The following is a 353,181-nucleotide window of genomic DNA, read 5'->3' as shown; positions in this document are numbered from 1 at the left end:
CAGCTTTATACAGTGCTTTGATCTGTTTTCGCTGACTTTCGGTCAAGCCTGCATTCTTATGTAATCCCATTGTGGTCTCTTTTGATCACAAATTTAATACAAGTTCTTTTGTCATTACAGGTAGGATCTAAAGATGATACTTAATTGGTGGGGGGAGTGATGAGTGTGGAAGCAAAGAAAAAGAATTTACGGAAAAAACAAAAAAGCATGCCATTTTTCATCCTCATTCGCAATCACCGTGACTTTTACCGCAGCCCCTACTCTACTTCCTCACCTTCGGAAAACAAATTAGGTTTTGAAAATTCATTGATAATTGAAATAGATAGAGAAATTTCCCCATCATCTTCTTGGAACATATCACCTGTTTCCAGGAGCATCCATTCAAGAGAAATTTGTGGAAAGCGCATAATATGGTGGTTTAGATGAAAAATCAAATTCTATTTACTGCTACTTTAGTGTTATACTTTACTATAGCTAGTCAATTCCCAGTTCATCTGCTAAATCTGGATTATTTCGTCGAATTTCCCGTTCTAAGGTTTGCACCCTTTGTTCTAGCAATTTATTTATTTGCATAATCCTTTCATCGCTGATACGCTCTTCTTCAGAAGGTGGGGTGCCAGAAGTTCCGTGCGTTTCTATATCTCTCATCAATAAATCTTCCATTGATACTTGAAAAACCTTTGATAATTCAAAGACAACATCAATGGGAGGCTGAATCTTTCCTCTTTCATAAGTACTGATAACTTCCTTACTCTTTCCAACCCGTTTACCAAGGTCAGTTTGATTAATACCATTCGACTTTCGTAAAAATCTGATGTTCTGCTCTAAATACATTACAATAGGAAAAATGTATTAATTTTGACGATTTTAATCGTCATATGTTTGCAAAAAGTCGTGAATTATTCTACTTTCGTAAAAAGAAAATCACATTTAGCAAATGTAAAAAACTTTTAATCAAAGTTGGCCACAACTTGGACTGGAAAAGTTTTGCTGCAACATACCACTGATATGGAGAAATTCAAGGAATTGTTCCGAAAAGATGGCAAAGATTTAATTGGTCAATACCATCAGGACTGGCTTAAGCAGCCGGAACAGATGGGAAGTTCGATTATGAAAACCAAAGTGATCAACGATCCATCCCGCTGCACTTTCCACCAACTGATCGTATTAGCCGAATTTTTTGGGCAGTCGCCGTACGACATCATGATCGAGTACGATTTGGGCAAAAAAGGCATGTCTGATCGGGAACGGGAAGTTGTGGAGCAATTCCTGCAGCACTGGATCCCGTCCGGCAAGAAATACGGTTTATCATCACCGGCAGTCTTAACTGGGGTTTAGTTTCATGAGCGGGCGGCCGTCGACCAGATCCGGCCGCCCTTTTTCCGCCACTTGACCAGGTAGCGGAAAAATTAAAGTGAGTTAGAGGCTATTACCGGTCACTCCCTCTACCTTTCCGGGGGAGTGATCCTTTAAAGCCTCACCAGCAATGATTACAATTTCTAGTTAGGGGATTATGGTTGAGCGTCCCCATTCTCGTCCGGGACGCTCCTTTCCCTACCTAACAATCAGATTTCGGAACTCGCGGAGGTTCGACTCCTTCGGTCTGATCTACGAGCTATCACATACCAATCGGAAGAACTGGGCAATCGCGTTGTACCCTCCGGCGATTCAGGTTCTTCAGCAACCATATTTCAAGAATTCCCGCTGCGGCTCTATTGGGGTTGAGCGAACGAAGCGGGGGCTATACTGCGAAGTCGGCGGGGAGACGTGTGTCTCCCTGCCAAGCTTCCTGTTGCTTAAGAACAGGGGACACCGCTCCCCTATTCCGACGGTGACTTCGCAGGAAGCCGAAAAAGAACCCCCAGACAACATCAATTTTTATGGAAACTATAATGCTCACATACAGCCAGAATTTGTTGGCAGAGTTCGAACTGAACCTGATCCATCCGGCTTTAGGCAAACCCTTCGAGATTGTCGTAGAACATCCGGCACGGCTCCAGCGCAAGCTCCAGGAAGCGATCGCCATTTGCACCAAATCCCTCCTGGCCAAATACGTCAGTGTGGTCGGGTACAGCAAAGGCGCCTACCTGATCGGTCCGGAAAAAGAGAACCTGGAATCCCTGCGGGAACTGAAACGCTATCTCACCAAAAAGATGCTGTTACCGACCATCCAGGAAGCTTTGCGAGAGAACCTATCCAAGATCCGGTCACTGATGCCCAACCCGAAAAGCCGCAACTATCCCTCGCAGCTGAAAAAAGTCCAGTTTTTCCAGGCGGTCACCGCCTTTCAGCTGGAGCAGGTAGACCAACTGATTGCAGGTACCGCAAAACCCCAGCTATAATGTATACTAATAGTCCCTTCCTAGATAGTAAAGAAACGGTCGGAATGATGGCCACCGAACCGACCATCGGGTTCACTGGAAATTTCGATCCGCAGGGCGCTCCCGGGGAGTCCGCCCCACCCCACCGGCAGCGGGCCAACTACAATCGGCGCCGTTGCCTGGCCATGCGCCGCCAGTTGGGCCAGAACCAGCGTAACTACACCGATCTGCACGAATGGCTGGAGAAAAAGCGGCAACAGGGACAGACGGTGATCGGTCCGGGCTTTGAATACCTCATGGATTTCCGGTACAAGATCAATACCTGCTGTCACCACGCCCTTTTCCGGGAACATCTGAACAGTGATACCAAGGAATTTATCGGCGCGCACACCTGCAAACACAAGCTTTGCGCGGTTTGCAACGCCCAAAGAGCCAAGAAAGTCCGCCGCACCTGGTGGAACTTCTTTGAGGAATACCCGGATCTGATCCGCCAGTACGATTTCATGCACCTGACGTTGACCGTCCCGCACGATGCGACCAACAGTTTCCGCGGCCAACGCTGGTACGCCGACGAACTGATGAAGGAATTCAACTACATGCGGAAGAAGGCCTTCTGGAAGAAAATGGTCTATGCCGGTGAGTTCGGCGTGGAGGTCACCAAGAACCAAAACGGACTTCATATCCACATTCACGCCCTGTTGCTGGTGCACAAAAGCCTCCAGAACCGCAATTCGCTGCACCGGCAGATTCTTTTGGCCTGGAATATGCAGACTGCCGGCTCCGGCCAGCGAAATGAGATCACAGCGGCCGAAAAAGCCTCGATCTTAAAGAGTAACTGCCTGTTGACCCCGGAAGATGTCAATTGCCTGTCTCCGGATGGCGCCACGCTGATCGGCCTGGAGAGTCTCTATCTGCGCTCAGACCAGGAAAAAAGGGGCTATCGCTACGATGAGCGCTCCGGATACTGGAAAAGATACGTCCGGCCGGAAGACGGCTTTGACACCTTCCTGGGTGGGATCATGGAGTGCATCAAATACCATTTTCAGCCCATGGCTATGTACGAAGACGGCACACTGGACTTTGAGCTGATCACGGAGATCCTGCCGGCCATTAAGGGCAAACCGCTCTACCGAAAGTTTGGCGCTTTCCACGCCGGCACTAAAAACGCCCATCCGGGAGCTAAAACACTCAATGTCAACTACAAACCCGACGAATCCGGAGTAGAACTGGCCGAAGACCTGGCCAACCTCGGCCACGAAGAGGTGATCGATCCGGAAAGCGGAGAACCCGTATTGCGCGAGGAATACCGCTACCTGGTGGTCAGTCTGGCCAAGGTCCGGGTAGATCCCAACGATGATCTACGGATCAAGATCTGTAAGAACGTAGCGCCCAAATACCTTGATAACGCCTATACCGCTTTCGATGCCCTGGTCGAAATGGACATGATGGCCAGGGCCAGGCAGCGGGCAGTCAAGAATAAATTCATTAAACCAAAAAAAGCGAAGTCATGCTTAAAACTGAAATCATCGGAAACCTCGGTGCTGACGCCGTAGTCCGCAACGTAAATGGTACCACTGCTATCGGTTTTTCCGTAGCCCACAACGAGAAGTACAAAGATTCCAATGGAGTCTCCCACGAAAAGACCCTCTGGATCAATTGCACCTTCTGGCGCACCAAAGAAACCCGGCTGACGGAATACCTCAAGAAAGGTCAGATGGTATTTGTGGAAGGCACCCCGTCGGTCGGCGTCTACACGAACCGAGATGGCCAGCAGGTCGCCGATTTCCAATTGCGGGTCAACCGCATCGAGCTGATCGGCAGCCGTTCCGACAATAACCAGCAGCCGACAGAGAGCCAACACAACGGCCAGGCACCAAAGCCGGCAGCCCGCAACAACGGACAGCGCCAGCAGCAGCGGCCGGCAGTACAAGGCAACGGACAGCAAGCCCACCGGCAGCCGGTAGCCACTCCGGTAGATGATGTGGACACGTCCTGGATCGACGACTAAGCCACGCAGTTTACCCCCCGCAGAAATGCTGACATCACGGGTGATCGTCAGAGCTTAACCCAATCAGACGCCGGCGGCAAAGGTCGCCGGCCTGATCGGGGGAACTACACAAACATTATTCCATGGACAGAATGAAAAAGCCGGACGTACGCTTCCTGTTTTTTTCCTGGTTGGGCAGACGCTTTTACAATTTCAGGATGCAGTTGGAAGAATGGCAATTTTGGATAGACGGAATGGCCAGTCGATACGATCCAGACGAATCGTAAAAAAATATCCCATCTGGGTGCTTTGGGAGGCCGATCCAGATGGGAGTCGATAAATCATTGAATTAAAGATATGAAAATCACCAAAACAACACCGGAGAACAAGGACTTTTTCAACGAGCACGGCTCTAGCCTTGGCGCCTACGGCCTGATCGGTTTTATCGGCCAGTTTCTGTCCGGAGCTTCCCTGGCTTACGCGGTTTATGCCCTTATCCTCGCGGAAATCCTTAAGCAGGGTATGCCCGTCGCTACCCTACCCTTACTTTTATTTGCCCTCCTGGTGGCCCTCTTTATCGAGTTGGCCAATCGCATTCTTGCCCGGCGGGCGATCAAGCCATTTGTGGTAAAGGGATTATTCAAAGAAGATCCCCAGCTGGCCGGCCGGCATAAGATCCTTAACAAATCCTACCTGGTCGGCCTGGTGGCCATTGCCGCCCTCTCCTATTTCCTGTCGGCCGTCGGCTCCAGTTACTACGCGGAGGATTCCACCGAAATTCCGGATCTGATCAAGGTCGATTCCCTTAAGGAAATTTACGCTGATCAGATGCGAAAACTGGAGACCGGTTTCAGTCAGGACTCCCTCACCCTATCCGGTCCGTATGAACTACGCCTGAGAGCTACCCGCGATCGCTTTCAATCCGACTCGCTCGCCTTAAGAAAAGAACGCGAAAAATACCGCACCTGCGCCAATGCCGGCAAGCAGTGGTGTAAAAACAAAATGACCGAATACCTGGCCCTGATCGATCGGGCCCGATCCGCCATGAACGACAGTCTGGCGGTGATCTCTTCCCTTAAGGGAAATGCGATGATGGCGGCGGTAAAAGATCGAAATGAAAAGACCAGGACCCTGGAAAAAGAGAAAGCCGCTACCCTATTTCAGGCAGAGCAAAAAAACAGCGATCGCCTTAAGGAAATTTCGGACGATTCCAGTTTCAAAGGAATTGTATTCATCATCCTCACGATCGCCGGCCAGACGGTCTTTTATCTGATGATCTACTTAAGCCTGCAGGTCGAAGCCGGCAGTGATATCAACTACGAAATTGAACCCAATGAATTTTGGAACCTGCCAACTGTTATGGACGAGTTCAAAGTGATGATCAGTTGGCGGATGGAACGCGGCTTAAGAAGATTGATCCGCTGGCTGTTTGGAGAACCCGGGGAACACGAAACAGATATCCCCTACCGCGGATTGTTTGAAAACACCTCCACTTTCAAAGCAGCAAGTGCTCCCAGATCCATGCCCAAAAGTACACCTACCGCAAGTGTGACCTTTATAGCACAGTTGGAACACTTGAATTTGACGCAATGTAAGCAGCGATTGAAGATGTATAAGAAGCGTCTCGGAAGTGTTACACAACGCAAGATCAAATTGGAAAAAGCAGGTAAAACAGTTCCGAAAAAAACACTTGCAGCCATCGATAATAACACTAACTGGGTGGAAGCATACACCGCAAGAATTCAAGAATTAGAATCTGCAATTGCGCACAAAAAATCAAAAGCAAAATGAAAGGGAGAAAACTGTTCCGATCCGGATTATACATCTGTTTGGCCCTCTTTTTTGGATCACTGGCCGTACTGTTTTGGCCAGTGGTACAGACCCCAAGATTTTGGTTAACCACCGGCATCATCATCGGCATGGTCGGATCGCTATTTTTCGGCATCGCCAGTGCGCAAAATTCGGAAGAATGAAAGACCAGAAACTGGACGATTTCCTTAAGGAATGGGAGGCCACCTGGGAGCGACCAGGTGCGAAGGAATACTTCCGGCAATTGGGTCGGATTGCTCTCCTGGTGATCGTGTTGCTGCTTATCGTTTACAGCTGCGATCGCCTTAAGGAAATTCAAGAAACGGACCGGAACATCGAAGCCCGGTTTTAAAGGAATTTATCCTGCTGTTTTTGTCATCGCCCGGCCGGCACTATTAAGGTGAACCTCGCCGGTCGGGCTTTTTAAATCTAAAATTGAAATGGAAACCGTAGCCATTCTTTTAATCCCTTCCGGAAACCAGGAAGCGAATTTGGAACCAAATGGAGTTTCTTACTTCCGAATTTTAAATGTGTTGGAAGCCTATCAGGAGATTCTGATCCATGAATTGAGGAAAGACGGTATAAATCGATTTGGTGATGATAGCGAAAAGATAACAGACTGGATAAACCAGGAGCTCAAGAAAGATCAAAAAAACAATTCCACCAACAACCACATACTAAATTAATCTCTGATGCAACATCCAGATAAAAAAGATCGCCAACGCCTCTTAAGAGCGTTAGCCGCAGCCATTTGCGCCATTCCTAAAGAAAAAGCTATCTTGTTGATTGTCGAAAAAGGTTGAATCGAGCATGAAAACACCTACCACCTATATACTATATACACGTTGCTCTACGGAAGAACAGCAAAAGGGCTTTTCCCACGATTACCAGACCAGTGGTTTACAAGGACACAGCAAGGTCAAGAACTGGACCTGTCTCGGTATCTACAGCGATACCATCTCCGGACGCAAGTTTGACCGGGAGCAGCTGAACAACATCTACGAGATCTACAGTCAGGCCCGGGGAGTGCTGAAGTATATGCTCGTCTACCGCTGGGACCGTTTAGGGCGCGATGTAGGGGAGGCTTTCATCCTGATCAGGCGCTTCAGCGAAATCGGTGTTGAGATCAACTGCCCGGACAATTGGGTAGACCACGCCAGCACCAGCTGGCCGATCTTTTTAAGCATTCAGTTTGGCCTGGCCCAAGTCGAGAGCCTGAAAATTGGAGAACGGACCAAGGACGGAACCTATGCCGCCAACAGTGCCGGGATCTTTACCGGCAAATGCCCGCCCGGTTATATTCGGGAAGTAAGCAACCGTACCCGGCGCAATGGGAAACGGGAAAAGCGGCTGGTGCCGGATGAAAATGCTCCGTTGGTGCGTAAGATATTCCGGCAGTACGCTGATGGCCACCATACCAAGCAGGATCTTTATAATCGGCACGGCGAAACCGTAGGGGTGAAGCGCACCGCTTTTTACAATATGTTCAATAATCCGATCTACGCCGGATATATGATCTTGAAAGCCTACAAGAATAATCCGGCCAGGCGAGTGGAATGCCTCCATGAGCCCCTGATCAGTGAAGAATTGTACGATCGGGTGCAGGAGCGGAGCCAATCCGAACGCAAGCCAAGTAGCATCCGCAACGGTCAGCAATCCATAGCCTCCAGCTTCTATTTCCTCAAGGGCGTTTTACATTGCCATATTACCGGAAAAAAGCTAACCGGCTACCAGGTGCGAAAGAAAAACGGGAAACTATTTTACTATTACGAGCGGATGCAAACCAATACCAGTCGCATCAATGTTTTGGACGCCCACCGCATTGTAGACCAGGCCATTAAAGAAATGGTGCCGGAGGCATCCTTCATGGAAGATCTAAAAGACGAGATCCGGGCTTATCTTCAGGAACAGACCGCTGCCGATAAAAAAGAAGCAAAACGTTTATCTCAGGAGGTAGCCAGGCTGGAGGATCGTTTGAAGAAGATCCAGGAAGATTATGCGGACGGTTTTTTGCAGGCAGTAGATTACAATGAGTTATCCAATCGATTTAGGTTAGATCTGGCTAAGGCAAACACCCGAAAAGAAAAACTAAAATACAGTGCTCAGAGCGATTTAGCCTTAAGGCTGCAGGTAGCGGAAGTATTAGGCAGTATCAGTAAGATCTACCGCCAGGCGACCTATGAGCACAAGCGTAGGATCTTGCGGGCCATCTTTCCGGAAGGCTTTTCCATAAAAGAAAAGAGAGTTCGAACCAAACGGCTGAACTCTCTTATTTCTTCAATCGCTTATTTATCAGACAATTGCACCTATTTGGAGGTTACTGAACCTCTGATATTAAGCGAAAATTCAGTTTTGGGTGGCTAACCGGATTTGAACCGGCGACCTCTGGAACCACAATCCAGCGCTCTAACCAACTGAGCTATAGCCACCATTTTTTAAAAGCGATTGCAAAGATAATACATCTTTACAAAAAGCAAATAGCTTGCTTAACTTTTTTCTGAAACAGCCTGATTTTTTGAAAAGTTCCCGCGGATTGTGGATTGAGGTTGCCGCTTGGCCGTTTCAAAACCGGTAGATCCGAAGTTTCCGGGGACTATAAGAGCCTGCTGTCTAGCCCTTATCTTTTTTCTCCCAGAACCGCCAGTTGAATCCATCGCGATTTTCGCGACGCTCCTCGCGGCGTTTCACCCGCTGCCGCTTTTTGCGGGCCTTTTCAAAGTGATTTTTCTTAAAAATAACGTAGCGCAGCGAAATGCCCGTCTGGGTGTAGATCTTCTTCTCCCCTCCTACCAGATTGATGGCCGGTTTAAAATCCCAGCTGATATTCAAACGCGCCAGGGTAAATTCCGCACCGGCGATCAGGGTCACCCCGAAAGGATCTTTGATCGGTTCCACTTCATTCGATGCACTGTTCCATCCCTTGTGCAGCCCCCCTCCGGCGTAAAAATTGAAGCGCCGGCTGATGATCGGCGAATGCTGCTCGGCCAGGGCGGTTACGAGCACTTCTTCCCGTTTCAGACTGGATTGCAGGATGAGTTCGGCGGTGGTCTTTTTCGCGAGCCGGACCTGACTGGTGATCCCCCAGTCCGTGCCCAGGCGTACGCCGCCGGTGAAATCGTAGGATTGACTATAGGCCCCGCTAAAAGCCATTCCAAACATCGCTAAAACTAGTATCAATTTCTTCATGGCAGCAAAACGCGGTGCGATCATTAAATATTTCTTAATATGTATTAATTCTTGTAAGAGAAGTCTTAAAGTGTGGCTCCGACCTCTAGTGCTGAACATTAATAGTTAGTAATCGAAAACCAGGAATGACTGAATTTCACCGCGAAGACACAAAGACACCAAGCTTTTTAGTGAATTTGCCGACGGCAAATCCACTAACCTTTGCGTACTTAACCGATAATGTTGCAAAAGATCGAAAAATTTGCTGAAGCAAATTTTCTTGAAAGAAGTCATTGTAAAACTTCGCGGCTTCGCGGCCTTCGCGGTGAAGACAAGCTTTATTAATTTTAACTGTTCGACACTACAGGTCGATAGAGAAAATACGACCGGGAGGACGGTAATACGAAAAAAGGGAAAACATCCAAAGACGTTTTCCCTTAGTGTGTGGTGGTAGCCCGTACGGGAATCGAACCCGTGTTTCAGGAATGAAAATCCTGCGTCCTAACCCCTAGACGAACGGGCCAACTCATGGGTTGGCTTGCCTTGCCGGCAAATGGGAACCACCTGATCGGTAAACTTTTTATCCGGCCTTCGCCGGAATGGATCGGATGTCGAAGATCCGGCAGTGAAGTGGTCATTTACCGTTACCGCTGCTTCACTGTTGGGTAGCCCGTACGGGAATCGAACCCGTGTTTCAGGAATGAAAATCCTGCGTCCTAACCCCTAGACGAACGGGCCAGCTGCCGAAACAATTGGCTCCTTTTTTCAAAGGCGATGCAAATATATAACCTTTCCCCAGATTTCAAAAACTTTCTAAAAAAATGTCCGGAATTTAGTTTACAAATAAGTAACACTACCTTGACGTCCAGGGAATAAGGCGCTGAGAAAAAAATGCTTCCTTTGGCAAAACTATTTTAACTAGAAATTGTATTTTTTACACTAAGTGAGTCAAACATTAGTATGAAAGCAAATTTTCTTCTATTTTTGCGACTCATTTAAAAGGGAGGCATCTGGCCCTCGATTGAATTCAACATTATTAGTAAAACCCGGCTCTCCAGAAATGCTGGACAGCCCAAAAACCTTTATCCTACCATGGCAAAGAAAATTGCTATCAACGGATTTGGCCGTATCGGTCGTCTCACTTTCCGTAATCTTTTAAAGAAAGACGGTGTTGAAGTTGTTGCTATCAATGACCTCACCGACAACCATACTCTGGCTCACCTACTGAAATATGACTCTGCTCAAGGCCCATTCGACGGTACCGTTGAATCTACGGACGATGCCCTGATCGTAAACGGCACCTCCATCAGCGCCTACTCCGAGCGCAACCCGGAAGCACTGCCCTGGGAAGAACTGGGTGTAGATCTGGTACTGGAATGTACCGGTATTTTCGTAAGCAAAGACAAAGCCGGTATGCACCTCAAAGCCGGTGCCAAGGACGTACTGATCTCCGCTCCGGCCAAAGGCGGCGATGTACAGACCATCGTGCTGGGTGTTAACCAGGATGAGCTGGACCGTCGGGCAAACGTTTTCTCTAACGCTTCCTGTACGACCAACTGTCTGGCTCCCGTAGTTAAACTGGTAGACGAAAACTTCGGTATCGTGGAAGGTTCCATGACAACGATCCACGCCTACACTGCCGACCAGAATATCCAGGATGCTCCGCACCGCGACCTGCGTCGTGCCCGCGCTGCTGCCTACAACATCGTACCAACCAGCACCGGTGCCGCTTCTGCCGTGAAACTGGTTTACCCCAACATCGGCAACAAGATCTCCGCGATCGCTATCCGTGTACCGGTGATTACCGGTTCTATGATCGAGCTGAACGTTGTGATCGACAAATCCACTACCGTTGAAGAAGTAAACGGTGTTTTCAAAGCTGCCGCTGAAGGTGCCATGAAGGGCATTCTGCAGTATACGGAAGATCCCATCGTTTCCGGTGACATCATCCGCAATACCCACTCTTCTATTTTCGATGCCGGTATGACCCAGGTGAACGGCAACATGCTGAAAGTAGTGAGCTGGTACGACAACGAGGCCGGTTACTCCGCCCGTCTGGCTGATTTCGCCCACCTGATCGCTACGAAATAATTGTAGTTATCGGGCGTGAAGAATGAGGAATGGGTTTCGGCCACGGCCGGTTCGTTCCTCTTTCTTCCGTTTTCAGGTTCATTTCTTATTCCGCTTTCCTCACTTCTAATACCATCTCACCTATGGATATTAACTTTAAAGGCCAGAAAGCCCTGGTCAGAGTTGACTTTAACGTGCCCCTGAATAAAGATTTCGAAATTACCGACGACACCCGTATCCGTGCGGCCCTCCCGACGATCAAAAAGATCCTCGATCAGGGCGGAGCAGCTATACTAATGTCCCACCTGGGGCGCCCCCAGAAAAAGAAAAAGGAGGACGGCTCCATCGATGTGGATACCTTTACCCTCAAACATCTGGTAGATCACCTGCAGGCGCTGCTGAACGTTCCCGTTCACTTTTGCCCGGAGACGGTAGGTGCTACTGCCGAAAAAAAGGCTGCAGAACTGCCGATGGGCGAAGTACTGCTGCTGGAAAACACCCGCTTTGAAGCCGGTGAGGAAAAAGGTAGTGAAGAACTGGCCGAAGCCATGTCCAAACTGGGCGACATCTACGTCAATGACGCTTTCGGCACCGCTCACCGGGCCCACGCTTCTACCACCACGGTGGCGCAGTTTTTCCCCGCCGAAAAAAAGACCTTCGGTTTCCTGATGGAAGCGGAGATCATCAACGCCGATAAGGTGATCAACAATCCGGAGCATCCGGTAACGGCTATCGTCGGCGGTGCCAAGGTATCCGATAAGATCCTGCTGCTGGAGCGTCTGATCGAATCCGTCGACACCCTGATCGTTGGTGGCGGTATGGCTTATACCTTCATTAAAGCGCAGGGCGGTACGATCGGTAACTCGCTCGTGGAAGAGGACAAACTCGACCTCGCCCTCAAACTGGTGGATAAAGCAAAAGAGAAAAACGTAGAGATCCTGCTACCGGAAGATTCGGTGATCGCCGATCGTTTCGACAAAGACGCCGACCACAAAGTGGCCGACAGCAACAGTATCCCCGACGGATGGATGGGACTGGATGTAGGTCCGAAAGCGCGGGAAGTTTTTGCCGACGCCATCGACCGCAGTAAAACCCTGCTCTGGAACGGCCCGATGGGCGTTTTTGAGTTCGAGAATTTTGCCCAGGGCACCAAAGCCATCGCCGAAGCGGTGGCCCAGGCTACGAAAAAGGGAGCATTTTCCCTCGTAGGTGGCGGTGATTCCGTCGCTGCCGTCAATCAGATGGGACTGTCGGACGAGGTAAGCTACGTTTCCACCGGTGGTGGTGCCATGCTGGAATTCCTGGAAGGAAAAGAACTGCCGGGCATCAAAGCGATCCGCAGCTAATCCCGGAGCAAAGCATATACAAGTGAGGACGAACCCTCAGGTGGCAATCAGCTGCCTGAGGGTTTACTATTTTGGGGGAACGGAGGAGTGTGTAGCCCAAATGCCCAGGTAGTTGCAGCGCAACGTACTACTTTCAGACCATAGGGATGAAGATAAATAGAGCTACAGCGTAGCGACCAGATCAACCGATATAGAAAATTAGCCGGACAGTGCGCTGCATCGATCACTGAGTAATGGTTTGTACAAATGAGGATACAGGCAAGGACGGATGAATGGAAACGGATTACGCAAAATTTATTAAATTGTCCTCGTCGTAACCACCAGACCCATGACCCAACCCATACTGTACTTCACCTTTGCCAACCAGGAGGACGATCATCTGCCCCAACTGAAAAGGGAAATGGATGAGTTGAAGGAAATCCTTCGTCCGTTGGAAAGCCGGGAGTTCATCAAACTGGAAAGAGAAGAAAGCGCTACCACCCAGGATATCATCCGAACCCTCTCGGCTTATCCCGACCGGGTCAGCATCTTTCATTACGCCGGTCACGCCGACGGTGCGGGGCTCGAACTGGAGGCCGGAGCCGGACAGGCCAAGGGATTGGCTAAGCTACTGGGCGAACAGACGGGACTGCAACTCGTTTTCCTCAATGGCTGCTCTACCCAGGGGCAGGTCAAGCAATTATTTGAGGCCGGTGTAAAAGCAGTGATCGCTACTTCCGTACCGATCGGGGATGAAAAAGCGGTACAATTTGCCGCCGCATTCTACCGGGCCCTGGCCAACAAAAGATCCATTAAACTCGCCTTTGAATTTGCCAAAGCAGCCGTCGAAACCGAATACCGCGACAGCCCGGATTTTCGTATCCAGAGAGGCATGGGACTCGAAGGAGCCGACGCGGAGGATATTGATGTCCTACCCTGGGTACTGTACGTGCAACCCCAATCCGCGGAAGAAGTGCTGGCCTGGCGACTCCCCTACTACCGCGAAGTCGGTCTGCCGAATCACATGATCCAGTTCATTGGTCAGCAGTTCAAGGTAAATCGTTATATCGTGCTGGTACTGGACGAAATGTGTCGTTACAATAAAGACATTTACAGCCAGATGGTAGAGATCCGCGACGGGGAGGAAGTCAAAAAGGACAGCAGTACCTATCTCGACCTGGTGATCCAGAATTTTCCCTGGCTGATCGGTTCGCAGATCCAGTTGCTGCGGCAGTTCAATCGCCCCGGCCGGGAGCGGCTGGAACAACTGCAAAGCACTTATCTGCTCACCGGTATTACGCTCTACTACATTTTGTTATCCGATCTCTGGGATACGAAACGACGGCTTGGTTTTGAGCTCCCGCCGGCTATTTCCGCGGAAGTTCGGCAGAACCGATCGGGACTGCTTACGAAAGACTTCCTGCAGGCATTTGCCGATCTGGCGGTGATCATGGAAAGTCAGGGAGCCGAATATTTTATTCCGGAAATGCGGCATTTTCACGCCCTGCTTTCCGATCGGGAAAGCCATCTGCACAAAGCCTGGAAATACCTGGAAAAGGTCAGGACCGGTATGGATGCCATTCCGGAGGATGAGTTCGAAAAAACCTGTTTACGCGCAGAGCAGGCACTGGCTGTTTTACTGCAAAAAGCAGCTTTTCTGGCTGATTATCGCATGCTCACTGTCCGGAACATCTCGATCGATAATCCACGCTACGGCGAGGAGACCTACGAGTTGAATTTCGGAGCGCTCAACGCAATCGTTAGTACCAGTCTGAGTCTGTATGAGGATTCAGAGAAACGGCGCAAGGAGAATTATTCCAATTGCAAATCGATTGTCCTTACGCCGGATGAGAATGACCTGAGTCATGCCCTCAATCTCTCCCCTTTTGTGATCGACAAGAATACCTTCCTGCAAAACGAGCACATCGACCTGTTCTTTTTCGGTTTCCACGAAGGAGAGCACTACCACTACCTGGCGGTAAAACACAGTATCTTCCTGGCCCTGGCCAACGAAAAAGGAACGGATATCATCGATACCAATATGAGCATGGCCGATTTTGCTGAAGGTCGCAACATCAAGAACCCGATCACAGAGGAGGAGGATTTCGGCTTCGGCGACGCTTTCGGTTTTAGGGAATCCGGAACCGCCGCGGTGGAAAGTCCTAAAGTATTTACCCTGCTGGAAACGCAATTTGAACAATTGTTTACGGATCTGGCGCCCTAAAACGGCCCCATGCACCACTTAATCACCTTAATACCAAAACATTACCATTACCACCAGATGCTGCCATTTAAATTTCTCGACGCCTACGGAAAAGAGGATAAAGACCGGTTCTTCGGCCGGGAGCGGGAAACCGCCCAGCTGTACAATGCCGTTTTTGCCGCCAATCTCACCCTGCTGTACGGCGGTTCGGGTACGGGCAAGACCAGCCTGGTGAATTGCGGCCTGGCAAATAAATTCTATCCCAGCGACTGGTTGCCGATCTTCATCCGGCGGGAAAAGAATCTCAATTTCTCCCTGCAGGCAGCCATCGCCCGCCATCTGGACGGGCAACAACCCAGCGATTTTCGGGAATGGCCGCTTGCGGATCAGATCCAGCGACTCTACCTCGATCACTACCGGCCGGTGTATCTTATCTTCGACCAGTTTGAAGAACTGTTCATTCTTGGCAACCGGGAGGAACAGCAAAGCTTTTACCAGTCCATAGCCCATTTACTCCGGGCGCGTCTGCAGGCCAAGGTCATCCTCATCATTCGCGAAGAGTGGATCGCCCATCTCAACGAGTTCGAAAAGGTGATCCCCAGCCTTTTTGATAATCGACTGCGGATCGAGCGGATGAACGATCTCAATATTGCCCGGGTAATCCGCGGCATGGCCGGCCAGGCGGAAGATCCGGAGATCAGGATCGAAGATCCGAAAACCACCATCACCCGTATCATCGATAATCTGCGGGATAAGCACCAGAGAGTCGACCTGACCAATTTGCAGGTGTACATGGATCGGCTCTATCGCACCGACCTGGAAAGGCAGGGCGGCTCGGAGGTCCGGCAGGTCACATTTGATCCCGAGTTGGTCGAACGGGTCGGCCGGATCGATAACGTACTCGGTACTTTCCTGGAAGAACAACTGATGCGACTGGAAAATCAACTGGACCAGCAGGGCGTACCATCCGTGAAAGGCCTGCCGCTGGAGATCCTTTTTACGCTCGTCACCGAAGATGGTACCAAACAGCCGATGGGTACCGCCGAGATCCGCGAAAGTCTGCCCCGCAATCGGGAGATCCAACCGGAACAGTTACAATATTGCCTGAACGAATTTCAGCGGCTGCGCCTGTTGCGCGCCCTGGAAACCAGTGAATAACCCGAAGATGAAAATCGTAAAACCGGAAGCATGCGCTACGAACTTTCCCACGACTCTTTAGCCCGCCAGATCCTGGATCGCGTATCCGGAGAGGCCAAGGCCCGCCGGCAGGCGGAGTTGCTGGTCGCTCGTGCCCATAAGCGTTATCTGGACAAAAAGATCCTGCTGAATCAGGAAGACCTGGATGAGATCCGCCCGCACGAAAAAGCCATAAATTTCAGTCCGGGCGAGCAGCAACTGATCCGCGAAAGTAAAGCGGCACTGGCCCGTGCCGCCCGGCGCAAGCGGCAGATCGTAATCGGGGTAATTAGTATACTCAGCGTATTTCTCCTGATCGCACTCTGGCAGTGGCAGCGTTCGGTGGCCAGCACCAGGGCTCTGAAGGCGAAGGTATCCTACGAAAACGGCTGGGTGACGCAGGCCTTTAGGCACGCGCAATCCGCCCAAAACATCCTCGTTGTAGATCAAGATACCCGGGGAACGATCCGGGAGGTCTTACAGGATATCTACCAATCCGGTTTACAATATGATCTTTTGCACGATCAGCCGATTAAGGGCCTGGACATCAACCCGCAGGAGGAGTACATTCTAAGCATTACCGCGGGAACGAACGCCTATGTCTGGGACTTCCAGGGAAAATTACGTTACCTCATAGAACATCCCGAATCCCCCCGAAAAGCGCGTTTCCTTCCCTGGGGCGGCTCCCGGGAACTATTGACCATAGCCGGGAACACGGCCTATCTCTGGAACGGTGGAGGCGGTCAGGAATGGCGTTATGAAATGTCCGGTCCGATACTGGACTTCGACTTCAGCATACCGAATAAAACGATCCTGCTGCAAACGGAAAATGATTTTATCCTACTGGATGAAAGGGGCAAAGCCTGGAATTTTGCACTACCACCCGCTCCCCTGATCCGGGCCTCGATTTCGCCCAATGGGAATGAGCTTTTGCTGGTGTGGCCCGATTCGGTTAGTAGTCTGCCTTTGTCTTTTGCCGAACTGGGAAAGCCAAAAAAACGATTTACCATCCCCGGTCCGGTCCGGGATGCCCAATATATTGCTTCGGATCAGATCCAGATGCAGGTGCTGGTTGGTTTCCCCGATAGTACCCACCTGGTATTCGACATATCCGGGAAAGTAGATACTTTCTCCTTTTACAAATACCTCAACCAGGAACTCGCCCGTTTTCCTCCGGTCGAGCGCTTTGCTTTTTCGGCTCCGGGAAGCACCAGCCCGATTACCCTATTCCAGACCGATAGCGTGAGCATCCGCTTCTGGTCGGCCTACCGGAAGACAAAAGATGGACAGCGGGCCGGCATCATCGATTTTTACACCCGCTACGATCTTGCGATCCTGAATACTACATTTAGCCCTTCCGGTCGTTACTTATTAACCGCATCCGCCGACGGCCGGGTAGATATCTGGGAAATAGAAGGTGCTGTCAAGGAGCGTTACCGGCGATTCCGGGCTCAGATCCGGCTGGCGCAATTCGCCCGGGACGACGCCTATCTGATCACTTCCGCCGGAGACCGTACGGTCAAAGTCTGGCGGTTGAATGAACTGAAGGACCGAAACGCAGAGGAGGTTATTGAATTCTACGAGGAACGATTGGCGCGTTGAGGCGGTTGTTTTTGGCAATACCCTTATTGATCACCTAAACCTTAAAACAAACTCATCAGTTATGCGATCTGTAAACTTGTCTACCTCCACTACCCTGCTGAACCGGATCGTGGGTTCTTTATTGATCCTTCTGACCACGCTGACGCTCAGCGCCCAATCCGGGTCGGCCGAGATCCGGATTATCGATATAACGGATCCGCAGACGGTCAAGGTTACGACTACGGCTGTTGAGGGAAATCCGATGATAATGGCGGGCAATAAGATCCGTTTCTATACCAAAGAGCAGTTTGAATTGATGCTCAAATTCGAATGCCAACTGGATGGGAAAACGATCACTCCCGCCAATATGGAAAAAGCACAGTACCAATTGAAGATCGATAAACACGATGAGCACTATAAGATCGAAAGTATAGATGCTTCGGCCAAACACGCCGGTGAGGTTTTGGTCAAAGGCTCCGTTACCGACAAACAAACCCTGACGGGCCAATTTAAGGTCCTGCTCAGCGACGCTTCGGGTAAAACGGTTATGGAGTTCCCTTTCTCTTTTCTAATTTTGCCTAAAACACAAAACCCCTCATCGTCAACTACTTATTTGGAATACAAAGACAGCATACCGATTGCAAAATATTAATGCTTATGAAACTCAGCAGAATACATACGATCTTAAGCTCCGGCCCGAACCGGGTGCGAATTTTCCGGATCACAGTATTCGTTGCCGGTCTTTTGCTGACCACCCATGTAAGCGGACAGAATATAGATATCGAGCCCTGGTTTTCATCGGAGATTGAAGTAGTTGACTCGCTGGACCCGCAAAAGGTAATCTGCAACGCCTACCGGCTGGGCAGTACGGTAATCTACGATTCGCCCCAGTTCCTGCGGTTGTATCCCGATCAGTATTATCACCTGAAATTCCGCTTCCGGCTGTTCAACGGGCTGCAGGAGATCGATCACCTCAATTACCGCGATCAGCAATATCAACTCGAGATTAAGCCCTCCAATCCGCATCATTTTAAGATCAATGCCATTTCGCCGCAAGCGAACGGGATCTCGGTATACGGCGTATCAACCGCCAAGACCGGCGACCTGGCGGCCTTTGAAGTTCGCCTGATCGATCCGGGTGGACAACTGGCCGGGAACGGCAACTTTGATCTGGTCATTCCTACCCAGGATCTTGATGTATTTTATCCCAATTATATGAATCGTTTGCCGCCGGACCAATTGGAGTTACTACAGGATTTCATACTGGAAGATCCACAGATCAGGATGGAAAAATTCCAGTTCAACTCCGATATTCAGCTGAAAAATATCCGGGCCGGACAACTCAAAGGAAACAATTGACGATCGCGCTCCCAAATCACGCTTTCTCCGGATAAATACGTAACTTCCATAGGCAAAACCGAAACCAAGCTGATTTTCAGGGTATTAATTGGTGACTTTGTTGTTGATCGGCATCACTAATACCTGCCGGATCAGTTGTAAACTTTAATTAACCCTGTTATGAAAACCAAAGTAATTAATCGAATACCGGTCTGCCGGATCGCCCTGTTTTTCCTGTTGATGTTTAGTCTGCAAATGGCGGCCGTGGCCCAGGAACTGGAGCAGTTGATCAGTTCCAAAGTAGAAATCATCGACCAGCAGGATCGTCAGTTCCTGGATTGCAATACTTACCGCTTCGGCGATGAAGTCCTCTACGATAATCCCAATCTCATCCGGCTTTACGAGAATGAAGCCTACCGCTTTGATCTCAACTTTTCGTACTTCGCCGGGAATTCGGTGATCAATCCCCGGAATTACCTGGATAAATTCTATTCGGTGAAGATCCCGGAATCCGTGCGGGAGAACTACCGCATCACCGCCATTACCCCGAAAGGAGATAATGTTTCCATCTACGCCATCGCGACGGGCCAGGCGGGGAATCAGGATACTTTTCGCATTCAGCTTTTTGACGATAAGGCCGAATTGCTGGCGGACGCCATTTACCCCTTCCAGGTGAGAGAGGATGTTCCGGGTGCAACCGAAACAGCCTTCCTACCGATGAAAATGGAATACAAACCGATCTTTGTGCGCTTTGAGGACGTCAACAATCCCAATAACCGGATTGAACGACAACTTCTCCCCTTCTCACCGGATACGATCAATCTGGATGCCAGAGAAGCCTTTAATTTTATTACCGAGATCGAAGAGGAAGTGCAACTCGGCAGTCAGTCCTATGTGCTGGTTGCCAATCACGAAAACAACTACGGTTATCAGGTGAGCTTCGAATGGCAGGGAAAAAGCCTGCGGGATAAACCCGCCAGCAAAAATGGTATGAAAGCCTATTTAACGACCGTTCCCGGCCGGGATCGCCCCACAGCGCCGACATTGGACCTTACGGCCATCATGGCGTCCGACCTGAAAATGTCGGGTCTGGATCGTCAGGGCAAACGCATTCAACAGGAATTCATCTTCGTGGAACCGAATACCAAACTCAACAAAGTCTACCAGACGGATTACATCCGAAAACATCCCGAGCTGATCCGCGAGCGAAAGGATCCTAAAAATACGGAGATCCTAATCCACAAGTACCTACCGGCCATGCAGTACCATTTTAAGGAAGCCAACAAAAATGTGCTGCAGTACTACCAGGTTAATCCGCAGAAAGCGAAGATCTACCAAAAGTCGAATACCCAGGTTCAACCGACCAATAAAGCAAAAGTCATCACGGCCAAGCCCGGCAAGGAAAAATACTCAGTAGTCGAATCCAAAGAGAAAATGAAGGTGGCCTCCCCCAATGTTGTCCGCGTAAACCCGACCAAGACCACTACTGTCCAGAGAAACAATGAGGTATTGGTGGCAAAACCCGTGCCGGTCAATCCACCACCAAAGGGCGATTATTATACCATAGCCATAAAGGTGAGTCGGGAAACCGAAGTGATGTCGCACCGCACTTACCTGCTGACGTTCCGGATCATCAATTAGGTAAAAACCAGGATATTTGTGTAATGGCAAGAATTCCACGGCCGGGTACGACCGTGGAATTTTTGATTTTGGCCGGATAGTTTTAATTTGTCCGATCAGAGTTGATCTCACTGAAAAAAATAGTAGCAAGCGTACCGCATCGCAGCACCAAATACACCGTACATGAAAGGAAATATTCCTTCCAGGAAAAAGCAGTTGATCCCCCCGAGTTCAGACCTCGAAGAATACCTGGCCCACTATAACCGGCACGTGGAACTTCCGCTGCATTACGAGGACCTCACCCAGTACGAATCCAGTCTGCCGCTACTGGATCAGAACGGTGAAGATACGCTTTGGGAGACGGTGTATTACGGCGAATACGATCGCCAGGCGATCTTTCTGGCACTTACCCAGATCTATTCGCTACTGAAAACGGACGGGGATACGGACGTCATCAAACACCTGACCGTGGCCCGGATCGATTTCTGTACCTTCGGCAATACCAAACCGTTCCGCATCCGGATCATCAACCGGCTGAATGATAACTACGACCATTTCTACATCAAAAAAGCGGACGCTTCCCGGATCTATGGTCTGGAACTGGAGGACCTGCTTTCCCCGAACCGGGTAATTTTCCTCATCGATGGAGATACGCTCATCGAAGAACACGTTGCGGGTATTCCCGGTGATGATTTCATGAAAGAACATCTGGAAACCAGCACTTTCAATCAGATCCGGATCGCAAAAGAGTTTATCAAGTTCAACGAGCGCTGTTTCGTTCGCCTGCTCGGCGACATGCGTTCCTATAACTACGTGGTGGATATTACGCCGGATATCGAAGGGTCTCAATACCGCTTGCGGGCTATTGATTTCGATCAGCAATCGTACGAAGGGAGGAAAAGTTTCTACCTGCCCCAATACTTCAAGGAGAACAATCCCATAATCTTTATGGGGATCCAGCACATGCGCCCCAAGACGGTGACGCAGTACCAACTGGAAGAACGCAGTCTGATCGCCGCCCGGGTGAAAACCTCGCCGATCCGGTTCCGTACCTTATTCCAGGTAATGATCAAGGATCGCCTTTCCTCCGATGAAAAGGTAGCCCAGCTCAAAGAGGAGTTGTCCTATCACCACAAGACCAACACTTTTGACCACTGCCAGACAATGGGCGATATCGTACTCGCCAATATCAAACTCCTGCTCGCTAAGGATTTCAAGCAGAGTATTATGATCTAAGCGGTAAGTGGTGTCTCAGCGCCATTACTTGAGCGGATCAGCACTGTAATTGACATCTCCAAATTTTATGCCCAGGAAGTCGATATTGGTTTCTTCGAATAACAATTTGAAATTTATACTACGCGGTATCCTTTCCTGCAGGGGCCGTTCCGGATCCTCAAATTCAAAATCCGCCGGTATAAACCGCCACGAATCGGGATTGTCGGCAAACTGATCGGACAAGCCCAGGATCACCCGGCGGGCCGCAATAATATCCAGGGTAGATACATTACCGGAATTATTGACGTCGGCGGCGATCACCAGATAAGGGTCCGTCAGATAGTTGAGGCCTAATATATGCCGGCTCATCCGAATGATATCCAGTACCGATACGCCGTTGCCGGGATTGATATTTTTCCTTACTTCCAGTTCGTAATCCGTATCCAGCGGTACACCTTCAAAAAGGTACCGACCGTCCGTACCGGTAACGGTCCGTAGGGTATCGGGTCCGTTCAGGCTGACCTGCACCAGAGCGATTCCCTGATCCGCCTGGTTGACGATCCGTCCCTCCAGTCTGCCCAGTGGCTGGCAGCCGATGCCTTCGGAGGCAATCACGAAACTGACCGTACATTTGCTCCGGTTGTTGTTGACATCCGTTGCCCAGATGCTGACCTCGCGGACGCCCAGCGAATCACAGTCAAAGATGCGCTCGGAAAGTCCGGTATCGGCGAACGTCAGCGAAAAATCATCACAGGCATCACTCACCGAAGCGATGAAGTCTTCCGGGCTCAGCACCAGTTGCTGATCTTCTCCGATATAGAATTCCAACTCTTCGCCACAAAGAAGTTCCGGCGGTGTACAGCCCACCACTACCAATGGATACCGTCCGTTGGTGGTATTGCCGCAGGGGTCCGTCACGGTTACGTAGATCTCGTGTTCACCGATGGGATAATCTCCCTCCAGGGTGAAGCCGTCCGGGCCCAGTACGATCTGGCCGAAAGTGTCGTTGACAAAGGCGCCGCCGTCCTGGCTGAAGCGATGACTGATATTCAGTACGTCGCTACAGTTATCGGCCACTATGATGGGGTAACTGACCTCACCCAGGCAGTCCCCGTCCGTATCACAGGCCGGAGATGCGGGATCAAAACTGATCGTCGGCGCTTCCTCATCGATGAAGCGGACCAGTTGGCTGACCCGCAATACGGCGTGATCCGGATGATCCTGCAGCGCCCACTCCCGGTACAGGTCGCTGGTACCGCAGGCATTGGTCGAATCGCGGACCAGGTACTGGATATTCTGCGGACAATTGTCCTGGAAAACCGGCGCCTGGTATTGCGCACTGGCAAATATATTACGATCCGTTCCGCAATCTACCTCAATAACTTCCGGTGGCACCGACACGATCTGCGCCGGCAAGGGGTCATGGGTGACAACCGTAGTGGTACAATCGTTGAAATTTCCGTTACAGTCCCAGGCCCGCAGTATCGCCTGTCGCGGCTCGGTCTGACAGTAGATGTCAATTCTTTCCCGAAAAGAGATGATCGGCTCGTCCACCCATTTAATCTCCATTTTATCCAGGCAGCAATTGTCCCGGGTACCTTCATCGATCATGAAGGGTTCGAGGCGGCCGACGCCGTTCAAACTGAGGCTGACGGTCACTCGCTGGTCACAGAGCAGGATGGGCACATCCGTGTCGACCACGCGCACCAGGGCCGAGATCTCGCTTTTATTGCCACAGGCATCTTCCACTTCGTAATAGATCTGGTGGGGTCCTCCCAGGGTCAGACCCGGGAATGGGATATAGCCGCCTTCGGAGCCGTCAACCCCATTGACGTATTCCAGCTCGCCGACGGCCGAAAAGATCCGGATGGTCACTTCGTTGCATTCGTCAAAAACGTTGGGAGCGGGGATAAAGCCGACCGCAGAACATTTGGCCAGTCCGTTATCTTCCGGTCGCAGGGTAGCCGGTAGGTCCTGAATAATGGGTTCGATCACCGGCGCCGTTTGATCGATCACCCGAATGAGCTGCACATTGCCGTTGCCGGCGCCGTCTACCGTAAAGACCTGATTGCCGCAGGCATCCAGCACCGTCCATTCCCGGAGGATGACGAAGCTGTTTTCGGGATCTCCGCAGAGTGCGATCCGCCGGTCCTGATGAGTGTAAATGAGTCCGCAGCGAGGATTATCGACGAGGCTCGGGATGCCGGCCCGATCCTTGCTTGCCTCAATGATCAGCGGATCGTTCCGGTATTCGGTACAGGTGAATTCCATATCGGTCGGGAAGCGCATATCCTGGGCCGTAGCCCGGACGATATCGATATGCTGCGTATCCACAGCCGTAAACCCCTGTTCATCGGTAGCCGTCCAGATGCGCAGGATCTCCACTTTGGGATTGCCGCAGAGCGTCTCCGTCCATTCGTCGGTATAGTTCACCGTTACCGGAGTACAATCCGAAGCGGTGGCCGTACCGGTAAGGGACGGATCGGGTTGCTCGGTACAGGCCAGCACGGCATCATCCGGCAATTGCAGCACCGGAGGACTCAGATCGTACACGCTGATCTGACTGCTGCAACTGAAATTGCTTAGATTATGACGAACTTCGGCATCGATGGTCTGTCCGGCGTAGATCCCGGGAATGGTATCACCGAGGCTAAGGCCGGAAGGAGCGAATAACTCCACGGTATACTCTTCCGGGTTGAAATCACCGAGTAATAAATTGGTGGGTTTAATGTGGGCGTAGCATAAATTCGGGTTGAGGGTTATATTTACAGCACCACGGCAACTGGGCTCGAAAGCGCCGGTAGCCGGCACCTCTACCGTTTTAAAACTGGTGAAAGTTGATAAGACGGTAGCGGACAGCAGAAAACTGCTGATCAGTTTTTGGGATCGGTTTTTGGCAGCAGTGCTACCAAATGGGATTAAACACATGGAGGGTGATTGTGTATAACTACATTATTCGACGATTAAGGTTGAAAAGATAAAAGGTAGGATAAACGGCAGGCGCTTCGTATACCAACAAACGAAGGACGATTGGTTTTGGGACCATGATCACGAGATTAAGGATGACTAAATGCCCGGTAAAGATAATCTATTCCGGTAAAACGATAAAGACTTATAAACGTTTTAACTTATCCGGCGGGTCGGTATCCGGTTCGCTTCCTAAACGAACGATTGAGCATGACGGACTTTTCGAAAGAAGAATTGAAACGCTACGCCCGGCATTTCGCTATCCCGGATTTTGGTACGGCGGGCCAGGCCCGCCTGAAGGCAGGACGGGTACTCGTAATTGGCGCCGGAGGACTCGGAAGCCCGGTTTTACTCTATCTGGCCGCTGCCGGAGTGGGCAAGATCGGGATCGTGGATTTCGATCAGGTGGACCTCACCAATCTGCAACGGCAGGTACTCTACACCACGGCGGACATCGGTAAATTAAAGGTGGAAGTCGCCAAAAAGCGTCTGCTGGCCATCAACCCACACCTCGATATCCGTACCTATCCGGTGGCGCTCACCCGGGATAATGTCATGGAGCTGTTCGCGGAATACGATATCATTGCCGACGGTACCGACAATTTCCCGACCCGTTATCTGGTCAATGATGCCTGTGTGCTGAGTGGTAAGGTCAACGTTTATGCGTCCATATTCCGCTTTGAAGGACAGGTTTCCGTTTTTAATCTCCCGCATGAAGACGGCAGCCGGGGGCATAATTACCGCGACCTCTATCCGACCCCACCTCCACCCGATATGGTCCCGAATTGTGCGGAAGGCGGGGTGCTCGGGGTTTTACCCGGCATTATCGGGAGTTTGCAGGCCAGCGAAGTGATCAAGATCCTCAGCGGCTTCGGCGATCCCCTCAGCGGCCGACTGTTCCTGTTCGACGCTGCGGCTTTCACCAGCCGGGTGATGAAGTTCCCGAAAGATCCCAATACCCGGATTACCGAGCTGGTGGATTACGATGCATTCTGCGGACTACCGGCTACTACCCGCATGGAACTGCCGGAGATGACCATCGAGGCCTTTACAGAACTACAAGGGGGTGATAAAGCATTCCAGTTGGTCGATGTCCGGGAAGCCTACGAATACGAAGCCGATAATCTGGGCGGGCACCACATCCCACTCGGAGAACTGGCGGCCAGACTGGGCGAACTGGATCCGGGCCGGATGACCGTTGTCCACTGTCAGAGCGGACAACGCAGCGCCAAAGCGGTACAACTTATGCAGGAACACGGATTTAAGGACATTTACAATCTTGCCGGCGGGATCAATGCCTGGAATCAGCAGCAGCAGTCTGCCTAGATGGAGCTATACATCCGCCAGCAACAGATTACAGCCCCGCAGATCACTCGCATCCAGTCGGCCGAGAATCTCAAAGCTGCCGTCTTTATAAACCCGCCCCAGGTCATCGGTAGCGATAAAGCTGATCGTATCCAGATTGGCCAGATCGATGATATTGACCGCCCCCGTCTTTCCCAAATCCTGCGGGGCCAGCGGATCGGTAATCTCGCGAGTCATCACCCGCATGGTCGGAGTCGGATGGAACAATCCCCCTCCCAGGGAATAGGCCTGGGACAACAATTCCGTCATACCGTATTCGGAATGTACGGCCTCCACCCGGAAGGCCGTTTTAAAAATGCCGTGCAATTCTTCCCGGGTGATTTCGCGGCGGCGGCCCTTCATACCTCCGGTTTCCATGATGATGGTGCCGCTGAGGTCCATCGGATACTGTTCGGCTAGATCCCAGAGGGCAAAGCTGACCCCGATCAGCAGGACCGGAATTCCTTTTTCGCGGCAATGGCGGAGTTGTCGAACCAGCGCGTCGTAATCCTTCAGGAAAAAACCGCTTTCCGGATAGCGGGAACGCTGTATAAAATCATCGGCCATAAAGACCAGGGAAGAGCCGGTCCGCTCGAGATAAGCCGGCAACAGCGCCAGCACGCAATAATCTTCCAACGCGCCGTAGAAGTATTCAAAACCACGCCGGGCGTTGCGGCGGTACCAGTCATCTTCACGCAGCAGATGTCGACTGGTCTGCCGGCCGGTCGTACCACTGGAAGTAAACGTTCGCACGGCATCCCAGGCACCACTCTGCAGCGCAAAAGACTTAAACAACTGGATGGGTAAAAAAGGGATATCCGATAGCTCCTTTGGAGCGGCGGGATCGACATTCAGATAACGCAGGTAATCGGCGTATACCCGGTTGTGGGTGGCCTGGTAGCGGAAGACCTCCAGAGCAATTTCCCGGAAATCGCCCGCGGGAAGTGCTTCGATTTTGTCAAGTAGCTGTCGGCGGTGTTTTTCCTCATGCATGGAGTAAACTAAATCGCTTATATTACCGTTTGAATGAAAAGAGACTTTCTATGAGCCAAAGCTTAAAATATATTGCCGTTCTGGTGGTAGCCCTTATCACAGTTACCTGCGTTAAACCTCCCGATTATCCGGATGAGCCGGTCATTACTTCCGTAAGCGTAAATCAGACTTCCATTCCGCAGGCCAGCACCAATGGCCCCATCGATACCCTGGTGATCACTATCGGTTTTACCGATGGCGACGGTGACCTGAGTGACGATGAAACGGAACCCAATATCGTACTGGTAGACAGCCGCGACAGTACCATTATTCCCAACCGGATCCCTTCGATCAATGAGCAAGGTACGGAAAACGGTATTCGCGGTGAGATCAGGATCCTGATCCCTAACAAGACCGGTGGTAGTAAAGGCATCTGCTGCATTTTCCCCGACCGGAGGATCTGTGCGGTAGACCCGCAGTATCCCATCAATACCTACCATTACAGTATCCGGATCAAGGACCGGGCCGGCAACTGGAGTAACGAGGTCGAAACGCCAGATATCACCATTCTCTGTCAGTAAGGCTTACCGATGCCGGGTATCCAAATGCCATTGATACCCGGCATCGAATCTTTCCCACCTACACCCAATCTATTCCTTTTTTCAAGTATGCCAGGGTTTCGGCTTCCGCAGAACCCTCCTCTACCTGATGATCGTAGATCCACCGGGCTATCGGCGGCATACTCATCAGTATGGATTCGGTACGCCCGTCGGTGTCCAGACCGAACTTGGTTCCTTTATCCCACACGAGATTAAACTCTACGTAACGCCCCCGACGGACTCCCTGCCACTGCAATTCCCGCTCTCCGTAGGGCTCGGCTTTGTGGCACTTGAGCAACTCCGTGTAGGTGGGCGCAAAGATATTTCCGACCGCCAGGACGTAATCAAATAGTTCTGCTTTAGTCAGTCCCCGGCTCTGCTCGTTCAGTCGATCGAAAAAGATCCCTCCGATCCCACGGGTTTCTGACCGGTGCCGGAGATAGAAATAATCGTCCGCCCATTTTTTAAACTCGGGATAAAAATCAGCGTGGTGCGCATCACAGACCTGCTTCAATTGCCCGTGGAAGTAAGCAGCATCCCCGGGTACAACGTAATGCGGGGTCAGGTCGATCCCGCCACCGAACCACCAGGTACCGTTACTCATTTCGAAGTAACGAACATTCATATGGATAATGGGCACCATCGGGCTTTTCGGGTGCAGTACGATCGAAACGCCGGTAGCAAAAAAATCGGCCTGGTCCAGTTGCAGGGCCATACTGATCTTTTCGGGCATCGCTCCGTGCACGGCGGAAAAATTCACCCCGCCTTTTTCAATATGTGCTCCCTCGATCACGCGGGCACGGCCGCCTCCGCCTCCGGGACGCTCCCAGGCATCCTCCCGGAACCTACCGCTACCGTCCGCGGCTTCCAGCTGGCGGCAAATGTCATCCTGCAACGCCCGAAAACGCGCGGCGATTTGCGTTTTGTCCAAAGTATCAATCATCCCAATTTTGCTTTAGCGGCGGCTACGGTCTTTTTGGCATTTCCGACAAAGGCTTCTCCGTCGATAATAACTACCGGCCGTTTCAGAAAAGTGTATTCATTCAGAATGTGCCGGCGGTAGTCCGCTTCGCTCAGGTGCTGCTCGTTCAGGCCCATGCTCCGGTACTTCATCGCCCGACGATTGAACAAAGCTTCGTAGGAGCCAAGCTGCTCTTTCAGCCGATCCAACTCTTCGGCGCTGATGTGTGTTTCCTTAATATCCTGCAGTTCAAAACCCTCGCCGTTGTTGAGTTCACCGATGATCCGCTGGCAGGTGTTGCAGGTAGACAAATGAAAGATCTTATTCATAAAAGTATATCCGCTTATAAAGCCTGAGTAAATAATACATTCCGACCGGAACGTCGGAATTCTTCCGGTTCCGGAAAAGCCAAAAGTAAGTCATATCTTACTCCGCCTAATCACATAAAAGTAAAAAATGTCCACACTTTCACCATCCGAACTCGTACTCAATCCCGATGGTAGTATATATCACCTGCATCTCCGTCCCGAGCATCTGGCCGACACCATCATTACGGTGGGTGATCCCGACCGGGTCCCCAAGGTTTCGCAATATTTCGATGAGCTGGAATTCAGCACGCAAAAACGGGAATTCGTCACCCACACCGGCCGGATCGGCAACAAAAGGCTGACGGTACTCTCAACCGGTATCGGTCCCGACAATATCGACATCGTATTGAATGAGCTGGACGCGCTGGCCAATATTGATCTGGAAAACCGCACCATCCGATCCAAAAAAAGGCAGCTAAATTTCATTCGGGTCGGCACGACCGGCGGGCTCCAGGCCGACCATCCGGTAGGTACGCTGGTAAGTTCATCCCACACCATCGGGATGGACAATCTCCTGCATTTCTACGATTACACTCCGGAGGCGGAGGCCCGCGAACTGCTCACGGCATTTACCGGACAGTTTCCGGAGCTTCCGGTGCCCGTTTACGCCGGCAAAGCCAATCCGGACTTACTAAACAGCGTAACCGGCAACTGGGCCCAGGGCATTACCATCACTTTTCCGGGTTTTTACGCTCCCCAGGGCCGGTCTCTGCGACTGGCGAGCCGGATCAGTCCCGAATTGCTCGATTCCTTTGCGGACTTTTCCTTCCGGGGCACACGCATCACCAATTTCGAAATGGAGACTTCCGCCCTGCTCTGTCTGGCCGGCATGCTGGGCCACCGGGCGATCTCGTGCAGCGTGATCCTGGCCAACCGCCACGACGGCACCTTCAGCCAGGATTCGGCCGGTGATGTGGATCGGCTCATCCGTACCGTCCTGGAGCAATTGTAGTTACACACCGCCCTAAACATAAAAAGGGATCAGCCCGAAAGCTGACCCCTCCTTTCTTGGTATGTATGTGATAGCCTCTTGGCTAAGAATTTCCTTTTTTGTAATCAGCCAGGAATTTTTCCAGACCGATGTCCGTGAGCGGGTGTTTCAGCAACCCGGTGATCGCATCCAGCGGACAGGTAACCACATCCGCTCCGGCCATTGCCGCGTCGACAATGTGCTTGGAACTGCGGATGGAAGCCGCCAGAATCTCCGTATCGTACCCCTGGATGGCGTAGATCTCAGCGATCTGCCGGATCAGGTCCATGCCTTCCCAGCTGATATCGTCAATACGACCTACGAAAGGAGACAAATAGGTTGCTCCGGCCTTAGCGGCCAGGATCGCCTGACCGGCGGAGAATACCAGCGTACAGTTGGTACGGATACCCTGCTCGGTGAAATAGCTGATGGCTTTCACGCCTTCTTTGATCATCGGCACCTTCACCACGATATTGGGGGCAATATCCGCCAGGCGTTCGCCTTCCTCCACAATACCGTCGAAATCCGTAGAGATCACTTCCGCGCTCACATCACCGTCAACGATATCGGCGATCTTACGGTAGTGGTCGATGATATTGTCCGTGCCGGTGATCCCTTCTTTGGCCATCAGAGAAGGGTTAGTGGTCACCCCATCCAGAATACCTAGATCACGTGCTTCTTTAATTTGTTCAATGCTTGCTGTATCGATAAAAAACTTCATGTTCGAATTTCCTTTTGCAGTTGGTTTACAAACTTCAAATTTTACGTGGGCCAAAGGTAAGCATTATCGTAGGGATTATCTACTAAAGGCCAGCCTTTCCCCCATTTTGTCTTCATTAAAGCGATCATCCCGGAAGGCCAGATGGCCGCTCACCATTGTGGCTTCCACTTTGCCTTTGAAATTATGTCCTTCGAAGGGAGACCAGCCGCACTTGTAGTGGATATTGGATTTGTCCACCGTCCAGCTTTTCTCGGGATCCAGCAAAATGATATCGGCCCAGTAGCCTTCGTCCAGATAGCCCCTGCGGTCCATTTCAAAGCAGATAGCCGGAGCGTGGCTCATCTTTTCTACGATGCGTTCCAGACTGATCATACCCCGCTGGTGGAATTCCAGCATGACGTTCAGTGTATGCTGTACCAGCGGCACTCCGGAGGGCGCATCGAAGTACTTGCCCTGCTTTTCTTCCCAGGTATGGGGAGCGTGATCCGTAGCGATGATATCGAGTCGGTTGTCCAGTAAAGCGGGGAAAAGCGCCTCCTGATTATGAGCATCTTTTACGGCCGGATTGCACTTGATCTGGCTGCCGAGCTTAGCGTACTGATCACTGTTGAAATACAAATGGTGGACGCAGACCTCCGCGGTGATTCGCTTTTCCGCCAGCGGAATATCATTGCGGAACAGGTCCAGTTCTTTGGCCGTGGAAATGTGCAGGATGTGCAGGCGGGTATTGTATTTCCGGGCCAGGTCTACCGCAAAAGAGGAAGATCGGTAACAACCTTCCACGTTGCGGATGAGCGGGTGCGCCTCCATCGGCACATCCTCTCCGTAACGCTCCCGGAATTTGGCGACGTTCTCCCGAATGGTGGCTTCGTCCTCACAGTGCGTGGCGATCAGCATGGGTACCTGAGAAAAGAGCCCTTCCAGAGTCTTGGCGTCGTCTACCAGCATGTTGCCGGTACTCGAGCCCATGAAGACCTTGACCCCACAGACCGTTTTAGGGTCCGTGCGCAGCACCTGCTCCAGATTATCGTTGCCGGCTCCCATAAAAAAGGAGTAATTCGCCAGGGCGGTAGCCGCCCCGATCCGGTATTTATCCTCCAATAGTTCCTGGGTCAGCGCCGGTGGTTTGGTATTGGGCATTTCCATAAAGGAAGTCACCCCGCCGGCCACCGCCGCTCTGGATTCGGTAAAAATATTGGCCTTGTGGGTGAGGCCCGGTTCGCGAAAATGGACCTGATCGTCGATGATCCCCGGCAGCAGCAATTTGCCCTCCGCGTCGATCTCTTCGGCGCCGGATGCTTCGATCACACCACCGACCTTTTCGATAAATCCGTTTTTCACCAGGAGGTCCCCTCCGGTGATCTCTCCCCGGTTGACGATCCGGCCATTCTTAAAAAGAAAAGTTTTTGACATTGATTTTTTCGTTGTGCGGTGAAAATAAGGTTTTTTAACTTTGCACTCCAAATTCAAAATTCCCATTTATGCAATTTCCCAGGATAGGGGTATTAGGCGGTGGCCAGTTGGGTAAGATGCTTGCCCTTGCGGCCGGGCCTGCTCACCTACCGATCGACCTGATGGATGCTTCGGAGGATTTTCCGGCAGCACCCTACGCCCATCGCTTTGTAACCGGTAATTTTAAAGATTACGATGATGTTTATAATTTCGGTAAGACCGTCGATGTACTGACCATCGAGATCGAACACGTCAACACCGAAGCGCTGCACCAGCTCGTAAAGGAAGGCGTGACCGTTCATCCGAGCCCGCGAGCCCTCGATATTATCAAGGATAAAGGCCTGCAGAAGCAGTTCTACGCCGAACACGGCATTCCTTCTTCTGATTTTGTGCTCTATCCCGATGCGGACGCACTGAAAGCAGCCGTTGCTTCCGGTGAACGCTCCCTGCCCTTTGTGCAAAAATCCCGCACTGCCGGATACGACGGCCGGGGAGTCAGCGTGATCAAAACGGCCGAAGACCTGGAAGATAAACTACTGCCGGGCCCCTGCGTAGCGGAAGATCTGGTAGCGATTGATAAGGAACTTGCCGTCATTGCCGCCCGCAATGAAAAGGGAGAAGTTCGCACCTTCCCCGCTGTGGAAATGATCTTCAATCCAGTAGCCAATCTGGTCGAATTCCTGTCGTGCCCGGCCAAGGTCAGTCAGGTCGTGGAAGAACAGGCCGACCAACTGGCGCGCCGGGTGATTGAAGCCTACGACCTCTGTGGCTTGCTGGCCGTCGAGTTGTTCCTGACCAAAACTGGTGAGATATTGGTGAACGAAGTAGCGCCGCGGCCGCACAACAGCGGGCACCACACTATCGAAAGCTGTTATACCTCCCAATACGACCAACACCTGCGTGCCATCCTCAACTGGCCGCTCGGCAGCACCCAGGCGAAAACACCGGCCGTGATGGTCAACCTGCTGGGAGCCGAAGGACATACCGGCCCGGCCTACTACCAGGGACTGGAAGATTGTCTGGCCCTGCCCGGGGTCAATATTCATCTCTACGGCAAGGTCATGACGAAACCCTTTCGGAAAATGGGCCACGTGACCGTCCTCGGAGATAGTGTGGAAGCAGCCATGGCTACCGCTCGCCAAGTGCAGGACAGCATCAGCGTTATTGCTATTGAGGGCAGTTAATGGTATCTTTGGGGGACTGATTACCAAAAATCCTATAGATGAAAAAGTTAAGTACGTTTTTGTTCCTGGTTGCCGCTTTCGTTGCCTGCCGGCAGGAAAGCAATACCGGTGAGCAGGCCCAGTTGGAACAAGCGCCCTCTTTAAGTCTGGTAACGGAAGATCAAGCGGAATGGCAGTTTCAGGACCTGCGCCTCTACCCCATTCTGGCATCCGACACATACCTGTCCGACAACGCCGCCGCCGGTGAGCTGAAAACCCTGGCCGAGGCCATTGAAACTTATGGGTTTCGCATCAGCGAGAAAAAACCTTTCGGCCGGTTTGAAGATTCGGGGGCCGTCAACAACCTGACGGTACAAAATAAAACCGGCGATGCCGTATTCCTGATGAGCGGCGATATCGTTCGCGGAGGTCGCCAGGACCGGGTGGTCGGAGAAGATCAGATCATCGCCGCCCGTTCGCTGAAAGACATTCCGGTCTTCTGTGTAGAACAGGGACGCTGGCAATTTGAGGGAGAAACGGAAAATGAAGAAGATGTGGCCACCCGGCAGGATCAGGTCTTCGCTTTTTCGGGTTATTACCATGTAGCTGCCGGTGATATTCGCAACACCCTGGCTACCAGCAAGAACCAGCAGGAAGTTTGGGATAAGGTCAGCCGGATCACCAGTCACTACGCTATCGACAGCCATACCGGTGCTTACGCATCGCTGGAAAGCTCCGAAGATTTCACCCGGGAGCGGGATGCATACGTCCGCTTTTTCGCCGATAAATTCACGGATATGGAAAACATGGTCGGCATCCTGGCCGTTTCGGGCAAACAGATCATCGCAACGGACATCTTCGGCCATCCGGACCTCCTGCAGCGGCAGTTGCCCTCGCTCCTGCACAGCTACGCAACGGACGCCGTTACCCTTGGTGAAGCGGTAGCCGTAAGCGACCGCCAGCTTCAAAAGCAGATCGATCGTACGAATAAGGCTGTGCAAACAGCTTCACTTACCCGTTATAAAGGAGCCATCACGCACCACTTTGTGAAAGCTCCGGGAGAATAAATACCTGAATAATACTTGAAAAGAAGTGCGCTGATAGAGTTGCATTATCTGCCCTCTATCCAATTTTTCAGCAAGCTGTTGGCCTACCAGCAGATCGTCATTGAGGAACACGAGAATTACCAGAAAGGTAGTTACCGGAATCGATGCCATATCGCCGGGGCCAACGGCTTGCAGATCATGTCCATTCCACTGGAAAAAGGAAAACACCAAAGACTTCCCATCCGGGAAGTACGCATTGCCTACGCCCAACCCTGGCATATCCAGCACTGGCGAAGCATCCGTTCGGCTTACGCCAACGCTCCCTTCTTTCCCTACTACAGCGAACCGATCGAAGCGCTTTTCCAGCAGCGTCCGGAACATTTATTTACGTTCAACCGGCAACTTTTCGAACTGATCTGCAAACAGTTAGGTTTAGGGGAGAAGATCAGTTACAGTAACGGCTACCGATCGGAGACGGATCCGGAAACGGACGATCTTCGGGAACTCGTTTCCCCCAAGGATGAAAATGCCGCCCGCGATCCCCACTTTGCTCCCAGTCGATATCCGCAGGTATTTACCGAAAAGCATGGGTTTTTACCCAATTTAAGTATATTGGACCTGCTGTTCTGCACGGGTCCACAGGCCGTGGAGATCCTGCGAAACAGCCTGCACTGAATGAACAATTTTAAACAGTAATTGTGACCAAAACCTTACTTCATCCCGAATTGCAGCCCCTGCGCGACCAACTGGGGGAAATCGTCAAAGAACTGCACGACCTGGCCATACAGACCGGCAATAACGACCTGGGCAATACCGTCAGCGATCTGCGGATCCGTCTCAACGAGCCCTTCATGTTTGTGATCGTCGGCGAAGTAAAGGCCGGAAAAAGTAGTTTCGTCAATGCGCTGCTGGCTACCGGTCGGGAAATTGCCAAGGTCGCGCCCCAGCCGATGACGGATACCATCCAACAAATATTATACGGTGAGGAGGAAGTGATCACGGAGATCAATCCGCACCTGAAAAAGATCTACCTGCCGGTAGAGATACTGCGGGAAATTGCCATTGTAGACACCCCGGGCACCAATACCATCATTGAACACCACCAGGAGATCACGGAAAAGTTCATTCCCTATTCCGATCTGATCGTATTCGTATTCGAGGCCAAAAACCCCTACCGACAGTCTTCCTGGGAATTCTTTGACTACGTTAATGCCGAATGGCGGCGCAAGGTCATCTTCGTGTTGCAGCAAAAAGACCTGCTGGACGAAAAAGACCTGGAGATCAACCTTCAGGGTGTCCGGGAGCAGGCGGTCAAAAAAGGCATGGAAGCCCCGAAAGTCTTTGCGGTTTCCGCCAAGCAGGAACAGGAAGGCCTGACCGAACAAAGTGGCTTCGGCCCGCTCCGCGATTACATTCGCGAGAATATTACCGGCGGCCAGGCCCCGTTGCTGAAGATGATCAACAATGTCGATACGGCCGTCAATATCAGCGAACGCATCGGGGAAGGTATCCACCTGCGCCGCGCTCAGTGGGAAGCGGATATCGCCTTCCGGGAGGACATCCGGGAAACACTGGATGCCCAGGAAGCCAAATCGCACAAGCAGGTCGATATTTTGGTGGAAAACCTCCTGGCGGGTTACGACCGGATCACCCTGAAGAAAGAGCAGGAACTGCGATCCGGCCTGTCGTTCTTTTCGCTGCTGAAGCGCTCTATTTCCGGTGTATTCAGCAAAAAGCAATCGGCTAAGGAATGGCTGGAAGGCCTTTCGGGAGAACTGGAGAACGACCTCAACGCCGAGCTGAGTAAAAAGCTAAATGAAGGCGTTGTGGATCTGGCGGACAGTATCCAGCAAATGGCCAAAATGATCGACCTGAAGATCCGCAACAGCGAGACCATCCTCAAAAACGACCACGAACTGTTCAGCGAGATCGCCGAAAGACGGGAAAACATCCTGCGCGAACTGCAGGATGCCTTCACCAATTTTGTACAGAATACAGAAAACTTCCGCGACGCCAGTTTGTTCCCAGATAAGCAGGCGCTCACGCCCAATCTGGCTGCCGGCGGCGGCATTGCGGCAATCGGGGTCATTCTGATGGCCGTGACCAATGGCATGGTTTTCGACATCACCGGCGGGCTGCTGACGGGGGTCGGACTGATCTTCGCCGGAGTGACCACCAGCCTGAAACGCCGGAAGATCATGGCCGGCTACGAGGAGGAAGTCAACAACAGTCGTTTAAAGATCGAAGAGGAAGTCAGTGAGAAATTAAAATTGTATATTAGTAATCTAAAAAAACGGATCGATCACAATTTTAGACGATTTGATCAGTTGTTGGAACAGGAGTCCAAAAACCTCCAGCAGATCGAAGACACACACCAGAAAGTCCGAAACGATCTGGACCAGATCAATTCGCGGCTGGACGAACAGCGATAATCAGCTACCATTGGTCTATGATTTGCTCACATTAGGATAAAGTACGCAGGCATTAAACGGTGCTTATTGTAATTTACCTTTTTGTAATTATATCTGATAATGAGCTAATACTATGAAGTCGAAGCAGGTTGCGGGTGTTTTAGCCCTATTATTTGGCATTTTCGGAGTTCACCGGTTTTATCTAGGAAAGCGTTTCTGGGGCATTCTTCATTTGATCCTATTCTTTTTCTGTTTTATGATCACCGTGGAAGAAGGAGCGCCGCTGATCATCGCTCCGGCACTGCTCGGGTTTATCGATGCCGTGTTGCTTTTCGTAATGCCGAAAGAAGAGTTTGACGAGCGCTATAACTTCAAATACCTGAACCGGGAGTACGGCGAGGATTACAGCCGCCCGGCCCGCCGACCCGCACCCCGTTCCAAACCCAAAGCACTACCCGCCGCCCCGGCTCACCCCGAACGTTTTTTCAAAAAGAGAGGGGTTGAACACTTCCGCCGCTACAATTACGAAGCCGCTATTGATGACTTTCTGGAAGCGCTCGATCACTACTACGAAGATCCGATCACGCATTTCAACCTGGCCTGCTGCTATTCCCGCCTCGAAGACGAAGAAGAGGCGCTGCACCACCTCAGTGAAGCCGTTGCCTTCGGCTTTAAGGATATCAAAAAGATCCACACCCACGCATCACTGGCTTTTTTACGGGCGACGCCTGGTTTTGAGGACTTCGTGAGCAACGGCTATCAGAAACTATCCGAAAAGAAAGCCGCTCCGGCCCCACCCCAGCCGGTAAAAGCCGAAAGTCCGGAACCCGAAGAGGAAGAACCTGCCTCCGGCCTGGAACTCAACCTCAGTGACGATCTGCTGGATCAGATCGTAAAACTGGGCGAGTTGCGTGATAAAGGTATTCTCACCGAAGAAGAATTTTCCGCACAAAAACAAAAGATGCTGAACGGCTGATCCGCCCGCAGCGCCCCGTATCCGGGCCCTGACGGTAAAAGGCCATTTTTTTACCTCCGACGGAGCGTCCAATTTTAACACTTAAAAGCTCCGGATGCGATAATTTTTGAATATATTTCACGTTTGTAAGACAAAATGATTCCCCATTAGGCCAGATGATGGCAAATCACGCTTTTATACCCCTCCTATCACAAGGATAAATAAGGCTGAACACGCAATTTTAAATAGTTGACTTTTTCGGGTTTAATTGACCGGAATTGTCCTAATGTTGGATAGGTATCCATAAGTTATTTTTATATTTACTACGCTGTGAAAAATTAATCCCATTGGACATATTGGTTTAAATTCGAACATTGGTCATCCCTAAAAAAAAACAATATGTCTCTCCAATTGCGTACCATGAGGTATTTCTCATGGATATTATTGGTATTTGGAACTAGTTGGTTTACTGAATTACAAGCTCAGGACCCTTCGTTTTCGCAATTCTACGCCAACCGGGTTTACCTGAATCCGGCCTTTGTCGGCCTGGAGAGTGGTATTACCCTGAGTGCGACTTCCCGAATGCAATGGGTGCCAACAGATCGTGGTTTCCGCACGTCTAATTTCACCGTGGAAACCCAACTCCCGGTTGCCCGTCTGGGTCTGGGACTTCACCTGTTGAGCGACACCGAAGGGATCGCCAAACTACGCACCCGTATGGCCGGGGCCGTTATGTCCTACACCATCCCCGGAAAAAATAGTAATTTACATTTTGGTTTTGAAGCCCGCATGGTCCAGAAGGATATCGACTGGGATAAGCTCATATTTTCGGATCAATTAGATCCGATGAGCGGTGTGGTCAGCGAAAGTAGCGTGGTGCCGGCCGTTGAGAAGGTCACCTACGGCGACGTGGATTTCGGGGTCGTCTGGCGCCGGGTTGGCGACTGGCGGATGGGCAAAAGAAGATGGCGGGATGTACGCAGCCAGTTTGGTATCAGCATCCACCACCTGCCGCACCTGGTCAACAAGAACGCCCAGGGCAATGACTCTTTCCTCAATCGCGAAAACCGCATCGCCCCCCGGGTAACGTTTCACGGCGGACTGATCATCCCCGTTCGTTCCTTTAGTGGCTCTTCCCTGGATGTTGCGATCTCTCCGAATTTCAAACTCGATATGCAGGGCTATAAATTCCTGAATTCCAAAGAAAATATTACCGTTGGCACCTTTGGTATGTATACTTTGATCAACAGCTATTATCTCGGACTTCTGTACCAGAACCGCCAATTCGCACCTAATACCTTACACACGGACGCATTCATCATTACCTTGGGCGGATACACCGCCACTACCCGGGGAAGCAGTGGAGACGATCCCCGCCTGTTCTTCGGCGTCAGTGTAGACGTAAATTCAACGGGTGTCGGCCCAATGGCCGGCAGTGTTTTTGAAGCAACTATCCGCTACCGGATCGCGCCCGAGGGCCTTTGGGGAGCTAATCGCCAGCGCTCCGGACGTAATTCCAAAAGAATTTTAGATTGTAAAAGCTTTTTCTGATAGCTGTAGAAAATTAGAAAACTACCCTTAACGTTTTTCTAACCCGAATAATAACAACTGAGACTGCATCATTGAAAAGCAACCACACGCAAGGAATCGGGCATGGTGAATTTCCCCCTATACCGTGCCCCCTTGCTTTGACCGCTTTTGGTGCAAAACAGACACAAGACTATTTAATATAGTCATTCCTTAACACGGTAACTTGTACGAAGCATGAACTGGAGGCTACACTTCCTCGTACTATCGATGATTTTTTTTAGTGCGACTTTAACTGATCTACATGGGCAATGTGAAATCACCATCTCCGATGACAATCCCTGTTCGGGATCGGAAGTTTCCATCGGTGTGGGTGATCCCGAAAACAACGCCGATTACAGCTGGGACCTCGACAACGACGGCCAGGTGGATCTGCGGGGTTCCGTATTTTTCGATTATTCTTTTCCGGAAACTTTTACTGATCGCACTTATACCATTACCCTGTTTAAGGATGGTAGCGCCTGTAATTCGCTCAGCGTACCCGTAAAGGCAGCGCCCGATCCCACGATCGGAGTGCCCAACGGCCCGGTCACCCTGGAAGGCAACGAACTGAAAGCCTGCGGAGCCATGGGTACCATCGTCCTCGAACTGTACAATGCCTCCACCACCATCAGCGACAATGTTTCCTACCGGATCTCCTGGGGTGACGGCTCGCCTCCCGAAACTTTTGACAACAGTACCTTCACCGCTTCCAGTACCATATCGCACACCTACACCAGTTTTGGTTATTTCCCCATCTTCGTTAGCGTGGAACACACCAACGGTTGCGTTTACAGTCGAAACTACGTCCTGTATAACGGGGGTAACCCCTCGGTCGGTCTGGCAAACCCGGGAAACACGGTAGGCCTCTGTGCACCGGCTACCCTGACCTTCCCGATCACCAATACCTCCGGCAACCCGCCGGGAACCGAATATTTCATTTACGTGAACGGCCAGGAAGTAGCCAGTTACGACCAGGAAGATCTGCCGCCGTCCTTTACCTATACTTTTGACATTCCTTCCTGCGGCATCAATACAAGTACCGGTAATTACGAAAATGCCTTCGACCTGAAGATCGTGGCCTCCAACCCGTGTAATTCTTCGGCAGCCACCATTGAACCCATTGAGGTCAGTACACCGCCCGAACCACAGTTTGAGATCACGCCTCCGGCCTACAGTTGTACGGGGGCGGTCTACGGTTTTAAAAATACCTCGGCCAACGTCAACGAGGTGCGAAGCGGCAGCCCCTCGGAATGTCTGCAGATCCTGAGCCCGAACTGGACCATATCCGGTGCTTCCGGGGACGATTGGGAGATCGTAAGCGGCAACCTGTTCAATGCCAACAATGTCGACATCCGCTTCCTCAATCCGGGGACCTATACGATTGAAATGACCATTGTGAGTTTCGCCTGCGGGGAATACAAATTCTCCCAGGATATCACCATATCCGAACAGCCCGACCTCGACGGGGATTCGAAACTGATAGAAGTCGGTGCCGGTCCCAACGGGGAACAGTGCTCGCCCTACAAATTCGAATTTAACTCAACGGCTACCGGGCAGATCCTCAGCTATTCGTGGCAGGTAGAATCCGATCAGGACTGGGACTTTATCGACGGTAGTACGTCCGATTCTCCAAATGCCAATTTCATTTTCTACGGCGGGGGCGATTATCACGTCAAGCTCTCCGCCGCAAACGCCTGTAACACCGTGGAATGGGACACCATGATCACCCTGCAGGGACGGCCGACCGCCGTGCTGGATATTCCCAATTTCTGTGATCAGGCCACGATTGATTTCAATAATTCCATCGTCACTTACGGGGACAACGGCTATAATATAGACTCCTACGACTGGACCTTCGAAGGGGCCGCAACGACCTCTTCGAATGAGGCCAATCCAAGCAATATTCAGTATAACCAACCCGGAGAATACGTCGTGCGCCTGCGGACGTCCAATACCTGTGGTTCGGTCACGGTACGGGATACTTTCTCCATCCAGGCGAAAGACGATCTGATGCTGCCCCCGGACCGGGAAGTCTGCAAATCCGATGAGCCCTTTACGCTCGATGCGGGGCTTTCGGGCGGTACGTGGTCGGGGCCCGGAGTAAACTCAAATGGAAAATTCGATCCTAAATTTGCCCAGAACGGCGTCAATATGCTCACCTATACCTTTGGTTCGGGCGTCTGTACGCTGGAAGAGCAGATGGAGGTCACCGTCAACCCCTTGCCTAGTGTGGATCTGGGAGATGATCTGAGCCTGTGTACCTCCAATAATAATATTACCCTGACGGCCAGCCCGGAAGGCGGTACCTGGACGAGTATGGACGGAGCCGTTCTGGACGGCAACAAACTACTCGTAAAACAAACGCCCGCCGGCAGCTACGGCCTGAGGTACGAATACGAAGATGCCAACGGCTGTAAAGCCAGCGACGAGATCTCGGTGGACCTCATGGACGGTCCGGCCGTTACCTCCTCCGATACTTCCTATTGTAACTCCGCCAAAGATCAGGAACTTCCGGCGGTATCCATTTCGGGAGGTACCTGGACTGGGACCGGTATCAAGGAAAATGAATTTTTCAGTCCGTTTGCCGCCGGAGGTGCCGGTACTTATACTTTGACCTACTACTATACAGCTCCCAGTGGTTGTACCTCACAGGTGCCGATCCAGGTGAGCGTTGTCGATCCCGTGAAAGTAGATGCCGGAGAAGATCTGGCCATTTGTGAATCTTCCGATGTTCTGCTGCTCGATTCAATTGCCACGCCCCCCGGCGGTTTGTGGTTCTTCGAGGGTAATGAGATGGACGATGCCGTATTTGATCCCAATCAGGCTTCCAACGGTACCTACAAATTCGCCTACCAGGTCGGTAATGGCGTGTGTGTGGTAACGGATACCCTGGAAGTCAGTATTGCCGATCCGGAAAACTTTGAGTTGGGCCCCGATGAGGCCGTATGTGAAAACGGCGATCAGATCCAACTCAGCGGCACCGGAGGACTGGACGGTATCTGGAGCGGAGTAGGTATCGTGGATAGCCTGAACGGCTTTTTTGACCCTACTGACCTGGAACCCGGTGATTATGAAGTCACTTTCTCCCGGCAGGATGATAATCTGGCCTGTCCCGGAGTGGACAGCAAAATCGTCAAGGTTAATCCCCAGCCCATTCCGGCTTTTGAAATTCCCGGTGCAGTTTGTATCGATACGGAATTCAGTCCGGTAAACGAATCGACGGGTGCCACCAAGTATATCTGGGAGTTTGGCGACGGCTCGGGTAGCTCCAATACGAACGTTACCCACAGTTACGCCAATTACGGCAGTTATCCCGTCAGCCTGGAAGCGGAAAACAGTCTGGGTTGTAAAGCCATCTTTATTGACACGATTGAAGTGGCGCCACCACCGGACGCTTCCTTTATGATCCCGGAGGACGAAGGCTGCGGTCCTCTGACCATTGAATTCGAGAATACGAGCCAGGGTGCCGACATCAGTTACGAATGGGATTTCGGCAACGGACAAACCTCCACCCGGGAAGTGCCGCTCGACCCCGTTATCTACCAGACCAACCGGCGTGATACGTCTTTTATTATAAGCCTTCGAACCTTCAACGGCTGTGGCTCGGATATATTCCGGGATACGATCTTGGTATACCCTTTCCCCCTCGCCAATTTCGGATTTAGCGTTGATACCGGCTGCGCACCGGTAAACGTTGCCTTCGCCAATATTTCGCAAGGTAGTCCGGATTCCTATTTCTGGGATTTCGGGAATGGTTTTACTTCCACGGATCAAACGCCTGCATCTCAAGTATTTACGGCCGGTAGTACTCCCCTTACATATGACATTACCCTGGTAGCATCTAATGCCTGTGGGGCCGATACCCTCAGTAAACCATTGGTTGTCTACCCTGACGAGGTGCAGGCTTTTTTGAACCTGGATAACGAGCAGGGCTGTGCGCCCTATACGCTCGAACTGGAAAGTTTTTCCACTCCGGCCCCCTACGTGAGTTGGGATTTCGGGGATGGACAGTCCGCCGGTGGTGAACAGATCAGTCATACCTACCAGGAAGCCGGTACGTATACGGTCAAGCTCAATGTTGGCAACGGTTGCCGGGAGGATAGTACCAGCGCAACGATCACCGTTTTACCCAGCCCGGATATCGACTTTGCGCACTCCCCTAATCTGTGTACCGAGCAGGAGATCTTTTTCAGCAACAATTCCGGTACGCTGGCCAACCTCAAATGGGATTTCGGCACCGGTGTGACCAGTACGCAGGGCAATCCTACCTACACTTTCCCCAGCACCGGCACCTATACCGTCAGCCTTAGCGGCAGTGTGACCGGTAGCGGCTGTGCCGATACGCTGAGCAAGGAGATCATCATCGTGGAAGCGCCAAGTGCGGATATTCAGGGTGTCGATCTGGAAGGTTGTGCACCTTATCCCGCCCGGTTCAGCTCCCAGGGAAGTGTCGGCGACTTTTACAAGTGGGATTTCGGAGACGGAAACACTTCAGCCGATGCTGAGCCGCTGCACGAATACGTTGAAGCCGGGAATTACACGGTGCAACTGACGGTATCCAATATGCAGGGATGCGAAGCGGATACCATTATCTCGGGCATTACGGTTTTCCCTTCTCCCAAGGCCGACTTTACGGTGCCGGATCAGATCTGCGGACTACCGGCCAGCCTTAATCTGGCCAACCTCTCAACCGGCGCGGACGATTATCAATGGGACCTAAGTAACGGCATGAGTTCCGAGCTGAGATCCCCTACCCTTACCATTACGGACGGGGTGGATCTGACGATCAACCTCATCAGCGCCAATCAGTTCGGTTGTGCGGATACGATCCAGAAAGCGGCCCAGATCCGCGATCAGGGACTGGCAGATTTCATTCTCGATCCCGGCGAGGGTTGCGATCCGCTGCCGGTGATCTTCACCAATTACTCCCAGGGCAATCTGTTTATGTGGGATTTTGGGGACGGTACCACCTCTACGGAACGCCAGCCAACCCACATTTACGAAAATCCGGGGACCTTCAACGTGCGGCTGGTCGCATCCTTTGACGGCGTTTGTGCGGATACCCTTAGTATGGGCGGACAGGTCAATGTGCTTGCCAGTCCGTTCGCCGATTTCGACTGGGTCCCCGTTATGGAGAACGGGCAAACCACCCGGACGATCAATTTCGTCAACCAATCCAAAAACGAGGTCTCTTACTTCTGGGATTTCGGGGACGGTACCACCTCCACCGAGGAACATCCGACCCATTCCTACGAGCTCACGCAGGCCTGGCAGGTATTGCTCGAAGTGACCAACAGTCTCGGCTGTAAGGATGATACCCTGCTGACGGTTGAACCCTCCTTCATCGGTCGACTGTTTGTACCCAATGCTTTTGCTCCGCAACAGGGCATTGGCGACGCAACCATATTCCTGCCTAAAGGTGTGGGACTGAAAGAATACCAACTGCAGATCTTCTCTCCTTACGGTGAAATGCTGTGGCAGAGTACCCTGCTCGATAACGGACAACCGGCCGAAGGCTGGGACGGCACCCACAACGGCAATCCCCTGCCCCAGGATGTGTATGTCTGGAAGATCACGGCCATTTTCGAGGACGGGACCTTCTGGATGGGTACACCCACCGAAGCGGGAGGTTACAAACGATTGGGTTCGGTGACCCTAATCCGGTGACGGAGTAATTGGTATAATCGCAAAAACAAAGCGCGCAGCGGGTCATCCGCTGCGCGCTTTATTTTTGCCTCTACCGTTTGAGCAGGATCAGATAAAGCCCCAGTTGCCGACTGTTGTGAACGATCCCGGTCACCTGATTGGGCGTGGTGAGCTGTGCGTAACGCACCACCAGCGATCCGCTAAAACTTTTAAAGGGTTTCGTTATACCCAGTCCGGCCGTGACCCCAACCTGGTTCTTTCGGATCGGAAAACTCGATTCCCGGCTACTCACCACCTCTGCGCCGACGTAACGCTCTAACAGCACTTGGCTCTCTGCCCGCAACTGATATTCTAAAATGGCCCCGACCTGAGCGAAACCGGAAATTTTTCGCTCCGGCAAATTGTACCGGATCGAAAGTGGAATGGAAAGCGTATTTAACTGTATATGAGTGGTATAGCGGTTTTCCGTATCTACGCCCTGCCTGCTGATCTCCGACAGGTACTCCGATCGGGTAAAATGGACTTCCGGCTGAAAGGCAAAATTTTCGGACAGTCGCGGAGAGGATATAGCAAGAACAATACCCACGCCGGGATCAACCGAATTAAAAGCATCGTCGAAATAGGGATAATCTGCCGTATTCAGTACCAATGGGTTGAAGGTATAGCTGGAGTTTTTGGCGCCCAGTGCGACTCCCCATTCGAGACGGGTCCAGGGTTTTCCGGACTTGTACACCGTGTAATCGGCATTCCGGCATTGGTGGTACTGAACGGTCAGCCGGGTGATCACCTGTTCGTTGAGCCGGAGTTTTTCCCGTTCCTTGATCAGGTTGTCTGCGCAGTCCTGCAACAGCACATTAAACACTCCGATCCAACGGTTATTTACGGAGCTGCTGCCGTCTTCCTTCAGTGCTTCCTGGCGAAAACGGAACATTTCTCCGTCGGGCCGCTGCAACAGGTAATGATCCGCCGACTTATACAAGCTGAGCGCACCGTCTACGAGTACTTCCACAAAGGCATCTTCGGCAACGGAGGAGCGAAAGACCTTATCGTTCTCGTATCCGAAGCCGGACAACTGATCCGGGGTATATTCGGTAATATCGCCTCCCAGTTTAAAACGGCAGGCCTTGTAATTCTGGGCATTGGAACGGTAATCGACCCATCCACGCACTGTATCCTGTAAAAGATTGATGATGAAACCTTCCCGAAAATCGCTTTGGGCAGCGACGGTAGCGGGAGATGCCCCCAGCAGTAGCGAGAGGACTAGAAAGAGAAGCGTTTTTTTCATACTGGTATTGAGATTTAGACTTCAAAACTACGCTAATCCCCAGATTAGTGATCGTTTTTTTTCGTGGTCAGGGCCTAAACCAGGAGAAAAATTATTGCAGAATTTTTGGCCACGGGCGGACCGCTATTTCCACCGCTTCCCCTGGCATTAATTGCTGATGATCCAGCAGAATTATGGCTAAATATCCGGCTAGGCGTTAAGCCCTTCGGCTGCTTAAAACTCTTATCATTCATTCTGTTTCCACCTGCTTTTTCCGGCTGCCGTAAAGCCTGCTAATAAAATACGGTGCCGGATACACCAGAATCGACCGGCACTACTTATATTCGGGCATGGATTTTACAGAGAAAACGGTTTTAATAACCGGCGGCTCCCGTGGGATCGGCCGGGCTACCGCCAGGGCTTTCGCCGAAAAAGGCGCACGGGTAGCTATCAATTTCCATTCGGATAACGAAGCGGCTAAAGCAACGATTGAATCCCTTCCCGGAGAAGGACATTTTGCGATCCGGGCCGATCTGGGAAGTTCCGGCGCAGTGGAGCAGATGATCAATGCCGTAGTCCGCGAATTCGGCCGTCTCGACATCCTGGTGAATAATGCGGGAATTTTCAAACTGCATCCGATCACCGAAGTCTCCTACGACCAATGGCAACAAGTCTGGAAAGATACGCTGGCAATTAACCTCACCGGTGCAGCTAATGCGACCTACTGTGCAGCCCGCCATATGATCGAAGCCGGGGGCGGCCGCATCATCAACGTCTCCTCCCGGGGTGCCTTTCGCGGAGAACCGGACCAGCCGGCCTACGGTGCCAGCAAGGCAGCCATGAACGCCATGGGACAGTCCCTGGCCCAGGCGCTGGCCCCCTATAATATCTTTATCGGAACGGTTGCTCCGGGATTTGTGGAAACCGACATGGCCAAGGCCTGGCTGGAGGGTGAAGAAGGGGATAGTATCCGACGGCAAAGTCCCCTTCAGAGGGTAGCCCAGCCGGAGGAAGTTGCCCTGGGGATCCTCTTTCTGGCTTCCGAAGGTAGCGAGTTCATGACGGGAGCTATCCTGGATATTAACGGTGCCTCTTACCTGCGGTCCTGAGTCCCCTGCATTTGAGAATTGGATTCTTCCGTTTCTTCCACGGGCTTCGGCTGCAGAAATACTTCGGCCATCATGCAACGGGCACTGCCCCCACCGAAGGTCTCGATCGTGTCCAGCGGACTGGAAAGGATCTCACTGTGCCGGCTGATGCGGTCGATCTGTTCCGGCAGGAGCGAAAGGTAAGCCTGCTGGGACATCACCAGATAGGATCGGGTCCAGTCCGTATTGCTTACCTGCAACATATTGCCCGCGAATGAATTCATCTGTTCCAGACTGATGGCGATCACTTCTTTACCGGTCCGTTCAAAGCATTCGTTGAGGATGAGCCGTTGTTCTTCGTTGCGGATGGCATCCATGCAGATCACCACGTAGGTCGTGCCCAGGGCCATCATGACGTTGGTATGGTAAATGGGAATACCTTCCCGGTCGTAGGCGTCAAAAATGACGGCTTCGTACCCCATCCAGCGGCAAAATTCGTCCAGTAATCCTTCATCGGTCCGGATGCTCCGGCAGGCGTAAACGATCCGGTTCATCCGATCCAGGATCATGCTGCCGGTGCCTTCCAAAAAACGGCCCTCAAGTTCCTTATCTTCCAGATGCACCCATTTGTTGATCTCAAAACCGGATTCGAGGGTAGCGACGGCGTAGGCCTGTCTTTCCGTTCTTCGGATGGGTGAGAACATGGGATAGGTCACCAGTTCGCCCTGCTCGTGGGTAGTGAACCAGTTATTGGGGAAGACGGCATCCGTTTTCACCGGCTGTTCGCTGTCCTGCACCACGACAATACGTATGCCGGCCGACCGGAGTTTCGCAACAAAATTATCGAACTCCCCAAGCGCCTTTTTGCTGATCTCAGCGGTAGAAAGCGTGGTATCGTTACTCTGGAAGCTATTGTTATTGGCCGTCTCCGGGTTATATCCGAAATGACGGGGACGGACCATCAGGATGGTATCGGTAATCTGGTTCATGATGAATTGGTTAAAGCTCGGTCAAAAATCCTTATTAGGGGCGAATTACTCTATTTTTCCGGAATTAAAAAAGCCCTGGCCGGTTCCGAAACCCAACTAATTTTCGGTATTGCCTGTCTTTTGAAGTAAATGTTATTTATTTCTACCGTTTATCACAAAACTCCTAGTATGAAATGGAAACTGTCGTTGCTCCTCATCTTTTTTCTCACCTCTTCAACGGTATTCGGACAGGATACTGATCTGCCGGCAGATACGCTGATTACCGAAGACCTGCAGGTACTGCAAACGCTCCGCGGTGATGTGTTTTTCGGGCGTATACTTTCCGAAGCAGAAGACAGTGTCCTTTTTGAAGTTCGGGATCTCGGTCCGCTGCGCTTCGGCCGGAGTGAGATCCAATGGCTGGGCCCGGTAAAAAATGCGGGCTGGCTGCAGGATCAGATCCGCAACTCCCCCCGGTACAGAGCCTTGTACGATCTAAGCGATTATTACTGGCAGGAAAACCTGAGCTATTCCATGACGGCTTTTCCCTACCCGCGGGGTGGCGGAGAATACCGCAATATCAGCATTCTGTACAATATCGTGGATGCGGGACTTTCGGACCATTTGTCGATCGGGGGCGGCATCGTGATCCCTTTTCTGTTTATCGTCCGGTCCAAACTCTCCTACCAGTTAAGTGAAAAGTTCTACATGGGAGTGGGCCTGAATAACCTGATCGGATTCACTCATGAAACGGATTCCTTCATTTCCCATTTATTCGGGATACTGACGTTTGGTAGTACGCAACAATATATTAATATTACGGCGGGCACCGCCCGCGACTGGGCTTTCCCGGAGGATTCTCCGTTTATCGTGACTATTGGAGGCAGTACTGCTTTCGCGAAAAACTGGAAGATCTACGCCGATGTGGGGGTATCGCCGGGAAATGAGGGGATAATCCCCAATTTCATGCTAAGTTGGTTCAAAAATAAGAACCGATTGGAAATTGGTGTGTTAGGAGTAGCAGACGGTTTTTTCAGCGCCATCCCCATGATCGGTTACGCCCGTCGGTTTTAAAACTAAGGAATATGTCTAAGAAAAAGAACAAGAGAATCGGTACCGTATATTCTACGAATCCCGATTTTGATTACCAATACGAATCCGAACCGGAAGCGGAACTCCTGCCGCCCCAACAGCAAAAACTGCGGGTCAGCATCGATCGCAAGCAGCGCAAAGGCAAGGAAGTCACGCTGATCACCGGCTTTGTCGGTCCGGAAGACGACCTCAAAGACCTCGGCAAACTGCTCAAAACGAAGTGCGGCGTCGGCGGTTCGGCCAAAGACGGAGAGATCATCGTGCAGGGAAATCAGCGGGATAAAGTGGTTGATCTCCTTAAGAACGAAGGATACAGCCAAACCAAAGCCAGCGGCGGATAAGCAGCGGCCGCTATCCTCTTTCCAGCTTTTTCCAGGCTTTCACCAGCATGATCACCCGGCTGTAATTCTGCATTCCTTCCGGTATGCCCTGGGCTTTCAGATAGGTATCGTATGCCGCGTAACGCAGGCGAGGCAAAATATCCGGGTACTCCTGCAGATTTTGATTGATCGCGTTGAGGTCGGATTGCACGCCGATGGGCAGCTTTGCCCGGAACTCCTGGTATTTTTCCGGTTCAAAACGCAGATAATTGGTGGCTACCGTCCGGTAAAACGCCAGATGGGCAGCGTAAGCAACCAGCGGATCTTCCGAACGGATACCGGCCAGATAAGCCAGAAAATTACAACTTCCTTCGTCGCCAAAACCGTAGGCATGGGACATCTCGTGCATCATCACGTACGGCCACTGCAACGGATGCAGGCCGGCATCCACCTGACCTTCTCCGGTATACGGGAAATATAGACCCGAAGAACTGAAACGCATAAAGATCCCTTTGGGGTAGATCCGCTTCACCCGCGCCCGACCAACGGTGGGAAAGCCGTGCCCGGCCAGCCAGCCTTCCAGATCTTCCCGCAAATTGCGTTCGAGCCGGTCCGGCAGATTTTCGTAGGTGATTGCGGAATCGGTGATACCGGGGATCTCGGTACGCAGGGCAGTCAACATTTCCGCCTCATCGATCATCAGATCCCGCAGCTCTTCCATAGATACCGGACTCAACTCCAGTTTCAATTGATCCTCTACGGGTAACCGGCCGTAGTTGAATCCCCACAGGAAGAGAAAGAAGAACAATAGGCCGCTCAGGAATGCGAGCACACGCACCGTTCCGCCGATCAGCCAGTTTTTCCAGGTCCAGGATTTAAAAGATGTTTTTTTCCACTTCCAATACCCCCAGAAAAGCAGCCCGATGATGAACAGATAGATCATACAGAAGGGGATCCAGCTCGCCAACAGATAGTCGATCGACCAGCGAATACCCAGAAAAAGACCGCGACTGTACCACTGTTCGATAAAATGAGCACTTGAAAACCAACGAATTATTAAGGCCAGCAAGCCGAGAGCGATCCAGACCAGGTGTTTTCTCTTTATCATGTCCACGCAGCTATAATGTTACTATTATCCACAAAGTACGTCTAAAATAGGCAAAGGAAATACAATCCCTAAAATTGTTTTTAGTGTGGTCATATTGTCCTATCCCAGACAGTAGAATCGGGCATTATAACTATATTTGCAACTTATTCAGTTCATATACTGTTCTAGAAAAGGTTATTATTATTAAACTCTAAATTTGCAAGAAATGGCATTCGAATTCACTGATAACAACTTCAAAACAACTGCTTTAAATACTGAAGGAGTAGCCGTAGTGGATTTCTGGGCCGAATGGTGCGGTCCATGCCGCATGATCAGCCCAATTATTGAGGAATTGTCGACTGAATATGATGGCAAGGCGCTGATCGGAAAAGTTAACGTTGACGATAATCCGGAAATCTCCATGAAGTACGGCATTCGTAGCATCCCCACTATCTTGATCCTGAAAAACGGTGAAGTGATCGATAAGCAGGTGGGTACCACCAGCAAACAGGCTTTGGCGGATAAAATCGAAGCTGCACTTTGATCAAATAAGAAATTTTTAATACTTTGAGCCTCTGTTTCCTCTGAAACAGAGGCTTATTTTTTTGTCAAAGGCCGAAGCGTCGTAAATCACGGGTTTTGCACCTTGTCTTACCTGTATCTGCGCGATCAGCCCGAATGACCCAACTGCCCCGGGCAGTAATCACACATCCCATATATGAACTTATTAGACAATATTGAGATCAGAGACATCGGCAACCTGGAATTACTCGCCCGGCAGGTTGTAGAAGGATTTATCATCGGATTGCACAAGAGCCCGTTTCACGGCTTCTCGGTAGAATTTGCCGAACACCGACTGTATAACCAGGGCGAGCCTACCCGGAACATAGACTGGAAAGTTTTTGCCCGCTCGGATAAATTGTTCGTCAAACGATTCGAGGAAGAGACCAACCTCCGGTGCCAGATCGTGATCGACGCGTCTTCTTCGATGTATTTCCCGGAACAGACCGGTAAGGAAAAGCACGCTTACATGAATAAGCTGCGATTTTCCTCCCTCGCTTCGGCGGCCCTGATGAACCTGCTGATGAAACAGCGGGATGCTTTCGGGCTTAGCATTTTTGACGAAGTAGTGCAAAATCATACCCGCTGTAAAAGTAGTACTTCTCACTACCGGCTGCTGCTGACCTATCTCCAGCACCTGATCGACCATCCCGAAAGGAACAAAACGACCTCGGCGGCCAAAGCGCTGCACCAGATCGCGGACAGCATCCACAAACGGTCCATGGTGGTTATTTTTAGCGATATGTTCGAACACGCCGAAGACGTCGAACCTTTGTTCTCGGCCCTGCAGCACCTCAAACACAACAAACACGAGGTCATTCTCTTCCACGTCGTGGATAAATCCAAAGAGATCGATTTCGATTTTGATAATCGCCCCTACGTATTCATCGATATGGAATCCGGCGAAAGGGTCAAACTGCAGCCCAAGGAGGTGAAAGAACACTACGTGGAGCAAATGGCCAACTTCATTCAGGAGTTGCAGATCAAATGCCTGCAGTATAAGATCGATTTCGTCGAAGCGGACATCAATCAGGGCGTGCGTCCCATTCTCCAGTCCTTCCTGGTGAAAAGAAGTAAAATGAAAGTGTAAGAGGCGTTGCTTACCCGGCTTAGTGAACCAGGTAACAGATGACCGTCATTGAAAAATACCATACATGATCAAACTCTCCGAAATTTCAACCCTTCCTCCCGAAAGCATTACCCGCAAGGAACTCGAAAAGGAAACGGACCGGCTGGTGGAACGTTTGGGAGAATTGCAGGAACTGCTTTACGCCGAACAGAAACACGCCGTACTCGTGATCTTCCAGGGCATGGATGCCAGTGGGAAAGACGGCGCGGTACGCAACGTTTTCAAGGATTGCAGTTTTAACGGCATCAATGTCTACTCTTTCAAAAAACCGACCGAAGAGGAATTTGCCCACGATTTTCTCTGGCGGGTCCACAAAAGAGCTCCCGCCAAGGGCATGATCCAGATCTTCAACCGCTCGCATTATGAAGATGTGCTCATCCAGCGGGTGCACAACTGGATCACGGAAGAACGGGTGGATAAAAGGATCGCCGCGATCAATGCGTTCGAAGATCTCCTGGAATTTGACAACAATACCCACATTTTCAAATTCTATCTCCACCTCAGCTACGACCAGCAGAAGATTGAACTTCAGGAACGGATCGACGAGCGGGAGAAAAACTGGAAACACAACGCCAATGACTGGAAAGAACGGGAACATTGGGACGAATATATGCGTTGTTATGAAGACGTGATCAATCGTTGTGATGTAGTTCCCTGGACGATCGTACCGGTAGATAAACGCTGGTACCGGAACTATATCGTCACGAAAACCATTGTAGAGAAACTGGAATCTCTGAATATGGAGTTCCCTAAACTAGAAGAAGAATAGTCGGAGGATTATTTATGCTGAAGAAAGTAAGGATCGATAAATGGCTCTGGAGCGTACGCATTTTTAAATCCCGTACCCTGGCAACCGATGCCTGCAAAAGCGGTAAGGTAAAGATCGATGAGGTATCGGTCAAACCGTCCTATATGCTGCAACGGGACGAGATTGTACATGTACAAAAAAACGGCTTTCGCCTACAGTTCAAAGTACTTGACCTGATCCAGAAGCGGGTTTCCGCGCCCCTGGCCCAGGTCTGCTACGAGGACCTGACCCCGGAAGAGGAACTAAACAAGTACAACGACTGGTACATCGGTAAAGGCGGCGCCGAGAAAAGAGAAAAGGGCGCCGGCCGACCCACCAAAAAAGAACGGAGGGTTATCGACCGGTTTAAAGACGAGTACTAACGGTTCAGGTCTTTCAGAAGTACTTTTGTAAACAGCGGACCGGCTTTTGGTCCGCACAGCGGTTCCGGATAATTCGACCAGTTATCCGGAACCGTTTTTTTATACCCACTCCCCTATTTTCCCAGCACCCTTATTTTTTGTGGCCAGGGCACTTGCTTTATTTTGATAAATTCTTTTACTTTGTATTTCAAAGTACTTTATGATAGCCGCAGATCATTGCGGTTCTTTTTTAACCATCCACTTTGAAATTCAAAGTGCTGTAACCGCTCCATTATGAATACGGAAAATTCGCCTATCAGCCTTTTGAACAACTGGATCAAGAGTTCGGTGACCCTAAAGATGGTGATCATCACCATTATCAGTCTTGTGTTATTGATCCCAAGTACCATGATCTACAACATCATTCAGGAACGAGAATCGCTGAACCGGGAGGCGGTCTACGAGGTCAGCGCCAAGTGGGCGGGCCGGCAGCAGTTAACGGGGCCGGTGCTCACCATTCCCGCTACCTATCAGAGTACCGAGAACGGAGAAACGAAGTTCTATACCCGCTATCTGAATATTTTACCGGAAGAACTCCACGCGGAGGGCAGTATCCAGCCGGAAAAACTGCGTCGGGGCATTTACGAAGTGGTGGTATACAAATCGAAACTCGCCTTTAGCGGGAATTTTCTCATCCGGCCCAAGATCGACCAAAACTATCTCCACCAGATACGATACGATGAGGCTTTCCTCACTTTTGGGATCTCCGATCTGAGAGGGATCGAAGAGCAGATCGGTTTCAATTGGGGCGGAGGCACTCTGGAGGTGGAACCCGGCGCCAAAGCGGGCAGTCTCTTCCAATCCGGCATTACGATGGCCGTACCCGGGCTGGAAGCGGCACTGGAAGGCAGCATTCCCTTTAGTTTCGATCTGAGTCTGCAGGGGAGTCAGAACATCAGTTTTGTGCCGCTGGGCAGTATCACTACGGTAGATATCCGGTCGGACTGGACTTCCCCCAGCTTCAATGGCAGCTTTCTGCCCGATCAGCGGGAGATCAGCGATGCGGGTTTTCAGGCCCACTGGAAAGTGCTGCAACTGAACCGAAATTTCCCACAATCCTGGATGGATAACGGTCCCGCCGAAGCGGTAAACAATGCCGCTTTCGGAGTAGACCTCTTATTACCACTGGACGATTACCAAAAATCCATGCGATCGGTCAAGTACGGGATCATGACCATTGCCCTGACCTTCCTGACTTTTTTCCTAATCGAGATCCTAAATAAAAAGAAGATCCATCCCTTCCAGTATATTCTGGTTGGACTGGCGTTGTGCCTGTTCTATATACTGCTGGTGTCTATTTCCGAACATACGAATTTCAATGCGGCCTTCATGGTTTCGGCTTCGGCGGTGGTGAGTATGATCACGCTTTATTCGGCCACCATTTTTAAAAGGAAAAAGCTGACGGTGCTGCTGTTGGTGGTATTATCCGGCGTGTACGGATTTCTATTTGTCACCCTCCAGATGGCGGATTATGCACTGCTGCTGGGCAGCCTGGGGCTCACCCTTATTCTGGCGACCACGATGTATTTTACGCGCAACATCAACTGGTACAATGTGAATTCCGATCCGGAGACAGACAAATCTCCTGCCCAAAAATAATGCAAAGTCCAGGCTGCAGGGATGAGGTGGGCACGATCATCCGGGCCGAACGCCATCCCTGCATTTTCACACAGATCTTATTCTATTCTGATATCGCTTAAACACGTCCTATGTATTCAAAAAGTTTGCGCTCTCTAACCGGTCAGAACCTGCGATCAGTCCTCGCGATCGGTTTTTTCCTGTTCATCTGCTGGATCATTTTTACGGCAGATACCGGTCAGGTACCTCCTCAACTGCAACAAATAAGAAAACTACCCTACGGTGATAAAGTAGGTCATTTCACCCTTTACGGCATGCTGGCTTTTCTGGTGAACCTGGCCCTGAATCACAAACGGGTAAGGATTTTCTCCTTACCCGTTCTGTCCGGCGCACTGCTGGTAGGTATTTTCGCGATTGTTGAGGAATTTACCCAGATCGCATTTGCGACGCGGAATTTTGAGTTGATGGACATGCTGTGCGATTTGCTCGGCATTACCGTCTTCTCCTATCTGTCCTTGCAGCTTGCTGCCTGGTTGCAGGGCCTGCGGTCGAAAGTAAACTGATCGCCCCTTAGCGCTGGTAGGCTACCTTCAGGTCCTTACTGCCCGGTGTATAGGCGTAGAAACCTTCACCGGTTTTTGCCCCCAGTTTTCCGGCGGTCACCATATTGACGAGCAGCGGGCAGGGTGCGTATTTAGGATTACCGAATCCGTCTTGCAGTACCTTCAGGATGGCCATGCAAACATCCAGTCCGATGAAGTCGGCCAGTTGCAGGGGACCCATCGGATGAGCCATCCCCAGCTTCATGACGGTATCGATCTCTTCCACGCCGGCAACACCCTCATAGAGGGAGTAGATCGCCTCGTTGATCATCGGCATCAGGATGCGGTTGGCCACAAAGCCCGGATAGTCGTTCACTTCCACCGGGGTTTTCCCCAGGTCTCGGGACAGCTCCATGATCTGATCCGTCACTTCATCGGAGGTACTGTAGCCCCGGATCACCTCGACCAGTTTCATAATGGGCACGGGGTTCATGAAGTGCATGCCGATCACCCGTTCGGGTCGTTGGGTCACCGCTGCGATCCGGGTAATGGAAATCGAGGAAGTATTGGAAGCCAGGATGATCCCCTCGGGAGCCGCTTTATCCAGTTCCCGGAAAATATCCAGTTTCAGATCTACCCGTTCGGTAGCGGCCTCTACCACCAGTTCCGCTTTTTCCACCGCGGCCGGCAGGCTCGTAAAGGTAGAGATGCGGTCCAGTGTAGCCTGTTTATCCTGTTCGGTCAGGATCTCCTTCCGCACCATGCGGTCCAGGTTCTTGTCAATGGTTTTCAGGCCTCTGGCCAGGGCATCTTCCGAGATATCCAGCAGAGATACCGCGTAGCCTTTCATGGCGAATAAATGAGCGATGCCGTTACCCATGGTACCGGCACCGATTACAGTAATATTTTTCATGTGATCTTTTTGGTTCAATGATGTTGAAATACGGCGATACTCCAATGGCCTCTACTACGGTATCACGATAATCGCAGTAAGCTTCAACTCCTTAAATAACCCCGAGTTCCTTCCCAACCTTGGTGAAGGCCGCAACGGCTCTTTCCAGATGTTCCCGTTCGTGCGCAGCGGACATTTGCACCCGGATCCGGGCTTTGCCTTTGGGTACTACCGGATAGAAAAAGCCGATCACATAGATCCCTTCTTCCAGGAGGCGATCCGCAAACTTTTGGGATAGCGGTGCATCGTACAGCATGATCGGCACGATGGGGTGCTCGCCGGGTATGATGTCGAATCCGGCTTCGGTCATGGCCTGGCGGAAATATTTGGTGTTCTCTTCCAGTTTATCGCGCAGGGCCGTTGAAGCCGAGAGGAGGTCTACCACCTTGATGGAAGCGCCAACGATAGAGGGAGCCACGGTATTGGAGAACAGATACGGCCGGGAACGCTGCCGCAATACTTCTACGATCTCTTTACGCGCCGCGGTAAAACCACCGGAAGCGCCACCCAGCGCCTTACCGAAAGTGCCGGTAATGATATCCACCCGGCCCATGACGTCGCAGTATTCGTGGGTACCGCGACCGGTTTTGCCCATAAAGCCGGTGGCGTGGCATTCGTCCACCATCACCATGGCGTCGTATTTATCGGCCAGGTCACAGATCTTATCCAGTTGGGCGATGGTCCCGTCCATAGAAAAAGCGCCATCGGTTGCGATCAGGCGACGCCGGGCAGATTGCGCCTCTTTGAGCTTTTCTTCCAGGTCGGCCATGTCGTTGTGGTTGAAACGATAGCGCTGGGCTTTGCAGAGACGAATACCGTCGATAATGGAAGCGTGATTCAGTGCATCGGAAATAATGGCGTCTTCCGCCGTGAGGATCGGCTCAAACAGACCGCCGTTCGCGTCGAAAGCCGCCGCGTAAAGAATGGCATCTTCCATTCCCAGAAAAGCCGCGATCTTTTCTTCCAGTTCCTTGTGGATGTCCTGGGTACCGCAGATAAAACGAACGGAGGAAAGGCCGAAGCCGTGCGTGTCGATCGCCTGCTTGGCCGCTTCGATCACGTCGGGATGGGCAGACAGCCCCAGGTAATTGTTGGCGCAGAAGTTCAGCACTTCCTTACCGCCCTGGGTTTCGATCTCCGCTCCCTGGGGCGTGACGATAATGCGTTCGTTTTTGTAAAGTCCGGCTTCCCGGATCTCAGAAATTTCTTCCTGCAGGGCAGGTTCGACATTTTTAAACATAGATATTCTTTTGGTATTGCTTGCGTAAATGGAAAATCATATCGTCCGTCATACTTTCCAGATCGTATTCCGGCTGCCACCCCCAATCCCGGCGGGCGTTGGTATCATCGATGGTCTCCGACCAGGATTCTGCGATCTTCTGACGGAAATCCGGCTGGTATTCAATGTTAAATGCGGGGAAATGTTTACGGATCGCTTCGTAGATCTCGGACGGCGAAAAGCTCATGCTGGCCAGGTTGTAACTCGTACGGACACTGAGCTGCTCTTCCGGAGCATCCATCAATTCCAGCGTAGCGCGGATCGCATCGGGCATATAGATCATCGGCAGGCGCGTATCCGGCTTCAGAAAGCAGGTGAACGGCTCTTCCCGGACCGCACTGTGGTAGATCTCCACGGCGTAATCCGTAGTACCACCGCCGGGCATTGACTGGTAGCCGATAACGCCCGGATAGCGCAGGGACCGCACATCCACACCGTATTTGAGATGGTAGTACTGACACCAGTTCTCTCCGGCGGCTTTACTGATCCCGTAAATGGTCTCCGGATGGATGATGGTTTCCTGTGGTGTTTGTTGTCGCGGTGTATGGCTGCCGAAAACGGCAATGGAAGAGGGGAAAAAGACCTTCAGGTTGCATTCCCGGGCGATCTCCAGCACATTGAACAGGCCGTTCATGTTGATGTCCCAGGCAAGTTTGGGATTTTCCTCTCCTTTGGCGGAAAGAATGGCGGCGAGCTGGTAGACTTCCGTAACCTGGTATTTCCGGACTAATCGGTGGAGCTGCTCTTTATCCATAATATCGAGCAACTCGAAAGGCCCTTTTTCTTCTTTGGGCATTTTGATGTCGGAGCCGATCACCCGATTTTCTCCAAGCTCCGCCCGCAAGGCATCCGTTAAAACCGAACCAAGTTGACCGTTGGCACCAACGATCAGAACAGTAGATTGACTCATACGAACTGGTTAGGACTGAATTATTGCTGTCAGTTGCCGGTCTTAGGGTCGTAATTCAATCAGTCCCTATCTTTTTTCTTACGACTTTCCGACAGGGAGCAACTGACTAATTTGGTTTAAAAATTCTGATATTCAGGGATGGAGGACAAAAAATTGAAACTTCGCGTTTCATAATCCATCTCACAACAAAAAGTGGCAGGTCCATTGGTTACCACTAAATATTTAACCTGTAAAGGTAGATTATAGTTGGCAATCTGCTCAAAAGTGGCCTGGGTGATCGGCACTTTCGGCGACTTGCATTCCACCATCAAAAACGGTTGTACTGCCTTATTGTAGATCAAAATATCACAACGCTTGCTCAGTCCGTTCACCAATAGCCCCTGTTCGATGCGAATGCGATTCTTATTATAGTGCTTTTCCTGCAGCAGATACTGGACCATCAACTGGCGAACGATCTCTTCGGGCTGCAAAACCAGCCATTTATTCCGGATCGGGTCCAGCAGATAACTGACTCCGGCTTCTCTTTTCAGCCGCAGTTGTTTTTCCCAAACGGTAAGATCCAGTTCGATCAATGCTACAAATTATTGCTCCGGACCACTACTGGAAGATCAGTTGCCGGCTTATCTGGCCGAGCCCGTCGTACAGTCGGAGTACATACACCCCGGCTGCCGTGGTAACCGATCGGTCGATCGACCACTGGTGCTCGCCGGCGGGCAGTTGTCCGCTAAAGATATCCTGCACCTTCCGGCCATCCAGTGTCCAGAGTTCGACCCGGAAATTTTTCCGCTGCGAAGGTAAAATTAATTTCAATAGGGAAAAATCGGAAACGACATTAGGTTGTACGGAAATCTGAAAATCTGCCTCCCCCAGCTGCCGTGTAGCGGTGGTGGCCAACAGTTCCACTCCCGCCTGGAATTCGCTGAGGGAATTGGTATTGACCACGGTGTATTTGGAGCCGTCTTTTTTCCAGATTATACTTAGAAGCCGGATATCGTTCGGATTGTAACCGAGCTCATCCAGCGCAATGGATTTCTGAATGATGACCTCTTCTCCGGCTCCAACCGCACCGGCGATCAGCTGCTCGCCAAAGGTATTATCGGATAAGCCCGCACGCAGTACATTTTTGTGCAGGGCCGTAGTTTGCCGGCCGGCCTGTGGTCCGGAAAAGGATTTTTCGACCACGTACAGACCCAGATAGAACTCCCCGGAAGTATTCTGGAAAAAGCGGGTTTTGGTTACGACGTTGAACTGACCATTATTCGGGCCCGCCAGCAGCCCCGTCTGTACGACCGGGCTCTCCTCCCTTTTTTGCGCGATCATGGCCTTTACCTCCGTTCTCATCTGGTTGGTCGTGGAAGCATTAACGGAGATGCGGTCGGAATTAAAGAAAAACTCCGGCTGGCCGAATGCTCCGAAATTGGAAGTCATCTGGGCGGCTTCAGTAGACCGGTAGTCGCCGCTATAGTGTGCGGTGATCAGATTACTGAAATTACTGTTGTCTTCCATGAGGGCTTCCATAAAATCCCAACCCCAGGTACCGCAATACGGGCACCAGGATGCGGAGATCTTGGTGATCATCGGGACCTGCGTTTGGGGAACGGTAAGGTCAGTTTGCGCAATGGACGATACGGAAAACAGGATACCAAGGACAAACAGGGAATTTTTCAGGGCGTGCATAGTGGGATGTTTAATTTGTTGCTATTTCTTACACTCCGGCAATTGCTACCGGATAACGATCCCAAAATTACAATTTTGCTGAGACTAACGCGCCCGGAAACTCAGCTTTAAGAGCCTGGAGCTTTTCGCGTCGACCTTATAGCGATCGTCGGGCCGGTGACCGACCACCCATATGATCTCGCCCCGGCCATCCAGGACCAGCCAGATCTGTTCTTTTTCGAAGCGACTCAGTTTCAGATTGGAAAAAAAATCCTGGAGCTTTTTGTGGCGGCCACCCAGTCCGAGCGGGCAAAAAACATCTCCCTCCCGCCAGTGTCGGACCGTCAGCGGGAACTGTACTTTTTCGGCATCGAGTTCCACTTCAAATTCCGAAAGGGAAAAGGAGAATTCCGCCGGGCGATCGAAGACGTCGGTCGCCAGCAGGCCGTTCTCTAATGATACCCGGCCTCCTGCCTTTTCCAGCTGGTGACTGACCGGAGGCGTGCGCTCCGATGTAGCCGGCTGGATCAAAAAAGCGTTGCGATCCGCCAGCAGGCAGTGGGTCGTCGAATACCACATGGCTCCACTGGACTTACCGGCGGCCGAAAGGGCCTGCGTCAACTGATCCGGATGAAAGCCATACGGGCTGACCCACTCGAAAAACAAAGTGGGAGCCGCGTCCCGGTGATCCTCGATAAAACGGTAATCGATCACCAACTGATCGCCCCGCTTTTGGACGTATCGTTGTTTAAGTTCGGCGATGGCCCACTCCAGTAGATGGGTGGATTCCGACCAGATCTTCAGGTTCTTTTCAAATGTTCTTTCAAAAGCAGGATTGATGCTCCGCAGTACCGGAATGACGTGGTGCCGAATGCGGTTGCGGTGATAATCGTCCTTGGCATTGGAACTGTCTTCGCGGAAAGCAATATCGTTAGCCCGGAGATAGTCTTCCAGTTCGCTGCGGGTGAAGCTCAACAGCGGCCGGATCAAATGGTCCTGGCGCTCGGATATCCCGCTCAGCCCCCGCCAGCCGGTGCCCCGCGTTTGATTGATCAGACTGGTCTCGATGCTGTCGTTCAGATGGTGAGCTGTGGCCACAAAATCGTAGCCGTGCTCCTGCCGGACGGCTTCCAGCCAGGGATAGCGTAAGTCGCGGGCAGCCATCTGGATGGAAATGCCCCTTTTGGCGGCTTCGTCCTCCGTATCAAAAGTAATGCTGTGAAAGGTGACTCCGTTATAGAGCGCCCGGGCCTTGATAAAATCGTGATCGGCATCGGAAGCATCCCCCCGCAACTGAAAGTTGCAGTGGGCAATCCCGTAGGCCCAGTCGGCAGTCTCGAATAGATGCGCCATAGTCATCGAATCGACACCTCCACTGACGGCCAGTAAGGTCCGGCTTTCCGGCAATTCCGGAAACATTGCTGCAATTTTATCGATAAAGGATACCGGCATAAATTTAATCTAGGCTTAACGCACAATCTTGCCCGCAAACAGGTTTTAAAAAGTAGTTTGCCCCAATTTTATGGTTCATTACTCATAATGAGTACTATTGTGCCAAATATAGGGTTTAATTCAACAGGCATTTCGAATACATGAGCGAAACAACAAGCAAAATAGCAAGAGACATTAGTTGGTTGCACTTTAACCACCGGGTCCTCCAGGAAGCGGCCAATCCGGAAGTGCCTCTATACGAACGGATAAAATTTCTAGCTATTTACAGCTCCAATCTGGACGAGTTCTTTAGAGTACGGGTAGCAGCCCTGCGCAGTTACCGCAAATTGCGGAAGAAAACCCGCAAAGAACTCGATATAAAACCCAAAAAACAACTCAAACAGATCCGTCAGATCGTTCGTTCCCAACAGGAAATGTTCGGGGAGATCTTTCAGGAAAATATTTTACCGGAACTGGCGGAACACGGCATTGAACTGCTAAAGCCGGACGAGTACAATGCCGAGCAACAAAAATTTGCCCACCAGTATTTTTACGAGAAGGTTTACCCGCTTTTACAAAATCTGGAACTGGAAAGCAGCAGCAAGAAAGCGCCTTTTTTATTGAATAAAGCGCTTTATCTCATTGTGACTTTCCCCGATTCTCACGACCTCAGTATTGTCAATATACCCAGTGATAAACTGCCGCGATTCATCAAGATGCCGGGAAGCGAAGCCGGGCACCATCCTATCACCTTTCTGGACGATATTATCCGCAACCATCTGGAGAACTATCTGGAGCGCGAAGTTTCGGGAGTATACGCCATCAAAGTTTCCAGAGACGCCGAGATCTATATTGATGATGAATTCAGTGGCGATCTGGTAGAAAAGATACAGGCCGGGCTCAAGGAACGTCAGGTAGGACTACCGACCCGTTTCCTCTACGACAGCCGCATGCCGGAAGACCTGGTGGCTAGGATCAAGGAACTGTTCAACCTGAGCAAGAACGACCTGATCCCGGGAGCACGGTACCACAACTTCAATGACTTTTTCGCATTTCCGGACCCCGTCGGGCATCCGGAGCTGCATTACGAGTCGCTGCCACCACTCCCCCATCCAACGCTCGAAAAGGCGGATTCGATCCTGTCACTCATCGCGAAAAAGGATCAGATGCTCCACTTTCCGTACCAGCGTTTTGACTATGTCCACAGGATGATTGCGGAAGCCGCTGCGGATCCTCAGGTAAAGGCCATTAAGGTCACCCTGTACCGGGTAGCGAATCAATCCAAGGTCGTCCAGGCCCTGCTCGCAGCCCTGGAAGCCGGTAAGGAGGTTATGGCTTTCATTGAAGCGAAAGCCCGTTTTGACGAAGCGTCCAATCTGCACTGGGGAAAGGAACTGGAAAAAGCAGGTGCCAAGGTACAATACAGCTATCCGGGTATCAAAGTGCATACCAAACTGCTGTTGATCCAGCGGGAAGAGGGCGACGATATCCGGAATTACGCCTATCTGGGCACCGGTAACTTCAACGAAAAAACCGCCAGGATCTACTGTGATCACGCCCTGCTCACGGCGGATAAAAAACTGGGCAAGGAAGTCAGCAAGATCTTTAAGGTCTTGGAAGGAGAGATCATCGTTCCCAAAACAAAACACCTGCTGGTGGCACCCTTCTATCTGCGCGACCGGCTGATCGATATGATCGATAATGAGATCGAACTGGCCAAAGCCGGGAAACCGGCCTATATGATCCTCAAAATGAATAGCCTGGAGGAGCAGGGCATGATCGACAAGCTGCTGGAAGCTAGTGAAGCCGGCGTCAAGATCCAAATGATCGTCCGGGGTATCTGTTGCCTTTTGCCCGGGCCGGACAGCAACATCGAGATCATCTCTATCGTGGACCGGTTCCTCGAACACTCCCGGGTATTGATCTTCGGTAACGGAGGTGACGAAAAGATCTATACTGCTTCCGCCGACTGGATGAATCGGAATCTTTACAACCGTATTGAGGTGGCGATCCCGATTTACGATCCGGACATCAGACAGGAATTACGGGAGATCATCGACATTCAACTGGCGGATAATTGCAAAGCCAGAAAGATCGATCCCGATCAATGCAATACTTTCCGAACAGGGCCGGACGGCTCATCCGTTAACCGGGCCCAACTGGATATTTACAATTATTTAAAACAGCAAGTCGAAATCGAAGAACCCGAGGTTAGAGCTTAGAGTGTGTTTGGGATTTTTTCTTTGTGGCGAAAACAGTCAATTTTTTGTTTAGGCGAAGCTCATTTTGAAGTGCATACCCGGAGGGTACGGACAGAAAAATAGCTGAAGTATAAACGAAAAAGTGGCGTTTGCAGCCCGATTAATAATTCCCAAACACACTCTTAATCTTCACTTAACCAAAGATTAGCAATTAGATAAACTGTTTCCGGCACCAGGCCCGGGACTTAGACTGTATTTTTGGTCCGAACCCAATAGTAATCATCGTGACCAAAAAAATAGATCAGATCCAGGACTGGGTCTTCCGGCAGATCCATAATCGCCACCTCGTCTACAATACCTGCTGGGAAGATCCCCGCTGCGACCGGCAAATGTTGCAATTGGAACGAGACAGCGAGATCGTTATGATCACCAGCGCCGGATGCAATGCGCTCGAATACCTGCTGGACGAACCCGCCCGGATCCACTGCATCGACGTCAATCCCCGCCAAAATGCCCTCCTGGAACTCAAAAAAGCTGCCCTCCGTCAACTGAAGCACAATGATCTGTTTCTGCTGTTCGGTAAGGGCTGGCATCCCAACTGGAGTGAGATCTATACCGGTCAGTTGCGGCCGTTACTTCCTGACTATGCCCGCGCTTACTGGGACAGCCACCAGCAATACTTCAACGGTCAGGGACTACGAAAATCCTTTTACTACTACGGCTCTTCCGGCAGCGTGGCCTGGTGGGCGCGCCAGTACCTGAAATCCCGCCCCAAACTGCACCGGCAGATCCGGGAAATGTTCGAGGCAGGCAGTCTGGAAGAACAGGTCCGGCTTTACGGTCAGATCGAAGGGAAGGTCCTCAACCGGCTGATCCAGTGGGTCGTGAATCAGCACATTACCCTGTATGCCGTAGGGGTGCCCCGGAGCCAGCGGGCGCTGTTTTTTGACCAGCACGAAGATGGAGTATTGGGCTATATCAAACGCAGTATGCGGCAGGTATTTACCCAATTGCCGCTGAAGGATAATTATTTCTGGTAGTTGTATTTCCACGGATGTTATTTTCTGGATTGTTGCCCGGCTTATCTGAATGCGGCCAATCAATCCGCCATCGCCCGGCAAACGAACCGTATCGATCAACACACCATCACCCTGAGCGATTTTCTAAAACAATTCCCGAAGGCTTATTCCCATTACGTGCTGCTGGACCACCAGGACTGGCTGGCCGCCAATAACCGGCCGGCACTGGCGGAAGAGTGGCAACTGATCCTAGCTAATAGCCAGCCCGGTACCCGCATCCTGCTGCGCTCCGCCGCCGATGAGATCAGTTTCCTGCCGCCGTTCGTCCGGGAACGGGTAACGTTTGACCCCGATGCAGCGGCCGTTTTTCATACCCTGGACCGGGTGGGGACCTACGGTAGCGTTTACATCGGAACCGTCCGCCACTAAACACCTAAAACCATCATTTCCAATTTTTTAAAACTCAATTTCCTCTATCGTGCACAAAACCCGGATCACATCCAGTATCAAGGAACAGAATCAGACCATTGCCACTTACTATCAGTTTCAGTCCGGGATCTATGACCTGACCCGCTGGTCCTTTCTGTTCGGACGTAAACGCATCGTTCGGGAACTTCCCTTTCAGCGGGAAGCGCTGATCACCATCCTCGAAGTAGGCTGCGGAACGGGATACAATCTCGCCCAGCTGGCCCGTCACTATCCCAATGCGCGTTTGCAGGGAATGGATCTGTCGGCAGACATGCTGCAGATCGCAAAGCGAAATACCCGGAGGTTCGGCAATCGGGTGGAACTGATCCAGGCTCCTTACGGACAGTCTCCCCTCTCCTACCGGCCGGATGTGATCCTCTTTTCCTACGCCCTGACCATGATCAATCCGCAGTGGAAAGACTTACTCGACCGGGCCGGCGAAGACCTGGCGGACGGAGGGATCATTGCCGTTGCCGACTTTCACGATTCCCGGCACGACTGGTTCAGGAATCATATGGGCAATCACCACGTTCGCATAGACGGACATTTGTTGCCGATCCTTTCCGATCGCTTTAAACCGCTGCTCGCTGAGGTTAAACCTGCTTATTTTGGCGTTTGGGATTATTTGGTTTTTGTGGGAGCGCGAGGGTGATTCGGGTGAGGGGGAGATTTAGGAGATGGGGTGAAGGGGAGATGGGGTGATTTGGTGACGAATTGACCGATTGATTCACCTATATTTTTAAGTTGTAAACAACTGTTAACCAATTATATAATTTATTTTTCTTTGCTTTTCATTGCTATAAGCTTCTTAATTTGTCCTAAAACCCCTTCCGGGCTTTGCTTACATTTATGGCGCAATTATTTTCCCAGGAACAGCAAAGCACCAATGACCAAAGCGCCTTTCCCTAAAACCCTGTTATTATGGCCACTCCTGTTATTTTTCACCCTAAGCGCAGGAGCTTCCACGGAGACCGAACTTCCTATTTTACTGGATTGCAGCCAACATTACAATCCGCTGTACTATCAGGGTTCCGACGGTAGTGCGATCATCCGGATCTCCGACGGAACGCCCCCCTACGTTGTCAGCTGGACGGGTCCGGTGACCAATGCCGGTCTGCTCGACACCAATGGGGTGTACCGGATCCAGGACCTTCCGGCCGGTATGTACGAGATCCAGGTAGAGGATGCCGATGGCGCAACGGCGAATTGTTCCTTTACCCTCGACGAGGTGGAGTGTGATATCAGTTTGGACCTCCTCACCGCGGCTACTACCTGTCCGGGGACGGCAACCGGTACTTTTGCCTTCACCTATAGCACCAGGTACAATTCGGTGAATATAGAGTGGAGTGGTCGCGATCAGGCTCCTCTGAATATTTACGGGATCAATACTTTCGGCACCACCTTGCTTCCGGCGGGTACCTACGGTGTGACGATCACCGATTCCCGCAATTGCAGGATAGCGGACTCCACGGTTATTGCCGAAGCTCTGCCGCTGGCCCTGGATTGTGCAAGCTTTCGGAACCCCGGTAGCGCTTCCGCTCAGGACGGTAGTATCTCTCCCACGCTTTCCGGAGGCAGTCTCCCCTATACCCTGCGCTGGACCGGGCCGGTGAGTGATACCGCCCAGATCGACAATCCCACTGGTTTTATGATCAATAGTCTGCCGGCCGGAACCTACGATCTGGAGTTAACCGACAAATACGGCTGTATTGCATTTTGCAGTACAACTTTGGGCAATCCAATCCCCTGTGCGGACTTTTCCGTAGAACTCGTACCCAACTCTCCCAAATGCCCCGGGGAAAATTCAGGAAAGCTGCAGATAGAGGTCACGGGCGGTACACCTACCTTCATTTATGACTGGGCCGATGATCAATACGATGGGCAGGGTGCTGACGGTGAACTGAAGGATCTGCCGGCCGGAATTTACGCACTCAGCGTAAGCGACCAAAATGGATGTGTGGCGGCCGCCACCGCCATCATTCAGGAGGCAGCCCCCTTGTTGGTCACCTGTGGAGATCCCAATTTCCCAACCGGTCAGGACACGATGAACGGGGAGTTTATTGTTCAGATCGATCCCCAGGCACCGCGACCGTTTACTATTGAATACAGCAATGGTTTGGAAACCTTAACCTGGCCCACTTCCAACCCCTTATTATTTAATGTTTTTCAGATCGATAGTCTGGCGGAAGGCCTTTACACCGTTAGTGTCACGGATGGTAACGGATGTGTTTCCAGCTGTTCGGTGGATATGAACATTCCCGGCTGTGAAAAAAAGCTGGTAAACGTGGTCAGCCAATTCTCCAACTGCCACGGAGAAAGCGCCGGAAGCATCAATCTGCAGCTAATCTCCGGCACACCTGCGGATTATACCTTCGATTGGCAAAACGATGCCTACGACGGCCAACACCAACTTACTCAGCTGGCCAGTGGATTTTATCCGGTTACCATCACGGCGGCCAACGGCTGTGTAGATATCCGAAATATTTTGATCAATGATCCCCCTCCGCTGATCCTGTCCTGCCTGGATACGATCAGCCCGGGTACCATTGGAGCTGCCGATGGAAGCAATACGGTTTATGCACTTGGTGGTTCGCCCCCGTACGCCATCACCTGGACGGGGCCCGTAAGTGGTTCCCGTACTGGCCTGCCTCCCGGAGAATTTTCCATTGGGGGACTCACTGCCGGCGAATATTTTGTCGCTATTGTAGACAACAATGGCTGTAGTACCGATTGCACCTTTTTCATTAATGACCCCGCTCCGGATTGTGAGCTGGAACTGACGTGCCGGGAAAACGGCCCGGGAGAAGGCTTAGGCCCGGGAAGTTATTCATTTGAGATCAAAGGCGGCACTCCCTTATACGACCTTCAGCTGCAGGGAACCGCCAAGCTCGATTTTGTATTGGATACCGCGGGCACCTGGACCAGCGGCTTATTGCCCGCCGGGGATTGGACCTTTATCGTAACCGATGCTGAAGGTTGCACCCAAAATTGTACGTTCACGGTCGATCCGCCGCCATGTGATCTGCAAGTGGACGTTTTTTCCTATGGGGAGTCCTGCGCTAATGAAAGTGATGGTCGGATTGAGGTCAATATTGTCAGTGGAACACCTCCTTTCAAGTTTCAGTGGAGTAATGGTGCAACTACTCTGGATCAGTATGGGCTGAGACCGGATGCTTACGAGATCACCGTAACCGATGCCAATAATTGTGAAAATGAGACCCTGGTCTTCATCGGCTACGGTCTGCCCTTACCGGAACTCACCGCTGACCTGGGCACCACTATTTGCTGGGGCCAATGTTACCAGTATCCGATCAGTTTTACCGGTTCTCCGCCCTTCACGCTCGAATACACCGTATTCCAAAATGGGCGTACCGAAAGTTACCGGGAAGAATTTCAGGACCTACAGAATTATCTGGAGATCTGCCCTGAGGATCTGGGACTTACGCCTGGTTCTTTTCTCATCAATTTCGGTCAGCTCAGCGACCGAAAATGTAGTCAGGAGATCAACACAGTGCGGTCATTTGCTTACCAGGCTCCCGTCCATTCCATCCTGCAGGTAAATGAATGCGTCACTGATTCCATAGTGATCGAGAACACCGTTTTTACGCCGGCTAATCCCGGAGGCACCATCGTATTAGCCAATGCGGCGGCCAGTGGTTGCGATAGTCTGATCGAGGTACTTCCCATTTATTTTAATGAAACGGAACATATCGAACAAGTGCTGTGCCCGGGGGAAAGTCTGACGATCGGCAATGAGATCTTTGATCAAAACCGGCCCACGGGCACCGTTATCCTTCCGAATGCCACCGCCGATTTTTGCGATAGTATCATTGTTGTATCTCTTGATTTTACGGCCTCGATCACTTCCGAGCTGGAAGAAACCCTCTGCGCCGGAGACAGTCTGATCGTTGGCAGTGAAGTTTTCAATGCCGATCGACCGGCGGGCTCGGTCATCCTGCAAACTGCTTTGGGTTGCGACTCTACGGTCACAGTCAATCTCCATTTCCTTCCCGAACGGCAGGCCACGCTGCGGGGAGACACTTTAATCTGTGCCGGTGGAGAAAGCTATCTCAGACTGGTAGTCAGCCCCGGAGGAACCTATAATTACCAAATCCAATCTGCTGCCGGACTGATCAGCGGCAGTAGTGATCGTGAAGAGCTGATCATCCCACAAAACCCAATGCAATCGGACGTTTTCGTCCTGCAATCCATTACCTCTGCAGATGATTGCCCCATAATTATCAGGCAGGATTCCGTGAACATTTCCGTTAGTAATCCCCAAATTAGCCTGCATCCATTAGCGGACTATCATGGCTTCGGCGTCAGTTGCGCCGAAGCCCATGATGGTCAGCTGGAGGTAAACGTAGAGGGAGGGATTGCTCCCTTTGAGGTACTCTGGAACGACGGTTCGCCGGGGACGGTCAAAACCGGTCTTGCTGCCGGAACTTACTCGATCAGCCTTACCGATCAGATCGGTTGTACAGCGGAAACTACTGCCGTCCTGGAAGCCCCTGCTCCCCTTTCCGGAAAAATGGAAGGAATAACGGAAGGATGTAATGAATTTGCTATTCCGCTGATACGGATCCATGAGCTGAGTGGAGGTAGCGGAAATTATTTTTACCAATTCAATGGCGGAGGCTACGCACCCTTGGGTACCGCACCGGTAGAATTGGGCCCGCTGGACAGCAGCGGCGTATACCAGGTGTTCATACAAGATGAAAATGAATGTACGCTTATGCAGGAGGTCATTATTCCGCAGAGCGAACAGCTTTTGCTGGATCTGGGCCCCGATCGCAGTATTTCCCTGGGGGATAGTATCTTGATCAGCCCTTTACTGAATTTTACCCCGCAAAGCTGGGACTGGTTTCCGAATACCTGGGTGCGTGATACTGCGGCTTTGGAACTGCGCGCCACGCCCCAGCAGAGTACTGTTTATCGGTTTACCGCCCTCAGTGAAGGTGGCTGCACGATCTCCGATGAAATAAAAGTTACGGTAAATACCCAGGTGCCGGTATTTATTCCCAACGCATTTTCGCCCAACGGGGACGGCGTGAACGACCGGCTGACGGTTTATTCAAATCAAAGTGTCTCCCAAATTGAACGTATGGCAATCTATGACCGATGGGGCAACCAGCTCTACCAACGTCGGCAGTTTCCGGCAAACGATCCCCAATACGGTTGGGATGGCCGGTATAAAGGCAGGTTGTTGGGATCAGGTACCTACATTTGCCAACTGGAATTGCAGTTAATCAACGGGCAACGGCTTCGCATGAGCAGTGCGGTAGATATGATCAGATAAATGAAGTGAAATGACAAGAGGCGGATCAATCCCAGCACTCTTTCTCGACGGCTTCCTGGAAGGGAATGTCACGGATGAATTTGGTGTATAGCTGGTCGTTGAATTCGGGGTTTTCCGCAGCGGTTTTATCCTGATTGTACAGAACCGCTAAACCTTCGACCCCACCGAGACGATAAGCGATCTCGGTCTGACAGCGCGCCTGCCGGGGCGTCAACTGCGGGTTAAGCGTAGCGTGCTGCTCGACGGTGCGCTCCAGATACCGATCCATCTGCTCCCGGGTGGGCCGCTCCAGATCCAGCCGGTGTTGCTTCGGGCGATTGATCAGGTAGGTGATTTTAAACTCATCGCCGTCCTCCAGCGGAAAACCGTTCACGAAAGTTCCGTCCCAGGAGCGTTCGTAGTTCTTGGCATGGCCGTCCGCAACAAAGGAATATTTCACCGTACGCTCTTCCGGCTTATCCGAACTTTCCACGTAGACCCTGGCTACAGTTTCCAGGCCTTCCTGATTGAGCAATACCTCCATATTTCGCGGTGGCGGCTCGGCCTGCTGATTAGCCATCGCAAAACCCAGGACCCCGATCATAACCAAAGCGAAAATGGTGATCAGTGCGACCGTTTTGCGAAAATCCAGCTTTTTTTGTTTTTTTCGGATCCGATTGCGGGGCGTATCGGCATCTTCATTGATCGAACAATTGTAAGCGTAACTTCCGGGTTTTCCTTCAACTGATAATTCAAATAGTTCGTCGTCAATGAAAAAAGAGTAGTCTTTAGCCTGCTTGACACTGAAGTCGATCAGTACAATGCGGGCATTGCACATGACCATGAGGTGACCTGTACGATCACCGTGAAAAAGACCGACATTATACTGGCGGCCGTTATCACCCAGATACAACCAATTAAACTGTGCCAAGTGTGTAAAATTTACTATCTATACGTCATATAGCTTAATTCGGACAAAAGTTACGAAAAGAAACAACAAGTTGCTCAACTTTAACAATTATGATCTACGCATTTAATGGCTTTCGTCCGGTCATCCATCCGTCCGCTTTTATCCACCCTCAGGCTAATGTTACCGGTAAAGTTTTGATCGGCCGCGATGTCTACATCGGTCCCGGCGCGGCCATCCGCGGCGACTGGGGTGGTATTGTTATCGAAGACGGATGCAACGTCCAGGAGAACTGCACGCTGCATATGTTTCCGGGCCTTTCGGTTACGCTGCGCGAAGCCGCCCACATCGGCCACGGGGCGATCATTCACGGCGCCGAGATCGGCAGGAATGTCCTAATCGGCATGAATAGTGTCATCATGGACAAGGTCCTTATCGGAGAAAATAGTATTATTGGCGCGCTTTCCTTTATAAAATCGGGAGAGCAGATCCCCCCCAGAAGTATGGTAGTGGGCAATCCCGGGCGCATTATCCGGGAAGTCAGTGACGAAATGATCGCCTGGAAGACCGAGGGCACCCGGCTGTATCAGGAATTGCCGAAAGCCTGCTACGAAAGCCTGGAAGCCTGTGAACCGCTCCGCGAAAAACCCGAAGACTGGGAGGAGAACTGGCCCATGGAGGGATTTAGCCCCTGGCGGGGGAAATAACTTAACAGCATATTTTACCAACTAACTTAACAACATAAAATGAAGCGAAGAACTTTCTTACAGAACGGAGTAACCACAACCGCCGCACTGGCTACCGGTGCAGTCGGACTGAATGCCAAATCCACTACGGGGCTCACGGCCAAGGCCAAACCCTTTAAAATGAAATTCGCGCCCCACCTCGGGATGTTCAAACACCACGCCGGCGATGATCCGATCGACCAGCTGGTTTTCATGGCCGAGCAGGGATTCAGTGCTTTTGAAGATAACGGCATGAAGGGCCGCGATGTTGAACTGCAAAAGAAGATGGGCGAGACGATGGCCAAACATGGTATTGACATGGGTGTGTTCGTAGCCCACGATATCTACTGGAGCAAACCCAACCTGGCCAGTGGAAAAGAAGACCTGCGGGAAGAATTCCTCACCCAGATCAAAGAATCGGTAGAAGTCGCCAAACGGTGTAATGCCAAATGGATGACCGTAGTACCCGGCTACCAGGACCTCCGGCAAAATATGCACTACCAGACCCTGCACGTAGCCGAATCGCTGAAACGCGCCTGTGAGATCCTGGAACCCCACGGACTCGTGATGGTACTGGAGCCACTGAACTTTTACAATCACCCGGGACTCTTCCTGAGCGAAAGCCCACAGGCTTTTGAGCTCTGCAAACTGGTGGGCAGCCCCTCCTGCAAGATCCTGTTCGATATTTACCACCAGCAGATCCAGGAAGGCAACCTGCTGCCGAATATCGAAAAGACCTGGGATGAGATCGGCTATTTCCAGATCGGGGACAATCCGGGTCGGAAGGAACCCACCACCGGAGAGATCAATTATAAGAATATCTTCAAATACATCAACGAGCAGGAATTTCCCGGCATACTGGGTATGGAGCACGGTAACTCCCAATCCGGGAAAGAAGGCGAGGCTGCGGTACTCCAGGCTTACCGGGAAGTAGACGTGGTCTGACCGATCCGGTGACCGGCAAATAAAAAAACCTGTATCAATACCCAAAGGGTGAAAAGATACAGGCCAATTGTGCATTAGTAAACTATTGCCTCAAAAATAAAAGTTCCCTTCACTATTTCCACAGTAAATATTAAACAATTTTTAATGTAAGACTAAATCATGGCGCCCTCGCACAATTTTGTCACAAAAAGGTAAGAATTGCCAAAACTTTATTTATACACAGTCTAAATAAACTTTATTTTCTATATTTGTCCGGTATGGCGCAGCCATGTAAATCGTTCATTTAGGGATTGGGAAGATATTAGCAGGTGGTATACCTAACATTAGGGATAGGGCCTTTTCGAAACTTAGGTAAAGTTTAAGGTTCTTGACCGGCCAATGGAAAAACACCTTATTTTCGCAATATCCTTCAACCAAATTACTGCAGGGTGAATACATTAACCACAACCACGGCCTTTAAAGGAGTTGTATCATCTACACCTCCCAACAATATTATCTCTCATTTTACCAATGATCAGGTTGCCGGTAAGTTGATGTCTATGGGTGTTCTGCCGGGAAGCCGGATCGAGCTGATCAGAAAAGCTCCCCTCGGCGGTGGTTGGTATGTGCGTGTTGACCGTCAGATCATAGCCTTACGGAAAGAAGAGTTGGATTGTATCGTGACGCAAAAATGGTAAAGGAACACAACACACAAGCTACTACCAAAACTGTCGCCCTTCTAGGTAATCCGAACTGTGGAAAATCTTCCCTTTTCAATCAACTGACCGGACTGAGTCAGAAAGTTGGGAATTTTCCCGGCGTTACCGTAGACAAGAAATATGGCGCTATACGCCTGACTTCCGAAGAGGAAGTAGGGATCGTCGATTTTCCCGGAACTTACAGTTTTTATCCCACCGCTCTGGATGAGCGGATCGTGGTCCAGTCGCTGCTGGATCCCGAATCCGAGAATCATCCCGACGCCATTCTCTACGTTGCCGATATTACCAAGTTGGAAAAACACCTGCTGCTGTTCTCCCAGTTGAAAGACCTGGGATTGCCGCTGGCGCTGGTGCTGAATATGTCGGATATCGCCGAGAAGGAAGGGCTGCAGCTCGATCAACAGCAACTGGCCTCCCAACTGGGCGTGCCGGTGGTGGTAGTCAGCAGCCGTACCGGTGAAGGGATGAACAAAATGATTTCCCTCATCGAAAATCTGCTGAACCTCAAGCAGAATCCGCCTTCGGATTATGATCTGCCCAACGAGGTACGGGAACTGACCCGGGAGATCCAGAACCTTATTCCCAATTTAAACGATTATCAGGCCTTACTGATCGCTCACCATCACAACTGGTTGCCGTTTTTGGAAACCTCCCAAAAGAAGGCGGTGGCCCGGCTGGTCGAGCAGTATGAGTTCAAGACCTTACGGGAGCAGGTCGATGAGACGATGTCCCGGTTCGACAGCTTTTCTCCGCTGGTCAAACGGACCCTCACCCACCATACGCCCGAATCCAACGATTTTTCCAATAAACTGGACCGGGTACTGACCCACCGGATCTTCGGTCCCGTTATTTTCTTCCTGTTAATGTTGCTGGTATTTCAGGCCATCTACGCCTGGGCTGCCTACCCAATGGACGCGATCGACTGGTTGTTCGGCCTGATCGGGGACGGTATTCAACAAACTTTACCCGATGGTTGGCTGAGCAGTTTACTGGTGGACGGCCTGCTGGCCGGTTTGGGGGGGATTGTCGTATTTGTACCTCAGATCGCCATCCTGTTCTTTTTGATCTCCATCCTGGAAGAAGTCGGCTACATGGCCCGGGCAGCTTTTATGTTTGACCGGCTGATGCAGGTATTCGGCCTCAACGGCCGGAGTATTGTTGCCTTGATATCCGGCGGTGCCTGCGCCATTCCGGCGGTAATGAGTACCCGGACCATCAGCAACTGGAAAGAAAGACTCATCACCATTCTGGTGACTCCATTTATAAGTTGTTCCGCCCGGATCCCCGTTTATACCGTCCTCATCGGCTTTGCCGTACCGGCAACCACCGTCGGGGGCATCTTCAATCTGCAGGGACTGGCCTTCATGGCCCTGTACCTGTTTGGTATCGCCGCCGCACTGCTGGCCGCACTGGTATTCAAATGGATCCTCAAGACCCGGGAACACAGTTTCCTGATGCTGGAAATGCCCGAATACCGGCTACCGGTAATGCGCAATATCTGGATCAACGTCTGGGAAAAAGTTAAAACCTTCCTGATGGAAGCCGGTAAGGTTATCCTGGCCATCTCCCTCGTACTGTGGATCATGGCCAGCTTTGCACCGTCCGGAGCGATGGATGCCGCCGAACAGGAAGCACTGGCAGTCGCCGAAGCCCAGGCCCTGGACGAACAGGCTACCGAAAACCTCATTGCCGCCAAAAAGATCGAGACCTCTTACGCCGGCCGACTGGGGAAAGCCATTGAACCGGTGATCCGCCCGCTCGGATTCGACTGGAAGATCGGCATTGCCCTGATCACCTCTTTTGCGGCCCGCGAAGTGTTCGTCGGTACGATGGCAACGATCTACAGCATTGGTAGCGACAGTGATGAAAACTCGGTGAGGGCGAAAATGGCCACAGAAATCAACCCGGAAACGGGCGAAAAGGTCTACAACCGGGCGACCTCCTGGTCCCTGTTGCTGTTCTATGTATTCGCGATGATGTGTATGAGTACGCTGGCGGTAGTGAAGAGAGAAACGAAGAGTTGGAAATGGCCCGTCATTCAGTTTGTATTCATGACGGGCCTTGCATATTTGACTAGTTTCCTGGCTTACCAGTGGCTCAGCTAGAAAGATTAAACTGAGCCGTCCGGCAGCTGATGTTATCTTATGCGATCGTATAGATCTTCTGAATATCCTTCAGAATTTTATCGAAGTCAATATCCAGGTCCACCAGGTATCCGTTCTTCAGGTCATAGACCCATCCGTGTACCGTCGGAAAACCTTTCTTTCCGTATGCCTTTTGTACAACAGCAGTTTTGATGACGTTGATACACTGCTCCTGTACATTGAGCTCCACCAGACGGTTGTAGCGTGCATCTTCATCTTCAATGGCTTCCAATTCATCGGAATGCAGGCGATAAACGTCGCGAATGTTTCTCAACCATCCGTTCAGCAATCCAAGATCGGCCTGCTGCATGGCAGCTTTTACACCGCCGCAACCATAGTGGCCGCAAACGACAACATGCTTAACACCAAGGTGGGCAACTGCGTATTCAATTACTGACTGGCAGTTCAGGTCGGTGTTTTCCACGACATTGGCAACGTTCCGGTGTACGAAAACGTCTCCCGGTTCCAGGCCCATAATTTCGTTAGCGGGTACCCGGCTATCCGCACATCCTATGTAGAGGAAATCCGGCGTTTGCCCGGCGGACAACTTTTCGAAGAACTCTTTGTCAGAGTTTAATTTGGATTCAACCCATTTCTTGTTGTTCTCGAAGACTTCACGATAACGTTCTGTTGGCATATTCTGTTTTTTTCACAAATATAAGTAATACTATCATAAAACAATGGTAAGCTGTAATAGTTGATAAGGTTCGTATCTAAATTCGATAGTTTTCCCGTTGTCGGCGAAATTAGGTGCCCTGCCTACAGCTCTCGTTACAATTTACAACTAATTGGCAATCTGCCAATACTAATAAAAGGTAGCCGACAGGACAAAGAATCTTACGCTTCACTCATCCGGAACGACGAAGCTTTTGTTTTTTTATTTAAATTTGTTTTGTCCCTCTCTCCATAAACATGCAGCACCAAGTAAAACCAATATGCATATTCCGAGCCGATCCCGCTGGATAATTGGGTTGATCTTTCTCAGTATTTCGGGCCATCTGGTACAGCTTACTCCTATCCCTTCCCATCCGGAACCAACCGGAGGTATACTCCATTCGGATGATCTGCACAGTGAAAGAAAAGCCTGGATAGAACTGATGCACCGGACCGCTCCGGGTACCAGCTGGAAACAGATTGAATACCAAAACCAATACGACCGTTCCCTGCTTCGCCAACGCTCCGGTAACGGCCGTTCGGATTGCAATCTGCTGTACGAGGTTCCCGGTACCGACATCAGTGGCCGGTGGGTAGAACGCGGCAGCAACAACCAAGCCGGCAGCGTTTTCGAAACCGCCTACGACGCCGTCAACGACGACATCTGGCTGATCTCCGCCGGCGGCAGCCTCTGGAAAACGGCCCGTACTAGCCCGGAATGGCAACTGATCAACCAGGACATTCAACTCGATCCGGACTTTCTGAAGATCATAACTTTACCCGATAAGCGGCAGCGGCTCCTGGCTTTCAGCGGTCAGCTGCCTCATTATTCTGACAACGGAGGCCAGAGCTGGCAACGCGCAATTGGCCTCATTACAGAAGGTGAATCGCCGGATTTTCGTTCGCCCGTTCTCCTTAACGAGCAAAGTGTTTTCGTGCTCGCTAAGCCGGATTATTACAGTACTTTTGAGATCTATCACTCGCGGGACCGCGGGCAGTCCTACCGCAAGATCATGGATCTGGATGCCTACCAGCCGGGATATTTCAGTCTCTGCCATCCCTACGGAACGGACACCCTGATCCTGGCCCGAAAGACAGCCGAGAACAATTTGCGGCTGCAGGAATGGAACGCTGGCCAGCAAGTCTTTGTAGACATTGAGCCGGACCAACCTCTGGCCGTGGGCCGGACCTCCGTTAACCTGACCGGAGGCCTCGATTCTCTGGGACAACTGCAGTTGTTTACTTATGTTGAAAAAGACAAATCTTACTTTCTCTATAGAAGTACGGACAAAGGAAAGACCTGGACGGAATTGAGCAAACTTCCGCAGGCTCCCTGGGAGGTCGGGATCTTTCTTTCGCCCACCCGCCCCAACACCCTTTACATGGGAGAAGTAGAGGCATTCCGTTCCGATAACGGCGGCAAGGATTGGCAAAAGATCAATGAATGGTGGGAATATTACGACGACGTTCCCGGAGCTTTACACGCCGACATCATGGCTTTCGCCGAATACCAGACTCCGGAAGCAGAGACCTTTAGCCTCATCAGCCACCACGGAGGGATATCTATTTCCTACGATCAGTTTGCTACCCAGGAAAACATCAGTCTGACCGATCTGAATACCAGTCAGTACTATTGCATCCGCACCGATCCGATCGATCCGAATTTCGTGTATGCCGGATCGCAGGATCAGGGGTTCCAGCGGGCCCAAACCTTCGAAAGCGGGGAAAACGGTCCGCAGGCTTTCGAACAGGTTATTTCCGGAGATTACGGCCCGATCGTTTTTACCCGGGAAGGCACTGCGCTCTGGACCGTTTATCCGGATGGCTGGATCAATTACTACGACGATCCCCGGAACGGTTTCGTGAAGGCTTCCTACGAACTGGTGTCCGAAGACGAATCCGTCTGGTTTCCGCCTATCGTGGCCGACCCTACCCCCGGCAGGAACGGTTTGCTGATGGCCGGCGGCAATATCAAAGGCGGTGAGGGTTCTCACCTGATCCAACTGGAATACAAAGACAAGAAAATAAGTACCCGACAGTTTGATTATAATTTTAAACTGGAATCGGCCGGAGGCGCCCTGAGCGCGCTGGCCACCGCACCCTCGGACCCGAACTTTTGGTATGCCTCCACGACCAACGGGCGCTTCTTCTATTCGGAAGACCAGGGCAAGACCTGGGAACAATCCCTCAATTTCGTACCGGAAGGGCACTACCTGTACGGACAGGCGATCTGGGTATCGAAATCCGATCCAAAAAGGGTGATCCTGGCCGGCAGCGGTTATAATAATCCGCCGGTATATTTGTCCAAAGATGGCGGCCGGTCCTTCAATGCCATCAACCGGGGTCTGCCGGCTACGCTGATCTTTTCGCTGGCTTCTACTCCGGATGAAGGTCTGCTTTTTGCCGCCACGGAATCCGGTCCTTATGTATACGACGTAGATCAGAACCGCTGGCACGATCTGAGTTCAGTTTGTTCCCCGGCGCAGACCTTCTGGTCTGTAGAATACGTTCCCTCCATTCATACCGTACGCTTCGGCACCTACGGCCGCGGTATCTGGGATTTCCAACTGGATCAGAGCACTCCGATCCCCGAACCGCCGCTGGCCCGCCATCAGGTGCGGATGTTTCCCAATCCAACTTCCGGACCGGTCACCATCACCACCCAGGATCTAAGCGGTCTGCTGACTATCCAAATCCTGGATGCCCAGGGCAAATTCATCCGTCAATTGGAACCGGTGTCCGCAAACGAGCAGATTAGTCTGGATATCAGCCATCTGTCCGACGGCATGTACTTCCTCGTCATCGGGAACGGCTCGCAAAAAACTACCCGGAAATTGATCCTGAGCCGATAATATTGGAAAGGACATTCCGGAATTTCGCGTTTCTCTGCGAAATTCCGGAATGCTGTACAGGATTGCACTTATTTCAGCTTAGCCTGGAAGGGTCCGGCCGGCAGACCGGCCTGGTTGTACAGATTGGCATCATCGGGATTATCGGCCCAGGCATAACGCACCATTTTCGGTGCCGCTACGGCATCGCTCCAGACCAGGATCTCATCTCCGTCGATCATGGCTTTGGCCCAAACGTATTTCCCATCAGCACCGGCTACGGCAAAACCTTTCAGGTATCCGTATTTGTCCTGTTTGGTAGTGAGTCCCTTACCTACCTGGTCAAATTGCAGCCGCAGCTTGTTGCCTTCCTGCCGCATACTTTTGTATACGGGACCGGAAAAGATCAGATCATCTTCCCCGTAGGCGACCTTTCGGGCTCCCAGTGCCAGGCGATAACCCACATCCTTCTTATTGCGCGGATGAATATCATTGGCTTCCCCGATATCGATGATCACCGCTTCGGCGGTATTCGGCAGGGACAATGTCGCCGATTGCGAAGCGCGCAAGGAAGCCCAGCCCGACTCTACCGGTTCGGGAGCCGGCTGCATGAAATTGGCCAGTTGTACCCACAAAAAAGGAAATTCGCCCACACCCCACTGATCGCGCCAGCTGGTGATCATATTTTTGAACAGTTCTTCGTAGGCTTCGGCCTGTTCTACATTACCGGCATTGCTTTCCCCCTGATACCAGATGGCCCCTTTGATCGGATACCACAGGATCGGGTGGATCATGAAGTTGTACAACTTGGTAGCCACCTGATTATCATTTAGTCCACCGGTAGCCAGTACCACCTTCCCCACTTTGTATTTCCAGTCGCCGGCCAGATCCATCTTCTGTCCGTTTTGCTCCAGGAACATCATTTCCGGATTTCCGTGGAAGCCACCACCACCGCCGGTATCTTCTACCCGCACCACGATGGTGTTTTTACCGGCTTGCAATGCACCGGCCGGAAGCTCGTATTTTCTCTCCAGATTGTAGGCATTGCGGGTTTCCGCTATCTTTTTCCCGTTGACCCAGGTAATATCGCTGTCATCGATCATAGCCAGCCCCAGCGTGCCCCCCGTTTTTGCCTGTGCTGCGCTCAGTTCGAAGGTTTTGCGAAACCAGACGATACCGTCCAGCCGGTTCCAGCCGGCCTGTTCCCAGAGTCCGGGCAGCTTCATACTTTCCCAGTCTCCATCGTTCAGGTCTGCTTTATGCCAGAGAGGAGTATCACCGTTCATCCCCTGGTCCGTTTTCGGGATCTCTCCTTTAATTTTATTTTTCAGAAAGTCCTGTAGCGCCTGTTCCTGTTTTGCCTGGTCGGCTTCCAGCTTCTTCACCAGGGCATCGGCGTCCATATACCCCAGGGTTTTGGCATCCATCCAGGGTTCGATCCGGCTGCCTCCCCAGGAGGTATTCAGGAGACCGATAGGCACCCCTTCGGATTTGCGCAGCTCTTTGGCGAAATAGTACCCGACGGCCGTAAAATTTCCGGCTGTTTCCGGATCGGCGACTTCCCAACTGCCTCCGGCCAGGGTATCCTGCGGTTCAAAGGTAGCGGTGCGGGGCACTTTAAAATGCCGGATCTTCCGGTCGTTTGCGGAGACGATCTCGGCCGTTGCATCGTTGGTATTGCTCAGCACCCACTCCATATTGGATTGTCCGGAGCAGACCCAGACATCACCGACCAGGATATCGCTAACCACTTTGGTTTCTTTTTTGCCGGCAATCCTTAAGGTCAGCGGCCCGCCCGGTGCCATTGGCGGTAGATCGACCGACCATTTCCCGGACTTGTCCGCTCGGATTTTGTATTCCTGGCCGCCCAGACTCACAGTGAGTTTTTCCCGGGGCGCCGACCAGCCCCACAAATTGATGTCCTGATCGCGCTGTAAAACCATGTGGTCACTGACCAGCCGGGGCAGCCTGATCTGTGCAGAGCTGGTCTCCAGGGCCAGCAAAAGCAGCAGGAGAGATAGATATTTCATGTATTCCATAATTGTTGATGATTGTATGAATTGGGCGATTAAAATATAAATAAGGCATGGGCTTCCGGCAATTTTTTCCGAATTATCTATTTCCTTTGCCCAAAATCAAAAATATGCAGCAAAAGCGACACCGCTGGGCCCTCAATGCCATGTTTCTGCTCAATGGCTTTTCCTACGGCAACTGGATCTCCCGCCTACCCCGTTTCCAGGAGATCTACGATCTGGACAATGGAGGGATCGGGCTCATTTTGCTTTCCCACGCCGTGGGGGCGCTGATCGCCATGCCGATCACCGGAGTGATCATCGCCCGGGTGGGGAGTCGGCGAGCCACGATCTACGCCGCCTGGTCTTTTCTGTTTTGGATGATCTTCATTCCACTGGCGCCCAATGTCCTGATCCTGGGCACGGTCTTTTTCTGCATGGGGTTGTCCGGCGGTATGCTGGATGTATCGATGAACGCCCAGGCCGTACTGGTTGAACAGGTTTACAAAAAACCCATCATGACGTCCTTCCACGCCGTATTCAGCCTGGGCATGATGCTGGGCGCGGGCTGTGGTGCACTTTTCATTCGTCTCGGCCTGGATATTATGCCCCATATCTACAGTATACTGGTGCTTTGCGTTGTGTTGGCCTGGTACGGCACCCCCAATCTGATTGTCGATCGTGTGCGGAACGCTACGGCCGAAGGCGGTGGATTTCAGCTTCCCAACCGGGCCCTGATAGGCATGGGCCTGATCGCTTTTTGCTGCATGCTCGGCGAGGGGGCCATGGCCGACTGGAGTACCAACTACCTCGAAAAGATCGCTATGGCCGCGCCCGCTACTGCTCCCCTGGGGCTCGCTGCTTTTTCCATGGCGATGATGGTGGCCCGCTTTTTGGGGGACGGCGCCCGGGCCCGCTGGGGAGACGGCCGGCTCCTGATCGCCGGCAGCTTTTTTGCGGCGCTGGGGTTAAGCCTCATCCTGGCCATCCTGGAACCAGTGGTGATCATCATCGCCTGCATGTTCGTGGGTCTCGGGCTCTCGGTAATTGTGCCCATTGCCTACAGCAAGGCCGGAAACATGCCCAACATTGAACCCGGAGTGGGCATCAGTATGGTCACTACGGTGGGGTACAGCGGATTCCTTTTCGGACCACCCATCATTGGTTTTATCGCGGACTGGGTAGGCCTGCGTATTGCGTTGGGCGTCGTATTGGTCCTATTCGTACTCATGTTGTTCTTGTCGACAAAAGTTCCAAGAACCGCCCGCACCAAACGCGCACTAAATTGATAGTCAGAATGCTACAATGACCAAGGTGAAAACGGGGAACATTTCGGGTGGTTCAAATTTATCCATGTACCCGATGGTCCTTTTTGACGGCAGCCGGTCATTTATTGCTTTGTGTTTTCCCTCAGCCGTAGCGGTATCCACAATAAATCCTTAATTTCGGATGATGAAATATTCCCTTTTGATCTGTACGCTTCTTTTACCCGTTTTACTGATCAGTCAGTCTCCTCTCTCCGAAACCTGCCTGACGAATCATCCCGGCAATGACCGTTATGGCAGTTATTCGCCCGATGGTAAAAGTATCATCTTTGAGACCGACCGCCACGGCAGCTGGGATATCTATTTACTGGATCTGACCAGCGGCGAACAACGTCCTATTACCTTCAGCCCCCAGAACGAAAGGCGTCCCAGTTGGCACCCCAGCGGCCGGTCGATCATCTTCGAGATTGAAAATAACGAGGGGATCGATCTCTACGAACACGATCTGTTCATCGGGCTGTCCAAAAAATTGCTCCGCGAACCTCAGCTCGGCGGCTCGCCCATGTTTGCCCGCTACGCTCCATCGGGTAAATTCCTGGCCTATTCCCTCCAGAAAAGCGAGGACCGGATCAGCGTAAGGATCTATGACCTGGAAAAGAAAAAACACCTTACTCTCAGCGATAATGATTTCCGGAATGTATACCCGATGTGGTCTCCGGACGGTAATTACCTGCTCCTGTTTTCCCGCAAGGATACGCGCAATGAAGACGATGAGATCTACCGAATCAATTTAAAGAACGGAAAATGGAAGCGCCTCACCCGCTGGCCGCAACACAATTTCTGTCCGGCCTGGTCGCCGGACGGTGAACAAATCGCCTACGTCACCTCCATGGAGGATATCCGGCCGGAAATTTACATTATGAACAAGAACGGCAGGAAGAAAAAACGCATCACCCGCAACGAAGACGGCGATACCTTACCGATGTGGAGTCCGGACGGGCAAAAACTGCTGATCACGGCCTTTCGCAACGGCAACTTTGAACTTTGCGAGATCGATCTGACCCTGGAATAAGGGTCGCGGTTTCAGAAGTCCATGGGATCAGGATACCGAAAAGTATACTGCAGCCGGTCTTTTATCTTCTGGTTGGAAATGATCTTATAATGGGTCTCTCCCTCCGGTGCAAAGGTGGGCGGTTCAAAACCGTCTTTCTGGGCCTGGTGCCGATAAAATTCCTTGCGGCTCGGATGCTGATCTGCACAGATGTTAAAGGTATCTCCCAGCGCAGATTCCCGGATGACCTCCTGGATGATCGCAATGCAATCATCCCGGTGCACCATATTGACCGGGGCGCGCCCATTGCTGACGTCCGTCTTTCCCGCCAGGAACCTTCCCGGTTTTCGGTTGCCGCCGGCAAGTCCGGCCATACGCAGGATAGTCAGGGATAGATCTGGTAAAGTCGCCAGGTATTGTTCACAACGCACCAGGGCCAATCCCGAGCCGCTGTCGGCTGCCGGTGCATCTTCCTCCGTGATCACCCGGTTCAGGTCGGGATAAACGCTGGTAGAACTGATGAAAATGATCCGGGAAGTCCCCTGCGCCAGAGCTTGATCCACTACCAGTTTGATTTCGGCTGGATAGCGGTCCGCCACATCGGGACGCCTGCGTCCGGGAGGAATATTGAGAATGAGCAGATCCGTCCGGAAAAAATCATCGATATCGCCGGTCAGGGTTTCCCCGACCTCGATCAAATGAGCCTGAATGCCGGCAGCTTCCAGAGTTTCCAGTTTTTCCGGAGAAGTGGTTGAACCGTAAACGGAAAAACCGGATCTTACCAGCTCAGCCCCCAGGGGCAAGCCCAGCCAGCCACAACCGAGAATTGAGATCTTTTTTATGGGATCAGACATCCTGTAGCGTTATTTTTAATATTTGCGGCCAAAGCTACTATTATTTACTATTTTGCCCGCTGCAAACCAATAATTCATGTCCGCACTTTCCCGGCGCACGCAAGTGGGCTACATCAGCGGAATGTTGGGATGGTCCATTCTGACCAACAACATTACGGTGATGCTGATCTATTTCTATGTTCCTCCGTCCAACTCCAAAATGGAAGTGCTGATACCCCAGGTCACTATCTTCGGGCTCTTTACTTTTCTGTCCCTGATCGCGGCCAGTGGCCGCTTGCTCGATGCCATTACCGATCCGCTTATTGCATTCTGGAGCGATCGCCTGCAAAGTCCGAAAGGCCGGCGTATTCCTTTTATGCTTTACTCCTTTTTGCCGGCGGCGATCTGTTGTATCCTCATTTTCTTCCCTTACCAACGGCCGGAAAGCAGCGACAATATTTGGTGGCTGGCACTGACGCAAGCGGGTTTCTACCTGTTCATGACGGCCTATATTGTACCTTATAACGCACTTTTGCCGGAACTGGCCCCGAGCCACGACGAAAAGATCCGGTTGTCTACCCTGTTGTCCCTGGCGTTTGTGATCGGGATCATCATTTCCAGTCAGACCCCTTCTCTGGCGGCCTGGCTGGAGGGTTGGTTCCACTGGATGGATAAACACCAGTCGCTACAATGGGCCATCGTTATCCAGGTTTTCGCCGGCACGGTCTTTTTATTCATACCGGTGGTGAGTGTCAACGAGCAGCAACTGCTTAACAGTCAGCCCACTACCCTGGCCTTCGGACCGGCCATTCGGCAGATCGTCACCAACCGCAACTTCCTCATTTTTATCCTGGCGGACTTTGCCTATTTCGTATCCCTCACGATCGTGAGCAGCAGTATGTTATACGTACTGACGGTACTTCTCGGTCTGGAAGAAAGCCTCGGGGGTGCCGTTATGGGGCTACTGGTGCTGGTTTCGCTCCTCTTCTACCCTACTGTCGGCGGACTGGTCAAACGATTCGGTAAAAAACCACTGGTGGTCATCTCTCTGCTACTGCAGGGATTGCTGCTATTCTGCATCTACTTTTTCGGTAAACTGCCGTTACCTCCCAAGACCCAGATCTTCGGATTTGCCGTTCTGGCGGCGATCCCGGCAGCGTATCTGGGGATCCTGCCCTACGCCATTATCGCCAACCTCGCCAAAAGGGATACCGACCGTACCGGCCAGCAGAAAGAAGCCATGTATTTTGCCGCCCGGAACTTCAGTACCAAACTCGGCCAGACCGTCGGGATCATGATCTTCGCCATCCTGACCATTTTCGGCAAAGACCCCGGAAATGATCTCGGTATTCGCCTGTCGGCAATTTTCGGTGGATTGCTTTGTGTCATCGCGGGGATAGTTTTCATGGGGTTCCACGAAGAAAAGGAAGAAGAAAAAGTTTAAATTTGACAGCTTTTCCCGGAAGAGGAGCCATTCGCAGCTGAAAAAATTAAAATCATCATGCCTCAATTTTCTTTTGGTCCCAAGCGCACCCAGTACGTTTTTGCCCTGGTCCCTGCCCTCCTGTATTTTACCTTATGGCACCGGGAAACCGCTACCCCAGTCAGCGCTCCCTTACCGGATCCGGTAGTGATGGGATGCGACGGCAGTCTCGGGGAAAATCTTTTTGAGGGTGGTGATTTCGGCTCCGGGTCGGCGAATATTCCGCCGGATGATCCGGGAATTGCACCGGGTTATTCCTACGCGCGCCAGGGTCCACCAAGTGACGGACTGTACGTGATCACCAATAATACCGGCGCCTGGTCCGGCCTGTACGGTACCTGGATCCGCATCCGGGACAACAGCAGTGATCCCAACGGCTACATGATGGTGGTCAATGCGAGCTACGAACCGGGGATCTTCTACCAGCAGGAGATCACGGGCCTCTGCGCCAATACCACTTTTGAGTTTTCCGCCGATGTGATCAATTTGATCTCCCGTACGACCACCGGACACATCAAACCCAATATCAGCTTTTATATCAACGATGAGTTGAAGTTCTCCTCCGGCGACATTCCCCAGGATGAAACCTGGAAGACCTATGGATTTACCTTCACCACCGGGCTGGCCAGTGAGAACCTCACCCTCAGTATCCGCAATAATGCTCCGGGTGGGATCGGCAACGATCTGGCTCTGGACAACATCTCTTTTCGCCCCTGCGGACCGGAAGCGATCATTCTGCCGGAAGAAGAAACCTTTGTTTGCGTTGATGACGATTCGTTGTTTCTGGAAAGTAAAGTACTCAGTTCCAGCTTTCCGGAGAATTATATCCAGTGGCAGGTCAGTACGGATGAAGGAGCTACCTTCAACGATATTCCGGGAGCCATGGGTACCACCCATACCATTAGCAATTTTGCCAGCGGCCGCTATTACTACCGTTATCTGGTAGCCGGCACGCCGGAAAACCTGCAGAATTTCAAATGCCGGGTGTTCTCCTATCCCAAACTGGTGACCGTCCTGCCTAAATTTTTCACGATCACCGATACCATCTGCAGCGGTCTAATCTACGATACGGGTCGCTCCACCTATACCGAAACGGGGATCTATACCGATACCTTGCTCTCCTCTTTTGGGTGTGACAGTATCGTCACCCTGGACCTGACCGTGCTCGACGATCCCATGATCGATGCCGAGCTGATCGCCCAGCCGCCCAGTTGCTATGGTGACCAGGATGCCAGTATTGCCATTGATCTGCTGCAGACGGGTTATCCGCCCTACAGCTTTTCGCTGAACGATTCGCTGGTCTCCGGCAGTCCGGGATTCGCCAATCTCAGTGCGGGAAATTATCGGGTGATGATCACGGATAAATTCGGCTGCACCTTTGCCGAGGAGGTGAACATTGATGCTCCCCGGGAATTGGTGCTCAATGTGGGCCCCGACACTATGGTCGCTCTCGGAACGGTGTACACCTTTACCCCATTTTCCAGTTACCGCAATGTCAGTTACCAGTGGACCGGACCGCTGGACCTGAGTTGTACGGATTGCCGGCAACCCAATTTGCTGGCCAACGGGAACGGTACTTTCACCCTGCAGGTGACCAACGATGCCGGCTGTACGGCCGTTGACAGCCTGTACTTTTCCATTTCTACCGAGGATTCTTATCAGATCTACGCGCCCAATGCGTTCTCCCCGAACGGGGACGGGGTCAATGACCGATTTACCGTTTTCTCCAACGGATTTGAAGTGGAAGTGATCGAATTATTTCAGGTATTCGACCGCTGGGGCAATTTACTGTATACCCAAAGTGATCTGCAACCCGGAGATCTCACCCAGGGCTGGGACGGGCGGTACCGTAACCAGCCGGTAGATATGGGGGTTTACATCTACCGGGTGGATGTCCGCTTTATCGATGCTACTAAGAAGACCTTCACCGGGTCCATCACGGCTATAAAGTAATGTAAACGATACCGCCTTCGATAACATATATTTTCCGATCGGGCAAACCATCCCGACGGCACCGTGTTTCAGCATAGTAAATCTCATTTGATCAAGGACCAGGCTGCATGTTATTAGAATTTACGGAAAAGGGAATTTACTGCCCACCGGCCAAGGTGTATATCGACCCCTGGCGACCGGTAGAACGGGCCCTCATCACCCACGGGCACGCGGATCACTCCCGCTGGGGGCACCAGTATTATCTTTCTACCAAAACGGCAAAGCCCGTCATTCGTCACCGCCTCGGTCCTATCAAGATCGAAACGGTTGAATACGGTGAACGGCGCAATATCAACGGCGTGAATTTCACCTTCTTTCCCGCCGGGCACATCATCGGTTCGGCCCAGATCCGGGTGGAACACAAGGGAGAGATATGGGTAGTTTCGGGGGATTATAAACTGGAAGATGACGGCATCTCAGAGGCCTTTGTTCCGGTGAAATGCCATAATTTCATCACCGAGTGTACGTTCGGTTTACCGGTCTACAAGTGGAAAGCCCAGGAGGAGGTTTTTGCGGAGATCAACGACTGGTGGCGAAAAAACCAGGAAGAAGGTAAGGTAAGTGTGTTAAGTGCATACGCTCTGGGGAAAGCCCAACGCATCCTCCACAACCTGGATGCCTCCATCGGTAAGATCTACACCCACGGCGCCGTTGAAAATACGAATGAAGTGATCCGCAAACAGGGGATCGCACTCCCGGATACCATCCGGGTGACTCCGACCATCCCGAAGAAAGAATATCCCGGCAGTCTGGTTTTGGCTACGCCTTCGGCCCTGGGTTCTCCCTGGGTGAAAAAATTCGGCACCACTTCCCTCGGTATCGCTTCGGGTTGGATGGCCCTGCGCGGAGCACGTCGCCGGCGGGCTGCCGATCGCGGTTTTGTGCTATCCGATCATGCCGACTGGGACGGGCTGAACCAGGCAATTGCCGATACCGGCGCCGAACGCATTTTCGTCACCCATGGATATACCGATATTTTTCGCAAATGGCTGGAAGAACAGGGGTACGAAGCCCACGTTGTATCCACGGAATTTGAAGGAGAGCTGACCGAAATGAAGGAAAGCAGCGAGGGCGAGGAAGATAACGAATGAAGCCGGAGATCCGAACTACTCAAAGTGCGGTCTTAAACAGCTGGCCGAGAAACAGCGCATAGAACAGCAGCAGCAGGGCCCCTTCCCACCGATTGATATTTTTGTTATTGGACATCACTCCGAACAGGATCGTCATGACCACCATCAGCGGAAGGTGAAACTGAATGATATCCAGTGGGATCTCCAGATTGCCAAAAAAGGAAGGTATGCCCATTACCGCATAGGTATTGAATATATTGGAACCGATCACGTTACCCACGGCAATGGAGGTCTTTCCCCGTCTGGCAGCGTTCAGGCTGACGATGATCTCCGGTAAAGAAGTTCCCAGTGATATGGCCGAAAGAGCAATGATCTTGGGTTCGATGCCAGCAATAACGGAAAGCTTCTGAATGGCAAAAATGGTGTAATCCGCACCGAGCCAGACCAGCGCACCGCCCAACACCAGTAACAGATAAGAACGGGGAGCAGCCCGGTATTTCACCGTTCCTTCATCACTCGGGTTACTTTTTACGGAGTAGATTAGAAAGATCACCAGACCGACCAGCAGTAATATACTTTCCAGAAAATCTACCTGCTGATCCCTCATGACAAACCAGAGCAGAAATGCCGAACCCCAGAGGTGAGGCATATCAATGTGCCAGATGTTATTTTCCAGGTTGATCTCTTTGACCAGTACGACTACCAGTCCCAGTACCAGCGCGATATTGGTGATGTTGGAACCGATCACATTACCGCTAACGATCTCCGATTCTCCGCCGAAAACGGCTGCAATGGATGTGGCCAGCTCGGGCAGAGAAGTACCGAAGGCCACAATGGTAATCCCCACCAGAAATGGAGGAATGCCGAAGGACAGGCCAATTTCTTCCGCCGAATTAATGAACCAGTCAGATGCTTTAAGCAGCACCGCCAGACTTGCAATAAAAATACCTAAGTACAACAATACATCCATATCCGCTGCTTACCTGATGAAAAGTCCGAATATGATCCGGACTCCAGGGAGAGGCGCAAAGGTAACAATCAGCGGACGATTGTCTGGAATTTTTATACTAAATTGTCACATCCGGCAACCAGAGCACCCTTTAGCTGAGGCTCCCTCCGGGCCGGCGGCGGTCCGTCAGATCCAGCCGCCGCCGGGAGTTACAAATTTCCGTTTTTTAGTACGACCAGAGATCTCCTTCAAAATTGAAGATCTCCTGGTTGATCCGTTCCGATTTCAACAGCCGGTCCAAACCGGAAAGCCGGTCTTCCAGTCGTTCATCGTGCACATTGCTTTCCTTGGTGATGTAGCTGGCAAAACGCCGCATTTCAAACAGATCTTCCCAACTCAGTTGCTGGTGATCGTTTCCTTCGTTGTAAAATTCGTGGCGGGCCAGCCATTCCCGGCAGTCCGGATAGTACACCCAGAACAGGGGCCGCTCAAATTTGAAATTGCCCTGCGCATCTTCCTCAACGATCATCGGCGCAATGCCCAGGATCCGAACGTTCAGGGTGCCGTGCTTTTTATCGAAATACCAAACTTCCTTAAGCCGGTAGCGAACCACGCGGGCGGGATCCAGCTGGTCTTCAATGATCTGCATCGTCGGTTCCAGCGTAGTGGGATCGTAGACCGGGAGCGTATCCCGGAAAACGAGTTCGTCCATTACATCCTGTTGGGCCATCGGAAACTCAAAAGCGTCATTTTCCGGACTGTAAGCCGCAATGGCCCCGGATTCAATACCCTCGATAAGCACCTGAAAGAAATTCTCCTTGGGATTGCGGAAGGTGAGATTCATTTTTTCCCGGGTATCGATCAGGCGCCAGACCCGTTTCTCCCACAGGAGGTCATTCTCCCGCAGGTGTGGGTACTGGAGGACCCGCCGTTCGGAGCGGATCTTCTTTTCTACCACGCCATCCAGCGGGGTGGACCGTTCGGCCGTCATCAGGATCGTTTCCTGGCAAAAGATGAATAAAGGCAAGAGAAATACTACACTGAATAACACTGTTTTTTTCACATCGATAGATTTAGGTGGTGATAAATAGGAAGCTGTATGGCAGGCTCCAAGGAGTTGGTGCGGTTGATGGACCTGCTATTGGTTAATGCTCAATTAGTATAGCTGTATTTCGAAATACTATTTGATCCGAAAGATCATGCCGCTCAGTTCCCGGGTACTGATATCGCCGGGGCATTTCACTTTGATCCGGTCTATGTAATAGGTATCGCCGTGATCGGCCTGATCGACCAAACGCCGGGTAGCTGCTTCGTAGCGGGCGCCCTGATTGGTTGCCAGGGCGACATCGCCGGAGCGGGGCTTACGAGCCATTTCATAACTGATCACACTGCAGCGGGCATTGAAGTCAAACTGTTCCAGAATGGGAATAAGCCCCTGCTGGGCCCGAAAAGTTCCGGAGGGCACATCGCCGCCCCGTAGATTGCCTAGCGCGGGGATTGGATCGGGTATTCTTTTTACCCGGTAGGGAAAAGTAGTGGGGTTTAGTCCCGGGCCGGAAACGGTAATGGTTGCCTCGCCGACCTTACTGGGGATCGCTACGTATTTGCCATTGCTTTTCTTTTCCAGTTCCGTGCCCGATGCGGTAACTTTTATTTGTCCGCTCGGCACACCCGCCGCCGAAATCGCCAGCGGATTTTCTACACCAACATAGAATACATTCATTTTTTCGGCGGCAACCGTGACGGAGCGTTCGCCGACTTCATAACCGAAGGTTTTGTCGAATCGCTTCACTTCCCCGGTCACCGGATCGGTCAGTTCTACCCGCATCCGGTGTTGTTTGGCACCGATGGTTCCCGTGGAGGTATTGAATTCCGCTTTGCCGTTGCGTACGACTACCGGGCGATCATCCACCCACATCTTGATATTGTCGGCAGTAGAGCTGTAAGCGGCCAGGAAGATCTCACTTTTGTAGGGCTCGCCCCGGATCACATAACTTTTCTCGGCCGCAACGACCGGAATAAAAGCATCCGGTTTGATGGTATTTACCTCGGTCTTCTTCAGAAAATGGTTCAGCAGTACCGTCTGGGCGATCCGGGCATCATTTTGCCATTTGGTCAATAGCGGTAATACGGAGACCACCGGCATTTGATTGAAAGTAAAAGTGGACCAGTCCTTTTCTTCACTATCTGCCGGCAGCTCGGCGATCCGCAGGGGGATGGCCTCTTCGAGCGCCGCCCGCTCACCGGCATCTTCCACCGTAGCCAACAGCGCCGCCCGGACGGCCAGTACCTGTTCTTTCAGCAGGTCACCGCGTCCTTCTTTAACCATCATTCGGGTGGCGATCTCCTTGTTCTTTTTCTTTTTGGGCATACCGTGTTCATCCCTTCCTCCGGCTGCTTCGATCAGGGTATCTCTTACGCCTCCGAGGTACAGACTCAGGTTTTTGACCAGTTCGTTTACCTCCCGGGTCTTTTCGCGGTAGGGTTCAAACTGGGAGTAGGCGTCCGCCTGCTGCTCGATCGCCAACGACAGCTGATCATTGGACAATTGCACGATCTGGCTACTTTCCTGTAATCCCCGGTCCAGAGAAATAAAAGCGTTGAGGATCTCGGCCGATACATTGAGCGCCAGCATAGCCGTGAGTACCAAGTACATCAGATTGATCATCAATTGCCGGGGTTCCTTTGGGATTGAAGACATATTGTTAGGTTTAGGGTATACCGTACCAGGTAGATGACTGCCGCCGGAAGCCACAGGCAAATACCCCGTATCAATTACCAAGGTGAAGAAAAAGAAGCCCCAAAAGGGGGCTTCCACTAACGGGAATCCGATCGTTTAAACCGGAAAATTTATAGCTCGCTGAGTAGTTTGACGGAAATTGGGAACTCGTAAAACCATTTCATATCCCCGGAAACAGCACGGGTGCGGGCATTCGCCCGGCATGGCGTACTACCCGACCTGCACGCAGGGGCCATACGCATTGTTCTGCCGGAACAAATACGGTCGCACCCGGCTTTGGGCCGGGAGATCAAAGTTCATCTCGTTTTGGGATTTTGAGAGAGCGCGTCCAGGTACTGTTATACCATTCCTTTTCGCGCTCCGGCTTTCGCCGGACAACGTTATTATCTGAACCTGCTTCCACAAAAGAAATCAGGCTGCGGGTAGTGACACGGACCGATGGCAAACGCCGGTCCGAAAACCCGCTTTGTTTGAATGATTTTTTGTAATTCCCGTTAGTTGAAGTAATTTGGTCGGAATGACTTAGTGCTGATCAAGACGGATGAAAGCACCTGAGGAAAGGCTTTCATTAATAACCGTTTGTATCGATTGTTCGTCTCTATAACGGGATAAAGCAGAAAAGTAACAGTCCAAATAAAAAAAACTGACAAAGAAAGGACGGTTAAGCCCGATGCAAACTGAAGCACGCTATTCACATTTTTATTACATTTGCGGAAATTAAGTACAATCTATGCCACTAGATCAAATAGACGTGGATCAAATAGAAAACGGAAAATCCAATCCTGAAGAAGCAGAGATGTCCTTCCTGGATCATCTGGAGGAGTTGCGTTGGCATATCATCCGCTCCCTCATTGCCATACTGGCAGTCAGTATTGTATTTTTTATTTTCAAGAATTGGTTTTTTGGCACTGTTCTGTTAGGGCCTACTGAAGATGACTTCATTTCCTACCAATATTTCTGCTGGCTCTCGGAATGGCTGCACGCCGGTTCGGCCCTCTGTTTTGATCCTCCGGAATTTAGGATACAGGCTACCGGCTTTGCCGAGAACTTCATTCTCCACATCAAGAGTGCGTTTATCGGCGGTTTTGTGGCAGCCTTCCCCTACGTGTTCTACGAGATCTGGAAATTTGTCGTTCCCGGGCTTTACCCCAATGAACGCAAAGTGACCCGGGGCGTAGTGATCATCTGTTCCTTCCTCTTTATTACCGGTGTACTTTTCGGTTATTTCGTCATTGCTCCTTTCGCCATTAATTTCCTGGGCGGCTATGTACTCCCGGGCGTAGAAAATGCGCCAACCGTCAGCTCGCTGATCGGCTATATGGTGATGTTTACGCTGCCGGCCGGACTGATCTTCGAATTGCCAATGGTGGTTTACTTCTTATCCAAACTGGGACTGGTGACGCCCGCCGGTATGAAACAATACCGCCGGCACGCAGTGATCGGTATCCTCGCACTTTCGGCCATCATTACGCCGCCGGACGTGGTTACCCAGTTTTTGATCGGTATTCCGCTTTTCATTCTTTATGAGCTCAGTATCGGTATCGCTCGTCGCGGAGAAAAAGAGTACAATAAGGATCTGGAATAATTAAAATTAATGCAGCGAGTTTCAACTAATCTGACGCTTTTTTATAAGTTCTTCATGCCGGTGTTCTGGATCGTCTTTTTCGGCTCCATGACGATAGCGGCCTTCGTATACGACAATGCTTTCTACGGAGAGATCCCCGGCGGTCCGTTCCGTATCGGTCTGCTGATCTTCTTTATTTCGGGTATAGCGATGTTCTTGTTTACTCTGATGCGGCTGAAACGGGTGGAAATGGGAACGGACGGTATGTACGTTACCAATTACTTCAAACACCTGCGCTATCAGTACGTAGATATTGAGAAGATCGGGGAGAGTGAATTCCTTTTCTTTAAGGTGGTGACCATCCATCTGCGGGCAAAAGGCACTTTCGGCAAGAAATTCTTCTTTATCGCCAGCCGGGATCGCTACGCGGAATTCTGGCGGCAATATCCCAACCTGCACGACACCATCAAATTTGAATGATGGCTTAAGGCTGGAGCTGGAGCGTTACATCCTCTAATTCAATCTCCTGCATACAGCGGAAATGCCCTTTCGGGCAGGAAGCGTGACCGATCTTCGAACAGGGGCGGCACTTCAGACCTTTCACTTCAAACGTACGGTTTCGGTCCATGCCTTCCGGGTAGTAAGGATACATGCCAAACTCCGGCACCGTATTTCCCCAAACCGACCAGATCGGTTTCCGAAAGGCCGCTGCAATATGCATCAGGCCCGTATCGTGGGAAATGACCAAGCGCGCCTGCCGTACGACCGATGCCGACTGATGGAGCCGTAATTTGCCACAGGCATTGACCACATGCGATCCGGTAGCCTCCGCAATAGCCCGTCCGCGCTCCGCATCGTCCGGCCCGCCCAGCAGGATAACCGGCCCGTTGATCCGGGCACACCAGTCTATGATCTGGTCTACCGGCAGCCGTTTGGTGGGGTGTGCGGCCCCGATCACAAAGGCCACATAGGCGGTATCGGGCTTTTTGTTTTTCGGTAGCAGTTGCACCGATGTACCTCCGCTACGCAGCAAGGCATCCGTATCCACTTCATCCGCCGGGGGAATAAAATAATCCAGTCCTTCTCCGTCATTTTTAATATGCAGGATCTCTGTTGTCTGCAGGTAGCGATCAACGATATGCAGGTTCGGCATTTGGTTGATCTTCATCTGGACGAGCAACCACTTTTCCAGATTGAGTTTGTCGAAGCTGTAATGCCGGATGCCCGGCAGGGCCATTTTTACCTGTAGGGAACGGAGATTCTGGTGGAGATCAAACAGGAAATCGTACCGCTCGGCCTTTAGAGCCGGTAACACTTCGCTTACTTTTTTTTCAATGGTAAATACGCGATCGATATACGGATTAGGCTCTACCACGGACCGAAAACCGGCCTTGGTCAGGAAGTGCACTTCAGCTCCCGCCTGTTGCTTCAGGCAGCGGACCACCGGGCTCGTCAATACGATATCGCCGATGGAACTAAAGCGTATAACCAGAACTTTTTTCACATTGCTTGCTTTATCGGATGGGCTACGAAGAAAAGGGGATTTTTATAAAATGCGCCAAAAAGTCGGAAAAATATTATTAAAAAGATAGCTTCACCGGTCTAAGTTCCTCAGATCATGAATGAGCCTATTTTTAAAGATCAGGTAGCGATCGTTACCGGTGCCGGGATCGGGATCGGCTTTGAAATTGCCGCCCAGCTATGCCACCGGGGAGCCCGGGTAGTGCTGAACGATATCGACGAAGAACTCGCCTTTGCCGCCGTAGAAAAGATTAAAAGTTCCGGAGGGCAGGCCCTGGCCCTCCCCGGGGATTCCAGTGAACTGACGCGGATCGACTCCATGGTAGACCTCGCGGTCAGCACCTTCGGACGTCTGGATCTGGCCGTTGCGAATGCCGGCATCACCACCTTCGGTAAATTTCTGGAATATCCGCCGGATCAGTTCCAGCGCCTCACTGCCGTTAACCTGCAGGGTTCGTTTTTCCTGGCCCAGAAAGCGGCCCGGCAGATGGTCCGGCAAAAAAGTGGGGGCAGAATTCTCTTTATGTCTTCGGTCACCGGCCACCAGGCGCATCCCAGTCTGGCTGCCTACGGTATGACCAAAGCTGCCCTGGAAATGCTGGCCAAAAGTCTGGGTGTGGAACTGGCCGAACACGGTATCACCGTCAATGCCGTAGCTCCCGGAGCCACGCTGACCGACCGGACCGTTTCCGATCCGGATTATCAGGCAACCTGGAAAAGGATCACCCCCAACGGGCGGGCGGCCACCACGCTGGATATTGCGCACGCGGCCCTGTTCCTGTTATCGCCCTTGTCGGGTCACATCACCGGCCAGGCCATCGTTGTAGACGGGGGCTGGACGGCCGTTAGTCCTCCCCCGTTCTAGGAATAGCAATTTTCAATAACAATGGCAACTACAATAGCAGGTAACCAGCGGCCGTTTGGTCAATTGTTGACCTTTTCGCCTGATTTTGAGTGATTGATATTGCTATTGCTATTGCTATTGCAATTGAAATTGAAATTGCCATTTTAGAGAATTGCTCGCCCCTTCCACGCTATACCCGTTACTCCGCCGCTTTTCCCAAACGATACCCCACTTCCAGGAACAGGAGATGTCCCCGGTCTCCCCTGAAGGCATCCAGGCGGGAGAAGTTGGTCAGTCCCGCTTCCAGACGAAGCGCGTAGGAAAACCGCCCGAAGTAACTGCTGAATTCCACCGGCAGGAACAATACCTCCGGCGCAAGTGCGTAATTCCTTTCCTTCAAAGCGGTGGTCTGTCCCCGCACTTCCAGTTTCCCGAAATCCGTAATGGAGCGGAAAGTGTAACGGGTTCCCAAGCCCACGCCCATCGCATAGTGTGAACCCAGCAACCACTGCCAGCTGGCCTGTAAAGAGGCGTTGAGATTGGTGTTGATCCCGATCACGCCCCCGAGCATCTGCCCGTTCTCATCGTGAAAGATCACCGGATGGTCGTAAAAGCGCGACCGCTGCAAATTGAGCTGATAGCGGAGTCGGTAAGCGCCCATACGCACCGTGGTGTAGGAAACGCCTCCGCCGAAACCGCCGACCAAAACGCCCCGCCCCTCATCCCCGGAATACCAGAGGATGGGATACTGGCCCTGAAGTTCGTTTCCGGTAATGAATGTCTCGTTTCCGTTCAAATGGACCTGCCAGAGTTGTGCCTCCAGGGCCGATGCCCAGGCAAATACCAGGATAAACGCCGGTAGCAAAAAGCTTAACCTCTTCATTACTGCGCTTTTACAATGGGTTGGATAAATACCGAATTACCCACTCGTAATTCGGCGTAATAAAGTGCCTTCGCCCGGCCGGTCATATCCACCCGGATCGAAGTCCCGGGAGCCGGGTCTTCCCAGACCATGATGGGCTGGTCTTTACCGTCGAGAATGCGGAATTCCGTAGCGGTACCGGCCGGAAAGCTGTTTTCCAGGTGTACGGCAAAGTCTTCCAGAAACGGATTGGGAAAAACGGTGAAGGGTGGAACGGGTACACTTTCGATCTCTTTATTGCAGGCTGGTCCCGTCAGCCCAAGCAGAACGATCAGAGCGGCAAGCGCCTTTTTTCGCATGGATAATCAATTTATAAGGGTTTAAATTTCCCTGCAAATCTAAATGCGTTTCCAGCACATTTGCCCAAGTATTTTCTATCGTTCGTCGATTATTTTCAAGGGAGTTCCGGCCCTTTTTTGAAAAAATTTGAAGTTGGTGGGTACATCTTCTGCCTGCCGGACACATCCCATTGAATTTCCTACTAAAACTACAAAAACCAAAACCCGGAACCATGAGAAAGATATCGTTCCTATTCGTATGCCTGTTAGGCATCAGTTTTTTGAGTTCCTCATCCCTATCGGCCCAGATCCGTCGGGCCCAGGCCATTCAAAGGGTTTCCCCCGCCCAGCAAGGTGATCCGGAAGATGATTCCGATGCTGTATTTTACCGTTCTCTTCCCCCGATGCGGATGGACATCCCCCAGGGAGAAGACGGCCATGACCATTCCGAAGAACCCCGTTTAAATATCCGGCTCTCCAAAGCCCGTCCGGCGCAAAGAATGCCCCAAAGATCCACACTATGGAACAGCAACGCATTTCAGACCGGAAACGCACAGGTCGTTTCGGAAGCCAATTTACGGACCACCTACCGCACGTATTCCGGCAATAACTACTGTGCAGTCCCCATCGTTGAACCCGAGCTGGAAGCCGTCTACGCTTCGGCCAAAGCCCACATGCCGCTCTACGTCCCTTACCGCCACAGTAAAGTGACCGTCTGGCAGGGTTTCTACTACAACTGGGATAAAAAACACGGCGCCATCGACTACGGTAAAAGCAGCGTAGCCAACGGCGAGGATCCCACCTTCGGTGTATACTCGATCGCCGACGGGAAAGTGATCGATGTAAAATGGAGCAACGGCGGAGGTAATGTCGTCACCATTGAACACACCGCACCCAATGGTTTTAAGTACCGGAGTACCTACCTGCACCTGCGTAACGGTTTCACGCATGACATCAACAAAGCCAAGCAATCCCCGAGCAGCAAGTATAAAAAATTCGCCTACAAGCCTAATCCGTCCACCCTTTGCTGGGGTAAGGAGTCCCAAAAGATCAAAGTGTCCGTGGGCCAGACCGTAAAAGCCGGTCAAATGATCGCATGGACCGGTAATACCGGATCCGGCGGCATCGGGATCATTCTCGACGACAACGGAAACTTCAAAAATCCGACCACTTCCTTCAACGTACATATCCACTTTGAACTGCGCATCAAGGACAACAATGGCAACTGGGTAAAAGTAGATCCCTACGGCGTATACAACAAGAAGAGCGGTATCGACTGCTACGACCTGGATTCCGAAACGCCCTACGCCCGCCTGTTCGCTCCTTTTTATCCCAGCTTCCACAACGTACCTCTGCAGTATGTGAATCAATACTGGGGCTACTATACCGGAATGGGTATGGCCCTCCAGACGATCAGTATCGATCGGAACAGCGGCGGCAAGTTGATGGCATCCGGCTCCTTCCAGTGGGGACTGCCCAACTCCTGGTACGCCCGCTTCTACATGAGCGCAACGTCTTATCAGAACTACTTCAATCAGTATAACAGTCAGGGATTCCACCCCCGTCAGATCCAGGTTTCCAAAGACAGTCAGGGCAATCCCCGCTTCTCGGTGATCTGGGCGAAAAACAAAGCCGGTGAAGCCTACGCCAGTTTTCACAATCGCGACGACAACAACTTCGGTTCCCTCTGGAACAACTACGTAAAGACCAAAAAATGGAAGCTCGGCGAGCACGTCACCTATACCATGGGCGGCAAGCGCTACCACGCCGGAGTATTCACCAATAAGAACAATGGATTTTATGCCTACTACGGCATGTCCAGCGGCGCTTTCAACGATAAATTCAAAGAATTGTACAGCAAGTGGCAACTGATCAGTATGCACGTCAACGGTAGTACGGTCGGTGGCCTGTGGATGCCTAAGAGTGATAATTATGCGGCTTATTACGGTTTGACGCCCAGCGCTTACCAGTCCAAATTCAATCAATTTTCCGCACAGGGTATGCGACTCTACAAATTACAATCCTACAATAACTCGACCCGGTTTGCCGCCATATGGGTAAAATAGCTCGTGGGTAATTCCCATCCATAGATCCCCAAGACCTGACAGTGCACACTGTCAGGTCTATTTTTTTTGCACGCGAAACCATTTAGTATTATATTTGGTTCTAGCTAATGCCGGCAACGGACCGGCAGCAAATTTTGACACAAAGCCGAATTTCAGGATGAAACCATCGGCCATGCTTAATGGTTTTATATATTAATGTCGGCTTTTGGTCGGACGTTCTCTCCCGGCAATTGGCCCGGGCTTATATTGTCAGTGATATCCGGACTTACCGGATTTACAAAAAAGAATTAAATGAGTAGACGAAAAGGATTTTTTGAATCGCGCAATCCTGTACTCCAGGAAGAAGCTTTCCAGAAAGCAAGTCACGAGACGCTCGACAGCGGGCTGATCGTAAGAGGTGAAAAAATGACCGTCCAGGGGGCGATCAACAAAACCTTCATTCTGGCGGGCATTATGCTGCTGACCGCCTGGGTCGGCTTCACCAACCCCAACCCCATTTTCATCTGGGGCGGCGCTATTGCCGGATTTATCGTGGTGCTTATCGCTTCCAGCCGTCCGCACCTCTCTCCTACCCTGGCCCCGCTTTACGCCGGTCTGGAGGGATTGTTTGTCGGCGGGGTTTCCGCGATGTACGCCCAGTTTTTTGACGGAATTATCTTTCAGGCCGTGACCCTGACGATGGCAGTTTTGTTTACCATGCTGTTTATCTATAAGGCCGGCATCATTAAGGTGACGAATAAACTGCGTTCCGGTATCTTTATGGCTACCGGGGCCATCGCTTTGGTTTACATTGTTAATATTGTACTAAGCCTGTTCGGTATCAACATGCCGTTCCTGCACGACGCCTCTCCCATTGGCATCGGCATCAGTTTGCTGATCATCGGGGTTGCCGCGTTCAACCTGCTGTTGGATTTCGACAACTTCGAGAAAGGGGAACAATACGGTGCCCCGGCCTATATGGAATGGTTCAGCGGTATGGGACTGCTGATCACCCTCGTGTGGCTGTACGTTGAAATACTCCGACTGGTTGCGATCTTTTCTTCCAGCGACTAGTCCGGATAAGATACTACTGTTTATTTAATACAAGAGCGCTGATTAGCCTGGCTGATTAGCGCTTTTTTTATCTTTTTTTTGCCGGGCCCAGATGGCTGATGCTTCGGTTCCGGTTCGTTTTGAGACTTATGAAGGCAAGATTTCAGGAGGTAGCTAAAGTGTTATTGGAAGAACCGGAGGATCTGGGAACCGCCTGGCGGGCCTGCAATCTCTACAAGGAACTGTTGCTGGAACTTTCCGAACTAGATCTGGAGACTGAAGCTGCCAGATACAATATCGCCCTGGCGCAGGGGATGGCCCTGGGTTCTACCTGGGCGGCTTATTGCCTGAATGACTTCTTACGTACCCGCCGGTTTATCAAAGGAATTCATACGGCTGTCGCCCATTTGCTGACCACCCGTAAAAACCGGCCGGTCCATCTTCTATACGCAGGTACCGGACCTTTCGCTACGCTGGTACTGCCCTTACTGTACTGTTTTCGGCCCGAGGAACTTCAGTTTACTTTTCTGGAGATCAATCCGATCAGTTATCACAATTTGCAAAAACTGCTGGAGCATTTAGATCTGATGGATTACGTCCGCAGGCTGGAACCGGCCGATGCTACGACCTACCGAATCCCCCCGGGAGAAACAGTGGATATCGTCCTCAGTGAAACCATGCAGGCCGGTTTGCGACGGGAGGTGCAGGTCCCCATTTTCTGGAACCTATTATCGCAGGAGGCAGCCAGGCAGGCGATCCCGATCCCCGAACGTATCGAGCTGTTTATGGGTGCCTATCGGTCCAATTATGAGCCGTCCGATAGCCCGCCAAAAGCCGTTAAATTCGGCAGTTATTTCCGGCTCGACCGCGACCATATTCCGGATGATCGATCCGGGGATACTCTTCCCTCCGCCCGGATAAAAGTCCCCAATAACCTGGATGATGGCTTTGATCAACTGGTTATCTTCACTGAAATTGATATCTTTCAAAAGCAAAGGTTGCGTCACGGAGATAGTGGCCTGACCACCCCTTTGATCATCAGGGATATACACCGCAATCCCGTAAAGGGACAGTTTATAAATATCCGTTATTACCTCCGGGAAGACCCCGGTGAATGCATTGAAATCACAAATGATCCGCTATGAATAAAGAAGAAAGGGCACTGCTTAAACAAAAGATCATAGATACCATTCAGCAAACCCGGGAAGAGATCCGGCATCTGGAGGATGCGACCCAGCCTATTGCTCCGGAAAACGCCATCGGACGGGTCAGCCGGATGGATGCCATCAACAACAAAAGTGTGTCCGAAGCTACCCTGCGCTCGGCCAAAAAGAAGCTCTCCAACCTGGAAGCCGCACTTACAAAAGTTGACTTGCCGGAGTTCGGAATTTGCGTTCGCTGCAAGCAGGCGATACCTCCCGCGAGACTCATGTTTATGCCGCAAAGCAACCGCTGTGTTCGCTGCGCCGAGCGCTAAAAGCATCCACGCTATTCGATTGAATATCTGATTTTAGTATATTTATATTCTTCTGTTAGTCAGAAATAATAATAATTTAGTTTGGCGGAACAGGAATATTTTATAGTTTTAGGGAGATTAATTATTTGTTAACAAAATTTATTTTGCCTAACTTTAGGTTCTAACAAACTTTCGATATCAGTTTCGCTGAATAAGCGCATTCATATGTAGATTGTTTTCATTTGGTTTTTTGGGGTTATACAGGGTACTACGTTTTGTAGATACCCTGCTTTTTTTTAGGGCGCGAAAATTGTCCCATTTTACTGGGTTTCAGCGTACATTTCCCCCCTTTCCACTCCTCATACCCGCAAAAAAACAGCCGCCAGACAGTCCACGGTTCCCCTTATACGAGGCCGCGAAATACCCGGCGGCTGTGTCCTCTAAAATTCTACCCGATAGGCAAATACCGGTAATAACCCCGTTTGGTAAACCGAGCGGATCTCCTGGGCGCTACTGCTGTAATACTGGCTGTAAATATTCAGATAGTTCGTCACATTTTGAATATCCAGCAGCAGTGCGTGGCTCATTTTCTGCGCATTGATCCGGTAGCTGATCCCAACGTCCAGTCTTTTGTAAGGCCAGTTTCGGGCGGCGTACGGCTGGTCCTGCCGGTAAACCGTATGTCCCTGATCGCGGGAGGCTTCCAGGTCGATCGGCGTGGAGCGACGGCCACCGGAGTAGATCAATTTGGCGTTGAATCCAAGAATATTGACCTTCTTTTTCCCTACCTTGAATTCCTTGCCTCCCAGCGCGACCAACTGGTAATTTCCGTTGAAAGCCGTAGAATACCAGTTGCCGTTCAGGGGCTGGTATTCGGACTGGTACAAAGAACCGGTAAGCAGGAAATAGTACTGATCGGCAAAGAATCTTTCCAGCGTTACATCGACCCCGTAATTGCGCCCGATCCCTTCATTGACCACTTCTTGCGCACCGATCACATCCCATACATCCGTAGCGTTGATCAGAGAGCCTAGCGAGGCCATATTATTCTCCACCGGGACGTCGAATAGATGCTGGTAATAAAGCTCGGTTTTCAGGCGCAGGTTCTCGCCCAGGCGATGGTCGTAAGCCAGGATCGCATGCCAGGCTTTGCTGAACTCCGTGTCTCTGGCCGGCACATGGCGACGTCCGCTCGGCAAGGTCCCGTCAAATAAATACAGCGCCAGGTGCTCCATTTTACTGTGCATCCCCAGAGCTGCGCTTACCTTCTGGCGGGAAGATAGCTGCCATTCCAGGGCAAAGCGGGGTTCCAGCGCCTGCTGGTGACTGAGCATCAGGTGGGAATAGTGCAGACCGGCGTTCATATTCAGGCGATCGTTAAAACGGTGTTTCCAGTGCGCAAAGGCCTGCATAAACTGGGTTTGGCCCGAATTGTCAAAATAACGGTGCAGTCCTTCGCCGTCGTCCTCATCGTAAACAAAATCAAAGGACAGGTGGCTGCCGATCAGTCCGGCCCGGAAAGAATTCCGGGCATTGAGTTTGAGATTGTAGGTACTGCTGATGCGGATGGAATTATTCGTGGAAGTGGTTTCTTCGTCAAGATGGCGCGTATAGTCCAGGGTATCATTCAGCCAGTACTCCCGGTCCAGGTAGCGATTGGAGGAAGCCACCAGCACCGTGCGGAGGAAACTCCGATCGGATAGCAGTATTCGGTGACTCAAGCCCACAGTCCCTACCTGCTGCTCTTCGAGGAATCCCCATTTATCATCTTCAAACTCCCATTGCTGCCGATCGGGTATCGGTTCGAAATACGACTGGTTTGACCCACCCAGACCAAAGAGGGAAAAAGTTCCGAATTTGGCGGTCGGCAGGTTGATGTTAAACGAAAGGTCTTGGTATTTTGGGAGGGCATCACCGGCGGGATTGAGTCCCAGTGATTGCAGGATCGCCAGGGTGGAATAGCGGTAATTTAGCAGATAGGACGAGCCGGCTTCCCGGCTGATCGGTCCTTCGGTGGCAACTTCCAGGCCCAGTACGCCGAGCATTACCGCGTGCTCCCGCTGCTCGTTATTCCCTTTGCGAAGATTCAGGTCAAAAACTCCGGAGGTGGCATTGCCGAATTCTGCCGGAAAGGCCCCGGTGTAGAAATCAGAATTGGTCAACATACTGCTGCTCAGCATGCTAATCCCTCCTCCGGAATTCCCCAGGGCACCGAAATGGTTGGGATTGGGGATCTCGATCCCCTCCAGCCGCCAGAGCAGCCCGGTTGGGGAATTACCGCGGATAATGATCTCATTATTCAGATCATCCCCACTGCCTACCGATACGCCCGCATAATTCTGGGCCATTCGGGCCGGATCGTAGAAACTACCGGCGTAGCGGCTGGTCTCTTCCACCGAAAAGGAACGGGCGCTCACGCTGGCCAGTTCATTTAAAGCTTCGGTTTTATCGTGCCGGGCGGTGACTACCACCTCTTCCATGGCGATCGCGGATTCTACCAGATCGAGGGAGAGTACCATTTCTTTTCCACTGGTCAGCAGCAGGCTATTGAGCAGCAATGGCTCGTATCCCAGGTAATTAACCGACAGATCAAAACGGCCGACCGGAACGGACTCGAAACGGAATTTGCCCTCAAGGTCGGTAACCGTTCCGATGGGGTCCGTCCCCGTCTGGAGGACTACCGTGGCCCCGATCAGCGGGGTCTGGGTATCAATATCGCGAACTTGTCCGCGAATGGTTTGCACATGGTTTTGGGCCCCTGCATTGGAGGCGCACAGGTGTAGCAGGCCCCCGAGCAGGAGCACAGTCAGAAAATTTTTCATTTTAGTCAGGTGATTTAGAAGTCGGGACAGCAGGATGCGGTGAATTTCAGGTGTAGTGCATCCTGCTGCTTAGAGCCTAACCCAAAGCCATTCTTTGGTCTTAAAATAACCATCTATGGAACCTCATTTCGTCATTTCCTCCTTCCGTAGCGCTGCTAGGAAACTCGAAAATAATTTCTTAAGAACTCAAATCTGGTCATTTTCGACAGCAAAAACGGTTGCTGGATCGGCTCTTAATTTGGATTAAAGGGGTGCGTTTTTAATTTGATCATTAGCAATTAAATAGACTTCCCAAGTCATTGATCAACAACTTAGAAAGTCTACCGGATATTACCATCTTTTGGAGCCGAACCAACCGAAGCGAAGGGCTACGCTCGCTACCGCTCCGCTGAAGTCATCATCGGTATATCCGCGGTTTTCGGAAGTACCGTTCACCCAGCGGTAACCGGCGGTGCCGGCGATGCGGAACCAGCGGGTCAGGTTGAGTTCGATACCGAGTTCGGGAGTCGCTACGAAGATCTTATCGATATCGCTGTACCGTTGGTTGTTGTCCTGGAGGTCAACATTCACGGCCCCCCACCCCAGACGGGTACTGGCGTACAGGTGCAGGATCTTGTAGGGACGCAGGGTGCCGCCCAGCCAAAACCCACCGTGGCCGATATTCAGTACTTCCACTTCTCCGTTGTCAAAGAGTTCCTCGAAATCAACGCTGGCGAGACCGTAACCACCCAGAAAGAAACTGTTGATCACGATACCACCGCCACCACCGACGGACGTATTCAAATTGTTATTAATGCCCATTTCCAGGATCGGCGCACCGAATCCGCCCACTACCCGGGCCCGGTTGAACAGGGTTTCGTGCTGGGCCATCAGCCCGGTAGAGCATAAAAGGGCCAAAATGATCAGATAACTATTCTTTTTCATGATTTACACTTTTTAAAAGACAGTGAAGGCTCCGGTCGGCCGGGTATCAATACTCCGGACAACTAAACTCAATTCACTGATTATCAGATGAATTATTATTGTTAGTTAAAAATTACTTGTACTGTTTGACTTGTTTTCACCGCTCATCTAATCGGGAACCGGATCGGCCGTTACCCGCTAAAAGAGGACTGTTGTGATTTCTGGAGAGTTGATCAAAAGCGGATACCTGCAATAAAACCGGTCCACATTTTCACATTGGTTCCGTTGTTGGTTTCATCGTAAAAAGTTTTGGGCATAATGTTGGACCCGTAAGTTCCGGTTTCCGGATCGTAACGACGGGAGATCATTACGTTTAGTACCGGGCCGCCGAACAGGCTGAGCCCGCTTCTCGGCCCCGTGCGAATGTCCAAAGTCAGTCGCGCCTGGTTCAACAGATTGAGCTCCTTGGTCCAGGATTCCAGTTCGTTGATATGAGTAGCTTCCAGTTCAAAGTTGACCAATGTGGTCCGGCCCAGGTCGATCACCGTACCGATCCCGTATCCGAGTCCCCAGCTACTGAATCGGCCGGTACGGATAGCGCCGTTTTCTTCGATCTCCCGATCATCCCAGCGGATGCCCGCGTGGAAAATATTATAAAAAGAACGTGCCCCGAGTTTGAGGGAGAAATTAGCGAAAAGGGTTTCACTACCCGCAAACTCCACTTTGTTATATCCGTGTTTTACAATATTGAGTAAGCCAATCGGCATTCCGGTGATAGTATCCGACACGTTGATCAATCCGATCTGAAAGCCGTCTACCTTCTTACCGACGTTCAGCAGCGCACTTACCTGTCCCCACTGGACATCTCCGGCCGTATTGAACAACGAACTGATCTGTGCTTTCACTTTACCGTTCGCCGTATTGAACAGGCCACTGACCTGGGCTGCATCGGCAATCCCGTTGGATACATTGAACAGGCCGCTCATTTGGAGCCCGTAGAAATCACCGCTCGATATATTGAACAGACCGGCCGTTTGCACCGCCTTGGTCTGATCACCGCTTACATTGAAGAGCCCGGCACCCTGAATGCCGTCCATTTCCCCACCGACCACATTAAAGAGACCACCGAACTGGGTTCCGATCACCCGGCCGCCAACGGTATTTCCCAAACCAGCGATCTGGGCTCCTTCCACATCATTCACTACCGTATTGAACAGGCCGCCGACTTCCAGTCCTTTCACCCCGCCGTTCTTGCCCCAGAATACATTAACGGACAGGTTATTGGTCACATCTTCGCTCCGTTCGGCATTGGTCCCCAGGAAGGACAAAAGCGAAATCTGGGCCAGCCTCTGGTCAAAGATCGATTTGCTGGGATCGTAGGATACATCCCGGATCTTGAACCTTTCGGGATCCAGATCGTAGACCTGGTCACCTCCCGGTAAAGACTTGGGTCCCCGGGTACCGATGTATTCCGGTCGTTGTACGGGGTCCCGTTTGGGCGGCTGCCGTTCCGAAATCCGTTCTTCCGGTTTAGGGTCCTGATAAAGGGGCGTGATCTGCGGTACGCTTTGCGGCAGCGGTTGGGATAAACGCGTTAGTTTTTCCTCATTGACCTTCAAAATGATATGGGAACCGATGGCCTTATATTCTACCTTAGTCGTTGAAAGCATGCTTTCCAGAGCGTAATCCAACGGCTTGTTAACGACCTGAACGGTTACTTTTTCATTGATGGGCACGATATCCGTACTGTAAGCGAACTGGATGTTGTATCCCGTGCTGATCTCCGTCAGAGCCGTTCCCAGTTTTGTTTCCTGGTAATTCAAAGTCACTCTTTTCTGCAATACCCCGTCCTGCCCGGTGAGTACACCTATGGTCAGGAACAAAAATGCAGGTATTAGGTAAGTTGACTTTATCATAACCAAACTATTTACCGATCAATTATTACAGCCTTTTCCGGTCAAAATGATCCGGTTTCCGGTCGTATCTTTTTCCAGATACAATTGTTCCGTCAAAAATTCCAAAGCTTTATCCAGGGTCGGATCTTTTAGTTTCGGAATACTGACGTTACAGGTCAGCGCGGCTTCATTTTCCGCGCTTATTTCCGTCCGGAAGTAATTATTGATGATCTGGAGCATTTCCCGCAGCGGTATATCTACTGCGTCAATTTCGTTTTTCATCCAGGCATTCGCATTATTTCCCAGACTCGTAGCGGCTTCTACTTTTTGCGCTTCTTTACTGAATACGGCGCCTTCATCTGCGTTCAGAACAATGCGGTCGCTTTCATCTTTTGCCTCTTTGAACTCCACCGTGCCCGAAACGACCATCACTTCTACCTTATCCTCTTCCGGGAAAGCCCGGACATTAAAGCTGGTACCCAGTACCCGGGTGACGGTTTCTCCTGTAAAAATCTCAAAGGGCCGGGCGGTATCTCTGGCCACGTCGAAAAAAGCTTCTCCCGTCAGACGGACTTTTCGATCCGTGAAATCCTCAAAGTAGCTCAACTGGCTGTTGGCGTTGAGGGTTACCCGGCTACTGTCCGGCAATACGATCTCTTTGGTCGTATCTGTACTGACTATGAGACGTTCCACCGGCTCATTAGGTTGCAGTAAAATCCAGGCAGCCACCGCAATCAGGGGCAAAAGTACAGCGGCGATGCGTAGGAAATCCCGTTTTATCGACAAAGGCCGGATTTTGGCTCCCGGAGACTGCGCTTCCGGCTCCTCCCGTGCAGGAGCGGGGCCGATCCGCGCCGAGACCTTGTTCCAGGCTGCTTTAGTATCCGCCTGAAACGGCCGGTCTGCATCTCCCGTCAGCCCCCACAGATGGATCATCTCGTCAAAGAAGGCCTGATTGGCATCACTCTCCGCGACCCATTCCATCAGCTGTCTTCTTTCTGTCGAATCAATATCACCAGAAAGATATTTGGCTGCCAGTTCTATGTATTTGGCATCTTCCATTGTATTACGATCCCTTTTCCGTGTATAGGATGTAGCGATGTTCGCTCCCCCCCTATACCAGCATCAATTTTTTTTTCAGTACCCGGAAATTTATTTTCCCGGCCGGCCGGAGCCCCGGTAAACGGGTACCCGTACGATCAGTCAAACCACGTAAAAATGACCAGCAGGATCAGATTCAGGTATTGTTGTAACTGTTCCCGCAGCACCCGTAGTGCTTTCCCCATCTGGTTTTCCACCGTTTTGATGGAGATCTCCATTTTATCCGCGATTTCCTGATAAGTTAGTTCTTCAAACCGGCTCAGTTGAAAGACCGTCCGGCAACGCGGGGGAAGATTGTCGATAGCCGCCCGGATCTCCGCTTCCAGTTCGGAATGCAGCAATTGTTTTTCGACATCCGGGGCGAGTTCCTTATTCGTTTGCGGATCCAACTCCTCGATATACACCTTGTTCTTGCGCAGGTAGCCCAATGCTTCGTTAATGGCCATGCGGCGCAGGTAACCGTTGAGTGAAGAATTGATCTGAAGGGTGTTGCGCTTTTCCCAGAAGCGGACGAACACCTCCTGGGCGAGATCCTCTACCAGGGCGTGATCGGAAATAAAGCGACGAATGGTGGTACATACCGGCAGATAGCACTGATCGAACAATTCCTGCAATGCAGATTGATCATCCTCACGTAAGCGTTCCAGAATTTGCTTGTGATCCTCAGTAGGCATAGGTGTCATTTGGCTGCCCGCCAGTATGATGGTTTATTTCAGCTACAATGATAAAAATAATGCTTTAATCATAGCTGAGCTATCGACAGAATGATACAAATGAAAGACTTTTGGACCAATAGTGCGCTAGAATTTCCCATATTTGGGAAAATTTTAAGGTATGAGTCTGCAAAAAATAGGGTTAGTGGCCGGGCCGCTATTGCTGATCGGCATTTTGATGTACCCCCGACCGGAAGTTTTTAGTCCGGACGCCTGGCGGGTGATCGCCATCGCCGCCATGATGATCTGCTGGTGGGTTACCGAAGCCGTACCGCTGGCCGTGACCGCCATCCTGCCGATGGTGATGCTTCCCCTGTTCGGGATCGGTTCGATGTCCGATGCGACGACTCCTTTTGCCAGTCCCATCGTTTATTTGTTCTTCGGAGGATTTATGATCGCTCTGGCCATGGAAAAATGGGACCTGCACCGCCGGATTGCCCTGAATATCGTGCGGATCACCGGCACCAATGCCAATGGTATACTCCTTGGTTTTATGATCGCTACGGCCTTTCTGAGTATGTGGATCAGTAATACGGCCACCACGGTCATGATGCTGCCGATCGCGGTATCGGTGATCGATCTGCTGACCAAAGGTAAAACCGAATACGCTCCGAAAAGCATTCGCAATTTTGCCATCAGCATGATGCTGCTCGTAGCCTTCGGCGCGAATATCGGTGGTACGACCACTATTATCGGGACCCCACCCAACGTGGTTTTTGCCGGCGTGATGCGTACCAACCATAACATTGAGGTCAGTTTTGCCAGCTGGATCATGCTGGGCGCTCCTTTTGCGATAGTGCTGCTGGCCCTGACTTATGGGCTCATCGTAAAGGTGCTCTACAAAAACGGCCTGGGTAACTTTGCCGGCGGCAAGGCCCTGATCCGGGAAGAACTCAAAAATCTGGGGAATCCTTCTACCGGGGAGATCCGGACGCTGATCGTTTTTGTCAGCACCGCACTTTGCTGGATCTTCCGCAAACAGATCAATGGCCTTCTGCCGGACGGCACCAGCATCACCGACCCGGAGATCGCCATCTGGGCGACCATAGCCTTATTTGTGGTGCCCGTGGATTTCTCGAAAGGTAAATTTTTACTGTCCTGGAAAGATACCGAAAGGCTCCCCTGGGGCATATTGCTGCTGTTCGGTGGTGGGCTCAGCCTGGCGGCCGCTATGGAAAGTACCGGTTTGATCAACCTGATCGCCGATCAGTTTTCCGGGATGGAAGAGGCCGGTTTTTGGGTCATTCTGGGGCTCGCAGCCGTTTCGCTGTTTATGACGGAGGTGATGTCCAACGTCGCCCTGGTAACGATCCTGTTACCGGTAGTCGGTGGGATTGCCGTGGGCATGGGTATCAACCCGCTCTACGCCTGTATTCCGGTGACCCTGGCCGCGAGTTGTGCCTTTATGCTGCCGATGTCTACGCCGCCCAACGCTATCGTGTTTGCCAGCGGTTATATCAGTATCCCGCAGATGATGCGGGCGGGGGTGGTGCTGAATATCTTAACAATAATCCTCATTGCTATATTGAGTCAGACTTTAATTCCAATGATCTTTTAGCCGAAAATTAATTTAATGAAACGCTACTTTTTCTTTCTGATGTGCCTTCTCTTTATAATAAATCGCGGTGTGACCCAGGAACCGGGTCCATTCGTCCCCGGCTATTATATTACGTCCAATCAGGATACTATATTCGGATTTATCAACAATCGTTATCAACCGATCCAGGCGAATACATTTTTTTATAAACCCACACTGGATACTAAGGATAACCGGAAATTGGTACCGGAAGCAATAACACGGATCTATTATGAGCCAAATTTCCACTATAGATCAATGACCGTTACTAAATCCGGTAAGGAGAAAATAGTGTTTATGCGACAACTCGTCAGCGGTTATGCTGAGCTTTACCAGGAGTTGGGTCCAGGTCAGCCTATCTATGTATTGACGCTGGAAAGTGGCGAAGAGGTTCAATTAGAAAGACAAGATTCAATTATTGAAGATCACGTTAAATTGGATCGTGAATATCTCGGCAAGATGAAATATTTATTCCGGGATTGCCCGTCAATTGTGCAAAACTATCGCCGAATCAACTATACCCAAGAGATGCTTGCTCGATTAGTGCACAATTATAACCGGTGCGCTCATGCCGATGAAAATTCTGAGCTCTATATCAATCGACAGAAGTTACGAGTCAGTATCGGTGTACAAGCGGGAATTTCCCACACCATGGCTGAAGGCAGTAGTGGTACACTTGCTTTTGAAGGAGACGGAAGCGGCTGGAATGCCGGGCTTTTGGCGGAATTTTATTTTCTCAGACAGGTCGCTCTGCGAACCGGGCTCACGTATTTCACTTACGCTGCGGAAACCATGAAGGAATTTTCTTTCGGTACAGACTATTTTAAGCATGAAGTCAGTAGTCTGGAAATCCCGGTAAATATAAAATTTCAGTTTAACCAACGTAAATTCACCCCGTATCTATACGGAGGTATGAACATTCCCCTCACTTTTGGAGTCCGGGAAAAATTCCGTCGCTTTGCATTTGGAACCTTGAGTATCGACCGGGATCGGGATCTATTCAAAGAGACTATATTGTTCACTATAAATGGTGGTGTCGGGATAAATTACCGGGTTTTCGACCGCAGCCTCCTCTTCATTAACTTGGATTACGATTACAAAGATGTTGGCTTGAATACCGGTAGCTTTCGCCCCCAGCGATTCACCCTATCAGCGGGTATTTTTTTTTAGGCTTTTCCTAGAAGCACTCGAATAATATTTATAGATTGTATGAAGAAAATCAAAAAAAATATTACGTAGCTCCGATTCCAATAACCACCATTGCTGTGCATGGATTATACCGATTAAACCGTCTCTCCGGCTCGGTGGCAACCGGGCTCCTACAGGTGCCCGATCAGCGGTTTTACCGGCTTTGGATCGTCGAAGATCACATCGATTGGGCAACCGGTGTCCGGAACCAGGAGCTTGACTTAGCCGAAACCCTATGGTTTTTTCCGAAACACTTTAAGCCGGGCATTCCATTACGGGAAGTGGAAGGTTTCACTTTCTGGTTTGATGATACCTTTTTGACGAATAATCCCATGCTGGAGCGGTCTCTAAGGCAAGCGGCATGGGGCGCTCAGAAACCTTTTCTAATATCTTCTATTTCCACCTTTCCGGCCATTCGCAATCTGTGCCACGATCATCAGGAATATTTGTCCGGCTCCCCCTACCAGCAAAATTCATTAGCCTATACCACCGCTACCCTCCTGGTGCTTCACTTATGGCAGGTGATAAGGGATCAGTTTCAGTTCGTTACGGCAGGCCATAAATCGGCCTGGACAACCGCCTTCCTAAGTTTGATCGAAGAACATTACACCCAGCAACATCAGCCATCCTTTTACGCCCGGCAATTAAACCTGAGCCTGCCTACCCTTCGTCGCCACTGCCGGGAAGCCCTGAACCAGTCTCCTTCGGATCTGATCCAGCATCGACTGGTAGAGGAAGCTAAGCGCTTATTACTCGACAGTGATAGCTCCATCAAGGAGATTGCCTTTTCGCTTGGGTTTGAGGATGAATCTTACTTCGTCCGTTTTTTTCGGCAACAGGTATTGCTGCCGCCACGGGCCTATCGCAGGTCCTTCCTGCCACTATAGTGGTTCTGCCACTACGAGAAAATGAACGTTTTGTCCTGTAAAATCGCGTTTTTGCCCTATTACTATATCGCCGGATGTGGACAATTTTGCTTCATAAAAACCTGGTATTTCAGGTAAATTCAAAATCATCAAATTCCGGCAATCAAATGACAAGATCTTTCATCTTTCTATGCGTTTCTCTATGCTGTATTGCAGGCGCTCCCCTCACCGCCCAAACCGGTGAATACGTACGGGGCGGATATGTCTCCCTTTCCGGTGATACCACACACGGGTATATTCAGGACCGGCTTAAGGTAAGTCAAAGCAATGCCTTTATGTTCAAGGCGGATCTCGCACAGACCTCGCCGCAACAATTCTCTCCGGAACAGGTCCATTCCTTCTTTTACGACCCTAATTTCAGTTACCGTTCCCTACCGATTACCATAGAGGAAAAGACAGAGCTGAAGTTCCTCCGCCAACTGGTGACCGGTTATGCCGGACTCTACGAATACAATACCGTTTCCGACCCGGTGTATGTCCTGACCAAGGCCTCCGGCGAAGTGGTCCAGTTGGAGAAACGGGATCGGATAGAGGACGGTCAGCTGAAAAGTGATAAAGGATACGAAGGGCTTATCAGATATACACTGAGGGACTGCGAATCATTAATTTTACGGGGCGGCCGCATCGAGTTCACGCAAGGTGCCCTTACGAGCTACGTGCGTCGCTATAATCAATGCGCACACCCGGAAACGGCTACCCAATCGCTAACCATCCCGCGCCGGCTCCTGGTAAATTTCGGGGTGTTGGCCGGCAAAGATTTTATCAAAAGCATTGCTAACAATTACAATGCTGCCCAGCCGGTTTCTAAAGGCAACGGTGACGGCATACAGGCCGGTCTGCTGGTCCATCTGTCTTACTTTGAAAATCTGGCATTTCGTACCGGTGTGGTCTATCATCGCTTCGAATTTACCCAACAGACACCCTACTCTCTCGGTACCTTGATTCATATCAACCAGTTTGAGCAACTGGATATTCCCCTGAATCTTCGGTATCAGTTCGGCAAGGGCAAGGTCAGCCCGTATTTCTTCGGAGGGACCAAGATTCCCGTTTATCTGAAAAAAGACCTGATCACCCAAAGAGTCAAACTGATTGGAGAAGTGGAAAACACCACGGTGGACATGGAGATTTACAAGTCCTTCCGCTTTAACGGCGGTATCGGTACTCGCCTGAAGTTTATTCCGGGTACTAATGTCGACCTCAGCCTGGAATACGAACAGATAAACGGTGAACTTAACGATGCGCGCCATTTTGAGACCAATGCCATTTTGGTGAGCTTGGCAGTATTGTTTTAAAGATAGTGTTAATACCCGGCTCACCCGGCAGATTGAACTTAGAAAGCGGTAAATAACGACGAGATCGACCCGGATGTCGTTCAGGCCTTTATTTTCAGGGCCGGGATCGGGAGGAACTTGAAACCCTTTCCGGGAAGCAGCTCAACATTAACATTCATCTGCAATACGAACAGTTCAACGCAGAATTGGCCGATGTGCGGGCTTTTGGGACCAACATACTGGTGGCGAGTGCGGATTTCCTGTTTTTAGATTTGGACAGTGCTTAGCATACTACTTTACTTAAAGCGGTTTGGGGAAATCCTAAACCGCTTTAAGTATAGTATAGATTATGGTCAGGCCTCAGGTTATGAAATACTTTCCCTACCTTTGCGCGCGTTTTAGCACTCAAACAAACCAAATAACATGAAAGCAATAGGCATACTGGCATTTTGCCTGATGTTGACTATTTTTTCTAATGCACAAACCAATATGGATTCATTAAGTTACAGTCTGGGCGTATTGATGGCCCAGAGTCTACAAAAGCAAGGTATTTCAGAAATTGATGTTGCTTCCTATTCCAAGGGAGTTCAGGATATGGTCGCCGGAGGTGAGCTGGATATCGATCTCAGCAAAGCCAATCAGATCGTTCAGGAATTCATGCAGGCCCAACAGGCCAAGCAGTACGAAGGAATTATCAATAAAGGAAAGGATTTCCTCGAGCAAAACGGCCAGCGGGAAGAAGTTACGGTTCTGCCGAGCGGTCTGCAGTACGAAGTGTTGCAAGCCGGAGACGGCGCTCTACCGCAACCCACGGACCGCGTGACGGTACACTACCACGGTACGCTGCTGGACGGAACGGTTTTCGATAGTAGCGTGGATCGCGGCCAGCCGGCCACCTTCGGGGTAACCCAGGTTATCCAGGGCTGGGTGGAAGGTCTGCAGTTGATGCCACTGGGATCAAAATGGAGATTGTACATCCCGTACGACCTGGCTTACGGGGAGCGGGGTGCCGGTGGAAAGATCGGACCTTACTCTACTTTGATCTTTGATGTGGAACTGTTGAAGATCAACTAATTGTAAATACTTTGCCGGAGGGTATAAGGTCGGTTGGTAGTAAGTTTGCCTAATTGAAGGGTAAACGCTCTACACGACTTTATACCCTCTTGCTTATTCGGAAAGATGGAAATAAGTTTTTCCGATAGGTAATGTTATGATTCTGTTTATTCCAGAAAGGAATAGATGACCTCAGATCCCGGGAATTGGTTGGAGTATTCGGCCGGAATCTGAGATCCGCGAAGTTCTAGTATTTTAGATCAAACGCGATACGGGGATTGCTTAATCCTCAAATCGATACAGTCCGTTCTTGGTACTTTTCCAGGTATGGTTACTCTCCCAGAGTTCCACTTCTTTGTTGTAACGGCGAATGGCTTTTTGTAATCTTTTTTCCACCTCGTCCACCTGAATGGTCATCTCCCGCTGTCTTTTACGGAATGCTTCCACTCTCGCTCTTTCCATAGATTCGCGATGACCATCAAAGAACCGCGACAGATCGTGGGTGCATCTGTTTCGGGGATGGCAGGTATGGGGAGCGGCCTGCGGTACGTTTACAGAACTGCGGAAACGGTTGAATTCCAATTGCTCGATCCGTTGGTGTTGGAAGTAGATCTGCCCCAGACTGAGGCCAAGTAAAAGACTGAGCGCACCGATGATCAGAACAGCGTAACGAATATTTGACATGGGTTGGATGTTTTTTGAGGTATGGACGATCCGGATGAGTAAAAAGTTTTAACGCGTTCTAAAATAATTATTATTCCGCAGATCGGCAATCCCCCCGGATGTCATTAATGCATTTTTAACATAATATGGAAGTTTAAAAGACGACCAAGAGCGTGAGTTTGATAGCGAATTTCCTGCTTACAGTCTCGACCGGAGAACAACTCGCAACAAAAATCTTGACTATATTTGTGGCCGAAAAAATGACAGAAGCTGATTATGCAAATTGATATCATCTCCGTTTTGCCGGAATTACTACACAGTCCGCTGGAACATTCCATCATGAAGCGCGCCCAGACTAAGGGGCTGCTGACGGTCAACCTGATCGACCTACGCGAATACGGGCTTGGAAAACACCGGCAGGTGGATGATTATCAATTCGGTGGCGGTGCGGGCATGGTGATGATGGTGGAACCTCTGGCCGCCTGTATTGATCGCTTACAGGAATCCACCACCTACGATGAGATCATCTACCTCACTCCCGACGGCAAAACGCTCAATCAGGGCATCTGTAACCGTCTGTCTCTAAATAACAATCTGCTGTTGATCTGCGGCCACTATAAAGGTATTGACGAAAGGATCCGGGAGCACTACGTCACGATGGAGATCTCGATCGGAGATTATGTGCTTTCGGGTGGCGAGCTGGCCGCAGCCGTGCTGGTAGATTCTCTGGGACGCTTACTGCCCGGTGTACTCAACGATGAAACCTCCGCGCTTTTCGATTCCTTTCAGGATGATCTGCTCGCCCCGCCCGTGTACACTCGTCCGGCGGAGTTCCGCGGCTGGAAAGTACCGGATATCCTACTGTCCGGAAACACGCCGAAGATTGAAGATTGGCGCAACGATCAGGCCATGGAACGAACCCGGCAACGGCGTCCGGACCTGCTGGGGGATGAAGATTAGGAAACCGGATGGCCTCAGTTTTCCCGCTTTTTGAGCCGGGCCATATAGAAACCGTCAAAGCCTTCATCCTGCGGCAGGATGGTCCGGTCCTCTTCGAGTTCGAATTCCGGATGGGTTTCCAAAAAACGGTCTATCTGTTTTCGGTTTTCACTCGGTAAAATGCTACAGGTGGCATACACCAGCAATCCGCCCGGTTTCAGCATACGGGGATATCGGTCCAGGATGTCCGCCTGCTCTTTCCGTACTCTTTCTATGAAGTCATTACTCAGTTTCCATTTGGCGTCGGGATTTCTCCGGATCACGCCCAAACCGGAACACGGAACATCGAGTAGAAGCCGATCCGCTTTGCCTTCCAGCCGCTTGATCACTTTCGAATTGGTGATCGGTCGGGTCTCCACGATGTGAATGCCGTTGCGGCGGGCCCGTTTCTTCAGCTCATTCAGTTTCCAGGCGGCGGTATCCATGGCCAACAGCCGACCTTTGTTCTCCATTAGTGTAGCCAGATGAAGCGATTTCCCACCGCCGCCGGCGCAGGCATCGACCACCTGCATACCCGGTTCTACCTGCAGAAAGGGCGCCACCTGCTGGGAGGAGAAATCCTGTACTTCAAACAATCCCTGCTTGAAAGCTTTGGTAGCGAAGAGATTACGCCTTTTGGTGACCAGTAAACCGCCGTTCTCAAGGGTTCGGGTCTCAATACCGTCTTTGCTGAGTAGTTCGGCCAGTTCAGCGGATGTGGTCTTTAGTTGATTAGTCCGCAGTACGACCTGGGCCATGCGGTTGAGCGCCGCGATGCTTTCCGGCCAATGTTCACCCAGTTCGGCGGCACCCCGTTCATCCAGCCAGTCGGGGATCGATTCCCGGATCTTTCGGTCCTTCAGCAATTCCGTTTGCCGCTTTTTGATCTGTTCCGCATCGAGCCGGGAAAATTCTTTCCAGTCGGGCAGGGCGCCACCGGCCAGCAAATAATAGACGCCGAACATTTCCCACCAGTCTTCCTCCGTTTTTGGTTCCTGGCCCAGTACGGTATAGAGCAGGCGGTACCAACGAACGATCTCATAGACACTTTCCGCCAGAAATGCCCGATCCCGGGAACCCCACTTCGGGTTGGATTTCAGCAGACGCTGAATGACCTTGTCTGCATAGTAATCTTCGGTGAAAATGGTTTGCAGCGCAGACACTACGGCCTGCACCAAATTGGGATACAATCGATTCGTATTTTTTTTACCCATGCGAACTTTAAGCCCTTGAATTGATGATGATGCAGGCAAAAGTAGAATAAAAATAGCTTACAGCACCATTAAATCACCGGGATCAGTTCGATCGCAGCTAAAGGTTTCCGCCGGTCTAAGGCTGAAATTTATAAAGTCCGGAAACGCAAGGATCATCCGGATTGTGGAATTCGGCCAGATAGGCCTGATCGTTAAACGTAAAAGCCACCCGATCGCTGTAATTGTAGGCTCCGCAGCCCGGGAATGAGCTTACCGGACGCCATTCTCTCCGCGCGTGCAGGTATTTGTACAGATATCTTCCGGATTGCAGAAGATAGTTCGTCCCTCCGTGCGAGAAACCCAGAAATTCACTGCTGTTCAGGATGACCCGGTTCGGATGCAGGAAAGTCCAGGTATCGAGATCGGGAAAATAGCGCCAGGTTGCCTGATCATCCACAAGCAGGAATTCGCCATCCTGCTCAAAAGCAGATCCGGCGTACGCAAATTTGGCCGGAACGTCCTGTTTACGAATAAAGGTCCGGTCATCCGGTCGGTAGGTCCAGACCTCTCCCCATCCGGTGATCACGTAAAAGCGGTTTCCCCACATTACTCCCGTCGCATACTGGAAACTAAAAGGCATCACCGTTCCTTCCTGCCATTGGCCGGAAGTAAGATCGTATTCCCATACCTGGCCGCTAGTACCGGTGAGATCTGTTCCCTCCAGTACAATGAGCTTTTGGTTGTACACGAAGCTGAGGTTGCGCCCATAATGGATACCCTCCGGGATGGCTCCCAGCGTTGTCCACTGGTCCGACAGAGGATCATAGTCATACATTCTTTGGGCAACCGGATCCAGCACGTATCCCTTTCCGCCGTAGGTAAACCCATTGTGGGCCCAGGCCCCCGCCACCGGAACTTCGGACCGGCCTTCCCAGGATCGTTTGATCGTAAAGGTTTCCCGATAAACTGCCGATTTTTGGGCCGTGAATAACTCCAATTCTCCCGCAAAATCCGCCAAAAGGCTGTATTCTACGCTCGGTACGATGATCGTCAACTCTTCATCGCTGAGAGCTACAGTGCCGGCAGCTTCCCCACCGATCCGCACGTAGACATCGGTACCATAGGCACTGAAGTGTTTACCGCGGATCGTTATTTCCTCTCCGGGAAATGCGTCGATCCGGGAGATATTATCAATCTGCGGTCCCAGAACCATAAACTTTTCGGGAGCCAGAACCCGGATCGCCCCTGCCTGACCGGTCAGTCCGATCTGAAGCGCTATTTCCGCAGCTCCGTGGTAATTGGTGACGGGCATTTCGAAAATGAGCGTATTTTCTGTGCTGGAGATCACTTTAACCAGTTCACCCTGGACGTAGATCAGGTTCTGCTCCGGATCGGTACTGAGGTTGATGGCCGTCAGTGTTACCAGCGTACCGTCCGTTCCGGAAGCAGGGGTAAAACTAAGGATGCGGGGTACGGCATTGCCGACACTGATAAACTGCCGGATATTCCCCATGACCAGTTGATCAGCCGTTTCCACAAAAGCCCGGTAAGTGTAATTGACTCCAGCGGGTAAGTAGGTGGCCAGGCGATGGGAAAATTTGCCCTCCGCCAGATTGCCAGTGACCGAGATACGTTGTTCGGTAGCGTCACTGCCGGACCACAAAAAGCCGTAAGACTGGATCGGCTGGGTGCCTACCGTAAATAACTCCCCGTAAAAGGTCACCCCGCTTTCATCCATTTCGAGTAGTTCGTCCGTGATCACTACCGGATAGGCTTTCGGGTAGGGAAAATCTTCTTTCGTACAGGCGTTGAGCAGCGGTAGCAGTAAAAAGGGAAGCCGGATCAGAGAGTGGTTTTTCATAGGTTGACTTTGATTTTGAGGTAATTGGCGTTCAGACCGTATTTTTCCTTACTGCTTAGTCGGTTCCCGCTATACTCAAGGGCCAGGTAATGGCCAAAGTGGTAAAATAGCTGGATGCCCCCGCCGTACTGAAAACCGTAGAATATACCGGGCTGGGGAACGAGCTGATCCGAATAATCGATGCTAACAGTGGAACCGTCAATGGTGGCCTGCAAAAATTTAGTTTCGGGGTCGATCGTGTAGGACACGGCTCCTCCGGCCAGCAGATAGGGCCGCACACTGCGTAGATCAAAAGTATACCGGGGAGTTAGACTCCACTGAATATTCGACAGTTTGATCTGAATGTCCTGATTGATACGGGGTGAGAGTAGCTCGGCCGCAAATAAACTTTGACTAAATCCGATGGAATTGGTGAGACTTAGACCAGGTAGTTTCCAGATGGGCTGGTCTATGAAAAGGGAGAGATCCAGATTGGTTGCAGTCAGAGAGCGGCCCGCCGCCAGTATTTCGGGAAAAATTCCCGCGGGCAACTGCAATTCCTGTTGGCCATACCCTACACCGCCCCCAAATTGGACAAAGGGTACATTTCCACATTTTTTTCGGTTGAAAGCGCGGACAAAATAAGTCAATGACGCTTTGGTATAATGGATCAGTTGGTACTGCTGCTTCAGCTCCGGGCAATAGCTCGTTCTTAGTTGAATAATATGTTGGAAGGTAACCGGATCCAGAGGGATCAGGGTATCTGAAAACAGATAAAAGCGATCGTGCCCGGAAGCCAGATGGTAAAGTTCGAGCTCACCGGTTTCCAGTCGTTCCAGAAAAAAGCGTTGGTACTGTCCACCATTTGCCAGTGGAAAGGATCTAAAAACCCGGCCGCCGTCCTCTTTGAGGCCAAATTCACTGACCTCGTCGGCGGAAAAGATCTGCTGACCTTTTTTACGGGACCTAAATGCTACTTCGGTCGGTCGGAGTGGATCGTAGCGGACTTTTTCTCCGGAAAGCAAGGTGTCGCCACGAATGACGTAATCACCGGATTGGGCTTGCAGTTGGGCAAGCGAAAACGCGGCTATGATCATAGCCAGCAGGGAGCAGCGCTTCATACCCTTTATTGGATTTAAAAGTGTTGATAATCAGATATGACGCTTGAAGTGGGAAAGGTCACTGGAAAGTGGGGGGATTATTTTTGGATGGTTGATGGTGGACGGTTGACGGTTGATGGTCGAGGGTTGACGGTGGATGGTTGAGGGTCGGTTGTCAGGAGATGGAAGCGTCTTTGCGGCGACGTTCGAGTTCCTGTTGGATGATGGAGCGAATGAGGTTGGCGTGGCGGCAGTTGCGGTACTGATAGCGGCAATAGAAACTTCCGGTGGCGAAGATCAGACCGGCGACGGGGATCATATACAGGAAAATCCGTGCCACTGCATGCCAGCCAAAAGCATTGGAGAGGAAATAAGCACACACCCAGAGGGGAATGGAAACCAGGAAGAGGAAAAAGTTGCGCTGAAGGTTTTTGGAGATCTCCTCCTGCTGCTGCAATTCGTCGGTCAGTTCGTACAATTCCTGGTTCGAATAATACTGGGGACCAACCTCCAGTATCATCAGTAAGTCGTCACTCACATCTCGTTCGATGCGCCGAAGCTGCCGTTCCAGGAAAAAATTTCTCATGACCTTGATTGGAAAATAACGATTGCGAATTTAATTAAAAAATAAAGTTACTGCAACTACTTCAACTCCCTTTTTCAATTAAATCTTTATAGCTTAACAACGAGCGCCAAAAAAGTTTATTTCTGGGATAGAAAAATTTCTGACTGAATTTCGGCACTGCTTCCGCCGGTCCCTGCCCCGATTAAAAAATATTACCTCCAAATTCCCCGAGATCGGTCTCCGGGTTCTTCTCTCCTCCTCCAAAATGGTAAAGCCGCTGCTCCGGTAATCGGGCAACGGCTTTCATGTCTCATTAAGCAGCAAACTATATAAAAAATATTAAAACCTTTTGGGATTATGGTGTCTTTCAAATACACTTTTCGAGGAACTTTCAAAGCTGGACATAATGAGCATACCTTTCCCCTGCCTTCCTTGCAGGTCAGATGGTTAGCATTTTACAACGATAGTAGCCTAATTTTTTTGGTTTGATTTCGGAGTACCTTCAGGGTACCCATTGCTCTTTTGGAATCCGGTACTCTGCTTTACGGTGTACAAAAAAAAAGGTTACACGAAAAATCCATTTTTTAGAAATTTTTATTAAAAAAATTCAACTATCAAATTTACTGATAATCAGAGCTATTAAATATTAAATGCCCCACCGATCAGAACCGGCGGGGCATTCAATGCTAAGCGATATTATCCGGAAATATTTCCATTAATATTTTACCAGACGCAATGCTTTTATGTTCGTCTTGCCGAAGCGCACCCGCAACAGATATACTCCGGTAGCAACGTCCGTCAGGTCCAGAGCGATCCGGGGGCTGCCCGCAACTACCTGGTGCGTTTGGATCAGTTGCCCGCTGGAGCTTACCAGTTCAATGGTGACATCCTCATCGAAGGATTCGAATATCTCCAGAATGGCCTGGTTACGCGCGGGGTTCGGATACAGCAGGGCCAGTTTGGATTCACTGAAGAAGACCACTTCCTCGGTATTCGAATACCATTCGTTACCCTGCGTGTCGCTCATTTTCACCCGGTAGAAGTTCCGGCCCATTTTCGGCGCCACCGTCAGGTACATGTACTGCAGATCTTCGGCGGTAAAACCGGCCGGCTCGTTGTTCGGCCCGAGTACCATGAAGTTCTGACCGTCCTCGGAATATTCCACCGTGAAGTCCAGGAGGTTGCCCTTCTTGATCTGCCAATCGATGAGTAATTCACGGTTTTCCTCATTGGTCACTTCCGTGTTGATGACAAACCCTTCGCCACAGATGGCCGGGTTGTTGGTCACCACGATCCGTTTGGTTATGCTGGACGTACAATCATTCTCTGTAACCGTCAGTTCGATCGTGAACGTACCGAAAGAAGTAAACTTCACGTGGGCTTCCGCACCAGTGGCCGTGGCCGGCTGCGCCCCGGGACCGAAGTTCCAGGAAACTTCCGCTCCTTCGCTGATCCCCACTGCTTCGTAGGTAGCTACCTCGCCGACACAAATGGTGGACTGGCCAAAGATCTCCGCTACGGCTTCGTCGCCGACCAGTACCGTTACGATGGTCGTTTCCAGGAATCCAGGACAACCTTCCCGACGGGCACAGCGCGCAAAGCGGGTCGTTTCGTAAAGTACTCCCGGATCGTAAGTTGGTGCATTACTATTCGGAATGAGGGTCCAGGTAGCCTGGTTGAAGGGTCCGTCCTCCGTACTGTACATCCAGAGGTATTCGATCTCCCCTACTCCACCCGAGGCCGGAGCCAGGCTGACAAATGGCGCCGCATCGTTGCCCGGTCCGCACAGATACTGATCGTATCCGATCGCTCCCGGATTCGTAATGTTGATACACTCGCGGGTAAATCCGGCATCAAAGGTGAAGTTCATTTCCCCGTCTTCGATGGTAAACGGCGGGGTCATGAGGTTGACCGGGTCCATATCGCTATCCAGTGCATCGTCCGAACCGGCATTGGCAATAGTAGGCTCATAGAATTCCGGCTGTCCGAAAGTGATCTTGAAATCACCCGGCGGCACCTGGAACATATACATCCCCGTACCGTCGGTAGTGGTGGTGGCCGTGAATGGATTATCGCTGTTCAGCTCGGTAATGCTGACTTCCACACCGCCAATTCCGTTTTCGCCGGCATCCTGAATGCCGTTCTCATTCCTGTCGTACCAGACCAGGTCTCCGACTTTGGCCAGGCACTCGTTGTTTACAACTATTTCCTGGAGGATCGTAGCGAGACATTCTTCCGGATCGTCCGGCGTGAACTCAACCAGTAATTCGTAAGTTCCCAGTTCCAGACTGGACGGATCCAGTTCGGTGATCTCTACTCCGTCCAGATAGAAGCGTACAACGCCCGGGACGGAGGGATTTGCCGATAGAGGGACCGGTTCGTCACCGGTACAGACGTCTGCACCCGGGAATTCTTCTACATTGATCGTCGGATATTCACAGATATTGGAAATATTCAGCGTATCGATGCCATTCGTTGCAATGGTCGAATACAACAACTCATCGACCAGAATGAACTCGTATTCATAAACACCCGGTGATACTTCGACCAATTGGGTACCGACCGGTACCGGAATGGGCGCTGCCGGGGGAGCCGGACTATCCAGCGAGTACATGCCCGCATTGCTTAGGATCGTCCAGGTGCGTCCCGGATCCGCCTGAATAGACAGGATCTCACTGAACTGCCCGTTGTCCTCGTTGGTGGCGTTATTCAGACAGGTACAGGGATCCGCGATCGCTACCGAGGACGGAATGTAAAATCCGGCATCCAGGGTCAGATTCATCTCACCGTCGGCTACCGTTACACTCTGGGTCATCAGCATATCGGGATCGCTATCACTGTCGACCGTATCGTCCCCTCCGGCGTTTTGCAGGGTCGGGATGTATCCGGCCGGTTGTTCAAAGGTTACTTTGTAACTACCCGGAGGCACCAGGAACATGTACATTCCGTTGGCGTCCGTAGTCGTCATGTCGATATAAGGATCTTCCACACCCGTTTCGGTGACGGTTACCTTCACCCCTTCGATACCACTTTCGTCCATATCCTGCACACCATCGTGATCGCGGTCATCCCAGACGAAGTCCCCGATCTTAGCCAGGCAGTCCTCCAGAACGAAGATCTGTTCCACAATGGTAACGATACACACATCAAAGGTCTCCGGTGTGAACTCTACGCGGAATTCGTAGGAACCCACCTCCAGCGTAGATGGATCAAATACTGAGATCGGTTCATTATTGAGGTAGAACACCGTGGTACCCGGCACCGAAGGCGTAGCATTCAGCACGATCGGATCATCCGCAACACAGGCTTCCAGCGGAGGCAATTGCTCCACATTCACCGTCGGATAGGCGCAGACACTACTGTAACTCAGTGTATCCAAACCATTGGTAACCACAATTCTGTACATGAATTCGTCCACCAGTTTGAACCTGATCTCGTATAAGCCCGGTTCGTCTGTCTCTACCATGGTCGTTCCAAGGGGCAGGGGTATCGGTGCCGCCGGAGGAGCCGGACTGTCCAGAAGGAACATGTTCTCCTGCTCGATGATCGTCCAGGTCTCTCCCGGATAAGAGCGAACCTCCACTATTTCCTGGAATTGTCCGTCCAATTCGTTGGTCGCATTGTTCAGGCAGGTACAGGGGTCACCGATCTCCGCTTCGGGGCGGAAGTAGAATCCGGCATCGATCGTAAGGTTCACTTCTCCGTCGGCCACGCTTACTTCCTGGCTCATCAAGGTCATCTGATCCGCGTCGCTGTCAATGGTATCATCCGCACCGGTATTCGGCATCACCGGATTGAGTCCTTCCGGTTGGCCGAAGGTCACCTGGTAGGTGCGATCCGGCGGTACCAGGAACATATACATCCCGTTCTCGTCTGTAGTCGTTGCATCCGTATATGGATTTTCTACACCCACTTCCGTAACGCTAACCGGTACGCCCGGGATACCCGGTTCTCCTTCATCCTGAATGCCGTTGCGCATAATATCTTCCCAGACAAAGTCACCGATCTTGGCAAAACAGGTGTTGACAATGGCCAGACTTTCGATCTCCGTAGCGATACATTCATCTTCGTCATCCGGTGTAAATTCTGCACGCAGGGTGTATTCGCCCAGACCGATCTGCGCCGGATCGAGGACGGTGATCTCCTCGTCGTTCAGATAAAATCTAACCGTACCCGGAATAGAAGGCGAAGCCGTCAGAACGATCGGGTCGTCCGAAATACAGATCTCCGGTCCGGGGAAATTATCCACATTGAGGGTCGGATAAATACAGGTATTGGTAAAACCAAGCGTATCAAAACCGTTGGTAGCCAATACGGTATAAGAAAACTCATCCACCAGTCTGAATTCAAACAGATATTCCCCAGGCACTTCGCTTTCCAGAATAACCGTTCCAACCGGCACCGGTAGTGGTGCAGCCGGGGGAGCCGGGCTTTCCATCAGGAACATATTCTCCTGCTCGATGATCGTCCAGGTTTCGCCGGGGTAGGAACGGATCAGTACTTCTTCGCTGAACTGGCCGTTCAGTTCGTTGGTGGCATTATTCAGACAGTGACAGGGATCGGTGATCGCTCCGGAAGGCGGATTGTAAAAACCGGCGTCCAGGGTCGGGTTAAATTCACCCGGGCTCAGCGTTACCGTGGCGGTCATACCAGCCATATCGGGATCTGCATCGCTGTCGAGCGCATCGTCTCCGCCGGCATCCAGTTGGGTCGTATTGAATCCTTCCGGACCAACAAACTGTACGGAATACGTACCCGCTTCCAGCCCCACAAAGGAGTAAAAGCCGTTCATATCCGTCAGGGTACTGTCGATCACACTGCCTTCGTCATCTTTCAGTCTTACCCGCACGCCGGCTATGCCGGGTTCGTCCATATCCTGTAAGCCATCTTTATTGATGTCTTCCCAGACAAAATCGCCCAGACCGGCCAAAGCGATCAGATTGAAATCACAGATGGTCGTACAGCCCACGGCGTCCGTGACGGTCACCGAAAATACGCCACCGTCCAGGCCGTCGATCACGGCCGTAGTATCGCCGTTGCTCCACAGGTAGGTGTAAGGACCAACGCCGCCTTCCGCCACTACTTCCAGGGAACCATCCGCACCGAGTACTACGTCGGAAAGCTGGTTGATCGTGCAGATCAGAGCCGGTGGTTCGCTGATGGTACCCGTGGCGGAAATGATGCAACCGTTGGCATCCGTTACAATTACGGTGTAAGTACCTACCGGTACGCCCACCAGATCTTCCGTTGTTGCGCCGTTACTCCACTCAAAGGTGTAAGGAGGCGTACCGCCACCTACCGTAATGGATATGGCACCATCGCTTTCGCCGTTACAACTAACATCCAGCAAAGTGGCGGCCAGGTTGAGCAGTGGAGGTTCAACAACCGTGAACGTTTCCATGGCGGTACAATCGTTAGCATCCGTGACGGTTACCGTATAAGCGCCGGCAATCAGATTGTCCAGGTCTTCCGTAGTTTGTCCGGTACTCCAGGCAAAGGTGTAAGGCGGAGTACCGCCCGAAACGGTAATATCCACCGCTCCATTCTCGTCACCGGTACATAAAATATCCGAAATCAGGCCGTCGATCTCAATAGCCGGCGGTTCGGAGACAGTTGCATTGCTCACAATAAAGCAATCGTTGGCATCGGTGATGGTCACGGAGTAGTCACCAGCCGGCAGATCACTGATATCCTGCGTAGTTTCGCCATTGCTCCACGCGAAGGTGTAGGGCGGTGTTCCGCCCGCCGCCGTGAGGCTGATACTTCCGGTGGCATCACCAAAACAGAGCGGATCAACCGGCACCAGCGTGGCGGTAATATCTTCCGGTTCGCCGATCTCTACGGTGCCTTCGGCCGTACAGTCGTTGGCATCGGTCATAGTCACGGAGTAGGTACCCGGAGCCAGTCCGGTAATGGTCGCTCCCGTAACCCCCGTGCTCCATTCAAACGTATAAGGTGCATCACCACCGGATCCCATAGCGGTTGCGGTTCCGTTCTCACTTCCCGGACAATCGACGTCCTCGGCGGTGAATGTAATTTCTAGATCATCGATCACCCGGATCGTAAACATTCCTTCTCCGGTACATCCCAGCGCATCCGTGACGGTCACCGTATAGGTTCCCGAACCCACACCGGCAATCGCCTGCGTTTCGGATCCGTTGCTCCATTCAAAAGAGAAAGGCTCCGTACCGCCCGTTACCGTAGCCATTGCTGACCCGGTGCTTCCTTCACCGCAGACAATGTCGGTACCGAAGGTATTGACAGTCAAAGCGGGCGCTTCATTTATATCCCAGCTATCTACATCCGTACATCCGGCAGCATCCGTCACCGTGACTGTGTAGGTTCCGGCCGGCAGATTTGCAATAGTCTGGGTGGTAGCGCCGGTATTCCAGACAAAAGTGAATGGCGCAGTGCCGCCGGTCACTTCCGCGCTTACCGTGCCCGTTTCGTCGCCGGGACAAAGCACTTCCGTGCCGGTCGCTTCCACGATCACTGCCGGAGGTTCACCGATAGTGACCATGCCGACGCCTTCACACTGATTGGGGGTGGTAACGGTAACCGTGTAAGTGCCGGCGGCCAGGTCTTCGATCGTCGGGGTGGTATCGCCGGTACTCCAAAGGTAGAAAAAGGGGCCGGTGCCGCTAACGGAAGTAACCGTTGCACTACCGTTGGCACCTTCGCAAATACTTACATCGGTTCCTTCAACTTCAACCACAAGGTCCGGTGCCGGTAAAACGGTAGCCGAGGCCGTATCCTGACAGCCTACCGCATCCGTTACCGTTACGGAATAGGTACCCGGGGCGACACCCGACTGCACCTGGGTGGTACCACCGTTGCTCCATTCGTAGGTATAGGGCAGCACGCCATTATTAACCGTTACGGTCAGGAAGCCATCATTGGCGTCCGGACAGGTTTCGGGGGTAGGTGCGACCCCGATCGATATTTCCGATTGATATTCTAATGAGATACTGTTGATATCCGTACATCCATTTGCATCCGTGATCGTAAGCGTGTAAGTGCCCGGGCCGAGGCTTCCCAGATTGGCCGTCGTCGCGCCGGTGCTCCAGGCGTAAGTATAAGGCGGGGTGCCGCCGGCTACCGAGGAGGTTACACTACCGTCGGTCTCTCCCACACAGGTAGGATCGTTTTTACCCAGAGCGATCTCAATGGCGGTCTGGGGGGCTACGTTGCCGTTGGCCGTGGCGGTACAGCCTTTGTCATCCGTTACCGTTACCGTATAGGTACCCGGCGCCAGATCGGTGATGGACTGCGTATTAGCTCCATTGCTCCATTCGTAACTCAGCGGAGGGGTGCCGCCGATCGGCGTAGCCGTCAGGGAACCGTCTTCTTCTCCCGGACAGGAGATGTCATTCACTTCCACATTGACTTCCAGTGGATTATACTCCAAAGTGACGCAATTTACGGCACCGCAATCGTTTTGATCGGTTACCGTAACACAGTATTCGACCTCCGGATTAACCATGATCATGGAGGAGGTCTCTCCCGTTGACCATCGATACATGTAAGGCCCGAAGCCACCGTCAGGAATAGCCATAGCTTTCAGCGGCAATTCACATTCCTGGGTCTCGAATGAGACCACTAACAGCTCAGGTTGCAAAATGGTAATACTTCGGCTGATAAAACTCGCCGTAGCGTCCGTCACCGTAACGGAGTAGGTTCCAGCTACTACTTTAGTCAGCAGATCACCTTCCGTACCGTCACTCCACACAAAGGTGTAAGGACCGGTACCACCTACGGCAACGGCCCGCACATTTCCGCCGGGTAACCCGTAACAACCGGGTTCGGCAATGTCAGTGAAAGCAACATCCAGCTGGGCGTGTAAGCTTGATGGTGAGAAACCTACGATGAGGCAGATCAGGGTTAAAATGGCACTTAGGGATAGACGCCGATGGGTACCAAGAGGGAAACAGTTACTCATGGATAATCGAATAATTTGTTAGTAAAAAGAAATCGCGTTTAACCGCCGGGATACACGTATCCGGTCAGGTCAACAATTTTTATCCTAATGTGAGAAAACAGTGTTTGTTTCACCGGAGCATGCATCTCCAATGAAAAGTGTTGGGAAGGGAATAATGCGTGATGTTTGGCCAATTTTGTGTACGGTGGGGCAAATTGGCCTTATAGAAAGTGTTCCTTAGTGAGAAGAAAAACCGCTTCATGAGCGATTTTGGACAAAGAAAAGTAAAATATGGCAAAATTTCAAATATCTATAAATAGAATTTGCGATTTTATACATATAAATTTTCGAGATAGCTAAGTGATCCAGGAGGCCATTCCGCTAAAATATTAACCAGAGCAGCCGGTTAGTCCCCTTTCCACTGTGGATTAGCGGGACTAACCGGCATGCTGATCTATACTTTTTCTGCGTTTGCTCTTCCAGGAGGAGGAGCAGACAGTCGTCTGTTAATGTTTCACCAGGCGCAGCGTTTCCGTCCGGTCGCTTCCGTAATCGATCTTCAGGAAGTATACGCCACCCGGATAGCTGCCCAGGTCCATTTCGATCCGCTGGTCATCGGCCGAAGCTTTCCAGGTCTGGAGCACCTGTCCGGTGATGGTAAGCAGTTTGAAATTCATTTCTTCCTCACCGACTTCGAAGAGCTCCAGAGTTGCCTTTTGTCTTACCGGATTGGGGTACAGGAGCACCGATCCGGAATTGTCGTGGAAAACGATCTCTTCGGTATTGGAATACCAGTCCGTTCCGCGTTCATCGGTCATTCTGACCCGGTAATAGTTGAGTCCAGGTTTGGGTGCCTTGACGTGGCAGGCGTACAACAGCTCATTCTCCACCTCGGCTACCGGGATCGCATCGATGCCGATCGGCGTGAAGTGTACGCCATCCACGGAATGCTCGATGGTATAATCCAGTCTCATAGCTTTGGTGCCGATCCAGTCCAGGCGGATCTCCCGGGTGATCTCACTCTCAACTACAGCAGCGATCTCCAGTCCTTCTTCACAAATACCGTTATTATTGATCACCAAGACTTCTTTGGTACCGATGGCTTTGCAGTCATTTTCGGAAACCGTCGCACCGATCGTAAAGGTGCCGAAAGAGGTAAAGCGGACTTCCGCCATATTTTCCGTAACGGAGATCTTCTGGATGCCGGGGCCGAATATCCATTCGATAGTCGATCCCTCGACGCTGCTTACTCCCTGAAAGATCACGGGCTCTCCCACACAAACGGTGGCCGGACCGATAATCTCCACAAAAGCGTCATCTCCGACGGTTATCTTTACAATGCTGGTTTCCAGGAAATTCGGACAATTCTCCCGGCGGGCGCAACGGGCGAAGTAAGTTGTTTCAAACAGAATATCGGGATCGTAAGTCGGGGAATCGGAATTCGGGATCGGCTTCCAGGTGGCCGCGTTGAAGGGGCCTTCCTCTGTGCTGTACATCCACAGGTATTCGATCTCGCCTTCCCCACCGGAAGCGGGTGTCAGGCTGACCAACGGATCCGGGTTATTGCCGGGGCCACAGATGTACTGATCAAAACCGATAGATCCCGGATCCGTGATATTGATACAGTCGCGGGTATAACCGGCGTCAATATTCCAATTAAATTCTCCGGGAGTGAGGATGATGGCAGCAGTCATTCCCGTCATATCTACATCACTGTCCACTTCATCGTTTCCACCGGCATCCTGCTTCGTAAAGCTGTAATTTTCCGGCATATCGAACTGCACCCGGTAGGTTCCGGCTTTGAGGGCAAAGAAGGCATAATATCCATTGCTGTCACTGACGGTTGAAGTAACCTCTACACCCGCAGCATTCAGCAGCGTGATGTTTACGCCGGCAAGCGGTGCTTCGTCTGCATCCTGAATACCGTCCTTATCGGCATCAATCCAGACATAATCACCCAGACCGGAGAGAGGGACCAGTTCCAGCTCACAGGAAGTAGTACAGCCGTTGGCATCGGTCACGGTCACAGAATACACGCCGCCGTCGAGGCTGTCGATCACCGCTGTAGTTTCGCCATTACTCCATTCGAAACTGAAAGGTGCGGTTCCGCCTTCCGGAATTACTTCCAGGACGCCATCGCCTCCAAGCGTTACTTTACTGACTTCCATTACCGAGCAGACCAAAGTGGCTACTTCGGTAACCGATACCGAATCCTGGGTGACACAACCGTTGGAATCGGTCACCGTCAGCCCGTAATCGCCCGGACTGAGATCAGAAATGTTATCTTCCGTACTGCCGGTACTCCATTCGTAGGTAAAAGGCTCGGTGCCACCGTTTACCGTTACGCTAACGGCTCCGTCCTGACCTCCATTACAGGATACGTCTTTGACGTCAAAATCCAGGGTGAAGGGTGCCGGAGGTCTTACCGTTCCCGAACGAACGACAAAGCAATCATTCGCATCCGTTATGGTTACGCGGTACGTGCCCTGTGGCAGTCCGCTGATATCTTCCGTGGTATCGCCGGTACTCCATTCAAAAGCGTAGGGCGGCGTGCCGCCCATCACACTCAGATCGATAGCGCCGGTGGAGTCTTCCTGACAAACCAGGTTCTGAACGTCCAGAAAACCGAGGATCGGAGATGGGCTGCTGATGGTAATGGTATCCCGGGCGGTACAGTTATTGGCGTCCTGCACGGTCACCACGTAGGTGCCCGCACTCAGTTGGGAGATGGAATCGCCGCTGGCGCCGTTACTCCAGAAATAAGAGTAGGGTTCGTCGCCTCCGGTAGCCGTAGCCACCGCACTGCCGTCCGTTTCTCCGGCGCAGGAAATGCCCTGCCCCACGATCTCGACGGCCAGATCATCCACAATTTTTATGTCAATGGAAGCACTACCGCTACACCCGATAGAGTCGGTTACCGTAACGGAATAGGTGCCGGTGAGCAGACCAAGAATGGCCCGGGTGGTGTCTCCCGTGCTCCAGATATAGGTAAATGGTTCCGCCCCTCCGGATACATTGGCAAAGGCAGAGCCGGTATTTCCCTGGCCACAGACTACCGACAAACCGCCGATAGTTACCTCCAGCGCTTCCACTTCTTCGATCACCGCCGTTTCCGACACCGAACAACCGGTAGAGTCCGTCACCGTTACGGTGTAGGTGCCCGCAAACAAGCTGTCGATCACTTCGGTCGTATCGCCGGTGCTCCACAAAATATCAAACGGCGGTATTCCTCCGTTTACCGATACCATCAGCGATGCGGTGGAATCTCCCGGACAGAGTAATTGTTGCCCCGTAATATCGATGTCCAGTGCAGTGGGCTGGTTAATGGTGACGCTAGCACTTGCCGTACACTGAGCGGCATTGGTTACCGTCACGGTGTAAGTACCCGTTTCCAGGCTATCGATCACGGCAGTGGTATCTCCCGTACTCCATTCGATGGAGAAAGGACCTTCACCACTAACTACCGTTACCGAAGCCGTGCCGTCCGTTTCGGAGCAGCTACTCGGATCGGTACTTTCCGTTTCAATCTCAAAATCCGGCGCCGGTTCTACGGTTACGGAGGTCGTATCCTGACAACCTACCGCATCCGTAACGGTCACAGTATAAGTACCGGGATCAACACCACTAAGAGTAGTGGAGGTATCTCCGGTACTCCAGATAATATCGTAAGGACTTACCCCGTCGGCGGGAGTCACGCTGGCGGATCCGTTGCCGTCGCCCGCACAGGTTTCCGGTGTAGCCGTAGCTTCTATCGTTAATTCGGACTGGTAGGCCAGATCAACCGTCGCTTCGGCGGTACATCCGCTCGCATCGGTCACCGTCAGGATATAGTTTCCGGGGCCAAGCTCAGCGATGTCCGCTGTTTCGGCACCGTTATTCCAGAGGTAAGTATAGGGTGGCGTTCCGCCGCTTACAGCGGACTGGATATTGCCCGTGGTATCTCCGGTACAGACCGGGTCCGTTTTCATCAGGTCGACCAGCAGATCTTCTTTCGGCAGTATTTCACCGGTGGCAATTTCACTACATCCGTTCGCATCGGTTGCGGTTACTTCGTAGGTCCCCGGTGCCAATCCCGTTATCTGCGGAGTAGTCGCCCCGTTACTCCAGCTATAGGTTATTGGCTCCAAACCACCGTCTACAGTCGCCGTCAGACTGCCGTCATCCACACCCGGACAACTGATCTGTTCGGCCGTTACGCTCACGGAAACGTCGCTTAGGGTTACCGTGGTACAGCCAAAAGTGGTGCAATCATTTGCATCCGTGACGGTCACGCAGTATTCAACTCCGGATTCAACGGTAATGGTTTGACCGGAGGCTCCGGTTGACCACTGGTAGGTGAAAGGCCCCGTTCCGCCCCAGGCCTGGGCGGAAGCTTTCAGCGGCAGGGAGCAGGCCCGGGCGCTGAAGTCGACCGTCAGCAATTTAGGCTGACGCATGAAAAATTTCTTTTCGGCCATATTCCCCTCCGCATCGGTCACCTTTACCGTATACACCCCGGATTTAACCCCGGAAAGGACCGGTCCTTCCGTACCGTCACTCCATACGTAGGTATAGGGCGGCACCCCGCCGGTAGCTTCGGCCCGAACACTGCCGTCGGCATCGCCGTAGCAGGTGGGGATCACGACATCGGTACACGTAATGATGATTTTGGACAGATCCTGGGAATAGAATCCACCCGAGAAGAGGAAAAGTAGAATTAGTGCATTTAGGGATAGCAGCCGCTGGCCACTTCCCTTAGGGAATCTATTATTCATGTTGGGTCGACAATTTGTTATAAATAGCTGCCTTTCTTTTCTGTGTTTCCAGCTACAGTTGCTCTTGCTTCTAATATTTACCAATAAAGCAGACGGAATACAAGTGGGGTTGTATTATCAGGCGAATAAGAATGATGTGACTACGAGATGGAGTTTCGTACCAGCTTGTGGAGGGTGAGCGGGGGCTAAAGTAGTGTTTTAAATTAAATTTTCAAAATATATATGTGTTTATACTAGCTGTAATAACGAAACCCGGCTCCGAATGTTTCCGAAGCCGGGTTATTAATTCTATTTATCAGGTATTAATTTTTCTGCTTGACGACCATGTAGGTCTTTTCGTTGCCATCGCCAACCTTGATCCGGGCCATGTAAACTCCGGCCGGCAGGTCCCGCGCAATGATCTCGTGTTTGATCGTTTGGTCTTTCCAATCGTAGGTTTGCAGTTGCTGACCGTAGAAAGTTTCCAGGCTGATCTTCACCGGCTGATCCTTATTTCCTTCGATCTGTTCGATAAAGAAGGACTGCTGGAAGGGATTCGGATAAATAGCCATGGCGTTCGCCGTGCTGCAATTCGGTCCTCCGTTCAGAATAGACACCCGGACGGAAGTAGTGGACGTACAACCGTTCGCAGTTACTTCGAGAGTAACGGTGCGGTTGCCAAAATTGGTATAGGTCACTACCGGGTTTATTTCCGTAGACGTTCTCGGGTTGGAGGTCAGTCCGAAGTCCCAGGAATAAGTAGCACCCGGGCCGTTATCTTCGGCCATGAACACCACTGATTGTCCGGAACAAACGTAATCCGGAGGCGTGATCTTCGCTACGGCATCGTCGCCAACTTCGATCTTAACGATATTAGATTCCACGAAGCTCGGGCAACCACCGCGACGGGCACAGCGCGCAAAATAAGTCGTTTGCTGTAGGGGTCCCGGATCGTAAGAAGGAGAATTGGAGTCGGGGATCGGCTCGTAGGTATCTACGCGGAACGGACCGTCTTTGGTACTCTTCATCCACAGGTATTCGATCTCACCGGATCCACCCGTAGGCAAAGAAACGCTCACGATCTCTTCCGGATCAACGCCGGGGCCGCAAAGCGGGCCGCCGTCGTAGGCGATCTCACCGCCGTCGGTAAAGTTCACGCAGATCAGATCCGCTTCGAGCTCAATAGAGCAGGTCGTGCTGCAGCCGTTGGCATCGGTTACGGTCACTGAGTAAGAACCAGCGGCCAGTCCGGTAGCGGTAGCTGTAGTTTGTCCGTCGCTCCATTCGTAGGTATAAGGCTCACTTCCGCCATCTACACTTACGGAAGCTTCACCGTCCATGGCACCGGATTCGCTAACTGCGCTTACTTCGGTTACCTCACAGGTGATCCCTTCGGATTCGTCGATGGTCACCAGAGCCATTACTTCGCAATCGTTGGCATCCGTCACCAGTACGGTATAGGTACCGGCCAGCAGGCCCGTAGCCATAGCGCCCATCTGATTGTCGCTCCATTTGATCATATAGGGTGGCGTTCCGCCGGTCACCATGGCCGTAGCCGTACCGATCGCTTCGCCGCAAAGGGCATCTGTTACTTCCGCTGATACTTCCAGCGGTTCGGGAGCGACGATGGTGAAATCCGCTATACCGCCACAGCCCTGGTTGTCGTATACCGTTACAGAGTAATCTCCGGGGCCCAATAGTCCCACGGTATCCTGCATGGAGCCGTTGCTCCAGGTAATATTATATTCGTCCGCATCGCCTGGGATCATCACGGTAGCTTTACCGCTATTGAATCCGGAACAATCCGGGTTGGTCACGATCACATCAAATTCGAGGCCGTCCGGGTCGACAACCGGGAAGGTCCGGCTTACCGTACATCCGGTTTCATCCGTGACGGTAACGGTATATACTTCTCCGGGAGTTAATCCGGTAGCGGTCGCTTCGGTTTGGCCGTTATTCCAGGTAAAAGTATACGGAGGTACACCCGCCAGAGCCACTACGGTAATGGCGCCGATCGTATCGCCACATTCGTAGTCGATCAGTTCGGCAGCAACGTCGAGGTCCGAATCACCGATCAGTTCTTTGGTCTCTACTACTTTACAGCCGTTGGCATCGGTTACGGTCACGGTATAAGTACCGCCATCCAGATTGTTGAGCGTCGGGCCGGTCTGTCCGGTATTCCATACATATAAATATGGTTCCTGACCTCCGATAGCGCTGGCGGTCAGACTACCGGTGCCTTTACAATCGGGATTGCTCGCCGTGATGGTCACATCCAGACTTGAGGTGCCATCTTCCACCGTTGCGGTCCCTTCAATCGTACAACCGTTGGCGTCGGTCACCGTAACGGTGAATACGCCGGGCAGTAGATTCGGATTGATAGAAGTGGTAGCGCCATTGCTCCACTGGTAAGTATAAGGTGATTTGCCGCCGGTCACGATCGCAGTCACACTACCGTCACAACCCAGTGGGCAGGCCGGTGGGAGTACGACGAGTTCCAGTTCGAGCGGTTCGGGGACGATCACACAGGCAACCGCCGCACACCAGTTGGCGTCGGAAATGGTTACGCAGTATTGCCCCGGCTCCATAGCCGTGAAAGTTTGTTCGGTGGAGCCGTCGGTCCATTCGTACATATAAGGTTCCACGCCGCCGCCCGGAGTGGCGGTTATTTCGGCCGGAAGCGAACAGAAGTCGGAGGTGATAGCCGCACTGGCTTCTACCGGTCCGGGTTCGGTGACGGTCGCAGTGTCTACTGCTTCGGCTCCGTTACTGTCCGTTACGGAGATCACGTATTCTCCGGCTCCAACACCGTATAGGTCCTTGACGGTGCTGCCGTTGCTCCACGCAACGGTGTAAGGTGCTGCGCCCCCACTGATAGTAGTCAGGACGGAACCGTCGGTATAGTCATAACATTTGGGATTGGTGATCTCAAATTCAATGGTGATCTGGGCCTGGAGAAATACAGGGAGTAAGAATAGACAGGTAAATAATAAGTTTTTCAGACCAGACAAACGAGATTTGCCCGGCAAGATTGGTTGTACAAAATTTGCCATAGGAAAATTAATTGTTAGTGTATGATTGCTTACTGGAGGCTGATTTAATAATCAGTACAGTAAACCACATGTTCACTCAAGGTCAACAAAAATTAATAGTCCGTGTGTTAAATGTGGGTAAAAGAGGGATAATGTACTGAAATTGGCGATAGATGTCTCATTACTGGACCATCTTATGGAGGGTGGGTAATCTGGTCTGATAATCTGGATCAAATAACAGACTTTTTTTTCAGAATACCAATAAATAAGTGAATTAGATGATAAAAAATATAAATATTAAAATGCCGGCCATTCGGAAATTCTGCTAAAAAGAAGGGCAAAAAAAAAGTCGTATCACAGCTTGTGTGACACGACCTACTACTAACAAATTATAATCCCATGAATAATTTCCAAAATCTAAGACAGGGGTTAGTTTTTTGCTAACGCACCCTGTGTCGAGAGTATAAACAGTTTAAACCTGCAATTTATTTCACTTTTCACAGAAATTTAACAAAAAACCTGTTCAGAAAGTTTCCAGATTTCGGCTAAAGTGTAAAAATAAATAAGCCGCATCACACTCCCATTGCGATACGGCTTATCTTAATAACAAATCATAATCAAATGAAGAATAGCTTTTCAAGCCATCTATTCGATATATTGCGAAATATGCAAATTCAATTTTTTGGTCAACGAAAGCAGACTGTTAAAGGTAAGTCAGGCATAATCCCCATTAATACCTGACCTACCTAATAACGAACAATCCCATTTAATTTCATTTTGTCGCCGATTCATTTATCGACGATCCTTTCGTTTGACATTACAAACATCTTAATTAAAGCTGCGACAAACAAAGACAAAAAAGGATAATTGTGAATTTTTCGATTCGGTCATTAAATTCCAATAAACTGACAATCAATTTATTATAAAATAATCTGTGAGAAAAACATTCCAAAAAACTAGCTTTTTAAAAGAAATTATTCACCGAAATCCCCGAAAAAAAAGTGCTTTTCTTCTTTTTCGGGGATCACATTGGTAATTATTTTGTTAGGTCCGGGCGGGTTACGGGCTTGCAATTGGCTCTGCCGCCCCCGGCTCAGTTGAATGGATTGGCGTAAGCTGGATTTTTAATAAACGTTGTATCGGTCAGCGTGCGCAGGAAGGCGATCAGATCCTGTTTCTGACTTCCGGTCAGGGTAAAGGGTACAATATTGGGATCCTCGTTTTCCACACCGTGCCCGCCGGTCTTGTAGTGATCCAGCACTTCTTCCAGGGTGGCAAAGCGCCCGTCGTGCATATAAGGTGCCGTCAGTTCGATATTGCGCAAGCTGGGTACCTTGAAGCGACCGTTGTCATAAACCCGTCCGGTAACTGCTCCCAGGCCCTTGTCCGGAAAATCATTCAGGGTAGCGACACTATCAATTCCATTATTCCGAAAACTGAAATCGGTAAAGTTCACACCACCGTGACAGTGGGAACAGCCCGGGTGGTCCACCAAACTCGGTTCGACGTAGAAAAGGTCTTTTCCTCTTTGCTCACTATCGGTCAACCAACCCTCATTGCGGTAAACCACACGGTCAAATCGGGAATCCTGACTGATCAGCGTACGCTCAAACTGCGCCAGGGCCTTTACGGCCAGTTCTTTGGTGATTTCCGATGTCCTTTCAATACCAAATGCTTTACGGAAACGCTGCGGATAATCCGGGTGCCGCTGAAACTTCCGGACCACGTTCTCCCAATCTTCATTGAGCTCCACCCGATCCATGATCGGATGCAAAGCCTGATCTTCCATCGAAGGCGAACGCCCATCCCAGAAAAAACCGTTCGGATTATAAGCCAGGTTAAACAGCGGCATGGAACTGCGGGTGGTCTGCCTCCCTTCCACCCCGGTACTGAAGGCCGTACCATCGGTGAATCCCAGGTCCGGCGCGTGACAACTGGCGCAGGACATGGTACTGTCCGACGAAACGATGGGATCATAAAAAAGCATCCGGCCCAGCGCTACCCCGTCTTTGGTAAGCGGATTATCCGCCGGAATGATCGGTTCGCCCATCCAGTCCGCCAGTTCCAGTACATAGGGTTCCGGAGCGTAGGTTCCCGGGATCAGATCCGTAGCGGGACACGTTTCACAACTGTCGTCTCCGACCGTATCCTTTTTACAGGCTGTGCCCAGCAACAGTATTCCCAATAAAATGAGTGAGCCAACTCCGGCCCGGCTATTTTTCAAAAATTGATGCATCAATTCGATTCTTTTAAAAATTCAGATTCGGTTAGGGTCTGTAAAAAAGCGATCAGGTCCGCCTTGTCCCGCTCGGAAAAATCCAGCCTACGCACATTCGGATGCACATTCTCGCTGTATTTTCCACCGCTGACGTAGTGGTCCATCACTTCTTCCAGCGTGGCAAAACGCCCGTCGTGCATATAAGGTGCGGTAAGCGCTACATTTCTGAGACTGGGGGTCCGGAAGCTGCCCATCTCCCCTACTCTGCCGCTGATCCCCCCTTTCCCGGCATCCGGAAAATTTTTCGGATCGTATACCTCATCCAGTCCGTTGTTGAAATATTCCAGACCACTGAACAAAGGTTCGACATGACAGTGACCGCACTCGGAGGTCGGCACACCGTCTTCAATGTCAAAAAAGATCCGCCGCCCCCGATCTTCGGAAGCCGTCAAAATGACTTCACCGGCTTTATAACGATCGTAGCGGCTGTTTCCGCTTACCAGCGTCCGCAAATACTGAGCGATGGCCCGCACGGTCAGTTCCTGATCGATGGCGGCCACGGTATCGATGCCAAAAGCTTTCCGGAACAGCAATGGGTATTCCGGATGATCGCGAAGTTTAGTGGTCAGTTCCGTCCAGTCGCCAGCCATTTCATTGGTATCCTGCACAGGGTGTACTATGAGTTCCTCCAGATCGTTGACGCGGCCGTCCCAAAATAGTCCTTCCGTTTGGTAGCCGACGTTCAGCAAAGATGGGCTATTGCGTAAGCTACGATGACCGGCAACTCCCCGGCTCAGTATCTGACCGTCGGTAAAAGCCCGACCCGGCAGGTGGCAGGAAGAGCAGCTAACCGTGCTGTCGGCCGAAAGTAAGGGATCAAAAAACAATTGCTTGCCGAGCGCAACGCCGGCCACGGTCAGCTGGTTGTCCGCAGGGATCTCCATCCGGACAAAACGATCCGGTTCCCGTAGCGGGTAAGGTTCGGATTCGTAAGGAATATCCGAAAGGCGGCCGGAGCCGGGATCACCGGCATTGCAGGCCGACAGGACCGCGCTCAACAGAAAAAATAAGCACCCTCGTTTAATTACCGATACTGATCGCACTTTCCCGCAATTGTGTAATTACAAAGTTGTATACGTCCGGGTTCTTGTGGTGATCTCTGGGCGTCTGGCGGAAGTCGATAAAGGTCCCTTCGGCCGTGTTCTCCAGGGCTTTGAGCAGATCGACGTTTACCACGATCGAAGTGGTGGAATTTTCCCGGATATCGATGGTCACCGGCAGCGTCCGTTTCTGAAAAAGCTCGGATGCCCCGAGGTGATAGGTGAGTTTTTCCTCATCCTCGCCAAATTGGCCGTCATTATCCAGGTCGGCATTACCTTCGATCTTGGTATAGATGTAGCTCGACGCTGCCTCCCAGTAGCTGCTGACCTGGGCCAGCGGTTCCGACGGAGTGTAATCACTCGGTTGGGTAGCGTTGAGTTCGGGCGCTACGCCCAGGCCGAACTGCAGACCGGAATAAGTACCGGTCTCGATATCATTGAACCGCAGCGCATAGCCTTCCAGTGCTTCCTCTTCACTTTGGATATCGCCGAAGCTTACCGATTCAATGGCGCTGAGCATGTGCGGTTTGACCGCATTACCGGAACCCAGCAATTCCAGATCGGATAAAAAGAACTGGAACAATTGCCATTTTACTGCGGCATCTCCGCGATAGTCATAACTACGCCCGAACATGTACAACGGCTCGTTGCCGAAAGTCCCCTTGAAAACAATTTCCAGGCTCCCGGTACTGATCTCTTCTTTTTGATCGCAGGCCGTTATAAATAATGACAACAATAGAATTGGAATAAAAAATAATGGAGTGTGTTTCATTGGTCTTGTTTTAAAACCCAGTAATGTTCAGACAGGCCTTTTGTTCACCCGGAGTTGGTTGGGTAGCGAGGAAATAAGGGTGATCATCGGCTGTAATTGCAACCGGATCAATGGAACTGATCACGCTTCAAAGTAGTTATCCGCAGCTTACCTAAACCCTCCCGGGAAGTATAAATACAACAAATACCGATGGCCGGTGGTTGTTGCGCTATTAATAAAACTACTGTTGATTCACGGTAATGTCCACTAAAGTAAATGAATTTGGCAGGCCGGCGACAATTTGGGGAATGATGGTCTCCGGAGTAGCGGTGGCGATATTATTGACGTTCTGGAACCACTCCGCGTAGTTCACCTGGAGGGTGACCACCATGTTGAAACCGGCGGGAAGCGGAAAACCTCCGGGGATAGCTACCGATACGGGTACGGTAGATCTTTCCGCGCCGTACTGTAACAAAAGGTCTTCGGCGTTCTGGGTCGTATCCCGGGCCAGGTCCAGCCGATTGGACACGTAGCGGCCGTTATTGAGATCGTACATCGTTGTATCCAGTAGGGAAAGTGGGTGGTTGTTGGTCAGGGAGCCCGGAAGGATGCGGTCCATAAAATCATCAACGCCCAGTTCGAACTGCAATTGGGTAAAATTACCATTCTGCGCAAGCGTGCCCACCTCAAAGGCCGAGGAGACGGTAGCGTTGATCAGGAGGTAATCGTCGGGAATATAACGATCCTCGTAGAAGCCGATATCGTTCAGGTAGCCCACCAGTACGGTGTCCGTAGTGCTGACGCGGGTACCCGCATCCGTCACCAGACTAAAATTCTGCAGATAATAAGTGATCCGGTCAATCACGAAAGGATTTCCTCCCCCGTCTTTAAATGCGCCACTCGTATACCGGAAGGTGAAGCTGGTATCTGCATCGATCCACTGGTGTACCAGCCGGATCGAGAGCGCGGGATACGTGCAGCAGCCGTCACATTCCCGGTCGGCGTCCAGGCTAAAATTTAAGGCATTGGTATCCAGGCAGCCATCCACCTGTTCGTAACAAGCTGAAAAACAGGAAACAATTAAGAAAGCGATAGCAAAGGTGGTGATCCGGGACCAGGCCCCGGCAAAGCCCAGGGCGATATTATCCTTTATTTGATTTTTCAAAGTCTTTCACTAGTTTCTTCACAATCTGTTTCACCTGAGAAGTAAATTCCTTGTTAAGGATCCAGTTGTAGTACTGTTTATCCCGGGAAAGCACCTCGGCGGCGGGCTTGCCATTGTATTTTCCGAAATTAAATACAATGACGCCATTGTGATCGTACTTCAATTTCTGAGTTGCATCAACAAAACGCATATCGTTGGTGAAATCGTGTAGCGACTGGACATCCGCCACCACCGGAGCCGGGGTCACTTCACCGTCGCCGTCGACATAATCGATCCCTTCGTAGCGTTTGAGCTGCCCGAAGAAAACATCTACGGTAGCCTCTACATCCGCCATAGCGTCGTGGGCATCCTCGAGTTCTTTGTCGCAGTAATACTTCAGCGCAGCTTTCAGGGTGCGGGGTTCCATTTTATAGAAAATGCGTTGCACATCGATCGTCCGGCGGTTATCCATCGTGAATTCAATACCTACGCGGGCGAACTCCTCCATCAGGATAGGGATGTCGAAGCGATTGGAATTGTAACCGGCCAGATCAGCGTCCCCAATAAAATCGTAGATCTTCTGCGCTACCTGCGCGAATACCGGCTTATTCGCCACATCCTTGGGCTGAATACCGTGCACCAGCATGGCTTCGATGGAAATGGGCACTCCGGGATTAATCAGCATGACCAGGTCTTCGGGATCTTTACCACCGGCAAAGAATTTTTTAATGGCGATCTGGAGAATGCGGTCCCGGACTACATTTAAGCCGGTTGATTCGATGTCGAAAAAGCAGAGATCTTTTTTCAGGGGTAATTCCATAAACGTTATTCGTTAAATAATGCATTCAATCCACTGGTGTAGCGCGTCTCCATGCTACCATCCGGACGACTAAATATCAAATAGATTTCAATTGCTGGGTTGGATTCCGCCAAAGATAGTGCTTTTTCCACGCCGAGTACCATACAGGAGGTGGCGTAAGCATCGGCAACGGCACAATCGCGGTGAAAGACCGAAGCACTCAGCAATTCGGTCCTCTCCGGAAAACCGGACCGGGGGTTGATGGTGTGGCTGTATTTGACGCCGTCCACTTCGTACCAGTTGCGGTAATTCCCGGAAGTGGCCACCGAGCGATTTTCCAGCGGAAAGGCCGTAATGATCTCGTTGACCGAAGCGTCCTCATCCGGCATATTGATCCCCACCCGCCAGATGGAGCCCCCCGGTTTGACTCCCCGCGCCCGGGATTCGCCGCCGATATCCACCAGATAGCGCCCCAGGGATCTTTTCTCCAGGAGACGCCCCACTTCGTCGACGCCGTAGCCTTTGGCACAGGCGCTAAAGTCCAACTGTATCTCCGGCTTCTCCTTTAACAGAGAATCACCCTCCATACGAACCTGGTCGAATCCAACCAGGCTGCGGATCCGGTTTACTTCCACCGTATCGACTTCGCGGCCCTGGCGGTCTTCGGTAAATCCGAATCCCCAGAAATTGACCAAAGGCATTACGGTAGCATCAAAGGCGCCATCCGTGACGTTGAATACGCTACGGGCAATTTCCAGATTGATCCAGAAATGCGGTGCCTCGCCCAGCGCAATACCTCTGGCCGATTTATTGAACCGGGAGATCACAGAATTCGGTTCGTAGGTAGACACCTCCGCATTGATCGCCCGCAGCAAACTGTCGATCTCTTCCTGCAGAAAAGGCTGCTGGCTCCCCACATAGCTCACCTGATAATAGGTGCCCATGGTCTCACCGCGCAGGATCTGAACTTCCTCCAACTCTTGCCCACCTGAATTACAGGCCAGCAAACCAAAGATGAATACGAACAGCAGACTGTATCTCATGATGGTGCGAATTTGCGAATGGTGACCGGAAGCCGATCAGGCATTACGATTCTGCCAGATAGCGTCCAGGGAATAGGCTCCGGGGCCGGTCAAAAACAGCGCGAGGTAAGGCCCAAGAAAAAGAATACCTTTTTCCACCCGGCTGTAGGGATCACCGAAGTGCACTAAAAATACGACCGTAAGCATGGTAATGATCAGCGGGATCAGCGCCCAACGGGTCAGTAAACCGACGGTGACCAGCGCGGCACAGAGGAATTCGGCAAAAGTAGCCAGCACCAGTGAAGTGGCCGGTCCCAGGCCGTAGGGATCACCGAATTCTATCGGTTCTCCGGAAAAAAGCCGCATGAGTTTTCCCCAGCCGTGACCGACGATCATTGATCCTCCGAATACAACGCGTAAGATTAACAGAGCCAGGTCGGTCCCTTTTGAATTAAACATGTTTTCCATTTTTGCCTTTCCGTCCGAATAGGCATACGATCTCCTTTCCGACCGGAGTTAGGCGATTAAAGAATTCAGGTCAGTCCAGGATATTCAATGGGCACCAGATATTTTACTTCTTTTGTCTTGTTTCGGCTCTTGGCAAAACGCCTTCGCGAACGGCCTCTTCCTTTACACCGTGCAACTGTACGGGCACCTGCTTCTTGCGAAGCCGCATATTCAGGAATTCCACCAGCAGGGAAAAGGCAATGGCGAAGTACAGATACCCTTTCGGCACCGCACCGATCTCTGCCCCTGCGATCACCACGTGGGCCAGGTGAGCCCCCTCCGCGATCAGCATAAAGCCGATCAGGATCAGGAAGGCCAGCCCCAACATCTGGATCGTCGGATGCTTATTGACGAAATCTCCGACCGGATTGGCAAACAGCATCATGATCAGTACGGAAATAACCACCGCGACGATCATAATGATCAGAGCCCCCTGCAGACCGTTCGTCATTCCGACGGCCGTCAGGATCGAGTCGAAGGAAAATACAATATTAATAATGGTTATCTGTACAATGGCGCTGGATAAGGTGGCCTTCCCTTTCTTCGAAGTTGCGTCTTCGTGGTCATCCCCTTCCAGCTTATGGTGGATCTCATTGGTACTTTTGTACAGCAGGAATATCCCTCCGGCAATCAGGATCAGGCTTTGTCCGGAAAAGCCGGCATGCATGAACGAGTTGTCGATAGTGAACCAGGGTTCTTCCATAGCGACTAGGATCGACACGCCAAAAAGCAAAACGATCCGTAGTACCATAGCCAGGATCAGCCCGATATTCGTGGCTTTGGGCCGATCTTCCGGTGGCAATTTACCGGCCGCAATGGAAATAAAAATGATGTTGTCGATACCCAGTACGATCTCGAGAAAGGTAAGGGTCAGCAAGCTCATCCAAACGGCGGCGCTCGCAAAATCCGGCATGATAAAATCCATAGCGCTTTAGGGTAATTTTTTAATTCCCGCAATGTTACGGAAAATAATATAAAAGGTGCAGTAAGAAAGCCCGACTTCTGGAAGACGATACCAGACCGACTTCTTCCCGGGCCATTTTTTCGCGGATGAACACCTGCTACGCGCAGCGATCCGCAATAATAGTAAGATCAGAAGCTTCCAGAATGTTCAGTTGATGCGGCATTTTATATAGGCATTTGCGCCGGAAAAGAGCTAAAGACCGGTAAACCAGAATGGTAAAACTCGCAGGTCGTAGACTATCCCGCCGATCCATTGCCAATTCCGGGCTGCAGCCGGCACCTTTTACCGTTGCAAACGCTTACCCAGTACGTGCTGTACTTAAATTGGTTTGGATTTCCGAAACCAATTTTACGTCAGTATAGTTACCTTTGCCCCGAAATTCAAGAAGATAAAGTTCTGTATATGAAATACCGTAGACTGACTTTGGAGGAACTGAGTGAACTGGAACAGGATTTTATCCAGTTTCTGTCCGCCAACGGCATTCCCGGACCGGACTGGGAAAAGATCAAAGAAGATGACCCCGCAAAAGCCGAGGGACTGATCGAACTTTTTAGTGACATCATATTCGACAAGACCCTGGATCAGATCGAATACCTGGAATACAAAACGCCGAAGGATATCAAGATCTTCCACTGCGAAAAGCACAAGATCGTTATGAACGGACTGCTGGTGGATGGTAAATCGGATATCGATTTCACCCAGGCGCAGGACCCGGAGGAAATGTCACGCCTGCTGGCCAGCAGCGGCGCCAAACTGAAGATCTATACCGCGCAAAAGAAATACCATCCCAACCGCAAAATGGAACTCTTCAAAATGATGGAAGACGGCGCCCTGATCTCCCGGGACGGCGCATTATTTAAGACGCTGGAAAGTCTGAAAGGGTGAGGGCAGGTCTGCAATGGAAAGTTATGATCTAGCCTGAATAAATAATATCTATTTCAGATATAAATACCTGACAATTAATATTTTATAATGCCAGCTCCATAAACTAATTTATTTTCACCGCAAAGGCGCAAAGGCGCTAAGTTTTGTGAATTTGCCGGCGGCAAATTTTCCGAATAAGATAGCTCTAAATCTTTGCGGCTTGGCGCCTTTGCGGTGATTTCTTATGTTGCTTGAAGCTAAATGTCCATAAATTATTTTTTCTCATAAAGCGCCTTGCCGGCCGCCTCGTATTTATCTCCAGCCACCCAGACCGGCCGCTTATCCGCATCGGCGATCAGGCGGGCCGTGTGGGCAAATGCCTGCACAAATTTCTGGACGTAATCAAAATCCACCGTATCCGCTTCGTCCGTTACCTGGTGGTAATTTTTCATCAGCTCCTGGTTGAAGGTCTCGAATCCCGGACTAAAAGTCAGACAGGGTACTCCCTCCCGGGCGAAAGACACATTGTCGGAGCGATCGAATAACCCCTGTTCACGCGCCGGCTCGGGGATCACTTCGAGCCCAAAGGCCGCCAGTCCCTGTTCTACCGACTTATTCGTACCGGTGCGGTCCCAGCCGATGATGCCGGCCGCTTCGGTATTGGTGTAGCCCGCACCGTCGGAATTCAGGTTGAAGATCGTTTTTTCGAGTGGGATCAGCGGGTGCGCCGCGTAGTACTGGCTTCCGAGCAGACCGATCTCCTCGGCGGTTACCGCCAGGATGATCACCGAACGCTTCGGGCGCTGTTTAGCTAGGGCTTTTGCCGCTCCCAGAATAGCGACTACGCCGATGCCGTTATCGCGGGCCCCGTTAAAAATGCTGTCCTGGGGACCGAAAGCGCCACCTCCCTGCCGGCCGGTACCGACATGATCGTAGTGGGCCGTCAGCAAGATATACTCCTCCTTCAGTTTGGGATCCGTTCCTTCCAGCACACCAATGACATTCTGGGAAGCCATACTTTTGTACGTTCCGTTTCCGCTTTCCAGCTCTACCGAGAGACTTTTGCCATTTTTCAGCGCTTCGATATCGGACCGGTCGGTCACCTGGATCCAGGCGTAGATCAATCCATCCTTATTTTCGCCCGCCGAAGGTTCGATGCGTTCCCGGCTAAAGTAATTGCGAAAAAACGTCCAGGGATAAGACAAGGTATACACTTCAATCAGCGCTACGGCTCCGCGGTCGGCCGCCAGTTTTCTTTTAGTCGACATGGCTGCAAAAACCTCCGAAGGATCGTTGCTGTCCGGCAGTCCGGAAAGGATAATGACGACTTTCCCTTTCACATCCAGATCGGCGTAATCATTGCGGCCGGCGGCCTCGTCGATCCAGCCATATTCCGCATAAACGGCCGGTGCTTTGACGGTCTTCTTTTCTCCGTCCAGCAGGATGAGATCCTCGCCCAGGGCAAAATCCTTATCTCCCAGACGAAGGCTGCCTTCCCGGGGAGGACGGCTGGCGGCGAAGTTGATCTTTTGAAAATAATCGTCGGCACCTTCCGGCGAACGATATCCCAGCGCTTCCAGTTCTGCGGCAATGAAACGGGCGGCAATATTATTACCGATCGATCCGGTCCGGCGACCCATCAGTTCATCGGACGCAATGAATCGGAGTTGCGCCTCTATATCGCTTTTTTCCAGTTGAAATTCCGGCAGTTGCGCCTTGCCCGATTGGGCGGAAGAAAATTGTAGCGCGCCGCCTATGATCAGGATGACAATAAGAAAGTTCTTCATTAAATTTGAAATTATTTGGTTGTTCAAAATCAGCCCAGCAAGAGATCCATCAGGTCGGGGTCTTCCAGGAGTTCCTGCCAGACGGACAGTTTGGTGGTGGCCAGGTTGCGCGCCAGGCCGAGCCGGACGTCCGCGGGTATGGCGTCCAGCAGCAGGAAGCGCTTCATATTTTCCACCTGTCCGGCCTGTGCCTGCCCGTTCGGATCGGTGCCAAAAGTAAAAAGTCGGAAGGCCAGCGTCGATAAGAGATCGACGCGTACGGGTTTTTCCTGTATCAATGGCTCCAATTGCTTCCGGAATTCCGTATCGGAGGAAGCAGCCAGTAGTTCGGCTGGTTCCGGTAGCTTGTGCAGACTTTCCTGGACAAACGCAATAAAAGCGGCTACCGTTTCGGCATCCAGACAGGAATCGCCCAGGATCTTCACCAGTCCCAGGTTTTGGTTCAGGTCTTCAATGGGGGCAATGGCCTGGAAGAACTGCACTAGGGTACGCGGTGTAGTGCGTTGCCCCTGCATCATTTCGGGATAGGTCAAAACGAAGTCGATACCCCGGCTATCGATACCGCTGGCCTGCGCCCAGCGCGCCCATTCGACCTCGTCGAAGGTCAGCGTGATGTGCATCATCCGGGTCAACATCGCATCATCGAGCGGAGTGACCGAATAGTCGCCCCCGTCGGGGTTGGCCGTCAGTACGATCTGCCAGCCTTTGGGCAGGCTCCAGCTTACCAGCTCGTAATTCTGGAGCAACTGCATGATCCCCCGCAGGATGCGATCGTCCGCCCGGTTGACATCATCGATCAGCAGGATACCGGGTTTTTCTTCCCGGGGCACCCAGTCCGGCGCCCGGAATACCGTAGCGTCACCGTCAATAGTGGGCATTCCCAGCAGGTCTCCCATTTCCTCGAACTGTGCCGGGGCGATGTAAGAAAACCCATAATCTTTCCGTCGGGCCAGATCGCGTACGATCTCCGTTTTTCCGATACCGTGTAATCCCCAGATGCATACGGGCGTCTGCAGTTTACCGGCTTCGGCCGCTTTGGCGTTGATATCGAACATGTATTCCAGAAACTCGATCAGCGATCCGGCTTTAACCTTCGTTCCGTAGTAAGTATAATCAAATGCTGTCATGCTATATTTCTTTATGCTGTATTCGCCCGCAAGGAACGGGCAAAGTAGTTTTTGTGCCTTTCTTAAAACTGTTGTTTTTCAGTGATCAAATTAAAAACTCCCCACGGGGAGGTATTGTTTCGTGCTACCCGATCTGCGCCTAATGATGGTCCAGCCGTTAACAAAGCAACCGGCTTTACCTTTTAACTCATTTTCACTACCCGGCCCGGCAAACGCGACCAGGTGCGGCTATCCGGGCGGATGCCCTGATGGGAGATCAGCCAGAGCATCGGCATCCGGGGAGCCACTTCCGGGATCGGGCCAAAGCCGTCCGTCAGGTAGATCAGTCCGTCCAGGCGCAGGTCATTGGCCAGTTGGATCGGTGGATCAAAAGCGGTAGAGCCGCGACCGGCCACGTCCAAAACCTTCTGACCGCGATAGGGGTACTGGTTATGGATCTGATCATCACATTCAACGATGGTCATTTCGGCTCCGGTGCGCCAAAGTTGGTGAATTTCCCGTAAAAATGCACTAAGCATAGCCGGGGGCAAACTTCCGGAAGTATCCAGGGCGATCATCAGTTTCTGGTGTCGCCGGATCTTCACACCCGGCACGGTTCCGTAGCGTTTGGACGGCCGCCGGATCGTATCTTTCAACAACATCTTTCGGCTGTTGGTGGCAAACATCCGCAGTACCCGCTTCCAGTCGACTTTGGCCGCCTGCTCGCCCAGCCGGCGGAAGATCAATTCCCGCAAGGGTTCGTCCAGTCGGTAAAAGGAAGCGGTGACTTCCTTCTCCACCAGCCCTTTGATCTGGTGCTGCCAGATAGAGGCCAGCGCCTCTTTTTGTTCGAGGTCCAGGGTATCCATGGCATCCGCCCAGAATTGATGTTGCTGCTGGGCCGGATGTGACGGGTCCGACCACTGCCCGATCTGCTCCTGGTCCGGTTTGCTCAGTTTCTGGGCTCCGGCCAGCGCGGCTTCCAGTTTCCGATAGTAATAGCCGAGGCTGCGATTGGGTTCCCAGGCAACGGAATGCAAGCGATCCAGCCGGATCTGGTCCGGCCGCAACTGATCGGCGGACAGGTACTGGTTAACGACCAGATCGGCCGCAATTGTATACAGTTCCGCCTGGGCAAATTCGCGTTTGCGGAAAGGATGCAGTAGGGCCAGGTGCAGCAATTCGTGTTTGATCGCACCGTAACGGCCGGATTCATCCAGATCGGCCAGCCGCCAGAAGGCGGGGTTCACTCCCAGGACGATGGTTCCGTCCGACTGGAGGACGAGTCCGGTCTCTTCGACATCCTCCCGCGATTCCCGCAGCAATTTAGCGGCCAGATGGCCGAAAAAAGGCTCCCTCAGTAGGATCTCAATCAGTATCTGTGTTAATTTTTCTTCCATATTTTCTCTTCCCTAACTAACATCCTGATGAAGAAAAGGATCATTACCAAAAGAATTATCCCGAAGGGTAAGGCAACGATGATCAGTAGATTGCTCATCGACCGCAGGAGCGCATCCCCTCCTACCCAAACCGCCACCGCGGTGATCAGCGGCAGACCGATGCCCCAGGTGATCTTATGCACCCGGGTCGGGATCTGCGTACCGCCTCCGGTCATCATACTCACCACGTATATGGCCGAATCGAGCGAGGTGACCAGGAAGGTGCAAAGTAAAAATATGGTTAAGGGATTGACAAAGTTCTCGAAGGGAAATTGGGTATAAAATAAATAGGTGGCCTTAAATATATCCGTCATCTCCTGCCGCCCCGCTTCCGATAGGCCGGCTACCTGATCGAAAGCCAGGGTGCCAAACACCGAAAACCACAAAAATGTACCCAGGGCGGGTACGATCAATACGCCCAGCACGAAGGACCGCAGGGTACGCCCGCGGGAGATCCGGGCGATAAACAAGCCGGTAAAGGGCGCCCAGGCCAACCAGAAGGCCCAGTAAAAGATCGTCCAGTCGGCCGTAAACTGCGGATTGGTTCCGTATTCGCCCAAAGCCAGGCTCATCGGAATAAAATCCCGTAAGTAATGCCAGAAGCTGAGGCCGAAGCGGTTGATCAGTTCGACCGCATTATTCTGGAATAAGAACAGCAGAAGCAGGATCACCGCACCGCTCATATTGATCTGGGAAACAAAGCGGATACCTTTCTCCAGACCGCTCCAAGCAGAAATAAAGGCAACCACACCGATGGATAGCGCCACCAGGATCGTATCCCAGACCGGAAGATCCGTACCCAGCCACTGGCTGAGTCCCTCCGCGATCTGTCCGCTACCCAGACCGACGGACGCCACCAGTCCGAATACCGTAGCCAGAATTACCAGCAGATCGAGCCAGCCCAACCAGTTGAAACGACGGGCTTCAGTTCCGCCCAGCATGACACTGGGCAGGGCCGCCCGCTTTTTCCGAAAAAGAAAATAGGCGGCAATGAGGGCAAAGGAAGCGTAAAAGCCCCAGGCGGTGAATCCCCAGTGAAAATGCGCGTACTGGAGCGAAAGGATCTCCCGGCCCAGCTCATCCTGCACGGAAGGCACCGGCGGGTTCAGGTAATAAAATACCGGTTCCTGCACGGCGCGCTGCAACAGTCCCGCTCCCATGCCGGCGCTGTAGAGCATGGCCAGCCAGGTCCAGAAACCAAATGCCGGACGTTCCTCCGGTCCGCCCAGCCGGATCTTACCCCAGGGGGAAAATCCCAGCACCAGACAAAAGAGGACCAGCAACAGGCCCAGCCACAGATAAAAGCCGTGAAATAAGGAAAGAATTTGTTGGGTGAACTTGCCCGTGAATTCGAAAACCGCTTCGGGCCAGAACATCCCGGGTATGACGAAAAAAAGACAGATCAGCACAGCTCCGGCCAGTCGGGACCGGGAAGTAATTTCGGACATGGTATGCGGTATTCAGTACTCGGTAATTAGGGGCCGGGAAAGGCCGGATGGATGAACCACCTCACTCTCAGGCCTTAAAAGTACTGATTAAAAGACGGGATACCCATACTGATGTAAAATTGGTTTGGGAAATCCCCATGGCTTCGCGTCAGCAGACCTAATCAGGCGGTCAGGAACCAACAGTGCAGGTATTACTAGGTGGAGGACTGGACCACCATATTGGTCTCCACCCAATTCATATGCGGCACCGGATTGTTGCGGATCATATTGAACAGCACGTTCGCTGCAATGGCGCCTACTTCTTCGCCGGAATGATGCATGTAGGTGATGTGCGGTTTCCAGAAGTTAGGTACCAGACCGTTGCTGATACAGGCGATCGCCATTTCCCCGGGTATCTCCACGCCCTTCGCCAGACAGGCCTGCATGATGCCGACCAATAACTGATCGCTCATAGAAAAGATCGCATCCGGCTGATCGGGCAGATCCAGTACTTCGGCCATCTTTTCTCCCGCAGTTTCCGAAGAATCGGCGTGAAAGATCCATTCCGGTTTTACTTCCAGTCCGAGATCCTGTAGCATTTTTTCGTATCCCTGCCGCCGTCGTTTGGAAATAGACAGGTGTGGGTCATCAAAAGCACCGCATATTTTGCGGAAACCCCGATCATAAAGGTGCTTCACCACTTTTCCGGCGACCTGTACATCATCGATACAGACGATGGGGAAATCCCGCCGATCCACGATGCGATCAAACAGGACCACGGGAACGCCTCGTTCGGTCAGTTCCTCAAAATGGCTCAGGTTCTCGGATTCAGCGGAAACCGAAACCAGGAGTCCTTCCACCCCCAGACGATCACAGATCTTGGTATTGTTTTGTTCTCCACGCAGGCTGTTATTGGAATGCAGCACCAGCAGATTGTATCCCTCCGCTCTTACGCGATCTTCGATGGCTTTGATCACCGAAGGGAAAAAATACATATTCATATCCGGGATGATCAGACCGATCAGCCGGCTTTTGCGATTTCGGAAGGATATGGCCTGCAGATTAGGTTCGTAGCCAAGCTCTTCGGCTACCTGTTTAACCTTCTCAATAGTTTCCTTACTTATATCTGGATGATCCTTAAGCGCCCGGGAGACAGTTGATGGATTGATATTTAACAGCCTGGCAATATCTTTTACAGTAATTCTCCCCATTGTGCCTTTTGTGATTGTAGTCTACAAAATTTATTTCAGAATTTTTCCACCGCAACCGTTTGCGCACTCGTTTGCGAGTTCTTTAGTCGAAATAAACTATGATTTGTCTTGGTAATTAGAACAGACAAGTTTAACTTAGACAAAATATTGTTCTTTATTGGAGCTAATCTAGATTTTTTTTCAACTAAAAAGAACAATTTTCAAAATTTTCTCTTAGTGAGTGAAAATGTTATTTGCCATTTACAAAACTAGAAACAAAGATACCGTTTGGCTTTTCCCAAGTAAAGGTATGGAACTTAATTCGACTGAAAGGCGGCTTTGAAGCCGCCTTTTTTTCCTTCAATAGGGACAAAAAAAAGCTTGGGTTAAGACATGTTAGCTTAACCCAAGTAAACCAGAAACTTAAAACGACTATATCTTTCAATCTGAAATTAGGCCAATTCCGTGAAAACGAAAACCCCGGAGCGGGGTGCCTTTCTATTTTCAGACAAATTATTGATGTCTTCGATTCTCGTCAAATATACAATCAAATTGATGCCTTTGGCAAATCTGTAAGGGCAAATTTATTTTTTTCTATCGTTTTTCCCAACCCACACGTCCTTTTTATGCATTTCGAATGGAAAAATAACTTTCGTTTTGTGGAAACCTCCATAGATGAGTAGGGGAAAAATATGGCCCGCACCGGGTGTTCCAATCATTGATTTTTTTTCCTACAATCTGAATTTCGTCAACATCCCCACCCTACGAAATAGCTACCTTAGGTACGGAAATTGCCGTGAAAAAGGATGCTGTCGGAATTTTCCTGCCTGATTCCTACCTTCTGACCGGAACTTTTTCCCACTGACAAACACTTAGTAGCGATCGACGGGCTGGGTTAGGTTTACCCGAATTGATGCATCGCAGCAAAAAATTCCCAATCCGCCCGGAGAAAAGAAAAATTTCGAAACCAGGGCAAAGGCCGTAATTGGCAGGAATGCTCCGGCAAAAAACATTAATTCTTAAATTTGGACAGCAACGCCAAGCATTCGGTCCGGAACCCGCGCCGATCTTGTCGAAAAAAAAGCATAAGCGCTACCAAAAACATACTACTTGCGGCCAATACCTAAAACCCCAACGGCAACGGGCGTAACGCACCACCCTACCGGCGGTATTAACTGCAGGCTGAACTAATCAAACCCTTATGGATCAGGACCCGAATAAATACGAGGAACTCACCAAAAAGCTGGATCGCGTAGTGCACCGGCAGAATGAATTACAACGCGAGATCGCTCTGCTCCGGCGGGAGATCGACCAGTTGCACCAGCCGGAAGAGCAACTCTCCCCCGCCCCACCTCCCAAAATAAGTGCGAAACAGCAAGTTCCCGACGTCCAAACGCAGGCTGTCCCGGTGACAGAAGCTCCCGAAACTCCTCCTTCCAACAAATGGGATCGTTTCCGTCCTTCCTCCCGCACCGGACTGGACTGGGAGAAATTCATCGGCGAGAACCTCATCAGCAAGATCGGGATCCTCATTACGGTGATCGGGATTGCCTTCGGCGCCAAATATGCGATCGATCACGAACTGATCTCCCCGCTTACCCGCATTGTACTCGGCTACCTGGCCGGTATTGCCCTGACCGGGATCGCCATGCGACTCAAAGAAAAATACGAAGCCTTCAGTGCCGTGCTGCTTAGCGGCGGACTGGCCGTGCTCTACATCATCACCTACTTTGCCTTTAATTATTACGCGTTGATGCCCCAGAGCATCGCCTTTGTGCTGATGGCACTGTTTACGGCCTTCACCGTACTGGCCGCCTGGCATTACGACCGGCAGATCATCGCCCTGATGGGACTGGTGGGTGCCTACGGAGTACCCTTTCTGATCAGTGAGGAATCCGGTAGCGCCACCGTGCTGCTGGGCTATATGGCGCTCATCAATACCGGAATTCTGGTCATCGCCTTCAAAAAATACTGGAAGAGCCTGTTCTCTATGGCCTTCTGGCTGACCTGGCTGATCTTCTCCTGGTGGATGCTGTTTGGCTATACCCGGGATCAGCATTTCCTGACCGGATTTCTGTTCAGTACGGTTTTCTTCCTGTTGTTCTACGGTACTATTCTGGCTTACAAACTGATGCAGAAAGAGACTTACCGCTGGACGGATATCCTCCTGCTGCTGTCCAATTCCTTTATCTATTTCGGATTTGGCTACAATATGCTGGAAGATCATCCCGTCGGGGCCGATCTCCTGGGGGTATTCGCCGTTGCCAATGCCGCCGTGCATTTCGGGGTCGGTTATCTGATGCACCGGGATAAACTGGCGGACCGCAATTTGTTCTATTTCATCGTCGGTCTGGTACTGGTCTTTTTAAGCATCGCCGTACCTATTCAGCTGGACGGCAACTGGGTGACCCTGCTTTGGGCCGGTGAAGCAGCCCTGTTGTTCTGGCTGGGACGAAGCCGGCAGATCAAGGCCTACGAGAAGATGAGCCTGCCGGTCACTATTCTTGCCTTCGTCAGTTTGCTGCAGGACTGGTCAAGTAGTTACGATCAGGCATTTTATCAGGATACGGAATTGTTGCTTGCCCCGGTCTTCAACATCCAGTTCCTGAGTTCGCTGATCGTCAGCGGTATCTTCGGGCTGATGGTGTGGATGCAGAACCGGAAGCAGTGGACCTCGGCCCTGCCCGCCGGCAAGATCTGGCACCAGGGATTGCGGTTTGCCATTCCCGCGGTTTTCCTGATGGCCTTGTATTTCACTTTCCGCGTGGAGATCGAATATTATTTCCGCATCCAGATGCGGGAGGCCCTGGCGAGTATGCCGGAAAGCACGGCCGGCTCCCGTACCTTTACCCATCTGGCGAGCATCTGGGTAATCTATTACTCCCTGGTTTTTCTCGCCTTGCTCTCGCTCGTCAATATGCGCTGGATCAAGGACCGGATACTGGGTGTGATCAATCTCATTATGAACGCCTACGGTCTCTTCTTTTTCCTGGCGGGCGGGCTGTTCTCGCTAAGACTGCTGGATGAATCCTACCTGCTCAGCGACGGCGGCGATGTGATACTGACCGGTGGGTTTACCTACCTGCGCTATCTGGGCTATCTCATCGTAGGCGGCCTGTTGTACATCACTTACCGTTACCAGCGAATGGACTTTATCCCCCTGAAAAGCAGCTGGCCGTTCGACGCACTCTTGCATCTGGTCAGTTTGTTTTTGCTCAGCAATGAACTAATTCACCTGCTGCAGCAAGCCGGTGTCGAAGATGCCGAAAAACTCGGGCTCAGTATCTTTTGGGGTATTTATGCCCTGTTCCTGATCGCCCTCGGGATCGCCCACCGCAAGGCTTATCTGCGGATCAGCGCTATTGTGCTGTTCACCATCACACTGATCAAGTTATTCTTCTACGATATTGCCCACCTGAATACCATGTCCAAGACCGTGGTATTGATGTCACTGGGCGTACTGCTGTTGTTGATCTCGTTCCTGTATAACAAATTCAAACACCTCATTGCCGATGCAAACGAAGTATAGCTTTTTCCTGGCCCCGTGGATAATTGCCATCTGCCTGTTGGCCGGCTGCCGGACTACGGCTTCGGCGCAGTGGGGCCCCTATCATTTTTTGCGCGACCTGGAAGGCACGGAAGCGGGCTGGCAACAGCTTTCCCTCCCTGACGGGATATTCCGCCATCTGGATCCCTCCTTACGAGACCTTCGGATAAAAGGGATCACTGCGGCCGGCGATACGATCGAAGCGCCCTACCTGATCCGGTGGCCGAACCCGGTAGTAAAAGTAGAACGCTCCGATTTTCGCCTCCTCAATCAGAGTCGACAGGGCAACACCTATTTTGCCACCCTGACCAAAGATGACGACAAAGCGATCAACCGGATCGACCTGGAATTCGACAATACGGATTTTAACTGGCGGATCGATCTGGAAGGAAGTCCGGACGGGCGGGAATGGTTTAGCCTGCTGCAAGGCTACCGCATTCTGGCCTACGAGGGCCCACTGGGAGATTACGCCTTCACGACTCTGCAATTCCCCGAATCGGATTACAGTCATTACCGCATCCAGATCAGCAGCTCGGAAACGGTGAAATTACGGGCGGCTACCTATCACCTATTCCAAAAACCGGATATTGACTACCAGGAGTACACCATTATATCCCAATCGGCGACGGTAAACAAAGAACAGAAACAAACCGAACTGGAATGGGAACTCGCTACCCCCGTACCCGTTTCCCGCATTGAACTCCCGGTGACCGACACCTTTGATTATTACCGCCCCCTACGCATCCAGTTACTGACAGACAGTACGCGCTCTGAATCCGGGGTGCAGTATCGTTATACGGAGGTATACCGCGGGGTGCTCAGTTCGCTGGAACCACCGGTATTCACTTTTCCTCCCGAGCGTACTTACCGCATCCGGGTGATCATCGATCATCAGGATAACGCGCCGCTGAAGTTCGGCTCGCCCCGGGTGGAAGGGATCCATCCCGCCGTCATCTTCCGGATCACCGAGCCCGCGGATTATCACCTGGTGTACGGCTGGCCGGACGCTATCGCCCCGCGTTACGACCTCAATCGCTTCGAGGAAAAGATCCCCAGCGATGTCCCCGAAGTCCGCCTGGCCCCGGAAGTCAGGCTTCGACCGGACCTCGCGGTCCGCTCTCCCCTGCTCGTCAACCGCGCCTGGCTGTGGATCGTACTGGTACTGGCCATCGGTGTTTTGGGTTGGTTTTCCATGCGGATGATCAGTAAAGGATGATCCGGAGGTGGCCAGGAAAATTGACCGAAAAAAACATCGCTTTCCAGCCGTCGCTAACCGCCTCATTTTGAATAGCGAAGAGAAATCTACTGCATTTTTTGCGAATTACCGACAGTAATTTCATAAAAAAGTCTTTTGTTTTTAATCAGAATACTTATCTTTGCGGTCGCTTTGATAAAAAGCTCTGGAGGAATGGCAGAGCTGGTTTAATGCACCGGTCTTGAAAACCGGCGTACCGAAAGGTACCGGGGGTTCGAATCCCTCTTCCTCCGCAAAGCGATACAGGCCACCCAAGGGTGGCCTTTTTTATTGGTTTGATACCCAATCGAGCTCGCTTGAATTTGGTGTAGAGTCACTAAAAAAGTAGATCGGCAGGTCTGCATTGCTTTGAACTCTTCCCCTTTCAGGGATGTCTGCAGCAAATCTCCCTTACTCGCCCGTTATCCGCATTTTGTTTTTTAACGAACTACAGAATCAAAGCCGGTACCCTTACCGCTCGGAGGAGTTTGCAACTCCGACTTAATATGGGCCACCGTTTCTCGAATTTTCAAAATGCTAGCCTATATCGAAATCTTCTAGTAGATAGTATGGTAGTGATACAAAGGCAACTACAAATCTTACTGATATGAGCAGTCAGTTGTCTACATATATCCAGAGTTGCAAAGGCTGGAGAGCGGCAGCAAGGTGGGTGCGGCTATACGACAGTCAGAGAGGTGTAATTTGATAGGCATCCAGAGTTGCAAACTCTGGATAGCGGTAGTGGGATAAGTGTTGCTATACTACGGGCAGCGAGGTTATTCGCAATTTGTCATTCAGCAATCTGCCGAATCAAAGCCGGTACCCTGACCGCTCGGAGGAGTTTGCAACTCCGACTTAATATGGGCCACCGTTTCTCGAATTTTCAAAATGCTCACCTGTATCGAAATCTTCTAATAGGTAGTAATACAAAGCTAACTACAAAGCTGCCGATGTGAGCGATCAATTGTTTATCCAGAGTTGCAAACTCTGGAGAGCAGTAGTAAGGTAGTCGCGGCTATACAACAGTCAGCGAGGTGTAATTTGATAGGCATCCAGAGTTGCAAACGCTGGATAACGGTAGTGAGATGGGAGTCGCAATAATACGGGCAGCGAGGTTTTTCGCAATTTGTCATTCAGCAATCTGCCGAATCAAAGCCGGTACCCTGACCGCTCGGAGGAGTTTGCAACTCCGACTTAATATAGGCCACCGTTTCTCGAATTTTCAAAATGCTCACCTGTATCGAAATCTTCTAATAGGCTGTAATACAAAGGCAACTAAAGCTTGCCGATGTGAGCGACCAATTGTCTATCTATGAATCCAGCCTTGCAAAGGCTGAAGAGCGGGGCGTTTGTAACGCCCACATCATTCAATGGTTCAGCTATTTTTTACCATCCAAATAACCGTCTCTCCCATATTGTCAGGCTGTACGTAATCTTCATCCAGGTCTATCCCGCACGTTATGTTTCCCATTACTTGAATCATCTGATAGCCCCGTTGGGCAACAGGCGGTACCTGGCTCAATGATTTCCAGTAATGGTGAAAGGACAATTTCTGGTATAGATCGTCACTATTTAGTATTGAATCATTCCCTACATACAGCCCGGGCACAAAACCAGCAGCGAAGAGTTCCTGATTCCAGGCATTCGCATAGTCAACCACAGCATCCACGGTTGTGCCCCTAGCGACCCCTTCCAGGTCCAGCCAAACATTTATTCCAGGAATGAAACCGACTTCTCTAGCATGGGCTGCCGCCTCCGCTCCGTACTCCTTTCCGAGAGCTGCATTAGGGGTCCACCCCTTCCTGTCCACATGCTGAACAGGCATCAAAGCCAGGCCACCCTCCAAAATGTCCCCGACTTCCTCCGCGGTGAGATCTCTGGGATCTTCAGCAGTACTACGCGAAATGTAGCGTAAGCAAAACTGATAGCCCGCATGCTTAAGCTGCTGTGCCAGATCAGTGTTTAGTTTGGTATTGGTATCAAAGCCTTTTGCCTTCTGAACGGGTGTAGCTGCCTTATAAAGAGATTCCATTGGGTATGATTTTAGGAGAGAATTATTAAACTGTGGAGTAAAGCCTTTTGATAGTTATTGAAACATGCTAAAGACTTTACTCCGTTTTTTATACCAACATTACTCTCCGCCGGGAGGGGTCTGCGAAAAAGTTTCTTTACCGGTCTCCGTTGTCGTTGGTTGTTCGACACCGCTGATGGTCTTTATCCACGTAGTTTCCATAACTTCTTTCCCATTTTCAAGGGTTCGGATCTTTCCACACCAACTCGTCACCGCCACTCTTCGGGAAGTCATTTGTGGCCAGCCGACCACGAAGCCTATCGGAAGCACCTTTTTGGGCGGATCGTCATCCGTGAAAGTTAGTATGCCGGTAAGGGTTTGCGGTGTGGTTGGAGATTCTTGTTGTTGGGTATAAGTGCCTTCAAACTGGATCATTGGCTTGTTGCCAAAATACTTTACAAAATGATATTTCAGTACGGACCCATTCTCGCCGTACCAGGTTGCTTCGTTTGTTTCCATGATAAAAAAGGTTATAGTTTTAAGTAATGATAATCTACGGATGGGAATGCTTGGTGTAATTATGCTTCATGCAGGTGGTTGCATGCTTTCCCAAACTACTTCGATCAGCCATTTATCAGGTTATCTGACTGGCAGTAAAGTTAGTTTCCAGTGTTTTATCTATCATGGACAAAATTGATAAGCTGTTGCAAATATCATTCATCAAAAACTACCCATCTACACCTAAACAACTGATTCTTAGATTCATTGAAAGTGAAAGTGAAATATTGTGTTGCAGAAAAAACCATATTACCCCGAAGAAAAACTTTCCTGCTAACTGTGGTTTATCTTTCAGTAAGCTGTCGGACCAATGCCAGTGCCCTGACCGCTCGGAGGCATTTGTAAGGCCAACACTATATCTAATCGCTATAGCTTCAACGAGCCGAAAATTTAGTAATTTTTGTAAAATGTAGACTCAACCATTTCTGCTGTTGTCTCGATAATTGGTTGTCGTTTCAAACGACGATCAATGGTTTCGCCAGGGATTTTGAACCTGTTACGGTTGGCTGTTGAATAATATGGCTCCAGAGTTGCAAACTCTGGAGAGCGGTAGTGAGGTGGGTGCGGCTATACAATAGACAGCGAGGTGTAATTTAATAGGCATCCAGAGTTGCAAACTCTGGATAACGGTAATGAGATGGGCGTCGTTATACTACGGGCATCGAGGGTTTGCAACTCCGACTTAATATGGGCCACCGTTTTTCGAATTTTCAAAATACTCACCTGTATCGAAATCTTCTAATAGATAGCATGGAAGTAATACAAAGGCAACTTCATAGCTTGCCAATGTGAACGACCAGTTGTCTTTATATAAATCCAGAGTTGCAAACGCTGGGGAGCGGTATTAAGGCGGGTGCGGCTATACGACAGACAGCGAGGTGTAATTTGATAGGCATCCGAAGTTGCAAACTCTGGAGAGCGGTAGTGAGATGGGCCTCGCTATACTACGGGCATCGAGGTTTTTCGCAATTTGTCATTCAGCAATCTACAGAATCAAAGCCGGTACCCTTACCACTCGGAGGAGTTTGCAACTCCGACTTAATATGGGCCACCGTTTCTCGAATTTTCAAAATGCTAGCCTGTATCGAAATCTTCTTGTAGATAGTATGGTAGTGATACAAAGGCAACTACAAAGCTTACCGATATGAGCAGCCAGTTGTCTATATATATCCAGAGTTGCAAACTCTGGAGAGCGGGCATTCCTTCCGTAAATTATTTTGCCGAGCAACAACGACTTTCGCCCAATTATTTCGGAGATCTCATCAAAAAGGAAACCGGAAAGAGCGCTCAGGAATATATCCAGGCAAAAGTCATCGAAGTGGCAAAATCAAAGATCTTCGATCCCGATAAATCAGTTAGCGAGATAGCCTACGAGCTTGGATTCAAATACCCGCAGCATTTCAGTCGCATGTTTAAACGGGAAACGGGGTTTGCACCAAGTGATTTTCGGGATAGGAAATAGGATTGTTCTTTTCAGTTACCAACTCATCGGCAGATCCTGGTCTACGAAAACCGATAACCTATCAGGGGATATAGCGCTTGCAGCACTTTCCAAATGAAATACAACACATCAAATTGTTTGAATTTCGCACCTATCCGTTTGGTACTCATGCCCTAAGCGATCTCCAGCGCCCCGGAACCTTAAAGGCTTGCAATCACCTTCCGCAGTCTGTCCTGCACTTCCCCGGCGATCTTTTCGAGTTCCTCGTTCTGGATAGCCTGCATGGACTGCTCCGGGTCGACGGCCGCTACTTCGATCCTCCCGTTCTCATCTTCCTGGACGATCACATTACAGGGTAACATGGTACCGATCTTATCCTCGACCTGCAGCGCCTGGTAGGCGAACTGCGGGTTGCAGGCTCCCAGAATGCGGTAGGGCCGGACCTCTACATCCAGCTTTTTTTTCATCGTTGCCTGAATGTCAATTTCGGAAATGATCCCAAAACCCTGTTCCTTCAGGGCGGCGGTGACCTTTTCGATGGCCGAATCAAAGTCAGCATTCTCAAGCGTAGTATTGAAATAGTAAGCCATATGCTTTATTGTTTTAATTTACAAAATGGTTGAAACGCACCGTTCCGGTTTTCCGGAAAGTCAACTGTTAATTAGGTAGTCGGCTTTTACCAAACGATCCGGTCTCTGTATTCTAACAGATCTTATCTAAAAGTGGTCTATTCGCTCATCAGATAAGAATGAGAAGGTCGGTATCGGTCCTTACTCCGCCTGCTCCAGGCGATACAGCATTTTTTTCATCTGGGCAATTTCCCGCTTCTGGGCTTCAATGATCTCCTTGGCCAGCTGGATGGCTTCGGGATCGTCCAGGTGGGCCTTTTCGCTGACCATGATGGCGGAACTGTGGTGGGGGATCATCGCCCGCATCCAGGCTTTATCGTCCACAAAGGTCTGCTGGCGCAGGATGTGGTAGGTGAAAGCCCCGATCAGCAGGGCAGCCGCTATGATGAGGTAGTTCTTGCGCTTGTCCTTATACATGCCCCACATGAAGAGCAGCATGGAGATGGCCATAGGGGCGATCATCAGGATGGTCATATAGGTGCGGGTCTGGGCCAGATAGATGTGATCCAGCTGATCGACATTCATGTACATCACAGCGTACATGGTAATGAAGCTGGTCAGCAGCATCAGTCCAAATTTTACGTATGGGTTCATTGGTCTTTATTTTAGCTTGATTCTGGTTTTAAAATTTCAATTATGGTTACTGAATGGTTTCCACCACTTTCCCGCAACTCAGCATTTTATCTCCGAAATAAGGATTACGGATCTGTTCCGAATCGCTGAACCAGTCAGCGCCTTCATTATTGAAAGCCATCGGGCAGTGTTGTTTGTAGATCACGCCTTCGCTGAGACCGTTTTTGAAAAGCGGTTCCAATGCGATCGTCAGATCGGAAAAAGCGTCCCTTTGTTGTTCCAGATCGGACGCCTCAACGATGGAGCGTGCGGCGGCCAGCGCCTCTGCCTGCTCGTCGGTCAGGCGTTCGGTAAGTTCCCGGGCAGCGGCGGTCGCTTCCCCCTGTTCGGAGTTCACGAAAGCGGTGCGTAAGTGTAAATAGTCCTGAAAGATCGCCTCGGTCAGGCCGTCAGCGAAAGCGGCATCAAAATTATCCGGCATATTGGCCTTTTCCGTCTTCACTTCTTCGGGCGTATTGATGGCAATATCGGTATTCTTTTTTCCACCGTTACAGGCGGTTCCCAGAGCAAAGATCAGGACAAACAGTAGTGCATGAAAGATTTTCATTTTTTTGGAATTTGGTGGCTCACCCGGAGAAGACATGCTCCCCGAAGGCGGCGAATTTGCGAATGCCGGGGCATCAGTCACCTTGTGCAGACCGACGAATGCCCGGTTTTTTTTCTTGAACAGCGGATGATCAGGATCAGCCGACCCTACGGTCGGACCTCATACGAAAGCTATAATAGAAAGGATTGCGTGAACAGCCGGAGGTCCCGGCGTGGGTCGGGTGGAGCGTGGGCCGCTGAGATATTCCATTCCGGATAGTACCCAACGGGTTGAACGGACAGCAATGCCGTTGTGAAATTATGGGTGAAATATTCCGGGGAGTTGATGTCGCGCTCTACGGTTTCCTGCTTTTGGTCCTGGTCCAGCTGAATGTGCAGCAACTGATCCTGGCAACAGGGAGTGCGGCTTATCCGCTGGAGATCATTAGTCCCCACAATTTCGTGATCATCGGACATCCGGCAACGCTTTTGCCGGCTCTCGGCTTCCGAACAGCTTTTTGCTTTGCCCAATAAACTTACCGACACCAGCTTGCCGCCGCAAAAATGCATATCGACCGCGCAGTTGATCGAGCTGATCAACAACAGGCCGGCTAGACTAAAGGCCAGTATCCGGTATATGTTTCGAAGGGCGGTCATATTTTTGGTAACCGGAACGGGCTGGAGGATGTTCTGTAGATTCCTGAAAATCCTGGATTCTGCCTAGCGACCGGCCAAAATTTGACCTAAGAGTCTGAGGTGTGTAATCAGAAAGCGCTCTATCCCTTAAAGCTCGACTATAGGATTTTATGTTGCGTCCGGTAAATAGAATAGGAATACAAACATTCTAGATTTATACCTGGGCAGGGCTACGCCCTTCGAGGTGTAACACCTTACCGATCTACCAATATTTCCGCAGTTACGCCGCTGACATGGATAAGGGCAGAGCCCTGAAATATTTGTAGCGGCATGATTGAATTCAGATCAGGGAAGGGCAGAGCCCTGGAGATAAAATGGGTTTTCTCCATCAAATGATCCGGCGAATTCAAAGAGCGATTTTAAGACATCCGGTTTACGATGGTACGTTTTAAAATTAGAACTAGCTTTCTGCGGGCACGGAATCCTATCATTGAAATTGCCAAAGTTGGGCTAAAATAACCGATCATCCTGGCGGGAATATCTGAATTGCCGGTGATGGCACCGGGCTCTTCCCGGGCCATACGACCGGCAGTTCAAAATCACTTTAATTTTTAGTAATCGGCCGCAAAGGACCGAACCATCGGGGATACAAATTTTCCGTCGGCCAGGGATCAGTTATGCGCCTCTTTGATATACCCCCACCCGGCAGCCTGTTTGCTCACAATTTCCATGATGGCATCGGGGACCGACTCCACGCCGGTGAGCAATTGGGTCTTTTCTATCCCGTGTCTCTTCATGGTGACTTCACAGACCTTGATCGAAATCCGCTCTCTATCTTCAAAAAACCGGATGTTCTCCGCCAGGGTGGATTCTTCCTGCAGCACCATATTCAGGGCCTTGCCGTAAACCACCAGTTCAAATTCGGAATCGGGATAGGATTCGCTCATTAGTTTCAAGTGCCGCAGGGCTGATTCCTGGGTGGATTCATTCCCGCTGGTCAGATCGAATACTACCTTGATCGGTTGACTTTGGGCCTGCATCAAGGTACAGGTGATCAGGAAGATCCCGGTAATCAAATAGTTTTTCATGACGTTTGGATTTTTATGAGTTAATCAGGGAACTGGTTCAGACTGAAAGTCGCATAGAGGAACCAGGAAATGAAAATTAACGATCCTTGGCCTTGGATCAAACCCCTTTTGAGTAGCCGGGAGCATTCCGTGATTTGATCCGGGGGTTGCCTGATCCTTCGGTATGCGAACAGTTTCGAAATGCAGTGATCTAGTAAAAAATACGGACCAAAAATAATCCCCGGCATTCGGCACCAACACCGCAAAAAATCAGTAGCTTTGAATGTATGCCGTCGACGGGAAGGGTTCGCAAGTGGCAAGATGGGAATGATACCCTGGCGTCTTTTGAAACATCCAGCTTACCCGTTTTAATCCGTCCGGATATACATCCTATGAGAAGCTCCATTGTACTTTTCCTGACCTTTTTCGGTCTGTTGTTACAGGCCCAGATCACCATAACTTCCTCTACCCTACCCGCGCTCGGCGACCAGCTGAAATACTCCTGGGCTTACGATCAGGCTACCTTCGGGATGATCACACCTCCGGGATTCGATCTCAGCTGGGATTTTAGTGGATTGACGGCCGATGAGTCCCTCACCGAAACGTTCCTGGCCCCGGATGGGGGGCAGTATGTGTACCGGTTCCCAGGGGCCAATTTAATGACCCAAAATGCAGCCGGTGAGGAACGGTACTATCTGGTTTCCGGTTCGGGGCTAAAGCTCAAGGGCTGGACCGAAAACAATCTGTTCGGTGAGCCCTTTAATATCGTATACGATTACACCTGGAAAGGGAGACTCCCCAATGGAGGCTTAGACGAGCGCATTACACCCCTCAACTTTTTCGATTCCTATTCGCAATCTGCCAGTTTGTTGGAGGGATTCAAATTTAGCGAATTACCGCCGGCCATCCGTAATGCCTACCTGGCTGCGGGTTTGACGACTACGGATTCCGTCCGGATCCGTAGTAGCATCAGCACTTTCTATGCGGTAAACGCTTACGGCACTGCCACTATACCTAGTCCCGATCTTCCGGTACCCTATCCCGTACTTCGATTAGCAGTTACCCAGTATAAAGAGACCAGAATGGATGCGCACGTTATTCCACTGGGCTGGCTGGACATCACCGATCTCAGCATGCAATACTTTCCGGCCAGTGCAGCTACCCTTGGGATAGACACTTCCGGTTTTCATATTTTCTTAAATGATCTCACCAGAGAAGAGATCGCCCGGATCACCCTGGATTCCCAGGGACGTCCCCACCATGTCCGCTTCAAAAACGAAGCGCCGCCCGGCTGTTTCAATCCAGACCTGGTCGATCCGACCATCGATGACGATCCTATTCCCTCCGGCAACTACGCCGCCAGCCAAACCATTACTTCCGCCGGGCGTGTGGCCGACGGATCCACGGTAGAGTTTCTAGCGGGCATTCAGGTTACCCTGGAGCCGGGTTTTATTGCAGAGGCGGGGTCCAGTTTTAAGGCCAGTGTCATCGATTGCTCGCCCACCCTGGCCCGCTCGGGTCCTGGCGAAGAACCGGAGATCAAGCCCTACTCCATTCCGCCCGGGGACCTTCCCGGAAAGACGGGCGTAGCAGGGCACCTCAATATCTATCCCAATCCCGTACATACTTCAGCTAGCATTGCCTATCACTTGTCCAGTCCCGGTCCGGTATGGCTGGGCATATCGGATTCGAGAGGACGACTATTGCAGGAATTGGAAACCACCAACTGGCAAACTGCCGGTACGCACGTATTGGAATGGACCCCGCCGGACCGTATCGCGCCGGGGCTGTTCCTGGTTTCACTCAAAACGAACGAAGGGCTCATTTCGAAAAAAATGGTGTGGATCCGGTAAGCGCCGATATTCCCAAAGGTTAATTACCAGGAAAATTAGCGGCTCAGTCCCATTTTATCATTATCATGGAGTCACACCAAAGCGCTCCCGGGATCATGAAGCAAATCAACAGCATGCTGAATTTAAAATGGCTGGCCTGGATAGGGATACTGGGGGTTCTGCTGTGCTCGTTCTATGGTTTTGCATTCGGTATTTACTGGACCGTCATTATTGCGTTTGGTCAGATCTACTTTATGCATCTATTCAATCTGATTGGACACCTGTTTTTGGGTGGCGAAAATGAGGAATTGCGCCGGGATCTGATCTGGATCAGCATCAGCGCCCTGATCCTGTTTCTGATGACTCCCCAAAAAGTTGTCGCGATCTGGATGTTTTTTGCTGCGGCAATGCTGATAGTCATTATCCAGCTGTATGGTTATCTGGAAGATAAATTTCGGGGTATCAGGTGATCTATATGCTATCCTGGCTCTGTAGCCGTTGTTTGTAAATTCCTCCGGTTTATCTGATTTCCCGGAGTGTTTGAAAATAGTAAATATTTCCGCCATTCCCTCTCCCAAAGTCTGGTATAAGCACACTAAGGGCCACCTTTTTCCCGGATTAGCCGACTTAGGGTCAAATTGTTTGAATTTCGTATGTATTTATTTGAATTGCATTACCATATTGCAAGGGTAATTCTTTATTTTATGCCTCTACACTAACCGCTTAAGCATAAGTCATTTAATCCATCATTATCATGGCAGTATACAAACTGAACATCAACGGTAAAAAACTTCAGGTAGACGTCGATCCAACCACTCCCATGCTGTGGGTACTGCGGGATCACCTCGACCTGACCGGTACCAAATACGGTTGCGGCATCGCCCAGTGCGGGGCCTGCACCATTCACCTGGACGGCAATGCCATGCGGTCCTGCCAGTTGCCGGTTTCGGCGGTAGGCGATCAGTCGATCACTACGATCGAAGGCCTTTCCGAGAACGGAGACCATCCGGTACAAAAAGCCTGGCTGGAGCACGATGTGCCCCAGTGCGGTTACTGTCAGGCCGGGCAGATCATGAGCGCCGCCGCGCTCCTGCAGAACAATGCCAGCCCGAGTGACGCCGATATCGATACGGCCATGAACGGCAATATCTGCCGCTGCGGCACTTACACCCGCATCAAGGCGGCTATCAAGACCGCTGCTAACGGTTGATTCCCGGTTGCGGACTAAACGTCCGGCCCCGGTCTATTCATCCTAAATTCACCAAATCACTAAAAAATGACCCTTATCAAGACATCATATAACCGACGTTCTTTTCTAAAAACTTCCGCCCTCGCCGGGGGTGGCCTGATGATCGGCTTCAACTGGCTGACGTCCTGTCAAGCGGCGGCCGAAGAAGAGGTATTGCAGATGCCGGACGAATGGTTCGACATCAATGCTTACCTTAAAATAGGCGACAACGGAGTCGTAACGATCCTATCTCCCAATCCGGAATTCGGACAGAACGTTAAGACCTCCATGCCGATGATCATCGCCGAAGAGCTGGATGTGGACTGGAAAAACGTGATCGTTGAGCAGGCCAACTTCAACGCAGAACGTTACACCGCCACCAATCAGTTTTCCGGCGGTAGTGCCGGTATCCGCCGGGGTTGGGAAGGTCTGAGAATGGCGGGCGCCACCGCGCGTCAGATGTTGTGCGAAGCCGCCGCTGCCGCCTGGGAAGTACCCGTAGGCGAAATTACCACGGCCGCCGGCATGCTGCACCACGAAGCCAGCGGTAAGTCTGCCGGATACGGCGAAATGGCTTCCGCCGCCGCCCAGATCCCCGTACCGAAAGAAGTAGAACTGAAAGACAATAAGGACTTCAAGATCATCGGTACCTCCCGCAAAAATGTGGACGGTAAAAAGATCGTGACCGGCCAGCCCATGTTCGGAGTAGACAAAAAGAAGGAAGGTATGCTGATCGCCATGATCGCCCATCCGCCGGCCTTCGGTATGCAGTTGAAATCAGCCGACACGGACGCAGCGAAAGGCATGCCGGGGATTCGCGACGTATTCACGATCAAAACCCTGCAAGACGATTACGAAAGAGCGGGTTTTGACACCAACGCCTTCCCAGAAATGATCGCCATTGTAGGCAATTCTACCTGGGAGGTGATGAACGCCAAAAAGGCGCTTAAGGCCGAATGGGAACCGTTCTCCGAACACTCCATGGTGGTTAACGGCTGGGGCGGCAAACAGGAAGTAACCATTCCGGCCGGTTTGGAAAGCACCACCTCCCACCGGGAAGAAATGGCCAAACTGGCTGAACAACCGGCCAAAGTGAGCCGGAAAGACGGCGATCCGGAAACGGCTTTTAAAAATGCCGCGCAGGTCATTGAACGGACCTACACCGCTCCCTTCCTGGCGCATAACTGTATGGAGCCCATGAACTTTTTCGCCCACGTACAAGGCGACAAGGTAGAACTGGCCGGCCCCATTCAGGGACCCGGCGTGATCGAGCAAACGGTATCCGCCCGGCTCGACATACCGGTGGAAAATATTGAAATTGAATTGACCCGTATGGGTGGCGGTTTCGGTCGCCGGGCGTACGGACACTACATCGTAGAGGCGGCTCTGATCTCCCAGAAGGTGAATGCGCCGGTCAAACTGATGTATACCCGGGAAGACGATATGACTTTCGGTATTTACCGTCCGTCTTATTCCGCGACTTACCGGGCAGCTCTGGACGAGAACGGTAATCTGACGGCTTTCCACGTGAAGGGTGGCGGCGTGCCGGAAAGTCCGGTTTTTGCCAATCGCTTCCCCGCCGGTGCGATCGATAACTACCTAGCCGAAGAATGGTCCATTGATTCGAATATTACCATCGGCGCTTTCCGCGCACCGCGGTCTAATTTCATTGCCGGTGCGGAGCAGTCTTTCCTGGATGAGGTTGCGGAGGCCGCCGGAAGAGATCCCATCGAATTCCGGCTCGAACTGCTGGAACGGGCCAAAAATGATCCGGTTGGAGAAAGAAATGATTACGATGCCGCGCGCTACGCCGGTGTACTGGAACTGGTACGTGAAAAATCGAACTGGGGACAGGAGCAGCCAAATGTCTACCGGGGCGTATCCGCCTATTTCTGCCACGCTACCTACGTAGCCCATGTTCTGGATCTGGTGATGGAAAATGGCAAACCCCGCGTGGAAAATGTCTGCTGTGCCATCGACTGTGGTATTGTGGTCAATCCCGATGCGGCCGCCAACATGGCCGAAGGCGCCATTACTGACGGTGTGGGTAATGCCTTTTTCGGAGCGATGACCTTTAAGGACGGTGCCCCGGAGAAGAAAAACTTCGATACCTACCGCATGATCCGGATGAGTGAGGCTCCCCGGAACATCGATGTACATTTCGTACCGAGCGACGTGGATCCGACGGGTATGGGAGAACCGCCATTCCCGCCCATTTTCGGGGCCGTGGCTAACGCGATGTACAAAGCGACGGACAAACGATCTTACCACCAGCCCTTCCTCGGAGACCAGGAGGTACTGGGCTAAGTGAAAATGATAAAACAGGTGATCCTCCGGGCATTTTCGACTCCCGGAGGATTCTCCTTTGGTTATTGATTATTGAATTTTATTTTCAAGCCTTACCGGATAAGAACCCGGAGACCTTCCTTATTAATAATGAAAACCACTTAAGTCCCAATCGCCAAAGCTCATCACCTCGGCACCACTGATCAGATAGGCCAATCCGCCCAAACTCACAACCGGAAAGACATGTGAAGCAAAAGTGCTACCCTTATCCTTGGCGTAAATGTGCACCTGGAGGATCTCGGTAAAAGGTACAAATGCTCCTCCCCCCGGCTCCAGCGACACTTCAGAGCTTTCTTTCAGATAGATGTGGACCGCCTGGATGATAAACTTCTCGTACGGCCGGTAACGGTGACCTTGCTTATTGGTAATTTTCGGACCGTCGTCATTCAGTACGGCCACCCGGTTGCGGTAAACGAAATTGGTTTTGTGCGCCGGTAGTACCGCTAAGGAACCACGCAGCACTTCTCCCTCGATCACCGGGTCCAGCAACTGAAATACTTTTCCCCGCTGGTAAACGACAAAATACCTTTCGGCATGTTCCTCATCCACTACCCGAACGAAACGCTCGCGGTCGGAGCGATCGATCTTGTAGTACTCGAGAAAACAACCGCTGGTGAGGGTCAGAGTCAGGAGGACCAACAGGAAAGCGGTCACTCGTTGGACGGAAGTGGGGATGGTAGCTTTCATGGGGCAGATGATTATAGCGATAAAGAATCCGCTACGTTAAAAAACTGTACTCGGTGTAAACTGTCGGGGTAATTGTCCCCGGCAATTCACATCAGTATGATACTCTCCCCATTTTAGCCCAAATACTGAGTACTTACAATGACCCGGAGCATTGGCCTGACTGTCATTGGTCAGGGGTGCTGGTGGATCCAGGTAATGGTGGGCGATAGCCTTCCACAGCCATTACCTTAGCATCATTTTTCGCTATACTGCTCATCGCTCACTTTTTCCATCCAGGTAACCACCGATCCGTCCACTTCTTCCTGGATCGCAATGTGGCTCATGGCTTTATCGGGAGCGGCGCCGTGCCAATGTTTTTCGTTCGGTGCGAACCAGACCACATCTCCCGGTCGGATCGTTTCAATGGGCCCTCCTTCCCGTTGCACCCAGCCTAAGCCGGCGGTGACGATCAGGGTTTGGCCGGCGGGGTGAGTATGCCAGGCCGTTCTGGCTCCCGGTTCAAAAGTCACACTGGCACCGGCCGCTTTGGTTACCTCTTTTTTCTGAAATAAGGGATCGATCCTTACCGATCCGGTAAACCAGTCTTCGGGACCTTTGACCGATGGCAAGGAGCCATTTTTTATAATTTCCATAATGTATTCTTTTTTAATAAGATCGCTTCCGGTCGAGAAAGATTCACCGACCGGAAACGGAATTTAAATTGCGGTTATTAAAAGGTAGCGGCGTCGATCACGTAGCGATAACGCGCCTCCTTATTCACGACCTTTTCCCAGGCCTCATTGATCTGCTTCGCCTTGATGATCTGGATCTCCGGACGGATACCATTATCGGCACAGTAGTGGATCACTTCCTGCGTTTCCGGGATCCCGCCGATAAGCGATGCATTGAAATTCACTCTAGAACTGGCCAGGGCAATATTGCTGAAGGTTAGTTCAAAACCGTCCGGCATTCCAACGTAGGTGAAATGTCCGTAGGGTTTTACGCAGGCCACGTAGGGAGCCACGTTGAATTGGTAAGGGATCGTACTGATCATGTAATCCAGCTGTTTATTGTAAGGCTGCATGTTCTCGAATGCTTCGTCCACCACGATCACTTCCTGAACTCCCCAGGACCTGATATCGGCTACTTTGTCGGGGGAAGTGGTAAACGCATAGACTTCAGCGCCTTTGGAAACCGCCAGCTTCACGGCTAAATGTCCCAGACCGCCGATACCCGCTACGCCCACTTTATCTCCAACTTTAAAATTGGCGTTCATGAGCGGCGAATAGGTGGTAATACCGGCGCAGAGCAAGGGAGCCGCCTCCTGGAAAGAGATGTGTTCCGGAATGTGCACGGCAAAATGGTCCCGAACCACAATATTGGTAGCGTATCCGCCCTGGGTAATGCCGGTAGGTGATCTTTTATCCGGGTAGCCGTAGGTGAACAGCGTCTCTCCTCTCTCGCAGAAATGTTCTTCGCCGTGGGTGCAACTGTCGCACTCCATACAGCTATCCACCATACAGCCGACACCCGCGCGGTCCCCTACTTTGAATTTGGTGACATTTTTACCGACGGCAGCCACAATGCCGACAATTTCGTGCCCGGGGATCTGAGGATACTGCTGCGGCCCCCAGTGTCCTTTCATCTGGTGAATATCGGAATGGCAAATGCTGGCGTATTTGATATCGATCAGGATATCATCGTCGCCAACGGGCCGGCGTTCAAATTCCCAGGAACTGAGTTTGCCCGAATTGTCTTTGGCCGCGTAGCCCTTTGATCTTAGTTTCTGTTGCATAGTATTTGGATTGTTTTCGTCTGCAAGCAGCTGCAGCGGACCGGCCAGCATGAAGCCCGCCCCGGCAATTGCCGATTGCTGTAAAAATTTTCTTCTTGGTTTTTTATGATCTGGTAATTCCATGATGGTATGCTTTGAATATTGTTATTATGGGAATGATCTTCCGGATGGGTGATCCGATGATCGTTCCGGTCTTCCATCCAAATTATCTGGTACAAAGTTAGCTGCGGCGGGAAGGGGATGTATAATGATTATCAAATCAAAACTTAATGAATTCAAACAATGGCAGTTTTTTAAGCGGAGTCGGGAATACGAGGCTGCAACGCTAGCCATTGAGCATCCGGACGGATGGATGCAGCTGCAACGCGAGGATTGATCTGTAGCTAAAAAGCGGATACCGTTAAATAGTGAAAAATCAGTGATTAGAAGAAGGCTTTAAGCAGGATGGATAAAGGATCACAACAAAAGAATCGGCTGAAATAGAGGAACAAAAGATCGATCATTACCCAAGCACAAGGTATCAACAGCACTTTAATTTTAAGATATTCAAACAAAAGCATTAAGTTGGGAGTTCTATTATCTACTCTTTGCCCCAATATCATAACTATTTACATGTGGAGGGTGGGTTACCGGTGGAGGGGCCGAACCTGATCATGGTTCGGAATGTTTGAATTTCTTAATAAAGAAGGACGCTATGCGAGCTGTTTCGGAATACAATACCAGGTTAAAACTGAAGGGTTTCAACGCTTTTCAAATTGAGGACGACGAAAATGCGACCCGCGTTTACAGCCGAAAAGAATTCTACAAGATCTGTCTGACTACCGGCAAGAGCAAGATCCACTACGCCGACCGGAGTTTTGAAGCGGATGGGACTATTCTGTTTTTCGGGAACCCGCATATCCCCTATTCCTGGGAGACGCTGTCTACCAAATACGTCGGTTATACCTGTCTGTTTTCGGAGGATTTTTTAGATCCGCACAATAGAACGGAAAGCCTGCAACAGTCCCCACTTTTCAAATTAGGCGGTACGCCCATCCTGGAGATCAGTGACGAACAGCGCAGTTTTTTGAACAGCATCTTTCAAAAAATGATCGAAGAACAGCAGTCCGATTACGCCCACAAAGATGATCTGATCCGCAACTACATTAACCTCATCCTGCACGAATCGATGAAGTTGCAACCCTCCAAAAACTACGATCAACACAAAAATGCCGCAGTCCGGCTGACCAATGTCTTTATGGAATTACTGGAACGACAATTTCCGATCGAAAGTCCGGACCGCCCGCTGCAATTGAAAAGTGCAAAAGACTACGCGGAAAACCTCTCGGTGCATGTGAATCACCTCAATCGCTCGGTTAAAGAAGTGACCGGCAAACCCACTACCGCTCTCATTTCCGACCGGATTATCGGAGAGGCCAAAGCGATCCTGCAGCATACCACCTGGAATATTTCCGAAGTGGCCTTTGCGCTTGGATTTGATTACCCTACTTATTTCAATAATTTTTTCAAGCGACACACCGGATCGAGCCCCTCGACCTTTAGACAGGCTGAAGTGAAAGCTTAAGAGACTCTAGAAATGAGCGCAATCAAATGCTCAGCAAAGTCATTATCTAATTTATGCACATCCGGGTTTGAAGCGGATGTTTGAAAATACATTGGAGCCCAGGTGCGCCTTCGAACCTGGGGAGTAGCATCCGAAAAAGTCGGATATCTCCAGGGCGATGCCCTTGTAATCCTCAGTGGCGTAGCTGCGGAAATATTTGTAGATCCATCATGTATTTTGCGGCGAAGGGCGTAGCCCTGGCCATTAGATTGCCAGGAACGTACCTTTTTCTTCATTATTGATTGAACCCAATATCAAAATGCTAAAGTCGAGCTAAGCAAATCGATTAATTTAGTATCTGTATTGTGGTCAGTCTGCTGCGGGAACGATCCGGTAGACACAGCGCTGACCGTCCGTGATGATATGCTGTACTCTTTCTACGGTGTATTCTTCGCCGATCAGTTGCCGGAAGTTTTTCAATTCCGCGCGGCAAAATCCCTGGCATTCCGTCGCTGCGGCGCAGATCGGGCAGTGATTCTCGATCAGGAAATATTCCCCGTCCTCCTTTTTCCACTCCGCCATGTATCCCTCTTCCGATCTTAGTCGGGCAAGTCGGTCCAGCCGCTCTTCCAGAGACGCAGCCTCCTGCAGGCTGCTTTCGTATCGCTTGTAGGTCTGCTGCTCCCGGTCACTGATCAAGAGGTCCAGGGCATTTTCGCCCAGCAGACTTTTGACCGACCTCAACAACTCTACAGTCACCTGGGCGTGCGCGTCGGGGAAACGTGCGAGCCCCTTTTCCGTCAGTGCGTAATACGTCGTCGGCCGCCCTACCCCTTCACTTTTGGTGAAGCTCGCCACGAGTCCGCCGTTTTCCAGTTTCAGCAAATGCTGGCGGGCTCCTTCTTTCGTCATGTCAAACGCTCCGGCCAGCATGGCTGCCGTTACCTCATGCCTCATTTTGATAAAGGTGAGCATCCGGTCGCTTGTCGATCTATTTTCCAATTTTTAATTTGTTTTATTACCAGATTTTAAAGTTAAGTATAATTCGGCAAATCGGCAAAAACCGGGACTTATTCCGAATTTATTGTAAAAAAAGCCTCCTCCACTCAACTAAATCAAAGCCAATGTTATTCTATTAAAACAAGTAATTAGTTGTTTTATTTAAACATCCATTTAAATTTGCAACGCATTTAAACAATAAAAAAGACCTTATTATGAGTTACACATTGCCCGAGCTTTCTTATGCCCATGATGCACTGGAACCTCACTTTGACGCACAGACCATGCAGATCCACCACCAACGTCACCACCAGGGATATGTCAACAACCTGAATAACGCGATTGCCGGAACGGAAGCCGAACAGGAAAGTCTGGAAGACATTTTGCAGAACATCAGCAAATACACCACCGCCGTAAGAAACAACGGAGGCGGCCACTACAATCATGCGCTCTTTTGGGAGACCTTGTCCCCTTCCCCCAAAACCTCTCCAACGGGGAAACTGGCGGATGAGATCAATAAGGTTTTCGGCAGCCTGGAAAACTTCAAAGAGCAATTCAAACAGACCGGACTGACGCGTTTTGGTTCCGGATGGGCCTGGCTGATCGTCAAGTACAACGGCACCATCGGCATCACTTCGACCGCCAACCAGGATAATCCGCTGATGGATACCAATCTGACGGATCGCGGATTTCCCATTCTGGGCATAGATGTCTGGGAACACGCCTATTACCTGAAATACCAGAACAAACGCGCCGAATACCTGGAAGCTTTCTGGTCCGTACTGGACTGGACCGCAGTGGAGCAGAAATACGAAGCAGCGCTGGCCAAAGTACAATAGACACCTGCCGGGGAAGAAAGAAGCCTTTAGGGTTGTTCTTTCTTCCCTACAATTTCAGGACTCTACTGCATTTACCTTTTCGCCTGATTTGGGCACATCGAATTTGTCATTGCGATTGCAGTTGGGATTTCACCCGATCTACATCAACCACCGCCCAGCCTTCGGTGATCTTATTATCCTTCATCTTGAAGAAGAACATTTCCCGATAGATGACCTTGTTCCCTGAAGCTTCGAATCCGAGAAATTCGTCCCGGTGGGTTCCTTCTGCGCTGAGGTTAAGAGCCACCCGGTCCCCTTCGGCAATGGCATCCACCACCGTATACTGTAGATCCGGAAATGCCCGGAATAAATATTCCAGAAAGGACAGCAGGGCTCCGGATTTCAGATTTTGCACTGCTTCCCCATTCCATTCGTGAAAGGTGTAGTCCGGTGAGAACAAGGTATCGATTAAGGCCAGTTGCTGCTTGTTGACTACTTCCGTTATGTAGTTCACCGCTAGCTGTTTATTGGACTCCCGAAGATCGCTCTCCGGGTCTGCCGATTGCACCGGTGCACAGCCAATGGAGATTACCCAAATAGGTAGCAAGCATAAAATGATCTTTTTCATAGGTTCAGTTTTAGGTGATCTTTTCTGCGCGCTGTTCCCATCACTTCACAAGCAGGTCGAAACCGTCGATAGCCTCTTATTCCCTATCCATGACGGATTGCATCAGCGCTCTGATGTCTTTTTGCCCGTACAACTGGCGGATCATCAGACCGTATTGATCCATAAAACGATTATCGTCCATCAGGTCTCCGAATAAATTCTTTTGACGCAGGAAAGCTGCCGGATCGGTTGCCGTTTCCCGGGCAGCCCGGTGCAACTCATCGCTCATGACATCACTGATCTCCAGTGCTGCTCCATTTTCATCCTGTTGCTTGTCGCTGTAGTAACACCAGGCAGCCAGTACCAGCGTGGCGTAAGTGATCGGCCCACCCGCGGCCAGATTCTTCTGCAGGGTCGGGAGCAGGAATTTGGGCAATTTCGCCGAACTTTCCGAGCAGATCCGGGCTACGCTGTCTTTGATGTTCGGATTGGCAAACCGTTCTTCCAGCGTATCCTTGTATTTTTCCAGATCGATGCCTTCCACCGGATCCAATACCGGCGTGGCTTCCAGATCCATGAAGTTGCGCATAAAAGTGGCAAATACCGGATCTTCCATACAGGCGTTGATGGTCGGATGGCCGTGAATAGCTCCGGGTATACCCAGTACCGAATGCCCCGCGTTCAGCAAACGGATCTTCATTTTCTCGTAAGGGGAAACGTCCGGGACGAATTGTACGCCCAACTGCTCCAAGGGTGGGCGCCCATTGGAAAACCGGTCTTCTACCACCCACTGGATAAAGGGTTCACAGGTGACCGGCCACGCATCCGCAATGCCGTGTTCCTCCCGCAGGTAAGCCATATCCCGGTCAGCGGTGACGGGAGTGATGCGGTCCACCATGGTATTGGGGAAATGTACGGTCTGCGCTATCCAGCCGGCTAATTCCGGGTCCTGCCGCTCGGTAAACGCCAGTAACATCTTTCGGGCCATCGCTCCGTTGTGCTGAATATTATCACAGGAGAGAATGGTAAAGGGCGGCAGGCCGTTTTCCCGTCGCTGCCTCAGGGCCGCAGCCAGAAAACCGTATACTGTTTTCGGATCATCGGGATGGGCGATCTCATGTTGAATATCCGGATGATCAAAATCAAACGCACCGGTCACCGGATGGAAATTGTAGCCGCCCTCGGTAATCGTCAGGGACACGATCCGCGTATCGGGATGGGCCATTTTACTGACGGCCAGTTTGGGCGTATCCACGGCCAGGATAAAATCGATTATCGAACCGATAAGGGTGCTATCTATTCTGCCGTCCGGATGGCGTGTGATCAGGGTGTACAGATAATCCTGCTTGCGCAGCACATCGTAGATCCGCCGGTCTCCTTCCCTCAAACCCATTCCGCAAATCCCCCAGTCCGCAGTTCCCGGTTTTTCTAGCAGTTGATGGATATAATACGCCTGGTGCGACCGGTGAAAACCACCGACTCCGATGTGCACAATACCGGCTTTGAGCTTTTTCCGGTCGTAATTCGGGATTGCGATCCGGTCCTTTATTTGGGCTAAATGATCTTTATTAAGTTGGAAGATTTCCATTCAGTTTACGTTTGTTGATGGGTCCGCATTCAGGGCCTTGGTGCGCCGCATAGCCCAGTATGCCGTAATAAAATAAATGAGGGTGCACAGGAAACCGTAGAAATAAAACCGGTCCCGGTTGATTTCGTATTCCGCCGCGTCCGAACTGCCGAACAGTACGATCCCGGCCAGGATCAGCGTAATGACGAGAGCCAGGATTGACATCGCGTGCAGCACTTTGGAAAAAGGGGAATGGTCCTTGACCGGGACTGGTTCCCCCGCCGCTTTCTCTTCCTGGTACAGATCAATCTGACGGTTCCGCTCGGCCTCTCTGGCTTCCGCTACCGGATACTGCTCTCCGGCACCGTACCGACCGGCCAGAAAGGTGTAAAGGAAAATGGTGAAGATCCAGGTGGGAATGAACAGATAGTAGAAGGACATGACATTCAACATATTTAATCCAAATCCAAATACCAGGCCAAGACCCCAGGAAGCTATTGCCGGCACGCTGTGGGACAGCTCCCGGTACGAACGCCAGTATCGGGTATAACCGATACGGGGAAAGATCTGGTGCTCCGCAAACACGATGGCACCGACCGGCACCACCAACAATCCGGCGTAGGTAAGCAGCGGCAGAATCTGAGAAAAGACAAACGGGAATACGGCTACTACGATCATGGCCAAGCCGACAGCGAGCGTTGTGGTTCTGCGGGAAAAGCGGGTAAAAACCGATTGTGCGGCCAGCCCGGCGCGGTAAAGATTGGTGATCGCCGTCGTCCACCCGGCAACGATCACGATCACGAATCCGGACCAGCCCAAAGCGTAATAGGCCACATCTCCGGGATCGAGTTCAACGATCGTTTTGCCCAGGATCACTGCGGTACCGGCCCCCATGATCCCGGCGGATATCCAGGCGATGTAATGCCCGAACATCATCCCGGTACTCGTAGCCAGACCGTAGATCTTCTTTTTGGCAAATCGCAACAGGGCCATATCGATCAGACCGAAGTGCGTGATGGTATTAGCGGCCCAGCCGAAACCGGCCACTTCCAGCAGACCGATGCCCGGTTCGCCCTCGCTGTTGATCCCGGTCCAGATGGATTGATCACCCAATTCAATGAACGCCCCCCAACTATCCGGCAGGGGCTCTCCCAATACCGCCAGGGATAAAGCGGGCAATAAAACGAATGCACCGCTGATGAACATGGTGAACAGCCAGGGTGCACAGATGCCGGAAAAATCGGAAACGGCGTTAAAGCCGTAAATGGCTACCGAAACCACCACCAGTCCGACCACGGCTACCACCAGCACAAACCACAGATTGGTGGGATACCAGTTGAGCTGGGCCGGAATGCCGAAAGCAAAGCGCACGGCCGTGGCCGAAACGGTCACCATTGCCGCAGAAATGACGGTAAATATGATCACGTTGGCCCAATCGTACAGTTTGGACATGGAATCGCCGGCAATCTTGTTGAGATAAGTGTACAGGCTAAGGCGGGTTTCCACCGCAATGGGAGCCGTGATCAGGGTCCAGCTCAGAACCGCCAGAATATTGCCGATAAACAACCCTAAAAGGATATCCATGGTTTTGGCGCCCAGCGCCACAAAGGTGGCCCCGATGACGAATTCCGTAGCGGCTACGTGTTCGGCGGCATAGAGGCCGGCGAAATGCTGCCAGCCGTGTAATTTGTGTCTGGGTACCGGCAGTTGTTCTTCGTGAATTTGTTCAAATTGTTGAAAGAGGTCCGTCTTGCTCATTTATCCGGGTTTGATAAGGCAATGCATTAGGTTGAAGGTGACTATAAATAAAGGGAAAAAAGCGCCGGTAGAAAAGTTTCGCCGGTACTAAAGCCCGGATGAAGGGGATAAACAGCGGATTTGGCCGGTTAACCGGATCTTTGCAGGTAGCTAAAGGGCCTTTCCCCGACCTGCTCCAGTTAGCTTTACGAATGACAATTGTTCATCCTATTCCCCACAGCAAAAAAGCAAACACTTCTTTTCTCTATCCTCCGATTATCGTACTTTCAATGGCTGAATCACAAAACGGAAATATGAAAACGCAGTTGCTCTTGTTGATCATGGTGCTGGGATCCGGACTTTTGCCCGGGCAAAACCGGCCGACCAATACCTCTTATACCGAACAGGATCTCCAGGACCTTTCCAACCTAAATCCCGGCAGCGGCGCCGTTCGCTCGATCGACACCCGTTACGAAGGGGTCAAGGGTAGTCCGTTTCTGAACGAGGATTGGCAAAAAGGCACTTTCGAACTGGCGGGGAAAACGGGATACGGTGAAGAAGTGCTGGTGAAGCTCGACCTGGCTGACCAAATCCTCTACTTTCGCCTCAATAACGGTTTTACCGGAACCTTGCCTACCAACAAAGTCCGATCACTCCAGCTAATGACCGACTCCGGCTCACCGCGTCTGTTCCGCGTTTTTCCGGAAGGCAGGATCGAAGGCTCCAACAGTCCCAAACTCAGGTTTTACGAGGTATTGCTGGATGACCAGTTCGTCCTGCTTCGGCTGCCGGCTAAGGAGTTTCGCCAAGCCGATTATCAGGGTGCTTACAGCAGCAACAAACGCTACGACGAATTCATCGACCAAAGCTCGCTCTGGCTTCAGGAAAACGGACAGGCCTTCCAGAAGGTAAAACTCAAAAAGAAAGCCATCGAAAAGGCACTGCCGGATCACAGCCAGGAGATACAACGGATCATCAAGGCGGAAAAACTAGGACTTTCCGACGAAGCCGATCTCGTGCGATTGCTACGGGCTTTGTCCGACCAGTAAATTTCCCCACAAAAATTATTGCCCCGTCAGCACGATCGGGCCGTACACGGCATCGCGAAATTTCTTGTGCAAAGCGCCATCGAAGGGAAATTTCTGCACGAAGAGCACGGCGGTCAATTCATTTACCGGATCCACCCAGAAAAGGGTACTCGCCGCACCGTCCCAAAAGAATTCCCCCACTTTGCCATGGTTCTCTTCCACGGATGCGGGTGGGCGCGTCCGCACGGCGAAATCGATACCGAAGCCGACCTGGCCTTTACTCGGCAGCCACATCCGCTGGCTGATGGTATCGGAAAGCTGATTGGTAGCCATGAGTTCCACCGTTTCCGGTTTCAGGATGGTCGCACCGTCAAAAGTTCCTTTGTGCACCAGCATACGGGCAAAACGCATATAGTCATCAATGGTAGAGGTAAGTCCATAACCGCCCGGGGTAAGTGCCCAGCGCTGGAAGTTGAAGCTGTTGGCGGCTTCGTCGGGTACACGCTCCAGCTTTTCGCCCTCCGCCATGCGGTAGGCAGCCGCAAAGCGGCCCCGATCAGCTTCCGGCACTACATAGTGGGTATTATCCATCTTTAGGGGATCCAGCACCTGAGCCTGCACATAATCGGCATAGGGTACGCCCGAGATCCGTTCCACCAGGAAAGCCTGCACGTCCACCGATGGACCGTAGGCCCACTGATCCCCCGGATGGAAGGCCAGGGGAAGGCTTCCGAACTTTTCGGCCATTTGCTCCAGCGTGTTCTCCCGGTTCATCGGATCGGTTTCCCGCACCAGTTTTCCGTAGGCCGTCGTATCGGAAGTACTGGTCACAATACCCGAGGTGTGCCGGGTAATATCCCGGATGGTGACCGGTCGTTTGGCCGGTTCCAGGATCATGTTTCCGTCCTCATCCGGGCCGACGAATACCTGCATATCGGCAAACTCCGGAGCGTATTGGGCCAGGGAATCATCCAGTTGAAAGGCCCCCTCTTCGTAGAGCGTCATCAGGGCCGTGCCGGTGATGGGTTTGGTCATGGAATAGATCCGGACAATCGTGTTGCGATCCATCGGCTTTTGTGCTTCCCGGTCGGCATAACCGAAAGCGTTGTAATACACTTCCTGATCCTTTTCAAAGATCAGGGCCGAGACGCCGGCAATGGATCCCGCATCCACCAGGCTCTGCAGGGTAGAATCGATCCGGGCCGTAGCCGTGGCGTCGATAAGAGATGATTCAGTGGTGGTATCGGTAGCATTGCAGGCCAGCAAACCGGACAGCAACAGTAGAAGGAAAAAGGAACGGACCATGGTTTTTCGTTTGATCATTAGAGATAGAAGTGAAAACGGAGCTTTACACCCCGGCTGATAAAGATAATAGAATTTGCGAAGCCATTAATTGCAAAATTAGCCAGCGTCGATCATGCATCCGCAAGGATTAAAATCCTTCAGCTTACCAGCTTCTCCGCACAGCATTGTTTATTTTGTGGCCTGGCTGGACAATTGGGCGAGGCCAGGGGTTCAGCTTTATCCATCCGGCCGGTCACCGCCGTACTGGTGGCTCACAAATACAAAAGTCACAAAGATGATGTCTACTTTATTCCGAATATTTTTCTGCAGCTCTATGGCCATGGGATTGCTTTCCTGTACGCCGAACGACCCCGATATTGATCTTCTGATCACCCACGCTCAGGTGGTCGACGTCAGGAACGGGAAGATCCTGCCCGACCGCAGCGTTGCCATCCGCAACGATACCATTGTCCGGATCATGGCGGGCGAAGCAACAGATCTCCGGGCCGCCCAGACCCTTGATGCATCCGGTCAGTACCTGATCCCCGGCCTGTGGGATATGCATGTCCATTTCCGGGGAGGCGATACGCTCACCGAAGAGAACAAAAAGCTGATCCCGCTTTATCTGGCCCACGGGATCACGACCGTCAGGGATGCCGGAGGCGACCTGACCGATGCGCTTATGCAATGGAGAGCCGATATCCTTTCCGGGACTATGGATGGACCGAACATCTACACTTCCGGTCCTAAACTGGACGGTCCGAATGGTACCTGGGCGGGCAGTATTGGAGTAGGAAGCGTGGAAGAGGTAAGCGCCGCGCTGGATAGCCTGGAAGAAATCGGTGTCGATTACGTCAAGATCTACGACAGCCGGATCACCGCGGATGTTTACCTGGAGATTATCCGCCAGGCGGAAGCTCGGGGGCTCAAAACCACCGGCCATATGCCGTTTACCGCCAAACTGGAAGACGCGATCGACGCCGGCCTGGATGCTTCCGAACATTTGTATTACGCCATGAAAGGCTGCTCGCCACTGGAGGACAGCATTACGGCCGCTGTTCGGGAAAATCCCGTGGGTTTCTGGGCCCAGTTACAGGGATATATTGATTCCTACGATCCGGCAACCGCCCGGGCTTTATTCCAAAAAATGGCTGCGGGCAAAACGGCCATCGTTCCGACCCTCTATGTAGGTTATACCATCAACCGACTGGCCGAAGACGACCACCAACAGGATACGATGCTCGCCTATATCGGTCCGGGCATCCAATCTACCTATTCCGGACGCGTAAGGGGCGCCCGTCGGTCTTCACCGGCGATGAAAGCTATGCGCCAGGATATGGAAGCGCTGTTCCAGAGTATGGTTCGGCCCATGCAGGAGGAAGGTGTGCTTGTGCTGGCCGGTTCGGATTGCGGTCCGTTTAATTCCTTTGTCTATCCGGGATCTTCCCTGCACGAGGAATTGAAACTAATGGTTCATAACGCTGGATTGAGTCCGGCGGAAGCCCTGCGGGCCGCCACCCTCAACGGAGCTATTTTCTTCGAGCAGGAAGCGCATTACGGTAGTATCGAACCCGGAAAAATAGCCGAGCTGGTGCTGTTGGAAGAAAACCCTCTGGAAAATATCGAATCTACTCAAACCGTCAGCAAGGTAATCCTGCGCGGGAAAGTATACGAGCGGTCGCAGCTGCAAGGTATGATGGAGGCAGTCAGGTATTAGGTGGATCAATAACTCAGCCCCCGGCGATGGCTCCCAGAATAATAAAGGGCTCCTGCCCGGACGCTACCCGATCCGGTAGAGGTTCATCGATCCCCCACTGAGACAGGTCTTCCTCACAGGCAAAAAAGCGCAGGTAAGGCCGGCGCTGCAGACTGCTGTGATCCCGGATGGTTCCCCGTAAAGTGGGGAACCTCGCTTCGAGGGCATCAATAACCGAACGCTGGGTAACCGGCCCGTCAATATCCAGTTCCACCTCGACATCGCATTTAGCCAGGTTACGTAAATGATATGGTAAGAGTACCCGGATCATGGTATGGTCTGTACTTCTACGGACAGCACCCTCGGCAGATCACTGGCGATGGCCATCCAGTTATCACCGGCATCGGCAGATGCATACACCTGGCCACCGGTAGTTCCGAAATAGATCCCGCAGGAATCCAGAGAATCTACGGCCATGGCGTCCCGTAATATATTGTGGTAGCAGTTTTCCTGCGGTAATCCATTGGTTAGCGCTTCCCATTCGTTGCCTCCCGAGCGACTGCGATAGACCCGAAGTTTGCCTTCCGGCGGATAATGCTCCGAATCGCTCTTGATGGGGATCACATAAACGGTTTCCGGCTCGTGGGCGTGTACGTCTACTACGAAGCCGAAGTCACTCGGAAGATTACCGCTCACTTCGTACCAGAAATCGCCCGCATTATCGCTACGCATAACATCCCAGTGCTTTTGCATGAACAGCACATCCGGCTTCGAGGGATGCAATGCGATCCGGTGGACACAGTGGCCGACTTCCGCGTCCGGCACGGGAATGTATTCGGACCGCAAGCCCTGATTGATCGGTTTCCAGCTTTTACCACCGTCATCGGTACGGAAAGCGCCGGCCGCCGAAATGGCCACAAAAATGCGGTCCGGATCTTTGGGGTCCAATAAAATGGTATGCAGACACATGCCGCCCGCACCGGGCTGCCACTGCGGACCGGTACCGTGATTACGCAGGCCGGGCAGTTCCTTCCAGCTTTGGCCGCCATCGGTAGACTTGAAGATGGCCGCATCTTCTACCCCCGCGTACACCGTATCCGGATCGGTGAGGCAGGGCTCCAGATGCCAGACCCGCTTGAATTCCCAGGGGTGCGGCGTGCCGTCGTACCAGGCGTGGGTGCCCGCTTCTCCTTCGTAGGCGAACTCGTTACCGACCGTTGTCCACGTCTTGCCCCCATCGTCCGAGCGGTGCATCACCTGCCCGAACCAGTCACCGGCCTGGGAAGCGTAGATCCGGTCCGGATTGACCGGAGAACCTTTTAAATGGTAAATTTCCAATCCGCCGAAAAGCGGACCATTGATGTCCCAGTTTTGGCGTTGATCATCGGAGGTTAGGATAAAGGCACCTTTTTTGGTACCCACCAGGACTCTTATTTGGCTCATGGTTTTAGGTTTAATTTTATGGTCGACGGTCGACGGTCGACGGTCGACGGTCGACGGTCGACGGTCGACGGTTGATGGTCGACGGTTGATGGTCGACGGTCGACGGTCGACGGTTGATGGTTGATGGTTGATGGTTGATGGTTGATGGTTGATGGTTGATGGTTGATGGTTGATGGTTGTTTTTGGGTGAAATGGTTGAATTGGACTTTGGCTCGTAAGGAACCTCATCAAATCATCAAACAGATAGACAAATTAGAGGTTTTTCTTTGAAAATAAAATATTTGAAACATTAATTTTTAAAAAAATATGTTTTAAAACAAAAATCAGATCTCCAAATCGAAGGTGATTAACTGTATTAAAAACTTATCTTTAGGATCATATCTAAAAACATGCCCCATGATCAGGGAAGCTATAAAAAACGGCGACATTGCCGAAGCTCAGCAAAAGATTGACGAATTCTTTCAGTTTATTGATGATGCCCGGAATGAACTGTACATTCAGACGGGAAGGACCAACCGCCTCACCTCCCAGGACCTGATGGGTACCATCTCTCCGGAAGAGAAAGACCGGGCGATGAATAAGATCACTATCGCTACGCTTTACTGCTGCCACGCTATTGAAAAGAAACTCATCGATTATTTTCCGAGTGTCAATTTCAAGATCTCTTCCGAGTCGCTGACGGATCAGCTTATGATGAAGCACATGGGCCGTTACGAACAGATCCAGGAAAAACAAAAGGGAGGATCGGCGATCTTTTTTAGAGGGAAAGAGGTCCATACCGAACGGAAGGTGATGCTCCGCGTGTTACCCGACCTTAATTTCGGTAAAGAACCGCAAAATACGCTGATCGACGAGCGGCTTCAGCAGGTATTGAAGATCAAACACCGGAATATCATCAAGGTGCTGGGAGCCGATCTGAGTGGTTTTCCCTACCACCTGATCCTGGAGTATATCGACGGCATTTCCCTGGATCATCTGATCGGACGGGTTCCCTTTACGCTCAGTCGTTCCCTCAGTATTTTCCGTGAACTCTGTGAGGCCGTTTACCACCTGCACGTCAACGGTATAGTGCACAAGAAGATCAAACCGGATAAAGTGCTCATCGACAACGAACTGCGCCCTATTATTTCCCCCTTTGATATCGTTAGTTCCAGCAAGCGGCAATTGTCCGACTCCATCAGTTCCCAGAACCTGATGTACGAAGCGCCGGAGTTGCTGCGCGGTGAAGCGCCGGGTCACGACTTCCAGTCCGATCAGTTTTCGCTGGCCCTGCTGGCCTTCGAACTGATGAGTGGTTATCCGCTATTCTGCCAGAAACGGCATGCAGCCGCTGAACCCAATGTCTTTGAGGTCTTTGAAGCCCGCCGGAAATTCTTCGAAGCGGAGGATCCGGCCTATCGGAAAAAGATCATAAAAAAGGCGGGGATCCCCGAAGCGGTGACGGATATTTTGTTGAAGATGCTGGACCGTAACCCGCAGCAGCGCTATCCGAGTTTGCTGGAAGCCTGGGAAGCGCTGGAAGCGATCGATATCCCCCAGGATCCCGATGTCGAAAAGGCCCTGGCCAGTTACGAACGCTGTTGTGTTGCCAACCCCAATTTCACGCAGGATTTCTATCAGGATCACCTGTTCAAAAAGCCGGCTATCCGTACGATCTTTGAGGAACGGGAGAAAGCCCGGGAAGACCGGGAAAAGACCTCCCAACGGGAAAAAATGCTGCGGATCGCCATCGACACCCTCATCCATCACCAGACCGAACCGGAGAAACTCAGGCACATTCTGCACATCAACGCCCATTCCGGCATCGATCTCGATCTCTACGGAGATTTCATCGAGAGCATTATAAAATGTATCCAGGAACACGATGCGCTCTGGAAATCCTATAACCGCCGCGGTAGTAAGAACCCGGTGAAGCAAGCTTGGGAAAACATTAAGGTATCCGCCATCAAAACCATAAAAGAGAAGTAAACCGGCCCTGAGATCCCGGGTAAGGAACTATTGAAAAACGATACACGTTAGAGTGGTCATTAATGAATCAATCGAGCATGTTAGAATTACACCAAGCTTTTAATTCTTATAACGAATTTGCCAAGGAAACCTATTTCGCCCTTTGTTTTAATGCGCTTCCTTCCAAACTGACCCTGTCCGCTCCGCTGAAACCCAACAAGGAGCATTCAGAACAGGTACTGGACCAATTGAACCCGGAGGAAGAGGATTTGGAAGAACTGTTCCGGCACTGGAATACCGAGAACTCCAGCAGCGCCGATTTCACCCGGGACTTTCCCGCCCGGATGCTTTTTAAAAGTCGTACTAAAAACCTGCTCGTCTGGATATCGCTGGAATACGAATCGCTGGAAATTGTTTTTTATTACGATCTGTCCGATGCAGATCTAGGATCATGGGTCGTTCAGAAGAACCACCAGCTTCGCGGCGCCTTCGGCGTCAGTCGGACTCCCGTCTTTAAGGTACTGTCCCACAACAAACATTGCTTTTTCACGGAAGACGTACGGACCGATGAGTTTAAAACGGACGTCGAGAAGTTCTATAATGATGATTTCCGGGAAGTAGATGATATCATTCTGCAATCCCTGGCGGTAGAAAAAGCCGGTCTGATCCTGCTGCACGGTGATCCCGGTACGGGGAAGACCTCTTACATCAAAAGTCTGATCACCCGCTTTGCGGACAAGACCTTTATTTTTATTCAGAACGAATTCGTGAACGAACTGCTGCATCCGGATTTCATTTCCTTCATGCTCAAGAACCGCAACGCCATTCTGATCATTGAGGATGCGGAAAAGGTGATCATGTCCCGGGATCAGGTGCACGAAAATTCCGTGGTCTCTACCATCCTGCAACTGACGGACGGATTATTCAGTGACTTTCTGAATATTAAGATCATTTGCACCTTCAATACCAGCATCGACCGCATCGACAAAGCCCTCCTGCGCAAAGGAAGAATGATCGCCTACTACGAATTTAAACCGCTCTCCAACCAAAAGACAAACGAACTGATGGAAGAGCTTGGCCTCCAGAACGTAGACGAAGGAATGACCCTGGCGGACATCTTTAACTACCGGGACAAGGAATTTCGGCAGGAAGTGAGTCGGAAGATCGGCTTCGAGAACGGCCGGAAGTAGGCTCTACTTTCAGTTATCGGGTAATCGAGTTTCCTGATCCGCATTCTCCAGGATCAGTATCCAATCCTGACCGCGTCCGGAAGTGGGTGGCGTATAGGTCTGTATGCCTTTGGTATCTCCCGTATGAATGGTATAAACGATGCCGTAGCGGGTATCGTACCAGCGCTCCCGGATGCGACTGCCGGTAACATCGCTTTTATCGATGGTGAACGGCGCGCCCATCGGACTGTATACCAGGGCAAAACTACCGTCACTGGCCATGGCCGCCCGGATCTTTGCGCCTCCGAAAGTGGGTCCGCTTTTAATCAGGCCCTGATTGGGTTGCAATTTGCTCACCGAATAGGCTTCAAACAATTTCCGGAAATGTTTCATTTGGAAAGCTCCCGGATGATCCAGGGCTTCGTACCAGGGAGTAATAGCCCCGATGACCGGGGTTCGACCCGGCGTGAACATCTGCCAGATGCTGTTGTGTCCGTAGGTATGTCCGCAGGCACCCGCCAGCACGGACCAGTAGGCGGCCTGTCGGGAATCGTAGTCGTCGAAGCGATCCTGCCGGTTGAAACCGTCGAAGTAGAAACCGGCAAGAATGCGTTCGTAGCGAGGTTCTCCGTCCAGTGTAGGCTTGGCGGGTTCCAGGGCATAATCGCGTTCGGCGTACAGGCCGTTGTCGTGATCGTGGCCGCCGTGGGACGACTGGTACATGTTGAAATCCAGCCAGTCGGCCGCATGGAAATAATCGGATGATAAGCCCGGTCCCCGCGGATGGTAAGTGATCAGGTGGTTTCCTCCATCGCCGGCTTTTATACCGGCCGCCATTGCTTCCACGATAGCTTTATCCTCGGGCGTATGGACGTTGTGGTCGCCGCCCAGTATCCAGATGATCGACTGGTCGTCGTAGCGCTTAGCCAGATAGGAACCGAAAGTCCGGGCATTTTCCGGCGTAAAAATGATATCATCCGGGGCAATGGAATTCCAGTAGTTACCCCAGGTCGGCAACATACCTATCGTAAGTCCCAGCGAAGCCGCCTTTTCGACGATATAATCCACGTGCTCGAAATAAGCTTCGACCGGCCGGGTCGGATCACTGTCCGTCAGCGGCAGGTCTCCATTCGCATTGGGCACGGTCAGGCCGCCAAGCTGCGCCAGGATGACGGCCTGAATGACGGTAAAGCCCTTTTCGGCTCGATCCGTCAGGTAGCGATCGGCTTCCTCCCGGTTGAGGCGGTGGAACAATTCCCAGGCGGTGTCCCCGAGATAGAAAAAGGGGCTGCCGTCCGCCCGTTCCAGATAACGCCCGTTCTCACTTACCCGAACGGGTTGAGCCCATACCTGCGTCAGGGAAACGAACAGGATCAACACAAGGATCAGGAAAATACCGGCGGCTATTTTTTTCATATCAATATTTCTTTTCTCTGTAGGCGCTAGAGCTCCTAGCCGTCCCTTACAGCCTCCTCCCTGATTTTCGGTTTTGGTGATGAATTATTCCACACTTGGCAATCCGGTTCCGGAATGCTAGCTTAGCAACTGTAACTTTACCAATTGTAGCATGTTAGCAGCCAAACACTATCGCCCATTCGGACGGACGGGCCTTCGGGTCTCCCCGATCTGCCTGGGTACCGATAACTTTGCCAATCCAACCGCCGAAACAGAATCGATCCAGATCCTCCACTGTGCAATCGAAAACGGCATCAATCTGATCGACACCGCCAACAGTTATGCGGCCGGCGAATCGGAACGGATCATTGGCAAAGCCCTGCAGGAAAGCGGGACGCGGGAAGACATCATTCTCGCCACCAAGTTCTACTATCCCACCGGCAATAAGGGGATCAATGACCGGGGCACTTCCCGCAAGCACATCATCCGCGCCTGTGAAGATTCCCTGCGCAGATTGCAGACCGATTACATCGACCTGTACCAGCTGCACCGGATCGATATGGAGATGCCGCTGGAAGAGGTACTGGCGGCGATGACCGATCTGGTCCAGCAGGGAAAGATTCGGTATTTTGGTGCGACGACCTCCCCGTCCTGGAAAATTGCCGAAAGTAAATTACTGTCCGAGTTCAGGAATTACCGCTACGCCGTGTCGGAACAATTACCGTATAATCTGCTGGACCGCCGGGCGGAAAACGAGATACTGCCCGCCTGCGCCTGGGCCGACCTCGCCGTGCTGGCCTGGTCTCCACTCGCTATGGGCATGCTTACCGGTAAATACGATAACCAGAAAAGGGAAAGTTTTGATACGCCCCGCTACCGCCGCGGCGGGATCTACGCCGAGCGCATCACCAACAGAGCCGTGGCGGCCGGACAGCGTTTCGCCCAACTCGCCCGCGAAGCCGGATATGTGCCGGCTCATCTCGCTATGCTGTGGGTAATGGGACAGCCGGGGGTAAATGCGCCCCTCTGCGGCCCCCGGACGCTGGATCAATTGAAGGACCTCATCCCGTTGATGGAACAAAGCATCAGTCCGGAGATGCAGGCCGCCTGCGATGAGATCGTACCTCCCGGCAGTGCAGTGGCCAATTTTTTAAACACTGCGCCGTGGATGAAGGGCAAACTGCTCTAAGGGACGGCTTAGGCAATTGTAAAGAGGCAAGGAGAAGTTTAATATGGATCCGGCACTGGCCTAAGTACTACAATCATTCCTCACCAGGTCGATGATGGTCAGGTACCATTTACCGTCGATGGGCGTCAGGGAAAACATCAGGCTTCTTCCGACATTATCCGCCAGGACCACCTTGCGGCTGTTGTTTTCCAGATCCGTAAACGCCTGTATCTCTTCGTCCGTTACCTCTCCGAGATCGTACCGTATCCGGTTCTGGGCCGTCCTGCTCAGTAAATGATCCACGCTGGTGGTATCGCAAAACAATCCCGTTTTATTCCAAACATATTCATCACAGGAAAAGGTGGGCAGGCTTTCGTAGGCAATCTGGTGATCCACAGAATCGGTGATTTCCGGCAGATAGTGTGGGTGGGGCTCATTCAGATCTACTTCCTTGAAGTGGTAGTAGTTGTTAAATACTCCGGGACGGAAAACAATCATCAGACCGCGCTCCGGATGGATCATTTCATTCAGCGCACGGGTGTCTTTTTGGCGAAATGCCCTCATCACTTCCTGTACGTGATCTTCAAATTGGGGTTCCGGTTTGGGCAGGCTGATCAATGGAATGACCGAAGCCATCCAGAAAGCCAGCAATACAAAAGAATTCGTTTTCATAATGGATTTTTGGTACGGTTTTCAGGGTGACGCTCCGCTGCGTTCTGGGTTAACTCTGCTGCGAGGCGACACATTCAAGTGTATGCAAAGCGAAAAAAGTACCCACCCGAATTGATGCAAGGTTTTCGGAATCGATTATTGATAGGCTGCTCCTCCTTTCGGGCCTTCGGCCTGAGCTCACTTCAGTTTCCGGGGGCCTTCCGAATTGTAATCGATCATCCAGCGTTCATCCTGAATGGATTTATAAACGATCTCGTAATCAAACCCTTCAGCGATCATTTTCTGGAGGCCGGCAGTGATCAGCTGGTACCCCAGCGAATCCTTTACGGTAAAGATATTGTAGCTGGTATTGGCCGGTATCGCCATGCCCCGATCCAGGGACGACGCGGAAGTCCTGGTGAGTTGTTTGAGTTCAGGCAGTTGCTCTTCCAGGAAACGGAAAAAATAATTGTCGTAATCTTTCAGATCGTATGACTTCCCGCGGTACATACAACGCACCGATACGATAATCGCCGGACCTATGCCGTGGTTTTTCAGGTTCAACTGATAAGTATATTCCCGATTAGCACTGTTTTCCGTAGTCGACAAGTCCAGATAAGGCATAATGGACAGGTTATTCTGGCGGCTCATCAGATTGGTCTGATAAATAAAGATGATCAGGGTGATGAAGCTGATCCCCATGGCGGAAATACTCAACAGCTTTTCGGAATTGAACTTGATCTTTCGCTTGAACATGTTGCCGGATTTTATGAACCGCGCCAAATTTAATCATCCACCGAAAGGTATCGAAAAAAAAGACCGTTAAATACCGGCAGGTACTTAACGGCCACACAATAAACACTTATAATTGAATATACTGCGATATAATTCCAGCTTATCGATCCCGAATGTCCCCGAACACCCCAACGGGGTGCAGTGACCATGCGTCCATTTCAGCATTCCAAAATGCCGGTGTTTATTTGCTTGTTTCAGAGACTTTGTAAATATGTTTCAAGTATACAGACCATTCATTGACTTGGTCCTCGTAGTGTGAAGGAGATCAGGGGCGCATTATTTTTGCCACTCATTCTGGATCTCGACGATCTCAATGAATCCGGTTTCCGGATTCTCTTCCCAGATCAGGCGAAAGACCAGGTGGGCGCTGCCGTATATCGGATCTTTTACAAAATGTTCGATAAAACGCCGATCATTGGAAAAGCCGTCCGGCCAGGTAATGAAATCGCCGGTAACATTCTGAACACCGGGAGAAGTTGCAGTCTCCCCGGTAACGAGGTTGGTGTAGTTCCATTTGTCCCGGTAATGGATGGTGTATTTAGTCACCATCTGTCCCTCTCTATTCACCTGATGGACGTGGTTGACCACCTGGGACCATACCACTTCGGCCACCCATTCTGCGGTTACCGGAATGGTGTAACTGCCCTCGTAATGGTCATTGTGGGTCCATGAAGACTGAGCGGATAAGATGGTAATAGAGCAGGCAAATGCTGCAAAAAGCATCAGATACTTTTTCATAATGTTTAGGGTTTAGAAATTTAAAAATGGGTTTAGTACATGCTTATTTCCGAAAAGTGCACTGTTTGTTCTCCAAGGCTAAACAAATATCCGGATCGCCGCTTTACGGCACTTTCAATTATGTTACCGATTTTTGGAGTTATGTTACAAATTGGGATAATCTCAGGTTTTACCGGCCCGGGTCCTTTTCCCTTTTGACCATGACGGGCTTTCACCAGGAATGATCCTTTCAATACATTTTAAGGAATTTGAGTGGTCACCAGTTAACCGAATAACCGGCGACCGTTCTCTCAAATTAACACTCATTAAAAGTGCCTCTTTATTTGGTCGTAAACTCCAGGGAGTATGGGGTACATTAGGGCTTATTCTTTCAGGAATTTTCGGGAAACCGATCGATGTCGGTCCCGTACTTTCATCAGATACATTCCCGCCGGAAGTGCGTTTATAGCCAGTTGAGTACCATTCAGTATTTCATTTTGCAGTACCCGCTGACCGTTCAGATCAAAAATTTCAACGCTTACCCGATCATCGAAGCCTTCCGGAAGTGAAATGTTTATTTCGTCCCGGCTGGGAATCGGGAATAATTCCAGCTGGTGGATACCTCTGTTAAACGATGATTCTTTTACGTCCACTGTTCCGGAAAACAGATTGCCTTCCCACCGGTAAATGCCTCCCTGATCAACGCCCTGTACCTCTCCTCCGGCGTATCCAACCGTGGGAGATAAAAATTCAAGGCAGGATAAATTCTCGTTGGAACTCAGCAGTTCCCAGGAATCCCCGTCGTCGTGGGTGATCAGCATGTCCTGGTCGCCCAGTATATCTCCATCCTGGACCAGATAGGTGCCGGCCGTACCGGGCACATAGGCAATTTCCGAAGACCGGACATCAGCGGGGATATCGATCGGATACCAGCTTTCCCCTCCGTCCGTTGTGCGCATCGCCCCGTTGGGAAAGAACCCAACAAGAATGCCGTTTTGGGAATCTTTAAAGGCAATCGAAATGGCGTTTTTCAAACGCACCAGAAAAGCGTTCCAGGTCTTACCCCGGTCCGTTGAACGGAATACCCGACTGTAGCTGGTGAAAAACCAGATCGTATCCCCCACGGCTGCGTAGTTGCTGTTACCGCTCCAGAGGCAAATGGCTTCACCGGGTAGTTGTTCGGGTAGATCTGCCCCAACCACCTGTGACCAGTTGTCACCCCCATCATCTGTGGTATAGATGGAAATCTGATCATCGTAGGCATCTTTACAGGTAGCTCCAAACGATACTCCGGTTTGCGCATCCCAGAAATAAAGGGAAGCCGGCGTTTGATTGAATCCGGTAAAGGCGGACGCTTGGTGGATCCAGGTATTCCCGCCATCCGTGGTTTTGTAGATCTTACCGGAGATCGGATCCGCCTCGTCCGCGGTGGTTACCCAGGCCGTTAAGGAGTCCAGTGCGAACAGGTCAAAATGATAGAGATCAGCATCGATCTGCAGCCGGCCGGGTTTCCAGGTTTTGCCACCATCCGTAGTCCGGGTGAATTCAAATGAAGGCACGAATGATATAGGATCGAATCCGGTAGTTGCCCAGACCACCTGCTCATTCACGGCGTGCATGGTAAAGATCTGTCGTGGTGATGCGTCTATCCCGCTACCCAGGCTTTTCCACTGGGCTTTTAGGCCAGATATCGGAATGATCAACAGTAAAAAGAATAACTTATTAAGTTTCATAACTGGGAAATTGAGAGCCTGTCTGTATCCATCAGCGATACAGTAGATCTACCTGGAAAGTCCTTCAGCTAACCCACTATGTTCACCTTACGGATAGTGACCGGGCAAGCTTTTCGGACGGATCAAAACAGGATTACCAAGCGGAGGATCCAGACCTTCTCGGAGTTAATAAAATGCGATGGCCCTTATCCAGCAGTCCAATTCTGATAACAACCATCGCAAAAAACAGGTATTGGTATATTCAGATTTAGTCAACAAGTTTCGATACTTGAATTGTAGAGAGAAGATGGTAAAGAGTAGAGAGACTGAGACTGGTAGAATTGTGCTAAATCGCTCATTTTAACGATTGGCAGTCCTTCTACCCTCAACTCTATACTTTCTACCAGATTGCATCGCAACCTGATTTAGTTGGTAGCCCGTTCGATCTTGATATCGATTATTTCAAAATACCCGGTATCCGGATTCAGGCCAAAGAAAACCTTCTGCACCAGGTGGTAATCTCCGAAAACCGGATCCTTCACCCAATGCAAGACCTCCTGGACATCGTAATAAACATCATCACCTGAATTGTAGACGTAGGCGCCGGTGACGTGTCCGGCGGTCGGAGCGGTGACGGTCTCTCCGGTAATCGTATTCTCATAATTCCACTTTTCCCGGAAATGAAAAGTGTACCTGGTTTCGAGTGCAGCTTTCTTATCATTTACATAGCGATAATTAGCCGTCGTATTCCAGTCTACGTTTACGATCCATCCATCTCCGAATTCGAAATAATCCTGTCCACTACGGTGGATATTATTCGTTGTGGCCTGGCCGTGCAGGAAGGAACAGAAAAGGATCAAAAAAAGGGAAAGGGTCAGTTGTCTTAGCATAATACCGGGATTTAATAGTTATAAAAATGCCGGTGAATAATTAGACCGATCGAAAAGGTTTTGTCTTGACTTTCACCGTGCCACGGCAAGGTCCTTTTTTTATAAAACACTCCGTTGGAATTATGTTACTTCTTCGTGTAAATATGTTACATCACACAAATATCTATTTGAAAATCAATATTTTAAATGAAATTAAAAAATGAAATTTTCTATCTAATGACACATTTAAGATTTAACACCACGTATTATTTAAGATTATCTTTTCTGATCGCCGAGGGGGAAACGCCGAATTCATCTTTAAACGTTTTCGAAAAATAAGAAGGATCGGAAAAACCCGTTCTATAGGCAATTTCAGCAACCGAAAGCTGAGTGCCAAGTAATAGCTGTTTTCCCCTTCTTAGGCGATAAGAGCGGATGAACTGAGAAGGAGAACTCCCGGTAAGGGCTTTAATTTTCCGAAAGAGCTGCACCCGGGTCACAAACATCTGGTCCGCTATGCTTTGAATATCCAGTTCGGACTGATCCAGATTTGCTTCAACCAGCTGCAGCACTTTGGTCAAAAACGGGTTTTCATGTGGGGTGGGATCTGCCGGAGCAATACCTTTCAGGATGCGCTGATAATAGGTTTGTAATTTTTGCCGCTGCACGATCAGGTTCTCCAGGTGGGCCAGTAACTCTTTTTCATAAAAGGGTTTGGGCAAATACACATCGGCTCCGTGGGACAAACCGTATACCTTCGAGTCCAGATCACCTTTGGCCGTCAACAGAATGATCGGAATGTGACTGGTCTTTTCGTCACTCTTTAGGGTCTGACAAAGTTCAAATCCGGATTTTCCCGGCATCATCACATCACTGATTATGATATCCGGGACCCGGTCTGTTGCCAATTGGATTCCTTCGGTACCGTTTCTGGCGATAATCAATTCATAATGCCCCCTTAGACAAGCCTGCAGATACCGAACTACGTCTGTATTATCCTCTACGATCAGCAGCTCATTGGCATCCTCCTTTACCGTTCCACTCGTTTCCGTTTCCAGTTCCGGACCGGATTCCAGGCCGGAAGTAGCCAAAGGCAATAAATTGTTATCCAGCAGTTCACCCTCCAGTAATTCGACCAGAGGAGCCGCATGGCCCACCGGCAACAAAACCGTAAATTCCGTGCCGATCCCGACCTTGCTGGAAACCTCAATGGAGCCGCCGTGCAGTTCGATCAGCTCTTTGGTGAGCGCCAGACCGATCCCGGTTCCACTACGCATGCGTTCGCCCGAGCTATTTACCTGGTAAAATCGATCGAAGATCTTTGATTGATTTTCCGGCGCGATCCCTTCTCCGGTATCCCGAATACAGATTTGCAGGTAGGTCGCTGCGGACTTTTTTATTTCTTTTGTCCGAAAGTGCACCTCCCCTCCTGCCGGAGTAAATTTCAAGGCATTGGTCAGGAGATTGGTTACGATCTGCATGAGATGAGTGGGCTCGAAATCCATTCGATAGGTTTCCATTTCCGCAATGAAATACAATCGTATCCGTCGGGTAATGGCCAGACTCTGAAAAGATTCAGCCAGATATTTCAGGTAACTTATCACATTGGCCTGCACCATTTTTTTGTCGAGGGTTGCCGACTCTATCCGGGCCAGATCCAGCATCTGGTTTACCAGGTGCAGGACCTGTCGGCCGTTTCTCCGGATCATCTCACTTCCCGGTTCCAGCCACTTTTCCGGGCGACTTCGGATCTGATCGGCCATTCCCAGAATGATCGTGAGCGGTGTCCTGAATTCGTGGGTAATATTGGTAAAAAGTCTGGACTTCACCTGGTCCAATTCCAGTAGGCGTTCATTCTCGGCCAGCGCCAGTTTCCGCTTTAACTGATAGCGGTAAATCGTCATGACCAAGGTCCCGGCCAACAATATCCACAAAAGGTAAGCCCATCTGGTTTGCCACCAGGGTGGTCGAATTCGAAACGAATAAACGAATGGTGCGGACCATTTCTGGGCTTTCCCGATCGCCTGTACCAGCAGTTGATGCTCCCCGGGAGGCAGGTTCCGGTAATCAGCGCGGGGACTGGCCTGCGGTTGACTCCAGCCTTCCTCCAGGCCCTCGATCCTGAATCTATAACGGATCGCCGTCGGATCGGCCCAGTCTGTCGCCGAAAAATGAAAGGTCAGGTGATTCAGGTCATAGGGAAGGTCCAGCGTTTCGGGATAATTACGAAAGGGAACCACTGAGTCAAAACTCGCCATTATCGCCTGGTGGTTGGCGATAGTATCCCGGTAAAGCGAATCGCTCAGGGATCGAAAATCGACAAATTGCTGCCGGATCTCAATATGGTTCAGGTTCATCCTTGGAGGCTCTTGCGGCAGCTGAAACTCATTCAGATCCAGACGGACGCAATACGGTCCTCCTCCCCACCAGATACGGTTCTTATCATCCAACAGTACACTTCTGGCGTACATTTCAAAAGTGAAAATACCATCATCCTTACCGAAGTTGAATATTTGGTACAGGTCATTGAAGGTCATTGAATCCTCAACACTGATCTGCTTCGGTACGGCTTCTTTTGGTACGATCAGGCTCAGCTCTTTTTCGCGACTGATCCAGATGCGGTTGAGGCTATCCACAAGCAGGGAATTGTACTTCCCCATAGTGCGATAGGAATGATTCCACCAACTATCTTTCAACGGAACTTTCAAGAAATTTTTACCATCATAATAGGAAGCACCTTCGGGCCCCGCAAACCAAAGATTCCCCTTTTTGTCTTCCACTATATCATTAACTCCTTTTAATCCAAATCCTTCTTTCTCTGTGATAAATGTAAATGTTGATTTTATGTCGTTATTTACCGTTTCTATTTTTACAGCTCCATTGGTTGTACCCAACCAAATAGCTCCCGTCGAACTTTCGAATATAGAAAAAACGACCATTCTGGGGATAGTCATGTCGGCGGAATAATCCACAAAGGTTTCACCGGTAAAGTACCCCAGGCCATTACTGGTAGCGATCCAGACGCGTCCCTTTGTGTCCTCCAACAGATCAAAGATGACCGCTGGTCTTTCACCAAACAATGGAGGGAAATTTGAAAACACCCCTCCGATTCCTCTTTTATCGGGAATAAGCTGACTTAGTCCGGATCTGGTGCCGATCCAGATCCGGCCTTCGCGATCTTCCAGGATACTATAGATAAAATCATGGGCCAGACCTTCAGCCTGGGAAAACCTATAAAACTGTTTTCCATCAAATCGGTAAATGCCACGTCCCGGCGTGCCGAACCAGTAATTACCATTTCTATCCAGTTCAATAGCTTGTGCTACGGCAAATCCATCCTCCTCAATTTTCTGAAAATTTTCAAAGTTGTGCTTCAGATCCAGTTTGATCAGTCCCCGCCCCTGGCTACCGAACCAGAAATTGCCGTAGCTATCTTCCATCAAGCCGGTAAACTCCATGGGAATATCCGCGTTTTTCACCCGGTGAATCCGGAACTTTTCGCCGTCATAAATACTTACCCCCCCGGAAGAGGATAACCAGATCCGGCCTCTCTCGTCTTCATGAATATCCGTAATATTTGGCCCGGCCATTCCTTCCTGTTCGGTGAAGTGCGTTAAGGTATTACCGCTCAGCCGGCTAACTCCAGCTGCTGTGCCCAGCCAGATACTACCTTTACTATCTTCCATAAGACTATATCCCCAACGTCCCGAAAGTCCTTCCGCTTCGGTAATGGCCACAAATTGGTGTCCATCATACCGGCAAAATCCTTCGCTCCCGGCAAACCAGATCTGGCCTTTTGAATCTTCCTCTAGTGCCAATATCCGACCTACCAACAGTCCTTCATCCGGGGTGTAATAGCTTACCTTTCCAGTTATACCGTCTTCATTCAATTCCAGGCAATTGACGCCCTTATTGGCTCCGATCCAGATCCTCCGCTGATCATCCTCAATGATCGATCTGTTTCTATTCTCCAGTAATCCCTCCTCTTTTCCAAACTGTACAAAGCGCGCTCCGTTGTAGCAGATAACACCATGGGCAAATGTTTCAAACCAGATATTCCCATCGGAATCTTCCAACCGTGGATAAACGGTGAATATTCCAAAGTCCTTAAAGTTGAAAGCAGTAAGATTATTTCCATCAAAGCGAAGCACACCTCCTCCACTGGTCCCGATCCAAAAGTTGGACCGGCTATCTTCCAACATTGCACTTACGTAGGAGGAGCTCATACCCTGATCGACATCGAGGTACTTGATATTTATATTAGCGTCATCATTAAATCGAAAGGGACCTATTTCCTGCGGAGGCATCATTTTAACCGGCAGGATCTTTCCCCGGACCGGATGCTGGGTGGGCATTGCGAATTTGCCTACACCGGGCTCCGCAGTGGGTAATTCTTCGGGAAGGGTAGTTACGCGGGGTTGGATTGCCGGAGAAGTTTCTGAAAGAGCCGGAAAAATTTCCGGAATTGCCTGCAGTTGGCTGGATGAGGACTTTACACTATCCAGTGGTATTTTTTTAAATTTCACCCTTATCGGCTCGCCGGTCCGGATCGGGTCACCCGCTTTACTGAACAGGGTATCGGTCAGAGTCTCCGGAAGTATGTCCGGATCGAATTGCGAACTCTTTTGATCATCTTTAGCACAGGATAACCATAAAATAATCAACAAAACCGGGAGGAAATTTTTATACCTGGGGGTCATCAGAAAGTTTTTAGATAAAGTACTGGTTTAGGCTTATTCATCAGAACTATGCACTAAAATCTTGAATCTTTCGTACTACTCTTATGCCAAACTTTAAAAGTAGCTTTGTCAGTAAACTCAATACTTTAGACTCGCCAGCAGTCAATAAATCTAAAACAGTATCGCTACAAAATAAGAAAAGCCATTGATTATTGCTGTTCGTACAACCAGGGTTTTGACTCATGCGCATAGCAGTCCTCACCGACAATATCCAGATCCCCGTCCCCATCCATATCGGCTACGGCACCCGAATAGATCCCTTTGCTGGCAATGATCAGCTGGGACCGGTCAAACACTCCTTCATCATTAAAATAGATCCGGATCTCCTTATCGTCCCAGGCTACCGCCGTGAGTACATCCAGGTCGCCATCTCCGTCAAAATCGGCCAGTTTAGCACAGTGGGCCTTGTTGTAACCGGAGCGAATAATGTGTTTGATCCAGCCGCTGCTGTCCGTAGGATCAGCGGGCGCTTCATACCAGGCCAGGTCGTGATCGGCTCCACCGTATTTCGGAAAATGTTCGGCCGGAGACAAGAGGACATCCAGACGACCATCCCCGTTGAGGTCTCCAACTTCTTCTTTAGTGGCCTTATTGATGGTCTTAAAGACGGGATCGATATCCCACCGGCGATACTCTCCCTGCCGCGGTTTGGCAGGCGTCTGGAACCAATGCCCGGTCATGGTGATGTCCGGTAAGCCGTCGCGATCAATATCACCGACGGCCAGCCCCTCCCCTTCCTGACCGGTATGGGCGTTGACCACCGTCCAGTCCTCCCGACTGTTCTGGAAAAGAATACGTACTACGTCCGGACCTTTGTGCCGGATGATGATATCCGGTAGGCCGTCCGCATCCATATCGGCGATCCGCATATCGTTGGCGTGCCAGCCCTCAAAAGTGGCGATCCGGTAATTTGGCCAGGCTGCATTTACCTTATCTTTGCCCGGATTTTCGTAGTAATACACCCGTTGCGGTCCTGTGGTATGGCCGTCGTTGGTCAGGATCAGGTCCGGATCACCGTCATTGTCCATATCCGCACAACGGGCGGAGCCAATGAAATCATCAAAGGGTTCCGAGATGCCGAATTCGTGCCGTTGCCAGGTCTTATTTTCTTTTTGCTCAAACCAGGCCAGGGTAAACCGGCCACCGGCGTGCGCTCCGCCTTCCAGTACGGCCACGTCCAGCAGGCCATCCTGATTAAAATCCGCCACATCCAGCGCGCTGATACCCGCTACGCTGCCTCCGGAAATATCTACCGGCTCCGCAAACCGGAGCGGTTCATCGCTTATCAACAGGCTTCCAAAAAACACGGGCATCATCCACAGCGCGTGACGACTGTTCATTATCTTTTTCATCATCTGGAGTTATTTTTTGCTCCCGGAAGAAGCGGAATGCGCATTTGTTGCTTCCCGTTTTTCGACAACAGGATGGCTTCCGTCTCCACCCGGATCTCGTAGTCTGTATCACCACTTTGCACCGCCCAACCATCGCTGATCTCCCGCCAGACCGGGTCCGGATCATCCGCAGGTGAGACGACAAAGATCGAAAATAGCGCCACTTCCCTACCCACGGTCTCGATCCGAACGTAGGGGTCATAATGCTGCTCCAGCGGATCATCCTGCCGGGTCAGATGATAGGGCGGTTTAAATTCGTGATGGTCGGTGGAAAAGGTCAGTGGCTTTCCCGCCAGTTCTATGACCTTCGCACTTAGAGCTGCTTTGCCGGATCGGGTACGGAACCCGTCTGCTCCCGACATTTCGGGAGGATGGATCGTGTGCCAACGCAGATCCAGGCTATCCGCTGCCGCTAGCAAAGCATAATCGTGCACCACTACCAGTCCCGGATGCAGGTGGGCTACCGTCCGGCTGACCCGCTCCGCGTTTTCGTACACCGGGCTCAGGTCGAGTTGCCAATAGCTGCCGACCGAATCATCGGCCCAGAAATCGAGGATCTCTCCCCGGGCCGTTTCGTTGGGTTCGGCTCGCATTTCCTCGTTTCCGATCCGCAGTACATTGTGACCGAGGGAAGACCGGGTGTAGTAGTTATACTGCGTCTTGGCGAAATAATCCAGCGGGTAGATCGGCTCCGGTTTGCCCACATCAACGATCAGCCGCTCACCAAAACCGTCGATGCAGAGCTGGCCGACATCATTATCGTCGTGGTTGGTCTCACGGCCGGCCTTTCCGTACACCACCGAGGCCGCCGAACGCGGATCCCAGCTGGTCCGGCTGATCAGATCGGCACCGTAGGCCGGATAGGCCACCGCAAGCGGCAACTTTCCGTCGGGAGCTGTGGGTTTCAGCGTGGGATTAAACCACAGTATTTCAAAAGGGGATTGCAATTCCGTGAAGTTTTGCAGGTAGTACCACTGCAGAATACCATCCCGGTTGGCATTGGCGGCGGCGGCCATGGTCGCCATACTGCTGAATCCCCGCTCGATCTGCGAATCACCAAAAGCCGTCAGACGGCCCGGCGGCAAAGTGTGGTTAAGCACCCAGTAACAGACTTCCGGGAAAGGCTTTTCGTTCAGTAAATTCCGTTCGTTTTTGGTGTAATAGCGGTAGGCTTCCGCAAATTCGGTGGAAAATCGCACCGCGCCGGCGTAGCCCGGAGGTTCGTTGAATTCGCCCTGCGCTCCGAAAAAGTCATTGAAAGCGATCATTTCCGGCACTATGGTGTCCAGTAGCTTCCCGGTTTCCGGGTGCGCATCGCCGAGGGCCATGGCGGTGATGGCCATGCCTCCGAAAATATTGGTAAACCAGTTGTGTCGATGCTGGTACCAGAATGGTTGCTGTGCCAGTTTTTCCCAAAAGGGCTGGATCGCCCTGCGGTCGAGACCGTCGACGATGTATTGTCGTTCTTCCTCGGTCCAGTAATCGTGCAACCAGTTGTAGGCCAATGCCACCCACATGGATATCCGGAAAGTGCGGATGTCCACATAGGGCTCGCCGTGGCGCATGTGGGACTGGTCGCACCACATCGGCCAACGCTCCGGATCGTACAGGGCTTCGATCTGGTCCATCACCAGGTCTTTATATTGCGCCTCTTCCGTGATCAGGAACATCAGCGACAGGCGGAAAAGTCGCTCGCACACGCCTTTCGCCATATCGTAGCTGACATTCTTATGCCTGAGGTGGACCGGGCTGCGTCCCGGGAAGTCGATCGTCGGATCGAGAAAAGGCAGCTTGAGATCTTCCCGGGCCTGATCTTTAAGGTCGCGCCAGAGCACCGTCTGGTGCCCTTCCTGCGGTGGCAGGCGCAGGTCTTCCACCGACGTAAAACCGGCCGTTTTCTCTCCAACCAAAAAAATAGACGGATAAGCAGGCGAGCGGTCCCGGATCGTACGCTGACAGGCACCAAAGACCAAACCAAAGAATAACAGACACGAAAAATATCTCATACCGGCGAGTAGATGGGTGTGGAAGGAAGACCATAAATAGATGAATTTGACCTTACAGTAATCCGTAATTTCCTACCTTGAGGAGAAGACCAACTTTTACGGATCATGAAATGGAACCCGGCTATTCTCCTGTTATGCCTTTGCCTGGCCGCCTGCCAATCGTCCCACGAGCTTACCGGCAGTACGGAATTTCCCGAAACGGGCCCACTACGCCTACATCCCAATAATTCCCACTATTTCCTTTATCGGGGGCAACCCCTGGCGCTCATCACGGCAGCGGAACATTACGGTGCCCTGTTAAATCTGGATTTCGATTATCGAAAATACCTGGAATCGCTGGCGGGAGATGGCATGAACTATACCCGCATTTTTACAGGTACTTATTTCGAGATCCCCGGCGAAAGTTTCAGTATCCGGTATAATACGCTGGCTCCACAGCCCGATCGGGTAATTACCCCCTGGCAATCGGTGGAGAATGGCGCGCAGGGCCGTACCCGCTACGACCTCAATGCCTGGAATCCGGCCTATTTTGAACGGCTAAAAGATCTCATGGCCCTGGCCCAGTCGCTGGACATCATCGTTGAAGTAACCCTCTTTTCTTCCATTTACCGCGACGAGCACTGGGATATTTCGCCCCAGAATCCGGACAATAATATCAATATGGCCCAGCCGATTGACCGCCGTCGGGCCCAGACGCTGGACAATGGCGAGCTTTTGAATTACCAAACTAATTACGTCCGGAAAATGGTGCAGGAACTGAACGAGTATGACAATTTCTTTTTCGAGATCCAGAATGAACCCTGGGCGGACCATCCGGAAGCAGTTTACAACATCGTCAATAAGGAAGAACTGAAAAAAAACGATTGGACCTATAAGGCGGACTTTGCCACGGCCGCTTCCCTGGACTGGCAGGAGAAAATGGCGGAGATCATTACCGAGACCGAAAATGATCTACCCAAGCGACACCTCATCGCCCAGAACTACACCAATTACCGGGCTCCCATCCCCGCGGTAAGTGAAAAAATCTCCATTATCAATTTTCACTACGCCTGGCCGGAAGCGGTCAGCTGGAATTACCATTACGATAAAGTCATCGGTTTTGACGAATCTGGTTTTGCGGGGCCGGACGATCAGGTGTACCGGAGACAGGCCTGGCAGTTTATGCTGAGTGGTGGCGGCCTGTTCAACCACCTCGATTATTCGTTTTACGTGGGAAAGGAAGACGGTTCGGGGAACAACGAGGCTCCCGGCGGCGGAAGCAAAACCCTACGGTCCCAGCTGAATATCCTGAGTACCTTTTTGCACAGCCTGCCGCTGGAGCGCTTGTCTCCCGATCATACCAGTGTGAAGCGTTCCGCCGGTCTGATCCCTTATCTGCTATCCGACGGCAGGGAGCAATATGCCGTATTTTTGCGGGCCATCGGTACGGACCGGAGCGAACTGGTACTTCGGACCGGCAACGGGACATTTCAAATAGAAACTGTCGATCCGATCAGCGGCAGTTATGGCCCCACCCGGGAAATTGAGGCGGTAGGCGGATCGCTCCGGATACCCCTCGAACTCCCGGACGGGGAACTGGCCGTCAGGATCATCAAAAAATAAACACTGGAGATAGTCACTCATCCCAATACGCCCTTGGGATGCCAGGAGCATCCGACCCGGACCATAGGTCTGAGTTATTTTCCAACGTCCCTTTCCCCGGCAATGGGTGCAAACGGGGCGAGATCCCGCACTGACCAATCTTTTCTATTTCAGCACGGACATCAAAGGTCCCAGAACAAAAGTACCCAGCATAACCAGCAGTCCGAGCATGACGAGGAACAGCATGGTATAATAACCGGGGTCGATCCGGTTTTGCAGTGGCTTGTTCATTTCCAATTATTTTATCTGGCGCTGGTGATCATCAGCAGAAGTGCCATGAGCACCGCTTCCAGCAAAATCAGGCTCACAAATAATTTTTTGATCATCACCTAAATTCTTTTGACTAATAAATTCATTTACGGATGTAAATTTGATCCCGATCGGGGGAAAATAACAAGTGATAAGGGAGTGAAGCGGCAAAAGGTGAGCGTGAAGTGTCCAAAACCGGACCTGTATTTTTTGCCGTCAGCCGGGATAAAATAACCGATCCGGTAATATGAAGATCTCAAAACTATCCGTGTGGTGGGTGATCGGATTGGGCATCCTGCTGGCGAGTTGCGGCAACCTGGCGCTGGACCTCCTCTGGACCGATCTGCAAACATCCCAAAAGATCGGCATTAACCTGCTGGCCTTCTCCTTTTTCGGATACCAGCTCCTGACGGTCCTCTGGATCGACCGCAAAGTCAAACACGGGCTGCATTCTATGCCCCAGCCCGGCGAATTTGCCTACCAACCCCCCGCTTACCGGCAACGGTTCCTGGTCAAGCAGGGACAAAAATTGTTATCTGTGGAAACCAGCGAGATCGCCTGGATCCACGCCGAGGGGAAGCTTTGCTACTGCAAAACCTGGGACAATCACCGTTATTTTCTGGAATATTCGCTGGAAGAGTTGATTGAAATGCTGGATCCGGTCCTCTTTTTTCGGGTCAACCGGTCTTACATTGTCCATTATAAATCGTTGAAGGCCGTCAGTCCCTACTTCAACAGAAAACTGATCCTGCAGCTACATCCGGCACCGGAGCAGAGTGATGTGATCATTAGCAAAGAAAAGTCAACGGAATTCAAACGCTGGTTAGGCAAGTGAAGCATCTCCATCCAGCGTAAAACTTTCCCGCTTCACGTCAAAAACCAGATTGCTCGCTAATTCGAACAAATGCGCTTCGGATTCAAAAAAGTGCATCATGTAACCGGCGGTGTTCAGAAATACTACCAGATCTCCCACGGACGGTATCTGATCCAGCTGGATCTTCCGCTTCAGCAGTACATCCCGCTCCAGGCAGTAAGCGCCGGTAAAGTAGGCCCCAATACCTTTTTGTCCCGGTTTCTTATTTTGGTTGATAACGATCGGGTCCAGTAGAAAATCTGCGCTGGAACTATACATCTGGGTCATGTTCATTTCCAGTCCGACCAGTAGATCGCCACGGCTGTCCACTTTTCGGTGGGCCACCCGGGCCACTGTCACACCGGTTTGGTCCAGCAGGGAACGGCCCGGTTCCATCCTTACTTCCAGGTCCATGGCACGGGCGCGGGCCGAAACGCTAACCCCGGCGCTGTTCGTCACATTCAGGATATCATTCAGAAAAACCGAGCGGGGGTTGTGGTTGAAATAGGGATAGACTTTCAGCTTGCCGTGTAATTCTCCGTCGATCATTTCGTATCCCAATCCGTCATTGTTGAAGGTGAGCGGCAGGCGTTCTTCCCTGAGCGCTAATTTCAGGGATTTTTCGAACGCTTCCAACTGGGATTGCTTTTCCAGGTAATTCATCAGCAGGCCCCCACCAATATCAATAAACTGAGTATTCAACTGGTAGTTTTGTAATTTAAAGGCCAGATCCATAGCGGCGTGCATAGCCACTCCGCGCTGATTGGAAGAATAGCCATCCAGGTGAAAATGCAGCCCCCGGTAATCCATCAGTTGACGGGATTTTTCCGTAGGGAAAACTCTACGGATCACGCTTTCCACCTTATCAATATCAAAGCCGAACCGGCTGTACAGTTTTTTTCCATCCACGTGGAAGCCACTGATCCGCAAGCCGACTACTGCCGGCTTTCCGAGGTCTTCGGCCACCTGTTTCACCAGCATACATTCGTCCACATTATCCAGTATGATGGAAACGCCGTGTTGTACCGCCAGATAAACAGAGCGCCGGTCTTTAATCGCTGCGGTATAAACCAGTCGCTGCGGGTCGCATCCCAGCTGGAGGCATTGCTGAAGTTCGCGGAAACTGGCGGTATCCACGCCGAAACCCAACCGGGATGCAGCCTCTACAAAGGCCTGACATTTATTGGCCTTACGTGCGAAGAGGACCAGGTGCCGGAGCTGATGATCTTCAAAAACTTCTGCATACTCCCGATAGTTCCGGGCGAAGGGTTCCAGACAATGGATATTGAGCGGAGATCCGTGTTCGTCCATCTGACGGCGGATCCGCTCCGGATCCTCCAGTAAGCGGTTGATCCAGGGGGCGGTCAAAGCTTTTAATGGTGGTAAATAGGTGGCACTGGTTCCCGGTGAAAGTGTAATATCGCTTGTTTTTTGCATGTCATTGAGAGATTTGAAATGTCGGGCCGGCTGCTGTCTTCAGATCGGGCAGCCGGCCACCGGTTTGTTTCCTATCTTTGATTGGCCGAAGCCTCTGCATTGATGCGCTTGCAAATACCTTTTGCCCATTCGCTCGCGAAATCATTCCGCTGCCGGGAAAGGGTATCGTTATCGTAGGTAACGCCTTCGGTCGGCGTGCCGTAAGCCGTGATCCGTTCCTGAGAGCGGCCCCGGATGTCCCGTGGATGACCGGCGTGATCCAGGTCCATACAGCCCGGACAAAAAGTAGTCTGACCGTCCGTATTATGGTATTTCCGGATCATCCCCCGTTCCTGCATATTCCGGTACAGTTTTGAAACATCCCGGCTGAGCTGCACCTTGGGAATGCGGGCATCCAGCCAGTAGTAAGCCGTCGTATGCAGGGGATGAAAAGGATGGCTGATCATAAAGCAATCCAGTTCCGGACGGAACTCGATCTCGGGTGACCGGGCAAAACTAAAATCCAGAATACCCGCGGCGGCAATGGCCCGGATCTTCTCCAGATTCACGATCGGCGGGCCGTAAGCCAGGCGATTGAAATGACCGGCATATTTTTCCAGGAATTCCCGTTGGCCGTCCGGACTCAGTCGACCGAAGGAATAAAAATCGTTGAATACCGGACTGATATCCCGCCAGGTGGCTACGGCTGCGGCCAGTGGGCTGTGTTCCTTTCCTTGCCGGGCCGCCTCCAGGGTGTTGTCCAGCTGGTTGACAAAGGACTGGTGCAATCCCAGAGCCGGTTGCGGTAAAGCCGTCAGCAGATTATCCAGACTAAATGGCTTTTCGGCAGGGTGCGTTCGGTGGAAGGTGTCGATCTGCGCCCGGACCCGGTCGAAATCATCGCTCAATTCGAGCGTCTCACCGTGCTTCCGGAACAGTACCCGGTAGTAGCGGATAATGATCTCCCGATCGATCAGGGGCAGCAGTTCGGTTTTGAAATCGATCTTGGGCTGATCCTTAAATTGTTCTTCCAGTTTTTCGCGCTTGAAATAGAACAAATCGGCCTGGGGCTCCCGCAGACTACTTTGCCGGGGGAACATCGGCAGGCCGGAGCGTGAATAAGGATAGATCTTATGCGGTTCCCGGCCCGAGGGATGGTAGATCAGGCCAACTTCCGAAGTCTCGGTAAACTGTCCGCCCCTACCCTCCGTCAGCGCCAGAACGGCATCGATAAAGGTGAGCCCGAGTCCTTTGACCAGAACATTTTCCTGGGGCCGGATCTCAGCCAGTTGTTTCTCTACCGGATACACCGCCTGAATAAGATGGTTGGCTAAATGCTGCCGGGCTGTAGGTTCGGATTCCAGTTCGGTAAAACCGGAATGGGGTTTGGGATGGCCGGTGGTTAAAAATAGCTGGGCAAACGGCTGGTCTAATACCGAGCGGCCGGAAGCATTTTCCAGTTCCAGCCGGTAGACCTCCCCTTCGGGGATCACATCCGTGACCTCTCCCTCGTGGGTGTGGATTTGGACATTTTCCGGACAGTTCTGACGTAGCTGTTCAAAACCGTCCATCAGGTAAGCGCCGACCAGCGCACGTTTTGCGCAGGCATCGGGCACAGCCGCTTCTTCCTGATTCTTTTCCAGCCATTCGGTGAACGACTGCGGTTGCGGGACCACCGGAGACGGGCCGTCACCGGGCCACATATTGATGTAATCGTTACTGTAGTTCATCATGAGATATTCCGGCTGGTCGGGCCGGTACACATCTCCCGCTCCGATAAATGGAGAGCGATTGAAAATATGGATGGCTACCGGCAGGGCGGGCGGTTCGGCTTTAAAAAATGCCAGCAGCCGTTCCAGGCCATAGAGCCCTTTGGGGCCGCCGCCGATGATAGCGATATGGTAGGCCATTTCTTCGGGATCAGAGGTAGTGTCATAATGTTCGTTCGAAGGATAAAGCTTTAAGCTGTTGAGCGTCATGGTACTATTGGTTTCGGGTATTTGGTTAGGCACGTTGCAGTTCGGAGCTTTGCCGGGGGAAATGTTGGGCCACCCAGCCTTCATTATATATCGTATCCAGGTAACGTTCTCCGCGATCACAGAGCATCAGCACACAAACGGCGCCTCTCGGGATGCGGGGCAGATATTTTTCAAAGGCGGAAACAATGGCTCCCGAGGAGCCGCCGCAAAGCAGGGCTTCCCTGCGCAGTAACTGATGGCAGCCGGCGATACACTCTTCATCGGTGATGTGGATGGCCTCCGCGATCCGGTCTTTCTTTAAAAAGGCCGAGGGTCGGCCGGCGCCGTGGCCGGGTATCAATCTTTCCCCTTCCGGAGTTCCGAAGATTACACTGCCCACGGCGTCCACTCCGATCACCCGGGTAGTGAGCCCGTTACGATGTACATATTCGGCGCAGCCCATCAGGGTGCCGCAGGTACTGGTGGCGACAAAGATGTAATCCACTTTTCCGTTCAGCTCGTCGGCGATCTCCGCCATCGTCTGTTCGTGGGTGCGGGGATTATCCGGGTTGCTGTATTGATTGGTCCAGAAACTGCGGGGAGTACTTTTCAACAATTCTTTTACCCGGTTCAGCCGGGCGGAGAGATATCCGCCCACTTTATCGGGCTTTCGCACATATTCAATGCGGGCTCCGTAGGTCCGTAGTATAGACTCGGTTTGTTTGTTCAGTTTGGGATCCACCACTACTATAAGTCGGAGGCCAAAGTACAGGCAGGCCTGAGCCAGCCCGATAGCCATATTACCGGAACTGCTCTCGATGACGGTATCTCCCCGGCGAAGTTTGCCTTCGGCCAGAGCGGTAGTCAGCATATTGAGGGCCGTACGATCCTTGATGCTCCCGCCGGGGTTCAGATATTCTGATTTCCCGTATAGCTTTACCCCTGTTCCCGGGAATAATTTCTTTAAACTCACCAGCGGAGTTTTGCCGACCGTAGCCAGGATACCATCGGGTAGATGTGTAGCAAGAAATGATTTCATTTATGGTCTTTTGGGTTTGGGATGTAATAGATAAACCTGAAACTTGGATCTTCCGGACTTTGTTCGTCAAAATGAAATTTCCTATTCCGGAAAATTAGCCGGATTGTTTATCTTCCACCTTTTAATGTATTCTGCACACCACTATTACTATGAGCCACCGCATTTTTATTCCAATCTGTATTTTTTTAATCTTCGCCGGCATGGGCTGTAAATCCGCATCCGAGGTTCCCGTCGACCTTCGGGAGCTTACCGTGGAGGAGATCCACGCAGCTTACCGCAACGGCACCTATACCAGTGAAGACCTCGTCCGGGCTTATCTCAGCCGGATCGATAGTCTGAATGGTGAGCTGAATGCACTGACTTACATTAACCCGGATGCCCTGGAAGCCGCTAAAAACCTGGACGCAGAATTTGCGGCCAGCGGCCAGTTACGGCCTCTACACGGCATTCCGCTGATCGTGAAGGACAATATCAATACCCGGGGCATGCCGACAACGGCCGGTGCGCTGGCCCTGCAAAATTACATCCCGGAAGAAGATGCCTTTATCATCCGTAAACTGGTTGAAGCCGGAGCGATCATCCTGGCCAAATCCAATATGGCCGAGTGGGCATTTAGTCCGAAACACACCGAAAGTTCCACCGCCGGCACTACGCATAACCCCTACGATACCGGTCGGGTACCCGCGGGGTCCAGTGGAGGTACTGCGGCGGCCGTAGCGGCCAATATGGGGGCGATCGGACTCGGCACGGATACCGGAAATTCGATCCGGGGTCCCTCTTCCCACTGTGCGCTGGTCGGTTTCCGAACTACCCTTGGCCTCATCAGCCGGTCGGCCATTGTACCGCTTTATCTGCGTAATGATGTTGTTGGGCCGATGTGTCGGACGGTAGCCGACGCCACCCGGGTAATGGAAGTGATGGCCGGGCCGGATCCCGCTGATCCCCTAACCCAGTATGGTGCCGACCAGATACCGGAAGATTATACCCGGTTTTTACAACAGGATGCTCTGCAGGGAGCACGTATCGGCGTACTGCGCATTTTGAGCGATGACGATCCCAATCCGGAGATCGCAAGTCTTTTTGAGGCTGCACTGACCGATCTGCAAAAGCTGGGAGCCACCGTGGTGGATCCGGTGGAAGTACCGGACTTTTCTGCATTGAGGCAGAATCAGTGGTGCGCTGAATTCAGAGGCGATATTGAGGATTTTCTGGCGACTTACGTGCAGCGTGATACCCTAAAAACGCTGGAAGATATCATTCGGATCGGGACCAGATCGGAATACGCCCGCAACGGACTGGCCCGTTTTGTGGATGCGGCGGGCCGTTCCCAGGATCCCGAGATCCCCTGCCTGGATCCCTTTACGGACAGCCGGCGGATCGCCTTTCGCGAAGCCATCGAGCGGGAGATGGATTCGCTCCAACTGGACGCGATCGTCTATCCTTCCTGGAATCATCCCCCGGCCCGTATCGATGCTTTCAACGAGGAATACCGGGGTGATAACAGCCAGATCATTGCTCCCCATACCGGGCAACCGGCGTTTACGGTACCAATGGGATTCACCGCAGCGGGATTGCCGGCCGGTCTGCAGTTCCTGGGCCGGATGTTCGCGGAGCCGACGCTCGTCGGATTGACGTATGCCTACGAGCAGGGCACCCGGCACCGGCATCCTCCGGAAAATTAGGCGCGTGTTTACAGTTTGATCTCTTTTCCTCTTTTGGAGGATTCGTAGATCTTCAGGATCAACTCCAGGGATTTGCGGCCGGAGAGGCCGGTAATGGCCGGTTCGCGATTTTCCCGGATCGCCTCCACAAAATCATTGATCTGAGCTTTGTGCAGGGCGTGGCCAATGGCCGTGGGATCCGAGGCACCCGAACCGTTCCCGGCGGTCTGCGGTTCGTCCTGCGGTTCGTCGTCGCCGAGCTGCCAGGATATGATCTTTCCCGCTTCCAGGATCACACTCCCTTTTTCTCCGAAGACTTCCAGCCTTTCGGGATAACCCGGAGTAATGGCCGTACTCCCCTCAATGGTACCCAGGGCTCCGGATTGAAAAGTAACCAGCCCTACGCCCAGGTCTTCGCCTTCTATATCGTGCTTTACCGTTCGGACCTTTCCAAATACGCTGGCCGCATCGCCCATGATGTCCAGTAAAAGGTCGATGGTATGAATACCCTGATTGATCAGGGCCGCACCGCCATCGCCCTTGATCGTCCCCTTCCAGTCACTGGTCCGGTAATATTCCGGAGCGCGGTACCATTTAATATAGGCATTGCCCAGGTTTAACTTCCCCAGTGCGCCGGAAGTCACGGCCTCTTTCAGCCGCTGGTAATCGGGGCTGAAACGGTTCTGAAAAATACAGCCCAGTTTGACGCCGGCCTCCCGACAGGCATCGATCATCTGATCGGCTCTTTTCAGGCTTACTTCCAGGGGTTTTTCCACCAATACATGTTTGCCGGCCTCGGCCGCGGCCAGGGTTGGTTCCAGGTGATTACCGCTGTGGGTACAGATGATCACGGCCTGGATATCGTTGTTCTTCAACAGGTTCCGGTAATCTTCGTAAACGCGCACCCCGTACTTCTCTGCAGCGGCTTTCGCCCGTTCCCGCGAAGAACTCGCGAGTCCCAGTAACTGGCAATTTTCGAGTTCCTTTACACTCTGGACGTGCACACCGGCGATCGATCCGGTCCCAATGATCCCTATCCCTATTTTTTTTTGCATAAGTTGATTTTGTCTTGCCTTTTAGAAATATGCCACTGTAAGTCGGACGATCGAAACGCCGTCTTTTTAAAATGATTATGGTTGGGGGATTCCGTTGCTTTTGCGGCCTTAGCCGAAACTTCCGCAACCAAATCACCAGGTTCACACCTTAATATACGAATAGTCCGGAAAGAGGGAAAATAACCGGTATCCGACGCACAGTGGTTTGTTCCTGACCTGATGTGCTTGTGACCGTCCGAATTCCCAAATCGTTTCGGTCAGCAAACAGCTGCGATCTTCCCTTACGGAATATAGACGCCGCATCCTTTTTTATACCCTAATCCCGCATATTTCCCGCAAGGGATTAATTTTAGACTAAAAAGTGATGATCCCGACCCGACTTCTTACCTCAGCTTTACTGCTACTCTCTTTTTATACTGGCCTACAAGCCGGTAATTTCCGCAATGTCCCTACCGACACCGTGCCTTCCGTGCAGCAACTGGACCTTATCTGTGATACGGTAGCCCGTTATTTCTACGATGAGAATTTTATCGTCGACCGCTTTCCCGGGATCCGCCAACGGTACCGGGCGATGGTGCTGGATCAGCCGGTGCCAGAGGATCTCCCCGATCTGGTGAATACCATGCTGCAGGAATTTGAGACCTCGCACACCGCCTTCTACACACATGACGATGACGCCTATTACCACCTGGCTTCCATCTTCTATTTTTTACCCGCCGTCAAGCACCTATTCGGAGACGAAGAGATCCGTTACAAAAGTATCGGACTGCTCACCCAGCGCGACCGATCCGGCTACCGGGTAAGCAGTGTACTAAGCGGCAGCCCGGCGGAAACAGCGGGCTTTCGCGAAGGCGACCTTTTGCTCCAGCTAAACGGCCAACCGTATAGCTTTTCGCAACTGCAGGAATTGGAAGTTGGTGAGCATCAATTCACCATTGCCCGGGACGGACAAAGGCTGCAATTACAGGTGACGCCCCAACTGATCAATCCGCAGGCCGAACTGGAAGAGGCCTCCCGCCAGAGCGCCCGTCTGATCCCGCAGGAAGCCCACCAATTGGCCTACATCCGGCTCTGGTCTTTTGCCGGAGAACGCTACTATGAACTATTGAAAGAGCAGGTACTCTTCGGAACGCTCAAAGACGCCGACGCTCTGATCCTCGACCTCCGGGGCGGCTGGGGCGGCGCCAATCCCGAATACCTCAACCTCTTCAACCAGCAGGTGCCCGTGATGGCTTTCCGGGGGCGGGACGGGCAGGCGTTCACCTATGATTCCCAGTGGCGAAAACCGGTGGTGCTGCTGGTGGACGAAAGCGTACGCAGCGGAAAGGAGATCCTGGCTTTCGGTTTTCGAAAGTACCAACTCGGGGCAGTGATCGGCACTACCACGGCGGGAGCGGTTACCGGCGGGCGGGTATTTATACTGCCCGATCAAAATCTCCTGTACCTGGCCGTAAATATGGCTCGTGTCGACGGGGAGATACTGGAAGGCCGGGGCGTAGAACCAGACCTTATAATAGAGGATCGGCCGGAAACACCGGAGGATGAAGTGCTGGAAGGCGCCGTTCGTTACCTGAAAAAAGTGTTGGACAATTGATCTTATTTCCGGCTTCCGCAGTAAGTATTGTTCCACTCAACTGCCGTCTTTCCAACAAGTACAAAACTAAAAATCGAAATTATGGAAAGCTTATTGGAACAAATGGGCGTGCAGCAGGACACCCTCAGTAAAGAAGAAAAAGCATTTCTGGATCAGAACGGATATTTAAACCTGGGTCGCCTTCTGGACGACGATGCGCTGGACAGCATCAACCGGCATCTCCAGTCCCTGTTACAGGCAGAAGGAGAACATGCCGGTTCCGAACTTATGGATTCTCCCTATATCCGTCACCCGAAAGAAGAAGGGGCCGACCGCCTGGCGGACCTCGTCAATAAAGGTTCCGTTTTCGATATCTTTTATACCCATCCCAAAGTACTGGCGGCCATGGCTCACATTCTGGGGCCGCAATTCAAATTATCTTCTTTGAACTACCGGGCGGCCAAACCGGGCAAAGGTTTGCAAAAGCTGCACGCCGACTGGCACGAAGCGGTGTCGAGCGGAGAATATAAGGTCTGTAATTCCATCTGGCTGCTCGATGATTTTTCCCGGGCCAACGGAGCAACCCGCATTGTACCGGGTACCCAGCTCCAGGGTGACCTCCCCCAGGATGTCCTCGATGATCCCTGGGACCCTCATCCCGATGAAGTGGTGATCGAAGCCCCCGCCGGTTCCGTCTTCATTTTCAACTCCCATACCTGGCACGGCGGTACCAATAACAGTACCGATCGTCCGCGGAGGGCCGTTCACAGCTATTTTTGCCGGGCCGACCAGCCCCAGCAGGTGGATCAGAAAAGATATATTCAGGCCGACACCCGCAACCGCCTTTCGCCGGCCGCACAGCAGATCCTGGGAGTGTAAAACATATCATTGCCCCGCCCGGGTATCGGGACCGGCCCAACACTATGCAATGGATTCCGGAGTCATCCGCCCGTTTGGTTCCCGGCAGGTTTGGTTCCGGAAGCTTTTTTCCTTCGGTAGAAGCAAAAGGGAAGAATCGACTACTTCACAATACCTGGGAAAATCTTTAAATTTTTCCTTTAGCCAGCCTTAACTTTTATGAAAATAAAATTATCTTGCGCCGTCGTGATAATAACCAAATTTAGTTACGGCAATACGAACACCCTGAAAATTTTCTAATTGTAAGGGTTGGACAAATAAGTGCCGTCAAGCTATTACCCGATTTCCAATACAACAACACTCTTTTATCCCGTATTTATTCAAAAACGGGAGCCATAACCAACTAATTAATGCTCATCTGGTGATGAGTAGCCAATCAAAACAATCGATTGACTAGTATTCATCTGACATAGAGTTGATTTGACTCTATAGGTGCAAACGCGATCGATCTCTACCAATTTGCGAAACAAAGTCTGGCGATTTACACCTTTCAATTCATTGACATTGATTAATAAAACTAGTTTTATGGAAACCAAAAGTTACTTGTTGTTATGGAACAAGCGAAAATTGTTCCTTAGCTTATTTTTTTGGAGCCTCACTTTAATGTCTTTTCAATTAATGGCCCAAAGGCAGATCTCCGGTACGATCACCGACGGTTCTACCGGCGAGCCTCTCATTGGAGCTAACATCCTGGTAAGAGGAAGTTCATCTGGTACCGTTACCGATTTTGACGGTAGCTTTGAGCTGAATATTCCGGATGACGGCAGCACCGTTCTGGATATTTCCTATACCGGTTACAAGCCGATGGAAATTGCAGTTGGCAGCCAGTCGGTACTGACACTGAGTCTGGATCCGGACTTTGCCGCACTGGAGGAAGTAGTAGTAGTTGGTTACGGTACCCAGAAAAAACGGGACGTAACGGGTTCTATTTCTACCCTCGGCGAAGAAAAGATCGGATCCTTACCCGTAGCTTCCGGGGTACAGGCCATGCAGGGTCAGGTAGCCGGGGTGGACATTCAGAGTGCAGGTGGCCGTCCGGGCCAGGCACCGACCATCAAGATCCGTGGTCGTCGTTCTATCTCCGCATCTAATGACCCGCTTTTTGTGATTGACGGTATCCCGCAAACCAGTGGTACCAGCGCCATCACGGATATTAACCCACAGGACATCGCTTCCATGGAGATCCTGAAAGATGCCGCAGCAACGGCCATCTACGGATCCAGAGGTGCAAACGGGGTAATCATCATTACCACCAAACGGGGTAAATCCGGTAAAACGGTGGTGTCTTATGACGGTTACTACGGCCTGACCAGCGCCATTACCAATGTGGACATGATGAATACCGAGCAGTGGATGAACATGCGCCGCGAAGCATTCCGGAATGGATACGACGGCAGCATTCCTTCTGACGAAGAGGTATTCCAGGATGATCACCTGGCCGGTATCGCCGCTGGTAACGATGTAGACTGGCTGGATCTCGTACTGAAAGACGGATTCCAGACCAACCACCAACTGGGTCTGAGAGGTGGATCGGAAAAAACCCAGTTCAACATTTCTCTCGGTTACTTTGACGAAGACGGTATCATCGATAACATGGACTACAGCCGTCTGTCCGGTCGTTTGAACCTGGACCACACGCTGAACGATATTTTCAAAGCAGGTGTTTCTTTCACCCTGTCCAGCAGTACCCAAAACTGGGGTTCCAGTGCCACCATGGGTGAATCCCTCGGTAACGTTCCCGTTGGTTTTGCCTACCAGGATGATGGTGTGACGCCTCGTTTCCTGCCGACGAACGACGGTATCCGGACCAACCCACTGAACGAGATCCTTCCGGGAGCATTTGTCGATGAAAGAAAGGTAACCCGGATCTTCTCGCCATTGTATCTACAGGCAAAAATTACCGACGGACTGACGTTCACGTCTACTTTCGGACCGGATATCCGCTTCTACGAGCGGGGTGAATTCCGGGCCAGTCTGACCAACGACAACCGTGGCGGCCCCGGTGACGCTGAGATCCAGAACGCAACCGATGTTGGTTATACCCTGGAAAACCTGTTGAACTTTACCAAAGATATCGGCAATAGTAATCTGGGGGTTACCTTCCTGCAGTCTATCCAGAGTTTCCAGAATACCAACCACTATACGGCCGTTGCTAACCTGCCCTACGAATCGCAGTTGTTCTACAATATCGGTACCGCTTCGGTGAAGGGTAATGTTGCTTCCCGTCTGACCGAATGGAAACTGGCCTCTTTCATGGGCCGTGTGAACTACAGCATCGCCGGAAAATACATCATCCAGGCGACTCTGCGTGCGGACGGTTCTTCCCGTCTTTCCGAAGGTAACAAATGGAATTACTTCCCCGGATTATCCGTGGGATGGCGTCTGAGTGACGAGCCGATGTTCGCTACGGCTAACTGGCTGAACAACCTGAAACTGAGAGCTTCTTACGGTGAGGTAGGTAACACTTCCGTGAATCCGTACCAAACGGCCGGTCGTCTGACCCGTCGCGTATATTCCTTCGGTGAAGCCAACGCCTTCGGTTTCGGTCTGAACGAGATCCCCAACCCGGACCTGACCTGGGAGGTTTCCAGTACGGTTGACGTAGGTATGGATTTCGACGTGCTGAACGGTCGCTTCTCCGGTACCCTGGATTTCTACCGCACGAATACTTCCGATATCCTGCTGGCGCGTCAGTTGCCACCGACTTCCGGTTATACCAGTATCCTGCAGAACGTAGGTTCTACCCAGACTTCCGGTATTGAATTCGGTCTGACGGCTAACATCATTGACAACCCGGGCGGTTTCCGCTGGTCTCTGGACTGGAACATCTCCAGCTACAAAGAACAGATCACCGAACTGGCACTGAAAGACGCAGATGGCAATCCTACGGATGATATCGGTAACGGCTGGTTCATCGGTCAGCCTATTCGCGTATGGTACGACTACAACAACATTGGTATCTACCAGGTAGATGAAGCCGATCTGGCCGCAACTGCGGAAGCGAAAGTACCGGGTGAGATCAAACTGGAAGACGTAAATGGCGACGGTATCATCACTGCCGACGACCGTAAGATCATCGGTACGGATGTACCCGATTTCTTCGGTGGTCTGACGACCCGTTTTGAATACAAAGGTTTTGATCTGAGTGCCTTCCTGTACTACCGCCAGGGACAAACGATCTTCAGTAACTTCCACGTAGGTAACAACTCGCTCTTCGCGCGTTACAACAACCTGAACGTAGACTACTGGTCCATCAATAACCCCGGCGGAACTTTCCCGCGTCCGAACCAAAACCAGGAAAGACCGCGGAATAACAGTACCATGGGTTACTTCGACGGCAGCTACGTGAAACTGCGTAACGTTACTCTGGGCTACAACCTGCCTTCCAGTGCACTGGAAAACGTTGGTATCAGCAGCCTGCGTTTCTACGTTTCCGGCCAGAACCTGTGGTTTGCTGCTAAATACGATACTTTTGATCCGGAAGTGGATGATCCGGATACTGGCGATCTGCCTTCACTGGGAGCCGGTACGACACCAAGTACCAAGATCTTCCTGTTTGGGGTAAAAGCGCAGTTCTAATTTGTACTAAACTGATCACATTCAGTTTATCAACAAAAATTCATTCAAAACAACAAATAATGAAAAAGAAGATATATATACTTGGTCTGACTTTGTTCGCCCTTATGAGTCAGTCTTGTGAAAAATTCCTGGAGGAAGAGCTGATCTCGGATGTTTCCGCTTCTTCTTACTACACCACTGCACAGGGCTTTGAAGACGCTGTTAAGGCTACCTACTGGTGGATGAAGCCGTTCTTCGGTCCGGAAAGAGGATTTACCATGTCCGTTTTCGGAACGGATACTTATACCAACGGAGCGGATGGTGGTCACAAGACCCTCAACCGCTACGATGGAGCCCTGAACCCTACTCAGGGTTTTGTACGGGATACCTGGCGGGATTTCTACCGGGGTATCAACCAGGCTAATGCCGTTATCAACCGTTCTACGGAACTGGATATTCCCGAAGCACAAAAGACGCTTCGCATTGCGGAAGTTCGGTTCCTGAGAGCGCTTTACTACTATATGATCACCTCTCACTACGGAGATGCTCACCTGACGCTGGAAGAAACGGAAGGTATTGAAGTGGATGCCAACCGCACCAGTGTAGCGGAGATTTACGAGCAGGCCATTATTCCCGATCTCGAATTTGCGATCGCTAACCTTCCGGATGTTCAGGATGATTTCGGTAGAGCGACCAAACCGGCTTCCGAGAACCTGCTTGGTAAGGTGCTGCTGAGAAGAAGCTATCGTTCCGACGCTCAGGGTAACGATGCTTCCCGTGCTGAGCAATTGTTCACCAATGTGATCGAGAACTACGATTTCGCTTTGCTGGATGATTTCGGCGCACTGTGGGAAATCGGCAACGAGCAACACTCCGAAGTGATCTTCACCGTTCAGAACAGCAAGTCTCAGGTAGACGAAGACCTGGATCCGGAAGGACACCGCGGACACCTGTACTTCCTGATGGAGTACGACGTGCGCCCGGGTATGACCCGTGATGTTACCAACGGTCGCCCCTGGAAGCGTTTCCGTCCGACGGATTACACGCTGACCCTTTGGGACAGAAGTAAGGATGTACGCTACGACGAATCCTTCAAGCACGCCTGGATCAGTAACAATGGCAGTACTATTCCGGTATGGACTTCTGAGGAAGCTTCCGCCGGTTATGTTGACGCCAGCCAGGTTGGCCAGCCCAAGTTTACGGTAGGTGATACGGCACTGTTCATTCCGGGGCCGCAACTGGAAGAAGCTTACGATGACCGTAAGATCGCCAGCACCCGCTATACCGTTTATACCTACGCAAACGACTACTGCCCGAACTGTAACACCCGCGAACGCGTATTCCCGTCCATGAACAAGTGGATCGACCCCACTCGTCCGGATCGTCAGAAAACGCAGGGACAGCGTGACTACATGCTCATGCGTTTGGGTGAAACTTACCTGTTGAGAGCCGAAGCACGCTGGAAGCAGGGCGACAATCAAGGTGCTGCCGACGATATCAACGTGGTGCGTACGCGTGCCGCCGTTAACCCCGGTGACCGTGTGTTGAATATGATCGCTACGGAGGACAAAACCGCCGAAATGCAGATCACTGCCGACCAAATTGACCTGGATTTCATTCTGGAGGAACGTGCCCGCGAATTGATCGGAGAAGGTCACCGCTGGATGGACCTGACCCGGACGATGACCCTGGTGGAAAGAGTACGGGCCTACAACCCGGAAGCGGCTGCCAACATTCAGGATTTCCATACCGTCCGTCCGATCCCTCAGGATCAGATCGACCGTACGCTGGGTGGATATCCTCAGAATCCGGGCTACAATTAATAGAAATGCTTTGAACAGCATACGGCTATGAATTAATTCATAACCGGCTATCTGAAAAATACTTAAGGCCGGTCCGCAATGGACCGGCCTTATTTTTTTTGGGTATTCCGTCCGGAAGTTATTCGTACCGCAGCGACTCGACCGGATTGGCCCGCGCCGAACGAATGATGTGGTAACTGATGGTCAGCAGAGCGATCAGCAGGGCCATTATACCGCCCAAAATAAATACCCACCATTGAATATCGATGCGATAAGCAAAATTCTCCAGCCACCGTTGCATAAGGATCCAGGTGATGGGCGAAAAAACGATAAAGGCAATGAGGATCATGACTGCAAAGTTCCGGGAAAGTCCGCCCATGATGTGCCCCAGTGAGGCCCCAAGGATCTTGCGGATCCCGATCTCCTTCACCTTCCGCTCGGTCGTGATGGCCGCCAGTCCGAACAGCCCCATACAGGCGATGAAAATAGCCAGCAGCGCCATGATGGTCACCACCGACTCCATTTGCTGATCCGAGCGGTACAGTTCTTCGAAGTGTTCGTCCAGGAAGGTGTATTTGAAGGGCCAGCTGGGCACCATTTCGTTCCAGGTCCGCTCCACATCCCGTATGGCGGCCGGTATATTTTCCCCGCTGATCTTTACGGAGAGTTCCTCGTATCCCCAGTCCGGATGTACCACCAGAGCCAGGGTATTGATATCGTAGTGCAGCGAATTGAAGTTAAAGTCCTTCACCACGCCGATAATGGTGCCCAGCGTGTCGTCGGGATAATAGGAATGCCCGGCAGCCAGGCCGACCGGATTACCGACATTCAGTTCCTCGGCAAACGATTCGTTGATCACGAAAGCGTAATCCTTATCGGAGGCGTAATCGCGGGAGAATCCTCTCCCCTCTTTGAGTTCGATCTCGTATACGTCCAGATAGTCGTAATCCACATTGACGTTGCTCGGCGTAAGGCCGAAAATGGAATCGGTTTTAAGTTTAAATCCCCACTGGTGGAAATTGTTACCGATGCGCTGGCCGGCAGCCGTCACTCCGCGGACGTGGCTGCTTTTTTTCAACTCCTCTTTAAGCGTTTCGAAAACTTTATTGGCTTCATCGTTCATATCCACCAGCATGATGTGGTCCTTGTTAAAACCGATATCCTTATTCTTCATGAACCACAATTGCTGAACTACGATCAGCGTACTGATGATCATGCCGATGGCCAGACCGAACTGCAGCACCACCAGACCGCTGGTAAAGATCGAATTCCGGCTTTTTACGTTACCCCCTTTCAGTACCCGCACCGTGTCGTAGGAAGCCAGGTAGAAGGCAGGGTATATACCCGCCAGTAATCCGAGGGCCAGCGAAAGCGCAAAGGCCAGGATCAACAACAGCGGATGATCCAGGAAGTACAGCATCGAAAGCTCGCGGTCGATCAGGAGATTAAGCAGCGGAACGAAGCCCAGGTTGAGGATCAGAGCCAGCAAAAAAGCGGCTACGCCCAGAAGGACGGATTCAACGAGAAACTGGGAGAACAATTGCTTTTTCAGCGCCCCTACCGCTTTGCGTACGCCCACTTCCTTCCAGCGATGGGAAGCCCGGGCGATGATCAGATTCATAAAGTTGAAACCGGCGATCAATAGAATGAAGATGCCCACCAGGGCGAAAACCTTCAGGTAGGTACCGTTGAATTTGCGGTAATTCTGATAATCATGTTCCACATTCATGGAGGCCAGGTGAACGTCCGGTAGCGCCTGGTAATAGACCTGATAAAAGTCATTGACATTCCGGGCGCTTTCCGCGTCGGGCGGCATATAGCGCAGCAAAAATTCCGGCATCTTGCTTTCGAACGCCCGCATATCCGTACCGGCTTCCATCAAAAGATAGGTATTCATAAAATTGGAGCCGAACTGTTGGTTGAAATCCGGGTTCTCGCTGGTCACCGTGGGCATGGAGATCAGTACGTCAAACTGCAGATGGGAATTCTCCGGGGCATTTTCCAGCAGCCCGGTCACCCGGTAGGGCTTATCGCCCATGGTCAGGGACTCCCCTACCGGATCTTCGGAGCCGAAGAACTTGTCGGCTACTTCCTGCGTAATGAGCACGGTGTAGGGTTCGTTCAAAGCCGTTTTCCGATCTCCCGACAGCAGGGGAAAATCGAACATACGCAAAAAAGTACTGTCTACCATCACGGTTTTATCCACGAGGTAGCGCTGATCTCCGCGTTCGAACAAACGGCGGCCCCGGCCCCAGAATCGCGTATAGCCTTTTACTTCCGGGTAGTCCTTGTGCAGGTTGGGCCCCATACCCGGCATGGACAAGGCCACATGCTGGGTATTGGTACCGGGAAAGCTCTGGATCTCATTGAGCCGGTAGATCTGATCTTTTTGGGCGTGTAGGGCGTCAAAGCTCCGTTCGTCCTTGATAAACAAATAGACTACGAGGCAGGCGGCGATACCGAAAGCCAGGCTAAAGAGATTGATAAAAGTGGTTAGTTTGTTTTTCCAGCTGTTCCGGAGTGCAACTTTCAGGTAATTTCGAAACATAAAGAGAGGATTAAGTCAGGCAATAGAGTACAGGGTATACTCCAAAAGGACTTCCTCAGCTCTTTAAAGTTGCAGCCGTTCCGCTTTAATAAATCCGAATATTCCCCTTCAGGTCGATTTTCCTCAGAATATGTTGCTTCATGCGATCAAAACGACCGCAAAATTGCAGGTAAGCATTTTGGGCGGCCAGCAGTTGATCCATATCGGAAACCCCGTTTCCCTTGGAAAAATTATCGATGAGGCGGCTGAGAGAGGCCAGTTCCGGGCCGACCATGCGCTGAAAGCTCGTGGCGATCTCGGATTCCGGAGGCGTGGGTTTACGCCAGGAGAACCATTCGAGGAAATATTCGCCTTCCAGCTTGCGCTCATTCAGGTCGGTTTTCCAGTGCTGTAGTGCCAGGTGCAGGAACTTGTTTAAAGGTTGATTTGGAAGTTTTGTCTGGTCGGTAAATCCGTTTTTGGAGTTTACAATAGTCTGACCAGCTGATGCGTGTGGTTGGGTGGTTGATAAGGGCATGACTAAAATTTGGTTTTATTGAAGGTGATTGTAATTGTATACCTGCTGTGGTGGGGTTTAGAATAAAATTAGTCCTTTCTCTAATACCAACGGTTGGCAAACGCAACATATTTTCTTCCGAAACATGTTAAAGTTTCGCTTTTCATACTTCCTTGCTACTCTTATTCTTTCAAACTCTTCTTTTCAATTTTTTCCATTTTCCGGAAATACCCCCGGAATAAAAAATTGTGCCGCATAGCTTCCATGTTTTCTTTGAATCGCTCCGAACTTTCCTGAATATTAGCCAGGGTGACCTTCAGATCTGCGTCCATGACGGTATCGCGCAGGAGACTACCGATCGGCCCTTCTCCGGATTCGATACTTTCCAGCAGGGACTGGACACTACGGCTCGAACCGGCGATATTCCGGGAGGCATCTTCCAGATTAGCCACGATCGGACTGATGTCGCGGGACAACAGGCTATCCATGCGCAGGGAAACCCCTTCCACATTGGCCATTATGGTGGTATCGTACAACAGGCGATGGAGCAAACCGTCCCCGTCTTCCAGACCGGCCACCAAATTGTGCATCTCCGACCCCATTTCCCGGAGGGACCAGGTGGTGTATTTGAGATTGGCCACGGACTGACGCAGGTCGGCCGCCAGGCTTTCATCCTGCAACAGCATATTCATGGTTCCGCTTCCCTTGTTGATCTTTTCCGAGATCTTCAACAGTTGCAGCGAGAACAAGGCGATGTTCTCGTTCGTTTTGCCGAGCACTTCCAGCATGTCATCGGTGGCGATCCGGCTGTACGATTGGATAACATCCTGATCTTCCACCAGATCTGCCGCACCATTACCAACACTTTTCGGGCTGATATTCAGAATACGGTTGCCCACCAGGCCATCACTTCCGATACTGGCAACGGCATCCTTTTTAATATAATTTTGCATTTCCCGGTGGAGGGACATTACCACGGTCACCGTAGAATCCGAAGTGATCAGGATCTTCTTGACCGTACCGGCATCGATACCTGCATACCGGACATTATTGCCCGGCCGCAGTCCTTCTGCATTGTTGAATACCGCGTGGAGTTGAAAGGTGGGCTGAAAGAGATTCTGGTCATTACCGATGAAGTAGATCGCCACCACGAAAAGGACTACCGCCGTAGTGACGAACAGACCCAGCTTGAAGGTATTAACATGTTCCTTTCTCATGGGGCTTCCATTTTATTGAACTAAAAATGCGACGGCCGGAAGCTAATGTTCAGGCGCTGTCCGCATTATGCTTTGCACGCTGTCTGCTCCGTTTATCACCCGGCTATTTAAAAAAGGCCTGCACTTTCGGATCTTCGGACCGGTACAATTCTTCGTAAGTACCCTCGGCGTAATTGGTGCCTTCTACCAGAATAACCACCCGGTTCGAAATTACCCGGGCGCAGTCCATATCGTGGGTGATGATCAGAGCAGCGGTGTTGTATTTTTCCTGAATATCCATGATCAACTGGATGATCTCTTTGGACGTGATCGGATCCAGGCCACTGGTCGGTTCGTCGTAGAGGATCACCTTGGGTTTCAGGATCAGGGTCCTGGCCAGGGCGATCCGCCGCTTCATCCCGCCGGAGAGTTCTTCCGGCATCAGATCAATGGCCGATCCCAGTCCGACACTGTCCAGGGCTTCGCGGATCAGTTTTTCTTCGGCCTCCTCCCCCATTCTTTCCGGGTGACGGCGCAACGGGAATTCCAGATTTTCGCGTACCGTCATGGAGTCGTAAAGTGCGCTTCCCTGAAAGAGGAAGCCTACATCCACCCGCAACTGGTCCAGGGAATATTGATCAATGGCTTCCAGATTGTGTCCGAGCACTTCTATCTGTCCCTTATCGGCCTGCAATAAGCGGACGATACATTTCAAAAGAACAGATTTTCCGGAACCGGATTTCCCAATGATCACCACGTTTTCCCCTTCGTACAATTCCAGATCAAAGCCCCGGATCACCTGGTGATCACCGAAGGCCTTATGGATATCGCGTAAACGGATCAGCGGCGTTTGGGGGCCGCGTTTCCGGCGTTCTTCAACTGTTTGCATCGGGGCATTCATTGCATTTACAATTTGTAAAAAATATCCGCAACCAGGACGGCAATAAAGTCAATGATGAACAGCAGCATCGACGTCACCACTACGGCCGCATTCGCCGCCCGGCCCACACCGGCAGTTCCTTTCCGCGAATGATACCCTTTGTAGCAACCGACCAGGCCGATCGCAAATCCAAAAAAGAAGGATTTTATGGTGGCCGGCAACAGATCGCCGAACTGCAGGGAATCGAACACTTTGGTGAAATAAAGGCGGAAGGAAACATCTCCTTTCACGTATTCAACCAGGGAGGAACCGACCAGACCGATCGAATCGGCAATAATGACCAGTAAGGGCAGCATGACCACCGAGGCCAGGATGCGGGTCACCACCAGGTATTTGAAAGGATTGGTGCCGGACACTTCCATGGCCGCGATCTGCTCGGTGACTTTCATGGATCCCAATTCGGCACCCATACCCGAGCCGATCTTACCGGCACAGATCAGGGCCGTGATCACCGGACCGATCTCCCGGATAATGGCGATACCAACCATTGACGGCATCAGCCCCTCCGCTCCGAAATTCACCATCGTCGGCCGCGTTTGCAGGGTCAGCACCAGTCCCATGATGAAACCGGTTACTCCAACCAGCGGTAAAGACTGGTATCCGATCAGATAAGATTGTCGGACGAACTCCCGGAATTCGTAAGGCGGACGCCAGACTTCCCGGAAAAACCGTCCGGCAAAGAGGGAAACTTCTCCGATCTCGCGGAAAACGTTTCGCGTCGATCTCCAATATGCGACTTCCTGTTTCATGGCTATCGGATAATTTTGGAGGAGATCCAGACAGGTAGAAGCCCACCGGATTGGTAAACAGGCCGGTGGTGAGGCAACGATGGAAAGCATCTAATGCAAATGAATACTACCATTACTACAGGCTAAATTGGTTTCCTGCCTCCTGCTACTACCCGCTTTGCCTGCCGGTCAGCACCGATGATGCGGACCGGTTCCAGTGCTATACTGCCGGACCATAGATCCCACGGTAAAGTTCTACGTGATCTGATATCCTACGACAGCATACTAATGCTTGTTGAGTAGTTCTTTGCGCTTTATCAGTTGCCTTCTGATCTTATGGGTAGCTTCATTCAATGCTTTTTCAATCTCATCGGAATGAGCTGCCGCAAAAAGATCATTCTGCGGTATAGCCAACCGGATCTCTACGGTTTTCCCCCTTTCGGGATCGCTTTCATCATTTTTCAGATAAATATCGGCACGTTCGATCCGGTCGTAATAGGTCTCCAGTTTTTCAATACTTTCTTTGGCCAGGTTTTCAAACCATTCGTTCACTTGCCAGGGTGCATGGATCAAAACATTCATTTGGGTGTGATTTTTTATTGTTCGCTAATATGACAATGATAACGGCTTTTACCGTAGCCCCCGGTGATCTCTATCATACCATCCGGTGAAAATGATCAAAGAAAAAGTGAAGCTGGTACGAGGTAGTTAAAAAGGCAGATGCAGATCACCAGGCGGGAACTGGTGGAGAGCTATTCGGGTATTCCCAGGGGGGTTATTGATCCCGGAAAGTGGATCAGGCGAATGTGGTAAAGGAATGGCCGCTGACCCCGACGTTTCCAAATTCAAATCTTCAAAAATCAGTATTGTTCATGGTGTCATTTATCCGGCCATTCCGAGTGAGGACAATAAATAGGACTTTGGGGCAGCCGGAGATCCCTGCTGCACCCGTTTTTAGTCTTTTAGTCTTTCTGTAAATAGGTTCCCTGATTGAAGGTAAACACTTCGGAGGGCGTGCGGGCGGTGCGGAAGATTTCTTCCATTTCGGCCACTACTTCGGGGTGCTCCGCCGCAATGTTGTTATCCTCTCCGATGTCCTGGGAAAGATCGTAGAGTTCCATCGGCGCATCGGGTTCCTTGAGAACGTTGTATTTGACGCCCTTCCATTTGCCCTTGCGCGCGGCGATGCGACCGCCCCGTTCGTGAAACTCCCAGTAGAGGTATTCGTGTTGTTCCTGCCCGGGTTCTCCCAACAGCGTAGGCAGGAAAGAGACCCCGTCGATGTTTTCGGGTTCCTCCAGTCCGCTCAGTTGCGCGATTGTCGGGAAAAGGTCCCAGAATGCGGAAATATGGTCGGAACGAGAACCGGCCTGGATCTTACCCGGCCAGCTGGCAATGAACGGCACCCGGATACCGCCTTCGTACAGGTCCCGCTTTACGCCCCGCAGGGGGCCATTGCTGTCGAAGAATTCGGGATCAGCTCCACCCTCCTGGTGGGGTCCGTTATCCGAGGTGAACATGATGATGGTTTTCTCCGTCAGCCCCAGTTCTTCTACTTTGGCGACGATCTCCCCGACCTGTTTATCCAGGATCTCGATCATGGCGGCAAAGGCGGCGTGCGACTCGGCCTGCGACTCGTAAGGGCCCTGCCGGTATTTCGGTCCGTCGTCATAGCCTTCGTACACTTTTTCCGGCAGGAATTTGCCCCGGTATTTATCCATGATGGAGTCGGGAGCGATCAATTCGGCGTGCGGTATGATGGAAGGTACGTACAGGAAAAAAGGTTTATCCTGATTGGTGGTAATGAATTCCAGCACTTTTTCGTGGATCATATCCGGCGCGTAGTTTCCTTTGAGTTTGCCGGCATTCTCCTCCAGAATGATCGAATCCCGGTTGGACCACAGGTGGTGCGGATAATAATGGTGCCCCATGCGCTGACAGTTGTAACCGAAAAAAGTGTCGAAACCCTGGTTGACGGGATCACCTTCAGACCCCGGATATCCGAGCCCCCATTTTCCATACGCTCCGGTTACATAGCCGGCATCCTTCATCGCTTCGGCCAAGGTAAAGGTATTGTCCGGTATGGGATACTGTCCTTCCGGCTGCACCTCCTTGTTGCCCCGGACGAAAGTATGCCCGGTATGCTGCCCCGTCATCAGGGCAGAACGCGAAGGGGCACAGACCGTATTGCCGGAATAATGTTGGGTGAACAACATACCGCTTGCGGCCAGCTTGTCGATATTGGGAGTGGAAAAGAGGTCCTGCCCGTAACAGCTGAGGTCGCCGTATCCGAGGTCGTCGGCCAGGATGTAAATGATGTTGGGTTTACCGCTGTTGTCCGTGGTTTCAGTATCCGATCCCGCCTGATCTTCTCCGGTATTGCAGGCGGCCAGCAACAGCAGGAAACCCGCACCCAGCAGATTTTTTAAATAGTTGGTTTTCATAAATATTGTTTTGTTATCTCAGAGACTGTTTGAAAACTTCTGCTGCCGGAGAAAAACCCGGATTTTGCCGTTAATTGAAAGCTATTTTTTACTGCATAGCCCAGCTACGGAGTTAAAAATAGGTGCAAAGTGGCGGCAAAAGCCGCGTTTTGTAACCCAGTGAGAGGTTTTCAAACAGTCTCTAAGGCAGGTAAACTTCCGAAAAAATATGACAGCGTCAAAATCAAAAGATCCCGCCCGGGTCGATCCGTACTTTACTGCCCGACTTACAAGTGCCGGCCCGGGCATGGCTGAGCAAGGGACTACAGGTCTCCATTGTTTGCCTGAAATTTAAAGTTTCACCATTCCCAGTGCCTTCTTTAGGGCCTAAAGTTCTTTTGGAACGATTTCGAAAAATTTTCGAACGATTTCAAAACAGAGATTTGGGGTAAATTCTCAATTTGCAGCCAGTTGATTGACAGACACTTGCAAAACGGCTCGTAAACAATGGCCGGTCGGTCAGCTGATCAGTCACAGAATTTCGGGACCGGGACCGGTGCAATTACAAAATCAAAAAAATTGACCCGACCCGATACCGGATCTTACTAAAAAGACAGTTCTGCACTTAATCGGTCACCAGCAAACAGCAGAAAGATACAGCGCAATAAACACTACTGAACGTTACACTCAAAACGCACTAGCATGTCTTACACAAAAATTTCTAACCTGACATTCTCATCTGATGTCTTTTTCGAACCCGGTGTTAAATTTTACGAAGAGGACATTAACATTGTAAAAGCGAATAATGCGGCCACAAACAGTTTTGAACTGCGCAACGCCTCTTATTCCGAAAAAGGAAGTACCCAGCAAGCTATGGTCCTGATCGGTCTGGATGCGGACGACAATCCGCTGACCGCCCCTAACGACCTCGCCGTGGTGGGCTGCCCTCCCGGCAGAATCCCGGGTAAAGAGATAAACCCTTAAAACTACTTAACCCCTCCCCCTTACTTCAACCTGTTTTTCCCAGTTGTAGGCTTTTCGGAAAAAAGCTTAATCCCAGCTAGTATCATTTTCGTACAAACACTGAAACAATGCCGACCAAGCTGGAACGGATCAAGCCCTTTATTCAAGCGAACATCCTAAAAGGTCACGGTCGGAATTTTGCAAATTTCATCTTCCTCCGTTTTAAAGACAAAGCGGTTCGGGAAATTCGGAAAAAGATCCGTGATCTCGCCGAAAGCGGCATCACTTCCTCCAAAATTCAGGAAGACCGGGCCTCACAGTACAAAAAAACGCGCACTGTCAACCTGGACAAAACGGAAAGTAAGTCGATCGGACAGGACAGCACGGTCAGTTTTATGCTCACCGCCCTCGGGTTTGAGCAATTGGAACTGACCAGCCAATTGCCGAAAGACGAAGCTTTCCGACAGGGAATGAAGGGACGAAAATCCATTTTGAAGGACAATCACCGGTACTGGGATGGATACCCCCTGGCCGAGCGATTCTTCGGAGAGATCAGCGCCCTGATTATGGTTGCTAATGATGCACAGGATATCCTGGAGCGGGAAACCGGCAAACTGATCTCTGACTGGTCTCCGTATCTGGCAGCCCGCCCCTTTGTTGAAAAAGGCGCGCATTTGAAAAAGCAGTTTCCGGGCAGTGATCAGGCTATCCCGACGGATGTTTTCGGCTTTGCCGACGGACTGAGTCAACCGGACGTCAGCACCCTCGAGAATGCCCGGGAAGTCGTCCTTCACGAAGAAACGACCAAAGGACAATACGGAAGTTTTCTGGTTTTCAGAAAATTTCAGCAACACCTTGATAGATTCGACCGGCTGGTTAGTCGGCTGGTCGAGGAACTAAACCCCAGTGTGCCCTATCCACGGGAGTTTATTGAAGCGCAGATCATGGGACGGTTCAAGAACGGAACACCCCTGAATCTATCGGAAAAAGCCCTTCCGGCCTCTCACAATTGGAAGGATGTTGATTTTGACTATCAGTTGGATCGATTGGGACTCAAGTGCCCTTTCCATGCACATGTCAGAAAAATGAACCCCCGGAGCGGGGAATTTAACCAACTGAAACGTCGGATCATTCGAAGAAGTATTGCCTATGACCACGGTCCATTTGACCGGCAGCAACGCTTCGGAGGCCGGGGGCTTTTTTTTATTGCTTACCAGAAAAGCATTGCCGGACAATTCGAATATCTGCACGAACTCGGTAATGACACCACCACACGGACGGATGACGGTCGGGAGATCCCTGCCGGACCGGACCTGATAGTAAACTACCAGAAAAACGTAAACCCCAATGCCGGTATACCTCCCAGGTGGAATCGGGACTGGGGGAATGATGCCAGCGCAGCAGAAGCCCATCCGGCCTCTCTGCGGGATGCTATTGACTTACGTGGCGGAGCGTACTTCTACGTTCCGAGTTTGCCCTTTCTCCGAAACCTCTGAACATTAAAAAACCGGGCATCCTTTATCGTTAATCTTTCTTACTCTCAAATAAATCCCCGATATTTATTAAGTTTTCCAATTATTTATGAGTAATTAACTATCAACTAGTCGATGGATTTCAAAAGAGTTCCTGCTACCAGGTTTCGAGGGTATACTATGCTATGGCTATTGCTACTGGCATGGGGTTGCCTGGATGCGCAGAGTGATCTGTTTAACTTTCACCGACTGACGCCCCGACAGGGGTTGACTTCCGGCAACTGGAACTACTACGTCTACAAAGATTCCCGGGGTTTCGTCTGGGTCAGCTCGATCAACGGCCTCAACCGTTTTGACGGTACCAGTGTCCGGCAATACCTTCCCAACGAAGCCGATTCCTGCTCATTATCCCACAACAACATCCAGGGGCGAATATTCGAAGATCTCGACGGCAATATCTGGTTTTGTACGGTTGATGCCATTCATCAGTATATCCGTAAGGACGATTGTTTTAAAAAGCATCACATCTACTCTCCGAGCGGGGAGAAGATCGAGATTGGCTATCTGTTGCTCTACCTAGATCCCTATCAGATGGAATTATGGCTCACGGCCAAAAACGATTTGTACTTCTGGAAAATGGGCATCGGAGATCAGCCGGTGAAGGTACCAGACATCCCCCTGAGTATTAATACGGAGATTATTCAGCAGGATCAGACTACCAGTCGGTACACTTTTCTGAGTCCGGCAGGTGATAGCGGGCTGGCCATGCTCAATTTTCAGAATGGGAAATTAATAGATCAGCCACAAAACGAAAAAGTCTATTTTCCCCAGGAAAAGATCAATGCCATATACGCTGAAAATGAACGGGAGATCTGGCTGGGCACTAACCGGGGGATTGCATATTTCAATCTGGAAACCCTCGAACGAAGAGATTATCCGCTATCCTCCCCAGGGGAAGAAAAGGAAGTAGTTGATATTGCCCAACCGGCTCCGCATAAATTAATGGTCGCCACCAGAAAGCACGGCATCTACTTTTTCTATAAGGGATTAGAAAAGCCCAGCTATTCCCAAGCGATAAAATCCGCCAACGAGGACGGTGTCCTGGATTTTCATCCGGAGATCACCAAACTGTACGCGGACAATTCGGATAACGTCTGGATCTCCACCGACCACAACGGTATCTATTTCACCAATCTGGTGGCCCGTAAATTTGATTTCTGGCTGCAAAATGACCGGCAGTCGCCTTCCGGAAAAAGCATCGTCAAATCCATGACAGAAGACATCTTCGGTCGGATCTGGGCCCTGACGAACGAAGGAATTGTGGTGATGGACAACGGCGGGCAGGAGATCCACTTTTTTTCCAGTACGGATCATCCCGGACTGAAAGCAGAACCCCACCAGATCCGGGCCGATGCACAGAACAACATCTGGGTAACCAATAGAAACGGGCTGTTCCGGATCATCAACCGGCCTACACCGGCTTCGTTGCGGGGAGCCGGCCTGCAGGATTATCTGCACATAGAAAACCCCTATGCAATAGAATTCCTGCCGGACGGTGAGCTATTGGTCACTACCCTGCACGCGGGCATATACCAGGTAGACCCACAGACACCCGCAGATTCCGTGAAACTTTCCGCAAAGATCGGAGAGTCTATTTTTAGCTTTCGGGACAACCAGGGTCGGATCTACATCAACAATATGGATCAGGACCTATCGATCTTTACCTACGAAAATGAAAAATTGGATAGCTTAACGGCTCGCCCCTTCAAGCACCTGATCACCGGCATGGTAGAAGACCATAAACGGGATTGCCTGTGGATCTCCAGTCACGACGGCCTCTATTATATTCAACCTTCGGATCCTACATTCGAACTACGTAGAGCTGATTTCGAAGTAAAGAACCTAAGTGGTATCCTCCAGGATAAGGATGGAGAACTCTGGATCAGTTCTAAAGACGGACTGTATAACTTTAACCCGGAGTCCGGCAAATCGGTGAAATTTACGCTCTACCACGGCCTGCAGGGACTTGAGTTCATCGATTGGTCAGCGTTGGCGGCCCAGAAAGGTCGACTGTTTTTTGGAGGCACCAACGGTATCAACGTATTTTCCCCTACCCAGGTCTGGGTGAACGATCAGCCGCCTAGTCCCCTGATCACGGAGATACTCGTTAACGGACAGGAACTCAGTCCGGACCAAAAACGAGGGAATGCTAATGCCCAAAATGTCACGGAAATGGATCAGCTCACCCTGGGGCCGGGAGTGGATCGATTATCCTTTCGCTTTGCCTCTCCGGACTACGTCGATCCCGAGTCGAATGAATTTTGGATCAAACTGGTCGGGCTTGATCAGGATTCGGTCCGGGTTATGGCCAACTCTTCCATTCGCTTCACTAATCTGTCAGCCGATGATTACCAACTGATCGTATATCCCACCAATTCCGACGGCCGGATCGATCTCTTGAAAAAGAAGGTACTCGACATCCGGATCAAAGAGCATTGGTACAATACTACGGGGGCTTATATCCTATACATTTTGACTCTAGTGGGGGTATTTCTGGCCGTAAGATACGTGCTGAATAAAGTACGATCCGACAACAAGATGCGCAAGGAAGCCCAGAAGGAAAACAAACGCCTGCTGGAACTGGACGATTTCAAAACCCGCTTTTACACCAACGTATCCCACGAGTTCCGAACACCCCTCACCACTATACTGGGCATGGCGGATGAGATCAAATCCGATCCCGAAAAATGGTATTCGGACGGCATCCGGATGATCAAAAGGAACGGGCAGAAATTGCTGTATCTGGTCAACCAGATCCTGGATATTTCCAAGCTGGAATCGGGTGAAATGCCGCTCAACATGGTGCAGAGTGACATCGTGCTCTTTTTCCGCTACATCCTGGAACCCTTTCAGGTCTTGGCCGCTAAAAAGAAAATTACACTGCACTTTCTTTGCGATGAGAATAGCATAAATATGGATTATGATCCGGATAAGATCATGAAGATCCTGGACAACCTGTTGAAAAATGCCATAAAGTTCACGCCGGAAAATGGCCAGATCTATTTTCAGGTAAACCGGTCCGGGGATCAACTTGAGCTTTCCGTAAGGGATACCGGCATCGGCATTTCCAAAGACCATACGGATAAGGTATTCAAGCGTTTTTTCATTGTCGATCACGCAGATGCCGGTCAGGAAAAAGGGACCGGTATCGGCCTCGCTATCGTCCACGAGCTGGTAACCATGCTCGGAGGAACGGTAAGCGTGAAAAGTATTCTCCACCGGGGCACTACCTTCCGCGTATTGCTGCCCATCAGTAACGAAGCCCCCTGGCAGACCAAGAAAAATGAAGAACTGGGGCTATCCCCCAATGAAAACTGGGAACCCGCGCCGGGCATCATTACTAAAGACCAGCTCCTGGACCGGGAAGATGCTCCGATCGCGCTGGTAGTAGAGGATGATCACGATATTGCCAGCTACATCATTGCCTGTATTGACGACCGCTACCAGATCCGTTTCGCGTCCGACGGGGAGACGGCCTTTAATATTGCCTACAACCAGATCCCGGACATCATCATCAGTGATGTGATGATGCAGAAAATGGATGGTTTCGAATTGTGCGAACGCCTGAAGAACAATGAACTCACCAGCCACATCCCGGTCATCTTACTCACGGCCAAGGCCGATATGGCTTCCAAGTTATCGGGCCTGCATAAGGGTGCGGATGAATACCTGACTAAACCTTTTGAAAAAAGCGAGCTCCTGATCCGGATCAACAACCTCATCCGCCTGCGAAAATTGATGCAGGAAAAATATGCGAACGGCCGCATCACCGAAGAAGAAGCCGGTAAGCACGAAGCCGCAATGGCTCCCCCACCGGAGGAAGATGAGTTCATCAAAACTCTACGTGACGTCGAACTGGAACATCTCTCGGACGCCAACTTCGGTATTGAGCAGCTTTGTCATAAAATTGGTGTCAGCCGTTCCCAACTATACCGGAAGATCGACCAGTTGACCGGTCAACCGCTGGGGGAATTCCGCCGGCAGATCAAATTCAATGAGGCCAACCATTTACTGCTGAACACGGAAGAAACCATAGCCGAGATCGCTCACAAGGTAGGATTCAGCCGAACGAGCAGCTTTTCCTATGCCTATAAGCAGCATTTCGGCTACTCTCCCAGTGAGGCTCGCAAGAACGCGATAACGAACTGATTCGGGGGTTTATCCGGCGTTTTCGCCCGAAAAAGCGGTGAGTGGGCCGTAACTGAGATCATTTCGAAAGATTTTGGAATATTTTCTAAATAAGATTTTCGGTGCATTTTTCATTTTCACGGCACCGTAACAACTACACAGTCACTCAGCAGCAATCAGCAACTTCCTTCCCGAGCCCAGGCATAGGAGCACATTTCAAAGCGGGAAGGTCCTATCCCTGATTTGTCCCTCACTCCGGGCAAAGCGGGGAAAGTTGCCGGCGTACTACCTCTCAGACCCTCTGATTTCGTCCGGTTTTATCCCGGCGAAACAGCTATCAAAAACAGGTACATTCCTCTGTAATCTCTAACCCAAAGAGATCTTTCCGATTCGTTCCCCACCGGACGAACTGCGGATGGATCTGTAGTTTCAGGATTTATCCGAATTGATGTTAACCAAAGAAGCCTAATGGAAATGATCAGGATCCCCAGTGAATTATTGAATCGGCTGAACCCCAAGACTGGTTTCCTTACCCTCGGTAGTTACTACCGGCAGATCGGGCGTTACTTCGCCATCCCGCTCGAATGGCTACAGGCATTTTTCCGGGTCCTTTGGGCGTGTGGACTTCTCCTTTTGATCAGCTTCCTGGGCTTTTGGGTCTTTACGCAAACGACACAGGCCCGGGATGTTTTTTTAAGTATCGGCACCGACTACCAGCTTGCCGCCAGCGCCCCGGGTTTTATCTACCGCGGTCATCTGCCTTTTTTCTGGTCAACCCTTTTGTATAGCCTCCTGCTCTGGTACTCCGGAAGGATTGTACTCCATACAATCCACCTTTCCCGAACCGGAGAGCCGGCCTGGGATCGAAAAGTTATCTTTTTTAAAACCTGGCTCCCCCGCCTGTTCAGTTCGGTACCTTTCGCGGTGAATGCACTGGCGTTTGCCGCCGTCGACTTTCCCGCAGCGGTTTTATGGAACCTGGTGTTCAGTGCCGGCATTTTTCTCGTCCTGAGTTTTCGACTTACCTTCGTCCGCTTACTTCAATCTCTCCTGCCGGATCGCTTCACACCCGGCAACCAGATGGTCGGGACCGGCAGACGCCTGAATGAGATCGCAGCTGCCGGAACGCCTCTCTACCGGCTACCCGTACTGCCCTTCTTTCTATTGGGGGCACAACTTTTGGTCGGGATACTTTTCTCAATGGAGGTCAGCAAACCGGTCTGGACGGCTCTCGGAGCTCCGGCGATCTTTCAGCTGGCTTTGTCGGGGAGTCTGATGCTCATCGTTTTTGTCACCTTCTTAAATCACCGTTCTGCTTACCTTTTTTCCATCATCGCGGTGGCCGTTCTCACCTTGTTTAGCTTGAACAATCAGAAGCACGAGATCAATTTAATGGGTTCCCCGAGTACCGGCATTCAGCGGGAGGAGATCAACTACAATTTTTACAAATGGTTAGAGGAAAAAGTAAAAAACCGGCCATCGGATCAGGGTGAGCCATCCAGTATACCGGTATTCATTGTAGCGGCTGAAGGCGGGGGAAGTAAGGCGCTCAACTGGACGAGCCTGGTGATGGCACAACTCCGTTCGCTCCAAGACGATCACTTTTCCGAACATATTTACGCCCTTACCGGAACTTCCGGCGGTGCCGGTGGCCTCATTTTTGATCAGGCACTGAATCGCGATCGGAATGCAGATCGGTCATCCGGGGCAAATTTGACGGAACCACATCTCCAGTCACTCGACGACGATCTGCTCACGCCACTTACCGGCTCCCTGTGTTATCCGGATATGATCCAGCGCCTTCTGCCCATTAGTGTCAACCGGCTGGACCGGACGCGGTGCCTGGAGGAAAGCTGGGAGGAAACCTACCGGAATAGCTTTCGCGGAGCCGGGTATTCCCTCAATAATGCTTTTCTCAGTCTCTGGCGAAACCAGGACAAGCGGGAGCCGGTTCTTCAAATACCCAACCTGCTTTTAAATACCTGTAAATCGGGCACCTACGAAAAAATGATCATTTCCAATCTCAAGCTTTCCTCTAATTATTTCCCCGAAACCATTGATTTTCACGATCAGGTACAACAGGACATCTCCCTAAAAACCGCCGCCGCAATCACTGCCAAATATCCATTTCTGCGTTCATCCGGAAAAATTTGCTCCGGGCAGGGAGATCAAGCAAGCCGGAAATGTCTGGAAGTCACCGACGCCGGTTTTCAGGATAACAGCAGTCTGCAAACCGCCGTCCAGTTGTTGCTATTGATGAAGGAAAGCAGTCTGACGTTCCAATCCGAGACCGGTAACCGTGTAAAACTGGGCCTGATCTATATCCGAAACTCCGAAGATCACCGCCGCAAAAATACCCCGCATGATGATCGCGCATGGGATAGTCGCGGAATCGTCGGCCAGGAAATAAAAGACCATCCGGAGGTTACCGTCGATCTGATCCAGCGTTTATCCAAACCGGAGCTGCTCGATTTCGATTTTTTCCAGTTTACCCTCAATCAGGAACCTACCGTTTCCGCGACGGCAAGTGGTCAGCCCTGGAATAAAGGTCAGCAGCGAACCGTACCGATCCCGGACGGCTGGTATCTCTCCAAAACCGCCAAAGCGGAGATATTGAAACAGGCCAAACAGATATCCTATTCTCCCGAGGAGATCATCCGACAATTTCCGGATCAAACGATCCAGGATAAAACGGCCATCCAAAACGCACTGAATTTCGAACGCCTGCGCGGCTCCCTGACCAATTGAGTCTTTCGCTTATCATTTCCGTTTTGTTCCGGAAATTCCCGGCCAAAAGCAGCGCCGGTTCGGTTAATCGGGCCTAATTTTAGGCCGGCACATTTAGTAGCCTGCAAACAAAACGAAAACTGATCATGAATAAGCTGATTACCATCCTGCTGCTGTTCCTCTGCGGAACCTCTTCCCAGAATGGCTTTGCCCAGAAGAAAAGTCCGAATATCCTCTGGCTCGTAGTTGAGGACCTGAGTCCGTACTTTTCATTTTACGGCAACCCCTACACAAATACGCCAACCCTGGACGAACTGGCGGCCGAAAGCATCGTATTTACCAATGCCTTTTCCAACGGGGCGCAGTGCTCACCGGCGCGGTCTACCCTTATTTCCGGTATCTACGCGCCAATGCTCGCAACGGACTGGCACCGCGAGGCACGGGCCGTTCCCGAGCAATTCTATTTTCCGAAGTATTTGCAGGAAGCCGGCTACTATTGCACCAATAGCAGCAAGAGGGATTACAATGCCAGTAATCCTCCGCAGGGGATCTGGAATGATTCGAGTAATAAGGCCAGTTACGTCGACCGGCCGGATAAGGAACAGCCCTTCTTTGCGGTCTTCAATTACGGTGGGACCCACACCAAACGGATCGCAACGCGTAATGTAGAGGGCCGGAGTCCGCGCCGAACCGATCCCGCCCGGGTGGAACTCCCGCCCTATCTCCCGGACGAAGCCTGGATCCGGGATGACCTGGCCTGGCACTATGATGCCGTTACCGAAATGGATGCCTGGGTGAAGAGCAAGCTGGAGGAACTGGAAGCTTCCGGCGAGGCAGATAACACCATCGTTTTTTTCTATTCGGATCACGGCGGCTGTCTGCCCCGCGCCAAAGCATTTGTCTACGAGACCGGCACGCAGATACCGCTGGTCGTTCATTTCCCCAAGAAGCTAAAACGGCTGGCTGGGGTCAAAACGCCATCCCGCGACGATCGCCTGGTTGGTTTTATCGACTTTGCACCTACACTTTTCAATCTGATCGGAATGGAAGCTCCCGGTTTTATGATGGGGCAGGCATTTCTGGGACGCAAACAACCCCAGCCGAAGTCCCGCCTTTTCCTGTACCGGGCCAACCAGGAGCAGAGTTTCATTCCTTCCCGGGCCTGGACGGATGGACGCTACCGGCTCATCTGGAATTTCAATACGGCGTATCCGAACGGTGCCAGACAGTCTTACCAGTGGCAAATGCCATCCTATCAGGCCTGGGACCGGGCCCATCTGGAAGGAAAAACCGACGGTATCGAGAACCGCTTCTGGGAGCCCATGACCGCTCTGGAGTTTTACGATACCGACCAGGATCCCTACGAGGTAAATAACCTGGTGAACGATCCGGCCCAGCGGGAAAGAGTCTCCCAGATGCTCAAGGAACTGATGGATTTCATGATCGATAATAAGGATCTCGGGCTCTACCCCTGGTCCATGCGGCACCGGGAGGACGCAACGCCCTTCTACGAATCCGTCCGGCTCAGCGGGCAGGATGTCGCTTCCGTGATCCGGGCGGCTGCGCTGGCCAGTATTGCCGGCCCCGCAGACCTGCCGGCCCTGGAAGACCTGCTGAACAATACCGATCCGGCCATCCAGTACTGGGCCGCGCGGGGTGTTTTGCAAATGCTCGAAAAAGGTATGATCACCCAGATCCCCGGCGGCATATTGCGCATTTTCGGCGACGAAGCTGCCAATACCGAACTGCGACTGGCCTGTGCGGAGGTCATGGTCAAACACGGCAATGACCGGGATGCGTTGTATTACATCGTCGATCAGGTGGAAGCGGATTATTACATCGCTTACGCTACGCTGCAAAATCTCGGGGCCTCCGCGAAACCGGCAGCATCGCGCCTGATCCAACTGCTCGATAAAGAAGGATTAAAACATTTCCACATCCGCTCGGCCCTGATCAATACCGGCCATCTGGATTATAAGGGCATTTATCCGGCAGGAGGCGAATAGCCCGAAAGAGATAGAAGAGCGGTAGTTTAAGGAGATCCGGCAGAGGTACCGGATCGGATGTCCCGGTACTTCTATTCATGACGTGATTTGGTTTGGCCCTGACCGGGTTTGATACATCAGGACCAAACCAATATTACGTCAGTATAACTCCCCAGCAGAGCAGGGGCATCAGTGCCGGGCCTTGCGTTTCGCGCCCAGTTCTTTCCGGATCGTTTGGATCTCTTCCCACGGAAGTACCTGATGTTCTTTTGCCCAGGCATGGTACAGGTCCGCCATTTCCCGTCTTTTTTCGGTCATGGTCTCCGCCAGGTCGTTCATTTCCGTTCGGTCCTTTTCCAGATCGTAGAGTTCCCAGTTGTCGGTGCGATCCTTATCCCATTTCATCACGAGTTTGTATTTGCCCAGGCGCACGGCTTTGTTGCCTTCGTGCTCCCAAAAGATCGGTTCCTCGTGGATGGGACCTTCGCCGCCCCGGATCACGGGCACCATACTTTTACCGGCCAGAGGAGCGATCTGGTGCCCTGCGTATGTTTCCGGATAATCCGCCTCCGCTACGTCCAGAAAGGTGGCCATAATATCGGGCAGGAATCCATGTTCCCGGATCATCTGCCCCCGCCGGTCGGGATCGATCCCCTGCGGCCAGTGCACGATCATGGGCGTAGCCATGCCCCCTTCGTGCAGCCAGTGCTTATAAAGCCGGTAGGGCGTATTGGAGGCATTTGCCCAGGCCCGGCCGTAAGACAAAACGTAGCCTTCTTTTGTACCCAGTTGCTCTTTGGGGCCGCTGCCCAGTTCGGCGAACTCAGCGCAGGCGCCATTATCATTTAAAAATACGATCAGGGTATTTTCGAGTAAGGCGTTCTGTTCAAGATAGGTCACCAATCTGCCGATATTCTGGTCCATGCGGTCCACCATGCCGGCGTAGATGGCCATGCGCAGGTCCATTTCTTCCTGCTGCTCTACGTTCAGGCTATCCCAGGCGCGGGCATCCCTTGGGCTGAGTGGCCAGTCGGGATCGATCAGCCCCATTTCCTGCATCCGTGCGTACCGCTCTTCGCGCAATTTATCCCAACCCTTTCGGTATTTCCCCCGGTACTTTTCAATTTCCTCGGTCGGCGCATTCAGGGGCCAGTGGGGAGCATTGTAGGCCAGATATAAGAAAAAAGGCTGTTCCTTATCTTCGCTATGAGCTTCCCCGATAAACTGCATGGCGTAATCGGTAAAGGCATCGGTTGTATAGAAATTGTCATCGGTAATGGTGAGGGTATCATTGCCGTAGGTAATCCCCCGGGGATGGACCGGTTTAAAAAAATTGGCCGCACCCGGAACGATACCGTAAAATTTCTCGAAGCCGCGCTGCAGCGGCCATTGCTCCTGTTTGTGGTAACCCAGGTGCCACTTTCCGGTCATCATCGTCCGGTAGCCCGACTGTCCCAGAGCTTCTCCAATCGTAACGCAATTCCGGTTGAGCGCACCGCGGTATCCCGGTAGCTCGTAATCGTGCCCCAGGGGGTTATTCGGCGGATTTGTCATGTGCCCGATGCCCGTTTGGTGCGGGTAGCAGCCGGTAAGCAGCGACGCACGGGTTGGGCAGCAGCGGGCGGTATTGTAAAACTGAGTAAAGCGGACGCCGTTGGCTGCCAGGCGATCGAGATTTGGGGTTTGGATCTCCCCTCCGAAACAGCCGATATCGGAATACCCCATATCGTCCGACATGATCAAAATAATGTTGGGTCGCTGATCCGCCGATCCGTTTTCGGAGCAGGCCGCAAAAACCAACAGCATCAAAAGTGGGAATAATCGCAGTGGAGGTAAGGTCATAGTCAACAGGTGTTTTTTTGCTAACGGAAGGTTATTGATTTTCGGTAAAGAGGACTTGCTCATTTGTACAAATACTTACACCTCTTCCAATTTTTTCCTATCATTATGAAACAAAACTTACGAAAAACAAATCTTGCTTCCGCAAAGTATGAAATATCCAACTTACCTGCTTTTGGTACTGCTGACCATCTTTTCCTGCCGGGATGCTACAAGCCCGGAAGGTGGATCACCCACCGAAGCGAACGGGTCTTCGGCGCACTATCTCCAAAACCGTGCTCCCCTCATTCAGAAGCCTTATCTGGAATTACCGCTGGGCAGTATTAGGCCCCGCGGCTGGCTGCTCACGCAACTGAACAGCATGAAAACCGGCCTGACCGGGCAACTGGATTCCATCTATCCGGAAGTGGTCGGCCCGCGCAACGGCTGGCTCGGCGGCGACGGTGACGGCTGGGAACGTGGCCCCTACTGGATAGACGGCCTGCTACCGCTTGCCTATATCCTCAAGGATGAAGCCCTGCAGCAAAAAGCACTGAAGTGGGTGAACTGGACCCTGGACAACCAGGATACATCCGGCTATATCGGTCCGGTTCCCTTTGCGGAAACCCCGGAGAATGAACCGGGACTCCAGCGGGGTGCCCGCCGGGACTGGTGGCCCAAAATGGTGATGTTGAAGATCCTGCAGCAGTATTATTCGGCAACGGGCGACGAACGCGTGATCGACTGTCTGACAAAATATTTTAAATACCAATTGGAAGAATTACCCGCTACCCCTTTGGACCATCTGACGCTCTGGGCCAACCGGCGCGGCGGCGATAACCTGCAGGTGGTTTACTGGCTGTACAATATTACCGGCGACGAATTTCTACTGGAACTCGGGGACCTGATCTACGAGCAAACCTTTCCCTGGACCACCATCTTTTCCAATCCGGAAAATTATAACGATCCGGTTACGCCCTGGCATTACAGCCGGCTGAAACGCTATCCCTTCGATACTACGGAGATCAATGCGCTGACGGTATCCAAGCTAGGCGGCATGCATTGTGTCAACTTCGCTCAGGGATTGAAACAGCCGGTCATCTACTACCAGAAGGATCAGGATGAGCGATACGTCAATGCCGTAAAGAAGGCGCTCCGGGACGTCAAAAAATACCACGGTCAGCCGCAGGGTATGTACGGCGGAGACGAACCGCTACACGGCACCAATCCGGTCCAGGGTATTGAATTCTGCTCCGTCGCCGAAGAAATGTATTCCCTCGAATCCATGCTGACCATTACCGGCGATATGGCTTTTGCCGATCAGTTGGAGAAGATCGTCTACAATGCTCTACCGACGCAGGCTACCGACGATTTTACCGCGCGGCAGTATTTCCAGGCAGCCAATCAGGTGGAACTGTCCAATCGCCTGGAAACCTCTTTCGAAAATAATCACCACCGGGGAACGGACTTTGTTTTTGGCACCCTCACCGGTTATCCCTGCTGCACGACGAACATGCACCAGTCCTGGCCCAAATACGTACAGAACCTGTATTACGCTACGCCCGATCGTGGCGTGGCGGCCCTGCTCTACGCTCCGAGTAGCGTAAGCCTGCAGGTGGCCGACGGCCGGCAACTGACCATCGAACAGGAAACCGGTTTCCCCTTTCGCGAAACGGTCCGTTTCCGGATCAGTCTGGACCAGCCGGCCCGTTTTCCGTTTCACCTGCGGATACCCGCATGGACGCAGGATGCCGTGATCAGGGTCAACGACACCGTTTGGGAAGCAGAGATACAGGATGGTATTGCCGTAGTGGACCGGGATTGGCAGGAGGGCGACCAACTGGAGCTGACCCTGCCCATGACGCTACGCTCGTCCGTATGGCACGAATTTTCCCAGACCATTGAAAGAGGGCCGCTCGTTTATTCACTTCGTATCCGGGGTGAGGAGAAGTCAAAGGATCTCGGCGACCGCTACCGGGCCTTTACGGAAATTTATCCGGTCGACCGGTGGAACTACGGCCTGGTAGCCAGCGAATTGGCTGATCTGTCGGCCAATATTCAGGTGGTGGAAAAGGAATGGGATGGCCGGTATCCCTGGAATCTGGAAAATGCTCCGATCGAGCTGCATTTGCAGGGGATCAGCTTACCCGAATGGGAACTGACGAAAGGTGCTCCCTACTTTCCGGGCTTTTGGGGTCGATATACGAAGAACGATCCGCCGCGGGAAGAGATCACTCTGGTTCCTTACGGCTGTACCACGCTGCGGATCACGGAATTTCCGGTCTACGACCTCTAGCGGTCTTTTCAATACAGCATGAAAATTAAAACAATGTTATGAAAAAATACAAATTTTATATAAAAATACATTTACTCATTTTGTTGGCAGCGTTTTCGTTTTCTGCCTGTCAAACTACGGAAGAACCGGAAGAGGAAGCGACACCCGTTGCCAACAATATCCCCCTGGAACCGATCCCCTTCAACGAAGTGGGGCTGACGGATGATTTCTGGCGTCCCCGACTGGAAACCCAGATCCACACGCTGGTCCCTTTTGCATTGGAAAAGACCCAACCGGCGGTCGATAACCTGGAAAAAGCCGGTAAGTACCTGCGCGGAGATACTTCCGACCTTCCCTTTACCCACCGGTACATTTCATCGGACCTATACAAAGTCATGGAAGGAGCCGCCTATCTGTTGATGATCAATGACGATCCGGAACTGGAGCGAAAATTGGATCGGATCATCGATATCATTGCCGCGGCCCAGCGGGAAGATGGCTATCTCTATGTAGCGCACACCGCGGGAGTTGCCGATCCGGCCAACATGGGTGAAAGACCGTACGATTATGTCGTGCACAGTCACGAACTCTACAACATGGGTCACATGTACGAAGCAGCCATCGCTTACTACCGGGCCACCGGCAAGGATAAGTGGCTGAAAGTTGCGGAGAAGAATGCCCAGCACATCAATCGGGTATTTTTTGATGGGGACCCGAATTACAATGACGGAAAACCGGTCAACCAGGCTCCCGGCCACCAGGAACTGGAACTGGCGCTGGCCAAATTGTATCGCGTTACCGGCAATGAACTCTATCTGAATATGGCCGAAAAATTCCTGGATATCCGGGGAGTAAGCTATCGTCCGGAAGGCGAACAATACATGTCGCCTACTTACGCCCAACAACACCTTCCGGTAACGGAACAAAGCGAGGCTGTGGGTCACGCCGTGCGCGCGGCCTATATGTATTCCGGGATGGCGGATGTCGGAGCCCTGAAGGGTACCCAAAAATACAGCGCAGCCCTGGACCGGATCTGGAACAACATCGTCAATACGAAAATGCATATCACCGGAGGTTTGGGCGCCATGCACGGGATCGAAGGTTTTGGTCCTGCCTACGAACTTCCGAATAAAGAAGCCTACAACGAGACCTGCGCGGCGGTGGGCAATGTGATGTTCAATTACCGGATGTTCCTGCTCACCCGGGATGCCAAATACGTGGATGTGGCCGAGGTAGCCCTCTACAACAATGTACTGGCCGGCGTAAATCTGGAAGGGAACCGCTTTTTTTACGTCAATCCGCTGGAAGCCGACGGCGAGACGGAATTCAATCACGGCCAGGCCGGGCGCTCACCCTGGTTCAATACGGCCTGCTGTCCTTCCAATCTGGCGCGTCTGATCCCCCAGGTGCCCGGCATGATCTACTCCCATGCGGGCAATGACGTTTTCGTAACGCTCTACGCCGGCAGTGAGACCAACCTGCCGTTACCCGGGGGCAGGGTCACGCTTCGTCAGCAGACCTCCTACCCTTTTGAGGAGCAGGTTCGCTTTTCCATCGAATCACAAGGTCCTGTAACCTTTAAACTCCACCTCCGGATCCCCACCTGGACGCAGGATCAGTTGGTGCCCGGCGCACTTTACCACTACGCGAACGATCAGGCCGCCGCCTGGCAAGTCAAGGTGAACGGAAAGGTCGTGGAGCCCGCCCTGGAACGCGGATTTATTTCCCTGGAAAGGAATTGGGAGAAAGGCGATCAGATCGAACTGTCGCTGCCGATGCCGGTGCGTTTTAATACGGCCATTGATTCCGTGGCGGCCGATCGCCATAAGGTAGCGATCAGTAAGGGACCGCTGGTGTATGCCGCCGAGGGGGTGGATAACCGCAAACCGCTCACGGAATATCACTTTACGGGAATGCCCCAGGTTGGGGAGATCATTACCACTACCATCGAGGAAGGTGTGTTAGAACGCATTCAGCAGATCTCGCTGCCCGCCAATAAACTGGAAGAGCCGGCTACGCTGAATCTCATCCCCTATTACGCCTGGAATAATCGCGGTAACGATGAAATGCAGGTCTGGTTTCCACTGGAGTGAAGCCTTATCCCGGAAACCCTAAAACAAAAGCAGCGATCCTTGGCATGGAACCGCTGCGATATTCAATAGTTTATGGAAATAATTCTTGAGTGACTGTCCGGATCTGAACGTGCACTGCTTTAATTTTTTCTGGTGTTCAGGTGAGTAATTGTTCAAATTTAAGCGTAATTTATACGCTTATTCTATTAAGTGTAAATTAAACACTTATATTTGGGATATCCAAACATCTGCCCATATATGAGTTCTGCCACATTGAAAAAATACTACGAAGGGGCTGAAAAGATCCTGGTCGCTATTGATTGCATCATCTTTGGTTTCGACAAAGAGACCTTGAAGCTGCTCCTTTTCAAAAGAAAAATTGCACCCTTCGCCGGCGAATGGTCGCTCATCGGAAGCTTTGTCCAAAGCGGCGAAAGTGTACCCGAAGCCGCCCAGAGGGTCCTCGAAGAATCTACCGGCCTCAACAATGTCTACCTGGAAGAGATGGGCAGTTACAGCGATCTCCAACGAGATCCGGGTTCCCGCGTGATCTCGATCGCCCATTACGCCCTGATCCGGCTGGATGAACACAAGCAACAACTTGTGGAGACGCACCAGGCCCGCTGGTTCCCTTACGATGATCTGCCCGATCTCATCCTGGACCATCAGGAAATGACCCAGAACGCTCTGGCAAAACTGAGGAGAAAGGCGCGTTACCAACCCATTGGCTTTGAGCTGTTACCGGAAAAGTTCACCCTACCACAGTTGCAACTGCTCTACCAGGCTATTTACCAGAAAAAGCTCGACCGGCGGAACTTCCGCAAAAAGATCCTCTCCATGAAAATTCTCGAAAAACTGGACGAGAAGGATAAAACGAATTCCCGCAAAGGGGCTTTCCTCTACCGATTTGATGAGAAGAAGTACCAGGAGTTGGAGCGGAAGGGGATGAATTTTGAGTTGTGAGAGGGGTCAGGTGTGGGGGTGACGGGGTGATTTGGAGATGGGGTGATGGGGTGATGGGGAGAGCATTGAAGAAGATACCGTATTTTTCTTCTGGTGAATCGACGATGCGATTGGCCATATCTATTAAATGGCACAGCCGGTTTGGATTGATCCGGCGGGGCTTCTCCTTTTTCAAATGATCATTAAGAGCAGTTTCCTACTCTGTACTACTTAATTCCATTTCGGCTTTGGAGGGACGGGGCCGCTTGCGTACCGGCAGGGGTTGTCCGCTGTAGCGCGTGAATTCATCCGGGGTGCGCCGGGCGGGTAAAATATCTCCGGTTTCCTGCCGGATCGCTTCCATTTTTGTCCGGAGTTGCGCCAGCGTTTCCGCAAATGCCGGATCTCCGGCGAGATTAACCAGTTCGTGCGGGTCTTTCCGAGTATCATAGAGTTCTTCTTCCGGTCTCGGTTCGCGGAAGCAGGCCAGTTGGGCGTCGTTTAGCGTACCGGCTGCCCGCATTTGCAGCATCTTGGCAAAAGTCGGACTGCGCAGTGCATCGGCCGGTGGCGTATTGGGCAGGTCCGGGTAGAAATTGCGAATGTATTTATAGTCCTGGTCACGTACCGCACGGGTATAGTCTTCGAAATCGTGCCAGTGATCTTCCGCGTAGATCCAGTCCCGCACGGTAGCCGAAGGATCGTGCAGTACCGGGCTGAAATCCACTCCTTCGAAAACTGGCGGCACTTCGGCCCCGGCTAACGACAGGAAGGTGGGAGCAATATCCACTGCACTCACCATGGAAGCGGTGGTTGTACCGGCTTTTACGGCCGCCGGCCACCGAACGATCCAGGGGGTTTTGATGCCGCCATCGTACAGGGTAGTTTTATCCCGCGGAAATGGGCGGCCGTTATCGGAGATAAACAGTACCACCGTATTATCAGCCTCTCCGCTTTTTTCCAGGGCGTCCATCAACTGACCAATGTAATCATCCATTCGGTGGATCTCGTCGTAATAGCGGGCAAAATCCTCGCGAACGGTGTCTACATCCGGCAAATAGGGCGGCACGATCACGTCGGCGGCCCGGTGCGGTTCGGCTACAATATCAGAAGTGTAGGGTCGGTGGGGATCCACGGCGGCCAGCCAGAGGAAAAAAGGCTGATCCGCCGGTCTTTGTTGGAAGGTCGCCAGCCAGTTTTCGCAACCGCTGCCGTCTTCTTTCTTTTCGGGGGCTTCTTCCGCCGGGCCGTCGGCGTTCATGACGAAGCCGGAAGTACCGACGGCGGCGATGAGGTCAAAGCGATCCTTCAGCGCATCGCCCAGGTGGTATTTTCCGGCCAGTGCGGTCCAATAGCCATGGGCTTTCAGTTTTTCCACAAAAGTGAGCTTATCGGCCGGTACCGGCCAGTGGAGTTGTTCGGCATCCGTCTGGTGGGGATAGGTGCCGGTAATGATACTCGCCCGGCTCGGACTGCAGGAACTGGTGGTGAGAAAAGCCTGATCAAAGCGCATGCCTTCCCGGGCCAGTCGATCAATATTGGGGGTGCGAATGGATGGGTGTCCGTAGGCACCGGAGTCATCCCAGGCCATATCATCGGCAATGATCAAAATAAGGTTCGGTGGGGTATCGGTCGTTTCTGTATCGGAGGAGGAGCATCCGGTCAACAATCCTAATACCGGCAGCAGGAAGAAAATGTATTTGCTCATATCGTGATGGTTCGTTTTGTCTTGGGTCGGTAAGATAGCCTTTACTCGTTTAATTTTATCCGTTGGTCCCGGTCACATACCAATTTACCGTTCTCTATTTTTAATTCCGCGACCTGCAATACACTACGCCGGTTCTTCAGGGGCTGCTTAAATATCGGTACGCGTTCCGGACCTTTTTGCTGTTCCAGATCATACCGCCGCCAGGGCTCCACGTGGTAGAATATAAATGCACGATCATCCACCACCGCTACACTACAGTGACGGGCCATATTATTGTCCAGGGCCCGCGTGCCCCCCTCTTCCAGGATAGTACCCTGAAAATCCCAGTTTTCACCATCCCCGCTGCTGTACACGAATAAACCCCGATGCGGATCGGTGATCAGCCAGTGTTTACCCTGCCATTCAAAAATGTAGGGCGCTTCTTCAAAACCGGAACCGCTCACTTCCGGATTAAAGACGTCGCTCCGGGTGAAATCCGCATTTTCCCACTCGTACAGGTCCGCACTTTTGAGGTGGTACAATTCGTTTTTCGCAGCCCCTTTCTTTTTCCCTTTAAACCAAAGATGAAAGCCGTCCTCCTGCCGGTAGACCGTTGCATCGATGGTCACCAGATCCTGATCGTGCATCTCTCCTACCACCTTCCAGCCGTTTACCGGATCATTCAGATCGGTTGCATAATGGACGATACGCCCCGGGCCGCCCCAGGCGCCCTGCTTAGTTAAGGTATCCTCCTTAAAGGTAGCAAACATATGGAGCTTACCGTCATGGGGGATAATGGCCGGAGCCCAGTAGGTAGCCCCGGCGTCCTTATTGCCCCCTACCCCATCAAAACGGCAGTAACCCCTGAATTCCCAGTGGATCAGGTCCGTGGAAGCAGCGACCCCGATCGGGGTTTGCAGCCAGGTATTTTCCAGACCGGGCCGGCGGGCGGTATAGTAGATGTACCATTGTTGATCGGATTCGTTCCAGACCACTTCCGGATCGCAGGAACCGTGGTAATTCGGATCGATGAACAGCGGAGCCGGAGGCGAATTGCGAAACTTCTTCAGCTGCCGGGTAACGGCCGACCATTCGGTCAGATCGCCCATATCCCCCTGCTGTTCCATCCAGGCCTGCAACTTTGGTTTGAGTTCCTCGATCAGGGTGTGAGCGGCCGGGTAGCCGATCATATTTTTCATTTCGAAGGGATCGTGTTCCAGATCGTATAGCTCCCACTCCGGGCGGGTTTGGTAACGATCCACTTCGGCCCGGGCTGCTGCATTACCCGATTCGGCGGCAGCCTTCCAGGAACCATAGATTCCGTACGGCCCATTTTTGGCAATAACCGTATTGCTAAAATCCTGATCGTAATTGAGGTTCCAGATCAGTTTGAATCGCTCGTTGCGGACCGAGCGGATCCCGTAAGCTTCCGGTCCGTTGAAGATCCCCCGGGAAGTTTGTACACCGTAGACATATTGCCGGTGCTGCTGTTGTTTACCCGCCAGTACCGGAAGGAAGCTCTCTCCGTCGAAATCGAAGGCCTCCGGTTCGGCTCCGGCCATTTCCAGCATGGTCGGCAATACATCGACGTATTGGATCATCGCTGTCGTCGTGCTATTAGCAGCGATACGATCCGGATAGCGGACGATGGCGGCCGAACGCAGTCCACTATCGTAAAGGGTCCACTTGCTGTGTGGGAGGTTCGATCCCTGCTCGGACAGGTAGATCACCACCGTGTTTTCCGACTGCCCGGAGGCTTCCAGATATTCCAGGACCGTACCTAACTGGCGGTCGAAATAGGTGATCTCCGCGTAATACCGGCGCAGTCCGCGGCGCGTTTCCTCGGTATCGATCAGATAAGGCGGCAAATACAATTTGTCCAGATCATACTGGGTCGTATCGCCCTGATTCCAGGGAGTATGGGATTGATTGGAAGCCACCACCAGACACCACGGATTGTTTTTGTTCTTCTGAATAAAGTCCCTTGCTTTGGTGAGATCGAGATCGAGCCCGTTCCCGTTATCGTGACTGATCCCACCCAGATGATCAAAAGGAAAGTTTTCTAATGGTAGATAATGCTGTTTACCCAGGAGCGCTACCTCATAATCGAGTCCACCGAGATAATGAGGCATACTGCGAATGTGATCGTAAACGCCGCTGTGATTCGGATGCCCGCCGTTGCGTACCGGATGAATACCGGAATACAGGCTCATCCGGGTCGGAGCACACATGGGGGAGGAATTGAAACAGTATTCAAAAAGCATCCCTTCCCGGGCCAGTTGATCGATGTGGGGCGTTTTCACCTGCTCGTTGCCGTAGCAGCCGAGATCGTGATAGGTCAGATCATCGGATAGGATCAGCAGGAAATTCGGCTTTTCGGCCTGCGCAGTCAGCCCGATAGATAGTTGGAGGCACACAAAGAATAACAAATACTTTTTCAAAGCCATTGACATATTTTTCAGTTTACAGATCACCCCATCACCCAGTCTCAAAACCACGCCCGGAAAATACCAAAGGATCCGGATATTTCCCTTCCCAGCACCACATTTGATACCTGCCGTCTAATAAAGGATTGCCCGGAAACAGTATAATTCTCACACCATTTACCGGGCCATCCCTTCCTTGTCGGTCTGATACTTAATATCCCGGGTTTTGCTCCACGGCGGGATTAGCATTGATCTCCGCAGCCGGGATCGGGAACAAGACATGGTGCGGTTGGGCGCTTATCCCACGATTTTGGGCCCGCTCGATAAAATTACCGTGCCGGATCAGATCCTCCCGGCGTTTGCCCTCGGAGACGAATTCCCAGCCGCGTTCGGCCAGGATCCGATCCCGGAGGATCTCTTTGCTCCCGGCATCGGCCAGGGTGAGATCGGGCAATCCGGCGCGACTGCGTACCTGGTTGATCAGGTCCAGCGCTTCCTGGGAAGGACCATTTAGTTCATTGAGCGCTTCGGCCCGACTGAGCAGGATATCCGCAAAGCGAACGATGGGCGAATCATTGCCGTGAAAGTTGGCCACGGCTGCGGGATCAAAGTACTTCAAACTACGACTGTTATTGGGATTATTCCGCAAATTGACCATATCGCCGTTGCGGTTTACGTATTCCTGTACGATCGTGATCAGGCGCTGATCTTCCGCAGCGTAGGAATCCACAAAATCGTCGCGGAGCCGGTATTGGGTAGCCCAGTTGGCCATACTTGTACTCCAGACGTATTCGGGAAGCAGCGGCGAATAGGAGAAATTGGGCGGGAAGGCACCGTTCGGATAGGTATTCCCCGAGCCCGGATCGTTGATCTGGGGCCAGGCTACCAGCAATTCCTTATTGCCTTCGTTCTCTACCTTGAACAGATCCTTGAAGACCGGGAACAGCTCGTAATAGTTCAGATCCAAAATACGCTGGGTGGTCTCCACTACCTTGGCCCACTGTTTGGTATTCAGGTAGAACTTGGTCAGAATGCCCAGGGCATGCCCTTTGGTCGCCCGGCCCCATTGCGGTTCCTGTCCCGGGTCGGGCAGATCGGCCAAGATAGCTTCCAGTTCCGATTCGATAAAGCCCAGCAATTCATCTTCCCGCGCCCGGGGCAAACTTTCTTCCTGCGAAGTGCTGGTCCGCAACGGTACCGGACCGAACCAATTGTACAGAAAAGCGTATTCCGATGCGCGAATATAGCGGGCCTCCGCCGTTAACAGGCTGGCCGTAGCGGGTTGGATATCCGCCGTTTCGATATTTTCCAGAATGATGTTGGCATCCCGGATCGCGTTGTAGTGCGGATTCCACATCGATCCCTGGATCCAGCCCACAGACGGGTCCCAGGTAAAATTGATAAAGAGGCTCAGCGTACGGTTTTCCCCGCCGCCGGTATTAAATGCCATATCAGTGGTCACCTCTTCCATATTGATCAGGTTTTTGTGACCAGTTTGCAGGTTTTGAAAACGGTAGGCGGAAAACAGCAGGGACGTCAGTCCGGCCTCATTGTTCAGGACATTGCCCGGAGAAAATTCACCGGGAGGCACGACATCCAGTACGTCTTCGCAACCAACACTTAAAAGGGAGAGCAGGCATAAACTGAACAGGTATTTTATTGATTTTTTCATCGTTTTAGCGTTTTGATCTTGCCACATTTAAAAGGATACATTCAGGCCCACCAGAAAAGTCCGGGCGAAGGGATAGGTATTGTAATCGATCCGTAATACGCTGCTGCCGGTCGCATTGGCTCCCGGATCCGTGCCGATGTAGTCGGTGATCGTCAGCAGGTTATTCGCCGAAACGTACACGTTCAGATTACTGATGGCTTTGACATTTGCCATCGGGAAAGTATAGCCCAGACGCAAAGACTGCAGCCGAATATAGGAGGCATCCGTAACGGTCCGGGAATTCACCACCCGCTGGCCCTGGGCCGTGGGGTTTACAAAAGAAGGATATTCGTTGGTCGGATTAGAGGGCGTCCAGCGGTTCAGGTAGGGCTCGGCCATTTTATTCCGACGGAAGTTGATGGGAAAGTAGGTATCCACCAGGTTGTTATTCAGGAGACTAACCCCCTCCACGCCCTGAATGAAAGCGCTCAGCGACAGTCCTTTGAAGGTGATGGTATTGGTCCAGCCCCAGGTATATTCCGGAAAAGTATTGCCCAGGATCACCTGATCGTCCGCATTGATGGTGCCGTCTCCGTTCTGGTCAACGTACTTGAGATCACCGGGAGCAACATTATCGGTAGTCAGATCGAAATTGTCATTCTCCTGCCAGACGCCGGCCACTTCGTAACCGTAGTAGGAATACAGCGGATCTCCCGGCCGGGTGATGGTCGCATCACTCACAAAACCCAGTCCGCCGGTAATGATCCGTTCGGCATCGCCGATGTCCAGTACTTCATTGCGGATAGCCGTAAAATTGGCGCTTGTCGTCCAGTCAAAATTGCGCGTATCCACTACCCGGGCCGTCAGGATGGCTTCAATCCCCGTATTTCTGATGCTGCCCACGTTTTCGGTACGGCTTCCGAAACCGGTACTGTTGGGTTTGGGAACGTTCAGGAGCAGGTCCGTCGTTTTAGCGTCAAAATATTCTACGGAACCGTAAAGCCGGTCTTCCCAGAGACCAAAGTCGATACCGATATCTAGTTGGGCCGTAGATTCCCACTTCAGATCGGGATTGGCATTCCGGCTGGGTTGGATGGTCGTAAAACGGGAATCGTTCAGCACCACATCCGCACCGGTATCAAAGGAAGGCAGGAAACGGTAATTGGGGATGGACTGATTGCCGATCACTCCGTAACTCGCCCGGAATTTCAATTGGGAGAACAATTGATCGTTTTCCATGAATGCTTCATTGTGCAGTTTCCAGGCAAAGGCCGCCGATGGGAAAAAGCCGAAGCGGTTGTTGGGTCCGAAGCGGGAAGAACCATCCGCCCGGAAAGAAGCGGTAATCAGGTATTTATCCGCGATGGAATAATTCACCCGCGCCAGATAGGAGACCAGTTTGGACAGGTTCCGTCCGCTGCCCAGGATATTCATTTCCGCCGAGCCCGAACCGATCGCATTGGTGGTGAGTTGCGGCAGGGCGTATCCCCGGCCGTTGCCGTTGAAGCTTTCGGAACCAAAATATTCGTAGGTCGCTCCCACTACCGCGTTCAAGGATTGGTCACCGAAGGCCTTATTGAAATTCAAGGTCCCTTCCGTCAGGTAATAATCCCGGCGACCGGTAATGATCGTAGCAATACCACTGTTCTGCCCCCCGGTCACGGTAATGGGATCAATCCAGACATCGCGCCGGCTGCTGTTGATATCCCCTCCCAGCTTTACTTTGGCCGATAGTGACGGTAGAATGAAATACTCCCCGTAAATAGTACCGAAGGTACGGAAGGATTCACTCAGGGCATCTTCTCCGAGGGCCAGAGCCAGCGGATTATCCGTGGTGATGAAAGGCGACAGATTGTAATTGCCGGCCGCATCGAAAACCGAAATGGTCGGATCAAAATTTATGGCGGAATACAAAGCTCCGGCATTTTCGTTCAGCCCCGTACCGTTCGATACATAGTCATCTTGAATGAAGGAGGTATTCAGGTTGATCCCGAAGGCGTAACGCTCCTTGACCTTGGTATCCAGGTTTACCCGGGCAGTATAGCGCTTCATTCCGGAATACCGGACGACGCCCTGCTGGTCAAAATAGTCGAGAGATACGTAATACTTGTTGATGTTGTTCCCCCCGGAAAAGGAGATGTTGTGGTTTTGGATGGGGGCATCCCGAAACAGTTCGCTCTGCCAGTCGGTGCCGTCCCCCTGGATGTCCGTAACCTCTTCCCCGGCATTGCCACCACCATCCGCAATGATGGCATTGAGCACATCGCGGTATTCGGTAGCCGTCAGTACATCAACCTGATTGGCCACCGTTTGGGTGCCGTAGTAACCGTTGTAGGACACCTTCATGCGACCTTCCTGCCCGTTTTTGGTGGTAATGAGCACCACCCCGTTCGCTCCCCGCGAACCGTAGATAGCCGTGGCCGAGGCATCCTTCAGGATCTCGATGGAAGCAATATCATTGGGATTAAGGGAATTGAGTGGGTTCCGGGGATTGTTATTGGCAACAAAACCCGAACCGGTACCCGAAATAACCGCTCCATTGTTCACCGGCATACCGTCGATGACGTAGAGCGGGTCGTTGCCGGCGGTGATCGAGCTGGCGCCCCGAATGGTAATGGACATCGCTGCTCCCGGTTCTCCTGTTTCCTGGGAGATCAGTACCCCCGGCGCCCGTCCCTGCAGCATCTGCTCCATGGACACATTGGCTCCGGGTGTAAGATCATCCGATTTCAGAGAGACCACGGAGCCGGTCAGGTCGCTCTTTTTGACGGTACCGTAACCGACAACCACCACTTCTTCCAAAGCCCGCGCGTCGGGAGAAAGATCAATATCGATGGTGTTCCGGCTACCCACTTCGATCTCCTGCCCGGAATAGCCGATGTAGCTGAACACCAGTACGGCGGATCCGTCCGGCACGGAGATCTCGTAATTGCCGTCGATATCCGTCACCGCTCCGTTCGTAGTGCCTTTGACCAGGATATTTACTCCCGGCAGGCCAAGACCATCTTCGGCGGAGGTCACTTTCCCATTGACCCGAAAGTCCTGGGCGGATAAATTAAAACTCAAAAAAAGGATGCCGAATAGGATCGGCCACGGTAAGGGCCGGTTGGCCCAGGCTTTGCGCTGTTTCATATACTGTCAGTTTTAAGAGTGTGTTTGGGAATTATTAATCGGACTGCAAACGCCACAACGAAAAAATCCCAAACACACTCTGAGTTGAGTAGTTTATTCGGTTCCTTTTGTTTCCCGCGCCCCGGTGGCAGATTTGCCATCCGGGACCAGGCCGGAAACATAGAGGCCAAGATCAAAGGCCACCTCCTGGCTGTCTTCCTGGCGTTGTACCCGGATGGCCACCACGTTTCGGCCGGGCCGGAGGAACGCGACGGCATTCCGGATCAGTTTATTGGTGTAGTGGCGTTTGCGTCCCCCTTCGTGCCGAAGGTGGGTCACCTTCTTGCCATTGATGAAGAGGTCCATTTCCGCACGGTGGAGGTAATATTTCAGGTTGATCTGGTCGTAAGTCTCCGTGAGGTAGAAGGTTCGACGGGCAAACAGCTCCGTTTCTGGGTTCCATTCCCCGCCGTCGGGTAGGAATGGATTATCAAAAGAGCTCATCGGGAAATCCTCACTTGCCCAATCCGCGTCATCAAAGCCGGGACCTGTCCAGGCTTCTCCGGTCTGTCCGCTTGCTATCTTCCACTGTGTGGTGCCGGATTCGGCATCGCTCAGGAGCGTGCGTTTGTTCCAGGCGGAGCGATAGAGCGGAGCGAATAGTTTTCGCGTTACCGCCGGATCGATCTTGATCACTTCGCGGTCGTAGGTCATCATGCCGTTCACTTCTCCTTCCACATCGGTCGTTTGGGTGTAGATTGCCCCGGACAAACCCTGGCTTTTCAGGCCCACCAGATCCTGCATTAGTGTCGTAAACCGATCCTCCAGCGTTTCCTGATCCTGGAAGGTCAGGTAGCCCCAGTTGCGTTTATCCCACCACATGTGATCCTGTACGGGATACCCCAGACCACCGAATTCACCCAGTACCGAGGCGCGGCCGGGTTCCGGGGCTTCCATTCCGGGACCGGGATAGAGGTGCACATCGATAATGTCGCCCACTCCGCGGTCTTCCCAACCACTGGGTGCAATACAGAGTCGACTCGGATCGTAGTTTTTCACCCATTCGGCAATTCGCTCCGTATCATACTGCCCCCAGCCTTCATTGAAGGGCACCCAGGTGATAATGGATGGGAAAGCGTAGAAATGATCGATCATTTCCTGTAATTCCGTTTCAAACTGGAGTGCGGAAGCCAGTGGGCGTACAGCGTCATTTCGTTGCCCGGGCGCCACCCGGAGGTCCCGGAAATAGTTTCCGTTGGGCATATCCTGCCAGATGAGCATGCCCATCTTGTCACAGTTATAGTAATAGCTGGCGGGTTCTACCTTCACGTGCTTGCGCAGCAGATTGAAGCCAAAAGCTTTGGTCATTTCTACATCGTACATCAGGGCTTCCTCGGTCGGGGCGGTGTATAAGCCGTCCGGCCACCATCCCTGGTCCAGCAGGCCAAACTGGAATACCGGCTGATTGTTCAGCATGATCCGGGTGTAGCCGTTCGGGCCTTGTCCCAGACTGATCTTACGCATACCGAAATAGCTCTGGACCTTATCCGACTGGTTTTGGCCTGCCGCCCGTAATTCTACTGTTACATCGTACAGAAAAGGATCTTCCGGAGACCACAGGCGTGGGTTGGGCACGGCAATTTCCAGGCCACTCCCCCGGCTGCCGGCCGGCAGGTCTATTTCCGACCGGGCCACCTCCTGGGTTCCCTGTCGGATACTGATACTGGCGGTCGTAGCCGTACTCAGTGAACTGGTCTGCAATTCCATCCGGATCTTTCCCTGGTCGATATCCGGAGTGATCTTTACGCGACGAAGGTGATCGGCCGGCGTTTTTTCCAACCAGACCGTTTGCCAGATCCCGGTCACCGGCGTATACCAGATCCCTCTCGGGTCCCGCACCTGTTTCCCCCGGGCCTGGGTGCCCCCATCCGTGGGATCCCATACGCGCACAACCAATTCCTGACGGCCCCGCTGCTTCAAAAAGGGAGTAATATCGAAGTTAAATGGCGTGTAACCGCCCTTGTGGCCGCCTACGATCTGACCGTTCACGTAAACCGTAGTTTCCCAATCGACGGCACCGAAATGCAACTGCAACCGTTCGTTTGCCGCCACGGACTGACCGTTGAAGGTGGTGCGGTACCAGAGATAATTGTCCTCTCCCACGAGTTTTTTCACGCCACTCAGGGAAGATTCTACCGCAAATGGGACCAAGATGTCCCCATCGTATTTGGAAGGTGCCCCGTCGGAAGTTTCCCGAATGGCGTATTCCCAGGTGCCGTTCAGGTTGGTCCAGTTGTCCCGCCGTAACTGTGGCCGGGGGTAAACGTTCCAAACGTTTTCCGGGTCGACATCATCCGTCCATTTTGAATCCATCTGGTATTTAAGCACTTCCGCTTCCAATGGTTCCTGCGCCACCAATGGGCATACGAATACTGCAAATCCCCAGGTGAGGATCAGTCGAAATAAATTCATTGTTGTCTTAAATTATTTTAGTGGTCAATAGCTACAACCGCTAAGGACGGTCGCGCAATTTGTCAGTTTTATCCGGGTCCGGGCAATCAGATGAGCGCCGGACGGGTAGGTGGCTATTCCGGCTGGCTGGATCAGCCTGCCGGAATAGCTCGTTGGTTTCTAGTTCATCGGATCGATCATTTGCGCAACGCTTCAATTCATAGAGCAAATGATCAGGTCCCACTGGGGTTCATCAGTTGGGTAGCGGATACACCCGGAATTCCTGGGCCAGTTGTTCCCATTTTTCGGCCATCGCCCGGGTTTTGTCGGGTTGTTCTTTGGCCAGATCGTGAAGTTCGGTACGATCCTTGGACAGGTCGTACAGCTCCCAGTCGGCCTTCCGGTCCAGCCGGATCAGTTTCATATTACCTTCCCGCAGGGCAGCCGAGCCAAAATGCTCCCAGAACAATTGCTCGTGGATCTCAGCCTCCGAATCACCGGCCAACAGCCCCAACATACTTTTACCCGGGGCGGGAGTCAGCGTTTTGCCCGCAAAGGTTTCCGGATAAGAGGTACCCGCCATTTCCAGAAAAGTAGGCATGAGGTCGATAATATGGGCCGTCTGGGATTTGACCGCTCCTCCATTAGCTATTCTCCGGGGCCAGTGGGCAATGAAGGGAGAAGTGATCCCACCTTCGTATACCTTGGCTTTCCAAAATCGGAAGGGTGCGTTGATCACGTTGGCCCAAACCGGCCCGATGCCGGAGTGTACGGTTTGCGGCCCCGGCAGATGTTCCGTTTCCTTTTCGACGGGGAAGAATACTTCCGCACCGGCCCGGGTGCTACCGGCCCGGTCGAATCCCGGTCCGTAGCGGGAAGGTCTTTCCGAGCTGGCCCCATTATCCGAGAAAAACAGGATCAGGGTATTGTCCAGCTCGCCGGTAGCTTCCAGCTTGTCGAGCAACCGGCCGATGGACTGATCCATCCGGTCTACCATCGCGGCGTGTACGGCCATGGCTCGGGCATCCCAGATCGTATCCGGGCTGTTTGCCCATTCTAATTCAGGGAACATGAAGGGAGACAATTCCGGTGATTCCGATCCGAATAAACCCAGTTTTTTCATGTTTTCGTAACGCGCATTGCGGATCGCACGCCATCCATCCCGATAGGTATCTTTATACTTTTCGATCTCTTCTTCCGGTGCCTGCAGCGGCCAGTGCGGCGCACAGTGGGCCACGTACAAGAAGAACGGTTCCTCGGAACGGGAAAACTCCTCGACGTAGGCAACCGCCGTGTCCCCGATCGCGTCGGTGTGGTAATAGTCGTCCGGCACGGATGCCACGGTTTCCATTCCGTTCACCAGGCTGAAGGGATCAAAATAATCGACAACGCCCCAGATGTTGCCGTAGTACTTTTCAAATCCACGCGCTGCCGGATAGGTAGCGGTATCCGAAAAAGGTCCCATGTCGGCCTGATGCGCCAGCCAGGGTAGCTGCTTTTCCGGCGCTAGTCGTTCGGTCGGAGAAACGTGCCATTTTCCGGTCATGCCAGTCTGGTAACCCGCCGCCTTTAACAACTCGGCAATCGTTACCGCCTGCTGATCCAGGGTACCCTGATATCCCGGCTGGCCGGCATCCATCGTCATCCGGCCGATACCCGCCTGGTGGGGATAAAGTCCGGTCAGCATCGCCGCCCGCGAAGGACAGCAACGGGCCGTATTGTAAAAAGAAGTAAATCGCAGACCATTTCCCGCCAGGCGATCGAGGTTGGGCGTGTTGATCTCGCCACCGTAGCAGCCGAGATCCGAAAAGCCCAGATCATCCGCCATTATGACGATAATATTAGGGCGATCGTCCGCAGTAGCGCTGGTTCCATCCGCACTTTTGTCCACATTGCCGGTATCACAGGCAAAGAGTAAACCGATCAGGCTGCACCAGAGCCACTTGCTCATTAAGTTGGTTTTTTCCATATAAAATTTTACAGTTGTACTTAAAAATGTATTTTCTTATGGGTAATCACGCCCTCTACTTCAATTTATATCGCCAATGTTAAATAAATCTCTTAGGTATTAGGCGTACAATTGTTTAATTTAGCAGGAATATTGTTTAAAACAAATGCAAAAGCCCGGTATTTGTGCAGCATTAACAGGTTGATTCATCATTTCTCCTGTCCCCGTTCAACCAATTATTTCCACTTTAGCATATCCACGGCAAATCCCGAATATGAGACTATTACTGTCAACAACTTTCCTGGTCTTTTTCAATTTTTGGACATTTGCACAGCAATTATCCTTCCATAAGCTAAGCACCCAGCAGGGGCTTTCCCACAGCACGGTGTACGCCATTACCCAGGATGATCGGGGCTTTATGTGGATCGGTACGCGGGAAGGACTTAACCGCTACGACAGCTACGAACTGAAAACCTACTACGCCGATGGCGAAAGATCTAATCTGGCTTCCAATCAGATCAACGCTTTACTGGCTACCGATGAGCAATTGTTGGTCGGCACGTCCAACGGATTAAGTCTTTACCTGCCCGCCAAAGACCAATTTGTCAGGATCGGACGGGACAGTTTGAACGAAAGTATCAACCAGATCTACCGGGGCCAGGACAGTACGATCTTTGTCTGCACCAATAAAGGACTCTACCGGCTCAACGACGACCTCCAGCCGGAAAGGCTCATGGGGCCGGTCTCAGCCAACAGCATCTGCAACTATAAATCCAATGTGTTCTGGCTGGCGCTCAACCGGGAGGTAATGCTCATTAACCATTTGGGAGAGGTCATTAAGTCCTATCGGCCGCAACAGCCACCGGAGCTGCAGACTCAGGTCGACCGGCTCAATACCATGCACCGGATCATCCAGGACCGCGAAGGAGATATCTGGCTGATCACGGACAAAGGTCTTTTTCGCTACGATCCGCCGGCCGACGAATTTCAGCATGTTCCCATCCATCGGGGCGAGAACGGGATTGAAGCCAACGTCATCCGGACGATAGATACCGACCAGGATCAGCGGCTCTGGCTGGGTACCGAATTGGGGCTTTTTATTTATGATAAGAAAAGCGGTGAGGTCCAGCACTACAATCAATCCTTTACGGATGCCAATACCCTTTCGGACAAGTCTATTTACGCGCTTTACCTCAGCCGGGAGAATATCGCCTGGATCGGCACCTATTTCGGGGGGCTGAATTACACCAAGCCGGAATCCAACGGCTTCTACAAACTGATGCCGGCCAGAGCCGGCCAGTCGATCAGCGGGAAAGCGATCAGTCAGATCACCGAAACCACCGACGGTCGCTTATGGATCGGCACCGAAGACGGCGGTATCTCCATCTACGATAAGGACGAACAAACCTTCGAATACCTGCGGACGGACGGAGATCCGGCGCTCAGTTGCAATAATGTACACGCCATCCACGACGACCAGCTCGGCAATATCTGGATCGGTACTTTTCTCGGCGGGCTCAACCGCTACGACAGCCGTAACGGCCGGATCACCGTTTACAAGAAAGATCCAGCGGACCCGCATTCGCTCTCCAATGATTACGTTTACTCCATCCGGAAAGACAGCAGGAATGTACTCTGGGTCGGCACCCAGAGAGGTCTGAATATCTACAACTACGAACGGGATCATTTTGAACTGTTCCGGCCGGAAGAACTCGGCGGCGTTTTCGTTTACGACATACTGGAAGACCGGCAGGGAGATCTCTGGTTTTGTACCCGCTGGACAGGCATTTACCGCTACCAGCCCGCGGAAGACCGACTCCACCACTATGTCCGCAGGGACAGTACCACCCACGGCCTGAGCTCCAATCAGATCGTCAGTGCTTTTGAGGACCGCCACGGAGACCTGTGGTTCGGCTCGCTGAATGGAGGATTGATCCACTGGAACCGGCAACAGCAGCAATTTAGCTCGGTTACCCAGGCGAACGGACTGCCCAACGATAATGTCTACGGTATCCTGGAAGATGAGCGTGGGAAGCTCTGGCTCCCCTCCAACAAAGGGCTGACCCGGTACGACCCGGACAGCGGTCGGATCACCAATTTCACTACGGCTCAGGGACTTTCGGAAAACCAGTTCAATTTCAAATCCTTTTACACCGATACCGAAGGCTGGTTCTATTTCGGCACCGTGAACGGACTCAACTTCTTCCATCCGGACAGCTCGGATTTCCGGGTGCCGCCTCCCGAGCTGTACTTTACCGGGTTTAAGCTATTCAATAAGGATGTACCCATATCCGAAAAAGGACCGCTCCAATCCCACATCGACCAGACCGAAAAGCTCACACTCCGACACCGGGACAATGTACTCACTTTGGAATTCGTCGCCCTGAACTACTTCTCGGAAGGTAAAAACGAATATGCATACTACCTGGAGGGCTTTGAGGATAACTGGAATGAAGTGGGTAATAAACGTACTGCGACCTACACCAACCTCTCTCCGGGAGATTACGTTTTTCACCTGCGGGCTACCGGTCAGAGTGGCGCCCTGGCCGGCCCGGAACGCCGGATCCAACTGAGTGTGCTGCCGCCTTTCTGGCAAAGCAACTGGGCCTTGCTCCTCTATTCGGTGCTGATCATCGGACTGATCGTCGGTTATACGCGGTTTGTCCGCTTCCTTCACCGGCAAAAGCTGGCGGTACAGGTGGAAAGAGTGGAAAAGGAAAAGATCCGGGAGATCAACCAGCACAAGCTTAATTTTTTCACCTTTATATCCCACGAATTCAAAACTCCGCTTACCCTGATCATTGCTTCTATCGAGAAGTTCTTTCAGAGCAGCAACGATCAGCGAAACCATCCGGATGAGTTGCTGTCTATCAAACGCAATGCCAACCGCCTGCATCATTTGATCCAACAGTTGATGGAATTCCGGAAGATCGAGACCCGGCACGCCTCTCTCGACCTGCGTAAAGGGGATGTCGTACTTTTTCTGCGGGATACCTTCCAGGCCTTTTCGCCCCTTTTCAAACACCGGGGGATCCGTTACGAGTTTACCAGCAGCCATGCGGAATATTACGCCTTCTTCGACCCGGACAAGCTGGAAATGATCCTGAGCAATCTCGTCTCCAATTCCGCAGAACATACCCCGGAAAACGGGCACATCAGTCTGGCCGTGAATATTCAGCGGCCGGATGATAAAAATACCGGATGGATCCTTCAACTCCTGATCTCGGACAGTGGCTCCGGCATTCTGGAAGAGGATACATCGATGGTGTTTGCCCCATTTTTCAAAGCCGGCAAGGAGGAGCAGCAGGGTTCGGGGATCGGCCTGGCTTTGGTACGTAGTCTTGTAGAATTTCTGGATGGCCGGCTTCAGCTGGAAAGCCAGGTCGGCAATGGGACTGCCGTCACCGTAGAATTACCGTTGCGACACAAGCCGCTCACCGAAACGGAAGCTGTCAGCGCAACGGTCAACGGTAATAAAGACTTTGGGCTTCACTCGGCCCTGTATCCGGAGCCCGTACTACAGGAAATCGCCGACACTCCCCTATCCTCCCGCGATCAGACCTTGCTCATTGTGGAGGATAATCGCGAACTCCTTAAATTCTTACACAAACACTTCGTACAGCAATACAAAGTCCAGCTGGCCCGCAACGGAGAGGAAGCCCTGAAGAAGATCCGGCGGACCATCCCCGATCTGATCCTTTCGGACGCCCGGATGCCCGTAATGGACGGGATCGAACTGTGTGAACAAGTGAAGGCCAATCCCCAGACCAGTCACATCCCGTTTCTACTGTTGACGGCCAAAACCAGTGACCAGCACCGGATGGAAGGACTGCGGATGGGCGCCAACGCCTACCTGACCAAACCCTTTAATCTCAAAGAACTGGACCTGCTGGTTTATAATACCCTTCATTCGGGTCAAAAGCTACAGCAGCGGTTCAGCAATCTGGAAAGAATCGAACCCGAGGCTTTACCTCCGAACAATCAGGACCGGGAATTTCTGCATCAAGTCACCAAACTGGTCGGATCGCATTTTGCCGATCCGGGCTTTACCATTTCCGGCCTGGCCCAGATGCTCGGCATCAGTCGGTCTTTACTACATCTCAAGATGAAAAAGATCATGAATGTCAGCGCTTCCGAATACATCAAAAGGGTACGTATGGAAAAGGCCCAGGATCTGCTGCAGGAAGGACTGCCCATATCGGAAGTCGCCTATAAGGTGGGTTATAACGATCCGAACTATTTCAGCAAGGTGTTCAAGAAGCAATTCCGGATCCTGCCGAGTGCCTATGTGGAACAGATCGCCGGCGAATGAGGTCCGGCAGGGGTCGCAGTAGATGCCAACGGCTCCGTTTCGACAAGCTATGTGTCCTTTTTCTCTTATCTTTTTATATGAATAATTGGCAAGAAAGAAAATTTTATCTGAGTAAAATAAGTACTTAAATTAGCAAGGCAATGTTTTTTCAGCCAGGTCGCTACAGGCCCATTTTTTTTGGCCTTTTGGGGTGATCCGTGTATTTTCGCACAAACAAAACGGACCTCTCCTGAGTTGCTAATGGTAGCAGCTCAAAACTTATACTCATAAATACATGCCACGTTTAGTTATTATTTCCAATCGTCTTCCTATTACGATTAACCGCAAAGATGGAGAACTTCACTATCATCCAAGTGCCGGTGGTCTGGCAACCGGCCTAAACTCGCTGGACCAGTCGCTGGAAAGGATCTGGATCGGCTGGCCGGGCCAGGAAGTGAATGATCCGGAAGAGCAGGAGGTAATCCGCCAGGATCTGCTGGAAGAAGGGCTCGTTCCCGTTTTTCTGACCCAGCAGGAGATCAGCCTGTACTACGAAGGTTTCAGTAATAAGACGATCTGGCCCCATTTTCACTATTTTACACAGTACACAACCTACAATGATGAATACTGGGAGGCCTACCAACAGGCCAACCGCAAGTTTGCCGACGCTACGATCCCGCTTATCCGGCCGGATGATCTGGTCTGGGTGCACGATTATCAACTGATGTTATTGCCGGCCATGATCCGGCAAGCATTTCCCAAGGTATCCATCGGCTTTTTCCTCCACATCCCTTTCCCCTCCTACGAGGTGTTCCGGGTATTGCCCTGGAGAAAAGAGATCCTGGAAGGGGTACTGGGCGCCGACCAGATCGGCTTCCACACCTTCAATTACATGCGGCACTTCCTGAGTGCCAGTTACCGGATTGCCGGTTTTGAGCACAACTTCGGCAAGCTGACCGTGGGTAACCGCCTGATCAATGTCGATGTATTCCCAATGGGGATCGATTACGACAAATACGCTTTCCCCGAGATCAATCTCAACGGTGACGACAGTTCTTTCTCCATTAAACAACTGGCGAAAGGCAAAAAACTGATCATCTCCATTGATCGGCTGGATTATACCAAAGGTATTCCCAACCGGCTGCTCACCTTCGAGAAATTCCTCAAAAAGTATCCGGAATACCACCGCAAGGTAAGTCTGATGATGCTGGTGGTGCCTTCCCGCGCCAACGTAGACCAGTACCAGGAGCTGAAAGAGCAGGTAGATAAACTGGTGGGTAACATCAACGGCCAGTTCGGCACTTTCGACTGGACGCCGGTACAGTACTTCTACCGTTCGCTGAATTTCTCCGAACTGATCACCCTGTACCAGGAGGGCGACATTGCCCTGATCACGCCCCTGCGGGACGGTATGAACCTTGTGGCGAAAGAATACGTAGCCAGTAAGGAGAAAAGCAAGGACGGCGTGCTGATCCTGAGTGAAATGGCGGGAGCGTCCAATGAACTCATGGATGCCCTGATCGTCAACCCACAGGATGCCAACGGCATTGTCGATGCCATCCATCAGGCCCTGGTCATGACCGAACACGAACGGCGCTGGCGCCTCACCAACATGCAGGAAAAACTAAAGAAATATAATGTCCGTCATTGGGCAGCTACATTTTTTAAAGAACAGAAAAAACTTATGGAAAAACAGCAAGACCAACAAACTCATCAGATCTCTGCCGAAGAAAGAGAACAGCTCATCAGCAAATACCGTACAGCTAACAAACGCCTGCTGATGCTGGATTACGACGGCACGCTGATGGGATTCCACAACGATCCTCAGGCCGTACAACCGGATGGGGAACTGCTGGATCTGCTACAGCAGCTTGCTGAGAAGGAAGAAAACCAGGTAGTGGTCAACAGCGGACGCGACCGCCATACCCTACAAGAATGGCTCGGTCATCTGCCGATCCAGTTTGCCGCCGAACACGGCGTATGGGTCAAAAAAGATAAAGACTGGGAGATCAACTCCAGCCTGAACAATAAATGGAAGAAAGAGATCCGCCCCGTGTTGGAAAATCTGGTAGAAAGAACTCCCGGATCCTTCATTGAGGAAAAAGATTATTCCGTTGCCTGGCACTACCGCAGCATCGACCGCGACCTCGGTGAGAAACGGGTTCGTGAATTTCGCGATGTGCTGCTCTACCTGACCCATAACCTGGATCTGCAGGTACTGGAAGGGAATAAAGTGGTGGAGATCAAAAATGCCGGCGTAAACAAAGGGAAAGCCACTGACCTTTGGCTGAACGGCACCGACTGGGAATTCATTCTCGCCATCGGCGACGATCATACGGACGAAGATATTTTCAAGGTCCTTCCCGATTCTGCCTTTACGATCAAGGTCGGGCTGGATCGCAGTATCGCCAACTACAGCCTGCCGGGTGTAAGTGAGGTGAGAAGCCTGCTCAAAGAGATACTGGCTCAGTAGTCCATCCGGCGCACGCCACAAATGCAAAAGGCGCGAAGCGGCTGAGGTCAAAGAAAAATGCATCGTACATTTTCCGGAGCCTTTTACCGCTTGGCGCCTTTACTGTTTACGGACCCCAGGTGCTTGCAGCAACCTATTTCTTTTCGGTTCGTTTTCGCCCTTCTTTGCTCAGGGCCATCCGCGAATCCCGTTTCATGCTTTTGATGTGCTTGGCCGAACGGAAACGCAGGGCGGACCAGTCCTCGTCAATTGCCACCTGCCGGACGCCCTCCATGCCCAGTTCGCCGATCGGCTGCCAGCCGGTATCCCGACTGATATCCGAGTCGTACTTTTTGGAGGACTTCTTGGGATAAGCGATCCAGAATACCGCGTCCTCTGCCAACCGGCCTTCCAGTTGGGAGGCGTACTGTTTGATATCCGCAGCTGTTCGGGCGAAGGCGATCAGAAAATCGTAGCGGGTATCTTCTTTCAGGTGCGTATCCACATCCGCCAGTTCCCGCCAGGTAGTGACTACCGGATCAAAAGATTCGGGTGCGCCCAGGATGGCCACCAGCTTTTGCTCCTTATAGTTGAGCTTTTTTATTAATGGGTCCATAATATACTAATCGGTTGCAAAGATCTGGCTCTGATCACCGAAGGCCTTGAATTCCAGGGCATTCCCACTGGGATCCAGGAAGAACATCGTGGCCTGCTCCCCTACTTCGCCCTTAAAGCGTACGTAGGGCTCGATGATGAAATCAATACCGTGATCCTTAAGTTTTTCCGCCAGAGATTCCCACACATCCATGTCGAGAATGGCTCCGAAATGTTTGATGGGCACCTGTTTGCCATCCACCGGGTTGGCCGGTGGCTCGTAGATCTCGCCGTCCGTCAGGTGGGCGGAGATCTGGTGCCCGAAAAAGTTAAAGTCGATCCAACGCTCGGCGCTCCGACCGACACTACACCCCAGTAAGCCTTCGTAGAAACTTCTGGTCTCGGCAATATCTTTTACCGGAAAAGCTAGGTGAAATGGTGGATTCATAAATTGACAGTTCGTATTTAGTGAGTGAAATGATGGTCTGGGTCAGGAGCGCAGGGCCGGAAAATTCGGTTGCCGGCCCGGATCTGGGATCTATTTCTTCCGCAGGAATACCACCGGACAGATCATCTCCTCGAGGGAAATGCCGCCGTGCTGAAAGGTATCCTTGTAGTAGTTGTGATAATAATTGTAATTGTTCGGGTACAGGAAGAACTTATCTTCCTTGGCGAAGATAAAGGTCGAACTCACATTCGGACGCGGCAGTCCGGCCTTTTCCGGATTGCGTACTTCCAGGACGTCCCGTTTATCGTACTGCAGGTTTTTCCCCACTTTGTACCGCAAGTTGGTGGTTGTTTCCCGGTCTCCGACCACCTTGGAGGGCGTATTTACCCGGATCGTTCCGTGGTCGGTCGTTACCACCAGTTGCACTTCCCGTTCGGCTGCGCGCTGCAGCGCCGCCCAGAGCGGTGAATTTTCAAACCACGAACGGGTAAGCGAACGGTAAGCTTTCTCATCGCCGGCCAGTTCCTTCAACACTTCCATTTCCGTTCGCGCGTGCGAGACCGTATCAATGAAGTTGTAGACGATGGCCGTAAAGTCATTGTTCAGGTAATTGAGGATATTATCCTGCATCTGCTTGGCGTGGTAAGAGTTTGTCACCTTGACGTAATCAAAGCGGATCTCTTTGCGCAGCAGGCGGCGGATCTGTTCGCCGAGCAGGTCCTGCTCGTGCAGGTTTTTCCCACCTTCCTCGTTGTCATTCTTCCACCATTCCTTATAGTGTCTTTCAATATCGGCCGGCATCATACCCGAAAAAATGGCGTTCCGGCTGTACTGGGTAGAAGTCGGCAGAATACTGTAGAAGAAGTCCTCTTCTTCCACCCGGTACAATTCACTGATCATGGGCTCGATCACTTTCCACTGATCGTATCGCATGTTATCCAGCAGGATCAACAAAGTGGGTACTTCCGGGTCCAGCCGGGTGAAGATCTTGTTGCGCATCAGGTTGTGCGACATCACCGGGCCGTCGTTGTTCTTTACCCAGGAGGGATAATTCTTGACGATAAACTTGGAGAAAGCGGTATTGGCGGTACTCTTCTGCATGGCCAGAATATCGCCCATCTGAGTGGACTGGGAATCATCGATCTTGATCTCCCAGTTGATGATCTTCCGGTATACATCCACCCATTCCGTATAGTCGAGGCCGCTGTCCAGTTCCATCAGGATCTGGCGGAATTCCTGCTGGTAATCCGAGGAGGTCTTTTCCCGAATCAGGCGTTTGTTATCGATAATCTTTTTGAGGGTCAGCAGGATCTGGTTCGGGTTGACCGGTTTGATCAGGTAATCGGCGATCTGGGAGCCCAGCGCCTCTTCCATTACATTTTCCGCTTCGTTCTTGGTGATCATCACTACCGGGAGGTGCGGGTAGCTGTCTTTTATTTTTCCGAGGGTTTCCAGGCCCGTGATCCCGGGCATACTTTCGTCCAGAAAAACCACATCGATATCATTGTTATCCTGGCATTCTTCGAGCGCGTCGTAACCGTTCGTCACGGTAATCACATCGTAGCCTTTATTTTGTAAAAACAACAATTGGGGTTTCAGCAGGTCTATCTCATCGTCCGCCCACAATATTTTGATATTATCCATAAATTGATTCAATTGTTTTTTATGCAAGTTGCGTTGAATAACGAGAACTCAAGGTTTAATGGTGTGATCCAAATGGCTGGCCGTTCCGGCAGGTTCCGGGACCGGGATCCTGTCCTGTACAATTTTCAAATCCTCGGAGCAGAACACCAACTGGAATAAATTTTTATTAAGGTGCCTAAAATTAGTATAAAATTAATTTGTAAAGAAGATATTGCACCTTCATAGAACAATTAAGACTTTTTTAGCTTCTTATATTTACCACAGCCGAAAAAGTCTGCTGGTCGATAGTCCCTATTCCAGGCCTCCCGTTATCCGTTCGGACCTGGTTTCCGGCCCCAAATTCGCCCTGGTAGCGAAAAACCGGAATGTTGTTTTTCACCCGACTCGTGACTACCGACCTGTGACTAACAACTGCACGAAGTGCTTTAATGATGAGCAAAGTCAAAATTCTCAATGACCCGGTTTACGGGTTCATATCCATTCCCTACGGAATTGTATTCGACCTGGTAGAACATCCCTACTTCCAAAGATTGCGCCGGATCAAACAGGTGAGCCTCACCCACTACGTTTATCCCGGGGCATTGCATACCCGCTTTCACCACGCACTGGGCGCCTATCATTTAACTTGTCAGGCCATCGATGTATTGCGTTCCAAAGGTACAGAGATCACCGCTGCCGAAGCCGAAGCCGTCGGGATCGCCATTTTACTGCACGATATTGGCCACGGCCCCTTTTCCCATACCCTCGAACACACCCTGATCAACATCACCCACGAGCAATTATCCGTAATGATAATGGAAAAACTCAATCAGGAGTTCGAAGGAAAGCTGTCTTTGGCGATCGAAATTTTCAACAATCGTTACCACAAACATTTTTTGCACCAACTCGTATCTGGTCAACTGGACATGGACCGGATGGACTACCTTAATCGGGACAGTTTTTTTACCGGTGTTTCGGAAGGTGTCATCGGCTACGATCGCATCATCAAAATGCTGGCCGTACACAACAATCATCTGGTAGTGGAAGAAAAGGGGATCTATTCGATCGAAAAGTTCCTGATCGCCCGGCGGCTGATGTACTGGCAGGTCTATCTGCACAAAACCGTTCTTTCCGCCGAACAGATGATGATCCAGGTGCTGCGGCGGGCCAAAATGCTGCGCCACCGGGGTATAAAGCTCGGCGTACAGGGCAGTCTTAATTACTTTCTGGAAAACACCTTCACCCAGCAGGATTTCAGTAAAAACAAAAGCATTCTGCTAGATCGTTTCGCCTCACTCGATGATACCGATATTGCCTTTGCGATCAAAGGGTGGCAGAACCACTTCGATCCGGTTCTGTCTTTCCTCGCCAAAAGTCTGATCAGTCGCCGCCTGTTCAAACTGGAATTCCAGGACCAGGCGCCCAGGCAGGATGACATCAATTTTATCCGGCAAAAGATTGAGAAGCAGTTCCCTTTTTCCAAAGACGTGGCCAACTTCCTGCTCATAGTCGGCAAGGAAACCAATACGGCCTACAGTACCTCCAAGGAAGAGATCCTGATCCTGCTGAAAACCGGCGAAGTAAAACCCATGTCGCTGGTCTCCAACCACGGTATTCAGCCAAAGATGTTCACCAAACACTATTTGTGTTACCCCAAGGAGATCATCAAAGAATGATCGCCGGGTACAAAAAGAGCGGGCTGGATCGTCGTGATCCAGCCCGCTCTTTTTTTGTTCCATTCATCGGCGATCCGATTCTTAATTAGCCGTCCGGATCGTCGTCGTTTCCTGGATCCAGCATCCGACCCGGAAGCTTTGGCCGGCAGCCAGACTACGCTGGAATACATCTTCCTTGGTAGGCATGTATTTGGCGTAACGGCCGATCCATTTATTGGCTTCGGATGATGAGGACGGGTCAATGCGTTTGGCGCGGTTCCAGGCATCCAGTGCGGGCCAGACGACCACCTGGCTTTCCCAACCGGTACCAGGGCCACAGAGCGGACCACTGGAAGCGTATAGCTGTCCGATCAGTATGAAGGGTTCGCCCCAGTTAGAACGCACCTCAGCGGCCTGCAGCGCGTACTGACGCGAGCGGGGGAAATTCCGTTTGTGGGCGTAGTAGATCTTGGCGACGGTCAGCAGCCACTGGGCTTTCTTTTCCGGAGTTTCCGCTTCGTTGGCGGCAGTTTCGAACAGTTCGATGGCCGTATCGTATTCGGCGTTCCGCAGGGCTTCGTAAGCTTTCTCCAGCGGGCCTTCCTCCACGCAGTTCTCATTACCGACGCGGATGAGTTCCTTTAGCTTCTCGCTGGTTTCGTCGCATCCCCCCCATTTCATTCTACTGAAAACGGTCAGGATCACATCGCAGTCCTGTGGGTTCTCCTCAAACTGGGTGTAGTATTTATCGGTATAGTAATCACAATCGTAAAAGCCTTTGACGGTCTCGAAAGCTTCCAGCCGCTCCGGAGCGTAGCTTTCGATGATGGCCCAGCGATCACACATTACGCCTTCGCAATTCTCCACTCCGTTGGCCACCAGCGCTTTGATGCGCTCGGCGTACATCTGGGCTTCGGAGAGCGGGATCTTATCGTCAAAGTACATTTCCACCAGCAGGGAAGTGAAGGGGTTGATCACAAAATCCTGGACATCTTCTCCGTCCGTTTCCAGTGATTCCTTGAACATATTGTACATCTCCAGTTTGGAGGCCCGCCAGCGGTATTTGTAGTAGAGATCGAATGCCTTCCGGCCCACGATATAGCCGCCTTCCGGATAGCATTCCTGGATCTGATCGTAGAGATCGAATATCTTGTCGACATAGGGTTCCCACTGGGTAGTATCGGCGGTCTGGGAAATGAAGCGCTCGTTGAAGCGTATGCCGTCGGCCAGTACGGTATTCCGCTGTCCGTCCGCGGCCGGGGCTACGGCGTACACTTTCTGCCAGAGTGCGTAGGCCTGGTCGTAATCATCTACCCGGAGGAAATCCCGGTACAATACGTAGTTGGTCTCCGCTTCGTCCGGACTGGGCGCATCGGAAAACTTCGGACAGGGGCTCAGGTTCTCATCAACCGGGCTGGGTGCGGCCGGCTTCGGGTCGGTGGTCACCACCGGTTCAGTCGTTTTAGGTGTACAGGCTGCCAGCAGGACCAAAGCGGTCAGAACCATCCAATTTTTTACTCCTTTCATGAAAATTCATTTTTACTTATTCTCCGAAATATACGGGTTTCGTAAGGAATACCCGCCCAATTCAGGCCTTCAGTTGCCGCTTCCGGCTCAGGAAGTGCCAACTGAGCAAAAAAAAGAGTGCAAACCCTTTTGATCAAGGATTTGCACTCTTTATACCTCATTTGAACAGATTCTGTTCGAATTCGGATTACTGATATCTGACTTTCACCTTCTCACCGATACCACAACCGGCGGTTACGGTCTGACCGGCCTGCACCTTCCGCATGAAGCCTTCCTCTTTGGTAGGCAGGGCTCCGCTCAGGTTGGCGATACGCTTGCCGGCATCGTCGGCTACTTCCGAGTCGATGCTTCTGGCGTACTGATATTTATCCAGAGAAGCCAGTACCGCCAGACGCTTGTTCCAGTCGTCACAGCTACCACGGGACATCTTGCTGTAGATATCACCGATCAGGATGTACGGTTTACCCCATCCGGATTTCAGAGACGCAGCTTTGTTTGCGTTCGATCTTCCGGCGCTCAGCTGGTTGAGTTCCCAAACCTGCATGTGGGCGATACTGTACAGTACCTGAGCTTTGGCGTCATCATCTTCAGCGGCTTCCAGGCACTCCTCGTAGCGAGCGATCGCTTCTTTGATCTTACCCTCTTTTTGCAGTTGGGTAGCATCGTAGCAAGGATTGTTCTTCCGGCGCTCTTCTTCCAGACCGGCGTTGATCTCGGTAGCCAGCGTTTCGTATTTGGTTTTGATCATAGCCAGGTCCGGATCATTTTCGTCACAACCCTGAACTTTCAGTTTGTTGTAAACGTATTTGATGATCTCCAGGTCTTCGCTATTCTCGTTGTACTGCGGGATCAATTTCTTCTTGAAGTAAGCGCAATCAAAGATCTCGCCTTCAATTTCGGAAATATGAGACTGCATCCGTTGGAAACCAGCTTCGTGGTATTGTCCGTACTGTTTGTTGTTCTCGATGTTGTGGTTAGCGATGCCTTCCACTTTTTCGAAAGTCTGGATGAAGTCTTCTTTTTCGATCTTACCTGATTTGTACAGGTAGGCCATCAGCATCCCCAGCGGATCGTAAATGATGTATTCCGCATCATTTGCAGCCAGGTCGATGGCTTTTTTAAATGTTTCGTAAGTGGTGGTAGAATACCCGTAAGGCTTCATGTAAAACATATCGAATGCTTTACGGCCAGTCAGGTAGCCTTCGTTCTTATAGCACTCCATCTGCTCGTCGTAGAGGGAAATGATCTTTTCGGCATATTCGTTTTTCTGAGCTTCATCCGTAGCTTTGTTCATCATAGCCCGATAGATCTTACGGCCGTCTACAAAGTGAGATGGGCGCTGACCATCCGCTGCCGGTGCGATGTCGTAGGCAGTTTTCCAGTTATCGAAAGCGATTTTGAAGTTAGCGTCGTCCAGGTCCGTGGCGAGTTGCTCGGCTGTACGATCTTTAACAAAAGGACGATAGACCACGTGTGCGTTTTCGGCCTCTTCCTTACGGTCTGAATCGTTCCAAGTCTTACACTGTGCCCAAGCAGCCGAACTGCTCAGACTAAGCAGCGAAAAAACTATGAGAACATTGCGTAGTAAAGTCATAATTAATTGAATTTGCGTTTGAAAAACCAAGAGTTATCGTTCAGTGTAAATCCAAGAGTCAATTTTGCATAATTTTCCTGCAGGATATCTTTCACCCCGAATTGCCCCAGTTCCAGGGAAATGTCGAAGAAAGACAACTGCTGCCGGGGCATGATGATCGGGAATCCTAACCCAAAGGAAATGCCCGAATGGCTTAATTGTTCACCGCTTACAGACCGGGGGTCCGTACCGGTGAAAAAACCTGCCCGGTAATACATTTTCTTAGAATAACTGTTATAAGAGGTCGCATCCGGCAGATATTCGATACCCACCGCAAAGCGACTGTTATTGCTTAGTGTTTCCGGCTTGGCCGGATTTTCGTATTGACTCCACGATCCGAGGCTGTATTCCAGCCCGATGCGAAGCTTATTGAGCTCCTGATAAGTCAACCCGAGGGTAAACTCAGCGGGGAGGGTCATCTTCTGTTCAAAATCCCTGACGTTGCTGAACGTATCTATAACGGGATTTGGGGAGTAACTCCTTACATTGCTCCGTACATATAAATTACTGGTGTTGGTATTTATTTGTTGGGCTGAATGGCCATAAACACCAAAAATCAGTCGTTTTCCGCTCGGTACCATCGTACCATCGTTGTTTCTTTCCTTGAAATCGTGGGTATACATCAGTCCCAGATTCCAGGTCAGACCACTCACACTCAGCTCATCCAGGAATTCGGTATTGAATGAGTGGGCCAGACTGTCAAATTCCACCCGGCGGTTATTGATGAGCTTCCCGAAATTGTATCCCAGTGTAGCTCCGGCGGAAAATCCTTTGTATTTCAACCCGTTGCCCCACTGCAGTCGGTAGGTACCTCCATCTCCTTTGAGCGTGTTGGTTGCTACCTTGAAGCCATCCTCATCGATGTCGCGTACCGTTACGTCGTAAGCGACCTGGGTGAAGGGCACCAGCGAGAGGCTCATCCCGAAGTCCCAGGGAGACTGGCTTCTGTCCAGTGCTTCGTTTACCCGGTTCTTCAGCGGGAACCCCAGTGCGAGGTAACCGATATTTCCTCCCCAGATGTTGTCCGTGTCATCCCCGCTCTTTAGCTGGGTATATTGTGCGTACGTTCCGATCTCGAAGGCCGTAGAACGCAGATGCGGCAGCGAGGCCGGGTTCATTACGTTCAGGTGAAAGGCGTCGTGGTAGGCGGCGGTAAGCCCCCCCATTCCGCCCGGCGCGGCCATATACTGGCTAAAATAATTTCCCAGTGCTAACCTCGAATAGGGCGAATTTCCCTTCGGACGAATATCTTCATTCTTTGTCTGTGCCCCGAGTGTCCCCACTCCTAAGGTTAATGCAATAAGACAAAATGTTTTAAACCAATTGCTCGGCATTATAGGTTAATATTTTGTTCAGGCCACGTAAGACCAGATCAGGATTCACAAATATCTTGCTTTTCAACACTTTTGCAAAAAATTCGGCATCACCACCCGTTAAAATCACGCGAAGCTCACCAAATTGACTGCTGAACAGGCGGATAAAACCTTCCAGTTCCAGTACGGTCCCCAGCTGCCCACCGTTGCGCATGGCGGTCTCTGTCGACTGCCCGATCGCGTTGTCTATCTCTCCGGATGCCACCAGCGGCAAACGCGCCGTAAACTCGTGCATCGCCCGGAAACGCATCGCCAGACCGGGACTGATATTGCCGCCCCGGTAGGTTCCCTCCGCGTCCAGGAGATCATAAGTAATGCAGGTACCCGCATCGATCACCAGACAGTTTTCCCCAGGGTATAACTGCCAGGCACCGACAATCGCTGCCAGGCGGTCCTTTCCCAGGGTTGTGGGGGTTCCGTAAGCATTTTTAATTGGCAAGGGTGTTTGGTGGTCCAGTTGGAGATAGTAAAAGTGGTTCGCCAATTTCGCCTCCCAGGATGGCTCAATGGGTTTACCCACCGTAGATAAGATGATATTTTTGACCTGATGGTTGGTTGCATGGGAAATAATATCTTCTACCGAATAGCTTGTCCAGAAGGATTGTTCCACCAGCTGGTGGTCTTTGAACAAGCCCAGTTTGGATCGGGTATTTCCTATGTCGATGGTCAAATTCACCTAAAAGTGTTAAAATTTACTAGTTTACTAACTCGAAATCAAGATTTTATCCAGTTTTCTTCAATCCTGAAGTGATTTACTATTCTTTTGACGTAGCATTCCACTCCAGGTAATTTAAGGATCTGTTAAAGTATTTATAAAGGAATGTTTAGGTTTTGCCGCCGGTTACCCGGCAGCATTCCCGCTAATGTTTAAAGTGTCGTACACCCGTCATTACCATGGCCATATCGTGCTCGTCGCAGTAATCGATGCTGGCCTGGTCCTTGATGGATCCTCCCGGCTGGGTAACCGCCACGATCCCCGCTTCGTGTGCGATCTCCACACAGTCCGGGAAAGGGAAAAAGGCGTCGGATGCCATTACCGCTCCCTGCAGATCAAAACCGAAAGCCCCGGCCTTGATGATGGCCTGCTTCAGCGCATCCACCCGGGAAGTCTGGCCGCAGCCCATGCCAAATAGCTGATGGTCCTTAGCCAGTACGATCGTATTGGATTTCAGATGTTTACAAACGATATTGGCAAACAACAGATCGTCGATCTGCTGCTGGGAAGGCGCTTTTTTGGTCACCACTTTCAATTCGTCCCGGTCTTCGATCCGGGTGTCGGTATCCTGCTCGATCACCCCGTTTAGGAGGCTCTTGAAACTGCGCGTCTGTACGGTAAAGTCCTTGATGCGCAGCAGAATACGCTTCTTCTTTTTGGTGAGTAGTTCCAGGGCTTCATCGGTGAATCCCGGTGCGATCAGCACTTCGTAGAAGATCTTGTCGATCTCCTGGGCGGTAGCCAGATCGATGGTGGTATTGGCGATCAGAATACCCCCGAATGCGGAAATATTATCTCCCGCCAACGCCGCCGTCCAGGCCTCGAGAATAGTAGGCCGGGTCGCTACGCCACAGGAATTGGTATGTTTCAGAATGGCGAAAGTAGGTGCGGCATCCTTGAATTCCCGCATCAGGGCTACGGCGGCGTCCACGTCTACGAGATTATTGTAGGACAGTTCCTTGCCACCGATCTTTTCGAACATCACTTCCAGGTCCCCGTAAAAAATGCCTTCCTGGTGGGGGTTTTCCCCGTAGCGCAGAGTCTGGGAATGGAGAATGCTTTTCTTAAAGCTCCGGTCTTCGGTCTGATGTTCGTCGAAGTAGTTGAAGATCGCCGTATCGTAGTGGCTGCTGATCTTGAAGGCGCGACGTGCCAGTTCCTTGCGATCCGCCAGATCCGTTACGCCGTCTTTGGTTTGCAGCATATCCAGGATCATCCCGTATTCGGCCCTGGAGGGCACTACGGCTACATCCCGGTAGTTCTTGGCGGCGGCCCGGATGAGCGAGATCCCGCCGATATCGATCTTTTCGATGATAGCCGACTCTTCCTCCGTATTGGCAACCGTCTCTTCGAAGGGATAGAGATCCACGATCACCAGGTCCAGTTCCGGAATGTCGTAATCCCCCAGCTGAGCCAGGTGGTTTTCTTCCCGGCGCGCCAGGATCCCGCCGAAAACTTTGGGATGGAGGGTCTTTACCCGTCCGTCCAGAATGGATGGATAGGTGGTGAGATCTTCCACGGCTTCTACCTTCACCCCGAGCCCTTCGATAAAGCTCTGGGTCCCCCCGGTGGAATAGATCGTGACGCCAAGTCGGTCAAGTTCTTTGATTATGGGTTCGAGCCCATCTTTATAAAAAACAGAGATCAATGCAGATTGGATACGCTTTGCTGCCATCGTTCAGATTAGTGAAAGGATTCAAAAAAAGATTTGCAAAGGTAAGGAGAAATGTCGAGAGATCACGTCCATTGGTAAAGAATCTACCGGGAGGATCTATTCCGGCAAAGCCCCGCCCGTCCTTATAGTGCCCTGCGATCCGGCCATTTGACCGCTTCGGTATCCGCCATCCGCTCCGGTGCAAAATTGCGATTATCAAAACATTCAAATTAAATGATGAATCCTAAGCATTTATTAGTCCTTATCTGTCTGCTGAGTAGCCTGGTCCTGAATGCACAGCAGGACTACAATATACTCTGGATCACCGTTGAGGATATGAGCCCCCGCCTGGGTTGTTACGGAGATGGCACCGTATCTACCCCTAATATTGACCGACTCGCCCGCGAAGGCATCCGTTACAACCGGGCCTTTGCCACATACGGCGTTTGTGCACCTTCCCGCCACAGCCTCATTATGGGTATGTACCCGAGCAGCACAGGGGCGATGGCCATGCGGACCTGGACGCGTACTTCCGCCATCAAGGATATCACCGACACTGCTCTGCTGAATATACCGGTCTACGAAGCCACCCCGCCCCCCGAAGCTCATTGCTTTACGGAATACCTGCGGGCCGCCGGCTTTTATTGCACCAACAATTCCAAAACCGACTATCAGTTCCGGCCACCGGTAACGGCCTGGGACGAAAGCAGTAACCAGGCCCACTACCGCCACCGGCCCGATGGGAACCAGCGCTTTTTTGCCGTATTCAACAACACCAAGACCCACGAAAGTCAGATCCACAATCCGACCGCTCCGGTGGTCACGGATCCGGCGACGGTAACGGTTCCCCCCTACTACCCCGATACGGAAACCGTACGCCAGGACATTGCCCACCACTACGATAACATCCACGAAATGGATAAATGGGTAGGCAAGATCATGGACGAACTGGAAGCCGACGGACTGCTGGACAAAACCATCATCTTTTTCTTCGGAGATCACGGAGACGGCCTGCCGCGGGCCAAACGCTGGGTGTACGATTCCGGCATCCAGGTACCCCTGATCGTTCGCTGGCCGGACGGACGCCGGGCCGGTACGGTAAACGAGGAGCTGGTCAGTTTTATAGACTTCGCACCCACCGTGCTTTCTCTGGCCGGATTAGCTATACCGGACCATATGGAGGGACAGGCTTTTCTGGGCGACCAAAAGGCGGCCGAACGAAAATATATCTACGCCTTCCGCGACCGGATGGACCCCGCTCCGGAACAGAAACGGGCGGTACGCGATAAGCGCTATAAATACATTCGCAATTACCGGCCCGATCTGCCCTACATCGGGTTCATTCCCTACCGGGACCGCATGCTGATGATGCAGGAGATCATGCGTTTGGATCAGGCCGGTAAACTCGGTCCGGATCAGTGGCAGTTCAGCGCCAAACATAAACCGCTGGAAGAATTGTACGATACCCAGGTCGATCCCTACGAGATCCACAATCTTGCCGCTGATCCGCAGTATTTCGGCAAACTGGCCGAATTGCGGCAGGCCCACGAAGATTTCATCGATCGCTTCGGTGATCTGGGACAATTAACGGAAACCCAATTGATCCGCCACCTCTGGGGGCCGACGGGTGAGCAACCCCTAACCGCCGCTCCCTCCATGAAAAAAGAGCAGGGTAAAATTGTACTTTCCTCAGCTTCTGAAGGAGCCTCCATCGCCTACCGCTGGGCGGGCTCCGAACGCTGGGAACTTTATTACAGGCCGATCCCCGTACGGGCGGGCCAGACCCTGGAAACCCAGGCCATCAGATTGGGATGGAAAAAAAGTGAGGTCCGGACATTTAGCCCGTAAAGAAAAAAAAATGCTGATTTGGGAAGTCTATTATTCGGTTCCCCTTGCGGGAAGGTTCTATTTCTTTTGTTTGTAAATAGGTACTGTGGAGCAGGGCTCTCCGTACATGACGCTTTTCGCTACCGGGACCAGCCGGCGGGTCATTTCCAGATAGGCGCCCGGGGGTACCGGCCGATCGCCACACCCTTTGATCACAATGCGTTTATCCTGGTATTGGCTCCAGTCGATCTTTTCCAGTTGCTGGTAGAGATAGTGATGGGCATAGGCCTGCTCATCACCCTGGAAGATATCCTGCACGTGGGGAGCGGCCTGGGTGGCCACCAGCATATAGGCCCACATGGGAATAATGGCATCGGAAGAACAGTACACCAGTAAGGTCTTGTCCTGATAGGCGGACCAGTCGTGTTCAGCTACGGCCGTACGGAAATCCTTTTCCCGCAGGATCAGTTCCCGGAACAGATAATCTTTCAGGTCAAATACCGCAACATCCGTTTGGGGCAGGTAGTCGGTGAGATCGATGGTGATCAGGCCGCTGGCGGCTACCCGGTTGACTAAAGTGGACTCGTTCTTCGTACTCATTCTTCTTCTCCGCTTGAGGTGGTTTGGTAATCTTCTTCGATGGACGCCTGCTCACCGATCTGATTTTCCGGTTCCTTGAAATCCTTCGGTTTCGGCAGATCATCCAGGCTTTTCAGGCCGAAATAATCCATGAACTTCGGGCTGGTACCGTAGAGCAGGGCCCGGCCCGGACCGTCGCTGCGTCCTGTTATGGAAACAAGTTCCTTTTCCAAAAGTTTTTGGATGGCGTAATCGCAGTTGACCCCGCGGATCTTTTCCAGTTCGCTTTTGCTGACCGGTTGTTTGTAGGCGATGATGGATAGGGTTTCCAGAGCCGAGCGGGACAGGCGTTTTTTGGTAGTCTGCTTCAGGTAGATACCAACGGTGTGGTGGTAAGCCCCTTTGGTGAGGAACTGGTAGCCGCCGGCGATTTCCACGATCTCAAAGGGATAGACCTCCTGTTGGTACTTTTCTTTAATCTCCTCCAGGGTTCTGTCCAGTTCATCCGGATGAAACTGTAAACCGAAACTTTCTTCCAGGCAATCCCGGATCTCCTCCATGCCGATCGGGGATTCGGCGGTGAAGATCAGGCTCTCTATATGTTGGGAAAGGTCTTTCAACAGATTATTTTTTCGCAAAAATAGTTTTTTTATGCTTTCCCGTAAGCCCCGCAGGACATCCTGTTTGCCGAAGCGGTTTAAGTTTTACTTTTTGGTGCTGGAATGTGCGGTCTTTTACCCATGTAAAGTGGGCAAAACATCTGGAGCTGGAGAAGAATAAGCCCAAAACCCTACTCCATCAGGCCCCATCCGGCCGTACCGGGCCAACTCTCCGGGACTACGCCCGGTCCGGCTGAATTGTTTTTTCTTTCTACGAAAAGAGGACGACTGTAAATCCGTGACCTTTTTCCAATTTTTTCTATCTTTTGCACCCAATGAACCAACCTATAAAACACCAACGATTAAGAACTGATGAAGCAACGCAAAATCCTTCTCAACGAAAGTGAGATCCCCGAAAAGTGGTACAATATTGTGCACGACATGCCCAACAAGCCACTTCCGCCCCTGCATCCCGGCACCAAAGAACCCATCGGACCGGAAGCACTGGCCCCCTTATTTCCCATGGAACTGATCAAACAGGAGGTCACTACCGATAAGTGGGTAGAGATCCCCGAAGAAGTACGGGATATTTACAAGATCTGGCGCCCTACGCCCATGTTCCGTGCCTACGGACTGGAAAAGGTGCTGGATACTCCCGCCAAGATCTATTACAAGTACGAAGGCGTTAGTCCTTCGGGTTCCCACAAGCCCAATACCGCCGTAGCCCAGGCGTATTATAATAAGATGGAGGGTGTCAAGCGGATCACCACGGAGACCGGTGCCGGTCAGTGGGGCAGCGCCCTGAGCTTTGCCTGCCAGCACTTCGGTATTGAGTGCGAAGTGTATATGGTGAAGATCAGTTACCACCAGAAACCCTACCGGAAAGTCATGATGAACACCTGGGGTGCCCAGGTCCACGCCTCCCCGACCAATCTCACCGAAGCGGGTAAGAAGATCCTGGCCCAGGATCCGGATTCGCCGGGCAGTCTCGGTATTGCCATCTCCGAGGCGGTGGAGCGCGCCGCTACCGATGAGAACACCAAATACGCACTCGGCAGCGTACTGAACCACGTATTGATGCACCAGACCGTCATCGGGCTGGAAGCCATCAAACAAATGGAAAAGGCGGGTGATCTGCCGGATATCGTCGTAGCGCCTTTTGGTGGCGGATCCAACTTTGCCGGCATCAGTTTTCCCTTCCTGCGGCTCAACCTGGAAGAAGGAAAGAATATTCGTTGCATTGCCAGCGAGCCGGCCTCCTGTCCCAAACTGACCCGCGGTGTTTTCCGCTACGATTTTGGGGATACGGTCGGTATGACGCCGCTGCTGCCCATGTACACGCTCGGTCACAATTTCGTACCAGCCCCGATCCACGCCGGCGGCCTGCGTTACCACGGTGCCGGAGTGGTCGTCAGCCAGCTCCTGAAAGATAAACTGATCGAAGCCATCGCCCACGATCAGCTGGAGTGCTTTGAGGCCGGAGTCGCCTTTGCCCGCGCGGAAGGGATCATTCCCGCGCCCGAGACCAACCACGCGATCGCCACGGCGATCCGGGAAGCGAAGCGCTGTAAGGAAGAAGGAAAATCCGAGACCATCCTGATCCATCTTTGCGGTCACGGTAATTTTGACCTGGCAGCCTACGAAAATTACCTGTCCGGTAATCTGGAAAAACACGAGATCACCTCCGAGGAGATTGAAGCCGCACTGGCCCAGTTGGACACACCGACGATCCCATAGGACCGGGCAGGGTGCCGAATGCCGGGATAACTGAAAGGGCAGCAACTGACGGATGATCCTCATTTTTCAGTTCATCTTCCATCAGATCCCAAATTTCGGCGCCCTGCTTTCAGGCCAATTAACGACCGACACCTTCTCTTCTAGCGTAGTACTACTAATGATCTAATATTCAGACACCTATACTAAGGTGATCCAAACCAACAAAAATTTCGCTAATTAACTATTGTCTTTTCAAATATTCGTATTTCTTTGCAATCGGAATACTTTTTAACTATTGTCTACCGGATTTTTTATATTTTTAAATCTTGAGCCTATCAGCTTAATACCCGCATAATCCCATATTAATTGATGCCCAATCACTTACAGGTTTCCGAAAACTAATCTCTATTACAATTTCAGAATCATCACTATATCCTGAACCATTAGGTCGACAGCTTATTCCCCAAAATTTAACGCCAAAAAAATTGAGCTTAGCGAAAATTCGTTAATTTCGCGAGGCCAAGACCAAATTATTATTTCATTCGACCCTAATAATTGATATGAAATTTTCAAGCCAACGGTATATACTAAATATTATTCTACTCCTCTTTGGTTCAGTTGGTCTGTTCGGCCAAACGACCATCAGCGGAGAGATAAAGGACGGCACGACCAATGAGCCGTTAATCGGTGCCAGTATTTTGGTGAAGGGAACTTCAGAGGGCACGATCACCGACTACGACGGGCGGTTCGAACTCCGCACGGAACAAACCTTTCCAATAACCATCATTATTTCCTACATCGGCTACACCGAAAAAGAACTAGTGGTCAATGATGACTCCCAGATTGAAGCAAGTCTGGAGGAAAGCGCCATTACTACGGAGGTTGTGGAAGTGAAAGGCCAGCGCATTTCCGAAAAACAAAAAGCATCACCCCTCACGGTAGAATCTTTGGACGGACTGGCTATTAAACAAACTGCATCCGACAACTTCTACGATGGTCTGGGCGCGCTCAAAGGGGTGGACATGACGGCCGCCAGTCTCGGTTTCAAAGTGATCAATACCCGCGGCTTCAACAGTACCAGTCCGGTGCGTTCGCTCCAGATCATCGACGGGGTGGATAACCAGGCTCCCGGTCTGAACTTTTCCCTCGGTAACTTTCTGGGGTCTTCCGAACTCGATGTACTCAAGGTAGACCTCATTCAGGGTGCCAGTTCGGCCTTTTACGGACCGAATGCATTCAACGGGGTGATCAGTATCGAGACGAAAAATCCATTCCTGAACCAGGGACTCGCCGCTTCCGTTAAAGCCGGCGACCGGAATTTGCTGGAAGGCGCATTCCGGTTTGCGGATGGCATTCGCAACGGCAACGGAGATGAGTGGCTGGCCTACAAGATCAATTTCTCCGCTCTGCGGGCCGATGACTGGCCGGCGGAAAATTACAATGCCGTAGATGGCACCCGCTCCGTAGTGGGTAATCCCGGGCGCTGGGATGCCGTCAACATTTACGGGGATGAATACTTCTCGCTGAATGATTATTCCGATGAGGACGTTAACCTATCCACCAACCGGGCCGGTCTGGGCCTGTTCCACCGCATCGGTTACCGGGAAACGGATCTGGTAGACTACGATACCCGCAATATCAAAGCCAATGCGGCGATCCATATCCGGACCTCCCCACGGAAGAACTACGAATCTCCGGAGCTGATCTTTTCTTCCAGTTTCGGTACCGGTACCACGGTTTACCAGGGAGACAACCGTTTCAGTCTCCGGGACATCCTCTTCTTCCAGAACCGGATCGAATTCCGGAAGCGGGATAAATTCTTTATTCGCGCCTACGCCACCAATGAGGATGCGGGTAATTCCTACGATCCCTACTTTACAGCGCTGCGCCTGCAGGAACTCGCCAAAACCAATGAACTCTGGGCCCAGGATTATATCCGCTACTGGCAGAGGAACATCTACCCACAAATGGTAGCCAGAGAATACCCTACCCCGACCGTAGTGGACGCCCAACTGGTCTTCGACCAGAATGCCGCCCGGCAGTGGCTGGCCGATAATCAGGATGACCTGACCGCCTGGCACAATGAAACGGCTATAGCTGCGAACGCACGTAATATTCTCAATAATACTTCACAAGACTTTTTTATACCCGGCACCGCACGCTTTCAGTCGGCATTTGACAGCATTACCTCTCTGAAGAACAACGAGGGTGGTACCCGCTTCTTCGACAAATCTTCGCTCTACCACGTGCACGGGGAATACACCTTCAATCCGACCTGGGCCGAGCGTATTGTGGTCGGTGCGAACTACCGCATGTACCGCCCGGTTTCCGAAGGAACGGTGTTTAAGGATACCGCGGGGGTGGAGATCACCAACTCGGAATTTGGCATCTATACGGGTTTTGAAAAGAAATTCACCCGGAAGTGGATCCTGAGCGGGACGGTCCGGATCGATAAGAATCAGAACTTTGATCTACTGGTCACCCCGGCGGCCTCCATAGTCTGGTCACCGGATGTGTACAATTACTTCCGGATATCATTCTCATCGGCCATTCGCAACCCGACCCTGGCGGATCAGTACCTCAACCTCAACGTGGGCCGGGCCATACTGGTCGGTAATCTCGAAGGTTACCAGGACCTGATCACCGTGGAGTCCCTACGGGATTATTTCAGCAGTAACCTTAACCGGGAAAAACTGGTATATTTCGATGTAGACCCGGTTCGACCGGAAAAAGTAAAGACCGTCGAAGCCGGTTACCGCACCACCCTGTTTGAGAAGCTGTACCTCGATCTGGGCTATTACTACAGTTTTTACAACGATTTCATCGGTTACAATATCGGTGTGGACGCTGAGTTCGGGACCTTCGGTATCCCGACGAGCCTGCAGGCTTATCGGGTTGCGGCGAATTCACTGAACGAGGTGACTACCCAGGGCTTTTCGATCGGCGCTAATTATTACTTCGCCAATTACTACATGCTGGCCGGTAACTATTCCTGGAACAAATTAAACAAAGCTTTCCCGGACGATCCGATCATCCCGGCTTTCAATACTCCGGAACACAAATACAATATTTCTATTTCCGGCAGAAACGTACCTTTAAACCTGGGTTTCACCCGGATCAACAATTTCGGGTTCAACCTGAATTACAAATGGATCCAGGGCTTTGTTTTTGAGGGTTCGCCCCAGTTTACCGGCGATATTCCCGATTACAGCCTGCTCGACGGCCAGATCAATGTGACGGTGCCAAAAATTAACACCACTTTCAAGCTGGGAGCATCGAACATTCTCGATAATAAAACCTTCCAAACTTATGGAGGCCCCCGGATCGGTCGCCTGGCCTATTTCTCAATTACTTACAACTTTGAAAAACGGATCAATTGATCCTTTTACATAAATCCGCAAAACTCGAATTAAGGGGGGAACGCCAGGGGGCGTTCCCGTTGCAATTATCAAACTCAAAAAAGTCCTTTATGAAAAAAATCAACCTATTACTGCTGTTGGGCTTGCTATGTGGTATACAGCTGCAGGCTCAGCGTTACCTTTCACCCGTTTTTGCAGGCGTTGAGGTTACTAGTGATATTACCTACGGGGTCAATGCGACGGTATTGTCGCTGCTCCTGGGCGATACGGAAGCGCGTCCGGAAGAGCTTAAGCTCGATGTCTATCAGCCGGCCGGAGACGATGAGACCAGCCGGCCTTTGGTGATTATCCTACATACCGGAAACTTTTTGCCACCACCACTGATCGGCGGATGTACCGGTACCCGCTTCGACGCAGCGGCCGTAAATCTGGCCAGTCGACTGGCGAGTATGGGCTACGTGGTTGCTTCGGCGGATTACCGTTTGGGCTGGAACCCGACGGATCCCAGTCAGGCCATCCGGGCTTACGGGATTATCAATGCCGCCTACCGGGGCGTACAGGATTCCCGTACCGCCATTCGGTATTTCAAAAAGACCGTAGCTGAAGACGGTAACCCTTACGGGATCGACTCTACCAAGATCGTACTCTGGGGTATTGGTACCGGCGGATATATCTCTCTGGCTTCGGCCACTTTGGATGATATCTCCGATACCTATATACCGAAATTCTTTTTCCAGACCCAGGCCGGTGCCGTACCTATGGTAAACGAAGGGATCAACGGTAATGTGGACGGTACTACTACCGGTATTGTCAATGCTCAGGCGGCAGCCCTGCTGCCTTTCCCGGAAGGTGATACCCTGAACTATCCGAACCACGTTGAATATTCCAGTGAATTCCAGCTCGGTGTGAATATGGGTGGTGCCCTGGGTGATACCAGCTGGATCGATAACACGGATATTCCCTTCATCTCCTACCACGTACCTACGGATCCCTTTGCACCCTGTGAGATCGGGATCGTAAACGTACCTCCTCCCGTAAACCTTCCCGTTGTCGAGGTGATGGGTAGTTGTGAGGTTCAGCCGGATTTCACGGAGGCCGGAGTAAACGCAGCTATTGATGCCGGTGGTCCTTACAATGACCAGATCTCAGAAATTGCTCGAAGCCGCAATGGCGGTATCGAAAGCCTGTACTTGTTCCCGAGTGATGATCCGACCGAAGGTGGACAATGGTCCTACTCTTTTGCATTGGAACCATACGGAGTACCGGGTTCTAACTGTGATACCAACTCCATACGGGCTAATGCTTATCTGGATACCATCATCGCGTACTATGCGCCACGTGCCTTCGCCGCACTGTCGCTGCCGGTGGCTACCCGTGACCTGATCCCTGCTTCGGAAGTAGGCCTGAAGATCGCACCCAACCCGGCTACGTCGCAGGTACTGATCCGTACCGCAGCGGAATTCCCGATCTCCGATATGCGTTTGTTCGACCTGAACGGTAAAATGGTAGAGCACAGAACGAACATCAACACCAATGAGATCCGGATGCAAAGGAACAATTTGCCGGCAGGTATTTATGTCGTCAAACTCAGGGTGAAAGATAAGATCGTGGCGCAGAAGCTGGTGTTTAACTAAGTTAAGCCGGCTTCACTTTCGGTCCGAACGTCCACACGGGCAATGCCTTAGCGTGACATTCGTAATACCGAAAGTATAGAAACGATCAACCGGATGGTTGGAAGGCCGATGTTTGGGCTTTTCAACCATCTGTTTTTTGTAACGGACCGTATCGGAATTTACAGGCTATCCGGACGGAGTATCCCGCATTACAAAGGGAGGAAATAATCCTTCCGTATCATTTGTCCCGGACTTTGATGGGAAAAGGAGATGAAGGGATTAACAATTACAACATGCTTATCTGTTCTCACCCCGGCTTAGGCTCAACGGCATCATCAGGCCAAGCGTGACAAAAACGCCCTCATTGTAGATCTCTCCCAAAGAAACGCCGTCGATATCCAGTACGCCCAGATAATAACGCAGGTCGGCAAAGATCCGGCGGTCCCGGTGGAGATCCGTTTCGATCCCGGCCCCTACGGCAAAACCGCCGTCCAGGCGATTCACAACCACCTCGTCAAAATCAATCCGTTCGCGGAATAATCGATAATCCTCAATGCCGTTGGCGTTGAATCGAAGGCCGTAGTTCACCTCAATACCGGCCAGACCGTAGAGCCGGACGGGCTCCCAATCCAGGCGAATTTTCATCATAATGGGTAAGGAAAGATAACTGATCTCGGCGGAGTTGTAATCGCGGTTGGCGGGTAGTTTTCGGAGCAGTTCCAGGTTGCGGCGCAGGATGAAGGCCGGGCCTCCGAAGAGAAAAACGTGCTCGGAGAGTTGCACTTCCAGGGGTAGCGCCACCCGAACCCCGGTAGATGGGGTCAAACCGCCTCCCCCGCCGATCCCCGCAAAAGTTTGTGCCCGCCCGACGGCACTAAAAGAAAGGGCAATCAGCAAAAAACAGCAAAAGAGAAGGTCGGCTTTTTTCATCATGGGTTCGGCGCATTTAGGAATGAGTATTAAACGATACGAAATACCTGATCAGTAACTGCCCTCCGGCCGGCATTTTTCACTACCCGGCAATTACTCATCATCTATCATTCATATATGACACCATTTAAACGGCGAATGGTCAATCGTAGTACGTTAAAATTTGAGTTTAAATAATATCCACTTCAAATTTTGTACCCGTTGACCATTCAACCTATTGCAACTCGGGGAATTATTTAAAGCCCATGCCCAGTCCAATACCGATCCAACCGGCACGGAAACCCTGGCCGCGGACGATCAGCGGATTCCAGTTGACCTGTAGCATCAGGCCAGACTTACGGGGTTGCAGCCGGTAGCCGAATGTCAGGAAGCCGCCCATGAGGGCCAGGCCTTCGCCCTGCACAAATTCGTGGTTGGAGAAATCACCCTGACCACTGGCGGTAGCGTATACGGGCAGCAGGCCGACGCCGGTGACCAATGAACTTCTACCCTTTCCAACCAGGTGGTTGACTTCCAGTGGGAAGGTAACCAGGCCTACGGTCAGATCGGAATCCTCGTCGTTCAGAGAGGTACTGAAACCACCGATGCCGGCCCGAAAGCCGAGGCCGTCCATCCGACCCTTTTGCAGGCGTACGTCAAAATTGACGCCATACAGGATGTTGCTGCCCAGGAGTTCCAGGTAAATGTTCTTGTGGCGGGTATCGAATTTGGGATTCGGGCGGTTCTGGCCCATCATCAGTAGAGGGAGTGCGAATAAAACAAAGAAGGCGATGATTGAATGCGTTTTCATTTTTAGGGTTTTAGGTGTGTCGAAAAATGTGGTAAACGCATGGATGTGTCGGCGCTCCCGGGGATGTGCCCAGAAATGAAAAATTTTCACAAAATCTTAACCAGTAATACTATGACGTTTCTGCAAAATGGTCGGAGAAGTAGACTAGCAGGCTTCGGAAAAAAAGGAAAGCATTCCCCCCGTCCCCCTATATCCCCAGGGCTATTCAGTTCTATAAAAACGCAATGCGAATTTTTCAATTACAATGTCAAGCACAATAGCAAGTAAAAGGCAGCTTTCTGCTCCGATTTTGACCTTTTCGCCTGATTTTGAGTTATTGAAATTGCTATTGCCATTGAAATTGCTATTTTTTAAATTCAATAATTTGAGAACTGAACAGCCCTACCCTATATCCCGATCACCAAATCTCCCCATCTCCTCTTCACCTTGGTCTAGCTGATCTGAAATACCGCCGTACGCACCCGTTTCCCGCCCTGATCGTCATCCAGTACCAATGTCTGAACTTCCGGATCTGCAAACACTTCTTCCATGTTGCGTACCCGGCCGAAAGGAACCTGACGTGCGTGGAACTGAGCTTCCACGGCCGGCAGATCCATACCGGCAATCGCCTCTTCTAAATACTCATTGAGGGCCGTCCGATGCTGGACGCGCTGCTCGTTGCTGCTGAATCGTTGATCTTCGGCCAGTGCTTCCAGCTGCAAAGCCAGACAAAGCGAATGGAATTGTTTATCGTTACCCACCGCCAGTACGATCTGCCGCCCATCCGCCGTGGTGAAAATATCGCCGTAGGGCGCGATATTCGGATGCCGGCTCCCCATACGCTGTGGAATGTGCCCGGCCACCAGCCAGTTACTCGCCTGATTGGCCAACGAAGCCACCGCCGCATCGCGCAGAGAGACGCTGACCAAAGCTCCGGTGCCCTGCCGCTCTTTTTGGAGCAGGGCCAGCAGAATGCCTTCTTTCAGCTGATGGGCCGCCAGGAGGTCGATCAATGCCACCGGCATCCGGGAGGGAGCCCGGTCAGGGTCACCGGTCATGTAGAGAAAGCCGGCTTCTGCCTGCAGGACGATATCAAAAGCCGGCTTATCGGAGTTTTCCCCGAACCCGGTGATCTGCCCGAAGATCAGTCCCGGAAATTGCCCGCGGAGCTGATCGGGAGCAAAGCCCATCTTCCGGGCCGAATCCGGGCGAAAATTGCTGATCACCACGTCCGCCCGGGAGATCCAGTCCATCGCCAGGGTATGATCTGCGTCATTGCTCAGGTCCAGAAAGTGTACTTCCTTGCCCCAGTTTATACTGTGGTAATAAGCGGAGGCCGCACTTTGGGGATCTTCGGAAGGTAATTTCCAGCGGCGGGTAACATCTCCGCCGGTTTTTTTGTTCTCAATTTTGATCACCCGGGCGCCCAGTTCGGCAAAGAACATGCCGACGGCCGGTCCGGCCAGCACACTAGCCAGTTCGACCACCAGAAGATCCTTAAATATTTGATTTTTCCGCATTCAACCTTTTATTTTAAGCGCATGAAAATACTTACCGCCCAGCAAACCCGAGACGCAGATGCCTACACCATCCAGCACGAGCCCATTCCCTCCATCGACCTCATGGAGCGGGCCTCCACCGTATTCACCGATTGGTTCTGCGAGCAGTTTCCCATGCGACACCAAATGGTGCACGTCTTCTGCGGGACCGGCAACAACGGTGGCGACGGACTGGCGGTAGCCCGGATGCTGCACGCGCGAAAGTACGATCTTCAGCTAAGTATTTGCCGGTTTAGTGAAACGGGCAGTGAAGACTTCCGGGAAAATCTGGAACGACTCCGGTCACTCCGGGACATCGAAATCCGGGAGATCAGAGAAGACGATCCGTTGCCGGCACTGGAGGGTACCGCCATCGTGATCGACGCCATCTTCGGTTCGGGCCTCAACCGGCCGGTAAGCGGTTACTGGGCCCGGCTTTTTGAGCACATCAATGAATCCGGCGCGGCCATCGCTTCCATAGATATCCCTTCCGGGCTGTTTGCCGATGAGGCCTCTAAAGGAGCATACATCCAGGCCGACCGCACCTTGACTTTCGAACTGCCCAAACTGGCTTTTTTGTTCCCGGAAAACCAGAACGCCGTCGGTAACTGGACACACCGCAGCATCGGCCTAGCCCCGGATTTTTTAGAAAAAGTAGAAACGGACAATTATTACATTGACCGGGAAATGGTGGCGGGTCTATTCCGAAAACGGGAAAAATTTGACCATAAAGGCACCTTCGGCCACGCCCTGCTCGTAGCCGGCAGCTACGGAAAAGTCGGCGCGGCTATTCTGAGCGCCCGGGCGGCGCTACGCAGCGGACTGGGACTGCTCACCATCCACGCTCCTCGCTGTGCGTACGAGATCCTGCAGATCAGCATCCCCGAAGCGATGGTCAGTATCGACCGGCACCGCCACTATATCAGCGAATGGCCCCAGCTGGATAGCTACGATACGGTGGGGATCGGACCGGGTATCGGGCAGGGACAAATGACGAAAGAGGCAATCCTACCACTGATCGAATCCGCCGAAATGCCCATCGTACTGGATGCCGACGGACTTAATATCCTTTCGAAAAATCCGGACTATTTCGGGAAACTGCCGGCCAATTCCATTCTCACGCCCCATCCCAAAGAGTTTGAACGGCTGTTCGGGCCTACCGAAAATAACTTCGAGCGCAACCAGTTGCAGCGGGACATGGCCGCCAGGTACGGAATTATCATTGTCCTGAAGGGAGCCCATACGTGCATTGCCCTACCGGACGGCAATTGCTATTTTAATTCTACCGGCAATCCGGGTATGGCTACCGGTGGCAGCGGCGATGTGCTCACCGGTATTCTCACCGGTTTGCTGGCCCAGCAGTATTCGGCGCAGTCGGCGGCCATCCTTGGGGTCTACCTGCACGGACTGGCCGGAGATATGGCGGTAAAGAAACTGGAATCCCACGCCCTGGTCTCCGGGGACCTGATCAAGTTCCTGGGCAAAGCTTTTCTTTCGCTGCATGCGGACCGCACGTAACTCCGACTTCCAGTCGGAGCTGCGACCTAGCCTGGCACCGACTGGAAGTCGGTGCAACGGAAGTAGGTGCAGCGAAAACATTCTCCGACCGGAAGTGGGGGTTACGAGAAATTTCCTCATTTTTGAACCTGTTTTGTTCCACGGGACGTTGTTGGGATAGAAATATTGAAAACGCATAGTTATGGAAAAACAAAGTGTGGTAGTGCTATCGGGTGCGGGAGTCAGTGCGGAAAGTGGTATCAAGACCTTCCGTGATGCCGACGGGCTGTGGGAAGGTCACGACGTGATGGAGGTCGCTACTCCGGACGGCTGGCGCAGAAACCGCGATCTCGTGCTGGATTTTTACAACCAGCGACGAAGACAATTGAAAGAAGTATTGCCCAATCAGGCGCATTTTGCATTGGTGGAACTGGAAAAGCAGTACGATACGCACGTAGTAACGCAAAACGTAGATGACCTGCACGAAAGAGCGGGCAGTTCCCAGGTGGTTCACCTGCACGGCGAATTGATGAAGGCCCGCAGTTCCGTCGATCCACGACTGGTATACGACTGGCCCAAAGATATCCTGCCGACGGATAAATGCGAGCGGGGTAGCCAACTTCGACCACACGTGGTCTGGTTCGGTGAAGACGTTCCTATGCTGACTAAAGCCGCGGCCCTGGTGGCCGAAGCACACCATGTGATCATTGTCGGTACTTCCATGCAGGTGTACCCTGCGGCCGGACTGGTGGGTATTGCTCCGACCGATGCGCAGATCTTCTACGTAGACCCTAAGCCCACCATCAACTACGAGTTGAGTATGATCCCCAATCTGACCGTGATCGCGGAGAAAGCTACCGTCGGAATCCGCATGGTGGTGGACCAACTTCTAGAAATGTAATTCATGACTTTCGATATTACCATTCCGGTACTGAATGAGGAGGCCAGCCTGCAACAACAGGTCGGCAAGCTCCACGATTTTGTATCCGCGCATTTTCCGGATACGGAGCAGTGGCAGATCATCATTGCGGATAACGGGTCTACGGATCAAACGGAAACGCTGGGTCGGGCACTAGAGTCGACTTTTACCAATGTCCGCTTTCTAAAGGTCCCCGACCGGGGAGTTGGACTGGCGCTAAAGACCAGTTGGTCCCAATCCCGGGCCGAGATCGTCGGGTACATGGATCTGGACCTGGCTACCGGCCTGGATCACTTCCTGGAAGCTTACCGGGCCATCGTGGAAAAAGACTACGACCTGGTATACGGGACCCGCTTGCATCCCCGCTCCCGGGTGATCGGTCGTACGCTAAAACGGGAGATCAGTTCCCGGGTATTCAATTGGATGCTGCGTAATTATCTTCGGGTCGGGTTCTCGGATGGCATGTGTGGTTTTAAATGGCTCAAACGGGAGCATTATCCGGCCCTCTACGAAAAGGGAGCGCAGAATAACGGCTGGTTCTTTTCTACCGAATTGCTGACCGTTGCCGAATGGCTGAATCTGCGGATCAAGGAGTTACCGGTGGTCTGGACGGATGATGTCAGCAGCAGCCGGGTGGAGATCTGGCCGCTGGCTAAAAAGTATATGCAGGCGATGCGAGAGTTGAAGGGGAAAAGGTTGAGAAGTTGAAAGGTTGAGACGTTGAAATGTTGAGATGTTTGAAATGTTGAGATGTTTGAAAGCTTGGCCTGTTTTAGGCATTATCTCTGTAATTTGGGAATCACTTGCAGGCAGCCGGGGCATCAATTCTCCGGTAATATTGATATTTTGTCCGCGAATCCTAAATAAATATTCAATTCTATCGGACCTTCAATCATACTCGGGACGGCCATGTGGGGCTGGACACTCAGCAAAGCGGAGTGCTTTCAGCTTATGGATGAATTCTACCGAATGGGCGGCCGGCAGGTAGATGCGGCTACCAATTATCCGATCAACAAAATTCCCACCGATTTCCGCGCGGCGGAGCAGATCTTACTGGAGTGGATCGGAACCCACGGCATTACCGACCTGGAAGTGATCATGAAGGTCGGCAGTATCAATAACCTGCGAACCCCTGATCACAATCTGAGCAAAAGTTTTCTTCTGCTCAATCTGGATGATTACCGCCACCGATTCGGCTCCAATCTGGATACCTTTATGATCCACTGGGATAACCGGGACGATCGGACGGAGATCGAACGGAGCCTGGAGGTACTCGAAATTGCCGTACAAGACGGCCTGCAGGCGGGTTTATCCGGGATCAGACATCCCGATATTTACGCCGGACTGAACGAGGCATTCCAACTCGATTTCCGAATACAGGTGAAGCACAATCTTTTTCAATCCGATCTGGACCGCTATGCTCCACTGCAGGACCATGCCCGTTTCCTCGCCTACGGCATCAATGCCGGTGGCGTGAAGCTGCGCACCGACCACTACCGGCCGGAAAGCAACCTGATCGTTCGGGGAGGAAGCGCCGGCACTACCCCACTCCACACCAAACTGGAAAGCCTGATCCCGCACTGGAACCAGCGGGATGTACCCGAATCCATCCGCAATTTCAATCAGATCAGTATGATCTACGCGTACCACCATCCGAAAATTAATGGTATTTTGATCGGTCCTTCCCGGATAGACCAGTTGCAAAGCAGCCTTCATTTTTTTGGACTGCTGGCCGGGGATGCCTATCGGCCCGTATACCAGTCCCTGCTGGACATTCAGAACTGATGATCCAATAACGTGAACCCACAAGCAATCCAATACGACTTTGCCGTTATCGGTGGCGGCCTGTTCGGCTGCTACGCGGCCCTGTACCTGGCGGGCAAAGGACAACGGGTGCTGCTGATCGAAAAAGAAGCGGAACTGCTGCGCAAAGCTTCCATCGTTAATCAGGCCCGACTGCACGCTGGCTACCATTACCCACGCAGTGTGGCTACGGCCGTGATGTCCGACGATAACCGCCTGCGGTTCGCGGCGGAACACCGGCCTTTCATCAACGGTCACTTCGATAAATACTACGCCATCGACCGGCACGGCTCCTTTACCGATAGCGTGCAGTTTGAACGCTTCTGCGAACACATCGGCCTGCCCTACCAGCGGATCGCCGCCCAGCCCCTTTTCAATTTTGATCGCATCGAGGCGCTTTACCTCACCCGGGAAGAAACGTTTGATCCCATTTTAATCGCACAGTACTACCGGCAAAAACTCCGGGCGGAAAAACGGATCGAGCTGTACCGGCAAACCACCGTCATCCGGGCGGAACCCGCAGCGGACCACTGGAAATTGCAACTGCGAACCGGCGGAGAAGATCACGGAGCGATGATCTCTGCCGGGCAGGTGATCAACGCTACTTATGCCGCCAGCAATGCCGTCAACCGGGTGTTTGGACTGGAATCCATCGATCTGATGCACGAGATCTCCGAAATGGCCTTCGTTACTTCGCCTCAGCTGAAAAACCTCGGGCTTACGGTCATGGATGGACCTTTTGCTTCGCTGATGCCCTACGGCCTGTCCGGTTTGCTTTCTTTATCCTCGGTAGCGTATACCCACCACAAGGTGTCTTACGCGGCTATGCCGACCTTTGACTGCCAGGAACTGCGCATGGATTGCCGGCCGGATTTTGTGGCCAATTGTACGGATTGTGCTTACCGGCCCGCCTCTAATTACCGAAAGATGATCAGCCAGATCCGGCAATATTTTCAGGAGGACGTGGACTTCCATTACTTTCGGTCCTTCTATACCGTAAAAAGCAAATTGAAGGCCAATTACATCGACGACGGTCGCCCCACCGAAATCGCCGTCATGCGGGAAAATCCTCGATTTTATTGCATATTTGCCGGAAAGATCAATTCGATCTACGAAATCGAAAAGATCGTTGAAGTCGCTTAGAGCGTGTTTTAGCCAGTAAGCAGTTTTAAGACATGCTCCCAAATTACAATGCCCAACCACGATGAGTCAAACCAAAATTGAAGTCCACTCGGAAATAGATCCGTTACAGCGCGTACTCGTCCACCGACCGGACAAAGGTACCGCCCGCATTTCGCCCAAGTACGCCGAAGAATTACTGTTCGATGATATAGTCTACCTGCCGCGTATGCAGGAGGAGCACGATGTGTTCGTCGAAGTCCTGGAAGCCTTCCTCGGCGAAGGGAACGTTCTGGAGATGGAAACCCTGCTGCAGGAAGCCCTGAGCCACGATGAGGAAGCCAAAAAGGAAATGCTGGAAATGATCGTTTCCGACGAAGAACTGCCTTCCAGTGTCAAGGAACTGCTTTACAGCTTAAGTGCTGAGGCCCTGACCCAGGTCCTGATCACCGGCTATTACGAACCGGAGGATTACTTTCTCTTTGATCCCATTCCCAATTTCATTTTCACACGGGATATCGCCTTTGTGGTCAACGATCACCTGGTGATCACCAAAGCGGCCAAGGAAGCGCGGTCGCGGGAGAATTTCCTGACGCGCTTTATCATCTGGGCCCATCCGATCTTCCAGAATTTGCAAAAAGAAAACAAAGTCGTCAACCTCAACAAAGTGGACCTATTCCCCCGCTCCAAAAAGGGAGAACCGGTTTCGCTGGAAGGCGGTGACGCCATGCTGCTGCATCCGGATTATCTGCTGATCGGAGCCAGCGAGCGGACCACTCCGCACGCTATCCGCTCCCTCGCCCAGGCGCTTTTTGAGAAGAACGTAGTGAAAAATGTAGTACAGGTCAATATTCCGAACGATCGTTCCTTTATGCACCTGGATACCATTTTCACCCAGATCAATACCCGGGATTTTGTCTGCTACAAACCGATCATTGTGGATGGAATGAGTTCTAATCTGGACGTATTCCGCCACGACGGCAGCACGGACACCTATCTGTCCGTCAAGAGCTTTATCGAAGCGGAGATCTGCCCGGATGCACGTTTCCTGCTCAGCGGGAACGGAGAATCCCCCTACCAGGAACGTGAACAGTGGACGGACGGCTGCAACCTGGTCGCCCTGCGCCCGGGTGTCGCCGTAACCTACGACCGAAATCCCCGCACGGAATTGTCCTTCAAAGAGGCCGGCTACCGCGTCGTACACGCCTACGATCTGTTGAAAGCTTTTAAGGACGGGATTATCTTACCCAGTGAAGTTAAAAATACGATCATCACCCTGCCATCCAGTGAGTTGTCTAGGGCCCGCGGCGGTTCCCACTGTATGACCTGTCCGATCGAACGCGGCGGTTAGATGGTGCTGATGACCGTTATAGCAGTTTCCGGCTCAGCGCATAAATAGCAATCCCGCAGGCCTGAATCACATTCATGGAGGTGTTCCGGCCGTACATGGGAATGTGTACGGCCGCGTCCAACACGGCCAGGGTATCGGGATGAAGCCCCTGGCTTTCCGCACCGATCACCAACGCCAGGGGATGTTCTGCATCGGGCGTAAACCGGTCGATCGGCTCACTCGTATCGGTAATTTCCAAGCCAATAATCCTATAGTTTTCCGCCCGAAGTTTTTCAATGGCGGCAAGCGTCGAGGTGTGGTATTCGAAAGGCACGAACTGATCGGTGGAACGGGCCGTTTTACTGATCCGCTTGTGCGGTGGCCGCGGGCTCTGCCCGCATAAGTACAGGCCGGCCACCCCCAGCGCGTCCGCCAGCCGGAAGAGGGCACCAATATTCAAAGGATCACTGACATCCTGGGCGACGATCACCAGCGGGAATCGCCGATCTTCATTCTTTACCTGTTCGTGCGTTAATTGTTTGATAATTTCAAGATTTGCCTGAACACAAACTTAACACTTATCTCCATCTTCGGCTTTACCGCCCCTCCAAATTTTAGAGACTGTTTTATCGGGTTTCATACTCCCGGGATAATACCCAGTCCCGCAAATTCTCCGGATATACGACATGATCAAAGCCCTGCTTGTTGTAGGTGCCCTCCACCAGGCGCCCCCGCAACTGGTAGTTATCTCCGGGATTTAACCGGCTTCGGTAGACCAGTTTACCGGCTTTGATATCGGCTTCGGGTCCGTAATATGGCTGATCGAAAAAGTACCAGTAAGTGAGTTTGGTGGTGGAGTGATCGGTCTCACCCCAGTAGTGATAAAGATGGGTCGGGAAACCCGTCAGACGGATGTTCTCGGCGATCCATTCGTCCGACCAGCCGGCGGTTTTATAATGGGCCATGGCCTTCTGGTAGGTTTCGATATTGTCCGTATCCTTTTCGCCGTCGAAAACCCAGATGCTCAATCCGTTTTTGGCGGCATCCTGCCACTCCTTATCGGTCCATCTTCCCGCAAACATCCGTGCCCCGGCAATTCCATTCCCCATAGAGCCATTATTGAGGATGAGGGTATTGATCAGTCCCGGATAGGTAGCCGCGAGCGTATTGCAGGCGAAGGTACCGCGTGAATTGCCGGTCAAAGTAATGGCTTCGGGATCGGCATTGTAATTTTGGATGAAATACTGGATCACATTATGATCATCCTCATAAAACCGGTATTCCTCGCCGCCGGTATGGCTTCGGTCGTGGATGTTCAATACAATCGCGCCATTATCCATCCAGCGGAAGGCGGAACCGTCAAAGTTGAGGCCGGTCCCGAAATTGTGGGTGCCGTCCTCGTGTTTCCAATACGAAGTCCCGTAGCCGGTAATGGTGATGATCAGCGGGTACTTAGCTGCGCGATTGCGATCGAAATCATCCGGGAAGTAGGCCCATCCCCGCACATATTTATCTCCATCCGTAGCCGTTGTGGGAACGGCTATCTCCAATGCTTCGAAAGTTTGAAACCCGTTTTCACCGTAGTTGGCGTCGATCGTTGGCAACCAGAGCCCATTCGTATCATAGTGCCCGTTTGCATCAGCCAGGCTGGCGGCATCGGTTTCCGACTCACCGGCGTGGTAAAATTTCAATTCCAGACTGGGTCGGGTCTGGTATCCATCCCGGGTGGTATTGGCCTTATAAGGCGCTTCATCCGTTTCGCCAAAATGGATCGTACCATCCACCGCCCGGTACCAGGGTCCGGTAGCGTACAGGCCGATCGGATTTTTGGTGCGGGCGCCATCCGCATCGTCTCCGATGTAGTTCAGACTATTATCTTCCGAGGCCTCCGTGGCCGTCGTGATGTTCAGGGTAACTACCTGGTCATTTACATCAATTGAGGCGATAGTAGCCCGCGCAAAATCCGGATGGGCGTATCCGCGATCCAGCAGGACGAAACTATCGGCCGTTAACTGCGAAAGGTCCACCCGATCTTCGTAGGCGATCTCCACCTTAGTCAGTTTCTGACCGTACCAGGTGAGGTCGGTATAGGCCTGAATGCTTTTGACCTTATCCATGGCCGGCCGGTCCAGCGGTTGCTGACAGGTTACAAATAAAACGATAAGTGATAGCGATAAAAATTTTACCGAAAGCAGTCCGTTACGTAAGGATTTCATAATTGATCTGGGTTTTAGACAGTGATCTATTCCTTCGCCTTATTCCATCGCTCCCGCAATAAGTGAGCCGCCAGTTTAGGTTTACGATCCTGGGTAAATACGCCTTTGAGGTTCATACCGCCCACGCGCATAAGCGCCTGACCGGTCCGGAAATCAGCAAAATTCCAGACGTGCATGCCGACCACGTAGTCTTTGGCATCCGCCACATCCAGATAGGACGCGATCATCTTCCGCTGGAATTCTTCGGAATAGATCTCATCCTCCGTAGCGTGCATACCCGCGATCGCATCGGCACCAAATTCGGTCACCATGACCGGCTTTTTGAAGGTCTCATGGATCTTATCCATTTCACCGCCAAAATAGCGCAGTCCCAGCGGCAGATTGCCTACATTGGTATACCAGCCGAAGTAACGGTTGATCAGGATCACATCGGAGAGATCCAGCCAGGCGGTCGGGCCGCCCATAACGCCCACGAAAGCCGCCAACCTCGTCGGGTCTTTTTCTTTTGCCTGCCGGATGAGTCCCTCCAGAAAATCAATCGCGACATCACTCTCCGCCGTTTCCTTCGCCTGTCCGGTAAAACCGCCACCGCCCAAATTTTCGGGAAAGGGTTCATTGGCCACACACCACATAATGACCGACGGATGGTTTTTATCCCTGGCGATCAACTCATCCAGGTACTGGCTGCACAGAGCTTTTCTTTTGGCCACGTTTTCCGCTTCATCGTAAAAGACCAGCCCCACGGCCGGAATTTCGTCAATGATTAGAAAGCCCTCGCGGTCGGCCATTTTGTAGAATTCTTCATCGTACGGGTAGTGAGAAGTACGGAAAGAATTCGCGCCCGTCCACTTCATTAACTCAAAATCCTTGACCATCACCGGATAGGCCGAACCCCGTCCGTAGATGGGAAAATCCTCGTGTTTGCCAAAGCCCTTAAGGTAGATCGGTTCGCCGTTCAGGAGAATAGCTTTCTCGGTAACCGCGATCGTTCTTACGCCGGTTTGCGTGGCGTAGCTGTCGATAGTATTGCGGTCTCCGATCTTCACGGAAACCTCGTAGAGCGCCGGGTTTTCCGGCGACCATAATTCCACATTCGGGATCTCAATATTTGCCGTGGCCGCGTCGCCGGTAAAGGTGATGGCTTGTTCCACATTTACCCCGTGGCCGGAGATGGTGACCGTACCCTTCCGCGCGGATCCACGCTTTTCCACCTGCACCGCTACCTTGCCTGTCGTGGATTCAAAATCGGTAGTGATGGTAATATCCTGAATGGCTGCGGTCTGGGGAGTGGTGTACAACCAAACCGCCCGCTGCAGACCGGCAAAGGGAAAGAAATCGTAGCTGGTGGCCGGGAAGTTATTAAAGGGTCCACCCTTTACATTGCCGGTCGGCACCCGGTCCGGTTTCAATTCATTTTCAATCTGAATACTGATGCGGTTTTGCCCGTCCCATTTCACCAGTGAAGTAATGTCGAAGGCAAAAGGGATATGGCCGCCTTCGTGTTGCCCCAGCGGCGTACCGTTGATCCAGATCTTTGCCAAATAATTGGCGGAGCCCACCCGGATAAAAATGCGTTCCTCCTTCCAGGCGGCCGGCACAAAAGTTTCGGTCTCATACCAGGCAAGCCCGAGGTAATTATGGGTATCATTGAACTGGTCATTCCAGCTACCGGGAACCGCGATGGACCGATAATCGGATAGGCCGTTAAACCAGCCTTCCTGCTCGCCTACGCCCGTTTCATCGAGTTTGAACTTCCAGATCCCCGACAGGTCCATTCTATTTCTCTGCTCGTTCTGTACGGGGAAGAGAGCTATATCCGCGGGAGCCGCGTTTGGAAAGGTTTGGGCACCGGCAGGGATTCCGATACATAGAATAAGCCCAAGAAAATACAGTTGTAATTTCGTTCTCATGAATTTCGTTGTTTAATAGTTGGCAATCAGGGAAAGGGTTTCGCCGTACATTCGCTTCTCCCGGCTTCGTTCGCTCCAAAGTTGGGGAAATGTTATTACAATTAATTACACACAACAATCAGAAGCCTACAAAAATCAAACAATCCACCCTGTACGTGGACCGTCCCACAGCTTGACGGACCGAATTCATGCCTGACATGAGCTATTTCAACGGTGCACATCCGGGCAATTGATCCACAAAAAATAGCCGGTGAATACCACCACGGTCCATTTCAGGAATAAGGGCAGTCGTTGCAACACAATCACGTATAAACCGTAGCAATGAAGAGAGAAGAAGATCCAAAGAGAATTTTCCTAAAATTTCTATATTTATCGCTCATTATCAGATCCTGAAGGTTTTTTAAATGGCAAACAAGGGAATCGGACTTGATCCGGGACAGCTTTCGTACGTGCGGGGACAAACCCATCTTTTGGTGATTGCCATTGATGCCTACCGGCATTGCCCACCCCTGTACAATTGTGTGAAGGATGCCAGGGACCTGATTACCGTGTTGACCGAAAAATATGGGGTGCTGCCCGAAAATACCACGACCCTGTTTAACGAAGCGGCTACCCGGGATAACATTTACGAGGCTTTTGAAAAAATGGTGTCCGAAGTGCACGCACCGGATAATCTCTTGATCTATTTTTCCGGACACGGTGAGTACAACAAAAGCTTTCAACAAGGTTATTGGATACCCGTTAACGCCGAACAGGGCCGTACTTCCCAATATATTCCCAACAGTGAGATCAGGATCTTTCTCAGTGCCATTCCAGCCCATCACATTTTCCTGATGGCCGACTCCTGCTTTTCCGGGTCACTTTTTGCCCAGGGTGCCGACCGCTTTATGAGTAAACGATACGAATCGGATCCTTCCCGCTGGGGACTGACTTCCGGACGGAATGAGATCGTTTCGGATGGGAAACCGGGAGACAACAGTCCTTTTGCAGAGAGTCTGTTGTACCGGCTACGGCAAAATTCCGGAGCCATCGGAGTGCAGGAATTATGTGCCCAGGTTGTTGAGTATGTGCAAAGTAATGCCGATCAAAGCCCGATTGGTGAGCCCTTAAAGATATCGGGTCATAAAAATGGACAGTTTGTTTTTCATCTCCTGAAAAATGCCAAAAGAGACTGGGCATCGACCCGGCAAACGGATACCCTGGAGGCTTATCAGGCCTATCTTTCCACTTATCCGGATAGCGAAAACAGCGCTGCAGCGAAAGATAAGATCCGGGAGTTACAGGAAATTAAAGACTGGGAACAGGTCAAAACCGAGCACACCATTTTTTCCTATAGTCGCTACCTCAGCAAATATACGGATGGGCAATTCGAGGAGGAAGCCAGACTCGCGCTCCGCCGTTTGGAAGACGATCAGAGTTGGGAACGGGCCCGGAAACAGGGTACCCTGTCCGCCATGTACGATTATCTGGATAAGCATCCTGACGGTCAATATATAGCGGTTGCCAAAAAACATATTGCCAGCTTAATTGAAGACCAGCGAAAAACCGGAGATACACCGACGGAGCGAAAGCCTGCCCCTGCATCGAGGACCATAGCGCCCACCAAAACGGCTAGTGCTGAAACAGGCCCTAAACAAAAGAAAAAAGAGCCGACAACTACTTCCGGCCTCACCACGCAGTTGAAGGCGATCGGGGGAGGGATATTATTGATCCTGTTGTTCTTCATCGGCAAACAGATCACCAAACTAGGTTCCGGCAACAATCAGAAGGCAAAAGAGCCGACTTCGCAGGAAGCTACCCGGGAAGATAATGGAAAAATAGACCTGACTACCGACCTTTCTAACTTTGGGAATAAGGAGGAAAATCCAGGCGGAACTGCTCCGGCGGAAAGGGCTGGACCGCGGGCGGTGGTTAGTCTGGCCGGTTTCAGGGGGCAGGTCAACCTACAGAATATCAAATCCAATCCGGAACTGGTCATACACTGTCGCTTTACAGATTGCCAGTGTACCGTGAAAAGCTTCACCCTTACGCAGGTATCCGGTGCCAGGGACGGGCAGATCGTTTACAATACCGGGGGTAAATTAAACGATCGGTCCCGACAACTCCTCTCTATTGGGAGTCCGGGAGACCTGTATTATTTCAGTGACATTAGGGTGGCTTGCAATGACAATCTGCAAACCAAAACGGTGGGTGATTTCTCCGTCAAGCTCTCCCGGGTCTTGAGTGGGCTGAAGATTAAGTCGATCCCGCTGACCGCAATAATTGGTCTTCCGGGCTTACGTCCGGGGCCGGTAGATGGGAAAGCGTTTATTGAAAAGTTGGGATTAGCCGCAAAAAAAGAGGACTGCGCAAGTGATTGCAATTGCGGCGTGGACTATTTCTCCCTGACCCATGTCCCTGCGAATGGCAAACCGACCACCATCACCAACAAAGGCGCTTTTTATTCCGCTGAGGCTTTAGCGCTGATCCGCAAAGCAGCCAGTGGCGACCACTATTACTTCACCGATATTGTACTGAAATGCAACAATAGTATGGTGACGAACAACAACAGCCTCCATTTTCTGATCAATTAGTCAAGTAGCCGTTGGTGCTCTGCACACGGTCAGAAGTGACAAAAAATTAAACAGGATTAAATAAAAACGGCTCGTTCTTAAATATTTCATAAAAATCCTGCAAAAGCTTGTATATATAGGCAATAGCGTATACATTTGTGCCCACTATGGCGAAAAAAGTATATTATTTCAACCTGCCTTCCGCTTTTCGCCGGCGTCGTATTCCACGTCGTCGCCCTTAGGGGCGCTATATACACATATCATCCATTGGGATGGTTTTTGGTACTACTACCGATCATCCTTCCTCCTAACCAGGTTCCAAATTTAATGTTACGGTTTTAGGGTCTTTACGTCTAACTTATCGTCAGACAGTTACCGCTAAAGTCGAGCTTAACCAGATTGCTAATTAACTCATTACCCACGCAATGGAATTTACCATTAGAGTAGCCGAACCGGAAGATAAACATTACGCTGAGGCCATTTGCAAGTTGATCGCTGAATCGGCGAAAGCCAGAGGAACGGGTATCGCCGAGCGAAAACCGGAATACGTCGCTACCAAGATCGATAACGGAAACGCCGTGATCGCCCTGCAGGGAGATCAACTGGCCGGATTCTGCTATATCGAGGTCTGGAGCCACGAAAAATATGTAGCCAACTCTGGGCTGATCGTTGCCCCCGAATTCAGGAAACACGGTCTGGCCCGTGCCATTAAAAAACGGATCTTCCAACTCAGCAGAGATAAATTCCCCGCGGCAAAGGTATTTGGTATTACCACCAGTCTGGCGGTAATGCGGGTAAACTCCGATCTGGGTTACCGCCCCGTAACGTTTTCCGAACTCACCCAGGACGAAGCCTTTTGGGCGGGTTGCAAATCCTGTCCCAACTACGACATTCTCGAGCGTAACGAGCGCCGGATGTGTCTGTGTACGGCCATGCTCGCACCTTCCAAGGAAGAAGTGGAAATGGCGCACGATCTGAGTCATATGATCGTGAAGCAATAGAGACGGATTAGCTTTGCGCCCGGGGCCGCAGCGATAACTGCGGAAATTCGGAATTGAGCTTAAATTGATTGAATTATAAACACCTGTGCAGTTTATCCGGCAAAGACCATAAGTTCGAAGCCCTGCCTTGCTTTGCACGGCCCGATTTATGATCGCCGGCCGGTAGCTTTTTAAACTGCCTGACTACTAGTAGACCAATTATGAACAAGAAAGTAGTACTCGCCTATAGTGGCGGTCTGGACACTTCCTTCTGTGTAAAATACCTTACCGAAGACAAAGGCCTCGAAGTGCACGCGCTGACGGTGAATACCGGCGGCTTCAATGCGGAAGAACTCGAAGCCATGGAGAAGAAAGCCTACCAGTTGGGGGCCAAATCTTTCAAAGCCGTAAATGCCGTTCCCGGCTATTACGATCGCTGTGTCAAATACCTCATCTTCGGAAATATCCTGCGCAATAACACCTATCCGCTTTCGGTAAGCGCCGAACGCATGTTCCAGGCGCTGGAGGTGGTCAAATATGCCGGTGAGATCGGTGCCGATGCCATTGCTCACGGCAGTACGGGAGCCGGAAACGACCAGGTTCGTTTTGACCTGGTGTTCAATGTGCTGGGCGAATCCCTGGAGATCATCACCCCGATCCGCGACCTGAAACTTTCCCGGGCCGCTGAGATCGAGTACCTGCAGGAACGCGGCGTAGACTGGAGCTGGGAAAAAGCCCAGTACTCCATCAACCAGGGACTCTGGGGAACCAGTGTCGGCGGCGCGGAAACGCTCACTTCCCGGAAAGCACTACCGGAAAAGGCCTACCCTACTCCCATGACCGCCGAAGCTCCCGTGACTGTAAGTCTCCAATTTGAGAACGGCCAACTGAGCGGTATCGACGGTAAGGCGTTTGATCATCCGACCCAGGCTATCGAAAAACTACAGGAAATTGCGGGCCCCTACGCGATCGGTCGCGACGTACACGTGGGAGATACCATCATCGGCATCAAGGGCCGGGTTGGTTTCGAAGCGGCAGCTCCCCTGATCATCATCAAGGCCCACCACCTGCTGGAGAAACACACCCTCACCAAATGGCAACAGTACTGGAAAGAACAACTGGCCAACTGGTACGGAATGCTGCTGCACGAAGGGCAATACCTGGACCCCGTCATGCGCAACATCGAGAACTTCCTGGAAGATACGCAGGAAGGCGTGACCGGTTCCGTCTACGTTCAACTGCATCCGTACCGTTTCGAACTGGAAGGTATCGAGTCCGATTACGACCTGATGAACAGCGAGTTCGGTCACTACGGTGAAATGAACAAGGGATGGAGCGGCGATGACGTGAAAGGTTTCACCAAGATCCTCGCCAACCAGTTGAAGATCAGACACCTGGTCCATAAGAGCTAATTATTTAATTATCTGATGATAAGATGATGCCATAGATCGCCTCATCTTATCATCCTATCATCAATCATCATGATACAAGCGGGCATTATCGGAGGCGGAGGTTATACCGCCGGAGAACTCATCCGCATTCTTACCTACCATCCGGAAGTTGAACTGGCCTTTGTCCACAGTAAAAGTCAGGCGGGAAATCCCATCCACAGTATTCATACCGATCTGTTGGGAGAAGTAAACCTCGACTTTACGGATACCGTAGACTTCGGCGTGGACGTGATCTTTCTGTGTATGGGCCACGGCCAGTCTAAAACATTTCTGGAGAGCCACGAAATTCCGGAGGAACTGGTCGTGATCGACCTGAGCCACGACTACCGGCTCAATCCCGATTTCATCTACGGATTGCCGGAAATGAACCGGGAGGAGATCCGAAAAAGTCGCCGCATCGCTAATTGCGGTTGTTTCGCAACGGCCATCCAGCTGGGTTTACTGCCGCTGGCTAAAGCCGGATTGCTGCAGGATGAAGTACACGTGACCGCCATTACCGGTTCTACCGGGGCCGGACAGTCGCCGGGAGCGACCACGCACTTCAGCTGGCGCAACAACAACATTTCGGTATACAAGGCTTTTAAACACCAGCACCTCGCCGAGATACTGCGCAGTCTGACGCAACTGCAACCCGACTTTACCGACAAGGTGAATTTCATCCCGGTGCGGGGTGATTTCGCCCGGGGTATTTTTGCCAGTATCTACACGGATTGTGCGCTGTCGGGATCGGAGCTGCAGGCGTTATACGAAGAGTATTACCAGGATGCTCCCTTCACGATCGTGACCGAGCAGAATCCGAATGTCAAGCAGGTGGTCAATACCAACAAGTGTATTGTACACGTGGAAGAGCACGATGGGAAAGCGTTTATCATCAGTACCATCGATAATTTACTGAAAGGCGCATCCGGACAGGCGGTGGAGAATATGAACCTCGTGTTCGGGTTCCCACAAACGGCCGGACTGCAGTTGAAAGCTTCTGTATTTTAATGCTTTGGATGCACTTCCGTGCATCGCCTAAAATCACCAATCATGCAATTATTCGACGTTTATCCATTATACGATCTGGAACCCGTACGGGCCGAAGGTCACCATGTATATGATGCTCAGGGGCAGGCCTATCTGGACCTTTACGGCGGACATGCCGTTATTTCCATCGGTCACAGCCATCCGCATTACATCAAAACGATCAGCGATCAGCTGAACCGCATCGGATTTTATTCCAACTCCATTCAGAATCCACTGCAACAGGAACTGGCCGATAAGCTGGGTGCGCTTTCGGGTTGTGATGAGTACCAGTTGTTCCTCTGCAATTCCGGCGCCGAAGCCAATGAGAATGCCCTGAAAATGGCTTCTTTCCACAATGGCCGCACCAAGGTCATTGCCTTTAAAAAAGCTTTTCACGGCCGTACTTCCGTAGCGGTCAACGCCACGGATAACGAAAAGATCAAAGCGCCCATCAACCGGACCTACGCTACCGAGTTCCACGAGTGGAATGACCTGGAATCGGTGAGTGCAAGTCTGGCGCAGGGAGATGTCTGCGCGGTGATCATTGAAGGGATCCAGGGTATCGGCGGTATTCACGTGCCGGATCCGGCATTTCTGGAAACCATTGCGGACCTCTGCAAAAAGCACGATACGGTGCTGATCCTCGATGAGATCCAGTCGGGTTACGGCCGAAGCGGAAAGTTCTTTGCTTACCAGTATTCCAAGGTCGAACCGGACCTGATCACCATGGCCAAGGGTATGGGCAATGGTTTCCCGATCGGCGGTCTGCTGATCCATCCGCGATTCCAGGCCAGCTACGGTCTGCTCGGCACCACTTTCGGCGGTAATCACCTGGCCTGTGCTGCGGGCATCGCCGTACTGGATGTCATCCGGGAAGAACAACTGGTGGAGAACGCCGCATCCGTGGGAGATCACCTGATGGATCAACTCCGGGATATAGACGAAGCTACCGAAGTGAGAGGACTAGGCCTGATGATCGGTCTGGAATTCCCCTTTGCCGTCGGACCGCTGCGAAAACAGTTGCTGTTTGACCATAAGGTATTCACCGGCTCGTCTTCCGATCCGAACGTGCTGCGCTTACTGCCGGCCCTGTCATTGGGTAAGGCGGAGGCGGATCAGTTCATTCAGGAGTTGAAATCAGCGCTGGCCGTTGGCGTGTAAGCGTCATTTCACCATAAACCTAAAGTTTAGAAAAGCTGCCATAACTATCTATAAATGAAACAATTCACAGCAGTGTCCGACGTATCGGACCCAATTGCCCTGGCCGAAGAAGCGCTGGCCATGAAAGCCGATCCTTTCGGTTCGAAAGCGCTTGGCCAGGATAAAACGATGGTACTCCTGTTTTTCAATCCCAGCCTGCGTACCCGACTGAGCACCCAGAAAGCGGGTATCAATCTGGGCATGTCGGTGATCAGCATGAACGCCGCCCAGGGCTGGCAACTGGAGTTTGAAGATCATATTGTCATGAATACCGATAAGGCCGAGCATATTCGCGAAGCGGCCGCCGTTGTCAGTCAGTACGCGGACATCATCGGGATCCGGACCTTTCCCTCGCTGACCGATAAGGTAAAAGACTATTCGGATTTTATCATCAACCGCTTTATCCAGTACGCTTCCGTTCCGGTGATCAGTCTGGAATCGGCCATTCGTCACCCTCTGCAGTCTCTGGCGGATCTGGTGACGATCAAGGAACAGACGACCAAAGCACGCTCCAAGGTAGTCCTGAGCTGGGCACCCCACCCCCGCGCATTGCCCCAGGCAGTAAGTAACTCCTTTATTGAATGGATGCAGGCCGCTGGTATGGACCTGACGATCACCCATCCGAAAGGATACGAGTTATCGCGTGATTTCGTCAAGGATACACCGGTTGAATACGATCAGCAGAAAGCCTTCGAAGGCGCGGATTTCATTTATACTAAAAACTGGTCTTCTTACGATCAGTACGGGAAAGTACTCCAACAGGATAGCAACTGGATGATCACTCCGGAAAAAATGGCCCTCACCGATAATGGCAAATTCATGCACTGCCTGCCGGTTCGCCGCAATGTGGTCGTTGGCGATGGGGTACTGGACAGCCCGCAATCTATTGTGATCGAGCAGGCGAATAACCGGACGTATGCGGCGCAGGCGGTGATTGCTCGGATGTTGAGATGGTAGATGGTGGACGGTTGACGGTCGACGGTTGATGGTTGACGGTGGATGGTAGACGGGCGACGGTTGATGGTTGATGGTGGATGGTTGACGGTTGATGGTTGATGGGGGGTTGGTTTTTTCTGGCCCTGAGATGTTTTCGATTTCTTTGTGCTCAACATCCTGCCTTCCAAAGTTCCTTTAGTCGATCTCTCCTATTAATTTTTAAATTTCAATTATGCAGGATATCCTGAATATACTTAAGATCGGCGGGAAGCTGCTCGCGGATGAAGATCAGCTTTTGGAAATGCTGCGGGTTTTTACCGCTATGGAAGGGCATAAGATCCTCGTGCACGGCGGTGGGAACCGCGCCAACGAACTGATCAAGGAACTCGGCATTGAACCGAAGATGATCAACGGGCGGCGCATCACGGATGCGGCTACTCTGGAGATCGTGACCATGGTGTACGCCGGATTAATCAATAAGGGACTCGTGGCCCGCCTGCAGGCCATGCAGTGCCCGGCCATCGGCCTGAGCGGAGCGGACGGGAATACCATTCTGGCCCACAAAAGGATCGTAAAGGATATTGACTATGGTTTTGCCGGAGATATCGATGCCGTTGGGGTGGATACCTTCAAACATCTGGTGAGCGGCGGCCTGGTTCCCGTATGTTGTGCCATTACCCATGACGGTAAAGGACAACTGCTGAACACCAATGCCGACACCATCGCCTCCCGGCTCGCCGTGGCGCTGGCGCCCCACTACCGGGTACACCTGCAATATAGCTTCGAAAGACCGGGAGTGCTGAAGGACCCATCCAATGACAATTCGGTGATCAGCCGACTGGATAGGGCATCTTATCTCCAATACAAAGCGGATGGCATTATAACCGACGGGATGATCCCGAAACTGGATAATGCTTTTGCCGGGCTGGATGCGGGGGTGAGTGAGATCGTGATCGGCAATCCGGCAGCGATGGCAGCGGGTAAAGCAACCGTTATCAGTTAGCACCGATCAGGCCTACCTGCTATCCTCTAAATTCCCAAAATTATACCTTCATGACCATAGACTCCGCTACCCAATCCGCAGTAGAGCTGCTGCACCAATTGATCGGCACGCCTTCCTTTTCCCGGGAAGAAGAAGGCACTGCGGCCATCCTGTTTGCTATCCTTAAGGACCGGGGTGTGGCCGTTCAGCAAAATGGGAACAACGTCTGGGCCCGTAATAAACACTGGCAGGACGGGCTGCCGGTCATTCTGCTCAATTCTCACCACGATACCGTGAAGCCGGCTTCCGGATATTCCCGGGATCCCTTTGTACCGGAGGTGGAAGACGATCAACTTTTTGGTCTGGGCAGCAACGATGCCGGAGGACCACTGGTGAGCCTGTTGTTTACCTTTCTCCATTTCTATTACCGGGATGATCTTCCTTATAATCTGATCCTGGCCGCCACGGCGGAAGAAGAGATCTCCGGCGCGAATGGAATTGCCTCCCTGCTGCCGGAGCTGGGTGAGATCCAGCTGGGGATAGTAGGAGAACCGACCCAGATGCAAATGGCGATCGCCGAAAAGGGACTGATGGTGATCGATGGGGAAGCGATCGGAAAATCCGGCCACGCGGCCCGGGACGAGGGAATCAATGCACTGTATCTGGCGCTGGAAGACATCAACTGGATCCGGAACTTCCAATTCCCGGAAGTCTCCCCCATGCTGGGGCCGGTAAAAGCCACCGTTACCCAGATCAAAGCCGGTACCCAGCACAATGTCGTGCCGGACCGCTGCGACTTCGTGATCGACGTACGCACCAACGAACTGTACAGCAACTGGGATGCCTTTACCATTCTGCAGTCCAATACCAAATCGATCCTGAAGGCCCGGTCCTACCGCCTCAATTCCTCCCGGCTGGAGGAAGATCACCCCATCGTGCAGCGGGGCAGATCGCTGGGATTAACTACCTTTGGCTCCCCTACCCTGTCGGATCAGGCCCTGATGGCTTTTCCGACTCTCAAGATCGGCCCCGGAGACAGCGCCCGCTCGCATACGGCGGACGAATACATCAGGATCTCCGAGATCCGGGAAGGGATAGCACTTTACATTCAATTAATGGAAGGATTAAAGATCGAGCAAGCATGAAACTTTGGCAAAAGGATTACACCGTAGATCAGGAGATAGATCGTTTCACCGTCGGACGTGACCGGGAACTGGACCTCGAACTGGCCCGCTACGATATCCAGGGCTCTCTGGCCCATATCGAAATGCTCACCAGCATTGGATTGATCGAAAAGGAAGAACTGCCGCAACTGGCCGCTGCCCTGAAAGCCATTTACCAGGAGGTACTGGCGGGTAAATTTACCATTGAAGACGGTATTGAAGACGTGCATTCCCAGGTAGAGATGCTGCTCACCGAACGTCTGGGAGAAATGGGAAAAAAGATCCACAGCGGACGGTCCCGCAACGACCAGGTACTGGTGGATCTTCGGCTGTATTTCCGGGCGGAAATGGCGGCGATCGCCGAGGGTATAAGCGAATTGTTCCAGACCCTGCAATCACTCTCGCAGCAATACCAGCACCGCTTAATGCCTGGATATACTCACCTGCAGGTGGGCATGGTCTCTTCTTTTGGATTGTGGTTCGGTGCTTACGCCGAATCGCTGACCGACGACCTGCAGCTACTACAGAGCGTGTTTAAGATCAATAACCAGAACCCGCTGGGATCGGCGGCCGGCTACGGTTCCTCTTTCCCGCTGAACCGTAAATTAACCACCGAATTACTAGCCTTCGACGATCTGAATTACAATGTAGTGCACGCCCAACTCGGACGGGGAAAGACGGAACATTTTCTGGCTTTCGCCCTGGCCGGCATCGGGCACACCCTGGGTAAACTGGCCATGGATACGGTATTGTTCATGAATCAGAATTTCGGGTTCATTTCCTTCCCGGATGAACTGACGACCGGTTCCAGTATTATGCCGCATAAGAAAAACCCGGATGTATTCGAGCTGATACGCGGCCGCTGCAATCAGTTGCAAAGTCTGCCCGCACAGGTCAGTCAGCTCACAGGGAACCTGCCCGGAGGTTACCATCGCGATTTCCAGTTGCTCAAGGAAATGATCTTTCCGGCTATTGAAAGTCTGAAGGACAGCCTCGCTATCGCCAGTTACGCCCTGCAACAGATCCGGATCAAGGATAATATTCTGGACGACGACAAATACATTTATCTCTACAGTGTGGAGGAAGTCAATCGTTTGGTGCTGAGCGGAATGCCTTTCCGGGATGCCTACAAGGAAGTGGGTCGCCAGATAGAGAGCGGTGATTTTAATCCGCCCCGGGAGGTGCAACATACCCACGAAGGGAGCATTGGCAATCTCAATCACCGGGAAGTGAATGCCAAATGGGAGCGGATCTGGGCCGGTTTCGGATTTGCAGAAATTGAAGATAAGATCAGTCAACTGGTATCCTGATCAAGCGTTCGGCGGTCTGCACCTGGCTGCAGACCGCCGAACGACAATTTGATCTATTTAAAAGGAAGGGCTCCTTACCCATCCGTTTACACCAGATATCGCTTCAACAAACCATCGTAGGCATCAATGCGCCGGTCCCGGAAGAAAGGCCAGATCCGTCGTACATCCTCGGTGCGTTGCTTATCGATTTCCAGCACGTGGGTGACTTCTTCATCGGCGGGCGCTACGTAGAGTAATTCCCCCTGCGGCCCGGCAACAAAGCTCTGCCCCCAGAATTGAATGCCTCCGGTCACTTCGGTCCAGTCCTTTTCCATTCCCGTTCGATTCACCACAATTACCGGCAGACCGTTAGCTACGGCGTGGCCGCGCTGAATGGTTTGCCAGGCGCCGAACTGCCGGTCTTTTTCCTCCTGCGGGTCCGTACTTTCCCAGCCGATCGCGGTCGGATAGATCAGCATTTCCGCCCCGGCGAGAGCCATCAGACGGGCCGCTTCCGGATACCACTGATCCCAGCAGACCAATACACCCAGGCGGCCCACGGAAGTATCGATGGGATCAAAGCCCATATCTCCGGGAGTGAAATAGAATTTTTCGTAATAGGCCGGATCGTCCGGTATATGCATTTTCCGGTATTTGCCCGCCATGCTGCCGTCTTTTTCCATCACGACGGCCGTATTGTGGTAAATGCCCGGCGCACGCTTTTCGAACAGAGAAAGGACCAGGACGATGCCCAGTTCGCGCGCCAGTTCCCCAAAGGCATCGGTCGATGGTCCGGGAATACTTTCGGCCATATCAAATTTGTCGACGTCTTCGGCCTGGCAGAAATAAATGCCGGTATGCAATTCCTGCAGGATGACCAGTTCGGCACCTTCCGCTGCACATTTGCGGATGCCGGCCATGCTCTTTTCGATATTGGCCTGGCGATCATCCGTACTGGCCTGCTGGACGATACCTACTTTTATTTTACTCATGTCTATTTGCGATTTTGTGCGGCAAGATTAGCATTCTGGAGAAAAGATACAAGCTTGCCATTGGAAAAGCCGATAAAAGGTGAGTTTATCCGGTGGAAGTCCGCGCTTCTAAAAAGTAGCATTGCTCCCACCGGCCGGATACCGGAGGTGAGTCAGTTGGAGCTGGTAATGCTCAGCTCACAGTAATTCCTCATCACTAGCGATCCTTGATCTTTTTCTTCAATTGTTCAATGCGCTGTTTGGTTTGCGCCAGTAAGCTGTGCATATCTTTTCCCGATATGTCCGCTCCATTTTGCTGGGGAAGGTCAGAACGCCCCCGTTTGGAAATATCTCTGAACATTAAGTCATCCAGAGCAACTCTAAAAAATTGGGCCATTGCGGCCATTTCGGTTAATTCCGGAACAGAATTGCCACTCTCGTATTCCTTTATGGAACCCTTGGAGCAACCTAATTCTTTTTCCAGATCACCGTAGGTAAGCCCTCTGCTTTTACGCAGGTACCTGATGTTTTTGGGCAATATCATGAGTGCGGAGTTTTAAGCCAAAAAGCAACCTGAAGATCGTTCTGAGTCACTTGCTATTATTAGGAAACTTAAAAACGGTCTTCAGTGTAAATTCAATTTTTTTCGATGGTTTTAAAGCGTGAAGATTAGCTGCTGCAGGAAATAAAAGCTCCAAATACGAGGTATGCAGTAAGTTCAGCTCAGCGAACTACATAGGGAATCACCCCGCGGGCCAGCCACTGCAGGTGCATTAATCTCACTCTTAATCAACTTGTTCAACTTTCAGCGTGTCAGGCTTTTATGCAAGCCCGGTAACAGTATTGATATAAACCGAATGCAGTAGAATTTATTGTCAAAGGTCACACCCAAAAAAGGTAATGACTCCCTGAAGACGTATTACATCCTACTGTCTTCTTTGTAATTTCCGGGAGTCTCAAAATGTTCAATCTATCTGGGATATTTTCTCCGCGACGAGCATCAGCCGGGCCGGTTTTCGCACAATGGTATTGGCCAGATCATCAACCAACTTCCAGAGCGAAGTGGGAAAATGGCGGAGTAAGGGGTGGGTTTGCAGTTTGGTCAGCGCCTTATTACTGAACGTTTTCATCTGTAAGCTATCTACCTGATCCCGCCGTATCAACCTGGCCAGGCTGTCTTTGGTAAAGCTATGCAGATGGGCGTGCTGGGGAGTGGGCTGGTTGCAATGGACACAGAGAGAATGGGAAATCTTTTCGTCAAATGGCGTGGTGAGGATCAATTTTCCACCCGGCCGCAGAGCCTTCAGTAGTTTTTCCAGAAACAGGCCGGGATCAGCGACGTGCTCAATGATCTCCGATGCGATGATGGTATCCAGGCTTCCGTCCGGAAAGGGCAACGCGTAAACGTCGGCCACCAGCGCCAGGTGATTAGGAAAGGGGTACAACTGCAGGCCTTTTTCCGGATTGCGGGGAGCGATATCCATAGAGATCACCGCTTTGCCCCGGGGGCAGAAATGTCCGGCTACCCAGGCGTTCCCACAACCGACGTCCAGCACCGTACCAGCTTCCCGGGGAACTTCCCGGGCGATCATCTCGTGGAGGCGGCGAGCTTCGTGGCGGCTGGCGCCATCCTCGTACGCCAGGAAATAGTCGAATACCTCAGCATCCTTCCGGTAATGTTCCCGGTACCGGAAGGTAGTTCCTAATTGCCGGTGCACCTCACCGGTCGAATCTATCGCAACGGGTTCCGGTACCAATAGATGCGGTACGCCGGCTACCACCGGAAAGCTTTCCATACCATCAACACTGCGTAAGGCCCCATCCTCCTCAGTATCGTTTTGCAGGGCTTGTCCGGTGACCGGGCTGACCAGCAAATCCAGCCAGTTCTGATTTATCATGATCAATAAGATTCTTGTTTGTGGCCGCAAATTTAGAGGGAGATCAGCGCTTTCGGCTATTTGCGGACGGCTTTTCTTCACCAATGGGTGGAATTTTAATCCGTAGCTCCTATTCGACGATCAGTCGGCGGGTTCGAACGCCTCTTCTATCCTCGAAGCGAATGATATAAACTCCGGACGGCCAGGTCGACACCTGCAATTCCTGCTGCCCACCGTTCCAGGTGCGCCGGTCTACGACTTGTCCTCTCGCATCAAATACCGAAAGCTGGCCATCGCCCCCATCCCCTTCCAGCCGAAGCAGTACCCGCCCGGTAGACGGATTAGGCCACACCCGCAGGTCATCCAGTAAGGCGGGGCGGTTGCGTACCGCTACGGGAGTTCCGCCCGCTAAGCCGGTCTGAAAAAGAGCCAAACCTCCGCTGAAATTGCCCACGGCCAGTTCCAGCAATCCGTCACCGTCCAGATCCGCCAGGGCCGGATGCGTCCGGATTCCCTCCCGGACTGCTCCGTAGTGCTCAGTCACCAGATTGAAGGTGCCGTCGAGATTGCCGTCAATGTTGTCGTATAGTTCCAGACGACCGGTTTCCGTTCCGATGAGTAGTTGCCACGCTCCCTCCTTTTCAAAGAAAACGGGTGCAGCGTAGCCGGTGGTGTATCCGGGGATACGGGCATCTACCCCACCCAGTACCATCTGATCCGGTTCCGCCGAAAAGACCGGATCTTCGGCCGTGCCCTTATTCTGAAAGTAATTCAGGTTACCGTTACGCTCTCCGATCACCAGATCGGGTAGTCCATCCCGGTTGAGGTCAACGATCTGCGGCGTACTGGCCTGCCCCACATTGATACCCATGTAATCGTACTGAGCTGCAGCGAAAACCGGTGGATTGCCAAGTCCGGCAATGTTTTCAGCGTAAAACAAATGTCCCCCCTGTTCTCCAATGACCGCATCCGGATCGCCGTCACCGTCCAGATCACCGAAACACGGTGTAAAGGCATAGGCACTTTGACTGAACTGATTGAGATCCAGATAATCATCTTCTACCTGCCGAAATGCCGGAGCGGTAGCCGTGCCGGTATTTTCGTATACATATATCCGGGCGTTCTTTGCTCCGAACGGTTCGTAGAAACTGTAATTGGCCAGAACGATATCCAGCAGACCGTCTTTGTTGTAATCGAAAAAAACGGGATGGGCACCGGAGCCCAGATCGATCATTTCATCCACTAGCAGATCTTTTTTGATCAGTTGAAAATCCGCATTAGTCGCTGTACCTATATTTTTGTACCACCAGATCTCCCGGTCCGAGGCATTGAGATCGGCATTGGGTGCCACCACCAGATCATTGAGTCCATCCCGGTCGATATCCAGATAAAAAGCGGCGGGAAAGACCGGCACCACCGCCGGTACATCGGTAGCGGGGAAATTGGGATCCTGAGCGTTCATCCAGGCCTCGGCACAGTTTCCCCCATTGTGCAGGAAATTGAGGCTATTGAAAGAAATATCTCCCAGGATCAACTCCTTGTCCTGATCGCCGTCGGCATCAAAAGTAAGCAAGGTGGAACCCGAATGACGGGTCTCCAGTTCGCCGTTCAGCAACAGATCCACACAATCACCCGGGGCGCCGGCCAGGTCTACTTCGTTGCTGATCCCGCTTTCAAAAAAACCACCCCAACAATCCTCTTGCAGCCGATAGATCAGGCTGTCCTGACCAAAACCGCGCTCGACGGACTGGTTGGCGTACAGTTCCACGTAGCCGCCCACGAGGTTGAACGTAAGGATATCCAGATCGCCGTCGCAGTCCACGTCATCTACCGCCGGGTAATCGATCGTACTGACGTACAACTGGTTGCTTCCGCCACCGGCACGGGGCACATAGATCACATTCCGGGGAGCATCGAACTGAAATCGTTCGAAACGGATCTGTCCGTTTTCATAATACCCGGTAAACACCATTACCGCATCAAAATTCTGATCCGCGTAGGCGAAAATGTCCATGATCCCATCACCATTGTAATCACGCAGCAACATCCAGTGGGTGATCTCCGGGAATCCGGCGACGAATTCGGGGGCGAAATCATAGGGAAATGCGCCGGTTGAGCCGTTATTCCGAAAGGTGAGTTGCCGGTTGCCCACCCGGTCAAATACGTGCAGATCGGGTAATCCGTCATTATCGAGATCCACCAAAGAGAACTGTGGGCTGTTCAGCCCGCCGGCCAGGGGGTAGCGCAAGTCAAGGTCACCGACCCGAAATGCCACATCCATCCGCTCCAGATCCTGTGCTCCGGCAGCGGTGGTCAGGATGAGCAGCAGATAAAAAATTATTCCTTTCCACGATCTTGCGTTGCTCCGTAAATACACCTTTTGGGAATTCGTCATATTCTTCGTTTATTGTAGCACTTTACCAAATTGCCGGCTTACCGTATGAGATATTACTTGCTACTCTTGTCCGTAATTTTTTTCGTTTCCTCCTTAACCGCCCAATCTGAAACCGACAGCCTCCCGGCTCAGGACAGTATACCCGTCCAGATTGCCGAACCGGCTGCCCCAATTGCCGAGGCCGAACCGACGCCGGTGAACGATATCTCACTGCAGGCGGACGGCGAACAGGTCATCATTGTCGCAGAAGGTACGAACGGCCCCGGTCGTTTGCTCCTGAACGAAGAAAGCGTGGATCTCGATTTCTCCAACGGCCGTGCTATACTCTCCCGGGAAACTTCTCCCAAAGGTGAGCTGCTCTTGTTTCAAACGAACGATAAGTCCTATAGTTTATACCATGTCGCCCAAAAGAATGACCGGACGTTGCGCATCCGACATATTCCCCTCTGGCTCTCCATTTTACCACCGCTTATTGCCATTGTGCTGGCGCTTATTTTTCGTGAAGTGGTGATCTCCCTCTTCGTCGGGGTCTGGGTAGGCGCTTTTATCGCCGGGGGTATACGCCTGGAATCCCTCTACTATTTTCTGCTTTCTTTTCTGGAAGTCGTCCAGGTTTACATTATAAATGCGCTGAACGACAGCGGCCACCTCTCGGTACTGATCTTTTCGCTGCTCATCGGCGGCATGGTAGCGGTCATCTCCCGTAACGGCGGGATGGCCGGCGTGGTTCAGTCCCTAACCCGCTACGCCCGTTCTCCCAAAAGTTCGCAGTTCATCACCTGGGTTTTGGGAGTCGCGATCTTTTTTGACGATTACGCCAACACCCTGATCGTAGGCAATACTATGCGGTCCGTTACGGACAAATTTCGGGTATCCCGGGAAAAACTGGCTTACATTGTAGATAGTACGGCCGCTCCGGTGGCCGCGGTGGCCTTCATCACGACCTGGATCGGTGCAGAACTGGGATACATCGACGACGGCATCAGCCAGTTGTCCGGGTTTGATACCAGTCTGACCCCCTACGCGATCTTTATCAGTTCCCTGAAATATTCATTTTATCCCATCCTGACCCTGTTGTTCATATTGATGCTGATCTACACCCAACGGGATTTTGGCCCGATGTTAAAAGCCGAACAACGCGCCAAGGATACGGGTGAAGTCAGAGCAATCGGATTAGAAGAAACCGGAGAAGATCTGGAAGATCTCAGCCCCGTGCCGGGTGCACCGCTAAAATGGCACAATGCCGTGATCCCGGTAGCCGTCGTCATCCTGATGACGATCTTCGGCTTGGTGGATACCGGTATGAGTTCTTCCTTCAGCGCCCTGGCGGACGCCGGTGCCGCTCCCGCATCCCAGAGTTGGGGAGCGGTCTGGGGAGCGCTCGGAGGCATCACGCCCATGGATAACCCGGGCTTTTTCATGAAATTAGGTACCCTTATCGGCAATGCCGACTCTTACGTTGCCCTCTTATGGGCATCTCTTTCCGGAGTGACCGTCGCCATCCTCATGACGCTGATCGGTAGGATCATGAAACTGGGCGAGGCCATCGGTACGCTTACCACCGGTTTCAAAACCATGTTGCCCGCACTGATCATCCTGACCCTGGCCTGGTCCCTGGCGGCCACAACCGATGATCTGCATACCGCTACTTACCTGACTTCTTCCCTGGCCGATAGTCTCAATCCGTATCTGATGCCGGTGATCATTTTTATCCTTTCGGCACTGATATCCTTTTCGACCGGCTCCAGTTGGAGTACGATGGCGATCCTCTACCCGATTGCCATTCCGACTACCTGGGCGATCGGAATTGCCCAGGGTATGGAACCGGGGCTGGCAATGGAATTATTATTGAACGTCATTGCCGTAACCCTCGCCGCTTCCGTACTGGGTGACCACTGTTCACCGATCTCGGATACGACTATTCTGAGTTCACTGGCCTCGGATTGTAACCACATCGATCACGTGCGTACCCAATTGCCCTACGCCCTGACGGTCGGTGCAGTGAGTCTGGTGGCTAATGGCATTTCTACCCTGCTCGGTGGCGGATGGCTGATCTGCTTCATTATCCTGCTGGCCAGTATCGCGGTGCTGTATCTGATCGTACTGAGAGTTGGAAAAGTAAAACAATAAGGTGGGGAGCTTTTAAGATCAAAAATTGGATTATTCCGATCTTGTATTTGCACTGGTCAGCCCTTTTCGGCTCTGACTGCAAGGATATCTGTTTCCTTTGTAGCAAGATACCCATCCCGGGATTAGCGGTAATGGACAGCCTGTGATTTTGCGTCTTTTGATCTGTTAGTATTCCGGACCTTATATCAAAGTCATTACCGCTATGCGCTTATCCATCCTCCTGTTTTTCCTTTTGAGTTTCTTCCATTTATCCGCTCAGGATGCAGATGCTTATCCCATTTGGGGTAAAGTAGAATTGAATTTCCAGAGCAACCGCGCGTACGACAATGTCCTCTACGACGTGCGCGAATTCCGTACTACCTTCACCGCTCCGTCGGGTCGCACTTTCCAGCTCGACGGTTTCTGGGACGGCGGGACGGACTGGCGGGTCCGTTTTTGTCCGGATGAAACGGGAGTATGGACTTATCAGACCAGTTGCTCGGACAAGGAAAATACCGGCCTGCACGATCAAAAAGGTACCTTTACCGTCATTGAAAACAGTAGTTCGCTACCGCTCTACAGAAAAGGAATGATCGGGGTAAGTAAAGGAGCCTACCATCTTACTTACGGAGACGGCACACCCTTTTTCTGGACGGCCTGTACCGCCTGGAACGGTGCGCTTAAATCCACTCCGGAAGAATGGGATCGCTATCTGACCCAAAGGAAAGAAAACCATTACAATGTCATTCAGGTAGTGACCACGCAGTGGCGCGGTTGCGAGCGCAATGCCGAAGATCAGGTAGCCTTTACCGGAAGTGGGCGGATCCAGCTCAATCCGGACTTTTTCCGGCGGATCGACGAACGAATTGATGCCATCAATGAACACGGTCTCGTGGCTTCTCCGGTATTACTCTGGGCCCTGCCCTTCGGCAACGGGCGGGAACTGAGCCCGGGCTATTATCTCCCCAAACAGGAGGCGGTGCTGCTCGCCAAATACATTGTAGCCCGGCTCCAGGGCAACCACGTCATCTGGACACTCGGTGGCGACGGCCGGTATACGGATGATTTTGAGCAACGCTGGAAATACATTGGTCGCGAAGTATTCAGTGAAAACACCCAGGCTCCGGTGACCCTGCATCCGCACGGACGATCCTGGATCGGGGAACTGTATGAGGATGAAGCCTGGCTCGATATCATAGCCTACCAATCCAGTCACAGCAACGCCAAAGGCACGGTTGACTGGATCACCCAGGGTCCCATGGCCAACCAATGGGATCGCATCCCGGCCCGGCCATTGATCAATATGGAGCCGAACTACGAAGAGATCAATTTTCGGATCACGGCCGAAGACGTACGCAACGCATCCTACTGGAGCATTTTCGCCACGCCGATCTCCGGGATCAGCTACGGCGCCAACGGCATCTGGCCCTGGATCCAGACCGCCGGTGAACTGATTGAAAATCACGGCAACCCCGACGGCCGCGGCCCCTCTACCTGGGACGAGAGTATGGAATTTCCGGGGAGTAAACAGATCGGCCTCCTTTCGGCTTTTATCCAGGAGTACGATTGGTGGACTTTAAAACCGGCCCAGGAACTCCTCATCCAGCAACCCGGAACGGAGACGTTCAATGCCTTTATTTCCGTAGTGAGCGACGACCGAAAAGAGCTTATTTTGGTCTATACACCAAAAAATCAGGCTTTTTCGCTGCGGCTGGCGGCGGCCAATGCCTACCGCGCCCGTTGGTTCGATCCTCTGACCGGACAGTACCGGCAGACCGGAATAAGTTCATCCGACCGGGGGCGCATCGGCTTTACACCACCCAGGGACCAGGATTGGGTACTGGTGCTGGAAAAACAGTAAAGGGAATTTATTGAAGATCCACGACCATTTTCACCGGCTGGTGATCGGAGTATTCGAAATCCAGATGAATGGTGTTCACCTCTTTGACACTCACATTCGGGGAGACCAGGAAGAAATCGATCAGGGTTACGAAGGTATCACCCGGCTTATAGGGTGTTTTGGTTTTCCGATTGGTGGGATAGGTTGCATCGTAGATCCATAGCCAGTCTCCCGGAAAAAAGAGTTCGGGAATGTTGATCTGCGTGTAGCCCTGGGCCCGGCCTGGCATATATCCGTCAAAACGAAAATAGGGCGGGCACATATTCCAGTCCCCTCCGGCAATTACGTAATTTCCTTTTTCGTATTCTTCCAATAATAATTGCCGGAGCAGTTCCAACTGCTGTTCTTTTAAGGCGCCATCCGCATCGTAGGCGGAATTGTGCACATTCACCACGATCAGTTCCCTGCCGTTCTCCGTTGGGTAGCGTTGCCAGTTCAGACAGCGGTCCAGTGAAAAGACCCGGGTGGGCCAGGAAAAATTACCGGGGAGTTGAATGCGGGTATTTTCGTGAGGCTGGTTGCGGGAAAAACTGGCCAGGCCACTGTGTGCTTTTCCGTAGGCATGCCAGGGTTCGAAGACCGGAATGGGGACATAGGGTACCAGGAAATTTTCGGCGTATACACCGGAATAATCCTCGAGAACGCTACCTACTGCCTGTGTCTGATTAATGTAATGACTCCGGCGCGAACTCAGGTCAACCTCCTGTAACAGATAAAAATCACTATCCAGCGAATCGATCACCTTCAGGATGCCTTCCACATTTTTGTCCACCAGCGACCGGGGGGTGCGGGTATTTTTTCCACCCGAAAAAAAGAAACGGCCATCATCATAAAAAAAGTCGGATTCGCGGCCGAGACCACCGAAGCCCAGGTTCCAGATGGAAAAAGAAAGATCGGATATCGGGACCGTGGGACAATCATTATTCTGGAATGGAATAAGCGCCAGGCGCTTTTCGGGCTGATAGTCATTCAAGCTACCGTAGATAAGCAGACCTGTCAAATAGAATACGATTGGCATACCCAGCCATAGGATAGTCCGTCCTAGCAGATGTTTAAATTGGGAGCTATTCATAGTTTTTGGTCTGGAAAATTTGGGTCTTCCGGAGAATAAAGATAGTAGTTTTTTAAAACTGGGTTAAAACCTGAGAATAGTTGCACCCTACTTGTCTGCGAGACCGTGTGAGTAACAGCGGCTACCGGTCTAGTAGCCCAGAAGATCAGACATGCCGAAAAAGCCCTGTTTGCCAACTATCCAGGTGGCGGCCGAAAGGGCTCCTTTCGCAAAGCCTTCCCGGGAATGGGCTTCGTGTTTGATCGTTATGGTATCTACGGAGGAATGGTAATTTACGATATGGGTACCCGGCACCATTCCTTCACGTTTTGAGGTAATCGGAATTTCGCCGGCCTGCGGCTCTTTTCCTTCCACCCATCCCGATTTCTGCTCCAGATTATCCAGTAATCCTTCGGCCAGCGTAATGGCCGTACCGCTGGGTGCATCCAGTTTTTGAGTATGGTGGATCTCTTCCATATCTACCGTATAATCCGGATGCGCATTCATCATTTTGGCGAGCTGCCGGTTCAAAGCGAAGAAGATATTGACGCCGATACTAAAATTGGAAGCGTAAAACAGGGCTCCCTGATGCTGCTCCACCAGGGCTTTGGCTTCGTCCAGACGATCCAGCCAGGCGGTGGTACCGGCCACCACGGGCACGCCGCTTTCCAGACAGGCACAGATATTATCAAAAGCACTGTCCGGCTGACTGAATTCGATGGCCACATCGGCTTTCTTCAGGTTCTCCGGCGTACGGTCGGCAACATTGTCTTTGTCGATTTTCAGAACGATCTCGTGGCCGTCAGCGGTAGCTAACTGATCAATCGTTTTCCCCATTTTGCCGTATCCCAGCAGTGCGATCTTTATAGTTTTGGTGCTCATTAGCTCGATTAATTATCTTCTTGCAGTATGTTGATCAATTCGTTTAATTTCATCATGCAGTCGATGGGCGTCATCCGGTTCAGGTCCAGTTCCTGGATCACCTCTTTGAGCTTTCCGGCGGTCGGATCCACCGTTTCGAAAATACTCAACTGATATGCATCCGCCGCCGCGATCTGTCCGGTATCCACCTTTTGCGTTTTAACCCCATCGGGTGATTCCAAACCATTTTCAATCGATTTTTGTTCCAGCTGCGCCAGAATATGGGCAGCCCGTTCCACGATACTGCGCGGCATGCCCGCCATACTGGCCACGTGAATACCGAAACTATGCTGCGAACCACCGGCCGTCAGCTTTCGCAAAAAGATCACCTTTTGCCCCACTTCCCGCGTGGCGATGTGGAAGTTCCGGATCCGGGGAAATTTATTGGCCAGTTCGTTGAGTTCGTGGTAGTGCGTGGCGAAAAGGGTCTTCGGACGGCACTCCCCATTATTGTGCAGAAATTCGGCAATGGACCAGGCAATGGAGATGCCATCGTAGGTACTCGTACCCCGGCCGATCTCATCCAGCAGGATCAGGCTTCGGTCGGAGATATTGTTCATGATGCTCGCCGTTTCGTTCATTTCCACCATGAAGGTAGATTCTCCGGAAGAGATATTGTCCGACGCGCCGACCCGGGTGAAGACCTTATCGACCATGCCGAGGCGGGCACTGGCCGCCGGCACAAAAGACCCCATCTGGGCCATCAGACTGATGAGGGCCGTTTGCCGCAACAGTGCGGATTTACCGGCCATGTTCGGCCCGGTGATCATCAGGATCTGCTGTTCTTCATTATCCAGGAATACGTCATTCGGCACGTAACTTTCTCCGATGGGCATCATCTGTTCAATCACCGGATGACGTCCGGCCTGGATATCGATCGCCAGGGAGTCATCCATTGTCGGACGGTGGTACTGGTTTTTCCGCGCTACCTTGGCGAAAGACAGCAGGCAGTCGATGCGGGCCATCAGGGCCGCGTTATGTTGTACCGGCCGGATATAATCCAACAGGAAAATGACCAGCTCTTCGTACAGTTTTTCTTCCAGTTCCAGACTCCGTTCCTCCGCGCCGAGGATTTTGGCTTCCAGTTTTTTCAGTTCATCGGTGATGTAGCGTTCCCCATTGGTGAGGGTTTGCTTCCGCGTCCATTCCGGCGGCACCTGATTTTTGTATTTATTGGTAACTTCCAGGTAGTATCCGAATACGTTGTTGAAGCCGATCTTCAGGCTATTGATGCCCGTGCGCTCCACTTCGCGTTGCTGGATGTCCAGCAGGATGTCTTTGCTGTTCTGGATGATATTGCGCAATTCGTCCAGTTCCTCGTGGTAGCCGTCGGCGATCACCCCACCTTTGGAGAGGTTTACGGGCGGATCTTCGATGATGGCCTGGGCGATCTTTTCCTTAAGGTCCGGGCAGGGCTTTATGCCTTCGGCGATCTTCACCAGATCATCATTACCGGTAGCGCCCAGAGATTCCCGGATCGGCACCAGCACCGACAGGGCCCGTTTCAACTGTACTACCTCCCGGGGATTGATCTTACCCATAGGTACTTTGGCGATCAGGCGTTCCAGGTCACCCATCTGTTTCAACTGATCAGTAAGTTCCCGGTCCAGGTCGGTATGGATCAGAAAGTAATCAACGATATCGTGGCGGGCTTCCACCTCTGCGCGATTTTTCAGCGGCAGTACTACCCACTTTTTCAGCAGGCGGGCCCCCATCGAAGTCACGGTCTGGTCCAGAATATTGATCAGGGGCACGCCCGTATCGTGGGGCGAATAGATCAGTTCCAGGTTCCGGATCGTGAATCGGTCCAGCCAGACGTAGCGTCCGGCCTGAATACGGCCGATCGCACTGATGTGTTTGATGTTCTTATTTTCGGTGGTGGCCAGATAGTGGAGGACCGATCCGGCCGCGATCTGGGCCAGCGCCAGGTCTTCCACGCCGAAGCCTTTCAGACTGGTAACGGCAAATTGCTCCAGCAGTTTTTCCCGCGCGTAATCTTCGGTAAAGATCCACTCGTCCAGGTGGAAGCTATAGAATTTATCCCCAAACTGTTGCTCAAAGGCCTTCTTCCGGTCCTTGGAATAGAGCACCTCCGCGGGTTTGAAGCTTTGCAGTAATTTATCGGCGTATTCGCGGGTACCTTCGCAAACGAGGAATTCCCCGGTGGAAATATCCAGGAAAGCGAGTCCGTACAGATCATTGCGGCCAAAAGTGACGGCGGCCAGGTAGTTGTTCTGTTTGTGGTCGAGCAGTTTGTCGTCCATGGCGATCCCGGGCGTGACCACTTCCGTTACGCCCCGCTTGACGATCTTCTTTTGCGGAGAAGGCTTCTCCAGCTGCTCGCAAATGGCGACCCGAAACCCGGCTTTCACCAGTCGGGGCAGGTACAGATCCATGGAATGATGCGGAAAACCGGCCAGTTCGATATCACTGCCGCCGTTGTTGCGGCTCGTCAGTACGATCCCCAATACCTGTGATGCTTTTACCGCATCTTCTCCAAAAGTTTCGTAAAAATCCCCTACCCGGAACAACAGTATCGCATCGGGATACTTGTTCTTCACCTTAAAATACTGTTGCATCAAGGGGGTTACCTTCTTAGGTGCCTTCTTCGTTCCACTCTTCCTGGCCATGTATCGATAAAATTAAGTCTGTTTTGGGCATGAGCAAAGATAGAGGCTCAGCACTAATCTCACAATTTTTTTTAGTGGCAGGACCACTTAAGTGGCAGAACCACTATATTAGCCCGAATAAACACAGAACCCATATGAATTTTTCCAGCTTAGATTGGTCGATCATCATTGCCTTTTTTGCCGTTTCCCTGGCCGTCGGATTAATCGTTTCCCGGAGGGCCGGTTCCAGCGCTTCTGAATTTTTTCTTTCCGGGCGGAACATGCCCTGGTGGTTGCTGGGGGTGTCCATGGTAGCCACGACTTTCTCTTCCGATACGCCCAATCTCGTTACCGGTCTGGTGCGGGAGAACGGGGTGGCCGGCAACTGGGGCTGGTGGGCCTTCCTGCTGACGGGTATGCTGACGGTGTTCGTCTTCGCCAAGCTCTGGCGGCGCTCCGGTGTCATGACGGATATCGAATTTTACGAATTGCGCTACAGCGGCAAACCGGCCGCCTTTCTACGGGGCTTTCGCGCACTTTACCTGGGTCTTATTTTCAATGTACTGGTGATGGGTACCGTTTCGCTGGCAGCCGTCAAATTCGGTCAGATCATGCTCGGGTGGCCGGGTTGGCAAACGCTGCTGATCGCCGGTTCGATCACTTTGGCCTACAGTGTGATCGGAGGACTGAAAGCGGTGATCATTACGGACTTTGTGCAGTTCGTCCTGGCCATGATCGGCTCCATCTGGGCCTGTATTTATCTCGTAAATTTACCGGAAGTCGGTGGTCTCGACGGGCTCTTTACCCACGCCGAGGTCAGCAGTAAACTAAGTCTGCTTCCCGATTTCTCCAACCCCTCGGTTTGGGTGCCGGTTATTCTGGTGCCGCTGGCCGTCCAGTGGTGGGCATCTTACTACCCCGGTTCTGAACCCGGTGGTGGCGGATATATAGCCCAGCGGATGTTTTCCGCCAAATCGGAAAAAGGCGCCATTCAGGCTACCCTGTTTTTCAACGTGGCGCACTACGCACTGCGCCCCTGGCCCTGGATCCTGATCGCTCTGGCATCTATCGTCGTCTTCCCGGAGCTCAGTGATATTCAGGCAGCTTTCCCGACCCTTTCGGACGATAAGCTGGGACACGACGTTGCCTACCCCGCTATGCTGACCTTATTGCCATCCGGCCTGTTGGGGCTGGTAGCCGCTTCGCTGATCGCGGCTTTTATGTCTACCATATCCACCCAGCTCAACCTGGGTGCTTCCTACCTGGTGAACGACTTTTACCAGCGTTTCATCAACCCGGATGCCAGTGAAAAGCAACTGGTGTCTACCGGACGCTGGATCACTTTGCTGACCATGATCCTCGGGGTTGGACTGGGACTGGTGCTGACCGATGCGACCCAGGCCTTCAATTTGCTGCTGCTTCTGGGAGCCGGTACGGGTCTGATCTACATTCTCCGTTGGTTCTGGTGGCGCATCAACGCCTACACCGAGATCATCGCTATGGTGAGCTCCATATTTATTGCGGGTTATTTCACCTTCCTGCACGATCGAATTGGCTTTTTCCCGCTGGAGGATTGGCAAAAAACCATACTGGGCGCGGCGCTGACCACCGGTATCTGGATCGCTTCCACTTACCTGACCCCGACTACCCATACGGAGAAGTTGTTTGATTTCTACCGACTGATCAAACCGGCTGGTCCCGGCTGGAACCACGTTGTTGACCAGGCGAAAGCCCAGGGCGTCAGCTTACCGGAAGTAAACGGACAGCTACCGCTGGAGATCCTGTGTATGTTCGTGGGGTGTATTACGGTTTACGGTGCTCTTTTCGCAACCGGGTTCTGGATCTACGGCGAGACCACTTCGGCCATCATTGCTTCCGTAGTGGCCCTGGGCGGTGGTGCCTTTTTGTTCAGTGTGTGGAAAAAATTACGCACCCAAATGGATATCAACTAAGCTACCGATCAATTTACAGGGAGTGAGTAGGGAGCCTGCGTCCGCTGGTGTCGATGCGCCCTACTTACTGCCGCTTTCCAGAAGAGGTTAAATGACCTGATTTATTGATGTTATGATTTTCGGACGGGATGGGCAAGAGCGTTGAAATCGGATACAATACCGTGCTGTGGTCGGCACTTTTTCTGATCCTGGCTGGTCTGGCGGCGTGTAATACCCGGACCATCGAATACGAGGTCCTGCCGCTGCACCACGATCTGGGAGAATTCCATCTTCGCAAATCTGTTTATTTCGATACCATTAGTCAGTGGACCCACGAACTGGATTGCGAATGTTGCCACCAACGCAAAGTGCGGCTCAGCAATCGCGAATTTCCATTACTCCAGGAGAAAAGCTGGAAGTATACCCAGCCGGATTCCAATATGCAGGTTACCCTTATCCAGGCGGAAAGAGCCCAGTGCGATACTGCTTTTAAGATCGATTTCCCGGAAATGAGCGCCCAGATGAAGTACGTCAATGGTCTCTACTTTGAATACCCGACCTGGGTGTACCGGCAATTTGAAAAAGTGGATGGGCACGATTTCATTGTGCTGGGATGGGAGATAAAAAAATACCGTCGATACGATAATCAGAATCTCCAGCGCCTGCTGGCAATTACCAGTATTGATGGTAGGAAAGTAACGCTGGATTTTGACTGCCGAAGTAATGATTGCGGGAATTTTCTGCGCAGGTCTTTCTGGCTGCTGCAAAGGATGAAGATCAAATTACCCGAAGAATAGCTACCGGTTACTTACCGGCACATCGTACCCATCCATGGTTCTGATGGTATAAAAAATAGGCAGGTGAACGATACCTCCCGTTCACCCGCCGTAAAAATTTCCAATTGGTTAATTAAAGCAAGTAGCCACTTGCGCTTTGAGGTCTAGTAACTCAATCAGATCTAATCAATTACAATCAACTTTCCCTGGTAAGTCCTTTCACCCGAAGTAAGCAGGTAAATGTACGTACCGGCGGGAAGGTCTGCTACGTTGAAATTGACTGTTGTCTGTAATCCTTTGGTCACTTCTGCATCGAAAACACGTTGGATCCGATCTCCCATCAGATTGAAGATATCCAGGGTAGCATTGGAAACTTCTTCCTGAATGGTGAAATCAAAAGTGATCTGGGTAGACGTTGGGTTCGGGTATGCCCGAATTTCCGTTTGCTCGTCAAAGATCCGGGAATCCGTACTGCTCCGCTGTCCGATGTTACTGATGAGCAGGGTACCGTTGCAACTGCCACAGTCGGCCGTGTCATCATTACACAGTATGCCGTTGTTGTAACTGTCCAGACATTTGGCCAGACAAACCGCTACATCGTACAGGGCATCGTGTGGTTTGAGGTATTTTCCAGTTCCGTCGAAACCGATCTCACACAGTAGGGCAACTCCGGCCTCTGCGGCATCCACCGCTTCCGGACAGGTTTCGGCACCGGCAGCAAAGTTCAACTGGGCAGCCAGCAGGTGCATAGCCAGGGTATAGGCAGGATCACTTGCCTGTTTGCGGCCTCTTTCCAGTTCGCGCTGATCCAGAATATTCGCCGCATCTTCACAGCTGGTCAGTTCAAAACCGCACCAGCTGATGCCGGGATCATCCAGAATTTCATCCAACATCGGATACTTTTCGCGGTCATCACCCTGTTCGTTACCACCGGAGCAGCTACTCCAGTTTTTCCAGAAACCGGGGGTTCTCGGCTGTAGATCGCCACCGACATTGACGGCCTCCACTTCTACCGTAACGGTAGCCTGATCGCAATCGCCATTGGCATCGCAGATCTCGTAGGTAACGTAATCGAAGCCGATGAAACCGAAGTTTGGAGTATACACGATAAAGTCATCCGTCGGATCATTCGGCGTACCGTTGTTATCCACGGTGGCCGTACCGTTGGCTCCGTTGCTGACGATGGAAATCGCACCCGTAGCCGGGCCTTCACCACCGAAGTCGTCATTTGCTACTACATTGATGCTCACCGGAGTATCTTCATCCGTCGTAGCCATATCGTCTACGGCCGTTGGCAGATCATTCACCGGATCAACCGTTACGCTTACTGTCGCCTGATCGCAATCGCCGTTGGCGTCGCAGATCTGGTAGGTGAAGCTGTCACTGCCGTTGAAATTCGCATCTGGCGTGTAGGTAATGAAGTCATCCGTCGGATCGTTCGGCGTGCCGTTGTTATTCACACTGGCCGTACCATTGCCGCCGTTGCTGACGATGCTGATCGCGCCCATGGACGGACCGTCACCACCGAAGTCGTCGTTGGCCAGTACATCGATATCCGTGGACATATCTTCGTTCACCGAAGCAACATCCGCATTGGCCGTCGGCAGGTCATTCACCGGATCAACCGTTACGCTTACCGTGGCCTGATCGCAATCGCCGTTGGCGTCGCAGATCTGGTAGGTGAAGCTGTCGTTGCCGTTGAAATTCGCATCTGGCGTGTAGGTAATGGAATCATCCGTCGGATCGTTCGGCGTGCCATTGTCATTCACACTGGCCGTACCGTTGCCACCGTTGCTGACGATACTGATCGCGCCCATGGAAGGACCGTCACCACCGAAATCGTCGTTGGCCAGTACATCGATATCCGTAGACATATCCTCGTTTACCGAAGCAACATCTGGATTAGCCGTCGGCGTATCGTTCACCGCACCGACATTCACCATTACAAATGCATTGTCACAATCGCCATTGCTGTCGCAGATCTGGTACTCGAAAGTATCGTCACCTGTGAAGTTCGCATCCGGGGTGTAGACGATGGAGTCGTCCGTCGGATCATTCGGCGTACCGTTATCATCAACACTAGCGGTACCATTAGCCGCATCGGTTACCACGGTAATCGCGCCCACGGACGGGCCGTCGCCACCGAAGTCATCATTCGCCAGTACATCAATAGCCACCGGGATATCTTCATCCGTGCTGGCTACATCATCGTTGGCGATGGGTAGATCATTCACCGGATTGATCGTAACACTCACTGTAGCCTGATCGCAATCGCCATTGGCGTCGCAGATCTGGTAGGTAAAGCTGTCACTGCCGTTGAAATTCGCAGCCGGCGTATAAATGATGGAATCATCCGTCGGATCATTCGGCGTGCCGTTGTTATTGACGGTGGCCGTGCCGTTGCCGCCGTTGGTCACGATACTGATCGCACCTACGGAGGGGCCGTCGCCACCGAAATCATCATTCGCCAGTACATTGATATCCGTGGACATATCCTCGTCTACCGATGCTACGTCATCATTCGCGATGGGCAGATCGTTCACCGGGTCAACCGTTACGTTCACCGTGGCCTGATCGCAATCACCGTTGGCATCGCAGATCTGGTAGGTGAAACTATCGCTGCCGTTGAAATTCGCAGCCGGTGTATAGATGATGGAATCGTCGGTCGGATCGTTCGGCGTGCCGTTGTCGTTGACACTAGCCGTACCATTGCCGGCGTTGGTCACGATGCTGATCGCGCCTGTGGAAGGACCGTCACCACCGAAATCGTCATTCGCCAGTACATCGATATCCGTAGACATGTCCTCGTCTACCGATGCGATATCGTCATTCGCAGTCGGGGTGTCGTTTACCGCACCGACGCTAACCGTAACTATTGCATTGTCACAATCGCCATTGCTATCGCAGATCTGATACTCGAAAGTATCATCACCCGTGAAGTTTGCATCCGGGGTGTAGACGATGGAGTCGTCGGTCGGGTCGTTCGGCGTACCGTTGTTATCGACACTAGCGGTACCATTAGCCGCATCGGTCACCACGGTGATCGCGCCCACGGACGGGCCGTCACCACCGAAGTCGTCATTCGCCAGTACATTGATATCCACTGGTACATCTTCGTCCGTACTCGCAACGTCATCATTAGCGATGGGCAGATCGTTTACCGGATCAACCGTTACGCTCACTGTCGCCTGATCGCAATCGCCATTGGCATCGCAGATCTGGTAGGTAAAGCTGTCGCTGCCGTTGAAATTCGCAGCCGGCGTATAAATGATGGAATCATCCGTCGGATCGTTCGGCGTGCCGTTATTATCAACACTAGCTGTACCGTTCACACCATTGGTCACGATACTGATCGCTCCTACGGATGGGCCGTCGCCACCGAAATCGTCATTCGCCAGTACATCAATATCCGTAGACATGTCCTCGTCTACTGATGCTACGTCATCATTCGCAATGGGCAGATCGTTCACCGGATCAACCGTTACGCTCACCGTAGCCTGATCGCAATCGCCGTTGGCGTCGCAGATCTGGTAGGTGAAGCTGTCACTACCGTTGAAATTTGCAGCCGGTGTATAGATGATGGAATCGTCGGTCGGATCGTTCGGCGTGCCGTTGTCGTTGACACTAGCCGTACCATTGCCGGCGTTGGTCACGATACTGATCGCGCCCGTGGAAGGACCGTCACCACCAAAGTCGTCGTTAGCCAGTACATCAATATCCGTAGACATGTCCTCGTCCACCGATGCGATATCATCATTGGCAGTCGGCGTATCGTTTACCGCACCGACGCTGACCATAACCACAGCATTGTCACAGTCGCCATTGCTGTCGCAGATCTGATACTCGAAAGTATCATCACCCGTGAAGTTTGCATCCGGGGTGTAGACGATGGAGTCGTCGGTCGGGTCGTTCGGTGTGCCGTTGTTATCGACGCTAGCGGTACCATTAGCCGCATCGGTCACCACGGTGATCGCGCCCACGGAGGGACCGTCACCACCGAAGTCGTCATTCGCCAGTACATTTACATCCACCGGTATATCTTCGTCCGTACTCGCAACGTCATCATTAGCGATCGGCAGATCGTTTACCGGATTGACCGTTACGCTCACTGTCGCCTGATCACAATCGCCGTTGGCGTCACAGATCTGGTAGGTAAAGCTGTCGCTGCCGTTGAAATTCGCAGCCGGCGTATAGATGATGGAATCATCCGTCGGATCGTTCGGCGTACCGTTGTTATTGACGCTAGCCGTGCCGTTGCCGCCGTTGGTCACGATACTGATCGAACCTACGGAGGGGCCGTCGCCACCGAAATCGTCATTCGCCAGTACATTTATATCCGTAGACATGTCCTCGTCTACCGATGCTACGTCATCATTCGCGATGGGCAGGTCATTCACTGCACCGATGCTCACGGCAACCAAAGCGTTATCACAGTCTCCGTTACTGTCACAGATCTGATATTCGAAATTATCATTACCCGTGAAATTCGCATCTGGCGTATAGGTGATGGAATCATCGGTCGGATCGTTCGGTGTGCCACTGTTATTTACCGTGGCCGTGCCGTTGGCTCCGTCGGTCACGACGGTAATCGCACCCACTGACGGGCCGTCACCACCGAAATCATCGTTAGCCAGCACATCCACATTTACCGGAACGTCTTCATTGGTATTGGCTACATCATCATTGGCGATGGGCAGATCGTTCACCGGGTCAACCGTTACGTTAACGGTGGCCTGATCGCAATCACCGTTGGCATCGCAGATCTGGTAGGTGAAACTATCACTGCCGTTGAAATTCGCAGCCGGCGTATAAATGATGGAATCATCGGTCGGATCGTTCGGTGTGCCGTTGTTATTAACGGTGGCTGTACCGTTGCCGGCATTGGTTAAAATGCTGATCGCACCCACGGATGGGCCGTCGCCACCGAAGTCATCGTTGGCCAGCACATTGATATCGGCAGACATATCCTCATCCACCGAAGCGATGTCATCATTCGCGATGGGCAGATCGTTCACCGGATTAATGGTTACGCTGACCGTCGCCTGGTCGCAGTCGCCGTTGCTGTCACAGATCTCGTAGACAAAACTATCGCTACCGTTATAATCGGCATTCGGCGTATACACTACAAAATCATCCGTCGGATCGGTAGGTGTACCATTGGTATTCACGCTGGCCGTTCCATTGGCACCGTTGGTTACGATACTGATCGCTCCATTCGATGGACCGTCCGCACCAAAATCGTCGTTTGCCAGTACATTGACATTGACCGGAATATCTTCATCGGTAACCGCAACATCATCAACCGCATCCGGGAAGGCATTGACATCGTTCACCGTGATCGATACGGTCGCCTGATCGCAATCGCCGTTGCTGTCGCAGATCTCGTAGACAAAGCTGTCATTTCCGCTAAAGTTCAGCGCCGGGGTGTAGGTAATGAAATCGTCCGTCGGATCGGTAGGCGTACCATTATCATTGACAGCGGCGGTACCGTTAGCCGCGTTGCTGACAATGGTGATCGCAGAATTGGACGGACCGTCATCGCCAAAAGTATCATTGGCCAGGACATCGACATCCACCGGTACGTTCTCATCCGTACTGGCAATATCGTCCACGGCATTCGGCGTAGCTTCCAGCTGGATCAACGGACAGGCATAAGAAGAACTGCCGGGATCATTGCCGTCGTAAAAGTCTACCGCCGAGGCATCATTAAGACTGACCGACATCTGGTTGTTGAAGTTCGCCCCCAAAGAATTGATGATCGACTGCTGAATAGCGCTGTTGTTGGTCAGCACCTCTACCCTACCGTCAATACAATCATTGGGTAATGAGAAGGAGAACAATAATATGGGTTCGCCGGAAACCGTGCTTGGGCTCGGCGAGTTCTGAAGTACAACCTGGTAAACGTCATTGCCCTGGAGGTCATTGGGGTCCTGGCCGGTACTTCCGTAAAGGGAAGGGGTCAGGACCTGGGCGACCCAGGTACCCGTTACGTTTACAAAATTCCCGCTGCTGGGCAATGGAGGGATGGAGGGATCCGTCAATGTTCCTTCGGGTAGGAGGAAGCTAAACACAGCAGTAGAGATCGTTACATTTGTAGAGGTAAAGTCAGGGTAGGCTACGGCCGTTATCTGTGTCGGATCACCCGGATCCTGTATAAACCCGTAGGTAACGCCCTGACCGGAGAGGTTGCCAAACAATAGTATCGCCGGCAACAACAGGACCAATCGGAAAATATATCGTAGATACATAAATGTGGGTTATTTGAAAGTGTAAAGGAGAGCGAATGATAGCTCATTCGCTCTCCAAAAATTTTTATTTGGCTAATTGTTCAGGTATAATAAAGGTCTGGATCTTGAACACATTGACCGGGTGACCGTCCACATTGTTGAAGATCGGGTCCACGTCATTGTTCTGACCGGCGAAGATGGAGGAGCCATCCATATTTACATCTCCCAGGAAGTATCCGTTGTAGATGTAGGTCTGGATCTTAAAGAAGTTGCCTGGCGCCTGATCCACCTCGTTGAAGATCGGATCCTTATCGTTGCTCTGTCCGGCGTATACGACCGAAGCATTGGCGTTGGTATTACCGGCCCAAAGGGCAAATACACCGTTGATGGATACCTGCTCGCGACCGTTGTAGCTGCCGCCCTGATCCCAGAGGTTCAGGGAACCGTTCGTAAAGTCCACGGTAGTTCCGGTAGCGGAAAGCGCAATCGCGTTGTTGGTCATGGTTCCCAGGTGATTCCGGTGACGGACCGCTACGTAGTAGGATCCCGCCTCAGATTGGGTAAAGAGCAGAGGAGAAGTACCGTCTACATCCACCACATCACCGTCACGTTGTACCAGACCGGCACGGGTAGCAACCACCTGTGTGAGATCGGCAGAACTGCGTAGTTCTACGAATACCCAGTCTACGATTGAGTTAGATCCGAGGTCAGCAAATACGGTTCCCGGGTTGGTTACCGTTTCGCCGCCACCACCGTTGGTATGGCCGAAACCGAGACCAGCGTAAGGTTCTGTATTCGGGATCACGCCATCGGACCGCAGGTCATCGCGCATGACACTTCCGCCAGTGCCCAGCAGCGCACCCTGCAGCAATACTCTCACCTGCAGGCGGACGTTCACCGCATTCACGTTAATGCTAATGGTAGCCTGGTCGCAGGTGCCGTTGGCATCGCAGATCTCGTAAGTGATCTCATCCGTTCCGTAGAAATTGGGATCCGGAGTGTACTCGATGAAATCATCCGTCGGATCGTTGGCCGTACCGTTATCATTCACGGTTGCCACACCATTGTTCGGCGGATCTACGATGGTGATCGTTCCCGTAGCCGGGCCGTCGCCACCAAAGTCATCGTTATTGGTCACATCGATATTGGTCGTGCCGTTTTCATCGACATTGGCCACATCGTCACCGGCTGCCGGAGTATCGTCCACCGGATTGATCGTGACGTTCACCGTCGCCTGATCGCAGTCGCCATTGGCGTCACAGATCTCGTATTCGAAGCTGTCGCTACCGAAGTAGTTCGCATTCGGTGTGTAGATCACGCTATCGTCCGTCGGATCGTTCGGCGTACCACCGTCGTCTACCGTCACCGTACCGTTGGCCGGAGAAGAGAAGATCGTGATGTCCGCAATCGCCGGACCGTCGCCGCCAAAGTCGTCGTTGGCCGTTACCGGAATGTTTACGAAGGCATCTTCGTCAACTGAAGCTACATCGTCAACTGCGGTGGGCAGGTCGTTCACCGGATCAACCGTGATGTTAACCGTACCCACATCGCAATCGCCGTTGGCATCGCACATCTGGTAGGTAAAGCTGTCATTACCAAAGTAATTCGGATCCGGCGTATAGATCACGATATCATCCGTCGGATCGTTGGCGGTGCCGTTGTTATCAACTACCACCGTACCGAAGTCCGGAGAATCCACGATCGTAATGTCCGCAAGGGCCGGACCATCGCCGCCGAAATCGTCGTTCGCCGTTACCGGGATGTTGACCGAATCGTCTTCATCTACGGATACATTGTCGGTTACGGCCGTCGGCAGGTCGTTCACGGCATTGATGGTCACGCTGACCGTCGCCTGATCGCAGTCGCCATTGGCATCGCAGATCTCGTATTCAAAGCTATCACTACCGAAGTAGTTTGCATTAGGCGTATAGATCACGCTATCATCCGTAGGATCGTTCGGAGTACCACCGTCGTCTACCGTCACCGTACCGTTGGCCGGGGAGGAGAAGATCGTGATGTCCGCAATCGCCGGACCGTCGCCGCCAAAGTCGTCGTTGGCCGTTACCGGAATATTCACGAAAGCATCTTCGTCAACGCTGGCTACATCGTCCACTGCGGTCGGCAGGTCGTTCACCGGATCAACCGTGATATTTACAGTACCCACATCGCAATCGCCGTTGGCGTCGCACATCTGGTAAGTAAAGCTGTCGTTGCCGAAGTAATCCGGATCTGGCGTGTAGATCACGATATCATCAGTCGGATCGTTTGCGGTGCCGTTGTCATCAACTACCACCGTACCAAAGTCCGGAGAATCCACGATCGTAATGTCCGCAAGGGCAGGACCGTCGCCGCCGAAATCGTCGTTCGCCGTTACCGGAATGTTTACAGAATCATCTTCATCAACGCTCACTACATCATCTACGGCTGTAGGTAGATCGTTCACGGCATTGATGGTCACACTGACCGTCGCCTGGTCGCAATCGCCATTGGCGTCACAGATCTCGTATTCAAAGCTATCGCTACCGAAGTAGTTTGCATTCGGCGTGTAGATCACGCTATCGTCCGTCGGATCGTTCGGCGTACCACCGTCGTCCACCGTCACCGTACCGTTGGCCGGGGAGGAGAAGATTGTGATGTCCGCAATTGCCGGGCCGTCGCCGCCGAAGTCGTCGTTGGCCGTTACCGGAATGTTCACGAAAGCGTCTTCGTCAACTGAAGCTACATCGTCAACTGCCGTCGGCAGGTCGTTTACCGGATTGATGGTCACATTGACCGTGGCCTGATCGCAATCACCGTTGGCATCGCAGATCTCGTATTCGAAACTGTCGCTACCGAAGTAGTTCGCATTCGGCGTATAGATCACACTATCGTCCGTCGGATCGTTCGGCGTACCACCGTTGTCTACCGTCACCATACCGTTGGCCGGTGAGGAAAAGATCGTGATGTCGGCGAGGGCCGGGCCGTCGCCGCCAAAGTCATCATTCGCCGTAACCGGAATGTTTACGAAAGCGTCTTCATCAACGCTGGCTATATCGTCCACCGCCGTGGGCAGATCGTTCACCGGATTGATGGTGATACTCACCGTTGCCTGGTCGCAATCGCCGTTGCTGTCACAGATCTCATATTCAAAGCTGTCGCTGCCGTTGTAGTTGGCATTCGGCGTATAAGTGATCGTATCATCGGTCGGATCGTTGGGGGTGCCACCGTCGTTGACCGTCACCGTACCGTTAGCCGGCGAGGAAAAGATCGTGATCGCCCCGTTGGAAGGGCCATCGCCACCAAAATCATCGTTTACCAATACATCGATCAATACGGCCACATCCTCATCGGTAGTGGCTACATCATCCACGGCAGTCGGCAGGTCATTAATCGGATTGACGGTAACACTGACCGTGGCTTCATCGCAGTCGCCATCCGCATCACAGATCTGATACTGGAAGCTGTCACTACCGTTGAAATCCGGGTCCGGCGTGTAGGTGATCGTATCGTCCGTCGGATCGTTGGGGGTGCCACCGTCATTCACGGTCACCGTACCGTTGGCCGGGGAAGCAAAAATGGTAATCGCACCAATTGCGGGTCCGTTTACCCCAAAATCATCATTGTTCAATACCAGGATTTCCACAAAAGCATCTTCATCCACCGATGCAATATCATCGTTGGCGATCGGCGCTCCGTCCAGCGGACAGGCGTAGGAGAACGTACTCGGATCGTTGCCGAAATAAAGGTCCTGTGCCGGTGCATCGTCCACACTGACCGATATCTGGTTATTGAAGTTCGCACCGAGGTTATTCAGGATGGCCTGTTGGATAGAGCCATCATTCGTCAAAACCTCCACATTTCCTCCAAAACAGTCAGCAGGCAAATCAAAAGAAAATAATTCAATTGCCTGTCCACTGACTGCCGGAGGTGAGGGTGAGTTTTGTAATACTACCTGGTAGACGTCATTTCCCTGCAGGTCGTTCGGATCAAAACCTATACCCGAATAGACATCGGGGGTAAGTCTTTGGGCTACCCAGGTACCCGTAATGTCGACAAAACTGCCGGAGCCGGGTAGCGGATCTACCGAGGGGTTGGTGACTGTTCCTTCCGGAAGCAGAAAAGAAAATACGGAAGTGGAGATCGTAACGTTGTTGGAACTAAAGTTCGGATACGCCACCGCCGTAATGTGCAGCGGGTCACTAGGATCCTGTATGAATCCATAGGTAACCTGATTTTGTCCGTAAATGGTTAGGGCCAAAAACAGCAAAAGAGTAGTTATGGTTATTTGTTTCATGTAGAGGATAATTAAAAAGTTTAACTATGGGAGGGATAGACCTAAATCGGCAGAATATCCCCTGTTGGGCTCAAATTATTTCGCTAATTGTTCGGGTATAATGAAGGTTTGCAACTTCAGCACGTTATTGGGATGCCCGTCCACATTGTTGAAAATGGGATCGACATCGTTGTTCTGGCCGGCAAAAATGGATGAACCGTCCATGTTCACATCACCTAAGTTGTAACCGTTGAAAATGTAAGTTTGCAGTTTAAGCAGGTTGCCGGACGCCTGATCTACCTCATTGAAAATGGGGTCTTTATCGTTGCTCTGGCCGGCAAACACTACCGAGGCATTGGCGTTGGTATTCCCGGCGTAGAGGGCGTAACTCCCGTTTACCGTGATCTGCTCTTTACCGTCGTAAGCTGCACTTTGCTCGTACAGGTCCAGACCGGTATCGGTAAAATCGACCAGTGTGCCGGAAGTAGCCAGCGCAATCGGATCGGCCGTCATGGTTCCCAGATGGTTTCGGTGCCGTACGGCTACATAGTAGGAGCCGGCGGACGACTGGGTAAAGGCCAGGGCCGAGGTACCGTCCACATCCACCACATCTCCGTCCCGTTGTACCAGCCCGGAGCGGGTAGCGACAACGAGGGTGGCATCAGCCGGATCCCGGAGTTCCACAAATACCCAATCCACAATGGAATTATTTCCCTGGTCGGCAAAAACCGTTCCGGGGTTCGAAACGCTCTCGCCCCCACCTCCGTTCACGTGGGTAAAGGCGGGAAGTGCCGTGTAGGGTTCGGTATTGGGAATGACGCCATCCGAACGCAGATCGTCCCGCATGATGGTCCCGGGTGTACCCAGCAGGGCTCCCTGGAGCAGTACCCTGAGTTGCAATCGCAGATTCACCGCGTTAACCTCAATGGTGGCGATGGCCTGATCGCAGGTACCGTCCGCATCGCAGATCTCGTAAGTCACCTGGTCGGTGCCCACAAAATTGGCATTTGGCGTATAGTCAATACTATCATCCGTCGGATCGTCGGGCGTGCCGTTGTCGTTGACCGTGGCGGTACCGTTCGCGCCGTTGGTCACGATGGTGATCGCTCCGATGGCCGGACCGTCACCCCCAAAGTCATCGTTAGCGGTGACGGGTACATTGACCGTACCGTTCTCATCTACCGATGCCAGATCATCCACCGCAACCGGAGTATCGTTTACCGGGTTTACGGTAACATTGACCGTCGCCTGGTCGCAAGCTCCGTCCGAGTCGCAGATCTCGTAGGTGAAACTGTCACTACCACTGAAGTTGGCGTTTGGCGCATAATCGATCGTATCATCCGTCGGATCGTTGGGCGTACCGTTATCATCCACGGTAGCGGTACCGTTCGCGCCATTCGTCACCACGGTAATTGCGGTGGCACTGGGGCCATCCCGGCCAAAATCGTCATTGGCCAGCACATTGATCTTGACGGTCAGATCCTCATCTACAGTGGCTACATCGTCCACTGCATCCGGACCGCCGTCACAGGCATCGGGGATACCATCGCCATCGGCATCCAGACTGTCGTCACCGCCGCAGCATTGATCCAGACAATCCGGTGTACCGTCTCCGTCTACATCACTACGAATGAAACCGTAGTAAACTTCCAGTTCGGAAAGTACATTGGCCGTAACGGGAGCCGAAACGGTAAGCTGAACTTCGTCAAAACTGATACTGGTACGGAAACTGAGTAAACCGATACCCGAACTACCCAAAAGGGTAATATCCACCAGGCTGTTGCTGGCCGTGAAACTCTCGCGTTGGGTACCGTTCAGGTAGGTGGTTAGGGTGAGGTCCTGCAGGACGTCAGCGGTCAGTAATTCAACGCCACCTCCCAGGCCGAAACCGACCTCGTAGCCGCCGGCGATAGTGGCAACATTCTTAATGGAAATGGAAGCAGATCCGATAACTCCTGCCGTCAGGCGTATGGTGGTAAAATTGTTGAGATTGCCGTCTACGACATTACTGATGTTATCCACCTCGCACAGTGCGCAGGCGAGGGCGGTAATATCCGTCCGGTCGTAGGAAATCATCGAGCAGGCATCACTGGAAGCAGTGAGGTATTCCAGACAGGCACCTCCCGCTCCGCCGCCGGAATCCGGACAAAAAGTGGGTTCCTCAAAGGCATAGTAGATGCGAACGGTGGTCAGTAAGCCGGCCACATTGCCGACTACAAGTTCCAGTTCGTCAAAGGGCTGGGAAGTGACAAAACTGATCCGTTGCTTATTGCCCGGACCGCCCAGCACGCCGGCACTCAGCAGGCCGTTGCCGGTCGTTGCGGTTTCCTGCAAGCTGCCGTCCAGCAGCGTGCGAAGTTGGAAAGCGCCCAGTACCGTAGCATCCAGCAGACCGTCGGGTAAAGAGATCACGTATCCCGCCCGGGTGCCGCCCGGATAGACATTGCTCGGATCCCGTACGGAGATCAGCGAGGTAGCCGTCAGCACGCTCAATAACTGATCGTATTCCGAATAATTGGACAGGTCACCGTCGATCACATTTCCGGCATCCGCCGAAAAACAGTTCAGACAGACCCCGCCCAGCAGATTCGTACCGTCAATGACCACATCTCCGGCCACGATCGGATCGTTACAGGACTGGTCAACCGCGAATTCCTCCCGATTGATCGCTACCACATCCGAACAGCTACCTTCCTGCAGTTCAAAAAAGTAAGTGCCGTCTACGGTCATGCCCGTAACATTGCCACTGTTGTCAATGCTCGCCGGTGCCGGGTTGCCGGCTAAGGCGACCCAGGTCTGGCCGGAGCCGGCGGGTGGCAGATTGGCCGTAGTTTCCGGCGGGCAGATCGTCAGATCCAGTCCGGCATTTACATCACATACCAGATCACAATCGTCCGGGATGCCGTTGCCGTCCGCATCAAAATTATCATCACCGCCCGGGCAACTGTCGACACAATCGGGGAAACCGTCATTGTCGCTGTCCGGCCGGATAAACGCGTAGTAAACATTGTATTCCTGACCGACATTCAAAGTCTCGGTTACCGCCAGCCGGATCTCATCGAACGGCAGGTTTGTTTTGAAACTCACCAACGTAATATTAGTGTTACCGAGCTGTCCGATATTAGCGATCGCACCACCCGCACTCTGCGATTCCTGATTAGATCCGCCCAGGCGGGTCGTCAACTGAATGTTAGATAGGGTGGACAGATCGATCAGTCCAAGCAGTCCCTGCTTCTCAATGGCGAATCCTACTTCGTAGCCACCGGGAAAAGAGGTACCCGCCGCAACGGAAACCACGCCGGTTTGCCCCAGGCCGAGTAATCCGAAATCAATGGTACCGAAATCGGTGGTATCCGCGTCTACAATGTTAGCGGTGTTTTGTACACCACAGCCCAGTAAGGCGGTACATCCGGTAATGAAAGATTCGGTTACGGAAGACGTATAATTGGTTGGGACCAAGGCGGAAACACAATCGTGATCACAGTCGGGCGGTTCCACGTAGGCGTAGAATACCCGCAAACTGGATAAACCGGAAACGGTGTTATCGATCACCAGCTCGATCTCATCGAAAGGTTGGGTAGTGATAAAACTGATCCGTTTTTTGCTGCCCTCGCCACCAATATTGCTGATGGTCAGGATCTGGCCAAGGCTGGTATTGGCTGATTCCTGGAAGGAATTGTCCAGATAAGTGCGGATCGTGAAATTATCTAACAGGTTGATATCCAGCAGCCCCGTAACGGACTGAACCACAAATCCGGCCCGCTGACCGGCAGCATGATTCTGCTGCAGGGCTTTCACGGAGACCAGTGGGGTAAGGCCCGCTACCGTAGCCAGACTATTGAAAGTCATACTGTTAGTCAGGTCTCCGTCTATGATATTTTCCAGATCTGAATTGCCGCACAGCAGGCAGGCCAATCCCGTATTGATCTGATCGACCACGGCACCTTTTCCAACGATCGGATCGTTGCAGTCCGTGGCCAGCATAGCTTCCTCTACGGCAGTAGTTTCAGCCGAAGTATGGGCATGAGCATCATTAAATACGGGAAAAAGGAGAAAGAAAAATAAAAAGATTGTCCCGGGTAGAAGATGAGTGTTTCGCATTCCGGGAGCTTTCTCCATACTGATCCGGCACATTGGAGACCATCCGGCCGGACAGGTATTTTCTTTTGGAGGTTTCCAGTTCTTACACAACCGGAACAGCTTGAGTACGAACACTTTCAATGAGTGTGCAGACATTGCTTTAATTGTTTGGGTAATACTTAAATGGTTTAATCTACTTGCCTGACAGCCAATAGATTGCAGTCTATCGAGGTACAGGTATATGCCCGATAGTAACTGATGCCCGGAAACCGGGCGACTCTAAATGGCCGTTAAATCTTGAAAGTGTTGATCTCGTGGTTGCTGGACAGGATGTTTTACCTAAACCTTATCTGTCCGAAGTGCTACTTTGTCGGTTTATGGGAAAGTACAGTAAGTGCATTGTTATACCGGGTCAGAAAGATGCATGATCTTTTGACTAATGGATAGTAGACATAGCTTTTGCGTTTGTAAAGTGCACCCTATACGCGCCGGATCGAACCGACCGGACACAGGAGTGGCCTTACAGCAAAATGTACTTTAGATAAACTTGTGTTTGTATAGTATTGCTCAAAAGCGTGCAGGGCTATTGAAAATAGCCTTGATGGTGTTGCTCACCTACGATGAAGTAGTAAATTGAAATGTAGTAAGGGAGGAAAAGCTTGTGTAGATTTAGAATAAATTCTACGATTGCTACAAGTTTAAGCATTTTACACTAAAAAACATAGGATAATCAAATGTTTTTTCATATATCCAAAAAAATAATCTCATAACTATCTAATTCCCAACTACTTCACTTTTATTCTTAACGATAAATTAATCTAAAAATAATTTCGGGTGATTGGCAGCAGGCAGCCATTATAATTTGGCAGCCCGCTCCTACCCTTTCGAAAGTATTCAAGAAACTGTAGGCGGCTAGTTGGCACTCACCTCAAAGGTAGCCTTATGTTCAAAATCGCGGAAATCCACCGGACTAACCCCGGAGACGCCCTGGGAAGCCATGAATACGCCGTAGATGGTATCTACCGCGGCCATGGTCAGCTTGTTGTGGGTAACGATGATGAACTGGGAATCCCGGGAGAATTTCTTGATGATCCGGTTGAACTTATTGATGTTGGCATCATCCAGCGGCGCGTCCACCTCATCGAAGATACAGAAGGGTGCCGGTTTGAGCAGGTACAGAGCAAACAACAGAGCCGTTGCGGTCAGGGTTTTTTCCCCGCCCGACAACTGGCTGATGGTTTGTGGTCGTTTACCTTTGGGCTTGGCTACGATCTCGATCTTGGATTCCAGCGGATTCTCCGGTTCCAGTAGGATGAGATCACAGTTATCGTCCTCGGTAAATAGACTGCGGAAGACGTCAATAAAATAGCCGCGAGCTTTTTCGAAAGAATCGAGGAACTGATTCGTAGCGGTATCCTCGATCTCCTTGATGGTTTCAATGAGGGACTCCTTGGCCTGTAGGATATCGTCCCGCTGCTGGGAAATGGTGTCGAAGCGTTCTTTCATTTCGTCGTACGCTTCCACCGCCATCGGGTTGATCTCCCCGTAATTATCCAGTCGGCCCCGGATGCGATCCACTTTTAGCTCTAGTTCTTCCAGAGGAAGGGTTTCCGGCTCGCGCTCCTGATTGAGTACTTCGTTGATCTCTATACTGAACTCGATGCGCAGACGTTGGGCTACCGAAGTAACCTCAAACTTCACATCATTATATTTTTCCTTTAACTGGTTGATCAGGATCTGGGCGTCCTGTCGCTGCCGGGTGATCTTCCGCAATTCATCCTCGATCTCATTGATGCCGCCCCGGGCTTTGTAATAGATCTGTTCCGCTTCGGTAAGGGTTTCCTCCATCACTTTCCGGGATTCGTAGGCTTCCCGCAGTTTGACCTCCTGCTGGTCCAGGGCATCCTGGATCTCCCGGACTTCACCGTCGCTTTTGGCCAGCGTTTCCTGGTTCCTTGCCAGGGTCTGCCGGGTCTCTTCCAGTTGCTTTTCCCGGTAATTCAGCTCCCGCTGAAAAGCGCCCACTTTATTTTGCTGGCGGATAAAGGCAATATTCTTATCGTTATAATCGGTGGATGCCTGACTGAGCTGCTCGGCAATTTCCCGGAACGAACTATCCGTATTGTGGATCTGATCTTTGATCCCGCTGATCACATCCATTTTTTCCGCAAGCTGCTCTTCGATATCGCGGATGGATTTTTCCAGTTCACCGATCTGGCCTTCGCTCTCTTCGATCTTCGTACTTACTTCGAGGATGAAGGATTCAAAGTTTTCCAGGCGCGTGGCCAGCGAAATGCGCTGTTGCTCCAGCTGATTGAGTTGCTGCCGTTCGTGCTGGATCTGGGCGTTGGTCTTTTTCGCACGCAGCTCCTCCAGCTTTTTACGCAGACTGAAATATTCCGTGGACAGGCGGTTTTCTTCGCGCTCTGCCTTTTGAATGGCTTTTTCGAGTACCTCCAGGTTCTTCTTACGGCCGATCTTTTTACCTTCGAACAAGCCGACGGAACCACCGGATATACTGTATTTGCGTTTGATGAAGCGTCCGCTGCTGGAGAGCAGCGTCGTTTGTTCACCAACCGGTTGTTTCAGGTCTTCCTGATCCGTAACCAATACGTGCTCAAGCAAATAACTGAACAGATTATAATATTTCGGCTCGGTTTCCACCAGATCGATCGCCTGGGTCGCTCCCGGCAGCAGGGCGATCGGGGCGCTGTAGTCCCGGAAGGCATCCAGCAGGAAGAAATTGGCCTTGCCCTTCTGACTACGACTCAGCAACTGGATAGCCGCGTAGGCTTCTTCCAGATTTTCAACGACGTAGTAATTCAGATAGGGTTCCAGGTAATTCTCGATGGCGATCCGGTAATTCTCCTGCACATAGATCAGGTCGGAGAGCAGCGGCGCATTTTGTTTCCAGTCCTTATTTCCGCTCAAAAAACGAATGGATTCGGGAAAGCCTTCCAGGTTTTCGATCATGCTCTGGGTCAGCTTGAACTCATTGCGCTTGGCGTCCAGCTGGCGGTTCACGCGGCTCCGCTTCTGGTTGATCTCCTCTAGTTGTTCTTCGGCCTGACTGATATCCGTCTGCCGTTTTTCTTCGGCCTTTTCGAGGGTTTCCACTTCGCTCTTTTTCGCCTGCACCTGTTCCTCGATCCCCCGGATCTTTTCGCGCAGGCCGCTTACTTCGCCGGTCCGCATTTCAATATCTAGCCGACTGCGCTCGATCTCCTGACGATAGGTCTCGATGCGGTTGGAATAAACGGCTTTTTCTTTTTCAAACTCGAATAGCTCCCGCTCTACCGCCTGCTGGCGGTTCACGACCTCTTCCAGGTCGGCCTTGACGGAACCGTGGTTCTCCCGGATCTTCTGCAGTGCATCTTCCGCCTGTTCCAGTTCGAGCTCCAGCCGGGATTCGATCCGTTTTTCGGTATTGAGTTCCGTCTGGTAATGTTCAATATCTTCTTCCAGCTGCTGGATGCGGGTCCGCGCCTGCTGGATGTCCGAAGACAATTTTCCTTTATTCTGTTCGATAAACTGGAGGCGCTGATCCTGCATGCGCTTATCGTTCTCCAGGCTGCGGATCTGACCGATGAGGTCGTTGAGTTCCCGCTGGCGGTCGCTCAGGGCCTTTTCCTTATCCAGATTGGCCTTGCGCTCTTCTTCCAGCCTGGCTTCCAGTTGATTGCTCTTGACGTCGAAATTGCGGTATTTGTCCTGCTCTTCGTTGAGCTTTTTGGCCATATCCCGCTGCTTATCCCGCAGGGCGTTGATCTTGATCACTGCAAGATTGACGCTCATTTCTTTATACTGCGCCTTGAGTTCGAAGAACTTACGCGCCCGACGGGCCTGTTTTTCCAGGGTTTTCAGGTTCTGATCGATCTCGTAGAGCAGATCCTCCACCCGGTCCAGGTCTTCAGTCGTATTTTTGAGCTTATTGAGCGTTTCCCGCTTCCGGAGTTTGTATTTGGAGATCCCCGCCGCCTGTTCGAACATCTTCCGGCGGCTGTTGTCCTTATCCGCCAGGATATCGTCTACCATGCCCAGGGCAATGATGGCGTAGGAGTTGGATCCGATACCGGTATCCAGAAAAAGTGAGGTGATATCCTTCAGTCTACAGGTTACTCCGTTCAGGCGGTATTCACTTTCCCCGCTGCGGTACAGCATCCGGGTGATGGTGACCGACTGGTACTCGACCGGCAAAAGATTCTTGGTATTCTCAAAGGTGAGGGAAACGGAAGCGACACCGGAGGGTTTGCGTTTTTTCGTACCGTTAAAGATCACGCTGGACATCTGGTCCAGACGCAGTTCACGGCTCTTTTGTTCGCCCAATACCCAGCGGATGGCATCCACAATATTGGACTTTCCCGAACCGTTCGGCCCCACGATACCGATCACGTCGGCATCGAAGTTGATGACCGTCTCGTTCGCGAAACTTTTAAAACCTTTTATTTCCAGGCGCTGCAATCTCATAGCCTGCAAAAATAGAAAAAAGGAAGCTAGACTAACCCTAGTGGGTGGTTAATTTATCCACAATCCACTGTTAAGTTAATGTTGGTAAAGGGTGGAAACATGAATTACCCCGGATTTTACAAAAGGCGGTGTATGACCTCAGAGAGGTCAAATATTCGTAGAATTTAGCATAGATAAGCGTTTTCCGACCTCAGGGAGGTCGCACATTTACCACATTGCTCCATGTGGTGCGACCTCCCTGAGGTCGAAACCAGCATTTCGACTATTTTTCTACGAATGTTTAACCTCTACGAGGTCATTTTTGAGTCCTGAAAAAATTCAGGATGAACTGTGTTCCCATGCAAGCAAAAGAGTGAAAAAATTATGCTGATTTGTATTTGAGATAATATCGATTATCAAATTTTCGATCATATTTG

General features: G+C 51.6%; 247 protein-coding genes, 4 tRNA genes and 2 pseudogenes. 124 read left to right on the top strand and 129 right to left on the bottom strand.

Annotation, left to right across the window (positions count from 1 at the left end):
- Window positions 1–257 precede the first annotated feature (257 nt).
- Together CRP01_RS42300 and CRP01_RS15485 are read right to left on the bottom strand one after the other, a co-directional pair.
- A complete protein-coding gene (locus CRP01_RS42300) occupies window positions 258–407 on the bottom strand; it encodes a hypothetical protein (protein ID WP_170110385.1) in 150 nt (49 codons plus the stop codon).
- Between the two features lie 67 nt (window positions 408–474).
- Window positions 475–834 (bottom strand): helix-turn-helix transcriptional regulator, encoded by a 360-nt coding sequence (locus CRP01_RS15485; protein WP_099150961.1) that lies wholly within the window; start codon window positions 832–834, stop codon window positions 475–477.
- A gap of 174 nt (window positions 835–1,008) precedes the next feature.
- Here CRP01_RS15485 and CRP01_RS15480 point away from each other — a divergent pair, with 174 nt between their 5' ends.
- The 10 genes from CRP01_RS15480 (at window position 1,009) to CRP01_RS15440 (ending at window position 8,481) form a co-directional block, all read left to right on the top strand.
- The gene (locus CRP01_RS15480) at window positions 1,009–1,338 is read left to right on the top strand and encodes a hypothetical protein (protein WP_099150960.1); all 330 of its coding nucleotides are present in this window, start codon (window positions 1,009–1,011) and stop codon (window positions 1,336–1,338) included.
- Window positions 1,339–1,880: 542 nt separating this feature from the next.
- Window positions 1,881–2,342 carry a hypothetical protein gene (locus CRP01_RS15475; RefSeq protein WP_143473399.1) on the top strand — a complete coding sequence of 154 codons (462 nt, stop codon included), beginning with the start codon at window positions 1,881–1,883 and terminating at the stop codon, window positions 2,340–2,342.
- Window positions 2,342–3,874 (top strand): protein rep, encoded by a 1,533-nt coding sequence (locus CRP01_RS15470; protein WP_099150958.1) that lies wholly within the window; start codon window positions 2,342–2,344, stop codon window positions 3,872–3,874. Before CRP01_RS15475 ends, CRP01_RS15470 begins: the two co-directional genes overlap by 1 nt.
- Entirely contained in the window at window positions 3,829–4,329 is a 501-nt protein-coding gene (locus CRP01_RS15465; protein WP_099150957.1) for a single-stranded DNA-binding protein, read from the top strand. Before CRP01_RS15470 ends, CRP01_RS15465 begins: the two co-directional genes overlap by 46 nt.
- A gap of 122 nt (window positions 4,330–4,451) precedes the next feature.
- Window positions 4,452–4,595, top strand: coding sequence for a hypothetical protein (locus tag CRP01_RS42295; protein WP_170110384.1), 144 nt, complete (start codon window positions 4,452–4,454; stop codon window positions 4,593–4,595).
- Between the two features lie 70 nt (window positions 4,596–4,665).
- Window positions 4,666–6,099 carry a hypothetical protein gene (locus CRP01_RS15460; protein WP_099150956.1) on the top strand — a complete coding sequence of 478 codons (1,434 nt, stop codon included), beginning with the start codon at window positions 4,666–4,668 and terminating at the stop codon, window positions 6,097–6,099.
- On the top strand, window positions 6,096–6,281 hold the full coding sequence (locus tag CRP01_RS15455) for a hypothetical protein (RefSeq protein WP_099150955.1): 186 nt from the start codon (window positions 6,096–6,098) through the stop codon (window positions 6,279–6,281). Before CRP01_RS15460 ends, CRP01_RS15455 begins: the two co-directional genes overlap by 4 nt.
- Window positions 6,278–6,469, top strand: coding sequence for a hypothetical protein (locus CRP01_RS15450; RefSeq protein WP_099150954.1), 192 nt, complete (start codon window positions 6,278–6,280; stop codon window positions 6,467–6,469). The genes CRP01_RS15455 and CRP01_RS15450 overlap by 4 nt, the downstream gene beginning before the upstream one ends.
- A gap of 88 nt (window positions 6,470–6,557) precedes the next feature.
- Window positions 6,558–6,803 (top strand): hypothetical protein, encoded by a 246-nt coding sequence (locus tag CRP01_RS15445; RefSeq protein ID WP_099150953.1) that lies wholly within the window; start codon window positions 6,558–6,560, stop codon window positions 6,801–6,803.
- 124 nt (window positions 6,804–6,927) lie between these two features.
- Window positions 6,928–8,481 carry a recombinase family protein gene (locus CRP01_RS15440; RefSeq protein ID WP_099150952.1) on the top strand — a complete coding sequence of 518 codons (1,554 nt, stop codon included), beginning with the start codon at window positions 6,928–6,930 and terminating at the stop codon, window positions 8,479–8,481.
- On the opposite strand, the gene CRP01_RS15435 is transcribed toward CRP01_RS15440, so the two are convergent.
- From CRP01_RS15435 to CRP01_RS15415, 4 genes are all read right to left on the bottom strand, one after another.
- Window positions 8,473–8,546, bottom strand: a tRNA-His gene (locus tag CRP01_RS15435). The two genes, CRP01_RS15440 and CRP01_RS15435, sit on opposite strands and share 9 nt — an antisense overlap.
- A 181-nt stretch (window positions 8,547–8,727) precedes the next feature.
- The gene (locus CRP01_RS15430) at window positions 8,728–9,327 is read right to left on the bottom strand and encodes a hypothetical protein (protein WP_143473398.1); all 600 of its coding nucleotides are present in this window, start codon (window positions 9,325–9,327) and stop codon (window positions 8,728–8,730) included.
- 403 nt (window positions 9,328–9,730) lie between these two features.
- Window positions 9,731–9,805 (bottom strand) — tRNA-Glu (locus tag CRP01_RS15420).
- Between the two features lie 143 nt (window positions 9,806–9,948).
- Window positions 9,949–10,020 (bottom strand) — tRNA-Glu (locus CRP01_RS15415).
- Between the two features lie 354 nt (window positions 10,021–10,374).
- Between CRP01_RS15415 and gap the strand changes: the two genes are divergently transcribed.
- The 9 genes from gap to CRP01_RS15370 all read left to right on the top strand — a co-directional run bounded on the left by gap (window position 10,375) and on the right by CRP01_RS15370 (window position 21,831).
- Window positions 10,375–11,373 carry a type I glyceraldehyde-3-phosphate dehydrogenase gene (gene gap / locus CRP01_RS15410; RefSeq protein ID WP_099150949.1) on the top strand — a complete coding sequence of 333 codons (999 nt, stop codon included), beginning with the start codon at window positions 10,375–10,377 and terminating at the stop codon, window positions 11,371–11,373.
- 122 nt (window positions 11,374–11,495) lie between these two features.
- Window positions 11,496–12,698, top strand: a complete 1,203-nt coding sequence (locus tag CRP01_RS15405) for a phosphoglycerate kinase (protein WP_099150979.1) — start codon at window positions 11,496–11,498, stop codon at window positions 12,696–12,698.
- Between the two features lie 328 nt (window positions 12,699–13,026).
- The gene (locus CRP01_RS15400; protein ID WP_099150948.1) at window positions 13,027–14,901 is read left to right on the top strand and encodes a CHAT domain-containing protein; all 1,875 of its coding nucleotides are present in this window, start codon (window positions 13,027–13,029) and stop codon (window positions 14,899–14,901) included.
- Between the two features lie 9 nt (window positions 14,902–14,910).
- Window positions 14,911–16,038 carry an ATP-binding protein gene (locus tag CRP01_RS15395; RefSeq protein WP_143473397.1) on the top strand — a complete coding sequence of 376 codons (1,128 nt, stop codon included), beginning with the start codon at window positions 14,911–14,913 and terminating at the stop codon, window positions 16,036–16,038.
- Between the two features lie 30 nt (window positions 16,039–16,068).
- Window positions 16,069–17,658, top strand: coding sequence for a WD40 repeat domain-containing protein (locus tag CRP01_RS15390; protein WP_099150946.1), 1,590 nt, complete (start codon window positions 16,069–16,071; stop codon window positions 17,656–17,658).
- A gap of 61 nt (window positions 17,659–17,719) precedes the next feature.
- Window positions 17,720–18,289: a hypothetical protein gene (locus CRP01_RS15385; RefSeq protein ID WP_143473396.1), complete on the top strand. Its 570-nt coding sequence runs from the start codon at window positions 17,720–17,722 to the stop codon at window positions 18,287–18,289.
- Between the two features lie 5 nt (window positions 18,290–18,294).
- A complete protein-coding gene (locus CRP01_RS15380; RefSeq protein WP_099150944.1) occupies window positions 18,295–18,996 on the top strand; it encodes a hypothetical protein in 702 nt (233 codons plus the stop codon).
- A gap of 159 nt (window positions 18,997–19,155) precedes the next feature.
- Entirely contained in the window at window positions 19,156–20,616 is a 1,461-nt protein-coding gene (locus tag CRP01_RS15375) for a hypothetical protein (protein WP_099150943.1), read from the top strand.
- 162 nt (window positions 20,617–20,778) lie between these two features.
- Entirely contained in the window at window positions 20,779–21,831 is a 1,053-nt protein-coding gene (locus tag CRP01_RS15370) for a hypothetical protein (protein WP_099150942.1), read from the top strand.
- A 24-nt stretch (window positions 21,832–21,855) separates the two neighbouring features.
- Here the strand turns inward: CRP01_RS15370 and CRP01_RS15365 are convergent, their stop codons facing one another.
- A complete protein-coding gene (locus CRP01_RS15365) occupies window positions 21,856–24,738 on the bottom strand; it encodes a hypothetical protein (protein WP_099150941.1) in 2,883 nt (960 codons plus the stop codon).
- 249 nt (window positions 24,739–24,987) lie between these two features.
- Between CRP01_RS15365 and moeB the strand changes: the two genes are divergently transcribed.
- A complete protein-coding gene (gene moeB / locus CRP01_RS15360; protein WP_185154562.1) occupies window positions 24,988–26,103 on the top strand; it encodes a molybdopterin-synthase adenylyltransferase MoeB in 1,116 nt (371 codons plus the stop codon).
- Between the two features lie 6 nt (window positions 26,104–26,109).
- Here moeB and CRP01_RS15355 read toward each other — a convergent pair whose 3' ends face one another.
- Entirely contained in the window at window positions 26,110–27,114 is a 1,005-nt protein-coding gene (locus CRP01_RS15355) for a long-chain-fatty-acid--protein ligase (RefSeq protein WP_099150939.1), read from the bottom strand.
- Window positions 27,115–27,164: 50 nt separating this feature from the next.
- Between CRP01_RS15355 and CRP01_RS15350 the strand changes: the two genes are divergently transcribed.
- Window positions 27,165–27,674: a hypothetical protein gene (locus tag CRP01_RS15350; RefSeq protein ID WP_099150938.1), complete on the top strand. Its 510-nt coding sequence runs from the start codon at window positions 27,165–27,167 to the stop codon at window positions 27,672–27,674.
- Window positions 27,675–27,732: 58 nt separating this feature from the next.
- Here the strand turns inward: CRP01_RS15350 and hemF are convergent, their stop codons facing one another.
- Entirely contained in the window at window positions 27,733–28,635 is a 903-nt protein-coding gene (gene hemF / locus CRP01_RS15345; RefSeq protein ID WP_099150937.1) for an oxygen-dependent coproporphyrinogen oxidase, read from the bottom strand.
- Window positions 28,632–28,982, bottom strand: coding sequence for an arsenate reductase family protein (locus CRP01_RS15340; RefSeq protein WP_099150936.1), 351 nt, complete (start codon window positions 28,980–28,982; stop codon window positions 28,632–28,634). The genes hemF and CRP01_RS15340 overlap by 4 nt, the downstream gene beginning before the upstream one ends.
- Before the next feature lie 127 nt (window positions 28,983–29,109).
- Between CRP01_RS15340 and CRP01_RS15335 the strand changes: the two genes are divergently transcribed.
- On the top strand, window positions 29,110–29,973 hold the full coding sequence (locus tag CRP01_RS15335) for a nucleoside phosphorylase (RefSeq protein ID WP_099150935.1): 864 nt from the start codon (window positions 29,110–29,112) through the stop codon (window positions 29,971–29,973).
- Window positions 29,974–30,055: 82 nt separating this feature from the next.
- Here the strand turns inward: CRP01_RS15335 and fsa are convergent, their stop codons facing one another.
- Window positions 30,056–30,712, bottom strand: coding sequence for a fructose-6-phosphate aldolase (fsa, locus tag CRP01_RS15330; protein ID WP_099150934.1), 657 nt, complete (start codon window positions 30,710–30,712; stop codon window positions 30,056–30,058).
- Window positions 30,713–30,787: 75 nt separating this feature from the next.
- The gene (locus CRP01_RS15325) at window positions 30,788–32,125 is read right to left on the bottom strand and encodes a dihydroorotase (RefSeq protein WP_099150933.1); all 1,338 of its coding nucleotides are present in this window, start codon (window positions 32,123–32,125) and stop codon (window positions 30,788–30,790) included.
- Window positions 32,126–32,193: 68 nt separating this feature from the next.
- Between CRP01_RS15325 and CRP01_RS15320 the strand changes: the two genes are divergently transcribed.
- The 8 genes and pseudogenes from CRP01_RS15320 (at window position 32,194) to CRP01_RS15290 (ending at window position 44,975) form a co-directional block, all read left to right on the top strand.
- Complete coding sequence (locus CRP01_RS15320; RefSeq protein ID WP_099150932.1) at window positions 32,194–33,348, top strand: 5-(carboxyamino)imidazole ribonucleotide synthase; 1,155 nt, start codon at window positions 32,194–32,196, stop codon at window positions 33,346–33,348.
- Window positions 33,349–33,386: 38 nt separating this feature from the next.
- Window positions 33,387–34,394: an ARPP-1 family domain-containing protein gene (locus CRP01_RS15315; protein ID WP_099150931.1), complete on the top strand. Its 1,008-nt coding sequence runs from the start codon at window positions 33,387–33,389 to the stop codon at window positions 34,392–34,394.
- Between the two features lie 15 nt (window positions 34,395–34,409).
- Complete coding sequence (locus CRP01_RS15310; RefSeq protein ID WP_099150930.1) at window positions 34,410–35,048, top strand: WbqC family protein; 639 nt, start codon at window positions 34,410–34,412, stop codon at window positions 35,046–35,048.
- A gap of 23 nt (window positions 35,049–35,071) precedes the next feature.
- Window positions 35,072–36,805, top strand: coding sequence for a dynamin family protein (locus CRP01_RS15305; protein WP_099150929.1), 1,734 nt, complete (start codon window positions 35,072–35,074; stop codon window positions 36,803–36,805).
- A 112-nt stretch (window positions 36,806–36,917) separates the two neighbouring features.
- A pseudogene (locus CRP01_RS43445) lies at window positions 36,918–36,986 on the top strand (NINE protein); the annotation flags it as partial.
- 54 nt (window positions 36,987–37,040) lie between these two features.
- Window positions 37,041–37,760, top strand: coding sequence for a TPR end-of-group domain-containing protein (locus tag CRP01_RS15300; protein WP_170110387.1), 720 nt, complete (start codon window positions 37,041–37,043; stop codon window positions 37,758–37,760).
- 399 nt (window positions 37,761–38,159) lie between these two features.
- Window positions 38,160–39,290, top strand: a complete 1,131-nt coding sequence (locus CRP01_RS15295) for a PorP/SprF family type IX secretion system membrane protein (protein ID WP_170110383.1) — start codon at window positions 38,160–38,162, stop codon at window positions 39,288–39,290.
- Between the two features lie 213 nt (window positions 39,291–39,503).
- Complete coding sequence (locus tag CRP01_RS15290; protein ID WP_099150927.1) at window positions 39,504–44,975, top strand: PKD domain-containing protein; 5,472 nt, start codon at window positions 39,504–39,506, stop codon at window positions 44,973–44,975.
- A gap of 70 nt (window positions 44,976–45,045) precedes the next feature.
- Here CRP01_RS15290 and CRP01_RS15285 read toward each other — a convergent pair whose 3' ends face one another.
- The gene (locus CRP01_RS15285; RefSeq protein ID WP_099150926.1) at window positions 45,046–46,239 is read right to left on the bottom strand and encodes an outer membrane beta-barrel protein; all 1,194 of its coding nucleotides are present in this window, start codon (window positions 46,237–46,239) and stop codon (window positions 45,046–45,048) included.
- Between the two features lie 329 nt (window positions 46,240–46,568).
- On the opposite strand from CRP01_RS15285, the gene CRP01_RS15280 reads away from it, so the two are divergent.
- On the top strand, window positions 46,569–47,327 hold the full coding sequence (locus tag CRP01_RS15280) for an SDR family NAD(P)-dependent oxidoreductase (RefSeq protein WP_099150925.1): 759 nt from the start codon (window positions 46,569–46,571) through the stop codon (window positions 47,325–47,327).
- On the opposite strand, the gene ctlX is transcribed toward CRP01_RS15280, so the two are convergent.
- Complete coding sequence (gene ctlX, locus CRP01_RS15275; protein WP_099150924.1) at window positions 47,312–48,295, bottom strand: citrulline utilization hydrolase CtlX; 984 nt, start codon at window positions 48,293–48,295, stop codon at window positions 47,312–47,314. The genes CRP01_RS15280 and ctlX overlap by 16 nt on opposite strands.
- Before the next feature lie 168 nt (window positions 48,296–48,463).
- Here ctlX and CRP01_RS15270 point away from each other — a divergent pair, with 168 nt between their 5' ends.
- The gene (locus CRP01_RS15270; RefSeq protein ID WP_099150923.1) at window positions 48,464–49,348 is read left to right on the top strand and encodes a hypothetical protein; all 885 of its coding nucleotides are present in this window, start codon (window positions 48,464–48,466) and stop codon (window positions 49,346–49,348) included.
- Between the two features lie 11 nt (window positions 49,349–49,359).
- Complete coding sequence (locus CRP01_RS15265) at window positions 49,360–49,707, top strand: translation initiation factor (RefSeq protein WP_099150922.1); 348 nt, start codon at window positions 49,360–49,362, stop codon at window positions 49,705–49,707.
- 10 nt (window positions 49,708–49,717) lie between these two features.
- Here the strand turns inward: CRP01_RS15265 and CRP01_RS15260 are convergent, their stop codons facing one another.
- Window positions 49,718–50,794 carry a DUF3810 family protein gene (locus CRP01_RS15260; RefSeq protein ID WP_099150921.1) on the bottom strand — a complete coding sequence of 359 codons (1,077 nt, stop codon included), beginning with the start codon at window positions 50,792–50,794 and terminating at the stop codon, window positions 49,718–49,720.
- Between the two features lie 205 nt (window positions 50,795–50,999).
- Here CRP01_RS15260 and trxA point away from each other — a divergent pair, with 205 nt between their 5' ends.
- The 6 genes from trxA (at window position 51,000) to CRP01_RS15230 (ending at window position 55,813) form a co-directional block, all read left to right on the top strand.
- A complete protein-coding gene (trxA, locus tag CRP01_RS15255) occupies window positions 51,000–51,317 on the top strand; it encodes a thioredoxin (protein ID WP_099150920.1) in 318 nt (105 codons plus the stop codon).
- A gap of 174 nt (window positions 51,318–51,491) precedes the next feature.
- A complete protein-coding gene (locus tag CRP01_RS15250) occupies window positions 51,492–52,424 on the top strand; it encodes a DUF58 domain-containing protein (protein WP_099150919.1) in 933 nt (310 codons plus the stop codon).
- 64 nt (window positions 52,425–52,488) lie between these two features.
- Complete coding sequence (locus tag CRP01_RS15245) at window positions 52,489–53,232, top strand: PPK2 family polyphosphate kinase (RefSeq protein ID WP_099150918.1); 744 nt, start codon at window positions 52,489–52,491, stop codon at window positions 53,230–53,232.
- Window positions 53,233–53,246: 14 nt separating this feature from the next.
- The gene (locus CRP01_RS15240; protein WP_099150917.1) at window positions 53,247–53,633 is read left to right on the top strand and encodes an RNA-binding S4 domain-containing protein; all 387 of its coding nucleotides are present in this window, start codon (window positions 53,247–53,249) and stop codon (window positions 53,631–53,633) included.
- A 273-nt stretch (window positions 53,634–53,906) separates the two neighbouring features.
- Window positions 53,907–55,271 carry a cell envelope integrity protein CreD gene (gene creD / locus CRP01_RS15235; protein WP_099150916.1) on the top strand — a complete coding sequence of 455 codons (1,365 nt, stop codon included), beginning with the start codon at window positions 53,907–53,909 and terminating at the stop codon, window positions 55,269–55,271.
- 110 nt (window positions 55,272–55,381) lie between these two features.
- Window positions 55,382–55,813 (top strand): VanZ family protein, encoded by a 432-nt coding sequence (locus CRP01_RS15230; protein WP_099150915.1) that lies wholly within the window; start codon window positions 55,382–55,384, stop codon window positions 55,811–55,813.
- Window positions 55,814–55,820: 7 nt separating this feature from the next.
- Here the strand turns inward: CRP01_RS15230 and CRP01_RS15225 are convergent, their stop codons facing one another.
- From CRP01_RS15225 to tilS, 6 genes are all read right to left on the bottom strand, one after another.
- Window positions 55,821–56,705 (bottom strand): 3-hydroxyacyl-CoA dehydrogenase family protein, encoded by an 885-nt coding sequence (locus CRP01_RS15225; protein WP_099150914.1) that lies wholly within the window; start codon window positions 56,703–56,705, stop codon window positions 55,821–55,823.
- Between the two features lie 91 nt (window positions 56,706–56,796).
- Window positions 56,797–57,984 carry a glycine C-acetyltransferase gene (gene kbl, locus CRP01_RS15220; protein ID WP_099150913.1) on the bottom strand — a complete coding sequence of 396 codons (1,188 nt, stop codon included), beginning with the start codon at window positions 57,982–57,984 and terminating at the stop codon, window positions 56,797–56,799.
- Window positions 57,977–58,933: an NAD-dependent epimerase/dehydratase family protein gene (locus tag CRP01_RS15215; RefSeq protein WP_099150912.1), complete on the bottom strand. Its 957-nt coding sequence runs from the start codon at window positions 58,931–58,933 to the stop codon at window positions 57,977–57,979. The genes kbl and CRP01_RS15215 overlap by 8 nt, the downstream gene beginning before the upstream one ends.
- 116 nt (window positions 58,934–59,049) lie before the next feature.
- Window positions 59,050–59,505 carry a type I restriction enzyme HsdR N-terminal domain-containing protein gene (locus CRP01_RS15210; protein WP_099150911.1) on the bottom strand — a complete coding sequence of 152 codons (456 nt, stop codon included), beginning with the start codon at window positions 59,503–59,505 and terminating at the stop codon, window positions 59,050–59,052.
- Between the two features lie 25 nt (window positions 59,506–59,530).
- Complete coding sequence (locus CRP01_RS15205) at window positions 59,531–60,610, bottom strand: Omp28-related outer membrane protein (protein ID WP_099150910.1); 1,080 nt, start codon at window positions 60,608–60,610, stop codon at window positions 59,531–59,533.
- Between the two features lie 84 nt (window positions 60,611–60,694).
- Complete coding sequence (tilS, locus tag CRP01_RS15200) at window positions 60,695–62,008, bottom strand: tRNA lysidine(34) synthetase TilS (RefSeq protein WP_170110382.1); 1,314 nt, start codon at window positions 62,006–62,008, stop codon at window positions 60,695–60,697.
- 173 nt (window positions 62,009–62,181) lie between these two features.
- Here tilS and ppk1 point away from each other — a divergent pair, with 173 nt between their 5' ends.
- The 4 genes and pseudogenes from ppk1 (at window position 62,182) to CRP01_RS15180 (ending at window position 71,007) form a co-directional block, all read left to right on the top strand.
- Complete coding sequence (ppk1, locus tag CRP01_RS15195; protein WP_099150908.1) at window positions 62,182–64,242, top strand: polyphosphate kinase 1; 2,061 nt, start codon at window positions 62,182–62,184, stop codon at window positions 64,240–64,242.
- 263 nt (window positions 64,243–64,505) lie between these two features.
- Window positions 64,506–65,669, top strand: a pseudogene (locus tag CRP01_RS15190) (DUF3419 family protein).
- 49 nt (window positions 65,670–65,718) lie between these two features.
- A complete protein-coding gene (locus CRP01_RS15185) occupies window positions 65,719–66,360 on the top strand; it encodes a class I SAM-dependent methyltransferase (RefSeq protein ID WP_233752688.1) in 642 nt (213 codons plus the stop codon).
- Window positions 66,361–66,594: 234 nt separating this feature from the next.
- On the top strand, window positions 66,595–71,007 hold the full coding sequence (locus CRP01_RS15180; protein ID WP_099150907.1) for a T9SS type B sorting domain-containing protein: 4,413 nt from the start codon (window positions 66,595–66,597) through the stop codon (window positions 71,005–71,007).
- A 25-nt stretch (window positions 71,008–71,032) separates the two neighbouring features.
- Here CRP01_RS15180 and CRP01_RS15175 read toward each other — a convergent pair whose 3' ends face one another.
- Complete coding sequence (locus tag CRP01_RS15175; RefSeq protein ID WP_099150906.1) at window positions 71,033–71,917, bottom strand: hypothetical protein; 885 nt, start codon at window positions 71,915–71,917, stop codon at window positions 71,033–71,035.
- An 89-nt stretch (window positions 71,918–72,006) separates the two neighbouring features.
- Here CRP01_RS15175 and CRP01_RS15170 point away from each other — a divergent pair, with 89 nt between their 5' ends.
- From CRP01_RS15170 to feoB, 4 genes are all read left to right on the top strand, one after another.
- The gene (locus CRP01_RS15170) at window positions 72,007–72,600 is read left to right on the top strand and encodes an acyltransferase (protein WP_099150905.1); all 594 of its coding nucleotides are present in this window, start codon (window positions 72,007–72,009) and stop codon (window positions 72,598–72,600) included.
- Between the two features lie 39 nt (window positions 72,601–72,639).
- Window positions 72,640–73,563 carry a hydroxypyruvate isomerase family protein gene (locus CRP01_RS15165; protein ID WP_099150904.1) on the top strand — a complete coding sequence of 308 codons (924 nt, stop codon included), beginning with the start codon at window positions 72,640–72,642 and terminating at the stop codon, window positions 73,561–73,563.
- A gap of 428 nt (window positions 73,564–73,991) precedes the next feature.
- Entirely contained in the window at window positions 73,992–74,240 is a 249-nt protein-coding gene (locus CRP01_RS15160) for a FeoA family protein (RefSeq protein ID WP_099150903.1), read from the top strand.
- Window positions 74,234–76,366 (top strand): ferrous iron transport protein B, encoded by a 2,133-nt coding sequence (feoB, locus tag CRP01_RS15155; protein ID WP_099150902.1) that lies wholly within the window; start codon window positions 74,234–74,236, stop codon window positions 76,364–76,366. The genes CRP01_RS15160 and feoB overlap by 7 nt, the downstream gene beginning before the upstream one ends.
- Before the next feature lie 37 nt (window positions 76,367–76,403).
- Here the strand turns inward: feoB and CRP01_RS15150 are convergent, their stop codons facing one another.
- A complete protein-coding gene (locus tag CRP01_RS15150) occupies window positions 76,404–77,042 on the bottom strand; it encodes a carbonic anhydrase (protein WP_099150901.1) in 639 nt (212 codons plus the stop codon).
- 298 nt (window positions 77,043–77,340) lie between these two features.
- Between CRP01_RS15150 and CRP01_RS15145 the strand changes: the two genes are divergently transcribed.
- A complete protein-coding gene (locus tag CRP01_RS15145; protein ID WP_099150900.1) occupies window positions 77,341–79,911 on the top strand; it encodes a T9SS type A sorting domain-containing protein in 2,571 nt (856 codons plus the stop codon).
- 68 nt (window positions 79,912–79,979) lie between these two features.
- On the opposite strand, the gene CRP01_RS15140 is transcribed toward CRP01_RS15145, so the two are convergent.
- Window positions 79,980–81,917: a sialate O-acetylesterase gene (locus tag CRP01_RS15140; RefSeq protein ID WP_099150976.1), complete on the bottom strand. Its 1,938-nt coding sequence runs from the start codon at window positions 81,915–81,917 to the stop codon at window positions 79,980–79,982.
- A 113-nt stretch (window positions 81,918–82,030) separates the two neighbouring features.
- Between CRP01_RS15140 and CRP01_RS15135 the strand changes: the two genes are divergently transcribed.
- A complete protein-coding gene (locus CRP01_RS15135) occupies window positions 82,031–83,188 on the top strand; it encodes an MFS transporter (protein WP_170110381.1) in 1,158 nt (385 codons plus the stop codon).
- A gap of 160 nt (window positions 83,189–83,348) precedes the next feature.
- Entirely contained in the window at window positions 83,349–84,236 is an 888-nt protein-coding gene (locus CRP01_RS15130) for a TolB family protein (RefSeq protein WP_099150898.1), read from the top strand.
- A gap of 11 nt (window positions 84,237–84,247) precedes the next feature.
- Here CRP01_RS15130 and CRP01_RS15125 read toward each other — a convergent pair whose 3' ends face one another.
- Window positions 84,248–85,069 carry an SDR family oxidoreductase gene (locus tag CRP01_RS15125; protein WP_099150897.1) on the bottom strand — a complete coding sequence of 274 codons (822 nt, stop codon included), beginning with the start codon at window positions 85,067–85,069 and terminating at the stop codon, window positions 84,248–84,250.
- Window positions 85,070–85,145: 76 nt separating this feature from the next.
- Between CRP01_RS15125 and CRP01_RS15120 the strand changes: the two genes are divergently transcribed.
- From CRP01_RS15120 to CRP01_RS15110, 3 genes are all read left to right on the top strand, one after another.
- Window positions 85,146–86,492 (top strand): MFS transporter, encoded by a 1,347-nt coding sequence (locus CRP01_RS15120; RefSeq protein WP_099150896.1) that lies wholly within the window; start codon window positions 85,146–85,148, stop codon window positions 86,490–86,492.
- A 57-nt stretch (window positions 86,493–86,549) separates the two neighbouring features.
- Window positions 86,550–88,484, top strand: coding sequence for a gliding motility-associated C-terminal domain-containing protein (locus CRP01_RS15115; protein ID WP_099150895.1), 1,935 nt, complete (start codon window positions 86,550–86,552; stop codon window positions 88,482–88,484).
- A 107-nt stretch (window positions 88,485–88,591) separates the two neighbouring features.
- Window positions 88,592–89,614, top strand: a complete 1,023-nt coding sequence (locus CRP01_RS15110; RefSeq protein WP_099150894.1) for a ligase-associated DNA damage response exonuclease — start codon at window positions 88,592–88,594, stop codon at window positions 89,612–89,614.
- 19 nt (window positions 89,615–89,633) lie between these two features.
- Here the strand turns inward: CRP01_RS15110 and CRP01_RS15105 are convergent, their stop codons facing one another.
- The 3 genes from CRP01_RS15105 to porM form a co-directional block, all read right to left on the bottom strand.
- A complete protein-coding gene (locus tag CRP01_RS15105) occupies window positions 89,634–90,563 on the bottom strand; it encodes a calcium/sodium antiporter (protein WP_099150893.1) in 930 nt (309 codons plus the stop codon).
- Between the two features lie 205 nt (window positions 90,564–90,768).
- Window positions 90,769–91,605 (bottom strand): type IX secretion system ring subunit PorN/GldN, encoded by an 837-nt coding sequence (porN, locus tag CRP01_RS15100; RefSeq protein WP_143473395.1) that lies wholly within the window; start codon window positions 91,603–91,605, stop codon window positions 90,769–90,771.
- A 117-nt stretch (window positions 91,606–91,722) separates the two neighbouring features.
- Window positions 91,723–93,243: a type IX secretion system motor protein PorM/GldM gene (porM, locus tag CRP01_RS15095; protein WP_099150891.1), complete on the bottom strand. Its 1,521-nt coding sequence runs from the start codon at window positions 93,241–93,243 to the stop codon at window positions 91,723–91,725.
- A 769-nt stretch (window positions 93,244–94,012) separates the two neighbouring features.
- On the opposite strand from porM, the gene tatC reads away from it, so the two are divergent.
- Together tatC and CRP01_RS15085 are read left to right on the top strand one after the other, a co-directional pair.
- The gene (tatC, locus tag CRP01_RS15090; protein WP_099150890.1) at window positions 94,013–94,867 is read left to right on the top strand and encodes a twin-arginine translocase subunit TatC; all 855 of its coding nucleotides are present in this window, start codon (window positions 94,013–94,015) and stop codon (window positions 94,865–94,867) included.
- Between the two features lie 9 nt (window positions 94,868–94,876).
- Window positions 94,877–95,326, top strand: a complete 450-nt coding sequence (locus tag CRP01_RS15085; RefSeq protein WP_099150889.1) for a hypothetical protein — start codon at window positions 94,877–94,879, stop codon at window positions 95,324–95,326.
- Between the two features lie 4 nt (window positions 95,327–95,330).
- On the opposite strand, the gene CRP01_RS15080 is transcribed toward CRP01_RS15085, so the two are convergent.
- Entirely contained in the window at window positions 95,331–96,350 is a 1,020-nt protein-coding gene (locus CRP01_RS15080) for a glycosyltransferase family 9 protein (RefSeq protein WP_099150888.1), read from the bottom strand.
- Between the two features lie 114 nt (window positions 96,351–96,464).
- Here CRP01_RS15080 and CRP01_RS15075 point away from each other — a divergent pair, with 114 nt between their 5' ends.
- A complete protein-coding gene (locus tag CRP01_RS15075) occupies window positions 96,465–97,232 on the top strand; it encodes an SDR family NAD(P)-dependent oxidoreductase (RefSeq protein WP_099150887.1) in 768 nt (255 codons plus the stop codon).
- A gap of 178 nt (window positions 97,233–97,410) precedes the next feature.
- On the opposite strand, the gene CRP01_RS15070 is transcribed toward CRP01_RS15075, so the two are convergent.
- Together CRP01_RS15070 and CRP01_RS15065 are read right to left on the bottom strand one after the other, a co-directional pair.
- Entirely contained in the window at window positions 97,411–98,094 is a 684-nt protein-coding gene (locus CRP01_RS15070) for a hypothetical protein (RefSeq protein WP_099150886.1), read from the bottom strand.
- On the bottom strand, window positions 98,094–98,432 hold the full coding sequence (locus tag CRP01_RS15065; protein ID WP_099150885.1) for a hypothetical protein: 339 nt from the start codon (window positions 98,430–98,432) through the stop codon (window positions 98,094–98,096). Before CRP01_RS15065 ends, CRP01_RS15070 begins: the two co-directional genes overlap by 1 nt.
- A gap of 212 nt (window positions 98,433–98,644) precedes the next feature.
- On the opposite strand from CRP01_RS15065, the gene CRP01_RS15060 reads away from it, so the two are divergent.
- From CRP01_RS15060 to CRP01_RS15045, 4 genes are all read left to right on the top strand, one after another.
- On the top strand, window positions 98,645–100,477 hold the full coding sequence (locus CRP01_RS15060) for a M23 family metallopeptidase (RefSeq protein WP_099150884.1): 1,833 nt from the start codon (window positions 98,645–98,647) through the stop codon (window positions 100,475–100,477).
- A 291-nt stretch (window positions 100,478–100,768) separates the two neighbouring features.
- Window positions 100,769–101,530 carry a Bax inhibitor-1/YccA family protein gene (locus CRP01_RS15055; protein WP_099150883.1) on the top strand — a complete coding sequence of 254 codons (762 nt, stop codon included), beginning with the start codon at window positions 100,769–100,771 and terminating at the stop codon, window positions 101,528–101,530.
- A 128-nt stretch (window positions 101,531–101,658) separates the two neighbouring features.
- Window positions 101,659–102,654, top strand: a complete 996-nt coding sequence (locus CRP01_RS15050) for an SAM-dependent methyltransferase (RefSeq protein ID WP_143473394.1) — start codon at window positions 101,659–101,661, stop codon at window positions 102,652–102,654.
- Window positions 102,651–102,986, top strand: a complete 336-nt coding sequence (locus CRP01_RS15045) for a TraR/DksA family transcriptional regulator (RefSeq protein WP_099150881.1) — start codon at window positions 102,651–102,653, stop codon at window positions 102,984–102,986. The genes CRP01_RS15050 and CRP01_RS15045 overlap by 4 nt, the downstream gene beginning before the upstream one ends.
- A 419-nt stretch (window positions 102,987–103,405) precedes the next feature.
- Here CRP01_RS15045 and CRP01_RS15040 read toward each other — a convergent pair whose 3' ends face one another.
- The 5 genes from CRP01_RS15040 to CRP01_RS15020 form a co-directional block, all read right to left on the bottom strand.
- A complete protein-coding gene (locus CRP01_RS15040; protein WP_099150880.1) occupies window positions 103,406–105,787 on the bottom strand; it encodes a TonB-dependent receptor in 2,382 nt (793 codons plus the stop codon).
- 330 nt (window positions 105,788–106,117) lie between these two features.
- Window positions 106,118–106,711, bottom strand: a complete 594-nt coding sequence (locus CRP01_RS15035; RefSeq protein WP_099150879.1) for a hypothetical protein — start codon at window positions 106,709–106,711, stop codon at window positions 106,118–106,120.
- A 212-nt stretch (window positions 106,712–106,923) separates the two neighbouring features.
- Window positions 106,924–108,606, bottom strand: coding sequence for an STN domain-containing protein (locus CRP01_RS15030; RefSeq protein ID WP_143473393.1), 1,683 nt, complete (start codon window positions 108,604–108,606; stop codon window positions 106,924–106,926).
- A gap of 18 nt (window positions 108,607–108,624) precedes the next feature.
- Window positions 108,625–109,569: a FecR family protein gene (locus CRP01_RS15025; protein ID WP_170110380.1), complete on the bottom strand. Its 945-nt coding sequence runs from the start codon at window positions 109,567–109,569 to the stop codon at window positions 108,625–108,627.
- Between the two features lie 215 nt (window positions 109,570–109,784).
- Window positions 109,785–110,360: an RNA polymerase sigma factor gene (locus CRP01_RS15020; RefSeq protein ID WP_099150876.1), complete on the bottom strand. Its 576-nt coding sequence runs from the start codon at window positions 110,358–110,360 to the stop codon at window positions 109,785–109,787.
- Between the two features lie 160 nt (window positions 110,361–110,520).
- Here CRP01_RS15020 and CRP01_RS15015 point away from each other — a divergent pair, with 160 nt between their 5' ends.
- The 5 genes from CRP01_RS15015 to CRP01_RS14995 all read left to right on the top strand — a co-directional run bounded on the left by CRP01_RS15015 (window position 110,521) and on the right by CRP01_RS14995 (window position 116,434).
- Window positions 110,521–111,957 (top strand): SLC13 family permease, encoded by a 1,437-nt coding sequence (locus CRP01_RS15015; protein WP_099150875.1) that lies wholly within the window; start codon window positions 110,521–110,523, stop codon window positions 111,955–111,957.
- A gap of 15 nt (window positions 111,958–111,972) precedes the next feature.
- Window positions 111,973–113,145: a porin family protein gene (locus tag CRP01_RS15010; RefSeq protein ID WP_099150874.1), complete on the top strand. Its 1,173-nt coding sequence runs from the start codon at window positions 111,973–111,975 to the stop codon at window positions 113,143–113,145.
- 134 nt (window positions 113,146–113,279) lie between these two features.
- A complete protein-coding gene (locus tag CRP01_RS15005; RefSeq protein ID WP_143473392.1) occupies window positions 113,280–114,050 on the top strand; it encodes a helix-turn-helix domain-containing protein in 771 nt (256 codons plus the stop codon).
- Between the two features lie 146 nt (window positions 114,051–114,196).
- Window positions 114,197–115,381 carry a porin family protein gene (locus tag CRP01_RS15000; protein WP_170110379.1) on the top strand — a complete coding sequence of 395 codons (1,185 nt, stop codon included), beginning with the start codon at window positions 114,197–114,199 and terminating at the stop codon, window positions 115,379–115,381.
- Between the two features lie 402 nt (window positions 115,382–115,783).
- On the top strand, window positions 115,784–116,434 hold the full coding sequence (locus tag CRP01_RS14995) for an FKBP-type peptidyl-prolyl cis-trans isomerase (RefSeq protein ID WP_233752687.1): 651 nt from the start codon (window positions 115,784–115,786) through the stop codon (window positions 116,432–116,434).
- A gap of 261 nt (window positions 116,435–116,695) precedes the next feature.
- Here CRP01_RS14995 and CRP01_RS14990 read toward each other — a convergent pair whose 3' ends face one another.
- Complete coding sequence (locus tag CRP01_RS14990) at window positions 116,696–117,097, bottom strand: hypothetical protein (protein WP_099150871.1); 402 nt, start codon at window positions 117,095–117,097, stop codon at window positions 116,696–116,698.
- 255 nt (window positions 117,098–117,352) lie between these two features.
- Here CRP01_RS14990 and trmD point away from each other — a divergent pair, with 255 nt between their 5' ends.
- Entirely contained in the window at window positions 117,353–118,036 is a 684-nt protein-coding gene (gene trmD / locus CRP01_RS14985) for a tRNA (guanosine(37)-N1)-methyltransferase TrmD (protein WP_099150870.1), read from the top strand.
- Window positions 118,037–118,050: 14 nt separating this feature from the next.
- Here the strand turns inward: trmD and CRP01_RS14980 are convergent, their stop codons facing one another.
- The 15 genes from CRP01_RS14980 to CRP01_RS14910 form a co-directional block, all read right to left on the bottom strand.
- Window positions 118,051–119,244, bottom strand: coding sequence for an RsmB/NOP family class I SAM-dependent RNA methyltransferase (locus tag CRP01_RS14980; RefSeq protein WP_222845743.1), 1,194 nt, complete (start codon window positions 119,242–119,244; stop codon window positions 118,051–118,053).
- A gap of 139 nt (window positions 119,245–119,383) precedes the next feature.
- Window positions 119,384–121,108: an IPT/TIG domain-containing protein gene (locus CRP01_RS14975; protein ID WP_099150868.1), complete on the bottom strand. Its 1,725-nt coding sequence runs from the start codon at window positions 121,106–121,108 to the stop codon at window positions 119,384–119,386.
- Window positions 121,105–122,208: a hypothetical protein gene (locus CRP01_RS14970; protein ID WP_099150867.1), complete on the bottom strand. Its 1,104-nt coding sequence runs from the start codon at window positions 122,206–122,208 to the stop codon at window positions 121,105–121,107. Before CRP01_RS14970 ends, CRP01_RS14975 begins: the two co-directional genes overlap by 4 nt.
- A gap of 154 nt (window positions 122,209–122,362) precedes the next feature.
- Window positions 122,363–122,773: a hypothetical protein gene (locus tag CRP01_RS14965; RefSeq protein WP_099150866.1), complete on the bottom strand. Its 411-nt coding sequence runs from the start codon at window positions 122,771–122,773 to the stop codon at window positions 122,363–122,365.
- Between the two features lie 694 nt (window positions 122,774–123,467).
- Window positions 123,468–130,691, bottom strand: a complete 7,224-nt coding sequence (locus tag CRP01_RS14960) for an SdrD B-like domain-containing protein (protein WP_099150865.1) — start codon at window positions 130,689–130,691, stop codon at window positions 123,468–123,470.
- Window positions 130,692–131,176: 485 nt separating this feature from the next.
- Entirely contained in the window at window positions 131,177–135,424 is a 4,248-nt protein-coding gene (locus CRP01_RS14955; RefSeq protein ID WP_099150864.1) for an SdrD B-like domain-containing protein, read from the bottom strand.
- A 302-nt stretch (window positions 135,425–135,726) separates the two neighbouring features.
- Window positions 135,727–138,414, bottom strand: coding sequence for a T9SS type A sorting domain-containing protein (locus CRP01_RS14950; RefSeq protein WP_170110378.1), 2,688 nt, complete (start codon window positions 138,412–138,414; stop codon window positions 135,727–135,729).
- A gap of 1,114 nt (window positions 138,415–139,528) precedes the next feature.
- On the bottom strand, window positions 139,529–140,671 hold the full coding sequence (locus CRP01_RS14945; protein WP_099150862.1) for a cytochrome-c peroxidase: 1,143 nt from the start codon (window positions 140,669–140,671) through the stop codon (window positions 139,529–139,531).
- A complete protein-coding gene (locus tag CRP01_RS14940; protein WP_233752686.1) occupies window positions 140,671–141,756 on the bottom strand; it encodes a cytochrome-c peroxidase in 1,086 nt (361 codons plus the stop codon). The genes CRP01_RS14945 and CRP01_RS14940 overlap by 1 nt, the downstream gene beginning before the upstream one ends.
- Window positions 141,734–142,525, bottom strand: a complete 792-nt coding sequence (locus tag CRP01_RS14935) for an MbnP family protein (protein WP_143473391.1) — start codon at window positions 142,523–142,525, stop codon at window positions 141,734–141,736. Before CRP01_RS14935 ends, CRP01_RS14940 begins: the two co-directional genes overlap by 23 nt.
- A gap of 220 nt (window positions 142,526–142,745) precedes the next feature.
- Window positions 142,746–143,669 (bottom strand): MbnP family protein, encoded by a 924-nt coding sequence (locus CRP01_RS14930; protein ID WP_099150860.1) that lies wholly within the window; start codon window positions 143,667–143,669, stop codon window positions 142,746–142,748.
- A complete protein-coding gene (locus tag CRP01_RS14925; RefSeq protein WP_099150859.1) occupies window positions 143,647–144,468 on the bottom strand; it encodes a 3'-5' exonuclease in 822 nt (273 codons plus the stop codon). Before CRP01_RS14925 ends, CRP01_RS14930 begins: the two co-directional genes overlap by 23 nt.
- Window positions 144,469–144,473: 5 nt before the next feature.
- Entirely contained in the window at window positions 144,474–145,490 is a 1,017-nt protein-coding gene (locus CRP01_RS14920) for an FAD:protein FMN transferase (protein ID WP_099150858.1), read from the bottom strand.
- A gap of 36 nt (window positions 145,491–145,526) precedes the next feature.
- The gene (locus CRP01_RS14915) at window positions 145,527–145,928 is read right to left on the bottom strand and encodes a DoxX family protein (RefSeq protein ID WP_222845742.1); all 402 of its coding nucleotides are present in this window, start codon (window positions 145,926–145,928) and stop codon (window positions 145,527–145,529) included.
- A gap of 112 nt (window positions 145,929–146,040) precedes the next feature.
- A complete protein-coding gene (locus CRP01_RS14910; protein ID WP_185154561.1) occupies window positions 146,041–146,901 on the bottom strand; it encodes a TerC family protein in 861 nt (286 codons plus the stop codon).
- Between the two features lie 441 nt (window positions 146,902–147,342).
- Between CRP01_RS14910 and CRP01_RS14905 the strand changes: the two genes are divergently transcribed.
- Window positions 147,343–147,825 (top strand): DUF6495 family protein, encoded by a 483-nt coding sequence (locus tag CRP01_RS14905; protein ID WP_099150856.1) that lies wholly within the window; start codon window positions 147,343–147,345, stop codon window positions 147,823–147,825.
- Window positions 147,826–148,076: 251 nt separating this feature from the next.
- Here CRP01_RS14905 and CRP01_RS14900 read toward each other — a convergent pair whose 3' ends face one another.
- From CRP01_RS14900 to CRP01_RS14880, 5 genes are all read right to left on the bottom strand, one after another.
- On the bottom strand, window positions 148,077–149,591 hold the full coding sequence (locus CRP01_RS14900; RefSeq protein WP_099150855.1) for a M20/M25/M40 family metallo-hydrolase: 1,515 nt from the start codon (window positions 149,589–149,591) through the stop codon (window positions 148,077–148,079).
- Window positions 149,592–149,620: 29 nt separating this feature from the next.
- Entirely contained in the window at window positions 149,621–150,718 is a 1,098-nt protein-coding gene (locus CRP01_RS14895; protein WP_099150854.1) for an AAA family ATPase, read from the bottom strand.
- 182 nt (window positions 150,719–150,900) lie between these two features.
- Window positions 150,901–152,097 carry a vWA domain-containing protein gene (locus CRP01_RS14890; RefSeq protein ID WP_099150853.1) on the bottom strand — a complete coding sequence of 399 codons (1,197 nt, stop codon included), beginning with the start codon at window positions 152,095–152,097 and terminating at the stop codon, window positions 150,901–150,903.
- Window positions 152,082–153,584 carry a BCCT family transporter gene (locus CRP01_RS14885; RefSeq protein ID WP_099150852.1) on the bottom strand — a complete coding sequence of 501 codons (1,503 nt, stop codon included), beginning with the start codon at window positions 153,582–153,584 and terminating at the stop codon, window positions 152,082–152,084. The genes CRP01_RS14890 and CRP01_RS14885 overlap by 16 nt, the downstream gene beginning before the upstream one ends.
- Window positions 153,585–153,778: 194 nt before the next feature.
- Window positions 153,779–154,774: a LacI family DNA-binding transcriptional regulator gene (locus tag CRP01_RS14880; RefSeq protein ID WP_099150851.1), complete on the bottom strand. Its 996-nt coding sequence runs from the start codon at window positions 154,772–154,774 to the stop codon at window positions 153,779–153,781.
- Between the two features lie 233 nt (window positions 154,775–155,007).
- Here CRP01_RS14880 and CRP01_RS14875 point away from each other — a divergent pair, with 233 nt between their 5' ends.
- The 4 genes from CRP01_RS14875 (at window position 155,008) to CRP01_RS14860 (ending at window position 159,788) form a co-directional block, all read left to right on the top strand.
- Window positions 155,008–155,436, top strand: a complete 429-nt coding sequence (locus tag CRP01_RS14875; RefSeq protein WP_099150850.1) for a hypothetical protein — start codon at window positions 155,008–155,010, stop codon at window positions 155,434–155,436.
- A gap of 518 nt (window positions 155,437–155,954) precedes the next feature.
- On the top strand, window positions 155,955–158,282 hold the full coding sequence (locus CRP01_RS14870; RefSeq protein ID WP_099150849.1) for a DUF2339 domain-containing protein: 2,328 nt from the start codon (window positions 155,955–155,957) through the stop codon (window positions 158,280–158,282).
- Complete coding sequence (locus tag CRP01_RS14865; protein ID WP_099150848.1) at window positions 158,266–159,516, top strand: DUF3999 family protein; 1,251 nt, start codon at window positions 158,266–158,268, stop codon at window positions 159,514–159,516. The genes CRP01_RS14870 and CRP01_RS14865 overlap by 17 nt, the downstream gene beginning before the upstream one ends.
- Window positions 159,517–159,702: 186 nt before the next feature.
- Window positions 159,703–159,788 (top strand) — tRNA-Ser (locus CRP01_RS14860).
- 1,121 nt (window positions 159,789–160,909) lie between these two features.
- Here CRP01_RS14860 and CRP01_RS14855 read toward each other — a convergent pair.
- Together CRP01_RS14855 and CRP01_RS14850 are read right to left on the bottom strand one after the other, a co-directional pair.
- Window positions 160,910–161,566, bottom strand: coding sequence for a DUF1906 domain-containing protein (locus CRP01_RS14855; RefSeq protein WP_099150847.1), 657 nt, complete (start codon window positions 161,564–161,566; stop codon window positions 160,910–160,912).
- A gap of 99 nt (window positions 161,567–161,665) precedes the next feature.
- Entirely contained in the window at window positions 161,666–162,064 is a 399-nt protein-coding gene (locus CRP01_RS14850; protein WP_099150846.1) for an avidin/streptavidin family protein, read from the bottom strand.
- 1,183 nt (window positions 162,065–163,247) lie between these two features.
- On the opposite strand from CRP01_RS14850, the gene CRP01_RS14845 reads away from it, so the two are divergent.
- The gene (locus CRP01_RS14845; protein WP_099150845.1) at window positions 163,248–163,565 is read left to right on the top strand and encodes a helix-turn-helix domain-containing protein; all 318 of its coding nucleotides are present in this window, start codon (window positions 163,248–163,250) and stop codon (window positions 163,563–163,565) included.
- 179 nt (window positions 163,566–163,744) lie between these two features.
- Here the strand turns inward: CRP01_RS14845 and CRP01_RS14840 are convergent, their stop codons facing one another.
- The 5 genes from CRP01_RS14840 to CRP01_RS14820 form a co-directional block, all read right to left on the bottom strand.
- A complete protein-coding gene (locus tag CRP01_RS14840; RefSeq protein ID WP_099150844.1) occupies window positions 163,745–164,134 on the bottom strand; it encodes a DUF302 domain-containing protein in 390 nt (129 codons plus the stop codon).
- 180 nt (window positions 164,135–164,314) lie between these two features.
- Window positions 164,315–164,767, bottom strand: coding sequence for a DUF305 domain-containing protein (locus CRP01_RS14835; RefSeq protein WP_099150843.1), 453 nt, complete (start codon window positions 164,765–164,767; stop codon window positions 164,315–164,317).
- 46 nt (window positions 164,768–164,813) lie between these two features.
- Window positions 164,814–165,353, bottom strand: a complete 540-nt coding sequence (locus CRP01_RS14830) for a DUF3347 domain-containing protein (RefSeq protein ID WP_170110377.1) — start codon at window positions 165,351–165,353, stop codon at window positions 164,814–164,816.
- A 170-nt stretch (window positions 165,354–165,523) separates the two neighbouring features.
- Window positions 165,524–165,988, bottom strand: a complete 465-nt coding sequence (locus CRP01_RS14825) for an HYC_CC_PP family protein (protein ID WP_099150841.1) — start codon at window positions 165,986–165,988, stop codon at window positions 165,524–165,526.
- 650 nt (window positions 165,989–166,638) lie between these two features.
- Window positions 166,639–167,055, bottom strand: a complete 417-nt coding sequence (locus CRP01_RS14820; protein ID WP_099150840.1) for a DsrE family protein — start codon at window positions 167,053–167,055, stop codon at window positions 166,639–166,641.
- Between the two features lie 371 nt (window positions 167,056–167,426).
- On the opposite strand from CRP01_RS14820, the gene CRP01_RS14810 reads away from it, so the two are divergent.
- The 4 genes from CRP01_RS14810 to CRP01_RS14795 all read left to right on the top strand — a co-directional run bounded on the left by CRP01_RS14810 (window position 167,427) and on the right by CRP01_RS14795 (window position 172,401).
- Window positions 167,427–168,887 carry a T9SS type A sorting domain-containing protein gene (locus CRP01_RS14810; RefSeq protein WP_099150838.1) on the top strand — a complete coding sequence of 487 codons (1,461 nt, stop codon included), beginning with the start codon at window positions 167,427–167,429 and terminating at the stop codon, window positions 168,885–168,887.
- A gap of 95 nt (window positions 168,888–168,982) precedes the next feature.
- A complete protein-coding gene (locus tag CRP01_RS14805) occupies window positions 168,983–169,336 on the top strand; it encodes a hypothetical protein (protein WP_099150837.1) in 354 nt (117 codons plus the stop codon).
- Window positions 169,337–169,620: 284 nt separating this feature from the next.
- Window positions 169,621–170,076: a (2Fe-2S)-binding protein gene (locus CRP01_RS14800; protein ID WP_099150836.1), complete on the top strand. Its 456-nt coding sequence runs from the start codon at window positions 169,621–169,623 to the stop codon at window positions 170,074–170,076.
- A 66-nt stretch (window positions 170,077–170,142) separates the two neighbouring features.
- On the top strand, window positions 170,143–172,401 hold the full coding sequence (locus CRP01_RS14795; RefSeq protein WP_099150835.1) for a xanthine dehydrogenase family protein molybdopterin-binding subunit: 2,259 nt from the start codon (window positions 170,143–170,145) through the stop codon (window positions 172,399–172,401).
- A 123-nt stretch (window positions 172,402–172,524) separates the two neighbouring features.
- On the opposite strand, the gene CRP01_RS14790 is transcribed toward CRP01_RS14795, so the two are convergent.
- The 3 genes from CRP01_RS14790 to CRP01_RS14780 form a co-directional block, all read right to left on the bottom strand.
- Window positions 172,525–173,127 carry a hypothetical protein gene (locus tag CRP01_RS14790; protein ID WP_099150834.1) on the bottom strand — a complete coding sequence of 201 codons (603 nt, stop codon included), beginning with the start codon at window positions 173,125–173,127 and terminating at the stop codon, window positions 172,525–172,527.
- Window positions 173,128–173,360: 233 nt separating this feature from the next.
- Window positions 173,361–173,759: a (R)-mandelonitrile lyase gene (locus CRP01_RS14785; protein ID WP_099150833.1), complete on the bottom strand. Its 399-nt coding sequence runs from the start codon at window positions 173,757–173,759 to the stop codon at window positions 173,361–173,363.
- A gap of 77 nt (window positions 173,760–173,836) precedes the next feature.
- Window positions 173,837–174,901: an NAD(P)-dependent alcohol dehydrogenase gene (locus CRP01_RS14780; protein WP_222845741.1), complete on the bottom strand. Its 1,065-nt coding sequence runs from the start codon at window positions 174,899–174,901 to the stop codon at window positions 173,837–173,839.
- 694 nt (window positions 174,902–175,595) lie between these two features.
- Between CRP01_RS14780 and CRP01_RS14775 the strand changes: the two genes are divergently transcribed.
- A complete protein-coding gene (locus tag CRP01_RS14775) occupies window positions 175,596–176,465 on the top strand; it encodes a helix-turn-helix domain-containing protein (RefSeq protein WP_099150831.1) in 870 nt (289 codons plus the stop codon).
- Window positions 176,466–176,813: 348 nt separating this feature from the next.
- Here CRP01_RS14775 and CRP01_RS14770 read toward each other — a convergent pair whose 3' ends face one another.
- A complete protein-coding gene (locus tag CRP01_RS14770; protein WP_099150830.1) occupies window positions 176,814–177,419 on the bottom strand; it encodes a helix-turn-helix transcriptional regulator in 606 nt (201 codons plus the stop codon).
- A gap of 239 nt (window positions 177,420–177,658) precedes the next feature.
- On the opposite strand from CRP01_RS14770, the gene CRP01_RS14765 reads away from it, so the two are divergent.
- Window positions 177,659–178,282, top strand: coding sequence for a superoxide dismutase (locus tag CRP01_RS14765; RefSeq protein WP_099150829.1), 624 nt, complete (start codon window positions 177,659–177,661; stop codon window positions 178,280–178,282).
- Window positions 178,283–178,388: 106 nt separating this feature from the next.
- Here CRP01_RS14765 and CRP01_RS14760 read toward each other — a convergent pair whose 3' ends face one another.
- From CRP01_RS14760 to CRP01_RS14750, 3 genes are all read right to left on the bottom strand, one after another.
- Window positions 178,389–178,889: an ester cyclase gene (locus CRP01_RS14760; RefSeq protein ID WP_099150828.1), complete on the bottom strand. Its 501-nt coding sequence runs from the start codon at window positions 178,887–178,889 to the stop codon at window positions 178,389–178,391.
- Between the two features lie 76 nt (window positions 178,890–178,965).
- Complete coding sequence (locus CRP01_RS14755) at window positions 178,966–180,456, bottom strand: mannitol dehydrogenase family protein (protein ID WP_099150827.1); 1,491 nt, start codon at window positions 180,454–180,456, stop codon at window positions 178,966–178,968.
- Window positions 180,457–182,193 (bottom strand): purine-cytosine permease family protein, encoded by a 1,737-nt coding sequence (locus CRP01_RS14750; RefSeq protein WP_099150826.1) that lies wholly within the window; start codon window positions 182,191–182,193, stop codon window positions 180,457–180,459.
- A gap of 293 nt (window positions 182,194–182,486) precedes the next feature.
- On the opposite strand from CRP01_RS14750, the gene CRP01_RS14745 reads away from it, so the two are divergent.
- Window positions 182,487–183,221: a hypothetical protein gene (locus CRP01_RS14745; protein WP_099150825.1), complete on the top strand. Its 735-nt coding sequence runs from the start codon at window positions 182,487–182,489 to the stop codon at window positions 183,219–183,221.
- 15 nt (window positions 183,222–183,236) lie between these two features.
- Here the strand turns inward: CRP01_RS14745 and CRP01_RS14740 are convergent, their stop codons facing one another.
- On the bottom strand, window positions 183,237–184,523 hold the full coding sequence (locus CRP01_RS14740; RefSeq protein ID WP_222845739.1) for a serine hydrolase domain-containing protein: 1,287 nt from the start codon (window positions 184,521–184,523) through the stop codon (window positions 183,237–183,239).
- Window positions 184,524–184,779: 256 nt separating this feature from the next.
- Between CRP01_RS14740 and CRP01_RS14735 the strand changes: the two genes are divergently transcribed.
- Window positions 184,780–186,201, top strand: a complete 1,422-nt coding sequence (locus CRP01_RS14735) for an amidohydrolase family protein (protein WP_222845738.1) — start codon at window positions 184,780–184,782, stop codon at window positions 186,199–186,201.
- A 13-nt stretch (window positions 186,202–186,214) separates the two neighbouring features.
- Here CRP01_RS14735 and CRP01_RS14730 read toward each other — a convergent pair whose 3' ends face one another.
- Together CRP01_RS14730 and CRP01_RS14725 are read right to left on the bottom strand one after the other, a co-directional pair.
- Window positions 186,215–186,511 carry a MoaD/ThiS family protein gene (locus CRP01_RS14730; protein ID WP_099150824.1) on the bottom strand — a complete coding sequence of 99 codons (297 nt, stop codon included), beginning with the start codon at window positions 186,509–186,511 and terminating at the stop codon, window positions 186,215–186,217.
- A complete protein-coding gene (locus CRP01_RS14725) occupies window positions 186,508–187,623 on the bottom strand; it encodes a WD40/YVTN/BNR-like repeat-containing protein (RefSeq protein WP_099150823.1) in 1,116 nt (371 codons plus the stop codon). Before CRP01_RS14725 ends, CRP01_RS14730 begins: the two co-directional genes overlap by 4 nt.
- A gap of 396 nt (window positions 187,624–188,019) precedes the next feature.
- Between CRP01_RS14725 and CRP01_RS14720 the strand changes: the two genes are divergently transcribed.
- A complete protein-coding gene (locus CRP01_RS14720; RefSeq protein ID WP_099150822.1) occupies window positions 188,020–189,591 on the top strand; it encodes a protein kinase domain-containing protein in 1,572 nt (523 codons plus the stop codon).
- Between the two features lie 77 nt (window positions 189,592–189,668).
- Entirely contained in the window at window positions 189,669–190,760 is a 1,092-nt protein-coding gene (locus tag CRP01_RS14715; RefSeq protein ID WP_099150970.1) for an AAA family ATPase, read from the top strand.
- 9 nt (window positions 190,761–190,769) lie between these two features.
- On the opposite strand, the gene CRP01_RS14710 is transcribed toward CRP01_RS14715, so the two are convergent.
- Window positions 190,770–192,155, bottom strand: a complete 1,386-nt coding sequence (locus tag CRP01_RS14710) for a glycoside hydrolase family 140 protein (protein ID WP_099150821.1) — start codon at window positions 192,153–192,155, stop codon at window positions 190,770–190,772.
- 151 nt (window positions 192,156–192,306) lie between these two features.
- Between CRP01_RS14710 and CRP01_RS14705 the strand changes: the two genes are divergently transcribed.
- Window positions 192,307–193,323 carry an aldo/keto reductase gene (locus CRP01_RS14705; RefSeq protein ID WP_099150820.1) on the top strand — a complete coding sequence of 339 codons (1,017 nt, stop codon included), beginning with the start codon at window positions 192,307–192,309 and terminating at the stop codon, window positions 193,321–193,323.
- A gap of 60 nt (window positions 193,324–193,383) precedes the next feature.
- Here the strand turns inward: CRP01_RS14705 and CRP01_RS14700 are convergent, their stop codons facing one another.
- The 8 genes from CRP01_RS14700 to CRP01_RS14660 all read right to left on the bottom strand — a co-directional run bounded on the left by CRP01_RS14700 (window position 193,384) and on the right by CRP01_RS14660 (window position 206,182).
- Window positions 193,384–193,974 carry a hypothetical protein gene (locus CRP01_RS14700; RefSeq protein WP_099150819.1) on the bottom strand — a complete coding sequence of 197 codons (591 nt, stop codon included), beginning with the start codon at window positions 193,972–193,974 and terminating at the stop codon, window positions 193,384–193,386.
- Between the two features lie 177 nt (window positions 193,975–194,151).
- Window positions 194,152–194,709, bottom strand: coding sequence for a hypothetical protein (locus tag CRP01_RS14695; RefSeq protein ID WP_099150818.1), 558 nt, complete (start codon window positions 194,707–194,709; stop codon window positions 194,152–194,154).
- Window positions 194,710–195,024: 315 nt separating this feature from the next.
- The gene (locus tag CRP01_RS14690) at window positions 195,025–195,486 is read right to left on the bottom strand and encodes a hypothetical protein (RefSeq protein WP_099150817.1); all 462 of its coding nucleotides are present in this window, start codon (window positions 195,484–195,486) and stop codon (window positions 195,025–195,027) included.
- 362 nt (window positions 195,487–195,848) lie between these two features.
- Complete coding sequence (locus tag CRP01_RS14680) at window positions 195,849–197,198, bottom strand: T9SS type A sorting domain-containing protein (protein WP_099150815.1); 1,350 nt, start codon at window positions 197,196–197,198, stop codon at window positions 195,849–195,851.
- A 404-nt stretch (window positions 197,199–197,602) separates the two neighbouring features.
- Window positions 197,603–198,067 (bottom strand): hypothetical protein, encoded by a 465-nt coding sequence (locus CRP01_RS14675; RefSeq protein WP_099150814.1) that lies wholly within the window; start codon window positions 198,065–198,067, stop codon window positions 197,603–197,605.
- Window positions 198,068–198,312: 245 nt separating this feature from the next.
- Window positions 198,313–202,713, bottom strand: coding sequence for a hybrid sensor histidine kinase/response regulator transcription factor (locus CRP01_RS14670; RefSeq protein ID WP_170110376.1), 4,401 nt, complete (start codon window positions 202,711–202,713; stop codon window positions 198,313–198,315).
- 221 nt (window positions 202,714–202,934) lie between these two features.
- Window positions 202,935–204,140: an FG-GAP repeat domain-containing protein gene (locus CRP01_RS14665; RefSeq protein WP_099150812.1), complete on the bottom strand. Its 1,206-nt coding sequence runs from the start codon at window positions 204,138–204,140 to the stop codon at window positions 202,935–202,937.
- On the bottom strand, window positions 204,137–206,182 hold the full coding sequence (locus CRP01_RS14660) for a heparinase II/III family protein (protein WP_143473389.1): 2,046 nt from the start codon (window positions 206,180–206,182) through the stop codon (window positions 204,137–204,139). Before CRP01_RS14660 ends, CRP01_RS14665 begins: the two co-directional genes overlap by 4 nt.
- A 105-nt stretch (window positions 206,183–206,287) precedes the next feature.
- On the opposite strand from CRP01_RS14660, the gene CRP01_RS14655 reads away from it, so the two are divergent.
- Window positions 206,288–207,784, top strand: a complete 1,497-nt coding sequence (locus tag CRP01_RS14655) for a hypothetical protein (RefSeq protein ID WP_099150810.1) — start codon at window positions 206,288–206,290, stop codon at window positions 207,782–207,784.
- Between the two features lie 144 nt (window positions 207,785–207,928).
- Here CRP01_RS14655 and CRP01_RS43175 read toward each other — a convergent pair whose 3' ends face one another.
- Entirely contained in the window at window positions 207,929–208,054 is a 126-nt protein-coding gene (locus CRP01_RS43175) for a hypothetical protein (protein WP_262510324.1), read from the bottom strand.
- Window positions 208,055–208,319: 265 nt separating this feature from the next.
- On the opposite strand from CRP01_RS43175, the gene CRP01_RS14650 reads away from it, so the two are divergent.
- On the top strand, window positions 208,320–208,907 hold the full coding sequence (locus CRP01_RS14650) for a LytR/AlgR family response regulator transcription factor (protein ID WP_099150809.1): 588 nt from the start codon (window positions 208,320–208,322) through the stop codon (window positions 208,905–208,907).
- On the opposite strand, the gene CRP01_RS14645 is transcribed toward CRP01_RS14650, so the two are convergent.
- The 3 genes from CRP01_RS14645 to sbnA all read right to left on the bottom strand — a co-directional run bounded on the left by CRP01_RS14645 (window position 208,896) and on the right by sbnA (window position 213,338).
- Window positions 208,896–210,362: a type III PLP-dependent enzyme domain-containing protein gene (locus tag CRP01_RS14645; protein ID WP_099150808.1), complete on the bottom strand. Its 1,467-nt coding sequence runs from the start codon at window positions 210,360–210,362 to the stop codon at window positions 208,896–208,898. The genes CRP01_RS14650 and CRP01_RS14645 overlap by 12 nt on opposite strands.
- A gap of 71 nt (window positions 210,363–210,433) precedes the next feature.
- Complete coding sequence (locus CRP01_RS14640; RefSeq protein ID WP_170110375.1) at window positions 210,434–212,353, bottom strand: FAD/NAD(P)-binding protein; 1,920 nt, start codon at window positions 212,351–212,353, stop codon at window positions 210,434–210,436.
- The gene (gene sbnA, locus CRP01_RS14635; protein WP_099150806.1) at window positions 212,346–213,338 is read right to left on the bottom strand and encodes a 2,3-diaminopropionate biosynthesis protein SbnA; all 993 of its coding nucleotides are present in this window, start codon (window positions 213,336–213,338) and stop codon (window positions 212,346–212,348) included. Before sbnA ends, CRP01_RS14640 begins: the two co-directional genes overlap by 8 nt.
- Window positions 213,339–213,538: 200 nt before the next feature.
- Here sbnA and CRP01_RS14630 point away from each other — a divergent pair, with 200 nt between their 5' ends.
- Window positions 213,539–215,020, top strand: a complete 1,482-nt coding sequence (locus CRP01_RS14630; RefSeq protein WP_233752685.1) for an amidase — start codon at window positions 213,539–213,541, stop codon at window positions 215,018–215,020.
- A gap of 8 nt (window positions 215,021–215,028) precedes the next feature.
- Here the strand turns inward: CRP01_RS14630 and CRP01_RS14625 are convergent, their stop codons facing one another.
- On the bottom strand, window positions 215,029–216,054 hold the full coding sequence (locus CRP01_RS14625) for a Gfo/Idh/MocA family protein (protein ID WP_099150804.1): 1,026 nt from the start codon (window positions 216,052–216,054) through the stop codon (window positions 215,029–215,031).
- A 364-nt stretch (window positions 216,055–216,418) separates the two neighbouring features.
- Between CRP01_RS14625 and CRP01_RS14620 the strand changes: the two genes are divergently transcribed.
- The 4 genes from CRP01_RS14620 (at window position 216,419) to CRP01_RS14605 (ending at window position 223,926) form a co-directional block, all read left to right on the top strand.
- Complete coding sequence (locus tag CRP01_RS14620; protein ID WP_099150803.1) at window positions 216,419–217,648, top strand: S41 family peptidase; 1,230 nt, start codon at window positions 216,419–216,421, stop codon at window positions 217,646–217,648.
- Between the two features lie 81 nt (window positions 217,649–217,729).
- Window positions 217,730–218,506 carry a phytanoyl-CoA dioxygenase family protein gene (locus CRP01_RS14615; protein WP_099150802.1) on the top strand — a complete coding sequence of 259 codons (777 nt, stop codon included), beginning with the start codon at window positions 217,730–217,732 and terminating at the stop codon, window positions 218,504–218,506.
- A 564-nt stretch (window positions 218,507–219,070) separates the two neighbouring features.
- Window positions 219,071–222,124 (top strand): SusC/RagA family TonB-linked outer membrane protein, encoded by a 3,054-nt coding sequence (locus CRP01_RS14610; RefSeq protein ID WP_099150801.1) that lies wholly within the window; start codon window positions 219,071–219,073, stop codon window positions 222,122–222,124.
- 59 nt (window positions 222,125–222,183) lie between these two features.
- Window positions 222,184–223,926, top strand: a complete 1,743-nt coding sequence (locus CRP01_RS14605) for a RagB/SusD family nutrient uptake outer membrane protein (RefSeq protein ID WP_099150800.1) — start codon at window positions 222,184–222,186, stop codon at window positions 223,924–223,926.
- A gap of 118 nt (window positions 223,927–224,044) precedes the next feature.
- Here the strand turns inward: CRP01_RS14605 and CRP01_RS14600 are convergent, their stop codons facing one another.
- From CRP01_RS14600 to CRP01_RS14570, 7 genes are all read right to left on the bottom strand, one after another.
- Entirely contained in the window at window positions 224,045–226,453 is a 2,409-nt protein-coding gene (locus tag CRP01_RS14600; RefSeq protein ID WP_099150799.1) for an ABC transporter permease, read from the bottom strand.
- Window positions 226,454–226,538: 85 nt separating this feature from the next.
- Window positions 226,539–226,970: a hypothetical protein gene (locus CRP01_RS14595; RefSeq protein ID WP_099150798.1), complete on the bottom strand. Its 432-nt coding sequence runs from the start codon at window positions 226,968–226,970 to the stop codon at window positions 226,539–226,541.
- Window positions 226,971–227,131: 161 nt separating this feature from the next.
- The gene (locus tag CRP01_RS14590) at window positions 227,132–228,166 is read right to left on the bottom strand and encodes an MlaD family protein (protein ID WP_099150797.1); all 1,035 of its coding nucleotides are present in this window, start codon (window positions 228,164–228,166) and stop codon (window positions 227,132–227,134) included.
- A gap of 103 nt (window positions 228,167–228,269) precedes the next feature.
- Window positions 228,270–229,046 carry an ABC transporter ATP-binding protein gene (locus tag CRP01_RS14585; RefSeq protein ID WP_233752684.1) on the bottom strand — a complete coding sequence of 259 codons (777 nt, stop codon included), beginning with the start codon at window positions 229,044–229,046 and terminating at the stop codon, window positions 228,270–228,272.
- A gap of 5 nt (window positions 229,047–229,051) precedes the next feature.
- The gene (locus tag CRP01_RS14580; protein ID WP_099150796.1) at window positions 229,052–229,834 is read right to left on the bottom strand and encodes an MlaE family ABC transporter permease; all 783 of its coding nucleotides are present in this window, start codon (window positions 229,832–229,834) and stop codon (window positions 229,052–229,054) included.
- 264 nt (window positions 229,835–230,098) lie between these two features.
- Entirely contained in the window at window positions 230,099–230,395 is a 297-nt protein-coding gene (gene hpf / locus CRP01_RS14575; RefSeq protein WP_099150795.1) for a ribosome hibernation-promoting factor, HPF/YfiA family, read from the bottom strand.
- Window positions 230,396–230,775: 380 nt separating this feature from the next.
- Window positions 230,776–232,257: an arylsulfatase gene (locus CRP01_RS14570; protein WP_099150794.1), complete on the bottom strand. Its 1,482-nt coding sequence runs from the start codon at window positions 232,255–232,257 to the stop codon at window positions 230,776–230,778.
- Between the two features lie 681 nt (window positions 232,258–232,938).
- Between CRP01_RS14570 and CRP01_RS14565 the strand changes: the two genes are divergently transcribed.
- The 5 genes from CRP01_RS14565 to CRP01_RS14545 all read left to right on the top strand — a co-directional run bounded on the left by CRP01_RS14565 (window position 232,939) and on the right by CRP01_RS14545 (window position 243,592).
- Entirely contained in the window at window positions 232,939–233,220 is a 282-nt protein-coding gene (locus CRP01_RS14565; RefSeq protein WP_099150793.1) for a hypothetical protein, read from the top strand.
- Window positions 233,221–233,327: 107 nt separating this feature from the next.
- The gene (locus CRP01_RS14560) at window positions 233,328–234,695 is read left to right on the top strand and encodes a Dyp-type peroxidase (RefSeq protein WP_099150792.1); all 1,368 of its coding nucleotides are present in this window, start codon (window positions 233,328–233,330) and stop codon (window positions 234,693–234,695) included.
- Between the two features lie 156 nt (window positions 234,696–234,851).
- Window positions 234,852–238,880 (top strand): hybrid sensor histidine kinase/response regulator transcription factor, encoded by a 4,029-nt coding sequence (locus CRP01_RS14555; RefSeq protein WP_170110374.1) that lies wholly within the window; start codon window positions 234,852–234,854, stop codon window positions 238,878–238,880.
- Between the two features lie 447 nt (window positions 238,881–239,327).
- Window positions 239,328–241,607 carry a hypothetical protein gene (locus CRP01_RS14550; RefSeq protein ID WP_099150790.1) on the top strand — a complete coding sequence of 760 codons (2,280 nt, stop codon included), beginning with the start codon at window positions 239,328–239,330 and terminating at the stop codon, window positions 241,605–241,607.
- A 125-nt stretch (window positions 241,608–241,732) separates the two neighbouring features.
- Complete coding sequence (locus CRP01_RS14545) at window positions 241,733–243,592, top strand: sulfatase family protein (RefSeq protein WP_099150789.1); 1,860 nt, start codon at window positions 241,733–241,735, stop codon at window positions 243,590–243,592.
- Window positions 243,593–243,760: 168 nt separating this feature from the next.
- Here CRP01_RS14545 and CRP01_RS14540 read toward each other — a convergent pair whose 3' ends face one another.
- Window positions 243,761–245,377: an arylsulfatase gene (locus tag CRP01_RS14540; protein WP_394337763.1), complete on the bottom strand. Its 1,617-nt coding sequence runs from the start codon at window positions 245,375–245,377 to the stop codon at window positions 243,761–243,763.
- Window positions 245,378–245,561: 184 nt separating this feature from the next.
- On the opposite strand from CRP01_RS14540, the gene CRP01_RS14535 reads away from it, so the two are divergent.
- The 3 genes from CRP01_RS14535 (at window position 245,562) to CRP01_RS14525 (ending at window position 250,699) form a co-directional block, all read left to right on the top strand.
- On the top strand, window positions 245,562–247,685 hold the full coding sequence (locus CRP01_RS14535; RefSeq protein ID WP_099150787.1) for a beta-L-arabinofuranosidase domain-containing protein: 2,124 nt from the start codon (window positions 245,562–245,564) through the stop codon (window positions 247,683–247,685).
- A 38-nt stretch (window positions 247,686–247,723) separates the two neighbouring features.
- Entirely contained in the window at window positions 247,724–249,757 is a 2,034-nt protein-coding gene (locus CRP01_RS14530; protein ID WP_099150786.1) for a glycoside hydrolase family 127 protein, read from the top strand.
- A 237-nt stretch (window positions 249,758–249,994) separates the two neighbouring features.
- Window positions 249,995–250,699 carry an NUDIX hydrolase gene (locus CRP01_RS14525; protein ID WP_099150785.1) on the top strand — a complete coding sequence of 235 codons (705 nt, stop codon included), beginning with the start codon at window positions 249,995–249,997 and terminating at the stop codon, window positions 250,697–250,699.
- A 196-nt stretch (window positions 250,700–250,895) separates the two neighbouring features.
- On the opposite strand, the gene CRP01_RS14520 is transcribed toward CRP01_RS14525, so the two are convergent.
- The 6 genes from CRP01_RS14520 to CRP01_RS14495 all read right to left on the bottom strand — a co-directional run bounded on the left by CRP01_RS14520 (window position 250,896) and on the right by CRP01_RS14495 (window position 263,955).
- The gene (locus tag CRP01_RS14520) at window positions 250,896–252,386 is read right to left on the bottom strand and encodes a sulfatase family protein (protein WP_099150784.1); all 1,491 of its coding nucleotides are present in this window, start codon (window positions 252,384–252,386) and stop codon (window positions 250,896–250,898) included.
- Between the two features lie 41 nt (window positions 252,387–252,427).
- Entirely contained in the window at window positions 252,428–254,812 is a 2,385-nt protein-coding gene (locus CRP01_RS14515; RefSeq protein ID WP_170110373.1) for a sulfatase-like hydrolase/transferase, read from the bottom strand.
- Between the two features lie 190 nt (window positions 254,813–255,002).
- Window positions 255,003–256,463: a RagB/SusD family nutrient uptake outer membrane protein gene (locus tag CRP01_RS14510; RefSeq protein WP_099150782.1), complete on the bottom strand. Its 1,461-nt coding sequence runs from the start codon at window positions 256,461–256,463 to the stop codon at window positions 255,003–255,005.
- A 27-nt stretch (window positions 256,464–256,490) separates the two neighbouring features.
- A complete protein-coding gene (locus CRP01_RS14505; protein ID WP_099150781.1) occupies window positions 256,491–259,574 on the bottom strand; it encodes a SusC/RagA family TonB-linked outer membrane protein in 3,084 nt (1,027 codons plus the stop codon).
- A 93-nt stretch (window positions 259,575–259,667) separates the two neighbouring features.
- A complete protein-coding gene (locus tag CRP01_RS14500) occupies window positions 259,668–262,025 on the bottom strand; it encodes a glycoside hydrolase family 2 protein (RefSeq protein ID WP_099150780.1) in 2,358 nt (785 codons plus the stop codon).
- 232 nt (window positions 262,026–262,257) lie between these two features.
- On the bottom strand, window positions 262,258–263,955 hold the full coding sequence (locus CRP01_RS14495; protein WP_099150968.1) for an arylsulfatase: 1,698 nt from the start codon (window positions 263,953–263,955) through the stop codon (window positions 262,258–262,260).
- 271 nt (window positions 263,956–264,226) lie between these two features.
- Here CRP01_RS14495 and CRP01_RS14490 point away from each other — a divergent pair, with 271 nt between their 5' ends.
- Together CRP01_RS14490 and CRP01_RS14485 are read left to right on the top strand one after the other, a co-directional pair.
- Entirely contained in the window at window positions 264,227–268,264 is a 4,038-nt protein-coding gene (locus tag CRP01_RS14490; RefSeq protein ID WP_099150779.1) for a two-component regulator propeller domain-containing protein, read from the top strand.
- 274 nt (window positions 268,265–268,538) lie between these two features.
- Complete coding sequence (locus CRP01_RS14485; protein WP_099150778.1) at window positions 268,539–270,716, top strand: bifunctional alpha,alpha-trehalose-phosphate synthase (UDP-forming)/trehalose-phosphatase; 2,178 nt, start codon at window positions 268,539–268,541, stop codon at window positions 270,714–270,716.
- 133 nt (window positions 270,717–270,849) lie between these two features.
- Here the strand turns inward: CRP01_RS14485 and CRP01_RS14480 are convergent, their stop codons facing one another.
- From CRP01_RS14480 to porX, 3 genes are all read right to left on the bottom strand, one after another.
- Entirely contained in the window at window positions 270,850–271,311 is a 462-nt protein-coding gene (locus CRP01_RS14480) for a hypothetical protein (RefSeq protein ID WP_099150777.1), read from the bottom strand.
- Window positions 271,312–271,317: 6 nt separating this feature from the next.
- Window positions 271,318–271,737 carry a VOC family protein gene (locus CRP01_RS14475; protein WP_099150776.1) on the bottom strand — a complete coding sequence of 140 codons (420 nt, stop codon included), beginning with the start codon at window positions 271,735–271,737 and terminating at the stop codon, window positions 271,318–271,320.
- Window positions 271,738–271,827: 90 nt separating this feature from the next.
- Complete coding sequence (porX, locus tag CRP01_RS14470) at window positions 271,828–273,381, bottom strand: T9SS response regulator signal transducer PorX (RefSeq protein WP_099150967.1); 1,554 nt, start codon at window positions 273,379–273,381, stop codon at window positions 271,828–271,830.
- Between the two features lie 428 nt (window positions 273,382–273,809).
- On the opposite strand from porX, the gene CRP01_RS14465 reads away from it, so the two are divergent.
- A complete protein-coding gene (locus tag CRP01_RS14465; protein WP_233752683.1) occupies window positions 273,810–275,036 on the top strand; it encodes an HD domain-containing protein in 1,227 nt (408 codons plus the stop codon).
- Between the two features lie 81 nt (window positions 275,037–275,117).
- Here CRP01_RS14465 and CRP01_RS14460 read toward each other — a convergent pair whose 3' ends face one another.
- The 5 genes from CRP01_RS14460 to purH all read right to left on the bottom strand — a co-directional run bounded on the left by CRP01_RS14460 (window position 275,118) and on the right by purH (window position 281,938).
- Window positions 275,118–276,542, bottom strand: a complete 1,425-nt coding sequence (locus CRP01_RS14460; protein WP_099150774.1) for a tetratricopeptide repeat protein — start codon at window positions 276,540–276,542, stop codon at window positions 275,118–275,120.
- Window positions 276,543–276,729: 187 nt separating this feature from the next.
- Window positions 276,730–278,136 (bottom strand): hypothetical protein, encoded by a 1,407-nt coding sequence (locus CRP01_RS14455; RefSeq protein WP_099150773.1) that lies wholly within the window; start codon window positions 278,134–278,136, stop codon window positions 276,730–276,732.
- 2 nt (window positions 278,137–278,138) lie between these two features.
- The gene (locus CRP01_RS14450; protein ID WP_143473388.1) at window positions 278,139–279,458 is read right to left on the bottom strand and encodes a hypothetical protein; all 1,320 of its coding nucleotides are present in this window, start codon (window positions 279,456–279,458) and stop codon (window positions 278,139–278,141) included.
- 31 nt (window positions 279,459–279,489) lie between these two features.
- Window positions 279,490–280,224, bottom strand: a complete 735-nt coding sequence (locus CRP01_RS14445) for a type III pantothenate kinase (protein WP_099150771.1) — start codon at window positions 280,222–280,224, stop codon at window positions 279,490–279,492.
- A 184-nt stretch (window positions 280,225–280,408) separates the two neighbouring features.
- On the bottom strand, window positions 280,409–281,938 hold the full coding sequence (gene purH / locus CRP01_RS14440; RefSeq protein ID WP_099150770.1) for a bifunctional phosphoribosylaminoimidazolecarboxamide formyltransferase/IMP cyclohydrolase: 1,530 nt from the start codon (window positions 281,936–281,938) through the stop codon (window positions 280,409–280,411).
- A 213-nt stretch (window positions 281,939–282,151) separates the two neighbouring features.
- Here purH and CRP01_RS14435 point away from each other — a divergent pair, with 213 nt between their 5' ends.
- Window positions 282,152–283,765, top strand: a complete 1,614-nt coding sequence (locus tag CRP01_RS14435) for a sulfatase-like hydrolase/transferase (protein ID WP_222845737.1) — start codon at window positions 282,152–282,154, stop codon at window positions 283,763–283,765.
- A gap of 57 nt (window positions 283,766–283,822) precedes the next feature.
- Here the strand turns inward: CRP01_RS14435 and CRP01_RS14430 are convergent, their stop codons facing one another.
- A complete protein-coding gene (locus tag CRP01_RS14430; RefSeq protein WP_099150769.1) occupies window positions 283,823–284,344 on the bottom strand; it encodes a DUF2480 family protein in 522 nt (173 codons plus the stop codon).
- Entirely contained in the window at window positions 284,341–284,961 is a 621-nt protein-coding gene (gene scpB, locus CRP01_RS14425; protein WP_233752682.1) for an SMC-Scp complex subunit ScpB, read from the bottom strand. The genes CRP01_RS14430 and scpB overlap by 4 nt, the downstream gene beginning before the upstream one ends.
- 333 nt (window positions 284,962–285,294) lie before the next feature.
- Here scpB and CRP01_RS14420 point away from each other — a divergent pair, with 333 nt between their 5' ends.
- From CRP01_RS14420 to CRP01_RS14410, 3 genes are all read left to right on the top strand, one after another.
- Complete coding sequence (locus tag CRP01_RS14420; RefSeq protein WP_099150768.1) at window positions 285,295–286,659, top strand: TrpB-like pyridoxal phosphate-dependent enzyme; 1,365 nt, start codon at window positions 285,295–285,297, stop codon at window positions 286,657–286,659.
- A 539-nt stretch (window positions 286,660–287,198) separates the two neighbouring features.
- The gene (locus CRP01_RS14415) at window positions 287,199–290,018 is read left to right on the top strand and encodes a carboxypeptidase-like regulatory domain-containing protein (RefSeq protein WP_099150767.1); all 2,820 of its coding nucleotides are present in this window, start codon (window positions 287,199–287,201) and stop codon (window positions 290,016–290,018) included.
- An 89-nt stretch (window positions 290,019–290,107) separates the two neighbouring features.
- Window positions 290,108–291,631 carry a T9SS type A sorting domain-containing protein gene (locus CRP01_RS14410; protein ID WP_099150766.1) on the top strand — a complete coding sequence of 508 codons (1,524 nt, stop codon included), beginning with the start codon at window positions 290,108–290,110 and terminating at the stop codon, window positions 291,629–291,631.
- A 276-nt stretch (window positions 291,632–291,907) separates the two neighbouring features.
- Here the strand turns inward: CRP01_RS14410 and CRP01_RS14405 are convergent, their stop codons facing one another.
- From CRP01_RS14405 to CRP01_RS14395, 3 genes are all read right to left on the bottom strand, one after another.
- The gene (locus CRP01_RS14405; RefSeq protein WP_099150765.1) at window positions 291,908–292,543 is read right to left on the bottom strand and encodes a porin family protein; all 636 of its coding nucleotides are present in this window, start codon (window positions 292,541–292,543) and stop codon (window positions 291,908–291,910) included.
- Window positions 292,544–292,772: 229 nt separating this feature from the next.
- Window positions 292,773–293,330, bottom strand: a complete 558-nt coding sequence (locus CRP01_RS14400; protein WP_099150764.1) for a hypothetical protein — start codon at window positions 293,328–293,330, stop codon at window positions 292,773–292,775.
- Between the two features lie 431 nt (window positions 293,331–293,761).
- Entirely contained in the window at window positions 293,762–294,829 is a 1,068-nt protein-coding gene (locus CRP01_RS14395) for a CaiB/BaiF CoA transferase family protein (protein WP_099150763.1), read from the bottom strand.
- A 21-nt stretch (window positions 294,830–294,850) separates the two neighbouring features.
- Between CRP01_RS14395 and CRP01_RS14390 the strand changes: the two genes are divergently transcribed.
- The 6 genes from CRP01_RS14390 (at window position 294,851) to CRP01_RS14365 (ending at window position 301,536) form a co-directional block, all read left to right on the top strand.
- Window positions 294,851–296,365, top strand: coding sequence for an NAD(P)H-hydrate dehydratase (locus CRP01_RS14390; protein ID WP_099150964.1), 1,515 nt, complete (start codon window positions 294,851–294,853; stop codon window positions 296,363–296,365).
- Window positions 296,366–296,546: 181 nt separating this feature from the next.
- On the top strand, window positions 296,547–297,245 hold the full coding sequence (locus tag CRP01_RS14385; RefSeq protein WP_099150762.1) for an SIR2 family NAD-dependent protein deacylase: 699 nt from the start codon (window positions 296,547–296,549) through the stop codon (window positions 297,243–297,245).
- A gap of 3 nt (window positions 297,246–297,248) precedes the next feature.
- Window positions 297,249–297,971 carry a glycosyltransferase gene (locus tag CRP01_RS14380; RefSeq protein WP_099150761.1) on the top strand — a complete coding sequence of 241 codons (723 nt, stop codon included), beginning with the start codon at window positions 297,249–297,251 and terminating at the stop codon, window positions 297,969–297,971.
- 159 nt (window positions 297,972–298,130) lie between these two features.
- Window positions 298,131–299,048 (top strand): aldo/keto reductase, encoded by a 918-nt coding sequence (locus CRP01_RS14375; protein ID WP_317048816.1) that lies wholly within the window; start codon window positions 298,131–298,133, stop codon window positions 299,046–299,048.
- Between the two features lie 12 nt (window positions 299,049–299,060).
- Window positions 299,061–300,209, top strand: coding sequence for an NAD(P)/FAD-dependent oxidoreductase (locus CRP01_RS14370; protein WP_099150759.1), 1,149 nt, complete (start codon window positions 299,061–299,063; stop codon window positions 300,207–300,209).
- Between the two features lie 61 nt (window positions 300,210–300,270).
- Window positions 300,271–301,536 (top strand): arginine deiminase, encoded by a 1,266-nt coding sequence (locus CRP01_RS14365; protein ID WP_099150758.1) that lies wholly within the window; start codon window positions 300,271–300,273, stop codon window positions 301,534–301,536.
- Window positions 301,537–301,552: 16 nt separating this feature from the next.
- Here CRP01_RS14365 and CRP01_RS14360 read toward each other — a convergent pair whose 3' ends face one another.
- The 3 genes from CRP01_RS14360 to uidA all read right to left on the bottom strand — a co-directional run bounded on the left by CRP01_RS14360 (window position 301,553) and on the right by uidA (window position 305,641).
- Window positions 301,553–302,005: a TrmH family RNA methyltransferase gene (locus tag CRP01_RS14360; RefSeq protein ID WP_170110372.1), complete on the bottom strand. Its 453-nt coding sequence runs from the start codon at window positions 302,003–302,005 to the stop codon at window positions 301,553–301,555.
- A gap of 136 nt (window positions 302,006–302,141) precedes the next feature.
- Window positions 302,142–303,731 carry an alpha/beta hydrolase gene (locus CRP01_RS14355; protein WP_099150756.1) on the bottom strand — a complete coding sequence of 530 codons (1,590 nt, stop codon included), beginning with the start codon at window positions 303,729–303,731 and terminating at the stop codon, window positions 302,142–302,144.
- 26 nt (window positions 303,732–303,757) lie between these two features.
- Entirely contained in the window at window positions 303,758–305,641 is a 1,884-nt protein-coding gene (gene uidA, locus CRP01_RS14350; RefSeq protein ID WP_099150755.1) for a beta-glucuronidase, read from the bottom strand.
- A gap of 404 nt (window positions 305,642–306,045) precedes the next feature.
- On the opposite strand from uidA, the gene CRP01_RS14345 reads away from it, so the two are divergent.
- The 9 genes from CRP01_RS14345 to argH all read left to right on the top strand — a co-directional run bounded on the left by CRP01_RS14345 (window position 306,046) and on the right by argH (window position 317,220).
- Window positions 306,046–308,214: a caspase family protein gene (locus tag CRP01_RS14345; protein WP_099150754.1), complete on the top strand. Its 2,169-nt coding sequence runs from the start codon at window positions 306,046–306,048 to the stop codon at window positions 308,212–308,214.
- 404 nt (window positions 308,215–308,618) lie between these two features.
- Window positions 308,619–309,194 (top strand): GNAT family N-acetyltransferase, encoded by a 576-nt coding sequence (locus CRP01_RS14340; RefSeq protein ID WP_099150753.1) that lies wholly within the window; start codon window positions 308,619–308,621, stop codon window positions 309,192–309,194.
- Window positions 309,195–309,394: 200 nt separating this feature from the next.
- Window positions 309,395–310,585 (top strand): argininosuccinate synthase, encoded by a 1,191-nt coding sequence (locus tag CRP01_RS14335; RefSeq protein WP_099150752.1) that lies wholly within the window; start codon window positions 309,395–309,397, stop codon window positions 310,583–310,585.
- Between the two features lie 69 nt (window positions 310,586–310,654).
- Window positions 310,655–311,611, top strand: coding sequence for an N-acetyl-gamma-glutamyl-phosphate reductase (gene argC, locus CRP01_RS14330; RefSeq protein ID WP_099150751.1), 957 nt, complete (start codon window positions 310,655–310,657; stop codon window positions 311,609–311,611).
- A gap of 42 nt (window positions 311,612–311,653) precedes the next feature.
- Window positions 311,654–312,790, top strand: a complete 1,137-nt coding sequence (locus CRP01_RS14325; RefSeq protein ID WP_099150750.1) for an aspartate aminotransferase family protein — start codon at window positions 311,654–311,656, stop codon at window positions 312,788–312,790.
- Between the two features lie 54 nt (window positions 312,791–312,844).
- The gene (locus CRP01_RS14320; RefSeq protein WP_099150749.1) at window positions 312,845–313,786 is read left to right on the top strand and encodes an N-acetylornithine carbamoyltransferase; all 942 of its coding nucleotides are present in this window, start codon (window positions 312,845–312,847) and stop codon (window positions 313,784–313,786) included.
- A gap of 211 nt (window positions 313,787–313,997) precedes the next feature.
- Window positions 313,998–314,768 (top strand): acetylglutamate kinase, encoded by a 771-nt coding sequence (gene argB / locus CRP01_RS14315; protein ID WP_099150748.1) that lies wholly within the window; start codon window positions 313,998–314,000, stop codon window positions 314,766–314,768.
- A gap of 50 nt (window positions 314,769–314,818) precedes the next feature.
- Window positions 314,819–315,892 carry a M20 family metallo-hydrolase gene (locus CRP01_RS14310; protein WP_099150747.1) on the top strand — a complete coding sequence of 358 codons (1,074 nt, stop codon included), beginning with the start codon at window positions 314,819–314,821 and terminating at the stop codon, window positions 315,890–315,892.
- The gene (gene argH / locus CRP01_RS14305; protein ID WP_099150746.1) at window positions 315,889–317,220 is read left to right on the top strand and encodes an argininosuccinate lyase; all 1,332 of its coding nucleotides are present in this window, start codon (window positions 315,889–315,891) and stop codon (window positions 317,218–317,220) included. Before CRP01_RS14310 ends, argH begins: the two co-directional genes overlap by 4 nt.
- An 86-nt stretch (window positions 317,221–317,306) precedes the next feature.
- Here the strand turns inward: argH and CRP01_RS14300 are convergent, their stop codons facing one another.
- The 4 genes from CRP01_RS14300 to CRP01_RS14285 all read right to left on the bottom strand — a co-directional run bounded on the left by CRP01_RS14300 (window position 317,307) and on the right by CRP01_RS14285 (window position 322,442).
- Window positions 317,307–318,182 carry a carbon-nitrogen hydrolase gene (locus CRP01_RS14300; RefSeq protein ID WP_099150963.1) on the bottom strand — a complete coding sequence of 292 codons (876 nt, stop codon included), beginning with the start codon at window positions 318,180–318,182 and terminating at the stop codon, window positions 317,307–317,309.
- Window positions 318,183–318,387: 205 nt separating this feature from the next.
- Window positions 318,388–318,714, bottom strand: coding sequence for a helix-turn-helix transcriptional regulator (locus tag CRP01_RS14295; RefSeq protein ID WP_099150745.1), 327 nt, complete (start codon window positions 318,712–318,714; stop codon window positions 318,388–318,390).
- A gap of 421 nt (window positions 318,715–319,135) precedes the next feature.
- Entirely contained in the window at window positions 319,136–320,068 is a 933-nt protein-coding gene (locus CRP01_RS14290; RefSeq protein WP_099150744.1) for a class I SAM-dependent methyltransferase, read from the bottom strand.
- Between the two features lie 109 nt (window positions 320,069–320,177).
- The gene (locus CRP01_RS14285; RefSeq protein WP_099150743.1) at window positions 320,178–322,442 is read right to left on the bottom strand and encodes a T9SS type A sorting domain-containing protein; all 2,265 of its coding nucleotides are present in this window, start codon (window positions 322,440–322,442) and stop codon (window positions 320,178–320,180) included.
- 45 nt (window positions 322,443–322,487) lie between these two features.
- Between CRP01_RS14285 and CRP01_RS14280 the strand changes: the two genes are divergently transcribed.
- Complete coding sequence (locus tag CRP01_RS14280) at window positions 322,488–324,572, top strand: Na+/H+ antiporter NhaC family protein (protein ID WP_099150742.1); 2,085 nt, start codon at window positions 322,488–322,490, stop codon at window positions 324,570–324,572.
- A gap of 202 nt (window positions 324,573–324,774) precedes the next feature.
- Window positions 324,775–326,412, top strand: a complete 1,638-nt coding sequence (locus tag CRP01_RS14275; RefSeq protein ID WP_099150741.1) for an apiosidase-like domain-containing protein — start codon at window positions 324,775–324,777, stop codon at window positions 326,410–326,412.
- Between the two features lie 7 nt (window positions 326,413–326,419).
- Here CRP01_RS14275 and CRP01_RS14270 read toward each other — a convergent pair whose 3' ends face one another.
- The 3 genes from CRP01_RS14270 to mutS form a co-directional block, all read right to left on the bottom strand.
- Window positions 326,420–327,451: an endonuclease/exonuclease/phosphatase family protein gene (locus CRP01_RS14270; protein WP_143473387.1), complete on the bottom strand. Its 1,032-nt coding sequence runs from the start codon at window positions 327,449–327,451 to the stop codon at window positions 326,420–326,422.
- Between the two features lie 201 nt (window positions 327,452–327,652).
- Window positions 327,653–328,369 carry a 4-hydroxy-tetrahydrodipicolinate reductase gene (gene dapB, locus CRP01_RS14265; protein ID WP_099150962.1) on the bottom strand — a complete coding sequence of 239 codons (717 nt, stop codon included), beginning with the start codon at window positions 328,367–328,369 and terminating at the stop codon, window positions 327,653–327,655.
- Between the two features lie 23 nt (window positions 328,370–328,392).
- The gene (gene mutS / locus CRP01_RS14260) at window positions 328,393–331,053 is read right to left on the bottom strand and encodes a DNA mismatch repair protein MutS (protein WP_099150739.1); all 2,661 of its coding nucleotides are present in this window, start codon (window positions 331,051–331,053) and stop codon (window positions 328,393–328,395) included.
- 134 nt (window positions 331,054–331,187) lie between these two features.
- Here mutS and CRP01_RS14255 point away from each other — a divergent pair, with 134 nt between their 5' ends.
- Window positions 331,188–332,984: a sodium:solute symporter family protein gene (locus CRP01_RS14255; protein ID WP_099150738.1), complete on the top strand. Its 1,797-nt coding sequence runs from the start codon at window positions 331,188–331,190 to the stop codon at window positions 332,982–332,984.
- Between the two features lie 128 nt (window positions 332,985–333,112).
- Window positions 333,113–333,760, top strand: a complete 648-nt coding sequence (locus CRP01_RS14250; RefSeq protein ID WP_099150737.1) for a hypothetical protein — start codon at window positions 333,113–333,115, stop codon at window positions 333,758–333,760.
- Window positions 333,761–333,921: 161 nt separating this feature from the next.
- Here the strand turns inward: CRP01_RS14250 and CRP01_RS14245 are convergent, their stop codons facing one another.
- From CRP01_RS14245 to smc, 4 genes are all read right to left on the bottom strand, one after another.
- Window positions 333,922–339,987 (bottom strand): Ig-like domain-containing protein, encoded by a 6,066-nt coding sequence (locus tag CRP01_RS14245; protein ID WP_099150736.1) that lies wholly within the window; start codon window positions 339,985–339,987, stop codon window positions 333,922–333,924.
- Between the two features lie 64 nt (window positions 339,988–340,051).
- Window positions 340,052–344,239: an Ig-like domain-containing protein gene (locus CRP01_RS14240; RefSeq protein ID WP_099150735.1), complete on the bottom strand. Its 4,188-nt coding sequence runs from the start codon at window positions 344,237–344,239 to the stop codon at window positions 340,052–340,054.
- Between the two features lie 75 nt (window positions 344,240–344,314).
- Window positions 344,315–348,454, bottom strand: coding sequence for a cadherin-like domain-containing protein (locus tag CRP01_RS14235; RefSeq protein WP_143473386.1), 4,140 nt, complete (start codon window positions 348,452–348,454; stop codon window positions 344,315–344,317).
- A 756-nt stretch (window positions 348,455–349,210) separates the two neighbouring features.
- Window positions 349,211–352,765, bottom strand: a complete 3,555-nt coding sequence (gene smc / locus CRP01_RS14230; RefSeq protein WP_099150733.1) for a chromosome segregation protein SMC — start codon at window positions 352,763–352,765, stop codon at window positions 349,211–349,213.
- Between the last annotated feature and the right edge of the window lie 416 nt (window positions 352,766–353,181).

Source organism: Flavilitoribacter nigricans DSM 23189 = NBRC 102662 (genome assembly GCF_002646595.1).
Lineage (GTDB): Bacteria > Bacteroidota > Bacteroidia > Chitinophagales > Saprospiraceae > Flavilitoribacter > Flavilitoribacter nigricans.
Note: the sequence above shows the minus strand (reverse complement) of the source record. Positions and strands in the feature narration are given on the sequence as shown.

What these genes read in the sequence shown, in the direction of transcription:
- CRP01_RS42300 (WP_170110385.1), bottom strand. Translation starts at nt 407, where the DNA reads ATGCGCTTTCCACAAATTTCTCTTGAATGGATGCTCCTGGAAACAGGT.
- CRP01_RS15485 (WP_099150961.1), bottom strand. Translation starts at nt 834, where the DNA reads ATGTATTTAGAGCAGAACATCAGATTTTTACGAAAGTCGAATGGTATT.
- CRP01_RS15480 (WP_099150960.1), top strand. Translation starts at nt 1,009, where the DNA reads ATGGAGAAATTCAAGGAATTGTTCCGAAAAGATGGCAAAGATTTAATT.
- CRP01_RS15475 (WP_143473399.1), top strand. Translation starts at nt 1,881, where the DNA reads ATGGAAACTATAATGCTCACATACAGCCAGAATTTGTTGGCAGAGTTC.
- CRP01_RS15470 (WP_099150958.1), top strand. Translation starts at nt 2,342, where the DNA reads ATGTATACTAATAGTCCCTTCCTAGATAGTAAAGAAACGGTCGGAATG.
- CRP01_RS15465 (WP_099150957.1), top strand. Translation starts at nt 3,829, where the DNA reads ATGCTTAAAACTGAAATCATCGGAAACCTCGGTGCTGACGCCGTAGTC.
- CRP01_RS42295 (WP_170110384.1), top strand. Translation starts at nt 4,452, where the DNA reads ATGGACAGAATGAAAAAGCCGGACGTACGCTTCCTGTTTTTTTCCTGG.
- CRP01_RS15460 (WP_099150956.1), top strand. Translation starts at nt 4,666, where the DNA reads ATGAAAATCACCAAAACAACACCGGAGAACAAGGACTTTTTCAACGAG.
- CRP01_RS15455 (WP_099150955.1), top strand. Translation starts at nt 6,096, where the DNA reads ATGAAAGGGAGAAAACTGTTCCGATCCGGATTATACATCTGTTTGGCC.
- CRP01_RS15450 (WP_099150954.1), top strand. Translation starts at nt 6,278, where the DNA reads ATGAAAGACCAGAAACTGGACGATTTCCTTAAGGAATGGGAGGCCACC.
- CRP01_RS15445 (WP_099150953.1), top strand. Translation starts at nt 6,558, where the DNA reads ATGGAAACCGTAGCCATTCTTTTAATCCCTTCCGGAAACCAGGAAGCG.
- CRP01_RS15440 (WP_099150952.1), top strand. Translation starts at nt 6,928, where the DNA reads ATGAAAACACCTACCACCTATATACTATATACACGTTGCTCTACGGAA.
- CRP01_RS15430 (WP_143473398.1), bottom strand. Translation starts at nt 9,327, where the DNA reads ATGATCGCACCGCGTTTTGCTGCCATGAAGAAATTGATACTAGTTTTA.
- gap (WP_099150949.1), top strand. Translation starts at nt 10,375, where the DNA reads ATGGCAAAGAAAATTGCTATCAACGGATTTGGCCGTATCGGTCGTCTC.
- CRP01_RS15405 (WP_099150979.1), top strand. Translation starts at nt 11,496, where the DNA reads ATGGATATTAACTTTAAAGGCCAGAAAGCCCTGGTCAGAGTTGACTTT.
- CRP01_RS15400 (WP_099150948.1), top strand. Translation starts at nt 13,027, where the DNA reads ATGACCCAACCCATACTGTACTTCACCTTTGCCAACCAGGAGGACGAT.
- CRP01_RS15395 (WP_143473397.1), top strand. Translation starts at nt 14,911, where the DNA reads ATGCACCACTTAATCACCTTAATACCAAAACATTACCATTACCACCAG.
- CRP01_RS15390 (WP_099150946.1), top strand. Translation starts at nt 16,069, where the DNA reads ATGCGCTACGAACTTTCCCACGACTCTTTAGCCCGCCAGATCCTGGAT.
- CRP01_RS15385 (WP_143473396.1), top strand. Translation starts at nt 17,720, where the DNA reads ATGCGATCTGTAAACTTGTCTACCTCCACTACCCTGCTGAACCGGATC.
- CRP01_RS15380 (WP_099150944.1), top strand. Translation starts at nt 18,295, where the DNA reads ATGAAACTCAGCAGAATACATACGATCTTAAGCTCCGGCCCGAACCGG.
- CRP01_RS15375 (WP_099150943.1), top strand. Translation starts at nt 19,156, where the DNA reads ATGAAAACCAAAGTAATTAATCGAATACCGGTCTGCCGGATCGCCCTG.
- CRP01_RS15370 (WP_099150942.1), top strand. Translation starts at nt 20,779, where the DNA reads ATGAAAGGAAATATTCCTTCCAGGAAAAAGCAGTTGATCCCCCCGAGT.
- CRP01_RS15365 (WP_099150941.1), bottom strand. Translation starts at nt 24,738, where the DNA reads ATGTGTTTAATCCCATTTGGTAGCACTGCTGCCAAAAACCGATCCCAA.
- moeB (WP_185154562.1), top strand. Translation starts at nt 24,988, where the DNA reads ATGACGGACTTTTCGAAAGAAGAATTGAAACGCTACGCCCGGCATTTC.
- CRP01_RS15355 (WP_099150939.1), bottom strand. Translation starts at nt 27,114, where the DNA reads ATGCATGAGGAAAAACACCGCCGACAGCTACTTGACAAAATCGAAGCA.
- CRP01_RS15350 (WP_099150938.1), top strand. Translation starts at nt 27,165, where the DNA reads ATGAGCCAAAGCTTAAAATATATTGCCGTTCTGGTGGTAGCCCTTATC.
- hemF (WP_099150937.1), bottom strand. Translation starts at nt 28,635, where the DNA reads ATGATTGATACTTTGGACAAAACGCAAATCGCCGCGCGTTTTCGGGCG.
- CRP01_RS15340 (WP_099150936.1), bottom strand. Translation starts at nt 28,982, where the DNA reads ATGAATAAGATCTTTCATTTGTCTACCTGCAACACCTGCCAGCGGATC.
- CRP01_RS15335 (WP_099150935.1), top strand. Translation starts at nt 29,110, where the DNA reads ATGTCCACACTTTCACCATCCGAACTCGTACTCAATCCCGATGGTAGT.
- fsa (WP_099150934.1), bottom strand. Translation starts at nt 30,712, where the DNA reads ATGAAGTTTTTTATCGATACAGCAAGCATTGAACAAATTAAAGAAGCA.
- CRP01_RS15325 (WP_099150933.1), bottom strand. Translation starts at nt 32,125, where the DNA reads ATGTCAAAAACTTTTCTTTTTAAGAATGGCCGGATCGTCAACCGGGGA.
- CRP01_RS15320 (WP_099150932.1), top strand. Translation starts at nt 32,194, where the DNA reads ATGCAATTTCCCAGGATAGGGGTATTAGGCGGTGGCCAGTTGGGTAAG.
- CRP01_RS15315 (WP_099150931.1), top strand. Translation starts at nt 33,387, where the DNA reads ATGAAAAAGTTAAGTACGTTTTTGTTCCTGGTTGCCGCTTTCGTTGCC.
- CRP01_RS15300 (WP_170110387.1), top strand. Translation starts at nt 37,041, where the DNA reads ATGATCACCGTGGAAGAAGGAGCGCCGCTGATCATCGCTCCGGCACTG.
- CRP01_RS15295 (WP_170110383.1), top strand. Translation starts at nt 38,160, where the DNA reads ATGAGGTATTTCTCATGGATATTATTGGTATTTGGAACTAGTTGGTTT.
- CRP01_RS15290 (WP_099150927.1), top strand. Translation starts at nt 39,504, where the DNA reads ATGAACTGGAGGCTACACTTCCTCGTACTATCGATGATTTTTTTTAGT.
- CRP01_RS15285 (WP_099150926.1), bottom strand. Translation starts at nt 46,239, where the DNA reads ATGAAAAAAACGCTTCTCTTTCTAGTCCTCTCGCTACTGCTGGGGGCA.
- CRP01_RS15280 (WP_099150925.1), top strand. Translation starts at nt 46,569, where the DNA reads ATGGATTTTACAGAGAAAACGGTTTTAATAACCGGCGGCTCCCGTGGG.
- ctlX (WP_099150924.1), bottom strand. Translation starts at nt 48,295, where the DNA reads ATGAACCAGATTACCGATACCATCCTGATGGTCCGTCCCCGTCATTTC.
- CRP01_RS15270 (WP_099150923.1), top strand. Translation starts at nt 48,464, where the DNA reads ATGAAATGGAAACTGTCGTTGCTCCTCATCTTTTTTCTCACCTCTTCA.
- CRP01_RS15265 (WP_099150922.1), top strand. Translation starts at nt 49,360, where the DNA reads ATGTCTAAGAAAAAGAACAAGAGAATCGGTACCGTATATTCTACGAAT.
- CRP01_RS15260 (WP_099150921.1), bottom strand. Translation starts at nt 50,794, where the DNA reads ATGATAAAGAGAAAACACCTGGTCTGGATCGCTCTCGGCTTGCTGGCC.
- trxA (WP_099150920.1), top strand. Translation starts at nt 51,000, where the DNA reads ATGGCATTCGAATTCACTGATAACAACTTCAAAACAACTGCTTTAAAT.
- CRP01_RS15250 (WP_099150919.1), top strand. Translation starts at nt 51,492, where the DNA reads ATGAACTTATTAGACAATATTGAGATCAGAGACATCGGCAACCTGGAA.
- CRP01_RS15245 (WP_099150918.1), top strand. Translation starts at nt 52,489, where the DNA reads ATGATCAAACTCTCCGAAATTTCAACCCTTCCTCCCGAAAGCATTACC.
- CRP01_RS15240 (WP_099150917.1), top strand. Translation starts at nt 53,247, where the DNA reads ATGCTGAAGAAAGTAAGGATCGATAAATGGCTCTGGAGCGTACGCATT.
- creD (WP_099150916.1), top strand. Translation starts at nt 53,907, where the DNA reads ATGAATACGGAAAATTCGCCTATCAGCCTTTTGAACAACTGGATCAAG.
- CRP01_RS15230 (WP_099150915.1), top strand. Translation starts at nt 55,382, where the DNA reads ATGTATTCAAAAAGTTTGCGCTCTCTAACCGGTCAGAACCTGCGATCA.
- CRP01_RS15225 (WP_099150914.1), bottom strand. Translation starts at nt 56,705, where the DNA reads ATGAAAAATATTACTGTAATCGGTGCCGGTACCATGGGTAACGGCATC.
- kbl (WP_099150913.1), bottom strand. Translation starts at nt 57,984, where the DNA reads ATGTTTAAAAATGTCGAACCTGCCCTGCAGGAAGAAATTTCTGAGATC.
- CRP01_RS15215 (WP_099150912.1), bottom strand. Translation starts at nt 58,933, where the DNA reads ATGAGTCAATCTACTGTTCTGATCGTTGGTGCCAACGGTCAACTTGGT.
- CRP01_RS15205 (WP_099150910.1), bottom strand. Translation starts at nt 60,610, where the DNA reads ATGCACGCCCTGAAAAATTCCCTGTTTGTCCTTGGTATCCTGTTTTCC.
- tilS (WP_170110382.1), bottom strand. Translation starts at nt 62,008, where the DNA reads ATGTTTCCGGAATTGCCGGAAAGCCGGACCTTACTGGCCGTCAGTGGA.
- ppk1 (WP_099150908.1), top strand. Translation starts at nt 62,182, where the DNA reads ATGAGCGAAACAACAAGCAAAATAGCAAGAGACATTAGTTGGTTGCAC.
- CRP01_RS15180 (WP_099150907.1), top strand. Translation starts at nt 66,595, where the DNA reads ATGACCAAAGCGCCTTTCCCTAAAACCCTGTTATTATGGCCACTCCTG.
- CRP01_RS15170 (WP_099150905.1), top strand. Translation starts at nt 72,007, where the DNA reads ATGATCTACGCATTTAATGGCTTTCGTCCGGTCATCCATCCGTCCGCT.
- CRP01_RS15165 (WP_099150904.1), top strand. Translation starts at nt 72,640, where the DNA reads ATGAAGCGAAGAACTTTCTTACAGAACGGAGTAACCACAACCGCCGCA.
- feoB (WP_099150902.1), top strand. Translation starts at nt 74,234, where the DNA reads ATGGTAAAGGAACACAACACACAAGCTACTACCAAAACTGTCGCCCTT.
- CRP01_RS15150 (WP_099150901.1), bottom strand. Translation starts at nt 77,042, where the DNA reads ATGCCAACAGAACGTTATCGTGAAGTCTTCGAGAACAACAAGAAATGG.
- CRP01_RS15145 (WP_099150900.1), top strand. Translation starts at nt 77,341, where the DNA reads ATGCATATTCCGAGCCGATCCCGCTGGATAATTGGGTTGATCTTTCTC.
- CRP01_RS15140 (WP_099150976.1), bottom strand. Translation starts at nt 81,917, where the DNA reads ATGAAATATCTATCTCTCCTGCTGCTTTTGCTGGCCCTGGAGACCAGC.
- CRP01_RS15135 (WP_170110381.1), top strand. Translation starts at nt 82,031, where the DNA reads ATGCAGCAAAAGCGACACCGCTGGGCCCTCAATGCCATGTTTCTGCTC.
- CRP01_RS15130 (WP_099150898.1), top strand. Translation starts at nt 83,349, where the DNA reads ATGATGAAATATTCCCTTTTGATCTGTACGCTTCTTTTACCCGTTTTA.
- CRP01_RS15125 (WP_099150897.1), bottom strand. Translation starts at nt 85,069, where the DNA reads ATGTCTGATCCCATAAAAAAGATCTCAATTCTCGGTTGTGGCTGGCTG.
- CRP01_RS15120 (WP_099150896.1), top strand. Translation starts at nt 85,146, where the DNA reads ATGTCCGCACTTTCCCGGCGCACGCAAGTGGGCTACATCAGCGGAATG.
- CRP01_RS15115 (WP_099150895.1), top strand. Translation starts at nt 86,550, where the DNA reads ATGCCTCAATTTTCTTTTGGTCCCAAGCGCACCCAGTACGTTTTTGCC.
- CRP01_RS15110 (WP_099150894.1), top strand. Translation starts at nt 88,592, where the DNA reads ATGTTATTAGAATTTACGGAAAAGGGAATTTACTGCCCACCGGCCAAG.
- CRP01_RS15105 (WP_099150893.1), bottom strand. Translation starts at nt 90,563, where the DNA reads ATGGATGTATTGTTGTACTTAGGTATTTTTATTGCAAGTCTGGCGGTG.
- porM (WP_099150891.1), bottom strand. Translation starts at nt 93,243, where the DNA reads ATGTCTTCAATCCCAAAGGAACCCCGGCAATTGATGATCAATCTGATG.
- tatC (WP_099150890.1), top strand. Translation starts at nt 94,013, where the DNA reads ATGCCACTAGATCAAATAGACGTGGATCAAATAGAAAACGGAAAATCC.
- CRP01_RS15085 (WP_099150889.1), top strand. Translation starts at nt 94,877, where the DNA reads ATGCAGCGAGTTTCAACTAATCTGACGCTTTTTTATAAGTTCTTCATG.
- CRP01_RS15075 (WP_099150887.1), top strand. Translation starts at nt 96,465, where the DNA reads ATGAATGAGCCTATTTTTAAAGATCAGGTAGCGATCGTTACCGGTGCC.
- CRP01_RS15070 (WP_099150886.1), bottom strand. Translation starts at nt 98,094, where the DNA reads ATGAAGAGGTTAAGCTTTTTGCTACCGGCGTTTATCCTGGTATTTGCC.
- CRP01_RS15065 (WP_099150885.1), bottom strand. Translation starts at nt 98,432, where the DNA reads ATGCGAAAAAAGGCGCTTGCCGCTCTGATCGTTCTGCTTGGGCTGACG.
- CRP01_RS15060 (WP_099150884.1), top strand. Translation starts at nt 98,645, where the DNA reads ATGAGAAAGATATCGTTCCTATTCGTATGCCTGTTAGGCATCAGTTTT.
- CRP01_RS15055 (WP_099150883.1), top strand. Translation starts at nt 100,769, where the DNA reads ATGAGTAGACGAAAAGGATTTTTTGAATCGCGCAATCCTGTACTCCAG.
- CRP01_RS15050 (WP_143473394.1), top strand. Translation starts at nt 101,659, where the DNA reads ATGAAGGCAAGATTTCAGGAGGTAGCTAAAGTGTTATTGGAAGAACCG.
- CRP01_RS15045 (WP_099150881.1), top strand. Translation starts at nt 102,651, where the DNA reads ATGAATAAAGAAGAAAGGGCACTGCTTAAACAAAAGATCATAGATACC.
- CRP01_RS15040 (WP_099150880.1), bottom strand. Translation starts at nt 105,787, where the DNA reads ATGAAAAATTTTCTGACTGTGCTCCTGCTCGGGGGCCTGCTACACCTG.
- CRP01_RS15035 (WP_099150879.1), bottom strand. Translation starts at nt 106,711, where the DNA reads ATGAAAAAGAATAGTTATCTGATCATTTTGGCCCTTTTATGCTCTACC.
- CRP01_RS15030 (WP_143473393.1), bottom strand. Translation starts at nt 108,606, where the DNA reads ATGATAAAGTCAACTTACCTAATACCTGCATTTTTGTTCCTGACCATA.
- CRP01_RS15025 (WP_170110380.1), bottom strand. Translation starts at nt 109,569, where the DNA reads ATGGAATGGGTCGCGGAGAGTGATGCCAATCAGGCCTTCTTTGACGAG.
- CRP01_RS15020 (WP_099150876.1), bottom strand. Translation starts at nt 110,360, where the DNA reads ATGCCTACTGAGGATCACAAGCAAATTCTGGAACGCTTACGTGAGGAT.
- CRP01_RS15015 (WP_099150875.1), top strand. Translation starts at nt 110,521, where the DNA reads ATGAGTCTGCAAAAAATAGGGTTAGTGGCCGGGCCGCTATTGCTGATC.
- CRP01_RS15010 (WP_099150874.1), top strand. Translation starts at nt 111,973, where the DNA reads ATGAAACGCTACTTTTTCTTTCTGATGTGCCTTCTCTTTATAATAAAT.
- CRP01_RS15000 (WP_170110379.1), top strand. Translation starts at nt 114,197, where the DNA reads ATGACAAGATCTTTCATCTTTCTATGCGTTTCTCTATGCTGTATTGCA.
- CRP01_RS14995 (WP_233752687.1), top strand. Translation starts at nt 115,784, where the DNA reads ATGAAAGCAATAGGCATACTGGCATTTTGCCTGATGTTGACTATTTTT.
- CRP01_RS14990 (WP_099150871.1), bottom strand. Translation starts at nt 117,097, where the DNA reads ATGTCAAATATTCGTTACGCTGTTCTGATCATCGGTGCGCTCAGTCTT.
- trmD (WP_099150870.1), top strand. Translation starts at nt 117,353, where the DNA reads ATGCAAATTGATATCATCTCCGTTTTGCCGGAATTACTACACAGTCCG.
- CRP01_RS14975 (WP_099150868.1), bottom strand. Translation starts at nt 121,108, where the DNA reads ATGAAAAACCACTCTCTGATCCGGCTTCCCTTTTTACTGCTACCGCTG.
- CRP01_RS14970 (WP_099150867.1), bottom strand. Translation starts at nt 122,208, where the DNA reads ATGAAGCGCTGCTCCCTGCTGGCTATGATCATAGCCGCGTTTTCGCTT.
- CRP01_RS14965 (WP_099150866.1), bottom strand. Translation starts at nt 122,773, where the DNA reads ATGAGAAATTTTTTCCTGGAACGGCAGCTTCGGCGCATCGAACGAGAT.
- CRP01_RS14960 (WP_099150865.1), bottom strand. Translation starts at nt 130,691, where the DNA reads ATGAGTAACTGTTTCCCTCTTGGTACCCATCGGCGTCTATCCCTAAGT.
- CRP01_RS14955 (WP_099150864.1), bottom strand. Translation starts at nt 135,424, where the DNA reads ATGAATAATAGATTCCCTAAGGGAAGTGGCCAGCGGCTGCTATCCCTA.
- CRP01_RS14945 (WP_099150862.1), bottom strand. Translation starts at nt 140,671, where the DNA reads ATGCATCAATTTTTGAAAAATAGCCGGGCCGGAGTTGGCTCACTCATT.
- CRP01_RS14935 (WP_143473391.1), bottom strand. Translation starts at nt 142,525, where the DNA reads ATGAAACACACTCCATTATTTTTTATTCCAATTCTATTGTTGTCATTA.
- CRP01_RS14925 (WP_099150859.1), bottom strand. Translation starts at nt 144,468, where the DNA reads ATGGAATTACCCCTGAAAAAAGATCTCTGCTTTTTCGACATCGAATCA.
- CRP01_RS14920 (WP_099150858.1), bottom strand. Translation starts at nt 145,490, where the DNA reads ATGAGATACAGTCTGCTGTTCGTATTCATCTTTGGTTTGCTGGCCTGT.
- CRP01_RS14915 (WP_222845742.1), bottom strand. Translation starts at nt 145,928, where the DNA reads ATGTTTAATTCAAAAGGGACCGACCTGGCTCTGTTAATCTTACGCGTT.
- CRP01_RS14910 (WP_185154561.1), bottom strand. Translation starts at nt 146,901, where the DNA reads ATGGATTTTATCATGCCGGATTTTGCGAGCGCCGCCGTTTGGATGAGC.
- CRP01_RS14905 (WP_099150856.1), top strand. Translation starts at nt 147,343, where the DNA reads ATGAAATACCGTAGACTGACTTTGGAGGAACTGAGTGAACTGGAACAG.
- CRP01_RS14900 (WP_099150855.1), bottom strand. Translation starts at nt 149,591, where the DNA reads ATGAAGAACTTTCTTATTGTCATCCTGATCATAGGCGGCGCGCTACAA.
- CRP01_RS14895 (WP_099150854.1), bottom strand. Translation starts at nt 150,718, where the DNA reads ATGACAGCATTTGATTATACTTACTACGGAACGAAGGTTAAAGCCGGA.
- CRP01_RS14890 (WP_099150853.1), bottom strand. Translation starts at nt 152,097, where the DNA reads ATGGAAGAAAAATTAACACAGATACTGATTGAGATCCTACTGAGGGAG.
- CRP01_RS14885 (WP_099150852.1), bottom strand. Translation starts at nt 153,584, where the DNA reads ATGTCCGAAATTACTTCCCGGTCCCGACTGGCCGGAGCTGTGCTGATC.
- CRP01_RS14880 (WP_099150851.1), bottom strand. Translation starts at nt 154,774, where the DNA reads ATGGGGAGAATTACTGTAAAAGATATTGCCAGGCTGTTAAATATCAAT.
- CRP01_RS14870 (WP_099150849.1), top strand. Translation starts at nt 155,955, where the DNA reads ATGGATCAGGACCCGAATAAATACGAGGAACTCACCAAAAAGCTGGAT.
- CRP01_RS14865 (WP_099150848.1), top strand. Translation starts at nt 158,266, where the DNA reads ATGCAAACGAAGTATAGCTTTTTCCTGGCCCCGTGGATAATTGCCATC.
- CRP01_RS14855 (WP_099150847.1), bottom strand. Translation starts at nt 161,566, where the DNA reads ATGGAATCTCTTTATAAGGCAGCTACACCCGTTCAGAAGGCAAAAGGC.
- CRP01_RS14850 (WP_099150846.1), bottom strand. Translation starts at nt 162,064, where the DNA reads ATGGAAACAAACGAAGCAACCTGGTACGGCGAGAATGGGTCCGTACTG.
- CRP01_RS14845 (WP_099150845.1), top strand. Translation starts at nt 163,248, where the DNA reads ATGAGCAGCCAGTTGTCTATATATATCCAGAGTTGCAAACTCTGGAGA.
- CRP01_RS14840 (WP_099150844.1), bottom strand. Translation starts at nt 164,134, where the DNA reads ATGGCTTACTATTTCAATACTACGCTTGAGAATGCTGACTTTGATTCG.
- CRP01_RS14835 (WP_099150843.1), bottom strand. Translation starts at nt 164,767, where the DNA reads ATGAACCCATACGTAAAATTTGGACTGATGCTGCTGACCAGCTTCATT.
- CRP01_RS14830 (WP_170110377.1), bottom strand. Translation starts at nt 165,353, where the DNA reads ATGAAAATCTTTCATGCACTACTGTTTGTCCTGATCTTTGCTCTGGGA.
- CRP01_RS14825 (WP_099150841.1), bottom strand. Translation starts at nt 165,988, where the DNA reads ATGACCGCCCTTCGAAACATATACCGGATACTGGCCTTTAGTCTAGCC.
- CRP01_RS14820 (WP_099150840.1), bottom strand. Translation starts at nt 167,055, where the DNA reads ATGAAAAACTATTTGATTACCGGGATCTTCCTGATCACCTGTACCTTG.
- CRP01_RS14810 (WP_099150838.1), top strand. Translation starts at nt 167,427, where the DNA reads ATGAGAAGCTCCATTGTACTTTTCCTGACCTTTTTCGGTCTGTTGTTA.
- CRP01_RS14805 (WP_099150837.1), top strand. Translation starts at nt 168,983, where the DNA reads ATGAAGCAAATCAACAGCATGCTGAATTTAAAATGGCTGGCCTGGATA.
- CRP01_RS14800 (WP_099150836.1), top strand. Translation starts at nt 169,621, where the DNA reads ATGGCAGTATACAAACTGAACATCAACGGTAAAAAACTTCAGGTAGAC.
- CRP01_RS14795 (WP_099150835.1), top strand. Translation starts at nt 170,143, where the DNA reads ATGACCCTTATCAAGACATCATATAACCGACGTTCTTTTCTAAAAACT.
- CRP01_RS14790 (WP_099150834.1), bottom strand. Translation starts at nt 173,127, where the DNA reads ATGAAAGCTACCATCCCCACTTCCGTCCAACGAGTGACCGCTTTCCTG.
- CRP01_RS14785 (WP_099150833.1), bottom strand. Translation starts at nt 173,759, where the DNA reads ATGGAAATTATAAAAAATGGCTCCTTGCCATCGGTCAAAGGTCCCGAA.
- CRP01_RS14780 (WP_222845741.1), bottom strand. Translation starts at nt 174,901, where the DNA reads ATGCAACAGAAACTAAGATCAAAGGGCTACGCGGCCAAAGACAATTCG.
- CRP01_RS14775 (WP_099150831.1), top strand. Translation starts at nt 175,596, where the DNA reads ATGCGAGCTGTTTCGGAATACAATACCAGGTTAAAACTGAAGGGTTTC.
- CRP01_RS14770 (WP_099150830.1), bottom strand. Translation starts at nt 177,419, where the DNA reads ATGCTCACCTTTATCAAAATGAGGCATGAGGTAACGGCAGCCATGCTG.
- CRP01_RS14765 (WP_099150829.1), top strand. Translation starts at nt 177,659, where the DNA reads ATGAGTTACACATTGCCCGAGCTTTCTTATGCCCATGATGCACTGGAA.
- CRP01_RS14760 (WP_099150828.1), bottom strand. Translation starts at nt 178,889, where the DNA reads ATGAAAAAGATCATTTTATGCTTGCTACCTATTTGGGTAATCTCCATT.
- CRP01_RS14755 (WP_099150827.1), bottom strand. Translation starts at nt 180,456, where the DNA reads ATGGAAATCTTCCAACTTAATAAAGATCATTTAGCCCAAATAAAGGAC.
- CRP01_RS14750 (WP_099150826.1), bottom strand. Translation starts at nt 182,193, where the DNA reads ATGAGCAAGACGGACCTCTTTCAACAATTTGAACAAATTCACGAAGAA.
- CRP01_RS14745 (WP_099150825.1), top strand. Translation starts at nt 182,487, where the DNA reads ATGAAAACGCAGTTGCTCTTGTTGATCATGGTGCTGGGATCCGGACTT.
- CRP01_RS14740 (WP_222845739.1), bottom strand. Translation starts at nt 184,523, where the DNA reads ATGATCAAACGAAAAACCATGGTCCGTTCCTTTTTCCTTCTACTGTTG.
- CRP01_RS14735 (WP_222845738.1), top strand. Translation starts at nt 184,780, where the DNA reads ATGATGTCTACTTTATTCCGAATATTTTTCTGCAGCTCTATGGCCATG.
- CRP01_RS14730 (WP_099150824.1), bottom strand. Translation starts at nt 186,511, where the DNA reads ATGATCCGGGTACTCTTACCATATCATTTACGTAACCTGGCTAAATGC.
- CRP01_RS14725 (WP_099150823.1), bottom strand. Translation starts at nt 187,623, where the DNA reads ATGAGCCAAATAAGAGTCCTGGTGGGTACCAAAAAAGGTGCCTTTATC.
- CRP01_RS14720 (WP_099150822.1), top strand. Translation starts at nt 188,020, where the DNA reads ATGATCAGGGAAGCTATAAAAAACGGCGACATTGCCGAAGCTCAGCAA.
- CRP01_RS14715 (WP_099150970.1), top strand. Translation starts at nt 189,669, where the DNA reads ATGTTAGAATTACACCAAGCTTTTAATTCTTATAACGAATTTGCCAAG.
- CRP01_RS14710 (WP_099150821.1), bottom strand. Translation starts at nt 192,155, where the DNA reads ATGAAAAAAATAGCCGCCGGTATTTTCCTGATCCTTGTGTTGATCCTG.
- CRP01_RS14705 (WP_099150820.1), top strand. Translation starts at nt 192,307, where the DNA reads ATGTTAGCAGCCAAACACTATCGCCCATTCGGACGGACGGGCCTTCGG.
- CRP01_RS14700 (WP_099150819.1), bottom strand. Translation starts at nt 193,974, where the DNA reads ATGAAAACGAATTCTTTTGTATTGCTGGCTTTCTGGATGGCTTCGGTC.
- CRP01_RS14695 (WP_099150818.1), bottom strand. Translation starts at nt 194,709, where the DNA reads ATGTTCAAGCGAAAGATCAAGTTCAATTCCGAAAAGCTGTTGAGTATT.
- CRP01_RS14690 (WP_099150817.1), bottom strand. Translation starts at nt 195,486, where the DNA reads ATGAAAAAGTATCTGATGCTTTTTGCAGCATTTGCCTGCTCTATTACC.
- CRP01_RS14680 (WP_099150815.1), bottom strand. Translation starts at nt 197,198, where the DNA reads ATGAAACTTAATAAGTTATTCTTTTTACTGTTGATCATTCCGATATCT.
- CRP01_RS14675 (WP_099150814.1), bottom strand. Translation starts at nt 198,067, where the DNA reads ATGCTAAGACAACTGACCCTTTCCCTTTTTTTGATCCTTTTCTGTTCC.
- CRP01_RS14665 (WP_099150812.1), bottom strand. Translation starts at nt 204,140, where the DNA reads ATGATGAAAAAGATAATGAACAGTCGTCACGCGCTGTGGATGATGCCC.
- CRP01_RS14660 (WP_143473389.1), bottom strand. Translation starts at nt 206,182, where the DNA reads ATGAGATATTTTTCGTGTCTGTTATTCTTTGGTTTGGTCTTTGGTGCC.
- CRP01_RS14655 (WP_099150810.1), top strand. Translation starts at nt 206,288, where the DNA reads ATGAAATGGAACCCGGCTATTCTCCTGTTATGCCTTTGCCTGGCCGCC.
- CRP01_RS43175 (WP_262510324.1), bottom strand. Translation starts at nt 208,054, where the DNA reads ATGAACAAGCCACTGCAAAACCGGATCGACCCCGGTTATTATACCATG.
- CRP01_RS14650 (WP_099150809.1), top strand. Translation starts at nt 208,320, where the DNA reads ATGAAGATCTCAAAACTATCCGTGTGGTGGGTGATCGGATTGGGCATC.
- CRP01_RS14645 (WP_099150808.1), bottom strand. Translation starts at nt 210,362, where the DNA reads ATGCAAAAAACAAGCGATATTACACTTTCACCGGGAACCAGTGCCACC.
- sbnA (WP_099150806.1), bottom strand. Translation starts at nt 213,338, where the DNA reads ATGAAATCATTTCTTGCTACACATCTACCCGATGGTATCCTGGCTACG.
- CRP01_RS14630 (WP_233752685.1), top strand. Translation starts at nt 213,539, where the DNA reads ATGGGCTGTAAATCCGCATCCGAGGTTCCCGTCGACCTTCGGGAGCTT.
- CRP01_RS14625 (WP_099150804.1), bottom strand. Translation starts at nt 216,054, where the DNA reads ATGCAAAAAAAAATAGGGATAGGGATCATTGGGACCGGATCGATCGCC.
- CRP01_RS14620 (WP_099150803.1), top strand. Translation starts at nt 216,419, where the DNA reads ATGATCCCGACCCGACTTCTTACCTCAGCTTTACTGCTACTCTCTTTT.
- CRP01_RS14615 (WP_099150802.1), top strand. Translation starts at nt 217,730, where the DNA reads ATGGAAAGCTTATTGGAACAAATGGGCGTGCAGCAGGACACCCTCAGT.
- CRP01_RS14610 (WP_099150801.1), top strand. Translation starts at nt 219,071, where the DNA reads ATGGAAACCAAAAGTTACTTGTTGTTATGGAACAAGCGAAAATTGTTC.
- CRP01_RS14605 (WP_099150800.1), top strand. Translation starts at nt 222,184, where the DNA reads ATGAAAAAGAAGATATATATACTTGGTCTGACTTTGTTCGCCCTTATG.
- CRP01_RS14600 (WP_099150799.1), bottom strand. Translation starts at nt 226,453, where the DNA reads ATGTTTCGAAATTACCTGAAAGTTGCACTCCGGAACAGCTGGAAAAAC.
- CRP01_RS14595 (WP_099150798.1), bottom strand. Translation starts at nt 226,970, where the DNA reads ATGCCCTTATCAACCACCCAACCACACGCATCAGCTGGTCAGACTATT.
- CRP01_RS14590 (WP_099150797.1), bottom strand. Translation starts at nt 228,166, where the DNA reads ATGAGAAAGGAACATGTTAATACCTTCAAGCTGGGTCTGTTCGTCACT.
- CRP01_RS14585 (WP_233752684.1), bottom strand. Translation starts at nt 229,046, where the DNA reads ATGAATGCCCCGATGCAAACAGTTGAAGAACGCCGGAAACGCGGCCCC.
- CRP01_RS14580 (WP_099150796.1), bottom strand. Translation starts at nt 229,834, where the DNA reads ATGAAACAGGAAGTCGCATATTGGAGATCGACGCGAAACGTTTTCCGC.
- hpf (WP_099150795.1), bottom strand. Translation starts at nt 230,395, where the DNA reads ATGAATGTTTTGATCCATGCACCCTGGCAAGTGAACGAATGGTTTGAA.
- CRP01_RS14570 (WP_099150794.1), bottom strand. Translation starts at nt 232,257, where the DNA reads ATGAAAACCAACTATTTAAAAAATCTGCTGGGTGCGGGTTTCCTGCTG.
- CRP01_RS14565 (WP_099150793.1), top strand. Translation starts at nt 232,939, where the DNA reads ATGTCTTACACAAAAATTTCTAACCTGACATTCTCATCTGATGTCTTT.
- CRP01_RS14560 (WP_099150792.1), top strand. Translation starts at nt 233,328, where the DNA reads ATGCCGACCAAGCTGGAACGGATCAAGCCCTTTATTCAAGCGAACATC.
- CRP01_RS14555 (WP_170110374.1), top strand. Translation starts at nt 234,852, where the DNA reads ATGCTATGGCTATTGCTACTGGCATGGGGTTGCCTGGATGCGCAGAGT.
- CRP01_RS14550 (WP_099150790.1), top strand. Translation starts at nt 239,328, where the DNA reads ATGGAAATGATCAGGATCCCCAGTGAATTATTGAATCGGCTGAACCCC.
- CRP01_RS14545 (WP_099150789.1), top strand. Translation starts at nt 241,733, where the DNA reads ATGAATAAGCTGATTACCATCCTGCTGCTGTTCCTCTGCGGAACCTCT.
- CRP01_RS14540 (WP_394337763.1), bottom strand. Translation starts at nt 245,377, where the DNA reads ATGCTGTTGGTTTTTGCGGCCTGCTCCGAAAACGGATCGGCGGATCAG.
- CRP01_RS14535 (WP_099150787.1), top strand. Translation starts at nt 245,562, where the DNA reads ATGAAATATCCAACTTACCTGCTTTTGGTACTGCTGACCATCTTTTCC.
- CRP01_RS14530 (WP_099150786.1), top strand. Translation starts at nt 247,724, where the DNA reads ATGAAAAAATACAAATTTTATATAAAAATACATTTACTCATTTTGTTG.
- CRP01_RS14525 (WP_099150785.1), top strand. Translation starts at nt 249,995, where the DNA reads ATGAGTTCTGCCACATTGAAAAAATACTACGAAGGGGCTGAAAAGATC.
- CRP01_RS14520 (WP_099150784.1), bottom strand. Translation starts at nt 252,386, where the DNA reads ATGAGCAAATACATTTTCTTCCTGCTGCCGGTATTAGGATTGTTGACC.
- CRP01_RS14515 (WP_170110373.1), bottom strand. Translation starts at nt 254,812, where the DNA reads ATGGCTTTGAAAAAGTATTTGTTATTCTTTGTGTGCCTCCAACTATCT.
- CRP01_RS14510 (WP_099150782.1), bottom strand. Translation starts at nt 256,463, where the DNA reads ATGAAAAAATCAATAAAATACCTGTTCAGTTTATGCCTGCTCTCCCTT.
- CRP01_RS14505 (WP_099150781.1), bottom strand. Translation starts at nt 259,574, where the DNA reads ATGAAACAGCGCAAAGCCTGGGCCAACCGGCCCTTACCGTGGCCGATC.
- CRP01_RS14500 (WP_099150780.1), bottom strand. Translation starts at nt 262,025, where the DNA reads ATGAATTTATTTCGACTGATCCTCACCTGGGGATTTGCAGTATTCGTA.
- CRP01_RS14495 (WP_099150968.1), bottom strand. Translation starts at nt 263,955, where the DNA reads ATGAGCAAGTGGCTCTGGTGCAGCCTGATCGGTTTACTCTTTGCCTGT.
- CRP01_RS14490 (WP_099150779.1), top strand. Translation starts at nt 264,227, where the DNA reads ATGAGACTATTACTGTCAACAACTTTCCTGGTCTTTTTCAATTTTTGG.
- CRP01_RS14485 (WP_099150778.1), top strand. Translation starts at nt 268,539, where the DNA reads ATGCCACGTTTAGTTATTATTTCCAATCGTCTTCCTATTACGATTAAC.
- CRP01_RS14480 (WP_099150777.1), bottom strand. Translation starts at nt 271,311, where the DNA reads ATGGACCCATTAATAAAAAAGCTCAACTATAAGGAGCAAAAGCTGGTG.
- CRP01_RS14475 (WP_099150776.1), bottom strand. Translation starts at nt 271,737, where the DNA reads ATGAATCCACCATTTCACCTAGCTTTTCCGGTAAAAGATATTGCCGAG.
- porX (WP_099150967.1), bottom strand. Translation starts at nt 273,381, where the DNA reads ATGGATAATATCAAAATATTGTGGGCGGACGATGAGATAGACCTGCTG.
- CRP01_RS14465 (WP_233752683.1), top strand. Translation starts at nt 273,810, where the DNA reads ATGATGAGCAAAGTCAAAATTCTCAATGACCCGGTTTACGGGTTCATA.
- CRP01_RS14460 (WP_099150774.1), bottom strand. Translation starts at nt 276,542, where the DNA reads ATGAAAGGAGTAAAAAATTGGATGGTTCTGACCGCTTTGGTCCTGCTG.
- CRP01_RS14455 (WP_099150773.1), bottom strand. Translation starts at nt 278,136, where the DNA reads ATGACTTTACTACGCAATGTTCTCATAGTTTTTTCGCTGCTTAGTCTG.
- purH (WP_099150770.1), bottom strand. Translation starts at nt 281,938, where the DNA reads ATGGCAGCAAAGCGTATCCAATCTGCATTGATCTCTGTTTTTTATAAA.
- CRP01_RS14435 (WP_222845737.1), top strand. Translation starts at nt 282,152, where the DNA reads ATGATGAATCCTAAGCATTTATTAGTCCTTATCTGTCTGCTGAGTAGC.
- CRP01_RS14430 (WP_099150769.1), bottom strand. Translation starts at nt 284,344, where the DNA reads ATGAGTACGAAGAACGAGTCCACTTTAGTCAACCGGGTAGCCGCCAGC.
- CRP01_RS14420 (WP_099150768.1), top strand. Translation starts at nt 285,295, where the DNA reads ATGAAGCAACGCAAAATCCTTCTCAACGAAAGTGAGATCCCCGAAAAG.
- CRP01_RS14415 (WP_099150767.1), top strand. Translation starts at nt 287,199, where the DNA reads ATGAAATTTTCAAGCCAACGGTATATACTAAATATTATTCTACTCCTC.
- CRP01_RS14410 (WP_099150766.1), top strand. Translation starts at nt 290,108, where the DNA reads ATGAAAAAAATCAACCTATTACTGCTGTTGGGCTTGCTATGTGGTATA.
- CRP01_RS14405 (WP_099150765.1), bottom strand. Translation starts at nt 292,543, where the DNA reads ATGATGAAAAAAGCCGACCTTCTCTTTTGCTGTTTTTTGCTGATTGCC.
- CRP01_RS14400 (WP_099150764.1), bottom strand. Translation starts at nt 293,330, where the DNA reads ATGAAAACGCATTCAATCATCGCCTTCTTTGTTTTATTCGCACTCCCT.
- CRP01_RS14395 (WP_099150763.1), bottom strand. Translation starts at nt 294,829, where the DNA reads ATGCGGAAAAATCAAATATTTAAGGATCTTCTGGTGGTCGAACTGGCT.
- CRP01_RS14390 (WP_099150964.1), top strand. Translation starts at nt 294,851, where the DNA reads ATGAAAATACTTACCGCCCAGCAAACCCGAGACGCAGATGCCTACACC.
- CRP01_RS14385 (WP_099150762.1), top strand. Translation starts at nt 296,547, where the DNA reads ATGGAAAAACAAAGTGTGGTAGTGCTATCGGGTGCGGGAGTCAGTGCG.
- CRP01_RS14380 (WP_099150761.1), top strand. Translation starts at nt 297,249, where the DNA reads ATGACTTTCGATATTACCATTCCGGTACTGAATGAGGAGGCCAGCCTG.
- CRP01_RS14365 (WP_099150758.1), top strand. Translation starts at nt 300,271, where the DNA reads ATGAGTCAAACCAAAATTGAAGTCCACTCGGAAATAGATCCGTTACAG.
- CRP01_RS14355 (WP_099150756.1), bottom strand. Translation starts at nt 303,731, where the DNA reads ATGAAATCCTTACGTAACGGACTGCTTTCGGTAAAATTTTTATCGCTA.
- uidA (WP_099150755.1), bottom strand. Translation starts at nt 305,641, where the DNA reads ATGAGAACGAAATTACAACTGTATTTTCTTGGGCTTATTCTATGTATC.
- CRP01_RS14345 (WP_099150754.1), top strand. Translation starts at nt 306,046, where the DNA reads ATGGCAAACAAGGGAATCGGACTTGATCCGGGACAGCTTTCGTACGTG.
- CRP01_RS14340 (WP_099150753.1), top strand. Translation starts at nt 308,619, where the DNA reads ATGGAATTTACCATTAGAGTAGCCGAACCGGAAGATAAACATTACGCT.
- CRP01_RS14335 (WP_099150752.1), top strand. Translation starts at nt 309,395, where the DNA reads ATGAACAAGAAAGTAGTACTCGCCTATAGTGGCGGTCTGGACACTTCC.
- argC (WP_099150751.1), top strand. Translation starts at nt 310,655, where the DNA reads ATGATACAAGCGGGCATTATCGGAGGCGGAGGTTATACCGCCGGAGAA.
- CRP01_RS14325 (WP_099150750.1), top strand. Translation starts at nt 311,654, where the DNA reads ATGCAATTATTCGACGTTTATCCATTATACGATCTGGAACCCGTACGG.
- CRP01_RS14320 (WP_099150749.1), top strand. Translation starts at nt 312,845, where the DNA reads ATGAAACAATTCACAGCAGTGTCCGACGTATCGGACCCAATTGCCCTG.
- argB (WP_099150748.1), top strand. Translation starts at nt 313,998, where the DNA reads ATGCAGGATATCCTGAATATACTTAAGATCGGCGGGAAGCTGCTCGCG.
- CRP01_RS14310 (WP_099150747.1), top strand. Translation starts at nt 314,819, where the DNA reads ATGACCATAGACTCCGCTACCCAATCCGCAGTAGAGCTGCTGCACCAA.
- argH (WP_099150746.1), top strand. Translation starts at nt 315,889, where the DNA reads ATGAAACTTTGGCAAAAGGATTACACCGTAGATCAGGAGATAGATCGT.
- CRP01_RS14295 (WP_099150745.1), bottom strand. Translation starts at nt 318,714, where the DNA reads ATGATATTGCCCAAAAACATCAGGTACCTGCGTAAAAGCAGAGGGCTT.
- CRP01_RS14290 (WP_099150744.1), bottom strand. Translation starts at nt 320,068, where the DNA reads ATGATAAATCAGAACTGGCTGGATTTGCTGGTCAGCCCGGTCACCGGA.
- CRP01_RS14285 (WP_099150743.1), bottom strand. Translation starts at nt 322,442, where the DNA reads ATGACGAATTCCCAAAAGGTGTATTTACGGAGCAACGCAAGATCGTGG.
- CRP01_RS14280 (WP_099150742.1), top strand. Translation starts at nt 322,488, where the DNA reads ATGAGATATTACTTGCTACTCTTGTCCGTAATTTTTTTCGTTTCCTCC.
- CRP01_RS14275 (WP_099150741.1), top strand. Translation starts at nt 324,775, where the DNA reads ATGCGCTTATCCATCCTCCTGTTTTTCCTTTTGAGTTTCTTCCATTTA.
- mutS (WP_099150739.1), bottom strand. Translation starts at nt 331,053, where the DNA reads ATGGCCAGGAAGAGTGGAACGAAGAAGGCACCTAAGAAGGTAACCCCC.
- CRP01_RS14255 (WP_099150738.1), top strand. Translation starts at nt 331,188, where the DNA reads ATGAATTTTTCCAGCTTAGATTGGTCGATCATCATTGCCTTTTTTGCC.
- CRP01_RS14250 (WP_099150737.1), top strand. Translation starts at nt 333,113, where the DNA reads ATGGGCAAGAGCGTTGAAATCGGATACAATACCGTGCTGTGGTCGGCA.
- CRP01_RS14245 (WP_099150736.1), bottom strand. Translation starts at nt 339,987, where the DNA reads ATGTATCTACGATATATTTTCCGATTGGTCCTGTTGTTGCCGGCGATA.
- CRP01_RS14240 (WP_099150735.1), bottom strand. Translation starts at nt 344,239, where the DNA reads ATGAAACAAATAACCATAACTACTCTTTTGCTGTTTTTGGCCCTAACC.
- CRP01_RS14235 (WP_143473386.1), bottom strand. Translation starts at nt 348,454, where the DNA reads ATGTCTGCACACTCATTGAAAGTGTTCGTACTCAAGCTGTTCCGGTTG.
- smc (WP_099150733.1), bottom strand. Translation starts at nt 352,765, where the DNA reads ATGAGATTGCAGCGCCTGGAAATAAAAGGTTTTAAAAGTTTCGCGAAC.